Consider the following 461,373-nt stretch of genomic DNA (forward strand, 5'->3'; position numbering starts at 1 on the left):
ATAATTTAAAGGATGCGGTTAAGAAGCAATTACAGGATTTATACAAAACAAGACCCGAAGCTTGGGAAGAAAATAAAAAACGGACTGAGGAGGCGTATATAGAACAGCTTGGACCAAAATTTAGTATACTCAAACAGAAAAACCCCGATTTAATTAATAAATTGGTAGAAGATTCCGTACTCACTCCTCATAGTAATACATCACAGACTAGTCTCAACAACATCTTCGATAAAAAATTACACGTCAAAATCGAAAACAAATCCCACGTCGCCGGACAGGTGTTGGAACTGACCAAGATGACGCTGAAAGATTCCCTTTGGGAACCGCGCCGCCATTCCGACATCCATACGCTGGAAACTTCCGATAATGCCCGCATCCGCCTGAACACGAAAGATGAAAAACTGACTGTCCATAAAGCGTATCAGGGTGGCGCGGATTTCCTGTTCGGCTACGACGTGCGGGAGTCGGACGAACCCGCCCTGACCTTTGAACAAAACGTCAGCGGAAAATCCAATGTGGTTTTGGAACAAAATCCAAAAAATGTGAAAACGCTCGACGGACGCAAACTGATTGCGGCGAAACAAGCCGATAAAGATGCGTTTGGTTTGGATAAAACTTATAAAACCGGGCTGTACGAATTATTGCTCAAGCAATGCGAAGGCGGATTTTGCTTGGGCGTGCAGCGTTTGGCTATCCCCGAGGCGGAAGCGGTTTTATATGCCCAACAGGCTTATGCGGCAAATACTTTGTTTGGGCTGCGTGCCGCCGACAGGGGCGACGACGTGTATGCCGCCGATCCGTCCCGTCAAAAATTGTGGCTGCACTTCATCGGCGGCCGGTCGCATCAAAATATACGGGGTGGCGCGGCTGCGGACGGGCGGCGCAAAGGCGTGCAAATCGGCGGCGAGGTGTTTGTACGGCAAAATGAAGGCAGCCGGCTGGCAATCGGCGTGATGGGCGGCAGGGTCGGCCAGCACGCATCAGTTAACAGCAAAGGCGGTGCGGCAGGCAGTTATTTGCATGGTTATGGCGGGGGTGTTTATGCTGCGTGGCATCAGTTGCGCGATAAACAAACGGGTGCGTATTTGGACGGCTGGTTGCAATACCAACGTTTCAAACACCGCATCAATGATGAAAACCGTGCGGAACGCTACAAAACCAAAGGTTGGACGGCTTCTGTCGAAGGCGGCTACAACACGCTTGTGGCGGAAGGCGTTGTCGGAAAAGGCAATAATATGCGGTTTTACCTGCAACCGCAGGCGCAGTTTACCTACTTGGGCGTAAACGGCGGCTTTACCGACAGCGAGGGGACGGCGGTCGGACTGCTCGGCAGCGGTCAGTGGCAAAGCCGCGCCGGCATTCGGGCAAAAACCCGTTTTGCTTTGCGTAATGGTGTCAATCTTCAGCCTTTTGCCGCTTTTAATGTTTTGCACAGGTCAAAATCTTTCGGCGTGGAAATGGACGGCGAAAAACAGACGCTGGCAGGCAGGACGGCGCTCGAAGGGCGGTTCGGCATTGAAGCCGGTTGGAAAGGCCATATGTCCGCACGCATCGGATACGGCAAAAGGACGGACGGCGACAAAGAAGCCGCATTGTCGCTCAAATGGCTGTTTTGATGCGTCGGGAAATGTTTTGACGCACAGGCGGCACACCGGCACGGCCCCGCGCGCCGCCCCGCAAACCAATCCGAACCCTGCCGCCCCGAAGGGCGGGGCATCATGATGAAACCGGCGGAAAACCGCCGGTTTTTTGCCGCCGTTTGAAACCCGATTCTGGCTTCAGACGGCATTGTCGCGGCATCGGGCGGCAGGGTTTGGAACAGCGGCATAAAAAACTGATACAATCCGCCGATTGATAATGGTTATTTTTTATTTTTGTGGGAAGACATTTATGCCTGCACGAAACAGATGGATGCTGCTGCCTTTATTGGCAAGCGCGGCATATGCCGAAGAAACACCGCGCGAACCGGATTTGAGAAGCCGTCCCGAGTTCAGGCTTCATGAAGCGGAGGTCAAACCAATCGACAGGGAGAAGGTACCGGGGCAGGTGCGGGAAAAAGGAAAAGTTTTGCAGATTGACGGAGAAACCCTGCTGAAAAGTCCCGAATTGTTGTCCCGCGCGATGTATTCCGCAGTGGTCTCAAACAATATTGCCGGTATCCGCGTTATTTTGCCGATTTACCTACAACAGGCGCAGCAGGATAAGATGTTGGCACTTTATGCACAAGGGATTTTGGCGCAGGCAGACGGTAGGGTGAAGGAGGCGATTTCCCATTACCGGGAATTGATTGCCGCCCAACCCGACGCGCCCGCCGTCCGTATGCGTTTGGCGGCAGCATTGTTTGAAGACAGGCAGAACGAGGCGGCGGCAGACCAGTTCGACCGCCTGAAGGCGGAAAACCTGCCGCCGCAGCTGATGGAGCAGGTCGAGCTGTACCGCAAGGCATTGCGCGAACGCGATGCGTGGAAGGTAAACGGCGGCTTCAGCGTTACCCGCGAACACAATATCAACCAAGCCCCGAAACGGCAGCAGTACGGCAAATGGACTTTCCCGAAACAGGTGGACGGCACGGCGGTCAATTACCGGCTCGGCGCGGAGAAAAAATGGTCGCTGAAAAACGGCTGGTACACGACGGCGGGCGGCGACGTGTCCGGCAGGGTTTATCCGGGGAATAAGAAATTCAACGATATGACGGCAGGCGTTTCCGGCGGCATCGGTTTTGCCGATCGGCGCAAAGATGCCGGGCTGGCAGTGTTCCACGAACGCCGCACCTACGGCAACGACGCTTATTCTTACACCAACGGCGCACGCCTTTATTTCAACCGTTGGCAAACCCCGAAATGGCAAACGTTGTCTTCGGCGGAGTGGGGGCGTTTGAAGAATACGCGCCGGGCGCGTTCCGACAATACCCATTTGCAAATTTCCAATTCGCTGGTGTTTTACCGGAATGCGCGCCAATATTGGATGGGCGGTTTGGATTTTTACCGCGAGCGCAACCCCGCCGACCGAGGCGACAATTTTAATCGTTACGGCCTGCGCTTTGCCTGGGGGCAGGAATGGGGCGGCAGCGGCCTGTCTTCGCTGTTGCGCCTCGGCGCGGCGAAACGGCATTATGAAAAACCCGGCTTTTTCAGCGGTTTTAAAGGGGAAAGGCGCAGGGATAAAGAATTGAACACATCCTTGAGCCTTTGGCACCGGGCATTGCATTTCAAAGGCATCACGCCGCGCCTGACGCTGTCGCACCGCGAAACGTGGAGTAACGATGTGTTCAACGAATATGAGAAAAATCGGGCGTTTGTCGAGTTTAATAAAACGTTCTGATTGCTGTTCCTTTTCGGAGGAAACCCTGCCGGCGGCGGTATCACGGCGGGCATCGGCGGCTTTCGGGCGGTGCTTTGCGTGCCGCCGCGTGTGCGGAAACGCATTCCGGTTTTTCCGGCATAACGGCGATGCGAGGTAAAATGCCGTCTGAAACCCGATTCGGGCTTCAGACGGCATTGTTGCGGTTGCGGCGGGCGGGTTCACCAGATTCCGTCAAAGGTTTTCGTGCCGCGCCAAAATTTCCACCTGTCGGCGGGTTTGAAGGTCAGCGTACCGCCGTGTTGTCCGTCCGTGGCGATGTCCAGCCGTTTGATTTTGCCGATGCGGACGGCTTCGTAAAGCGGTGCGAACCAGCGTTCTCCCCACTGCTGCAATATTGCCGCATACCGTTCCCTGTCCCCTGTCAGGGCGGTCAGGCGCAAATCGTCCATAAACAGGATGTGGTACGCGTCGGGCAGGTGTGCCGCCGTTTCTTCATAGGCGCGGAAGTTGTCGGGCAATGCGCGGCGGTCGGGGTGGAAACGGCTCCAAACCGTATCGGCGAAAAGCGTGCCGCCTTGCGCGCCGCCGTTTGTGCCGTCCCAAAACCATAAGCCGTTCAATTCGGGCAGCCCGCGTTTCTTGCGGTTATGGTTGACGGGGTGCGCCGCCAGCCACATTTGGATTTCGGTTTGGACGCGCAGCCATTCCAACGCGTCTTCCCCGTCCGGTTGATCGTCCGCACCCAACAGTCCGCCCAAGTCCAAAACGGGCTTCGCGCCCCAGCGGTACGCGCGGGGAAGGGAAACCAGCCATAATTCGGGCAGGACGGGAACGAAACGCCACGGAATATCGCCGTAAAACGCCGACAGATCGCGGCAGAGCCGTTCCGCTTCATCCGTACCGACGTTCAGATATTCCGCCGTTAGCACATTTGCCTGATGCAGCCCCATTTTTTGCCAGACGGGCGTGGCGAGCGCGACGGTTTCAGACGGCATATTCAGGCTTTGCGCCGCGCGTTCCGCCAGTCTGCCGCACCACAAATAACGCGCGTAAAATGCCGAAGCCGTGCAGCTTTGGCGGTGCAGCGAGCCGTATTGCAGGATTTTGTTGAAGGCGGGCAGGCAGAGAGGTATTCGGGTTTCGTCTTCATCCAAATTGAGCGAGGGAATGGCGAGGGTGAGTTTCATCGTTTGACGTTTCAGAAATGCAGGTCAGGCGCAACATTATAGAGGATTCGGCGCAAACGCCGTCAAAAAGGAACAATATGGCTGTCTTCCCACTTTCGGCAAAACATCGGAAATACGCGCTGCGCGCGCTTGCCGTTTCGATTATTTTGGTGTCGGCGGCATACATTGCTTCGACAGAGAGGACGGAGCGCGTCAGACCGCAGCGCGTGGAACAAAAACTGCCGCCGCTGTCTTGGGGCGGCAGCGGTGTTCAGACGGCATATTGGGTGCAGGAGGCGGTGCAGCCAGGCGACTCGCTGGCGGACGTGCTGGCGCGTTCGGGTATGGCGCGGGACGAAATTGCCCGAATAACGGAAAAATATGGCGGCGAAGCCGATTTGCGGCATTTGCGTGCCGACCAGTCGGTTCATGTTTTGGTCGGCGGCGACGGCGGCGCGCGCGAAGTGCAGTTTTTTACCGACGAAGACGGCGAGCGCAATCTGGTCGCTTTGGAAAAAAAAGGCGGCATATGGCGGCGGTCGGCTTCTGAGGCGGATATGAAGGTTTTGCCGACGCTGCGTTCGGTCGTGGTCAAAACGTCGGCGCGCGGTTCGCTGGCGCGGGCGGAAGTGCCCGTCGAAATTCGCGAATCCTTAAGCGGGATTTTCGCCGGCCGCTTCAGCCTTGATGGTTTGAAGGAAGGCGATGCCGTGCGCCTGATTTACGACAGCCTGTATTTCCACGGGCAGCAGGTGGCGGCGGGCGATATTCTGGCGGCGGAAGTCGTTAAGGGCGGCACAAGGCATCAGGCGTTCTATTACCGTTCGGACAAGGAAGGAGGAGGGGGCGGCAATTATTACGATGAAGACGGCAGGGTGTTGCAGGAAAAAGGCGGCTTCAACATCGAGCCACTGGTCTATACGCGCATTTCTTCGCCGTTCGGCTACCGTATGCACCCCATCCTGCACACTTGGCGGCTGCACACGGGCATCGATTATGCCGCACCGCAGGGAACGCCGGTCAGGGCTTCCGCCGACGGCGTGATTACCTTTAAAGGCCGGAAGGGTGGCTACGGCAACGCGGTGATGATACGCCACGCCAACGGTGTGGAAACGCTGTATGCGCACTTGAGCGCGTTTTCTCAGGCAGAAGGCAATGTGCGCGGCGGCGAGGTCATCGGTTTTGTCGGTTCGACCGGGCGTTCGACGGGGCCGCACCTGCATTACGAGGCGCGCATCAATGGGCAGCCCGTCAATCCTGTTTCGGTCGCATTGCCGACACCCGAATTGACGCAGGCGGACAAGGCGGCGTTTGCCGCGCAGAAACAGAAGGCGGACGCGCTGCTTGCGCGCTTGCGCGGCATACCGGTTACCGTGTCGCAATCGGATTGAGACCTTTGCAATAACATAGGTTACTAAAATTTTATGCTCAATCTCATTTTCAAAATGCAAAACTTTTCTGATTTTTCCTACTTTTTGCTCAATATTAGGAAGGTTTTAGGCAATTGAAAATTTTTTGGCGCATTTTTATGCGTCAAATTTCGTTAACAGACTATTTTTGCAAAGGTCTCGGATTGAAGTTTGAACCGGCGACGAAAACAATGCCGTCTGAAAATCTGTAAACAGGTTTTCAGACGGCATTTGCAGTTGATTAAAATAAAATTAAGCCAAGGAAGCACTGCTGTCATTCCTGTACCGGCGGGAATCCGGACACCACGGCACGGAAACCCATCCGCCGTCATTCCCGCGAAAGCGGGAATCTAGAAATACAACGCGGCAGGAGTTTATCGGAAATGACTGAAACCCAACGCACCGGATTCCCGCTTTCGCGGGAATGACGAAGTGGGCGGGAATCCGGATTTATCCGTTCCGACAGTGTTTGCAAATAAAAGAAAACCCAACCGTCCCGATTTCCGGCAGGGCTGTGTTACGGATTTTGCAGCGAGGGCGCGGGGCGGTCTTGCGCCTGTTTGGTTTGCAGGGTCGTCAGTTTTTTCGTCAGCAGATTCAGAATCACGCCGTAGGCGGGCAGGAAAAACAGACCGCAGACGGTGAGTTTGAACAGGTAATCGACAAAAGCGATGCCCTGCCAGTTTGCCGCCATAAATCCATCGCTGCTTGCGTAGAAGGCAACGGCGAAAAATACCAACGTATCTAAGGCGTTGCCGATGACGGTTGATGCAGTCGGGGCAACCCACCACGCTTTCAGACGGCGTAATTTGTTGAACACAAAAATATCAAGGATTTGTCCGAGCGCGTAGGCGGCAAAACTTGCCAGCGCGATGCGTCCGACAAAGGTGTTGAATTCGGACAGCGCGCCCAAGCCCGTCCAACTGCCGTTGTGGAACAAAACGGAAAAGACGTAGGAAAGCAAAAGGGCGGGGAACATGACCCAAAAGATAATCCGCCGTGCCAAGTGCGAACCGAAAATGCGGACGGTCAGGTCGGTGGCGAGGAAGATGAAGGGAAAGGAAAACGCGCCCCAAGTGGTGTGGATGCCGGAAATTTGGAAGGGGAACTGCACCAGATAGTTGCTGGCGGCGATGATGAGGATATGAAAAAGCACCAGCCAGAAGAGTGCCTTCTGTTGCTGTGCGGCGGTAAATGCGTACATAAAAAAACCTTTCGGAAAGGCGTTCAGACGGCATACCGTATCGAAGGAATGCCGTCTGAAATATGGGAAGGATGGTTTATTGTGCGTCGTGCTCAAACAGGCGTTTACGCGCCAATGCTTCAAACTCGGTGCCTGCTTTGCCGTAATTGGCGAAAGGATGAATGGCGATGCCGCCGCGCGGTGTGAACTCGCCGAATACTTCGATGTATTTCGGATCCATCAGGGCAATGAGGTCTTTCATGATGATGTTGACGCAGTCTTCATGAAAATCGCCGTGGTTGCGGAAGCTGAAGAGGTAGAGTTTCAGGGATTTGCTTTCCACCATTTTGATGTGCGGAATGTAGCGGATGTAGATGGTGGCGAAGTCGGGCTGCCCGGTCATGGGGCAGAGGCTGGTGAACTCTGGGCAGACGAATTTGACGAAATAGTCGTTGTCGGGATGTTTGTTGTCGAATGCTTCGAGAATTTCAGGCGCGTAGCCGGTCGGATATCGGGTTTTCTGATTACCCAAAAGCGAGATGCCTTGCAGCTCTTCGGTATTGCGGGACATAGGGTTTCCTTAGTTTTTTAGTGTGGGAGGTTTTCGAACCACGGGGCGGCGATTGTAATATAAGCGGCGGTATCTGTGTAGTTTTCTTCAGACGGCATGGTTTGGACGGCGGCGTTTTCCGTGTCATATATAGTGGATTAACAAAAACCAGTACGGCGTTGCCTCGCCTTAGCTCAAAGAGAACGATTCTCTAAGGTGCTGAAGCACCAAGTGAATCGGTTCCGTACTATTTGTACTGTCTGCGGCTTCGCCGCCTTGTCCTGATTTTTGTTAATCCATTATATAAACGAAATATATTTTCAGTTTTGCCGCCTGAAGCGTTGTTTTTTGAATATTGCATCTAAAATACTGACTTGATTGCGTTATTGCGCGGATATAGAATCTGCTTCCTATTGAAAGAACATTGTTTATATGAAATCAGGAAATTCGGAACCCAATCTTATGGATACGCACACGGACGAAACAAAACTTCAAAACACGCAAGCCAAACGCAAACGCCGCCTGACGGCATTGACGCTGCTGTTCGCGCTTGCCGCCGCAGCCGCCGGGTCGGCGTTTTTTTTATGGTGGCAGCACGAAGAGGAAACGGAAGACGCTTATGTTGCCGGACGCGTGGTTCAGGTTACGCCGCAAAAGGGCGGTACGGTGCGGAAGGTTTTGCACGACGATACGGATGCCGTGAAAAAAGGCGACGTGCTGGCGGTATTGGACGACGATAATGATGTGCTGGCTTACGAGCGGGCAAAAAACGAGCTGGTTCAGGCGGTGCGGCAAAACCGCCGGCAAAATGCCGCCACTTCGCAGGCGGGGGCGCAGGTTGCCTTGCGCCGGGCGGATTTGGCACGCGCACAGGATGATTTGCGCCGCCGGTCTGCTTTGGCGGAATCGGGCGCGGTGTCCGCCGAAGAGCTGGCACACGCCCGTGCGGCAGTGTCTCAGGCGCAGGCGGCGGTCAAAGCGGCTTTGGCGGAAGAATCTTCGGCACGTGCGGCTTTGGGCGGTCAGGTTTCTTTGCGCGAACAGCCGGCGGTTCAGACGGCAATCGGCAGGTTGAAAGATGCGTGGTTGAACCTTCAGCGGACGCAAATCCGCGCGCCGGCGGACGGTCAGGTGGCGAAGCGTTCGGTGCAGGTCGGGCAGCAGGTGGCGGCAGGCGCGCCGCTGATGGCGGTGGTGCCGCTGTCGGATGTGTGGGTGGATGCTAATTTTAAAGAGACGCAGTTGCGGCATATGAAAATCGGACAGCCTGCCGAGCTGGTGTCCGATTTGTACGGCAAACAAATTGTTTATCGCGGCAGGGTGGCAGGTTTTTCGGCAGGTACGGGCAGCGCGTTTTCGCTGATTCCGGCGCAAAACGCAACGGGCAACTGGATTAAAGTGGTGCAGCGCGTCCCCGTCCGTATCGTGCTGAACCGCGAAGATGTGGACAGGCATCCGTTGCGTATCGGTTTGTCGATGACGGTTAAAGTGGATACTTCCGCCGCAGGCGCGCCTGTTTCAAAAACGCCGGGTGCGGCATTGCCGGAAATGGAAAGTACCGACTGGTCGGAAGTCGATCGGACGGTCGATGAAATCCTCGGGCAATCCGCGCCCTGATGCCGTCTGAAACGGAGGACACAATGGATTATCCACCGCTTAAGGGTGCGGCATTGGCGTGGGTTACGCTGTCTTTGGGGCTTGCCGTATTTATGGAAGTTTTAGATACGACTATCGCCAATGTCGCCGTTCCCGTCATCGCCGGCAACCTCGGTGCGGCAACCACGCAGGGGACGTGGGTCATTACTTCTTTTGCTGTGGCAAACGCCGTTTCCGTGCCGTTAACGGGCTTTTTGGCAAAACGTATCGGCGAGGTCAAATTGTTTACCGCCGCCGCTGTCGGTTTCGTCATCACATCGTGGCTGTGCGGTATTGCCCCCAACCTTCAGTCGCTGGTTGTTTTCCGCATCTTGCAGGGCTTTATCGCCGGGCCGCTGATTCCCTTGTCGCAAAGCCTGTTAATGGCATCCTATCCGCCCGCAAAACGGACGCTGGCACTGGCATTGTGGGCAATGACCGTCGTTGTCGCCCCTGTTCTCGGGCCGATACTCGGCGGCTGGATTTCCGGAAACTGGCATTGGGGTTGGATTTTCTTCATTAATATCCCTATCGGTATCATATCGGCATGGATTACATGGAAACATTTGAAATGTCGGGAAACGGAAACCGTTAAAATGCCGACCGACTATGTCGGGCTTACATTGATGGTAGTCGGTATCGGCGCGTTACAGATGATGTTGGACAGGGGTAAGGAACTCGACTGGTTCGCCTCTGGAGAAATCATTACCTTGGGCGTAGTCGCACTGGTGTGCTTGTCGTATTTTATTGTTTGGGAATTGGGAGAAAAATATCCGATTGTCGATTTATCGCTGTTTAAAGATCGGAATTTTACCGTCGGCATCATTGCCACATCATTGGGTTTTATGGTGTATATGGGGACGCTGACCCTGCTGCCGTTAGTGTTGCAGACCAACCTGGGCTATACCTCCACGTGGGCGGGGCTTGCCGCCGCGCCCGTCGGCATCCTGCCCGTCTTCCTGTCTCCGTTAATCGGCAGGTTCGGCAATAAAATCGATATGCGCCTGCTCGTAACCGCCAGCTTCCTGACCTTTGCCTTCACTTTCTATTGGCGCACCGATTTTTATGCCGACATGGATATCGGCAACGTCATCTGGCCGCAGTTTTGGCAGGGAGTAGGCGTTGCCATGTTCTTCCTGCCGCTGACTACCATCACACTGTCGCACATGAAGGGCGGGCAGATTGCCGCCGCCGGCAGCCTGTCGAATTTCCTGCGCGTGCTGATGGGCGGTGTCGGCGTATCCGTCGTCAGCACCCTGTGGGAACGGCGCGAAGCGTTGCACCACACGCGCTTTGCCGAACACATCACGCCCTATTCCGCAACATTGCACGAAACGGCCGCTCATTTGTCCCAGCACGGCGTTTCCGACATTCAAACCCTAGGCATCATCAACAATACCATTACCCAGCAGGGTTTTATTATCGGCTCGAACGAAATCTTTATGGCGGGCAGCTTGTTATTCATTATCATGATACCCGTCATATGGCTGGCAAAACCGCCGTTCCACAACGGCGGCGGTGGTGGACATTGAGGGATTTGAAAACTTGAAATGCCGTCTGAAAATACTGGAAATATGTTCGGACGGCATTTTGAATGCAGCAGTTCCCGAAATCCGCTATAATCGCGCCCCATCTGTTTCGCACCTGCAAACGTTCCACAGATGCGACAATCGGAAGGATTATCCGCGCAAAACAGCCGTTTTTCTTTAAAACACTTGAACTAACACTGTTTTTCGTGGTATAAATCGCGTTTTACTATTTTAGAAGTTTGGAGACTGATTATGGCACGAGTTTGCAAAGTGACCGGCAAACGCCCGATGTCCGGCAACAACGTATCGCACGCCAACAACAAAACCAAACGCCGTTTTTTGCCCAACTTGCAATCACGTCGTTTTTGGGTAGAAAGTGAAAACCGCTGGGTTCGCCTGCGCGTTTCCAACGCTGCACTGCGTACCATCGACAAAGTAGGCATTGATGTCGTATTGGCTGATTTGCGTGCTCGCGGCGAAGCTTAATTTAAACACTATTTAATTAAGGATTACTGCAATGCGCGATAAAATCAAACTGGAATCCAGTGCAGGTACTGGTCACTTCTACACCACTACCAAAAACAAACGCACTATGCCCGGCAAATTGGAAATCAAAAAATTTGACCCAGTTGCCCGCAAACACGTAGTGTATAAAGAAACTAAACTGAAATAATTTCAGTTTGAAAGCAAAGCCTCCGACTGCTCGGAGGCTTTGTTATTTTTATCGTGTTTCCTTTCCGCTTGAAACATCTGCCGTATGCGAATCTGCTGCAAACCGTCTGCCAAGGATAGAGAACGATTCTCTAAGGTGCTGAAGCACCAAGTGAATCGGTTCCGTACTATTTGTACTGTCTGCAGCTTCGTCGCCTTGTCCTGATTTTTGTTAATCCACTATAATACAAAAATGCCGTCTGAAACGTTTCAGACGGCATTTCGGCAGTTTTCAACCGGTCAGTTGTTTGGTAATCAGTTTTTTCAGCGGCGGGAAGTTGTTGCCGGCACGCAATACCAAACCGCGCAGCAGTTTTGCCGGCGCGGTCTCATTGGTAAACAGTTTCAGCATCATATTGGTTCCGTGATAAAGCGGCTGGGCATGCAGCATATGTTTGCTGCTGTATTTTTCCAACAAGGAAGCCGCGCCGATGTCCTGACCGCGCTGCTCGGCTTCGAGTATCAGTTTTGCCAAAATATCTGCGCTGGACAGACCCAAGTTGAAACCGTGTGCGGTAACGGGGTGCATACCGACAGCCGCATCGCCGATCAGCGCGCTGCGTTTGCCGTAGAAACGTTTGGCAATCATACCGACAAGGGGGTAATGGTGGATGCTGCTGACCAATTCCATATCGCCGAGCCTGCCCTTGAGCTGTTCTTTTACGCTTGCCGCCAATTCTTCGGGCGAAAGGTTTTGAACGCTGTTGATTTTATCGGTATCGACGGTAATGACGGTATTGGTCAGGTGTTCTTCCAGCGGCAGCAGTGCGATGGTGCGCCCGTAATGGAAGCATTCGTAAGCGGTATGTTGGTTGGAAAGAGTATGTTTCATGCGGCAGACGAACATGGTTCGGCTGTAGTCGTGCATATCTGAAGAAATGCCGAGTTGTCGGCGGGTTTGCGAAAAACGGCTGTCTGCCGCCAAAAGCAGGCGGGCGGTCAGGATTTTGCCGTTTTCTAAAATGACTTGTGCTTCGTTGTCAGATGTTTTGACTTCTTTAACGGCCGTATCGGTCAGAATGGTAATGTTGTCGAGTTGGGATACGACTTCGTAGGCAGCGCGGCGGATATTGTGGTTGGAAATCAGATAGCCCAAACAGTCGGCAGGCTCGCCGCGCGCCTCGGTCGGTTGGGGAAAGTGGAGCTGGTAGTCGGAACGTCCGTTCAGCACTTTGGCATCGCGCAAAGGGTAGATTTCGTTTTCGGGAATTTTGTCCCACATACCCAAACGCTGCATGATTTCGCGGGAAAAATGGGTCAGGGCGATTTCGCGTCCGTCATATGGAGGATTTTGCAGAACAGTCAGTGGGCTGCGTTCGATCAGGGTAACTTTCAAACCGCTGCCGGCAAGTTCGGCTGCAAAACTTAAACCCGCCGGGCCTGCGCCGACGACGAGGATGTCGCTGTGTAAACTCATAAAATATCCTTTGCATAGACGGATGCCGATGATTTCAGACGGTATTTGTAAGGGTTTGAATGCCGTTTGAACTATCTGTAACAGATAGGCGATTATATCAAAACCCACTGTTGAAGAAATATGCAGGGGAGGGTGTATGCGGATTTTTACTTTCAGCTTAATGTGTATCAAATCGGGTGTGGGGTATGTATAGTGGATTAAATTTAAACCAGTACGGCGTTGCCTCGCCTTGCCGTACTATTTGTACTGTCTGCGGCTTCGTCGCCTTGTCCTGATTTTTGTTAATCCACTATAAAAAGCCGCATCGTGAAAAGATGCGGCTTCAGGTATCGGTTGGATTATTCTTCAGAACCGGTGTAAGGACGGATGCTGACAGTTTTACGGTTCAGCGCGCCTTTGGTTTTGAATTCGACATAACCGTCAACTTTGGCGAACAAAGTGTGGTCTTTGCCCATACCTACGTTGTCGCCTGCGTGGAATTTGGTACCGCGTTGGCGTACGATGATGGAACCTGCGGGAATCAGCTCGTTGCCGTAGGCTTTAACGCCCAAGCGTTTGGCTTCTGAATCGCGACCGTTGCGGGTGCTGCCGCCTGCTTTTTTACTTGCCATTTGTAATGCTCCTAAGTTTTAAGGTTAGGCGATTGCCACGATTTCGATTTGGGTGAAATTTTGGCGGTGGCCTTGGCGTTTTTGGTAGTGTTTGCGGCGGCGCATTTTGAAGATGCGGACTTTTTCGCCACGACCGTGTGCCACTACTTTAGCCGTTACTTTTGCACCTTCGATAAAGGGTGCGCCAACTTTTACAGATTCGCCGTCAGCAATCATCAAAACTTCGGTCAGTTCGATTTGGCTGTCGAGTTCGGCTGGTATCTGTTCTACTTTCAATTTTTCGCCGACGGAAACTTTATACTGTTTGCCGCCGGTTTTTACGACCGCGTACATACTCAACTCCATAAGGGTTATGGTTAATATCCGCACACCATTGTGCGGAACTCGGCATTGTATTGTTATTTGCCTGTTTTGTCAAAGTTTGCGCGGTTCGGATAACCATATGCCGTCTGAAAAGATGTACCCTGATGGCTTTGCTGATATAATTGCCCGCTATTTGAATCAGCTTTCAAGCGGTATCTGCCGTTTGACGGAAACGTAAACCTGAGAGTCTGCCATGCTCGAGAATCTGCCCTATTTCCAGCGACATCTGCCTGAAGACCTTGCCAAAGTCAATGAAGTCATCAACCGTGCGGTGCAATCCGATGTCGCACTGATTTCGCAAATCGGTACATATATCATCAGCGCGGGCGGCAAACGCCTGCGTCCGATTATGACGATTTTGGCGGGTAAGGCGGTCGGTTATGATGACGAGAAACTGTATTCGCTGGCGGCGATGGTCGAGTTTATCCACACTTCCACCCTCCTGCACGACGATGTCGTCGATGAAAGCGATTTGCGCCGTGGGCGGGCAACGGCAAACAATCTGTTCGGCAATGCGGCGGCTGTGTTGGTTGGCGACTTTTTATACACGCGCGCCTTTCAACTGATGGTTGCCTCGGGCAGTATGCGCGTTTTGGAAGTGATGGCGGATGCAACCAACATTATTGCCGAGGGCGAAGTCATGCAGCTGATGAACATCGGCAATACGGACATTACCGAAGAACAATATATCCAAGTCATCCAATATAAAACGGCAAAATTGTTTGAAGCTGCCGCTCAAGTCGGCGCAATTTTGGGCAAGGCTTCCCCCGAACACGAACGGGCGTTGAAAGACTACGGTATGTATGTCGGTACGGCATTCCAAATTATTGACGATGTGCTGGACTATTCTGGCGAAACCGAAGAAACCGGCAAAAACGTCGGCGACGATTTGGCGGAAGGAAAACCGACTTTGCCTTTGATTTATCTGATGCGTCAGGGTTCCGAACAGGTTGCGAACGATGTGCGTACTGCTTTGGAAAATGCAGATCGCAGCTATTTTGAGAAAATCCACGATTATGTCGTCCGTTCGGATGCGTTGGCATATTCGATAGGCGAGGCGCGCAAAGCAGTCGATTGTGCCGTTACCGCCTTGGATGCCCTGCCCGACAGCGAAGTGAAGGATGCCATGATTCAGCTGGCGAAGGAATCTTTGGTCAGGGTGTCTTGAGGCGATGAATTTCAGTTTTGCTCCCCTGTTTCTGGTTACGCTGATTCTGTTGGGGGTGGTCAGCAACAACAATTCGATTACCATCTCGGCAACCATATTGCTGCTGATGCAGCAGACGGCATTGATACAGTTTGTCCCGTTGGTCGAGAAGCACGGGTTGAATCTCGGTATCATTCTTTTGACCATAGGGGTTTTGAGTCCGTTGGTTTCAGGAAAGGCGCAGGTTCCTCCCGTTGCCGAATTTTTGAATTTTAAAATGATATCCGCCGTTTTTATCGGGATTTTCGTGGCTTGGCTGGCGGGACGCGGCGTGCCTTTGATGGGACAGCAGCCTGTTTTAATTACAGGGCTGTTAATCGGGACGGTTATCGGGGTGGCATTTATGGGCGGTATCCCTGTCGGGCCGCTGATTGCGGCCGGCATCTTGTCTTTTGTCGTCGGAAAGGGTTAAAATCTCCTTTTCATTTCGGCTCGCCATAGTTCAACGGATAGAACGTATGCCTCCTAAGCGTAAAATACAGGTTCGATTCCTGTTGGCGAGGTTTGACGATTTGCATTTGTCTGTTTCCCGTGTTGCGGGAAGTTTCCGATATAAGGCCTTTCAGTGTTGGAGGGCTTTTTTGCCATCTGAAAACTTTTTCTTCCTGCTTGAAAAACCGACCTTTAGGACGGTAGAATCATGAAATGATTTTCAGGCTTCGTAAAAGATGTTCCGGCTTGGAAATCTGTTGTTTTATGATATAGTGGATTAAATTTAAATCAGGACAAGGCGACGAAGCCGCAGACAGTACAGATAGTACGGCAAGGCGAGGCAACGCCGTACTGGTTTAAATTTAATCCACTATAAAAGCTGTACAGGTATAACAATGAATAAATTTGGGGATAAGGTCGTATGAGCGTAGGTTTGCTGAGGATTCTGGTTCAAAACCAGGTGGTTACTGTTGAGCAGGCCGAGCATTACTACAATGAGTCGCAGGCGGGTAAGGAAGTGTTGCCGATGCTGTTTTCAGACGGTGTCATTTCGCCCAAGTCGCTTGCGGCATTGATTGCGAGGGTGTTCAGTTATTCGATTCTTGATTTGCGTCATTATCCGCGCCACAGGGTGCTGATGGGGGTGTTGACGGAGGAGCAGATGGTGGAGTTCCACTGTGTGCCGGTTTTCCGTCGGGGCGACAAAGTATTTTTTGCGGTTTCCGATCCGACACAGATGCCGCAAATTCAGAAAACCGTTTCTGCCGCAGGGATTGAGGTTGAGTTGGTCATTGTCGAGGATGACCAGTTGGCGGGTTTGCTCGATTGGGTGGGTTCGCGTTCGACATCGCTGCTTCAGGAGCTTGGGGAGGGGCAGGAGGAAGAGGAAAGCCACACCCTGTATATCGACAACGAGGAGGCAGAAGACGGCCCTGTTCCGAGGTTTATCCATAAGACTTTGTCGGATGCCTTGCGCAGCGGGGCATCGGACATCCATTTCGAGTTTTACGAACACAATGCCCGTATCCGTTTCCGTGTGGACGGGCAGCTCCGCGAGGTGGTTCAGCCGCCCATTGCGGTAAGGGGGCGGCTTGCTTCCCGGATTAAGGTAATGTCGCGTTTGGACATTTCCGAAAAACGGATACCGCAGGACGGCAGGATGCAGCTGACCTTTCAAAAGGGCGGCAAGCCTGTCGATTTCCGTGTCAGCACATTGCCGACGCTGTTTGGCGAAAAGGTCGTGATGCGGATTTTGAATTCCGATGCCGCGTCTTTGAACATCGACCAGCTCGGTTTTGAGCCGTTTCAGAAAAAATTGTTGTTGGAAGCGATTCACCGTCCCTACGGGATGGTGCTGGTAACCGGTCCGACGGGTTCGGGTAAGACGGTGTCGCTCTATACCTGTTTGAATATTTTGAATACGGAGTCGGTAAATATTGCAACGGCGGAAGACCCTGCCGAGATTAACCTGCCGGGCATCAATCAGGTTAACGTCAATGATAAGCAGGGTCTGACTTTTGCCGCTGCTTTGAAGTCTTTCCTGCGTCAGGACCCGGACATCATTATGGTCGGTGAGATTCGTGATTTGGAAACTGCCGATATTGCGATTAAGGCGGCACAAACAGGGCATATGGTGTTTTCCACCCTGCACACCAATAATGCGCCGGCGACGTTGTCGCGTATGCTGAATATGGGTGTCGCGCCGTTTAATATTGCCAGTTCGGTCAGCCTGATTATGGCGCAGCGTCTTTTACGCAGGCTGTGTTCGAGCTGCAAACAGGAAGTGGAACGCCCGTCTGCCTCTGCTTTGAAGGAAGTCGGCTTCACCGATGAGGACCTTGCAAAAGATTGGAAACTTTACCGCGCCGTCGGTTGCGACCGTTGCCGGGGGCAGGGTTATAAGGGGCGTGCGGGCGTGTATGAGGTTATGCCCATCAGCGAAGAAATGCAGCGTGTGATTATGAACAACGGTACGGAAGTGGATATTTTGGACGTTGCCTATAAGGAGGGTATGGTGGATTTGCGCCGGGCCGGTATTTTGAAAGTTATGCAGGGCATTACTTCATTGGAAGAGGTAACGGCAAATACCAACGATTAGGTTTGAGAATGAAAATGCCGTCTGAAGCGTGTTTGTTTCAGACGGCATTTGACTTTCAGGGTGTTTGCCGGGAAGGCGGGGCGGTCAGCGGTATGCCATGTCGGGTTCGGATATTTCCGGCAAACTTTCCGTTTGGCCGGAAACCGTATATTTCCCGTCTGCCCATCCGCTCAAGTCGATCAGTTTGCAGCGTTGCGAACAGAAGGGGCGGAATGCGTTTTCGGGTTCCCATACTACTGCTGTTTGACAGGTCGGACATTTGACTTGAAGGCGTGTTTGCCGCGATTCAGTCATTGTGTTTTCCTTGTGTTGGTTTTGAGGCGAAAATCCCTGAATAAAACGCGTGCAGGCGCATTGTTTTCTCACGCAGGCTTTTGAGGCTGCCGTCATTGAGCAGCACATCGTCTGCAAGCAGCAGGCGTTCGGATTCGGATGCCTGATGGCTGATGATGTCCGCCACCTCGCCGCGCGTCAGCCCGCTGCGGGCCATCACCCTGCCGATACGTTTTTCCAAAGGTGCGCTTATGGTCAGGACACGCCGTATCAGGCTGATAAATTGACGCTTTTCCGTCAGCAGCGGAATTTCGACAATGCCGTAAGCCGCATCGGTAAAGGTTTCTTGCTGTTTTTTGATTTCTGAGAAAATCAGCGGCAACATCACGGATTCGAGCAAGGCTTTTCGCGATGGGGAGGCAAAGACTTCTTTACGCAATATGTCGCGTCGCAACAAACCCTGTGTGTCGAAAACGGTGTCGCCGAACAGCCGCCTGATTTCCGGCAGGGCGATGCCGTCTGAAGCCGTCAGCGAGTGCGCCGCCGCATCCGCATCGATACGCGGTACGCCCAAATCGGCAAAACATTGCGCGGCTGCCGATTTGCCGCTGCCGATTCCGCCGGTCAGTCCGACCCATACCGTCATCTTACAGCACCGGATGGGTCAGCCACCAGTTGACCGCCCGCCATACGGAATCGTTTGCTGTAAAAATTATCCAGCCCGAAACTGTCAGTGCGGGGCCGAAGGCAAAATGCTGCCCCTTGGCGACGCGCATAACGATTGCCGCGACCAAACCGATCAGCGAGGAAACAAAAATCAGCACGGGCAATGCGGATATGCCGAGCCACGCGCCCAATGCGGCAATCAGTTTGAAATCTCCGTTGCCCATACCGATTTCGCCTTTAATCAGTTTATATACCGCGCATAAAAGCCATATCGAACCATAGCCGGCAACCGCACCTAAAACGGCAGACTGCAAAGGCACGAAGCCGCCGTCCAAATTAAATATCAGCCCCAGCCAAATCAAGGGTAATGTCATCGAGTCGGGCAGGTATTGGGTGTCCGCATCGATAAAGGTCAGGGAAATCAGAAACGCGGTCAGTATCAAACCGCCCAATGTAATCCAAGACCAGCCGTATTGCCAGGCAACCAGCCCGAACAATACGCCGGTCAGCAGTTCGATTAAGGGATAGCGTATGCTGATTTTGGTTTGGCAGGAGGCGCATTTGCCGCGCAGGAGCAGGTAGCTGACAATCGGGATGTTCTGCCACGCGCGTATCGGCACGCGGCATTTGGGACAGCAGGAATCCGGTTTCATCAGGTTGAAGGTACGGCTTTCCTCTTCGGTCAGCGGCAGGTTTAAATATTCTTTGGCAAATACCGTCCAGCCGCGTTCCATCATGACCGGCACGCGGTAAATGACGACATTTAAGAAACTTCCGACCAGCAGCCCGAACACCGCTGTCAAAGGCACGGCAAACGGCGACAATACAGACAAATCAGACATATTTTGTTCTCAATGTATTCAAAACAAAAACAAACCGGCGCAGAGCGAATCCGCGCCGGATCTGTGCGGCAAATCAGGCGACCACGTTGCCCAAATTAAACAGCGGCAGATACATGGCGACCAGAAGCGTGCCGATGACCAAGCCTAAAATCACGATAATGATCGGCTCCATCATAGCGGACAGCCTGCCGACCGCATTGTCCACCTCGTCTTCGTAAAATTCGGCGGCTTTGTTGAGCATATCGTCCAAAGAACCCGATTCCTCGCCGATGGAAGACATCTGCAACATCATATTGGGGAACAGTTCCGTCGCACGCATCCCCGAAGTCATAGACAAACCTTGGATGACGCGCGTACGGATTTCCCGGGTGGCTTCTTCATAGATTAAATTGCCCGCCGCGCCGGCAGTGGAGTCCAATACATCGACCAAAGGCACGCCTGCCGCAATCAGCGTCGCCGTCGTCCTGCCCCAGCGGGCAATCGTCCCTTTGCGGACAATGTCTCCGAAAATCGGCATACGCAGCAGTATGGCATCCATACGCCGTTGGATTTTAATCGAACGCGCCTTCAATTTAAGGAAGCCGTATATGGCAAAGCCCAGTGCGATCAGCACCATCCAGCCGTATGAGACGAAAAAGTCGGACATATCCATCACTGTTTGGGTCAGTGCGGGAAGCTCCGCGCCCATATTGGCGTAAACTTCTTTAAAGGCGGGCAGTACGAAAATCATCATCACGAATACCAAACCGATGGCGACGGCGATGACGGATACCGGATAGGTCAGTGCGGTTTTTACCTTTTTGCGGATGGCCTGGGTTTTTTCTTTGTAAATTGCCAATTTGTCCAGCAGGCTTTCCAATACGCCGCCCGTTTCGCCCGCCGCAACCAGATTGCAGTAGAAGCGGTCGAAATATTTTGGGTGGTTTGAGAATGCGCGGCTCAACGAGCTGCCCTGTTCCACTTCGCCTCGGATTTCCATCAGCATTTCCGTCATAGACGGGTTGCCGTGTCCGCGCGCCACGATTTCAAATGCCTGCATCAGCGGCAGGCCCGCTTTAATCATCGTGGACAGCTGGCGGGTGAAAACGGTGATGTCTTCTTGTGTGATTTTGCGCTTGGAGCTTGTTTTCACACGGGTAATCTGCAACGGGCGGATGCCGCGTTTTGCCAGTTTTTTGCGCACCTCTTCTTCGGTAAACGCGGATACTTCGCCGTTGACCAGTTTGTCGGAGGCGGAATGCCTGCCTTCAAAGATAAAGCGTTTTTCTTTCTTTGCGAACAAAGAAAATCCTCCGTTTTTAGCCATATTCTAGCCCCGTAAAGTAATTGGAATAAAATGTAAGAAACATCGTTAAAAAACAGTACCGGCGTGTTCCCGGTAAGATGAAAACCGCCGACATCCCGCCTGCGGGCGGCAAACGGGACAGAATCGGATGCGATTATACCTTATTTAGGCGGCTGTCCGGCATTTATGCGTACACAATAAATCTTGCAGGATATTGTTGCGGGTCAAATGCCGGCCGGAGGGTATAGTGAATTAACAAAAACCGGTACAGCGTTGGCTCGCCTTAGCTCAAGAGAGAACGATTCTCTAAGGTGCTGAAGCACCAAGTGAATCGGTTCCGTACTATTTGTACTGTTTGCGGCTCGCCGCCTTGTCCTGATTTTTGTTAATTCACTATATTTTCGCCATATGGAAATAAGGTGCTATTGGACGCGGCGGGCGGTGTTCCGGAGATTCGCCAAAGCCGCTGCCGTTTGTTAAACTACATTCTGCTACATTTTAATCCGGTTCTGAAAAATCAAGGAAAACAGATGAATGCTTTTACCCGTGCATGGTATGCGCTCGAACGCCATTATCAGGATACGCGTCATGTCCTTTTGCGCGACCGCTTTGCCTGCGAACCCGACCGTTTTGAGCGTATGCATGAGCGTTTGGACGGGATGTTGTTCGATTACAGCAAAAACCGTTTGGGCGAAGATACGCTGCAACTGCTCTGCCGTCTTGCGGAGACGGCGGATTTGGAAGGGAAAATGCGTGCTTTGCGGACGGGTGCGAAAGTCAACGGCAGCGAGGGGCGTGCCGCGCTGCATACGGCTTTGCGCCTACCCGACGGTGCGGATGCCGTTTATGCGGACGGCAGGGACGTGTTGCCCGAAATCCGCCGCGAGTTAAATCGTGCGTTGGAGTTTGCACACAGTTTGGACGACGGTTCGTATCAGGGGACAACCGGAAAACGGATTACGGATTTTGTCCACATCGGCATAGGCGGATCCGACCTCGGGCCGGCAATGTGCGTGCAGGCACTTGAGCCGTTCAGACGGCATATCACCGTCCATTTTGCCGCCAACGCCGATCCTGCCTGCCTGGATGCGGTTTTATGCCGTCTGAACCCCGAAACGACAGTGTTTTGCGTTGCCAGCAAGTCCTTCAAAACACCGGAAACCCTGCTCAATGCACAGGCAGTCAAGGCGTGGTATCGCGGTGCGGGGTTCTCGGAATCCGAAACGGGATGTCATTTTTGCGCGGTATCTGCCGATACGGAAGCGGCGCAAAGTTTCGGCATTGCGGCGGAACGCGTGTTTGCGATGTACGACTGGGTGGGCGGACGCTATTCCGTCTGGTCGTCCGTCGGTTTGCCCGTGATGGTTGCGGTCGGCGGGGCGCGTTTCCGCGAGTTGTTGGCGGGGGCGCACGCGATGGACAGCCATTTTTTCCACACGCCGCCGCGCCGCAACATTCCCGTTCTGATGGCACTGATTGCCGTGTGGTATAACAATTTCCAGCACGCGGACGGGCAGACCGCCGTTCCGTACAGCCACAACCTGCGCCTGCTGCCGGCGTGGCTGAACCAGCTCGATATGGAGAGTTTGGGCAAAAGCCGCGCTTCAGACGGCAGTCCCGCCGTGTGCAAAACGGGCGGCATCGTGTTCGGCGGTGAAGGGGTCAACTGCCAGCACGCCTATTTCCAACTGCTTCATCAAGGCACGCGCCTGATTCCCTGCGACTTTATCGTCCCGATGACGGCGCAGGGCGTGGAGGAAGGACGCAGCCGTTTTACCGTTGCCAACGCCTTTGCACAGGCTGAAGCCCTGATGAAAGGCAAAACCTTGGACGAAGCACGCGCCGAATTGGCAGATTTGCCCGAAGCGGAACGCGAACGCCTCGCGCCGCACAAAGAGTTCCCCGGCAACCGCCCCAGCAACAGCATCCTGCTCGACCGCCTCACGCCCTACAATCTGGGTATGCTGATGGCGGCTTACGAACACAAAACCTTTGTGCAGGGTGTAATTTGGGACATCAATCCCTTCGATCAGTGGGGGGTTGAGTACGGCAAACAGTTGGCGAAAACCATCATCGGCGAACTGGAAGGCGGCACGTCCGTACACGATGCCTCGACCGAAGGGCTGATGGCGTTTTACCGTGAATGCCGTCTGAAAGGCGTCGGCGCGGCATAAAAGTACCGCCGCCGTTCTGTATTGATTCGGGTGCGGAAAAGGCAATACCTGCCGCCCGCCCGATTCCGAAACGCCAATGTTCGGCAACCGCCCGCGTATTGCTGACGAATATGCGTTTGCGTGGCACAATAGCGCATTCATTTCAAATGAACATACTGCTTGAAAATACCGGCAAGCGTCCCACGAAACATCTCACATAAGGAAACATTATGTCTTTGCAAAACATTATCGAAACCGCCTTTGAAAACCGCGCGGACATCACCCCGTCCACTGTTGCTCCCGAAGTTAAAGAAGCCGTGTTGGAAACCATCCGCCAACTCGATTCCGGCAAACTGCGCGTTGCCGAACGTTTGGGCGTGGGCGAATGGAAAGTCAACGAATGGGCGAAAAAAGCCGTGTTGCTGTCCTTCCGCATCCAAGACAACGAAGTCCTCAACGACGGCGTGAACAAATACTTCGACAAAGTGCCGACCAAGTTTGCCGATTGGTCTGAAGACGAGTTCAAAAACGCAGGCTTCCGCGCCGTTCCGGGTGCGGTTGCCCGACGCGGCAGCTTTGTTGCCAAAAATGTCGTGCTGATGCCGTCTTATGTCAACATCGGCGCATACGTTGACGAAGGCGCGATGGTTGATACTTGGGCGACCGTCGGCTCTTGCGCGCAAATCGGTAAAAACGTCCACTTGAGCGGCGGTGTCGGCATCGGTGGCGTACTCGAACCCCTGCAAGCCAGCCCGACCATTATTGAAGACAACTGCTTCATCGGTGCGCGTTCTGAAATCGTTGAGGGCGTGATTGTCGAAGAAGGCAGCGTGATTTCGATGGGCGTGTTCATCGGTCAATCCACCAAAATCTTCGACCGCACCACCGGCGAAATCTACCAAGGCCGCGTACCGGCAGGTTCGGTCGTCGTGTCCGGCAGTATGCCTTCCAAAGACGGCAGCCACAGCCTTTACTGCGCCGTCATCGTCAAACGCGTGGACGCGCAAACCCGTGCGAAAACCAGCGTGAACGAATTGTTGCGCGGCATCTGATGCCTTAAACCGTATTTGAAACGTCCGATGCCGTCTGAAATCCGCTTCGGACGGCATTGCCGTTTGCATGCTGCAACGTGAAAACACAGAAACAGGGACAATTTGCTATAATCAACGGTTTAGAACGAACCGAACACTATTTGAAGGATACAAAATGGGTTTTCTGCAAGGCAAAAAAATTCTGATTACCGGCATGATTTCCGAGCGTTCCATCGCTTACGGCATCGCCAAAGCCTGCCGCGAACAAGGCGCGGAACTGGCGTTTACCTACGTTGTGGACAAACTGGAAGAGCGCGTCCGCAAAATGGCGGCGGAATTGGATTCCGAACTCGTATTCCGCTGCGATGTTGCCAGCGACGACGAAATCAACCAAGTGTTCGCCGATTTGGGCAAACATTGGGACGGCTTGGACGGTTTGGTGCATTCCATCGGCTTCGCACCGAAAGAAGCCTTGAGCGGCGACTTCCTCGACAGCATCAGCCGCGAAGCGTTCAACACCGCACACGAAATTTCCGCATACAGCCTGCCCGCATTGGCAAAAGCCGCCCGTCCGATGATGCGCGGCAGAAACTCCGCCATCGTTGCCCTGAGCTACTTGGGCGCGGTGCGCGCGATTCCGAATTACAACGTGATGGGTATGGCAAAAGCCAGCCTTGAGGCAGGCATCCGCTTTACCGCCGCCTGTCTGGGCAAAGAAGGCATCCGCTGCAACGGCATTTCCGCCGGTCCGATCAAAACGCTCGCCGCCTCCGGCATTGCCGATTTCGGCAAACTCTTGGGACACGTCGCCGCCCACAATCCGCTGCGCCGCAACGTTACCATCGAAGAAGTCGGCAATACCGCCGCCTTCCTGCTGTCCGACCTGTCGTCCGGCATTACCGGCGAAATCACTTACGTTGACGGCGGTTACAGCATCAATGCCTTGAGCACCGAGGGATAATCCGCCGTTTTCAAATCCGTGCGCCGTCCGTGCCACATATCGGTTTCGGGCGGCGTTTTGCCGTCTGAAGCGTATTTCTAGGGAAATGCCCGACTTACGGCAGGCGGGATGGGAAATGCGGACGCTTGTTTTAACCGATTGCCTTTGTGCCGACTTGCTGCAGGTGCAGCGGAAACGGTTCGGATGCGAAAATGCCGTCTGAAACGCCAAACGGGTTTCAGACGGCATTTTTTATTTAAAGCATCAGCACACTTCAACCAGCCAGCCGTATTTGTCTTCCGCCAAACCATACTGGATGTCGGTAATCGCCTTACGGATGGCATAGCCGCGTTCTTGGCTTTTCACTTCGATTTCTTTGCCGCCGATGACGAAGGAAGTAACGGGCGAGATGACGGCTGCCGTACCGGTCAGAATCGCCTCCGCACCGTTTTCCACAGCAGCTTTCAGTTCGTCAACCGTGAAATTACGTTCGCTGACGGTATAGCCCAAATCTTTGGCAACCGTCAGTACGGAATCGCGGGTTACGCCGTGCAAAAACTCGTCGGTCAGCGGTTTGGTAATGATTTCATCGCCGTTAATCAGGATAAAGTTGGACGCGCCGGTTTCCTGCACGTCGCCGTTCGGGCAGAAGAGGACTTGGTTTGCGCCGTATTCGGCTTTCGCCTTCAGCACCCAGTGCATGGCGGAAGCGTAGTTGCCGCCGCATTTGACGCGGCCCATATGCGGGGCGCAGCGGATGTGTTCGGTTTCCACTAAAATTTTGACGGGCGAGCCGACTTTGAAATAGTCGCCGACGGGGGAAGCCAAAATATACAGCAGGGCGGTTTCGGAAGGAGAACCGGCCTTGCCGATGACGGGATCGGTACCGATTAAGGTCGGGCGCAGGTACAGGGCGGCAGGCGCGTCGGGAATTTCATCGGCGGCACGTTTGACCAGTTCGACCAAAGCATCGAGATAGGCTTGGGTTTCGGGGCGGGGCAGGTGCAAAATGTCCGCACTTTGCCGCATACGCGCGATATTGGCAGTCGGACGGAACAGTACGATTTTACCGTCTGCCTGACGGAAGGCTTTCAGTCCCTCGAAACATTCGCTGCCGTAGTGCAGGGCGTGCGCGCCCGGTGCGAGGGAGAGGTCTTGGGAAGATTGCCATTCGGTCGGCTGCCATTTGCCTTCGCGGTAGGCGAGGACGGGCATTTGACTGTGAAAAACGCTGCCGAATACGGCGGGTACGGGTCTGCTCATGATGTAAAGCCTTTCTTATTCTGATATGTTTCAATGAACGGTTTGAATTTGAAGATTGTAAAGATACGCCTGCAAACAGGGTTTTGACAAGTGCGCGGCGGGTTTTTCTGTCGATGCGGTGTCCAATCCGTTATTTTTCAAATGGAAAGGAACGGTGTATTTGGTAAAATTGTCGGCAATCGCATACTCCGTATGTCGTCCGAACACGCTGCCGCATCCTATCCGAAACCGTGCAAATCGTTTAAACTAGCGCAATCTTGGTTCAGAGTGCGAAGCTGTCCGGGCGGCGTTTTTATTTACGGAGCAAACATGAAACTTATCTATACCGTCATCAAAATCATTATCCTGCTGCTCTTCCTGCTGCTTGCCGTCATTAATACGGATGCCGTTACCTTCTCCTACCTGCCCGGACAGAAAGTCGATTTGCCGCTGATTGTCGTATTGTTCGGCGCATTTGTAGTCGGTATTGTTTTTGGAATGTTTGCCTTGTTCGGACGGTTGTTGTCGTTACGTGGCGAGAACGGCAGGTTGCGTGCCGAAGTAAAGAAAAATGCGCGTTTGACGGGGAAAGAGCTGACCGCACCACCGGCGCAAAATGCGCCCGAATCTGCCAAACAGCCTTGAGAAAGCCGATATGGACAATGAATTGTGGATTATCCTGCTGCCGATTATCCTTTTGCCCGTTTTCTTCGCGATGGGCTGGTTTGCCGCCCGTGTGGATATGAAGACTGTATTAAAGCAGGCAAAAAGCATACCGTCGGGATTTTATAAAAGTCTGGATGCCTTGGTTGACCGCAACAGCGGACGTGCCGCCAGGGAATTGGCAGAGGTCATTGATCAGCAGCCTCAGTCATACGACCTAAACCTCACCCTAGGCAAGCTTTACCGTCAGCGTGGCGAAAACGACAAAGCCATCAACATACACCGGACAATGCTCGATTCTCCCGATACGGTCGGCGAAAAGCGCGCGCGCGTCCTGTTTGAATTGGCGCAAAACTACCAAAGTGCGGGGTTGGTCGATCGTGCCGAACAGATTTTTTTGGGGCTGCAAGACGGTAAAATGGCGCGTGAAGCCAGACAGCACCTGCTCAATATCTACCAACAGGACAGGGATTGGGAAAAAGCGGTTGAAACCGCCCGGCTGCTCAGCCATGACGATCAGACCTATCAGTTTGAAATCGCCCAGTTTTATTGCGAACTTGCCCAAGCCGCGCTGTTCAAGTCCAATTTCGATGTCGCGCGTTTCAATGTCGGCAAGGCACTCGAAGCCAACAAAAAATGCACCCGTGCCAACATGATTTTGGGCGACATCGAACACCGACAAGGCAATTTCCCTGCCGCCGTCGAAGCCTATGCCGCCATCGAGCAGCAAAACCATGCATACTTGAGCATGGTCGGCGAGAAGCTTTACGAAGCCTATGCCGCGCAGGGAAAACCTGAAGAAGGCTTGAACCGTCTGACAGGATATATGCAGACGTTTCCCGAACTTGACCTGATCAATGTCGTGTACGAGAAATCCCTGCTGCTTAAGTGCGAGAAAGAAGCCGCGCAAACCGCCGTCGAGCTTGTCCGCCGCAAGCCCGACCTCAACGGCGTGTACCGCCTGCTTGGTTTGAAACTCAGCGATTTGGATCCGGCTTGGAAAGCCGATGCCGATATGATGCGTTCGGTTATCGGACGGCAGCTACAGCGCAGCGTGATGTACCGGTGCCGAAACTGCCACTTCAAATCACAAGTCTTTTTCTGGCATTGTCCTGCCTGCAACAAATGGCAGACGTTTACGCCAAACAAAATCGAAGTTTAACCACTACCGAGAGGAACACAAAAATGCGCTTACTCCATACTATGCTCCGCGTGGGCAATCTCGAAAAATCCCTCGATTTCTACCAAAACGTTTTGGGTATGAAACTGCTCCGCCGAAAAGATTATCCCGAAGGCAGATTTACCCTTGCCTTCGTCGGTTACGGCGACGAAACCGACAGCACGGTTTTGGAACTGACGCACAACTGGGATACGGAACGATACGACTTGGGCAACGCCTACGGACACATCGCGGTTGAAGTGGACGATGCCTACGAAGCCTGCGAACGTGTGAAGCGGCAGGGCGGAAACGTCGTCCGCGAAGCCGGCCCGATGAAACACGGCACAACCGTGATAGCCTTCGTCGAAGACCCCGACGGATACAAAATCGAGTTCATTCAAAAGAAAAGCGGTGACGATTCGGTTGCCTATCAAACTGCCTGATACCGCCGCCGCCAATGCCGTCTGAAGCCTTTAGGGGTTTCAGACGGCATTTTGTTGCCGTCGGCCTGCTGTTTGAGCCTGTGCCGGTTCAAACTTTATCCGTTACACCGATAAGGCAAAAAAAGATGCCGTCTGAAACGGCATCCTTGATCTGCGAAAGGGCAGTTGGGAATCAAATACCCAATTCCTGCGCCAATGCTTGGGCACGTTTGAGTACGTCGCCTTCCGCTTCTTCCAGCAATTTCTGCACTGTCTCGGCAGCGGCATCGCGGTCGCCGATTTCGAGATACATTTCGGCAAGGTCGTATTTCGCTTCGGAAGGCGCGTCAGAACCTACAGATTCCGAAGGGAAACTGGTATCTGCATTATTTGGGATATTTTCTTCCGAGAGGTAGATGCTCCAATCTACCGTTTCCTCCTCGCCGTCTTTCAGGAAGTCGGGCAAAGCGTCTGCTTCAGAGGTGTTGGAATCAGGCGTTTCCAAAGTGATTTCCGCTGCATTTTCCTCAACGGCCGGTGCTTCAGCAGGTTGCAACAGTGCGGACAAATCATCGGCAACGGTTTCCGCTGCATTTTCCTCAACGGCAGGTACTTCAGAAGGTTGAAGTAATGCGGACAAATCGTCTGCGGTGGCGTTGAAATCAGGTATTTCGGCAACGGTTTTCGTTACATTTTCCTCAACGGACGGTGCTTCGGCAGGTTGAAGCAATGCGGACAAATCGTCTGCGGCGGCGTTGAAATCGGGCGTTTCAGGCGCAGTTTCCGCGACGGCATCGGTTTCGTACACTTTCAGGAAATCGTGCAACTCTTCCGGTGTTTGGACTTCGGCAACTGTTTTTTCCAAGATGGTTTCGGGCGAGGAAGCCTTCAGGAAGCCTGCCAGTCCGGAGGGTGAGGCAGGTTTTGCGGAAGCTGTTTCTTCTGTGCCGATATGGTTGTTTGAGGGCAGGTTGTCGGAGAAATCGGTATCGACGGTTTCCGGTTTGTTTTCGGCAGTTTGGGCGACAGATTCCGGTTCGGGCGTGTCGATGACGATTTCGACAGGGTTGTACGGGTTGAAGGTCTCGGGCTCGTACACGCTGTCTGTGGATTCGATGGCGTTCCAATCGGCATCCGCGCGTTTTTGGGTTTCTTCATCCTGCGTAAGTGCGCCGGATAAAATGCCGTTTTGCGCGGCTGCCAGGCTGTCGAAATCCAAGTCGATGCGGTTGGAAGGCGTATCGGTTTCGACATCGAACGTTTGTTTTGCCGATAACTCTTCTTCAGATTCCCCATCTAAGGCAAGTGTGTCGTTTACATCGTTTTTCGGAGCGGGTTCGGGCGTTGCCGGAGTTTCGACTTCGGCAAAGGTGATTTCTATGCCGTCGTCTGCCGCGTCGTCAAGGTCAGGCTCTTCCTCAGGGACGGATTCTTCGGTACGGCGCGCGCGTTTGGATTGGGCAAGGCGCAAAAGCAGCAGCAGGGCGATCAATGCCGCGCCTCCGCCGGCAAGCAGCAAGGTGTACGAACCGCCGAACAGACCGTCAAACAGTCCGCTTTCGGTTTCTTCTTCGGCAGAAACCTGTTCGACAGGTTCGGAAACGGCGTTACCGGTTTCGTCGGTCGGCGTGTCGATGGCAGAAGCGGCGGCTTCTTGGGGGGCGGATTCGGCAGCGGTTTCCGATGCGGCAGTATTTGCAGCGGGTACAGGTTCGGGTCGAACGGCCGGTTTTTCCGCTTTTGCTTCGGGCGCGGCAACTTTTGCTTCAGGTTTTTCAACCGGTTTCTCTACCGTTGCCTGTTTGGACGGTTCGGACGGCATGGATGCGGTTTCGGCTTTGGGTTTCGCCGTTTGCGGTTTGGGTTGTTCCGCTTTGATCCTGTTCAGATTCGGAATGTGAAGCACGCTGCCCGCACGCAGTCTGCCGTGTGCGGAAACATTTGGGTTTGCCTTCAGCAGCGCATCGGCAACCTGTTCGAGCGTCAGGTGTTTCGGGCGGATGGCGGCGGCAATCTGTTTGACCGTTTCGCCTTTGCGGACGGTATGGGTTTTGCCGTTGTATGCCGGTTTGACGGCTGCGTTCGCGCTGTCTTTTTTATCGGTTTTGCGGAGGGCTTTGGCGTTTTGATTTTCTTGGGACTCTGCTGTCGGAGCGGTTTTGCGGTGTGTCTTGCCGTCTGAAAGTGCAGATTTGGTTTTGGGCGAGTAGCCGACAGGATCGAGGATGGCGGTGTATTCGCGTACCTGTGCGCCTGCGCCGATGCGGAACACCAGGACGGGATCGCGGACTGCCTGTTCGGAAGAAACGGCAATGACGGCTTTGTCGCCCAACTTGTGGACTTTGGCGGTCAGGCCTTTTTCGGAAACGGTAACGCTGCCGCCGCCTAGCAGGGCTTTGGCTTCTTCGCCGGTTACGGTAATGCTGCCGGAAAAGGGTTCGTCAAGGTTGGACTGGATATTCAGTCCGCCCAGTCCAGCATGTGCCTGAAAGGATGCGGCAACTGCGACGGAGGCGGCAATCAGTTTGATTTGTCTGTTGTTTTTCAAGATGTATCCCCTGTGGGTTGGCGGCTGAATACGGTTTGACCGCGTACAGTCTGTAAATTTCGTCATCATCGGGCATCGGCGGGGCAGTCGGCCGGCGGGCATTTAATATGTGAATGTACCGACCGCCGCCACATTTTAAACGGCAATCATTCGCCGTTTTTACAAATTATGACATATCTCCATCTTTTTTCAAAAACATCTGTGCATATTTGCATCAATCAAAACAAAATTTGTTGGTTTTGCAGGTGCAAAAACAGGGTTCTGCCTGTATGATTAGCGTTTATTTGATTTGCTTTCTCATTTGGATATGAAATTCGTCAGCGACCTTTTGTCCGTCATCCTGTTTTTCGCCACCTATACCGTTACCAAAAACATGATTGCCGCAACGGCGGTCGCCTTGGTTGCCGGTGTGGTTCAGGCGGCTTTTCTGTATTGGAAATATAAAAAGCTGGATACGATGCAGTGGGTCGGACTGGTGCTGATTGTGATATTCGGTGGCGCAACCATTGTTTTGGGCGACAGCCGCTTCATTATGTGGAAGCCGAGCGTTTTGTTTTGGCTGGGCGCGCTGTTCCTGTGGGGCAGCCACCTCGCCGGTAAAAACGGCTTGAAGGCGAGTATCGGCAGGGAGATTCAGCTTCCGGATGCCGTATGGGCGAAATTGACGTATATGTGGGTCGGTTTCCTGATTTTTATGGGTATCGCCAACTGGTTTGTGTTTACCCGGTTCGAGTCGCAATGGGTCAACTATAAAATGTTCGGCTCGACTGCACTGATGCTTGTTTTCTTTATTATTCAGGGTATTTATCTGAGTACCTGTCTGAAAAAGGAGGATTGACTGTGGAATATTTTATGTTGCTGGCAACAGACGGGGAGAATGTGTATGAAGCGCGTATGGCGGCACGTCCCGAACACCTCAAACGGCTGGAGACGCTGAAGTCGGAAGGCCGGCTGTTGACGGCAGGCCCGAATCCTTTGCCGGAGGACTCCAACCGCGTTTCGGGCAGTTTGATTGTGGCGCAGTTCGAGTCTTTGGATGCGGCAGAGGCGTGGGCGGAAGACGATCCCTATGTTCATGCAGGCGTGTACAGCGAAGTGCTGATCAAGCCGTTTAAAGCGGTGTTCAAATAATGCCGGCCGTCGATTTGATCCGCGAACGCCTGCAGACGCTCGATCCGCTGGTGTTGGAAATCGGCGATGAGAGCCATCTGCACAAAGGACACGCGGGCAATACCGGCGGCGGACATTATGCCGTTTTGGTCGTCAGCGGCCGTTTTGAAGGCGTAAGCCGCCTGAACCGCCAGAAAACGGTCAAATCGCTGCTCAAAGATTTGTTTTCAGACGGCATCATCCACGCGCTCGGCATCCGGGCGGCTGCCCCTGACGAGTATTTCCATACGGCGGACTGAATGAAGTCTGCCCGAACATTTCAATTTAAAATTTAAAGAGAGAAGATTATGAAAGCAAAAATCCTGACTTCCGTTGCACTGCTTGCCTGTTCCGGCAGCCTGTTTGCCCAAACGCTGGCAACCGTCAACGGTCAGAAAATCGACAGTTCCGTCATCGATGCGCAGGTTGCCGCATTCCGTGCGGAAAACAGCCGTGCCGAAGACACGCCGCAACTGCGCCAATCCCTGCTGGAAAACGAAGTGGTCAACACCGTGGTCGCACAGGAAGTGAAACGTCTGAAACTCGACCGGTCGGCAGAGTTTAAAAATGCGCTTGCCAAATTGCGTGCCGAAGCGAAAAAGTCGGGCGACGACAAGAAACCGTCCTTCAAAACCGTTTGGCAGGCGGTAAAATATGGCTTGAACGGCGAGGCATACGCGCTGCATATCGCCAAAACCCAACCGGTTTCCGAGCAGGAAGTAAAAGCCGCATATGACAATATCAGCGGTTTTTACAAAGGTACGCAGGAAGTCCAGTTGGGCGAAATCCTGACCGACAAGGAAGAAAATGCAAAAAAAGCGGTTGCCGACTTGAAGGCGAAAAAAGGTTTCGATGCCGTCTTGAAACAATATTCCCTCAACGACCGTACCAAACAGACCGGCGCGCCGGTCGGATATGTGCCGCTGAAAGATTTGGAACAGGGTGTTCCGCCGCTTTATCAGGCAATTAAGGACTTGAAAAAAGGCGAATTTACGGCAACGCCGCTGAAAAACGGCGATTTCTACGGCGTTTATTATGTCAACGACAGCCGCGAGGTAAAAGTGCCTTCTTTTGATGAAATGAAAGGACAGATTGCCGGCAACCTTCAGGCGGAACGGATTGACCGTGCCGTCGGTGCACTGTTGGGCAAGGCAAACATCAAACCTGCAAAATAATTCTGAAAACGGGATACGGCGGCAAGACGTTCAGACAGGCGTTTTGCCGCCGCGCAGGACAGGGAATACCATGAAACAGAAAAAAACCGCTGCCGCAGTTATTGCTGCAATGTTGGCAGGTTTTGCGGCAGCCAAAGCACCCGAAATCGACCCGGCTTTGGTGGATACGCTGGTGGCGCAGATCATGCAGCAGGCAGACCGGCATGCGGAGCAGTCCCAAAAACCGGACGGGCAGGCAATCCGAAACGATGCCGTCCGTCGGCTGCAAACTTTGGAAGTTTTGAAAAACAGGGCATTGAAGGAAGGTTTGGATAAGGATAAGGATGTCCAAAACCGCTTTAAAATCGCCGAAGCGTCTTTTTATGCCGAGGAGTACGTCCGTTTTCTGGAACGTTCGGAAACGGTTTCCGAAAGCGCACTGCGTCAGTTTTATGAGCGGCAAATCCGCATGATCAAATTGCAGCAGGTCAGCTTCGCAACCGAAGAGGAGGCGCGTCAGGCGCAGCAGCTCCTGCTCAAAGGGCTGTCTTTTGAAGGGCTGATGAAGCGTTATCCGAACGACGAGCAGGCTTTTGACGGTTTCATTATGGCGCAGCAGCTTCCCGAGCCGCTGGCTTCGCAGTTTGCAGCGATGAATCGGGGCGACGTTACCCGCGATCCGGTCAAATTGGGCGAACGCTATTATCTGTTCAAACTCAGCGAGGTCGGGAAAAACCCCGACGCGCAGCCTTTCGAGTTGGTCAGAAACCAGTTGGAACAAGGTTTGAGACAGGAAAAAGCCCGCTTGAAAATCGATGCCATTTTGGAAGAAAACGGTGTCAAACCGTAATGGCATTTCCGATACCGATGCCGTCTGAAGCCTTTTCAGACGGCATTGCACGTTCAGGTAAGGAGGACGGCTTATGCGTGCGGTCATACAGAAAACGGTAGGTGCAAAGGTGGATGTCGTGTCCGAAAACGGCACGGAAACCTGCGGCAAAATCGACGGCGGATTCGTCGTACTGCTCGGTGTAACGCATAGCGACATAGAAAAAGATGCACGCTATGTCGCCGACAAAATCGCCCATTTGCGCGTGTTTGAAGACGGTGAGGGCAAGTTGAACCTGTCTTTGAAGGATGTCGGGGGATCCGTGCTGCTGGTGTCGCAGTTTACGCTTTATGCCGATGCGGCAAGCGGCCGGCGGCCGTCATTTTCGAAAGCCGCACCTGCAGAACAGGCAAAACGGCTTTATCTGCATACGGCAGAACTGTTGCGCGGGCACGGGATTCATGTCGAAACAGGGCGTTTCCGCACGCATATGCAGGTGTCGCTCTGCAACGACGGGCCGGTAACTATACTGCTGGACTCTTTCATGACGCGGATTTCCCCAAAAATGAAGGTTGTTCCGGATTGAAATTGAATCCGCAATGATGAAATATCGACAATGAACGACAATACACACACCCTTCCCCCGCGCCGCCTTTCCGTCGCCCCGATGCTCGACTGGACGGACAGGCACTACCGTTATATGGCGCGCCAGATTACCCGCAATACTTGGCTGTACAGCGAAATGGTCAACGCCGGCGCGATTGTTTACGGCGACAAAGACCGCTTTTTGATGTTTAACGAAGGCGAGCAGCCCGTCGCCCTGCAACTGGGCGGCAGCGACCCGTCCGATTTGGCGAAAGCCGCCAAAGCCGCCGAAGAATACGGCTACAACGAGGTCAACCTCAACTGCGGCTGCCCCAGTCCGCGCGTCCAGAAAGGCGCGTTCGGCGCGTGTCTGATGAACGAAGTCGGGCTGGTTGCCGACTGCCTCAACGCCATGCAGGACGCGGTCGGTATTCCCGTTACCGTCAAACACCGCATCGGTGTGGACAGGCAGACCGAATACCAAACCGTTGCCGATTTCGTCGGCACGCTGCGCGACAAAACCGCCTGCAAAACCTTCATCGTCCACGCCCGCAACGCTTGGCTGGACGGTCTTTCCCCCAAAGAAAACCGCGACGTTCCCCCGTTGAAATACGATTACGTTTACCGCCTCAAGCAGGAGTTTCCCGGGCTGGAAATCATCATCAACGGCGGCATCACCACCAACGAAGCAATCGCCGGACACCTGCAACACGTTGACGGCGTGATGGTCGGGCGCGAGGCGTACCACAACCCGATGGTGATGCGCGAATGGGACAGATTGTTTTACGGCGACACTGCGAACCCGATCGGATACGCCGATTTGGTGCAACGCCTCTACACATACAGCCAAGCCCAAATCCAAGCCGGACGCGGCACAATCCTGCGCCATATCGTCCGTCACAGCCTCGGGCTGATGCACGGCTTGAAAGGCGCGCGGACTTGGCGGCGTATGCTTTCCGACGCAACGCTCTTGAAAGACAACGACGGCAGCCTGATTCTCGAAGCGTGGAAAGAGGTCGAACGGGCAAATACGCGCGAATAGGGCGGGGCTGTATGTGTGAAATGCCGTCTGAAGGCTTCAGACGGCATTTGTGCGTTTGTCGGGCGGTGTTTAGGGGGTGGTAATGGCGTGTTTCGGCACTTTGTCCATATCCCAGTGTGCCACCGCCCAGTCGAGCAGTTCGGCAGGGCGGTCGGCTTCCGGTGCTTCGGGCAGGTTGAGGTAACGGAACACTTGGCGGAGGAGTTGTTCGCGGCGGTTTAAATCCAATGCGGGTGCGAGCGTCTGTTTCGACCATTTCTGCCCTTGTGCGTTGGTCAGCAGCGGCAGGTGGGCATATTGCGGTGTCGGAACGTCCAAACACTGCTGCAAATAGATTTGGCGCGGCGTAGAAACGAGCAGGTCTTGTCCGCGGACGATGTGGGTAACGCCCTGTTCGGCATCGTCGGCAACGACGGCGAGTTGGTATGCCCAGTAACCGTCTGCACGAAGCAGGACGAAATCGCCGATGTCGCCGGCGAGGTTTTGGGCGTAACCGCCGACGATGCCGTCTGAAAAACCGATAACGCGGTCGGGGACGCGGATGCGCCACGCCGGCTGTTTGCCTTGCGGTGCAGGGCGTTGCTGCGGATTGCGGCAGCGTCCGTTATAGACGAACCCGTCTGCGCCCCGCCTTGCCCCGGTCTGCCAGTCTTTGCGGCTGCAATGGCAGGGATAGACCAGTCCGGCGGTTTGCAGACGGCATAGTGTTTCTTCATACAGGGCGTAACGGCGGCTCTGATAGGCGACTTCTCCGTCCCACTCGAATCCGAATGCCTCAAGCGTGTGCAGGATATGGTTTGCCGCCCCCGGCATTTCGCGCGGCGGATCGAGGTCTTCCATGCGGACCAGCCATTTGCCGCCGTTTGAGCGTGCATCGGCATAGGAAGCGGCGGCGGTCAGCAGCGAGCCGATGTGGAGCAGCCCGGTCGGGCTGGGGGCGAAACGTCCTGTGTACATATCCGGTACGGCCCCTTTATTTAAGACTATTAATCAAAGCCATTATCTCATCTTTATTCAGTTCCATCCCGGGTTCTTCAAGTAAGGTTAAATCATATAGGGCATTATATTGCTCTTCGGTAGCTGAACCATCCATAAGGCCGGACGAGAAAAAATCGAAGGCTCTATCTGCGATTCTCTCATTACTTGCATTTCTACTAACCAGTTTCATCAATTCTGTATATATTGTATGGGGAGGTACCGGATTCTTAAAAATCAGATCTGAATAAATTTCATTGGGTGAAATGATTTCGAGTGCTTTTGCCATGATTCTATTTCCTTTTGTGTTGGTGGGTAATGTCGTGCATTAACTTCTTGCCCATTAATATTTTTAGGGTGAATCCTTGATATGCCGCACTGTGTCCGGTCAAACGGGCGATGCCGTCTGAAAGCCTTTCAGACGGCATCGGGATGAAAAGTTTAAACCAACGGTGCGAGCAGTTTTTCAAAGGCTTCTTCAAATTGTTTCAAACCGTCTTCCTGCAAACGCGCCGCCAAGGTTTCGACATCGATGCCGAGCGCGGCAATTTCGGCAAGCTGCGCTTGCGCTTCGTCCGCGCCTTCGGTCAGCGTGGCTTTGGCTGTGCCGTGGTCGATAAAGGCTTTGAGCGTGGCATCGGGAACGGTGTTGACGGTGTGCGCGCCGATCAGGCTGTCAACGTAGAGCGTGTCGGGATAGGCTGGGTTTTTCACGCCGGTAGATGCCCATAAAAGCTGCACGCGGTTTGCGCCTTGGGCTTCCAGTGCGGCAAATTCGGGGGCGGTGAAATATTGTTCCCAATCTTGATAGGCGGCTTTGGCAAGGGCGATGGCGATTTTGCCTTTGAGCCGGTCGGGCAGTGTTGTGTCCAGCGCACTGTCCACACGCGAGATGAAGAAGCTGGCGACGACGTGGATATGGGCAACGCTTTGTCCGGCTGCCAAGCGTTTGGCAATGCCGCGCGCGTAGGCGGCGTAGGCTTTGAGGGTTTGGGCGCGTGAGAACAGCAGGGTCAGGTTCACGCTGATGCCGTCTGAAACGAGGGTTTCGAGCGCATCGATGCCTGCGTCGGTGGCAGGCACTTTAATCATCGCGTTTTTGCACCCGATGGCGGCGTAGAGGCGGCGCGCTTCTTCAACCGTGCCTTGCGCGTCTTTGGACAATTCGGGCGAAACTTCGAGGCTGACGAAGCCGGTTTTGCCGCCGGTGGATTCGTGTTCGGCAAGACAGACGCCGCAGGCGGCACGCACATCGGCAACCGCCATCGTTTCGTAGCGTTGTTTGGGGGTCAGGTCTTGCTGCTTGAGGGCGGCAACCTCGTCGGCGTAAAGCGCATCGCCGGCGAAGGCTTTTTGAAAGATGGCGGGATTGGAAGTTACGCCGCACACGCCTTGTTTCAGCATTTGCGCCAATTCGCCGCTTTGCACGAGCGAGCGGGAAAGGTTGTCCAGCCAGATTTGTTGTCCTAATGCTTTAACGTCCGATAAAATAGTCATTTCTGATTCCTTTGGATGGATGTGTATGTTTCAAAGGCTTATGCTACCCCGATTCGGAAATTTTGGGTAGTTTTATTACAGCAAAGGCGGATGGCGATGGCAGGAAACGAAAAATATCTTGATTGGGCACGCGAAGTGTTGCACACCGAAGCGGAAGGCTTGCGCGAAATTGCGGCGGATTTGGACGAAAACTTCGCCCTTGCGGCGGACGCGTTGTTGCACTGCAAAGGCAGGGTCGTTATCACGGGCATGGGCAAGTCGGGACATATCGGGCGCAAAATGGCGGCAACCATGGCCTCGACCGGCACGCCCGCGTTTTTCGTCCACCCTGCGGAAGCGGCACACGGCGATTTGGGCATGATTGTGGACAACGACGTGGTCGTCGCGATTTCCAATTCCGGTGAAAGCGACGAAATCGCCGCCATCATCCCCGCGCTCAAACGCAAAGATATCACGCTTGTCTGCATCACCGCCCGCCCCGATTCAACCATGGCGCGCCATGCCGACATCCACATCACGGCGTCGGTTTCCAAAGAAGCCTGCCCGCTGGGGCTTGCCCCGACCACCAGCACCACCGCCGTTATGGCTTTGGGCGATGCGTTGGCGGTTGTCCTGCTGCGCGCCCGCGCGTTCACGCCCGACGACTTCGCCTTGAGCCACCCTGCCGGCAGCCTCGGCAAACGCCTACTTTTGCGCGTTGCCGACATTATGCACAAAGGCGGCGGCCTGCCTGCCGTCCGACTCGGCACGCCCTTGAAAGAAGCCATCGTCAGCATGAGTGAAAAAGGGCTGGGCATGTTGGCGGTAACGGACGGGCAAGGCCGTCTGAAAGGCGTATTCACCGACGGCGATTTGCGCCGCCTGTTTCAAGAATGCGACAATTTTACCGGTCTTTCGATAGACGAAGTCATGCATACGCATCCTAAAACCATCTCCGCCGAACGTCTCGCCACCGAAGCCCTGAAAGTCATGCAGGCAAACCATGTGAACGGGCTTCTGGTTACCGATGCAGATGGCGTGCTGATCGGCGCGCTGAATATGCACGACCTTTTGGCGGCGCGGATTGTATAGTGGATTAACAAAAACCAGTACGGCGTTGCCTCGCCTTAGCTCAAAGAGAACGATTCTCTAAGGTGCTGAAGCACCAAGTGAATCGGTTCCGTACTATCTGTACTGTCTGCGGCTTCGTCGCCTTGTCCTGATTTTTGTTAATCCACTATATAAGGCGTTGCAGCCGTTTCAGACGGCATTTGTGGTAAGATATGCCGTCTGAAAACAAGGAAATCCCATGCAGGCAATTTCTCCCGAATTACAGGCGCGCGCCGCCAAAATCAAACTGTTGATCCTGGATGTGGACGGCGTTTTGACCGACGGGCGCATCTTTATCCGCGATAACGGCGAAGAAATCAAATCGTTTCACACACTGGACGGACACGGTCTGAAAATGCTTCAGGCAAGCGGCGTGCAGACTGCGATTATCACAGGTCGGGACGCGCCCTCCGTCGGCATCCGCGTCAAACAGTTGGGCATAAATTACTACTTCAAAGGCATTTCGGACAAACGCGCCGCGTATGAAGAGCTGCGCGCTCAGGTCGGCGTGGAAGAAGCCGAGTGTGCCTTTGTCGGCGACGACGTGGTCGATTTGCCCGTTATGGTACGCTGCGGATTGCCGGTTGCCGTCCCCGACGCGCATTGGTTTACGCTGCAACACGCCGCCTATATTGCCAAACGCCCCGGCGGTGCGGGCGCGGTGCGCGAAGTGTGCGACCTGATTATGCAGGCGCAAGGGACTTTGGGCGCGGCTTTGAACGAGTACATCAAATGAAAGTAAGATGGCGGTACGGAATTGCGTTCCCATTGATATTGGCGGTTGCCTTGGGCAGCCTGTCGGCATGGTTGGGACGCATCAGCGAAGTCGAGATTGAAGAAGTCAGGCTCAATCCCGACGAACCGCAATACACAATGGACGGATTGGATGGCAGGCGGTTTGACGAACAGGGATACTTGAAAGAACATTTGAGTTCGAAGGGCGCGAAACAGTTTCCCGAAAGCAGCGACATTCATTTCGACTCACCGCATCTCGTGTTCTTCCAAGAAGGCAGGTTGTTGTACGAAGTCGGCAGCGATGAAGCCGTTTACCATACCGAAAACAAACAGGTTCTTTTTAAAAACAACGTTGTGCTGACCAAAACCGCCGACGGCAAACGGCAGGCGGGTAAAGTTGAAGCCGAAAAGCTGCACGTCGATACCGAATCTCAATATGCCCAAACCGATACGCCTGTCAGTTTCCAATATGGTGCATCGCACGGTCAGGCGGGCGGCATGACTTACGACCACAAAACAGGCATGTTGAACTTCTCATCTAAAGTGAAAGCCACGATTTATGATACAAAAGATATGTAAGCTATTTGTTTTAATAGCATTTTTTTCGGCGTCCCCCGCTTTTGCCCTTCAAAGCGACAGCAGGCAGCCTATTCAGATTGAGGCCGACCAAGGTTCGCTCGATCAAGCCAACCAAAGCACCACATTCAGCGGAAACGTCGTCATCAGACAGGGTACGCTCAATATTTCCGCCGCCCGCGTCAATGTTACACGCGGCGGCAAAGGCGGCGAATCCGTGAGGGCGGAAGGTTCGCCAGTCCGCTTCAGCCAGACATTGGACGGCGGCAAAGGCACGGTGCGCGGACAGGCAAACAACGTTGCTTATTCATCTGCAGGCAGCACCGTAGTCTTAACCGGTAATGCCAAAGTACAGCGCGGCGGCGATGTCGCCGAAGGTGCGGTGATTACATACAACACCAAAACCGAAGTCTATACCATCAGCGGCAGCACAAAATCCGGCGCAAAATCCGCTTCCAAATCCGGCAGGGTCAGCGTCGTTATCCAGCCTTCGAGTACGCAAAAATCCGAATAATCCCAAAATGCCGTCTGAAACATAAACCTGGTTCGGACGGCATTTGCCGACCGAAGATATTGAAGAGATATTTATGAGCGCAAACGTCAGCCGCCTTGTTGTTCAAAACCTGCAAAAAAGTTTCAAAAAACGCCAAGTCGTTAAAAGCTTCTCCCTCGAAATCGAAAGCGGAGAAGTCGTCGGCCTGCTCGGGCCCAACGGCGCGGGTAAAACCACCAGCTTCTACATGATAGTCGGACTCATTGCCGCCGATGCGGGCAGCGTGATGCTGGACGGGCAGGAATTGCGCCACCTGCCCATACACGAACGCGCTCGCTTGGGCGTCGGCTACCTGCCGCAGGAAGCCTCGATATTCCGCAAAATGACCGTCGAACAAAACATCCGCGCCATCTTGGAAATCAGAACCAAAGATAAAAATCAAATCGACAGGGAAATCGAAAAACTGCTCGCCGACCTTAATATCGGACACTTGCGCCGCAGCCCCACGCCGTCGCTGTCCGGCGGCGAACGGCGGCGCGTCGAAATCGCCCGCGTACTCGCCATGAAACCGCATTTTATTTTGTTGGACGAACCTTTTGCCGGCGTCGATCCGATTGCCGTCATCGACATCCAGAAAATCATCGGTTTCCTCAAATCGCGCGGCATCGGCGTACTGATTACCGACCACAACGTACGCGAAACCCTCAGCATCTGCGACCGCGCCTACATCATTTCAGACGGTGCGGTGCTGGCATCGGGAAAACCTGATGATTTGGTCGGAAACGAACAGGTTCGTTCTGTTTATCTGGGTAAGAACTTCAAATATTGAAAATATTTTTCAGACGGGCGACCTAATATCGTCGGGCAGGCGGCAAAAATACGGATTTATGTTGTTTTTACATAAATTAATTCAAATTTAAAACATTGACTTAAACCTGTTTTCAAAGAATATTGCCCGATATGCTTGCATGTCGTCCCGTAATTTGGTTTAATACGCATCTCTTAACGAGACAGACAAAGGCCAGATAGCTCAGTTGGTAGAGCAACGGATTGAAAATCCGTGTGTCGGCGGTTCGATTCCGCCTCTGGCCACCAAAAAACCGCCTTGAAGCGGTTATTTTTTTTGCCTGCCGTTTGCGGCAGTAATCCCGCACCGCAATGCCTGCTATGTATGATACGGTCTTTGCGGCTGTCGGGCAGGTATAGTGGATTAAATTTAAACCGGTACAGCGTTGGCTCGCCTTAGCTCAAAGAGAACGATTCTCTAAGGTGCTGAAGCACCAAGTGAATCGATTCCGTGCTATTTGTACTGTCTGCGGCTTCGTCGCCTTGTCCTGATTTTTGTTAATCCACTATAAAAACCAGAAAACATATGCCGTCCGAACCGCAGTTCAGACGGCATTTCCATATCTGAAACAATCAGTCCGTGTCGCTTTCAGGCAACTCTGCCGAACCCATGCGTCTGAGCACGATATTGGTTTTGTTGCGGAGCCGTTTGCTTTTCGGATGGTCGGCGTAGTAGAGCGGGGCGGGGACGCGCGCCGTCAGTTTTGCCGCCTGCTGTTTGGTCAGCTTGGCGGCGGGTATTTGATAAAAATACCGGGACGCGGCTTCCGCGCCGAAAACGCCGTAGTGCCATTCGATTGAGTTTAAATACAGTTCAAAAATCCTGTCTTTGTCGGTAACGGCTTCCATCATCGCGGTAATCGCCGCTTCTTCGCCTTTGCGGATATAGCTGCGGCTTTCGTTTAAAAACAGGTTTTTGGCAAGCTGCTGGCTGATGGTCGAGCCGCCCGCCTTCACTTTGCCGCTGTTCCGGTTGCGCCTGATGGCGTTTTGAATGCCGCCCCAATCGAAGCCGCCGTGCCCGGCGAAACGGGCATCTTCGGAAGCAATCAGGGCTTTTTTCAGGTTGGTGGAAATGCGTTTGTAGGGCATCCAGCGGTAATCCAGTGCGACATCGCGACCTTCCTGTTCAAACTGCTTCATCCGCATCGACATAAAGGCAGTCCGATGGGGCGCGACGGCGCGGTAGGTAATGATGTTGCCGTACACATAGGCATTGAAAAAGATAAAGATGCCGACGGGCAGGGCAATCAGCCATTTGATGATGCGGAACATGTTTATAGGGCTTTCATGTATTCGATAACGGGGCGGATATCGGGCGTAAATCCGCGCCAGAGGGCGTAGGAAGCCGCCGCTTGACCGACTAGCATACCCAGTCCGTCGGCAGTTTTTTTCGCACCCGATTGTCGTGCAAAATCTAAAAACGGTTTTGCCGCGCAGCCGTACACCATATCGTAGGCAAGCGCGCAGTTTTGAAAAATATCGGGCGGAATATCGGGAATCTGACCGTTTAGACCGCCCGACGTGCCGTTGATGATGATATCAAAACCGCCGTTCACATCCGCCATCGGGACGGCTTCAATGCCGAAAAGCTGCGCCAATTCCTCGGCTTTGGCGCGGGTACGGTTGGCAATGACGATACGGGCAGGACGGTGTTCTTTCAAAACAGGAATCACGCCGCGCACCGCGCCGCCCGCGCCCAAAAGCAAGATGGTTTTGCCTTCGATGGCAATGTTTTTGACCTGCGTGATGTCGTTGGCCAAACCGATACCGTCGGTATTGTCGCCGCGCAGTTTTCCGTTTTTCAGAAAAATCAGCGTGTTGACCGCGCCGGCAGCCAATGCGCGTTCAGAATGCTCGTCCGCCAGATGAAACGCTTCCTGCTTGAACGGTACGGTAACGTTTGCCCCGCAACCGCCTGTTTCAAAAAATGTCGAAACCGCCTGCGCGAAACCGCCGATGTCGGCGCAAATGCGTTCGTATTCAATGTCAACGCCTTCCTGAAGGGCAAATTGTTGATGAATTTGCGGCGATTTGCTGTGGGCGACGGGGTTGCCAAAAACGGCGTAGCGGGGGAGGGCGTGCATAGTCATATTCCATCAAGGCGGGGCGGTCATTTTATAACGGCGGCGCGAAGATGGGAACGATGCCGTCTGAACTGTTTTCAGGCGGCATCTGTTTTGTCGGCATTTGGACAAAAGGGCGGGTATTCCGCTTTTGAACAGACAAACCGAAGCATATTGTTGACAATATTGCCGTCTGAAACTATATTTTACAGCTTGGAATTTGACGCAGGGCCAGTTTCAGACGGCATGGACGTGGTAGAATCATGCTGGCTTTGAGCTAATCTGCCGCGTTCCGCATATTTTGCTATTTCCCTTTTCCAGGAGCTGAAAAATGTCTATTAAAAACGCCGTAAAATTGATTGAAGAAAGCGAAGCCCGCTTTGTCGATTTGCGCTTTACCGATACCAAAGGCAAGCAGCACCACTTTACCGTGCCTGCGCGCATCGTGTTGGAAGACCCCGAAGAGTGGTTTGAAAACGGTCAGGCGTTTGACGGTTCGTCTATCGGCGGCTGGAAAGGCATTCAGGCTTCCGATATGCAGTTGCGTCCCGATGCGTCTACGGCCTTCGTCGATCCTTTTTATGATGATGCGACTGTTGTGTTGACTTGCGACGTTATCGATCCCGCCGACGGTCAGGGTTACGACCGCGACCCGCGCTCCATCGCACGCCGCGCCGAGGCCTATTTGAAATCTTCCGGTATCGGCGACACGGCATACTTCGGCCCCGAGCCTGAATTCTTCGTCTTCGACGGCGTAGAATTTGAAACCGACATGCACAAAACCCGTTACGAAATCACGTCCGAAAGCGGCGCATGGGCAAGCGGCCTGCACATGGACGGTCAAAACACCGGCCACCGCCCTGCCGTTAAAGGCGGTTACGCGCCCGTTGCTCCGATTGACGCGGGACAAGACCTGCGCTCCGCGATGGTAAACATTTTGGAAGAACTCGGCATCGAAGTCGAAGTCCACCACAGTGAAGTCGGTACCGGCAGCCAAATGGAAATCGGCACGCGTTTCGCCACCTTGGTCAAACGCGCCGACCAAACCCAAGACATGAAATATGTGATTCAAAACGTTGCCCACAACTTCGGCAAAACCGCCACTTTCATGCCCAAACCCATTATGGGCGACAACGGCAGCGGTATGCACGTTCACCAATCCATCTGGAAAGACGGTCAAAACCTGTTCGCCGGCGACGGCTATGCCGGTTTGAGCGACACCGCCCTTTATTACATCGGCGGCATCATCAAACACGCCAAAGCCCTGAACGCGATTACCAATCCGTCCACCAACTCCTACAAACGCCTCGTGCCGCACTTTGAAGCGCCGACCAAACTCGCCTACTCCGCCAAAAACCGTTCCGCTTCCATCCGCATTCCGTCCGTGAACAGCAGCAAGGCGCGCCGCATCGAAGCGCGTTTCCCCGATCCGACCGCCAACCCATACTTGGCGTTCGCCGCTTTGTTGATGGCCGGTTTGGACGGTATTCAAAACAAAATCCATCCGGGCGATCCTGCCGATAAAAACCTCTACGATCTGCCGCCGGAAGAAGATACATTGGTGCCGACCGTTTGCGCTTCTTTGGAAGAAGCACTCGCCGCCCTCAAGGCCGACCACGAATTCCTCCTGCGCGGCGGCGTGTTCAGCAAAGACTGGATCGACAGCTACATCGCTTTCAAAGAAGAAGACGTACGCCGCATCCGCATGGCACCTCACCCGCTGGAATTTGAAATGTATTACAGCCTGTAAGCACGTCGGGTTTTCAGAAAAGCAATGCCGTCTGAACACAGTTTCAGACGGCATTTTGCATTTGAACGGCAAACCGGCGGCGCGGGGCGGCGTTTTTCAGCAGGCGGGCGATATTTGCTACAATAGGCTTTTGTTTTTTTGGGCTGCACGAACGATGACTGCATCGAAATCAGGTTTTATCGGGCAAATCTTTTCCCGCAATATGCTTGTCTGTATTTTTACGGGGTTTACCTCGGGGCTGCCGCTGTACTTTCTGATTAACCTGATTCCGGCGTGGTTGCGCAGCGAGCAGGTGGATTTGAAGAGCATCGGGCTGATGGCGTTAATCGGTCTGCCGTTTACTTGGAAATTTTTGTGGTCGCCGCTGATGGACGCGGTCAGGCTGCCCGTTTTGGGGCGGCGGCGCGGGTGGATGCTGCTGACGCAGGCAGGTTTGCTGGCAGCTTTGGCGGCATATGCCTTTTTAAACCCCCGTAATCATCTGCCGCTGATTGCCGGCTTGTCGGTGCTTGTCGCTTTTTTTTCCGCCAGTCAGGACATTGTATTGGATGCGTTCAGGCGCGAGATTTTGTCAGACGAAGAATTGGGTTTGGGTAACTCGGTTCATGTGAACGCCTATCGGGTTGCCGCCCTGATTCCCGGTTCATTGAGTTTGGTGTTGGCAGACAGGATGCCGTGGTCAGAAGTATTTGTTATCACTTCATTATTTATGCTGCCCGGCCTTCTGATGACGCTGTTTCTTGCGCGCGAACCCGTGTTGCCTCCTGCCGTTCCTAAAACGTTGAAGCAGACCGTGGTAGAGCCGTTTAAAGAATTTTTTACGCGCAAGGGCATCGCTTCGGCGGTGTGCGTGCTGCTGTTTATCTTCCTTTACAAACTCGGCGACAGTATGGCAACCGCGTTGGCAACGCCGTTTTATCTGGATATGGGTTTCAGCAAGACAGACATCGGTTTGATTGCAAAAAATGCAGGACTGTGGCCGGCAGTGGCGGCAGGTATCTTGGGCGGCGTGTGGATGCTGAAAATCGGCGTAAACAAAGCCTTGTGGCTATTCGGCGCGGTGCAGGCTGTAACCGTTTTGGGGTTTGTATGGCTGGCAGGGTTCGGACATTTCGACACGGTCGGCACAGGCGAGAGGCTGATGCTGGCGGCAGTTATCGGCGCGGAAGCGGTCGGCGTGGGGTTGGGGACGGCGGCGTTCGTATCGTATATGGCGCGCGAGACCAATCCCGCATTTACCGCAACGCAGCTTGCGCTGTTTACCAGCCTGTCCGCTGTTCCCCGTACGGTCATCAATTCCTTTGCCGGTTATCTGATTGAATGGCTCGGTTATGTACCGTTTTTCCAACTGTGTTTCGTACTTGCCCTACCGGGTATGCTGCTGCTGCTGAAAGTTGCGCCTTGGAACGGGGAGAAAACTCAGGATGCAGGCAGATGAACGCGTCAAATTGGAGCCTTTACCTGATATTGTGTGAAAACAGCGCGTTCTATTGCGGCATCAGCCCGAATCCGCAACAGCGGCTTGCCGCCCACACGGCCGGAAAAGGCGCGAAATATACCCGCGTATTCAAACCGGTGGCGATGCGTATCGTTGCAGGCGGGATGGATAAAGGCACGGCACTCAGGCAGGAAATCGCCGTCAAAAAACTGACCGCCGCACAAAAACGGAAATTGTGGGAACAGGCAGAAAAAATGCCGTCTGAAACCTGACGGTTCAGGTTCGGACGGCAGTTGGCAGCAATCAGGGAAAAGCGGGGCAGGCGGTAAGGAAAACCGACGTTTCAACACACAGGACGGCACATAAAGCGTCGCCCTATGAAAGTGAAGGCATATATCAGTATTTTTTATACGCCAACAGAAAAGAATACGATGAACTGTTTGTTGGATTTGTATTGATTAATCAGTATATTTTTTATGCCGGGGTATTTTTCCTTATCGGTATCCCTTCTTTTATGAGGATGCCTGCCGCTCATATAAAGAACGGGAAAATACGATGGGAAAATACGGTACAGCCCTCGACATCGCACAATATGTCAACTTAAAGAGTTAGTATCTACCATGAATATATTCTTTAACTAATTTCTAAGCTTGAAATTATGAGACCATATGCTACTACCATTTATCAACTTTTTATTTTGTCTATTGGGAGTGTTTTTACTATGACCTCATGTGAACCTGTTAATGAACAAACCAGTTTCAACAATCCCGAGCCAATGACAGGATTTGAACATACGGTTACATTTGATTTTCAGGGCACCAAAATGGTTATCCCTTATGGCTATCTTGCACGGTATACGCAAGACAATGCCACAAAATGGCTTTCCGACACGCCCGGGCAGGATGCTTACTCCATTAATTTGATAGAGATTAGCGTCTATTACAAAAAAACCGACCAAGGCTGGGTTCTTGAGCCATACAACCAGCAGAACAAAGCGCACTTTATCCAATTTCTACGCGATGGTTTGGATAGCGTGGACGATATTGTTATCCGAAAAGATGCGTGTAGTTTAAGTACGACTATGGGAGAAAGATTGCTTACTTACGGGGTTAAAAAAATGCCATCTGCCTATCCTGAATATGAAGCTTATGAAGATAAAAGACATATTCCTGAAAATCCATATTTTCATGAATTTTACTATATTAAAAAAGGAGAAAATCCGGCGATTATTACTCATCGGAACTATCATAGGTATGGAGAGAACGATTACAGCACTAGCGTAGGTTCCTGTATTAACGGTTTCACGGTACGGTATTACCCGTTTATTCGGGAAAAGCAGCAGCTCACACAGCAGGAGTTGGTAGGTTATCACCAACAAGTAGAGCAATTGGTACAGAGTTTTGTAAACAATCCAAGTAAAAAATAATTTAAAGGATCTTATTATGAATGAGGGTGAAGTTGTTTTAACACCAGAACAAATCCAAACCTTGCGTGGTTATGCTTCCCGTGGCGATACCTATGGCGGTTGGCGTTATTTGGCTAATTTGGGTGACCGTTATGCGGATGATGCTGCTGCAATTGTCGGTAAGGATGCAAACTTAAATGGTTTGAATTTATGGATGAAAAAAGGTGTGGAAAACCTATGGGATGATACGGTCGGTAAAAAGATCCGTTTAATGTGTATTTCCGTTTTTTGGATTGTGGTTTTCAATTTGTAGCGAATCGGATTCGGCATATACGGCATTGCAAAAAGCGTTTGACTCTCCAATGCCGTCTGAAAACCGGTTTCAGACGGCATTTGCGTTCAGTGAGAAAGGTCGCGCCTGCCGCCCGAACGTCTCGCCGCAGCCTCTGCATAACGGCTCACCTCTTTTTCCAAATCTTCCAAGTTCAAAGGAAAATCAGGCAGTCTGTCCCCCTGTTTCTCTTCGCGGACAATCCGCCCGCCATCTAAATACCACGTCTGTTGCGCATGATAGGTCTGCATATCCGCCGTTACGCCATCCGCTTTCAATGCTACCGTCGAAGATTGTGCAATAAAAAGATTTCCGTTTTTCAAATAATATTCGAAACTCTGGCGTTTTTTCCCATTGTCGAAACTCCAATAGACTTTCTGCGGCAGACCGTCCGCATCATAGCCGACCACAAGACTGTTTGCCTTCATCCCTCGGGGCATCAATTCCCGCATATTCTGATAAAACACAGAATCGCGCGAGTCCGACGCAATCCGGTTACTCTCTTCGCGGAAGTCCCAAACCTTCTGCTCATCATTCGCGACATCCCGATATTTCGCCAAATATACCTGGGCCATCTGATAACACCCGAGGCAATGCTCATAAACATCTTCCCCGATTTTCCCGCGCCCCGACGCATCAAATACCGAACCGTCCGGTTGCCAAACAACCCGATATTCTCCTGTCGTTTCATAATTTTCCCCGTGAACCGTTCCGCCGTACACATTTACAGAAAACGGACGATCGTTCCGATACAGATATTCGGCATTAACAAACGCTTCCGGCGAGCGTTGCGAAAGCGAAACCGCAACCAAACCGCCCTCGCCGATATAGTAATCCAGCCAAACCTCTTCCCCATGTTCCTGCTCCGTTACGTGAAACCATTTCGCCTTTTCTTTCAAACGACTGAGCCGGACAGCGAGTGCAAGATAATCCTTCTCCGACTGCAACGGACCGTCATCCACAGCTCCGGCAAGACTTTCCTCCGTCCTCATCGATTCCTTCACGATGACAACCGCCCTGTCGGCATTTCGGAACAGGCGGGCAAGTTTCGCCACAAAAGCATTCGGATTTTCAGTTGCCGTATCGCTCAAAAACCAACGCGGATTAATCTCATAGGCAATACCCGTTCCCAGCCAAAAGGCAAATACAAGTGCAAAAAATGACAACAGTACCGGTTTGAATTTTTTAAACATATTTATTTTTCGTTTAACAGAATATATCGATTATATCAGACGAGCTTTGATTGTTTGATTTTTAATCTAATCTACGCTTGCTGCCGTACTTTAAAAAAACCTATGCAGGCTGCGGCTTGTTACTCTTGTTTGCTTTGATTCAAATTTTCAACTAATTCAAATGCTTAAGATCGATATTGCCTTTGCCATTTTTCCCAATTTAACGGTCTTCCCGAGCGTTCCCAATCTTCTAAAACCGACATTTTGAACATTTCCATTTCCCACCAATATTCGGCATATGAACGTGATTGATTGGGAATGTCGGCTTCTGCCCGATCGGCAAAATGCAAAAAATGAGAAATATTGCAAACTATATTATTTTCAGGAACTTCTTCGGCAAATAGATGCTTGACTGACTGTAACGCTTCGGTCTGATATTTTTCTGTCCATTTCTCCCATTTTTCAGGCTTTCCCGATATTTCCCAATCTTCCAATGCGGAAGCATTCAAGATTTCCAATTCCCACCAACAGTCGTAATAACGGGAGGATTGGTTAGGAATCTCATTTTCTGCTTCGGAAACAAATTGGGTAAAACTAAAAATATCCTTAACGATTTTTTCAAATCTATTTTCCATAGGTTGCCGCCCCTCCCAATTGCGTGCCAACAATTTCGGCAAAATCAAGCCGGCAAGCCCCGGCATCCTGTGCTAATCGGAGAAAATGCCGTCTGAAAGCCGAATACCGCTTCAGACGGCATTTTGATTGTTGGGTTTTTAATCAGAGCTTTGTTTGATAATTTGTTATTTTGAATAAAATACAGGTTCTGTCGAGCTGATAACTTCTATTACAGAATCGCTAAAAAAGAAAATGTAAGCCTTATAATATTTCTTTTCAAAAAAACCAAAACTTTCTTCTTTCAACCAGTCCATATAACTGTCATCTATTATCTCGAAAAAATAATTTATAGCAGGATTTCTATCCCAATCATTTTTTTCTTTATTTTCAAATAAATATTCTGAAAATTTTACTTTATAAGATTCATCTGTTATTTGAAAATGAATTATATTGTCAATAAATATTTCAATATTTAATTCATAATTTCGGTCGGATGCCAAAATGTTCACATCTTGTTCGGTAACACAAATTTTGTCTACGTAAAATCTGCGACTATTGTTAGAAAATTGTAATGGTTTAATCTTCACTATCGTTTTCCATATCTGATTTTTGTTTTGGCAACACGACGATCAGGGTTTCAGCGACACCGAGGTATTTTACCGTCTAATCGTGGAGATTTTACCGATTTTCTTTCCTATTCCATCCGGTCTTCAAATGGTTGATGACAGTGTTTGCTTTTCAGCCGTCTGCCGTTTTGACTAAAGCACCGACGTATAAGGGACGGAGGCAGGATTTTTGAAGAACTTAGTTCTTAATATCCTGTTTCATTCATCAAAATGCCGTCTGAAAAGCAAATATCGCTTCAGACGGCATTTTGATTGCCGGGTTTGGCTATTTTTTGTTGTAATAATCAAATCGCACGTTGACTATGTCTTTCTCGGTAAAAATATAACGGAGCATCGTTGTGAATCTTTCATAACGTTCATGAATTCCCACACTATCAGGCAACCAAGGGGAAGCTTTAATTTCAAAAAGCTCCCAATTTGGAACCATTAAAAAATCAATAATGGTACCGATTCCAATCACAATATCCCTTGGTATATCCATCGGATAAGGATATTTTTTTCTAACCTCGATTAAATCATTCTCCAATTTCCAATATTCTTCATCATCCCACACCCCGTCATCATACCATTTGCCAATAAATGAATTTTCGTCATACTCTTCAAAACAAGGGATGTTTCTTCTAAAATCCTTGAACTCACACATAATAATTAATCTCCAATACGATTTAGGTTTTTATCAAATGTACCGTTTCTTGTTTCTTTTCTGTAATGTTATTCATCGTAGTAAGGTTCTGTTGAATAATTGTCTTTACCCCCGGCAATGATAGTAACAACTTTCCCTTTTGCTTCCCATGCTTGTACCCCTATTTCATCAAACTCATAGACATATGTCGGATAAGATTCATTTGATAAATAATATTCATCAACACCGTATGATTTAGGGTGATGGAAAAGTTGTTTAAAATCTTCAAAATTTAGACCTATTAAATTAACGCCCATAAAATATAGCTCCTGATAACAAAATATCGAAATAATTTTGTTTTTTTTGACGGCAATGAGTAAATTTGAGTCGGGAGATTCATAATATTCTGTTCTAAACTCATCAGGAGGTTCATACATAAAAGTTTCCAGTATGTTTTTGTATTGTGTTATATCCGCACCAAAACGGAATATTCCTACAGAAGTAAAAGGTACAAATTCGGGAGTTTTAACGACCGCGTCGACCATGCTCTTCTCCTTTTGCTTTTCGATTGGCATTTTTTGTAATATTTCTGATTTTTTGCTTAATCTTTAAGCGTTCATTTTTGGGCATTCCGGGAATAATTTTATTTTCTAATTCAGCAACTTTTGATTCCGCTGATATTTGACTTCGACCGCCATCTCAAGGTCGTCTGAAAATTAAAAGCAGTTTCAGACGACTTTTTGATTTATGCTTGTTACGAAAAATCTTCTAAATGATGGCTAATTGCCTCTTCAATAGTTGGATACCAATCCATAAATGAAGACTGTAATTCCTCTAAAACCAACTCATTGAACAAATCATCTAAATTTCTCCAATCCATTTTTTCATTTGGATAGAGAAAATTTGCCATAACGACAGTATGTTTATTTTTGGAGTAATCTGATAGGGCGCAAATCATCAGATACTGTCCCGAATGCTCCAGATAAAAAATTCTTTTTTCTAAGGGAGATCGATTATTTCGGTGTCCATTTTCCATTTTTTACCCTTTTTGACGTATTGGCTTTCGAGTTCTTAAATTGAGTTACCTGTCTTCCATCAGGAGTTAGAATAACCACTTTTTCTCCTTTTACATAAACATGGTTTCCTGTGTCGGCATCTAAATATTGCTTTCCTTCGCGAACGACACGATTGGAATCTCCCACACTTCGATGAGAATCGTTTTTAGCTTCTTCTTTTCTTTGTTGGGCATGATTAGTTGGTTTTGGTTTGGTCGGACACTCATTATGAACCCAAACCCCTTCCGTTTCCGCCTGATTACCCTTGACGAAATAGGTATGCCAGTCGGCAACGGTCAGGTTGTAGGCTTTGAGCGGCTGCTGTTTGAGGGTAATGTTTTGAACCGTCTGTTTTGCACCGCTTTCGGAAAGCAGGGTGTCGCCTTTTTTCAGACGACCTGCCTGTATCCATTTTCCTTGACTGTAAAACGGGTGGATTTTATTGGAAATCAGGGTTTGGTTGTTGCCGATGCCGTCTGAAATTTCAATGTAAACGGTTTCCCGATACGGATTGCCGTATTGGGCGGTAACAGGTTTGTATCCAGTTTTTCCACTGGTTTCATCTTTGGCGAAGACGCGGTCGCCGGCTTGAATATGGGCAATGGCTTTGTAGCCGTCTGCCGTTTTGACCAAGGTGCTGCCGTGGAAGGAGCAGGTGTAGGATTTTTGAAGAACTCAGTTCTCAATATCCTGCTTCAAATGAAGGAAAGGTCGTCTGTAAATTAAACACAGTTTCAGACGACTTTTTGATTGTTGGGTTTTTAAACCGACCTAATATTTATTAATCTGATGTACTTTCAATTCCAAATTCCTTATTAATAAAAGAGATTTCTTGGGATTCTTTTTCCGTAAGCTGGATATTGAAATCTTCTATATAATCACATAGCGTTTCAAAAGCTAGCAAACGTTCTGAAAAAGTAATGTACTCTAGTGCGGCATCAATTAGATTAGCGTCAATTCTATCTTCAAGAGATTTTCCTAAATTTTTTATTCGTTCGTCTAATGTTTTCATCTTTCAAATACTCATTATTTTACAGGGTTATATTTGGGATTAGAGGTTCTATCGGGGAATGCAGTTACCACTTTTCCTGTTGCAGGTTCATAAACTGTTCTGATACGAATTCCATCTCTCGTTTCATATGATACCCACCTAGCTGGTCTTCCTTTAGCAATATATTTGCCGCCTGTTCCAGTCTGTGCATACCATTGCGTTTTTGGGGATGTAACGATATCACTAATTTCATGAGTTATTTTACTGGCTGACCAATGTTGGGGGAATGTTGTCTTACCAGGTTTGCCAGGAAAAAGATGCCCACCTCCTGCTTCATCTCCATACAGTATATGTTGTATAGAATTTCCAGATAAAACATTAATATGATTAGGATTATCTCTTCCATAATTTTTCTCATGTATATTACTATTTTTCTGGTTCTGTCTGATTCTATTTAACCCCTCTGTTTCTGTAGTAACTTTTCTAGTTGTTCTTGTATTGTATGCAGCAGAAAAATCCCCGCTAACCGCAGCCTTCCCCGGTTTTGCCGCCTTTGTCAGGTTTTTGACTTTGGCAAACGGCAGGACGTTGACCAGGGCTTCGACGGTTTCGGCGGCATTGGGGTTTTCCTGTATCCACCGGTCAACGGCTTCGCGCGTATTTTTTTCAAAGCCCGCCACGCTGCCCAAGCCGCCGATGACGGCGAATTTGCCCTCGGCGGGCAAGGGGGCGATGTTGCGCATTGCGGCTTTGTCTATGGCATAGCGCGTTCCGTACAGTATGTCGCCTATGCCCAAGGCTTCGCCCGCGCTGATAAAGGGGTTGAGCGCGCCGGCGGCGACGCCGTTGATAAACTCCATGCTGTTGCCCCAGCGGTCGAGCTTGGCATTGTGCTCGAACATTTTTCTGTTGGCTTCATCGGCGCGGTCGGAGAAATTGCTGCCGAGGTTGCTGTAATTGTCGGATATGCGTTGCCGGATGCTGCGGGTGTCGGTCGGATTGAGTTTGATGCTGCGTGCTGTGCCGTTGACGTGATAGGTGTATTCGTCGCGTGCACCCGTAGGTTTGGGGTAATTGCCGCCCTTCGGGCCGTCGTAGGCATCGGCGGGATGATGTTCGTGTCCTTCCCAGTTGAGCCGGTATACGGTAAAGCCTTCGTCAACGTTGCCTTTTTCTTCGCTCGCGCTGTCGGCGGCGTGGTTGTCGAAGGGGGCGTGTTCTTCGTATCCGTGTCCGGAAAAGCGGGTGTGGTAGCCGATTGTGCCGTTGATGTTTGCCTGCTGGATGAGCAGGTTGCCCATCCGGTGGGTATAGTCTTGGATGACGTTGATTTGACCGGTGCGGTCGGAGACGCTGCCGCGCGGGTCGCCGAAGAGGTGGTATTTGCCTCCGGGTTCGTAGTGCTGCCGTTGGGCGTTATCGGTAATGAACGGGTCTTGCGCCAAGTCCGCCGCGAGGGCGGGCTGTATGAGTGCGGCCGCCGCTACGGCACAGGCGGCAAGGAGCTTGATGAGTCTTCGCAGCGGTTTCACGGTTTATCCTCCTTTGCGGCGGCGGATGACTTCGTTGCCGACATCGGGTTTTTTACCGTTGTTTTGTTTGAAGTCGGGACGGTTTTGGGCGGTTGTGTCGCCGTAGGGGGTGATGTCGGAGAAATCGACCATCAGGCGGTCTGAGGCTTTGACGGTTTTGCCGACGCTGTAAGGTCCCATCCAGAGGGCGTATTGTTCTTGGTATTGGGATTCGTAGGCGGCGGTTTTAGGGGCAATCAGCAGTTTCCGGCTGTCGCGGTCAACGGCGAAATATTCGAGCTTGGTTTGGGCTTTAAGGGTTTCGGCGTTGTAGAGGTGCAGTTCGGTGCGGCTGCGGACGGTGCCGAATACGTCGACGGTTACGAATACGTCGGTGTCGGCGTATTCGGGCGGTACGACTTCGATGCCGCGCAGGTAGAAGACGGTTTGGATGAGGTTGGTCAGGAAGGAAACGTCGCGGGGGTTGGCGAGCAGGGTTTCGTTGCGGTAGTCGCCCGTGCCGTTGACGGACAGTCCGGCGGAGCGTTCGCCTTTGCGTCCGCTGTTTTTCGTCAGGGCGGCGGCGGGGGCGTTCAAAAGCGATGTGGAAGTGGTTACGCTGGAGAGCGCGTCGGATTTGGTGGTGGCGGTAGTGTCGTAGGCGGGGTAGCTGTATTGGGTGGCACTTTCGGGGTTGTTGTGGTAGCCGCCGCGTATCAGTGCGTCGATAGAGTAGCGTCCGCCGCTTATGTTGCCCGAACCTTGGTCGCCCATAACGGAGACGTAAAGGGCGGCTTTGCGTCCTTTCAGGGCGGACAAGTCCATTTCTTTGACGGCGGCGCGGGACGATGCGGCGACGAGTTCTTGTTCGACGGCAAAGCGTTTGCCGCCGCCGTGGGCGGGTATGCCGGTCAGTGTGCCGCAGGCTGTGAGGACGAGGGGGATGAGGAGGAGCAGGGTTTTCATAGCGGGGTTTGTTTGATGTTGAACGGATTTTGAGTGTAAAGGAATTTTAAGGGTTTGTAAACAAAAGGGGCGAAAATGCCGTCTGAACGGCGGAACGGTCTTTCAGACGGCATTTGTGCTCAATAATAATATCCCGCGCCCAGAATACACGGTTTGGATGCGCCGGTTGCTTTGTGCGGACTACCGGGAATGCGGTTGACCCAACACGCCGCCATCCATGCGAACGCGGCGGCTTCTACCCATTGCGGATCGAGGTTCAGTTCGGCGGTGCTGTGCAGGGAAACGCGTGTGCCGAAACATTCTGCCAAATCCGCCATTAAAACAGGATTGCGGATGCCGCCGCCGCAAATGTACATTTGACGGGCATCTGCCGCTGCGTGTGAGACGGCGTCGAAAACGGTTTGCGCGGTGAATCGGGAAAGCGTCCGCAATACGTCGTATCGGTTTTCGCCGCCGTCAAGGTAGGTTTCGAGCCAATTTAGGGCAAACAGTTCGCGCCCCGTGCTTTTAGGGTGGGGTTGTGCGAAATACGGGTGGGCGAGCAGCCTGTCGAGCAGTTGCGGCAATATGTTGCCTTGTGCCGCCTTTGCACCGTTTTTGTCGTAAGGAAGCTGCCAGTGTGCCTGCATCCACGCGTCCATCAGCATATTGCCCGGTCCTGTGTCGAAGCCGAAGGCGGGTGCGTCGGGGGGGAGTACGCTGATGTTGGCAATCCCGCCGATGTTCAGTACCGCGCGTGTTTCCCTGTCGTCGCGGAACAGGGCTTCGTGAAAGGCGGGGACGAGCGGCGCGCCTTGTCCGCCGGCCGCAAGGTCGCGGCTGCGGAAGTCGCCGACGGTAAAAATCTGAGTCCGTTCCGCCAGCAGCGGCAAATCGGCAAGCTGTACGCTGTAACTGTGTTCCGGCGCGTGTCTGACGGTTTGCCCGTGGCAGCCGAGGGCGGTAATGTCGGACGGCGCGAGGTTTTGACTGCACAGCAGTTCGGCGGCGGTTTGCGCGTACAGGCGGCTGAGTTCTTGCGACAACATCCTGCTGCGGTGCAGTTCGTCCGCGCCTGTGTCCTGCAAATCCAGCAATTTGCGGCGTAACCTGCCGGGGTAGGGGGTAAAGGCGTGCCCTTCCGCGCCCAGCCATTTGCCGCCGTCCATCCGTATCAGTACGGCATCCGCCCCGTCCATGCTGGTTCCCGACATGATGCCGATGTAAAGCTGTGTTTCCATCATCACTCCCAAACTGGTGCAAAACGCCATTTTAACGTGTATTGACGCTCGTATACCGATTTGCCGCCGCAGTGTAAATAAAGTGTAAATAAATGTTTCAAGACGGATGGAAAAATATTATAATGCGCCCGCAACATCCAGTAGTAGAAGTGTCATACAAACCGTTTCCGGCAGCAGTTTTGCATTCGGTCAGGTTTGGGGGTATTTGGATGCGGTTCAGAAGGAAGGATGCGTCTGCCATATCCCGAAACGGCAGTTCGACCGGAGGCAGCAGTACAGTGTCGGCAACACTCATGATTTCCACCACATTAAAGGAAGATTGCCATGGCTCAAATCCAAATGAGCGCAAATGTTAAAACCATCAACGCCGTCTTTGCCGCCATGCTGGTAGGTACAGTCGGCTATTTTATTTATTGGGGCTTGGGTTATACCCATTACAATTACGCCGCCTTATTCATTATTGCCACGATGTTCGGCGTGTTTATGGCGTTCAACATCGGCGGCAACGATGTTGCCAATTCTTTCGGCACCAGCGTCGGTGCGGGTACGCTGACCATCCCGCAGGCTTTGCTGATTGCGGCGGTATTTGAGGTCAGCGGCGCGGTCATCGCGGGCGGTGAGGTAACCAATACCATACGCAAAGGCATCGTCGATTTGAAGGGTGTTGATTTCGAACCCATACAGTTTGTGTTTATTATGATGTCCGCGCTTTTGGCGGCGGCGTTGTGGCTGTTGTTTGCCTCGAAAAAAGGGCTTCCGGTATCTACCACCCATTCCATTATCGGCGGCATTGTCGGCAGCGCGGTATGTATGGCGGTAATGAACGATGCCGCATCGGGCGATTTGATACGTTGGGGCAAGCTGGGCGGTATTGGTGTTTCTTGGGTATTGTCGCCCGTGTTGGGCGGCGCGGTGTCCTATTTCCTGTTTTCGCGCGTCAAGAAAAACGTCTTAGATTACAACGCTTGGGCGGAAGGCACGCTCAAGGGCATCAAGCAGGAAAAAAAGGCCTATAAAGAACGGCACCGCCTGTTTTTCGAGGGTTTGTCCGAAGCCGAAAAAGTCGAGTACGCCACCAAAATGGCGCACGACGCGCAAATTTACGACGAACCCGAATTCGATCCGCAAGAGCTGCAATCGGAGTATTACCGCGGTCTTTATGCGTTCGACAACCGTAAAAACAATGTCGATTCCTACAAAGCGCTGCATTCTTGGATTCCCTTTATCGCTTCGTTCGGCGCGATGATGATTTCCGCTATGCTGATTTTCAAGGGCTTGAAAAACCTGCATTTGGGGATGAGCAACGTCAACAGCTTCCTGACCATCTTTATGATAGGCGCGGCGGTGTGGATGGGGACGTTTGTGTTTGCCAAAAGCCTCAAGCGTAAAGACTTGGGCAAATCAACCTTTCAGATGTTTTCATGGATGCAGGTCTTTACCGCCTGCGGCTTCGCATTCAGCCACGGGGCGAACGATATCGCCAACGCCATCGGTCCGTTTGCCGCGATTATGGATGTTTTGCGTACCAACAGCGTTGCCGCGCAAAATGTCGTCCCCCCGATTGCGATGCTGACTTTCGGTATCGCGCTGATTGTCGGTTTGTGGTTTGTCGGTAAAGAGGTGATTAAAACCGTCGGTACGAGTTTGGCGGAAATGCATCCTGCTTCGGGTTTTACCGCCGAACTGTCCGCCGCATCCGTCGTGATGGGCGCGTCGCTGATGGGGCTGCCCGTGTCCAGTACGCATATCTTGGTCGGCGCGGTACTCGGCATCGGTCTGGTCAACCGCAATGCCAACTGGAAACTGATGAAGCCCATCGGTTTGGCGTGGGTCATTACCCTGCCTGCCGCCGCCGTATTGTCGGTTGTCTGCTACTTGGTTTTACAGGCAGTATTCTGATTGTAAAATACTGATGCCGTCTGAACCCGTGTTCAGACGGCATTTTGTTGATGGAATGTGCGGGCTTGTGCCTTATGCACAATCTGTTCTGTCGGGATATGCCGTTTGGTATAGTGATTAACAAAAATCAGGACAAGGCGACGAAGCCGCAGACAGTACAGATAGTACAGCAAGGCGAGGCAACGCTGTACTGGTTTTTGTTAATCCACTATATCTTGGTTTCGGAACGGTCGGACACAAAGGTGCGGAACGTTATGATATGCCGCCGCCTGTTCTTGAAAACACTTATCCTGCCGGCAGCAAAATGCCGTCTGAAAAAGCCTTTCAGACGGCATTTGTACGTTAGCCACAATCACACCGTTTGCGAATATTTCGCCTTGGTTTCTTTATGGCGCAGGTGGTAATCGAAAACCATGGCGATGTTGCGGATGAGGAAGCGTCCTTTCGGGGTAACGGTCAGTCCGTGGCTGTTCAGGCGCACCAATCCCAAACCGGCGAGTTTTTCCAAATCCGCCAGTTCGTCTTTGAAGTAGCGGTCGAACGGGATGCCGAACATACTTTCGTAAATCCGATAGTCGAGCGCGAAACGGCACATCAAATCCTGAATGATGTTGCGGCGCAGGATGTCGTCCTGATTGAGCTGATAACCGCGCATGATGGGCAGTCTGCCTTCGTCGATGGCGGCATAGTAGGCATCGATGTCGCGTTCGTTTTGGGAATAGGTGCTGCCGATTTTGCCGATGGACGACACGCCGATGGCGACCAAATCGCAATCCGCGTAGGTCGAATAGCCTTGGAAGTTGCGCTGGAGGAAGCCTTCTTTGAGGGCGATGGAGAGTTCGTCGTCAGGTTTGGCGAAATGATCCATGCCGATGAAGACGTAGCCGCGTTCGGTTAGGGTTTGGACGCAGTATTGCAGCATATCGAGCTTCTCTTCGCTGTCGGGGACGGAGGCGGTATCGATGCGGCGTTGCGGTTTGAACACGTGCGGCAGGTGGGCGTAGTGATAAAGGGCGAGGCGGTCGGGATCGAGCGACAAAACGGTATCGATGGTGGTTTTGATGCTTTCCGAAGTCTGGTGCGGCAGGCCGTAAATCAAATCGACGCTGACGGATTTGAACCCCGCTTCGCGCGCCGCATCGATGACTTCTTTGGTTTCTTCGTAACTTTGGATGCGGTTGACCGCCGCCTGCACTTTGGGGTCGAAATCCTGAATGCCGATGCTCATGCGGTTGAAGCCGAGTCTGCCGAGCATGAGGACGGTGTCGCGGCTGACTTTGCGCGGGTCGATTTCGATGGAGTATTCGCCGGTGGGGATTAACTCGAAATGTTTGCGTATCATGCGGAAGACACGTTCGATCTGTTCGTCGCTCAAAAAGGTCGGAGTGCCGCCGCCGAAGTGCAGTTGGGCAAGCTGGTGCCGTCCGTTCAGATGTGGAGCGAGCAGTTCCATTTCTTTTTCAAGATATTCGATGTAGGCATCGGCGCGGCTTTTGTCTTTGGTGATGATTTTGTTGCAGCCGCAGTAGTAGCAGATGGTGTTGCAGAACGGAATGTGAATGTAAAGGGAAAGCGGTTTGTTTAACGCGCCCATACCGCGCAAATGTAAAGCTTTGATATATTCGCCTTCGCGGAAACCGTCATGGAAACGGTCGGCGGTAGGGTAGGAAGTGTAGCGCGGGCCGCTGGCGGGCAGGCTGGCAATCAGCGCGCGGTCAAACTCGGGACGGTCATCGTTTACATTGTGATTGTTCTGTATCTGAATGATTTTCATGGTGTGTGTGGTTTTATGATGTTAGTCAAATTTTGGATAGTTTGGTAGAATGCCACAGTATGATAAACCTGTCTTGATATGTGTCAATAAGCACATATAGTGGATTAAATTTAAATAAGGACAAGGCGAGGCAACGCCGTACTGGTTTAAATTTAATCCACTATAATCATGATGGGGCAAAGCGCACAAAAAGGTACGGTATGGCTTCGCATAATACTACACATCAGATGAAAACGCTGTGTTCTTCCTGTTCTTTGCGGGAACTCTGCCTGCCTGTCGGGCTGCTGCCCAACGAGCTCAGCCAACTCGATGCCGTCATCCGTCAAAGCCGCCGCCTGAAAAAGGGCGAATACCTGTTCTGTGTCGGCGAAGCCTTTACCTCGCTCTTTGCCATCCGTTCGGGCTTCTTCAAAACAACCGTCGCCAGTCAGGACGGCCGCGATCAGGTAACGGGTTTCTTTATGTCGGGCGAACTCATCGGCATGGACGGCATCTGTTCCCATGTGCACAGTTGCGACGCGGTCGCCTTGGAAGACAGCGAAGTGTGCGAACTGCCGTTTACCCACATCGAAGAACTGGGGCAAAACATCCCCAGCCTGCGTACGCACTTCTTCCGCATGATGAGCCGTGAAATCGTGCGCGACCAAGGTGTTATGCTGCTGTTGGGCAATATGCGCGCCGAAGAGCGGATTGCCGCCTTCCTGCTGAACCTTTCCCAACGCCTTTATTCCCGAGGTTTTGCTGCCAACGACTTCATCTTAAGAATGTCCCGCGAAGAAATCGGCAGTTATCTCGGGCTGAAACTTGAAACCGTCAGCCGCACATTATCCAAGTTCCATCAGGAAGGATTGATTTCCGTCGAACACAAACACATCAAGATCCTCAATCTGCAGGTGTTGAAGAAGATGGTATCCGGTTGTTCGCACGCCATTTGATTAACCCGTACGAACATTTCAGACGGCATTCTCAATAAACACAGGGCAGACGAAAACATCTGTCCTGTTTGTTGTATCTGCCGCAAAGTGCCGTCTGAAAACCGGCAGCCGCCTAAATCGAAAAATCCTCGCTGATGGGCGTGTACAGAATCCTATCCACCTTCTCGCGTGTCAGGTGCGGCGCAAACGCTTGGATAAAGTCGTAGGCATATCCGCGCAAATAAGTATCGCTGCGCAAAGCAATCCACGTCGGCGACGGCTCGAACAGGTGTGCCGCATCCACAAGCTGCAAATCGCCGTCCGTATCCAGGTTGTACGCCATTTTCGCCATCAGTCCCACGCCCAAACCCAAGCGCACATAAGTCTTCAATACGTCCGTATCCGCCGCCGCCAATGCGACATCCGGCTGTTCCAAACGGGCTTTGGAAAATGCCCGCGCGATGCTGCTGCCCGTGTTGAATGCAAATTCATAGGTAATTAGTGGAAACCTCGCCAAATCTTCAATACGGAGGGGGTTTCTGCATTCGAGCAAGGGGTGGTCGTTCGGTACGATAACCGCATGAGTCCAGTCATAGCAGGGAAGTTTTCCCAGTTCGGGATGGTCGTCTATCCGTTCCGTAACAATCGCCAAGTCCGCCTCGCCTGAGGTAACCATACGTGCGATGGCGGCAGGGCTCCCCTGTTTGATGGTCAGGTTGACTTTCGGATAGCGTTTCACAAAATCGGCAACAATCAAGGGTAGGGCATAGCGTGCCTGAGTATGCGTCGTGGCAACCGTCAGCGAACCGCTGTCCTGTCCGGTAAACTCGCTGCCGATATTTTTAATGTTCTGTACATCGCGTAAAATACGTTCCGCAATATCCAAAACCACCTTGCCCGGCTGCGAGACCGAAACCACGCGCTTGCCGCTGCGGATAAAAATCTGAATGCCGATTTCTTCTTCCAGCAATTTGATTTGTTTGGAGATGCCGGGTTGCGAAGTAAACAAGGCTTCGGCCGCTTCGGAAACGTTCAGGTTGTGCCGGTAAACTTCTAAGGCGTATTTCAATTGTTGTAATTTCATGGCGGGTCGGTGTGGGTCTGTGTCGGGTGGCTGAACATTGTTTATAATTTATCATATTTTCTTGCCGGTACGGTATGGGGCTTTGCCGTTGTGTTTGTTGTTTTTGTGCAACGGCAATCGTGCGATATGGAAAAAATCCCCCTAAAGTAATGACACGGAATTGATTTTTCGGCATGATAGACTATCAGGAAACAGGCTGTTTTACGGTTGTTTTCAGGCGTTGAGTATTGACAGTCCTCCCCCTGCTTCTTTATAGTGGAGACTGAAATATCCGATTTGCCGCCATGTTTCTACAGCGGCCTGTATGTTGGCAATTCAGCAGTTGCTTCTGTATCTGCTGTACAAATTTAATGAGGGAATAAAATGACCAAACAGCTGAAATTAAGCGCATTATTCGTTGCATTGCTCGCTTCCGGCACTGCTGTTGCGGGCGAGGCGTCCGTTCAGGGTTACACCGTAAGCGGCCAGTCGAACGAAATCGTACGCAACAACTATGGCGAATGCTGGAAAAACGCCTACTTTGATAAAGCAAGCCAAGGTCGCGTAGAATGCGGCGATGCGGTTGCTGCCCCCGAACCCGAGCCAGAACCCGAACCCGCACCCGCGCCTGTCGTCGTTGTGGAGCAGGCTCCGCAATATGTTGATGAAACCATTTCCCTGTCTGCCAAAACCCTGTTCGGTTTCGATAAGGATTCATTGCGCGCCGAAGCTCAAGACAACCTGAAAGTATTGGCGCAACGCCTGGGTCAAACCAATATCCAATCTGTCCGCGTCGAAGGCCATACCGACTTTATGGGTTCTGACAAATACAATCAGGCCCTGTCCGAACGCCGCGCATACGTAGTGGCAAACAACCTGGTCAGCAACGGCGTACCTGTTTCTAGAATTTCTGCTGTCGGCTTGGGCGAATCTCAAGCGCAAATGACTCAAGTTTGTGAAGCCGAAGTTGCCAAACTGGGTGCGAAAGTCTCTAAAGCCAAAAAACGTGAGGCTCTGATTGCATGTATCGAACCTGACCGCCGTGTGGATGTGAAAATCCGCAGCATCGTAACCCGTCAGGTTGTGCCGGCACACAATCATCACCAACACTAAGGCTAGGCAATATCTTGCCGATGCATGAGGTTAGTGGATTTTGTACCAGGTACTGTTGCAATATTCGTGAAACGTCGGTCGGCATCGATGATGTGAAACAAACCCCCGCTTTTGCGGGGTTTGTTTTTTTGGGTGGTTTTCTGAAACGGCTATCGTCAGAATCGGGGTGCAGGTTCAGATTCAGATTCAGGTTTGTGTCCCATTGCCGTGCTTTATAGTGGATTAACAAAAATCAGGACAAGGCGACGGAGCCGCAGACAGTACAAATAGTACGGAACCGATTCACTCGGTGCTTCAGCACCTTAGAGAATCGTTCTCTTTGAGCTAAGGTAAGGCAACGCTGTACTGGTTTAAATTTAATCCACTATATCGGTTGAAACTCTGATTTTAAGGCGGTAGGATGTGGGTTTGCCCATAGAAAGGGAATCCTTTCTGTATCAAGCCCTGAAAGGGATAATTCATACAAATTCACGCCTTTCCCCTTCATTGGGAAATGGATGGAATCGTGCCAGATGTGTGCGGCACTGTATGCCGGATATGGTTTTATCATCAGCCCTTTTCGGTTGAAACCTTGCCAGTTGCAGCGATTGAGCCTAATCGGTGGCGGAAGTTGCCGCTTTGCATTCGGGGTGGCGTGCAGTGCGGTGCTTTGATATGCCGTTTGTGTGTTGAAACAGGGTGGTCGGTGCATACGGGTACGGTATGGCCAAAGCTAAAAGTGAAATACGCTGAAACACTGAATGAGCCGCTTTATTGTTTGTACGGCCTTTGCTGCCTTGCTATGATTTAAATTGGATTCGCCCGCCGGATATTTTGGGATATGAAAGAATTTGACTTCATCAAACGGTATTTGCAAACAGGCACGGATAATGATGTCGTATTGGGCATAGGCGACGATGCGGCGATTGTCCGCCCGCGTGAAGGCTTCGATTTGTGTTTCAGTGCGGATATGCTTTTGAAGGACAGGCATTTTTTTGCAAATGTCAAACCTGAAGACTTGGCTTGGAAGGTTTTGGCCGTCAATGTTTCGGATATGGCGGCGATGGGTGCGATACCGCGTTGGGTGTTGCTGAGCGCGGCGTTGCCCGAATTGGATGAGGTATGGCTGAAACGGTTTTGCGGCAGCTTTTTCGGTTTGGCAAAAAAGTTTGGCGTAACGTTAATCGGCGGCGATACGACCAAGGGCGATATGGCGTTCAATGTAACCATTATCGGCGAATTGCCGAAGGGTAGGGCGTTGCGGCGTGATGCGGCGGTTGCGGGCGACGATATTTGGGTGTCGGGGCGTGTCGGTATGGCGGCGGCGGCTTTGAACTGCCGTCTGAAACGGTGTGTGTTGCCGGATGATGTGTTTGCCGAATGCGAACAAAAGCTGCTCCGCCCCGAGCCAAGGGTTGGGCTGGGGCTTGCGCTGTTGCCGTTTGCCCGGGCGGCGCAGGATGTTTCAGACGGCCTCGCGCAAGATTTGGGGCATATCCTGACCGCTTCCGGCGTGGGGGCGGAAATTTGGGCCGATTCGCTGCCGTCTTTATCCGTATTGAAAGATATTTTGCCCCGAGCGCAATGGCTGTCTTATACTTTGGCGGGCGGCGACGATTACGAGCTGGTGTTTACCGCGCCGGAAAGTTGCCGCAGCCGCGTGCTTGATGCGGCAGAACGGTGCGGCGTGCCGGTAACGCGCATCGGCAAAATCAACGGAGGATGCCGTCTGAAGGTTTTAGATGCCGACGGCAGGGAATTGGAACTACATTCTTTAGGATTCGATCATTTTGGCTGATTTTAAACCTGACTTTGCGTGGCTGTTGAAACGACCGTTGTGTTTTTTGGCTTTTGGTTTCGGCAGCGGGCTGGCTCCGTTCGCGCCGGGTACATTTGGCACTTTGGCGGCACTGCCTTTGGCATTTGTGCTGATTTTGCTCGGCATAGACGGGCTGCTGCTGGCTTTTTTGTGTATCGTGCTGTTTATGTTGGGCATACGCATTTGCGCTTATGCGGAACGTGAAACGGGTGTCAGCGACCATGGTGGGATTGTTTGGGACGAGATTGTCGCCATGCTGTTTGTGCTGGCGTTTGTGCCGTTCAGGTGGACGTGGTGGCTGGCGGCATTTGTCCTATTCCGTCTGTTTGACGCGCTCAAACCGTCTCCCGTCGGTTGGTTTGACAAGAATCTGCACGGCGGTTTGGGCATTATGGCGGACGATATGGCGGCTGCGGTGATGACTTTGATTGTCTTGAGGATTGCAATGCTGTTTTAAACGGTGCTGCCTTGTAAAAATGCCGTCTGAAAGCCTTTCAGACGGCATTGTTTCGGAGGTTAACGCGTTACCGGTTTGTATTTGATGCGTTTCGGTTTCGTGCCTTCTTCGCCGAGTCGGCGTTTCTTGTCGGCTTCGTATTCCTGATAGTTGCCGTCAAAGAACACCCATTTGGAGTCGCCTTCGCAAGCCAAGATATGCGTAGCAATACGGTCGAGGAACCAGCGGTCGTGCGAAATCACCATCACGCTGCCGGCAAATTCCAGCAATGCGTCTTCCAACGCGCGCAGGGTTTCCACGTCGAGGTCGTTGGACGGTTCGTCCAGCAGCAACACATTGCCACCGCCCAACAAGGTTTTTGCCAAGTGCAAACGTCCGCGTTCGCCGCCGGAAAGCTGCCCCGTGATTTTGCTTTGGTCGCTGCCTTTGAAATTGAAGCGTCCCAAATATTGGCGGGCGGGGATTTCAAACTGCCCGACCTGTAAAATATCGCGACCTTCGGCAATGTTGTCGAACACGGTTTTGTCGTTTTGCAAACCTTCGCGGCTTTGGTCAATCAAGCTCATTTTCACGGTTTGCCCGATTTTCACTTCACCGGAATCGGGCTGCTCTTTGCCCGCAATCATTTTAAACAGTGTCGATTTACCCGCGCCGTTCGGACCGATGATGCCGACAATCGCGCCCGCAGGCACTTTGAAGCTCAAATCGTCAATCAGCACTTTGTCGCCGAACGATTTGGAAACATTCACAAATTCAATCACTTCGTTACCCAAACGCTCGGCGACGGGAATGAAGATTTCCTGCGTTTCATTGCGTTTTTGGTATTCGTAGTTGCTCATTTCTTCAAAACGAGCCAAACGCGCTTTGGACTTGGCTTGGCGGCCTTTGGCATTTTGGCGCACCCATTCCAATTCCTGCTTCATCGCCTTCACGCGCGCGGCTTCGGATTTTGCCTCGTTTTCCAAGCGTTTTTCTTTCTGCTCCAGCCAAGACGAGTAATTGCCTTTCCACGGAATACCATGGCCGCGGTCGAGTTCCAAAATCCATTCGGCGGCGTTGTCGAGGAAGTAGCGGTCGTGTGTTACCGCAACGACTGTACCGGGGAAGCGCACGAGAAATTGCTCCAGCCACTCGACAGATTCCGCGTCCAAGTGGTTGGTCGGCTCGTCCAGCAAAAGCATATCGGGTTTGCTCAACAAGAGTTTGCACAAGGCAACGCGGCGTTTTTCACCGCCGGACAAATTATCGATTTTGGCATCCCATTCCGGCAGGCGCAGCGCGTCGGCGGCGATTTCCAATTCGTGTTCCGCACCGCCGCCCGTGGACGAACCTGCCGCAATAATCGCTTCCAAGCGGCCCTGCTCTTCTGCCAACGCGTCAAAATCCGCATCAGGATTGGCGTACTCGGCATACACTTCTTCCAAACGTTTCTGCGCGGCAGCCACTTCGCCCAAACCGCTTTCCACTTCCTCGCGCACGGTTTTTTCAGGATCAAGCTCAGGCTCTTGCGGCAGGTAGCCGATTTTAATGCCGCCCATCGGCACGGCTTCGCCCTCAAATTCCTTATCCACACCCGCCATAATCCGCAGCACGGTGGACTTGCCCGCGCCGTTCAAACCGAGCAGGCCGATTTTCGCGCCGGGGAAGAAAGAAAGGGAAATATCTTTAATGATGGTTTTCTGCGGCGGCACAACCTTGCTCACGCGCAGCATAGAATAGACGTATTGTTGGGACATGGTTTTCTCGTTTTCATCAAACAAATTTCAGACGGCCATTTTAACCGATAATTTGATTTAAGCCAGTTTATCCGCGAACCGGTATTGCCAAAATCGGGCAGGATTCATAAAATCCGCTTATCCCTTTGAAATTATATAGACAAAAAAATAATAATGATAGGGGATCGCCGCCCCGGCAACCATTTCGGATTTTCCAAAGCAAATATAGTGGATTAACAAAAATCAGGACAAGGCGACGAAGCCGCAGACAGTACAGATAGTACGGAACCGATTCACTTGGTGCTTCAGCACCTTAGAGAATCGTTCTCTTTGAGCTAAGGCGAGGCAACGCCGTACTGGTTTTTGTTAATCTACTATACTTTTCAAATCAAAAAAGGATTTACCTTATGTCGGAATATACGCCTCAAACAGCAAAACAAGGTTTGCCCGCGCTGGCAAAAAGCACGATTTGGATGCTCAGTTTCGGCTTTCTCGGCGTTCAGACGGCCTTTACCCTGCAAAGCTCGCAAATGAGCCGCATTTTTCAAACGCTAGGCGCAGACCCGCACAATTTGGGCTGGTTTTTCATCCTGCCGCCGCTGGCGGGGATGCTGGTGCAGCCGATTGTCGGTTATTACTCCGACCGCACTTGGATGCCGCGATTGGGCGGTCGCCGCCTGCCGTATCTGTTTTACGGCACGCTGATTGCGGTCATCGTGATGATTTTGATGCCGAACTCGGGCAGCTTCGGTTTCGGCTACGCTTCTTTGGCGGCTTTGTCGTTCGGCGCGCTGATGATTGCGCTGCTGGACGTGTCTTCCAATATGGCGATGCAGCCGTTTAAGATGATGGTCGGCGATATGGTCAACGAGGAGCAGAAAAGCTACGCCTACGGGATTCAGAGCTTTTTGGCGAATACCGGCGCGGTCGTGGCGGCGATTCTGCCGTTTGTGTTCGCGTATATCGGTTTGGCGAACACCGCCGAGAAAGGCGTTGTGCCACAAACCGTGGTCGTAGCATTCTATGTGGGCGCGGCATTACTGATTATTACCAGTGCGTTCACAATCTTCAAAGTCAAAGAATACGACCCGGAAACCTATGCCCGTTACCACGGCATCGATGTCGCCGCGAATCAGGAAAAAGCCAACTGGTTCGAACTTTTGAAAACCGCGCCCAAAGCGTTTTGGACGGTTACTCTGGTACAGTTTTTCTGCTGGTTCGCCTTTCAATATATGTGGACTTATTCCGCAGGCGCGATTGCGGAAAACGTTTGGCACACCACCGATGCGTCTTCCGTAGGCTATCAGGAGGCGGGCAACTGGTACGGCGTTTTGGCGGCGGTGCAGTCGGTTGCGGCGGTGATTTGTTCGTTTGTATTGGCGAAAGTGCCGAATAAATACCATAAGGCGGGTTATTTCGGCTGTTTGGCTTTGGGCGCGCTCGGCTTTTTCTCCGTTTTCTTCATCGGCAACCAATACGCGCTGGTGTTGTCTTATACCTTAATCGGCATCGCTTGGGCGGGCATTATCACTTATCCGCTGACGATTGTGACCAACGCCTTGTCGGGCAAGCATATGGGCACTTACTTGGGCCTGTTTAACGGCTCTATCTGTATGCCTCAAATCGTCGCTTCGCTGTTGAGTTTCGTGCTTTTCCCTATGCTGGGCGGCTTGCAGGCCACTATGTTCTTGGTAGGGGGCGTCGTCCTGCTGCTGGGCGCGTTTTCTGTGTTCCTGATTAAAGAAACACACGGCGGGGTTTGAGCGATGAGCGATACCCCCGCTACCCGCGATTTTGGCCTGATCGACGGGCGTGCCGTAACCGGCTATGTGCTGTCCAACCGGCGTGGTACGCGTGTCTGCGTGCTGGACTTGGGCGGGATTGTGCAGGAATTTTCCGTTTTGGCAGACGGCGTGCGCGAAAACCTCGTGGTGTCGTTCGACGATGCGGCTTCCTATGCGGACAATCCGTTTCAGATTAACAAGCAGATAGGGCGCGTGGCCGGACGCATCCGCGGTGCGGCGTTCGACATCAACGGCAGGACTTACCGCGTGGAGGCCAACGAAGGCAGGAACGCGCTGCACGGCGGTTCGCACGGGCTGGCCGTTACCCGTTTCAACGCGGTGGCGGCAGACGGCCGTTCGGTGGTGCTGCGCAGCCGCCTGCAACAGTCGGCCGACGGTTATCCCAACGATTTGGATTTGGATATTTCCTACCGCTTGGACGAGGACGACCGGCTTACCGTTAGCTATCGCGCCACCGCGCTCGGCGACACGGTGTTCGACCCGACGCTGCACATTTACTGGCGGCTGGACGCGGGCCTGCACGATGCGGTTCTGCATATTCCGCAGGGCGGACATATTCCGGCCGATGCCGAAAAACTGCCCGTCTCAACGGTTTCAGACGACCTCGAAGTATTTGATTTCAGCCGGCCCAAGCCGCTGGATGCCGCCGTTGCCGCCCTGCGCCGCGAAACGGGTCGGGCCGGTTTTGACGACGCTTACCGCGTGCCGTCCGATATAGGCCGTCCCGCCGCTGTGTTGCAAGCCGGACGCCGCCGTCGTATCAGCATATACAGCGACCGCAATGGCTTGGTCATCTTTACCGCCGCCCCGCAGGATTTCGCGCGGCACGATGCGGGCGTTTACGACGCGCTGGCGACCGAGGCGCAGACGCTGCCCGACAGCCTGAATTGGCCCGAGTTCGGCAATATTCGTCTGAACAAGGGTGATACCAGGGAGGCGACGATTGCTTACGGCATCGAATCCCTTTCTTAGGAGCTTCCTAACACCGGTTGTAGACGGCCTTTTTATAGTGGATTAACAAAAACCGGTACGGCGTTGCCTCGGCTTAGCTCAAAGAGAACGATTCTCTAAGGTGCTGAAGCACCAAGTGAATCGGTTCCGTACTATTTGTACTGTCTGCGGCTTCGTCGCCTTGTCCTGATTTTTGTTAATCCACTATAAGATTTCACCATTCCCTCAAATCAATCCAAACAGGAGCTTCATAAATGTACACAAGAATCATGGAAATCAGCCCTTGGACGCTGCGTTCGGCAAAACTGGAAAAAGAACACAAACGGCTGCAAGAGAGCCTGACCAGCTTGGGCAACGGCTATATGGGTATGCGCGGCAGCTTTGAGGAAACCTATTCCGCCGACAGCCACTTAGGCACCTACATCGCCGGCGTGTGGTTCCCCGACAAAACCCGCGTCGGCTGGTGGAAAAACGGCTATCCCAAATATTTCGGCAAAGCCATCAACGCGTTCAATTTCAGCAAAGTCAAAATCTTTGTCGACGGGCAGGAAGTGGACTTGGCGAAAAACGACGTTGCCGGCTTCTCCGTCGAACTCGATATGCGGCACGGCGTGTTGCGCCGCTCGTTTACCGTATTCGGTGTGCGTTTCAATGTGTGCAAATTCCTGTCCGTCGCGCAAAAAGAGCTGGCGGTCATCCGCTGGGAAGCCGTATCCGTTGACGGTAAAACCCACCAAGTCCGCATCGATTCCATCATCGATGCCGACGTGAAAAACGAAGACTCCAACTACGAAGAAAAATTCTGGCAGGTATTGGACAAAGGCGTTTCAGACAGTCTCTCCTACATTGCCGCCCAAACCGTTGCCAACCCTTTCGGCGTGGAACAATTTATCGTCAACGCCGAGCAAACTTTCGCCGGCAGCTTCAAAGCCCTCGGCGGCAGCCAAACCGACTGGCAAGTCTCCAATTCTTTCGAGGTCGAAGTCGGCGGCACGCCCAAAACCTTTGAAAAACGGGTTATTGTTACCACCAGCCGCGATTATCAGGGCTTGGAAGCAGTGAAAGCCGCAGGCCGCGCCTTGTCGGAAAAAGTCGCAGGCGTTGCGTTTGAAACCTTGCTGGACGCGCACAAAGCAGGCTGGCTGCACCGTTGGGAAATCGCCGACGTGGTCATCGAAGGCAGCGACGAAGCGCAGCAAGGCATCCGTTTCAATCTGTTCCAACTGTTCTCCACCTACTACGGCGAAGATGCGCGCCTGAACATCGGCCCCAAAGGCTTTACCGGCGAAAAATACGGCGGCGCGACCTATTGGGATACCGAAGCCTATGCCGTACCGCTCTACCTCGCACTGGCGGAACCCGAAGTTACCCGCAACCTGCTGCAATACCGCCGCAACCAACTGCCGCAGGCGCAGCACAACGCGCGCGAACAGGGCTTGGCGGGCGCACTCTATCCGATGGTAACGTTTACGGGTATCGAGTGCCACAACGAATGGGAAATCACCTTCGAGGAAATCCACCGCAACGGCGCGATTCCTTACGCCATCTACAACTACACCAACTACACCGGCGACGAGGGCTATCTTGCCAAAGAAGGCTTGGAAGTCTTGGTCGAAGTGTCCCGCTTCTGGGCGGACCGCGTCCACTTCTCCAAACGCAACGGCAAATACATGATTCACGGCGTAACCGGCCCGAACGAATACGAAAACAACATCAACAACAACTGGTACACCAACACCCTCGCCGCCTGGGTATTGGACTACACCCGCGAAGCCCTGGCGAAATACCCGCGCCCGGATTTGAACGTGCGTGCCGCCGAGTTGGAAAAATGGGCGGACATCAGCGCGAATATGTACCGTCCGCATGACGAAGAACTCGGCGTATTCGTCCAACACGACGGCTTCCTCGACAAAGACATCCGTCCCGTGTCCGCGCTTTCGCCCGACGATTTGCCGCTCAACCAGAAATGGTCGTGGGACAAAATCCTGCGTTCGCCCTTCATCAAGCAGGCGGACGTGTTGCAAGGCATCTACTTCTTCGGCGACCGTTTCAATATCGACGAAAAACGCCGCAACTTCGATTTCTACGAACCGATGACCGTGCATGAAAGCTCGCTGTCGCCCTGTATCCACTCTATTCTCGCCGCCGAACTGGGCAAAGAAGAAAAAGCCGTGGAAATGTACCGGCGCACCGCCCGCCTGGACTTGGACAACTACAACAACGACACAGAAGACGGCCTGCATATCACCTCCATGACCGGTTCGTGGCTCGCCATCGTCCAAGGTTTCGCCCAAATGAAAACTTGGGGCGGCAAACTCAGCTTCGCACCGTTCCTGCCGGGCGCGTGGACAGGCTATGCCTTCCACATCAACTACCGAGGCCGTCTGATTAAAGTCGCCGTCGGCAAAGAAAACGTTGTCTTCAGCCTGCTCAAAGGCGGGCCGCTCGATTTGCAGGTGTACGGCAAAGACATCACGCTCAACGGCAGCCACACCGCCGCGTTGGAAAAATAAGGAGGGCGCAAAATGACGTTTACCGCAGTCCTCTTCGATCTCGACGGCGTGATTACCGATACCGCCGAATACCACTACCGCGCGTGGAAAAAGCTCGCCGAAGAACTGGGCATCGGCATCGACCGCAAGTTTAACGAACAGCTCAAAGGCGTGTCGCGCGACGATTCGCTCAAACGCATCCTCGCGCACGGCGGCAAAACCGTCGGCGAAGCCGAGTTCGCCGAACTGACCCGCCGAAAAAACGACAACTACGTCGAGATGATTCAGGCAGTCAAACCCGAAGACGTGTACCCCGGCATTTTGCCGCTGCTGGAGACATTAAAAGCAAACGGCAAAAAAATCGCCCTCGCGTCCGCCAGTAAAAACGGCCCGTTCCTGCTCGAACGCATGGGGCTGACCCACTTTTTCGACACTGTCGCCGACCCTGCCGCCGTCGCGCATTCCAAACCCGCCCCCGACATCTTCCTCGCCGCCGCCGAGGGCGTGGGCGCGGACATCCGTCGCTGCATCGGCATCGAAGACGCCGCAGCAGGAGTAGCCGCCATCAAAGCCGCCGGCGCCTTGCCCATCGGCGTAGGCAAAGCCGAAGACTTGGGCAGCGACATCGCGCTGGTGTCCGACACCGCCGGGCTGACCTACGTCTACCTGCAAAGCGTGTGGGCACAGTCGGGCAGGTAAAACGCGTCAGATAAAGTGTCAAGGAAGTAAAAAGGTCGTCTGAAAAACAGAATTTTGGTTTTCAGACGACCTTTTCATTGGAAAAATATTTTTAGCGTTTCAAAGCCAGCGTCAATACGCCCGCCGTAACCAGCCCCAGCCCTATCCATTCCTGCGTGCTGGGGCGTTCGTCCAGAAAGACCACTGCCATCAGCACCGAAGACGGTCTGCACATTACTCGTGGAAAAAGCAGACGATGAAATAGTGGTGATTGATACTGCTTCTACGGGGCATACCTTGTTGTTAGACTCAACTTAAGTTATCATCAAGAAGTTCAAAGAATACAAGGACAGATACCTGAATCTGTAAAAACTTGTTACTTAGATTAAAGGAAGAGGAAACAGAAGTATTAATCGTTAGCTTGGAGGAGGCTACCCCATTTTATGAAGCATATCGATTAGAAGAAGATCTAACAAGGGCATCAATTCATACAAATTGGTGGATTGTTAATTCATCCTTGTATAAAGCAAATCCTAGTAATCAAGATGTTATCTGCTAAAGCAAATGAAGAATTTAAGTGGATTTAGAAATGAAGAAAATAAATGGAATTGGTTTTTTTGAGAAAAACCTGACTTTTTGGGTATTAATTTGTATGGCAATAGGCATATTTATTGGGAAATATTTTCCTTCTATTCCAGATAGGTTAGGAAAATTTGAGTTCTACAACGTGTCTATACCAACAACAATTTTACTTTGGATAATGATTTATCCAATGATGTTGAAAATTGATTTTAAGAGTATAAAAGACATAGGAAAAAACCCTAAAGGTCTATTTATTACATGGTTTGTAAATTGGATCATTAAGCCACTCACCATGTATTTAATTGCATCCTTATTTTTCTTTGTTATTTATAAAGGATTTATTAATAAGGAATTGGCATCAGAATATTTAGCTGGGGCGGTTTTACTCGGAGCTGCACCATGTACCGCAATGGTATTTGTATGGAGCAAGTTAACAAGAGGTGATAGTGCTTATACCTTAGTACAGGTAGCTAGTAACGACTTAATTATTTTGATTGCATATATACCAATTGTGAGCTTCTTATTAAAGATTGGAAATATAAATATTCCATGGGGAACACTTTTATTATCCATTGTATTATTTATTGTTGTTCCTCTTATTTTAAGCATGGCAACTAGGAGTATAATCATTAAAAACAAAGGGGAGGACTACCTAAATAAAACTTTTATCCCTGCATTTGATAAATACACTATGATGGGATTATTGTTGACGTTGATTATAATATTTTCATTTCAAGGACAGAAGATATTGGATCAGCCACTAAATATTATCCTTATTGCAATTCCTTTGATAATTCAAACTCTGTTTATATTTGCAATAACATTTTTCATGGCATATTTAGCAAAGCTACCATATTCAATTGCAGCTCCATGTGGCATGATTGGTGCATCTAACTTTTTTGAGCTGTCCGTTGCAGTTTCTATATCTCTATTTGGGCTATTATCAGGAGCTACGTTAACAACTGTAGTAGGTGTTCTGGTTGAGGTTCCTGTTATGCTAGCCTTAGTGAGGTTTGCCAATTTTATGGAAAATAAATTTAATCATTGAACATGTACTGAATCCGTGAAGTTAAAAATCTAACTTTCACGAAAATGCCTACAATACCGTGGCTTAACTTCCATGACCGGTTCGTGGCTCGCCATCGTCCAAGGTTTCGCACAAATGAAAACCTGGGGCGGCAAACTCAGCTTCGCTCCGTTCCTGCCGGGCGCGTGGACAGGCTACGCCTTCCACATCAACTACCGAGGCCGTCTGATTAAAGTCGCCGTCGGCAAAGAAAACGTCGTCTTCACCCTGCTCAAAGGCGAACCGCTCGATTTGCAGGTGTACGGCAAAGACATCACGCTCAACGGCAGCCACACTGTCGCGTTGGAAAAATAAGGAGGGCGCAAAATGACGTTTACCGCAGTCCTCTTCGATCTCGACGGCGTCATCACCGACACCGCCGAATACCACTACCGCGCGTGGAAAAAGCTCGCCGAAGAACTGGGCATCGGCATCGACCGCAAGTTTAACGAGCAGCTCAAAGGCGTGTCGCGCGACGATTCGCTCAAACGCATTCTCGCGCACGGCGGCAAAACCGTCAGCGAAGCCGAGTTCGCCGAACTGACCCGCCGTAAAAACGACAACTACGTCGAGATGATTCAGTCAGTCAAACCCGAAGATGTGTACCCCGGCATTTTGCCGCTGCTGGAAGCATTGAGGGCAAACGGCAAAAAAATCGCCCTCGCGTCCGCCAGTAAAAACGGCCCGTTCCTGCTCGAACGCATGGGGCTGACCCACTTCTTCGACGCCGTCGCCGACCCTGCCGCCGTCGCGCATTCCAAACCCGCCCCCGACATCTTCCTCGCCGCCGCCGAGGGCGTGGGCGCGGACATCCGTCGCTGCATCGGCATCGAAGACGCCGCAGCAGGAGTAGCCGCCATCAAAGCCGCCGGCGCCTTGCCCATCGGCGTAGGCAAAGCCGAAGACTTGGGCAGCGACATCGCGCTGGTGTCCGACACCGCCGGGCTGACCTACGCCTACCTGCAAAACGTGTGGGCACAGTCGGGCAGGTAAAACGCGTCAGATAAAGTGTCAAGGAAGCAAAAGACCGTCTGAACAGTGTTTCAGACGGCCTTTTTGCTTTTAGAACAGAATGATAACCCAACTTACGCAACCCTAAAAACTAAATGCCAATCTCTTAACCATGCTATTCAAATTTATTTGAACGATTTTTTTTCTAACCAGCCAACCTTAACAATCACTATTAAAATGCGCGCCGATGTTCTGTCTCCGCCTGTATGCGGCTTGGGCGACGGCGAGGCTGCATTCGAGCAGGTTGCGGTTTTCGTATTCGGACGCGGTGTGCGGTTCGGCTTGGTTTTGCTTCCAAAGCTGCAGTTGGGCGATGGCGCGGCGCAGGCCGGTATCGTTGCGTAGGATGCCTAGATGGCGTTGGTTGAACGTTTGCAGGACGGGGCGGCTGAATGTGTTTTGAAGGTCGTCTGAAAAGATGCCTGCTTCGGCGGAGAGGCTTTCAGACGGCCTTTGGAATGGTTCGGCTTGGAATGCTTGTCCGTCTGCGATGGCTTGGGCGCAGAGCCTTGCGGTCACGACGCATTCGAGCAGGGAGTTGCTGGCAAGGCGGTTGGCTCCGTGCAGCCCAGTGCAGGCGGTTTCGCCCAAGGCGTAGAGCTGCGGCAGGGAGGTTCTGCCGCAGGGGTCGGTTTGGATGCCGCCGCAGGTGTAGTGTTGCACGGGGCGGACGGGGATGGCTTGGCGCGTGATGTCTAGGCCGCATTGGGATAAACAGTGTCGATGGATGGATGGGAAATGCCGGCGGACGAACGCTGCGGGTTGATGGCTGATGTCGAGCGAGACGAAGTCTTGCGTTTGTTTGGCGATTTCGGCTGCGATGGCGCGGGCAACGATGTCGCGCGGTGCGAGTTCGGCGCGGCGGTCGTAATGCGGCATAAATCGTTCGCCCGCTTGGTTGGTCAGGATGCCGCCTTCGCCGCGCACGGCTTCGGAAATCAGGAAGGTGCGGCCGTTTTCAGACGACCTTGCCAAGCCTGTGGGGTGGAATTGGATAAATTCGAGGTTTTCGACTGCGCAGCCTGCACGTATCGCCATGGCGATGGCGTCGCCCGTGCATTCGGGCGGCGTGGTGGTGGCGGCGTAAATCTGCCCGAGGCCACCGCCTGCGAGTACGGTATGGCTGGCACGGATGTTGTAGGTTTCTTGCGTTCGGCGGTCGAGGACGGTCAGTCCGCACGCCGCACCTGATTCGGTTTGGATGTCCAACGCCATCTGCCGCTCGTAAACGCGGATGTTCGGGCGACGGCGTATTTGGACAATCAGGCTCTGCATGACGGCTTCGCCCGTGTAGTCGGCGACGTGGGCGATTCGGCGGCAGGTGTGCCCGCCTTCGCGCGTCAGGTGCAGGCCGTCATGACTCCGGTCGAACGCCACGCCCTGCGCCAGCAGCCATTCGATTGCCGGTTTGCCCTGCGACAGGATGGTGCGGACGGCGGCTTCGTTGCACAAACCTGCGCCCGCTTCCAAAGTATCGGCAACGTGTTTTTCGATGTCGTCCTCTCCCGACCACGCCGCCGCAATCCCGCCTTGCGCATGACGGCTGGCGGTGTCGTCCAGCCGGTTTTTGCACAAAATGACGATGCGGAACGATTCAGGCAGCGACAGGGCGAGCGTCAGTGCCGCCAGCCCGTTTCCGGCAATCAATACGTCGCAATCGGTTTGCATGGTGTTGTCCTTGTTTGAGAGGTCGTCTGAAACGGTATAGTGGATTAATCAATGCCCCGACATATGCGACATGGTATTGAGCAGCACCACGCCCAGCAAAATCAAACCGATGCTGACAATCCCAATGAAATCAGCTTTCTCACCGAAAAACACCACGCTGACTAAAGCCGTTAAAACCAGTCCCACGCCTGCCCAAATGGCGTATGCTGTAGCCAGCGGCATGGTTTTCAGTGTCATAGACAAGGCCCAAAAACACACCGAAAAGCTGACTATCACGCCAATAGAAGGCCACAGTTTGCTAAACCCGCCACTCAGTTTGAGCATGGAAGAACCGCAGACTTCGCTTAAAATTGCTACAGTCAGAAAGAGCCAGTGCATTTGCATGTTTTTACCTGATAAATGAAAGAAAGTATAATTATATCAATGCAATAACATAAAAAACAGTCTTGTTTTTAAAGATTTTTTGTGCGCAAACCCCGTCTTGGGAAAGCAGGCGGGCGGTATTTTCAGGCTGCACCCATTACGAACGGCAAATCAGGCGGGACCCATGCCGTTGAACACATCCCCGCGTTTGAGTCCTGCCGCGAAGTCGAGCATACGCTGCAAAGGCAGTTTGGCGGCTTCGCCCAGCTTCCTGTCCAACAGGATTTCGTTACGTCCGCTTGTCAGGGCGTATTTGATGCCGCCCAGCGAATTCATCGCCATCCACGGGCAGAACGCGCAGCTTTTACAGCTTCCACCGTTGCCCGCCGTCGGCGCGGCGATAAATTGTTTGTCGGGCGCCTGCTTTTGCATTTCGTGCAGGATGCCCAAATCGGTCGCCACGATGAATTTTTTTTCAGGACGCGATACGGCGGCTTTGAGCAGTTTGCTGGTCGAGCCGACCACGTCGCCCAGTTCGATGACGCTTTGCGGCGATTCGGGATGAACCAGCACCACCGCGTCGGGATGTTCCGCTTTCAACGCCGCCAGCTCCTGCCCTTTAAATTCGTTGTGGACGATGCACGAACCCTGCCACAACAGCATATCCGCGCCCGTTTCGCGGCAGATGTAGTCGCCGAGGTGGCGGTCGGGTCCCCAAATCAGCTTCTCGCCGCGTGATTTCAAATACGATACGATTTCTAACGCCACCGAAGACGTTACCACCCAATCGGCACGCGCTTTCACGGCGGCGGAAGTGTTGGCGTACACCACCACCGTGCGGTCGGGGTGTTGGTCGCAAAACGCTGAAAACGCTTCTTCCGGGCAACCCAAATCCAAAGAACATTCCGCCTCCAAATCAGGCATCAGCACCGTTTTTTCAGGGCAGAGGATTTTCGCGCTCTCGCCCATGAAGCGCACACCAGCCACCACCAGCGTACCGGCTTCGTGTTCCGCACCGAAGCGCGCCATTTCCAGCGAATCGCCCACGCATCCGCCCGTCTCCAAAGCCAAATCCTGAATCAGCGGATCAACGTAATAATGCGCCACCAAGACCGCGTTTGTCTCCTTCAGCAAGGCCTTGATTTCGTCTTTCAGACGATCTGCCGTCTCGCGGTCGGGCGTGTCGGCAACCTTCGCCCACGCCTGACGGATTTGGCAGGCGGAAGTCGGCGTTTGGATGAGTGGCATATCGTAATCGAACGAGCGGCGGGCGGCGGTTTGCATGATGTTTCCTTGTAGCTGGTTTTCAGACGGCATGAAGGTTTGCCGTCTGTTTTTCAAACTGTTTTATATTATGCTCAACTTGAGTATAATAAGCAAGGTCGTCTGAAAACAGGTTTGCGATACCGTAAAACCGACCTGCTTCGTTCCGACAAACCGCTTTGGTTTATAGTGGATTAACAAAAATCAGGACAAGGCGACGAAGCCGCAGACAGTACAAATAGTACGGCAAGGCGAGGCAACGCTGTACTGGTTTAAATTTAATCCACTATACAATAAAGCCTTTCCCACCCGCAGAAAGCCGAGCATGGACGCCTACCCCGAAGCCGAAGCTCCGCCGCAAAGCATCGTCGAGCTGGTTCCCGTATTGATTGCCGTTACCGACGGCGGGCTGCGGGTATTGACCGTCGCCCAAGGCACGCTCCTGCCCAACGGCCCGCTCTCCCCCCTGCGCAATTCCTTGCAGGCAGGCGTAAAACTGTGGGTCGCCAAGCAGACTTCGCAGCCTATGGGCTATGTGGAACAGCTTTACACCTTTGTCGATACCCACCGCCGCAACGAACACGGCATGCCCGTCTTGTACGTCAGCTATTTGGGGCTGGTGCGCGAGGCAGCCGACAGCATCCTGCATCCCGATGCGAAATGGCAGGACTGCTACGGCTATTTCCCGTGGGAAGACTTGCGCACCGACGGCGGACAGCGCGACGCCGTCGTCGGCCGCCTGCGCATTTGGGCAAACTCGGCGGACACGGAGGAAGTGCGTCAAATGCGGCTCAAGCGCATTCATTTGTGCTGGGGGGTCGAACCGGAAAACTGGTCGGAAGAATACGTTTTACAACGCTATGAAATGTTGTATGAAAGCGGTCTGATAGTGGAAGCCGCCGAGCCGCAGGCAAACTTCGACTTCGCGCTTACGGGGCAGCCCATGCGCCACGACCACCGCCGCGTACTGGCGACCGCCCTGTCTCGCCTGCGCGCCAAAATCAAATACCGCCCCGTGATTTTTGAACTGATGCCGCCCGAATTCACGCTGCTGCAACTGCAAAACAGCGTCGAAGCCATCAGCGGCAGATTGCTGCACAAGCAAAACTTCCGCCGCCAGATTCAGCAGCAAAACCTCATCGAGCCGTCGGATACCGGCGTATCGGGCAGCAAAGGCCGTCCCGCGCAGCTTTGCCGCTTCCGCGACGACGTCCTGCCCGACAGGCTGATTTCGGACATCGGACTGCCGCTGGGCAGCCGTTAGCCCGTTTTCAGACGACCTATAGTGGATTAACAAAAATCAGGATAAGGCGACGAAGCCGCAGACAGTACAAATAGTACGGAACCGATTCACTTGGTGCTTCAGCACCTTAGAGAATCGTTCTCTTTGAGCTAAGGCGAGGCAACGCCGTACTGGTTTTTGTTAATCCACTATAAAATGAAGTTTTGCCCCATCGGTGCAACACCCATCTTTTTCAACAAAGGAAACCCCATGCCGTCTGAAAACACCCTCTTCCCCCTGCCCGATACCCTGTTGCGTCCCATGGTAGAACAAGCCTTGAGCGAAGACTTGGGCAGGCGCGGCGACATTACGTCCGCCGCCGTCATCGCGCCTGACAAAACCGCCAAACTCTTCCTCGTCAGCCGCGAAGACGGCGTTATTGCCGGTATGGACTTGGCGCGTATCGCCTTTCAGACGATGGATCCGTCCGTCCGCTTCCAAGCCGAAATCCACGACGGACAAGCCGTCCGCGCAGGTCAGACGCTTGCCGCCGTCGAAGGCAACGCCCGTGCGCTGCTCGCCGCCGAACGCACCGCGCTCAACTACCTCACGCACTTAAGCGGCATCGCCACCGCCACCGCGCGTGCCGTTGCCGAAGTCGCCAAATACGGTACAGACATCGTGTGCAGCCGCAAAACCATCCCCCTGCTGCGCGTCCTGCAAAAATACGCCGTCAGGGCAGGCGGCGGTGTGAACCACCGCATGGGCTTGGACGATGCCGTACTCATCAAAGACAACCACCTCGCCTATTGCGGCAGCATCGCCCAAGCAGTTCGGCAGGCAAAACAGGCGGTCGGACCGTTGACTTGCGTGGAAATCGAAGTGGACACGTTGGCACAACTGGACGAAGCCATCGCGGCGGGCGCAAAACGGATTTTGCTGGACAACATGGACGACGAAACCCTGAAAGAAGCGGCAAACCGCTGCCACACGCAAACCTCCCACCCCCACACCGTCTATTGCGAAGCATCGGGCGGCATCGGCTTCGACCGACTGAAGCGCGTGGCGCAAACCGGCGTGGACGGCATCGCTCTCGGCTATCTGACCCACAGCAGCCGTTCGTTGGACATAGGTCTGGATTTCGTGGCGTGAGTTTTAGGGTGCAGGCGGCTGTCTGATATGTCAGGCAAGGAACCGCTTAACCGTAATCCGGTTATTGCCTCAAGGAGGAAATGCCGTCTGAAATATTCTTCAGACGGCATTTCTCGTGAAGGTTGTGATGCTTTAGAAAAAACAGCGTTTCGGGCAGGTATAGTGGATTAACAAAAACCAGTACGGCATTGCCTCGCCTTGGCTCAAAGAGAACGATTCTCTAAGGTGCTGAAGCATCAAGTGAATCGGTTCCGTACTATTTGTACTGTCTGCGGCTTCGTCGTCTTGTCCTGATTTTTGTTAATCCACTATACTGATCCAACTGTTGGACGGCGATTGCAATATTGCCGAGCTGTCCGAATCCCTGTCCATGCCTGCGACAGCGGTTTCCAACCATTTGAGCCGACTGCGCGTGGAAGGTCTGGTGGACTTTACGCGTTACCACCGCATTATCGAATACCGCCTGATTTCCGAAGACGCGGCGGCGATTCTGCGGACAATCCGCGATTTGGAAAACAAACGCGCGGTATAGTGTTAAAATCCTTTCCTTTTGCCGTCTGAACGTTTCAGACGGCATTTTTCGGAAATGTTATGAAAATCACCACTTGGAACGTCAATTCGCTCAATGTGCGGCTGCCGCAGGTGCAAAACCTGCTTGCCGACAATCCGCCCGATATTTTGGTTTTGCAGGAACTCAAACTCGATCAGGACAAATTTCCGGCCGCCGCTTTGCAAATGATGGGCTGGCACTGTGTTTGGAGCGGGCAGAAAACCTACAACGGCGTGGCAATCGTCAGCCGCAACGCGCCGGAAGACGTGCATATCGGGCTGCCCGCGCTGCCGGACGATCCGCAACGGCGTGTGATTGCGGCAACCGTCGGCGGTGTGCGCGTCATCAATGTCTATTGCGTCAACGGCGAAGCCCTCGACAGCCCGAAATTCAAATATAAAGAACAATGGTTTGCCGCGTTAACCGAATTTGTCCGCGACGAAATGGCACGCCACGGCAAACTGGTGCTGCTGGGCGATTTCAATATCGCGCCTGCCGATGCGGACTGTTACGACCCTGAAAAATGGCACGAAAAAATCCACTGTTCGTCCGTCGAACGGCAGTGGTTTCAAAATCTGCTGGATTTGGGACTGGCCGACAGCCTGCGCCAAGTCCATCCCGAAGGCGCGTTTTACACATGGTTCGACTATCGCGGCGCGATGTTCCAACGCAAACTGGGCCTGCGTATCGACCATATTTTGGTGTCGCCTGCGATGGCGGAGGCGTTGAAGGATGTCCGTGTCGATTTGGAGACGCGCGCGCTGGAGCGTCCGAGCGACCACGCGCCGGTGACGGCAGAATTCGATTGGTAAAAGACCGTGTTTTGATATGGCGTTGACAAACATCCATATCTTTAAGTGATTCAATAGGATAGGCTGCTGACTAACCGAAAATAATTGCCTTTTCCCTGACAAACAGCCGGAGTCGGCGGATTGTTCAAGCACAGCCTATTTTTCTGAAAAATTTATGAAATACATAGGGTTAATATCAGATTTTGGAGCAGTAAAATTTATTATGTATATAATCCGGAGCAGAATCAAATATTAAAAACCGGATTTATTTTAGAATGAATAGTCAGGCTGCCTTATGTATAGTAATAAATTAATCTCCTTTTTTTTCTATTGCCTTTATTGTGCTATGCAGTTGAGTTTGATGAAACTCAATATAACGACTGTAAAGATAAATCTATGTTATGTGCTGTCAGAATTGATTCTCCCAAAGGCAATAACTATAGTGGATTAACAAAAATCAGGACAAGGCGACGAAGCCGCAGACAGTACAAATAGTACGGCAAGGCGAGGCAACGACGTACTGGTTTAAATTTAATCCACTATATAAATCTATGTGGTTTGACAATGGCAAGTTAGTATTTATATCCTTTACTAATCAACAAATGGAAAATCAAAGTCGCCCATCTCTAGCGATGTTTATTAGTGATGACAAAATATCCAGTACCAATATTGATGAATTTTTAGCATCTTTCGATCCTGATAAATATCGAATATTTCATGATCCAAGATATAAATTTTTACCTAGTATGTCGAACTCATTGTAATCCTTATTCTCTTTTTGATATTGATAGCAAATATAAACCTGATGAGAAAGATAAAATCTTTTTTTCAATCCCGACAGATAACACAGATTTTTATAAGAGTTTTTATTTAAATAAGGATTATATAGAAGGTATATATCCTAGTAGGCATAATGGCAGCTATTACAAAATATAGTGGATTAAATTTAAACCAGTACAGCGTTGCCTCGCCTTGCCGTACTATTTGTACTGTCTGCGGCTTCGTCGCCTTGTCCTGATTTTTGTTAATCCACTATATCTGCATCAGATTCATGAAACGCAAGTCGGAAGCGTCAAACAACTGATTGCCCATTTTGACCGGCTGATTGACGAATTGGACAAACAAATCGACGACCACACCCACACGCATTTTGACGGCAAAGCCCAAGTGGCGGAGCAAATCAAAGGCATCGGTTCGATAACGACGGCTACGCTGATGGCGATGCTACCTGAATTGGGGCGGCTGTCGCACAAACGGATAGCGAGTTTGGTCGGCATTGCCCCGCACCCGAGGGAGAGCGGGGAAACCAAATTCAAAAGCCGCTGCTTTGGCGGAAGGTCTGCGGTGCTTAAGGCACTGTATATGGCTACCGTGGCAGCGACACGTTTTGAACCGCTTATTCGGGATTTCTACCAACGCCTGCCGTCCGAGGGTAAGCCGTATAAGGTTGCCGTTACGGCATGTATGCGCAAACTGCTGACGATATCGAATGCCCGGATGCGTGATTATTTTGCCGAAAACGATACCGCCGAAAATGGTATCCAAACGGCTTGATTTGAGTTTTGGTATTTTTGCCCGACGGGGTGAAAAATACAGTTGCTACGGCTCGCCGAATCATCAGAAATACCCGAACCGTCATTCCCGCGCAGGTGGGAATCCAGACCGGTCGGCACGGAAACTTATCGGGTAAAACGGTTTCTGGAGATTTTTCGTCTTGGATTCCCACTTTCGTGGGAATGACGGAATGTAGGTTCGTAGGAATGACGTGGTGCAGGTTTCCGTATGGATGGATTCGTCATTCCCGCGCAGGCGGGAATCTAGTCTGTTCGGTTTCAGTTATTTTCGATAAATGCCTGTTGCTTTTCATTTCTAGATTCACACTTTCGCGGGAATGACGAATTTTAGGTTTCTGATTTTGGTTTTCTGTCCTTGTGGGAATGACGGGATGTAGGTTCGTAGGAATGACGTGGTGCAGGTTTCCGTGCGGATAGATTCGTCATTCCCGCGTAGGCGGGAATCTAGTCTGTTCGGTTTCAGTTATTTCCGATAAATTCCTGTTGCTTTTCATTTCTAGATTCCCACTTTCGTGGGAATGACGGTTCAGTTGCTACGGTTACTGTCAGGTTTCGGTTATGTTGGAATTTCGGGAAACTTATGATTCGTCATTCCCGCGCAGGCGGGAATCTGGAATTTCAATGCCTCAAGAATTTATCGGAAAAAACAAAACCCTTCCGCCGTCATTCCCACGAAAGTGGGAATCTAGAAATGAAAAGCAACAGGAATTTATCGGAAATGACCGAAACTGAACGGACTGGATTCCCGCTTTTGCGGGAATGACGGCGACAGGGTTGCTGTTATAGTGGATGAACAAAAACCAGTACGGCGTTGCCTCGCCTTAGCTCAAAGAGAACGATTCTCTAAGGTGCTGAAGCACCAAGTGAATCGGTTCCGTACTATCTGTACTGTCTGCGGCTTCGTCGCCTTGTCCTGATTTTTGTTAATCCATTATAAAAATGCCGTCTGAAAGGTTTTCAGACGGCATTGGTTCACGGGCCGCGCTCGGGGATTTCGGTAAAATCAGTCGGCAACCGCCATCAGGCTGGCGTTGCCGCCGGCGGCTGTGGTGTTGACGCTGCAAGAGATTTCTTCAAACACTTGCAGGATGTCGAGTCCGTTTTCCGAAGGGAGGATGCGGATGAGTGCGCCGTCGTGGGCGGCAAGTTCCTGTTTGCGCGCGCTGTCCAAAGGCGACAGGGCGGCAACGTGGCTGATGTCGGCGGTTTCGGGTTTGCCGTTGACCAGCAGCAGACCTTCCAAGTCGGCGGTGTAGGAAGCCAGCGGGCTGTCGGGTTCGACCACTGCCTGTACGCCGGAGGCGGCAAGTTCGGTTAGGGCGCAGAAGGCTTGCAGGAGGCTGCCGCCGTGTATCCAAACGCGTTTGGGCGCGTGCCATGAGATGCTGTTGCGCTCGCCGGTCGGTCCGGTAAGGACGGTTTCGGCACGGCGCAGGGTGCGGATGCGGGCGTGTCCCAAAGCGGCCGCTGCGGCTTTTTTCTCTTCGGCGTTGAACGGTAGTTTGTGAACCAGTGCTTCGAGGCGTTTGAGTGCGGCTTCGTCCGCCTGTCCGATTTGGCTCAGGGTCGGGGCAACCCATTCGCCGGCGCGGGTCAGTTTTTGCAGGTAGAATGAACCGCCTGCTTTGGGACCTGTGCCGGACAGACCGTGTCCGCCGAAGGGCTGTACGCCGACGACTGCGCCGACGATGTTGCGGTTGACGTAAACGTTGCCGGCTTCGATGCGGCTGCGGATGTGGCGTACCGTGCCTTCGATGCGGCTGTGTACGCCGTGGGTCAGGGCGTAGCCTTTGCTGTTGATTTGGTCGATGACGCTGTCGAGTTCGTCGGCGCGGTAGCGGACGACGTGCAGGACGGGACCGAAGACTTCGCGTTGCAGTTCGTTGAGGTTGTTCAATTCAAACAGGATGGGGCGGACGAACGTGGATTTTTCGGAATCGACATCGGCAGCGGTTTTGACTTCGTGGTAAGACTTGGCAACGCCTTTCATTTTGTTGATGTGGTTCAACAGGTTTTGCTGCGCTTCGGCATCGATGACGGAGCCGACATCGGTGGTGAGTTGAATCGGTTTGCCGACGACGAGTTCGTCCATCGCGCCTTTGATCATGTCGAGCATACGGTCGGCAACGTCTTCTTGGACGCACAAGATACGCAGGGCGGAGCAGCGTTGTCCCGCGCTGTCGAAGGCGGAGTTCAATACGTCGGCGCAGACTTGTTCGGCAAGTGCAGTGGAATCGACAATCATGGCGTTTTGTCCGCCGGTTTCGGCAATTAGGACGGGATTGTCGCCGCGTTTGGCAAGGGCTTTGTTGATCAGGCGCGCCACTTCGGTCGAGCCGGTGAAAATCACGCCGCCGATGCGGGCATCGTTGGTCAATGCCGCACCCACGTCGCCTGCGCCGAGGACGAGTTGCAGGGCGGAAGTCGGGATGCCGGCTTCGTGCATGAGGGAAACGGCATAACCGGCAATCAGGCTGGTTTGTTCGGCGGGTTTGGCGATGACGGTGTTGCCTGCCGCCAATGCGGAAACGACTTCGCCGGTAAAGATGGCGAGCGGGAAGTTCCACGGGCTGATGGCGACAATCGCGCCGACGGCTTTTGCGTCTTGAGGCAGGGTATGTTCGGCTTCGTTTGCGTAGTAGCGGCAGAAATCGACGGCTTCGCGCACTTCGGCAATGGCGTTGTTCAGCGTTTTGCCTGCTTCGCGCACGGCAAGCATCATCAGTGCTGGGGTGTGCTGCTCCAGCAAATCGGCAAAACGGCGCAGGCAGGCGGCGCGTTCGGCGGCAGGTGTCGCACTCCATTCGGGGAACGCGGCAACGGCTGCGCCAACCGCTTCTTGGGCAAGCGCGGCATCGGCAAAGCTGACTGTGCCGACGATGTCGTCGTGGTCGGCAGGATTTTTAATCGGTTGTGCTTCGCCGACATCGCGGGCTTTGCCGTTGACGATGGATGCGGCGTGGAAGTCTTGCGCGGCGGCTTTGTTCATCTGTTCTTGAAGCTGCTGCAATACGTTTTCGTTGCTCAAGTCCACGCCTTGCGAGTTCAGACGGCATTTGCCGTACAAATCGCGCGGCAGTGGCAGGGCGTTGTGCAGGTGGATGCCTTGTTCGGCGATGGTGTCAAACGGGCTGCGGATGAGCGTGTCGATGCTGATGTTTTCATCAACGATTTGGTTGACGAAAGACGAGTTCGCGCCGTTTTCCAACAGGCGGCGCACCAAGTAGGCGAGCAGGGTTTCGTGTGTGCCGACTGGGGCGTACACGCGCACGCGGCGGCCTAAGTTTTGCGGGCCGACGACTTGGTCGTACAGGGTTTCGCCCATACCGTGCAGGCATTGGTGTTCAAAATCTTTGCCTTTACCCATTTGGTAGATTGCGCCCAAAGTGTAGGCGTTGTGGGTGGCAAATTGCGGGAATACCGCGTCTTGCGCGGAAAGCAGTTTGCGCGCGCAGGCGAGGTAGGAGATGTCGGTGTGGACTTTGCGGGTGTAGGTCGGATAGCCGTTCAAGCCGTCCACTTGCGCCCATTTGATTTCGCTGTCCCAATACGCGCCTTTGACGAGGCGGATCATTAGTTTTTGGTTGTTGCGGCGGGCAAGGTCGATCAGGTAGTCGATAACGAACGGACAACGTTTTTGGTAGGCTTGGACAACGAAACCGATACCTTTGTAGCCAGCCAAGTCAGGGTCTGAAACCAAAGCCTCCATCAAATCCAAAGACAGCTCCAGACGGTTGGCTTCTTCGGCATCGATGTTGATACCGATATCGTATTTTTTACCCAAAAGGAACAGCTCTTTCAGGCGCGGCAACAGTTCGCCCATCACACGGCCGTGTTGGGCGCGCGAGTAGCGCGGATGGATGGCGGAAAGTTTGACGGAAATGCCGTTGCCTTCGTAAACGCCTTGTCCTGCCGCATCTTTGCCGATGGCGTGGATGGCTTCGACATAGTCGCGGTAGTAGCGGTCGGCATCGGCTTGGGTGTAGGCGGCTTCGCCCAACATATCGAAGGAGAAGCGGTAGCCCATTTTTTCGCGTTCTTTACCGTTTTGCAGGGCTTCTTCAATGGTCTGTCCGGTCACAAACTGCTTGCCCAACAGGCGCATTGCGTAGTTCACACCTTGACGGATGAGGGGGGCACCGCCTTTGCTGATCAGGCGGCTGAGTGCGGAACTCATTTGTTTGTCGTTTGTGGCGGTCAGTTTGCCGGTAATCAGCAGGCCCCAGGCGGCGGCGTTGACGAAGAGGGAAGGGCTGTTGTTCAAATGGCTTTTCCAGTTGCCGTCTGAAATCTTGTCGGCAATCAGGCGGTCGCGCGTGGCGTTGTCGGGGATACGCAGCAGGGCTTCTGCCAGACACATCAGCGCGATGCCTTCTTCGCTGGAGAGTGAAAACTCGTGCATCAGCGCATCCACGCCGCCGGCTTTGGTGCGGCCGGCGCGGACTTGGGTAACCAAACGGCGGGCAAGCTCGGAGGCGGCGTTGCGCTCTTCGTCGCTCATCTGTGCACGTTGCAACATATCCTGTACGGCTTCGATTTCATTACGGCGGTAGGCATCGGTTATCGCTTGGCGCAGGGCAGTTTGTGCCGGAAATGCAAAATGAAACATTTTTTGGATTCTCCAAAGTTTTTCGGGGGGCAGGCGGCATCGGTGCGGCCTGAATACGGTAATATCGTAATAAATCCGCAGATGAAATACAAGGCTTCAAATGCGGGCAGGGTAGGTGCTTCCGTTTCTTTGAAAATGAAACGGGTAAAACACAAATAAGGCCTGTATGCAGGCAAGGTTTATTTGTGTTTGACCCGGAAACGGGTTCAGACGGCACGAACCGGGATGCCGTGCCGTCTGAAAGGGGTTTATCGGGCGGCGCGGTAATCTGCGTCGGCTTTTTCAAAGCGTTCTTGGATTTCGCGCGAAGGTTCTTTGTTGAACAGGGAAACCAACACGGCAATGATTAAGCAAACAATAAAGCCCGGGACGATTTCGTACATCGTCAACAAGCCGCTTTCGCCTGCTGCTTGAGCCGGTTTTTTTATCCATTCCGCCCATACGACTACGGTTAAGGCACCTGCAACCATACCCGACAACGCGCCGTAGGCAGTGATGCGTTTCCACAATACGGACAGAATCACAATCGGGCCGAACGCCGCACCGAAACCTGCCCACGCATAAGACACCAGTCCCAATACTTTGCTGTTCGGATCGGAAGCAATCAGGATGGAAATCACGGCAATCGCCAAGACCATCAGGCGGCCGACCCATACCAGTTCCGACTGTTGCGCGTTTTTACGCAAAAAGCCTTTGTAGAAGTCTTCGGTAATCGCGCTGGAGCAAACCAAAAGCTGGCAGGACAGGGTGGACATCACCGCCGCCAAAATCGCGCTCAAAATGATGCCGGCGATCCAAGGGTTGAACAGCAGGGTGGAAAGCGCGATGAAGATGCGTTCGTGGTTGCCGCTCATAGAAGAAACTTTGTCGGGATTTGCACCGAAATACGCAATGCCGAAATAACCGACCGCCACCGCGCCCGCAAGGCACAACGCCATCCAAGTCATGCCGATGCGGCGTGCGGATACCAGCGATTTCGCGCTTTCGGCCGCCATAAAGCGCGCCAAAATGTGCGGCTGTCCGAAATAGCCCAAGCCCCATGCGGCGGTGGAAATGATGCCGATGACGGTCGTACCGGCAAACAGGCTGCCGTATGCTTTGCCCGTGCCTGCGGCGACGCTTTGAATCGCGGCAGACATCTGTTCCGCGCCGCCCAAGCCCAGATAGACCATCACCGGCGTTAAAATCAGGGCGAAAATCATTAAAGAAGCCTGCAGCGTATCCGTCCAGCTGACCGCCAAGAAGCCGCCCAAGAAGGTATAGGCGATGGTCGCGCCCGCGCCCAGCCACATTGCCTGATTGTAAGTCATACCTTCAAACAGGCTTTGGAACAGGGTTGCGCCCGCCACAATGCCCGAGGCGCAATAAATCGTGAAGAAGAACAGGATAATCAGTGCGGAAACCACTTTCATCAAGTGTCCGCCCGCGCCGAAGCGGTGGAAGAAATAATCCGGCAGCGTCAGCGCATTGTTGGCGTATTCGGTATGCACGCGCAGGCGGCCCGCCACCAAGAGCCAGTTGAAATACGCGCCGACCAAGAGGCCGATGGCAATCCAAGCCTCATTCAAACCGCTCAGGTAAATCGCGCCCGGCAGACCCATCAGCAGCCAGCCGGACATATCGGACGCGCCTGCCGACATCGCGGTAACAAACGGGCCTAGGCTGCGCCCGCCCAAAATATAATCGTCGAAATTGCGCGTGGAAAAATAAGCGGCAAGCCCGATGAGAAGGACTGCAACCAAATAGATTGCAAAAGTGATGTACATGGGATTCATGTGCTATTCCTCGTCTAAAACTTCAGAATTACAGGCTTTGAAATTGCAAGCAACTTGAGCCTGAAATGTTTTTCTAATAAAAGTACAACGGAAAATCCGGACACCCGAAAGGGGATTCGGATAAATTATCTTCAATCACAATAAGATATGTAATAAAACTATATGAAATTGTAAATAATCCGTTTCAGCATAACCCAATTTCTGTTGTTTGCAAAGCACTTAATGGCTTAAAAAGCCGAGTTTGAAACGATGCGCGTCGGAAAAATCATTTAAAACAGCATATTGTTTTGTAGTGTCTTGTAATCGGGCGTTGCGCGGAATATGAAATCCGTTTTCAGGCGGCAGGTGTTTTGAGGTGTAATTTAGCAACCGCAAAGGAGGCGCGGTATGTTTTGCCGATTATCCGCCGCCCGTTTTCAGACGGCATTTTTCCTTATACAATAGCCGATTGAATTTGATATGTTCAGGAAGGATACAGATTATGTTCGGCAAGCAGCTTTTTGAGGAAGTCGGCTCGAAAATCAGCGAAACCATCGCCAACAGCCCTGCCAAAGATGTGGAAAAAAATATTAAGGCGATGCTGGGCGGCGCGTTCAACCGTATGGATCTGGTTACGCGCGAAGAATTCGACATCCAGCAGCAGGTTTTAATCAAAACCCGTACCAAACTGGCGGCTTTGGAAGCGCGTTTGGCAAAACTCGAAGCCGCGCAAAATCCCGAACGGGCAGCATTGGAAGCGGCTGAAGCCGCTGCCGAAGAAGCCGTCGCCGAAATCAGGCAGCAAACCGAAGCCGGCGAATAAGGCCGTCTGAAATATGTCGCTTGCCTTGGTTTACAGCCGCGCCTTGAGCGGTATGAATGCGCCGTTGGTCGAAGTGGAAGCCCACCTTGCCAACGGCCTGCCGCATTTCAACATCGTCGGGCTGCCCGATACGGAAGTAAAGGAAAGCCGCGACCGCGTCCGTGCCGCCATTATTCAAAGCGGTTTTGAATTCCCCGCCAAAAAAATTACCGTCAACCTCGCCCCCGCCGACCTGCCCAAAGAGTCGGGGCGTTTCGATTTGCCGATTGCAATCGGCATCCTTGCCGCATCGGGGCAGGTTGCGCCCGAAAAACTGGCGGAATACGAGTTTGCGGGGGAATTGGCACTGTCGGGGCTGTTGCGCCCCGTGCGCGGCGCGTTGGCGATGGCGTGGCAGGGTATGCAGGCAAAACGTGCATTTGTTTTGCCTGAAGAAAACGCAGGACAAGCCGCCGTGATGCGCGGCATTACCGTTTACGGCGCGCGCTCTTTGGGCGAAGTCGCCGCCCATTTGAACGGCATCGAACCTTTGGCGCAAACCGAATGCCAAGTTCCTCAGATGCCGTTTGAACATGGCGGACAACCTGATTTGTGCGATGTGAAAGGTCAGCACACCGCGCGCCTTGCTTTGGAAATCGCTGCCGCAGGCGGACACAGCCTCTTGATGATGGGTCCGCCGGGAACGGGCAAGTCTATGCTCTCCCAACGGCTGCCCGGCATCCTGCCGCCGCTGACCGAAGACGAATTGGTAGAAGTTTGGGCATTGCGTTCGCTCCTGCCCAACCACCAGCAACAACTCGACAGCCACCGTCCTTTCCGCAGTCCGCATCACAGCGCCAGTGCGGCGGCTATGGTCGGCGGCGGTTCGGATCCGCGTCCGGGCGAGATTTCATTGGCGCACCACGGCGTATTGTTTTTGGACGAGCTGCCCGAGTTCGACCGCAAAGTTTTAGAAGTTTTGCGCGAACCGTTGGAAAACGGCGAAATCCACATTTCCCGCGCGGCGCGCCAAGCCGTCTATCCGGCGAAATTCCAACTTGTTGCCGCCATGAACCCCTGCCCGTGCGGTTATCTCGGGCATCCCGTCAAACCCTGCCGCTGCACACCCGAAAGCGTCGCGCGTTACCGCAGCAAAATTTCCGGCCCGTTGCTTGACCGCATCGATTTGACCATCGAAGTCCCGAGCCTGTCCGCCGCCGAACTGATGCAGCAGGAAGCAGGGGAAAGCAGCGCGTCCGTTTTGGAACGCGTTATCGCCGCTAGAGACAAACAATACGCACGGCAAGGCAAAGTGAATGCCGCCTTGAGTGTCAGTGAACTCGACACATCCGCCCGCATTCAAAAAGAAGCGCAGGAAGCATTGGGCGGCCTGCTGGAAAAACTCTCCCTTTCCGCCCGCAGCTTCCACCGCATTATGCGCGTGGCGCGTACATTGGCGGATTTGGCGGGCGACGAAGAAGTCGGCAGAAGCCACGTCATGAAAGCCATAGGTTTCCGTCGCGCTTTATAGGAACGGGAATGGAAGCAGGTTTTGCCCAAATATGGCGATATTGTTAGAATATCCGCCCGTAAGCAAACGGCGTTAATGCCGTCTGAAACACATTAAGGTATGTTTATGAACAAATTTTCCCAATCCGGAAAAGGTCTGTCCGGTTTTTTCTTCGGTTTGATACTGGCGACGGTCATTATTGCCGGTATTTTGTTTTATCTGAACCAAAGCGGTCAAAATGCGTTCAAAATCCCGGCTTCGTCGAAGCAGCCTGCAGAAACGGAAATCCTGAAACCGAAAAACCAGCCTAAGGAAGACATCCAACCTGAACCGGCCGATCAAAACGCCTTGTCCGAACCGGATGCTGCGAAAGAGGCAGAGCAGTCGGATGCGGAAAAAGCTGCCGACAAGCAGCCCGTTGCCGACAAAGCCGACGAGGTTGAGGAAAAGGCGGACGAGCCGGAGCGGGAAAAGTCGGACGGACAGGCAGTGCGCAAGAAAGCACTGACGGAAGAGCGTGAACAAACCGTCGGGGAAAAAGCGCAGAAGAAAGATGCCGAAACGGTTAAAAAACAAGCGGTAAAACCGTCTAAAGAAACAGAGAAAAAAGCTTCAAAAGAAGAGAAAAAGGCGGAAAAGGAAAAAGTTGCACCCAAACCGACCCCGGAACAAATCCTCAACAGCGGCAGCATCGAAAAAGCGCGCAGTGCCGCTGCCAAAGAAGTGCAGAAAATGAAAACGCCCGACAAGGCGGAAGCAACGCATTATCTGCAAATGGGCGCGTATGCCGACCGCCGGAGCGCGGAAGGACAGCGTGCCAAACTGGCAATCTTGGGCATATCTTCCAAGGTGGTCGGTTATCAGGCGGGACATAAAACGCTTTACCGGGTGCAAAGCGGCAATATGTCTGCCGATGCGGTGAAAAAAATGCAGGACGAGTTGAAAAAACATGAAGTCGCCAGCCTGATCCGTTCTATCGAAAGCAAATAATTATGAAGCTCAAACATCTGTTGCCGCTGCTGCTGTCGGCAGTGTTGTCCGCGCAGGCATATGCCCTGACGGAAAGGGAAGACTATCTTGTGTTGGATAAACCCATTCCTCAAGAACAGTCGGGCAAAATTGAGGTTTTGGAATTTTTCGGCTATTTCTGCGTACATTGCCATCATTTCGATCCTTTGTTATTGAAATTGGGCAAGGCATTGCCGTCTGATGCCTATTTGAGGACGGAGCACGTGGTCTGGCAGCCTGAAATGCTCGGTCTGGCCAGGATGGCGGCTGCCGTCAATTTGTCGGGTTTGAAATATCAGGCAAACCCTGCTGTGTTTAAAGCAGTTTACGAACAAAAAATCCGCTTGGAAAACAGGTCGGTTGCCGGAAAGTGGGCTTTGTCTCAAAAAGGCTTTGACGGCAAAAAACTGATGCGCGCCTATGATTCTCCCGAAGCTGCCGCCGCCGCATTAAAAATGCAGAAACTGACGGAACAATACGGTATTGACAGCACGCCGACCGTTATTGTCGGCGGAAAATACCGCGTTATCTTCAATAACGGCTTTGACGGCGGCGTTCATACGATTAAAGAATTGGTTGCCAAAGTCAGGGAAGAACGCAAGCGTCAGACCCCTGCTGTACAGAAATAGCCGAACTCCCGTATCCGAAAGAAGCGCAAGCAATGGATTTTCTGATTGTCCTGAAAGCCCTGATGATGGGCTTGGTAGAAGGTTTTACCGAATTTTTACCGATTTCCAGCACCGGGCATTTGATTGTGTTCGGCAATCTGATTGGTTTTCACAGCAATCACAAGGTTTTTGAAATTGCCATCCAGCTCGGTGCGGTTTTGGCGGTAGTGTTTGAATACCGGCAACGTTTCAGCAATGTGTTGCATGGCGTGGGAAAAGACCGGAAAGCCAACCGCTTCGTCCTCAATCTTGCCATTGCTTTTATACCTGCCGCCGTGATGGGGCTGTTGTTCGGCAAACAAATCAAAGAGTATCTGTTTAACCCCTTGAGTGTTGCAGTCATGCTGGTTTTGGGCGGTTTTTTTATTTTGTGGGTGGAGAAACGCCAAAGCCGAGCAGAGCCTAAAATTGCCGATGTTGATGCATTGCGTCCGATTGATGCCTTGATGATCGGCGTTGCCCAAGTGTTTGCACTGATTCCGGGTACGTCCCGTTCGGGCAGTACGATTATGGGCGGGATGCTTTGGGGAATCGAACGGAAAACTGCGACAGAATTCTCGTTTTTCTTGGCTGTGCCGATGATGGTTGCCGCAACGGCTTATGATGTCCTGAAGCATTACCGGTTTTTCACCCTGCATGATGTCGGTTTGATTTTGATTGGCTTTGTTGCTGCCTTTGTTTCAGGCTTGGTAGCGGTAAAAGCGTTGCTGAGGTTTGTTTCCAAGAAAAATTATATTCCTTTTGCCTATTACCGCATTGTTTTTGGTATTGCCATCATTATATTGTGGCTGTCAGGCTGGATAAGTTGGGAATGAAACCATAAACCCGACCTGAAGACATTATTCGGGTCGGGTTTGTCTGGCGGGCTGATATAGTGAATTAACAAAAATCAGGACAAGGCGACGAAGCCGCAGACAGTACAGATAGTACGGCAAGGTGAGCCAACGCTGTACCGGTTTAAATTTAATTCACTATAAAATCAGGACAGGCGGGGCGATAGGTTTAAAGTCGATTGCCTGTTTTGAAGGCAGTGGTTTATTCTTTATTTGCCGGCAATCAGGCAATAAAAAAGCACATACCTTTTTACGGTCTGTGCTTTTTTATCTGGTGGAGGTAAGCGGGATCGAACCGCTGACCTCTTGCATGCCATGCAAGCGCTCTACCAACTGAGCTATACCCCCGAAAATTTGGTGGCGAATCAGGGACTCGAACCCCGGACACAAGGATTATGATTCCTCTGCTCTAACCGACTGAGCTAATTCGCCGTTTCGTGAAGACGCTATTATATGTTTTTCTGTTTTTTTGACAAGCCGTATTTTTTAATTTTGAATTAGTTGACTGTTTTTAAATGTTAAAAAGTTTATGTCGTCTGAAGCGGATTCAGGCGGCATGAGGGTTAGAGTTTGTGGCAGATGTCGCCGAAGCTGAATCCTGCCCAGTCGATGCCGATATTTTTTCCGAATGCGATGACTTTAAACAGTTCGCCCATTTCGTGCTGGTCAATCAGTTTCTGAACGGCAGCAGCTTCACGGATATAGGCTGCCGAATTCGTTTTCCCCGTCTGTGCCAATAGCTCGGTAATGCCCAGGTTCAATAAGAAATGGGATTGGGGAAGGTAACCTATCAAATCTAATCCGGCATCCGTCCCGGCTTGGGCAATGTCGGTAAAGTTGACATGCGCGGTCAGGTCGGCCAATCCGATGAAGTCAAAAGGATTGTGGATAACGTGATGTCGGTAGTGTCCGATTAGAGTACCTTGATTGCGTTGCGGGTGGTAATACTGCGCTGCATCAAAACCGTAGTCGATGAATATCATGCAGCCGTGTTCGAGTCTTGAGGCAAGGGTGCGGATAAAGGCATATTGTTGCGGATGTAGTTCGCTGGTGTAGGGATAATCTGTTTGAGGAAAATAGAGGGAAGCCAAGGCAGATAGCTGTAAGTCGTGCAGCGGTCGTGCCGAATAGGTAAAACGGTCATTATCTAGGCAAACGCCGACATGCTCGAATGAGCCGCCTTCATTTTTACGGACGATTTCGACAGGCATGGCATCGAGTACTTCGTTGCCGATGATGATGCCGTCAAACGCTTCGGGAAGTGCGGTCAAGTGGACAACTTTTTGAGATGCTTCCGGTGCGCGTGCTTGAATCAGGTTTTTCTGACGTGCTGCCAGCTCCGGCGATATTTCAATAATATAGTAACGGCTGATGCCGTCCGAAATGCTGCCCAACAAATCGGCGGCAAGCTGTCCGGTTCCCGCGCCGAATTCATAGATATTGCCCGCCGTTTGGGATAGAAGTTCTTGAAGTTGGCGTGCCAGTGTCTGTGCAAACAGAGAGGTGAGGGTCGGTGCGGTAATAAAATCCCCGGTATTGCCGATTTTATGGCTGCCGCCGGTGTAGTAGCCGTATTGCGGAGCGTATAAAACCAATTCCATAAAACGTGAAAATGGAATCCAGTTGCCGTGTTTGCCGATTTTTTCGGCAATGAGGGTTTGCAGTTTGAGCGAGAATTGCCGTGCTTCGGGAGAGGGGAGGGGGAGGGGCATGATAAGTGTTAGCTTGTGTAAATTTATTGGATTTCCCGACATATTACACGTTGGTACGGGTGCTGTCATGGCTTTATCTTAATACTATATATTGTGTTTATATTATTAAATTAATCATATATAGTTGTTTATTGGTTCGGTCACTCTGTACCGCACCCGCCGTGCCGTTGTCGTCATTTTTTATCTTATTGTTTTTAAAAGGAATAAAAATTTCAGATATGTTAATGAGTTTTCATGCCCTGATTTGACCGAGTGTTTAAAATTTCTTATAGTGTCGATTGGTGGGGAATTGTGGGGCAAAGTGTCTCTTTTACCCTTGTGATTTTGATTTCGGCTTGGGACATGTCATGTTCGGCGGCGCACACGAATTAAGCATCGACAGTAAGGGGCGGTTGGCTGTTCCTGCCAAATTCCGTGACATTCTGTCGCGCCTCTATACGCCTGCCGTAGTGGTAACGCTCGAGTCGAAATACAAGCTGTTGATGTACCCTGTTGCGGAGTGGGAAAAGGTTGCGGCGCAACTTTTAAACTTAAAAGTGGCGGATAACCCTGTTTTGCGGCGGTTTCAAAATCTTTTGCTGCATAACGCGGAAATTTTGGAATGGGACAGCGCCGGCCGGGTGCTGCTTCCTGCCGGACTGAGGAAGAGGGTGGATTTCGACCGTGAAGTCGTTTTGGTCGGTCGTGCCAACCGTTTGGAGCTTTGGGGTCGCGAGCAGTGGGAGGCTGAGATGGTTCAGGCTTTGGATGACGATCCTGACGAACTTGCCTTCCAGTTGAGTCAGACGGATTTGCAATTGTGAGTGGAGCAGAAAGTTACCGGCATATCACGGTCTTGCTGAATGAGGCGGTGGATGCGCTTGCCGTGCGCGAAGACGGTGTCTATGTGGACGGTACGTTCGGCAGGGGAGGGCATTCCCGGCTGATTTTGTCGCGTTTGGGCGATGCGGGGCGGTTGATTGTTTTCGACAAAGACCCGCAGGCGATTGCTGTGGCAGAAGAGCTGGCGCGTTCGGACAAACGGGTCGGTGTCGTGCATGGCGGTTTTGCTTCGTTTCAGACGGCATTGGACGGTTTGGGTATCGGCAAGGTGGACGGTGCGCTGTTTGATTTGGGGATTTCGTCCCCGCAAATCGATGACGGCAGCCGCGGTTTCAGCTTCCGTTTCGATGCCCCTTTGGATATGCGTATGGATACGACGCGCGGTATGTCTGCCGCAGAGTGGATAGCGGTTGCGTCGGAACAGGATTTGCACGAGGTAATCAAGAATTATGGTGAAGAGCGGTTTAGCCGCCAGATTGCGCGCGCCATTGTTGCGCAACGGGCGGAAAGTCCAATCGATACAACCCGCAAGCTGGCGCAGATCGTGGCACAAAACGTCCGTACTCGCGAGCGGGGGCAGGATCCTGCGACGCGCACCTTCCAGGCAATCCGCATCTTTATTAACCGCGAGCTTGAAGAAGTAGGGGCAGTATTGCCGCAGGTCATGTGTCGTCTGAAAGAGGGCGGACGTTTGGCGGTCATTGCTTTCCATTCGTTGGAAGACCGCATTGTGAAGCAGTTTGTCAAAAAATATTCGCAACACGCGCCCCTGCCGCGCTGGGCGGCGGTCAGGGAAGCGGATTTGCCCGAGCCGCCCCTGAAAATCGCGGGCAGGGCATTAAAGCCGGGTGAGGCGGAAATTGCCGCCAATCCGAGGGCGAGAAGTGCGGTTTTGCGTGTGGCGGAGCGGACTGCCGGTCCGATACCGGAACAATCACAGAGAAAAACGTCTGAATGGCAATGAACAAATTGAATTTCCTTCTGCTGCTTGCGGTGTGCGTTTCCGCTTTTTCCGTTGTGATGCAGCAAAACCAGTACAGGCTCAACTTCACAGCTTTGGATAAGGCGAAAAAACAGGAAATCGCCTTGGAGCAGGATTATGCGCAAATGAGGCTGCAACAGGCGCGTTTGGCGAACCACGAAGCGATCAGGGCGGCGGCAGAAAAACAAAACCTCCATCCGCCGGTTTCGGGCAATACCTTTATGGTGGAGCATCAAAGATAGAAGCAGCCTGTGTGCCGGAATCGGATTCCTGCGTCAGGATAATAATAACGAGAAGTAAAAATGTTGATTAAGAGCGAATATAAGCCTCGGATGCTGCCCAAAGAAGAGCAGGTCAAAAAGCCGATGACCAGTAACGGACGGATCAGCTTCGTCCTGATGGCAATAGCGGTCTTGTTTGCCGGTCTGATTGCTCGCGGACTGTATCTGCAGACGGTAACGTATAACTTTTTGAAAGAACAGGGCGACAACCGGATTGTGCGGACTCAAACATTGCCGGCTACACGCGGTACGGTTTCGGACCGGAACGGTGCGGTTTTGGCGTTGAGTGCGCCGACGGAGTCCCTGTTTGCCGTGCCTAAAGAGATGAAGGAAATGCCGTCTGCCGCACAATTGGAACGCCTGTCCGAGCTTGTCGATGTGCCGGTTGATGTTTTGAGGAACAAGCTCGAACAGAAAGGCAAGTCGTTTATCTGGATTAAGCGGCAGCTCGATCCCAAGGTTGCCGAAGAGGTCAAAGCCTTGGGTTTGGAAAACTTTGTATTTGAAAAAGAATTAAAACGCCATTACCCGATGGGCAACCTGTTTGCACACGTCATCGGATTTACCGATATTGACGGCAAAGGTCAGGAAGGTTTGGAACTTTCGCTTGAAGACAGCCTGCATGGCGAAGACGGCGCGGAAGTCGTTTTGCGGGACCGGCAGGGCAATATTGTGGACAGCTTGGACTCCCCGCGCAATAAAGCCCCGAAAAACGGCAAAGACATCATCCTTTCCCTCGATCAGAGGATTCAGACCTTGGCCTATGAAGAGTTGAACAAGGCGGTCGAATACCATCAGGCAAAAGCCGGAACGGTGGTGGTTTTGGATGCCCGCACGGGGGAAATCCTCGCCTTGGCCAATACGCCCGCCTACGATCCCAACAGGCCCGGCCGGGCAGACAGCGAACAGCGGCGCAACCGTGCCGTAACCGATATGATCGAACCCGGTTCGGCAATCAAACCGTTTGTGATTGCGAAGGCATTGGATGCGGGCAAAACCGATTTGAACGAACGGCTGAATACGCAGCCTTATAAAATCGGACCGTCTCCCGTGCGCGATACCCATGTTTACCCCTCTTTGGATGTGCGCGGCATCATGCAGAAATCGTCCAACGTCGGCACAAGCAAACTGTCTGCGCGTTTCGGTGCCGAAGAAATGTATGACTTCTATCATGAGTTGGGCATCGGTGTGCGTATGCACTCGGGCTTTCCGGGCGAAACTGCAGGTTTGTTGAGAAATTGGCGCAGGTGGCGGCCCATTGAACAGGCGACGATGTCTTTCGGTTACGGCCTGCAATTGAGCCTGCTGCAATTGGCGCGCGCCTATACCGCACTGACGCACGACGGCGTTTTGCTGCCGGTCAGCTTTGAAAAACAGGCGGTTGCGCCGCAAGGCAAACGCATATTCAAAGAATCGACCGCGCGCGAGGTACGCAATCTGATGGTTTCCGTAACCGAGCCGGGCGGCACCGGTACGGCGGGTGCGGTGGACGGTTTCGATGTCGGCGCGAAAACCGGCACGGCGCGCAAGTTCGTCAACGGGCGTTATGCCGACGACAAACACATCGCTACCTTTATCGGTTTTGCCCCCGCCAAAAACCCCCGTGTGATTGTGGCGGTAACCATTGACGAACCGACTGCCCACGGTTATTACGGCGGCGTAGTGGCAGGGCCGCCCTTCAAAAAAATTATGGGCGGCAGCCTGAACATCTTGGGCATTTCCCCGACCAAGCCCCTGACCGCCGCAGCCGTCAAAACACCGTCTTAATCCGAGTATCAACGAGATTGTTTTATGTTCAGCAAGTTAACCCCTTTGGCTGAAACCGGCATCCCGACCCTGTCGTGTGCAAACGCGGCAGGGCGTTTGTTGCATTCAGACAGCCGCCAAATCAAACAAGGCGATATTTTCGTTGCCTGTCCGGGCGAATATGCCGACGGACGCAGTTATATCCCCGCCGCCGTTGCCAACGGCGCGGCTTTTGTTTTTTGGGACGACGACGGCAAATTTGCGTGGAATCCCGAATGGAAAGTCCCCAATCAAGGCATCAAAGATTTGAAACACCGTGCCGGCATATTGGCGGCGCAAGTTTACGGCAACGTTTCAGACGGTCTCAAATTCTGGGGCGTAACCGGAACCAACGGCAAAACCTCCATCACGCAATGGCTGGCGCAAGCTGCCGATTTGTTGGGCGAAAAAACCGCCATTGTCGGCACGGTCGGCAACGGCTTTTGGGGTGCATTGGAAGAAACCACGCATACCACACCCGCCCCCGTCGATGTCCAAACCCTGCTCTACCGTTTCCGTCAACAAGGCGCAACAGTCGCCGCGATGGAAGTCTCCAGCCACGGGCTTGACCAGTCGCGCGTCAACGGCGTGTCATTCCGCAGCGCAATCTTTACCAACCTCACCCGCGACCACCTCGACTACCACGGCACGATGGAAGCCTACGGTGCCATCAAGTCGCGCCTGTTTTACTGGCACGGCTTGAAACACGCAGTCATCAACGTGGATGACGAATACGGCGCGGAACTCGTAGGTCGTCTGAAAAAAGACTGTCCCGATTTGGCCGTTTATAGCTACGGCTTCAGCGAACACGCCGACATCCGCATTATCGATTTCACCGCCTCTTCAGACGGCATAGCAGCCGTATTCCAAACCCCGTGGGGCGAAGGGAAATGCCGCACGCGCCTGCTCGGACGGTTCAACGCGCAAAACCTCGCCGCCTGCATCGCCTTGCTGTGCGCCAACGGCTATCCGCTTGATAAAGTATTGGATGTGCTGGCAAAAATCCGTCCCGCTTCAGGGCGCATGGACTGCATCATGAACAGCGGCAAACCTTTGGTCGTTGTCGATTATGCCCATACGCCCGACGCATTGGAAAAAGCACTCGCCACCTTGCAGGAAATCAAACCGCAGGGTGCGGCTTTGTGGTGCGTATTCGGTTGCGGCGGTAACCGCGATCGCGGCAAACGCCCGCTGATGGGCGCGGCAGCCGTACAGGGCGCGGATAAAGTCGTCGTCACCAGCGACAACCCGCGTTTGGAAAATCCGCACGACATCATCAACGACATCCTGCCTGCCGTTCCCGCGCCCGAATGCGTCGAAGCCGACCGTGCCGCCGCCATCCGTTATGCGGTTGAACAAGCCGCCGCAAACGACATCATCCTGATTGCCGGCAAAGGGCATGAAAACTATCAGGATGTACAAGGCGTGAAGCACCGTTTTTCCGATCTTGAAATCGTCGGACAGGCTTTGTTAACTCGTAAATAATGGGATATTCGGACGGCATCGTATGAAACAATCCGCCCGAATAAAAAATATGGATCAGACATTAAAAAATACATTGGGCATTTGCGCGCTTTTAGCCTTTTGTTTTGGCGCGGCCATCGCATCAGGTTATCACTTGGAATATGAATACGGCTACCGTTATTCTGCCGTGGGTGCTTTGGCTTCGGTTGTATTTTTATTATTATTGGCACGCGGTTTCCCGCGCGTTTCTTCAGTTGTTTTACTGATTTACGTCGGCACAACCGCCCTATATTTGCCGGTCGGCTGGCTGTATGGTGCGCCGTCTTATCAGATAGTCGGTTCGATATTGGAAAGCAATCCTGCCGAGGCGCGTGAATTTGTCGGCAATCTTCCCGGGTCGCTTTATTTTGTGCAGGCATTATTTTTCATTTTTGGCTTGACAGTTTGGAGATATTGTGTATCGGGGGGGGGTATTTGCTGACGTAAAAAACTATAAACGCCGCAGCAAAATATGGCTGACTATATTATTGACTTTGATTTTGTCCTGCGCGGTGATGGATAAAATCGCCAGCGATAAAGATTTGCGAGAACCTGATGCCGGCCTGTTGTTGAATATTTTCGACCTGTATTACGATTTGGCTTCCGCGCCGGCACAATATGCCGCCAAGCGCGCCCACATTTTGGAAGCAGCAAAAAAAGCGTCAACATGGCATATCCGTCATGTTGCGCCCAAGTATAAAAATTATGTTGTGGTTATCGGTGAGAGCGCGCGTTCGGATTATATGAATGTTTACGGTTTCCCATTGCCCGATACGCCTTTTTTGAGTCAGACCAAAGGGCTGTTGATAAACGGTTACCAATCGACCGCCCACGCGACGAATCTTTCGCTGCCGCAGACTTTGGGGCTGCCGGGAGAACCGAACAATAACATCGTCAGCTTGGCGAAGCAGGCGGGTTTTCGGACGGCGTGGCTGTCTAATCAAGGAATGTTGGGGCATTTTGCCAACGAAATTTCCACCTATGCCCTACGCAGCGATTATCCGTGGTTTACCCAAAGGGGTGATTATGGCAAAAGCGCGGGGTTGAGCGACCGCCTTTTGTTGCCGGCGTTCAAACGGGTTTTGATAGGAAATGCAGGCACGAAGCCTCGGCTGATTGTGATGCACCTGATGGGTTCGCACAGTGATTTTTGCACACGTTTGGATAAGGATGCGCGGCGGTTTCAGTATCAAACTGAAAAAATATCCTGCTATGTTTCCACCATCGCGCAAACCGATAAATTTTTAGAAGATACAGTTAAGATATTGAATGAAAATAAAGAAAGCTGGTCTTTGGTTTACTTTTCCGACCACGGTTTGATGCATGTCGGTAAAGGCGGCGAGCGAACGTTGACACATGGTGCGTGGAAGCGTCAAAGCTACGGCGTGCCGCTGGTTAAAATTTCGTCCGATGATACGCGGCGCGAAATGATTAAAGTGAGGCGCAGCGCGTTTAATTTTTTACGCGGATTCGGCAGTTGGACGGGTATCGAAACCGACGAGTTGCCCGATGACGGCTATGATTTTTGGGGGAATGTTCCCGATGTGCAGGGCGAAGGCAATAACCTTGCCTTTATCGACGGACTGCCCGACGACCCCGCGCCGTGGTATGCGGGAAAAGGCAAATCGACTAAAAATACGTCTAAAAAATGATACGTACAGAAAAAATGCCGAATGAGAATGGGAAAATAATCTGTGTTTTACCACAGCAAAACAGGCGATAAAAAAATCAGCCGCTACCGATGTGTCCGCCGCCCGAATATTAACGAAAGTAAATATGAAACCACTGGACCTAAATTTCATCTGCCAAGCCCTCAAGCTTCCGATGCCGTCTGAAAGCAAACCCGTGTCGCGCATCGTAACCGACAGCCGCGACATCCGCGCGGGCGATGTGTTTTTCGCATTGGCGGGCGGGCGGTTTAATGCGCATGATTTTGTTGAAGACGTATTGGCTGCGGGTGCGGCGGCGGTTGTGGTTTCGCGCGAAGATTGCGTTGCAATGGATGGCGCGTTGAAAGTCGATGACACGCTTACCGCGTTGCAAATGTTGGCGAAGGCGTGGCGCGAGAATGTGAACCCGTTTGTGTTCGGTATTACCGGCTCGGGCGGCAAGACGACGGTGAAGGAAATGTTGGCTGCGGTATTGCGCCGCCGTTTCGGCGATAATGCCGTTTTGGCGACGGCAGGCAACTTCAACAACCACATCGGATTGCCGTTGACTTTGTTGAAATTAAACGAAAAACACCGCTATGCCGTGATTGAAATGGGTATGAACCATTTTGGCGAACTGGCGGTTTTGACACAAATCGCCAAACCCGATGCCGCATTGGTCAACAACGCCATGCGCGCCCATGTCGGCTGCGGTTTCGACGGAGTGGGCGATATTGCCAAAGCGAAAAGCGAGATTTATCAAGGCTTATGTTCAGACGGCATGGCGCTGATTCCTCAAGAAGATGCCAATATGGCTGTCTTCAAAACGGCAACGCTTAATTTGAATACGCGCACTTTCGGCATCGATAGCGGCGATGTCCACGCGGAAAATATCGTGCTGAAACCGTTGTCGTGCGAATTTGATTTGGTGTGCGGCAACGAGTGCGCAGCCGTGGTTCTGCCCGTTCCCGGCCGCCACAATGTCCACAACGCCGCCGCCGCCGCCGCGCTGTCTTTGGCTGCAGGTTTGAGTTTGAACGATGTGGCGGAAGGTTTGAAAGGCTTCAGCAATATCAAAGGCCGTCTGAACGTCAAATCCGGAATCAAGGGCGCAACCCTGATTGACGATACTTATAATGCGAACCCTGACAGCATGAAAGCTGCGGTTGACGTGTTGGCGCGTATGCCTGCGCCGCGTATTTTCGTGATGGGCGATATGGGCGAACTGGGTGAGGACGAAGCCGCCGCCATGCACGCCGAAGTCGGCGCGTACGCCCGCGACCAAGGCATCGAAGCGGCTTATTTTGTCGGCGACAACAGCGTCGAAGCGGCGGAAAAATTTGGCGCGGACGGTTTGTGGTTCGCCGCCAAAGACCCGTTGATTCAAGTGTTGCGCCACGATTTGCCCGAACGCGCCACCGTGTTGGTGAAAGGTTCGCGCTTTATGCAGATGGAAGAAGTGGTCGAGGCATTGGAGGATAAGTGAAAATGAAAAGTCGACGTTTTTTTAAAGCCTTATTGTTGATTGCCGCGCTGGTCGGCGCGTTTTATGCCGGAATGCAGACGCAGGCGTATCTTTATGAAGATTTATGTTTAGACTTGGGTGGCGGCAAAAATCCGGGGAGTTACCCGATTTGCGTGATTGGGAAAGTCTCTGCACGTTAATCTGCAAAAGTCGTCCGAAACCTTGCCGGGCGGCAAGCCAACCTCAAACGGGCACAAGCCCATGTAACGACAAAAACAAAAAAAGGAAGCCCCATGTTTTTATGGCTCGCACATTTCAGCAACTGGTTAACCGGTCTGAATATTTTTCAATACACCACATTCCGCGCCGTCATGGCGGCGTTGACCGCCTTGGCGTTTTCCCTGATGTTCGGCCCGTGGACGATACGCAGGCTGACCGCGCTCAAATGCGGGCAGGCAGTGCGTACCGACGGTCCGCAAACCCACCTCGTCAAAAACGGCACGCCGACGATGGGCGGTTCGCTGATTCTGACCGCCATTACCGTGTCCACCCTGTTGTGGGGCAACTGGGCAAACCCGTATATCTGGATTCTCTTGGGCGTATTGCTCGCCACGGGCGCACTCGGTTTTTACGACGACTGGCGCAAAGTCGTCTATAAAGACCCCAACGGCGTGTCCGCCAAATTCAAAATGGTGTGGCAGTCAAGCGTTGCCATTATCGCCGGTTTGGCATTGTTTTACCTTGCCGCCAATTCCGCCAACAATATTTTGATTGTCCCGTTCTTCAAACAAATCGCCCTGCCGCTGGGCGTGGTCGGCTTTTTGGTGTTGTCTTACCTGACCATCGTCGGCACATCCAATGCCGCCAACCTCACCGACGGCTTGGACGGCCTTGCGACCTTCCCCGTCGTCCTCGTTGCCGCCGGCCTCGCCATCTTCGCCTATGCCAGCGGCCACTCACAATTTGCCCAATACCTGCAATTACCTTACGTTGCCGGCGCAAACGAAGTGGTGATTTTCTGTACCGCCATGTGCGGCGCGTGCCTCGGTTTCTTGTGGTTTAACGCCTATCCCGCGCAAGTCTTTATGGGCGATGTCGGTGCATTGGCATTGGGTGCCGCGCTCGGTACCGTCGCCGTCATCGTCCGCCAAGAGTTTGTCCTCGTCATTATGGGCGGATTATTTGTCGTAGAAGCCGTATCCGTTATGCTTCAGGTCGGCTGGTATAAGAAAACCAAAAAACGCATCTTCCTGATGGCGCCCATCCATCACCACTACGAACAAAAAGGCTGGAAAGAAACCCAAGTCGTCGTCCGCTTTTGGATTATTACCATCGTCTTGGTGTTGATCGGTTTGAGTACCCTCAAAATCCGCTGAACCTATGCCGTCTGAACACCTTTCAGACGGCATTTGAACGCGCAATAAACCTGCGGCGACAATCCGCCCAGCCCTATCGTTAACGGCGGCTTATACTAAAACAGAAGTAAAACCATGAAACAGACAGTCAAATGGCTTGCCGCCGCCCTGATTGCCTTGGGCTTGAACCAAGCGGTGTGGGCGGATGACGTATCGGATTTTCGGGAAAACTTGCAGGCGGCAGCACAGGGAAATGCAGCAGCCCAAAACAATTTGGGCGTGATGTATGCCGAAAGACGCGGCGTGCGCCAAGACCGCGCCCTTGCACAAGAATGGCTTGGCAAGGCTTGTCAAAACGGATACCAAGACAGCTGCGACAATGACCAACGCCTGAAAGCGGGTTATTGAACAGCTCGCGATGCCGTCTGAAAGCGGCTTGAGCAGGATCAGACATCCCCCTGCTCAATATGATTTGTTTTAGGACAAACCAAAATGACTTTCCAAAACAAAAAAATCCTCGTCGCCGGACTTGGCGGCACGGGTATTTCCATGATTGCCTACCTGCGCAAAAACGGCGCGGAGGTTGCTGCGTATGATGCGGAGCTGAAGCCGGAACGCGTGTCGCAAATCGGTAAGATGTTTGACGGGTTGGTGTTTTACACGGGCCGTCTGAAAGATGCGCTCTCCAACGGTTTCGATATTCTGGCACTCAGCCCCGGCATCAGCGAGCGGCAGCCGGATATCGAGGCCTTTAAGCGAAACGGCGGACGCGTGTTGGGCGACATCGAATTGCTGGCGGACATTGTGAACCGCCGCGGCGACAAGGTGATTGCGATTACCGGCAGCAACGGCAAAACCACGGTAACGAGCCTGGTCGGCTATCTCTGCATCAAGTGTGGGCTGGATACCGTTATCGCGGGCAATATCGGCGCGCCGGTTTTGGAGGCGGAATTGCAGCGCGAAGGCAAAAAGGCGGACGTGTGGGTGTTGGAGCTTTCCAGTTTCCAACTGGAAAACACCGAAAGCCTGCGCCCGACTGCGGCGACAGTGCTGAACATTTCCGAAGACCATCTCGACCGCTACGACGACTTGCTCGACTACGCGCATACCAAAGCCAAGATTTTCCGTGGCGACGGTGTGCAGGTTTTGAATGCGGACGATGCGTTCTGTCGTGCGATGAAGCGCGCCGGGCGCGAGGTGAAATGGTTTTCGTTGGAATACGAAGCCGATTTTTGGTTGGAACGTGAGACAGGTCGCCTGAAACAAGGCAATGAAGATTTGATTGCCACGCAAGATATTCCGCTGCAAGGCTTGCACAACGCCACTAACGTGATGGCTGCCGTTGCCTTGTGCGAAGCCGTCGGTTTGCCGCGCGAAGCATTGCTCGAACACGTCAAAACCTTTCAAGGCCTGCCGCACCGCGTGGAAAAAATCGGCGAGAAAAATGGCGTGGTGTTCATCGACGACAGCAAAGGCACGAACGTCGGTGCGACCGCCGCCGCGATTGCCGGTTTGCAAAATCCGCTCTTCGTGATTTTAGGCGGCATGGGCAAAGGGCAGGACTTCACGCCCCTGCGCGACGCGCTTGCCGGCAAGGCAAAAGGCGTGTTCCTGATCGGTGTCGATGCGCCGCAAATCCGCCGCGATTTGGACGGCTGCGATCTGAATATGACCGACTGCGCCACTTTGGAAGAAGCGGTTCAGAAGGCATATGCCCAAGCCGAAGCGGGCGATATCGTGCTGCTCAGCCCCGCCTGCGCGAGTTTCGATATGTTTAAAGGCTACGCGCACCGTTCGGAAGTGTTTATCGGGGCGTTTAAGGCTTTGTGATACTGTCTGAAACGCAACCGCCGTCATTGTTGGGCGGCAAGTAAAGATTTAGAATACCGATTTGGGATGTATCGTATGTTCGGACGGCATTGTCTGCCGTCTGAAATTTTTGCCCTTTGCGGCAGGTGCAAACAGACTGGCAGGTGGTTTTTTTGAAGATTTCGGAAGTATTGGTAAAAGTGGGCGACGGTGTCCACACTCTGCTGCTCGACAGGCCGATTGTGCGCGACGGCAGGAAATTCGACGCGCCGCTTTTGTGGATGGTGGTGCTGATGACGGCGTTCAGCCTGCTGATGATTTATTCGGCTTCTGTGTATTTGGCATCAAAAGAAGGCGGCGATCAGTTTTTCTATTTGACCAGACAGGCGGGGTTCGTCGTTGCCGGCTTGATAGCGAGCGGTTTGTTATGGTTTCTTTGCAGGATGAGGACATGGCGGCGGCTTGTGCCGTGGATTTTTGCCCTATCCGGCCTGTTGCTGGTAGTCGTATTGATTGCCGGGCGCGAAATCAATGGCGCGACCCGTTGGATACCTTTGGGTCCGTTGAATTTCCAGCCGACCGAGCTGTTCAAGCTGGCGGTCATCCTTTATTTGGCAAGCCTGTTCACGCGCCGTGAAGAAGTGTTGCGCAGCATGGAAAGTTTGGGTTGGCAGTCGATTTGGCGGGGGACGGCCAATCTGATCATGTCCGCCACCAATCCGCAGGCACGTCGTGAAACATTAGAAATGTACGGCCGTTTCCGGGCGATCATCCTGCCGATTATGCTGGTGGCGTTCGGTTTGGTGCTGATAATGGTACAGCCGGATTTCGGTTCGTTTGTCGTCATTACCGTCATTGCCGTTGGAATGCTGTTTTTGGCAGGATTGCCGTGGAAATATTTTTTCGTCCTGGTAGGCAGCGTCTTGGGCGGGATGGTGCTGATGATTACCGCCGCTCCCTACCGTGTGCAGCGGGTAGTGGCATTTTTGGACCCGTGGAAAGACCCGCAGGGTGCCGGCTACCAGCTTACCCACTCTCTGATGGCAATCGGGCGCGGAGAGTGGTTCGGTATGGGTTTGGGTGCGAGTTTGAGCAAACGCGGCTTTCTGCCGGAAGCGCATACCGATTTTATTTTTGCCATCATCGCCGAAGAATTCGGTTTCTTCGGTATGTGCGTGCTGATATTCTGTTACGGCTGGCTGGTGGTGCGGGCGTTTTCCATCGGCAAGCAGTCGCGCGATTTGGGTTTGACTTTCAACGCCTATATCGCTTCGGGTATCGGCATTTGGATCGGTATCCAAAGTTTCTTCAATATCGGTGTGAACATCGGTGCTTTGCCGACCAAAGGTCTGACGCTGCCGTTGATGTCCTATGGCGGTTCGTCAGTCTTTTTCATGCTGATCAGCATGATGCTGCTGTTGCGTATAGATTATGAAAACCGCCGGAAAATGCGCGGTTACCGGGTGGAGTAAATCATGGGCGGTAAAACCTTTATGCTGATGGCGGGCGGAACGGGCGGACATATTTTCCCCGCGCTGGCGGTGGCGGATTCATTGCGCGCGCGCGGCCATCATGTAATTTGGCTGGGCAGCAAGGATTCGATGGAAGAGCGCATCGTGCCGCAATACGACATCCTGCTCGAAACGCTGGCGATTAAAGGCGTGCGCGGCAACGGCATCAAACGCAAGCTGATGCTGCCGTTTACTTTGTATCAAACTGTCCGCGAAGCGCAGCAGATTATCCGCAAACACCGTGTCGAGTGCGTCATCGGCTTCGGCGGCTTCGTTACCTTTCCCGGCGGTTTGGCGGCGAAGTTATTAGGCGTGCCGATTGTGATTCACGAGCAAAACGCCGTGGCAGGTTTGTCCAACCGCCACCTGTCGCGCTGGGCGAAGCGGGTGTTGTACGCTTTTCCGAAAGCGTTCAGCCACGAAGGCGGCTTGGTCGGCAACCCCGTCCGCGCCGATATTAGCAACCTGCCCGTGCCTGCCGAACGCTTCCAAGGGCGTGAAGGCCGTCTGAAAATTTTGGTGGTCGGCGGCAGTTTGGGCGCGGACGTTTTGAACAAAACCGTACCGCAGGCATTGGCTTTGCTGCCCGACAATGCGCGTCCGCAGATGTACCACCAATCGGGACGGGGCAAGCTGGGCAGCTTGCAGGCGGATTACGACGCGCTGGGCGTGCAAGCGGAATGCGTGGAATTTATTACCGATATGGTGTCCGCCTACCGCGATGCCGATTTGGTGATTTGCCGTGCCGGCGCGCTGACGATTGCCGAGTTGACGGCGGCGGGATTGGGTGCGTTGTTAGTGCCGTATCCTCACGCCGTTGATGACCATCAAACCGCCAACGCGCGTTTTATGGTGCAGGCGGAGGCGGGATTGCTGTTGCCGCAAACCCAGTTGACGGCGGAAAAACTCGCCGAGATTCTCGGCGGCTTAAACCGCGAAAAATGCCTCAAATGGGCAGAAAACGCCCGTACGTTGGCACTGCCGCACAGTGCGGACGACGTTGCCGAAGCCGCGATTGCGTGTGCGGCGTAAACTGCCGAACCATGCCGTCTGAAAAGCCGTTCAGACGGCATGGATGTTTTTTATTTCAATCCGCTATATATTTGTCAGAAAACTATGGCGCGCAAACGGTCAGCCCTTTAAAATAACGCCTTTACGCATCGAAAATCCACCGGAACGCAACATTATGATGAAAAATCGAGTGACCAACATCCATTTTGTCGGTATCGGCGGCGTCGGCATGAGCGGTATCGCCGAAGTCTTGCACAATTTGGGTTTTAAAGTTTCCGGTTCGGATCAGGCGCGAAATGCCGCTACCGAGCATTTGGGCAGCCTGGGCATTCAAGTTTATCCCGGCCATACCGCAGAACACGTTAACGGTGCGGATGTCGTCGTTACCTCTACCGCCGTCAAAAAAGAAAATCCCGAAGTTGTCGCTGCGTTGGAGCAGCAAATTCCCGTTATTCCGCGCGCCCTGATGTTGGCGGAGTTGATGCGCTTCCGTGACGGCATCGCCATTGCCGGCACGCACGGCAAAACCACGACCACCAGCCTGACCGCCTCCATCCTCGGCGCGGCAGGACTTGACCCGACTTTCGTTATCGGCGGCAAACTCAACGCCGCAGGCACCAACGCCCGCTTGGGCAAAGGCGAATACATCGTTGCCGAAGCCGACGAGTCGGATGCATCCTTTCTGCACCTGACACCGATTATGTCCGTCGTTACCAATATCGACGAAGACCATATGGATACCTACGGGCACAGTGTTGAGAAGCTGCATCAGGCGTTTATCGATTTCATCCACCGTATGCCCTTCTACGGCAAAGCCTTTTTGTGTATTGACAGCGAACACGTCCGCGCGATTTTGCCCAAAGTGAGCAAACCTTATGCTACTTACGGTTTGGACGATACCGCCGACATCTACGCCACCGACATCGAAAACGTCGGCGCGCAAATGAAATTCACCGTCCATGTTCAAATGAAAGGACATGAGCAGGGGTCGTTTGAAGTCGTGCTGAATATGCCCGGCAGACACAACGTGCTGAACGCATTGGCAGCCATCGGCGTGGCGCTGGAAGTCGGCGCATCGGTTGAAGCGATCCAAAAAGGCTTGCTCGGCTTTGAAGGTGTCGGCCGCCGCTTCCAAAAATACGGCGACATCAAGTTGCCAAACGGTGGAACCGCGCTCTTGGTGGACGACTACGGACACCACCCCGTCGAAATGGCGGCGACCCTTTCCGCCGCACGCGGCGCGTATCCGGAAAAACGTTTGGTACTCGCCTTCCAGCCGCACCGCTATACCCGCACGCGCGATTTGTTTGAAGACTTTACCAAAGTCCTCAATACCGTTGACGCGCTGGTGCTGACCGAAGTTTATGCCGCCGGTGAAGAGCCGATTGCCGCCGCTGATTCCCGCGCTCTTGCCCGCGCCATCCGCGTGTTGGGCAAACTCGAGCCGATTTACTGCGAAAACGTTGCCGATCTGCCCGAAATGCTGTTGAACGTTTTGCAGGACGGCGACATCGTGTTGAATATGGGTGCGGGAAGCATCAACCGCGTCCCCGCCGCGCTGCTGGAATTGTCGAAACAGATTTGAGGCACACCCGCCTGACAGACGGAACATCATATAAAGGTCGTCTGAAACCGCAAATCAGGTTTCAGACGACCTCTGGCAACAAGCATAAAGCAATCAGGAAAGAACAAAAACAATGCAGAATTTTGGCAAAGTGGCCGTATTGATGGGCGGTTTTTCCAGCGAACGAGAAATCTCGCTGGACAGCGGCACCGCCATTTTGAATGCTTTAAAAAGCAAAGGCATAGACGCATACGCCTTCGATCCCAAGGAAACCCCATTGTCTGAATTGAAGGCACAAGGTTTTCAGACGGCATTCAACATCCTTCACGGTACTTACGGCGAAGACGGGGCTGTTCAGGGTGCATTGGAACTGTTGGGCATTCCCTATACCGGCAGCGGTGTCGCCGCATCCGCCATCGGCATGGACAAATACCGCTGCAAACTGATTTGGCAGGCATTGGGATTGCCCGTTCCCGAGTTCGCCGTCCTGCACGACGACACTGATTTCGATGCCGTCGAAGAAAAATTGGGCCTGCCGATGTTTGTGAAACCGGCGGCCGAAGGCAGCAGCGTAGGCGTGGTAAAAGTCAAAGGAAAAGGCCGTCTGAAAAGCGTTTACGAAGAATTGAAACACTTTCAGGGCGAAATCATTGCCGAACGGTTTATCGGCGGCGGCGAATATTCCTGCCCTGTGTTGAACGGCAAAGGCCTGCCCGGCATACACATCATCCCCGCGACCGAGTTTTATGACTACGAAGCCAAGTACAACCGCAACGACACCATTTATCAATGTCCTTCGGAAGATCTGACCGAAGCCGAAGAAAGCCTGATGCGCGAACTGGCGGTTCGCGGCGCGCAGGCAATCGGTGCGGAAGGCTGCGTGCGCGTCGATTTCCTCAAAGATACCGACGGCAAACTCTATCTGTTGGAAATCAACACCCTGCCCGGTATGACCGGCCATAGTTTAGTACCGAAATCCGCTGCCGTTATGGGCGTGGGTTTTGCCGATTTATGTATTGAAATTTTGAAGACCGCACATGTGGGATAATGCCGAAGCGATGGAACGGCTGACGCGCTGGCTGCTTGTCATGATGGCGATGCTGCTTGCTGCGTCCGGGCTGGTTTGGTTTTACAATTCGAATCATCTGCCCGTCAAGCAGGTGTCGCTGAAGGGCAACCTAGTTTATTCCGATAAGAAAGCATTGGGCAGTTTGGCGAAAGAATACATCCATGGGAATATTTTGAGGACGGACATCAATGGCGCACAGGAGGCCTACCGCCGGTATCCGTGGATTGCGTCGGTCATGGTGCGCCGCCGTTTTCCCGACACGGTTGAGGTCGTCCTGACCGAGCGCAAGCCGGTCGCGCGTTGGGGCGACCATGCCTTGGTGGACGGCGAAGGCAATGTTTTTGAAGCCCGTTTGGACAGACCCGGAATGCCGGTATTCAGAGGCGCGGAAGGAACGTCTGCCGAAATGCTCCGCCGTTATGACGAATTTTCGACTGTTTTGGCAAAACAGGGTTTGGGCATCAAAGAGATGACCTATACGGCACGTTCGGCGTGGATTGTCGTTTTGGACAACGGCATCACCGTCAGGCTCGGACGGGAAAACGAGATGAAACGCCTCCGGCTTTTTACCGAAGCGTGGCAACATCTGTTGCGTAAAAATAAAAATCGGTTATCCTATGTGGATATGAGGTATAAGGACGGATTTTCAGTCCGCTATGCTCCCGACGGTTTACCCGAAAAAGAATCCGAAGAATAGTGGGAACAGGTATCGGACAGATTACGGCCGTGCCGTCTGAAACGGTGCGACGCAAATTTCAATCAGTTTTAAGAGCAGACGAACAATGGAACAGCAGCAAAGATACATCAGCGTACTGGATATCGGTACGTCTAAAGTCCTCGCACTGATCGGGGAAGTTCAAGATGACGACAAAATCAACATCGTCGGTTTGGGGCAGGCTCCTTCACGGGGCTTGCGCGCGGGCATGGTAACCAATATCGATGCCACCGTCCAAGCCATCAGGCAGGCGGTCAATGATGCCGAGCTGATGGCGGATACCAAAATTACCCACGTTACCACAGGTATCGCAGGCAACCACATCCGCAGTCTCAATTCGCAAGGTGTGGTTAAAATTAAAGACGGGGAAGTCACGCAGGCAGACATCGACCGCGCCATTGAAACGGCAAAGGCAATCAATATCCCGCCCGATCAAAAAATTCTCGATGCCGTGGTTCAAGACTACATTATTGACACCCAACTTGGCGTGAGGGAGCCCATCGGTATGAGCGGTGTGCGTCTGGATACGCGGGTGCACATCATTACCGGTGCAAGTACGGCAGTGCAGAATGTCCAAAAATGTATCGAGCGGTGCGGTTTGAAAAGCGATCAGATCATGCTTCAGCCGTTGGCAAGCGGGCAGGCGGTGCTGACTGAAGATGAAAAAGACCTCGGCGTATGCGTCATCGACATTGGTGGCGGAACGACCGATATTGCCGTTTATATGAACGGTGCCATCCGCCATACGTCCGTCATTCCGGCCGGTGGTAATCTGATTACCAAAGATTTGTCCAAATCGTTGAGAACACCTCTCGATGCCGCCGAGTACATTAAAATCCATTATGGCGTGGCATCATGCGATACGGAAGGCTTGGGTGAGATGATTGAAGTTCCGGGCGTGGGTGACCGGACATCGCGTCAGGTTTCCAGTAAGGTTTTGGCAGCAATCATCAGCGCACGTATTCAGGAGATTTTTGGCGTAGTGCTGGGCGAGCTGCAAAAATCGGGTTTCCCCAAAGAAGTGCTGAATGCGGGTATCGTTCTGACCGGCGGTGTGTCCATGATGACCGGGATTGTGGAATTTGCCGAAAAAATCTTCGATCTGCCTGTACGCACCGGTGCACCCCAAGAAATGGGCGGTTTGTCCGACCGCGTCCGCACACCGCGCTTTTCTACCGCCATCGGGCTGCTTCATGCAGCATGCAAGCTGGAAGGAAACTTGCCGCAGCTGGAAAACGGTGCAGTGCAAGAGAGGGAAGGGGGCGGCGGTTTGTTGGCAAGATTGAAACGGTGGATTGAAAACAGCTTCTGAACAGGTGGATTGCCGTTTGACAGGTGAGAAGTATTTTGCCAGCAGCAAGATACTTCTTATATAATGAATAATAATTTATTTAAACCGTCCTCTGAATGGGGCGAGCAGGAGTTTTTGAATGGAATTTGTTTACGACGTGGCAGAATCGGCAGTCAGCCCTGCGGTGATTAAAGTAATCGGCTTGGGCGGCGGCGGTTGCAATGCAATCAATAACATGGTTGCCAACAATGTGCGCGGTGTGGAGTTTATCAGTGCCAATACGGATGCGCAGTCTCTGGCAAAAAACCATGCGGCGAAGAGAATCCAGTTGGGTACGAATCTGACACGCGGTTTGGGCGCGGGCGCGAATCCCGATATCGGCCGTGCGGCAGCCCAGGAAGACCGGGAAGCCATTGAAGAAGCCATTCGCGGTGCGAATATGCTGTTTATCACGACCGGTATGGGCGGCGGTACCGGTACCGGTTCCGCGCCGGTTGTTGCTGAGATTGCCAAGTCTTTGGGCATTCTGACCGTTGCCGTGGTTACCCGACCGTTCGCATATGAAGGTAAGCGCGTCCATGTCGCACAGGCAGGGTTGGAACAGTTGAAAGAACACGTCGATTCGCTGATCATCATCCCGAACGACAAACTGATGACTGCATTGGGTGAAGACGTAACGATGCGCGAAGCCTTCCGTGCCGCCGACAATGTATTGCGCGATGCGGTCGCAGGCATTTCCGAAGTGGTAACTTGCCCGAGCGAAATCATCAACCTCGACTTTGCCGACGTGAAAACCGTGATGAGCAACCGCGGTATCGCTATGATGGGTTCGGGTTATGCCCAAGGTATCGACCGTGCGCGTATGGCGACCGACCAGGCCATTTCCAGTCCGCTGCTGGACGATGTAACCTTGGACGGAGCGCGCGGTGTGCTGGTCAATATTACGACTGCTCCGGGTTGCTTGAAAATGTCCGAGTTGTCCGAAGTCATGAAAATCGTCAACCAAAGCGCGCATCCCGATTTGGAATGCAAATTCGGTGCGGCTGAAGACGAGACCATGAGCGAAGATGCCATCCGGATTACCATTATCGCTACCGGTCTGAAAGAAAAAGGCGCGGTCGATTTTGTTCCGGCAAGGGAGGTAGAAGCGGTTGCTCCGTCCAAACAGGAGCAAAGCCACAATGTCGAAGGTATGATCCGCACCAATCGCGGTATCCGCACGATGAACCTTACCGCTGCGGATTTCGACAATCAGTCCGTACTTGACGACTTTGAAATCCCTGCGATTTTGCGTCGTCAACACAATTCAGACAAATAATGTGCTGTTTGCCCGTAAACCTGCTGCCTCCCGAATCGGTTTGTCCGGTTTGGGAGGTATGTTTTTCAAGATGTTGCAATTTCGTACGGTTTGCGGTCGGCGGATTCAGATTTTTCCACTTGATACAGACTTTCAGATATGGACACTTCAAAACAAACACTGTTGGACGGGATTTTTAAGCTGAAGGCAAACGGTACGACGGTGCGTACCGAGTTGATGGCGGGTTTGACAACTTTTTTGACGATGTGCTACATCGTTATCGTCAACCCTCTGATTTTGGGCGAGACCGGCATGGATATGGGGGCGGTATTCGTCGCTACCTGTATCGCGTCTGCCATCGGCTGTTTTGTTATGGGTTTTGTCGGCAACTATCCGATTGCACTCGCACCGGGGATGGGGCTGAATGCCTATTTCACCTTTGCCGTCGTTAAGGGTATGGGCGTGCCTTGGCAGGTTGCGTTGGGTGCGGTGTTCATCTCCGGTCTGATTTTCATCCTGTTCAGCTTTTTTAAAGTCAGGGAAATGCTGGTCAACGCACTGCCTATGGGTTTGAAAATGTCGATTGCTGCCGGTATCGGTTTGTTTTTGGCACTGATTTCCCTGAAAGGCGCAGGCATTATCGTTGCCAATCCGGCAACCTTGGTCGGCTTGGGCGATATTCATCAGCCGTCCGCGTTGTTGGCACTGTTCGGTTTTGCCATGGTGGTCGTATTGGGACATTTCCGCGTTCAAGGCGCAATCATCATCACCATTTTGACGATTACCGTCATTGCCAGCCTGATGGGTTTGAACGAATTTCACGGCATCATCGGCGAAGTGCCGAGCATTGCGCCGACTTTTATGCAGATGGATTTTAAAGGGTTGTTTACCGTCAGCATGGTCAGCGTGATTTTCGTCTTTTTCCTAGTCGATCTGTTCGACAGTACCGGAACACTGGTCGGTGTATCGCATCGTGCCGGACTGCTGGTGGACGGTAAGCTGCCCCGCCTGAAACGCGCACTGCTTGCAGACTCTACCGCTATTGTGGCAGGTGCGGCTTTGGGTACTTCTTCAACCACGCCTTATGTGGAAAGTGCGGCGGGCGTATCGGCAGGCGGGCGGACAGGTCTGACGGCGGTTACCGTCGGCGTATTGATGCTCGCCTGCCTGATGTTTTCACCTTTGGCGAAAAGTGTTCCCGCTTTTGCCACCGCGCCCGCCCTGCTTTATGTCGGCACGCAGATGCTCCGCAGTGCGAGGGACATCGATTGGGACGATATGACGGAAGCCGCACCCGCATTCCTGACCATTGTCTTCATGCCGTTTACCTATTCGATTGCAGACGGCATCGCTTTCGGCTTCATCAGTTATGCCGTGGTTAAACTTTTATGCCGCCGCACCAAAGACGTTCCGCCTATGGTATGGATTGTTGCCGTATTGTGGGCACTGAAATTCTGGTATTTGGGCTGATTGATTCGATATTAAAAATGCCGTCTGAAAGGTTTTCAGACGGCATTTTGTTTGCCGGTATATTTAATTTTTATTAAATTAAATAAAAATCAAATACATAATAAAATACATCGGATTGCTTAAAAATAATACATTGTTTTTATGTATAAAATATTTTATAAGTTTTCAGGATTTTGATTATCAAAAATTTTTCTTGATTTCCTGACAATTTTATTGAAACAAATAATTCAAAATTAATCTAGTTTAATCATGGAATTAAAATAAAATATTAAAATTATGTAATGAGTCTCCTTAAAAATGTTTGACATTTTCAGTCTTGTGTTTTAGATTAGCGAAAAATAAAACTACACAATACTACAAAGGAACATTACTATGAAACCAATTCAGATGTTTTCCCCTTTTCTGAATAATCCCCTTGTTTTCTTCTTGTCTGCGGTTTTGCCGCATAATTCCGAACGGTCTGCTGTTTTTCTTTGATTCGTTTTAAATATCAATAAGATAATTGTTCCCATATATTTTTAATGATTGGATTGGGATGCCCGACGCGTCGGATGGCTGTGTTTTGCCGTCCGAATGTGATGGAAGCCTGTCCATACTGAAAAAAAGTCTATAAAGGAGAAATATGATGAGTCAACACTCTGCCGGAGCACGTTTCCGCCAAGCCGTGAAAGAATCGAATCCGCTTGCCGTCGCCGGTTGCGTCAATGCTTATTTTGCACGATTGGCCACCCAAAGCGGTTTCAAAGCCATCTATCTGTCCGGCGGCGGCGTGGCAGCCTGTTCTTGCGGTATCCCTGATTTGGGCATTACCACAATGGAAGATGTGCTGATCGACGCACGACGCATTACGGACAACGTGGATACGCCTCTGCTGGTGGACATCGATGTGGGTTGGGGCGGTGCATTCAATATTGCCCGTACCATTCGCAACTTTGAACGCGCCGGTGTTGCAGCGGTTCACATCGAAGATCAGGTAGCGCAAAAACGCTGCGGCCACCGTCCGAACAAAGCCATTGTATCTAAAGATGAAATGGTCGACCGTATCAAAGCTGCCGTAGATGCGCGCGTTGATGAGAACTTCGTGATTATGGCGCGTACCGATGCGCTGGCGGTAGAAGGTTTGGATGCCGCTATCGAACGCGCCGAAGCTTGTGTCGAAGCCGGTGCGGACATGATTTTCCCTGAAGCCATGACCGATTTGAACATGTACCGCCAATTTGCAGATGCGGTGAAAGTGCCCGTGTTGGCGAACATTACCGAGTTTGGTTCCACTCCGCTTTATACCCAAAGCGAGCTGGCTGAAAACGGCGTGTCGCTGGTGCTGTATCCGCTGTCATCGTTCCGTGCAGCAAGCAAAGCCGCTCTGAATGTTTACGAAGCGATTATGCGCGATGGCACTCAGGCGGCGGTGGTGGACAGTATGCAAACCCGTGCCGAGCTGTACGAGCATCTGAACTATCATGCCTTCGAGCAAAAACTGGATAAATTGTTTCAAAAATGATTTACCGCTTTCAGACTGCCTTTCAACAAATCCGCATCGGTCGTCTGAAAACCCGAAACCCATAAAAACACAAAGGAGAAATACCATGACTGAAACTACTCAAACCCCGACCCTCAAACCTAAAAAATCCGTTGCGCTTTCTGGCGTTGCGGCCGGTAATACCGCTTTGTGTACCGTTGGCCGTACCGGCAACGATTTGAGCTATCGCGGTTACGACATTCTGGATTTGGCACAAAAATGCGAGTTTGAAGAAGTCGCCCACCTGCTGATTCACGGCCATCTGCCCAACAAATTCGAGCTGGCCGCTTATAAAACCAAGCTCAAATCCATGCGCGGCCTGCCTATCCGTGTGATTAAAGTTTTGGAAAGCCTGCCTGCACATACCCATCCGATGGACGTAATGCGTACCGGCGTATCCATGCTGGGCTGCGTTCATCCTGAACGTGAAAGCCATCCGGAAAGTGAAGCGCGCGACATCGCCGACAAACTGATCGCCAGCCTCGGCAGCATCCTCTTGTACTGGTATCAATATTCGCACAACGGCAAACGCATTGAGGTTGAAAGCGACGAAGAGACCATCGGCGGTCATTTCCTGCAACTGTTGCACGGCAAACGCCCAAGCGAATCACACATCAAAGCCATGCACGTTTCACTGATTCTGTATGCCGAACACGAGTTCAACGCTTCTACCTTTACCGCCCGCGTGATCGCCGGTACAGGCTCTGATATGTACTCCAGCATTACCGGAGCAATCGGCGCGTTGAAAGGTCCGAAACACGGCGGCGCGAACGAAGTGGCTTACGATATTCAAAAACGCTACCGCAATGCCGACGAAGCTGAAGCCGACATCCGCGAACGCATCGGCCGCAAAGAAATCGTGATCGGTTTCGGTCATCCGGTGTACACCATTTCCGACCCTCGCAACGTTGTCATTAAAGAAGTGGCACGCGGTTTGAGCAAAGAAACCGGCGATATGCGCCTCTTTGACATTGCCGAACGTTTGGAAAGCGTGATGTGGGAAGAGAAAAAAATGTTCCCGAATCTGGACTGGTTCTCTGCCGTTTCCTACCAAAAATTGGGCGTACCGACCGCTATGTTCACACCGCTGTTCGTAATTTCCCGTACAACCGGTTGGAGCGCACACGTTCTTGAGCAACGCAAAGACGGCAAAATCATCCGTCCGAGCGCAAACTACACAGGCCCTGAAGATTTGGCGTTTGTGGAGATTGAAGAACGATAATTGAAGAATGCAATAGCAGTTTGTTCTTTAATTTCGGTATGCAAAGCTGAGGATTTCAGACGACCTTGCCTGATTGGAAAGGTTGTCTGAAATAAGTTTAAAAATTTAACCTAATAGAAGAAGATAATCCTGTATTGGTGCAAGTAACAGGATAAGAAACATGGAAGATTTATACATAATACTCGCTTTGGGTTTGGTTGCGATGATTGCCGGATTTATCGATGCGATTGCGGGTGGGGGTGGTTTGATTACGCTGCCTGCACTCTTGTTGGCAGGTATTCCTCCCGTGTCGGCAATTGCCACCAACAAGCTGCAAGCAGCCGCTGCTACGTTTTCGGCTACGGTTTCTTTTGCACGCAAAGGTTTGATTGATTGGAAGAAAGGTCTCCCGATTGCGGCAGCATCGTTTGCAGGCGGCGTGGTCGGTGCATTATCGGTCAGCTTGGTTTCCAAAGATATTCTGCTGGCGGTCGTGCCGGTTTTGTTGATATTTGTCGCGCTGTATTTTGTGTTTTCGCCCAAGCTCGACGGCAGTAAGGAAGGCAAAGCCAGAATGTCTTTTTTTCTGTTCGGTCTGACGGTTGCACCACTTTTGGGTTTTTACGACGGTGTGTTCGGACCGGGTGTCGGCTCGTTTTTTCTGATTGCCTTTATTGTTTTGCTCGGCTGCAAGCTGTTGAACGCGATGTCTTACACCAAATTGGCGAACGTTGCCTGCAATCTTGGTTCGCTATCGGTATTCCTGCTGCACGGTTCGATTATTTTCCCGATTGCGGCAACGATGGCGGTCGGTGCGTTTGTCGGTGCGAATTTAGGTGCGAGATTTGCCGTCCGCTTCGGTTCGAAGCTGATTAAGCCGCTGCTGATTGTCATCAGCATTTCGATGGCTGTGAAATTGTTGATAGACGAGAGAAATCCGCTGTATCAGATGATTGTTTCGATGTTTTAAACCCTTTCAGACGACCCCTTCAAAACGTCGGCTGAAACCTCAAACCACAAGAAAAACAGATCCACAGGAGAACCGACATGGCTGCCAACCAACGTTACCGCAAACCGCTGCCCGGTACGGATTTGGAATACTACGACGCGCGTGCGGCGTGTGAGGGCATCAAACCCGGCTCTTACGACAAGCTGCCTTACACGAGCCGCATTTTGGCGGAGAATTTGGTCAACCGCGCGGACAAAGTCGATTTGCCGACGCTGCAAAGCTGGCTGGGTCAGCTGATTGAGGGAAAACAGGAAATCGACTTTCCTTGGTATCCGGCGCGGGTGGTGTGCCACGATATTCTGGGGCAGACCGCGTTGGTGGATTTGGCAGGTCTGCGCGATGCGATTGCCGAAAAAGGCGGCGATCCTGCCAAAGTGAATCCGGTGGTGCAAACCCAGCTCATCGTCGACCACTCGCTGGCGGTGGAATGCGGCGGCTACGACCCCGATGCGTTCCGCAAAAACCGCGAAATCGAAGACAGACGTAACGAAGACCGTTTCCACTTCATCAACTGGACAAAAACCGCTTTTGAAAATGTGGACGTGATTCCGGCGGGCAACGGCATCATGCACCAAATCAATCTAGAAAAAATGTCGCCCGTCGTCCAAGTCAAAAACGGCGTGGCTTTCCCCGATACCTGCGTCGGCACGGATTCGCACACGCCACACGTCGATGCGCTGGGCGTGATTTCCGTGGGCGTGGGCGGATTGGAAGCGGAAACCGTAATGCTGGGACGCGCGTCCATGATGCGCCTGCCCGATATTGTCGGCGTTGAGCTGAACGGCAAACGGAAGGCGGGCATTACGGCGACGGATATTGTGTTGGCACTGACCGAGTTTCTGCGCAAAGAACGCGTGGTCGGGGCGTTTGTCGAATTCTTCGGCGAGGGCGCGAGAAGCCTGTCTATCGGCGACCGCGCGACCATTTCCAACATGACGCCGGAGTTCGGCGCGACTGCCGCGATGTTCGCTATTGATGAGCAAACCATTGATTATTTGAAACTGACCGGACGCGACGACGCGCAGGTGAAATTGGTGGAAACCTACGCCAAAACCGCAGGCTTGTGGGCAGATGCCTTGAAAACCGCCGTTTATCCGCGCGTTTTGAAATTTGATTTGAGCAGCGTAACGCGCAATATGGCAGGCCCGAGCAACCCGCACGCGCGTTTTGCGACCGCCGATTTGGCCGGCAAAGGCTTGGCTAAACCTTACGAAGAGCCTTCAGACGGCCAAATGCCTGACGGTGCAGTGATTATTGCCGCGATTACTTCCTGTACCAATACTTCCAATCCGCGCAACGTTGTCGCCGCCGCGCTGTTGGCACGCAATGCCAACCGCCTCGGCTTGCAACGCAAACCTTGGGTGAAATCTTCGTTTGCCCCGGGTTCAAAAGTAGCCGAAATCTATTTGAAAGAAGCAGATCTGCTGCCCGAAATGGAAAAACTCGGCTTCGGTATCGTTGCCTTCGCATGTACCACCTGTAACGGCATGAGCGGCGCGCTGGATCCGAAAATCCAGAAAGAAATCATCGACCGCGATTTGTACGCCACCGCCGTATTGTCAGGCAACCGCAACTTTGACGGCCGTATCCATCCGTATGCGAAACAGGCTTTCCTCGCTTCGCCTCCGTTGGTCGTTGCCTACGCGCTGGCAGGCAGCATCCGTTTCGATATTGAAAACGACGTACTCGGCGTTGCAGACGGCAAAGAAATCCGCCTGAAAGACATTTGGCCTACCGATGAAGAAATCGATGCCATCGTTGCCGAATATGTGAAACCGCAGCAATTTCGCGACGTTTATATCCCGATGTTCGACACCGGCACAGCGCAAAAAGCACCAAGCCCGCTGTACGACTGGCGTCCAATGTCTACCTATATCCGCCGCCCACCTTACTGGGAAGGCGCACTGGCAGGGGAACGCACATTAAGCGGTATGCGTCCGCTGGCGATTTTGCCCGACAACATCACCACCGACCATCTCTCGCCATCCAATGCGATTTTGGCAAGCAGTGCCGCAGGCGAATATTTGGCAAAAATGGGTTTGCCTGAAGAAGACTTCAACTCTTACGCAACCCACCGTGGCGACCACTTGACCGCCCAACGCGCAACCTTCGCCAATCCGAAACTGTTTAACGAAATGGTGAGAAACGAAGACGGCAGCGTACGCCAAGGTTCGCTGGCACGCGTTGAACCCGAAGGCCAAACCATGCGCATGTGGGAAGCCATCGAAACCTATATGAACCGCAAACAGCCGCTCATCATCATTGCCGGCGCGGACTACGGTCAAGGCTCAAGCCGCGACTGGGCTGCAAAAGGCGTACGCCTCGCCGGCGTGGAAGCGATTGTTGCCGAAGGCTTCGAGCGTATCCACCGCACCAACTTGATCGGTATGGGCGTGTTGCCGCTGCAGTTCAAACCGGGTACCAACCGCCACACCCTGCAACTGGACGGTACGGAAACCTACGACGTTGTCGGCGAACGCACACCGCGCTGCGACCTGACCCTTGTGATTCACCGTAAAAACGGCGAGACCGTCGAAGTCCCCATTACCTGCCGCCTCGATACCGCAGAAGAAGTGTTGGTATATGAAGCCGGTGGCGTATTGCAACGGTTTGCACAGGATTTTTTGGAAGGGAACGCGGCTTAGAGGTCGTCTGAAAAGCAAGACGTAGCGTGGGTCGGGTTCAACATTTTGCTCATTCACGTAATTCTCGATATGGCAGGCATCTACTGTAAATCGTCATTCCCGCGCAGGCGGGAATCCAGAAAGTGGAATTGAGGAAACCTTATTTATCCGATGAGTTTCTGTGCGGACAAATCTGGATTCCCGCCTGCGCGGGAATGACGGGGTTTAATAATTTGCCGTATCACAACACAGTAGCCGTAGATTGTGGCGCACCCCGACAGTTTGCGGAATCAAACGGCTTTGGTCGGAGTGGCAGCCTAATGTACTTCTGGAAAGTGGGTGTAGCGTGGGCTTTGCCCGCGAAATAAAGGCTGAATTGACATGGTATAGAGGATTAACAAAAATCGGGACAAGGCGGCGAAGCCGCAGACAGTACAGATAGTACGGAACCGATTCACTTGGTGCTTCAGCACCTTAGAGAATCGTTCTCTTTGAGCTAAGGCGAGCCAACGCTGTACTGGTTTTTGTTAATCCACTATAAATTTAATCCACTATACTGTAAATCGTCATTCCCGCGCAGGCGGGAATCCAGAAAGTGGAATTGAGGAAACCTTTTTATCCGATGAGTTTCTGTGCGGATAAATCTGGATTCCCGCCTGCGCGGGAATGACGGGGTTTAATAATCTGCCGTATCACAACACAGTAGCCGTAGATTGGGGCGAACCCCGACAGTTTGCGGAATCAAACGGCTTTGGTCGGAGTGGCAGCCTAATCCACTATAAAAATCGTGGGCAGAGCCCACGCTACATAAGGAGAATCTAGAAATGCCGCAAATTAAAATTCCCGCCGTTTACTACCGTGGCGGTACATCAAAAGGCGTGTTTTTCAAACGTTCCGACCTGCCCGAGGCGGCGCGGGAAGCGGGAAGCGCACGCGACAAAATCCTCTTGCGCGTACTCGGCAGCCCGGATCCCTACGGCAAGCAGATAGACGGTTTGGGCAACGCCAGCTCGTCCACCAGCAAGGCGGTGATTTTGGACAAGTCCGAACGCGCCGATCACGATGTCGATTACCTTTTCGGGCAAGTTTCCATCGACAAACCTTTTGTCGATTGGAGTGGCAACTGCGGCAACCTCACCGCCGCCGTGGGCGCATTTGCCATCGAGCAAGGCTTGGTCGATAAAGGCAAGATTCCTTCAGACGGCATCTGCACAGTCAAAATCTGGCAGAAAAACATCGGCAAAACCATTATTGCCCATGTACCGATGCAAAACGGCGCAGTTTTGGAAACAGGCGATTTTGAGCTCGACGGCGTAACGTTCCCGGCAGCCGAAGTACAAATCGAATTTCTTGATCCAGCCGACGGCGAAGGCAGTATGTTCCCAACCGGCAATTTGGTCGATGAAATTGATGTGCCGAATATAGGCCGTTTGAAAGCCACGCTCATCAACGCGGGCATTCCGACCGTTTTCCTGAATGCCGCCGACTTGGGCTACACGGGCAAAGAGTTGCAAGACGACATCAACAACGATGCCGCAGCTTTGGAAAAATTCGAGAAAATCCGCGCTTACGGTGCGCTGAAAATGGGTCTGATCAGCGACGTATCCGAAGCTGCCGCCCGCGCGCACACGCCGAAAGTCGCCTTCGTCGCGCCCGCCGCCGATTACACCGCCTCCAGTGGCAAAACCGTGAATGCCGCCGACATCGATTTGCTGGTACGCGCCCTGAGCATGGGCAAATTGCACCACGCGATGATGGGTACCGCCTCTGTTGCCATTGCGACCGCCGCCGCCGTGCCCGGTACGCTGGTCAACCTTGCCGCAGGCGGCGGAACGCGTAAAGAAGTGCGCTTCGGGCATCCTTCCGGCACATTGCGCGTCGGTGCAGCCGCCGAATGTCAGGACGGACAATGGACGGCCACCAAAGCGGTTATGAGCCGCAGCGCACGCGTGATGATGGAAGGTTGGGTCAGGGTGCCGGAAGATTGTTTTTAAATTGACGTAGCATGGGTTTGCCCGCGAGCCATAAACAGGTCGTCTGAAAAACAAGTAAACATCAAATCACTGACCATTCCTTTCCCTTGCCCTGTGGCGGAAGGCGGCAAATCACAAGGAAGAACACGGAAACCCCGATAAAAGACAGCTTCCCGTATTACCGTCATTCCCGCGCAGGCGGGAATCTAGACCTGTCAATATGGAGGATTGGTAGGGGAAAACAGGTTTCGTGAGTTCTACATTCTGGATTCCCGCCACAGCCTGTCCTCGCGTAGGCGGGGACGGAATAACGATAGAAAATGCGGCATACGCTTTGCCCAAAGAGGCCGTCTGAAACACACTCCGCCCAACGCCCATCCTTTTTCAGACGACCCCACACCAAAAAACAACCACAAACTACAAGGAGAAACATCATGTCCGACCAACTCATTCTTGTTCTGAACTGCGGCAGTTCATCGCTCAAAGGTGCCGTTATCGACCGCAAAAGCGGCAGCGTCGTCCTAAGCTGCCTCGGCGAACGCCTGACCACGCCCGAAGCCGTCATTACGTTCAGCAAAGACGGCAACAAACGCCAAGTTCCCCTGAGCGGCCGGAACTGCCACGCCGGCGCGGTGGGTATGCTGTTGAACGAACTGGAAAAACACGAACTGCACGACCGCATTCAAGCCGTCGGCCACCGCATCGCCCACGGCGGCGAAAAATACAGCGAGTCTGTTTTGATCGACCAGGCCGTAATGGACGAACTCAATGCCTGCATTCCGCTTGCGCCGCTGCACAACCCCGCCAACATCAGCGGCATCCTCGCCGCACAGGAACATTTCCCCGGTCTGCCCAATGTCGGCGTGATGGATACTTCGTTCCACCAAACCATGCCGGAGCGTGCCTACACTTATGCCGTGCCGCGCGAGTTGCGTAAAAAATACGCTTTCCGCCGCTACGGTTTCCACGGCACCAGTATGCGTTACGTTGCCCCTGAAGCCGCATGCATCTTGGGCAAACCTCTGGAAGACATCCGCATGATTATTGCCCACTTAGGCAACGGCGCATCCATTACCGCCATCAAAAACGGCAAATCCGTCGATACCAGTATGGGTTTCACGCCGATCGAAGGTTTGGTAATGGGTACGCGCTGCGGCGATATCGACCCGGGCGTATACAGCTATCTGACTTCACACGCCGGTTTGGATGTTGCACAAGTTGATGAAATGCTGAATAAAAAATCAGGCTTGCTCGGTATTTCCGAACTCTCCAACGACTGCCGCACCCTCGAAATCGCCGCCGACGAAGGCCACGAAGGCGCGCGCCTCGCCCTCGAAGTTATGACCTACCGCCTCGCCAAATACATCGCTTCGATGGCTGTGGGCTGCGGCGGCGTTGACGCACTCGTGTTCACCGGCGGTATCGGCGAAAACTCGCGTAATATCCGTGCCAAAACCGTTTCCTATCTTGATTTCTTGGGTCTGCACATCGACACCAAAGCCAATATGGAAAAACGCTACGGCAATTCGGGTATTATCAGCCCGACCGATTCTTCTCCGGCTGTTTTGGTTGTCCCGACCAATGAAGAACTGATGATTGCCTGCGACACTGCCGAACTTGTCGGCATCTTGTAGCCAAAAAAGGGACGAGTCCGCACAATGCCGTCTGAAACCCCAAACGCCCGATTAGGCTGATGAGGATTTTAGACGGCATTGTTCATTTTTTTGTTATCTTGCATTTTTGTGCGGACGGTGGAATTTCATCCTGTAAACATAAATATTTGTCGGAAAACAGAAACCCTCCGCCGCCATTTCTACGAAAGCAGGAAACCAGCAACGCAAAGCGACAGGGATTTGTTGGAAATGACCGAAACCGAACGAACCGGATTCCCGCCTGCGCGGGAATGACGGGATTTTCTGTTTTTGTGGAAATGACGGGATTTTGAATTTCGGGCGTACAATACGGAAAACATGACGATAAGGACACAAACTATGGCACAGTTTTTCGCTATTCATCCCGACAACCCCCAAGAACGCCTCATCAAGCAGGCGGTCGAAATCGTCAATAAAGGCGGCGTGGTCGTTTATCCGACCGATTCCTGTTATGCCTTGGGTTGCAAACTCGGCGATAAGGCGGCGATGGAACGCATACTCTCCATCCGCAAAATCGATTTGAAACACCACCTGACCCTGATGTGCGCCGATTTGAGCGAGTTGGGCACGTACGCCAAAATTGACAACGTACAGTTTCGTCAGCTTAAAGCCGCCACACCCGGGCCTTATACTTTTATTTTACAGGCGACGAAGGATGTGCCGGCGCGCACGCTGCACCCGAAACGCAAAACCATCGGGCTGCGTATTCCCGATAATGCCATTGCACAAGCCCTGCTGGGGGAATTGGGCGAACCGCTTTTAAGCTGCACCCTGATGCTGCCCGAAGACGGCGAACCATTGACCGATCCTTATGAAATCCGCGAGTGTTTGGAACACGCCGTCGATTTGGTGATTGACGGCGGCTGGTGCGGAACCGAGCCGACCACCGTCGTCGATATGACCGACGGCACGGAATTGGTGCGCCAAGGTTGCGGCGATACGGCGGTGTTCGGTTTGTAGGGAAACCGATGCCGTCTGAAGCATCGGCTGTTCAGACGGCATTGCGCGCCTTGCCGGCGGCAGTCCGAAATGCCGGCGCGTATCGCGCTCGGTCGGAATATCCGTTTGAAACGGCATTTTGATGCATTACTGCACCGCAATCGGAATTCTCGGTTCGTAGAGCAGGTCGTAGGTCGGCTTGTTGAGCAGGTCTTGGAGCGTGAAACCGTCCAGATACGTGAAAAACGACTTCATCGCGCCGCCGAGTATGCCCGTCAGCCGGCAGGACGGTGTAATCAGGCATTCGTTGTTCTCGCCCATGCACTCGACCAGCTGCATCGGTTCGAGATGGCGGACGACCGCGCCGATATTGATGCGTTCGGGCGGCGAGGCCAGCCTCAGCCCGCCGCCTTTTCCGCGTACGCTGTGGAGGAAGCCGCCTTTGACCAGCGCGGTAACGACTTTCATCAGATGGCTTTTGGAAATGCCGTAGGTTACGGCGATGGTACTGATGTTGACCAGCGCATCGTCGTTGATGGCAGTGTAGATAAGGACGCGCAGCCCGTAGTCCGTATGTTGTGTCAAATACATGATTTTCTCGGTATGGATCGTTATTCTTATCGGTACGGTTTAAGGTTCACGGACAATACCTTAATGGTTGAAACCCTGTCCGTCGGGGCGGTAGAATGCAGCCTGTCTGCGGCGGTATGCCGTCTGAAACATCCGCGCTACCGTTTGATAATTTGTTATTGTAACTCAAAATCATGAAACCGTTGAAACGACATCCCGCCCTTATCGGGCTTTCGCGTGACCACCACCATTCGCTTTCCCTGTGCGTGCGTCTGTTGCGGACGCCGGAAGAACGGCATCGGGACGAACTCGAACCGCATTTTTCCGAATTGGAAACCCATTTTCGCGAAGAAGAAGCCAAGTTTGCCCCAATTTGGCAGAATGTCGCCCCCGAATTGAAACAACGTTTCGAGAAAGACCACGCCCGACTGCGGCAGATGATGGCAAGCCCCGAATACGGTAACGCGGCGTGGAATACCGCTTTTGCCACAACCCTGCGCGATCACGCGCGCTTTGAAGAACGCGAGCTGTTTCCCGCCGTTGAACCGTTTTTGCCGGCATGATTCCGTTTTGCGGCAAATATATTAATGATAAACAAGGAACACACATGAAATTTACCAAGCACCCCGTTTGGGCAATGGCGTTCCGCCCGTTTTATTCACTGGCGGCTCTGTACGGCGCATTGTCCGTATTGCTGTGGGGTTTCGGCTACACGGGAACGCACGAGCTGTCCGGTTTCTATTGGCACGCGCATGAGATGATTTGGGGTTATGCCGGACTGGTCGTCATCGCCTTCCTGCTGACCGCCGTCGCCACTTGGACGGGGCAGCCGCCCACGCGGGGCGGCGTTCTGGTCGGCTTGACTATCTTTTGGCTGGCTGCGCGGATTGCCGCCTTTATCCCGGGTTGGGGTGCGTCGGCAAGCGGCATACTCGGTACGCTGTTTTTCTGGTACGGCGCGGTGTGCATGGCTTTGCCCGTTATCCGTTCGCAGAATCAACGCAATTATGTTGCCGTGTTCGCGCTGTTCGTCTTGGGCGGTACGCACGCGGCGTTCCACGTCCAGCTGCACAACGGCAACCTAGGCGGACTCTTGAGCGGATTGCAGTCGGGCTTGGTGATGGTGTCGGGTTTTATCGGTCTGATTGGTACGCGGATTATTTCGTTTTTTACGTCCAAACGGTTGAATGTGCCGCAGATTCCCAGTCCGAAATGGGTGGCGCAGGCTTCGCTGTGGCTGCCCATGCTGACCGCCATGCTGATGGCGCACGGCGTGATGCCTTGGCTGTCGGCGGCTTTCGCGTTTGCGGCAGGTGTGATTTTTACCGTGCAGGTGTACCGCTGGTGGTATAAGCCTGTGTTGAAAGAGCCGATGCTGTGGATTCTGTTTGCCGGCTATCTGTTTACCGGATTGGGGCTGATTGCGGTCGGCGCGTCTTATTTCAAACCCGCTTTCCTCAATCTGGGTGTGCATCTGATCGGGGTCGGCGGTATCGGCGTGCTGACTTTGGGCATGATGGCGCGTACCGCGCTCGGTCATACGGGCAATCCGATTTATCCGCCGCCCAAAGCCGTTCCCGTTGCGTTTTGGCTGATGATGGCGGCAACCGCCGTCCGTATGGTTGCCGTATTTTCTTCCGGCACTGCCTACACGCACAGCATACGCACCTCTTCGGTTTTGTTTGCACTCGCGCTTTTGGTGTATGCGTGGAAGTATATTCCTTGGCTGATTCGTCCGCGTTCGGACGGCAGGCCCGGTTGAGACAAACCGCCGCAGATTTCGGGTCTGGGCGGTTTGCTTTTCAGACGGCAGGGCGGTCAGTTGCCGTCCAGCCAGCGGTCGCGTGTGGTTTTGGCTTCTTCAAAATAGCGGTACAGGGCTTCGCGGTCGTCGGCGGTCAGGATGTCTGCCAAAACGTCCAACTGTTTGCCCAAGCCTTGAACCAGTTGCAGCAGGCTGTCTTTGTTGGCAAGGCAGATGTCCGCCCACACGGCGGGATGACCGGAGGCGATGCGGGTGAAGTCCCGAAAGCCCGTGGCGGCGAATTTCAGATATTCCTGTCCGTCGGGGTGGTCGAGAATCTGGTGGACATAGGCGAAGGCGGTCAGGTGGGGCATATGGGAGACGGCGGCGAAAACCGCGTCGTGGCGTTGCGCGTCCATCGTATAAATTTCCGCACCGACCGCGTGCCACAGGTTTTCTATCAAGGCAATGCCGTCTGAATGTTCGCCGCCGTGTGGCGTGATGATGAGTTTTCTGTGGCGGAACAGCCCGAACTGCGCGGCTTGCGCACCGCTTCTGTCCGAACCGGCAATCGGGTGGGCGGCGATGCAGCGGTGCAGGCGGTCGGGCAGACAGCGGCGGAAGGCTTCGATGACCGAAGATTTGGTGCTGCCGACATCGGAAATCCAAGTGTGTTCCGGCAAAACGGGGCGCAGCGCGGTCAAAATGGCGGGAACGGTGGCGACGGGCGTGGCAATCAGTACCAAGTCCGCACCGCCGATGCTGTCCGCGTCGATGGCAACGGAAGCCCGGTCAATCACGCCGCGTTCCAATGCACGTTCGAGGTTGTCGCGGTCGGTGTCGATACCGGTAACGGTGCGGACGAGTCCCTGCCTTTTGAGGTCGAGAACGAACGAACCGCCGATCAGCCCTACACCGATGAGGGCAATATGGTTCAAAATGGGCATTTGTGTAAACGGTTTTCGCAAAGTACCGTCATGGTAGCCTATCGGCGGAATATGCCGCAAGGTCGGCAGGAAAAAGGAGAAGAAATGGACAAAATCAGAGTTGCCGCCGTGCAGATGGTGTCGGGCGTGTCGCCGGAAACCAACGTCGCTGCCATGAAACGCCTGGTCGCACGGGCGGCGGAGCAGGGTGTGGATTGGGTGCTGCTGCCCGAATATTGGGTGCTGATGGGCGCAAACGATACCGACAAACTCGCGCTTGCCGAGCCTTTGGGCGGCGGACGCTTTCAGACGGCATTGAGCGAAACGGCGAAAGAATGCGGCGTGGTGCTGTTCGGCGGAACCGTGCCGCTGCAAAGCCCCGAGGCGGGCAAGGTCATGAATACTTTATTGGTGTACGGGCGCGACGGCAAACGGACGGGGCTGTACCACAAAATGCACCTCTTCGGCTTTTCCGGTTTGGGCGAACGCTATGCCGAAGCCGATACCATCCTCGCGGGGCGGGAAGTGCCGCACTTGTTGGCAGAAGGCGTGTCGGTGGCGGCGGGCATTTGTTACGATGTCCGCTTTCCCGAATTTTTCCGCCGCCAGCTGCCGTTTGACGTATTGATGCTGCCCGCTGCGTTTACGCACACGACGGGCAAGGCGCATTGGGAGCTGCTGCTGCGCGCGCGTGCCGTCGAAAACCAATGTTACGTCGTGGCGGCGGCACAGGGCGGTTTGCACGAAAACGGACGGCGCACGTTCGGACACAGCATGATTGTCGATCCGTGGGGCGACGTATTGGACGTATTACCCGAAGGCGAAGGCATCGTTACGGCAGACATCGATGCCAACCGCCTGAACAGCGTCCGCAACCGCCTGCCCGCCTTGAAATACCGGGTTTTGGATGCCGTCTGAAGGTTCAGACGGCATCGGTGCCGGGGAATCAGCGGGCTGTAGGATGGGCTTCAGCCTGCCATTTCCATCAATCCCACATTTCTACCGTTTTCATCGAATCCATCGAATCCGCCCCTTTCGACGACCCAGTCCTACGCAACTGAACCGTCATTCCCACGGAAGTGGGAATCTAGAATCTCGGGGTTTCAGTCATTTCCGATAGATTCCCGCCGCGTCAGGGGTCTGGATTCCCGCCTGCGCGGGAATGACGAATCCATCCATACGGAAACCTGCACCACGTCATTCCCACGAAAGTGGGAATCTAGAACGAGGGGTTTGAGCAACTGTTTTTATCCGATAAGTTTCTGTGCGGACAGGTCTAGATTCCCGCCTGCGCGGGAATGACGGGTTTTAAGATTACGGTGTTGTCGGACGGGTTTTAAGATTACGGTGTTGTCGGAGCGCAACTGAACCGTCATTCCCACGGAAGTGGGAATCTAGAATCTCGGGGTTTCAGTCATTTCCGATAGATTCCCGCCGCGTCGGAGGTCTGGCTTCCCGCCTGCGCGGGAATGACGAATTTCGAGATTGCGGTATTGTCGGGAATGACGAATTTCAAGATTGCGGTGTTGTCGGAACGCAACTGAACCGTCATTCCCACGGAAGTGGGAATCTAGAACGCGGGGTTTCAGTCATTTCCGATAGATTCCCGCCGCGTCGGAGGTCTGGATTCCCGCCTGCGCGGGAATGACGAATTTCGAGATTGCGGTGTTGTCGGGAATGACGGATCCATCCATACGGAAACCTGCATCCCGTCATTCCCACGAAAGTGGGAATCTAGAACGCGGGGTTTGGGCAACTGTTTTTATCCGATAAGTTTCTGTGCGGACAGGTCTGGATTCCCGCCTGTGCGGGAATGACGAATTTCAAGATTGCGGCGTTGTCGGAAATGACGGGTTTCAAGATTACGGTGTTGTCGGAACGAAACTGAATCGTCATTCCCACGGAAGTGGGAATCTAGAATCTCGGGGTTTCAGTCATTTCCGATAGATTCCCGCCGCGTCAGGGGTCTGGATTCCCGCCTGTGCGGGAATGACGGGTTTCAAGATTACGGTGTTGTCGGGAATGACGGTTCGGGTATTTCCACGCCCGCCCCGCGTCTGTAAACGGCAGGTGAATCAAAAATGCCGTCTGAAGGTTCAGACGGCATCGGTGTCGGGGAATCAGAAGCGGTAGCGCACGCCCAATGAGACTTCGTGGGTTTTGAAGCGGGTGTTTTCCAAGCGTCCCCAGTTGTGGTAGCGGTATCCGGTGTCTAAAGTCAGCTTGGGCGTGATGTCGAAACCGACACCGGCGACGACACCAAGACCCAAGCGGCGGATGCTGTGGCTTTCGTGATAGGCGTCTTGCGTACTTCCCTGATTATAAATCGTAGGTGTTCCGCCAGGAATATTGGTGGGGACGGTAAGAACATTTGTTGTTTTTTTGGTCGAATCGATGCTGTGTCTAACATGTCCGTAGGCGACGCGCACGCCTGCATAGGGTTTGAAGCGGGAACCGGTATTGAAATCGTAAACGGCGGACAAGCCGAGCGAGGAGACGGCGTGGAATGTACCGTTTTCCTGATTTTCCGTCTTCAGGTCTTGCCTGTTGCCATTGCTTTTATTCACCTGCACATTTTTTGTGTTGACGGAATATTTATTGTCGTTCCATTTTCTGTAACTGGCATAATCTGCCGCTATCCTCCAGTCGCCGAAATCGTAGCCGACCGACACCCGAGGGTGGATGGAATGCGTACGGATGTTTCTGAAATAATCGCTTACTGTGCTTGTGTTGTTTGCACCGGTTGCTTGCGGATAATCGTGGGTAATGCGTTCGGCGGCGTAGGCTAAATCCGCCTGCACATAATACGGGCTGCGGCTGCCGTCTTCACTTGCCGCCTGCGCTGCGGAAGAGAAGAGAAGAGAAGAGAAGAGAAGAGAAGAGAAGGTTTTTTGGGGGCTGGATTCATTTTCGACTCCGTATTCGGTTTAACTGATTAAAAAGAACGATTTTCACTGATGGTTCAAGGGCGGATTATATCGGGTTTGGGGCGATGTTTCAACACAATGTAGCGGATGAACAAAAAAGAGAACGATTCTCTAAGGTGCTGAAGCACCGAGTGAATCGGTTCCGTACTATTTGTACTGTCTGCGGCTTCGTCGCCTTGTCCTGATTTTTGTTAATCCGCTATAAAGACCGTCGGGCATCTGCAGCCGTCATTCCCGCGCAGGCGGGAATCTGGAATTTCAATGCCTCAAGAATTTATCGGAAAAAACCAAAACCCTTCCGCCGTCATTCCCACGAAAGTGGGAATCTAGAAATGAAAAGCAGCAGGAATTTATCGGAAACGACCGAAACTGAACGGACTGGATTCCCGCCTGCGCGGGAATGACGGGATTTTAGGTTTCTGATTTTGGTTTTCTGTCCTTGTGGGAATGACGAAAAGTGGTGGGAATGACGTTTCAGTTGCTACGGTTATTGTCAGGTTTCGGTTATGTTGGAATTTCGGGAAACTTATGAATCGTCATTCCCGCGCAGGCGGGAATCTAGAATTTCAATGCCTCAAGAATTTATCGGAAAAAACCAAAACCCTTCCGCCGTCATTCCCACGAAAGTGGGAATCTAGAAATGAAAAGCAGCAGGAATTTATCGGAAATGACCGAAACTGAACGGACTGGATTCCCGCTTTTGCGGGAATGACGGCGACAAGGTTGCTGTTATAGCGGATTAACAAAAACCAGTACGGCGTTGCCTCGCCTTAGCTCAAAGAGAACGATTCTCTAAGGTGCTGAAGCACCAAGTGAATCGGTTCCGTACTATCTGTACTGTCTGCGGCTTCGTCGCCTTGTCCTGATTTTTGTTAATCCACTATAAAGACCGTCGGGCATCTGCAGCCGTCATTCCCGCGCAGGCGGGAATCTAGTCTGTTCGGTTTCAGTTATTTCCGATAAATGCCTGTTGCTTTTCATTTCTAGATTCCCACTTTCGTGGGAATGACGGGATTTTAGGTTTCTGATTTTGGTTTTCTGTCCTTGTGGGAATGACGGGATGTAGGTTCGTAGGAATGACGTGGTGCAGGTTTCCGTGCGGATGGATTCGTCATTCCCGCGCAGGCGGGAATCTAGACCTTAGAACAACAGCAATATTCAAAGATTATCTGAAAGTCTGAGATTCTAGATTCCCACTTTCGTGGGAATGACGGTTCAGTTGCTACGGTTACTGTCAGGTTTCGGTTATGTTGGAATTTCGGGAAACTTATGAATCGTCATTCCCGCGCAGGCGGGAATCCAGACCTTAGAACAACAGCAATATTCAAAGATTATCTGAAAGTCTGAGATTCTAGATTCCCGCTTTTGCGGGAATGACGGTTCAGTTGCTACGGTTATTGTCAGGTTTCGGTTATGTTGGAATTTCGGGAAACTTATGAATCGTCATTCCCGCGCAGGCGGGAATTTGGAATTTCAATGCCTCAAGAATTTATCGGAAAAAACCAAAACCCTTCCGCCGTCATTCCCACGAAAGTGGGAATCTAGAAATGAAAAGCAGCAGGCATTTATCGGAAATGACCGAAACTGAACGGACTGGATTCCCGCTTTTGCGGGAATGACGGCGACAGGGTTGCTGTTATAGTGGATGAACAAAAACCAGTACGGCGTTACCTCGCCTTAGCTCAAAGAGAACGATTCTCTAAGGTGCTGAAGCACCAAGTGAATCGGTTCCGTACTATCCGTACTGTCTGCGGCTCGCCGCCTTGTCCTGATTTTTGTTCATCCGCTATACTTTTGTATGACCATCTGACTTTATCACTCACTATGTTTTACCAAATCCTTGCCCTGATTATCTGGAGCAGCTCGTTTATTGCCGCCAAATATGTCTATGGCGGCATCGATCCCGCATTGATGGTCGGCGTGCGCCTGCTGATTGCTGCGCTGCCTGCACTGCCCGCCTGCCGCCGTCATGTCGGCAAGATTCCGCGTGAGGAATGGAAGCCGTTGCTGATTGTGTCGTTCGTCAACTATGTGCTGACCCTGCTGCTTCAGTTTGTCGGGTTGAAATACACTTCCGCCGCCAGCGCATCGGTCATTGTCGGACTCGAGCCACTGCTGATGGTGTTTGTCGGACACTTTTTCTTCAACGACAAAGCGCGTGCCTACCACTGGATATGCGGCGCGGCGGCATTTGCCGGTGTCGCGCTGCTGATGGCGGGCGGTGCGGAAGAGGGCGGCGAAGTCGGCTGGTTCGGCTGCCTGCTGGTGTTGTTGGCGGGCGCGGGCTTTTGTGCCGCTATGCGTCCGACGCAAAGGCTGATTGCACGCATCGGCGCACCGGCATTCACATCTGTTTCCATTGCCGCCGCATCGTTGATGTGCCTGCCGTTTTCGCTTGCTTTGGCGCAAAGTTATACCGTGGACTGGAGCGTCGGAATGGTATTGTCGCTGCTGTATTTGGGCGTGGGGTGCAGCTGGTACGCCTATTGGCTGTGGAACAAGGGGATGAGCCGTGTTCCTGCCAACGTTTCGGGACTGTTGATTTCGCTCGAACCCGTCGTCGGCGTGCTGCTGGCGGTTTTGATTTTGGGCGAACACCTGTCGCCCGTGTCCGTCTTGGGCGTGTTTGTCGTCATCGCCGCCACCTTGGTTGCCGGCCGGCTGTCGCATCAAAAATAAAGTTGGGAAGCGGTATTTGATGATTGCCGAATAGGCTGAAATCTTTCCATCTCCATTCCTGCGAAAGCGGGTATCCGGAACGAAAAGACGGATATTTATCCGAAATAACGACCATCTTTGCATCGTCATTCCCGCGCAGGCGGGCATCCGGTTTTTTGAGTTTCGGTTATTTCCGACAAATTGCTGCAGCGTTGGATGTCCGGATTCCCGCCTGCGCGGGAATGACGGGATTTTATAGTGGATTAACAAAAATCAGGACAAGGCGGCGAGCCGCAGACAGTACAGATAGTACGGAACCGATTCACTTGGTGCTTCAGCACCTTAGAGAATCGTTCTCTTTGAGCTAAGGCAAGGCAACGCCGTACTGGTTTTTGTTAATCCACTATATCGTTCCGGTTCGTCCGGTTTTGCCGGGGCTTTTGTTGCCGCCTGTTTGTGCCGGTGTGTTAAAATTTTCCGTTTCCGCGTATTGTGTTTTCCGCCGCCGGGCGGTTTGTTTGCGAATCGGACGAGAATTTATGCCTTCTGCCCATTATCCTGAAATGAGCGAAAAACTGATGGCGGTTTTGATGGCGATGCTGGTTACGCTGATGCCGTTTTCCATCGATGCCTACCTGCCCGCGATTCCCGAAATGGCGCAGTCGCTGAACGCGGATGTCCACCGCATCGAACAGAGCCTGAGTTTGTTTATGTTCGGCACGGCGTTCGGACAGGTGGTCGGCGGTTCGGTGTCCGACATCAAAGGGCGCAAACCCGTCGCGCTGACCGGACTGGCCGTCTACTGCCTTGCCGTTGCCGCCATCGTATTTGCTTCGAGTGCCGAACAGCTCCTCAACCTGCGCGTCGTGCAGGCATTCGGTGCGGGCATGACTGTGGTCATCGTCGGCGCAATGGTGCGCGATTATTATTCCGGACGCAAAGCCGCCCAGATGTTTGCCCTTATCGGCATCATTTTGATGGTTGTGCCGCTGGTCGCACCCATGGTCGGCGCATTGTTGCAGGGCTTGGGTGGCTGGCAGGCGATTTTTGTTTTTCTGGCGGCGTATTCGCTGGTGCTGCTCGGTTTGGTACAGTATTTCCTGCCCAAGCCCGCCGTCGGCGGCAAAATCGGCAGGGATGTGTTCGGGCTGGTGGCTGGGCGGTTCAAACGCGTATTGAAAACCCGTGCCGCGATGGGTTATCTGTTTTTTCAGGCATTCAGCTTCGGTTCGATGTTCGCCTTTCTGACCGAATCTTCCTTCGTGTACCAGCAGCTCTACCACGTTACGCCGCACCAGTACGCTTGGGCGTTTGCACTCAACATCATCACGATGATGTTTTTCAACCGTATTACCGCGTGGCGGCTCAAAACCGGCGTGCATCCGCAAAGCATCCTGCTGTGGGGGATTGTCGTCCAGTTTGCCGCCAACCTGTCCCAACTCGCCGCCGTGCTGTTTTTCGGGTTGCCCCCGTTTTGGCTGCTGGTCGCGTGCGTGATGTTTTCCGTCGGTACGCAGGGCTTGGTCGGTGCAAACACGCAGGCGTGTTTTATGTCCTATTTCAAAGAAGAGGGCGGCAGCGCAAACGCCGTATTGGGTGTATTCCAATCTTTAATCGGCGCGGGGGTGGGTATGGCGGCGACCTTCTTGCACGACGGTTCGGCAACCGTGATGGCGGCAACCATGACCGCGTCTACCTCTTGCGGCATTGCGCTTTTGTGGCTCTGCTCGCATCGTGCGTGGAAAGAAAACGGGCAAAGCGAATACCTTTAACGGAAAATGCCGTCTGAAACCGTTTCAGACGGCATTTGATGTTAGAATGCACGGCAAACCACCGTTCAGGCGAAATTATGTCCCAAACTATCGACGAACTCCTCCTTCCCCACCGCAACGCCATCGACACCATCGATGCCGAAATCCTGCGCCTGCTCAACGAACGTGCGCAACACGCCCACGCCATCGGCGAGCTGAAAGGCACGGGCGCAGTGTACCGTCCCGAACGCGAAGTCGCCGTGTTGCGCCGCATTCAGGATTTGAACAAAGGCCCGCTGCCCGACGAATCGGTAGCACGCCTGTTTCGGGAAGTGATGAGCGAGTGCCTCGCCGTCGAACGCCCGCTGACCATCGCCTATCTGGGGCCGCAGGGCACGTTTACCCAGCAGGCGGCGATCAAGCATTTCGGACACGCCGCGCACACCATGGCGTGTCCGACCATAGACAACTGCTTCAAGCAGGTTGAAACCCGTCAGGCGGATTATCTGGTCGCGCCCGTGGAAAACTCGACCGAAGGCTCGGTCGGGCGCACGTTGGATTTGCTTGCCGTTACCGCGTTGCAGGCGTGCGGCGAAGTCGTTTTGCGCATCCACCACAACCTTTTGCGTAAAAACAACGGCAGCACCGAAGGCATTGCCAAAGTCTTTTCCCACGCGCAGGCGTTGGCGCAGTGCAACGACTGGTTGGGCAGACACCTGCCCAACGCCGAACGGATTGCCGTGTCCAGCAATGCCGAAGCCGCAAGGCTGGTTGCCGAATCGGACGACGGTACGGTTGCCGCCATCGCCGGACGCACGGCGGCGGAAATCTACGGACTCGATATGGTTGCCGAGTGCATCGAAGACGAACCGAACAACACCACGCGCTTCTTGGTGATGGGACATCACGAAACCGGTGCAAGCGGCAGCGACAAGACTTCGCTGGCCGTTTCCGCGCCCAACCGGGCAGGCGCGGTTGCCTCGCTGCTGCAACCGCTGACTGAGTCGGGTATTTCCATGACCAAGTTTGAGAGCCGTCCGAGTAAATCCGTTTTGTGGGAATACCTGTTCTTCATCGACATCGAAGGACACCGCCGGGACGCGCAGATTCAGACGGCATTGGAACGCTTGGGCGAACGCGCTTCGTTCGTCAAAGTCATCGGTTCGTACCCGACCGCCGTTTTGTAGCGGCGGCAGCGTTCAGACGGCATTTCAGGCATGATGTCCGAACACCGAGTCAACCACGAACCCGTCTTCCTGTTGGCTTCCTCGCCCTGGCGCGAAAGCAGCCTGCGGGTCGAAGCGTTCAGCCGCCGTTACGGGCGTGTGGCACTTTTGGCAAGAAGCGCGCGCAAACGGCAGAGCGAATTGCGCGGCGTGTTGGTGCCGTTTGTGCTGGTGAGTGCGTCTTGGTATGGTTCGCAAGAGTTGAAGACCCTACATCGCGCCGAATGGATAGGCGGGTGGCCGCAGCCGCAGGGTAGGGCTTTGTTCAGCGGATTGTATGTGAACGAGTTGATGCTGAAGTTGACCGTCCGCGAAGATCCGTTGCCCGAGTTATACGACGCGTTGGCGGAAGTGATGGAGGCGGTGTGCTGCAAAGCCGCTTATATCGACGACTTGCGCCGTTTCGAGTGGCGGCTGCTGAACCTGTTGGGCGTTGCCCCCGATTTGAACCGCGACGGGGACGGCGGGACGATTGCGGCAGGCGGCACATACCTTGTCCGCCCGGAAACAGCCGTCTTCCCCGTCGGAAAAGGATTTGCCGTACCGCCGCACGCCGCCGGCGTTGTCGCCCCCGGGCAGAGCCTGATCGATTTGCGCGAAGGCAGTTTCCGCACTGCCGAAAGCCTGCAACAGGCATTGAAAATCACACGGCTTTTTATCCGCCACCTGTTGCCCGAGGGGCTGAAATCGCGGCAGGTGTTGGAACAGATACGGCAGTTTGACCGCAAAGAAACCGCCCGGGAAACCGTCCCGACTTCGGACGGCACGGCTTCAAATGCCGTCTGAAGGCAGAAATAAAAGGAAAGATTATGCTTTTAGGTGTCAACATCGACCACATCGCTACCGTCCGCAATGCGCGCGGCACGACTTATCCCAGCCCCGTGGAGGCGGCACTGGTTGCCGAAACGCACGGTGCCGACCTGATTACCATGCACCTGCGCGAAGACCGCCGCCACATCAAAGACGCGGACGTGTTTGCTGTCAAAAACGCCATCCGCACGCGCCTGAACCTTGAAATGGCGTTGACGGAAGAAATGCTCGAAAACGCGCTTAAAGTGATGCCGGAAGACGTGTGCATCGTGCCGGAAAAACGTCAGGAAATCACGACCGAAGGCGGCTTGGACGTATTGGCGCAACAAGACAAAATTGCCGAATTCACCAAAATCCTGACCGACGCGGGCATACGCGTGTCCTTGTTTATCGATGCCGACGACAGGCAAATCCAAGCCGCCCGTGATGTCGGCGCGCCCGTTGTCGAGCTGCACACAGGCGCGTATGCCGACGCGCGCAGCCACGCCGAACAAATCAGGCAGTTCGAGCGCATCCAAAACGGCGCGCATTTTGCCAGCGATTTGGGCTTGGTCGTCAACGCCGGACACGGACTGACCATACACAACGTTACCCCCATCGCCCAAATCCTCGCCATCCGCGAACTGAACATCGGGCATTCGCTGATTTCGCAGGCACTTTTCCTCGGATTGCCCGAGGCCGTGCGCCAAATGAAGGAGGCGATGTTCAGGGCAAGGCTGCTGCCGTAAGGGCAGGCAAACCGTTTCAGACGGCATTTCACGACAGGAGTATGTTATGAATCAAAAGTATATTTTATCTGCAAACAATAATAGTTTGATAGAAGAAATTCACAATACAGTACAGAGTATTGGGTATTGTATTGTTCGCGGTCTTAATCTAAACCATCTTGATGACAGCCGGAGAAACAAGAAATTATTTGACTTTCTATCTCAATTAGGAATGCTGACAAACCACAAAGACGATGGTTTTAAATCTATATTTTGGGATATTAAATATCGCGGCGATGACTATGTAATAAATAATGATATAACTTTCTCGGAAGATGTTGGAGAATGTCCACTTCATAGTGATTCATCTTTTAGTGAAAACCCGGAAAGTTATTTGGTTATGTATGTAGTAAAATCAGCCAATGATGGAGGTAATTCCCTATTTTTAAGTTCATCAGATATTGTCAATCAGTTATCTAAAACAGAAACCGGTAAAAAACACTTAAAAACATTAACGGGCAATTTATATCCATTTAAAACACCAGCATCATTTGATAAAAAACAAGGTGTGAGATGGGGTAATATCTTATCGGTCAATACTCAAATGATTAGATTTAGAAGTGATTGTATCTATAAAGGTATTGAAGAAAATAGAAATAAAGTATCAAAGGAAATGGTACTTGCACTTGATTATCTTATAAATGTTATAAAAAATGCGAGTGATATTCAAGAATTTTCTGCACAAGATGATGGTTTGATTATTATTGACAATGTCAATGGCTTGCATGCCAGAACTGATTATACGGATAAAAACAGGCATTATATTAGAGCAAGAATTACTGTATAAAGGACGGTTATGCAAGAAATAATGCAATCTATCGTTTTTGTTGCTGCCGCAATACTGCACGGAATTACAGGCATGGGATTTCCGATGCTCGGTACAACCGCATTGGCTTTTATCATGCCATTGTCTAAGGTTGTTGCCTTGGTGGCATTACCAAGCCTGTTAATGAGCTTGTTGGTTCTATGCAGCAATAACAAAAAGGGTTTTTGGCAAGAGATTGTTTATTATTTAAAAACCTATAAATTGCTTGCTATCGGCAGCGTCGTTGGCAGCATTTTGGGGGTGAAGTTGCTTTTGATACTTCCAGTGTCTTGGCTGCTTTTACTGATGGCAATCATTACATTGTATTATTCTGTCAATGGTATTTTAAATGTATGTGCAAAAGCAAAAAATATTCAAGTAGTTGCCAATAATAAGAATATGGTTCTTTTTGGGTTTTTGGCAGGCATCATCGGCGGTTCAACCAATGCCATGTCTCCCATATTGTTAATATTTTTGCTTAGCGAAACAGAGAATAAAAATCGTATCGCAAAATCAAGCAATCTATGCTATCTTTTGGCAAAAATTGTTCAAATATATATGCTAAGAGACCAGTATTGGTTATTAAATAAGAGTGAATACGGTTTAATATTTTTACTGTCCGTATTGTCTGTTATTGGATTGTATGTTGGAATTCGGTTAAGGACTAAGATTAGCCCAAATTTTTTTAAAATGTTAATTTTTATTGTTTTATTGGTATTGGCTCTGAAAATCGGGTATTCAGGTTTAATCAAACTTTAATTCATTATTAAATGCCTTAACTCCTTATTAAATAATTGGCACGATGTTTTAGAATTTCAAATGCAAAAGGTTACAATGAAAATTGTTACCGACAAAACCCCAAAAGTGGATATTCACGCCATTTTAACGCCCCAAGAAATTGACGGCATTCATCATCACATTCATCACTACCCGCAACCAAGGGCGAAGGAGCGCAAATTATGATTTACGGCATAGGCACAGATATTGTTTCCCTCAAGCGCATCGTCCGCCTGAGCAAAAAGTTCGGACAGGCGTTTGCCGAGCGCATCCTCACCCCCGAAGAACTGCTTGAATTCCCTCAGGCGGGCAAACCCGTCAACTACCTTGCCAAACGCTTTGCCGCCAAAGAAGCCTTCGCCAAAGCCGTCGGTACGGGCATACGCGGCGCGGTTTCCTTCCGCAACATCGGCATCGGGCACGACGCATTGGGCAAACCCGAATTTTTCTATGCCCCCGCCCTGTCCAAATGGCTGGAGGAACAAGGCATCAGCCGCGTCAGCCTCAGCATGAGCGACGAAGAAGACACCGTATTGGCGTTTGCCGTTGCCGAAAAATAAAACAGTACCCATTGGCAGGTCGGATGCCCGAATCCGACCTTTCCGGATTTTGAGACGACCTTCTCCAACCCTTCCCATGACCCAAGACACCCGACCCCTTATCCGCGTCGTTGCCGGCATCCTGCTCAACCGGGACGGCGACTACCTGCTCAGTTCCCGCCCCGAAGGTAAACCCTATGCCGGATATTGGGAATTTGCCGGCGGCAAGGTCGAAGCGGGCGAAACCGACTTCCAAGCCTTGCAACGCGAGTTTGAAGAAGAACTCGGCATCCGCATCCTCGCCGCCACGCCTTGGCTGACTAAAATCCATTCCTACGAACACGCCCGCGTCTGCCTGAAATTCCTATGGGTAAACCCCGACCAATGGATGGGCGAACCGCAATCCCGCGAAGGGCAGGAATGGTCTTGGCAGAAGGCGGGTGATTTTACCGTTGCCCCCATGCTGCCTGCCAACGGCGCGCTTTTGCGTTCGCTGTCCGTCCCGCGCCGTTTGTACGGCAGCCTGAAAACGGGTTTGTACGGTGAGAACAGTATGGGCGCGTACCGCGTCCTGCCTTTGGGTTCGGCAGAGGGAAGCGGTGCGAACGTTTTGATGGAGGCGGCGCAATGGCAGGACAGACCCGAACACGCCGACAGCGTGTGGATGATGGTACAGACCCGCGAACAATGGCGGCAGGCGCAGGAAAAGGGCGCGGATGCGGTCGTTTGGCGCGTGTGCGATGATGTTCAGGCACAAGAGGCGGCAGAAGCCCTGCGGCAGGGCGTATCCGTGCCGCTCGTACTTGCAGCAAACGGACAGACGGTTGCACGTTATGGAAAACTATGGCTCGGATTGGGGGCGCACGTGGTGGTAAGGGATGAAACAATAGGGAAGAATCATGAATAAAAACCGTAAATTACTGCTTGCCGCACTGCTGCTGATTGCCTTTGCCGCCGTCAAGCTCGTTTTGTTGCAATGGTGGCAGGCGCAGCAGCCGCAAGCTGTGGCGGCGCAATGCGATTTGACCGAGGGTTGCACGCTGCCGGACGGAAGCCGCGTCCGCGCCGCCGCCGTTTCAACCAAAAAACCGTTTGATATTTATATCGAACACGCGCCCGCCGGCACGGAACAGGTCAGCATCAGCTTCAGTATGAAAAATATGGATATGGGTTTCAACCGCTATATGTTCGAGCGGCAACCGTCGGGGACTTGGCAGGCAGTACGCATCCGCCTGCCCATCTGTGTCGAAGGCAGGCGCGATTTTACGGCGGACATTACAATCGGCAGCCGGACATTTCAGACGGCATTTACCGCCGAATAAACCTTTCAATCCGCCATTGCCGGAACATCCGTCCGGAAAGGACACGTTATGAATACTTTATATACACTTTTCGCCACCTGCCCGCGCGGCTTGGAGACCGTTTTATCTCAAGAACTCGAAAGCCTCGGCTGTACCGATGTACAAGTGTTTGACGGCGGCGTTTCCTGCCGGGGCGGATTGGAACAGGTTTACGCCGCCAACCTGCATTCGCGTACTGCCAGCCGTATCCTGCTGCGCCTGACCAAAGGGACATACCGCAATGAGCGCGACATCTACAAACTCGCCAAAAATATCAACTGGTTTAATTGGTTTACTTTACAGCAGACGTTCAAAGTCAAAGTCGAGGCAAAGCGTGCCAACGTTAAGAGCATCCAATTTGTCGGACTGACCGTCAAAGATGCCGTCTGCGACGCTTTCCGCGACATTTACGACGCACGTCCGAGCGTGGACAAAGCCGCGCCCGATGTTCGCATCCACGCCTTTTTGGACGAACGCAATGTCGAAATCTTCATCGACACTTCGGGCGAAGCCCTGTTCAAACGCGGCTACCGTCTCGATACCGGCGAAGCCCCGCTGCGCGAAAACCTTGCCGCCGGATTGCTGCTCTCGGCAGGCTACGACGGCACGCAGCCGTTTCAAGACCCGTTTTGCGGCAGCGGCACGATTGCTATCGAAGCCGCTTGGATTGCCGCCCGCCGCGCGCCGGGTATGATGCGCCGTTTCGGTTTTGAAAAACTGCAAAATTTCGATAAAACGCTGTGGTCGGATTTGCGCCGCCGTGCCGAAGCGCAGGTTAAACCGGCTTTTGCACCGATTTCGGGCAGCGACAGCGACCGCCGCATCATTCAGACGGCATTGGCCAACGCACGCAGTGCCGGGGTGGACGACATCGTTTCCTTCAGCGTTGCCGACGCGCAATCCGTCCGTCCGAACGGCGTGGGCGGCATTATGGTGTCCAATCCGCCCTACGGTGTGCGCCTTGAGGAAGTCCGTGTCTTGCAGGCGCTTTATCCGCAGTTGGGGACGTGGTTGAAGAAATATTACGCAGGCTGGTTGGCGGCAATGTTTACCGGAGATCGGGAAATGCCCAAATTCATGCGCCTGTCGCCAAAACGCAAAATTCCGCTTTATAACGGCAACCTCGATTGCCGCCTGTTCCTGATTGATATGGTGCAGGGATCGAACCGTTGAGGAAAGTGTACAAAAATGCCGTCTGAAAAATGTTCAGACGGCTTTTTTTAATATCCGGCCGATATTATAGTGGATTAACAAAAATCAGGATTAGGCGACGAAGCCGCAGACAGTACAAATAGTACGGAACCGATTCACTTGGTGCTTGAGCACCTTAGAGAATCGTTCTCTTTGAGCTAAGGCGAGGCAACGCTGTACTGGTTTTTGTTAATTCACTATAACCGAAGGTAAGGGAGGGGCGTGTCCATTTTGCCGCCGCATTTGCCGCGTGCGGAAGATACGGATAACAACCCCTTGGAATTAAAGGGAGAAGTTGCGGAAAATATCCACATCAGGCTGGGGACCGTACTTATTTACGGTATTTTCGTATGCCGAAATAAAATATTTCTTGAATAAACCGTAATCGCCGGTTTCGTAATAGGCTACGACAGCCTCGGCATAGGCGGGATAACTGTCGGGGGAGAATACGCAAGGAAAAAAACCGGAGCGCATCAGCGACAAGGTCATGCAGTTTCTGGCAGTACGTTTATTGCAATCTTTAAAATATTGAAGATACGCCAAATTATTATGGAGATAAACGGCGCGGTCGAAAGGATTTTCTATTTTGGGAGCTTCTTGAAGCAACCATTTTAATTCCGTATCCAAACTTTGCGGGTTAGATAAAGGGGTGTAGTCTGTCCCGCTTATGGTAACGCTGTCGCGGCGGACTACGCCGCCGGAGCCTTTTTCCAGTAAGTTTTCGGAAATCAGGCTGTGGGTGGTTTTTAAGAAATCCAACCAGTCAAACGGCTCGGGGCTGTCCAAACCGGACAGCAGGTGCCGGTAACTTTCCCTCAGGTTGATTAACATTACGGCATCCGAATATAACTTCCCGCCTGCGGTTTGCCCGAGTTTAAGCAATGCCTGCGTATCGTATTGATTATAAGTGTTTCCTTCCAATTTGGCAGAACTGTACACAAAATCGATACCGATTTCTTCAATATTACGCACGGAGTCCGTTAAAACAGATAAAGGAAGCCGATCGGACAATTCGGTCAGGTATTCTTGTTCGCCGGCTGTAAAAATGGAGCGGATATTTAAAAAATCCTGTTGGTATCTCAATTTATCCATACCTTTCATCATAAAAACGCGGTTTGGGGCGGAAGTAGGTTTATGCCTGCCTTCATCCGACAACTATATTGAAACACCGCCTTTTCAATCAACCCCGCTTCAATACGGATGTATTGATGTAGCGTTGGACACCCGAGGCAATGGATTGGGCGCACTGTCGGCGGAAGGATTCGCTGCCCAGCAGCTTCTCTTCGGCAGGGTTGGACAGGAAGGCGGTTTCGACCAGGATAGACGGCATATCGGGTGCGCGCAAAACGGCGAAATTGGCTTCGTCCACCCTGCCTTTGTGCAGATGGTTGAGCCTGCCCAATTCTTCAAGCACCAGTTTGCCGAGTTTGCGGCTGTCGCGCAGTGTGGCGGTTTGGGTCATATCGAGCAGGGCGGTATCGACGTTGCGGTTGCCGCTGGTCGGTACGCCGCCGACCGCGTCGGCATTGTTTTGCGTCTGTTCTAAGAATTTGGCGGCGGAGCTGGTCGCGCCTTTGGTGTTCAACATATAAACCCCTGTGCCGCGCGCGGAGGGGCTGGTGAAAGCGTCGGCGTGGATGGAGACGAATACGTCCGCCCGCCGTGCTCGCCCTTTGGCGACACGCACGCCCAAGGGGATGAACACGTCTTCGTTGCGCGTCATAAAGACGTTGTAACCCAAGGCTTCCAATTGTTTTTTGGTTTCGCGGGCGATGGAGAGGACGACGTGTTTTTCCTGCAAACCGCCCGAGCTGACGGCGCCGGGGTCTTCGCCGCCGTGTCCGGGGTCGATCATAATGACGGGTCTGCGTCCGTTTCTGCCGCGCCCGGGTTGGGGCGTGGTGTTTTGGGCGAGGTCGGCTTCGGGAGAGCCGCGCAGGGTTTTGTTCAGGCTGCCGTTGAGCAGCGCCATCATCGGATCGTCGGCATCCATCCCTTGCGGATAGAGATCGACGACGAGGCGGTTTTTAAAGCCGCCGACGGGGGGGAGGGAAAAAACTTGCGCGTAGGAAGGCTGTTTCAAATCGATGACGAGGCGGACGGTGTCGGGCGTGTTCTGACCGGCGCGTATATTGCGGATAAAGGGGTCGTCCGCCATAACCTTCTGAGACAGTCCGTGCAATACGGTATTGATGTTCGCGTTTTGTATGTCGACGACCAACCTGCCCGGGTTGTCGAGCGTGAAGTGTTGGTATTTGAGCGCGGTTGTGCTTTCCAGCGTCAGGCGGGTGTAGGTGTGCGACGGCCATATCCGTACGGCGGTAAACTGCGGGGCGCGTACCGTTTTGGCAACGGCGGATGCGATGGGGCTTAGGGCGAACAGTGTGCCGGCGGTGCGGCGGATGATTTGTCTTCGTGTCAGTTTGGTCATAGCGGCAGGCTTTCGCGTCCTCGTTCGGTATGGGCGGTCAGCAGGCATTTTCTGCCGCCGCCGTCGTGTGTCAATGTTGCGGTGATGTCGGCGGGCGGGGTAAATTCGCCTCCCTGTTGCGGCCATTCGATCAGGCAGACGCTGTTTGCGGCAAACAGTTCGTCAAGCCCCGCGTCTTCCCATTCTTCGGGGAACGAGAAGCGGTAGAGGTCGAAATGGTGCAAGGTGAAGCGTTCCAGCGGATAAGATTCGACGATGGCGTAGGTCGGGCTTTTGACTGCGCCCTGATGACCCAATCCGCGCAGGATGCCGCGTGTCAGCGTGGTTTTGCCCGCACCCAAATCCCCTTCGAGGTAAATGACCAGCGGTGCGTTTAAACGGGAAGACCACGCCGCACCCAAATCGAGTGTGGCGGCTTCGTCGGCAAGGAATCGGGAGATAGAGGGTAAATCAGACATGGAAACGGTTTGTTGTAAGGTCTAGGGTATTATGGGCAGTTTTGCAGGTTTTGCAAACTTTGCACCCGAGGGGCGGATGCTTCTTGTCCGAGCATTATAACAGCCAAATCCGCGTTCTGCTTTCAGACGGCAACGGCTGTCAAGAAAAAGCGGCGCGTGTACAATACGCGGATTGTATGTTTAGGACAGATTGGAAAAAGGATGGAAAATATCGGCAGGCAGCGACCCATCGGCGTTTTTGACTCGGGAATCGGCGGTTTGACCAATGTACGCGCGCTGATGGAGCGGCTGCCGATGGAGAACATCATTTATTTCGGCGACACGGCGCGCGTGCCTTACGGGACGAAATCTAAGGCGACCATCGAAAATTTCTCGATGCAGATTGTCGATTTTTTATTGGAACACGATGTTAAGGCGATGGTTATCGCGTGCAATACGATTGCGGCGGTGGCGGGGCAGAAAATCCGTCAAAAGACGGGCAATATGCCTGTGTTGGACGTGATTTCCGCCGGCGCGAAAGCCGCGCTAGCAACCACGCGCAACAATAAAATCGGCATTATCGCCACCAATACCACAGTCAACAGCAACGCCTATGCGCGCGCCATCCATAGGAACAACCCCGACACGCTCGTCCGCACGCAGGCCGCGCCGCTGCTCGTCCCTTTGGTGGAAGAGGGCTGGTTGGAACACGAAGTTACCCGCCTGACCGTATGCGAATACCTCAAACCATTGCTTGCAGACGGCATCGATACGCTGGTGTTGGGCTGCACGCACTTTCCCTTGCTCAAACCCTTAATCGGCAGGGAGGCGGGCAATGTCGCGTTGGTTGATTCTGCAATTACAACGGCCGAAGAAACCGCACGCGTCCTTGCTCAGGAAGGATTGCTCAATACCGACAACAACAATCCCGACTACCGTTTTTACGTCAGCGATATTCCTTTGAAATTCAGAACCATCGGCGAGCGTTTTCTGGGCAGGACGATGGAGCAGATTGAAATGGTGTCTTTGGGTTAAAACGATGACGGAAAGCTGCCCGAGATTACAGAAACCTAAAATCCCGTCATTCCCGCGCAGGCGGGAATCTAGACATTCAATGCTAAGGCAATTTATCGGGAATGACTGAAACTCAAAAAACTGGATTCCCACTTTCGTGGGAATGACGCGAACAGAAACCTCAAATCCCGTCATTCCCGCGCAGGCGGGAATCTAGACATTCAATGCTAAGGCAATTTCTCGGAAATGACTGAAACTCAAAAAACTGGATTCCCACTTTCGTGGGAATGACGGAATGTAGGTTCGTGGGAATGACGAAGTGGAAGTTACCCGAAACTTAAAACAAGCGAAACCGAACGAACTGGATTCCCACTTTCGTGGGAATGACGGGATATACGTGGGAATGACGGGATGCAGGTTTCCGTATGGATGGATTCGTCATTCCCGCGCAGGCGGGAATCTAGGTCTGTCGGTGCGGAAACTTATCGGGTAAAACGGTTTCTTGAGATTTTGCGTCTTGGATTCCCACTTTCGTGGGAATGACGGAATGTAGGTTCGTGGGAATGACGGGATGCAGGTTTCCGTATGGATGGATTCGTCATTCCCGCGCAGGCGGGAATCTAGACATTCAATGCTAAGGCAATTTATCGGGAATGACTGAAACTCAAAAAACTGGATTCCCACTTTCGTGGGAATGACGCGAACAGAAACCGCTCCGCCGTCATTCCCGCGCAGGCGGGAATCTAGACATTCAATGCTAAGGCAATTTATCGGGAATGACTGAAACTCAAAAAACTGGATTCCCACTTTCGTGGGAATGACGGGATGTAGGTTTCCGTATGGATGGATTCGTCATTCCCGCGCAGGCGGGAATCTAGACATTCAATGCTAAGGCAATTTATCGGAAATGACTGAAACTCAAAAAACTGGATTCCCACTTTCGTGGGAATGACGAAGTGGAAGTTACCCGAAACTTAAAACAAGCGAAACCCAACGAACTGGATTCCCGCCTGCGCGGGAATGACGAATTTCAGGTTGCTGTTTTTGGTTTTCTGTTTTTGTGAAAATAACAGGATTTTAGCTTGTGGGTATTTACCGGAAAAAACAGAAACCGCTCCGCCGTCATTCCCGCGCAGGCGGGAATCCAGACATTCAATGCTAAGGCAATTTATCGGGAATGACTGAAACTCAAAAAACTGGATTCCCACTTTCGTGGGAATGACGGCAGAGCGGCTTCTGTTGCTCCCGATAAATACCGCAATCTCAAATCCCGTCATTCCCGCGCAGGCGGGAATCTAGACATTCAATGCTAAGGTAATTTCTCGGAAATGACTGAAACTCAAAAAAACTAGATTCCCACTTTTGTGGGAATGACGCGATTAGAGTTTCAAAATTTATTCTAAATAGCTGAAACTCAACGCACTGGATTCCCGCCTGCGCGGGAATGACGAAGTGGAAGTTACCCGAAACTTAAAACAAGCGAAACCGAACGAACCAGATTCCCACTTTCGTGGGAATGACGGGATGCAGGTTCGTGGGAATGACGTAGTGCAGGTTTCCGTATGGATGGATTCGTCATTCCCGCGCAGGCGGGAATCTAGACATTCAATGCTAAGGCAATTTATCGGGAATGACTGAAACTCAAAAAACTGGATTCCCACTTTCGTGGGAATGACGGAATGTAGGTTCGTGGGAATGACGTGGTGCAGGTTTCCGTATGGATGGATTCGTCATTCCCGCGCAGGCGGGAATCTAGACATTCAATGCTAAGGCAATTTATCGGGAATGACTGAAACTCAAAAAACTGGATTCCCACTTTCGTGGGAATGACGGAATGTAGGTTCGTGGGAATGACGTGGTGCAGGTTTCCGTATAGATGGATTCGTCATTCCCGCGCAGGCGGGAATCTAGGTCTGTCGGTGCGGAAACGTATCGGATAAAACGGTTTCTTCAGATTTTACGTTCTGGATTCCCACTTTCGTGGGAATGACGGCAGAGCGGCTTCTGTTGCTCCCGATAAATGCCGCAATCTCAAATCCCGTCATTCCCGCGCAGGCGGGAATCTAGACATTCAATGCTAAGGCAATTTATCGGAAATGACTGAAACTCAAAAAACTGGATTCCCGCCTGCGCGGGAATGACGAAGTGGAAGTTACCCGAAACTTAAAACAAGCGAAACCGAACGAGCCGGATTCCCACTTTCGTGGGAATGACGGGATATACGTGGGAATGACGGGATATAGGTTTCCGTGCGGACGCGTTCGGATTCCCGCCTGCGCGGGAATGACGGGATTTTGGTGTATTCCCTAAAAAAATAAAAAAGTATTTGCAAATTTGTTAAAAATAAATAAAATAATAATCCTTATCATTCTTTAATTGAATTGGGTTTATATGAACAATCCATTGGTGAATCAGGCTGCTATGGTGCTGCCGGTGTTTTTGTTGAGTGCTTGTTTGGGCGGCGGCGGCAGTTTCGATCTTGATTCTGTCGATACCGAAGCCCCGCGTCCCGCGCCAAAGTATCAAGATGTTTCTTCCGAAAAACCGCAAGCCCAAAAAGACCAAGGCGGATACGGTTTTGCGATGAGGTTGAAACGGAGGAATTGGTATCGGCAGGCGAATCCTAAAGAAGATGAGATAAAACTCTCTGAAAATGATTGGGAACAAACGGATAATGGTGATATCAAAAACCCTTCCAAACAAAAAAATATTATTAATGCCTTAACTGGAAATAATGGAGGAGCATCATTGCAAGATTCCAGTCAAGAAAATCAGGGTATATCTAAGGTTACGGGTCATCACAATTTCCAATACGTATGGTCGGGTTTTTTTATAAACAGATTGGAAGTACATTTGAAAGAAAAGATTCATCTATAACCGCAGCCCGAAGTGGGCCTGACGGTTATATTTTTTATAAAGGCAAAGATCCCTCGAGAAAACTTCCTGTTTCAGGGGAGGTTATGTACAAAGGTACTTGGGATTTTTTAACTGATGTGAAAACAAGTCAGAAATTTACAGATTTAGGAAATACTTCTACGGGACCCGGAGACCGATATAGTGCTTTTTCCGGGGAGTTGGATTATATCGTCAATAAAGATAGCGATAAAAAAGACGAGCACGTAGGTTGGGGATTAACAACGGAAATAACGGTTGATTTTGAGAAAAAAACCCTCAGCGGAAAATTAATTAAAAACAACAGGGTAAATAATGATAATGACAAACATACCACCCAATACTACAGCCTTGATGCGACGCTTAGGGGAAACCGTTTCAGCGGAAAAGCGGAAGCAACCGACAAACCCAAAAACGACGGCGAAACCAAGGAACATCCCTTTGTTTCCGACTCGTCTTCTTTGAGCGGCGGCTTTTTCGGTCCGAAGGGTGAGGAATTGGGTTTCCGCTTTTTGAGCGACGATCAAAAAGTTGCCGTTGTCGGCAGCGCGAAAACCCAAGACAAACCGAGAAATGGCGCAGTGGCTTCAGGCGGCGCAGGTGCGGCAGCATCAAACGGTGCGGCAGGCACGTCGTCTGAAAACAGTAAGCTGACCACGGTTTTGGATGCGGTTGAATTGACACTAAACGACAAGAAAATCAAAAATCTCGACAACTTCAGCAATGCCGCCCAACTGGTTGTCGACGGCATTATGATTCCGCTCCTGCCCGAGGCTTCCGAAAGTGGGAAAAATCAAGCCAATCAAGGTACAAATGGCGGAACAGCCTTTACCCGCAAATTTAACCACACGCCGAAAAGCGATGAAAAAGACACCCAAGCAGGTACGGCGGAGAATGGCAATCCAGCCGCTTCAAATACGGCAGGTGATGCCAATGGCAAAACAAAAACCTATGAAGTCGAAGTCTGCTGTTCCAACCTCAATTATCTGAAATACGGAATGTTGACGCGCAAAAACAGCAAGTCCGCGATGCAGGCAGGAGAAAGCAGTAGTCAAGCTGATGCTAAAACGGAACAAGTTGGACAAAGTATGTTCCTCCAAGGCGAGCGCACCGATGAAAAAGAGATTCCAAACGACCAAAACGTCGTTTATCGGGGGTCTTGGTACGGGCATATTGCCAACGGCACAAGCTGGAGCGGCAATGCTTCCGATAAAGAGGGCGGCAACAGGGCGGACTTTACTGTGAATTTCGGTACGAAAAAAATTAACGGCACGTTAACCGCTGACAACAGGCAGGCGGCAACCTTTACCATTGTGGGCGATATTGAGGGCAACGGTTTTTCCGGTACGGCGAAAACTGCTGACTCAGGTTTTGATCTCGATCAAAGCAATAACACCCGCACGCCTAAGGCATATATCACAAACGCCAAGGTGCAGGGCGGTTTTTACGGGCCCAAAGCCGAAGAGTTGGGCGGATGGTTTGCCTATTCGGACGATAAACAAACGAAAAATGCAACAGATGCATCCGGCAATGGAAATTCAGCAAGCAGTGCAACTGTCGTATTCGGTGCGAAACGCCAAAAGCCTGTGCAATAAGCACGGTTGCCGAACAATCAAGAATAAGGCCTCAGACGGCACCGCTCCTTCCGATACCGTCTGAAAGCGAAGAGTAGGGAAACACTATGCAACAGCAACATTTGTTCCGATTAAATATTTTATGCCTGTCTTTAATGACCGCGCTGCCCGTTTATGCAGAAAATGTGCAAGCCGGACAAGCACAGGAAAAACAGTTGGATACCATACAGGTAAAAGCCAAAAAACAGAAAACCCGCCGCGATAACGAAGTAACCGGTTTGGGCAAATTGGTCAAAACCGCCGACACCCTCAGCAAGGAACAGGTACTCGATATCCGCGACCTGACGCGTTACGACCCCGGCATCGCCGTCGTCGAACAGGGGCGCGGCGCAAGCTCGGGCTACTCGATACGCGGTATGGACAAAAACCGCGTTTCCTTGACGGTAGACGGCTTGGCGCAAATACAGTCCTACACCGCGCAGGCGGCATTGGGCGGGACGAGGACGGCGGGCAGCAGCGGCGCAATCAATGAAATCGAGTATGAAAACGTCAAAGCTGTCGAAATCAGCAAAGGCTCAAACTCGGTCGAACAAGGCAGCGGCGCATTGGCGGGCTCGGTCGCATTTCAAACCAAAACCGCCGACGATGTTATCGGGGAAGGCAGGCAGTGGGGGATTCAGAGTAAAACCGCCTATTCCGGCAAAAACCGGGGGCTTACCCAATCCATCGCGCTGGCGGGGCGCATCGGCGGTGCGGAGGCTTTGCTGATCCACACGGGTCGGCACGCGGGGGAAATCCGCACCCACGAAGATGCAGGACGCGGCGTTCAGAGCTTTAACAGGCTGGTGCCGGTTGAGGATACCCATCCGTACGCAAATTTCATCGTTGAAGAAGAATGCGAAAGCGGGAATTACGAAACGTGTAAAAGCAAACCGAAAAAAGATGTTGTCGGCAAAGACGAACGTCAAACGGTTTCCACCCGAGACTACACGGGCCCAAACCGCTTCCTCGCCGATCCGCTTTCATACGAAAGCCGATCGTGGCTGTTCCGCCCGGGTTTTCGTTTTGAAAACAAACGGCACTACATCGGCGGCATACTCGAACACACGCAACAAACTTTCGACACGCGCGATATGACGGTTCCGGCATTCCTGACCAAGGCGGTTTTTGATGAAAATAGAAAATACGGACCGATAAGAGGCAACGGCAAATACGCGGGCGACCACAAATACGGCGGTCTGTTTACCAACGGCGAAAACGGTGCGCTGGTGGGCGCGGAATACGGTACGGGCGTGTTTTACGACGAGACGCACACCAAAAGCCGCTACGGTTTGGAATATGTCTATACCAATGCCGATAAAGACACTTGGGTGGATTATGCCCGCCTCTCTTACGACCGGCAGGGCATCGGTTTGGACAATCATTTTCAGCAGACGCACTGTTCTGCCGACGGTTCGGACAAATATTGCCGCCCGAGTGCCGACAAGCCGTTTTCCTACTACAAATCCGACCGCGTGATTTACGGGGAAAGCCACAGGCTCTTGCAGGCGGCATTCAAAAAATCCTTCGATACCGCCAAAATCCGCCACAACCTGAGCGTGAATCTCGGTTTTGACCGCTTTGACTCTAATCTCCGCCATCAGGATTATTATTATCAACATGCCAACCGCGCCTATTCGTCGAAAACGCCCCCTAAAACCGCCAACCCCAACGGCGGCAAGGACCAACCCTATTGGGTCAGCATAGGCAGGGGAAATGTGGTTACGGGGCAAATCTGCCGCTTGGGCAACAATACTTATACGGACTGCACGCCGCGCAGCATCAACGGCAAAAGCTATTACGCGGCAGTTCGGGACAATGTCCGTTTGGGCAGGTGGGCGGATGTCGGCGCGGGGTTGCGCTACGACTACCGCAGCACGCATTCGGACGACGGCAGCGTTTCCACCGGCACGCACCGCACCCTGTCCTGGAACGCCGGCATCGTCCTCAAACCTACCGACTGGCTGGATTTGACTTACCGCACTTCAACCGGCTTCCGCCTGCCCTCGTTTGCGGAAATGTACGGCTGGCGGGCGGGTGTTCAAAGCAAGGCGGTCAAAATCGATCCGGAAAAATCGTTCAACAAAGAAGCCGGCATCGTGTTTAAAGGCGATTTCGGCAACTTGGAGGCAAGTTGGTTCAATAATGCCTACCGCGATTTGATTGTCCGGGGTTATGAAGCGCAAATTCAAAACGGCAAAGAAACAGCCAAAGGCGACCCGGCTTACCTCAATGCCCAAAGCGCGCGGATTACCGGCATCAATGTTTTGGGCAAAATCGATTGGAACGGCGTATGGGATAAATTGCCCGAAGGTTGGTATTCTACATTTGCCTATAATCGTGTCCATGTCCGCGACATCAAAAAACGCGCAGACCGCACCGATATTCAATCACACCTGTTTGATGCCATCCAACCCTCGCGCTATGTCGTCGGCTTGGGCTATGACCAACCGGAAGGCAAATGGGGTGTGAACGGTATGCTGACTTATTCCAAAGCCAAGGAAATCACAGAGTTGTTGGGCAGCCGGGCTTTGCTCAACGGCAACAGCCGCAATACAAAAGCCACCGCGCGCCGTACCCGCCCTTGGTATATTGTGGACGTGTCCGGTTATTACACGATTAAAAAACACTTCACCCTCCGTGCGGGCGTGTACAACCTCCTCAACTACCGCTATGTTACTTGGGAAAATGTGCGGCAAACTGCCGGCGGCGCAGTCAACCAACACAAAAATGTCGGCGTTTACAACCGATATGCCGCCCCCGGCCGAAACTACACATTTAGCTTGGAAATGAAGTTTTAAACGTCCAAATGCCGCAAATGCCGTCTGAAAGGCTTCAGACGGCATTTTTTACACAATTCCCACCGTTTCCCATCATCCCCGACAATACCGTAATCTTGAAACCCGTCATTCCCACGCAGGCGGGAATCCAGTCCGTTCGGTTTCGGTTTTTTTTGAGGTTTCGGGTAACTCTAAACCGTCATTCCTACGAAAACAGAAAATCAAAAACAGAAACCTCAAATCCCGTCATTCCCGCGAAAGTGGGAATCTAGACCTGTCGGTGCGGAAACTTATCGGATAAAACGGTTTCTTTAGATTTTACGTTCTAGATTCCCGCTTTCGCGGGAATGACGGGATGCAGGTTTCTGTTCGGATGTATTCGGATTCCCTCCTGCGCGGGAATGATGGGGTTTTTAAATGTCCGAATGCCGCAAATGCCGTCTGAAAGGCTTCAGACGGCATTTTTTACACAATTCCCACCGTTTCCCATCCTTCTCGATACACTGTAATCTCAAATCCCGTCATTCCCGCGCAGGCGGGAATCCAGACATTCAATGCTAAGGCAATTTATCGGAAATGACTGAAACTCAAAAAACTGGATTCCCACTTTCGTGGGAATGACGGCAGAGCGGCTTCTGTTGCTCCCGATAAATGCCGCAATCTCAAATCCCGTCATTCCCGCGCAGGCGGGAATCTAGACATTCAATACTAAGGCAATTTATTGAAAATGACTGAAACTCAAAAAACTGGATTCCCACTTTCGTGGGAATGACGTGGTGCAGGTTTCCGTACGGATGGATTCGTCATTCCCGCGCAGGCGGGAATCCAGGCATTCAATGCTAAGGCAATTTATCGGAAATGACTGAAACTCAAAAAACTGGATTCCCACTTTCGTGGGAATGACGCGATTAGAGTTTCAAAATTTATTCTAAATAGCTGAAACTCAACGCACTGGATTCCCGCCTGCGCGGGAATGACGAAGTGGAAGTTACCCGAAACTTAAAACAAGCGAAACCGAACGAACTGGATTCCCACTTTCGTGGGAATGACGGCGGAGCGGTTTCTGCTTTTTCCAATAAATGACCCCAACTTAAAATCCCGTCATTCCCGCGCAGGCGGGAATCTAGACATTCAATGCTAAGGCAATTTATCGGAAATGACTGAAACTCAAAAAACTGGATTCCCACTTTCGTGGGAATGACGGAATGTAGGTTCGTGGGAATGACGCGGTGCAGGTTTCCGTGCGGATGGATTCGTTATTCCCGCGCAGGCGGGAATCTAGACATTCAATGCTAAGGCAATTTATCGGGAATGACTGAAACTCAAAAAACTGGATTCCCGCTTTCGTGGGAATGACGGAATGTAGGTTCGTGGGAATGACGCGGTGCAGGTTTCCGTGCGGATGGATTCGTCATTCCCGCGCAGGCGGGAATCTAGACATTCAATGTTAAGGCAATTTATCGGGAATGACTGAAACTCAAAAAACTGGATTCCCACTTTCGTGGGAATGACGGGATGCAGGTTTCCGTGCGGACGCGTTCGGATTCACGACTGCGTGGGAATGACGGGATTTCAGTTTGCGGATTGATTTGAAGTTGCAAAATCCCAACGGATCGGATTACCGCTTTCGCGTTTCAAAGTTACGGCGTTATCGGAAAAACAGAAAATCAAAGCTGTAAGAATTTATTTAAAACAACCGAATTTCAACGGATCGGATTCTCGCCTGTAGGGAATGACGGCGGAAGGTTTTTTGTCTTTTCTGACAGATGTCCGCAATCTGAAATCCTGACCGTGGGAACGACGGTATAGTGGATTAACAAAAACCAGTACGGCGTTGCCTCGCTTTAGCTCAAAGAGAACGATTCTCTAAGGTGCTGAAGCACCAAGTGAATCGGTTCCGTACTATTTGTACTGTCTGCGGCTTCGTCGCCTTGTCCTGATTTTTGTTAATCCACTATATAAATATTTCTATTTCAATCCAATATAAAATGCCGTCCGAACATCGTTCGGACGGCATTTTTAATGCTTCAAATCAGTTGGTGCCGACTTTGATTTTCTGCCACAGGCTGACCGACAGTTTTTTTGCATCCGCGCTCATTTGCGGCATCACGAAACCGTCTTTCATATCCTGCTCGTTCGGGAAGATGGAACGGGTGTTTACCAGTTCGGCAGGCATTTTTTCGCGCGCCGGTTTGCTGGCGGGGGCGAAGGTTACGGCGATGCCGTTTTTCGCCGCGATTTCGGGGTCGAGCGTGTAGTTGATGTATTTGTGGGCATTGGCGACGTTTTTCGCATCGGCGGGAATCAGCCAAGACTCAATCCAGAAGCCCATGCCTTTCGGATTCAGCACTTCGATGCCGACGTTGTTTTTCACTTCTTCGGAACGTGCTTTCGCCAAGTTCAAATCGCCGCCGTTGCCTGCCGCCAGGCAGATGTCGCCGCGCGCCAGCTCGTCAATGATGGACGGGCTGAAACGTTTGACATCAGGACGGATAGACTTCAACACTTCCGCCGCCGCCTTCAAATCTTCAGGATTCGAGCCTTTGGGGTCTTTGCCCAAGTAGTTCAGCAAAATCGGGAACATTTCGCTCGGGGTGTCCCACAGGGCGATGCCGCAGGATTTCAGCTTGTGGGTGTATTCGGGTTTGAACAGCAAATCCCAGCCGTTTTCGGGCAGCTTGCCGCCCAAAAGCTCTTTGCCTTTCGCCGTAATCGCAATCGTGTTCACGCCGGAGAAATAGGGGACGGCATACTGGTTGCCCGGGTCGGCGGTTTCCAGCATTTTCAAGAGTTCGGGATCGATGTTTTTATAGTTGGGAATCAGGTCTTTGTTGACTTTTTGATACGCGCCCGCCTCGATTTGGCGCGGCAGGAAGGCGATGCCCGGCACAACCAAATCGTAACCGGATTTGCCGGTCAGCATTTTGGCTTCCAGCGTTTCATTGTTTTCGTACAAGTCGTAAGTGAGCTTCAGATTGTTGGCTTTTTTAAAGTCTTCGACCGTACTCTCATCAACATAGTTCGACCAGTTGTAGATGTTCAGAGTATCGGTGGCAGCGGCTTCGGCATTGGCAGCAGACGCAGCGTCTGCTTGAGGTTGCACGGCGTTTTTTTCGCTGCCGCCGCAGGCTGCCAGAGACAGCGCGGCCAAAACGGCTAATACGGATTTTTTCATACGGGCAGATTCCTGATGAAAGAGGTTGGAAAAAAAGAAAACCCCGCGCCCCATAAACACCCCGGCGCAAGGTTTGGGCATTGTAAAGTAAATTTGTGCAAACTCAAAGCGATATTGGACTGATTTTCCTAAAAAATTATCCTGTTTTTAAAAGGGGAGGAAAACGGTTGCCCGATTTTGCCGTTTTTTTGCGCTGTCAGGGTGTCCGACGGGCGGATAGAGAGAAAAGGCTTGCATATAATGTAAACCCCCTTTAAAATTGCGCGTTTACAGAATTTATTTTTCTTCCAGGAGATTCCAATATGGCAAACAGCGCACAAGCACGCAAACGTGCCCGCCAGTCCGTCAAACAACGCGCCCACAACGCTAGCCTGCGTACCGCATTCCGCACTGCAGTGAAAAAAGTATTGAAAGCAGTCGAAGCAGGCGATAAAGCTGCCGCACAAGCGGTTTACCAAGAGTCTGTCAAAGTCATCGACCGCATCGCCGACAAGGGCGTGTTCCACAAAAACAAAGCGGCACGCCACAAAAGCCGTCTGTCTGCAAAAGTAAAAGCACTGGCTTGATTTTTGCAAAACCGCCAAGGCGGTTGATACGCGATAAGCGGAAAACCCTGAAGCCTGACGGTTTCGGGGTTTTCTGTATTGCGGGGGCAAAATCCCGAAATGGCGGAAAGGGTGCGGTTTTTATCCGAATCCGCTATAAAATGCCGTTTGAAAACCAATATGCCGACAATGGGGGCGGAGATGAATACACGGAATATGCGCTATATTCTTTTGACAGGACTGTTGCCGATGGCATCCGCTTTTGGAGAGACCGCGCTGCAATGCGCCGCTTTGACGGACAATGTTACGCGTTTGGCGTGTTACGACAGGATTTTTGCGGCACAGCTTCCGTCTTCGGCAGGGTAGGAAGGGCAGGAGTCGAAAGCCGTACTCAATCTGACGGAAACCGTCCGCAGCAGCCTGGATAAGGGCGAGGCGGTCATTGTTGTTGAAAAAGGCGGGGATGCGCTTCCTGCCGACAGTGCGGGCGAAACCGCTGACATCTATACGCCTTTGAGCCTGATGTACGACTTGGACAAAAACGATTTGCGCGGGCTGTTGGGCGTACGCGAACACAATCCGATGTACCTTATGCCGCTCTGGTACAACAATTCGCCCAACTATGCCCCGGGTTCGCCGACGCGCGGTACGACTGTACAGGAAAAATTCGGACAGCAGAAACGTGCGGAAACCAAATTGCAGGTTTCGTTCAAAAGCAAAATTGCCGAAGATTTGTTTAAAACCCGCGCGGATCTGTGGTTCGGCTACACCCAAAGATCCGATTGGCAGATTTACAACCAAGGCAGGAAATCCGCGCCGTTCCGCAATACGGATTACAAACCTGAAATTTTCCTGACCCAGCCTGTGAAGGCGGATTTGCCGTTCGGCGGCAGGCTGCGTATGCTCGGTGCGGGTTTTGTCCACCAGTCCAACGGACAGAGCCGTCCCGAATCGCGTTCGTGGAACAGGATTTACGCCATGGCAGGCATGGAATGGGGCAAATTGACGGTGATTCCGCGCGTGTGGGTGCGTGCGTTCGATCAGAGCGGCGATAAAAACGACAATCCCGATATTGCCGACTATATGGGGTATGGCGACGTGAAGCTGCAGTACCGCCTGAACGACAGGCAGAATGTGTATTCCGTATTGCGCTACAATCCCAAAACGGGCTACGGCGCGATTGAAGCCGCCTACACGTTTCCGATTAAGGGCAAACTCAAAGGCGTGGTACGCGGATTCCACGGTTACGGCGAGAGCCTGATCGACTACAACCACAAGCAGAACGGTATCGGTATCGGGTTGATGTTCAACGACTTGGACGGCATCTGAACCGCGTGTTCAGACGGTATATCAAGTTGCCGTTCCGTCTGAAGCCGCCGGCGGTTTGGCGGGGCGGGATAAAAATTTCGTTTGAATCCGGGCAAACGCGTATAATGTGCGGTTTGTACGGACTTTGTCGGAATCAAGCAAGATGACGGAACCTGCGGCCGAAGGCGGCAAAGCTGCCAAGGCGTTAAAAAAATATCTGATTACGGGCATTTTGGTCTGGCTGCCGATTGCGGTAACGGTTTGGGTGGTTTCCTATATCGTTTCCGCGTCCGATCAGCTCGTCAACCTGCTGCCGAAGCAATGGCGGCCGCAATATGTTTTGGGGTTTAATATCCCGGGGCTGGGCGTTATCGTTGCCATTGCCGTATTGTTTGTAACCGGATTATTTGCCGCAAACGTATTGGGCCGGCAGATTCTTGCCGCGTGGGACAGCTTGTTGGGGCGGATTCCGGTTGTGAAGTCCATCTATTCGAGTGTGAAAAAAGTATCCGAATCGTTGCTGTCCGACAGCAGCCGTTCGTTTAAAACACCAGTACTCGTGCCGTTTCCCCAATCGGGTATTTGGACAATCGCATTCGTGTCCGGTCAGGTGTCGAATGCGGTTAAGGCCGCATTGCCGAAGGACGGCGATTATCTTTCCGTGTATGTTCCGACCACGCCGAATCCGACCGGCGGTTACTATATTATGGTAAAGAAAAGCGATGTGCGCGAACTCGATATGAGCGTGGACGAAGCGTTGAAATATGTGATTTCGCTGGGTATGGTCATCCCTGACGACCTGCCCGTCAAAACATTGGCAGGACCTATGCCGTCTGAAAAGGCGGATTTGCCCGAACAACAATAAAGCCGCCGTTCAGACGGCATTTTCTGTTTTCAGTTTAAATCAATAAAAGGTGATTTTATGCGTACCAACTATTGCGGTCTGATTAGCGAGCAATACTTAGACCAAACCGTTACCGTCAAAGGCTGGGTACACCGTCGACGCGACCATGGCGGTGTGATTTTTATCGACCTGCGCGACCGCGAAGGCATCGTCCAAGTCGTGATCGATCCCGACACGCCCGAAGCGTTTGCCGCTGCCGATTCCGCCCGTAACGAATACGTTTTGAGCATTACCGGCCGCGTACGCAACCGTCCCGAAGGTACGACCAACGACAAAATGATTTCCGGCAAAATCGAAATCCTTGCCAAAGAAATCGAAGTCTTGAACGCTGCCGCTACGCCGCCGTTCCAAATCGACGACGAAAACATCAGCGAAAACGTGCGCCTGACCAACCGCGTTATCGACCTGCGCCGCCCTGTGATGCAGCGCAACCTGCGCCTGCGTTACCAAGTCGCTATGGGCGTTCGCCGTTATCTGGACGCACAAGGCTTCATCGACATTGAAACGCCGATGCTGACCCGCTCCACGCCTGAAGGCGCACGCGACTACCTCGTGCCGAGCCGCGTTCATCCAGGCGAGTTTTTCGCGCTGCCGCAATCGCCGCAATTATTCAAACAACTGTTGATGGTGGCGGGTTTCGACCGTTACTACCAAATCACCAAGTGCTTCCGCGACGAAGACCTGCGTGCCGACCGTCAACCTGAATTCACTCAAATCGACTTGGAAACCTCGTTCTTGAACGAGGATGAAATCATGGACATTACCGAAGGTATGGCAAAACAAGTCTTCAAAGACGCGCTGGGCGTGGACTTGGGCGACTTCCCACGCATGCCTTACTCTGAAGCCATGTTCTACTACGGCTCTGACAAACCGGACATGCGTATCAACTTGAAATTCACCGAGTTGACCGACCTGATGAAAACGGAAGAATTCAAAGTCTTCCGTGGCGCAGCCGACATGAAAGGCGGCCGCGTGGTTGCCCTGCGTGTGCCGAACGGTGCGAAATTCAGCCGCAAAGAAATCGACGAATACACCAAATTTGTCGGCATCTACGGTGCGAAAGGTCTGGCATACATCAAAGTAAATGATGTGGGCAACCTCTCCAACGGCGAAGACAGCGGCCTGCAATCTCCAATCGTAAAATTCCTGTCTGAGAATGCCCTGAAGGAAATCATCGCGCGTACCGGCGCACAAAACGGCGATATTATCTTCTTCGGTGCAGACAAAACCAAAGTTGTGAACGAAGCCATCGGCGCATTGCGTATCAAAGTCGGCTTGGAACACGGCAAAGATAACGGCTACTTCACAGACGAATGGAAACCTTTGTGGGTTGTCGACTTCCCAATGTTCGAATACGACGAAGAAGCCGACCGCTACGTTGCCGTACACCATCCGTTTACCGCGCCAAAAGAAGGTCATGAAGACCTGATGGTTTCCGACCCTGCAAACTGCCTGGCTCGTGCCTACGATATGGTATTGAACGGCTGGGAAATCGGCGGCGGCTCTATCCGTATCCACCGCGCAGACGTACAAGAGAAAGTGTTTGCCGCGCTGAAAATCAGCCCTGAAGAGCAACAAGAGAAATTCGGCTTCCTCTTGGACAACCTGAAATTCGGTGCACCTCCGCACGGCGGCCTTGCATTCGGCCTCGACCGTTTGGTTACCCTGATGACCGGCGCCGAATCTATCCGCGACGTGATTGCCTTCCCGAAAACACAACGTGCTCAATGCCTGCTGACCAACGCGCCCAACAGCGTGGACGACAAGCAGTTGCGCGAATTGAGCTTGCGCCTGCGTCAAAAGGCGGCTGAAACCAAAGAAGCATAAGGAAAACAGAGCCGTTTGACGGCTCTGTTTTTTTCAGACGGCATTTACGCTTCTTAACTTCCCTCTAATTCAAACCTAATTTTGCTGTGTTTTAATGGCGGTATTGAAAAACACATCTTGTTCAATCAACCGATAAAAAAAGGACTGAAAATGAAAAAACTGTTATTGGTCGCCGTTGTTTCCTTGAGTGCCGCAACCGCATTTGCCGGCGACTCTGCCGAGCGTCAGATTTACGGCGATCCCTATTTTGAACAAAACCGCACAAAAGCCGTGAAAATGTTGGAACAGCGCGGTTATCAGGTTCACGATGTCGATGCCGACGACCATTGGGGCAAACCTGTTTTGGAAGTGGAAGCCTATAAAGACGGCCGCGAATACGACATTGTGTTGTCTTACCCCGACCTGAAAATCATCAAAGAGCAGCTCGATCGCTGACTCCTTTGATGGAAAGATGAACCAAAATGCCGTCTGAAGCGTTCAGACGGCATTTTGCCTGTTCCTCATCAGGTATGAGGCAGGCTTTTCTTATTAAAAAAATGACATTTCACGCTGATTTGTTATAATCATTCCTTTTCAACACGACAGACGGAGCAGGTTTATTATGCCTATCCTTACCATCCGTGAAGTGTGCAACATTAATCATTGGGGCATAGGTTATTATGATGTTGACGATTCCGGCGAAATCATCGTCCGCCCCAATCCCTCGCAACACAATCAAATTGTTTCACTGCAAAAACTGACTGAAGCCGTGCAACAAAAACATCAGGCGCGCCTGCCTGTTTTGTTTTGTTTTCCGCAAATCCTCGAACACCGCCTCCGCGACATTAACCGCGCCTTTCAGACGGCACGGGAAGAGTGCGGCTATAAGGGCGGTTATTGTTTGGTTTACCCTATCAAGGTCAACCAACACCGCCGCGTCATCGAATCGCTTATGTCAAGCGGACAACCGCATGGTTTGGAAGCCGGTTCTAAAGCCGAACTGATGGCGGTTTTGGCACACGCCGGCACCCGGCAAACATTAATCGTCTGCAACGGCTATAAAGACCGTGAATATATCCGTTTCGCCTTGATGGGCGAAAAACTGGGGCATCAGGTTTATTTGGTGATTGAGAAGCTGTCCGAAATACAAATGGTATTGGAAGAGGCGGAAAAACTCGGCATCAAGCCCCGTTTGGGTGTGCGCGCCAGACTGGCTTCCCAAGGTTCGGGAAAATGGCAGTCTTCGGGTGGGGAAAAATCAAAATTCGGCTTGTCGGCTTCCCAAGTTTTGCAACTGGTCGATATTTTGAAACAAAAAAACAGGCTGGATTGCCTGCAGCTTTTGCATTTCCATTTGGGCTCGCAGCTTGGGAACATCCGTGATGTTGCCACAGGTGTACACGAATCGGCTCGGTTTTATGTTGAGTTGCACAAACTGGGGGTAAATATCCGCTGTTTTGATGTAGGCGGCGGGCTTGGCGTGGATTACGAAGGAAACCGCACACAATCGGATTGTTCCGTTAATTACAGCCTCAACGAATATGCCGCCACAGTCGTATGGGGCATCAGTCAGGCTTGTCTCGAACACGGGCTGCCGCATCCGACAATCATCACCGAGAGCGGGCGCGGCATTACCGCACATCACGCCGTTTTGGTTGCCAATGTTATAGGCGTTGAACGTTACAAACCGCGCCGGCTGGATGCGCCATCGCCCGAAGCGCCGCGTGTGTTGCACAGTATGTGGGAAACTTGGACGGATATTTCCGCCTCGCGGGAAAAACGTTCCTTACGCAGCTGGATACACGAAGGGCAGTTTGATCTTGCCGATGTGCATAATCAGTATAATGTCGGGCTGTTGAGTTTGGCGCAACGTGCGTGGGCGGAGCAACTGTATTTAAATATCTGTCATGAAGTCGGCGAATTGTTTAATGAAAAACACCGGTCTCACCGAACCATTATTGACGAATTGCAAGAACGTTTTGCCGATAAGCTGTATGTCAATTTCTCACTCTTCCAATCTTTGCCCGATGCTTGGGGCATAGATCAACTTTTCCCTGTTTGTCCCATTACCGGTTTGAATGAACCGATTGCGCGCCGCGCCGTGTTGTTGGACATTACCTGCGATTCAGACGGTACGATTGACCACTACATCGACGGAGACGGCATCGCCGGTACGATGCCTATGCCTGATTATCCCGAAGAAGAGCCGCCGCTTTTAGGCTTTTTTATGGTGGGAGCATATCAGGAAATACTCGGCAATATGCACAATCTTTTCGGCGACACTGCCACTGCCGATGTTGTTGTAGGGGAAGACGGACAATTTACCGTCATCGATTACGATGAAGGAAACACCGTTGCCGATATGCTCGAATACGTTTATCAAGATCCGAAAGAGCTGATGAAACGCTATCGCGAACAAATCGAACATTCAGACCTTCCTGCCTCGCAGGCTATGTCTTTCTTAAAAGAACTCGAAGCGGGGCTTAATGGTTATACCTATTTGGAAGACGAATAGACGCATCAAGGCATCGGATATGTCGTCTGAAGCCCGATTTTCTTACTCAAACACCAATCATCACGACCGATTGAAACCAATTACAAGGAATCATTACGATGCAATACAGCACACTGGCAGGACAAACCGACAACTCCCTCGTTTCCAATAATTTCGGGTTTTTGCGCCTGCCGCTTAATTTTATGCCGTATGAAAGTCATGCCGATTGGGTTATTACCGGTGTGCCTTATGATATGGCGGTTTCAGGGCGTTCCGGCGCGCGTTTCGGTCCTGAAGCCATCCGGCGCGCCTCCGTCAACCTCGCTTGGGAGCACCGCAGGTTTCCATGGACATTTGATGTGCGCGAACGCCTGAACATTATTGATTGCGGCGACTTGGTTTTTTCTTTTGGCGACAGCAGGGATTTTGTCGAAAAAATGGAAGCGCACGCCGGCAAATTACTTTCTTCCGGCAAACGCTGTTTGAGTTTGGGCGGCGACCATTTCATTACCCTCCCGTTGTTGCGCGCCCACGCCCGCTATTTCGGCAAACTCGCACTGATTCATTTTGACGCGCACACCGACACCTACGACAACGGCAGCGAATACGACCACGGTACGATGTTCTATACCGCCCCCAAGGAAGGCCTCATCGACCCGTCCCGTTCCGTACAAATCGGCATACGCACCGAACACAGTAAAAAATTGCCTTTTACTGTGTTGTCCGCCCCTAAAGTCAATGAAGACAGTGTTGAAGAGACCGTCCGTAAAATCAAAGAAACCGTCGGCAATATGCCCGTTTACCTGACTTTCGACATAGACTGCCTCGACCCGTCGTTCGCACCCGGGACCGGTACGCCCGTATGCGGCGGCTTGAGCAGCGACAGGGCATTAAAAATCCTACGTGGGCTGACGGATCTCGACATCGTCGGTATGGATGTTGTAGAAGTTGCCCCCTCTTACGACCAATCCGACATTACCGCTTTGGCCGGCGCCACAATTGCCTTGGAAATGCTTTACCTTCAAGGTGCGAAAAAGGACTGAACGTCCGGCATCCCCCGGGTTTTCGCCGTGCCGTTCAAACGGCGTATTCAGTCTAATGAAAATTCAAATACTGAAACAAAAGTTGCCCGGAGCCGCATATCGGAAAGACGGTGAAATATCTGAATATATCTTATAAAACAATTAGTTAAATATTATTTTTCCGATTTTTCGGGACGGTCTTTTTTACGGAGGTCAATATGATGAAATTGGGTTTCAAACCGATACCCCTCGCCATTGCCGCAGTATTGTGCGCCTTGGTTTTGGCACTGCCCGTACCCGACGGGGTCAAGCCTCAGGCTTGGACGCTGCTGGCCATGTTTATCGGTGTGATTGCCGCCATTATCGGCAAGGCCATGCCGTTGGGTGCGCTGTCGATTATTGCCGTCGGGTTGGTCGCAGTAACCGGCGTAACCGCCGACAAACCGGGTGCGGCGATGAGCGATGCGTTGAGTGCGTTCGCCAATCCGTTGATTTGGCTGATTGCCATCGCAGTTATGATTTCGCGCGGTTTGCTCAAAACAGGGCTGGGGATGCGTATCGGATATTTGTTTATCGCCGTTTTTGGAAGAAAAACGCTGGGCATCGGTTACAGTCTCGCTCTTTCCGAACTGCTGCTGGCTCCCGTTACCCCTTCCAATACCGCGCGCGGCGGCGGCATTATACATCCGATTATGCAGTCGATTGCCGGCAGTTACGGCTCCAATCCCGCAAAAGGCACAGAAGGCAAGATGGGTAAATATTTGGCTTTGGTCAACTATCATTCCAATCCCATTTCGTCGGCTATGTTTATTACTGCAACTGCCCCCAACCCTTTAATCGTCAACTTGATTGCCGAAAATTTAGGCAGTAGTTTCCGTCTTTCTTGGGGGGCGTGGGCGTGGGCAATGGCTGTTCCCGGCGTTATCGCCTTTTTCGTTATGCCTTTGATTTTATATTTTTTGTATCCGCCTGAAATTAAAGAAACGCCCAATGCCGTTCAATTTGCCAAAGACCGTCTGAGGGAGATGGGTAAAATGTCGGCAGACGAAATCATTATGGCGGTCATTTTCGGTATCTTGTTGCTGTTGTGGGCAGATGTTCCCGCCCTTATTACCGGCAATCACGCTTTTAGTATCAACGCCACCGCCACCGCATTTATCGGATTAAGCCTGCTTTTGCTTTCCGGTGTATTGACTTGGGACGATGTTTTGAAAGAAAAAAGCGCGTGGGATACGATTATTTGGTTTGGCGCATTGATTATGATGGCCGCATTTTTAAATAAACTCGGACTGATTAAATAGTTCTCCGGAGTGTTGGCGGAAAGTGTCGGCGGTTTGGGCGTTAGCGGCACGGCTGCGGGCGTAATCCTCGTGCTTGCTTATATGTATGCGCATTATATGTTTGCCAGTACTACTGCACATATTACCGCTATGTTCGGCGCATTTTTCGCTGCTGCCGTTTCACTGAATGCCCCGGCGATGCCGACCGCGCTGATGATGGCGGCCGCATCTAACATTATGATGACCCTCACTCATTATGCGACCGGTACTTCGCCTGTGATTTTCGGTTCGGGCTACACCACAATGGGAGAATGGTGGAAGGCGGGTTTTATCATGAGCGTAGTCAATTTTCTGATTTTTTTCGTTATCGGCAGCATTTGGTGGAAAGTTCTGGGGTATTGGTAAGGGAAAAATAAAATAAATTTCCAATCTGTGTTTATTTGATTGGGCGACTATTATCGTGAAATATGCCGTCTAAAGCCTTCAGATGGCATATTTGTGCGCTTGAATGTTGCAGAAAGCGGCAGGCGGCGGTGTAGGAAAAGCCAAACAAAAACCAAACCGCCTATCAACTTCTGATAAACATAAGCATTAAATAATCAGAAGGTTATTCAATTACCTAAACGCAAATTTCCCTGCCGTATCACATCTATTGAAAATAATACATCAACCGGCTCGGAAGCAGCCTGATCAGGTGTTTCTACTTGCGGCGATGAATCGGCAGCCGGTTCGGTATAGGCAGTCGGCGTGCCGTCGGATTGGGTATTTAAATGCGGTTGTGCCTCGGGCGTGTGTACATCAGGCACTTCGGGCGTGCGTGTCTCGGATATTTCGGCAGAGTTGGTTTCCTCAGTTTGTTCAATGACTTCAGCTTGGCTGTATGAGGAAGAACCCTGTATCCACGCCAGCGATTTGAGCGGCATCTTCATCTTGCCGTTTTTGCCGCAGGTCAGGCAGACGGCCGATCCGGTGCGGTCTTTGAGTACAGCATCGACTTTCTCGGGCGCGATGGTTTTACCCTGTGTTTTTGCCCATTGCGCAATACTTTTTTTCAGAGAGGCGATGTCAAGGTTGTTCTTACCGTAAGGGTCGCGGAAGGCGGCAAGCCACAGGTTGCGATCCGCATCTTCATTGAGCCCCGCCATTTGATAGATGACGGAGGCGGGCGAGCCGCTGGCGATGGTTTTGGCAAACTCGAGCGCGTCGGGCGATTTCATGCGGACGCAGCCGTGACTCCGAACCCCGGGGACGCTGGCCGGCGCATTGGTCCCGTGTATGCCCAAACCGAGTTTGGGGTCGCCTAAGCGGACAAAAACCGGCCCCAAAGGGTTGTCCGGGCCGGCGGCTATGGTTTTTACGCCGTCGCCGCGTTCTTTCTGTATGGATTTGGGGATGTACCAAACAGGGTTATAGGCTTTCGCACCGATTTTATGTTCGCCTAGATTGGTTTGCGTCATCGCCCGACCTACTGCAACGGGATAAACCTTGGTCAGTTTGCCGTCGGTGTAGAGGAACAGGCGTTGCTGAGGGATGTTAATGAAGACATGTTGACCTTGTGCGACGGGGGAGACATCGGGAATGACGGTGTTTGCGTATGAAAAACCGCTTATCAATAGTGCAGCAGTGCGGCAGATTGTTTTATTCATATCAAAATATGGTGTGTGTCCGATAGGTTTTCGGCAAATCATACCTGAAACCGTACCAATTTGTGCGAAAATATGCGCTTCGGTACAGTGCGGACGGATTGGGTAATGGCAACGGAAACAAATGTCGCGGAAATTTCCGCCTTGGATTATGAAGGCAGGGGTGTGGCAAAGGTCGGCGGCAAAACGGTTTTTATTAAAAGGGCATTACTTGATTGTTTGATGCTGGGTTGGTTCAGGCTTTAACTCAGGAATATTTACATCATAATGAAGGTTTTTAAACAACAGCTTGAACAACTCGGCGCGCAAAACCAATATCGTTCGATTCCGGATTTGATTCATCAAGGGCGGTATATTACGCGGGAAAACTGCAAAATGCTGAATATGTCGTCTAATGATTATTTGGGTTTGGCATCAGATGAAAACTTGCGCCGGTCTTTTTTGCAGCAATACGGCGGTAATTTTCCCTCTTTTACCAGTTCTTCATCGCGTTTATTAACGGGCAACTTTCCTATTTATACCGATTTGGAAGAGCTTGTCGCACAACGTTTCCAACGGGAAAGCGCGTTATTGTTCAACAGCGGCTATCACGCCAATCTCGGTATTTTGCCTGCTTTGACGACGACGAAAAGTTTGATTTTGGCAGATAAATTTGTTCACGCCAGTATGATTGACGGCATCCGTTTGAGCCGGTGTGCGTTTTTCCGTTATCGTCATAATGATTATGAACATTTGAAAAATCTGCTTGAAAAAAACGTCGGAAAATTTGACCGCACTTTTATCGTTACCGAATCTGTTTTCAGTATGGACGGCGATGTGGCGGATTTGAAACAGCTTGTCCAATTAAAAAAACAGTTTCCCAATACTTATCTTTATGTGGATGAAGCCCACGCAATCGGTGTTTATGGGCAAAACGGATTGGGGATTGCCGAACGGGATAATTTGATTGCCGAGATTGATTTATTGGTCGGCACTTTCGGTAAAGCCTTAGCCTCGGTGGGGGCGTATGCCGTCTGCAACCAAGTATTGAAAGAATGTTTGATTAATCAAATGCGCCCATTGATTTTTTCAACCGCATTGCCGCCGTTTAATGTGGCTTGGACTTATTTTATTTTTGAACGATTGCCGCAATTCTCAAAAGAAAGAAGCCATCTTGAGCAGTTAAGCGCATTTTTACGGCGGGAAGTGGCGCATCGGACGCAAATAATGCCGAGCCAAACCTGTATCGTCCCCTATATTTTAGGCGGGAATGAAGCCACCCTTGCCAAAGCGGAATACCTGCAAAGGCAGGGTTATTATTGCCTGCCCATCAGACCACCGACAGTACCAAAAGGTACATCCAGAATACGATTGTCTTTGACGGCAGATATGACAATGGATGAAGTGCGGCAGTTTGCGGCGTGCCTGTAAGGATATGATATGAAAACAAAATTTTACAATCATCAAGGCGAACATTTAATCCTGTATTTTGCAGGTTGGGGAACGCCGCCCGATGCTGTAAATCATTTGATTTTGCCGGAAAATCACGATTTATTGATTTGCTATGATTATCAAGATTTAAATTTGGATTTTGATTTTTCCGCCTATCGGCACATCCGTTTGGTGGCGTGGTCAATGGGCGTTTGGGCGGCAGAGAGGGCATTGCAAGGAATAAGATTAAAATCCGCAACGGCAGTGAATGGCACAGGTTTGCCTTGCGATGATAATTTCGGTATCCCTTGCGCCGTTTTTAAAGGCACATTGGAGAACCTCACGGAAAACACCCGTTTAAAATTTGAACGCAGAATGTGTGGCGATAAAGCATCTTTTGAAGATTACCAACAATTTCCCGCCCGTCCGTTTGACGAAATTCATCAAGAACTTATCGCACTTTTTGCGATGATCGGGCAAGATAGGCGCGCAGATTTGATTCGCTGGACAAATGCCTTGGTCGGATCAGGCGATAAAATTTTTATGCCTGCCAATCAGCACCGATATTGGACACCGCGTTGCACCGTTCGGGAAATTGACGGCGGACATTACCTGTTTTCAAGATTCACCCATTGGTCGGCACTATGGAATCACTGACTGCCATAAATAAATCGCGCATTCGGCAGGCTTTCCAAAAAGCATTAAACGATTATGACCGGCACGCCTTAATCCAACAAAAAATGACGATTAATTTAATGGCGCATTTGCAAGATTATTTGCCGGATATGCCATTGGAAAACGTGTTGGAATTGGGCTGCGGCTCAGGAATGTTGAGTGCCTTGCTGCAAAAACAGATTTCAGCGAATTATTGGTTATTTAATGATTTGTGCGATGTGCAGCCCCAACTGGCTGAAAAACTGCCGCAATCCTTTGATTTTTATTGCGGCGATGCGGAAAACTTTCCTTTTCAACGACAATTTGACTTAATCGCAAGCGCATCTGCCGTGCAATGGTTTCATCAACCCGACGCTTTTATCGCCCATTGCAAAACAGGCTTGAAAGCAAACGGATTATTGGCGGTTGCAACCTTTGGCAAAGACAATTTAAAAGAAGTCCGCCAAATTACAAATATAGGCTTAAATTACCCGACTTTATCCCAATGGCAGACTTGGTTAGCCAAAGATTTTGAGCTTTTATGGTGTGAGGATTTTAAGGTAATACTAGACTTTGATACGCCGTTAGATGTACTCAAACACCTTAAATATACAGGCGTAACAGCCACGAACCAAAAAAATTGGACAAGAAAAAATCTCAATGGATTTATTGGCGATTATTTGTCGGCGTTCAGTATGCCGTCGGGCAAAGTGCACCTGACTTATCATCCGTTATTTTTTATCGCGCGCTACTCTGCGGCGGGCAGGCAATAAGGCAGCTTATGGGCAAAGTTATTTTTATATCGGGTATTGATACTGATGTGGGTAAAAGGTAATATGGCGAGGCTTGTGCAGAAGGCATATTGTTAAACGTTAAATTATGGTATGATTTAAAACTTACAAGTCTATTTCAGTAAATCGTTAATAATAAAAGCGGACAATGGCCGTTGCAGGCGGTCAGCTATCCGCTCGTTACGGTATCGGGAGTATCCTTTGGAAAACTCATTAATTATCGGTTTGGCACTGGCGGTATTGCTGATGCTTTTGGTTATGCGTGCGAAGCAGGGTAAGAAAACACCGAAGCGCAAATCCCAAGGTGTCGGCAATACGCAGGGGCAGACACCCGGAAGCAATGATTCGGACTGGGTCGATCAGATTGGACAATCGGTTTCAGACGGCACGCAACCCGACTGGTCTTGGAACGAAAGTGCCGAGACCGCATCCGCCGCCGTATCCGCGCAAGAAGTCGATCCGCTTACGGAGTATCAGGTTTATAAGCAATTCGGTTATCAGGGCAAGGCTGCCGAATCTTTGGCTGCCTATCTGGACGGCATTCCGGATGGTGAAGCGAAACCTGAAAACCTTATCCGCGAGCTGCTCGATATCAATCTCGAAGTGGGGGATGTCGATGTTTTGGCAGACAATCTGCAAAAATACGGCAAACTGATTCCTTCCGAACTTTTGGCAAAATATATCGAACAGGCATTACAGCGCGATTCAAACCATTTGCGTATCCGCGTCTTGGCAGAAGAAGGTTTGGGATGGGGTACTCAGGAGATTGAAAAACGTGCGGAAGGCGGTTCTGCGACGGCAGCTTCCGCATCGCCCCCGCCGGATGCCGGCGGTAAGGCTTATGAAGCCGAAGAAATCAAGCGCATCCCGATTGTGCGGGGCAAAAAAGACGTGTCCGGAATCAGTCAAGAGGAAATCGGTGCGATTGCCGGTTTGGTTCGCGCCGATCAAGGTGCGAAAATCCTTAAAGACAAAGTCAGCTATGAAACGGCATCGAAACAATACGACCGTGCCATCCAAACTTCCGAAAAACCTGCAAACCTGATTATCGATGCGTTGAAACTCGATTACCAACACGCGGACATAGACCGTTTTGCCGGACATTTGTGGAAACTTTACCAAACGTTGGGCAACTACGGCAGGCAGGTTAAAGAGCGGATGCTGGGGTGGGGGTACAGCCTGGGTTACCATGAAGTTTTCGATGATTTGGAAAAAGGGCCGAACGACCGGCAAATCAAAGACATCGGTATGGGGCACGGGTATCTGCCGAAAAATATACAGAAATTCAAATCGCAACATCGGGATTTGGTGCTTCAAGATTCTTCGTTGATCAACACCGGTTCGTCTCCGGCAGACGATGCGGTTAAGGAAGTAGAGTCGTTGCTGATGTATGGTCAGATTGAAGCGGCAATGGATGTGTTGGAGCAGGCGGTATTGAAATATCCCGACGAGTCCCAGCTTTATATTACGTTGATCGATATTTATGAACGTACTGAAGATTGGGATAGGTTGGGGCAGTTTTTAAGGGTATTGAGGGAACGTGCGGACAGGCTTCCTGAAGAGGTCGTTATGCTGATGAGCCGGCTGCTGCAGCGTATGAATCAAAATATTAAAAAAATAAAACGGTACGGAAAATAAAAATGGAAGTTCAACTGCCGAAAATTAAAACAGTACGCGTAATGTTGGCGGGGATGACGGCGCAGCAGGAATCCGTTTTCAAAATGGCATTCAAAATGCACAATACCACCCGTTATGAAACAGTATCCCCTTCAGACGGCAGTGCCGTGCCCGATTTGGTTTTGGCGGATACCGATGCCGAGGGCGGTTTTGAACTTTGGAAAGAGCTTGCCGAGCGTTATAAGGATATACCCGTCGCCGTCTGTTCGGAGAAAGTTCCCGATTCTGAAGTTCCCTACCTGCCCAAACCGATTCGGTTTGAAACATTGTTTCCTATGCTCCGCAAATTGTTGCAGGGCGAGAATGTTTATGGGAAATCGTTTATTGCACCCGCAGACCGGTCGGCGAAAAATAACGGGAATGTGCAGCGTACGGTTACGATACGCCAGTTTAACCCGAATAAAGGATTATTGGGGGCGTTGCGGTTTGCGGAAAAGAACAGGCAGGACATCGCTATCTTGCATGGAAATAAGCCGGTCCTTATTGTTTTCCCCTCGATACAACGGGTTTTGCTGACAGAAAGTGTGCAAAAACTCGAAGAATTGTGCAAAGACGAAAATTTGCAGGTCAGCTGCAAGACTGTTCCCGATAACCCGCAATGGCGCGAAAAGGCTAAAGTAGGCATTATGTCCTGTATGTGGCAGTTTTCCATTTGGACGGCGCAGGGCAGGTTGATTTATCCGATTTCTCCCGATACTCCGTTTACGTTGAAATCTTGGCCAAACCTAACCCGGTTGGCAAATGTGCCGGGGTCGATACGCTTGTCGGCATTTCTGACCAAGGCATCCGTCAACCTTAACGTGTTGTATAAAGTGATGCCTTTAAACCTCAATGATATTCTGAATTATCTTGCGGCAACCTATACAACCGGGTTTTTGTCGGTAGATTTAAAAACGGTTTCACAACAGGCATACTCCGATATGGCGGATAAAATAAATATCGGAGCCGATTCTGCCTCTGATAGTGAAATGATGAAAAAAGCGGAAAAAATCACAACACCATCCCAATCCCAGTCGCGCGGCCTTCTGCAAAGGCTGATGAAAAAACTGTTGGGCAGCTAAGAGGCGGAGAGATGAGAGAAAATAAAATTATTTTCACAGGACCTGTCGGCGTAGGGAAAACCACTGCCATTGCGGCTATTTCGGACGAAGCACTCGTTCAGACCGATGCTTCCGCATCCGATATGACTTTGGATAGGAAAAGGAATACGACAGTGGCGATGGACTACGGGGCCATCAGCTTGGATGAGGATACCAAAGTCCATTTATATGGTACGCCCGGTCAGGAACGGTTCAACTTTATGTGGGAAATCTTAAGCCAAGGCAGTATGGGTTTGGTCTTGCTTTTAGATAATGCCCGAACCAATCCGTTGAAAGATTTGGAATTCTTTTTACATTCGTTTCGAGGGCTGCTGGAGAAGGCACCCGTCGTTGTCGGTATTACCAAGATGGATATACGCTCTCAGCCCGGTATCGACGTGTATCACAAATATCTTGCAAAACATAATCTTAATGTTCCGGTTTTTGAAATTGATGCCCGTAAGGAAGATGACGTAAAACAATTGGTTAGCGCAATGTTATTTTCTATTGATCCGGGACTGGAGGTTTAATATGGAATCAACACTTTCACTACAAGCAAATTTATATCCCCGCCTGACTCCTGCCGGTGCATTTTATGCCGTATCCAGCGATGCCCCCAGTGCCGGTAAAACTTTGTTGCACAGCCTGTTGAAAGCGGATGCGGACGAAATGGTCAGCAGTGAGAAGCTGCTTACCTGGGCGGACACCGCCGACATCGATACCGCTTTGAACCTGTTGTACCGTTTGCAAAAACTCGAATTCCTCTATGGCGATGAAAACGGTCATTCAGACGGCATCAATTTGTCGGACGAGCAATTGCCGTTGCTGATGGAACAATTGTCCGGCAGCGGTAAGGCGTTATTGGTCGATCGGAACGGTCTGTATCTTGCCAACGCCAATTTCCATCATGAGGCGGCGGAAGAGTTGGGGTTGTTGGCGGCAGAAGTCGCACAGATGGAAAAGAAATACCGGCTGCTGATTAAGAACAACCTGTATATCAACAATAACGCTTGGGGCGTTTGCGATCCTTCCGGTCAGAGCGAATTGACATTTTTCCCATTGTATATCGGTTCAACCAAATTTATTTTGGTTATCGGCGGCATTCCCGATTTGGGCAAAGAGGCATTTGTTACTTTGGTAAGGATTTTATACCGCCGTTACAGCAACCGCGTGTAAAACTTGGGAGAGAGGAGGGGTTATGCAGCAATTATTGATTTCAATCCTTGAAGATTTAAACAATACATCTACGGATATTATCGCGTCTGCCGTTATCTCAACCGACGGATTGCCGATGGCGACAATGCTTCCTTCACATTTGAATTCGGACAGGGTAGGGGCGATTTCTGCCACTTTGCTTGCTTTGGGGAGTCGCTCGGTGCAGGAACTCGCCTGCGGGGAATTGGAACAAGTGATGATTAAAGGAAAATCAGGCTATATCCTTTTAAGTCAGGCGGGTAAAGATGCCGTGTTGGTGCTGGTGGCAAAAGAAACCGGCAGACTTGGTTTAATCCTATTGGATGCCAAACGTGCGGCAAGGCATATTGCGGAAGCCATATAACATATAAAGATTGCGGGCTTGCAGATAAAGTGCAATCGATTGTCAATTTATATTGACACGTTCGGTATTTCTGTTTTATTATTCGCGTTTATTCCCCGATAGCTCAGTCGGTAGAGCGACGGACTGTTAATCCGCAGGTCCCTGGTTCGAGCCCAGGTCGGGGAGCCAAATTTCAAAACCCTCTAAGTATTTTCTTAGAGGGTTTTGTTTTACCGGCGGTCAGAAACGCATTTTTGAGATGATTGTTTTGAGATGGAATAAAATCTTTGCAAAATTCCTTTCGTGATGGTTATGAAAAAATAGGGGCTGTCCTGGACAACTAGGATAAACTCGATTTTATAGTGGATTAACAAAAACCAGTACGGCATTGGCTCGCTTTAGCTCAAAGAGAACGATTCTCTAAGGTGCTGAAGCACCAAGTGAATCGGTTCCGTACTATTTGTACTGTCTGCGGCTTCGTCGCCTTGTCCTGATTTTTGTTAATCCACTATAAAAAATATTTCCCTCAAGCGATGCGGCGACACCAACACCTGATTAAAACACAACCGGAGACCTTTGCAAAATTCCTTTCCCTCCCGACAGCCGAAACCCAAACACAGGTTTTCGGCTGTTTTCGCTCCATAACACCTCCTAATTTTACCCAAATACCCCCTTAATCCTCCCCGGATACCCGATAATCAGGCATCCGGGTTACCTTTTAGGCGGCAACAGGCGCACTTAGCCTGAGACCTTTGCAAATTTGTCGGTTTCGGGGTCGTATTGGTAGCCTCGTGCCTGTATGTCTTCTTTGAAAGTTTCGTATACGTCGTGGGCTAAAAGGGCTGTTCCGACATAGGGAACCGCCCTTGTGCTGAATTTCGCGCCTAAGCGGGCAAGTTTGCCGACCCCCGCCAATACGCCGGCGCGGGATACGCTGGCGGTTATTTTGGCGTTGATTCGGGCTTTTGCGCCCGTAGGGATGTGTGTTAAATCTACCGTTTTTATTAAATCAGATGAATAAGTTTTACTATTTTTAGGTACAAACTTATGAATTTTCGCACCTTGTCCGGTATCAACTGAAACAGTTTCAGATATTTTTACTGCATTTGCATTCGCTTCAAACGAATACATCATCAAAATTGCAATTATCGACAATTTCGCAAAATTCAAATTTGTATATTTTATGACCATCTTTCAGAGATTCTTTAATTACCATTTCTGAATTATCAGAAAATGAGATTAGCCAAATATCATGTTTAATTCTTCTATTCCAGAAAAAAGAGAAACAATCAATAACATTTTCAGACTTATTAATCTTCGCAAATTCAACAAATTCAGATTGCGCTATAACCGCCATCGATTGCCCAAAATACTTGCTGGACGGCTGATATTTATAAAGTGCCAACTGCGCCTGAGTGATAAACGGCTTGTTCATGGTTCTGCCTTTCAATGATTGTTTTGAAAGCCTGATTTTGACACCATAACTTCATGCGCTCAATCCTTAAACAGAACCGCCCCGATTAATACGGGTACGGAAACGCCGAGATAAAAATAAAAATCCATCATTTCAAAACCTTTTTCAGCAGGGAAACAAAGTAAACGGACGCGAGGATGCCGAATACTATCCAGCCTGTTTCAAGACCGCTTTGCAGGTTGTCTTTCGGACTGCATTCCGCCAATAAAAGCCTTAGCGGCTGACCGTCCGACATCTTCCACAGGCTGCCGTTATATTCCGGCCTGACAATCTGTCCGTTTTCTTTGATTCTTGGTACTACCAAGCTGAAATAAAGGTTTTCAGCCTGGTGCTTCTCAAGACATTTATTTCCGACTTGGTAGTACATGCCGTCTTACTTCATCACTCTCTTAACGATGGAAAAGACAAAAAGCGCGGCGAAAACGCCCACTACAATCCAACCGGCTTCCATACCGTCCGCTTTTGCGGCTTCCAAAGCGTTTTTTGCTGTATCGGGCAACGTTGCATTTGCATGTGCGGCCAAAGCCAGGGGAGCAGCTGTTACAACAGCCAGTTTTGCGCCGTATTTACGGCAGGTGTTAATAAATTTCATGATATTTTCCTTCAAAAAGTGTTTGGCGGTAATGGATGGAGCGTTTTTCAGACGACCGCCGAACATCCGAAAATCAGTCTTTCAAAAATCCGAATACGACAAATTCGTATTGGTTGCCGATTTCTTCCAAACCTGCGTTAATCGCTTCTTCGAAGTCGTAGAAATAATCGGCATTGGTGATTAATTTGGTATGTCCGATGTCGCCCGTTTCAGGAGAGAGATACAGAAAGTCCCCTGTTGATACGGACTGGACAACATAGACTTTCTGCATTCAATCAGCCTTTCTTAACGGGTTGAAAACCGATGACTTTCAGTTTTTGGGTTTTGCCCGTAGTGACGATTTCTACGTTCAGGTTTGCTTCGATGGGAAATTGGGCGTTTCGGAACTGCTCGAAATTGGCAGAGCCGCCGAAATCGTATTCAGTAGTAGAGCTGCCCAATGCGTTGCCTTGGGAGCTGTCTAAGGGTGTGGCGACAATCAGGCGGCAATAGTCGAAGCTCCTGCCTTCGATTTGTCCGTTGAATTTTTTAACGCCGACGATGTGGCCTTGAAGTTGGATGTTCATTTTTTGGTTTCCTTGTGTGATTAAACGTCTTTCGGGCAGACACTTTAAGCCCATGAAATCGGTAGTCTTGCGAATTTGTCGTAAATGAAGTTGTTATAGCTTTCTTCATTGTTGACGTGTTTTTGCTGTTCAAGCTGTTTTTCAAGATTCTCGTAATATTCGTACATATAGTAAGGGTCTTTGTACGGTTTGAATGCGGGCTGTTCATGAATGGCTTGAGCTTTCAAAAAGGCGCAGTCGTAGGCTTCGGGAGCCAAAGACTTGGGCAGCTTGTGATGACTCGGCTCAATCAGTTCAAACAGTTTGGCTTTGTCCAATTCGGGAAAAATGAATTTCAGACCGTTTGCCGCACGTCCAAACTGTTTTTTTACCCATTCAAGGTAGCGGTCGGCTGAAATGACCTTATCTTCCTTAACCGCGTGTATGCGCGTTGCCTTTTGGACGAATCGTTCGCAAATCGGATATGCGCCGCCGAAATATTCGCCCGGATTCTGCAAAACTTCGAAAGGGATAACGATATCTTTTGCTTTGAATTCAATTTCAAATCGCGTCCATGTGCTTGTTTTATCGCCCAACTGCTTGCCTTTTTCATAGACGCGGACATATTTGGACGATTCACGGGAGCCGATACCATAGGTCTTGCCTTTGGTCATTTTGGCTTCATCGTCTTCTTCCCAATCTGACCCCAAACATTCGCCTTTTGGTTTGACGTGATGACAGGTAAACATACCTTTATTTCGGTCTTCACGGGCTTGGTTCGGGCTGTATTCGCCGTTGAAAAAGTCTTTTGCGATATCAACGCGTGTTATTTTTGGGCGGATTGCATTAGTCAGGAATGCGAAAAGTCGTGATTCCCAGCCTTCTTTTGCGACGCCGCAACCGGTGCCGGTCAGTTCGAAAAGAATGGTATTGTTTTGTCCGCCAAAATGGACGCGACCGTATAGGACGTCTTCCGAACCCATCAACCAACAGCGCTCATAAAAACGCCCGCCCGAACCTTTGGACTCTTTGTAGATACCGAAACCGAAAACTTCTTCGGCGAGCATGGACGCGGCGCGAATAAAATCTTCGTCTTCCAAAAGACTTACACGAACGCCGTATTTATCGAAAAAGGTTTTTTCATGAAATGAAAAGCTAATTTGATCAATGAAAGCCGAATCTGATACACCGCGCCGAAGAGGAACGCCTAACAGGTTTCCTTTGCCGTCCGTTATGTACGTTTCGTAACATTCGAAGACTTCCTGAACCCTGCCTGCCGTTTCGGTTTCTGTCCCCCCCTGTTAGATAAGGGGGGAAGATTTGAAGCGGTTGCCGGCTTCCTGCCGTCCGCCGGTGCGTCCGTCATCACGCCGACAACCGCCTTTGTCATCCCTTGCTTATCTTCCATGGTGCGAATCCTCAAAAACGGGCAAAAAAAAGCCCTGTTACTTGTAGAAAGTAAAGGACGTTAATTTTTGTTAATCGTCCCTTCTTAGGGACGCAATATATAAGGTTTTAAAACGCTAAGAACAAAATCCGATAACGGCTCTGAAGAAGTAAGTCTTTCTTTATTGCACAAGATAGCAAACTTCCACGGCATTCTCGCCCCACCCGTGCCGTCCAAGCCTTTTTCAAAGACATAGATGGTTTTCTTGGCAATCACTTCGTCAGTTTGGCGGTCGATAATCCGTATGGTCGCACCTGCCACCCAGTGCCTGCGCAGCTTGGAGTCGACATTGTTTTCGAACGTTACCGCATAACGGGCGGGGTGTATATGATTAAGTGTTTGATTTATCGGAAAATCTTTACCTGAATACCGAATAATATCGGAATGGTTGGGTTGCAGGACATCCACATAGCGGTATTCCCCATCGCTAAAAAATCCTAGGAAACGAGCAATAAAATTTACGCCTTCTCTGGTCTGTAAAGCCGCATTGTCCCACATCGGGTCTCTGGTTTTTGCATCTGCCGAAACGGTACGCTCAGGTACTACTTTCAACAGCATAATCCCTTCCACATTGTCCGCCGTCTGGTAAATCTTTCCCCCGCCGTTTTGCATTGTTCGTTAAACACGGCTTCGGCTTCTTTGTATTTTCTGTCCCACTCTTCTTGTGCCTGTATTTCTTCTTTGCTCGGGCAGAATTGTTTGGGAATAATCCAAACAAACAGCATCAGGATAGCGGCGGCGGTCAGGCTGCCTGAAAGGATTTTGCCGGGGTTTTTTGTAGGCAAAGCGGACGAGAAACCAAAGCAACAGCAGCATGGTGTCCCAATAGCCGATTGAGAATAGGATGGCCAAACCTTCTAGGAAATGGCGTAAATCGTTTGTGGTAAACATGGGTAGTTCCTGTGGTTAAATGTGCAGGCTGCTTTTTGCCGAACCTTGCCGCATCTCAAAAGCAGCCTGCGCTTCAGCGTTGCGTTACGCAGTAAAATAATGAATATTTGTAACGACTTGGGTATTTTTTGTCAATATTCCCGCCTTTCCCTTAACAGCTGCCGCGCTTTCCGTTAAAATTCCTTTACATATTTATATTGTTTCCTGTTTCTATATTGCCAAGGTTATACCCGTTATGTTTTTCTCCGCCCTGAAATCCTTTCTTTCCCGCTACATTACCGTATGGCGCAATGTTTGGGCGGTGCGCGACCAGTTGGAACCGCCCAAACGCACGGCGGAAGAACAGGCGTTTTTGCCCGCGCATTTGGAACTGACCGATACGCCGGTCTCTGCCGCTCCGAAATGGGCGGCGCGTTTTATTATGGCGTTTGCGCTTTTGGCTTTGTTGTGGTCCTGGTTCGGCAAAATCGATATTGTGGCGGCGGCTTCGGGCAAAACGGTGTCGGGCGGGCGCAGCAAAACCATCCAGCCGCTGGAAACGGTGGTGGTTAAGGCGGTACATGTGCGCGACGGGCAGCATGTGAAACAGGGAGAAACGCTGGCGGAACTGGAGGCTGTGGGAACAGACAGCGATGTGGTGCAGTCGGAGCAGGCTTTGCAGGCTGCCCAATTGTCCAAACTGCGTTATGAAGCGGTATTGGCGGCATTGGAAAGCCGTACCGTGCCGCATATCGATATGGCGCAAGCACGGTCTTTAGGTCTCTCCGATGCCGATGTGCAATCGGCGCAGGTGTTGGCGCAGCACCAGTATCAGGCATGGGCGGCGCAGGATGCGCAATTGCAGTCGGCTTTGCGCGGCCATCAGGCGGAATTGCAGTCGGCCAAGGCGCAGGAGCAGAAGCTGGTTTCGGTGGGGGCGATCGAGCAGCAGAAAACAGCAGACTACCGCCGTTTGCGGGCCGACAATTTTATTTCGGAACATGCGTTTTTGGAGCAGCAGAGCAAATCGGTCAGCAATTGGAACGATTTGGAAAGTACGCGCGGTCAGATGAGGCAGATTCAGGCGGCCATTGCACAGGCGGAGCAGAATCGGGTGCTGAATACGCAGAACCTGAAACGCGATACGCTGGATGCGCTGCGCCAGGCAAACGAACAGATTGACCAATACCGCGGCCAAACGGATAAGGCAAAGCAGCGGCAGCAGCTGATGACAATACAGTCGCCTGCGGACGGCACGGTGCAGGAATTGGCCACCTATACGGTGGGCGGTGTGGTGCAGGCTGCCCAAAAAATGATGGTGGTTGCGCCCGATGACGACAAAATGGACGTGGAAGTTTTGGTATTGAACAAAGACATCGGTTTTGTGGAACAGGGACAGGATGCGGTGGTGAAGATTGAGAGTTTTCCCTATACGCGCTACGGTTATCTGACGGGCAAGGTGAAAAGTGTCAGCCATGATGCGGTAAGCCACGAACAGTTGGGCTTGGTTTATACGGCGGTGGTGTCGCTGGACAAACATACCTTGAATATTGACGGCAAAGCAGTGAATCTGACGGCGGGCATGAATGTCACGGCGGAGATTAAAACGGGTAAACGGCGGGTGCTGGATTATCTGTTAAGCCCGCTGCAAACCAAATTGGACGAAAGCTTTAGGGAGCGATAGGCGGATCCATACTGGGCATTTGTTATCCGCCGGTTCGGACATGCAGACTGCCTGAAACCATTGCCCGGATGACATTGCTCAATCTAATGATAATGCAAGATTACGGTATTTCCGTTTGCCTGACACTGACGCCCTATTTGCAACATGAACTATTTTCGGCTATGAAATCCTATTTTTCCAAATATATCCTACCCGTTTCACTTTTTACCTTGCCACTATCCCTTTCCCCATCCGTTTCGGCTTTTACGCTGCCTGAAGCATGGCGGGCGGCGCAGCAACATTCGGCTGATTTTCAAGCGTCCCATTACCAGCGTGATGCAGTGCGCGCACGGCAACAACAAGCCAAGGCCGCATTCCTTCCCCATGTATCCGCCAATGCCAGCTACCAGCGCCAGCCGCCATCGATTTCTTCCACCCGCGAAACACAGGGATGGAGCGTGCAGGTGGGACAAACCTTATTTGACGCTGCCAAATTTGCACAATACCGCCAAAGCAGGTTCGATACGCAGGCTGCAGAACAGCGTTTCGATGCGGCACGCGAAGAATTGCTGTTGAAAGTTGCCGAAAGTTATTTCAACGTTTTACTCAGCCGAGACACCGTTGCCGCCCATGCGGCGGAAAAAGAGGCTTATGCCCAGCAGGTAAGGCAGGCGCAGGCTTTATTCAATAAAGGTGCTGCCACCGCGCTGGATATTCACGAAGCCAAAGCCGGTTACGACAATGCCCTGGCCCAAGAAATCGCCGTATTGGCTGAGAAACAAACCTATGAAAACCAGTTGAACGACTACACCGGCCTGGACAGCAAACAAATCGAGGCCATAGATACCGCCAACCTGTTGGCACGCTATCTGCCCAAGCTGGAACGTTACAGTCTGGATGAATGGCAGCGCATTGCCTTATCCAACAATCATGAATACCGGATGCAGCAGCTTGCCCTGCAAAGCAGCGGACAGGCGCTTCGGGCAGCACAGAACAGCCGCTATCCCACCGTTTCTGCCCATGTCGGCTATCAGAATAACCTCTACACTTCATCTGCGCAGAATAATGACTACCACTATCGGGGCAAAGGGATGAGCGTCGGCGTACAGTTGAATTTGCCGCTTTATACCGGCGGAGAATTGTCGGGCAAAATCCATGAAGCCGAAGCGCAATACGGGGCTGCCGAAGCACAGCTGACCGCAACCGAGCGGCACATCAAACTCGCCGTACGCCAGGCTTATACCGAAAGCGGTGCGGCGCGTTACCAAATCATGGCGCAAGAACGGGTTTTGGAAAGCAGCCGTTTGAAACTGAAATCGACCGAAACCGGCCAACAATACGGCATCCGCAACCGGCTGGAAGTAATACGGGCGCGGCAGGAAGTCGCCCAAGCAGAACAGAAACTGGCTCAAGCACGGTATAAATTCATGCTGGCTTATTTGCGCTTGGTGAAAGAGAGCGGGTTAGGGTTGGAAACGGTATTTGCGGAATAAAGCAGGCTGAAACGGTTATGAAATTCCCAAAGCAGCCTGCACCCCGTTTCGAAAGTGCAGGCTGCTTTGGGATTGATCCGATACTTTCACATTCTCATTGCCTTTAAATAAAGCACAGTTAAAAACACATTTAAATTAAGTGCGAATTAATTCAAATGTATATTCAATTAAAATCAAAATAGGACAGTAGTGCATCGTCAAATCGGGCGTAATCAGACAAAACGGTTCGCAGATACCGCTTAATATTCGCCCACACTTTCTCAATCGGGTTGAGCTCAGGTGAATAAGGTGCAAGAGGCAATACCTTATGTCCCAATTTTTCCGCCATTTCCCGTAAGACACCCATACGGTGAAATCGCGCATTATCTAAAATAATCACCGATTTTTGAGTCAATGCGGGCAGTAGGCATTGCTGAAACCACGCTTCAAAAAAGACTCCGGTCATCGTATTTTGATAAACCATCGGAGCAATCAGCCGGTTGCCGACTTGTGCGGACACCAAAGATAAGCGTTGGTATCTTTTTCCACTTATCTGCGCTTTCACTATTTGCCCTTTCAGGCTGCGGGCATAGGGACGGAACAGGTAGCGGTCAAATCCTGTTTCATCCAAATAAACACGTTGGTAGTCGGAAAATTCGGCCGGCTGTGTCAAATAATGCGTTACTTTGGCCGGGTCTTGTTCTTTGTAAGTGGTGGTCTTTTTTTGCGCGTTATCCCCATCTGTTTGAGTGCATAGCAAATGGTGGCTGCCGTACAATCAAAATGTTTGGCGATTTCATGCAGATAGGCATCCTGGTGTTGCCCAATATATTGAGCCGGTTTTTGCCTATCCGATTTGACGGCATTTAGACCGGTAACTTGATGTTTTAGGCTGCCTGTTTGTTTTTTAAGGCGAATCCACAGGTAAAGCGTGTTTCTTGACAAGTTAAACGTTGCTGCGGTTTGGCTGATGTTTTTGCATTGTTCGTAATATCGTGGATTAAATTTAAACCAGTACGGTGTTGCCTCGCCTTGCCGTACTATTTGTACTGTCTGCGGCTTCGTCGCCTTGTCCTGATTTTTGTTAATCCACTATAGTTTAAAGCTTTGTTTCTTAAGTCCGCAGAGTATGCCATGGTTAGACCTTCAAAGTTGAGTATTGTACTATTTTGTTTTTAATTGACTATGCAACAAAAAATAGCAAACCCCGGCAATCAAAATGCCGTCTGAAGCGTTATTCGGCTTTCAGACGGCATTTTTGTATTTAAAGCCGGGTAACGCTCAATACGCCTTTGACGTCGCCGAGGCTGGCGAGGACGCGTGGGAGGTCGGTAACTTGTTTGACTTCGAGCGTGAACCTCATGCTGGCTTCCAAGTCGCGGGACTGGGTTTGCACGGCGGTAACGTTGAGTTTGTGGCGGGCGAGTGCGTCGGATACGTCGCGCAAAAGCCCGGAGCGGTCTTGGGCGCGGATTTCGATATCGACGGCGAACACTTGTCCTTCCTGCAACGCCGCCCAGCTTGCGTCCAGCACTTTTTCAGGTGCTTGTTCGGCGAGGTGTCGGAAAGAGGGGCAGGTTTTGCGGTGTACCGAAATGCCGCGATCGCGGGTAACGAAGCCGACAATGTCGTCGGGCGGCGCGGGTTTGCAGCATTTGGCAAGCGTGGTCATCAGACCGTCTTCGCCGTCGATGAGCACGCCGTTTTTGCCGCCTTTTTTGATTTTGGACTGTTTGACGATGGTGGTTTCGCTGACGGGTACGGGCGGCGGTTCGTTCAGCGTGCCGCAGGCTTTTTGGATGGCGCGGTTGGAAATTTCGCCTTGTCCGACGGCGGTGTAGAGGTCTTCTGGCTTTTTGTAGCCGAGATTTTCGGCAAGCTCTTGCAGGTTGGGTTTGGGCGTGAGTTTGGCAAGCTGTTTGTCGAGTTGGACGCGGCCTTCTTCGCGCACGGTGTCGGCGTTTTGCTGGCGGATGTAGGCGCGGATTTTGCCGATTGCCTTGTTGGATTTGACCCAGCCTTCGTAGAGCCAGTTGACGGAAGGATGCCCTTCTTTGGCGGTAATGATTTCGACGCGCTGTCCGTTTTCGAGCGGGGTGGACAGCGGCACAATCTGCCCTTCGACTTTCGCACCGCGGCAACGGTCGCCGATGCTGCTGTGCAGGGCGTAGGCGAAGTCGATGGGGGTCGCGCCCGTGGGCAGGGAGAGGACTTTGCCGTGCGGGGTCAGGACATAAATCGTGTCGTTGAAAAGCTCGGTTTTGAAGGCGGCGGCGAGGTCTTCCTTGCCACTTTCCGCCATGTTTTCGCGCCAGTCCAAGAGTTGGCGCAACCAGGCGATTTTCTGTTCGTAGGCTGAATCGCCTTTGCCGCCCTCTTTGTAACGCCAGTGGGCGGCGACACCGAATTCGTTGAATTGGTGCATATCGAAGGTGCGGATTTGCACTTCCACGCCTTTGTCTTCCGGGCCGACGATGACGGTGTGCAAACTTTTATAGCCGTTGCCTTTGGGGTTGGCGATGTAGTCGTCGAACTCGCCGGGAATGGGCTGCCAGAGGCTGTGGACGATGCCCAGCGTGGTGTAACACTCGGGGACGGTATCAATCAGAATCCGCACGGCGCGGATGTCAAAGAGGCCGTCGAAGCTGAGTTTTTTCTTCACCATTTTTTTGTAAATGGAGTAGATGTGTTTCGGACGGCCGGCGACTTCGAAATGGACATTGTATTTCTTGAGTTCACCGCGCAGGATGTTGAGGAAGTTTTCGATGTATTCGAGGCGTTCGGTGCGTTTTTCGTCCAAAAGCAGCGCGATTTCGCGGTATTTTTCGGGCTCTTGATGGCGGAAGCCCAAATCTTCGAGCTGCCATTTGAGCTGCCACACGCCCAAACGGTTGGCGAGCGGGGCGAAGATGTCGAGGGTTTCTTTGGCGACGGCGCGTTTTTCGGGGCTGTCGGGGGCGTTGCTTAAAAATTGCAGGGTGCGCGTACGCATCGCCAGTTTGATTAACACGACGCGGATGTCGGTAACCATCGCCAGCAGCATTTTCCGCATAGTTTCTGCCTGCTGGGCGCGTTCTTCTGGCGTGGCGAGGCTGTCCACCCGGGCGAAGTGGGTGAGTTTCTGCACTTCGTCCACACCTTTGACCAGCTCGGCGACGGTACTGTTGCAGCGTTCGGAAACCAATAGGTTCCAATCGGGGACGTAGCGTCCGATGTCGGCAAGCAGGGTGGCGGCGACGGCATCGGGCAGCAGGTCGAGTTCATGAACCATTTGCGCCGCGCCGAGGAAGTGGTCGGGCAGCGGCTCGCCATACGGCGTGGCGGCATCGGCGGGGTAATGTGCTTCCGCCAGCGAACGGGCGGCTAAGACAAGTTTTTTATCGTTGTTCGGCAGCGCGGCGCAGTAGCTGTCGAACCATTCGCGCAATTCTTGCAGAGTCGCGCTTTGCGTGTCTTGAATCGGGCTGATGGCGGTCATGATGGGGTCTTCCGTTCCGATAAAAACGAGTTTATTGTAACAGCTTATTTATTTACGGTGCATAGGCGGGAAGATATAGTGGATTAAATTTAAACCAGTACGGCGTTGCCTCGCCTTGCCGTACTATCTGTACTGTCTGCGGCTTCGTCGCCTTGTCCTGATTTAAATTTAATCCACTATAAACTTGTTTCGGGCGGCGCCGGGTGTTAAGGTAGCCGGTACCGACAGGTTGACGAGGAATATTTTGATGAAACTGTATATTTACGACCATTGCCCGTTTTGCGTGCGTGCGCGGATGGCTGCCGGGCTGTTTGGCGCGGACGTTGAAGAAGCCGTGTTGGCAAACGACGACGAGGCAACGCCGATCGGTATGATCGGTGCGAAACAAGTGCCCGTCCTGCAAAAAGAAGACGGTTCGTTTATGGGCGAGAGTTTGGACATTGTGCGGCATTTCGACCGCGAAGACCGTCTGAAAGACGAAGTCCGCCCCGAGATACGGGCGTGGCTGGACAAGGTGGGCGGATACAACGACAAACTGGTGCAGCCGCGCGTGATCAAAATCGGGCTGCCTGAATTTGCAACGCCGGAAGCGGTGAAATATTTTACAGACAAAAAAGAGAAAAGCATCGGCAGCTTTTCCGCCAATTTGAATAAAACCGCCCAATACCTCGAACGGATAAACGCAGATTTGCAAGAGTTGGAAAATTTGATGGACGGTGCTTCAGACGGCATCAACGGCGGAATCGGTATGGAGGATATTTTGGTTTTCCCCGTTTTGAGGAATCTGACCGTGGTGCGCGGCATCGAATGGCCCCAAAAGGTGATGGGTTATTTGATGACGATGAGTGAAAAATCGGGCGTGCCGCTTTATTTTGACAGGGCATTGTAAAAGTGGCTGTTATTAACTGACAGATGAAGGAGGTTCTACCCTATTTGAGGTAAACTCTATTTATCATTGGCCGAAATACCAGTGCTTATCTCCAAGACGACCTTCCCAATCCCTTTTGCCTCTTAAAAAGAAGTGACTAGTGTGTAAAGTTATAGTTCCTTTTATAGCTTTCCAATAAAATTAAAGTATTTAAAAGCTTGTTTAGTTCTAATTTGTTAATTTCTGTATCTAAATAATGTTCAGAATAGTATTATTTTTTAAATAAACCATGAATAGTACTTCACATTGTTTGTCGTATTATTTAGCTTTTAAATTTCTAATGTGAAAGATAGTTTAATGGACGCCTTTGATTTTTTTATGCAAGGCAATTTTAAAAAAATTGCAACTGAACAAGGTTTAGACCGTAAATATTTTATATTCCAATATATCGTATGTAATTTATCTGCCATTTCTTCTTTTTGTTTAATGAAGGTTATCCATAGTTATACTATCCTTTGTTTATTAATAATGATAATTGGCATTGCATTTGGATTTATCTTGAGAAATAGGGTTCTATCTATAGTAAAAAATAAACAAAAGTTTTTATCTGATATGTTTCCCTTGGAAATGCCTTTCTTTTCTAGAGTATACAAAATACCTATCTTGGCCAGATTCTTGAATAGGGGAATGAAATGGCTTTATCTCCAAAATTTTTTCTGTTTAGTTATGATTTGTTTCTCGATATCTCTTATCCTTAATGAAGAAAGGGGGTGGATGCCTTATTTTATCTGCTATTGGTTTGGACTTTGTTATCCAGTAAGCACTTATTACGTTTTTTTATCCAGAGATTATAAACATATCTAAACTATTATGCGTGGCGGTACTTCCAAAGGTAAATTTTAACCTAATCAATTTACTCAAACCATCCAAAAATTACCAAGCAGCAATATAAACACAGATTTATTTGAGCCAACCTGATCAAAACAAGGAACTAAATAGATGAAAAAGACCATTTTTAACATTACCAAAATGGACTGCCCGTCCGAAGAACAGCTCATTCGCATGCGTTTAAAAGATGTGTCTGATATTTATGAATTACAGTTTGATATTGCTGGGCGGTGCTTAACCGTCTATCACGATAATCAAGATACAACGATTTTACAAGTACTTGAACCGCTTAATTTTGATAGTCATATCATTTCCACCGAAGTGATTGTTGATAAGATAGTGTTTAACAAGCCTGATGAGCACTTAGAAAAAAGATTATTATATCAAGTGCTCATGATTAACTTTGTGTTTTTTATCATAGAGTGTTCGGTTGGTATTTTTGCTAATTCTATGGGGCTGATTGCTGATAGTCTAGATATGCTGGCGGACAGCTTTGTCTATATATTGGCGCTATCAGCCATTGGTATGACGCTGGCGTATAAAAAACGTGTGGCATTTTTGGCGGGGATAACGCAGATAATATTGGCGTTATTTGGGGTGATAGAAGTGATTAGGCGTTTTATCGGTGCTGAGCAGCTGCCCAATTATCAACTGATGATTGGCACGGCATTTTTGGCATTGATTGCAAACTGGCTGTGCTTATATCTACTGAGCAAAAATCAAAATAAAGAAATCCATATCAAAGCCAGCATGATTTTTACATCCAATGACATTATCATCAATATCGGTGTGATAGCGGCGGGAGCATTGACGTTATTGACTCATTCTAGCTATCCTGATTTAATCATTGGCATGATTGTCTTTGTCATTGTACTATTTGGTGCCAGAAATATTTTAAAATTGGCAAAATAATTCCTTTCACCAGCAAAGGAGTTTTTATGCAAATATCGGTCAAAGCTACCTACATACGTGGCAGTACTTCCAAAAACTTGATTTTTTAAAATGTGGTTAATGCGAGTTTGTTTATCTGGTATTTGATTGGTCAAGCCTTCATCCAAGCGTTTGACGATTTCACGCAAAAATACCCCTGATTTACACACAGGGTCTAAGAATGTCGCCTTTGGATTTGACCAAATCTCAGACGGCAATAAATCCAGCATTTGATTGGCAAGTTTTGGCGATGTGAAAACCTCATCATTAGACAGACTGGAGTTTCTTAATCAGTGTTTCAGTTAATGAAAGGTATTATCATGCAACCTGGTTCTAATAATGATGAAAAAAATAAGATTACACTACAGGAAAACGCGGCAGGGCAATATGTCCTGCCGCGTTTTTTGGAGCGTTTATGCCGTCTGAAAGCCAGTCAGACGAACATCTGCACAAACGCAATCACCAGCCGCACAATCGGTGCAATAAACGCACCCAAAACCCCGGTCAGCATAAGCAGCAGGATAATCCACGTCCCATAAGGTTCGATTTTGCGGAACGCTTGCGAATATTTCGCCGACAGGAAGGTGTCGATGAAAATGCCGCCGTCCCAAGGCAGGATGGGGATGATGTTGAGCGCGAACAGAATCGCATTGATCAGAATACCGTAGTTTGCCATTTGAGCCAACGGCATCTGATACGCCCCACCGACATACGGAGTCAGCACCAAAACCACGCCCCACAGAACAGCCATCGCCAGATTCGACAGCGGGCCGGACGCGGCAACGCAACGCCAGGCAAGGCGCGGGTTGCGGAAGTTGCGCGAATCGATAGGAATCGGACGCGCCCAGCCGAACAGGAAGGGCGTGAACATCAAAGTAAGCAGCGGTACGATGATTGTGCCGACCAAATCGATATGGGGCAGGGGGTTCAGTGTCAGCCTGCCGTATTGTTCGGCAGTGTTGTCTCCCCAGTAGCGCGCCGTATAGCCGCGCGCCACCTCCCTGACGGTAATGGCGAGCAGCACGGGCAGGACGGCAAGCAGAAACACGCCCAAATCAAAATTTTGAAACATGGTTTTCCTTTGAACAGATGTGGTGTGCAGCCCGAAACGGCTGACAGACAGAAGCGGCAATATATCATCTAACCTGATTTTATTGGAATAAGAAATCAGACAGAATCATTTTTTCTGCCGGCCCGTTATCTGATGATTTGCTGTAATACAGCGTTTAAACACGGTTTGCCTGTGAACGGAACAGACATTCATATGACCAAAAATTGTAAAAATAGGTTGCAAATAGGAATTGTTGCTATTATTATGCCCGAATTATGGATAAAGAACGAATTTTAACCCCCGCAGTCGTGTTTTCCGTCGCACTGCTGCATTTGGCAATGGTGGCATTGCTCTGGCAGGCGCACAAGCTGCCCGTGATAGAGTCAGGAAATGTTATCGAATTTGTCGATTTGGGTGATTTTGGCGGAGGGGACGGTGCACCCGAAGGCGCAGGTGCGCCTGCTGCGCCTGAGCCGCAACCTGAGCCTGAGCCGCCCAAACCTGTCGAGCCGCCCAAGCCGGTTTTGAAGCCGGTGGTTACGAAAAAGGCGGATGCGGATATTCAGCAGCCTAAGGAAGAGCCGAAACCTGAAGAAAAGCCGAAACCCGAAGAAAAACCGAAACCAGAGCCTAAGCCGGAAGCGAAGCCTGTCCCGAAACCGGCGGAAAAACCGGTCGAGAAGCCGTCTGAAAAACCTGCCGAACATCCCAGCAATGCTTCTGCCAAAGCAGACAGCGAGCAGGGTAATGGGGAAGATAAGGGAACCGGTACCAAAGGAGACGGAACGGGGCGCGGAGAAGGCAGCGGTAAAGGTAGCGGCGGTGTCAAAGGCGAACACGGGGAAGGAGCCGGCAGCAGCAAAGGCAATCCTTTACGCGCCAACGGCAGCATTCCGCGCCCGGCTTATCCCACGCTTTCTATGGAGAATGACGAGCAGGGTACGGTTGTTTTGAGCGTTTTGGTTTCTCCGGGCGGTCATGTCGAGTCCGTTAAAATCGTGAAAAGCAGTGGTTTTTCTCGGTTGGACAATGCGGCACGCAAGGCGGCGCAAAACGGGCATTTTCAAGCCAATGCCTGGACGGAGTTTAAAGTCCCCGTCAAGTTTGAATTGAATTAGGCGGTTGCCGCAGCGGTTTGCGGCAGCTTGGATGTTTGATTGGTTTTTTCAGTGTTGGAATCATTATGAATTTGAAATTAGTGTTTGAATCGGGCGATCCCGTCCTGATCGGTGTGTTTGTGTTGATGCTGTTGATGAGTATCGTAACGTGGTGTTTGGTTGTCTTGCGCTGCATCAAGCTGTATCGGGCGCGCAAAGGGAATGCCGCCGTCAAACGGCATATGCGCGATACTTTGTCGCTGAACGACGCGGTCGAAAAAGTGCGCGCCGTCGATGCGCCTTTGTCCAAACTGGCGCAAGAGGCATTGCAGTCTTACCGCAACTACCGCCGAAACGAAGCGTCCGAACTGGCGCAGGCTTTGCCGTTGAACGAGTATTTGGTCATTCAAATCCGCAACAGTATGGCGCAGATTATGCGCCGGTTTGATTACGGGATGACCGCGCTTGCCTCCATCGGCGCGACCGCGCCGTTTATCGGGTTGTTCGGCACGGTTTGGGGGATTTACCACGCCCTGATCAATATCGGGCAAAGCGGGCAGATGAGTATTGCGGCGGTTGCCGGCCCGATTGGCGAGGCACTGGTGGCGACGGCGGCGGGTTTGTTCGTGGCGATTCCGGCGGTGTTGGCATACAACTTCCTCAATCGCGGCACAAAAATACTGACCCAGGATTTGGATGCGATGGCGCACGATTTGCACGTCCGCCTGCTTAATCAAAAGGATAGCTGATTATGGCATTTGGTTCGATGAATTCCGGCGACGATTCTCCGATGTCCGACATCAACGTTACGCCGTTGGTGGACGTGATGCTGGTGTTGCTGATTGTGTTTATGATTACTATGCCGGTGCTGACGCATTCCATCCCTTTGGAACTGCCGACCGCGTCCGAGCAGACAAACAAGCAGGACAAACAGCCTAAAGACCCCCTGCGCCTGACGATTGATGCGAACGGCGGCTATTATGTCGGCGGGGATTCTGCAAGCAAAGTGGAAATCGGGGAAGTGGAAAGCCGTCTGAAAGCCGCCAAGGAGCAGAATGAAAACGTGATTGTGGCGATTGCGGCAGACAAGGCGGTGGAATACGATTATGTAAACAAAGCTTTAGAAGCCGCCCGTCAGGCAGGAATCACCAAAATCGGTTTTGTAACCGAAACCAAGGCGCAATAAAGTTCGACGCTTGAACGAATGCCGTCTGAAAGTCTTTCAGACGGCATTTCTTATGTTTAATCAGCTATATATAGTTGATTAAAACAAAAATGAGACGACAGAGCGCCGTCTCCATTTCTGCGCAGGCGGGAATACAAACATCTGATTTTTCTTTTATTTTCAAACATTACTGAAATGGGTAAGTCTGGAGTCCTGCCTGCGCGAGAATAATGAAAATGTGCATTTCTAATTTTTATAGTGGATTAACAAAAATCAGGACAAGGCAACGAAGCCGTAGACAGTACAAATAGTACGGAACCGATTCACTTGGTGCTTCAGCACCTTAGAGAATCGTTCTCTTTGAGTTAAGGCGAGGCAACGCCGTACTGGTTTTTGTTAATCCGCTATACCCACTGAGACCTTTGCAATAACATAGGTTACTAAAATTTTATGCTCAATCTCATTTTCAAAATGCAAAACTTTTCTGATTTTTCCTACTTTTTGCTCAATATTAGGAAGGTTTTAGGCAATTGAAAATTTTTTGGCGCATTTTTATGCGTCAAATTTCGTTAACAGACTATTTTTGCAAAGGTCTCCCACTGTAAAAACGGAGAAGGACAGAGGACGGCAGTAAGGTTTGCCGTCCTCTTTTTCAAGTTGCGGTGGAATGCCGCTTGAAGGTGTGGTTTAAACGTTTCGGCTTGTAATCAGACGCGGGCGTTGTCCAGCCGCTCTCTGAAGTTTTCCAAATTTACGCCTGCCGCTTGGGCGCGGCGGATGATTTCGTCAACCGGCATACCTTCTGCCGCCCGGCGGAAGCCCCACAGGAGGGAGCAGCGCGTACCGGTCCGGCAATAGGCAAGGACGGGAGATTCGGCTTGTCCGATGAGTTGGCGGAAGGTTTCGACATCGTGTTTTTGGATGTCGCGTGCGGTAACGGGTTGGTGATGGAATCCAGTAACGCCTGCTTGTTCCAGCCACTGTTTGATTTGGGCGAAGTCGGGTTGCGATTCTTCTTCGCGGTCGGGGCGGTTGCAGATGACGGTTTTGATGCCCAGTTGCGCGATTTGTTCCGCATCGGCTTTGGTCAGTTGCGGAGAAATATAGAGGTGTTCGTCAAGTTTCAGAATGGCCATTTTGTTTCCTTTACTTTGCGGTTGTTTTTCAGACGGCATTTTGTGTGCAATGCCGTCTGAAAGTTTAACCGAACAACCAGTTGTCCAACAGGTTTCGGTCTGTGATATGTAGGATGGCAGTATCCGCTGCCGCTGCCTGAACCGTCAAGACGGTTTGACGCAATATGCCGGCACGGAAGAAGTGGATATTGATTTTTGCATTGACGTGGTATCGGGCCCATTGTGCGGTAAAGTCGGTGCAGGCATAACCGTCTAAAGCAATGATTTTGTCTTGCGGGCACAGTGCCGCAGATTCCGCGCTGCCGCCGTTGAAGACATGGGTCAGGACGATGTGGTCGGTGTTTTGTTTGAAACGTGCGCCAAAATCGCCTGCCGACGGGACGGGGCAGATGTGTTCTGCGTATCCGCCGCCGTGTTGTCGGGGAAGCGGCAGGAAGGTCAGTCCCACGCCTGCGGTTGCCAGGCATTCGGCAAGCGGCAAATCTTCGGTACTGTATAACGTTTTTTGGAAAAAATCTTCCAAATCCAAGCCGGTAATTTCCTGACAGCGGATTTGCCAGTGTTTTTCCGGAATACCCGAGTGTGTGTCCCTCCACTCCCGATAGAGTTTGTCCATTACCGTATCGAGAGAATGTCTGCCGTTGCTTCGGTTGCGTATTATCAGATCAAGGCACAATGCGGCAAGCGCGCCTTTCTGGTAGTAGCTGACGATGGCGTTGGGGCTGTTTTCATCAGGTTTGTAAAATTTGTTCCACGCGGTAAAACTCGATTCCGCCAAGGTCTGCCTCAAACGGCCGCGGGTTTGTTGTACGCGCGTAATGCCTTGTGCCAGCAGGTTTAAATAAGATTCGGGCGAGATGGTGCGGCTGCGTGCCAAAAACAAATCGTCGTAATAGGATGTAATGCCTTCGAATGCCCATAGTTGTTCGGTATAGTTTTCTTTGTCGAGGTCATAAGGGACGAACGCGGCAGGTTTGATGGATTTGACGTTCCACGCGTGAAAATATTCGTGGGAGAAAAGTCCGAGCAATGTGGTGTAGGTATCGTCGGCATCGGTCATACCGTACGGCGGAAGGCTGTGGCGGTCGGCGAGCAGGGCGGTGCTGTCGGTGTGTTCCAAACCGCCGTAAATATGGTCGCCGACGTGGAGCAGGAACAAATATTTTTGAAACGGGGCAGGGGAGGAAAACACCGTCAGTTCTGTTTCGCAGATTTTTTTGATATCCGAAACCAGCCTGTTGCGGTCGAAATCAGGATATATGCCGCTTAAGGCAATTGTGTGCGGAATGCCTGCCGCCTCAAAATCTAAAAATTCAATCAAGCCCATCTCGACAGGTCGGTCAATCAATTCGGCATAAGATGCCGCCTGAAAGACAAACCTCCCTGTTTCCGGCAGCGTTGTGGCAATACGCCTTTCGGACGGAATACCCGTCAATTCCAAGCGGTGCAGCAGCGTTTCCGTTCCTTCGACTTTCAAAAACAGGCACGATCCGTCAAAAAACCGCGTTCTGTCGTCAGGAAAGAACCTCGAACCGACAAATCGAATGCATATACGGTGTAGCGGATTTGCCACTCGCCGCGTACGGCGGCAGCGTGCCAGCGGTTTTTTGCAATTTGTTCGAGCGGCATGGACGTGCCGTTACAGGATGCATGGATAGAAGTGATGTGGCGGGAAAAATCCCGAATCAGATAGCTGCCCGGAACCCAGTTTGGCAGGCTTATTTCTATAGGAAGATCATCATCTTGTGTGAATGTCAGCAGGATGTGCCACTCGTGGTCGAGAGGGGACGGGGTTATTTTATAATGAATCATAACTATCAAATATATCGTTAAACGGGATGGATTAAATACCTTTAAAATGCAGCTTAACCTACATCAATAAAGTGCCACAAAAAGGGAAAATTGGAAACAAAAGCAATGGCGGTCGGGTTGTAATTTATTATAACAATATGATTTATATGTAATAAAAAACAGATTAAGCAAAGGGCTCGCCGGCGGCGCGAATGTAATTCCGCTTGGCGTAATAAGGCAGATATGTTAAATTTAGAAAAAATTACGCTTGCCCGGATTGCACCTTAAACAGGCTGCGGAAGCGGCAGGATAAAAATCTTTATTCCCATAAATTCATGGAGACTCTCATGGACACACAAACTTACAACTACAAAGTGGTGCGCCAGTTCGCCATCATGACTGTAGTTTGGGGGATTGTGGGTATGTTGGTCGGCGTTATCGTCGCCGCCCAGCTTTTTGCTCCTGCCCTCGACTTGTCTAATATCGGACCTTGGTTCCACTTCGGCCGCCTGCGTCCGCTGCACACCAATGCGGTTATTTTCGCATTTGGCGGTTGCGGCCTGATCGGCACATCATACTACGTTGTCCAACGTACTTGTAATACCCGTCTTTTCGGCGGTTGGCTGCCGGCATTTACCTTTTGGGGCTGGCAGGCGGTAATCGTTGCCGCCGTCGTCAGCTTCCCTATGGGTTGGACCCAAGGTAAGGAATATGCCGAACTGGAATGGCCGATCGATATTCTGATTACTTTGGTTTGGGTGGCTTACGCCATCGTATTCTTCGGTACGATTGCCAAACGTAAGATTAAACATATTTACGTTGCCAACTGGTTCTACGGCGGCTTTATTTTGGCGGTCGCACTTTTACACATCGTCAACAATATCAGCATCCCGGCCGGTTTGATGAAGTCATACCCCGTCTATTCCGGTGCGATTGATGCTATGGTTCAATGGTGGTACGGGCATAACGCCGTGGGCTTCTTCCTGACTGCCGGCTTCTTGGGTATGATGTACTATTTCGTACCCAAACAAGCAGCCCGCCCCGTTTACTCCTACCGCCTGTCCGTCGTTCACTTCTGGGCGTTGATTTTCACCTATATGTGGGCGGGTCCGCACCATCTTCACTACACTGCGCTGCCTGACTGGACGCAATCTTTGGGTATGGTTCTGTCTTTGATTCTGTTCGCACCCTCTTGGGGCGGTATGATTAACGGCATCATGACCTTGTCCGGCGCGTGGGACAAACTGCGTACAGACCCGATTCTTAAATTCCTGATTGTATCCTTGTCCTTCTACGGTATGTCTACCTTTGAAGGCCCGATGATGTCGATTAAAACGGTCAATGCATTGAGCCACTATACGGACTGGACCGTCGCGCACGTTCATGCGGGTGCGTTGGGCTGGGTAGGCTTTGTAACCATCGGTTCCGTCTATTACATGATTCCCCGTCTGTTCGGCAAAGAACAGATGCACAGCACCAAGCTGGTAGAAGCACATTTTTGGATTGCGACCATCGGCGTGGTTCTGTATATCGCTGCCATGTGGATTGCCGGTGTGATGCAGGGTTTGATGTGGAGTTCTTTGAACGATGACGGTACGCTGACCTACTCGTTTGTCGAATCCGTAAAACGCACCATGCCTTACTACGTGATCCGTTTTGCAGGTGGTTTATTGTATCTGAGTGGTATGTGCATTATGGCGTACAACGTGTACCGCACAGCCATCGGTGGTAAAGCAGTCGATGCCGAAATCCCTGCGGTTTCCCAAACACAGCACCACTAAAATACTAAGAAAGATAGGCTACCAAAATGAAATTACAACAATTGGCTGAAGAAAAAATCGGCGTTCTGATTGTGTTCACGCTGCTTGTAGTCAGTGTCGGTCTGTTGATTGAAGTTGTGCCCTTGGCCTTTACCAAGGCGGCAACACAGCCGGCGCCGGGCGTGAAGCCTTACAATGCCCTGCAGGTTGCCGGACGCGATATTTACATCCGTGAGGGCTGTTACAACTGCCACTCGCAAATGATTCGTCCGTTCCGTGCGGAAACCGAGCGTTACGGTCATTACTCTGTTGCCGGAGAGTCGGTTTACGACCATCCGTTCCAATGGGGTTCCAAACGTACCGGTCCTGATTTGGCACGTGTGGGCGGTCGCTATTCCGACGAATGGCACCGTATCCACCTGCTGAATCCCCGTGATGTCGTGCCTGAGTCCAATATGCCGGCATTCCCGTGGCTTGCACGCAATAAAGTCGATGTCGATGCAACCGTTGCCAACATGAAGGCTTTGCGTAAAGTAGGTACTCCTTACAGTGATGAGGAAATTGCGAAAGCGCCTGAGGCTTTGGCAAACAAATCCGAGCTGGATGCTGTAGTCGCCTATCTGCAAGGATTGGGTCTGGCTTTGAAAAACGTAAGGTAACATCATGGATATTAACGGTATTCGTGCTCTCTTCACGGTATGGATCTTTATCTGTTTCCTGTTGGTACTCTATATCGTCTTCAACAGGCGGAATAAGAAAAACTACGATAATGCCGCAAACAGCATTTTTGATGAAAACCAAGATGCGCAAGATAAGAAAAGCGAAAACCGTTAATATTGTGATAACGGAGCAAAACAATGAACACAACATCCCAATTTACCAGTAATTTCTGGAATATATATATTGCAGTTATTGTCTTACTGAGCTTTATCGCTTTGGCTTGGCTGCTGCTGTCTCAAAATGTTGTCAAACGTCCGAAGAAGGGCGAAGAAGTACAAACTACGGGTCATGAGTGGGACGGCATTGCCGAATACGACAATCCGCTGCCCCGCTGGTGGTTTTGGCTGTGTGTTTTGACGTGGCTGTTCGGTATCGGTTATCTGGTTATGTATCCGGGTGTCGGCGACTACAAAGGTCTGCTGAAATGGACCAGCCATAACCAATATGAAAAAGAGGTCAAAAAAGCCGATGAGCAATACGGCAAACTGTATGCCAAGTTTGCGGATATGCCGATTGAAAAAGTGGCAAAAGACCCTCAAGCCAAGCAAATCGCCCAAAACCTGTTTAACACTTATTGTATCCAGTGCCACGGCTCTGATGCTAAAGGCTCTAAAGGTTTTCCGAATCTGACCGATAGCGATTGGTTGTGGGGCGGTGATCCCGATAAAATCCACGAGACCATCGAAAAAGGCCGTGTTGCGACTATGCCTGCCTGGGGTCCTGCTTTGGGCGAAGAAGGCGTGAAAGACGTTGCCCATTATGTGATGTCCCTTTCAAAACCCGAAGGTCAGTATGATGAGGAACGTGCCGCGCGCGGACAAGCCTTGTTCAGCGGTCCGCCTGCCAACTGTTTCACTTGCCACGGCGATAAGGGACAAGGTATCCAAGGTTTGGGTCCGAACCTGACTGATGACGTGTGGTTGTGGGGCGGTACGCAAAAATCCATTATCGAAACCATTACCAACGGTCGCAGCAGCCAAATGCCCGCTTGGGGACATTTCTTGGATAAAGACAAACTGCATATTATGACTGCTTATGTATGGGGTCTTTCCGATAAAGACGGTAAAGCTCCGGTGAAAAAAGCCGAGCCTGCACCGACTCCCGCACCGGCGGCAGAACCCGCAGCCTCTGCTCCTGCAGAAGCAGTACAAGCCGCGTCCGAAGCCAAACCTGCCGCAGCAGAACCTAAAGCCGAGGAAAAAGCCGCACCTGCTGCCAAAGCGGACGGCAAATAGGTTTATGAAACCGTTTGTGCCGCCTGCCATGGCAATGCAATTCCGGGTATTCCCCATGTAGGCATCAAAGCCGATTGGGCCGACCGCATCAAAAAAGGCAAGGACACGTTGCACAAACACGCGATCGAAGGTTTCAATACGATGCCCGCAAAAGGCGGTCGCGGCGATTTGAGCGATGATGAGGTTAAAGCTGCGGTTGACTATATGGTCAACCAGTCAGGCGGCAAATTCTAACTTGACTGAGTTTCCGATATTATCGGTTATGAAAATCCAGATTCAGTATTGAATCTGGATTTTTTGTTTTAACGGGCATCCGGTTTTAAACGCAGACTGCCTATTTGTTGTAATGAATTTTGACTTTAGTCATAAAGAATTAGTCTTTATTGTTTATAATCGCGCATCATCACGATAGCCCTATTTTCAAAAGGACGATTAATGGATACACAAATCAAAACTGAAGCCGGTCAGCAGAATAACCGGCGTTATCTGACCGTTTGGCGGTGGCATTTTTATGCCGGTCTGCTGGTTATGCCTTTTCTTACCCTGCTTGCCGTTACGGGTTTGGGTATGCTGCTGTTTGCCAATATTACCGGTAAGGAGGGCGAGCGGATTCATGTTGTGCCGCAGGCAACGGTACAACCTCTGTCTGTTCAGGCGGAAGCGGCACGCAGTGCCGTTAATCCGGAAACTTCGTCCGTCGTTCAGTATATTGCGCCGCGTGCCGATGATATGGTTGCCGTGTTCCGTGTCAACAATGAGGGTAAGGCAACGATGGTCGCGGTCGATCCTTATACGGCAAAAGTGGTCAGTACCATGCCGCGCAATCAGGGTTGGTATTACGCGATGGATGAAATCCACAGCGATATGATGCTCGGTTCGACAGGTGATTATCTTTTGGAAACGGCTGCATCGCTGACGATTATCATGATAATCAGCGGTTTGTACCTTTGGTGGGTGAAACGGCGCGGCATCAAGGCGATGCTGCTGCCGCCAAAAGGCAGGGCGCGTTCTTGGTGGCGGAATCTGCACGGCGCGTTTGGAACTTGGGTGTCGTTGATTTTACTGTTGTTCTGCCTGTCGGGTATTGCTTGGGCAGGTATTTGGGGCGGCAAGTTCGTGCAGGCTTGGAGTCAGTTCCCGGCAGGCAAATGGGGTGTCGAACCGAACCCTGTTTCAGTCGTGCCGACCCACGGCGAGGTATTGAATGACGGCAAGGTTAAGGAAGTGCCGTGGGTTTTGGAGCTTACGCCTATGCCTGTTTCAGGGACGACTGTGGGCAAAGACGGTATTAACCCTGACGAGCCGATGACATTGGAAACCGTCGACCGTTTTGCGCGGGAAATCGGTTTCAAAGGGCGTTATCAGCTGAATTTGCCCAAAGGCGAGGACGGCGTATGGACTTTGTCGCAGGATTCTATGAGTTACGACATGATCAGCCCGTTTGCTGACCGCACGGTGCATATCGACCAGTACAGCGGCAAGATTCTTGCCGACATCCGTTTTGACGATTACAACCCGTTCGGCAAATTTATGGCGGCAAGCATTGCGCTGCATATGGGGACTTTGGGCTGGTGGAGCGTGTTGGCGAACGTTTTGTTCTGCCTTGCCGTGATTTTTATCGGCATCAGCGGCTGCGTGATGTGGTGGAAACGCCGTCCGTCCGGCGCGGTGGGCATGGTTCCGCCGGCGCAAAAAATCAAGCTGCCCGTCTGGTGGGCAATGGCGGTGCCGCTGCTGCTGATTGCATTGCTTTTCCCGACCGCGTTGCTTGCCATTGCCGTGATTTGGCTGTTGGATACGCTGCTGTTGTCGCGGATTCCTGTTTTGAGGAGATGGTTTAAATGACCAAATGCCGTCTGAAAGGTTCAGACGGCATTTTGTTTGAAGGCGGACGGGGGAAAGGCTATATAATCCCGAATACTTGACCACAGCTTCTGTTTGAAATCATGTTTTATCTGTATCAATCCAACCGTCTTGAAACGCTGGCGGCATTGTTTGCCCGCATTCAAAAAGTCAAACCGCTGAAATCGGCTTTACAGCCCGAACAGATTATTGTGCAGAGTCAGGGGATGCGCCGCTATCTCAATACCTGCCTCGCCCGCGATTTGGGCGTGGCGGCGAATTTGTCGTTCAGCCTGCCCGCCGGCCTGACGTGGAAGCTGATGAAAAAACTGATTCCCGGTATTCCGGAACTCAGCCCGTTTGCACCCGAAGTCATGCGCTGGCGGCTGCTGGATTTGTTCCGCAGTGAAGCATTCCGGAATACGGCAGAATTTGAAGATGTGAGGAATGTGCTGCAAGACTATCTGGGCAGCGGCGAATCGGCAGATTACCAGCTTGCGGGACAGCTTGCGGACATATTCGACCAATACCTCGTGTACCGTCCTCAGTGGATAGACGCTTGGCAGCAGGGCAGGCGGCTCGGTTTGGGCGACGACGAAATCTGGCAGTCCAAACTGTGGCGTTACCTCGACGATGGCAGGCAGAGCGCGCCGCACCGTGTCGCGTTGTGGGAAAAGCTGCTTGCCGCGTTGGACAAGGATAAGCTGCCCGAGCGTTATTTCGTGTTCGGCATTTCCACGATGGCGCCGATGTATCTTCAGCTTTTGCACAAGCTGTCCGAACATTGCGATGTGTTCGTGTTCGCACTCAATCCGAGCGGGATGTATTGGGGCAACGTCATCGAAGCGGCGCAAATCCTCAAAGGCGGCGGCGATCCCGATTTAACTCAGGCAGGGCATCCGCTGCTCGCCTCATTGGGCAAGCAGGGGCGCGACTTTTTCGACTTTTTGAACGAAATGGAAATAGAAGGCGAAACGCCGGTATTTGAAGAAGGCGGACGCGATACGCTTTTGCACGCCCTGCAAACCGATATTCAAAACCTGAAAATGCCGTCTGAAAATGTGGGAAGCGTCAACACGGGCGACGGCTCGATACGCATCGTCTCCGCACACAGCCCCTTGCGCGAATTGCAGATACTCAAAGACAAGCTGTTGAAAATTCTGCATGAACATCCCGATTGGCAGCCGCATGATATCGCCGTATTAACCCCGAACATCGAATCCTATACGCCTTTTATCGAAGCCGTGTTCGGACAGGCGCAGCCCGGCGCGCAGGCATTGCCGTATTCCGTTTCGGACGTGAAAATCAGCCGCCGACAACCGCTGTTTCATGCTTTGTCATGCCTGTTCGACTTGCTGGAAAGCCGATTTGAAGTCGACAAAGTGCTCGCGCTTTTGGAAATCGCGCCCGTGTTGCGCCGTTTCGGACTGACTGAGGACGATTTGCCGCTTTTGCACGACATGGTTGCCGATTTGAACGTCCGCTGGGGTTTGGACGGAGAAATGCGCGGCGGCACGGATCAGCTGTTCACCTGGAAGCAGGCGGTAGAACGCATGATATTGGGCTGGATGCTGCCCGAAGGCGGCAACCCGATGTGGCAGGATGTCAGCGCGTGGTATGCCGACGTGAACCAAACCGCCCTGTTCGGACGTTTTGCCGCCCTCCTCGAAACCCTGTCGGATATTGTACGGATATGGCGGCAGCCCGCAACGATCGGCGAATGGGTGGCGCGTTGCCGGGATTTGCTTGAAACATTGTTCCAAGCTGAAGCCGATGACCAAAAGTCAGTCCAAAACCTTGAAAACGAATGGGTCAAATGGCAGGCGGAAACAGAATTGGCGCAATTTTCCGGACAGTTGCCGCAACAAACCGTCATCCGCCATATCCGACGTTTCCTCGACAGCGAAAGCGAGGCAGGCTTTTTACGCGGCGGCATCACCTTTTGCAGTATGGTGCCGATGCGGAGCCTGCCGTTCAAAGTCATCTGCCTGTTGGGTTTGAACGACGGAGATTTTCCCCGCAATACCAAAGCCGCCGTATTCGACCTGATTGCCAAACATCCCGCCAAAGGCGACCGCGCCCGCCGCGATGACGACCGCTACCTCTTCCTCGAAGCCCTCATCAGCGCGCGCGAAATCCTGTACCTGTCCTACATCGGGCGCGACATCCGCAAAGACGAAGAGCTTGCTCCGTCTTCGCTGTTGGGTGAACTCATCGATACCGTTGCCGCTATGGCGGGCATCGGTAGCCGCCAACTTGCACAAAACCTGATAGAACAGCATCCGCTGCAAGCCTTCTCGCGCCGATATTTCCAAGAAGGCGGACGTTCAGACGGCATATTCGGCACGCGTACCGACTACGCCACTGCGCTCGGACAAACGCCCGAACCGCCGCAACCCTTTTTCGACCAACCCGTAGAAAACGCCGAACCTGTTGCCGAAATCGGACAGGACGAATTTATCCGTTTCTGGCGCAACCCCGTCAAAGTATGGCTTCAGCAGCAGCTTGCGTGGAGCGAACCCCATATCGGCGAAGCCTGGGAGCCTGCCGAACCCTTCGAGCCGCAACACGCCGATCAAATCGCCGAAACCTACATCGAAGCACGGCGCGAAGGACGGGATTTTGCCCAAACCGCCGCCCGCATCGGGGCGGAAAGCCTCCTGCCGTCGGGAGAGTTGGGCAGACTTTGGCAGCAGAACTTCCAAACTGCTGCCAAACAAATCGACACGGCGGTTTTAAACAGCCCCAAACTGCCACCGCTTTCATATGCCATACCGTCGGACGGGCAAATCCTGAAAGGCAGCTTGGGCAATCTGTACCGCTGCGGACAAGTGTTTTACGCCTACGGCAAACCCAACGCGCCGCAACGTATCGCTTTTCTGCTGGAACACCTGATATTTTGCGCCGTTATGCCGTCTGAAGCCGAAACGCGGCAAACCTTTATCGTCCAATCCGGAGAAACCGAAATATTGGCGGAAATCGCGCAAGACAGGGCATTGCAGCTATTGTCGGAATGGATGGCGTTTTTCAATATCGGGCAAAACCGCCCGCTGCCGTTTTTTGCCAAGACCTCGCTTGCCGCTGCCGAAGCGTTTGCCCAAAAACAAGATTGGGAAGCCGCCCTGAAAAAAGCCCAAACCGCCTATTACGGCAACAAAGTCAGCAAAGGGCAGAAAGACTATACCGAAGTCGCCCTCGTGTTCGGCAACGCAAGCCAAAACCCACTCGAACAACCCCTGTTTGAAAACCTCGCCCGCCTGCTTGCCGACACGCTTGCCGCAGCGGAAAAAAGGGAAGGGGCCGGAGCAGCCTGACGGGATGGAAAGGCAAATGCCGTCTGAAAACAGCAAAAAGGTTTTCAGACGGCATTTTGTTTATCGTGTTTAAGGTGCGGGATACAAAGTGGGTGCGCCGGGACCGACGGGCAGGCCCAAAACAAATACCCAAATGCAGAATAAGGCAATCCATGCAATTAAGAAGAAAGCGGAATACGGCAACATCATAGAAATCAGCGTACCCACGCCCGCATCTTTTTTGTATTTGATCACCGTCGCCATAATCAGCCCGAAATAACTCATCATCGGCGTAATAATATTGGTAACGGAATCACCGATGCGGTAAGCGGCTTGAATGACTTCGGGCGCGTAGCCGGCCAACATCAGCATAGGGACGAAAATCGGCGCAGTTACCGCCCATTGCGCGGAGGCGGAGCCTATCATCAGATTGATAAAAGCACAAATTAAAATAAAACCGATAAACAACACGCTGCCGCCCAAGCCGACTTCTTTTAAGAACGTCGCCCCTTTAACGGCAATATATTGCCCAATATTCGTCCAATTAAAAAATGCGACAAATTGTGCGGCAAAAAAGATGATGACCAAATAAAGCCCCAGAGTACTCATCGATTCGGCCATCGCATTAACGACTTCCTGTTCGCCGCGCAAACTTCGGGTTACCCGGCCATAAACAATGCCCGGCAGCGCAAACAACAAGAAAATAAAAACAACAATCGATTTTAAAAACGGCGAACCGGAAACCAATCCTGTTTCAGGATGACGCAAAATACCGTCGGCAGGGACGATGCTCCAAGCCAATAGGGCGGATAAGGCAACAAACACCACGCCAGCCCAAATTAATCCTTTATATTCCAAAGGCGTGATTTCATTGGAATGCCGAATGTCTTTTTCTTCTTGTGACAAATCTGATTGATAAGGGCCCAATTGCGGTTCGACGATTTTTTCAGTAACAAAATAACCAATCAAAGCAATCACAAACGTACTGGCTACCATAAAAAACCAGTTGGCTTCAGGGCCTACGACGTAGTCGGGATGGATGATTTGCGCCGCCTGTTGGGTGATGCCTGCCAAGAGCGAATCGATTGTGCCTAAGAACAGATTGGCCGAATAACCGCCCGAAACGCCGGCGAAAGCCGCAGCCAGACCGGCAAGCGGATGGCGGCCGAGGGAATGAAAGATGATGGCGGACAAAGGGATTAGGACGACATAGCCCAATTCAGAAGCGGTATTAGATAAAATCCCTGTAAAAACAACCATAAAAGTAGTGAGTTTGCGTGGAGATTTTGTGAGCAATAAGCGCATTAATGCGGAAATCAAGCCCGATTTTTCCGCAATCCCCACGCCCAATAAAGAAACCAACACCGTTCCCAACGGCGCGAAACCGGTGAAATTTTTAACGGTATGCGTCAGGATTTTGATCAAACCGTCAGCATCGAGCAGGCTGACAACGTGAATCAAACCGTCATCGGCACGTCCTTTCGCACCAACAGGGCGCGGATCGGGGACGGATAGTCCGAAATACGCACCGGCGGCAGAGGCAATCAGCAATAACACAATGAAAATAATAAAAAGCGTAACCGGGTGCGGCAACATATTGCCCAGCCATTCGACTGTGCGTAAAAATCGTCCGTCCCGTTGCGTATCGGTTTGACTCATCTGCTTCTCCTTAAAAAAAATATATTGAGTGCATTAAATTTTTGAATGTAACATGAAGTGTTTTGTAAGCAAACTAAAATAATCGTATATGTATATAACCGTAATAGATTAAAACAGAAAATGCCCACATCGTTATTCTCATAAAGGCGGTAATCCGAAAACTTGACGTTAAAGCCTTATCAGGAATGACTGGAACTCAACAAAGCGGTTTCCCGCTTTCGCGGAAATGGCGGGATTTTCGGTTTTTGTTTGCAAAAATGCCGGAGAAAAATGCAGTTTACATTTTGAATGGTATTGTTATTAATTGTAAATAAATATTGGAAGGTAAATGATATGAAAAATGAAATTCAAAAAATTATGGACAAATATGATCCATGGCATGAAGATGATTTTGAGTCGTATGAAGACATTGCCAAAGATGTATCGTTGATGACAGATAAAACGTTCATTGAACATTATTTGTTAGAAGTTTATTCAGAAGAAAACGGACATTTTGACCAAGAGAATGTCCATGCAATGATAGAAGAAATTAAAAATGCAATTTAGTGAATATGAGACCTTTGCAAAAATAGTCTGTTAACGAAATTTGACGCATAAAAATGCGCCAAAAAATTTTCAATTGCCTAAAACCTTCCTAATATTGAGCAAAAAGTAGGAAAAATCAGAAAAGTTTTGCATTTTGAAAATGAGATTGAGCATAAAATTTTAGTAACCTATGTTATTGCAAAGGTCTCAATATGTATTTTTAGAAGAAGGCTTTGTGTCATTTTGATGCCGTCTGAAAGGGTTTGTTCGTTTCAGACGGCATTGTTACCAAGGCTTGATTATTTCCGGCGCAGGTCGGGATGGTTTTCCAAGTTGTCCATCATTATCCCGATGATGCGCGGGGCGGTTTTGCCCAAATCGAAACGTTCGCAGGAAGAGAACCACCGCCAAATCAGCCCGTCCAAGGTTGATTTGATGAAGATGACCGCTGTTTCCTTGTCCAAATCGTCAGCCAAATCCTGATTTTCCACCGCTTCGGTCAAAACGGCGGTAATTTTCTCGCGCCAGATTGCCTGATGCTTGCGGGCAATGGCGATAACGGCGGCGTTTTGCTCCGTGTGTTCGCATTTTAAAAACAGGATGTTGTGGAATTTGTAGTAGATGTCGTTGCTTTGCAGCCGCTCGAAAAAGTGCAGCAGCGTGTGGCGGAATACCGCCCAAGACCCTCCTTCGGCATCTTCGGCATCTTGCGCGATGCAGTTTTCGATGTCGTCGCAGATACGTTGGAACAGCGCGTCGAACAAGTCTTCCTTATTTTTGAAATGCCAATAGAGCGCGCCGCGCGTTACGCCGGCGGCTTGGGCGATTTCGTTGAGCGAGGTGCGCGCAATCCCTTTGCGGTAAAAGGTTTCCAAGGCGGCAAGCATCAGGTGTTCTTTGGTTTTCAAGGCTTCGGTTTTGGTTTTTCTCATAATGGCGTTTTCGTTTCGGGTCGGTTTGATGAGGGCGGATTATAAAAAAGACTTTGTAACCATGCAATCGTGTATGTATAATGAAACCCATGAAATTGAGACTACATCTCAACTTTGAAAACAGGCATAACCTGCTTTGCAACCCGTTCGAACATTCGGGTATCAAAGCAGGCGGTTTTTATATCCTGAAATATAGTGGATTAACAAAAATCAGGACAAGGCGACGAAGCCGCAGACAGTACAAATAGTACGGAACCGATTCACTTGGTGCTTCAGCACCTTAGAGAATCGTTCTCTTTGAGCTAAGGCGAGGCAACGCTGTACTGGTTTTTGTTAATCCACTATAAGAATGCCTGTTGATTGGCAAAACCCTTTACATCAAACCAGACAGATAGGATAAATAATGGCTTTTTATGCTTTTAAGGCGATGCGTGCGGCCGCGTTGGCTGCCGCCGTTGCATTGGTACTGTCGTCTTGCGGTAAAGGCGGAGACGCGGCGCAGGGCGGGCAGCCTGCTGGTCGGGAAGCACCGGCGCCCGTCGTCGGTGTTGTAACCGTCCATCCGCAAACCGTCGCGTTGACCGTCGAGTTGCCGGGGCGTTTGGAATCGCTGCGTACCGCCGATGTCCGCGCCCAAGTCGGCGGCATCATCCAAAAACGCCTGTTCCAAGAAGGCAGTTATGTCCGTGCCGAACAGCCGCTGTATCAGATCGACAGTTCCACTTATGAAGCAGGTCTGGAAAGCGCGCGCGCGCAACTGGCAACGGCTCAGGCAACGCTTGCCAAAGCGGATGCGGATTTGGCGCGATACAAGCCTTTGGTTGCCGCCGAAGCCGTCAGCCGGCAGGAATACGATGCTGCGGTAACGGCGAAACGTTCTGCCGAGGCAGGTGTCAAAGCAGCACAGGCGGCGATCAAATCTGCCGGCATCAATCTGAACCGTTCGCGCATTACCGCGCCGATTTCCGGCTTTATCGGTCAGTCCAAAGTTTCCGAAGGTACGCTGTTGAATGCGGGCGATACGACCGTGCTGGCAACCATCCGCCAAACCAATCCGATGTATGTGAACGTTACCCAGTCTGCATCCGAAGTGATGAAATTGCGCCGTCAGATAGCCGAAGGCAAACTGCTGGCGGCGGATGGTGTGATTGCGGTCGGCATCAAATTTGACGACGGCACAGTTTACCCTGAAAAAGGCCGTCTGCTGTTTGCCGATCCGACCGTCAACGAATCGACCGGTCAGATTACCCTGCGCGCCGCCGTACCGAACGATCAGAATATCCTGATGCCCGGCCTGTATGTGCGCGTGCTGATGGACCAAGTGGCGGTGGATAACGCATTCATCGTGCCGCAGCAGGCGGTAACGCGCGGTGCGAAAGATACCGTGATGATTGTGAATGCCCAAGGCGGTATGGAACCCCGCGAGGTAACGGTCGCGCAACAGCAGGGTACGAATTGGATTGTTACGTCGGGTCTGAAGGACGGGGACAAGGTGGTTGTGGAAGGCATCAGTATCGCCGGTATAACGGGTGCGAAAAAGGTAACGCCCAAAGAATGGGCGCCGTCTGAAAACCAAGCCGCCGCGCCTCAAGCTGACGTTCAGACGGCATCTGAAGCCAAAACTGCTTCTGAAGCGGAATAAGGAAGGCATCGATGGCTAAATTTTTTATCGACCGCCCTATTTTTGCGTGGGTTATTTCGATTTTCATTATTGCGGCGGGTATTTTCGGCATCAAAAGCCTGCCTGTTTCGCAATATCCGTCCGTCGCCGCCCCGACCATTACTTTGCACGCCACTTATCCGGGTGCGTCCGCGCAGGTAATGGAAGACAGCGTGCTTTCCGTGATCGAGCGGAATATGAACGGCGTGGAAGGTTTGGATTATATGTCCACTTCCGCCGATTCGAGCGGCAGCGGCAGCGTGAGCCTGACCTTTACGCCCGATACCGACGAGAATCTGGCGCAGGTGGAAGTGCAGAACAAGCTTTCCGAAGTATTGAGCACGCTGCCGGCAACCGTCCAGCAATACGGCGTAACCGTATCCAAGGCGCGTTCCAATTTCCTGATGATTGTGATGCTTTCGTCGGATGTGCAGTCAACCGAAGAGATGAACGACTACGCGCAGCGTAATATCGTTCCCGAGTTGCAGCGTATCGAAGGCGTGGGGCAGGTACGCCTGTTCGGCGCGCAACGCGCGATGCGGATTTGGGTTGATCCTAAGAAACTGCAAAACTACAATTTGTCGTTTGCCGATGTTGGCAGCGCGCTGTCCGCCCAGAACGTCCAGATTTCAGCGGGTTCTATCGGTTCGCTTCCCGCCGTTCGCGGACAGACGGTTACGGCTACCGTAACGGCGCAAGGGCAGTTGGGTACGGCCGAAGAATTCGGCAACGTCATTCTCCGCGCCAATACCGACGGTTCTAATGTTTACCTGAAGGATGTGGCAAGGGTCGGACTGGGTATGGAAGACTATTCTTCCTCAACCCGTCTGAACGGTGTAAATACCACCGGTATGGCGGTGATGCTGTCCAACAGCGGCAATGCGATGGCGACGGCAAAGGCGGTTAAAGAACGCATGGCGACGTTGGAAAAATACTTTCCTCAGGGTATGAGCTGGAAAACCCCTTACGATACTTCCAAATTCGTCGAAATTTCGATTGAAAAAGTGATTCACACTTTAATCGAAGCGATGGTGTTGGTGTTTGTCGTAATGTATCTCTTCCTGCAAAACATCCGTTATACGCTGATTCCGACCATCGTCGTACCGATTTCGCTGTTGGGCGGTTTCGCCTTCATCTCTTATATGGGCATGTCGATTAACGTACTGACCATGTTTGCGATGGTTTTGGTCATCGGCATCGTGGTCGATGACGCGATTGTGGTGGTTGAAAACGTCGAGCGCATTATGGCGGATGAAGGCTTGCCGCCCAAAGAAGCGACCAAAAAAGCGATGGGTCAGATTTCGGGTGCGGTCATCGGTATTACCGCCGTTCTGATTTCCGTGTTCGTACCGTTGGCGATGTTCAGCGGGGCGACGGGCAATATTTACAAACAGTTTGCCCTGACGATGGCGTCATCAATCGCATTCTCCGCCTTCCTTGCGCTGACCCTTACCCCTGCTTTGTGTGCCACAATGTTGAAGACAATCCCGAAAGGGCATCACGAAGAGAAAAAAGGTTTCTTCGGCTGGTTTAACAAGAAATTCAATAGTTGGACGCACGGTTACGAAGGCCGGGTTGCCAAAGTGCTGCGTAAGACTTTCCGCATGATGGTTGTCTATATCGGCTTGGCGGTTGTGGGCGTGTTCCTGTTTATGCGCCTGCCGACTTCATTCCTGCCGACCGAAGACCAAGGCTTCGTCATGGTCAGCGTGCAACTGCCTGCAGGAGCGACCCAAGAGCGCACCAATGCGACTTTGGCGCAAGTTACCCAACTGGCGAAAAGCATTCCTGAAATAGAAAACATCATTACCGTTTCCGGCTTCAGCTTTTCGGGCAGCGGTCAGAATATGGCGATGGGTTTTGCCATATTGAAAGATTGGAACGAGCGTACCGCGCCCGGCAGCGATGCCGTTGCGATTGCCGGCAAGCTGACGGGTATGATGATGGGGACGCTTAAAGACGGTTTTGGCATCGCCGTCGTCCCGCCTCCGATTCTGGAGTTGGGCAATGGTTCGGGCCTGAGCATCAACCTGCAAGACCGCAATAATACCGGCCATACCGCATTGCTGGCGAAGCGCAACGAGTTGATTCAGAAAATGCGTGCCAGCGGTTTGTTTGACCCCAGCACCGTCCGTGCTGGCGGTTTGGAAGACTCGCCGCAGTTGAAAATCGACATCAACCGTGCCGCCGCGGCGGCGCAAGGCATTTCGTTTGCCGACATCCGCACCGCATTGGCAAGCGCGCTGAGTTCGTCTTATGTCAGCGACTTCCCGAACCAAGGCCGTCTGCAACGCGTGATGGTGCAGGCCGACGAGGATGCCCGTATGCAGCCTGCCGATATTTTGAACCTGACCGTGCCGAACAAATCCGGCGTCGCCGTACCGCTTTCCACCATTGCTACTGTTTCTTGGGAAAACGGTACGGAACAGAGCGTACGCTTCAACGGTTATCCTTCGATGAAGCTGTCCGCTTCGCCTGCAACCGGCGTTTCCACCGGGCAGGCTATGGCGGCGGTTCAAAAAATGGTTGACGAATTGGGCGGCGGTTACAGCCTGGAGTGGGGCGGACAGTCGCGCGAAGAGGCAAAAGGCGGCTCGCAAACCCTGATTTTGTACGGTTTGGCGGTTGCAGCCGTATTTTTGGTACTTGCCGCGCTTTATGAAAGCTGGTCGATTCCGCTGGCGGTCATCCTTGTGATTCCGTTGGGTTTGATCGGTGCGGCTGCGGGCGTAACCGGGCGCAACCTGTTTGAAGGACTGTTGGGCAGCGTTCCCTCGTTCGCCAACGACATCTACTTTCAAGTCGGTTTCGTTACCGTGATGGGTTTGAGTGCGAAAAACGCGATTTTGATTATCGAGTTTGCCAAAGACCTTCAAGCGCAAGGGAAAAGCGCGGTTGAAGCCGCTTTGGAAGCAGCCCGCCTGCGTTTCCGTCCGATTATCATGACCTCGTTCGCCTTTATTTTGGGCGTGGTTCCCCTGTATATTGCCGGCGGTGCAAGTTCTGCCAGCCAGCGCGCCATTGGTACAACCGTATTCTGGGGGGTGCTCATCGGCACGCTCTTGTCCGTGTTCCTTGTTCCGCTTTTCTATGTGGTGGTGCGCAAATTCTTCAAAGAAACCGCGCACGAACACGAAATGGCAGTAAAACACGCCGCCGAAGCGGGCATTACCGGTTCGGACGACAGCCAACATTAAGCAACCATGCCGTCTGAACGCCCACGGGTTTTCAGACGGCATCAGGACTTTTTTATGGATACTACATTGAAAACCACCTTGACTTCTGTTGCAGCAGCCTTCGCATTATCCGCCTGCACCATGATTCCCCAATACGAGCAGCCCAAAGTCGAAGTTGCCGAAACGTTCAAAAACGATACCGCCGACAGCGGCATCCGTGCGGTCGATTTGGGTTGGCATGACTATTTTGCCGACCCGCGCCTGCAAAAGCTGATCGACATCGCACTCGAGCGCAATACCAGTTTGCGTACCGCCGTATTGAACAGCGAAATCTACCGCAAACAATACATGATTGAGCGCAACAACCTCCTGCCCACGCTTGCCGCCAATGCGAACGACTCGCGCCAAGGCAGCTTGAGCGGCGGCAATGTAAGCAGCAGCTACAAAGTCGGACTGGGTGCGGCATCTTACGAACTCGATCTGTTCGGGCGTGTACGCAGCAGCAGCGAGGCGGCACTGCAAGGCTATTTCGCCAGCACCGCCAACCGCGATGCGGCACATTTGAGCCTGATTGCCACCGTTGCCAAAGCCTATTTCAACGAACGTTATGCCGAAGAAGCGATGTCTTTGGCGCAACGTGTTTTGAAAACGCGCGAGGAAACCTACAAGCTGTCCGAATTACGTTACAAGGCAGGCGTGATTTCCGCCGTCGCCCTACGTCAGCAGGAAGCCCTAATCGAATCTGCCAAAGCCGATTATGCCCATGCCGCGCGCAGCCGCGAACAGGCGCGCAATGCCTTGGCAACCCTGATTAACCAACCGATACCCGACGACCTGCCCGCCGGTTTGCCGTTGGACAAGCAGTTTTTTGTTGAGAAGCTGCCGGCCGGTTTGAGTTCCGAAGTATTGCTCGACCGTCCCGATATCCGTGCTGCCGAACACGCGCTCAAACAGGCAAACGCCAATATCGGTGCGGCACGCGCCGCCTTTTTCCCATCCATCCGCCTGACCGGAAGCGTCGATACGCATTCTGCCGAATTGGGCGGGCTGTTCAAAAGCGGCACCGGCGTTTGGTTGTTCGCACCTTCCATTACCCTGCCGATTTTTACCTGGGGTACGAACAAGGCGAACCTCGATGTAGCCAAGCTGCGCCAACAGGCACAAATCGTTGCCTATGAAGCCGCCGTCCAATCCGCATTTCAAGACGTGGCAAACGCATTGACCGCGCGCGAGCAGTTGGATAAAGCCTATGACGCTTTAAGCAAACAAAGCCGCGCCTCTAAAGAAGCGTTGCGTTTGGTCGGTCTGCGTTACAAACACGGCGTATCCGGCGCGCTCGACTTGCTCGATGCGGAACGCAGCAGCTATTCGGCGGAAGGTGCGGCTTTGTCGGCACAACTGACCCGCGCCGAAAACCTTGCCGATTTGTACAAGGCACTCGGCGGCGGATTGAAACGGGATACCCAAACCGACAAATAACCGGTCGGGCAATAAAATGCCGTCTGAAACGATAAGGTTTCAGACGGCATTTCTTTCTTTATAGTGGATTAACAAAAACCAGTACGGCGTTGCCTCGCCTTAGCTCAAAGAGAACGATTCTCTAAGGTGCTGAAGCACCAAGTGAATCGGTTCTGTACTATTTGTACTGTCTGCGGCTTCGTCGCCTTGTCCTGATTTTTGTTAATCCACTATATGTTTGACGGTTGCGGTCAGGCTGCGCGGCGTGCCGTAAACGTGAATGTCGGGCATGGTGCGGTAGCGTTTGTTGAACACGTTTTCAAAGTCCAAACCGATGCGTGTGGATTTTCCGATTTTGTAATGCGCGGTCAAATCCAGCGTGGCGTAGGGGCGTTGGGTCAGTGCGGCTGCGGCGGCAGGGAAGAAACCGCCATACTCGCCGGCATCCCGAAGCCGAATACGGCAACGGCAAGCGCAATCAGCAGCGTATAAAGCCCCGCCTGATAGCCTTTCAGCTTCAGGACGGTCAGCGCGGCAAAGAAAAAGACGATGGGTAAGAGTGCGGCGGCGGCAGTCAGATACAGGCTGCCGCCGATTGCCGTGTAGTTTTGAACCCAAGTTTCCATAATTGAACATCTCCGAAAATATTTTTCTAATCGTCGGCAATAGTGGTCAAACCAATTAAAGCAACGTTGCATTACTTTACGAAACTTTAATATTTAGGTCAATATATTTTTGGGCGGTTCGGCAGATTTGAATCGGAGCTTTCGTTTAAATCCTGTCAAAACAAATATTTGCATGAACAAAAATTGTAGTTTGGTGTAGTTTTTTCTTGTGTTTCGGGGGCGGTGCGAGGTAAATGCCGTTGACGGCGGGAACGGCGTGTCATTAGAATCCGCCCTGATTGGTCAGTCCAATTTGATGTTTGATGTATAGTGGATGAACAAAAACCAGTACGGCGTTGCCTCGCCTTAGCTCAAAGAGAACGATTCTCTAAGGTGCTGAAGCACCAAGTGAATCGGTTCCGTACTATTTGTACTGTCTGCGGCTTCGCCGCCTTGTCCTGATTTTTGTTAATCCACTATATTTCGGAAGGGTTCGGCAGGGAATCTTTATAAAGGAGGAGTGATGAAACTGGTAAGGCCTCAGAAAATCAGCGATCAGGTATTGTCGGTATTGGAAGGCCGCATCGTGGAAGGGGTTTACGCGGAAGGGGGCAAGATTCCGCCCGAACGCGTTTTGGCGGAAGAGTTCGGCGTGTCCCGCCCGTCGGTCAGGTCGGCATTGAATGTTTTGGTCGCCCGTCAGGTTTTGGAAGCGAGGCAGGGAGACGGTTATTATGTTTCGGTCAAGCCGCAGCAGGATTTTTTTGCAAAGTTGGCAGGAGCTTTTGGGCAAGCATTCCAATTGGGAACAGGATGTTTTTGATTTCAGCTGCCACATCGAGGGCTGTATGGCGGCATTGGCGGCAGAACGCCGGACGGATGCCGATTTGAAGCGGATTGGGTTTTGGCTTGAAAAGTTTGAGGAGGCGTGCGAAAGCGGCAATCTGGAACATCAGAGCGAAGCCGATGTCAGCTTCCATCAGACGATTGCGGATGCGGCGCACAATTTGTTGTTCAGCCATTTGTCGGGCGGTTTGTTGAAAATGCTGTACCGGCAGACGCGCAGCAGCCTTATTTATCTGAATCAGGAAGAAGATCCGCGTCCGAAACTGATGGCGCAGCACCGCGTGCTGTATGAGGCGATATCGAACCGTCGGCCGGGCGAGGCTTCGGAGGCGGCAAAGGCACATTTGAATTATGTGGCAAGCAGCATCATGAAAGACAGGGAATATCAGAGCCGTAACCGCCACGCGGATACTTTGGCGCAAAACGATTTGAAGCGCGTGCAGGATTGGGAGGTATGAATACCGTTTAGACGGTCTGGCATATTCGGATGTATCGGTATAGTGAACTAAATTTAAACCAGTACGTCGTTGCCTCGCCTTAGCTCAAAGAGAACGATTCTCTAAGGTGCTGAAGCACCAAGTGAATCGGTTCCGTACTATTTGTACTGTCTGCGGCTCGCCGCCTTGTCCTGATTTTTGTTAATTCACTATAAGTATCACCCGATTCGAACGGGCGGATAATGAAATGCCGTCTGAACAGCATTTGCGGTTCGGACGGCATTTTGTTTGCGGAGCGGCGGTGTTTGCTTAGAAGCCTTGCGCCAGCATCGCATCGGCAACTTTGACGAAACCGGCAATGTTCGCACCATTGACGTAGTTTACTGTGTCGCCGACTTTGCCGTATTTCAGACAGGATTCGTGGATGCTTTGCATGATGCCGAACAGGCGTTGGTCGACTTCTTCACGAGTCCAAGACAGGCGGATGGCGTCTTGGCTCATTTCCAAACCTGAAGTTGCTACGCCGCCGGCGTTGGAGGCTTTGCCCGGGGCGTAGAGGATGCCGGCTTTGATAAATTGCTCGACCGCGCCCAAAGTCGACGGCATATTCGCACCTTCGGCAACGACGTAGCAGCCGTTTGCCAACAGGGTTTTGGCGGCTTCTTCGTCCAATTCGTTCTGGGTCGCGCAGGGCAGGGCGATTTCGGCGGCGACGCCCCACGGTTTTTGGTTTTCAAAGTATTGCAGACCTTGCTCTTTGGCGTAGGTGGCAACCCGTTCGCGGCGGACTTCTTTCAATTCGATCAAGGCGGCGAGTTGCGCTTCGCTCATACCGCTGTCGGGGAAGAGGACGAAGCCGTTGGAGTCGGAAACGGTCAGCACTTTCGCGCCCAGTTGGATGGCTTTTTCGGCGGCGTATTGCGCCACGTTGCCGGAACCGGAAATCAGGACGCGTTTGCCTTCAAAACTATCGTTGCGGGTTTGCAGCATCGCTTGGGCGAAATAGACGCAGCCGTAGCCGGTCGCTTCGGGACGGATGAGGCTGCCGCCCCATTCCAAACCTTTGCCGGTCAGGACGGAAGAAAACTCGTTGCGGATTTTTTTGTATTGTCCGAACAGGTAGCCGATTTCGCGCCCGCCTACGCCGATGTCGCCGGCCGGAACATCGGTGTCCGCGCCGATGTGGCGGTAGAGTTCGGTCATAAAGGCTTGGCAGAAGCGCATTACTTCGGCATCGGATTTGCCTTTGGGGTCGAAGTCGGAACCGCCTTTGCCGCCGCCCATAGGCAGGGTGGTCAAGGCGTTTTTGAACACTTGTTCAAAAGCGAGGAATTTCAATACGCCCAAATCGACGGTCGGATGGAAGCGCAGGCCGCCTTTGTAAGGACCGATGGCGGAACTCATTTGCACGCGGTAGCCCCGGTTGACTTGGACTTGCCCTTTATCGTCCTGCCAGGTTACGCGGAACATCACGACGCGTTCGGGTTCGACGATGCGTTCCAGCAGGCTTTGCTGGGTGTATTTCGGATTTTTTGCCAAAAACGGATCGAGACTCATGAAGACTTCTTCAACCGCCTGATGGAACGGCTCCTGATTGGGATTGCGTTGTTTGAGGTTGGCAAACAGGGTGTTCAGGTCAGTCATTCGGATACTCCTTTTGGTTGATAGTGTACTAATGGGAAAACAAATTTGTAGGTGGGAATATAAACCTATTTTTTTCTGATGCCAAGCCCGATTTGGCAAAAATTGTTGACATTATTTTTTCCATGTTTTCGATGTTTGATGTTTGTTGCCGATAATTAATCAATAATCATAAATTAATTTCGTAAATAAAAATATTATTGAAATTTTATTCTAAGTAATTAAACTAGATTTTTTGATTCCAATCAAGGTAATTTTGTTTTCCCACCGGGTTTTACTGTGGAAAAGGACTGAAATTGCCAACAATCCTGCCTGCCCGTATCTGCGTTTTTATCGTCCGGCGGGGCGGCGTGTGCGTTTGTCCGGACTCGGGCGTTGGCCGGAAATGTTACAATATGCGCCGTTTAATTTGATGAAAGACTGCTATGAAAGCCTATTTGGACTTGATGCGCCACGTCCTCGACAACGGTACGGACAAATCAGACCGCACCGGTACGGGCACGCGCTCCGTATTCGGTTATCAGATGCGTTTTGACTTGGGCAAAGGTTTTCCGCTGCTGACGACCAAAAAGCTGCATTTGCGCTCGATTATCCACGAGCTGCTTTGGTTTCTCAAAGGCGATACCAATATCAAATACCTAAAGGACAACAATGTTTCCATTTGGGACGAGTGGGCGGACGAAAACGGCGACTTAGGCCCGGTTTACGGCTACCAGTGGCGTAACTGGCCCGCGCCCGACGGCAGGCATATCGACCAAATCGCCAATGTGCTGGAACAAATTAAGAAAAACCCCGATTCGCGCCGCCTGATTGTATCGGCGTGGAATCCGGCTTTGGTCGATGAAATGGCCTTGCCGCCCTGCCACGCGCTGTTTCAGTTTTACGTTGCCGACGGCAAACTGTCCTGCCAGCTTTACCAGCGCAGCGCGGATATTTTCCTCGGTGTGCCGTTTAATATTGCCAGCTACGCATTGTTGACCATGATGATGGCGCAAGTGTGCGGATTGGAGGCGGGCGAGTTTGTCCATACGTTTGGCGACGCGCACCTGTACCGCAACCATTTCGAGCAGGCCGCATTGCAGTTGGAACGCGAACCGCGCGCCTTGCCTGTGATGAAAATCAATCCTGAAGTCAAAGATTTGTTTGCCTTCAAATTTGAAGATTTTGAGTTGGAAGGCTACGATCCGCATCCGCACATCAAGGCGGCAGTGTCGGTTTAGGAGGCGGTATGGGCAGGCATTTCGGGCGCAGGCGTTTTTTGACAGTTGCCGCCGTTGCGGCGGCGGGCGCGGCGGTTTCTTTCCTGCCGAATCCTTTTGCCGCCGATGATGAAAAACGCAATAAAGATGAAAAACGCAATGAAAATGTGTTTTTCTGGAAAGGTGTCGCACTGGGTTCCGGTGCGGAGCTCCGTCTGTTCGGTGTGGACGACAGGCGTGCGGCGGATTTGGTCAACAAGGTTTTGGCGGAAGTGGCGCGTTTGGAAAAAATGTTCAGCCTTTACCGTGAAGACAGCCTGATCAGCCGTCTGAACCGTGACGGTTATTTGACTTCGCCGCCGGCGGATTTTTTGGAACTGTTGAGCCTGTGCCGTGATATTCACGCGCTGACGGAAGGCGCGTTCGATCCGACAGTGCAGGCGTTGTGGAAACTGTATGCCGATTATTTTGCCGCTCATCCCGATGCGGAAACGCCGCCGCCTCAAAACAGCGTGGATGAAGCCCTGAAACGGGTCGGCTTCGGCAAAGTCTCGTTTGACGACCGTGAAATCCGTTTTGCCGAAAAGGGTATGGGTTTGTCCTTGAACGGCATCGCGCAAGGCTATAGTGGATTAACAAAAACCAGTACGGCGTTGCCTCGCCTTAGCTCAAAGAGAACGATTCTCTAAGGTGCTCAAGCACCAAGTGAATCGGTTCCGTACTATTTGTACTGTCTGCGGCTTCGTCGCCTTGTCCTGATTTTTGTTAATCCACTATACTTTGAACGAAATAGGCTGAACCTGAAGCAAAAATGCCGTCTGAAAGGTTTTCAGACGGCATTTTTGCTGTTTGGATGGCTTTTAAAGGATGTCCAAAGAATTGATGAAAACAATAATAATGGCAATCGGGGCAAGGTAGCGCAAGGTATTCAGCCACAGCAGCAGCACTGCCCGTGGTACGGTGCTGCCCGCGCCGGCATCTTTTAACACAGACTGCTTGTCCTGAATCCAGGCGGTAAATACGGCAACGCTCAATGCGCCGACAGGCATAATGACGGCGGAAATAACATAGTCCCACAAATCAAAAATGGTTTTGCCGAAAACCTTAAACTCACCCCATACGCCGAAAGACAGCGCGGATGGGATGCCGACAATGAAAATGGCCGTGCCGATAAGCCAAGTGTGTTTTTTGCGTTTGCGCTCGTCTTGGCGGATGGTTGCGGCGATGACCGTTTCCAACATCGAAAATGCCGAAGTCAGCGTGGCGAAAACGACCAGCAGCATAAATACCGCAAACAAAACCGTACCGAACGGCATTTTCATAAACACCGCCGGCAATACGATAAAAATCAATCCCGGCCCCTGGCTCGGTTCAAAACCGAAGGCGAACACCGCCGGAAAAATCACCAAACCTGCCAACAGCGAAACCAAGAGGTTCATCCACATAATCGTATGCCCCGAGCGGAACATATCCTGATCTTTTCCCAAATACGAAGCATAGGTAATCATAGCGGAAACGCCGATGCTCAAGGCAAAAAACGCCTGGCCTAAAGCCGTAATCATCGTATCGGCTTTAAAGTACGACCAATTCGGTTTGAGCAGGAAAGACACGCCCTCCATTGCACCCGGCAGCGTCAGCGAACGGATTGCCAGCGCAATAAAGAGGATAAACAGCCCCGGCATCAGATAACGGTTTGCCTTTTCAATGCCGTCTGAAATCCCACCTTTGACCACCCAAACCGTAATCAGCATAAACAGAGCCTGATAGGACAGCGAACCTGCCGGATTGGAAATCGTCGCGCCGAACAAGGCTTCAAAGTCCGCGCCGGTATGAACCGCCCCCGTAAAACTGTGGACGACATAATTCAATACCCATCCGCCGACCACGCTGTAAAACGACAGCAAAATAAAGCAGGCGGCAACGCCCATACGCCCGACCCAAAGCCATTGCGTGCCCGGACGCAGAACCCTGAAGGAATCGACGGCATTTTTACCGCCCGTGCGCCCGATATAAAACTCGGCAAGCTGGACGGGCAGGGCGACCAAGATAGTAAATATCAAAAACAGCAGGAAAAACACCGCGCCGCCGTTGGTGCCTGCCGTATAAGGGAATTTCCAAATCGCGCCCAAACCGATGGCCGAACCTGCCGCAGCAAGGACGAAACCGATTTTGGACGACCAAGAAGTATGGTTACTCATAAAATTTATTAAGAAATGTGAAAGTAGTATAGTGGATTAACAAAAATCAGGACAAGGCGACGAAGCCGCAGACAGTACAGATAGTACGGAACCGATTCACTTGGTGCTTGAGCACCTTAGAGAATCGTTCTCTTTGAGCTAAGGCGAGGCAACGCTGTACTGGTTTTTGTTAGTCTACTATACATTGTAACAAAGCACTTGATGCGGCAGCACAAGCCGGGGAAGACGCTGCAAAACTTTGCCAATAGGCTGCGTAATATCGGGGGATATTGGGATTTTCTTATTTTTAAGGATGGATTCGGGGTGTTTCTTTCCAATGAACGAATATAATTTGGCGGTTTGTTGCATCAAAGGCTTTCAGACGGCATATGCCGTCTGAAAGCAGTTTATATTGCATCCAATAATTTGTCGGCGGTATGGTTGATGGTAAAACGGTTGGCGACGCATTGATGTCCTGCCGTTGCCAGTGCGTTTTTCGTTTCAGGGTTTAAGACGAGGCGTTCGATTTCGTCCGCCAAAGATTCAGGTGTCAGCCTATCCAGCAGAATCCCCGATTGATGATGTTCGATAATTTCCTTTTGCGCGCCCAAAGTATTGGAAATCACCGCCGTTCGGCAGTACATCGCCTCGCATAATGACAAACCGAATGCCTCCGGGACGAGGCTGGGCAAAACCACGACATCGCTTTGGCGGTAAAACGAAGCAAGTTTTTCGGTAAACCCTTCAAAAGAAACAAATGGTTCTGCTCCCGAAGCAGATACGTCCCGCTTCAGGCGACACATATAATCCGGATGTCCGTCCCCTGCCAATTTGAGCCTGATTTGAGGATATTTCCGATGCAGTATCACACAGGCTTCAATCAGGTTTTCCAATCCTTTTTCCGGACTGATCCTGCCGGCGTAGGCGACGGTAAAAAAACGGCTGTCGGGTTTTTCTTGAGAGGGAGGGAAACGGCCGGTATCGATACCGTTATGAACAATCCGGTATTTTTCTTTAAAGGGATTGTCGGCGGTTTGCACATCGTAAACCAGACGGGAAACGCAAATAAAGCGGTCGGTGTTTTTCTGTATCAGGCGGTGATAAAAATCAGTTTTGTTGGCGACAACATTATGTTTGACAAATATCAGGCGCACCCCGGTCAGTTTTTTCAAAAGTATGGATAAGGCGGCAATTTTGCCGGTGTGTATCATCAGGTGGGAAATGCGGTTTTTCCGGATAAAGCGGGTAAGTGCGTAGAGCGAAAACAGCCCGTTGAGCGTGTGAAGGCGTGTCGTGAAAACGGAAGAAACTTCGGAAAATCGCCTGTGCATCAATTCATTATTTTTATTGACGGCGGTAAACATTGTGCAGTCCCGAAGCCCCAATGCTTTTGAAACATCATAGACATATTGTTCGCCTCCACCCCAAATCTTGGCCGATACGATATTTAATATCCTGAATTCTTTTTCCATTTAAAATTTTCCGCCGGATTTGTACAGATAATATAGTTTGACATATTTAATCATCGTGTAATAGCTGTGGTTGACGGACATAATCCAACCCATTTTTCCATCAAGAAACCCTTTGTTCAGGATATAAATTTTGAAAAACCCCCAAATCGGGCGGAGGATAATGTCCCTAACGAAACGCACGGGCTTTCCCTGCTCTCGGTATTTTTCGGCTGAAATGGAAGTATATTTGTTGAACTTGTTGAAATATTGTTCCCAGTTGTCGTACGTGTAATGGTACATAAAATGCTTCAGACGGCGTTTGGGGTAGGGGGTTTGTACGGTTTCGTGTACTTTGCCTTGCACCGAACTGTCTTTTTTCGGCATCAGACGGCATACGCTGTCGGGACGCATCGCGCCGTGTGTGGCGGGATGGTTGGGGAAAAGGTTGCGGCGTTCGACAAAATAGGCGGCATAATCGCCGGTTTGGACAATTTTTGAGATTTCATCAGATAGTTCCGGCGTGCAGCGTTCGTCTGCATCAATCAGGAAAACCCATTCTCCGCCTGCCTGTTCGATGGCAAATGTTTTTTGCGCTCCGAAATCCCCGTTCAAATGCCGTCTGAAGACTTTTGCACCCAAACTCTCGGCAATTTCGGCAGTATTGTCGGTGCTGTGGTCGTCAATAACGATAACTTCTTTATCGAAACGGCAACTTTCAATACATTCCCGAATGTGGTTTGCTTCATTTCTAGCAACAATCAATACGCTGACTTTTTTCATTATCAAGGTTTCTCAAAGCATTTTGGTTTCACAGGGCGGCAAAAAAGCCCAAACATACGTCCGGGCTTGGGAATTGGTGGGTCCGGTGGGGCTCGAACCCACGACCAAGGGATTATGAGTCCCCTGCTCTAACCCCTGAGCTACAGACCCATCAAGAGTAGGCGCGTATTGTATAGCATAGCGGTGGGATTGACAAACTTATTTCATCCGATGAGTAAAACGCAGTTGCTTCCTCCGAAGGCAAACGACGAGCTGGCGGCAATGCGTTTTTCGGTTTCCCAGCGGCTGCCGCTGCCGGTCAGGTTGATGGCGGGAAGGTCGGGATCGTTCTGCCCGTCCCAAAGCTGGGGCGGAAGTTTCCCTTCGGGATTGCTTTTCCGGTCAGCAATGCCCCACGCGAACGCGGCTTCGATTGCGCCCGCCGCGCCCAGCGTGTGTCCGGTTTGCGGCTTGGTGGACGTGCAGGGCGTATTGTTGCCGAAAACCGCTGCAACGGCGCGGCTTTCCATACTGTCGTTGTGGTGCGTCCCGGTGCCGTGCAGATTAATCCAGCCGATGTCTTCGGGCGCAAGGTCTGCGTGTTGCAATGCCGTCTGAAAGGCAAGGATTGCGCCTTGCGCGTCGGGGCGGGGCGTGGAAATATGGTAGGCATCGCTGTTGGCTCCGTAGCCGACGAGTTCGGCGTAAATTATCGCACCGCGCCGTTTGGCGTGTTCCAATTCTTCCAGCACGAAAATCCCCGCGCCTTCGCCGATGACCAGCCCGTCGCGGTTCGCGTCGTATGGGCGCGGGGTTTTTTCCGGTTCGCCGTTGCGGCGGCTGGCGGCATAAAGCGAGTCGAAAACATACACTTCGGACGGGAAAAATTCTTCGCCTCCGCCCGCCAGCATCATATCGGTCAGACCGTATTTGATGGCTTCGTAGGCATAACCTATGCCTTGGCTGCCGGACGAACACGCGCTCGATGTCGGGATGATGCGTCCTTTCAGTCCGAAAAAGATGCCGATATTGGCGGCGGCGGTGTGCGGCATCATACGCACATAGGTGTTGGCACTGAAGTTGCGCGACATGCCGGTCAGCAACAATTCGCCCACATCGCCGATGTCTTTGGTGCTGCCGCTGGAAGAGCCGCAGGCAACGCCCATCCGTCCGTCGGTAATACTTTCGTCTCCGAGCAAACCGGCATCCGTCAAAGCCTGCTCCGCCGCATCGACGCACAAATACGACACGCGCCCCATACTTCTGAGCTGCTTGCGCGTCCAATGTTTCGGTGGCGCGTAATTTTCAATCGGCGCACCCAGTTGCGCTTCCAATTCGGGGAAACGCTCGTGCCAATCCATATATTTGACGGCGTTTTTTTCGGCTTTGAATGCTGCCTGTATATAGTGGATTAACAAAAATCAGGACAAGGCGACGAAGCCGCAGACAGTACAAATAGTACGGAACCGATTCACTTGGTGCTTGAGCACCTTAGAGAATCGTTCTCTTTGAACTAAGGCGAGCCAACGCCGTACTGGTTTTTGTTAGAGGCTGTACTAGATTAGCCCTAAATTCCACACCAATCCCGCAGGATTTTAAGCTGTTGAGACGGTGTGCCGAAGTTAAATCGAAATTCGCATTCTTTCAAGAACAGCGGGAAAAATTTACGATCGATTCCGTTGTATTTTCGCAAGACGCGTTTTGCCTGATTCCAAAAATTCTCAATGCCGTTAATGTGGTTCTGACGGTCTGCAAACTCCTTGGAATGGTTGATGCGGTAATGGATAAAACCGCTCACGTCCAACTTGTCGCAGCTGCTCAGACTATCGGTATAAACAATGCTGTCCGGCATGATTTTCTTCTTGATGACAGGGAGTAACGTTTCAGACTTGGCATTATCCACCACAACGGTATAGACCCGTCCGTTGCGTTTCAGAATGCCGAAGACAACCACTTTTCCTGCCGCACCGCGACCACGTCTGCCTTTACGCCGTCCGCCGAAATCGCTTTCGTCCGGCTCGACAGAGCCCTCAAAAACCTCATCGGCAGCCAAGGCCAAATGATGGTTGATAACCGTGCGGATTTTACGGTAGAACAGTGCTGCCGAATTGGGATGGATACCCAAAATATCGGCGGCAGAACGGGCGGTAACTTCCAGCACAAAAAACGGAGCAGTTCTTTCTGTACTTTTTTCTTTAATTTGCAGTGTGTTATCTTCATATTTCGAGGGTAACATATCTGCTAATCTAGTACAGCCCCTAAAATTTAATCCACTATAGTTTATGCCTCGCACGACGGGGAAATGGCGCGCAGTTTCGATTTGTGGTTGGAACTGTTGAAATCGCAAATCGTGTCGCCGACTTCGTTCGGTTTGTCGGTGCACAATGCAACGGCGGGGTAATGGTCGATATTGAGGCGGGATATGAGCGAGCAGACGGCATTGGCCGTGTGTGCCGACGGTGTGGAAACGGCATTGGCGGAAGCGGCATCACTGTTGGAAGAGGGATGCGGGTCGGTTTTGGTTTTGGCGGCGGACGATCCGCTGCCGGAAGGATATGTCGTATCGGCAACGCGCGCGCCGTTTGCTTATGCTTTGGCGATGGTTCTGACCAAAGGGACGCGTTACAGCCTGACTTTATCTGCTTCGGACGATATGCCGTCTGAAGCCGGTATGCTGCCCGAGGCCTATTGGAGCGGTTTGGAATGGGTGCGCTTTCTGCTGAACGGCAGTCGGGAATGCCGCCGGGTATATCGCAATCGTGAATGGTTGTGGCAGCCCGCAAGCTGCAGGCTGAAGATTTCCGCAATGTCCGCACCGTCAACGACGTGGTACAGGCGGTATTGAAGATTCAGGCGGGCTAATCGGGTATTTCTAATTATTTTTCAGACGGCATGTTTTTATCGGATGCCGTCTGAAAACATTTGTGCGGATTCAAAATGAAACCCGGTTTTTTCGGACATATTTTTCTGACCGTATTAAGCATTGCCTATCCCGCTTTGTGGTATAGTGGATTAACAAAAATCAGGACAAGGCGACGAAGCCGCAGATAGTACGGCAAGGCGAGGCAACGCTGTACTGGTTTTTGTTAATCCACTATATTACGGCAGGGAGGCGGGCTGGTTTGTCTGGCTGGCGGCGGCGATGTGCGGGTTGTGGCTGCTGCGCGCCCTGACTGCCAAACTGCCCCAACAGCGTTATGCGGCTTTGTTTATTACACTGTTTTTTGCCGCAGTATTGGTGTTCGGGCGGCATGATTCGATGTATTGGTATCCCGTCCTCGTCAATCTGATGATGTTGGCGGTGTTCGGCGGCAGCCTGTTTGCCGGGCAGACGGTCATAGAAAGGCTCGCGCGGCTGCAACAGCCCGACCTGCCTGAAAAAGCTGTGCGCTATACCCGCCGGGTAACGCAGGTTTGGTGCGTATTCTTTATTGCCAACGGGACGCTTGCCGCTTTGTTGGCACGGTTGGGGCGATATGATTGGTGGGCGGTTTATACCGGCGTGATTGCCTATGTATTGATGGGGATGCCGTTTGCCGGCGAATGGCTTTACCGCAAACTCGTTTTGAAAGTCTGAAACCTTATGTACACTTGCACTTCCTGCGGCGAAAAACATGAAGATATGCCCGCAATCGGCTTTACCGCCCCCTATCCCTATAATCAACTCAGTGAAGAAGAACGCATTGCTTACCAAGCAGAATGCGATTCTGATTTCTGCATCATCCGCTATCCCGACCAAACCGACCGCTTTATCCGCGCGGTGCTGCCGATTCCGATTATCGGGCATGAGGAAACGCTGGAATATGGCGTGTGGGTATCCGTCAGCGAAAAGAGTTTTAACGACTATCAAAGCCGCTTTTACGACAACCCTGAAAACGCCGTTTATTTCGGCATGATCTGCAACCGGCTGCCCCCTTACGAATCCGACACCTTCGGTCTGCACTGCAATGTCGTTACCCAACCCGATGGTCAACGTCCTTTGTTGCAACTCCATCAAGGCGGCGAACATCCGCTGGTACGCGACTTTTATCACGGCATAGAATATGCCGAAGCGCAGGCAAGGATAGGGGCGGTATCCAAATCGGATTGTTCAGGATAAAAGGACAAAAAGGATCAACATGAAATATAAAGACCTGCGCGACTTCATCGCCATGCTCGAGCAGCAGGGCAAACTCAAGCGCGTCGCACACCCCGTTTCCCCGCATTTGGAAATGACCGAAATCGCCGACCGCGTGCTGCGTGCCGAAGGGCTGGCGTTGCTGTTTGAAAACCCGATTAAGCCCGACGGTACGCGCTATGATTATCCCGTGTTGGCAAACCTGTTCGGCACGCCCGAACGTGTGGCGATGGGCATGGGCGCGGACAGCGTGTCCAAGCTGCGCGAAATCGGGCAGACGCTGGCGTATTTGAAAGAACCCGAACCGCCCAAAGGCATCAAAGACGCGTTTTCCAAACTGCCGCTCTTGAAAGACATTTGGAGCATGGCGCCGAACGTGGTGAAAAACGCGCCGTGTCAGGAAATCGTGTGGGAAGGCGAAGACGTTGATTTGTATCAACTTCCGATTCAGCATTGCTGGCCGGAAGACGTTGCGCCGCTGGTAACGTGGGGCTTGACCGTCACGCGCGGGCCGCACAAAAAACGCCAAAATCTCGGCATTTACCGCCAACAACTCATCGGCAAAAACAAGCTGATTATGCGTTGGCTGTCGCATCGCGGCGGCGCGTTGGATTATCAGGAGTTTCGCAAACTCAATCCCGATACGCCGTATCCCGTCGCCGTCGTACTCGGCTGCGACCCCGCCACCATTTTGGGCGCGGTAACGCCTGTTCCCGATACCTTGAGCGAATACCAGTTTGCCGGACTGCTGCGCGGTTCGCGGACGGAGCTGGTGAAATGTATCGGCAACGATTTGCAAGTGCCTGCCCGCGCAGAAATCGTGTTGGAAGGCGTCATCCATCCGAACGAAACCGCGTTGGAAGGCCCGTACGGCGACCACACCGGCTATTACAACGAGCAGGATTATTTCCCTGTGTTTACGGTCGAACGCATCACCATGCGCGAAAACCCGATTTACCATTCCACCTACACGGGCAAGCCGCCCGATGAGCCTGCCGTTTTGGGTGTGGCATTGAACGAAGTGTTCGTACCGCTTTTGCAAAAGCAGTTCCCCGAAATCACCGATTTCTACCTGCCGCCCGAAGGCTGTTCCTACCGCATGGCGGTGATCGGCATGAAAAAACAGTACGCCGGACACGCCAAGCGCGTGATGATGGGCTGCTGGTCGTTCCTGCGCCAGTTTATGTACACCAAATTCATCATCGTGGTGGATGACGATGTGGACGTGCGCGACTGGAAAGAAGTCATCTGGGCAGTAACCACGCGCATGGACCCTGTGCGCGACACTGTTTTGGTAGAAAACACGCCCATCGACTATCTCGACTTCGCCAGCCCCGTCAGCGGACTCGGCGGCAAAATGGGTTTGGACGCGACCAACAAATGGCTGGGCGAAACCGACCGCGAATGGGGGAGCGTCATCAAAAAAGACCCTGCGGTTACGGCTAAGATTGATGGGATTTGGGAGGAATTGGGGTTGTAGGTTTTACGGTCTGCCGTCTGAAGCGTGGGGGCGTTTCAGACGGCATTTGTGTACGCAGGATGTTTACGGTTCTTTAGGTTTGAGCCACTGCCATTGTTCCAGCAGGGTGTCTTCGAGGATTTTCTGTTTCTCTTTGCGCGAATTGATGCCGCCGGTCAGCCTGCCGTAATCGACGGTAATGGACGGTTTGTCCACCGTACCGGTGATTTTCAGGGGAATCGGTTTGTTTTTCGGATGGACGGCGTTGCGGATAAGGACATCTTCAGACAATTCCTGCGTATCCAGATTGGTATAGCCGTTGCTGGTAACATAGAGGCTGTCGGAGAAGAGTTCGGTATCGATGTGGCGGCTGATGCCGTCTGAAATTTCGCTGTTGAGCGTGAATCGGTGGAAGGGTGTGCTGGGTGCGGCATTGTCGGCAGTTTTGCCCGAAATGCCGTTTTTCAGGATATTGTCCATGTCGATACCGTGCCACGCACCGTTGGAAATATTTAGCGACAGGCTGCCTTGAAGCGAGCGGATAAGCTCTTTTCGGGTTTCGCCGCCCGCGGTCAGATCGATGACCGCGTCGCCGTTGCCGCTGAAGCTGTGGAAGCCGAACAGGTCTTGCAGCAGCGGTTGGATTTGGATGTTGCTTGCATTCTGTTGCAGGCGGTAAGTGGCGGGACGGGTGTTGGCGATGCTGATGCCGCCTTCGGTATGGCCGCCGTAAAGCCCTGACTTGAAACGGCTGAGCGCGATATGGTCTTTGTCGGCGTGGAGGTAGGTTTCCATATCGTCCAGTTGCAGGCCGGGAAGTTGGACTTTTCCGATTTTCAGGTGCGCCTCGATGTCGCCGGACAGCTTGGCGAGGGTGTCGGGAAATATTTTGCCGTTTTGTTGCCGCACGTCGTCAAGATAGGGGGTCAGGTTCAATTTTTGCAGTGCGACGGCGGCTTCCAGATGCGGTGCGTCTTCATGTGTGTATCTGAATTTCGCGGCAACGGTTTGGCGGTCGAATGTGCCGTTTAATTCGGCATTCCAATTTTGCAGATTCGGTACGGACAGCGAACCGTCGAGCCGGCTGATGAAACGGGGTTGCGGCAGGCGGTTGACGGTATCCTGAAGGGTCGATACATACAGGCGCGGCGCGTCCAGCCCTTTGTTTTCCGTCCATACGAGCGGCGAATTGAGGGAGAAGTTGGTCTGGTGGCGCGGTGTTTTGAAGCTGCCGGAGATTTCGGCGTTGCCGATGTTGGCGATGCCGGAGTGCAGGTTGGCTTTGTCGAGTTTGAACGAACCGTCCCATTGGGCATATTCGCCGCCGGCGGTAAATGCGCCGTTGACGGTTTCAATTTTAATGCTGTTGTTCCTGAGTGCCAGCGTAGGGATTTGGGCGGTCAGGTGGAGGTTGCGGAAGGAAGTGTCTGCACGCAGGCCGAGGCCGGCGGCATCCGCTCCGCCGGCGTTGAAGCGGACAGAAGGGCTGCCGGTGGTGGAAATGGTAATGCCGTGTCCGTCCAGCGAAGTGGAAGCTTCAAAATGGAACGGTGAGATTTCGGGCGTGCCGATGCCGTTTGAAAGGAACAGCCCCCTGCTTTTCCACGGGACGGACAGCTTTCCCCAAACCAGTATGCCCGAACTTTCAAACGGCTGCCCCGACGAATCGGGGGATTGCAGGTTGAGGTTGATTTCCTTCAGGATAAGCTGTTCCTGCAGGAAATTGAGGCGGACGGTGCTGTTTTCGACGATAATGCGGTTGACTGAGGCTTGGCGTTTTTGGCTGTCGATCAGGTCTTGAATGTTCCAAACACCTTTCCCGTCGCGCGTCAGGGCAAGTTCCGCACTCGAAACCACCCATTTTTCAATCTGTATCTGATCCGACCACAGGTTTTTCCAGCTCAATCCGATTTTGGTTTCTTGGACGGAAACGGCAGTCCGGTCGCCGCCGGGTTCGGTAATGGTCAGGTTTTTCAGGATGACGGTCGGCCGGGGCAGGAGCCTGCGCTGAATGTCCGCATCAAACGAGATTTTCCGGTGTGTGTGTGCAATGCTTTGTTGGAGGCGGCTGCGGATGTTTTCAGGCGTGAAGGTGCGATATACGGAAGCGTGCAGCCCGACTGCCGCCAAAAGCAGTATCGTCAGCACGGCCACCGCATATTTCAGACGGTATTTGTGGAAAACCGATAATAAATCCATAGCCCGAACAATCTGTAAAACACGCCACAGTATAACACGGCTTGCAAAAATCCTATTTTGGGCAGGCCGTTTCTTGTGTCAGGAGGAAATATGATTATTGTCATGAGCAGGCGTGCCGCCGAAGCGGACATTGCCGGCGTTGTCGCCTTTATCCGCAGCAGAGGTCTGCGAGAACACATTTCTCACGGCGACGAGCGTACCGTCATCGGCGCAATCGGCGACGATAGGGTTTTGAGCGTCAGGGAGGTGCAGACGCTGCCGGAGGTCGAGAAAGCCGTCCGCATTTTGGATACATGGAAAACCGTCAGTCGGGAAAATCGGGCGGAAGACAGCCGCGTTGCCGCCAAAGGCGTGGCTTTCGGCGGCGGGGAAACCGTCTGTATCGCCGCAGAACCGTCAGTATGGCGCAATGCGGATGCAGTGTTTCTAGATCCGTTTTTCACTTCGGCAAACTTATACGACACTTCAAGTGCGGATGAAGGGCGGGGACGGTGCAGACGGTTGGCGGAACAGACCGCATCGGCGCATGGCGCAGGGAAACCCGTATTGGTGCGCGTCCGCAACGTCCGCCATGTCGAAGCGGCTTTGAATGCGGGGGCGGACATCCTGTATTTGGGCGGCGGGCTGATGTCCGATCTTGCCGTATTGAATGAAGCCGGAAGCCTGAACATTCCCTTGGTGCTGTGTAAAGACAAGCACCATTCTGCCGAAGATTGGTTGAATGCCGCAGAATATGTTGTCTCGCGCGGCAACCGCCACCTGATTCTGGGCGAGTCGGGCGTGTTGAGCCATACCAAAGACCATCCCTACCGTTTGGATGTCGAATCCATCGTGAAAGTCCGCCAAATCAGCCATCTGCCCGTGATTGCGAATATTACGGGATTATGGAACCGCGATATGCCGCAGGAAATCCTGTACGGCTTGGCAAAGGCGGCAGGCGCGTGCGGAATCGTCGGAACCTGTTTTGAAAAGTCGGGCGGATAGCAGGCATACCGGCAGATTCAAAGGCGGAGCAGACATTCGGACAACATGCCGTCTGCCGCCCGAATAGCGGTGTCGTCTGAAGCGCACAAGACGGTTTCAGACGGCATATAATCTGTTTTTTATTTTGGGAGGAGTTCAGATGGCACGACACGTTTGGCAGGCAGGACGGTTTGAAATCGGTTTGGACAAACCGAAAATCATGGGTATCGTGAATCTCACGCCCGATTCTTTTTCCGACGGCGGCGCGTATTCGCAAAACGCCCAAACCGCTTTGGCGCATGCCGAACGGCTTTTGAAAGAGGGTGCGGACATTCTCGACATCGGCGGCGAATCGACGCGGCCGGGTGCGGATTATGTTTCGTCCGAAGAAGAATGGGCGCGGGTTGAGCCTGTATTGGTAGAAGTCGCGGGATGGGGCGTTCCCGTCAGTTTGGACACGCGCCGCACGGTGGTTATGGAAAAAGCGTTGGCACTCGGCGGCATCGATATTATTAACGATGTGGCGGCGTTGACCGACGAAGGCGCGCTCGAATTGCTGGCGTGTCAGGCGGATACGGGCATTTGCCTGATGCACATGCGGGGCTTGCCTGAGAATATGCAGATTAATCCGAAATATCAGGATGTTGTCGGTGAAGTGGCGCGGTATTTGAAAGCGCGGGCGGCGGAATGCATCGCGGCAGGCATCGCCCCGCAACGCATTACACTCGACCCCGGTTTCGGCTTCGGCAAAACCTTGCAACACAATATCGCACTGATGAGGCATTTGCCCGAATTGATGGCGGAAACAGGCTTTCCGCTGCTGATCGGCGTATCGCGCAAACGCATGGTAGGCGAACTGACGGGCGAAACCGACGCGGCGGCGCGCGTACACGGCAGCGTGGCGGCGGCGCTGGCTTCCGTGGCGCGCGGCGCACAAATCGTGCGGGTGCATGATGTGAAGGCGACGGCGGATGCTTTGAAGGTGTGGGAAGCGTTGGGCATCAATCTGTAAACAGCGGTTCGCATACTTCATGCCGTCTGAAAAGGGCGGGGTGGTTTCAGACGGCATCAACGGTGCAGACAGCAAGGCACAAACTGACTGTATAATCTCGGACAACGGTCCACATTCTCGGAGCAACACATGGCAAAAAAATATTTCGGCACGGACGGCGTGCGCGGCGAAGTGGGGCAATTTCCGATTACGCCCGATTTCGTATTGAAACTCGGCTATGCGGCGGGGCAGGTTTTGGTGCAGCACGACACCGACCAGAAACCGACCGTCCTCATCGGCAAAGACACGCGCATTTCCGGCTATATGCTGGAAGCCGCTTTGGTGGCCGGTTTTACGGCGGCGGGTGTGAATGTGGTACAGACCGGACCGCTGCCCACGCCCGGCGTGGCTTATCTGACCCGCGCGTTGCGCCTGTCCGCCGGCGTGATGATTTCCGCGTCGCACAACGCCTATTCCGACAACGGCATCAAATTCTTTGCCGAGGGCGGCGTGAAACTGAGCGATGAAATCGAGTTGGAAATCGAAGCCAAAATCGACGAAGAAATGAAAACCCAGCCTTCTGCACGCCTCGGTCGCGCACGCCGCATCAGTGGTGCGGACGACCGCTATATCGAATTTTGCAAATCTACCTTTCCCAGCCATTCCGACCTTCGGGGTTTGAAGTTGGTTATCGATACTGCCAACGGCGCGGGGTACGGTGTCGCACCCAAGGTGTTTCACGAACTGGGCGCACAAGTCGTCAGCATCGGCGACGAACCCAACGGCTACAATATCAATGAAAAATGCGGTGCGACTTATACCAAGACACTCCAGGCAGCCGTTTTACAGCATGAAGCCGACTACGGTATCGCCTTAGACGGCGACGGAGACCGCCTGATGATGGTCGATAAAAACGGTAAGGTTTACGACGGCGACAGCCTGATTTACGTCATTGCTAAAGCCCGCGCCCGAGAAGGTATCAACATCGGCGGCGTGGTCGGCACGGTCATGACCAATATGGCGATGGAAATCGCCCTGAAAGAGCAGGGCGTGGATTTCTGCCGCGCCAAAGTCGGCGACCGCTATGTGTTGGAACAGCTGAACCAACGCAGCTGGCTCATCGGCGGCGAAGCCAGCGGCCATATTTTGTGCATGGACAAACACAACACCGGCGACGGCATTATTTCCGCGCTGCAAGTTTTGGCGGCACTGCAAACGCTGAACCAAGACCTCGCCACCGTTTGCGCCGATTGGCAGCCGTATCCGCAAACTATGATTAACGTGCGCATCCAAAAAGGTCAGAAATGGCAGGAAGCCTCAAAAGACGTGTTGGCGGAAGTGGAAAAAGAACTCGAAGGCAAAGGGCGTGTCGTGTTGCGCGCTTCGGGAACCGAACCCGTCGTGCGAGTGATGGTTGAGGCGCGGCAGGCGGATTGGGCGCGCGACGGTGCGGAACGTATTGCTTCCGCCATCGGCAGCCTTTAGGCAAAATCAGGCAAAACCGTTTCAACAGCGGCGGTTTTCCTGTTTAAATGCCGTCTGAACGTCCGGCAGAGGGCGCGAATCTGCCCCTTGCCGCTTTCAGACGGCATAATCTTTGATAGAATGCCGTTTCGCGCAGAAAATGTTTCGGCTTGTTCTGACTTTTTATCCCCCGACGATGGAATATCCGCTATGTTTGCCCTTTTGGAAGCCTTTTTTGTCGAATACGGCTATGCGGCCGTGTTTTTCGTTTTGGTCATCTGCGGTTTCGGCGTGCCGATTCCCGAGGATTTGACCTTGGTAACAGGCGGCGTGATTTCGGGTATGGGTTATACCAATCCGCATATTATGTTTGCAGTCGGTATGCTCGGCGTATTGGTCGGGGACGGCATCATGTTCGCCGCCGGACGCATCTGGGGGCAGAAAATCCTCAAGTTCAAACCGATTGCGCGCATCATGACGCCGAAACGTTACGCACAGGTTCAGGAAAAATTCGACAAATACGGCAACTGGGTTCTGTTTGTCGCCCGCTTCCTGCCGGGTTTGCGGACTGCCGTTTTCGTTACCGCCGGCATCAGCCGCAAAGTATCGTATCTGCGCTTTCTGATTATGGACGGGCTTGCCGCGCTGATTTCCGTGCCCGTTTGGATTTACTTGGGCGAGTACGGCGCGCACAACATCGATTGGCTGATGGCGAAAATGCACAGCCTGCAATCCGGCATCTTCATCGCATTGGGCGTGCTGGCGGCGGCGCTGGCTTGGTTCTGGTGGCGCAAACGCCGACATTATCAGCTTTACCGCGCACAATTGAGCGAAAAACGCGCCAAACGCAAGGCGGAAAAGGCAGCGAAAAAAGCGGCACAGAAGCAGCAGTAAATCAGATTTTCGACCGTCCGGACGCATTTCGCGTTTCAGGCGGTCTTTGCATTTTCAGGATGAGCCATGAAACAGAAAATTTTTGTCCTTTATACCGGCGGCACCATCGGCATGACGCAAAGCAGCGAAGGCCTGCGCCCCGATACCGCGCTGGTCGGGCAGGCACTCGCGCCGTTTTCAAACGGCATGGATTTCGATTGGCACGTTTGTGGGACGCTGATTGATTCTTCCGCCGTCCAACTGCAAAACTGGTGCGCTTGGCTGGACATCATTGCCGCCGCGCTGCCGCAGTACGACGGCGTTTTGGTGCTGCACGGCACGGACACGCTCGCCTATACCGCCAATCTGTTCGCCCTCGCGCTGCAGGGTTTGGACAAGCCGATCGTCCTGACCGGTTCCCAATGGCCGTACAACGCCGTGGGCAGCGACGCGCCGCGCAATCTGGCGACTGCCGTTGCCGCATTCCCACTCGGATTGAAGCAGACGCTTATTGCCTTTGACGGCAAACTTTATCCCGCCGTCGGCAGCAGCAAAGTCAGCACCGAAACCGCCGCAGGCTTCGACAATCCGCATTTCGGCGCACTGGCGGAGTGGGATGAAACCCGGGGCTGGCACAATGTCCGCATCCCGAATCAGGACGCGGCAGATGTTTCAGACGGCCTCAAAATCCGCTATCCCGATCCTCAGGCAAAAATCGCTGTCCGCACGCTTATCCCCGGCTTTGCCGTCCAAGAACTTGCGGACGGACTCGGACAGCTTCCCGCCCACGCCCTTATCCTGCAAAGTTACGGACACGGCAACACCCCGGCAGACGAAGGCTTTATCCGCGCCGTGCAAGACTTCACGCAGCAAGGCAGGCTGCTGCTCAACATCAGCCAAGTCCGACAAGGCAAAACCGCCGCCGTTTACGCGCAAGGCAATGCGTTCCGCAACTCGGGCATCATCAACGGCGGCAAATGCAACCTCGAAACCGCCACCGCACTCATGACCCTCGCCGTATCGCAAGGCTGGGGTAAGGAAGAGGTGGAAAAAGAGTTGGCAAGACTGAAGTTATAGCGGATTGAAATGGCAATGACGGGGCGTTGACCGCGCCTTATGCGCCGCCCGTACACGGCATCCCTTGCTGCTCTGCCTTATTTTTATGTGAACCTGCCGCATTGCGGAATCGAAATGAACTTCACCGACACCCACTGCCACCTTGCCGATGCCGCCCTGCGCGAAAACCTGCCGCACATCCTGACCGCCGCGCGGAAAGTTGGGGTGAAGCGGTTTATCGTTCCCGCAACCCGACCACAGGATTGGCAGGATGTGGCGGATTTGGCTCAAAGGTCGTCTGAAAATCCGCTTTGGGGCAACATCCATATCGCACTCGGCATCCATCCTTGGTTTTCAGACGACGTTTCCGAACCGGATTTCCGGCATTTGGAACAAGCATTGAAAGCGCGTCCGACGGCATGGGTCGGCGAAATCGGCTTGGATTTTTACGACAAAACCCAAACGCCGCCGCAGCGCGAACGGCAAATCCAAGTTTTCGTCCGCCAGCTTGCCATCGCGCAAACCCTGCGCCGCCGCGTGATTATCCATAATCTCAAAGCCACCGCCGACATCGCCGCCGCCGTCAAACAGACAGGCTTTGCCCAAGGCGGCATCGTTCACGCCTTCTCAGGCAGCGCGGAAGAAGCGCGCGTGTTGGCGAAACTGGGTTTCAAAATCGGCATCGGTTCGTTGTTGCTCAACCCGAACGCCCGCAAAATACGCGAAACCCTCAAAACCCTGAATGACACCGATTTCGTATTGGAAACCGACAGCCCGTTTATGCTGAAAAAAGAGATTAATACGCCTGCCAATATTCCGGGTATTGCAAAGATTGCTGCGGAAATCCGCGGAACCTGTGTAGAAGAGATTGCCAAGGTAACGGAGCGCAATGCCGATGCCCTGTTGGGACGGTAGGTTATCCATCTAAGATTATCTTTTTGAATATTCAGAAAATATATTATAATGACCGCGTTTTGATGCCGTCTGAAATTCAGGCGGCGTTTGTTATGGAAGAATTATGAAGCCGTCTATCTTAGAAAAACTGCAACAACTCGGCGACCGGTTGGAAGAAGTTACCCACCTTTTAGGGCAACCCGAAGCCACGTCTGACATGGACAATTACCGCAAACTTACCCGCGAACACGCTGAATTGACGCCCGTGGTCGAAGTGTTCCAAAACTATCAACTGGCGCAAAGCGACTTGGCAGATGCCGAAGAAATGTTGTCCGACCCCGAAATGAAAGACTTTGCCGCCGAAGAAATCGAAGCGGCCAAAGCCAAAATCGGCGAACTCGATACCGAACTGCAAAAACTGCTGCTGCCCAAAGATGCCGACGACGACAAAAACATCTTTATCGAAGTACGCGCCGGTACCGGTGGCGACGAAGCCGCGTTGTTTGCAGGCGATTTGCTGCGTATGTACAGCCGCTACGCCGAGCGTAACCGCTGGCAGGTCGAAATCGTTTCCGCCAACGAAAGCGAGTTGGGCGGCTATAAAGAAGTTATCGCCCGTATTATCGGCTTAGGCGCGTACAGCCGTTTGAAATTTGAATCGGGCGGACACCGCGTGCAGCGCGTCCCCGCCACCGAAAGCCAAGGCCGCATCCACACCTCCGCCTGCACCGTCGCCGTCATGCCCGAAGCGGACGAACTGGAAGACATCGAACTGAACCCCGCCGACCTGCGCATCGACACCTTCCGCGCATCCGGCGCGGGCGGTCAGCACATCAACAAAACCGACTCCGCCGTCCGCATCACCCACCTGCCCACCGGCATGGTGGTCGAATGCCAAGACGGCCGCAGCCAACATGCCAACAAAGCGCAGGCAATGAAAGTCCTCGCCGCCCGCCTGAACGACGCGCAAAAACGCGAAGCCCAAGCCAAAGAAGCCGCCGAGCGCAAATCCCTCATCGGCAGCGGCGACCGCAGCGAACGCATCCGCACCTACAACTATCCCCAAGGCAGGGTAACAGACCACCGCATCAACCTCACCCTGCACAAGCTGGATTTTGTGATGGACGGCGATTTGGCAGAAATCACCGATGCCCTGATTGCCGAACATCAGGCGGAGCTTTTGGCGGCAATGGGCGATTGAGTTTTGTGTTTTGAAATGGAAATGCCGTGCATGCAATCAATTTTAATCCACCATATTCTACTGATTTGTTTGAATTCAGTGTATTATGCCGTTTCTCAACCATAGACGACAACTGGACATATTGATGAAGATTGCGATTTACGGTACGAAAAGCTATGACCGCGAACATTTTACCCGCGCCAACCGGCATTTCGGCTTCGAGCTGGAGTTTTTTGATTTTATGCTGGATGCGAAAACGGCGAAAATGGCGGAAGGTGCGGAGGCGGTCTGTATTTTTGTGAACGACGACGGCAGCCGGCCCGTGTTGGAAAAATTGGCGCAAATTGGCGTGAAAACTGTGGCGTTGCGTTGTGCCGGCTTCAATAATGTGGATTTAAAGGCGGCTGAAGAGTTGGGCTTGAAAGTCGTGCGCGTGCCTGCCTATTCGCCCGAATCGGTTGCGGAACATACGGTCGGTCTGATGCTGACGTTGAACCGCCGTATCCACAAAGCCTATCAGCGTACCCGCGATGCGAATTTTTCGCTGGAAGGTCTGACCGGTTTCAATATGTACGGCAAAACGGCGGGCGTTATCGGCACGGGGAAAATCGGTATTGCAACCATGCGGATTTTAAAGGGTTTCGGTATGAACCTGCTGGCTCACGATCCGTTTTGCAACCCCGAAGCGGAAAAAATCGGCGGCAGGTATGTGGATTTGGACGAGCTGTATGCCCAGTCGGACATCATCACGCTGCATTGCCCCTCCACGCCGGAAAACCACTATATGCTGAACGAAGCGGCGTTCGACAAAATGAAAGACGGAGTGATGATTATCAACACCAGCCGGGGCGGGCTGATTGACAGTGCCGCCGCGATTGAGGCGTTGAAACGCCGGAAAATCGGCGCATTGGGTATGGACGTGTACGAGAACGAACGCGAATTGTTTTTTGAAGACAAATCCAACGATGTGATTACCGACGACGTGTTCCGCCGCCTGTCGTCTTGTCATAATGTGCTGTTTACCGGCCATCAGGCATTTTTGACGGAAGAGGCGTTGGGTAATATTTCGGAAGTTACGCTGTCCAATATCCGCGAGGTCGGACAGACCGGCGATTGCGGCAATGCGGTTCGTGCCGACGGTTGACGTGTTTTAAGAGTTTAAAGGAAATGCCGTCTGAAACAGGTTTCAGACGGCATTTATGTTCAGGGTTAAGGCTTATTTCACTTCCAACTTGGCAACGCCACCCATATAAGGCTGCAAAGCGGCTGGGATATTGATACTGCCGTCGGCGTTTTGATGGTTTTCCAATACGGCGACCAGCGTTCTGCCGACTGCCAAGCCGGAGCCGTTCAAAGTATGTACCAAGCGGTTTTTGCCGTTTTCGTCTTTGAAACGCGCCTTCATGCGGCGGGCTTGGAAATCTTCGCAGTTGGAACAGCTTGAGATTTCGCGGTAGGTATTTTGCGCCGGTACCCAAACTTCCAAATCATACGTTTTGGTTGCGCCGAAGCCCATGTCGCCGGTACACAGGGTAATCACGCGGTAGGGCAGTTCCAAAGCCTTCAGGATGTTTTCGGCATGGCCGACCATTTCTTCCAGCGTTTCGTATGATTTTTCGGGATGAACGATTTGAACCATTTCCACTTTGTCGAACTGGTGCTGGCGAATCAGACCGCGCGTGTCTTTGCCGTACGAACCCGCCTCGCTGCGGAAACAGGGCGAATGCGCGGTCAGCTTCAGCGGCAGTTGTTCGGACGGGATAATGCTGCCGGCAACGGTATTGGTCAGGGTAACTTCAGCTGTCGGAATCAGATATTGCGTGGTTTTGCTCTCGTCGCCGCCACGGGTAACGTGGAACAAATCTTCTGCAAACTTCGGCAGCTGACCCGTGCCTTGCAAGGTGGTGTCGTCCACGATATAGGGTGTGTAATGCTCGGTGTAGCCGTGTTTCAGCGTGTGCGTATCGAGCATGAATTGCGCCAGCGCGCGGTGCAGGCGGGCGATTTGTCCGCGCATCACGGTAAATCGTGCGCCGGAAAGTTTCGCGCCACCTTCGAAATCCAAACCCAAAGGTTCGCCCAAATCGACATGGTCTTTGATTTCAAAGTCAAATTCGCGTGGCGTGCCGACTTTGCGGACTTCGACGTTTTCGGTTTCATCCTTACCGAAAGGCACGTCCTCATGCGGCAGGTTCGGAATGCTCAACAACCATGCGTCCAATTCTTTTTGAACGGCATCCAAATCGGCGGCAGCCTGTTCCAAATCGGTTTTGATTTGGGCGACTTGATCCATGGCCACCTGCGCCTCTTCATGTTTGCCCTGACCTTTCAGAGCGCCGATTTGTTTGGAAATGCTGTTGCGCGAGGCTTGTAGTTCTTCGGTTTTCACCTGAACGGACTTGCGTCGTTCTTCCAGTGCGTCAAAACGTGCGGTATCAAAGTCATAACCGCGCCGTGCAAGCCGTTCGGCAACGGCGGCGGTGTTGCTGCGGAGCAATTGGATATCTAACATGGTCTGATTCCCGAATAATTTGAAACGTATTATTGTAAACTAAATTTAAGATATTTTCCCGAGTCCGTCTGTGTTTCGACATGCTTGAACCATACCGTCCGATTTGTCAAAACCGTTCGATTTGTGGGAAAATCCCAAGATTGAATTTAACGGAGGGCGACACCGTGTTGGACAGAGAAGGCTATCGCCCCAATGTCGGTATTATCCTAATTAACGAACGTAACGAAGTCTTTTGGGGCAAGCGCGTGCGCGAACATTCTTGGCAGTTTCCGCAAGGCGGCATCAAGCCGGGCGAAAGCCCCGAAACCGCCATGTACCGCGAGTTGTACGAAGAAGTCGGGCTTTTGCCGCAACACGTCAAAATTATCGGCCGCACGCGCGACTGGCTGCGTTATGACGTGCCGAACAACTGGGTACGCCGCGAATGGCGCGGATCCTATCGCGGGCAGAAGCAGATTTGGTATCTCCTGCGCCTGACCGGCCGAGATTGCGATGTCAACCTGCGCGCCACCCGCCACCCCGAATTTGACGGCTGGCGTTGGCATCAATATTGGGCGCCCGTTGACGAAGTGATTGATTTCAAACGCGACGTTTATTTGGGGGCGTTGAAAGAACTCTCTTCCCGCTTCCTGCGCGGTATGGAAAGTTATGAAGACTTTGCCGCCCGCCAATCTTCCGACAACCGCTAAAACAACGGAACGCAACGCTTTCAGGCCGTCTGAAAGCGTTGTTTTTCTTACTTTCAGATTATTCCTATGGCTAAAAACAACCAATACAGCGAATCCAGCATCACCGTCCTCAAAGGCTTGGAGCCGGTCAAAGAACGTCCCGGCATGTACACCCGCACCGACAGCCCGACCCACATCTGTCAGGAAGTGATTGATAATGCGGCGGACGAGGCGTTGGGTGGTTTCGCGACTGCAATCGACGTGCAAATTCATGAAGACGGTTCGCTTTCCGTCCGTGATAACGGCCGCGGTATTCCCGTCGGCCTGCACCCTGAAGAAGGCGTACCCGTAGTCGAACTCGTGTTCACCCGTCTGCACGCGGGCGGCAAGTTCAACAAAAAAGACGGCGGCAGCGCGTATGCCTTTTCAGGCGGACTGCACGGCGTGGGCGTATCCGTCACCAACGCCCTCTCCACCCGCCTTGAGGTAACGGTCAAACGTGAAGGCAAAATCCACCGTATCGTGTTTGCCGGCGGCGACGTGGTCGAACCGTTGGCACAAGTGGGCAAATGCGCCGTCAAAGACAGCGGCACCGAAGTGCGCGTCTGGCCGGACGGCAAATATTTTGAAAGCCCGAATTACAGCATTCCCGAACTCGAACGCCTGCTGCGTGCCAAAGCCGTGCTGCTGCCGGGTGTGCGCGTTTCCCTGACCCGTCCGGTCAAAGGCGAAGACGAAGCGCACACCCAAACCTGGCATTACCCCGACGGCCTGAAAAGCTATCTGACCGACCTGATTGCCGACGCGCAGGAAGCCGTACCGCTGTTCTCTTGCGAAAACTACATTTCAGACGAACACAACGGCGATTTCAGCATCGGCGAAGGCGCCGCCTTTGCCCTGACTTGGCTGGAAGAAGGCTCGTGTGCCAACGAAAGCTATGTCAACCTCATCCCCACCCCGCTGGGCGGCACGCACGAAGCGGGCTTGAAACAAGCCGTGTTCAACGCCGTCAGCAACTTCATCAACCTGCACAACCTCTTACCGCGCGGCGTGAAAGTGCAAAGCGACGACGTGTTCGGCAAAACTGCCTTTGTCCTCTCTGCCCGTGTCCTCGACCCGCAGTTCCAAGGTCAGACCAAAGACAAACTGACCAACCGCGACGCGCTGAAACTCGTTGCTACCGTATCGGGCGACCCTTTGGAACTGTGGCTGAACCAAAACGTGGACTTCGGCAAAAAAATCGCCGAACTCGCCATCCGTCAGGCACAGGCGCGGATGCGTTCGGTTAAAAAGATTGAAAAGAAAAAAGGCAGCGGCGTCGCCGTCCTGCCCGGTAAGCTGACCGACTGCGAAAGCGAAGACATCCGCGAAAACGAACTCTTCCTTGTCGAAGGCGATTCCGCCGGCGGCTCCGCCAAACTCGCTCGCGACAAAGCCACCCAGGCCATCCTGCCCCTGCGCGGCAAAGTGCTCAACAGCTTTGAAGTCCACCCCGACCAGCTCTTCGGCAACGCCGAAATCCACGACATTTCAGTTGCCATCGGCGTCGATCCGCACGGCATCAACGACCATCCCGATTTAAGCGGCCTGCGTTACGGCAAAATCGCCATCCTGTCCGATGCCGACGTGGACGGCTCGCATATTCAAGTTTTGCTGCTGACCCTGTTCTACCGCCACTTCCCGAAACTGGTCGCTGACGGACACATCTACGTCGCCCAGCCGCCGCTGTTCCGCGTAGATGTCAACGCACAAGGTAAAAGCAAACCCGCCCGCAAATTCTACGCCCTCGACCAAAACGAACTTGACGGCATTTTAGAGCGGCTGCAAAAAGAAGGCGTTAAAGAAACTGCTTATTCCATCAGCCGTTTCAAAGGTTTGGGTGAGATGAACCCAGACCAGCTCAAAGATACTACCATGCACCCCGACACCCGCCGCCTGTTGCAGGTACAAATCCCCGAAGGCGCGGATGACGAGACGCGCGACATCTTCTTCAAACTGATGGGCAAAGGCGAAGCCGCCGCCCGCCGCGCTTGGATGGAACGCGAAGGCGATACGGCGGAATTGGATATTTGAACCGTGATTGCCGCATACGAAAAAATGCCGTCTGAAACCAAATCGGCTTTCAGACGGCATTTCGTTTGGGGATTTATTCTGTTGTGGAAGATTCGGCTGCTTCGGCTTCAACAGACGGCGTTTCGGCGACAGCTTGGGCGGACTGCTGTTGCAAAGCCTGCTGCACGAAAGGATGGTTTTGCGCGATTGCCTGTTCTTCGGGGGTAACTTCGCCTTTGAAACGGTTGTTCAAATCGAAACGTTTGCCACCGCGCGCCAAGGCTTTCAGATAGCGCGGACGGCGGCAGTGGTTGGCGAGGACGCGTGCAATCAGTGCGGCATCGTATTGGGGCAAAGCGGCAATCAAATCCTGATCGATACCGAGTGCCAACGGTTTAAATCGTTTGAATACATCATATTTGCCGTAGATGTGGTCGGCAATCATTTCTGTCTGTTTCTTTTTGCTCATAGTTTGGACGGCGGATTTCAGTGCTGCGCCCAAAGCGGTTTCTTGTGTCATTTCGGTTGTATTCCTCTAAACAAACCCGTGCGTCAAAGCGGCACGGCAATGCTCGGTATTCTATTATAAAGTCTGTGTTTTGGCTAAATTTTTATTTGTTTGAAAGGGTAATGTCGGGCGTATTAACCTGAACATCCGCATTTTGCGCGCGATGGCGCAGGGCGTGGTCGATTAAAACCAATGCCAGCATAGCTTCTGCAATCGGCGCGGCGCGCAAGCCGACGCAGGGGTCGTGCCTGCCGTGCGTGGCGAGTTCGATGGGGTTGCCGTTGATGTCGATACTGCGGCGCGGGGTGGCGATGGAGCTGGTGGGTTTGATGGCGATATTGACGTGGATGTCTTGTCCGGTGCTGATGCCGCCGAGGATGCCGCCTGAGTGGTTGGACAGGAAGCCTTGCGGGGTGAGTTCGTCGCCGTGTTCGCTGCCGCGTTGCGTTACGCTGTCAAAACCTGCGCCGATTTCCACGCCTTTGACGGCGTTGATGCCCATCATGGCGTAGGCGATTTCGGCATCGAGGCGGTCGAATACGGGTTCGCCCAAGCCGACGGGGACGTTGGCGGCTTCAATATGCAGCTTCGCGCCGACGGAATCCAAGGATTTGCGCACGCTGTCCATATAGTTTTCCAGCTCGGCAATTTGGCTATGGTTGGCGGCAAAAAAAGGATTTTGGGAAATGTGTTCGCAGCCTTCAAACCGGATTTCTTTTTCGCCGACTTGGGTAACGTAGGCGGTGATTTCCGTGCCGAATTTTTCTTTCAACCATTTTTTGGCAACGGCTCCGGCGGCAACGCGGGCGGCGGTTTCGCGGGCGGAACTCCTGCCGCCGCCCCGGTAGTCGCGCGTGCCGTATTTGTGCCAATAGGTATAGTCGGCGTGGCCGGGGCGGAAGCTGGTGGCGATGTTGCCGTAGTCTTTGCTGCGCTGGTCGGTATTGCGGATTAAGAGGGCGATGGGCGTGCCGGTGGTTTTGCCTTCGAATACGCCGGAGAGGATTTCGACTTGGTCGGCTTCGCGGCGTTGGGTAACGTGGCGGCTGGTGCCGGGTTTGCGTCGGTCGAGGTCAAATTGGATATCCGCTTCGCTTAATTCCAAGCCGGGCGGGCAGCCGTCGATGATACAGCCCAAACCCGCGCCGTGGCTTTCGCCGAAGGTGGTAACGGTGAAGAGTTGTCCGAAAGTGTTGCCTGCCATGATTTTTCCCTTTATCGGTATAGTGTGGAAAGATGGCGGATTTTAGCACAAAAGCCCGTCCGTCATTGAAGGGGCGGCAGTCAAAGAGTTTGCGTGCGGCGAGGCAAATCGGCTTATAATCCGGTCTGATTTTTCAGGATAGCGATATGAGCGACTACACGCAGCAGCTTCAAGATAAAAAAGACCACCTTAAAACCCTTTTTGCAGGTTTGGATGTTCCTGAGTGGGAAGTGTACGAATCTCCGGACAAACATTACCGTATGCGTGCCGAGTTCCGTATTTGGCACGAAGGCGGTGAAATGTTTTATGCCATGTTTGAAAAAGGACAAAAGGCTGGCGGGGCAAGCCTGATCCGTTGCGACCGTTTTGAAGCGGCTTCCGAAGCCGTCAACCGCCTGATGCCAGAATTGATTGCCGTTGCCGCCCAATCTGCCGAACTGAGAAACCGTTGGTATGCCGTCGAATTTTTGTCTACGCTCAGCGGGGAAATGCTGGTTACCATGATTTACCACAAAAGGCTTGATAATGAGTGGATGCAGGCGGCGCAAGCGTTACAGCAACAGTTGGATATTTCCGTCATCGGGCGGAGCAGGGGACAGAAAATAGTCTTAAAACAGGACTATGTAACGGAAACTTTGAAGGTCGGCAACCGGGATTTCCGTTATCGGCAAATTGAAGGCAGTTTTACCCAACCGAATGCCGCCGTGTGTCAGAAAATGCTTGAATGGGCCTGCGGTGCAGCAGAAGGATTGGATGGGGATTTGCTCGAACTGTATTGCGGAAACGGCAACTTTACGCTTCCTTTATCTGAAAAGTTTGAACGTGTTTTGGCAACCGAAATCTCCAAAACCTCCATCAGCGCGGCGCAATGGAATATCGAAGCCAACCGCATCGGCAACATCAAAATCGCCCGTCTGTCTGCTGAAGAATTTACCGAAGCCTATACCGGAAAACGTGAGTTTAAACGCCTTAAGGATGGCGGTATTGCTTTGACGGATTACGCATTTTCCACTATTTTCGTCGATCCGCCGCGTGCCGGTATCGATGAGGAAACTTTGAAGCTGGTGTCGCAGTTTGACAACATCATCTACATTTCCTGCAATCCCGAAACGCTGCGTGCCAATTTGGACACCTTGGTGGAAACCCATGCGGTCGAACGCGCCGCCCTGTTCGACCAATTCCCGTTTACGCACCATATCGAAAGTGGTGTATTGTTGAAAAAGAAAATCCTTTGAAAAAGTAAAAGGTAAGGACTATGTACCGACACATCGAATACTATCCGGGCGACCCGATTTTGAGTTTGGTCGAAACCTTCAAAAACGACCCGCGCCCTGAAAAAGTCAATTTGAGCATAGGCATTTATTTCGACGACGAAGGCAAAATGCCCGTGTTGGAATCCGTGCGCCGTGCCGAAACCGCCCGCGCCGCCACGCCTGCGCCGTCGCCCTACCTGCCGATGGAAGGCTTGGACACTTACCGCAGCGCGGTGCAGCATTTATTGTTCGGCACAGACAACCCTGCGCTCGCGCAAGGGCGCATCGTTACCGTACAAACCTTGGGCGGCTCGGGCGCACTCAAAGTCGGGGCGGACTTCCTGCACCGCTGGTTTCCCGAAGCGCGCGCCTACGTCAGCGACCCGACTTGGGACAACCATCGCGGCATTTTTGAAGGCGCAGGTTTCGAGGTCGGCACTTACCCATATTACGACCCTGCCACTGTTGGCGTGAAATTCGACGAAATGACCGCGTTTTTCAACACCCTGCCCGAAAACAGCGTCCTGATCCTCCATCCCTGCTGCCACAACCCGACCGGCGTGGATATGTCGGAACAGCAATGGGACGAAGTGTTGCACATCATCAAAACGCGCAAACTGATTCCGTTTATGGACATTGCCTACCAAGGCTTCGGCGGCGATTTGGACAGCGATGCCTACGCCGTCCGCAAAGCGGTGGAAATGGAATTGCCCTTGTTCGTCAGCAATTCCTTCTCAAAAAACCTGTCGCTCTACGGCGAGCGCGTCGGCGGCCTGAGCGTGGTTTGCCCGAATAAGGAAGAAGCGGATTTGGTGTTCGGACAGCTCAAATTCACTGTCCGCCGCATCTACTCCAGCCCGCCCGCGCACGGCGCGTATATCGCCGCCGACGTGATGAACAGCCCCGAACTTTACGCCTTGTGGCAAAACGAGGTTTATATGATGCGCGACCGCATCCGTGCGATGCGGCAGAAACTTTATGATGTCTTAACTGCGCAAATCCCCGATCGCGATTTCACTTATTTCATCAAACAGCGCGGCATGTTCGGCTACACAGGATTGAGCGTGGAACAAGTCCGCAGGCTGCGCGACGAATTTGCCGTTTACCTGCTGGATTCCGGCAGGATGTGCGTCGCCGGACTGAATACGTCGAATACCGACTATGTTGCCCGCGCATTTGCGGAAGTCTTGAAATAAGAGTTTGAAGTAAGTCAAAAGACCGTCTGAAAAATATTTATCTTTCAGACGGTCTCTTTATAATTGGCGCACCCAACAGGGATCGAACCTGTGACCTCCAGCTTCGGAAACTGACACTCTTCCAACTGAGCTATGGGTGCGTAAAACGTAAGGTTAACGTAAATTCTGCAAATTGGCAAAGGTTATCTTGCGCCGGCAGGCGGCGTATGGCGGCATAAGGAGAGTTTTCTTGAGGATAAACCATTATTTTCAAAGGATTATTTGTTTTATACAGATACCGTTGGCAAATTTTTTCATATTTTCAATGATAGCGATTGGAAAGACCCTGTGAATTCAGTATAATCCAGCAAAATATTGTTAACTGCGTTTAACACACCAAACTATAATTTACAGCACAACCTAACCTGACGGCGAGGCCTACCAAATGAAACAACTCCGCGACAACAAAGCCCAAGGCTCTGCACTGTTTACCCTTGTGAGCGGTATCGTTATTGTTATTGCAGTCCTTTATTTCCTGATTAAGCTGGCGGGCAGCGGCTCGTTCGGCGATGTCGATGCCACTACGGAAGCGGCAACGCAGACCCGTATCCAGCCCGTCGGACAATTGACGATGGGCGACGGCATCCCCGTCGGCGAACGCCAAGGCGAACAGATTTTCGGCAAAATCTGTATCCAATGCCACGCGGCGGACAGCAATGTGCCGAACGCTCCGAAACTGGAACACAACGGCGATTGGGCACCGCGTATCGCGCAAGGCTTCGATACCTTGTTCCAACACGCGCTGAACGGCTTTAACGCCATGCCTGCCAAAGGCGGTGCGGCAGACCTGACCGATCAGGAACTCAAACGGGCGATTACTTACATGGCGAACAAAAGCGGCGGTTCTTTCCCGAATCCTGATGAGGCTGCGCCTGCCGACAATGCCGCTTCAGGAACAGCTTCTGCTCCTGCCGATAGTGCAGCTTCGGCAGAAGCGAAGGCAGAAGACAAGGGTGCGGCAGCCCCTGCGGTCGGCGTTGACGGTAAAAAAGTCTTCGAAGCAACCTGTCAGGTGTGCCACGGCGGTTCGATTCCCGGTATTCCCGGCATAGGCAAAAAAGACGATTGGGCACCGCGTATCAAAAAAGGCAAAGAAACCTTGCACAAACACGCCCTTGAAGGCTTTAACGCGATGCCGGCCAAAGGCGGCAATGCAGGTTTGAGCGATGACGAAGTCAAAGCGGCTGTTGACTATATGGCAAACCAATCCGGTGCAAAATTCTAAATTTAGATTAAAATTTCGGATTAAATAAAAACGGGGCAGGTATCTGCTCCGTTTTTTTATGGGAATTTATAGTGGATTAACAAAAATCAGGACAAGGCGACGAAGCCGCAGACAGTACAGATAGTACGGAACCGATTCACTTGGTGCTTGAGCACCTTAGAGAATCGTTCTCTTTGAGCTAAGGAGAGGCAACGCTGTACTGGTTTTTGTTAATCCACTATATTTGTTTGTCCGTGTGGAAATGACATCAAAGGGTGTGAATAGGCTTTTCATCTTTGAAATCTGTTTGCACGATCGGATGAATAAAAAGTAGGATGATAAAAAAGCTGATGTATGGATACTGGTTTAACTCATTTGTTTTAAAGTTATAGTCGAGATACGTGTATTGGTGCAACCAGTCTGCCGTTGACGAAAATGCCGTCTGAAAATGTTTCAGACGGCATTTGTCTTCGGGGTTTCAACGGTCAGTCTTCATAATTTTCCATCGGTGGGCAGCTGCACACGAGATTGCGGTCGCCGTACACGTCGTCCACACGGTTGACGCTCGGCCAGAATTTGTGTTCGCGGACGAATGGCAACGGAAAGACGGCTTCTTCACGGGAGTACGGATGCGCCCATTCGCCGGTTACATCGGATGCGGTATGCGGAGCGTTGACCAGCGGATTGTCCTCTTTCGGCCATTCGCCGCGCCCGACTTTCAGCACTTCCTGTTTGATTTGTTTCAGGGCGGCGATGAAGCGGTCGAGTTCGGCTTTGCTTTCGCTCTCGGTCGGCTCGATCATCAGCGTACCGGCAACGGGGAAGGAAACCGTCGGGGCGTGGAAGCCGTAGTCCATCAGGCGTTTGGCGATGTCGGTTTCAGTGATGCCGCTTTCGGCTTTGAGCGGACGCAAATCGACGATACATTCATGCGCGACGCGGCCGTTTTTGCCTGTATACAGAATCGGATAGTCTTCGCTCAGGCGTTTGGCAACGTAGTTGGCGTTGAGCAATGCCCAGCGTGTCGCCTGTTCCATGCCTTGTTTGCCCATCATGGTCAGGTACATCCAAGTAATCGGCAGTATGGACGCAGAACCGAAGGCCGCAGCAGCAACGGCGGTTTGGTCGGCACTGGCGCTGTGGGTGTCGGTCAAAGCGTGTCCCGGTGCGAACGGAGCCAGATGGGCTTTCAAGCCAATCGGACCCATGCCCGGACCGCCGCCGCCGTGAGGGATACAGAAGGTTTTGTGCAGGTTCATGTGCAACACGTCCGCGCCGACTTCGGCAGGCTGCATGATGCCGATTTGGGCGTTGAGGTTGGCGCCGTCCATGTAAACCTGTCCGCCGTTTTCATGGACGATGCGGCAGATGTCGCGGATGCCTTCTTCGTACACGCCGTGGGTGGACGGATAGGTAATCATGATGGCGGACAAAGCGTCGCGGTGTTGCTCGGCTTTGGCTTTCAAATCGTCGATGTTGACGTTGCCGTGTTCGTCGGTATCGACGACGACGACTTTCAAACCGAGCATGGCGGCGGTGGCGGGGTTGGTGCCGTGGGCGGATTTGGGAATCAGACAGATGTTGCGCTGCGCTTCGCCTTGCGCTTCCTGATAGCGGCGGATGGCAAGCATACCGCTGTATTCGCCCTGCGCGCCGGAGTTGGGCTGGAAGGAAATTGCATCAAAACCGGTGATGGATTTCAGGCTGTTTTCCATATCGGCGAGCAATTCGCGGTAGCCGGCGGTTTGCGCTTCAGGAGCGTAAGGATGGATGTCGGAGAACTCCGCCCAAGTAATCGGCAACATTTCCGCAGTCGCGTTGAGTTTCATGGTGCAGCTGCCCAATGAAATCATGCTGCGGTTCATCGCCAAGTCGCGGTCTTCGAGTTTTTTCAGGTAGCGCAGCATTTCGTGTTCGGTGTGGTAACGGTTGAACACGGGATGTTGCAGAATGTCGTCTTGACGCAGCAGTTCGGCGTTCAGACGGCCTTTGACATCATCGGCAAATGCGAACGTATCCTTGCCGGTAAACGCGCGGTACAAATCAACCAAATCTTCGCATGCCGATGTTTCGTGGAATGCAGCCGCAACTTGAGTATCGTTAACGCGGCGCAGGTTATAGCCCGATTCCAAAGCAGCGGCAAACACTTGGTCTGCTTTCTCTTTGTTGCCGAAATCGACGGTAACGGTATCGAAGAAGACTTTGTGAACCACATTAATGCCGTCTGAAACCAGCGCATCGGCAAAAGCAGAAGCCAGCGCGTGAATGCGGTTGGCGATGCGTTTCACGCCTTCAGGGCCGTGGTAAACGGCATACATACCCGCCAAATTCGCCAGCAATGCTTGTGCGGTACAAATATTGGACGTGGCTTTTTCGCGGCGGATGTGTTGCTCGCGGGTGGACAACGCCATGCGCAAGGCAGGTTTGCCTGATGCGTCTTTGGATACGCCGATGATGCGGCCAGGGGCGGAACGTTTGAACGCGTCTTTAAACGCGAAATAAGCGGCGTGCGGCCCGCCGAAGCCCATAGGCACGCCGAAACGTTGGGTGTTGCCCAAAGCAATATCCGCGCCCAATTCGGCAGGTGATTTCAGTAAAACCAAGCTCATGATGTCGGCGGCAACAGCAACGATCGTGCCTTTTGCTTTCAGACGACCGATAACATCCTGCAAGTCTTGCACATCGCCGTCTTTGCCGACGTATTGGAACAGCGCGCCGAAGTATTCGCCGTCATCCGCTTTGGCAAAATCGCTGACCACCAGCTCGAAGCCGAAATATTTGGCGCGGGTTTTCATCACGTCCAAAGTTTGCGGATACACGCGCTCGTCCACGAAGAAACGCTCGGATTTTACCTTGCCCACGCGGTGCGCCATCGCCATCGCTTCGGCGGCGGCAGTTGCCTCGTCCAGCAAAGACGCGCCCGCCACGGGAAAACCGGTCAAATCGATGCACACTTGTTGGAAGTTCAACAAAGCTTCCAAACGACCCTGGGCAATTTCCGCCTGATACGGCGTGTAGGCGGTGTACCAACCCGGATTTTCCAATACGTTACGCAAAATCACGTTCGGCACGCGGGTCGGGTAATAGCCTAAACCGATATAGGATTTGTTGATCATGTTTTTCGACGCAATGCCTTTCAATTTTGCCAACGCGTCCGCTTCGGTCAAGGCCTCGGGCAAATCGAGTTCGGACGGCATACGGATGCTTTGCGGCACGGTGTTGCCGACAAAATCGTCCATACTTTTCTCGCCGACAGCGGCAAGCAACGCCGCTTCGTCGCCGAAACTCAAATGCCGCGCGGCAAATTCGTTGGGGTTGAACAGTTCGGACAGTTTCATTTCTACTCCTTCGGGTTTGTAGGGCTGCCATCAGGCAGAATTTTTAGACATCGGATGATTCGGGCAAGGGTAGCACAAAAGACGGGATAATGGCGGACAATGCGCCAGAATGCAGCAGGTCAGGACAAGCAGCGCCACAAGCGGCAGCGATAAGGGAAAGCCGCCGCCCAAAACCATGAAACCTGCAGGCACCAGCCAAGCCAATGGATACGCCGGAAGCGGAAAAACAATATTGAGCAGAACCAAAATCACGACAAACAGCGGCAGACCCGCCATCAGGTTGGCACGCCTGTATGTTGCGTACGGGTCGGATGCTTCTTCAGGTTCGCAATATTCCATGATTTCAGCCTGTCCGGGCTTTATCCACAGCAGGCTCGGACGGTCGGTCATGCCGTCTGAACCGGCAGGCCGTCTTTTTCAAAAAACGCCATACCGCTGCAACTTCATGCGGCTGTATGGCGTAGGCTTTGCACTTCAGACGGCATATGCGTCCCGAAGCAGTTTGGTGTCCCAGTCGGTTCATGATTATATAAACAACTTGGGTGCGGATAAACCTTTGTTTATCTAAACCCCTGTTTTCTCAAAAATTGATTCAAATCTTCGGCAAATTTCCGATAGCCTTTGCCGTTGGCGTGGATTTGGTCGGATTTCAGATTATTATCGCCCAAAATTTCCGCCCACGCGCCGCCGAACAGCGGAATGCCGTATTCCTCGGACAAATCCTCATACAGCGGATGGTCGCTCAAATGTCCGAACAACGCGCCCAGTGTGATGTGCGGCACGCCGACGAGGACGGCGGGGATGTTTTCCTTCTGCACGGTTTCGATGATTTTCGCGATATTGGCGCGGGTCTGCTCCTCGGGAACTTTGCGCAGAAAGTCGTTGCCGCCTATGCCGACAATCACAAGCTTGGGTTTGCGTGCCAACAGCGCGGGCAGGCGCGACAGGGCTTGGGCGGATGTATCGCCCGATACGCCGCCGTTGACAATATTCCAACCCGTCAGTTTTTGCAGTTGCGCGGGGTAGGATTCGCCAGGGTTTGCGCCGTAGCCGAAGGCAAGCGAATCGCCCAAGGCAAGTACGGTGCTTCCTTCGGGAATTTTGGCGTGGGTTCGGGCGGATTTTCTGCCGCAGGCGGTAAGCAGCAACGCGCCTGCGCCGAGGAGGAAGATTCTTCTGTTCATTGGTTTTTCAGATGGCATCGAGCCATTTCGGGTGGTATTTCAGGGTTTCACGGTAAACCGGACAGCTTTCGGCGTGCGCGCCTTTGAGGTAGCCGGTACTCATCAGAAATTCGCCGACGATTTCGCCGCCGACGAATTTGAAATGTTTTTTAAAGAGTTTAACCCATTCGTCTTTGCTTCGCGGATGGTGCGCGTCAAGCCAGTTCTTGAACGAGCCGTATTCTTGTTGCAACGCTTGGATTTGCCGTGCATTGAAAATGGCGGCATCGATTTTCAGGCGGTTGCGGACGATGCCCGCGTCGGCAAGCAGGCGTTCGCGGTCGGTGTCGTCGAAGGCGGCAACGGTATTGATGTCGAACCCTTCAAATGCTGTCTGAAACGCCTGCTGCTTCTTCAGCATCAGCGTCCAGTTTAATCCTGCCTGATTGATTTCCAACACCAGCCGCTCAAACAATTCATTGTCGTCCTCAATCGGAAAACCGTATTGCGTGTCGTGGTAATGTTTGTTCGGGTTATCGGTGTTTTCGGGAAGTGAGGCGGCAAATTCGCAATAGTTCACGGTTTACTCGACCATCTGTTGCGCCGCCTGTTTCAGTCCCTGTTCGAGTGCGGCGGTCATCGCGGCGTAGCCGTCACCCTGCTGTTCGGTTTCGATATGGAAGGGTCTGTTCGTACCGTCGGGTAGGACGGCGTAGCCGCTGATGAGGGTTTTGCCCGTGTAGCTGCCTTGGAATGCGTCGATATAGACCGTCCATTTTTCGGTACTGCCGCTGCGTGAGGCAGGAACAAAGATGCGTGTGCTGTCCAAACGGTTGAATGCATTGCTCAACGCCGCTTCGAGCATATCGTCCAAGGTGTCTGCCCAGACGTGGTTTTGTGCGGTGTTGAGGCGGTAGGGGTCGGTTTGATAGACCAGTCCGCCGCGTTTGAGCGGTTCGGCAAGACGGACTTCGACGGCAGTTTCGCCGCCTTGCGTTGCAGGACGGATGTAGCGGCTGTCGGGCAACACGAAATATTGTGTGCTTTGCACAGTACCGCAGGCGGCAAGCGTCAGGGCGGCGGCAATCGGGAAGAGGCGCATTATCGGCTTCCTTTCGGGATAGGGTCTTTGCTGCTGCTGTTGAAAATCAGCGCGTTGGGTTTTTCTTTCAAAGTGTTAATGACGGGTTGAACGTCTTTTAAGGTTTTGTCCAAACTTTGCAGCGTATTTTGTACGTCGCCGTAGATAGGCGATTGAGGCGATACGCCTTGCAGGGTTGTGCGCAACTCTTTCAGGGTTTGGTTCAGTTCGTTCGGAATGTTTTGTGTCTGCGGTTTGCCGACCAGTTTGTCGATGGAGCTTAGGGCGGCATTGGCAGATTTGAGTGTGGATTTGAGCTCGGCAAGCGAACCGTTCAATTCGGCAACCGTCTTATCTAAAGGCAGTTTGTCGAACTTGTCCAGCAAATCCGCCAATTTGACCTGCAAATCGTCCAAACCGCCGCCCTGGGTCGCGATAACGGTATCGCCTGCATAAACGGTATGCGGTCGCAGCTTGGGCGAGGCGGAAGGCTGATCGTTCAACTCAATCATTTTGCTGCCGGTCAGCAGGTTGTTGCTGGAGATGGTGGCGGTCAGGCCTTTGTTTAAGGCCGTCTGAAATTGTTGTTTCCAATGTTCTTTGCTTTGTTCGTCGGCATTGATTTCCAAACGGGAAGACTCAATACGGATGCGTACGGGAATCCAGCCGTTTTCAAACAGGTGCAGGCTGTCGTTGCGGTCGAAATAAGGAACATCGGAAACCACGCCGACATTCAGCCCTTTGTACTCGACAGGCGAACCGACGGTCAGTCCGCGCACGGATTGTTTGAAAAACGCGGTGTAGTACAGCGAACGGTCATCAGGCAGGTTGGCGACTTCGCTGCGGCTGTCGTAAAGCGTGAAGCTGTCTTCGCTTTTGACGTTTTTACTGTTTTTGGTTTTCGGCGAATCAAATGAAATCGCGCCCGACAGCAGGGCAGGCAGAGGGGCGGAATTGAGTTTGATGCCGCTGCCTGTGGTTTCGATATTGATGCCGCTTTCCAGCCAGAAACGGCTGGCGGAATGAATCAGTTTGTCGTTGGGGCTTTGGATGAAGATGGTGTAATGCACGCTTTGGTCGGACGGGTCGAAATGCGCGCTTTCGACTTGCCCGACCATAAAGTTTTCATACAAAACAGGGCTGTTGACGTTGAGGATGCGGTCGTTTTTACCAATCAAATTCAAGCGCAGCCCGCTTTGCCCGATGGCGGTAACGGGCGGAATGTCCTGCACTTGGAACACGTCTTTTGCCTCGTCGCTTTTGCCGGGTGTAAAGGCGATGTACGAACCCGAAAGCAGCGTACCCAAACCGGTTACGCCGCTTTGGTCGATACGCGGCTTGACCACCCAAAACTGGGTATCGCTGCGGATGAGGCCGGATACGTCCGCATTGAGTTGGGCGGTTACTTCCACGCCTTTTTGGTCGTCGCGCAGTTTGATTCGGGTAACGCGTCCGACATCGATGCTCAATACTTTGATGACCGTATTGTTGACCTCAATGCCTTCCGCGCTGTCCATCAAGAGCGTAACCACAGGCCCCCTGTTGCGGATTTCCTTAACCCAAAGCCAGCCGCCGGCAATCAGCGCGATCAGCGGAACCAGCCAGACGGCAGAGAGGAAGGTGTTGTTTTTGCGGACGCGTGCTTGGGCGTGTCCGTTTGGAGGAGGGCTGTTGTCAGTCATGTTTTTCCGTTTCATTGAAAGCAATGCCGTCTGAAGCGCGTTTGTCCCAAAGCAGGCGCGGGTCGAAATAATAGGCGGACAGCATCGTCAGAATCACGACCAGGCAGAAATAGACTGCCGCACTGCCCGGAATGACGCGCGCGGCATAAGTGTGGAACGAACACATCAAAATAATAATCACAAAAATATCAATCATCGACCAGCGGCCGACCGCTTCGGTGATGCGGTAGAGGTGCGACAATTTCTTTGCACCCGTTGGCAAAGCGAAGCGGGCGGACGCAATCAAAACCGACATTGCCGCAATCTTCAGTACCGGCACCAAAATACTCGCGCTGAAAATAACCGCCGCAATCAGCCTGTCGCCCTCGTCCCACATATAAGCGATGCCGTTAAGGATGGTATTGACCTCCGTGGCGGCAGGATTGGACGAAATCATAATCGGCAGGATATTGGCAGGGAAATACAAAATAACCGCCGCCGTCAGAAACGCCGACGAAATACTCAGACTTTTCGGCCGTCGGCGGTACAGTTCCGCACCGCACACGCCGCAGGGGGATTCGGCACTGTCGCGGAAATACAGGCAGCGGCTGCAACAGGTTTTACCTTCCGATGCCGTCTGAACCGCATTATCCCCCGTCAGCCGCCCGATTTGAAAATACACCCAATGCTGGGGAACCGATACCGAAGTCCGAATCAGCATAACCGACAGCGCGAACATCAGATAAAACGCCGATCCGAAGCGAACCTCTGCCACAGACGAGAGCTTGATATACGCCACCAAAGTGGAAACAAAAAACACATCCACCATCATCGCCTGTCTCAAGCGCACCATCACACGCGTTGCCAAACGCAGCGCAGGATACGCCTGTTTCCGTATCAGCGCGGCATAGACATACAGGCACAGCAGCAGAAACAGAACCGGCGCGCCGAAGGTCAGCACAAACATCACTTCGGCCAAAAAACCATAATCCTGAAACACCATCAGGCGCATCATCTCGGGCAGCGAAAGGACGGATGCCGCACCCGGTATCCCGACCTCGATATACGTCATACCGTAAGCAAACGCCATCAAAATCAGCGAAGCCGCCGCATAAGCGGGCGGGGCGGAAAAAGGATGCCTGCCCACCCTGAAGAGCTTATAGCCGCAGCGCGGGCAGAACGCCGCCTCCCCCCCTGTCCAATTGCGGCACATCCGCGCGGCAGCCGCATTCCGGGCAATCTACCGTATGCGGCGGCAGGGCTTCGTCGCGGCAGTTGCCGCGAAGGCTGTGGGGGATATTTTCGGCAAACGGCTTCATCGGGAAAGTGGCAAATATAAGTGGCGGCATTATAAAGGAAAAAAGGCGATACACCCAATCAGGATGCAAAACCGGCAGGTTCGGCAGTATGAACAAGCCCTTGGTGTCCGGCAAAAATATTTTTCGAGCGGCTGTCCGCCGACTGCCGAACCCATTTGATAAAATCCCGATTCTGTAAAGAATAGTAAAATACCTGCTTAAAAACATCACGCAAATGATATTTTTTCCAAAAATATGTGATAATAAATTTCGTTTATGATTCTTTATTATTTTTATAGTGGATTAACAAAAATCAGGACAAGGCGGCGAAGCCGCAGACAGTACAAATAGTACGGAACCGATTCACTTGGTGCTTCAGCACCTTAGAGAATCGTTCTCTTTGAGCTAAGGCGAGGCAACGCCGTACTGGTTTTTGTTAATCCACTATATATGCGGGCAAGTGCGGATTTTGCCCGCCCCGCATCCTTATCCCTTACCGACAAAGGAAAACTTATGAGTGAAACCGAAAATCAAGCCCTGACGTTTGCCAAACGTCTGAAGGCGGATACCACGGCGGTTCACGACAGCGTGGATAATCTCGTTATGTCTGTCCAACCGTTTGTCAGCAAAGAAAACTACATCAAATTTTTGAAACTCCAATCCGTTTTCCACAAGGCGGTCGATCATATTTATAAAGATGCCGAATTAAACAAAGCCATTCCCGAGCTGGAATACATGGCGCGATACGATGCCGTAACGCAAGACTTGAAAGACTTGGGCGAAGAGCCTTACAAATTCGACAAAGAATTGCCATACGAAGCCGGCAACAAAGCAATCGGCTGGCTTTATTGCGCCGAAGGATCCAATTTGGGCGCGGCGTTTTTGTTCAAACACGCGCAAAAACTCGATTACAACGGCGAACACGGCGCGCGCCACCTCGCTCCGCATCCCGACGGGCGCGGCAAACACTGGCGCGCCTTCGTCGAGCATCTGAACGCTTTGAACCTGACTCCCGAAGCCGAAGCGGAAGCCATCCAAGGCGCGCGCGAAGCCTTTGCATTCTACAAAGTCGTGTTGCGCGAAACCTTCGGTTTGGCAGCCGATGCCGAAGCACCGGAAGGAATGATGCCGCACAGGCACTAAAAAATAATCGAACCAAATAAACAAGGTCTCGGCATAGCTGTTTGCAGGGACCTTTAATTACACGGCGCGGCTTTGTTTACATGGATTACTGTCTTATTAAATATTAATGATTATCATAAAATCTATTATTCGCTAACCGATGGATGAACAATCCATACATCTTGAGTTGATAATATGAAACCATTACAAATGCTCCCTATCGCCGCGCTGGTCGGCAGTATTTTCGGCAATCCGGTCTTGGCAGCAGATGAAGCTGCAACTGAAACCACACCCGTTAAGGCAGAGATAAAAGCAGTGCGCGTTAAAGGTCAGCGCAATGCGCCTGCGGCTGTGGAACGCGTCAACCTTAACCGTATCAAACAAGAAATGATACGCGACAATAAAGACTTGGTGCGCTATTCCACCGATGTCGGCTTGAGCGACAGCGGCCGCCATCAAAAAGGCTTTGCTGTTCGCGGCGTGGAAGGCAACCGTGTCGGCGTGAGCATAGACGGTGTAAACCTGCCTGATTCCGAAGAAAACTCGCTGTACGCCCGTTATGGCAACTTCAACAGCTCGCGTTTGTCTATCGACCCCGAACTCGTACGCAATATTGAAATCGTGAAGGGCGCAGACTCTTTCAATACCGGCAGTGGTGCATTGGGCGGCGGTGTGAATTACCAAACGCTGCAAGGCCGTGATTTGCTGTTGGACGACAGGCAATTCGGCGTGATGATGAAAAACGGTTACAGCACGCGTAACCGTGAATGGACAAATACCCTCGGTTTCGGTGTGAGTAACGACCGCGTGGATGCTGCTTTGCTGTATTCGCAACGGCGCGGCCATGAAACCGAAAGCGCGGGCAACCGCGGCTATCCGGTAGAAGGTGCGGGTAAAGAAACGAATATCCGCGGTTCCGCCCGCGGCATCCCCGATCCGTCCAAACACAAATACCACAACTTCTTGGGTAAGATTGCTTATCAAATCAACGACAACCACCGCATCGGCGCATCGCTCAACGGTCAGCAGGGGCATAATTACACGGTTGAAGAGTCTTATAACCTGACCGCTTCTTCCTGGCGCGAAGCCGATGACGTAAACAGACGGCGCAATGCCAACCTCTTTTACGAATGGATGCCTGATTCAAATTGGTTGTCGTCTTTGAAGGCGGACTTCGATTATCAGAAAACCAAAGTGGCGGCGATTAACTACAAAGGCCTGTTCCCGACGAATTACACCACATGGGAAACTGAGTACCATAAAAAGGAAGTTGGCGAAATATACAACCGCAGCATGGACACCCGATTCAAACGTTTTACTTTGCGTTTGGACAGCCATCCGTTGCAACTCGGGGGGGGGGGCGACACCGCCTGTCGTTTAAAACTTTCGCCAGCCGCCGTGATTTTGAAAACCTAAACCGCGACGATTATTACTTCAGCGGCCGTGTTGTTCGAACCACCAGCAGTATCCAGCATCCGGTGAAAACCACCAACTACGGTTTCTCACTGTCTGACCAAATTCAATGGAACGACGTGTTCAGTAGCCGCGCAGGTATCCGTTACGACCACACCAAAATGACGCCTCAGGAATTGAATGCCGAGTGTCATGCTTGTGACAAAACACCACCTGCAGCCAACACTTATAAAGGCTGGAGCGGTTTTGTCGGCTTGGCGGCGCAACTGAATCAGGCTTGGCGTGTCGGTTACGACATTACTTCCGGCTACCGTGTCCCCAATGCGTCCGAAGTGTATTTCACTTACAACCACGGTTCGGGTAATTGGCTGCCCAATCCCAACCTGAAAGCCGAGCGCAGCACCACCCACACCCTGTCTCTGCAAGGCCGCAGCGAAAAAGGCATGCTGGATGCCAACCTGTATCAAAGCAATTACCGCAATTTCCTGTCTGAAGAGCAGAAGCTGACCACCAGCGGCACTCCCGGCTGTACTGAGGAAAATGCTTACTACAGTATATGCAGCGACCCCTACAAAGAAAAACTGGATTGGCAGATGAAAAATATCGACAAGGCCAGAATCCGCGGTATCGAGCTGACAGGCCGTCTGAATGTGGACAAAGTAGCGTCTTTTGTTCCTGAGGGCTGGAAACTGTTCGGCTCGCTGGGTTATGCGAAAAGCAAACTGTCGGGCGACAACAGCCTGCTGTCCACACAGCCGCTGAAAGTGATTGCCGGTATCGACTATGAAAGTCCGAGCGAAAAATGGGGCGTATTCTCCCGCCTGACCTATCTAGGCGCGAAAAAGGTCAAAGACGCGCAATACACCGTTTATGAAAACAAGGGCTGGGGTACGCCTTTGCAGAAAAAGGTAAAAGATTACCCGTGGCTGAACAAGTCGGCTTATGTGTTCGATATGTACGGCTTCTACAAACCGGTGAAAAACCTGACCCTGCGTGCGGGCGTGTACAACCTGTTCAACCGCAAATACACCACTTGGGATTCCCTGCGCGGTTTATATAGCTACAGCACCACCAATGCGGTCGACCGCGATGGCAAAGGCTTAGACCGCTACCGCGCCCCAGGCCGCAATTACGCCGTATCGCTGGAATGGAAGTTTTAATCTGGTATTATTGAATTAATCGCCTTGTTGAAAATTAAAGCCGTCCGAATTGTGTTCAAGAATTCATTCGGACGGCTTTTTACCGTAAATCTGTGTGATGGGGTTTTATATTGATACAGTATCCGAACTCAGGCAGGGAGTAATGTTGCAGGATTAAAAATGCCGTCTGAAAAATGTTTCAGACGGCATTTTTTGATTGCCGATATGTTAACGGACGACATTGGCGCGCATGACCACGCGGACGTGGAACGAGCCTGCCTGACAGTCGTATTGCCCGCCTTGCAGCGGTTGCTTGTCAAAGTAGCTGTGGAAGCCGGTAACGCCGCGTCCGCCGAGTTTGCCTGCGGTCTGTTGGAATTTGCGGGCGGCATTGATTAGGGCGCGTTCGTAGGCTTCTGAGTCGAATTTGCCTATGCCGTTTGCCGCCTGACGGGTAACTAGATTCCTGCCGTTTGCAACCGGTACGCCCCCGCCGCCGAAGCTGACGGGAATCCCTGATTCCAATACGCCGTCTGCAATGGCTGCATTTATTGCCGCCTGACCGTTGCAGCAACGGTAAATGATGTTTTTGCCGCTTCCTGCGGTGTCGCCCCGGATGACTTTGCATGATTCTCCGGCCGGTGTGCCGGGGGATGCCGTGTGCGCGTTTTTAGGTGCGCTGCCGGATTGGCAGACTGCCAGCATCAGGGCGGCGGCGGAGAGTATGAGGATTTTTTTTCATGTCGGATATCCTTGCTTGCGGTGGGAAATCATTGCCATTGTACCGTAAGATTCAACAAAATGCCGTCTGAAAACGGGGTTCAGACGGCATTGTGGCTCAGGGGTTCAACACGCGTGCGATGAGGGCTTTTTCTTTGCCCTGCATATCGGGGATTTTGACCTGAATGCCGTTGCCGGGTGCGACATCGACAGGCTGGCCTTTTCGGGCCATTTGTTCCAATTTGATGGTTTGGTTGCCGTTCGGGTGGATGATTTCGAGTGAATCGCCGACGGCGAAGCGGTTTTTAACTTCGATGGTCGCCCAGCCGTTTTTGTCGATTTCGGTAACGTGTCCGACGTATTGGCTTTGTTTGGCGGTGGAATGGCCGCTGAGGTAGTTTTGATAGTCTTGGGTTTGGTGGCGTTCGAGGAAGCCGCTGGTGTAGCCGCGGTTGGCAAGGCCTTCGAGTTCGCTCAACAGGCTGTAATCAAACGGACGGCCTGCGACGGCATCGTCAATCGCTTTGCGGTAGGATTGGGCGACGCGTGCGACATAATAGAGCGACTTGGTGCGGCCTTCGACTTTGAGGCTGTCCACGCCGATTTTGGCGAGTTTCTCAACCACTTCAATGCCGCGCAGGTCTTTGGAGTTCATGATGTAAGTGCCGTGTTCGTCTTCCATAATCGGCATCATCTCGCCCGGGCGGTTGGACTCTTCAATCAGGAAAACTTTGTCGGCGTAGGGATGGCGTTTTTGACCGTTGATGCCTTCAAAGTTTTGGTTGGCTTCTTCTTGGGCTTTTTCAAAGTTAAAACCTTGCAGAAGCTGGGCATCGCCCGCATCGTTTTCCGTAGCGTTGTGGACTTTGTAGTCCCAACGGCAGGAGTTGGTGCAGGTGCCTTGGTTGGGGTCGCGGTGGTTGAAGTAGCCGGAGAGTAGGCAACGGCCGGAGTAGGCGATGCACAATGCGCCGTGAATGAAGACTTCGAGTTCGATGTCGGGGCATTGTTGGCGGATTTCGGCGATTTCTTCCATACTCAATTCGCGCGACAGGATGATGCGTTCGACGCCGATATTCTGCCAGAATTTCACGCCCCAGTAGTTGGTGGTGTTGGCCTGTACGGACAAGTGGATCGGCATTTCCGGCCATTTTTCGCGCACGGTCATAATCAAACCCGGATCCGCCATAATCAGCGCGTCGGGTTTCATGGCAATCAGCGGCTCCATATCGGAAACGAAGGTTTTGAGTTTGGAGTTGTGCGGCAGGGTGTTGACGGTCAAAAAGAATTTTTTGTTGCGCTCGTGCGCTTCTTTAATGCCTTGCTCGAGAACGTCGAGTTTGGCAAATTCGTTGTTGCGGGCGCGCAGTGAGTAACGCGGGCTGCCGGCATAAACGGCATCTGCGCCGTAGTCGTAGGCGGTGCGCATTCTTTCCAATCCGCCGGCGGGCAATAAGAGTTCGGGTGCTTTCATCGTGTTTCCTTTTCGGTTGAAACCCCGCCCTTTAGGGCGGTAGAATCAGACTTTATTTGGGAGGGGTGTAACCCTTTCCGAATCAGGGCAACATATAGGGCGACGCTTTATGTGTCGTCCTGTGTGTTGAAACATGATTTGTGTGCTTTGTAAAAATGTTTCAGACGGCATTGCTGCAAATGCCGTCTGAAAAGGGTTTGAGGATGGGCGGATTATCCGCCTTTTCGTGTTCGCGGTCAATTTTGCCGGGAAATTTATAAGGATTTATCAAGTATTTGCCTGCTTGGGATACAATGCGGCAATTTGAATGCGAGAGAGAATGTGATGAATCCCAAAATCGTGTTTTTCGATATTGACGATACGCTGTACCGCAAATATACGGATACCTTGCGCCCTTCCGTGAAAACGGCGGTGGCGGCTTTGCGCGGCAAAGGTATATTGACGGCGTTGGCAACGGGGCGGTCTTTGGCGACGATTCCCGAAAAGGTCAGGGACATGATGGCGGAAACGGGAATGGATGCCGTGGTAACGATAAACGGACAGTTTGCGCTGCTACACGGAAAAACTGTGTGCGAAGTACCGATGGATGCCGGTTTGATGGGCAGGGTTTGCGCGCATTTGGATAGCTTGGGTATGGATTATGCGTTTGTCGGCGGAGAGGGGATTGCGGTGTCCGCACTGTCGGAATGCGTGTGCCGCGCCTTGAAGCATATCGCCAGCGATTTTTTTGCCGATAAGGATTATTTTTCAAGCAAACCGGTGTATCAGATGCTGGTGTTTGCGGAGGAAAACGAAATGCCGCTCTGGTCGGATATTGTGGAACGGGAAGGCTTGAAAACGGTGCGCTGGCACGAGGAAGCGGTCGATCTGCTGCCTGCGGGGGCGTCGAAAACAGACGGCATCAGAAGCGTGGTTGAAGCATTGGGTTTGGAAATGGCGGACGTGATGGCGTTCGGCGACGGTTTGAACGATGTGGAAATGCTGTCAGAAGTCGGGTTCGGTGTGGCAATGTGCAACGGGGAACAGGCGGCGAAAGAAGTGGCGAAATATGTTTGCCCCAGCGTTGATGAAGACGGCGTGTTGAGGGGTTTGCAAGATTTGGGCGTGATTTGAATGCATAATAACAACCCTGCCGGTTTCAGACGGCAGGGTCGGTTTTCAGCCCTTCATACAGCCTTCGTTTTGAAGCAGGGTAAATAAGGGCGCGCCGCTTGCACGGATATTCTTGCCGCCTTGAAGGTCGGTAAATTCCAAAATGGCGGCGGCTTCGACAATTTCTCCGCCGAGTTTGCGGATCAGTTCCAGCCCGGCAAGCATTGTGCCGCCCGTGGCAACCAAATCATCGACCAGCAGCACGCGCGAACCGGGTTTGACGGCATCGGTGTGGATTTCCACCGCAGCTTCCCCGTATTCGAGCGCGTAGCTTTGCGATACGGTTTCAAAAGGCAGCTTGCCTTTTTTGCGGATGGGGACAAAACCGACGTTGAGATGGTAGGCGAGTGCCGCGCCGATAATGAAGCCGCGCGCGTCCAAACCGGCAACGATGTCGATTTTCTGATCCATATAGCGGTAAACCAATAAATCAACCAAAAGTCGGAAGTATTCCGCGCTTTGCAGGACGGGCGTGATGTCGTGGAATAAGATGCCTTTTTGCGGCCAGTTTTCGATTTTGCGGATTTTGTCGGCAAGCGCGCCGACACTCATAGCTTCGGGATGAACCAGCATTGCGTGTTCCAAGTTTGATGTTTTTAACGCCATATTGTAGCCGTCAGCCTGCCGCTTGCCAAATCAATCAAAACAATAGCGGCAAAATATGGGCATCGGCAAATAGGAAACTGGGTGTCCATTGTGATACAATCGGCTGGAAAATATACAGGTAAAAAATATGTCCGCTTATCGAAAAGGCAACATCTTTATCATTTCGGCCGCTTCTGGCACGGGCAAAACCACGCTGGTTTCTCGGCTGTTGGCAAACCATAACGGTTTGCGCGTTTCTGTGTCGCACACGACGCGCCCGCCGCGTGAAGGCGAAGCAAACGGCGTGCATTATCACTTTGTTTCCAAAGAAGAGTTTGAGTCGCTTATCGCGCAGGAGGCTTTTTTGGAATACGCAGACGTATTCGGCAACTATTACGGCACAAGCGCGGAGGGCGTGAATGCGTTGGCGGCGGCAGGCTATGACGTAATTTTGGAAATCGACGTTCAGGGCGCGGCGCAGGTTCGCAACGCGCTGCCTGAAGCCGTCGGCATCTTTATCCTGCCGCCTTCTTTCGACGTGCTTGCTGCACGTCTCAACGGACGTGGGACGGACAGTCGGGAAGTTATCCAAAGGAGGCTGTCGAAGGCAAGGCATGAAATCGAGCAGTCCGTATTGTTCGACTTTGTCGTGGTCAATGACGACTTGGCGCGAGCGGAGGAGGATTTGCGCCATATTGTGAATGCCTGCCGTCTGAAAAGGTCGCGGCAACTGGGGTTTATTGCAGATTTGTTGGAAAATTCCTAGAAAACGGCGAAAATACCCGGTTTCCCAATTTAAATATTTTTGAAAGAAAGCAAATAATATGGCACGTATTACCACCGAAGACTGTACCGGAAAAATTTCCAACCATTTTGACCTGACATTGGTAGCGGCTCGCCGCGCCCGCCAGCTTGAGAACGGCAACACGCCGCTTGTGGACGATGTCCGCAATAACAAACCGACCGTTACCGCCTTAAGGGAAATCGCCGCCGGACATATCGGTACAGAACTGTTGACGCGCAATAAATAAATTCTGCCGGAAACGCACGCCGGAACACTTTGCCGCCGTGCAGTCCGACGGTTTGAAATGAAAAACACATACATACCGAAAGCCGTCTGAAATGCCCGCCCCCCAACCTTCCGCCCCTTACGACCCCCTGACCGCCGAAGCGCGTGCCCTGCTTTTCCATACCGCCTCCTACCTCAAGCCCGAGGAACAGGCGGAGCTTGAAAAAGCTGTCGCCTATGCGTTTCGCGCCCACGACGGGCAAACCCGCAAAAGCGGGGAGCCCTACATCACGCATCCGATTGCCGTTGCGACGCAGCTCGCCCTTTGGCATATGGACATACAGGGTCTTTGTGCAGGCGTGATGCACGACGTATTGGAAGATACGGGCGTGACAAAAGGGGAAATGGCGGCGGTGTTCGGCAATACGGTTGCCGAGATGGTGGACGGGCTGTCCAAACTCGAAAAACTCAAATTTGAAGATCATGCAGAGCATCAGGCGGAGAGTTTCCGCAAACTGATTTTGGCAATGACCAAAGATGTACGCGTCATCGTCGTCAAACTTGCCGACCGTCTGCATAATATGCGGACACTCGGTTCGATGCGCCCGGACAAACGCCGCCGGATTGCAAGGGAAACCCTTGAAATCTATGCACAGATTGCCAACCGCATAGGTTTGAATAACGCATATCAAGAGCTTCAGGATTTATCGTTCCAAAACCTGCATCCCAACCGCTACGAGACTTTAAAAAAAGCGATGGACAAGAGCCGGAAGAACCGGCAGGACGTTGTCGGCAAAGTCTTGCGCGCATTCGGCCAGCGGCTGGTAGGCGCGAATATAGAGGCCAAAATCAAAGGCAGGGAAAAAAACCTGTACGGCATCCATCAGAAAATGATGGCGAAAAAGCTGCGCTTTGCCGAGGTTATGGATATTTACGGTTTCCGCGTCATTGTCAACAGCATTCCAGCCTGTTATGCCGCACTCGGCGCATTGCACACCCTCTATCAGCCTAAGCCCGGGCGGTTCAAAGACTATATCGCCATTCCGAAAAGCAACGGGTATCAAAGTCTGCATACGACTTTGGTCGGTCCTTACGGCTTGCCGATTGAAGTTCAGATACGTACCAAGGAAATGGATGCTGTTGCCGAAGGTGGAATCGCCGGACATTGGAGCTATAAATCATATTCTAAGACGGTCGATCAGGCGGTGCTTCACACAAACCGGTGGCTGAAAAATATCTTAGATTTGCAGGCAAGCAGTGCCAATGCCATTGAGTTTCTCGAACACGTCAAAGTCGATTTGTTTCCGAACGAAATCTACATCCTTACGCCAAAAGGAAAAATCCTAACTTTGCCCAAAGGGGCAACGCCTGTCGATTTTGCTTATGCGGTGCATACCGATATCGGGCACAAAACCGTTGCCGCACGTATCAACAATATCATGATGCCGTTGCGTACGAAGCTCAAAACCGGTGATTCTGTTGAAATTATCACATCCGAATACGCCAAACCCAATCCCGCGTGGTTGAATTTCGCCGTGTCCGGCAGGGCGCGCAGTGCCATACGCCAATATATTAAAAACCTTAACCGGCACGATGCGGTCGTTTTGGGAGAGAGCCTCTTACAAAAAGCCCTGTCCAGTTTGCTGCCCAAAGATGTCCTGCTTTCAGACGGCATCAAAGAAAAATACCTTGCCGATCTCAACGACAAACAGACTTCATTTGAGGAAGTGCTGTACAACGTCGGTATGGGGCATACCCTGCCTGTTTATGTCGCCATGCACATTGCCGAGTTGGCAGGGGAGCATTTCGGTAGCGAGGTCAGGCTCAGTTCCATTAAAGTCGATGGTCAGGAAAGCGGGCATATTCATTTTGCAGAGTGCTGCCACCCTGTTCCCGGTGATTCCATCCGTTTGCTGTTGGTTAAGGGAAAAGGCATGATTATCCATAGGGATACCTGCCCGACGTTGTTGAAGTCCGATCCCGAACAGCAGCTGGATGCAGACTGGGAAAATATGAACGGGCAGAACTACCGTGTCGGGCTTCAAGTCCAATCGGAAGACAGCCACGGCTTGCTGGCATTAATGGCGCAAGCGATTTCCGATTCCGGTGCGGACATTGAGTCGGTCGAAACACCGTCTAAATCCCAGTCGGGAACGGAAGGTTTTGTCGAATTCAAATTCTTATTGAAAGTCAAGAATCTGAATCAATTGAATCAGATTATTCAAAATCTGCATAGTATTCCATATATCCGCAAAGTCATCAGAAGTTGAAGCAGGTAAAACGGGTTGCCTTTTGATTAACAGGCAACCCGCTTTATGGTTTATCCGTTCAATTGCTTATTTGTTCAAATATCCGGCAAGCCTTTCAACAATCTGCATCGCCGCTTCATCTTTACTTGTTTCGGGAAAAGACAGTTCCCCGTCGTCCCCGATAATGGTAATCCGGTTGGTCGGTTTGCCCATCGCGATTGAAACATCATTGGCAACTATTACCGGTATTTTTTTCTTAATACGTTTTTCTCGTGCATATGCCATTACATTCTCCGTTTCAGCGGCAAAACCGATGCAGAACGGCGGGTTCGGCAATGAGGCAATAGAAGCCAAAATATCGGGGTTCTCATCCAATTCGATGGATAACGGTTTGGCATTTTTATCTTTTTTGAATTTTTGCGTACTCCTGTTTTTAACCTTATAGTCTGAGACGGCGGCAACAGAAATAAAAGCATCTTGTTTTTCAATCAAACGATGCACTGCGCGATGCATATCTTCAGCGCTGACGGCTTGAACCGTATCGGATATGCCGAAAGGCAGTTCGGTTTGAAGCTGTCCGTGAATCAGGCTGACTTCCGCACCGGCGGCACGGCACGCCCGCGCCAAAGCTACCCCCATTTTTCCGCTGGAGGTATTTGTGATGCCCCTGACAGGGTCAATGGCTTCAAATGTCGCACCTGCGGTAATCAAGATTTTCTTGCCCCTTAAAATTTTCGGTGTCCACAAGTCCGGAAGCAAATCCAGCAATTCGGCAGGTTCCGGCATCCTTCCCATGCCATTTTCTCCGCAAGCCTGTTCGCCCAAGCCCGGCATATAGACAGTAATGCCGTCTGAAACCAGTTGTGCGATATTCCGTTGGTTGGCAGGGTTGAGCCACATTTCCACATTCATCGCGGGAGCGATGGCAAGAGGACATTTCCGTGCGGCTGCCAGATTGGTCAGTAGATTATCTGCCACGCCGTTACAGATTTTTGCCACGGTATTCATACTTGCCGGCGTAATCAGAAAAACATCCGCATTCCGGGTCAGGTTGATATGTTCCATGCCGTTTGAACCGTTGCTGCCGTGCGTGTCGGTCAGAACGGGATTGCCGCTCAAAGCCTGAAAAGTCAGCGGAGAAACAAATTCAGTTGCCGAGCGGCTCATAACCACCGTAACCGAATGCCCCTGTTTTTTCAGCAGTCGCACCAACTCGCAAGACTTATACGCCGCAATACTGCCCGTTACACCTAAAAGAATATGTTTACCCATTTTGACAATTTCTAATTACGAAGAAAAAACAGCAGCCATTCTATAACAAAGTGCGGATACATTAGTTACCGTTTGGATACAAAATGCCGTCTGAGTCCCCGAGTTTCAGACAGCATATTCACAAAGGCGCACCAGTCAGAGGAGGGAGAGGAAGGGATTGTTGGAGGCGGCGCAGCATTTAGCAGAAATAAAAAACCTTATCCGACAGCGACATGACGAATTTCCCCAAAAAAATCCCACTGAAAGCATTGACCGTTTTTCCCTGTGGGCGTATAGTTCGGTTCTTCGCTGCTGCAGAAGTGGCGGACGAACTGAAAAGTATAGCACAGAATGTTGGGGATATCGAGAGATATCTTGACAAGCGGAAGAAATACTTTATAATTCAAACGCTCTTTAACAAAACAGATTACCGATAAGTGTGAGTGCCTTGAGCCTCACACTGTTTGAAAGACAGACAAGATAATGTTTTGAACATTGTCCTGTCGGTTTCTTTGAAGCAGACCAGAAGTTAAAAAGTTAGAGATTGAACATAAGAGTTTGATCCTGGCTCAGATTGAACGCTGGCGGCATGCTTTACACATGCAAGTCGGACGGCAGCACAGAGAAGCTTGCTTCTCGGGTGGCGAGTGGCGAACGGGTGAGTAACATATCGGAACGTACCGAGTAGTGGGGGATAACTGATCGAAAGATCAGCTAATACCGCATACGTCTTGAGAGAGAAAGCAGGGGACCTTCGGGCCTTGCGCTATTCGAGCGGCCGATATCTGATTAGCTAGTTGGTGGGGTAAAGGCCTACCAAGGCGACGATCAGTAGCGGGTCTGAGAGGATGATCCGCCACACTGGGACTGAGACACGGCCCAGACTCCTACGGGAGGCAGCAGTGGGGAATTTTGGACAATGGGCGCAAGCCTGATCCAGCCATGCCGCGTGTCTGAAGAAGGCCTTCGGGTTGTAAAGGACTTTTGTCAGGGAAGAAAAGGCTGTTGCTAATATCAGCGGCTGATGACGGTACCTGAAGAATAAGCACCGGCTAACTACGTGCCAGCAGCCGCGGTAATACGTAGGGTGCGAGCGTTAATCGGAATTACTGGGCGTAAAGCGGGCGCAGACGGTTACTTAAGCAGGATGTGAAATCCCCGGGCTCAACCCGGGAACTGCGTTCTGAACTGGGTGACTCGAGTGTGTCAGAGGGAGGTAGAATTCCACGTGTAGCAGTGAAATGCGTAGAGATGTGGAGGAATACCGATGGCGAAGGCAGCCTCCTGGGACAACACTGACGTTCATGCCCGAAAGCGTGGGTAGCAAACAGGATTAGATACCCTGGTAGTCCACGCCCTAAACGATGTCAATTAGCTGTTGGGCAACCTGATTGCTTGGTAGCGTAGCTAACGCGTGAAATTGACCGCCTGGGGAGTACGGTCGCAAGATTAAAACTCAAAGGAATTGACGGGGACCCGCACAAGCGGTGGATGATGTGGATTAATTCGATGCAACGCGAAGAACCTTACCTGGTCTTGACATGTACGGAATCCTCCGGAGACGGAGGAGTGCCTTCGGGAGCCGTAACACAGGTGCTGCATGGCTGTCGTCAGCTCGTGTCGTGAGATGTTGGGTTAAGTCCCGCAACGAGCGCAACCCTTGTCATTAGTTGCCATCATTCAGTTGGGCACTCTAATGAGACTGCCGGTGACAAGCCGGAGGAAGGTGGGGATGACGTCAAGTCCTCATGGCCCTTATGACCAGGGCTTCACACGTCATACAATGGTCGGTACAGAGGGTAGCCAAGCCGCGAGGCGGAGCCAATCTCACAAAACCGATCGTAGTCCGGATTGCACTCTGCAACTCGAGTGCATGAAGTCGGAATCGCTAGTAATCGCAGGTCAGCATACTGCGGTGAATACGTTCCCGGGTCTTGTACACACCGCCCGTCACACCATGGGAGTGGGGGATACCAGAAGTAGGTAGGGTAACCGCAAGGAGCCCGCTTACCACGGTATGCTTCATGACTGGGGTGAAGTCGTAACAAGGTAGCCGTAGGGGAACCTGCGGCTGGATCACCTCCTTTCTAGAGAAAGAAGAGGCTTTAGGCATTCACACTTATCGGTAAACTGAAAAAGATGCGGAAGAAGCTTGAGTGAAGGCAAGATTCGCTTAAGAAGAGAATCCGGGTTTGTAGCTCAGCTGGTTAGAGCACACGCTTGATAAGCGTGGGGTCGGAGGTTCAAGTCCTCCCAGACCCACCAAGAACGGGGGGCATAGCTCAGTTGGTAGAGCACCTGCTTTGCAAGCAGGGGGTCATCGGTTCGATCCCGTTTGCCTCCACCAATACTGTACAAATCAAAACGGAAGAATGGAACAGAATCCATTCAGGGCGACGTCACACTTGACCAAGAACAAAATGCTGATATAATAATCAGCTCGTTTTGATTTGCACAGTAGATAGCAATATCGAACGCATTGATCTTTAACAAATTGGAAAGCCGAAATCAACAAACAAAGACAAAGCGTTTGTTTTGATTTTTTATTCTTTGCAAAGGATAAAAAATCGCTCACAAGAGAAAAGAAAACAAACACAGTATTTGGGTGATGATTGTATCGACTTAATCCTGAAACACAAAAGGCAGGATTAAGACACAACAAAGCAGTAAGCTTTATCAAAGTAGGAAATTCAAGTCTGATGTTCTAGTCAACGGAATGTTAGGCAAAGTCAAAGAAGTTCTTGAAATGATAGAGTCAAGTGAATAAGTGCATCAGGTGGATGCCTTGGCGATGATAGGCGACGAAGGACGTGTAAGCCTGCGAAAAGCGCGGGGGAGCTGGCAATAAAGCAATGATCCCGCGATGTCCGAATGGGGAAACCCACTGCATTCTGTGCAGTATCCTAAGTTGAATACATAGACTTAGAGAAGCGAACCCGGAGAACTGAACCATCTAAGTACCCGGAGGAAAAGAAATCAACCGAGATTCCGCAAGTAGTGGCGAGCGAACGCGGAGGAGCCTGTACGTAATAACTGTCGAGATAGAAGAACAAGCTGGGAAGCTTGACCATAGTGGGTGACAGTCCCGTATTCGAAATCTCAACAGCGGTACTAAACGTACGAAAAGTAGGGCGGGACACGTGAAATCCTGTCTGAATATGGGGGGACCATCCTCCAAGGCTAAATACTCATCATCGACCGATAGTGAACCAGTACCGTGAGGGAAAGGCGAAAAGAACCCCGGGAGGGGAGTGAAACAGAACCTGAAACCTGATGCATACAAACAGTGGGAGCGCCCTAGAGGTGTGACTGCGTACCTTTTGTATAATGGGTCAACGACTTACATTCAGTAGCGAGCTTAACCGAATAGGGGAGGCGTAGGGAAACCGAGTCTTAATAGGGCGATGAGTTGCTGGGTGTAGACCCGAAACCGAGTGATCTATCCATGGCCAGGTTGAAGGTGCCGTAACAGGTACTGGAGGACCGAACCCACGCATGTTGCAAAATGCGGGGATGAGCTGTGGATAGGGGTGAAAGGCTAAACAAACTCGGAGATAGCTGGTTCTCCCCGAAAACTATTTAGGTAGTGCCTCGAGCAAGACACTGATGGGGGTAAAGCACTGTTATGGCTAGGGGGTTATTGCAACTTACCAACCCATGGCAAACTAAGAATACCATCAAGTGGTTCCTCGGGAGACAGACAGCGGGTGCTAACGTCCGTTGTCAAGAGGGAAACAACCCAGACCGCCAGCTAAGGTCCCAAATGATAGATTAAGTGGTAAACGAAGTGGGAAGGCCCAGACAGCCAGGATGTTGGCTTAGAAGCAGCCATCATTTAAAGAAAGCGTAATAGCTCACTGGTCGAGTCGTCCTGCGCGGAAGATGTAACGGGGCTCAAATCTATAACCGAAGCTGCGGATGCCAGTTTACTGGCATGGTAGGGGAGCGTTCTGTAGGCCGATGAAGGTGCATTGTAAAGTGTGCTGGAGGTATCAGAAGTGCGAATGTTGACATGAGTAGCGATAAAGCGGGTGAAAAGCCCGCTCGCCGAAAGCCCAAGGTTTCCTACGCAACGTTCATCGGCGTAGGGTGAGTCGGCCCCTAAGGCGAGGCAGAAATGCGTAGTCGATGGGAAACAGGTTAATATTCCTGTACTTGATTCAAATGCGATGTGGGGACGGAGAAGGTTAGGTTGGCAAGCTGTTGGAATAGCTTGTTTAAGCCGGTAGGTGGAAGACTTAGGCAAATCCGGGTCTTCTTAACACCGAGAAGTGATGACGAGTGTCTACGGACATGAAGTAACCGATACCACGCTTCCAGGAAAAGCCACTAAGCTTCAGTTTGAATCGAACCGTACCGCAAACCGACACAGGTGGGCAGGATGAGAATTCTAAGGCGCTTGAGAGAACTCAGGAGAAGGAACTCGGCAAATTGATACCGTAACTTCGGGAGAAGGTATGCCCTCTAAGGTTAAGGACTTGCTCCGTAAGCCCTGGAGGGTCGCAGAGAATAGGTGGCTGCGACTGTTTATTAAAAACACAGCACTCTGCTAACACGAAAGTGGACGTATAGGGTGTGACGCCTGCCCGGTGCTGGAAGGTTAATTGAAGATGTGCAAGCATCGGATCGAAGCCCCAGTAAACGGCGGCCGTAACTATAACGGTCCTAAGGTAGCGAAATTCCTTGTCGGGTAAGTTCCGACCCGCACGAATGGCGTAACGATGGCCACACTGTCTCCTCCTGAGACTCAGCGAAGTTGAAGTGGTTGTGAAGATGCAATCTACCCGCTGCTAGACGGAAAGACCCCGTGAACCTTTACTGTAGCTTTGCATTGGACTTTGAAGTCACTTGTGTAGGATAGGTGGGAGGCTTTGAAGCAGAGACGCCAGTCTCTGCGGAGCCGTCCTTGAAATACCACCCTGGTGTCTTTGAGGTTCTAACCCAGACCCGTCATCCGGGTCGGGGACCGTGCATGGTAGGCAGTTTGACTGGGGCGGTCTCCTCCCAAAGCGTAACGGAGGAGTTCGAAGGTTACCTAGGTCCGGTCGGAAATCGGACTGATAGTGCAATGGCAAAAGGTAGCTTAACTGCGAGACCGACAAGTCGAGCAGGTGCGAAAGCAGGACATAGTGATCCGGTGGTTCTGTATGGAAGGGCCATCGCTCAACGGATAAAAGGTACTCCGGGGATAACAGGCTGATTCCGCCCAAGAGTTCATATCGACGGCGGAGTTTGGCACCTCGATGTCGGCTCATCACATCCTGGGGCTGTAGTCGGTCCCAAGGGTATGGCTGTTCGCCATTTAAAGTGGTACGTGAGCTGGGTTTAAAACGTCGTGAGACAGTTTGGTCCCTATCTGCAGTGGGCGTTGGAAGTTTGACGGGGGCTGCTCCTAGTACGAGAGGACCGGAGTGGACGAACCTCTGGTGTACCGGTTGTAACGCCAGTTGCATAGCCGGGTAGCTAAGTTCGGAAGAGATAAGCGCTGAAAGCATCTAAGCGCGAAACTCGCCTGAAGATGAGACTTCCCTTGCGGTTTAACCGCACTAAAGAGTCGTTCGAGACCAGGACGTTGATAGGTGGGGTGTGGAAGCGCGGTAACGCGTGAAGCTAACCCATACTAATTGCTCGTGAGGCTTGACTCTATCATTTGAAGAACTTCAAGAGATAAAAGCTTACTGACTGATTCAGTTATTACCGAATATATTGATTAAGGCTTTACCGATTTGTAACAGTTTAAGTTTGGCGGCCATAGCGAGTTGGTCCCACGCCTTCCCATCCCGAACAGGACCGTGAAACGACTCAGCGCCGATGATAGTGTGGTTCTTCCATGCGAAAGTAGGTCACTGCCAAACACCCTTTCAGAAAACCCCCGATTATTCGGGGGTTTTTGCTTTGCCCGGAAAAAATGTCGGGGATGGCGGGACAGTATCCGTACGGCGTCCGGTCGGGTTTGCGGAGGAACGGCTTGAAACTTTGGGATATTCATTTTAGAATGACCCGTTTTATCGTCGCAAGATGCGGTTTATTGTTTGCAACCCTTAAAGGAAAAACCATGAAGAAAATGTTCGTGCTGTTCTGTATGCTGTTCTCCTGCGCCTTCTCCCTTGCGGCGGTAAACATCAATGCGGCTTCGCAGCAGGAGCTGGAGGCGCTGCCGGGCATAGGCCCTGCGAAGGCGAAGGCCATTGCGGAATACCGTGCGCAAAACGGTGCGTTCAAGTCTGTAGACGATTTGACCAAGGTAAAGGGCATCGGCCCTGCGGTGCTGGCGAAGCTGAAGGATCAGGCTTCTGTCGGTGCGCCCGCACCAAAAGGCCCGGCAAAACCGGCTCTGCCCGCAGCTAAAAAATAGGGGAACCTGTAAAGGAAGGGGCATCGGCCGCCGTCGGTGCTTTTTTGTTTGGAAGGGAAATGGCTAAAATATGTAGCATTATGTTCTGTATCGTTGTTTACCGCTTCCGCACCTTTGTCCGCCTTAAAGCAGGTAGACACCGCATCGGGATTGGCAGGGCGGTCGATAAGGCTGATTTCTGTCAGCTTCAAGCCCGTGATTTGCGACTTGTTCAAATCATCGCGGGCGGTAACGCTGCCGCCGATGGAAAAGCCTTTGTAAACGCCTGTTTTGACTTTCGACACGACAACGGGGTCGATGATATGAGCACCGAAAAAGGTTATGCCGTCGTCTTCAACGTTGATTTCAATTGCCGTTCCCGCAGCGTTTGAGCCGTGCATCTCGCGCCCCGCGCCAAACTTCATATAATCGGGAATCGCCGCCTTCATAGCTGCCGCCGCGATGACTTCGCCGTCCGAATCGATTTCCTCGCTTGAAGCGTAACCCCAAACCTTGACCGTGCCGTCGTCCTGCGTCTCCATCTTGGCGATTTCTGCGTATAACTTTGTCATGGGTTTACTCCTGCCTGTATAAATGGCATGCTGAATTTAAAGCCCTTTTGTAAGGCTGGAAGCGTACTTGCCTTAACGCTATCCGCTCCAGAACGACACTGCAAAAGGGCTTTACTCATCCTTCAAGATGAAATGGTCGTAATGTTTATGTCCGTCTGGAAATTCCCTTACAATCACACCGATATTTAAAGACTCATTCCCAACCTTGGCAACGGCACGATACTTATGTGCTGCAATAATATCAGGATGACCTTTCCTATCCGAATAAGAACCCTCATATTTTGCGTAGCGCAATAAGTCATCAAGTTTTGTCATGATGGATAATTCCGCCTGATTTGCCTTTGACGTAGCGTGTTTCACACCTTGCCAAGTTACCTTCAGTTCATGCCCGCTGTTTTCATTGACATAGCTTTTGCCGATAAAGTTATCCCGCGCATACTGCATAGCCGCTTTACGAAGCTCCTTTTTTTCGGCAAATTCCCCCAATTCGCCACCCGATACGGAAACAACCTCGCATCGGCAGTTCGGATGACCGGGTATCGTCAATGTGCCGTGTGAGAAAGGCTCGTAAAGCCCGATTACGCCCATCTCGCCGTTGGCATTGCAGACATCGGACACCTTGTCGTCTTTTGCGGTTATCCACTGCTTACCGGCAACAAGCCCCGTTTTTTCCCAGCCAATCAGATTGCCCATACCGTCGGCCATTGTCGTTTCCGTTCGGGCGATGGTTTTCGCGCGGGCATTTATGTAGTTGTATGGGTAGATTGGGTGGTTATTTGGCGATATGAAAAGGTTTGCTTGTTGTTTCTGTTATAATTAAAAGTATCTATACGCAGAATGGTTCATATTATGTTTAATCAGGCAGCACAAGAATTGACGACTATCCGCGATATTTTACGTTTTGCAGTCAGCCGTTTTAATGAGGCAGGGCTCTTTTTTGGTCATGGAACAGATAATGCGCATGATGAAGCGGCTTATTTGATTCTGCATACTTTGAATTTGCCTTTGGATATGCTTGCCCCATATCTTGATGCAAAACTCTTGGAAGCTGAAAAAGAGGAAGTGCTGGCGGTTATTGAGCGTCGTGCTGTCGAACACATTCCAGCCGCTTATTTGACACACCAGGCATGGCAGGGAGAGTTTGATTTCTATGTGGATGAGCGCGTAATCATACCTCGTTCTTTTATTTATGAATTGTTGGGTGACGGACTTCGCCCTTGGATAGAATACGATGAGTTGGTGCATAATGCGTTGGATCTTTGCACCGGAAGCGGTTGCCTTGCCATTCAGATGGCGCATCATTATCCTGATGCCCAAATTGATGCGGTTGATGTGAGCTTGGATGCTTTGGAAGTGGCAGGGATTAATGTCGAAGATTATGGTTTGGAAGAACGCATCCGGCTTATTCATACGGATTTGTTTGAAGGATTGGAAGGCACTTATGATTTGATTGTTTCCAATCCGCCTTATGTGGATGCGGAATCGGTTGAGTTATTGCCTGAAGAGTATTTGCACGAACCGGAATTGGCATTGGGCAGCGGGGCGGACGGGTTGGATGCCACCAGGCAGATTCTTCTGAATGCGGCAAAGTTTCTGAATCCCAAAGGTGTATTGCTGGTGGAAATCGGGCATAACAGGGATGTATTGGAAGCAGCGTATCCGGAGTTGCCTTTTACTTGGTTGGAAACCAGCGGGGGCGACGGTTTTGTTTTCCTCTTGACGCGCGAGCAGTTATTGGGTGAAGAGTGAGTTGAAAGGGAAATGCCGTCTGAAGACGATTTGTTTTCAGACGGCATTTTTACGATACGTTGTCTCGGGTTTGATGCTTGGCAGAGAAATCCTTACCATATTGTTTATAAGTTAATTGTTTTTGGCAGTGTTTTAATATAGTGTTGATAGGCGTACTTGGCTTCAATCTATTCAATAGAATAGGTTTATTCCTAACCGGAAAATAATTGTCTTTTCCCTTGCAAATAATTGAAATCAACAGATTACTAAAACACAGCCTTGTTTTTATATCGCTATTGCAATGAAAAAATTATCTCGGATTGTATTTTCAACTGTCCTGTTGGGTTTTTCGGCCGCTTTGCCGGCGCAGACCTATTCTGTTTATTTTAATCAGAACGGGAAACTGACGGCGACGATGTCTTCTGCCGCTTATATCAGGCAATATAGTGTGGCGGAGGGTATTGCGCACGCGCAGGATTTTTATTATCCGTCGATGAAGAAATATTCCGAACCTTATATCGTTGCTTCAACGCAAATCAAATCTTTTGTGCCTACCCTGCAAAACGGTATGTTGATTTTGTGGCATTTTAATGGTCAGAAAAAAATGGCGGGGGGCTTCAGCAAGGGTAAGCCGGACGGGGAGTGGGTCAACTGGTATCCGAACGGTAAAAAATCTGCCGTTATGCCTTATAAAAATGGTTTGAGTGAAGGTACGGGGTACCGCTATTACCGTAACGGCGGCAAGGAAAGCGAAATCCAGTTTAAACAGAATAAGGCAAACGGCGTATGGAAGCAATGGTATGCCGACGGCAATATCAAAACGGAAATGGTTATGGTCAATGATGAGCCTGCCAAAATTCTGACATGGGATGAAAGCGGTCGATTACTCTCGGAACTGTCTATCCATCATCATAAACGTAATGGAGTAGTCTTAGAGTGGTATGAAGATGGTTCTAAAAAGAGTGAAGCTGTTTATCAGGATGATAAGTTGGTCAGGAAAACCCAGTGGGATAAGGATGGTTATTTAATCGAACCCTGAATCTTGATGCTGTCTGAAATAGTTTCAGACGGCATTTTGTATGTATATATTGTTGACAATATTTCTTCAAAATCCAACGGTGGTATAATTTCGGACTTTAACGGATATCTGCAAGGAGTAAGCCTGTGAACAATTCAGTCATCACCGTCATCGGTAAAGACCGCGTCGGCATCGTGTACGATGTTTCCAAAATTTTGGCGGAAAACCGAATCAACATCCTCAATATCAGCCAACAGCTGATGGATGATTTTTTTACCATGATTATCTTGGTGGACACTTCAAAATGCAGCAAATCGCGGCAGGAGGTTTTGGATTTGTTTGCGGAAGAGAGCAAAAAACTCGCGCTCGACATCCGTATGCAAAACGAAGAAATCTTCCAAGCGATGCACCGCATTTGAGCCGGAGGAATGTGATGAGTATCCAATCCGGCGAAATTTTAGAAACCGTCAAAATGGTTGCCGACCAGAATTTCGATGTCCGCACCATTACCATCGGCATTGATTTGCACGACTGCATCAGCACCGACATCGACGTGTTGAACCAAAATATTTACAACAAAATTACCACGGTCGGCAAAGACTTGGTGGCGACAGCAAAATATCTGTCTGCCAAATACGGCGTGCCGATTGTGAATCAGCGCATTTCTGTCACGCCGATTGCCCAAATCGCGGCGGCCACCCATGCTGATTCTTACGTCAGCGTGGCGCAAACTTTGGATAAGGCTGCCAAAGCCATCGGCGTGTCTTTTATTGGCGGCTTTTCCGCGCTGGTGCAAAAAGGTATGTCGCCTTCTGACGAGGTGTTAATCCGTTCCATTCCCGAAGCGATGAAGACTACTGATATCGTGTGCAGCTCCATCAATATCGGCAGTACGCGCGCCGGTATCAATATGGACGCGGTCAGACTGGCGGGCGAAACCATCAAACGCACGGCTGAAATCACACTAGAAGGTTTCGGCTGCGCCAAAATCGTCGTGTTCTGCAACGCGGTGGAAGACAACCCGTTTATGGCGGGCGCGTTTCACGGCTCAGGCGAAGCGGATGCTGTGATTAATGTCGGCGTATCCGGCCCGGGTGTCGTAAAAGCCGCGTTGGAAAATTCGGATGCAACGACATTGACCGAAGTTGCCGAAGTTGTGAAGAAAACCGCCTTCAAAATTACCCGCGTGGGCGAACTCATCGGCCGCGAAGCCTCAAAAATGCTGAATATCCCGTTTGGTATTCTCGACTTGTCGCTGGCACCGACCCCTGCCGTCGGCGACTCGGTGGCGCGCATTCTTGAAGAAATGGGTTTGAGCGTCTGCGGTACGCACGGCACAACAGCAGCTTTGGCATTGCTGAACGATGCCGTGAAAAAGGGCGGCATGATGGCTTCGAGCGCGGTTGGCGGTTTGAGTGGCGCGTTTATCCCCGTTTCCGAAGACGAAGGTATGATTGCCGCCGCCGAAGCAGGCGTGCTGACGTTGGATAAACTCGAAGCGATGACCGCCGTTTGTTCGGTCGGCTTGGATATGATTGCCGTTCCCGGCGACACACCCGCGCACACCATTTCCGGCATCATTGCCGACGAAGCCGCCATCGGCATGATCAACAGCAAAACCACTGCCGTGCGCATTATTCCGGTAACCGGTAAAACCGTCGGCGACAGCGTCGAGTTCGGCGGCCTGTTGGGCTACGCGCCTGTAATGCCGGTAAAAGAAGGCTCATGCGAAGTGTTCGTCAACCGGGGCGGCAGGATTCCCGCACCGGTTCAATCGATGAAAAACTGATTGCGGTTTTGATGGGGAAATGCCGTCTGAAAGGCTTCAGACGGCATTTTTGTTTATAGGCATCGGGTAAAATGTCTTTAGAAAAGAATATGGGGCTGTCCTAGATAACTAGGGAAATTCAAATTAAGTTAGAATTATCCCTATGAGAAAAAGTCGTCTAAGCCAGTATAAACAAAATAAACTCATTGAGCTATTTGTCGCAGGTGTAACTGCAAGAACGGCAGCAGAGTTAGTAGGCGTTAATAAAAATACCGCAGCCTATTATTTTCATCGTTTACGATTACTTATTTATCAAAACAGTCCGCATTTGGAAATGTTTGATGGCGAAGTAGAAGCAGATGAAAGTTATTTTGGCGGACAACGCAAAGGCAAACGCGGTCGCGGTGCTGCCGGTAAAGTCGCCGTATTCGGTCTTTTGAAGCGAAATGGTAAGGTTTATACGGTTACAGTACCGAATACTCAAACCGCTACTTTATTTCCTATTATCCGTGAACAAGTGAAACCTGACAGCATTGTTTATACGGATTGTTATCGTAGCTATGATGTATTAGATGTGAGCGAATTTAGCCATTTTAGCTTCGCTGAAACTTCGTTTTCGTATCAATCACAGCACACATTTTGCCGAACGACAAAACCATATTAATGGAATTGAGAACTTTTGGAACCAGGCAAAACGTCATTTACGCAAGTTTAACGGCATTCCCAAAGCGCATTTTGAGCTGTATTTAAAGGAGTGCGAATGGCGTTTTAACAACAGTGAGATAAAAGTTCTTGTTCCATCTTAAAACAATTAGTAAAATCAAGTTTATCCTAGTTATCCAGGACAGCCCCTAAATTTAAACCAGTACAGCGTTGCCGTACTATCTGTACTGTCTGCGGCTTCGTCGCCTTGTCCTGATTTTTGTTAATCCACTATAAAAAATCCCTGTGTCCTTATTTCTGCTTTCTTACGTCATTCTTTTAAAGGTGGGAATCTGGAAACCAAAAAACAACAGGAATTTATCCGAAACAACAAAACCTATCCGCCGGCATCCCCGCGAAAGCGGGAATCTAGTTTGTTGTTCAAATAAATTCTGAAACTTTAATTTTGTCATTCCCGCGCAGGCGGGAATCTAGAAATGAAAAACGACGAGAATTTATCAGAAATGACGGAAACTCAAAAAACCGGATTCCCGCCTGCGCGGGAATGACGAAATTTTAGGTTTCTGATTTTGATTTTCCGTTTTTGCGGGAAGGATGGGGTTTCAGATTGTGGGCATTATCAGTATTTTCTATTTGGCAATGTCTTTTATAATGGATTAAATTTAAACCAGTACGGCGTTGCCTCGCCTTGCCGTACGATTTGTACTGTCTGCGGCTTCGTCGCCTTGTCCTGATTTTTGTTAATCCACTATACTGATTTTGTCAAAACGCATTTATGCCGTCTGAAAGGCTTCAGACGGCATTTTTGTTTGGACTTGATTACTCGATATAAGTGAATTTTGCACGTTTGATATTGCACATCAATTCGTAAGGGATGGTTCCGGCCGCTTCGGCAACGGTATTGATATTAACCGTATCGCCCCACAGTTCGACCTCGTGTCCCAAACCTTCTTGCGAAGCGTCCAGCTCGATGGTCATCATATCCATAGAGACCCTGCCGATGACCCGGGTCAATTTACCGTCGACGGCGACGGGGGAATTGCTTGGGGCGCGGCGCGGATAACCGTCCGCATAACCGCAGGCAATCAGGCCGACGCGCGTAGATTTACTGGTATAAAATGTTGCGCCATAACCGATAGGGGAGTGCGGCTGTAAAACGCGTTCGCCGAAAATACGGGTGGAAAGCCTCATCACGGGTTTCAGCCTGTCATCGCTGCCTCCGAACGGGGAAATGCCGTACAACGCCAAGCCGGCTCGCCCCCAGTCCCTGCGTGCTTCGGGAACATTCAAAATAGCGGCGGAGTTGGCAAGGCTTTCTTCGCCTTCCAGCCCTTCCGTACCCAAATCGAATGCTTCCATCTGTATTTCCGTCATACCGCTTTCGGGTTCGTCCGCACAGGAGAAATGCGAGAATTTGACAATACTGTCCACATATTCCGACTGCTTCAATGCCGCATATACCGAAGCGTAATCATGAGGGAAAAATCCGGTACGGTGCATTCCCGAATCCATTTTCAACCAGACCTTGACAGGTTTTTTCCAATGGCGGGAAAGCAAAGCCTCAAGTTGCCATTGGTTTCCGACTGCCGGCCAGAGTGAGTATTGTTCGACCGCTTCGTACTCTGATGCTTCAAATACGCCTTCCAAAAGGACAATCGGATGGGTAATGCCACTCTCCCGTAGCCTGATTCCCTCGTCGATTGTCGCCACGGCAAAGCCGTCTGCCAAGTCTGCCAGCGCGAAAGCACATCTGACCGCACCGTGTCCGTATGCGTCGGCCTTCACTACCGCCAACAGTTTGCCTCCGTGCATTTCCTTCAAAATCCGATAATTGTGCCTAAGGTTGCCCAACCTGATCTGCACGTTCAAAGGGCGCATAAATTCATTCCTTACCAAACAAGTGTTTATTAGCAAAATTAAGAAATCAATTAGGGAATTATAATCCAACGGCAAGGCTTTTAAAATATTAAAGACCCTTGTATCTTCAAGCCGAAGCAGCAGTTTTTAGGTAGGAAGGCGGTTTGCTTTTCCTGATATAATCGCTTTCCCAAATATATAGTGGATTAACAAAAATCAGGACAAGGCGACGAAGCCGCAGACAGTACAAATAGTACGGCAAGGCGAGGCAACGCCGTACTGGTTTTTGTTAATCCACTATATACTCTATTTGTTAAAATCAATAATAAATACAAGGCAATCCAAATGAAAGAACTAGATAAAATCGATTTCCGCATTCTTAAGATCCTCCAACAGAATGCCCGCATCCCGATGATGGAGCTTGCCGAGAAGGTAGGCTTGTCCACCACGCCCGTTACAGAGAGGGTGCGCCGTTTGGAGCGGGAACATTATATTTCCGGCTATCACGCCCATCTCAATCCCCATCTGTTGGGCAAACCACTATTGGTTTTTGTCGAGCTGAAGCTGCAATCCAAATCGGGCAATATTTTCGAAGATTTCAAAAAAGAAGTGCTGAAAATTCCGCAAATTATGGAATGCCACTTGGTGTCGGGCGAATACGACTATCTGATTAAAGTACGTTTGCCCGATATGTCTGCCTATCGGGATATGCTAGGCAATATCCTATTGCAACTGCCTGCCGCTTCGGAGAGTAGGAGTTATGTTGTGATGGAGGAGGTCAAAGAAAATCCAGTTTTGGATTTGGATTGAATATTTCAGGCTGGCTATGCGGTTTGACACCTAAATGAAACATAACAACATCACGCACAGAGGCTTGTTGCTTCAGATAAAAAAATGCACACATCCGGTTGAATGTGTGCCAAGTCTACAAAGGAGAAATAGAGGAGAAACTATTAACTGACTACTCGAACCAGCTAACGGAATGAATTATGCAGCTTTTCCGGTCAAAAAGCAAGCGTTTTTCTTGTTAAATTTCTTAAAGAATGGAATTTCAAACAATAAAAGTAATTAAATTTCAAAAAAAGCGGAGATAAAAAAATGCACACATCCAGTTGAATGTGTGCCAAGTCTACAAAGGAGAAATAGAGGAGAAAAATCAAGCTGCATCAAGCAACTCGACGGCGGGAATTATCCGCCGTTTCTTATCCGCTGTCAATTATTTTTTGAAAATTTACCCGACCGATTCAAATTTTGCAAAAAACTTGCCCGATGGCTATCCGGTAACAAATTCCTTCAAAAACCCATCAATCCGCTTATTCAAAAAAATCATATGATTTCATTGAAATAAACTTTTGATTCGCTAAATTTGCTGAAATTCAAATCCTCCGGATGTATTTTTTTGTGGGCATTGTGCGGGCAAATCGCCGTTTTGTCCCTTGCCATCTCGGGATATATCCAGCAAAATCGGCATATCGGTATTTTGATTGGTGTGTTGAGAAAATGACCCCGTTATTTAGAAAAGCCGTTTGGCTGCTGTTTGCCGTTTCGGTCTGTGCATTTGCCGGCTCTTTGGCGGCACAGTATGTTTTGGGTATGGAGCCTTGCGTTTTGTGTATCAGCCAGCGGTTGTGCGTCTTGGCAACCGCATTGTGTGCGGCAATTGTCCTGATGTGCAGACCAAGAAGAAAGGCAGGCGGTTTGTTCGGTGCTGTCTTTATCAGCATTCCCGCCGTTACGGGTATTTCTGTTGCGGCATATCAGTTGTGGCTGCAGTCGCTGCCGCCGGGTACGGCTCCTTCGTGCGGTGCGCCGTGGACGTTTCGATTGAAGGGCTGGCCTTTGTTTGATTGGTTCGAGCCTGTCGTGCGCGGGTTCGGAAATTGTGCCGAACCGGATTATCTGCTGGGGGTTGCTTTGCCTGTTTGGAGTGTGGCGTATTTTCTGGCGGTTGCCCTGACGGTTTGGTGGGCGTGGGCAAGGGCTAAATAAATCAATGCCGTCTGAAAGGTTCAGACGGCATTTTATTGTATGTCTGCTGTGCTGCGTATCAGTCCAGATTCAATACGGCGGAAGTGTAAACGTCTTGCACGTCGTCCAAGTCTTCCAGCGCGTCAATCAGTTTTTGCATTTTGACGGCATCGTCGCCGGAGAGTTCGGTTTCGTTTTGGGCGCGCATCGTAACGTCGCCGTCAACGGATTTGTAACCTGCCGCCTCCAAAGCGGATTTTACGCCCGCCCAATCGTTTGGCGCGGTAATGACTTCGATGGAACCGTCGTCGTTGGTAACCACGTCTTCCGCACCGGCTTCCAAAGCCGCTTCCATCAGCGCGTCTTCGTCAACGCCGGGTTCGAATACCAAATAGCCCTGATGCACGAAGTTGAACGCCACGCAGCCGTCGGTACCCAAGTTGCCGCCGTTTTTGGTAAACGCGTGGCGTACGTCCGCAACGGTGCGGGTTTTGTTGTCGGTCAGGCAGTCCACCATCAAAGCCGCGCCGCCGATGCCGTAGCCTTCGTAGCGCAACTCGATGTATTCCACGCCTTCCAAGTTGCCCGTGCCTTTGTCGATGGCGCGTTGCACATTGTCTTTGGGCATATTGTTTTCGGCTGCTTTTTCCAAAGCCAGGCGCAGGCGCGGATTTGCGCCGGGATCGCCGCCGCCCATACGCGCCGCAACGGTGATTTCTTTGATTAAACGGGTGAAGATTTTGCCGCGTTTGGCATCCTGACGGGCTTTTTTATGCTGGATATTCGCCCACTTGCTATGGCCTGCCATAAATTTCCTTTCTTATTTCAAATAATTAATCTGTTTTTGTCAGATTTTTTACGGTCGGCATTTTAACATAAGTTGCAAGTACCCAAAATATCCTGTTTTATGCCGTGCCGTTGTCGATGCCGTCTGAAAGCGATTTCCTCCGCTTTCCGCTTAAAAATAAAGAAATGTTTTAATTAACGATATTTTACGGTATGATGGCGCAGCTTCTCCCCGATTGTTGACAATTTAAGGCATCTGTTGCGGCAAATACGGTCTGCTCGCCGTGTTTCCTTATTGGAATGTCTTTTGGAAGGCAGTCATTTTAATTGTAAGATAAGGTTTATTTTATGGAAAATATATTGTCTGTTCTGGTGGGTACAGTCAATCGGTTCCTTTGGGACTACCTGCTGATTTACGCGCTTTTGGGTATCGGCCTGTTTTTTACGCTGTATCTCGGTGCGCCGCAGATTACCAAGCTAGGCGCGGGATTCAAATCCGTATTCGGCGGCTTGTTTGCCAAAGGCGATAAAGACGATAAGTCTTTATCGCAGTTTCAGGCGTTGGCGGTTGCCATATCCGCGCAAATCGGTACGGGCAACGTCGCCGGCGTGGCGACCGCCATCACCGCAGGCGGGCCGGGCGCGATTTTTTGGATGTGGGTTTCTGCCGTTTTGGGGATGTCCACGATTTTTGCGGAGGCACTGCTGGCGCAGAAATACCGCGTCGTCAGCCACGGCAAATACATCGGTGGGCCGGCGTTTTATATTACGCACGGTCTGACTCCGAAAATCGGCAGGGGCGCGGCGCGTTTCCTGTCGGGCTTTTTCTCCATCGCGCTGATTATCGCATTGGGCTTTATCGGTAATGCGACACAGGCAAACTCCATTGCTTCTGCCGTTACCATTGCATTTGATGTGCCTTCTTTGGCAGTCGGTATTGTGCTTGCCGTCCTTGCGGGCATGGTTGTGATTGGCGGCGTGAACCGTATTGCCAATATTGCCCAGTTTGTCGTGCCGTTTATGGCGGTTGTTTATATTTTGTGCGCCGTCGTTATCCTGTTTGAATTTTCCGACTATATTGTGCCGATGTTCAACCACATCTTTACCGCCGCCTTCAATCCTGAAGCCGTTTTGGGCGGTGCTGCGGGTATCGGTATGCGTGAAGCGATACGTTTCGGCGTGGCGCGCGGTCTGTTTTCCAACGAAGCAGGTATGGGTTCTACCCCGCATGCACATGCAACCGCTGATGTGAAACATCCTGTGCAGCAAGGTATGGCGGCATTTGTCGGTGTATTTATCGATACGATTTTGGTATGTACGGCTACGGCATTGATTATCCTGCTGACCGATGCCAACCTTTCGGGCGAACAGGGCGCGGCGGTTACTCAATTTGCCTTTAACAAGGCATTTCCGGGCTTCGGTTCGCAATTGCTTGCCGTGTGTCTGACCTTTTTCGCCTTGACGACCATTATCGGCTGGTATTATTTCGGCGAGTCCAACATCCGTTTTCTTTTCAGGGGAAGACACTTGGGCATCTATCGCGCATTGGTTCTGCTTGCCATCGTTTTAGGTACGCTCGGCAAAGTCGATTTGGTTTGGAGCCTGTCCGATATGTTCAACGGCTTTATGGTTATCCCGAACTTGATAGCCCTGTTTTTGTTGCGTAAGGAAATCCGTGCCATTTATGATGATTATTTGGCACAGAAAAAAGCGGGTCGGGATTTGTCCTATCAGTATGAATTCCACGAGTTCCACGACAAGGGCTGATGTCCGGCAAACAGAAAACCTCCCAATCTTCAGGATCGGGAGGTTTTGCTTTTCAGACGGCATTCAGATTACGTAACCGTACACGCTGACAAATTGGGTGATGCTGCCGCCCAATACGAACAGATGCCAGATTCCGTGCCCGTGTCGGATTTTTTCATCGTTTACAAACCAGTAAATGCCGACGCTGTACAGCATACCGCCTGCCGCCAGCCAAGCCAGTCCTGCCGGCGGGAGTGAGGCTGTCAGGGATTTCATTACCGCCAAGACCATCCAGCCCATTACGATATAAATCGCAATAGACAGCAGTCGTTTTTCGCTTTTCCGTCCAATGGTGAGTTCTTGTGCGATTCCTGCAGCCGCCAGCAGCCAGGACAGTGAAAATACCGTCCAGCCCGGCCCGTTTCTCAAAGAAACCAGTGCAAACGGTGTGTAGCTTCCGGCAATCAGCACATAAATCATGCAGTGGTCGGTTTTTTTCAAAATGCTTTTCAGTTTTCCGGCTGCAATTCCGTGGTACAGCGAGGAACTCAAATAGAGCAGAAGAAGGCTGATGCCGTAAACCGATACGCTGAAGATACGGTAGCCGTCCCCGTGTCCTATGGTTTTCAGCAGCATCAGCGCCAAACCTGCCGCCGCCAGAATCAAACCGCTCAAATGGCTGTAAGTATTGAAGCGTTCGCCTGTATACATCGCACAATCTTTCGGGAAAGTAGAGGCAGTCAGTTTACGCCGATACTTTTGCCTCTGTGTGGGATTTACTCTTTGCCTACACTGTGAATATTCTTGAAAATGCGTGTGTTAAAATCTGTTTTTTATTTTCAGACGGCATTTTATGTTGAATCCATCCCGAAAACTGGTTGAGCTGGTCCGTATTTTGGAAGAAGGCGGCTTTATTTTCAGCGGCGATCCCGTGCAGGCGACGGAGGCTTTGCGCCGCGTGGACGGCAGTACGGAGGAAAAAATCATCCGTCGGGCGAAGATGATCGACAGGAACCGTATGCTGCGGGAGACGTTGGAACGTGTGCGTGCGGGGTCGTTCTGGTTGTGGGTGGCGGCGGCGACGTTTGCGTTTTTTACCGGTTTTTCAGTTACTTATCTTCTAATGGACAATCAGGGTCTGAATTTCTTTTTGGTTTTGGCGGGCGTGTTGGGCATGAATACGCTGATGCTGGCAGTATGGTTGGCAATGTTGTTCCTGCGCGTGAAAGTGGGGCGTTTTTTCAGCAGTCCGGCGACGTGGTTTCGGGGCAAAGACCCTGTCAATCAGGCGGTGTTGCGGCTGTATGCGGACGAGTGGCGGCAACCTTCGGTACGTTGGAAAATAGGCGCAACGTCGCACAGCCTGTGGCTCTGCACGCTGCTCGGAATGCTGGTGTCGGTATTGTTGCTGCTTTTGGTGCGGCAATATACGTTCAACTGGGAAAGCACGCTGTTGGGCGATTCGTCTTCGGTACGGCTGGTGGAAATGTTGGCATGGCTGCCTGCGAAACTGGGTTTTCCCGTGCCTGATGCGCGGGCGGTCATCGAAGGTCGTCTGAACGGCAATATTGCCGATGCGCGGGCTTGGTCGGGGCTGCTGGTCGGCAGTATCGCCTGCTACGGCATCCTGCCGCGCCTCTTGGCTTGGGCGGTATGCAAAATCCTTTTGAAAACAAGCGAAAACGGCTTGGATTTGGAAAAGCCCTATTATCAGGCGGTCATCCGCCGCTGGCAGAACAAAATCACCGATGCGGATACGCGTCGGGAAACCGTGTCCGCCGTTTCGCCGAAAATCGTCTTGAACGATGCGCCGAAATGGGCGGTCATGCTGGAGACCGAATGGCAGGACGGCGAATGGTTCGAGGGCAGGCTGGCGCAGGAATGGCTGGATAAGGGCGTTGCCGCCAATCGGGAACAGGTTGCCGCGCTGGAGACAGAGCTGAAGCAGAAACCGGCGCAACTGCTTATCGGCGTGCGCGCCCAAACTGTGCCCGACCGCGGCGTGTTGCGGCAGATCGTCCGACTTTCGGAAGCGGCGCAGGGCGGCGCGGTGGTGCAGCTTTTGGCGGAACAGGGGCTTTCAGACGACCTTTCGGAAAAGCTGGAACATTGGCGTAACGCGCTGACCGAATGCGGCGCGGCGTGGCTGGAACCCGACAGAGCGGCGCAGGAAGGCCGTCTGAAAACCAACGACCGCACTTGAAACGCCCCATAAAGCCGCCATCCTTAAAAGGTCGTCTGAAAATCCATTCTTCAAAAACATCATGAACAAACAACCCCTTTCCCTCGCCGTCGTCGGGCATACCAATACCGGCAAAACCTCGCTCCTGCGCACCCTATTGCGCGACAGCGGCTTCGGCGAAGTCAAAAATGCCCCGTCCACTACGCGCCATGTCGAAGAAGCCGCCATCAGCGACGGCGCAGACACGCTGGTTTTCCTGTATGACACGCCCGGACTCGAAGACGCGGGCGGTGTTTTGGAATGGCTGGAAACCCATACGGATACGCGTTCAGACGGCATCGAACGGCTGCAACAGTTTCTCGGCAGCCACGGCGCGCACCATGATTTCAATCAGGAAGCCAAAGTCTTACGGCAAGTCTTGCAAAGCGATATGGCAATGTACGTCATCGACGCGCGCGAACCCGTCCTCGACAAATACAGGGACGAGTTGACCATCCTTTCATGGTGTGCCAAACCGGTTATGCCCGTGTTCAACTTTACCGGCGGACAGCCTCCCGAATCGTGGACAACCATGCTGGCGAGGAGAAACCTGCACGTTTTCGCAGGGTTCGACACCGTCGCCTTTGATTTTGAAGGCGAACTACGCCTGTGGGAAAACCTCGCCACCATGTTGCCCGAACGCAGCACACTTGACCGCCTGACAGCCATGCGCCGGCGCGAATGGCAGCGGCTGGACGGCGAAGCGCGCCGCGAAATCGCCGACTTTTTAATTGATGCCGCCGCCTTCAGGCAGGAAGTGGACGAAAACGAGGATACCGCCACCGTGCTGCAAACCATGCAGGCGGAAATACGCCAACTCGAACGGCAGATGCAGCAGCGGCTGTTTGCCCTTTACCGTTTCTACCACAGCGAAATCGACGGCGGCGACTGGATGCCGCAAGCCTTCCGCCAAGACCCGTTCGACAGCGAATTGCTCAAACAATACGGCATCCGCACCGGCACGGGCGCGGCAACCGGCGCGCTCATCGGCTTGGGGCTGGACATCGCCACACTCGGCGGCTCGCTCGGATTGGGTACGGCAATCGGCGGCTTTTTGGGCGGCATCCTGCCCAATACCCGCACCATTTCTGACAAACTCGCCGGCCGTCAAACCCTGCACACCGACCCCGAAACCCTGACCCTGCTCGCCGCCCGCGCCCTCGATTTGCTCCACGTCCTGCAAACGCGCGGACACGCGGCACAGTCGGATATCGAGCTGCACAGCCGCAAAGCCCCGTGGGACGCCGCCAGACTCCCGCCCGAACTCAACAAAGCCCGCAGTCATTGGAAATGGTCGTCGCTCAATACGCACCGCCCCGAAACCAGCCGCGCCGAACGCGCCGGATATGTGGAGAAACTTCAAATCCGCCTGTCGGGAAAATATAGTGAATTAAATTTAAATCAGGACAAGGCGGCGAGCCGCAGACAGTACAAATAGTACGGCAAGGCGAGCCAACGCTGTACCGGTTTAAATTTAATTCACTATAATGCCGTCTGAAGCCTGTTTGTATGGCAAGTCAGATTCAAATCGGGATAAGGCAAGAGGGCTGTCTGAGGCCGATTTGCGACAAAAAACGGGTTCTGTATGATACAGAACCCGTTTCGTATGCCGTCTGAACGCTTCAGACGGCATTTTTCCGCATCAAAATCACAGGGTGCGTGCCACTTCGACGATGTCGAAACATTCGAGTTGGTCGCCTTCCATAATTTCGTTGTAGCCTTTAATCATCAGGCCGCACTCAAAGCCCATACGGACTTCTTTGACGTCGTCTTTATAGCGTTTCAACGAAGCCAGTTCGCCCGTGTGGATGACCACGTTGTTGCGGATGAGGCGGACATGGGAATCGCGTTTGACCACGCCGTCGGTAACCATACAGCCTGCAATATTGCCGACTTTTGAAACGGAGATAACCTGACGGATTTCGACCGTACCGGTTACTTGCTCTTTCTCTTCGGGAGAAAGCATACCGCTCATCGCCGCTTTCACGTCGTCGATGGCATCATAGATGATGTTGTAGTAGCGGATTTCCACGTTTTCATTTTCGGCAAGTTTGCGCGAAGAGGCATCTGCACGCACGTTAAAGCCGATAATGAACGCGCCCGAAGCGATGGCAAGGTTGACATCCGATTCGGTAATGCCGCCTACGCCGCTGTGCAACACGTTCACTTTCACCTCGTCGGTGGACAGTTTTTTCAGGCTGCCCGCCAAAGCCTCGTAAGAGCCCTGAACGTCTGCCTTGATGATGACCGACAAAGATTGGGCCTGGGTTTCGCCCATATTGTTGAACATATTTTCCAGCTTCGCCGCCTGCTGTTTGGCAAGGCGCACGTCGCGGTATTTGCCTTGGCGGAAGAGGGCGATTTCGCGCGCTTTTTTCTCGTCCGCCAATACCATCGCGTCTTCACCCGCATTCGGTACGTCGGACAAGCCGAGGATTTCGACGGGGATGGACGGGCCGGCTTCGGTAATGGATTTGCCGTTTTCATCGACCATCGCGCGGATTTTGCCGAATGCCGTACCGGCCAGCAGCATGTCGCCTTTTTTCAGCGTACCGCTTTGAACCAGCAATGTGGCAACCGCGCCGCGGCCTTTGTCCAAGCGCGCCTCGACGATGATGCCTTTGGCGGGCGCATCGACAGGTGCGGTCAGTTCCAATACTTCGGCTTCGAGCAAGACTGCTTCGAGCAGCGCGTCGATGTTTGTTCCTTTTTTCGCGGAAACGTCGATAAACTGTACATCGCCGCCCCATTCGTCAGGCACGACTTCGTGTGCGGTCAGCTCTTGGCGGATACGCTCTGGGTTGGCGGCTTCTTTATCGATTTTGTTGACGGCAACCACCATCGGTACGCCTGCCGCTTTGGCGTGGGCAATCGCTTCGATGGTTTGCGGCATCACGCCGTCGTCGGCGGCGACCATAAGAATCACGATGTCGGTTGCTTTCGCACCGCGTGCGCGCATAGCGGTAAAGGCTTCGTGACCCGGGGTGTCCAAGAAGGTAATCACGCCGCGCGGCGTTTTGACGTGGTACGCGCCGATGTGCTGCGTAATGCCGCCCGCTTCGCCCTGTACCACTTTGGCGCGGCGGATGTAGTCCAGCAGCGAGGTTTTGCCGTGGTCGACGTGTCCCATGACGGTAACAACGGGCGGACGCGGCAATGCTTCGGCTTCCACTGCTTCTGCGCCCTCGTCCAAGAAGGCTTCGGGATCGTCCGCTGCGGCGGGTTTGCCGATGTGTCCGAGTTCTTCGACGACAATCAGGGCGGTGTCTTGGTCGATGGATTGGTTGATGGTAACCATCATGCCCATCTTCATCAGGGCTTTGACCACTTCCACGCCTTTGACTGCCATTTTGTGTGCCAAGTCGGCAACGGTAATGGTTTCAGGCACCAAAACTTCGTGTACGACAGGTTCGGTCGGTGCTTGGAAGGCGTGTTGGTTCGGCTCGAGTTTGAGTTTTTTGCCTTTTTTGCCGCCGCGTACGCGCTCGTCGTCGCCATTGCGTGCATTGTTGCGGTCGCGTCCGCCTTTTCCGCCTTTGCCTTTGGCGTTGCGGCCTTGACCTTCGTCATCGCGGTTGCGGCGGTCTTCTTTTTTCGCTTTTGCCGGATTGACAGGTTTGTTTTCGACGGCCGGCGCGGCTGCCTGCGGTTTCTCGGCAGGTTTGGCGGGACGCTGTCTGCCGTTTTTGGCTTCCTGTGCGGCTTTTGCCTGTTGTTCTGCCTGTTGTTTCATGGCTTCGCGGCGTGCCTGGCGTTCCTGTTTCTCTTTCAACAGGGCTTCCTGGTGGGCGCGAAGTGCGGCGGCACGGCGTGCTTCTTCATCGCGTTGCGCCTGTTCTTCCGCGCTGACCACGGGTTGCGGCACGGCAGGTGCGGCAGGTTTCGCCGGTTTTTTGGCATCTTTGCCTTTGCCGTTTCGCTCGTGTTTCGGCTTGGCGGCTTTTTCTTTGGGCTCGGCGGGTTTTTTAGACGGCATTTTGTCGGCTTGGGCTTTTTCCGCTTTGCTTTCTTCGGCGGGTTTGGTTTCCGCCGCAACGGGTGCGGTTTCGGCTTTTGCTTCGGTGGGTTTCTGCGCGGCAGGTTTGGCTTTGTTGCCTGCTTTTGCCGCTTTCAGTTTTGCCGCTTCCGCTTCTGCCTTGGCACGTGCTTCTGCACGTGTGGCAGCTTCGGCTCGGGCTTTTGCCGCGTCTTCTGCCGTCTGCTCCGGCCGGACAGGTGCGGCTTGGGTTTGGGCGGCTTTTACCTGTGCTGCCAACTCTTCGGCAGAAGGAATGTTGACAGTGCGTCCGCGTTTGCGTGTTTCGACTTTTACGCCGTCAACGGTGCTGACTTCGGTTTTGGTGCGGCGGATGCTGATGGTGCCGCCGTTGCTGCCGTTTTTCTTGGTCAGGTAGGCGTTCAGAAGCTGTTTGTCGTCCAGCGTCAGGGAATCGCTGCCGCTGTTTTTGCTGACGCCGGCTTCTTTCAACTGTTTCAACAGGTCTTCGACGGGGCGTTTCAGCTCGGCGGCAAATTGTTCTACGGTTGTGTTACTCATCTGTACCCCCTTTATTTGTCTTCGGTAAACCAGTGTTCGCGTGCGGTCAGGATGACGGCTTTTGCGGTTTCTTCGTTTACACCGGTGATTTCAATCAGTTCGTCCACAGCAAGCTCTGCCAAGTCGTCGCGGGTGGTAATGCCTGCTTCGGCAAGGCTGCGGAGCATATCGGCATCTATGCCTTCGAGGTTGCGCATATCGTCGGACACTTCGCCCAGTTTTTCTTCGGCGGCAATCGCCATGGTCAGGATGGCATCGCGGGCGCGGTTGCGGAGCATATCGACGATTTCTTCGTCAAATCCTTCAATGGCAAGCAGTTCGGCGGCAGGAACATAGGCGACTTCTTCCAAGGTTGCAAAACCTTCCTGAACCAGTACGTCGGCGGTTTCTTCGTCCACGTTCAAGTGATCCATAAACAGGCGGCGGATGGCGGCATCTTCTGCCGCATTGCGTTCGTCTGCCTCGGCGGAAGTCATGATGTTGAGCTGCCAGCCGGTCAGGTCGGAAGCAAGGCGCACGTTTTGACCGCCGCGTCCGATGGCGAGCGCGAGCTGGTCTTCGGCAACGATGACATCGACGGCGTGTTTGTCTTCGTCGATGACGATGCGGCTGACTTCGGCGGGTGAGAGCGCGCTCATGACGAATTGGGCAGGCTCGGGCGACCAAAGGACAACGTCGATGCGCTCGCCGGACAATTCGTTGCTGACGGCATTGACACGCGAACCGCGAACGCCGATACAGGTGCCTTGCGGATCGATGCGCTGGTCGTTGGCTTTGACGGCGACTTTGGCACGCTGGCCCGGGTCGCGGGCGACAGCGCGGATTTCAAGCATGCCGTCTGCAATTTCAGGTACTTCATTGGCGTACAGTTTGACGAGGAAATCGCCGGAAGTACGGCTCAGGATGACTTGTTTGCGGCCGGTGTTGCCGATTTCTTCGACGCGCAGGAAGAGGGCGCGGATGCGGTCGCCGCTGCGGAAGTTTTCGCGCGGAATCATTTGGTCGCGCGGAATCAGCGCGTCCAGTTTGCCGGCAACGACTTCGACGATGATGCCGTGGCGTTCGACGCGTTTGACCGTGCCGGACACGATGTCTTCTTTGACGGCGAGAAACTCGTTCAGATTCTGCTCGCGCTCGGCATCGCGGATGCGTTGCAGGATGATTTGTTTGGCGGTTTGCGCGGCTTGGCGGCCGAAGCCTTCGTTGGGCAGCTGCTCTTCGTAGTATTCGCCGATTTGGATGGTAGTGCCGGGAATTTCCTCTTGGATTTCCTCGATGGTTTTTTCGACATCGGGATAGGTATAGTCTTCATCGGCGACAATCAGCCAGCGGCGGAAGGTTTGGTATTCGCCGGTGTCGCGGTTGATTTGGACGCGCACGTCCATGTGTTCGCGGTCTGCCTTTTTCTTGGCGGCGGTAGACAGGGCGAATTCCAGTGCTTGGAAGACGACTTCCGCATCAACGTTTTTTTCGCTTGCCAGTGCTTCTGCCAGCTGTAACATTTCACGACTCATTTTGAACATCTCCAATATTGTTGTGTTTTAGAATTTGAATTCGGGGCGCAGACGGGCTTTGTCGATGTTGCCCAATTCGATTTGTACGGTTTTGCCGTCGAAGGATACGGTAACGGTATCGTTTTCGCAGCCTTCGATTTTACCGATAAAGTTTTTCTGACCGTCTATCGGCAGGCGGGTTTTGATTTTGGCATTCTGACCGGCAAAGCGCACGAAGTCGGCGGCTTTTTTCAAGGGGCGGTCGAGTCCGGGGCTGGAAATTTCCAGGTTTTTGTAGTCGATGTCTTCAACCATGAAGACGCGGCTCAAGTGGTTGCTGACGGTTGCGCAGTCTTCGACGGTAATGCCGCTTTCTTTGTCGATGAACACGCGCAATGTTCCTTGCGCGGTCAGTTCGAAATCGACCAGTTCGTAGCCCAGGCCGGGCAGGGTTTTTTCGAGGATGGTTTGGATATCCATGCTGCTCCCTATGTACATAATAAAAAAATGGCCCCGTGGCCATTTTTCGTCAAAGTTGAAAAATCGGCGTGATTATAACCGCTTTTGCGGAGAAATGAAAGTGTTGATTTATTTTGTGTTTTTGGGACGGAAAAAAGCGGGTGTAAGGGAGGTTTGTAATGGGAAATCGTGAATATTGTTGACAAAACAAATGTATCTATTTGTCGCGTGCATGATTTTTATGTTTGTAAATCAATATATTGATATTATTTTCCGTGTTCGGGCGGCATGGAATCGGGCGGAGGACAGGTATTTTCCATCCTTGCACAAAGCCTGCTGCAAGCCTAAAATCGGGCGGGTTATTGTTCAGAATCAAGGCTGCATCATGTCTCTTTATCCGATTTACAATTTTTCCGCCGGCCCTGCCGTATTGCCCGAAGCCGTGTTGGAAACGGCGCGGCAGGAAATGTTGGACTACAACGGTACGGGTTTTCCTGTGATGGCAATGAGCCACCGTTCGGAAATGTTTTTGAGCATCCTGCATCATGCGGAACAGGATTTGAGGCAGCTTTTGAAAGTGCCTGACAACTATAAGATATTGTTTCTGCAGGGCGGAGCAACAACCCAATTTAATATGGCAGCCATGAATCTGGCACACGGTTTCCGCACTGCCGACGCGGTGGTAACGGGCAACTGGAGCCGTATCGCTTATGAACAGATGAGCCGTTTGACCGATACGGAAATCCGTTTGGCGGCGCATGGCGGCGAGCAGTTCGACTATCTCGACCTGCCGCCTGTGGAAACGTGGGATGTTGCACCCGATTCGGCGTTTGTCCATTTTGCCGTCAATGAAACGGTCAACGGGCTGCAATACCGTGAAGTGCCGTGCCTTTCAGAAGGCATGCCGCCGCTGGTGTGCGATATGTCCAGCGAGATTTTGTCGCGCGAGTTTGATGTTGCCGACTACGGACTGATTTACGCAGGCGCACAGAAAAACATCGGGCCGGCAGGAGTTACGGTGGTGATTGTGCGTGAGGATTTGCTCGAGCGTTGTCCGAACGATATTCCCGATGTGTTCAACTACCGTTCGCATTTGAACCGCGACGGTATGTACAACACGCCGTCAACTTACGCGATTTATATGTCGGGGCTGGTGTTCCGCTGGCTACAGGCGCAGGGCGGTGTGAAAAAAATTGAAGCGGTCAATCGGCTGAAGGCGCAAACCTTGTATGAGACGATAGACGGCAGCGATGGTTTTTATATCAACCGTATCCGTCCGAATGCGCGTTCTAAAATGAATGTCGTGTTCCAAACGGGGGATGAGGAGCTTGACCGCCGTTTTGTGCTGGAAGCCGAATTGCAGGGCTTGTGCCTGCTTAAGGGCTATAAAACCGTCGGCGGTATGCGTGCCAGCATTTATAATGCGATGCCGCTTGAAGGCGTGCGGGCTTTGGCAGATTTTATGCGCGATTTCCAACGGCGTTACGGTTGATGTCCCGATGTTGTCTGAAGCGGCTTCAGACGGCATCGGCTGTTTCGGCGTTCTCCGGCGGCGTTTTGGAGGTGGTAAGATTGTGCTGCCGGCGGCTATCCGTCCTTTTCAATCCGAGCGTGATGCTGTTTGTGCCGGACTGTCCCGTCGGCGGCGCGGCCGGGTTTTTCCAATATGAAATGCTTTGCCCGTTTTTCTGGCAGGGGCGGTTGCAGACCGGTTCGAATCTTGCTTACGATGTTTTTATGTCTGCCGGACGTTTGAATGGCGGGCGGAACCCCCCGCACAGCCGCCGTTTTCTTGCCCTGCTTTGCTCCGTTGCCTTATAATTAAGAATCTTTTTCAATAATCCGGATTCCAAATGCCGGATGCCTTTTCCAACCCTTATCCGACACATTCCAAATGATAAAACCGAACCTGAGGCCGAAGCTCGGCTCTTCCGCGCTGATTGCCTTCCTTTCCCTGTATTCCTCGCTGGTATTGAATTACGCCTTTTTTGCCAAAGTTGTCGAGCTTCATCCTTTTAACGGCACCGGGGCGGATATCTTCCTCTATACGATGCCGGTGGTGCTGTTTTTTTTAAGTAATTTCGTTTTTCACGTCATTGCCCTGCCTTTCGTGCATAAGGTATTGATTCCGTTGATATTGGTTATCAGTGCGGCGGTGTCTTACCAAGAAATATTTTTCAATATCTATTTCAACAAGTCGATGTTGAATAATGTCTTGCAAACTACGGCTGCCGAAAGCGCGCGCCTGATTACGCCGGGCTATGTGCTGTGGATTGTATGTTTGGGCGTATTGCCCGCGCTGGCGTATATCGCCGTCAAGGTTAAATACCGCGTTTGGTATAAGGAGTTTTTGACGCGCCTTGTGCTTGCCGCCGTTTCCTTTTTGTGCGCGTTGGGCATCGCAATGTTGCAATATCAGGATTACGCCTCGTTTTTCCGCAACAATAAATCAGTAACCCATCTGATTGTGCCGTCTAATTTCATCGGCGCGGGCGTGTCGAAATACAAAGATTGGAAGCGTTCCAATATTCCTTATACGCAATTGGATATGGCGGTCGTGCAAAACCGGCCGGCCGGCAGCCTGCGCCGTTTCGTGGTGCTGGTCGTGGGCGAGACCACGCGTGCCGCCAACTGGGGTTTGAACGGTTACAGCCGCCAAACTACGCCGCTGCTTGCCGCGCGCGGCGATGAAATTGTCAATTTCCCGCAGGTCAGAAGCTGCGGCACATCGACCGCGCACTCCCTGCCGTGTATGTTCTCAACCTTCGACCGCACGGATTATGACGAAATCAAAGCCGAACACCAAGACAACCTGCTGGACATCGTGCAGCGCGCCGGCGTGGAAGTTACCTGGTTGGAAAACGATTCCGGCTGCAAGGGCGTGTGCGGCAAAGTGCCGAATACCGACGTTACCTCGCTCAACCTGCCCGAATACTGCCGCAACGGCGAGTGTCTCGACAATATCCTGCTGACTAAGTTCGACGAAGTCCTCAACAAAAACGATAAAGACGCGGTTTTAATCCTGCATACCATCGGCAGCCACGGGCCGACGTATTACGAACGCTATACCGAAGCCGAACGCAAATTCACGCCGACCTGCGACACCAACGAAATCAACAAATGCACCCGCGCCACGCTGGTCAACACTTACGACAATACGGTTTTGTATGTGGACCAGTTTATCGACAAGGTTATCCGCAAACTTGAAAACCGCGACGATTTGGAAAGCGCGGTGCATTATGTTTCCGACCACGGCGAAAGTTTGGGCGAAAACGGGATGTACCTGCACGCCGCGCCTTACGCCATCGCGCCTTCCGGGCAGACGCATATCCCGATGGTTATGTGGTTTTCCAAAGCCTTCCGCCAACACGGGGGCATAGATTTCCAATGCCTCAAACAAAAAGCGGCGGAAAACGAATATTCGCACGACCACTATTTCAGCACGGTATTGGGGCTGATGGACATTTCCAATAGCCAAACCTATCGGAAGGAAATGGATATATTGGCAGCCTGCCGCCGTCCGCGCTGATGCCGGATATGCCGTCTGAAGCCTTCGGACGGCATATGTGTCCGAACACCCGACCGATGACCGGAGTATAACGATATGGATGCTTTAAAATTATTGACGAACCGCCGATCTTCCAAAAAGCTGAAGCACCCCGCCCCCGATGCGGCGGAGTTGGAACAAATATTTCAGGCGGCAACCCAAGTTCCCGATCACGGCAATATGCGCCCCTTCCGTTTTACCGTGATTCAAGGCGAGGTAGGATTGCAACGTTTTCGCGATGTGTTAAAGCAAACGGTTGCCGAATTGAATTTCGGCGACGATGCGATGAAAAAGGCGGAAAAAGTGGGCAATATGGCGCCGATGGTTATCGGGGTAACGTTTGCGCCGAACCGCGATGTGCCTAAGCCGAAACCGGAATGGGAGCAGATGCTGACGGCGGGTTGTGCGGCGTATGCGCTGCAACTGGCGGCAACGGCGCAAGGTTTCGACAATGTCTGGATAACGGGGATGTGGGTCAACAGCCCTCTGTTGCGTGAGGCTTTCGGATGTGCGGATAAGGATAAAATCATCGGGCTGATGATGGTCGGCACGCCGACAGAGGAAGTGCATAAGCCCAAGAATACCGATTTGGAAGCGTTTGTCAGCCATTGGTAAACGGAATCTCAAGCGAAATGCCGTCTGAAAGGCTTTCAGACGGCATTTTTCCATGCGTTTTAAACCGGATTCATGAAACGCCCGATGCGTTCGGCGGAAATGTCGGGTGTCGCGCCATGTTCGGAGGCGACCAGCGTACCAAGTACGCAGGCAAAGGTCTCATGCCGTCTGAAGGTTCAGACGGCATCGGTGTCGGGGAATCAGAAGTGGTAGCGCATGCCCAATGAGACTTCGTGGGTTTTGAAGCGGGTGTTTTCCAAGCGTCCCCAGTTGTGGTAACGGTATCCGGTGTCCAAGGTCAGCTTGGGCGTGATGTCGAAACCGACACCGGCGATGACACCAAGACCCAAGCTGCTGGTGCTGTGGCTTTCGTGATAGGCAGGTTTGGTAACCAAACTTGGGATCTTGCCTGGCTCTGTAGCACCTTTCGATGGTTTAAGGAAAGCAGTCGTGGTTTCTTTTCTCACTGAATGAACCTGATGTTTAACGTGTCCGTAGGCGACGCGCACACCGATATAGGGTTTGAATTTATCGAATTTATCGTTGAGTTTGAAATCGTAAATGGCGGATAAGCCGAGAGAAGAAGAGGCGTGGAATGTACCGTTTTCCTGATTTTCCGTCTTCAGTTCTTTCCAGTTGCCACTGGTATTGTTTCTTTCCACCTCTTTTGTGTTGACGGAATATTTATTGTTGTTCCATTTTCTGTAACTGGCATAATCTGCCGCTATCCTCCAGCCGCCGAAATCATAGCCGACCGACACCCGGGGGTGGATGGAATGCGCACGGATGTTTCTGAAATAATCGCTTACTGTGCTTGTGTTGTTTGCACCGGTTGCTTGCGGATAATCGTGGGTAATGCGTTCGGCGGCATAAGCTAAATCCGCCTGCACATAATACGGGCTGCGCCCGCTGTCTTCACTTGCCGCCTGCGCTGCGGAAGAGAAGAGAAGAGAAGAGAAGAGAAGAGAAGAGAAGAGAAGAGAAGAGAAGAGAAGAGAAGAGAAGGTTTTTTGGGGCTGGATTCATTTTCGGCTCCGTATTCGGTTTAACTGATTAAAAAAGAAAGATTTTCAATGATGTTGCAGGAGCGGACTATATCAGGTTTGTGGCGATGTTTCAACACAATATAGCGGATGAACAAAAAAGAGAACGATTCTCTAAGGTGCTGAAGCACCGAGTGAATCGGTTCCGTACTATCCGTACTGTCTGCGGCTCGCCGCCTTGTCCTGATTTTTGTTAATCCACTATAAAGACCGTCGGGCATCTGCAGCCGTCATTCCCGCGCAGGCGGGAATCTAGAATTTCAATGCCTCAAGAATTTATCGGAAAAAACCAAAACCCTTCCGCCGTCATTCCCACGAAAGTGGGAATCTAGAAATGAAAAGCAGCAGGAATTTATCGGAAATGACCGAAACCGAACGGACTGGATTCCCACTTCCGTAGGAATGACGGTTCAGTTGCTACGGTTACTGTCAGGTTTCGGTTATGTTGGAATTTCGGGAAACTTATGAATCGTCATTCCCGCGCAGGCGGGAATCTAGAATTTCAATGCCTCAAGAATTTATCGGAAAAAACCAAAACCCTTCCGCCGTCATTCCCACGAAAGTGGGAATCTAGAAATGAAAAGCAGCAGGAATTTATCGGAAATGACCGAAACTGAACGGACTGGATTCCCGCTTTTGCGGGAATGACGGGATGTGGGTTCGTGGGAATGACGTGGTGCAGGTTTCCGTGCGGATGGATTCGTCATTCCCGCGCAGGCGGGAATCCAGACCTTAGAACAACAGCAATATTCAAAGATTATCTGAAAGTCTGAGATTCTAGATTCCCACTTTCGTGGGAATGACGTTTCAGTTGCTACGGTTACTGTCAGGTTTCGGTTATGTTGGAATTTCGGGAAACTTATGAATCGTCATTCCCGCGCAGGCGGGAATCCAGACCTTAGAACAACAGCAATATTCAAAGATTATCTGAAAGTCTGAGATTCTAGATTCCCGCTTTTGCGGGAATGACGGTTCAGTTGCTACGGTTATTGTCAGGTTTCGGTTATGTTGGAATTTCGGGAAACTTATGAATCGTCATTCCCGCGCAGGCGGGAATCCGATCCGTTCGGTACGGAAACTTATCGGGAAAAAAGGTTTCTTGAGATTTTACGTCCTGGATTCCCACTTTCGTGGAAATGACGGGATTTTAGGTTTCTGATTTTGGTTTTCTGTTTTTGTGGGAATGACGGGATGTAGGTTCGTAGGAATGACGTGGTGCAGGTTTCCGTGCGGATGGATTCGTCATTCCCGCGCAGGCGGGAATCTAGTCTGTTCGGTTTCAGTTATTTCCGATAAATGCCTGTTGCTTTTCATTTCTAGATTCCCACTTTCGTGGGAATGACGGGATTTTAGGTTTCTGATTTTGGTTTTCTGTCCTTGTGGGAATGACGGGATGTAGGTTCGTGGGAATGACGTGGTGCAGGTTTCCGTGCGGATGGATTCGTCATTCCCGCGCAGGCGGGAATCTAGACTTTAGAACAACAGCAATATTCAAAGATTATCTGAAAGTTTGAGATTCTAGATTCCCACTTTCGTGGGAATGACGAAAAGTTGCGGGAATGACGAAAAGTTGCGGGAATGACGGAAAGTGGCGGGAATGACGGTTCGGGCATTCCTTAAATCACCCGTGTATCGCTGTAAATCTTAGAGATGGCGGAATATAGCGGATTAACAAAAACCAGTACGGCAAGGCGAGGCAACGCCGTACTGGTTTTTGTTAATCCACTATAATTGAAGGGGTTATCGGCTTGTGCAACGGAAGCCCAAGTTGTGCAAGACGTATTTGGATTGCAGGCTGGTGCGGATGCCGTAGCGGAGGAAGGCGGCATAGTTGGACGAGTCGCTCGACCCGACAGATGCGCCGCTGCAAAACATTTGGGCGTTGGCATTGCCGGAAGAAAGCAGGCTGCTGTTGAAATCTTCCGTCCATTCCCAAATCAGACCGTGCATATCATAAACGCCCCAGTAGTTCGGGCGACCTTTGCCGACATCGTGCAGGTCTTTCCGTCCGCCGTCGGCATACCAATCGAGAATAGTGCGGTTGTAGCCGGGTTCGTTTGAGCCGTTTTTCTGCGTGGCGGAAGCAAGTCCAGCAAATTCCCATTCGTCAATAGTCGGTAGGCGTTTGCCTTGTGCGGCGCAATAGGCGTTGGCAGCAAACCAGGAAACATTGGTTACCGGTTGTTTTAATTCGCCCGCCTTCGGCGCATAGCTGCGGCTGCCGTTTTTCATCCAATGCTTCAGGTAAGCGGGTTCTGCCTGTTTGGAACCGATCCTGCCTTTTTGCCATTGGGGGTGGCTGTTGACAAATTCGGCAAACTCGGCATTGGTAACGGGATATTTATCCAGTTTGAACGGTTTGACTTTAATCAGACCGGTATCTTTTTTCAGATAAAGCGGGCGGTAGCTGCCGCCTTCGATTTGAACCATTTCGGCAGCTGCCGCTTGAGTGCCGGCGAGTGCCGCACAGAGAAAGAGTAACCGGGTAAACTTCATATCATGCCTCCTGACAGGCAGTTAAAATTGATTTTTCAGACGGCATTTTAAACAAAAAGCCGCGAATGCCGTCTGAAGAATCAATCTTCCGAAAGGAAAGATTGGTTGTTAAAAAACCACTGCCGTGCGTAATTAAGTACGGCGGCAGTGGTTCGTTTGCCTAAAAATGGGTGTTCAATTTAGTAATCGCTTTTTGCAGGAGCAGAGGCTGCAGGAGCAGAAGCTGCGGGAGCGGAAGCAGCAGGAGCTGCACCGTTACCGGCGTAAGCGGTATCACTCAATTTTTGAGTCATGATTTCAGGGTTTTCTGCACCTTCTACTTTCAATTGACCCAGTGCGCCTTTGTTGAATGCGCGGAAGATAGAGTGGTCAACCAAAGTGTAGCTGCCTGGGATGTCGACTTTGAATTCGACAATGGCAGAGCCGCCGGCAGGAACGATGGTACTTTGTACGTTTTCGTTAATCAGTTTGCCGCCTTCAACATAAACTTTGTCGAAGATTTCACCGATTACGTGGAAGGAAGACACCAAGTTCGGACCGCCGTTACCAACGTACATACGTACAGTTTCGCCTGCTTTGGCTTTCAGGGCGTTGTCGCCGGCGATAGCACCTACGTGACCGTTGAATACGACGTATTCAGGCTGTTCGGCAACGGCTTTGTCCATATCGAACGGTTGCAGACCTTGCGCGCCTTTTTTGCCTTTGGTGTAGAAGTCGCCTTGGACGATGTAGAACTCTTTATCCACTTTCGGCAGGCCTTCTTTAGGCTCGACCAAAATCAGGCCGTACATACCGTTGGCGATGTGCATACCGACCGGCGCGACGGCGCAGTGGTAGATGTACAGACCCGGTTGCAGGGCTTTGAAGCTGAATGTGGAAGTGCGGCCCGGGGCGGTAAAGGTCGCGGCTGCACCGCCGCCCTGACCGGTTGCGGCGTGGAAGTCGACGTTGTGCGGAACGGTAGAAGAAGGATTGTTGGAAAATTCCACTTCAACCGTATCGCCTTCGCGTACGCGGATCATGCGACCCGGAACGTCGCCGTCAAATGTCCAGTAGCGGTATTCCACACCGTCGTCCATTTTCATGGTTTTTTCGACGGTTTCCATTTTCACGCGTACTTTGGCAGGGTAGTCGCGGTCGATTGCGGGAGGTACTTCAGGAGCGTGGGTGGTAACCGCATCGATAACGGGCAGTTCGCCTGCCGGAGTTTCGGCGGCAGCTTGCGTAGCGGAGCTTGCAGCTTCAGCGGAAGCGGCAGGGGTTTCGGCAGGGGCTTGAGCAGCTTGTTCGCCACCGCAGGCGGCTAAAGCAAACATAGAAGCGATAATTGCAGCTAAGGCTTGGCGTTTCATGATGTTTTCCTTTTGTAAGAAAAGTAAATTGTCCTGAAAGGATTGGTTAAGAACTGGTGTGATTATGCGGTTGCTTACCTATGTATATTTTGATTTAGGTCAAGTAATTCAATAAATATGAACTTAAAATGACACTTCTAATACTTTATAACTACTAAAAATTACAATGAATAGGCTGATTTGCTAGGGGCTTCGGCAGAGCAGGCAAAGGCAGGGCAATTTCCGAGTAAAGAATAATGATAGTTATTATCATATATGTATTTGTTTTATATGTGAGTTTGTTTGAACAAATGTTTATTTGCGCGGTAAACCGTGCTACAATCTTTAACATTCATATTCTGTGAATTTTAAACAACTGCTTTATTAAAAGGAGCTCTCAAAATGGGACAGTACAAGAAGCTGTGGTACTTGCTGTTTGCCGTTCTGGCGGTATGCTTTACCATTCTTGGCTATATGGGCAGCGAGGTTTATAAGAAAGCCCCGCCTTACCCCGAACAGGTCGTTTCCGCATCAGGCAAAGTGCTGATGACGAAAGACGATATTTTGGCAGGTCAGTCTGCGTGGCAGAGTACCGGCGGTATGGAAGTCGGTTCGATTCTGGGTCACGGCGCATATCAGGCTCCGGACTGGACGGCCGACTGGCTACATCGTGAGTTGTCCGCTTGGTTGGATTTGACCGCGCAACAGACTTACGGCAAAAAATTCGATGAAGTTTCCCCTGAAGAACAAGCCGTTCTGAAAACCCGACTGGCTGACGAATACCGCAACCAAAGCCGTGTGAAGGAAGACGGTTCCGTAGTCATCAGTGATACGCGCGCGAAAGCCATCGAAAGCATCCTGCCTTATTACCACGGTGTTTACGGCGACGATCCCGCGCTGCAAACCACCCGCGAACACTTTGCAATGAAAAACAACACATTGCCAAGTCAGGAAGCGCGTGAAAAACTGTTCGACTTCTTCTTCTGGACTTCTTGGTCTGCTTCGACCAACCGTCCCGGCGAGGTCTTTACCTACACCAACAACTGGCCGCACGAGCCTTTGATTAACAATGTACCGACTACTGAAAACTACATGTGGTCGTTTACCAGTGTCGTACTGCTCTTGATGGGCATCGGTTTGTTGATGTGGGGTTATTCCTTCCTGACCAAACACGAGGAAGTGGAAGTGCCGTCTGAAGACCCGATTTCCAAAATCCAACTGACCCCTTCGCAAAAAGCATTGGGCAAATACGTCTTCCTGACGGTCGCTCTGTTTGTGGTACAAGTATTGCTGGGCGGCCTGACCGCGCACTACACCGTCGAAGGTCAGGGTTTCTACGGCATCGATGAGGCGTTGGGCTTTGAAATGTCCGACTGGTTCCCCTATGCCCTGACCCGTACTTGGCACATCCAATCCGCCATCTTCTGGATTGCAACCGGCTTTTTGACGGCGGGTTTGTTCCTCGCGCCGATTGTCAACGGCGGCAAAGATCCCAAGTTCCAACGTGCAGGCGTGAACTTCCTCTATATCGCCCTCTTCATCGTGGTCGGCGGTTCTTACGCGGGCAACTTCTTCGCGTTGACGCACATCCTTCCCCCCGAATTGAATTTCTGGTTCGGACACCAAGGTTACGAATACCTCGATTTGGGCCGTTTCTGGCAACTCCTGCTGATGGTCGGCCTGTTGTTGTGGCTGTTCCTGATGTTGCGCTGCACGGTTTCCGCCTTCAAAGAAAAAGGCGTGGACAAAAACCTGCTGGCAATCTTTGTCGCTTCTATGGTCGGTGTGGGCGTATTCTACGCACCGGGTCTGTTCTATGGCGAAAAATCCCCGATTGCCGTAATGGAATACTGGCGTTGGTGGGTGGTTCACCTGTGGGTGGAAGGCTTCTTTGAAGTATTTGCCACTGCCGCCTTTGCCTTTGTCTTCTACAATATGGGCTTTGTCCGCCGCAGTACCGCCACTGCCTCTACTCTGGCCGCTGCCGCCATCTTTATGTTGGGCGGCGTTCCGGGTACGCTGCACCACCTGTACTTCTCCGGCTCTACCTCCGCCTCTATGGCAATCGGCGCCTGCTTCTCCGCTTTGGAAGTCGTGCCGCTGGTGTTGCTGGGCCGTGAAGCATACGAGCATTGGTCTTACCAACACCTGTCCGACTGGGCGAAACGCCTGCGTTGGCCGCTGATGTGCTTCGTGGCAGTCGCCTTTTGGAATATGATCGGTGCCGGTGTATTCGGTTTCCTGATTAACCCGCCGATTTCCCTGTTCTATATCCAAGGTTTGAATACTTCTGCTGTTCATGCGCACGCCGCCTTGTTCGGTGTGTACGGTTTCTTGGCATTGGGCTTCGTATTGCTGGTTGCCCGTTATTTGAAACCGAACGCGCAGTTTGACGACAAACTGATGACTTGGGGCTTCTGGCTGCTCAACGGCGGCTTGGTCGGTATGATTGCCATCAGCCTGTTGCCGGTTGGCGTGATTCAGGCATACGCCTCCATCACGCACGGTCTGTGGTATGCCCGCAGCGAAGAGTTCCTGCAAATGGAAATCCTCGATACCTTGCGTTGGGTACGTACGGCAGCTGACTTGGTCTTTATCGGCGGTGCAATCTGCGTTGCCATCCAAGCTACTAAAATCGTATTCGGCCGCGACAAATAAGTTTTGCGGTATGAAATGAGCAACTTATGGGGTAGGTATTATTTTGACACCTTTAGAAAGAAAGCAAAAGAAGGCGAAAATTTTAAAGGAAACAAAAATTTGAACGGAAATTTAGGAAAAAGCGGCTTTGACACCTTTAGGTGCAAAGTAGGTAGAAAGTGATATAACTTTGATACCTTTTTTGCACGGTTTTGATGAGGTTTTGGGTTGATTTTGGTTTTATTTGAATTGAACGGCGTTTGGAATATCCAAACGCCGTTTTTTTAGTTGACGGTACGGCCATACCATTCTACGCGTCCGATGATGGCTACATTTTGGTTGTCGTCGGTTAAATCTATTTCGAAAGGCTCATAAACCGGATTGGCTGATTTGACGAGCAGCTTGCCGGGTAGTTTTTGGATTTGTTTGACAAACAGGTGATTATCGATGCGGATAACGTACAGGCCGTCGCGCGGGGTGGTTTCGGCGTGATTCACTAGGATGTTGTCGCCGTGGTTGAGTACGCCCTCCATCGAATCGCCCTTTACGGCGATGACGGACAGTTTGTCAAGCTGGCGGGTAACGTAGTTTTCTATCCAATAACGCCTGAATGCCATGCAGAATAAGGGCTTGTCGTCTTCTGCGGGATAGCCGTGCCCTGCGGCGGCGTAGACGTCGTAACGCGGGATAAAGACGAACTCGTCTAAGTTGATGGGGTTGCCGAGGGTATCGGTAGCCGTACCGTCGGTATGGGTACGGACTTCGACCGCTTGGCCTTTATTCATGTATGGCGAGCCTTGGCCGGTAAGAAGCCAGTTTAAATCGCAACCGGTTACTTCTTGAATTTTAATCAGATAGTCTGCTGTTGGAATGGCACCGTCTTTCCAGACACGGCTAAAACCGGAGGCAGACATATCAATCTTATTGTAGAAGTCGGCGGGTTTGGCATTGTCCGGCCACAAAGATTTCAAACGCTCTAAAAAGTCCATGATTGTCCTTTTGCTTAGAATTTCGCATTTAAGCAAAAAATACACTTCTTTTGCTTAAAATTAATTCGTCAAATAATCAAATAGATGGCTAATATTTTGCTTTTTTGCGTTATATTTCTAAGCAAAAGAGTTGCAATAACCTTTTTTGCTTAGTATTATTCACTCACTTAATCAATTAACGAAGTAAATCACATTACTGAATGGAATAAGTCAATTATGCAAAAAAACGCAACGCCGAAAAACTGGCACCGCGCGGATATTGTTGCTGCTTTGAAAAAGAAAGGCTGGTCGCTTCGAGCACTTTCAATAGAAGCGGGGTTGTCGCCGAATACGCTTAGAAGCGCACTGGCCGCCCCTTATCTTAAGGGAGAAAGGATTATTGCCGCTGCAATCGGAGTGGAACCGGAAGAGATTTGGCCCGAACGGTATGCAGATCGGAATTTAAAACCTGTTTTCCCCAAAAGAGTAGTTAATGGATAAGTGGTTTTCGATTTAGTTCCTTAAATGCTAAAGGTTATACGCATTTAAGTAAAACACAAAAAGAAAGAAATAGCAAAATGTTGATTTCAGCGGTTGAGTTGGCGGGCTTGCAACTTCCAAAGCTGCCGAACAGTAGACAAGGCATCGAGTACCACGCCAAAAAGAATAATTGGCCGTTTGAAGAGGTTGTAGGACAGGCTCGAGGCGGCAAGCTTAAGAAATATTTGGTTTCCGCCCTCCCTTCGGAGATTCAGGCGGCCATACAGGAAAAACAGGCGGCAACATTGTTGGCCAAGGTGCCGATGTTGCCGGCAGAAGTAAAAAAACCGCTTCGGCAAAATAAAAAGATGCGGCAGTTGGGTTTGATACCGTGCGAGGAAGGTTTGGCGCGGTTGGACGACAGGCAGACGGAAACGGCCCACGCGCGTTGTGCGATTGTCGCCTATGTATTGCCGCTGCATGAATTGGCGGGTATGCCGATTAAGAAGGCGGTGGCGTTTGTGGCAGCTGAAGCGGCAGCAGGCAGGTTGCCGGAGGATGTGGCCAAGCTGATTCCGTTGGCGAATGCGCGGAACAACGGCGAACGCAGTTTAAGCGAACCGACTTTATACCGATGGGTGCGGGCTTACCGTGCGGCATCGGACAGTATGAGCCGCCTCTTGGCACTTGCGCCGGTGAAAACACGGGAAAAGACGCCGCTGCTGGCGATTGACTGGCTGCCTTACTTCTTGATGTTTTATCAGCGGCCGAACAAGCCGACGATGATGGCGGCGGCGAAGAAACTGGCGCAATGGTATCTGGAACAGGGAAAAATCGAGCAGATGCCGAGCTATGACCAGATTCAAACAGTGATGAAACGGTTGCCGGAACATATGAAGGAGCGCGGCAGGCGCACGGGGTCGGCTTATAAGGCTTTGCTGCCTTACATTGATAGAGATTGGACGGCGTTGAAACCGAACGATGTCTGGGTGGGCGACGGCCACAGCTTTAAAGCAAAAATCCGGCATCCGATGGGCTATCTGTTTACGCCGGAAGTGACAATGATTGTGGACGGTTGCAGCGGTGCGGTCGTGGGTTGGAGTGTGGCGCTGTCGGAAACGGCGGTAGCGGTGGCGGATGCTTTGCGCCACGGGATGACGCATTTCCCGCCACCTTTGGGTTATTACTCGGATAACGGCTCGGGTGAAACGGGCGATATGCTGGATAAGGAAACGACGGGTATTTTGCCGCGTATCGGTATCGAGCATTTTACGGGCATTCCGGGCAATCCGCAGGGGCGCGGCAAGATTGAACGGCTGTGGCAGACCATTACGATTCCTTTGGCCAAGCAGTATGCGACTTATCAGGGCAAGGATGCGGATGCCGAAACATTGAGAAAGGTATCGAATGCGCTGGCGAGTGCGCAGAAGGTGCAGAAAAAGGGCAAGGAACTGAGCAAGGCGCAGGAAGCGGCGCTGTCGGCGGCACCGACTTGGGCGCAGTTTATAGCGGATTTGGAAGAAGCGGTACGCCGATACAACTTTGAACACGAGCACCGCAGCCTGCCGAAAAATCCGGAAGCGGGACGGCATTTTACGCCGATGAAATATTACGAATACCGGATGGAAACGGACGGCATGAGGGTGAAAACGGATGTATTAAGCCCGCTGGAGTTGGATTTTATGTACCGTCCGGAGGAAGAACGCATCCCCGACCGCGGAGCGGTGTCTCTGCACAATAATACTTACTTCCACCAAGAATTGCTGGATTACAGCGGTCAGAAGGTACGGGTGGCTTACGACATCCACGATGCCGACCATGTGATTGTGAAGGATATGCAGGGCAAGGTGATTTGCAAAGCGGTATTCAACGGCAACAAACGGGCGGCATTTGCGGAAACGCGGATGGAACAACTGGCCGAACGCCGCCGCAAAGGCCAGGCCAAACGTCTGCAAGACAAGATGGATTTAATCGAGGCACAACGCCAATCGGCCGCGCCGATTATCGAGCAGCAGCCTGATTTCGGCGAATTTTTGAAGCTGGAAACGGAAAGCGGCGGGTTGGTAGAGGTGGAAAACAGGCCGTCTGAAAGCGGCAGGGGCAAGAAGAAGTTACGCGATTTTTTATGGGAAGACGCCGGTTAGTAAAACGGCACATCTTTGACACTTTTTAAGGAAAACGAAAAATGATTGAGAAATTAAGACAATTTCTGGAAACCAGCGGCATGAGCCAAAACAAGGCGGCCGACCGCATGGGCGTATCGAGAAGTGCATTGTCGGGCTATTTGAACGGCAAATACGACGGCGATATTGCGGGGATGGATAAGAAAGCCGCGCTGTTTCTTGAACAGGAAGGCGACCGGGCGGAATTGAAAAAGCTGGATATTCCCTATGTTGAAACGGGCACGGCCAAGAAGATGAAAGGTTGGCTGGGTTTGGCGGCATGGCTGGGGCAGCTCGGTATTGTGTATGGCGGTGCGGGCTTGGGTAAAACCACGGTATTGAAACAATATGCGGCCACTAACCCGCTGGCTTTGTTGATTGAGCCGGATACAGGCTATACGGCAAAGGTGTTGTTGCAGGAAATCTGCCATGCACTGGATTTAAGCGAGAGAGGCAATATCCATGAGCTGACGGAGCGGATTATCAACTGCCTGAAGCGTGATAAGAAGAGCCGCAGCCCGCGTGATGCACACCGTATTTTGCTGATTGACGAGGCGGAACAGTTACCGACACGCGCACTGGAGAGCCTGCGGCGGATACATGATAAATCGGGCGTGGCGGTGGCGTTGGTGGGTATGCCAAAGCTGCTGCTGAATCTGAAGGGGCCGAACAGTGAATTCAAGCAGTTGTTTTCAAGGGTATCGGTCAAGATGGAATTGGGCGAGATGCTGCCGGAAACGGATTTAAAACAGATTGCGGCGGCAGTGTTGAAGACGAACGATGAGGCGGTATTGCAGAAGGTGGTGAAAACGGCCAAAGGCAATGCGCGGAAACTGTCGAAGCTGCTGCTGATTGTGGACTATTTGTTGCAGGTTAACCCTGATGTTGATTTGGATGATGATGTAATCGAACACGCGGAAACCTATTTAATCCACTAAACCTTTGACAGATAAGGCAATAATTTTTTTACCTTGTTATTTTGTTAAGTTATTGAAATTAAAGGAAAACTAAAAATGGAAAATTTGAAAATGCGGCATCTGCTCGCCATACCGGCGATTGTGATTGCGGTAACGGCGTGTGCGAACCGCTGCACCGAGCCGGTGCCGGCGTGGAGCCTGTATCAGAACGAGACCAGTCAGCAGCGGCTGATGCGGGAAAAACAGAATGCGGCTGACTTTGCGGTATTGCAGGCAGAAAAAGCCTATGAACGGATGAGCGATAAAGAGCGGATGAAAGGGGTGGTTTATGAAAACTGAGACGAAAATCTGCAAAAAATGCGGAGAAGAGAGGCCGTTGTTCCGTTTCAAAAAAGACGATGCGTATGCGGGCGGGTATAGGCCTGTATGTTACGAGTGTTTAAACGCCAGAGCAAAGGAACTGAAGGCAGTCCGAGACAGTATGGCGGAAAGAAAGATTATCTCTAAAGGCATCAGCATAAATGGAGGGAAAACGCATATGGAATTTCCTGAAGAACCTGAATTTATGAAAAACAAATACTGGACCGTTACAAAAACGGATTATAGAAGACCATTAAAAGGACTTTAACCATGAGTAAACGGTTGGCACGACGGAAGATGCCGAAACACGAATTGAAACGGGTTAAAGCGTTCGCCCTGAAACAGGCGGTCGAGAAGATTCGGGCACGGTGGGGCGAGAAAGCGATACGGCTTGCCTCAACAGACAACAAACAGACTGATTAAACAAGGAATAAGAAAATGATGAATGAAATGAATGCGGTAGCGGCTTTGTTGGTTATTGCCATATTGCTGGCGGCGGTAATGACTGTGTTGGTCGAGATATTGGTCGAGCAACGGGTTAAGGAACGGCTGGGGAAACTGCTGGATAAGGCGTGCCGACCGGATGACGGGTGGCAGGAATGATAAGGAAGGAAATGTGATGAATATGGTACTGACAATTTATTTTTGGTTGGTGGGGCTGGTCTGTTTTGCCCGTTCCGCCAAAGAGACTTATTACGCGGAATCTTTATACGGTCTGCTGACTGGGCTGTTGGGGGTGATGTGTTCGGCTTTTGTGGTGTCAGTGTCGGTGGCAAGGGTGATGGGGTGGTTGAAATGAATCAATTGAAAATGACGATCGCCAAACCTGAGACGGAAGATTTTGAAGATGCCTGGGCATTTATCAGAATGCTTAATTTGGTGACTTATGATTTGAACCCTCTGAAAACTGATACCGACGGCGAATACGAATATTTGGCGGATGAAGACAAATCTGATGTATTAGATGCCGTTGTCGAAAAATTTAACGAATGTAGTCTTGAGTGGATGTTGTCGGCGCTGCAAGCACTGATGTCGCCGGAGATGGGGATTATCAACCAAGATTCGGATACGTTGGAGTTGCATCCCAAACTGAAAGGCGGTACGGAATGAAAGTGCGCTGCCCTACCTGCGGTGCGGTGATGAGCTTAGATGTATTAATCGCCCATGATGATGCAGCGAAGCTCTGATTGCCCTGACAGGCATTTCAGACGACCTTTTTAAGGCGGTATTGCGGTATCTGACGCTGTTTCGCCCCGCCGAAAAGGATTTAAGTTTTAACCGAGTTTCAAAGCTCGTCGGCGAGATTGCGCCGATGATACGGGACGGAAAGATTGTCCGCAACCGCAAAACTTATCCGGCCCCGCGCGAGGCTTGGATTTGGGCGGCAACGCGATGCCTTGAGGCACGGGACGCGGGAAAACTGACACCGCCACTGACCAGCCACGGTTATTTGTTGGAAAACATTACGTTTTGGTCGCCTGAAAAGACGGCGGGAACGGCGGTTTTGCCCTCTCCCCAACCATCTCACACGAGAGAGGTGGCAAGCACCAAATTGAGGAGCGGGTTGGGCGGCTTGATGGAGTGGTCAAATGGAGGAAAACAATAGCTGGCTGAAAAAAGCAATCGCGCAGGGTTTCATGATGCTCGCCGCCCTAAACCTCAAAGGCCGCCCTGCCTCGGCGGATTTGACGGCAGTCGCCGAACTTTGGTTGGTCATACTAAGCGGCCGGTCGTGGCAGCCGGAGCATGACGGGATCAGGATACAGGCAGCCTTTAGGGCTATCGCGGCGTCCTCGTCAGAGTGGCCAAACCCTGCCGACCTTATCAAGCACCTGCCACCGGGCGAAGTCAGGATGGTGCCGAGGCTGGAAAAGAAGCACTGCCCGACGGAATACGGCAAAGAGCAGGCCGCCGAACTGAAAAAGATTGTCGGCAGATTGAAAAACGCACCCTGCATGAATAGAGATTGGATACACGGGCAACGCCACCGGTCGGTGGACGAATGTAAAAGGATTTATGCCGAAAGGCAGAAGGGAAATAAATAGCCAAATGAGTACGTTTTTTGACAATCAGGAATCCGACTTAATAAACGAATTTCTGACGGAATACTGGGAAGAGTTTGAAAAATTCTCCGCCAACAACGGATTTGATGACGATTTATTGAAGCAAATATCAATGGAATTGGAAGGACATAGGAACCATTATGAGTAACTTAGACATGAAACAATACAAACAGGATGCCAAAGGCAATCTCGTGCCGCTGGCCAATATTAAAGAAATCGACCTGCTGCGCGACGAGCTGGTGCAGGAAATTGCCGCCAAAGCCCGCGCGGTACAGGATAACTTGATGGCGTTCAAACGCGAGGCGATGGACGATATCGCAGCGTTTGTACAGTTGAGTGCCGACCGCTATGACGTATCTGTCGGCGGTAAGAAAGGCAATATCAGCCTGCACAGCTTTGATGGAGCGTACCGCGTCAACCTTGCCATACAGGACACGTTGGTATTTGACGAAGGTTTGATTGCCGCCAAAGCCCTGATTGACGAGTGTATCAACGAATGGACGGAAGGCAGTCGCACGGAATTGAAAACACTGATTAACGCGGCCTTCCAAGTGGACAAAGAAGGCAATATCAGCACTGCCCGCGTCCTCGGTCTGCGCCGCCTGCAAATCACGGATGAAAAATGGCAACGGGCGATGGATGCGCTCTCCGACAGTTTGCAGGTGCATATCAGCAAACCGTTTGTGCGGGTATATCAGCGCGGCGAGGATGGGGAGTATCAGTTAATGAATTTGGATGTGGCGAAGGTGTAGGAAAAATGAACGCAAATATAATGATTTATTTGATTGAAGTTAATGATGGGCCGGTTGCAAAAGCACTGCGAAGTTTTCAGCAGGACAAGGCCGCAATGCGGCAGGCGTGGCTTGATTGGGCGCGAGAACACTTGCCGTCAGACGCGCTAATGCGGGAATGGAGCGATGGGCAAGTGGCAGGGTTTGCGTTCCCTTCAGGCATACCCGATGGATGGAAAAAGCCCAATAAGAACGGAATTTGTTGGCCACGGCAAAACAACCCAATCCTCAAAACCATGCCACTTAACAAAAGATTTAAACGCCCCGAAGAGTATTTGGAAGAAGTTGGCATCACCGCACCAACAATGATTTTTGAAAAGAATAGCGACGGAGAGACTTGGGCATCTTGGGGTATCGGTAATTTCTTTAATCCTGTTCAGTTCGTTTGGGCGGGATTGGAGGAGGACGCGCCAAAGGGCGTGGTAACTCCTGATTATGCCTACGAGCTTAGAGAAGGGGCTAAGAGAATCAGAAACGGCTGTACGATGCAGCCGCCCGAAGATTTTGATTGGCAGAATCTGTTACCGGGCTGCCGTGTCATTCCTCGGTATGAGTGGGATTACTTGGTTGGGAAATGGCAGGAAACACGGAATGATGCCGAAGAACAGGAGGCTTAAATGGCAAAAATCATTATTGAAATCGAAGACCTGCCCGAGGGCACCGACATTAATTTTAAGGGCGACCTTCCGGCGGCGGATGCAAAAGACAAAACAGGTGCGCAGCAAACGGCTGTGTTAATCAGCAAGATGATTCAGGCGGCGCAGATGATGGCATCCCCATCCGTAAACATTAGGCCGTCTGAGACTGCAAATCCATAACCCGCGCGGCACGGTCTGCCGCATTTAAATCTAAATAGGAGTCAAAAAGTGAATAAATCCGAATTAATCCAAGCCATCGCCGACGAGGCGGAATTGAGCAAACGCGCTGCGGCGGAGTTTGTCAATGCGTTTGTCAGCGTGGTAACGCAAGAACTGAAAGACGGAAACGACGTTACGCTGGTCGGCTTCGGCACGTTCCACGCCGCCCAATCCGCCGAGCGTCAGGGACGCAATCCGAAAACGGGCGAACCGCTGACCATCGCGGCGCGCAAAACACCCAAGTTCCGCTCGGGCAAGGCGTTAAAAGATGCGGTAAACGGTTAAACGTCTGAAACCCCAAATCCAAGCGGATTTTTGAAAAGTCCGCTTCAGTTTGAAGTTTTAGCGACGAGGAAAACCATGATGAACACAAACGAACAGTACAAACGCAAGGGGCTGATTGCGAAAATCAAAATCGCGCAAAGCCAGCTTGGGATGGAAGACGATGTTTACCGTGCGATGCTGGCGCGTGTGTGCGGCAAAACATCCTGCACGCAGATGAATCTAGCCGAATTGCAGGCGGTGGCGGCGGAAATGAAGCGGATGGGCTTTAAGCAGACCGCACCGAAGGGCAAAGGTATCCGCCCGCATTTGACACAGGACCGTGCCGCGCTGTTGAACAAGCTGGAAGCGCTGTTGACGGTGGGCGATAAAAGCTGGCAGTACGCCGACGGGATGGCCAAAAGGATGTTCGGCAAGGATTTGGTACGATTTTTGACACCCGAGCAGCTATACAAACTGGTGCAGGCGCTGCAAATCCATATCAACAAAGCGAAAAAGGCGGCAGAGCAATGATCAGGGTGGATGAAGAAGATTTTGAGGCGGTGCGCCACCTGCTGCCCGAAAGTGTGCTGGCACTGATTACGATCATCGGGCTGACAGAAACGGTGGAGCTGGTGAAAAACTTAGGCGGCACGACCTACCCGTTGCGGCAGGGATGCACCAAAGGCAGCGAATCGCGGCTGGCTTATTTGGAGGAAATCGTCGGCGGTGCGGCGATGGAAAAAATGGTGGAAGCACTGGCCCCCTGCGATTTGTTTATTCCGAAATGCGAGCAGGCTTTGCTGGAATTGCGTGACCGCCATATCCGCCGCCGCTTCGATGCGCAGACGGGTAAAGGCGTACCGGCTTATGAGGCGGTGAACGATTTGGCTTTGGCGCACGCGCTGACCGACCGCCATATCTGGCGGATTCTGAAGAAGCCGGATAATGAGTGTGAGCAAGGCGGGTTGTTTTAAATTATAATGCCGTGGGGATAACACGGCATTTTTTATGGGAAATCAAGATGAAGACGTTTTATGTTCTGATGTTGGCCGCAATGCTTGCGGCTTGCGGCGGACAAGAAAACAAGCCTGCTGCCGGCGAAAGTCAAACCGATAATCGGGCGCAGCAATATCAGAATCAGCAAAAACAGATTGCCGCACGTTTGGCTGATGAAGAATATTTCATCGGTGAAAACAATTTGGAACAAATCCGTCTGCACGCCAATTTGAAAGAGCGCGCTCAAAAGCTGTTGTCTTTATTGGCGCAGGCCGACAAGGAAAGCCGTGTGTGGGTTTTGCCCGGCGATGCAGCCAAAATCAAAGAATTCAATGCGGCTTTCGCGGCGGTGGCAAAATCTGCCGAGGAATCTTTCGGCGGCCCTTTTCTTGCGGATAAGGCGGGGCTTTATCAATGTACCGCTGCGGCCAATGCGGCTTACGATTATTTTTTCGCCCGGCAGAGAAAGGATGCGCTGACCGAAAATTACCGTCAACAATACACGGACAACATAGCTGCCTGCCAAGGGCAAATCCGCACCCCGCCAGCCGCCCAAGCGACAGTGTATGCGCGTAAAGGTATCAGGCTGCCGTTGAATAATTGTTTGCCGGTATTGGCCGGAGATGAAGAATTTGATACCTACACCTGCCCGATGGAAGTAAAATAGGCCGTCTGAAACCCAGCCCGAGAGCAAAAGCCCTCGGGCTTTTTGCTGCCTGTCTGACATGGGGCAGGCGCGGTGCCAAATAAGCGGACAGGATAATCAAGGCTCGATAACAGACTAAGCAGGACGAATCTATGAGCAAGATTATTGTGCTGACCGCAGGCCACAGCAACACCGACCCGGGTGCGGTCAACGGAAGCGACCGTGAGGCGGACTTGGCGCAGGATATGCGCAATATCGTGGCTGCTATTTTGCGCGATGACTACGGTTTGACTGTTAAAACCGACGGCACGGGCAAAGGCAATATGCCGCTGCGCGAAGCGGTCAAGCTGATTCGCGGCTCGGATGTGGCGATTGAGTTTCACACCAACGCTGCCGTCAGCAAAGCGGCGACAGGCATCGAAGCCTTGAGTACCGTTAAAAACAAACGCTGGTGTCAGGTGTTGAGCAAAGCCGTTGCCAAGAAAACCGGCTGGAAACTGCGCGGCGAAGACGGCTTTAAACCCGACAATGCGGGCCAGCATTCGCGCCTGGCTTATGCACAAGCCGGCGGCATTGTGTTTGAGCCTTTTTTCATCAGCAACGACACTGATTTGGCCTTGTTTAAGACGACTAAATGGGGCATCTGCCGCGCGATTGCGGACGCGATTGCGATGGAATTGGGGGCGGCAAGAGTATGAATATTATTGGTAAATTGAAAGAAGCTGCTTCCTATTTTCTTACAAAATTGATTGGAGAAAATCCTAGTAATGAGCAGGTAAACCGCGCACTTATACAGATGCCAAATGTTCGTCCGATACACACCTATCCACGCCCAAATTTAAGAAACTCAGGCGTGGCAGCCGCGAAACGCGCGGCGCGCAAACGCAAGAATCGTCGTTAATCATGGGACAGGTTGCGTTTTACGAAAAGATGATTGGGCTGTGGTCGGCCAAAAGCCGTGAGGCAAGCGAACAGGCAGACTTGGCGGCGTTTGAATTTGCGGAGGGCGAACTGGCCAATTATCAGGAAATGCTGAAACGGCACCTGCAAACCAAAAGTGTGGAATAGCAATGCGTATTTTGGATATTTTTAAAAACCCAGCGACAGGCAATGTGTCGCACTCGAAACTGTGGGCAAACGTTGCCTGCGCGGCGGGGACGGTTAAGTTTGTGATGCTGCCCGACCCGTCGGCGGAGATTTGGGCGGTGTATTTGGGCATTGTCGGCGGCTATGCGGTGGCGCGTTCGTTGGTCAGCGTCAAACGTCAGGAGGTCGAGAATGAATCTCGTGAAACTGCTGGCGAATAACTGGCAACCGATTGCCATCATCGCGCTTGTCGGCACGGGTTTGGCGGTGTCGCACCATCAAGGCTACAAGTCGGCTTTTGCGAAGCAGCAGGCGGTCATTGAGAAAATGAAGCGCGACAAGGCGCAAGCCCTGCTGTTGTCGGCTCAAAACTACGCCCGCGAACTGGAACAGGCGCGTGCGGAAGCTAAAAAATATGAAGTCAAGGCGCACGCCGTCGGCATGGCTTTGGCGAAAAAACAGGCGGAAGTCAGCCGTCTGAAAACGGAAAATAAAAAGGAAATCGAAAATGTCCTTACTCAAGACCGTAAAAATGCAGGCGGCGGTTGTATTGACGGCTTTGGCCATCACGGCTTGCAGCTCTACAAGCGCGCCCTCGGCTACGGAAATTAAGGTTGTCGAAAAGGCGGTCATGCCGACACCGCCTGCCGCATTGATGGTCGCGCCGGTACGCCCAAATCCGCCGAAAGACGGCAAGACAGTAACGCTGTTGGAACACGCCGCCGAGTTTGGCGGCTATGTTGCCGAACTTGAAAACCAAAATCAGGCTTGGCGCGACTGGGCGGGCAATCACTCCCGCAAAGTCGGAAACTGACAAAAAAGCCCGCGTAGGGCGCGGGCTGAGGGTGAAAGCGGATTTTATACCTCTTTTACAGGGGTAGCGGCGGTAGTGCTTTTCAGCAAATCGACTGCGTGCTGGCAGTTTTGCTTGCTGGTGTAGCCTTCGCCCTGAGCGATGATTTCATGGTTGGCTGCTTTCAAACGCCAACGGTATTCGCCTTTTGCGTCTTTATAGATTTCAAAATACATAAGGTTTCTCCTATGAATGAGTACACGTTTTCTTACCGCTTTAACGGCAAGTCCTGGTCATTGAGCATTTGGGCGGACAACCCTGAAGAAGCCAGGGCGAAATTTCGGGCTGCACGAGAAAATGCGCACTATGACGGCGAAGTTGTAGCAAAGGTTTATACATTTGTAAATATTTCGTGGGTTAAGAAATTGTACAAGCGGACAAAATATTTAATGGGTATCAAAGAATGACCTACCGTGAATTAGTTGAACGTCAGTTGGCTGTGCGCCAAGCGGGTTTGCAAATCGGGCTGCAAAAGGCCAACGAGCAAGAGCCGTTCATCGCGGCGGTGGCCGAAACTTTAAGCCGCACGATGTGGGGCTATGTGATGCGGATGGATGCGCGGTTTGAAGTAACGTTTATCGTAGATTTGGGCCATGTGGCCTTCGAGCATCAATTCACTGCGGTCAAACAGGCGCTGAAGGAAAAATTCGAGGTTGAAGCCGATGGGGATGCGCTGACTGTGGAATCCGACCGCCTGCCCTATGGTATTGCGGCCTGCCGGGTGGTGTTCGGAGATGTGTTATGAGCGGAGATACACCGATTACCGTGGAATATGTGTTCGGCACGTTGGTGTCGTTTCTGATTGCTTTATTGTGGTATTGGGTAAAAAGCATTTCAGACGGCCTGAAAGAAGCCCGTAAAGATCGTGATGAACTGCTCGGCAGGTTGCACAGCGTAGAAACATCTTATCAGACGAAAGCGGAAGCAAAAGACAACAGGAACGAAATCTTAAACTTGTTGCGTGAAATCAAGGCTGATTTGAAAGAAGTCGGCCAGAAAATCGAACGGAAGGCAGACAAATAATGCAAAACCAAGACCCTATTTTAAGAGCGTTGGCAGAAATCAACGGCAAGCAGGACAAATTGTTACAAAATCAGGAACGCATGGATGCGGAAATCAAGAAAATCCATGCCGATTGCCGCCGCACGTCGGCAACCACCGGCGCGGCCGCGGGCGCGATTTCGGGCGGTATTGTGGCTACGGGCATCGCATTTGCCCGCGCCAAGTTGGGGCTGTAACGATGGCGCATCCGAAGGCGACCCGCGACAAGCTGCGGGCACTCTACTGCAACGGCGAGCAGAGCCTTGAGACGGCGGCGGCTTTATGCGGCGTATCGCTCGGCACCGCCCGCCGCTGGCGCGATGAGGCCAAGGCGCAGGGCGACGACTGGAACAAGCTGCGCGCGGCCCATACGCTGGCCGGCGGCAGCATAGACGAAATCGCGCGGGCGATGATGACGTCGTTTCTGGTGCAGTATCAGGCGACGATGACGATGTTGCAGGATGCGGAAGTGGAAGATTTGCCGCCGAGCAAACGGGTGCAGCTGCTGGCGAGTTTGGCCGATGCGTTTACCAAAACGGTGGCGGCGAACAAGCGGGTGTTGCCGGAAACCTCGCAACTGGCGACGGCTTTGGAGTTGTTGCAGTTTTTGATGGTATTCGTGCAAGAAAAACACCCCAAACATTTGGCTGCCTTTGTGGAAGTGCTGGAGCCGTTCGGGGCGGAGGTGGAGAGGAAGTTTGGTTAGTTTAATCGTGAAGTAAACGTGTCATCAGAATGTTTACCGGCAACACCAATTGCAACCAATAGATCTAGATGATCGGCTAATTTTTTCAGTGAAATTTTAAAGCCTTGCTCCTCCAATAAATCTTGTATTTCAGACGGCGTGTATTTGCCCGCATCTAACAGTTTGGATATTTCTAAATCAATCGATTTCATTTTTTGCCCTTATGAAAAATAAAGATTTCCTCAAATCCCTGTCCGCCCTCGCCGCCAATCTGCGCCAAGTCATCGAGGCCGAAGTAGACGGTTTCGATGCTTCGCCGACGGCGGTGGCCGAGCGGCGGGCGAAGGTATTTGACCCGGTAGGCGGTTACGAGTATTTCGTCAACACCTACTTCCCGCATTATATCCGTTCGCCTGAAAAATCCGACCTGCACCGCTTCTTATTCAGGCGTTTACCGGAAATCGTCGAATCCCCGGAAGGCGAGAACGAAGCGGTTGGCGCGCCGCGCGGCGAGGGTAAGTCGACGCAGGTGACGCAGTTGTTTACTTTGTGGTGCATTGTAACGGGACGCAAGCATTACTGCGTGATTGTGATGGACAGCATAGACCAGGCATACCCGATGCTTGAGGCCATCAAAGCGGAATTGGAGTTTAATCCCCGCCTGAAAACCGATTTTGCGGATGTCTGCGGCCAAGGCCGCGTGTGGCAGGCAGGTACCATCGTAACGGCCAACGACATCAAGGTGCAGGTAGCGGGCAGCGGCAAAAAGCTGCGCGGATTGCGCCACGGCCCTTACCGCCCCGACCTGACGATTTTGGACGATATTGAAAACGACGAACAAGTCCGAAATCCCGAACAGCGCGACAAGCTCAATGCGTGGCTGACGAAAACCGTGCTGCCGCTCGGTGGTGTGGGGCAAAAATACGATGTGATTTATATCGGCACGATTTTGCATTACGACAGTGTGTTGAACCGAACGCTCAATAATCCGTTTTGGAAAGGCATCAAGTTTAAAGCCATGTTGAAATGGCCCGACCGCATGGATTTGTGGGACAGATGGGAAGAGTTGTACCGCAATGAAGGTGAGTTGGTGGCCGATGCGTTCTATCAAACGAACAAAGCGGAAATGGAACGCGGGGCGGAAACTTCTTGGGCAGCGCGCGGCGTGCTGGCTTTGATGAAAATCCGCGCCCGCGACGGACACGCGGCTTTCGATTCGGAATATCAGAATGATCCGGTGAGCGGTGAAGATGCACCGTTTGCCCAAGCCATGCAGTTTTGGGCGGAACTGCCCGCCGATTTGGTGTATTTCGGCGCGCTCGACCCTTCGCTCGGCAAAGCGGGGGCCAGCCGCGACCCGAGTGCGATTATCGTGGGCGGGTATCAAAGAAGCAGCGGCAAGCTGTTTATCGTGGAAGCGCAAATTAAGAAGCGTTTGCCCGATTTGATTATTGAAGACGTTATCCGCTTGCATGCGCAATATAAGTGCAAGCTGTGGTTTGTGGAAACGGTGCAGTTTCAGGAGTTCCTGAAAGACGAGCTGGTAAAACGAAGTGCGGCAAAAGGCATTCCCGTGCCGGCGCGGGCGGTCAAACCGATTGCCGACAAGCTGCTGCGGATTGAGACTTTGCAGCCGCACATGGCCAACGGGTTGATTTTACTTCATGCCAATCAGCAAACCTTAATCCAACAGTTTCGCCATTTTCCCAAGGCAGACCATGACGACGGCCCCGATGCGGTGCATATGTTGTGGTCGGGGGCAACGGCCAACAGTGCGCCGGTGGAATATATGGCGGTGACGAAACATGGGACGGACGGCGGTTTCGGCAGCGGCGCATGGTGAAACTGACACCGGGCAGGGCTTACGATTAATGCAGGCAGCAGAGAATTGGGGCAAGTTTAACTTGCCCTTTTTTTATTTATGAAAAACATTTTCAGCAGTGCATTGAGCAAAATTCTGCCGGGCCGCTATACACCGAAATCTACCCCGCAAACGGCGGAAATTACCCAAAACACCCAGACTCACGAACACCCGAGCAAAGGTTTGACACCGCAGAAGCTGCACGGCATTTTGGAAGCTGCCGAGCGCGGCGATATGAAGGCGCAGTCGGAACTCTTTGCCGACATCGAGGAGAAAGACGGCCATATCTTTTCCGAGATGAGCAAGCGCAAGCGGGCGGTCATCGGGCTGGATTGGCGCGTGATGCCGCCGCCGAACAGCACCGACGCCGAACGGCGGCTGGCCGAAGAAGTCAAGGGATGGATTGAGCGTCTGCCCGATTTCGAAGACATGATGTTCGACCTTTTAGATGCGGTCGGGCACGGCTTTGCCTGTGTGGAAATCGAATGGCAGCAAATAGGCGGCCTGTGGCTGCCGAAAAACTTTATCCACCGTCCGCAAGGCTGGTTTAAGGTGGACGGTGCCGATAATGTGCGGTTGGCCAAACAGGATAATCCGGATGGGGAAGAGCTGTGGGCGTTCGGCTGGCTGGTACACAAACACCGCAGCCGTTCGGGTTTGCTGGTACGCGGCGGGCTGATGCGCACGCTGGTTTGGCCGTATCTGTTTAAGAATTATTCGGTGCGCGATTTGGCCGAGTTTCTGGAAATCTACGGCCTGCCGACGCGTTTGGGCAAATATGCGGTGGGGGCGGACGAAACCGATAAAACCACGCTGCTGCGGGCGGTAAAGGAAATCGGACACAACGCCGCGGGCATTATCCCCGAAACCATGAATATCGAATTGCTTAATGCCGCCAACGGCAGCAGCGAGCCGTTTATGGCGATGATCGACTGGGCGGATAAAACATCGTCGAAAGCGATTCTGGGCGGTACGCTTACCAGCATGGCCGACGGTAAAACCAGTACCAACGCGCTGGGTCAGGTGCATAACGAGGTGCGCCATGATTTGTTGGTGTCGGATGCCAAGCAGCTTGCCGGTACGATAACGCAGCAACTGATTCTGCCCCTGCTGCGGCTGAATAAAGGCAACGTGGATGAAACCTGCCTGCCGCGTTTCCAGTTTGATACGCAGCTACCCGAAGATATGGCGGTTTACGCCGAATCTTTGCCTAGGCTGGTAGAGATGGGCATGAAGATTCCGCTGGCGTGGGCGCAGGAAAAACTGGCGATTCCGCTGGCTTCGGACGACGAGCCGGTATTGGCTTTGCAGACGGCTGAAAGCGAAGGTGTCAAAGTTGCGCCGTTAAGTTACCGCCGCGTGGCCTTGAGCAGGCAGGGCGAAATCTTGGATATGGGGCAGGCGGCCATCGATAACGCAGGTTTGGGCAAAATCGCCCTGCCCGAGCATATTGAGCCGTTTTTGCGCGGGTTGGGTCAGGCTTTGGCCGAGGGCGACAGCTATGAAGAGGTGCAGGAGCGGCTGTTGCGTGCTTATCCGCATTTAGACAGCGCCGAATTTCAGACGGCCTTGGCGCGGGTGATTTTCATCTCCGACCTGTGGGGGCGGCTCAATGGCTGATTTGGGTTTTGCCTTCGGTTTGGAGCCGGAAGCGGCGGTCAAATATTTTGAAGGTTTGGGCTACCATATCCCGCCCGACTGGGATGTGAAATGGAATGAGGCGCAGACCAAGGCGCGGACGATTGCAGGCATACACAGGCAGGATATTGTCGGCGAGTTTCACGCGGCAATGTATGAGGCGGCGAAATCGGGCAAATCGTTTGAGGCTTGGCGCGATGAAGTGCAAGGCCGTCTGAAAGCGCATGACTGGCATCTGCTCAAAGACGGCGATATTGTGGACGGAGACACCGGCGAAGTCCTCGGACGCGGTATTACCAAACACCGCATGGAAACGATTTTCCGCACTCAGATGCAATCGGCTTACATGGCCGGTCATTGGCAGGCGTTTGAAGAAGGTCGGGATGATGCGCCGTGGCTGCAATATTCGGCCATTTTGGACAGCCGCACCCGCCAAAGCCATGCGGCGGCGCATGGTGCGGTGTATCACATCGACGACCCGTTTTGGGATTACTTCTACCCGCCCAACGGCTTCAATTGCCGCTGTACCGTGCGGGCGCTTTCAGACAGTGATTTGAAACGGCGCAATCTGCTGCCGCAAAAAGCGCAGCTTGAAGATACGGAAGTGGTGGTCAACCGCAAGGGCGATACCCGCCCCGCCAAAGCGGTAAAGCTGCCGGACGGCCGCCGCTTTTATACCGATGCGGGCTTTCAGCACAATGTCGGTAAAAGCCATTTGGCCAACTTGGGGCAGTTGCAGATGCAGCGTGCAGTGGAACTGCCGCCGAAACTGGCGAGCGTATCGATTCAGACGGCCTTAAAACAGCCTGATTTGATGCGGGCGGTATCGCAACAGGCGGCGCAAATGGTACGGCGGGTGGATGCGGAAAAAGTAGCGCGCGGGAAAACGCTGTATGTGGGCGCATTGGCCCTGCCCGTGTTGGACGCATTGGCGGCAAGGAAAATTTACCCGCAATCCGCCGTGATTGCCATAAGCGACGAGCGGGTATTGCACGCTTTGCGCGACAAGAAGGTCAAGCCGCTGCCGGTATCGTTTTGGGAGAAGATACCCGAACTACTGCAAGAGCCGGAGCAGATTTTATTGGGCAAGGCGGGACGAAATGACGATGCCAAACAGTTTTTGGCATTTGTGTATCCGCTGTCGGCAGGCAAGGGGAAGCTGGTGGTAACGCTGGACTATGATGTGAAAACCCGACATCCGTTGACAGGTAAGAAAGAACATCTGACCTTGAATATGGTCAACACCGGCATGATTGCAGAAACGGATAAACAGGTGGATAGCTTACTGTACGGGTATGAAACAATATGGAAAAAGCCATAAAACTCTTTGCCTGATTCGAACAGGATAATACGCGACACGGTAACGTGGCCGTAACCTTTCCAGTAGGAAACCCGAGTTTTATGGCTGTTGGAACCAATATACCATGATTGAGATAAAAATCAACACAGACACCCTGCAAAACAGCTTAAACGCTGCGGCGCGGCATACCTCCCACACCAAGCCTTTGATGACGCGGCTTGCCCGCATCATGCGCAACGCCGTACTGGAGAATTTCGCCGCCGGAGGCCGTCCCGCTTGGGCGCCGCGCAAATATCCGACTGCGCGTGAAGGTTCGGGGCTGTTGCAAGCCAGCGGCCGCCTGCGCAATTCGATTACGCCGAGCAGTACCAACGATACGGCGGTGGTCGGCACCAATGTGGAATATGCGGCTATCCATAACTTCGGTGGGAAAACCTCGCCACACTTGATTAGACCGAAAAAAGGCAAAGCGTTGAAATTCGGCGGCCGCTTTGCCAAGCAGGTTAACCACCCCGGCAGCAATATTCCCGCACGCCCGTTTATGACCCTGCAACCGGAGGACGAAAAGGCCCTATCCGATGCGGTGGCGGAATATCTGGCACAGGCCATTCAGGGGCGGTAATCATGCCTGCCTGAAAAATGCCGAAAAACAGCCCGAAAACGCCCTAACCCATACTTACCCCTACCCATCGCCTGAAAATCAATCCTGCGCGCGTTTGAACACCTTTTGAACACTATCCCACGCGTATCTCTGCAAGTACATTTCCCTTCCCTAGAAATTCATCTGTCTGACATAGGCCAAGCTTTGACGAGGGCGCGGCTGCCGCACAATGCGGGCTATGGACACCAAAACCCTTCTTGCCGCCTTATCCGCCGCCCATGTCGGCGGTTCGGACGGCTTAATCAAAATCGTACCCAAAGGCCAATTCGCACCGGTTGACGGCCGCACCGATACGGGTGTGCCGCACTGGACGATGTCTGCCGATTTGGCACAGCAAATCATTGCCGCCTTTGACGCCGCGCAAACCGACCTTGTGGTCGACTACGAACACGCCACGCTGAAAGCCGCCGAAACGGGGCAGCAAAACCCTGCCGCCGGCTGGATCAGCAAATATGTATGGGATGACGAGCGCGGCCTGATGGGCGAAGTGAAATGGACGCAACGCGCCAAAGACATGATAGACAGCGGCGAATACCGCTATCTGTCGCCGGTACTCGAATACGACACGCTGGGCAATGTACGCGGGCTGCACAGTGTGGCGTTGACCAATTCGCCCGCACTGGACGGCATGGCTCTGGCTGCATTGAGCCGCCAAAACTCTATCAACCCCAAACAGGAAACAAGTATGAACAAGGAAGCTTTAATCAAGCTCTTGGGCTTGGCGGCGGATGCCGACGACAAAGCCATCGAAGCGGCTTTGGCCGAAGCACAGGAAAAGCTGGGCGGTAAAACGCTTGCCGAAGCACTGGCCGCACCCAAAGAAGAACCGCAAGGTAGCGAAGGCGATAAAGGCGATGCCGGCAAACCCGAAGACAAGCCGCAAGGCGGCAATGCCGACGACGGCGAGGTAGCCGAACTCAAAGCGCAAGTGGCCGCGTTGAGCAAAAAAGTGATTGCAATGGAAGTGGGCGGTACTTCAGACGGCCTGATCCGTGCCGCGCTTTCAGACGGCCGCCTGTTGCCGCATCAAGAAGCATCGGCGCGCCAACTGGCCGCCAAAGACCCTGAAGCGTTTAAAGCCCTGATTGACGGCAGCTTGGCACTGGCCGCTTTGAGCAAAACGCAGACCGGCGGCAAAGGCGGCGCAGACGGTACGTCCGCGCTGACCGCCGAAGAAGCAGCCGTCGCCGCGCAATTGGGCATCTCTGCCGAAGATTATGCGAAGGCCAAGTAATCCGATAAAGGAAAAGACAACATGATTATCACACCAGACACCTTAAAAGCCCTGTTCACCGGCTTTAAAAAGAATTTCCAAGACGGCCTGAAAATGGCGGAAAGCCAATACAAGGAAATCGCCACCGTCATTCCGTCTTCCACTGCGTCCAATACTTACGGCTGGCTCGGCCAATGGCCCGCTTTCCGCGAATGGGTGGGCGACCGCGTATTCCAAGATATGAAGGCGCACGGCTATGCCATCACCAACAAGCATTTTGAAAGCTCGGTCAAGGTCAACCGCAACGACATCGAAGACGACAACGTCGGCATTTACGCGCCGATGATGACCGAGATGGGCCGTGCTTCGGCGGTGCATCCCGACGAATTGGTGTTTGCCTTGCTGAAAAACGCACACGCCACGTTGTGTTACGACGGTCAGAACTTCTTTGATACCGACCATCCCGTGTATGAAAAAGTGGACGGCACCGGTCAAGCCAGTACCGTATCCAATATTTTCGCCGGCAGCGAAGCGGCCTGGTATCTGCTGGACACTACCCGTGCCCTGAAACCGTTGATTTACCAAGAGCGTAAAGCGAAGCAGTTTACCGCCATGACCGCCGATACCGACGAAGGCGTATTCATGCGCAACGAATACCGCTACGGCGTGGACGGCCGTTGCAACGTGGGCTTGGGCTTCTGGCAGATGGCGGCGAAATCGCAAGAGAAACTGGACGCTGCCGGTTTCGAGAAAGCCTACAACGCGATGGTGAGCCTGAAAGGCGACGGCGGCAGACCGCTGGCCATCCGCCCGAATGTGCTGCTGGTACCGCCTGCTTTGGAAAATGCGGCCAAAGAGCTGGTGGAAGGCGACCGCCTGGCCAACGGCGCGTACAACCCGAACAAAGGCAAGGCGAAAGTCATCGTATCGCCTTGGTTGCTGTAACGAACAGGCGGACACCGCCCGCCGGAAGGGATAGAAAATGGCAAAAGAAAAAAACGGACAGGAAGTTGGCGCGACCGTCGATGTCCAACCGGAAGAGGTAACCGTAACCGCTGCCTTACAGGCCGAGATTGAAGCCTTGAGAGCCGAATTAGACAAAGCCAATGCCGAAATTCAGGTAGCGCAGGCAGAGTTGGCCGCCGCGCAAGAGCGCAATGCCAAATTGGAAAGACTGCTTGAAGCCGGCCTTGCACCCGGCGGCATTTCAGACGGCGAAACTTTGACACCTGAAGCGGAAGCCGCCTTTTACACCGGCAGCGGAGCACCCGCCGCAGATGCCGAAGTGGTGGCGATTAAGAGCAAACACGGCCATGCGTTTTTCCGCGCCGGCTACCATGTACAGCCGAACTGGACGTTTGTGCGCCGTGCCGACTTCGAACCCGCCGACTTTGAGCGCCTGATTGGCGACCGTATGGTTGAAGCGCGCGAAGCCCTGCCGACGGACGCATCATGAGCTACGCCGCCGTTGCCGATTTGGTGGCGCGTTTCGGCGAAGCCACCATCACCGGCCTGACCGACTTGTCCCGCAAGGGCGCGGTGGACGAAACCGTCGCACAGCAGGCTTTGGATGATGCCGCCGCCGAAATCGACGGCTATCTGATGAACCGCTATACCCTGCCTCTGCCCAAGCCGCTGCGCATCTTAACCGTGTATTGCTGCGATATTGCGGTGTACCGCCTGTGTACCGGCAAACGGCAGCTTACCGAAGACATTGTGCACCGCTATGAAGCGGCAGTGAAATTCCTGCAACTGGTGGCGGCGGGGAAAGTCGGCTTGGGCGTTACCGAACCCGCAGGCGAAAAGCCCGCCGTACAAGGCAACGGCGTGATGTTTACCACACAGGAAAAGGTGTTCGGTCGTGATAGCGTCTATTGAACAAGCCATCAGGCAGCGGCTTTCAGACGGCCTCGGCCAAATGGTAACGGGTGTCTTTACTTACGGCGGCGAGTTCGACGGCGAAGGTTTGGCGCAGGTGGTCAACCAGTTCCCCGCCGTGTGGGTCATGTTTGCCGGCATCAAAGACACCATCCGCCACGATACGCGCGGCAGCCGTTTTAAAGCGATTGGCCAATTCACGGTATTGGTGGGAGACCGTGCCAGCGGCAGCGAAGCAGACAGCCGTTTCGGCGGCCTGCACCGCCATGATGTCGGCACCTACCGCCTGATGCAGACCTGCCGCCACCTGCTGACCAATCAATCGCTGGGCTTACAGATAGACCGTCTGCAACCGGGGGCGGCCAAAAGCCTGTTCAGCCGCCAAATGGAGCAAGACGCCGTTAGTGTGTTTGCGCTGGAATTTGAAACGTATTGGTTTGAAGACGCGCTGCAAGACGGCGATTGGCCGCGGCCTGCGGTTTCAGACGGCCAACAGGCGAAAGTATATGCCGACGTATCCGAATACCAAGGCCGCACCGAACCCGAACATCCCGACTTTAAAGGCGTGAACCTTGAATTGCGTATCCCGCCGAAAACCCCCGACCAACCCGCCGATATGGCGGCCACCGTTGAAACCAAGGTGAAACCATGAACGAAACCATTAAAGTACGCGCCGCCGACGGCCTGCAAGTGCCGCTGGCCGGTAAACCACATGAATACATTACCGACCAAGAAACCGTTACCGTACCCGATGCCGCCTATTACCGCCGCTGTATCGAATACGGCGACCTTGTGGTCGTAACCGAAGACACCCAACCCGCGAAAGGCAGCAAATAATGGCATCCGCAAACATCAATTTCGAAAAAATCCCCGCCAGCACCCGCAAGCCGGGCGTGTACGCCGAGTGGAACACCAAGCTGGCCGTGCGCAACCTGCCCACCAACAAACAGCGCGTGTTGATTGTGGCGCAGCACAACAATCCCGCTTTGGGTGAGCTTACCGAGCTGGAAAACGTGTTTTCCGCCGCCGATGCGGCCGCCAAATACGGCGCAGGCAGCATGGCGCACCTAATGGTTACCGCCGCGATTAAAGCCTATGCCTATGCCGATTTAAGCCTGATTACCGTAGCCGACAACAAGGCCGGAGTGGCCGCCGGCGGTAAAATCACCTTAAGCGGTACTGCCAATACCCAAGGCGTGTTGCGTGTGAGCATTGCCAATGCTGACACTTTAACCATCGGCATCGGCGCCGAAGACACCGCAGCCACCGTTGCCGCCGCCGTCAAAGCCGCCATCGATGCCGTGCCCGATTTGCCGGTTACCGCCACCGTTGCCGAAGCAGTGGTGACGCTTACCGCCAAAAACAAAGGTACGGCCGGCAACGCCATCCGCATCAAAACCAGCAATACCGCCGAAGGCATTACCGCCGCCGTTACCGCCATGACGGGCGGCGATGCCAACCCCGATATTGCCGCCGCGCTCAATGCCGTAGTCGCCGAAGGCCACCACATCATCGCCTGCGGTATCAACGACGAAACCAACCTGCTGAAACTGCGTGCCCATTTGGATACCGTAGCCAGCCCGATGGAAAAACGCTGGGCAATATGCGTATACGGCCAAACCGGTACGCTGGCGCAAGCCACCACCTTGGCAGGCCGTCTGAACCACGGCCATATCGTCAGCGCGTGGTATCGCGGCACCCCCAGCCTGCCTTGCGAGCTGGCCGCCGCCTTTGCCGCTGTGATGGCGAGCGAAGAAGACCCCGCCCGCCCGTTGAACACGCTGGCATTAAACAGCATCGGCGTGTGCGAAAGCAAAGACAAAACCATGCGCACCGAGCAGGAAAACGCCCTTTATAACGGTGTTACCCCGATTGAAACCAGTCCGGCCGGTACGCAGGCGCAAATCGTGCGCGCCATCACCACCTACACCAAAACCGCCAACGGCACGGCAGACGAAAGCCTGCTGGACGTAACCACCGTGCGCACCCTGATTTATGTAAGCCGCGCCTGCGTCGACCGCATCGCCCTAAGATTCCCGCGCGACAAATTGAGCGACCGCACCCCGCCGCGCGTGCGCAGCGAACTGATTGACGTATTGATGTGCTGCGAAGAGCTGGAAATTTTGGAGCGCGTGGAAGAAAACCTGCCGAAACTGATTGTGGAACGCGACCTGCAAAACACCGGCATGTTGAACTGCCGCATTCCCAGCGATGTCGTCAACGGCCTGCATGTAGTAGGTATGGTTGTAGATTTATATTTGTAAGAAAGGCTGAAACATGAGTACCGAATACGTTGGCAGCGTCATCCTCTATCTGGGCGCGAACGAAGTCCAAGTAACCAAAATCGACGTGAAAGACAACACCGGCAAAAAGCCCGTAAAAACCATGAACCGCACCCGCCGCGTCAAAGGCTTTACCCGCGGCGTCGGCCAATACGACATTACCTTTACCGCCGTGGTGCCGACCGACGGCACGGCGGTGGACTGGGCAAAGATCGACGACGCCAAAATCAGCCTAGTTCCCGACGTGGAAGGCGCGCGCCCGACATCGTACCTCGGCTTCTGCGCCACCGAAGCGGGTGACAGCTATACCGTAGATAATGAGCTGGTGGTGGATGTGACCGGTTTTGCGATTCGGAAGGTGTTGGAGTAAAGATTTTCTTGTTAACAGAAGCCGCTGAAGCGGCTTCTGTTGTTTTTATTACACTGTTTTTAATAAAATTCAATTTTTCAAGTAAAATACTTGAATTTTAAAAAAGCCTTTGATATTATTTAGCCACGTTGAATGTGGCAGTAATGCTGCAAACACATGAAAAGGAGCTTGAACAATGGGACTGACTAAATTCGGCGCAGCCGTTCGTGAGGCTCGTCGTCAAACTAAACAAACTCTGCAAACGATGGCTGCTACATTAGGTACTTCTCCTGCTTTTTTGAGTGCTATTGAAACTGGTCGTAGTAAAGTGCCAATGGATTTTGTTAAAAAGGTTGAAGATTTTTTTGAAAACTTAGGCCAACCAATAGACGGTTTAAAGCAAAAAGCGATGGTTTCTAATGAGAATGTATCGTTAAGCGGCTTAAGCCTGCAACAACAAATGCTGGTGGCTGGTTTTGCCAGTTCAGACTTCAGCAAAGAGCAATTGGACAAATTTGCTGAATTATTAAGAACCATTCATCATAAAGATTCACAGAAAGAAGGGGATGATGCAGCAAACTAATTATTCAATGCGTGGTGTGCGTGTGGGAATGTTAAGCGAAGAAACGATTCAGTTTTTTGCAAACGAAGCTGCCAAATTTTTGGTAGTAGATAAGCGTACTCGTAAAAAAATGGATGCATTTATGGAAATGCTGGAAGAGTATGGCATTGTAATTGATGTTGTTGCTGATTCTGAATGGCTAGTCATTACCAACGCAATGTGCCATAACGGAACGATTCTGATGCCTAATAGCCTCTATACTCGCATTTGCAATGGCGAGGACGAGGCTATCTTTATTTTCTTTCATGAATTGGGGCATTTGCTTTTAGGGCATAAAGCCATGTTGCATTATAGTGAAGTTCTTCCCACGAAACAGGAAGATTCAGAATGGCAAGCTGATGAGTTTGCAAAATGTATTTTAAGAAACATGGGAATTAAATATGTACCAGAACAGTTAAGCTTACGATTTTAAAAAGAGAAATGACTTGGAATGTTGGCGCATCCCAAGCCATTATTGTGGTGTACTAGCATACTTCCAATATGCTGTACAAGTGTAGTTCTCCATCCGCTAACTGCAAACAGATTTCAAAGAGAAATACTTGAAAGGGACTTGAGTATATATTTTTCAGATTTGTTTGTCCACGAAAAGCGAAGTGATGGCCACCATTTTTACAATTGGAGGTGCCATTATGGCTATGACTAAGGCTCCCGTTACCCCCGACTTGGTGGACGATACAGGTGCATACATTTTTAGAAAGTCTTTTACCACCAAAAGTGGTAAGAAAATTGTTTCTAAAAATGGGAAGCCATTTAAAATTCCTGTGAAAGTTTAGGAATATATAAGCCCCGCTAAGCGGGGTTTTTTCATTACTGACGCGTGTTTAGTCGCCCATCTCATCTCCTTAAGTGACAATTAAGCCTTGATTTATACAAGGTTTAACCAACGTTTAAGGGCTTTTTTATGTCTGAATTTTCCCCCGAACTCACCCGCGCTATCGAAGATTACGAATTACGCGTTTCTCCCGACCTGAAAACCGTTGCCGGCCGTCTGAAATACGGCATCGGTGTGATTGATGGCGAAATGCACCATGATTTTTCCATGCACCTTTTAACCGTGCGCGAGGACATGGCGATTGATCCGCAACTTGAAGGCCAGCCGCGGCTGGTTGCCGCCTATGCCGCGTCACTGGATAAATTGGGTGGTTTAACAGCCGAATCTTTGACACCTGATTTGCTGCTTGATGAGATGGCTGCTGCTGACTTTGACGCGCTGTACTGGGCGCAAGAGCTGCTGCAAAAAAAGCGGCTTTGCCCGCACCCCGCGCCGACCGTTACCGATACGCCGTCTTAAAACTCGGCCGATACGGCATCACGCCCGCCCAAATCGACGGCATGACCCAACCCGAACTGGAAGGCTGGTTAAAACAGGCCGACTTAATCGAGCGCGGCCGTGCCGCGCCGGTAGTGATGCCGTGGTTTATTCCTGCGAACGTCAAACCATCTGCCGCCACGGGCGGTCAGACCCAAACCTTTATCAGCAAGCGTAAGAAAAAATGAGCCAGCATAGTGTAGAACTGGTTGCTAAGTTTAAGGACAACGCCACGCCCGGCCTCCGCCGTTTGGCGGCGGAAGCGGAAAAAACAGGCAGCCGGCAGTTGCAGAAAGCCGCAGCAGTCAAGCTGAAACATCAAGAGATGTACAGCGCTACCGCCCGTTTGGGCATCCGTACTGAACACCAAATCCGCCGTGAAATCCAACAAACGCAGGCGGCTTACAACCGTTTGGCCAAAAGCGGCATGGCTTCGCAACGCGAACTGGCGAGGGCTGCACAGATAACGCGCAGCCGTGTACGCGAGCTGACTGCCGAAATCAACGGCGGTGCAAGCCGTTTGCAACGTATCGGTTCGGGAGTCCGGACAATCGGGCGCGGTGTGGCCGGCGTGGCGGCGGGTGCGGCGGCAGGAGCTTATGTATTGGCGCAGCCGGTCAACCGGACGATGGACTTTGACACATCATTGCGTCATGCCGCCAATACCATGTATGCAGGCAAGAGCATGGCCGAGAAGCGCGCAGGTATGGAGGAAATCAAGAAATCGGTCATGGATGCCGCCTATGTCGGCGGAACGACGCGTGATGCCGCTTTGGAAGCCATGAATACAATGGTGGCCAGCGGAGCGATGAGCGACGAAGCCGTGAAAAAACTGCTGCCGACCGTTATGAAAACCGCCACCGCCGCCAATACGGAAGGAAACGATATTGCCAACATCGTAACCAAGGCGTTGCAGGCGGGGTTTAAAGAGGCGGATATTCCGTCGCTGCTTGACCGTGCGTTGCAATCGGGCGCGGACGGCGGTTTTGAATTGAAAGACATGTCGCGCTGGCTGCCGCAGCAGTTGGCTGCAATGAAAAACGCCGGTATGGGCGCGACGCTGGATAATTTTTCCAGCCTGCTCAATGCCAACCAATTGTCGTTTATGACGGCGGGCAGTACCGACGAAGCCGGCAACAACTTAGTCAACCTGCTGGCAAAAATCAACAGTCAGGATATTGTGACCAAAGCCAAAAAAATTACCATCAACGGCAAAGAAGGTTTCGATTTCACCGCTAGCATGAACAAACGGCAGGCAGCAGGCATGAACTCGCTTGATGCGCTGGTGGACATTGTCGGAGAAATCACGGCCAAGGATAAGAAGTCCGCCGCTCTGATGAAACAGATTAATGCCGCGCAAGGCGATGAAGCCAAGCTGGCTTTGCTGGAAAACCAAAAGGCCTTGGTAGACGGCACTGCCATCGGGAAGCTGGTTTCCGACCGTCAGGCATTGATGGCATTGCTGGCATTGGTCAACAACAAACAGGAACTCACCCGCCTGCAAGCAGGCCAGACAAATGCGGCGGGTGCGGTGGACGGTGCATACGGATTCGTCGCCGAAGGTTCGGGGTTTAAAAAATCCCAATTCTCCCTCGCCAAATCAGAAGCCGAATACGGCGCATTTGAAAAATTCAGCGACCGCATCGGCGGCGGCCGGTACAAGCTCTATGTTTGGGGGCGGCGGCCTGCTTTCCAAACTGTTCGGCGGAAGCAGCAGAACCTTACAGGCGGGCCGTCTGATGCCCTCGGCCTCCTCGCTAGGCCCCGTCGCGCTCGGTGCGACACCGTTGGCCGTAATGGGCGGGGCAACCCATTTGGCGGGGCAGCGCGACAAATATGCGGAATGGTCAAAACCGTTTGCTAAATTATCGTCTTGGCTGGAAAGTATCCTGCCTGATTTTTCAGCGGGGGCGAAAGCCGAATATCTGCGCAAACGTGAAGAACTGGGCGGCAATAATGCCCCGCTCGATAGTCCTGTTTTAAAAGAGAGTATGGCGCAGCTTAACCAATCGGCACAAACCAACCAGCAGGCAAGCCAGCAGTATGTGCAGGCGGCGGCGGAGAATCAGGCGGCAACGGCGCAGATTACCGGCGCGGCGGCACAGATGACGGCTGCTGCCGCACAAATGCAGGCGGCGGCAGGCAAGCCGATTCCGATTACCGTTACTGTGCAAAACGGCAACATTATGGCCTATGTGAATCAGGCAGTAGAACGCAACAGTAGGAAAAATTAATGGCTTGGAAAGACACTTTACTGGATGCGGGCTTCAAGGGCGTTACCTTTGACGTCATCGACGACACGCTGCGCGGCACCCACGCGCTGGCGGAACACGAATACCCGTTCGTACAGGGCGCGGACATCGAAGATACGGGTGTATCTGCGATGGATATGGCCTTGACCGCCGTATTGTGGGGTGAAGATTACGAAGGCCGCCTGCAAAACCTGCTGAACGTATTGTGCGAAACGGGCGCGGGCGAATTGATCCACCCGATTTACGGCAGCGTGCCAGATTGCGTAGTGGCGGATTTCGAGGTCGCGCACAACGAAGAAAACCCCGACTACTGCACCGTGCGGATGACCTTTAAGCAAAGTGTCAAAGCCGCGCCGTTTTTCGACCGCGACTTGCCGATAGCCTTGGCCGACGAAGTGGATTTCCTTGCCGACTTGGCCGCATGGCAGGGCTTCGAGGTGTTTCAGACGGCCTTAAACAAAATTCAGAAAGCGCAAAGCCGCTGGAATGCTTTTCATGCCACGGTATTAATGGTGGTGGGCGTATTGTATGGGCAGGTAAACGGCATCTTCACCGGCGGCCTGAACCTGCTGAACAGCCCGCGCGTATTGGTGGCGGAGCTGAAATCTGTGTTTGGTGCGCTGGCCAATATGCACAATGTCGGTAAAAGCGGGCTGGACGGCTGGCGCGACATGGTGGGCGGCGTATCTAAAGCGGCCGCTACGCCGTGGCAGGTCAGCCGCGGAACCGAAGGCAGTGTGGCGGCGGTAGATTTAATCCAACGCGCCAAGCCCGAAGATGTGGCTGCCTTTACCGCGCTTACCGCCACCGTTGGCGCGTGTGCGCTGGCCGAACAAGCCGCCGATATTTTGGCTGTACAACTGAACGAGCCGACTTTGACGCCTGTGGAAATCTCGCGTCTGCTGGCCGATACCCGTGCCGCCTTGCAGCGTGCTTTGGCCGCCCAGCGCATCTTGGCCATGATGCTGGCGGATGAAACCAAAGCCGACAAGCTGGCCTATTGCCTGCTGCGGCTGTATCAAACACCGGTAGACAGTGCCGATGATGTGTACCAACGCATCGAAGTGGCCGGGCTGCTGCCGCAAGCCCCTTATCTGGAAACTGCCGCCGCGCTTACCGAAAGTCTGCGCAATACGGCGCATAAACTGCAAAAACAGGCGTTTACAGTCATCAATATGAAGCCGCCGCTGGTACAGAAAACCGTCACCTGCGATATCGGCCTGCACCTGCTGGCCTTTGAGTGGTACGGCGACTACAGCCGCTTTGGCGAACTCTTGCGCCTGAATCCGCAAATCCGCCACCCGAATTTTATTGAGAAAGGCACGGTACTGAATGCCTACGCCAGATAACACCGTTACGCTGCTGATTAACGGTAAAACACACGGCCAATGGACGAATTACGACATTGTTTCCGACCTGCTCACCCCCGCCGATGACTTTTCAGTCATGCTCGGCCGCCCCGTCGATGCCAAACCCGATGCGGTGCGGGCGGGCGACAAGGTGGAAGTGCGTGTGGGCGGCGATACGGTATTGAGCGGCCGCATAGACCGCGTGCAGACCGTTACCGAAAAAGGCGGCAAAACCTTAACCATACAAGGCCGCGACGATGCGGGCGTGCTATTGGACTGCTCCGCCCCGCTGTTTAACGCGCAAGATATGGATTTAAACCAAATCATCGAAAAAATCGTCAAGCCTTTGGGTTTGGCCAAAATCCGCATTGATGCCGCCAAAACCGACAAAACCCACAAAGTGCAGATCGAGCCGGGCAGCCGCGCGTGGGACGCCCTGCTGGAATATGCCGAGGCAAACGGTTTGTGGCCGTGGCTGGAGCCGGACGGCACGCTGGTAGTCGGCGGTCCCGATTACACCGCCGCACCGGTGGCCGAACTGGTTTTACGGACCAACGGCCAAAACAACAACATCAAGCGTCTGGAAGTAAACCGCGATATGGCGGCACGGTACAGCGAAGTTACCGTATTGGCGCAAAGCCACAGCGGCAAAAACAACATCAAAGCCACCGCCAAAGACGAATCCGTCAAACTGCACCGCCCCCTAATCGTCACCGAGCCGGACATCGACAGTCAGGCTCAAGCGCAGCGCAAGGCGAAAAAGCGGCTGGCCGACAGCAGGCTGGAAGGCTTAACAATTACCGCCACCGTACAAGGCCACCGCACTGACGACGGTACCTTGTGGCAGCCCGGTCAGCGCATCAACGTATTGAGCGAACCGGACGGCATCGACGCGGTGTATTTCCTGATGGCGAGAACCTTCATCGGCGGTCGCGGCCAACCCACCGAAACCGTGCTGACACTGAAAGAGGACGGCGCATGGGTATTGGATGCCGACCCGCCGAAGAAATCGGGCAAAACCAAAAGGCCGTCTGAAAGCCGCAAAGCCAACGGCCACGCAGCCGCCAAACCGAAAAAACGCCGCCAAGCCAAGCAGGCCGGACAGGAATTGCAGGTGATTTAAATGGATGCAAAAACCATAGACAACCGTATCCGACGGGCATTTAACGGCATCCGCCAAGCCTTCCGCGGCAAAATCGCCCGCGTCAAAGCAGCCGGCGGCGTGCAGCAAATCCAAGTGGAAGGTTTGGAAGGCGAAACCGTGCAGGACTTGGAACACGCCGAAAACTTCGGTTTTACGTCGAACCCGCCCGCAGGCAGCGATTGCGTCGTCGTACCGTTGGGCGGCAAAACCAGCCACGGCATCATCGTCACCACCACCAACGGCGCATACCGCATTACCGGCCTTGCCGAAGGCGAAACGGCGGTTTACAACGCCGACGGTGCCAAGATGGTGTTAAAGAAAGGCCGGATTATCGAAATTGACTGCGAAACGCTGAATATCAAAGCACCGGGCGGCGTGAATATTGACGCGCCCAATGTAGGCTGCACCGCGCAGATTACCGCCGAGGGTCAAATCAACGGCAACGGCGGCATGGCAGTGAAAGGCGGCAGCGGCACATCATTTACCGGCAATGTGCAGATGGTCGGCGATTTGGACACTACCGGCAAACTGACCAACAACGGCAAAAATGTCGGCTCCGACCACAAACACAACGGCGACAGCGGCGGCACGACATCCGACCCGCTGTAATTCAGACGGCCTGACATCCATCAAACCAAACTCCAAGCGTCCTTACCTGAAAATAAAGGTATGGACGCTTTACTTAATCCCCAAACGGGCGGCTATGTGGTCAACCAATCCGCCCAATCCATCGAAAACGAGTTGTATATCCGCTTGGTCACGCCCTTGGGCAGTTACTGGGCAGACCGCACGCTCGGCAGCCGCCTGCACGAATTGCGCCGCCAAAAGCATTTAAAGCGCATCGAAGTACTGGCCAAACAGTACGCCGAGCAAGCCTTGCAGCCCGTGATTCAGTCCAAACGCGCCCAATCCATCCAAGTAACCGCATCCGCCCCGCAGCACGGCTGGCTGAAGCTGCATATTGAAGCCGTCGATGCCGCGGGCGATACAGTAACCCTGAACCACAAGGTAGCCGTGATATGACGCAGGCACTGAATTTAGAACAAATCCGCGCCAACTATCTGCGCGACCTGCAAAACCAAAACCCTGCCGCCCATGTACACGCGGGCAGCGACAACCATGTACGCGCCACCGCCATTGCCGCAGTGGGCGAAGGCCAATACCAGCATCAGGAGTGGATTTTGCGCCAAGCCTTTGCCGATACCGCAGACAGCGCCTACCTAGAAAAACATGCCGCTAAATACGGCATCTACCGAAAAACCGCCACCTTCGCGGGCGGCAAGGTGCGTGTTCGCGGCGCGGTCGGCGCAACGGTGCCGGTTGGCCAACAGATCAATGTGGGCGATAAGGTGTATTTAACCGCCGAATCCGCCGTTATCAGTGCGCTTGGAAGTGCCGAAATAGCCGTTATCGCCACTGTTGCGGGTAGTGCTCAAAATCAAACCGCCGAAACCGCGGCTACGCTGCAAAGCGTACCTGCGGGGATTGACAGTTCCGCCGTCTAACGATGGTCGGCGGTACAGATGCCGAAAGCGATGAGAGCCTGTTGGCACGATATGAAGAACGTCTGCGCCGACCCGCTGCGGGCGGTAATCAATACGACTTCCGCAATTGGTGCTTGGAAGTACCGGGTGTGGTTGATGCCTTTATCTACCCTTTGCGTCGCGGCAACGGCTTTGTCGATGCCGTCATTTTGGGTGAAAACGGTATCCCCAGCGCAGAAACACTGGCCGCCGTACAAGCTCATGTCGATGCGGTGCGACCTGTTACCCGTAAAAACGGCTTTCTAGCCCTTGCGCCCAGTATCCAGACCGTGAATGTGGCCGTCACCATTACCTTAAGCAGCGGCACGGATACCGATACGGCCACCGCTGCCATCAAATCAGCTGTAAACGCCTATTTTGATGCCTTAAAGCCCGGAGACCCCCTAATTAAAAGCCAGTTGGAAACCTTAATCAGCGAAGTGTACGGCGTGCGTGACCGTGTCTTAACCACCCCTGTGGGCAATATCAAGCCTCAGGAGAGTGCCGAAGACATTTACTGGCTGCGCCCGGGCAGTATTAACGTGGAGTACACCACGTGATCCATCAAACCTTACTCGCCGCCATGCGTCCGCCCGTCAGCTACGACACCGTAGGAGAAACGGCAGAAATCAAAGCCGAAGCGGGTGTGTTTGATATTGTGGCCGACCATGCGGAAGGAGTGAAAAATGCGCCGTTCCCTGATGCGGAAAACGATTACCTGTACCGCTGGGAAGAGCTGCTCGCCATCACCCCGCCCGCAGGAGCCAATACCCAACAACGTACTGATGCCGTGCTGGCCAAACTCAATGCCTTGGGCGGTTTGAGTATTGCCTACTTTACCGCCATCGCCGAATCGGCAGGCTACACCGTCACCATTTACGAAGAAGACCAATTCCGCGCAGGTGAAAGCTGTGCGGGTGATTGTTTGAATACCGAAGACGCCATCTGGCGTTGGTGCGTCGACATCGCCGACGGCAAAGCCACCGCCTATATTTTCCGAGCCGGTCAAAGCCGTGCGGGCGACCGCATCAGTGTGTACACCGACCCGATTATCGAAACGATGTTTGAAGAATTAAAACCGGCATGGACGTATTGCCGCTTTGAATATGAAGAAGAGGTATAAAAATGGACTTAATCCAAACCCCGAATAAGCAATTTGTCGACGGCGACCGCCGCACGCCCGGTACTCCCGTACCCGCATGGTGGCTGAACCAGTTACAAGGCGAGTTGTACAGCATTTTAAACGCGGTTGGCATTGAGCCTAACAAAGCCGACCATGCCCAAGTCTTATCGGCCATTAAAACGTTGGCCGCCGATGCTTCGCAGGTTGCCAGTATCGATGCTCTGCGTAAATACAGCGGCACAGGCTATGTGAACGTCAACGCCTATCACGCCAATACAACAGTGGGCGGCGGCGTGTTTGTGGCGGATAAAGCCGATAAATCTACCGCTGATAACGGCTGTACCGTTATTGTTTCTACCGACGGCACGCGCTGGAAGCGTGTGTTTTCAGGGATGCTTAACCTGCATGATTTTGGATATGTGGCCAGCAAAAACAATGCACTATCCACTTTGAATGCCGCTGAATCTGCCGCGCTTGACGTAGTTGTTGATTGCTTGGGTTTGTCAATTGATACGGGTAATACCTACCCGCAAAAAAACAAATACACAAACGGCAAGTTTGTGATTAACGGCAAAACTGTCGATGTTCAATACCAGCCTATCAGAAGCGGTATCGGTCGATTCATCTCCGGAACTGGTGCAGCAGCCAACCTCAAATCGAATGAATGGACTGGCGCGGGTTTAATCGTTATTGGCGAAGGCGCAATGGAGCAGATGGAGAAATGTGTTTCCTCAATCGCTATTGGCGACCGTGCGCAGGGCTTTTCTAAAGTAAGCAGGGACAACATCGCCATTGGGGCCGACAGCCTGATTAATGTGCAGGCCGCTACTGAATGGTACGACCAGTCACGCATGGAAGGCACGCGCAACATCGGTATTGGTGGTAATGCAGGACGCGGCATCACCAGCGGTTACTCTAATGTGTCAATCGGGCGCAATGCCGGACAGGGATTGGGTGAAGGCTCGTCAAATATTGCACTTGGCGCAGGCGCGATGGCTGGTACTGCTCCAGTCGGTTTTAGTGGCGACATTGAAGTTTTTTGGCCGTCTTCGACCTCAAGAACAATCGCAATCGGCGAGGCTGTCTTGCAAACATATCAGGGCCGCGCCGCTCAAACCGCAATTGGTGCCAATGCGGCGCGAAATACAAAAAAGGCCGAAAAAGTTACCGCAATCGGTTCTGCCGCGATGGAGAATCTTGAGCGAAACCGCGCCCCAAATGGCGGAGATGTTGTCTGGACGGGAACGGAAGCAGGTACCTACGCCCAATCTGGAAAAAACATCACGCTTACATTTCCCAACATTCGCGGTGCGCAAGCGACTTATTGGGTGGGCATCCGCCTTACATCAGGCACGGCGCAAACCTTACAAAACGACGTCGTACCGGCTCAGGTCGTATCAGTGAATGGCAATACATTAATCATCCAAAGCTCAAAAGAGCTGACCGCCACCGGCGCGGCCGAACTGAAATACGTTTATTCTGTAAATTCAACCGCTACTAAAAACGAAGAGTTGACCATCATCGGCGCGAACGCCATGAATAAGGCATTGACCGCAGGATACTCAACTATCATCGGCGTAGATGCCGCGTTGTTGGGAGACAATTATCAAAAAACAACCGCAATCGGCGCATCATCTTTACGAACAGGTAGTCATATTTCCACAACTGCTATTGGGTATTGGGTAATCCCTTTGGCAAGTAGTGAGAAATGTGTTGCCATTGGAGATAGTGCGGGCTATCGGAACGTTCAAGGCGACTTTTTGACTGGGAAAATAACAAACTCCATCGCCATCGGATATGGCGCAAGAATAAACGGCGATAACGAAATCCAAATCGGTACGACAGGGCAAACTTTATATGCTCCAACCGCGGTGAACATCCGTTCTGACGGCCGCGACAAAGCAGATGTTAAGCCGTTGACGAACGGTTTAGATTTTGTAATGAAGCTCAAGCCGATGACTGGCTACTACGACCGCCGGGATTCCTACGTTGACGAATTATTCAAAGACTTGCCGGCAGATGAACGAGCGGACAAAGTCCGCGAATGGTGGGCGAATCCAATCAAGGACGGCAGTCATAAAGAAGATCGGTTGCGGCATTGGTTTATTGCCCAGGACATTGCTGCGCTGGAAGATGAATATGGTCGATTGCCGATGGTAAATAAAACAAACGATACCTACACCGTCGAATACGAAACGTTCATCCCCGTTTTGACTAAAGCCATTCAGGAAATGGCCGCAAGAATTGAAACATTAGAAACCGAAATGAAGGAATCGAAAAAATGACAAGATGTGTGATTGATCAAGACGGCTTGTTCGTAGAGGAACAGTATTTTGATGACGGCCGCCAAAGCATCGAAGCTGAAATGCCTGATCTCGCACAATATCAGGCCGCCCAGTGGGATGGACAAGGTTGGAAGATAATTCCCGACTATCGCGGATGCGTAGTTTTTGCCGGTGGGCAAGAGCAGGTGTGGGATAAGTTAGGTGATTTGCCCGATGGCGTCAGCCTGACCCCGCCTGAATCGGTAAATATTGACGGCTTAAAATCCGTAAAACTCGTCGCATTAAATGCTGCCGCTCAGGCTTTTATTAACAAGCACGCCGGTATCGACAGCGTACCTGAATTTGAGTTTGCAAGCTGGGCAATTCAAGCCGCTGAAGCGAAGGCTTGGCAGGAAGATAAAGCCGCGCCAACGCCAGTGCTTGACGGCATTGCCACCGCCCGCGGTATGTCAGCAGACACGCTTAAAGCAGCGGCTTTGCGTAAAACGCTGGCTTACGAACAACTCGCCGCACATGTGGCAGGTCAACGACAAGCGCTGCAAAGCAAAATCGAAGCAGCGAAAACGCAGGCCGCGCTTGATAAGATTGCAGTCGTATTCACACTGCCGGAGGCCGTCTGAATGGTTCAAGTCTATTTGGCACTCTATAAAGGCAAAGCCGCAATCAACACCCCGCGCGATGTGGTTAAACGCATTGCCGACAGCGTTGTACGATTGGCAACATGCAGCCCGTACAGCCATTGTGAAATCGCTGTTAAGCACCCACGCGACGGCCTGTTTGATTGTTATTCGTCTAGCGCGAGAGACGGCGGGGTGCGCATTAAAACCATGCCGCTGCCTGCTGATAAATGGGACTTAATCCCGCTGCCGCAATCTGTTGCCATATCGGCCAGCCGCTTGTTCCACCGTACACACGGTGCAGGTTACGACTGGCTAGGTGCGATTGGCGTGGTACTCAAATCACCACACAGCAAAAGCCGCTGGTTTTGCAGCGAATGGTGCGCATATGTAATAGGCTACACTAACCCGTGCCGATACAGCCCGCAAACCCTGTATGCCGCGGTATCAACTAAAGATAGGCCGTCTGAGAAAATGGAGGAAACAAAGTAATTTAGAAAGTTTTAAATAAAGAGGAGCGGCGACGTGTCTGTGTTGCGAGCACCGGCACGCCAGCCAAGCAGATGTACCCTGCATTGACTTCAAGGCCGCTTTGCCTAGCTAGGCGGCGGTAATTCTAACCTAAACGGAGTTAATGCGACATGGTTTATTATCGTGAATTACGTTGTGTCTACTGCAAAAAAACTATTGGCCAAAGGCAGCGGTAACGTACAAATCAAGTGTAACCGTTGTAAAACGGTTAATACTTTCAGCTAGACAACCATTACTAAGAATGCCGTCGAGCATCATTTTAAAACTGATTTCAGAACACCAGCGAGAGTGTCGGAGAGTAAGTAAAAATGATGCAAAAATACCACTCAACGGCCCCGCTGCCATTCGTCGGACAGAAGCGATATTTCATTAAACACTTCACTAAAGTATTGTCGCAAATTCCCGCTGACGGCAAACATTGGACAATTGTAGACGTATTCGGCGGCAGCGGCCTGTTGGCGCACGTTGCAAAACGTATCAAACCGCAGGCGCGGGTAATTTACAACGACTATGACAACTACTCAGACCGCCTGCGGCACATCCCAGATTACAACCGTTTGCGTGAACAAATCGCGCAGATAGTTGGCGGCATCCCCAAAGGCTCAAGGCTAGACCCTGAACGTACCCGATCAGTGCAACAAACAATCACTAATTTCCAAGGCCACATTGATGTGCGCGTACTTTCATCATGGCTTTTATTTAGTGCCAAACAGGCAAATTCGCTTGAACAATTGCTGGGGTTTGAGTTCTACAATAAGGTACGCCAATCCCCATACTCCATCGCTGCCGACTATTTAGACGGCCTCGAAATCACCCAGCAAGACTATAATCTTTTGATGGCTGAGCATCAGCATAACCCCAATACTCTGCTGGTATTAGACCCGCCTTATGTGTCCACTGCTCAGGGTGCGTATGCCGCTGATAAATACTTTAATATGGTTAGCTTCCTGCGTATGATTCAGTATATGCGCCCACCGTTTATCCTATTTAGCTCCACCCGTAGCGAGGCGCTGGACTACTTCCAATTTTTGCAAGAGTGCGAACCGGACAAATACCGGCGCTTCAGCGGCTACAATATCGTTTCACTAGATGCCAAGATGGGCAAAGGAATCGAGTATCAGGACAATATGATTTATAAAATAGATTAACCCGCCTAAACGGCGGGCGGTATCAAAGTTCCACCTTATAGCGCGGCCTAACTAGGTGTCAAAGATTTTCCGAAAAGGTGCTAAAGTTCGCGCCGCCTTATAAACTGCACCCGTTTTCGGGTGCAGTTTTTTATTGCGGATTGGGACGGGAATGGAAAAGGATGTGGATTTTTTATTTTAATCGGCTATACAATTGCTGCTTTCATGCCGTCTGAAGCACGTTTCAGATGGCATCGGTTTACATCAGATAAGGATAAAAATGGGTATTTACGATTTTCAAATGAAAGATGCAGAAGGCAATGCGGTTGATTTGTCAGGCTATCGCGGCAAGGTTCTGCTGATTGTCAACACGGCAACGCGTTGCGGTCTGACCCCGCAATACGAGGCTTTGCAGAAGCTGTATGCACAATATACCGCAGAAGGCTTGGAGATTTTGGATTTTCCGTGCAACCAGTTCCGCGAACAGGCTCCCGAAAGCAGCGGAGAAATTGCCCAAGTGTGTATGATGAAGTTTGGCACGAAGTTTAAGATTTTCGACAAAATCGAAGTCAATGGAGCAAATACCGCGCCCTTGTATGCCTACCTGAAATCCGTCAAACCGCAAGATAAAGGCAATCATCTGTTTAAAGATTTCGTGTTGAAGCTCGCAGCTTTGGGAGAGAAGCGCGACGAAGGCGACATCAAATGGAACTTTACCAAATTCCTCGTCAACCGCGACGGCGAAGTGGTCGAGCGTTTTGCGCCTAGTGTTACGCCCGAAGAAATCGAAGCCGATATTCGGGCATTGCTGTAATCTGCCGCCGTCTTGGGAAATGCCGTCTGAAGGCTTCAGACGGCATTTGTCCGTTTGCGGGTTTATTCCGAAATATCGGCAACACCGCTTTCGGGGAAGATGGGCAAATCCGGCGGTGGGAGCAGGGTATCCAAAGTCAGGGCGGACGCATCGAGTGTGGGGTAGCCTTCAAACGCGACCGAATAACCGCTGTTTCCGTTCATACGGATTCGGGCGTGCGCGCCCAGAGGGAAAGTGATTTTGTCGGCAATGTGCCCGAAGGGAAAGCCCGTCAGCACGGGGATTTTCGCCGTGCGCGAAACATGGTTGGCAACGGCGGAAAAATCATAAGACGGATCATAGACATCTCGAATTTTTTCCATACGGAAATTGCCGAACACGATGGCGCGCTGTTTCTTCAAAATACCCGAAAGATACAGCGTATTGAGCATACGTTCGATGCGGTAGGGCTGTTCGCCGACATCTTCGAGGAACAAAATGCCGCCGTCGATGTCGGGCATATAAGGCGTGCCGGCGAGCGAGGCGAGGACGCTTAAGTTGCCGCCCCACAATATGCCTTCGGTTTCGACATCGGCGCGTTGGATATAAGGAACATCAACGGTCAGGCGGTTTTGGGTTGCACCCTTGATAAAGGCATCCATCGTAAACGCACCGGGGGCGGGTTTGCCAAAATCGCTATAAGCCATCGGGCCGGCAAAACTCATCATATTGCCTTTTGCCAACAATGCCAGCTGGACGGCGCATACGTCGCTGAATCCGAAAAACAGCGTGCCGTGTTCGCGCATCCTTGCGCCGAGCGAAGCAAAATCGATATGCGGCAGAATGCGTGCCGCACCATAACCGCCGCGCAAGCCCATCAGCACTTTAGGTGTGGCAACGCGACCGGAAGCGACATCTTGGAAATCGGCGGCACGTTGTGAGTCCGTGCCGGCAAACCGTTGGAAACGGCGGCTGCCCGCCTGTTGGTTGGTTACGGTAAAACCGGCATTGTAAAGGCGGGTTAAGGCTGTGTTGACGCGGTTGGTGTCTTCGGCAAAGCCTGACGAAGCGACAACGCGCAGAAGGTTGCCGTCCGAACTTTGACGGCGTGGCGTTTGGAGAGGCACGGTTCGGGCTTTCACAACGGAATGGAAAGAGGGAAGGGGCGAAACGGATGTGGCGGATGTGCCGCAAGCCTGAAGCAGTCCCGCGCCGATGGCGGCGGTGCAGGTTTTCAGGAAACGGCGGCGGGAGGTCGGTTCGGTCATAATTTCCCTTTCATACGGTTTCAGACGGCATCGGCGGGCTTAAAGCAGCTTTTTAAGCTGTTCCGTCCAATCTTGCGGCAGGGTCATACCGTGTTTCCGGACGGGGTTTGCCCAAATCGGTGCAGGGAAAGACGCATCGTTTTCAAAGCGGGCGATAATATGCCAATGCAGGTGCGGCACGACATTGCCCAAGCTGGCGAGGTTAATCTTGGCAGGTTGAAACACTTGGTGCATAGCGGCTTCGACTTTGTACACCATTTCCATCAATTCGCCGCGTTCCGCTGCCGAAAGGTCGGTCATTTCGGCAATATGCTTACGCCAAATGACGCGGCAGAATGCAGGCGAACCGCTATCATTATGGACGGCGATGACGCGCAGCTTGGGGGTTTGCAGCAAAACGTCTTCATTTTGCGCCGTGCAGATGGGGCAGGGTTGGGCGGTCATTTTTCCTTATTCCTGAAAGTGTTTAAAAAACGGTAGGGTAATTTCTGATATAGCGGATTAACAAAAATCAGGACAAGGCAACGAAGCCGCAGACAGTACAAATAGTACAGAACCGATTCACTTGGTGCTTCAGCACCTTAGAGAATCGTTCTCTTTGAGCTAAGGCGAGGCAACGCCGTACTGGTTTAAATTTAATCCACTATAGTTTAATTTGTCTGTCCGCATTGCCGCTAATTGTACCACTTCATCGTATTTCCTTTTCGGTTGAAACCCCGCCCTTTAGGGCGGCAGGATCAGACTTTATTTGGGAGGGGGTGTAACCCCTTCCAAATCAGGACGACACATAGGGAGGTGCTTTATGTGTCGTCCTGTGTGTTGAAACATATCGGACGCGTTTGAACAGTTGTGCGGCAAACTGTTTTAGCGGCAGGCAAGAGATGCCGTCTGAAGCCCATTGTCCGTCATTCCCACACAGGCAGTTGCTACGGTTGCTGAAGCCCCTTAGCCGTCGCGCAGGCGGTTGCTACGGTTACTAAAATCCCGTCATTCCCGCGCAGGCGGGAATCCAGTCCGTTCGGTTTCAGTTGTTTCTGATAAATCTTGCAGCGTTGGGTTTTTAGATTCCCGCTTTCGCGGGAATGACGGGGCGGTCGGATGCCGCCTGAAACTCCGTCATTCTTGCAACTTTTCGTCATTCCCGTGAAAACGGGAATCTAGAACTTCAAACTTTCAGATAATCTTTGAATATTGCCGTTGCCCGACGGTTTGGATTCCCGCTTGCGCGGGAATGACGGTAGAGCGGTTTCAGTTGCTCCCGATAAATGCCGCAATCTCAAATCCCGTCATTCCCTCAAAAACAGAAAAACAAAATCAGAAACCTAAAATCCCGTCATTCCCGCAGCTCTTCGTCATTCCCGTGAAAGCGGGAATCTAGACCTTTTAAATTTTCACACGGCTTTTGAATATTGCCGTTACCCGAAGGTCTGGATTCCCGCCTGCACGGGAATGACGGCAGAGCGGTTTCAGTTGTTTCTAAATAAATTTTTGCAGCGTTGGATTTTTAGATTCCCGCTTTCGCGGGAATGACGGGGCGGTCGGATGCCGCCTGAAACTCCGTCATTCTTGCAACTTTTCGTCATTCCCGTGAAAACGGGAATCTAGAACTTCAAACTTTCAGATAATCTTTGAATATTGCCGTTGCCCGACGTTCTGGATTCCCGCCTGCGCGGGAATGACGGTGGAGGACGATGCCGTCTGAAGCCCATTAGCGGTTTCAGACGGTATTTTTGTCGGTGCGGCAGTCAGGAAAACTGCGCCGCGCCACGGTTTGCCAAATCGTCGGCGCGTTCGTTTTCCGCGTGTCCCGCGTGTCCTTTCACCCAAGTCCAGCTGACTTGGTGCCGTCCGACCAGCGCGTCGAGTTCTTTCCACAAGTCGTCGTTTTTGACGGGCTGTTTGGCGGCGGTTTTCCAGCCGTTGCGCTTCCAACCGTGTATCCAGTTTTCCATGCCGTTTTTGACGTATTGCGAGTCGGTGCAGATGATGACGGTGCAGCGGCGTTTGAGCGATTTCAGTCCTTCGATGACGGCGGTCAGTTCCATACGGTTGTTGGTGGTTTGCGCTTCGCCGCCGAAAAGTTCTTTTTCGTGGCTGCCGTAGCGCATTAATACGCCCCAGCCGCCCGCGCCGGGATTGCCTTTGCACGCGCCGTCGGTGTAAAGGTAAACGGTTTGGTCCATTATTGTGCCTTTGTGTGGTGTCCGGCGTGATTATAAGCGGTTTGTGCGCCGTGCCGTCTGAAAGATTGCGGCGGATTAAAATAGGCATATAATGTGCAACTTTATTTTTGAATATGAAGGAGTGGATAGTGGGTCAAAGCGGCGAGTTGTTTTGTTTCGGACAGATGCCCGTATGGAAGGCGGAAAACCTGCCGGAAGTTTTGTTGTCGGGCTATTCGTCTGAGGAAGGGGAGTGGGTCTGCCTGAATGTGTTGCAGGGCGATGTCGAAGTCCGCACGCAGGACGGGGCGGCGGAGGTTTGGTCGGCAGAAAGCGGCGATTGCGTGTTTGCGCCGCAGCAGGTGTTTTCGGTCAAACCGAAAACGGACGATGCCGAAATCCGTTTGTCGCTGTATTGCGCGGCGGCAGACTATTTTCACAAAAAATACGGGATGAGTGCCACGCATTCTGCGGTCGCGGCGGCACAGGATACCGTACCGGCGGGCAGGGCGTTGGATATGGGCTGCGGACAGGGGCGCAACGCGCTGTTTCTCGGTTTGAAGGGGTTTGAAGTTACTGCAGTCGATCACAATCCCGCCGCCTTGGCAAACGTGGCGGAGCTGGCAGAGGCGGAGAGTTTGAACGTCCGCACGCTGGAATATGATTTGAACGCCGCCGCCTTGCAGGGCGAGTTTGATTATATTGTGGCAACAGTGGTGCTGATGTTCCTGATGCCGCAGCGCGTGCCTGAAGTGATTGCCGATATGCAGGCGCATACGGCGGTGGGCGGGTACAACTTAATCGTATCGGCAATGGATACGGCGGATTTCCCCTGCCCGATGCCGTTCCCCTTCAAATTTAAAGAGGGCGAGCTGAAGGATTATTATCGGGATTGGGAGCTGGTCGAATATAAAGAAGAATTGGGCGCGATGCACGCCAAAGACGAAAACGGCAATCCGATACGGTTTAAATTTGTAACCATGCTGGCGAAAAAGCCTGAATAATCCTCAAAAATGCCGTCTGAACATTTTGTTTCAGACGGCATTTTTACGGTTAGTCCCGATAGGCCCAATGATTGACCGGGCCGTGTCCCGCGCCGATTTCCAAAGGGCTTGAGATTGCCGCCGTGATGTAGGCCTTGGCAGTCTGTACGGCTTCGCAAACGTCTAAGCCTTTTGCCAACTCGGCGGTAATGCAGGCGGAAAACGTGCAGCCCGTGCCGTGCGTGTGGGCGGTCGGAAAGCGCGGGCTGTCCAATTCCAGCGTTTCGTTTTGCGTAAACAGCCAATCCGTGCAGCGTCCGCTGCTGCTGCCATTCAAATGTCCGCCTTTGATGACGACATTTTTGACACCGTAATCAAGCAGGATTTTTGCCGCACGTTCCGCATCTTTACGGTTTTCGATATGCACGCCGGTCAGGGCTTCCGCCTCGGGCAGGTTGGGGGTCAATACATCCGTATCGGGAAGCAGCAGGCGCGTCAGTGCCGCAACGGCGGAATCCTGCAACAGCGGCGCACCGCCTTTGGCAATCATCACAGGGTCGAGTACGCGCCTGCCGAAGTCGCAGTGTTTCAGCTTGTCGGCAACGCATTCGATGATTTCCGCCGTGCCGAGCATTCCTATTTTGTAGGCGCGGATGTCAAAGTCTTCCCTGATTGCTTGGATTTGTGCGGTGATGGTTTCGGTCGGGACGAGATGAACCGCCGACACGCCCAAGGTATTTTGTGCGGTAACGGCGGTGATGACGCACGTTCCGAACACGCCGCGCATCTGAAACGTTTTCAAATCCGCCTGAATGCCCGCACCGCCGCCCGAATCCGAACCGGCGATGGTAAGCGTTTGCACAAAAGAGCTTTTCATTTGTTCCTCCTTAATATTGTGTCCGATAAAAAGGGCTAATGCCTGTAAAAAAGCACGGCGATGCCGTCTGAAAACCGCAGCGCGGGGGTTTGTGGTGCATTATATGCCGTATTGCAGGACAAGGCACAGGGCAGGGCGGCGGGGTGCATCGTAGCAACTGTATTTTTGCCCGACGGGGTGAAAAATACAGTTGCTACACCCACTGATAATGAAAAAAGAGAGCAATGCCGTCTGAACCGCGTGTTGCGGCGAGCATAAACCGGCACGCTTTATTCGTCATTTCCACAAAAACAGAAACCTAAAATTCCGTCATTCCTACGAAAGCGGGAATCCAGTGTGTTCGGTTTCAGTTGTTTTTGGGTTTCGGGTGATTTCCAAATCATCATTCCCGCGCAGGCGGGAATCTAGCCCTTGGGGCAGCGGCAATATTTATAAAGCCGTCTGAAAATTCAGAAGTTCTAGATTCCCGTTTTCACGGGAATGACGAAGGGTTGTGGGAATGACGAAGTTTCAGACGGCATCGCCCCGCCCCGTCATTCCCGCATAAGCGGGAATCCAAACCATTGGGCAGAGCAGCCTTAAAGGTTATAAAAGACTCGTCATTCCCACGAAAGTGGGAATCCAGACCTGTCGGCACGGAAACTTATCGGATAAAACGGTTTCTTCAACCCTACGCTCTAGATTCCCGCTTTTGCGGGAATGACGAAGTTTCAGACGGCATCAAATGCTTTGTCAGGCTTCAGACAGCATCGTCCACCCTCTGCCGTCCTTCCCGCGCAGGCGGGAATCCAATGTGTTCGGTTTCGGTTGTTTTTGGGTTTCGGGTAATTTCCAAATCGTCATTCCCACGAAAGTGGGAATCCAGACCATTGGGCGGCGGAAATATTCAAAAGTCGTCTGAAAATTCAGAGGTTCTAGATTCCCGTTTTCACGGGAATGACGAAGGGTTGTGGGAATGACGAAGTTTTAGACGGCATTGAATACTTTGATGCTTTGGTGGGCTGAAGCCCACCCTACAATATAGAGAAAATGCCGCCAAACGGTATGGAAGCGGAAACAATGGTGGGGCTGGCTTCAGAAACAATGGTAGGGTGGGCTTCAGCCCACCGCTTTAGACGGCATCCGCGCACCGTCATTCCCGCGCAGGCGGGAATCCAGCCTTGTCGGCACGGAAACTTATCGGATAAAACGGTTTCTTCAACCCTACGCTCTAGATTCCCGTTTTCACGGGAATGACGAAGAGTGTGAGAATGACGGTTCATAAATAAAAAAACCTGCTTAAAACAAGCAGGTTTTTGAATTGGCACGCCCACGGGGATTCGAACCCCGGTTGCCGCCGTGAAAGGGCAGTGTCCTAGGCCTCTAGACGATGGGCGCGTGGGAATGGGCATTATACATACTTCTAGAAATTTAGCAATACGATGCCGTCTGAAACTTCGTCATTCCCGCGAAAGCGGGAATCTAGAATCTCCAAGTTTTCAGACAACCTTGGATTCGGATTTCAAGTGCAACACTAGTGTATTAGTGGTTGGAACAGATTCAAGAATAAAACACTTGGCGTTTCGTAGCCAAGTGTTTTTCTTGGTCGGTGGTTCAACTCATCTTGAACCCTGCGTATCTCCCGATCACTGATGTTACGGAAATCGGTTTGTTTGGGGAAGTATTGCCGGATGAGTCCGTTGGTGTTCTCATTCAGCCCTTTCTCCCAAGAATGGTAAGGGCGACAAAAATAAGTCTCCGCTTTCAATGCTTTGGTTATTTTGGTGTGTTGGTAGAACTCTTTGCCGTTATCCATGGTGATGGTGTGCACCCTGTCTTTATGTGCCTTTAATGTCCTAACAGCTGCCCGGGCAGTGTCTTCGGCTTTGAGGCTATCCAATTTGCAGATGATGGTGTAGCGGGTAACGCGTTCGACCAAGGTCAATAATGCGCTTTTCTGTCCTTTGCCGACAATGGTGTCGGCTTCCCAATCGCCGATACGGGATTTTTGGTCGACGATAGCGGGTCGGTTTTCTATGCCGACACGGTTGGGTACTTTGCCTCTGGTCCATGTGCTGCCGTAGCGTTTGCGGTAGGGTTTGCTGCATATTCTGAGATGTTGCCACAACGTGCTGCCGTTGCTTTTGTCTTGGCGAAGGTAGCGGTAAATGGTGCTGTGGTGGAGCGTGATCTGGTGGTGTTTGCGCAGGTAGGCGCATACTTGTTCGGGACTGAGTTTGCGGCGGATAAGGGTGTCGATGTGCTGAATCAGCTGCGAATCGAGCTTATAGGGTTGTCGCTTACGCTGTTTGATAGTCCGGCTTTGCCGCTGGGCTTTTTCGGCGCTGTATTGCTGCCCTTGGGTGCGGTGCCGTCTGATTTCGCGGCTGATGGTGCTTTTGTGGCGGTTAAGCTGTTTGGCGATTTCGGTGACGGTGCAGTGGCGGAACAGGTATTGGATGTGGTATCGTTCGCCTTGGGTCAGTTGCGTGTAGCTCATGGCAATCTTTCTTGCAGGAAAGGCCGTATGCTACCGCATACTGGCCTTTTTCTGTTAGGGAAAGTTGCACTTCAAATGCGAATCCGCCGACCTTTGAATATTGCCGCTGTCCAATGGTTTGGATTCCCGCCTGTGCGGGAATGACGATTTGGAAATTACCCGAAACCCAAAAACAACTGAAACCGAACAGACCGGATTCCCGCCTGCGCGGGAATAACGGTGGGGGACGATGCCGTCTGAAGCCCACCTACCATTATTCCGCTTCCATACCGCTTGGCGGCAATGTGTCCGGAATGGGGCGGTTTATCCGAAAAAGCCCATTTTGACTTGGATGAGTTTTTCCAGTTCGTTCAGGATGCGCCGGCGCGAGACGAAAAAGATGATGTGGTCGCCGTCTTGGATGACGGTTTCGGTATGGTGTCCCATAATGGTTTCGCCGGTTCCGGCGCGGACGACGGCGGCAATGTGGCAGCCTTCGGGCCATTTGATGCCGCTGATGCGCCTGCCGATGATGGCGGAAGTTTTTTTGTCGCCGTGTGCGACGACTTCGATGGCTTCCGCCGTGCCGCGCCGGATGGGGTGGACGGCAACGATGTCGCCGCGCCGGATGTGGGCGAGTATCGAGCCGATGGTGATGAGGTGGGGGGAGACGACGATGTCGATTTTGTTGCCTTCGAGCAAATCGACGTAGCTTGAGCGGTTGACGATGCCGATGACGCGCTTCGCGCCGAGGTTTTTCGCCAAAAGGGCGGACATAATGTTGCTTTCGTCGTCGTTGGTCAGGGCGCAGAATACGTCGATTTCGTCGATGTATTCGTTGTCGAGCAGGGTTTCGTCGGTTGCCGAACCTTGCAGGACGAGGGTGTTGTCGAGGTTTTCGGCTATCCATTCGGCACGGCGCGGCCGGCATTCGATGATTTTGACGTTGTATGCGTGTTCGAGCTGCTTGGCGAGACGGTAGCCGATGTTGCCGCCGCCGGCAATCATGATGCGGCGGGTGCTGGTTTCTTTGGGGCGCAATTCGGGTATGACCGCGCCGATGTTTTCGGCGGCGGCGGCAAACAGGATTTCGTCGCCTTCGATGATGACGGTTTGCGGCGCGGGGACGATGAGGCGGTTGTTGCGGTAAACGGCGCAGATTTGGCAGTCGGCCCCGTCGGGCAAATCTTGGGCGATGTCGGCAATGCTGCGTCCGACAAGCAGTCCGCCGCGCCGCGCCTGTATGATGACCATCCGCACGCGGTCGTCTGCAAAACGTAAAACCTGCAATGCGCCCGGGCAGTCTATCAGGCCGGCAAGCTGTTCGGTAACGAGCTGTTCGGGGCTGATGGTTTCGGTTATGCCGAATATGGAAAGGCTGCCGTTTTCGTTGTTTTCGAGCTTGGGGCTGAGGTATTCGAGGTATTCGCTGGAACGGACGCGCGCGATGCGGCCGGGGATGTTGAACAGGTCGGCGGCAACTTTGCAGGCGACGATGTTGGTTTCGTCGCTGCGGGAGAGCGCGAGCAGCAAGTCGGCATCTTCCGCGCCGGCGCGTTCTAATGTGAAGGGGGATGCGCCGTTGCCGAAAACGGTTTGGACATCGAGGCGGCTGCCTGTTTCCTGCAATGCTTTTTCGTCGATGTCGATAACGGTTACGTCGTTGTTGGGTATGGCGGCAAGGTTTTGTGCGACGGTAGAACCTACCTGTCCGTTGCCTAAAATGAGGATTTTCACGGTGTGGGTCGCCGAGTGATGAAATGGTGGATTGTACCGCAACCGGGGGCGGAAATGCCGTCTGAAGGCAGATTTTGTGTTCAGACGGCATGGCGCCTCAAGATTCGACAGGGATGATGCCGATTTTCGCCTGCCATTTGGGCGGGGCGGTGGCGTGGATGGATTCGCCTTTGCTGTCTACGGCGACGGTTACGGGCATGTCTTTGACTTCAAATTCGTAAATGGCTTCCATGCCCAATTCGGGGAACGCCAAGACTTTGGAAGATTTGATGGCTTTTGCCACGAGATACGCCGCGCCGCCGACTGCCATGAGGTACACGGCTTTGTTGTCGGCGATGGCTTCGCAGGTGGCCGCGCCGCGCTCGGATTTGCCGATCATGCCCAAGAGGTCGGTTTGTTCGAGCATTTGGCGGGTGAATTTGTCCATGCGGGTGGCGGTGGTCGGACCTGCTGGGCCGACGATTTCGTCGCCGACCGGATCGACGGGGCCGACGTAGTAAATCAGGCGGTTGGTGAAATCGACGGGCAATTCTTCGCCTTTGTCGAGCATATCGACGAGGCGTTTGTGTGCGGCATCGCGGCCGGTGAGGATTTTGCCGTTCAACAGCAATACGTCGCCGGTTTTCCAGCTTGCCACTTCTTCTTTGGTCAGCTTGTCGACATCGACGCGTTTGCCGTTGTCGGGGCTGTAAGTCAAATCGGGCCAGTCTTCGACGCGCGGCGGCGTGAGTTCGACAGGGCCTGAGCCGTCCAATTCAAATTCGACGTGGCGGGTGGCGGCGCAGTTCGGAATCATGGCAATCGGTTTGGAGGCGGCGTGGGTCGGGTAATCGAGGATTTTCACGTCCAACACGGTGGTCAGACCGCCCAAGCCTTGCGCGCCGATGCCTAGCGCGTTGACTTTTTCAAAGAGTTCGAGGCGCAGGGCTTCGGTGGTGGACAATTCCGCGCCGGACGCGGCTTTTTCCTGCAATTCTTGGATGTCGATGTGGCTCATCAGGGATTCTTTCGCCATCAACACGGCTTTTTCGGGCGTACCGCCGATGCCGATGCCCAAGATGCCGGGAGGACACCAGCCCGCGCCCATGGTCGGAATGGTTTTCAATACCCAATCGACGATGTTGTCGGAAGGGTTGAGCATGGCGAGTTTGGATTTGTTTTCAGAACCGCCGCCTTTTGCCGCGCAGGTTACTTCGACTTTGTCGCCCGGCACGATGCTCATATGGATGACGGCGGGCGTGTTGTCTTTGGTATTTTGGCGTTTGCCGGCGGGGTCGGCGAGAACGGAAGCGCGCAGCGTATTGCCTTCCCAAGTGTAGGCGCGGCGCACGCCTTCGTTAACCATCTCTTCGACGCTCATGTCTGCATCCCATTGCACATCCATACCGACTTTCAAAAACACGGTCGCGATACCGGTATCTTGGCAGATGGGGCGGTTGTTTTCGGCACACATGCGGCTGTTGACCAAAATCTGCGTCATCGCGTCTTTGGCGGCGGGGTTTTCTTCCTTCTGCCACGCCTTATAAAGCGCGTCGATGTAGTCTTTGGGATGGTAGTAGCTGATGAATTGGAAGGCATCGCAAATGCTTTGGATAAAGTCTTCCTGTTTGATGACGGTCATGATTGTGTTCCTTTTCAAGGTTGTGGCGGTAAGTGTCTGCTGCTGTTTTAAACAACCTTTTTGAAGGCTGTTTTTTATCAGGTTGAAATAGTGCCAGCGTTTGTACGGTAAAGACAATACATAATTCTAATCTCTTGATTATCAATTTGTTTTAATAAAATACTGTTTTACTCGGATTTTGATATTTGTAATCTTTGCCTGTTGCTTTGCGGTAGGGAGAAATCAGCAGGCAGTTCATTGTAGGCCGATTGATGAACAATGCCGTCTGAAAGGGCTTCAGACGGCATTGTGTTCGGATGGGCGGGCTTATTTTGCGGCCTGTCCGTCTTCTTTTGCAAAATATTTGGCGTAGATTTTGTCGTATTCGCCGCTTTCGCGTACTTTTTTCAACGCATCGTTCAGCATTTTGACGGTTGCTTCGTCGCCTTTGCGTACCGCGATGCCGTAGTGTTCGGTGGTGAAGTCGGGCAGGGTAACGAAGTCCATCCCTTTGGTCGGATTGTTTTTCACATAATTGGCGATGACTGCGCTGTCGCTGACCACGGAATCCAAGCCGCCGTTTTCCAGTTCTTTGATAATCAGGGGAACGTTTTCAAAGCGCGCGATTTTCGGGTTGTCGTTGCCCAAGAGTTTGGATACGGAGAAATCGCCCGTGTAGCCGGTTACCACGCCGACTTTGTTCATGTTTTTCAAATCTTCGGAAGAAGATATTTTTTTGCCTTTCGGAACGAGGACGACTTGGGTGATTTCAAAATACGGGTCGCTGAAGTCCATAGACTGTTTGCGGTCGTCGGTAATGGTTACGCCCGACATCACAACGTCCGCATCGCCGTTGTTCAAGGCGGGGAAAAGGCTGTCCCACGGCTGGTGTTTGAATTCGATTTTAAAATTGCCCGCCTTCGCCATCGCGTTCATCAAATCCACATCGAAACCTTCGACATTGCCTTTCGAGTCTAAAGATTCAAAGGGGGCAAACTCGGCGTTGGAAGCCACGCGGTACACTTTGTCGGGATTTGCGGCGGGCGCGGCGGCATCTTTACCCTGACCGCCGCAGGCAGACAGCGCGAGCGCGGAACAGGCAAGGGCGGCGGCAATCCATTTTTTCATATTCATCAAAATTCCTTTCGGTAATCAAAAAGCCTAAAAAATCAGTTTAACATAAAATTAACGTTCTTTTTCACGGAAAAACGCATAAGTAACGTCGTGGAACAAATCCGTATGCGGGCTGTCCTCATAGCTCAATTCTGCCAAGGCGTCTTCAAATGCAAGCTGGATGGACTCGACCGCGACTTCGGCGGTGTCGGCGGGAAGGGCGCGGATCAGGGCTTTGAAGGCGGTGGACAGGACGTGGTTCTGCATACGCAGCACGTCGTTCGCCTCTTCCAGATATTCCAAACGCTGTTCGATGCTGCTCATGATGTATCCTCGCGAATCTGTTAAAATGCGCCATTATATCAAACCGCGCTTTGGGCGCGGGTTTGTCTGCCTGCAAAGATTAAGAACCGGAAGCCGAAAATGGATGCGAATAAAGAGCCGAATTGGGAAAAACGTTTGGAAAACCTGCGTCAGACGCGCCGTATGAAGGCAGTGCCGACTTACGCGCCGCTGTCCCGCCCCTCTGAAACCGGAACGGACGCGCCTGTGCCGAAACTGGACGATGAGAGCCGAGCCCGTGTGTTGAAGGCGTATCTGAAAAAATGGCAGGAGGAACACAATGCCGCCGTTGCCGATTGCGGCGAGGAAGTCGAAACCGACCCGATGATCGTCCTTCAGGAAAACTGGCTCAACGCGCAGGCTTCCCTGCAAATGTCGGTTTCGGAAAAACACATCGAATCGCGGCGGAGAATCCGGTTTGATGCCAAAAAAGACAGTGCCGAATTTGAAACCGGACAGATTGAAGGCGGGGAAAACGCCGATGCGGCAGAATCGGGTACGGCGGCAGACGGGGTTGCGGAAAACGGCGAAGGCGGTGCGGAAGAAGCGTTGATGCCCGTCCAAATCAATATTCTGAACCCGAAAGCCGTCAACCGGCGCGAAGTGTTCTGCCTGTCCGAACAGGAGCTGACCGAACGGCTGATCAAACGCCTGCGCCCGCATCTGACCGATACCGTCAACGGTATCATCCGTACGGCGGTGCAAAAGCAGATGGCGGTTTTTACCTATCAGCTCCAGCAGATGCTGCACGAGCAGGCGGGTGCGGTAGTCGAAGACGTGTTGGAACACGATGTCCGCAAAATCCTCAACGACATCAAGTACGAGTTAAAATACAAACGCTGATTGCCATGCCGTCTGAAAGCCGTTTCAGACGGCATTTGCATTCTCACCCGACTTGAAAGCATCATAGAACAGGCGCAAAATATTAATATAGTGGATTAACAAAAATCAGGACAAGGCGACGAAGCCGAAGACAGTACAAATAGTACGGAACCGATTCACTTGGTGCTTCAGCACCTTAGAGAATCGTTCTCTTTGAGCTAAGGCGAGGCAACGCTGTACTGGTTTTTGTTAATCCACTATAAATTAAACAACGGGCGCACGCTCCGTTGCCGAACGGATAAAACCGAGGAATCACCGATGAGCAAAAAACTCCATCCGCAAACGCTCGCCATACGCGGCGGCAAAGAACAAACCGAATACCGCGAACACAATCAGGCATTGTTCCTGACCAGCAGCTTCATGTGGGACAACGCCCAACACGCTGCCGATTTGTTTTCAAAAAAAATCAAAGGCTTCACTTATACCCGTACCGCCAACCCGACCACAGCCGCCTTTGAAAAACGCATCGCCGCTTTGGAAGGTGCGGAACGCGCGGTCGCCACCTCGACCGGCATGTCCGCGATTCAGGCGGCGTTTTTCACCTTTTTGCAGGCGGGCGACCATGTGATTTCCAGCCGCAGCCTGTTCGGCACGACCGTCGGCTTTATCAATAACATCGTTACCAAATTCGGCATCGAAGTGAGTCACGTGTCGCCGACTGATATAAACGAATGGAAAGCCGCCGTCAAAGCCAACACCAAACTGCTGTTTTTGGAAACGCCGTCCAATCCCTTGGGAGAAGTGGCCGACTTGGAAGCCTTGGCGGAATTGGCGCACGGCATCGGCGCGCTCTTGGTGGTGGACAACAGCCTGCTGTCGCCTGTCGGCTCTCAGCCTTTGAAACACGGCGCGGATATTTCCGTTTCCTCCGCGACCAAAGCCATAGACGGACACGGGCGCGTGATGGGCGGCGTGTTGGCGGGTTCGGAAGAACTGATGGCGCAGGTCGCCGTTTACTGCAACTCTTGCGGGCTGGCAATGTCGCCGTTTAACGCATGGCAGTTGTTGAGCGGCGTGGAAACCCTGTCTCTGCGTATGGAAAAACAGTTCGACAACGCCTTGAAAATCGCGCAATGGCTGCAAGCGCAGCCGCAGGTTCAAGCCGTGTATTACACCGGATTACCCGACCATCCTCAGGCGGAGCTTATCCGCAAACAGCAAAACGGCGGCGGCATCGTCATCGGCTTTGAAGTCGCCGACCAAGCAGCCGCGTGGAAAGTCGTGGACGGCGTCGAACTTTTCTCCCGTACCGCCAACCTCGGCGACGTGCGCTCGACCATTACCCATCCGTGGACAACCACGCACGGCAGGATGCAGCCCGAAGAAAAACTCGCCGCCAACATCCGCCCCGGATTGGTGCGCCTGTCGGTCGGTTTGGAATATGTTGGCGATTTGATTGACGATTTGAAACAGGCACTCGCGCGCTGATTGCGTGTTCAGACGGCATCGGCGGAAAAACACCGCAAATGCCGTCTGAAACCCTTATCTTATATGACATACACGTCAACAATAGGAAAAAAATATGGATGAAGCGGTTTTTGCCGATTGGGCGTTGAAAATCTGCCTGACCGGCTTGATTATTTTTTTGGGTTTTATCGTTTGGAATTTGGGCAAGGAGTCCAAAGCGGGCAAATTCGGCATCGCCATTTTGTTTTTGGTTTTGGGCTTGGGCGTGTTCGGTTTTGTGTTCAAAGAGTTATTGATTAAGTTTTTGGTATTGCCGAAATAGGTTTGCGGCCTGTCAAAATGCCGTCTGAAATCATAAAAAGTAATCTGCACCCTAAAAGTTTGATTTAACCGCCAACTGATTAAGGTGCGGATTTTTATGACAAAATATAGTGGATTAACAAAAACCAGTACGGCGTTGCCTCGCCTTGCCGTACTATTTGTACTGTCTGCGGCTTCGTCGCCTTGTCTTGATTTAAATTTAATCCATTATAAAAATCATCTTTCCGCAGTCATTCCCACGGATGTGAAAGCCTGTCTTTTTGAATCCCGGATAATTTTACATCGTCATTCCCGCGCAGGCGGGAATCCAAATCATTGGGTAGCGGCAATGTTCAAAAGTCGTCTGAAAAATCAGAAGTTCTAGATTCCCGTTTTCACGGGAATGACGGAATTTCAGACGGCATCCTCCCGCCCCGTCATTCCCGCGCAGGCGGGAATCTAGTCCGTTCGGTTTCGGTCATTTACGATAAATTCCTATTGCTTTTCATTTCCTGATTCCCACTTCCGTGGGAATGACGGCGGAGCGGATAAATTCTCGCAATCTAAAACCTCGTCATTTCCATAAAAAACAGCAACCCGAAACAGCAACCTGAAACCTCGTCATTCCCGCGCAGGCGGGAATCCAGATCATTGGGTAGCGGCAATGTTCAAAAGTCGTCTGAAAAATCAGAAGTTCTAGATTCCCGTTTTTACGGGAATGACGGAATTTCAGACGGCATCCGCCCGCCCCGTCATTCCCGCGCAGGCGGGAATCTAGTCCGTTCGGTTTCGGTCATTTACGATAAATTCCTGTTGCCTTTCATTTCTAGATTCCCACTTCCGTGGGAATGACGGTTTGGAAGTTGCCTGAAACTCGAAAACAGCTATAGTGGTTTAAATTTAAACCACTATAAAACTGAATGAATCGGATTCCCACTTCCGTGGGAATGACAAACTTTAAGGTGTGATGATTTATCCAAAACAGTCGAAACGCAAAAACCGGTTTCTCGTTTGCATAAGAACGGCAAATTTTTCGGTGTCTTGTTTTATGGGCGTTATCCCTTGTCCGTCCCGTAGGGCAGGTAAACGTCGAAGCGGGTGCTTTTGCCGGTGTATTGGTAGGCAGGGGCTTGTCCGGCAAGGTGTTCGCCGAGGCGGGGGCGTTTGACGACGACGCGTTTTTTTGCTGTTTGGCGTGCGGTATGCAGGAGTGCCGCTTCATCTTGCGCTTCGCCGACGAGCCGATGGAAGTAGGTCATTTCTTTTTTAACGGCGGCACTTTTGCGGCGTTCGGGATACATGGGGTCGAGATAGACGATGTCGGGTTTGCCTTGTGTTTGGACAAGTGCGGGCATTTGTTCGGCGGCGTTGCCGAAATGGAGGTTGATGTGCGCGGCGGTGTCTTGCGTTTCGGGATTGAGGAGGGCGCGGCGGATGCCGTCTGAAAGCAGGCAGGCGACGGCGGGATGTTGCTCGAAGGCGGTAACGGCCAGCCCGAGCGAGGCGAGGACGAAGCTGTCGCGCCCCAATCCTGCGGTTGCGTCCCAAACGGTGGGGTGCGCGGTGTGGTTGACGGCTTTGGCGATGAGTTCGCCCCCGCCTTTTGTGCGCCGGTATTGTGCCGCGCCGGAGGCAAAATCGACGATGACGCTGCTTTTTTCCCCGACAAGCCTGAGGCTGACGGTATCGTGTTCGGCAAGGAGGTAACTGCCTTGTTCGGGCGGTTGGGAAACGGGCACAAGGGGGAATGCCCGTATCAGGGTGCGGACGGTTTCGGTGGCGGTGTTGTCAATAAGGATGTCGGTCATGGTGTTTTGTGTCCGTTCGGGCGTGGGGCGAACCCGCTTTCCCGTGCCGTTTCAGACGGCATTTTTTCGGGTGGGCGGAGATGGTGCGGATGCCGTTTTGTCGTCAGCCGATGTTGAGGCGTTCCATACGGTAGCGCATGGAACGGAAGCTGATGCCCAAGCGTTTGGCGGCCTGCGTGCGGTTGCCTTCGGTTTGTTTGAGGGTTTGTTCGATGATGTCGCGTTCGATTTGGTCGAGATAGTCCTGTATCTGCATGGTATCGGGGTCGAACGCGCCGCAACGCAACGCTTCCTGTGCCTGATCGGCGTTGCCGAAGGCGGTGATGACGGCAACCGGCGTATCGAGCAGGCGGCTGTTGATGTGTTGGACGACTTCCAGCCCCGAGCCGTCCGGCATACGCATATCGGTCAGGACGAGCGAATAGCGTTGGCTGTCGAGCTTGTTTTTGGCTTCGGCAACGCCTGACGCGGTATGGACGCGCAAGCCCATTTTCATCAGGGTCATTTCCATCAGGTCGAGAATGTCGGTTTCGTCATCGACGACGAGGACGGGGTGTTGCAGTTCAGTCATTGGTTTTTTCCGGTAATGTGAGTTCGAAACATTTGGCTTCCGGTAGGTAGGTCAAATCGCCGAAATTGGCGTGCGCCAGTTCGCGGGCGACATACAGCCCGAGGCCGGTGCCGTTTTCCGCCGTGGTGTAAAAGGGTTCGAACAGGTGTTCCTGCACTTCGGGCGGTCGGCAAAGAGGATGCAGACGGTGTTTTTTTGCGCGGGGCGGATGGTGACGGAAATCGAGCCGGGCTGTTTGCGGCTGTGCCGCCACGCGTTGTTGGCGAGATTCCACATAATCTGCCGCAGGTGGGCGGGATCGAAATAGGCGGTCGGGTGATTGCCCTGCATATCCAAGCGGATGCAGCCGGCGGCATCGGGATGGCCGAGCAGGAACTCTTGTTTGAATTCTTCCCAAAACGGTATCAGGCCGATGGTTTCGCGTTCGGTTTTGTTGCGCTTGTTGAGTGAGGAAATGTCTTCGAGCATTTTGTCGATGCGGCAGACGTTGCCGTCGATGATTTTGCACAATTTGGCGTTGAACGGATCTGCCGCCCCCGCTTCCATATTTTCGCGCAGCAGGTCGTTGGCGTGGCGGATGGCGGACATCGGGTTGCGGATTTCGTGGGCAAGGTTGGCGGTCAGTTGTCCGAGCGCGGCAAGTTTGACGGACAGGGCTTCTGCCTGAATTTCGCTTTGCGGGCGGATGTAGAGGATAAGCAGCTTGTCCGGCTCTTTGTTCATCGGCACGGCGCGGATGCGGGCGGTCAGGCCGAGTGTGCCGAGGACGTATTCGAAAGTGTGCGGAGAGGCTTGGTCCCACAGTTCGGCGGCAGAATCGGACAGGTCGGCGCGCCGTCCGATTTCGAGTGCGGGGAAAAGGTCTTTCGCCTTCCGGTTGAACAGCACCGCCAGCCCTTCGGTATTGATGACGACGACGGCTTCTTGAACGCGTTCGAGTACGGTTTGGCTCAAGCCTTTGATGCGCCGGTAGGCGAGGTGGTTGTCGCGGGCCAGTTGGCCGGCGCTGTCGATGTATCTGACCGACAGTGAGGTGAAGATGGCGGAAAGATAGGAGGCGGCGACGAGGATGAAGGTTGCCGAGGCGGTTCGGGCATCCGATATGTGCGGATATTTGCCGATATCGCCGTCGGCAATGGCGTTGAATATCAGCAGGATGGCGGCGTAGCTGGCATAGAGCAGGGGGTAACGCCCGTAGCTGAGCAGGCAGGAGCAGACGACGAAGGGCAGAATCAGGATGCCGAAGCCGGAATCGATGCCGCCGAACAGGTAGGTCAGCACGCCGATCATCGTGATGTCCGCCACCGCGCTGAAACGCGGCATTTTCAGCGACTGCCATTGCCAATGCGGATGGATGATGGAAAAGAAAATCAGCCAGCAGGAAATGGCGAGCCAAACATAAAATGCCCACGCCGTCCACGAAGCGTGCAGGTTTTCATGTCCGCTGACCTCCAACCCGAAGATATGCATAATCAGCAGGGGGAAGACGATGGCGATGCGGGCGATGTTGATCAGATTGGGAATCCGGTCTTTGAGTTTCTCAAGTTCGCGGGTATTGGAAATTACCATAGTATGTGCAGAGTCGGGTTTATTTCGGGGAAGAAAGCTGTTTCAGGCTGCCCGATATGGGTAATAGTTTGCCTTTTTTGCCGCGTTTTGCCTCAAGCAGGGAGATGGGGATGCGGTCTTTGTGCGCTGCGCCGCGCCTGCCTTCGCTTTCAATCAGGATTTCCGGCTCGGAAGAAACGGCGGTATGCGTCATCGATTCGCCGGCGTTTAATCCGATGATTTGCAGCCCTTTGCCTTTCGCCATAATTTTCAATTCGCCGATGGGGAAGGCGAGGGCGCGGTTTTGATTGGTGGCGGCAATGATTTTGCAGTCGGGGTTGATGAACGAGGAGGCATAGACGGCAACCGGCGGCAAAACGGTTTCGCCGCTGTCTGCGGTCATCACCACTTTGCCCGCTTTCACGCGCCCGACCATATCGCCCAGTTTGGCGATGAAGCCGTAGCCGCCGCTGCTTGATAATAAATAATGTTGTTCCGGCAATCCTGTCAACATCGCAACGGGTTTCGCGCCGTTTTGCAGCTCGATCAAGGATGAAACCGGCACGCCGTCGCCGCGCCCGCCGGGGATTTCGGCGGCATCAAGGGTGTAGGTTCTGCCCGATGAATCGAGAATGACGACGGGTAAAATCGTTCTGCCTTCGAGGGTTTGTTTGAGGCGGTCGCCTTCTTTGAACGCGGTTTGGCTCAAATCGAGATTGTGTCCGGCGCGGCTGCGTATCCAGCCTTTTTCCGACAGAATCAGTGTGATGGGTTCGTCGGCGGTGGTTTGTGTCAGCACGGCGCGTCCGGCTTCTTCCACCAGCGTGCGGCGCGCGTCGCCGAACTGTTTCATGTCCGCCTGCATCTCTTTGACAATCAGCTTGCGTTTTTCGTTTTCGTCGCCCAAAAGGATGTTCAGACGGCCTTGTTCTTCGCGCAATTCGTTCAATTCTTTTTCGAGTTTGAAACCTTCCAAACGCGCCAACTGACGCAGGCGGATTTCCAAAATGTCTTCGGCTTGGATTTCGGTCAGCCCGAACGCCGCCATCAAATCGGTTTTCGGGTCATCTGATTCGCGGATGACTTTAATCACTTCGTCGATGTGCAGAAAGACTTTCAGACGGCCTTCGAGGATGTGCAGCCGTTTTTCCACTTGGTTCAAACGGAATTTCAGACGGCGTGTTACGGTTACGGTGCGGAAATCCAGCCATTCCTGCAAAATCGTTTTCAGGTTTTTCTGCGCGGGGCGGTTGTCCAGCCCCATCATCACCAAGTTCATGGACACATTGCCTTCCAGCGAAGTTTGCGCCATCAGCGTGTTGATGAAGGTATCGGTATCGATGCGGCTGGATTTCGGTTCGAACACCAGTCGCACGGGATGTTCGCCGTCGGACTCGTCGCGCACGCGGTCGATTAAATCCAGCATCAGCTTTTTGGTGTTGAGCTGGTCTTGGTTGAGCTGTTTCTTACCCGCTTTCGGTTTCGGGTTGGTTTGTTCTTCGATTTCGGCAAGGATTTTGGCGGAATTGGCGTTCGGCGGCAGCTCGGTTACGATGACGCGCCACTGTCCGCGCGCCAGCTTCTCGATTTCATAACGCGCACGCACGCGCACGCTGCCTTTGCCGGTTTCGTAAATCCGGCGCAATTCGTCCGCCGGCGTGATGATTTGACCGCCGCCGGCAAAATCGGGCGCAGGAATATATTGCATCAGGTCGGCGGTTTCCAGCGTCGGCTTCTTCAACAGCGCAATCGCTGCCTGCGTCACTTCGTTCAAATTGTGCGACGGAATCTCGGTCGCCATGCCCACCGCGATGCCTGACGCGCCGTTGAGCAACACCATAGGCAGGCGGGCGGGCAGGTGCAGCGGCTCGTCAAACGCGCCGTCGTAGTTCGGCACGAAATCCACCGTTCCCTGATTGATTTCGGACAACAGCAATTCCGCAATCGGCGTCAGCCGAGCTTCGGTGTAACGCATCGCCGCCGCACCGTCGCCGTCGCGCGAACCGAAGTTGCCGATGCCGTCGATTAAGGGATAGCGCAAGGTAAAATCCTGCGCCATCCGCACCATCGCCTCATAGGCGGAACTGTCGCCGTGCGGGTGGTATTTACCCAAAATCTCGCCGACCACGCGCGCCGATTTCACCGGCTTCGCCCCCGCCGTCAAACCCATATCGCGCATGGCAAACAAAATGCGCCGCTGAACGGGCTTTTGGCCGTCTGAAACTTCAGGCAGCGCGCGGCCTTTGACCACGCTCATGGCGTATTCGAGATAGGCGCGTTCGGCGTATCGGCCGAGCATCAGCGTATTGGAATCGGTATGTGGAGCGTGCGGTTGCATATTTATCGTATTTCCTTTTCGGTTGAACCCCCGCCACTTGGACATCTGTCCTTCGGGGCGGTAGAATCAGACTTTATTTGGGAGGGGGCAACCCCTTCCAAATCAGGGCAACACATAGGGCGGTGCTTTATGTGTCGTCCTGTGTGTTGAAACATTGTGTATGCGGAATGTAAAGCAAAGGGCATTATTGTAAATCAAAACGGCAAACCATAGTGGGCGCGTGTCTGAATCTGAATCAAATACGGGAATGTGAAAATATGTTATAAATAAGGCTTTCCCACTTTCACACATTGGAGACGATATGGAATTGGTATTTATCCGCCACGGACAAAGCGAATGGAACGCGAAAAACCTGTTTACAGGCTGGCGCGACGTGAAGCTGAGCGAGCAGGGGCTTGCCGAGGCTGCTGCCGCCGGTAAAAAACTGAAAGAAAACGGCTATGAGTTCGACATCGCCTTCACATCCGTCCTGACCCGCGCGATTAAGACCTGCAACATCGTTTTGGAAGAATCCGACCAACTGTTCGTACCGCAAATCAAAACATGGCGGCTGAACGAACGCCACTACGGCCGACTGCAAGGCCTGGACAAAAAACAAACCGCCGAACAATACGGCGACGAGCAAGTCCGCATCTGGCGGCGCAGCTACGACACCCTGCCGCCGCTTTTGGACAAAGACGATGAGTTTTCCGCACACAAAGACCGCCGCTATGCCCATCTGCCTGCCGATGTTATCCCCGACGGCGAAAACCTGCAAGTAACGCTGGAGCGCGTATTGCCGTTTTGGGAAGACCAAATCGCCCCCGCGATTTTGAGCGGCAAACGCGTCTTGGTGGCGGCGCACGGCAACTCCCTGCGCGCGCTGGCAAAACACATCGAGGGCATTTCCGACGAAGACATCATGGGCTTGGAAATCCCGACCGGTCAGCCGTTGGTGTACAAATTGGACGACAATTTGAAAGTCATCGAAAAATTCTACCTGTAAGGGTGTGAAATAAAAAATGCCGTCTGAAGGCTTGAGCGTTCAGACGGCATTTTTGACGGTAAACGTAGCAACTGCTTTCGCGAGAACGACGGGATTTTAGGTTTTTGTTTTTCTGTTTTCGTGGGAAGGATGGGTTTTAGGTTGCGGTCATTTATCGGAAAAGCAGAAACCGCTCCGCCGTCATTCCCGCGCAGGCGGGAATCTAGAACCTCTGAATTTTCAGACAACCTTTGAATATTGCCGCCGTCCCGCGTTCTGGATTCCCGCCTGCGCGGGAATGACGATTTATAAGTTCCCGAAACGCCCGAAAAAACCGAAATCCGACAGGCAGGATTTTCGCTTTCGTGGGGATGACGGGATTTTTGTAACCGTAGCAACTGCTTTTGCGGTAATGACGGGATTTTAAGTTACGGTAAGTTATCGGAAAGACAGAAACTTCTCCGCCGTCATTCCCGCGAAGGCGGGAATCTGAACACGTCCGTAGGGAAACCTATATCCCGTCATTCCCATGAAAGTGGGAATCCAGGATGCAGGGGAAATCGTTTTATCCGATAAGTTTCCGCCCCGAAAGGTCTGGATTCCCGCCTGCGCGGGAATGACGGGATTTTTGTAACCGCAGGGTGGGCTTCAGCCTGCCAATCAACAACCGAAAATGAAGAAAAACGGTGGGCTGAAGCCCACCCTACGCAATTGCTTTTGCGGAGATGACGGGGTTTTAGGGTGAAGATGGTGGGAGTTGGTGGGAGTTGGTGGGCTGAAGCCCACCCTACGCAACTATCCTACGCAACTACTACGCAACTACTACGCAATTGCCGCCGCCTTGCGGTACAGCTCGAACAGGAAGGCGACGCGTTCTGCCTCGTCGTCGGTATTTTTGCCTGTTTTGTAGCCGTAGGCTTTATCGACTGCCTTGTCGAGGGTGGCGTGGGCTTTGTCGAGGGCGGTATAGCCTGCGTCGGGCGCATAGAGTTCGGCGAGGGTCGGCTCGGGCAAACCGGCTTCCTGCGCTTCTCGGCGGTATTGTCCGCGCGCGTCGAGGACGGTTTGGGCGGCGGCTTCGACGGCGGCGCGGAGCGGGTCGGGGCGGTCGTTTTCAGACGGCAACCGGCAGCTTTCGGGGAAGGGGAAGTTGTTGTACACGACGGTATTAGAGTAGCGATAATCGCTTTTCAGACGACCTGCAACGGTACGCATAAAGGCGTTGTGCATGGTGGAGCTGAGGATGCCGAAGTGGTAGAGGGTGGCGTTTGGAAGGATAAATGCCAGATTGCTGACAACTGTTTCAAACGACAGATAACCGATGGGGATGAAACGGCGGCTTTCAGACGACACGCTCGGAATAATCAGATAATTGCCGTCTGAAGGCTGGCGGATTTTTTGAAAAAGCCACGGGGTTGCTGCATCTTTTTGAGTTTGTTTGTCGCTGCTGGCTTCGCGCATGGTTTTGACCGCCTGAATACGGGCTTGAACTTGGGGCATTTGTTTCAGGTCGTGGTTGCGTTTGACATCGGATACGCCGTGAAACCACAGGCACCAACGGGTTTTGCCGTTGAGAAACTCATCCGCGCCGATAAAGGGGCGGATGTATTGCTCCGCCAAGGGTTCGGCGGCAATCAGGGCATCTTTTTCGGCGGTTGAAAGGATAAGGTTGCCGCCTTCGGTCGGTTTGCTTCCGTTGACCATATCAGGTTCGCAATGTATGGGACGGCTGCGCTTGGCGATAATCAAATCGGGCGCATCGATCAGATAAGGATTGATGTTGGCTACGGCGTGTTTTTCGGGTTCGCCTTTGATGTCGGGATAGTCGTAGAGGGTTTTTTCAGACGGCATTGGCGGCTTTTGGCGGAAGCCGACGATGATGCAGTGGACGGCGGCTTTGCCTGCGGCTTGGCTCGTCCATTGGAAGGTGCGGTGGGCAAAGTGGATTTCGATGCCTTGGTTTAAAAGGCTGCCCCAGAGGATTTCGACCTGCTGGCCTTGGCAGATGGAATTGGTGGAAACAAATGCCGTCTGAACTTGGGGATGCTGCGCCATGATGCCTGCGGCTTTGACGTACCAGTTGCAGACGTAATCCAACAGGCCGTAGCCTTTGATATGGCCGCAGATGCTTTCGAGGTCGTTTTTCTGCTCTTTGGTTTGGTAGGTCGAGCCGATAAAGGGGGGATTGCCGAAGATGTAGTCCGCCGCCTGCCAAGGTGTGCGGAGGCTGTTGGCGTGGATGATTTCGGCGGCGTCTTCGAGCGGCAGCGTATGGCAGGCGACTTCGCCGTCGAAGCGGATTTGTGTGCGGATGTTGCATTGGTGGTTTTTGAGCCACATGGCGGTGCGGGCGATGAGGACGGCAAATTCGTCTATTTCGATGCCGTGAAACTGTTTCAGACGGCATTGGACGGACGGGCTGTCGAACAGGCCGTCTGCTTTGTCTTTGAGGGCTTCGGCGATGATGTCGTCTTCAAGGGCGCGGATGCGGTCGTAGGCGACGATAAGGAAGTTGCCGCAGCCGCAGGCAGGGTCGAGGAATTGCAGGTTTTGGATTTTTTGGTAGAAGGCGGCGAGTTTTTTGGCTTTGTCGCGTTTGAGGGCTTTGACGGCTTCAAATTCGGCACGCAGGTTTTCTAAAAAAAGGCCGTTGATGACTTTGTCGATATTGGCGGCTTCGGTGTAGTGCGCGCCCGCTTCGCGCCGCTCTTGCGCGTCCATGACGGATTGGAAGAGCGTGCCGAAGATTTCTGGACTGATGTTGCGCCAGTCGAAATTGCCGCAGTCGATTAAGGCGCGGTGCTGCTTGGCAGTGAAGTCGAAAGTGCGCAGGCGTTCTTTGAAAAGACCGCCGTTGACGTATTCGAAACCTTTAAATTTTTCGCTTTGGGTCTTGCTGCGCTTTTGGTCGGGTGTGTTGAGAAATTCAAAGAGTTGATTGAGCTTGTCGCCGAGCGTGTCGGCTTCTTTGCAGTTTTCTAAAAAGTCTTGGAAAAGGTAGTTGCGCCGGAAAACGGCGCTGTCGTCGGCAAAAAAGAGGAAAAGCAGGCGCGTGATGAAGAGGCGCAGCTCGTGTTCTTCGTAAATGCCTTCTTCTTTGAGCGCGTCGTGCAGCCTGCCGATGGTCGCCGCCGCTTGAATGTTGGCTTCTTCTTGAATTTGGCGGACTTTGGCTTCGATGCCGAACATGAAGTCGAAAACGCCGCGCGTGATGTATTCAGGCAATTCTTCCAAAGGGAACTGCCATTGGTTTTCTGCGCCTTCTTCAGGTACGCGGCGGTAAAGGTGGAAATGGGCAAAATCGCTGACGGCGTAATATTCGGGCAGCGCGGAGGGCTTGGTGCGCCCGATTTCCTGTAAATAACGTTCCGCCTGCTCTTTGGCCTTGGTCAGGTTTTTGTTGGCGGATTTGTGTTCGGCAAGGAAGATGCCTTCCCAAAATATATCGACGAATTGGGTGTTGTCGGCAGGGTCTTTGACGGGGTATTCGAAGTGGGCGACGTTTTTGCGGTCGATGCCGAAAATGGCGAAAAATTCGTTCTAGAAGGTGTCTTTCTCGCGGCGTTCGTCGGTTTGGTCTTTGTAGTAGGCGGCGAAGTTTTGTGCGGCGGTTTGGAGTTGGAGCAGGGTTTTCATCGGCTTGGGTTTCTATAACGGGGACGGGCGAATTGTATAGTAAATTCAAAGAAAAAAACCCATATCCTTATCTTTGCCCTATTTGCGCTGTTATTTGTGCGAAAGTGGGAATCTGGAAATTTAATGTTGCGGCACTGTCCCTAAAAAACCGAAACCGAACAAACCGGATTCCCACCTGCGAGGTAATGACGGGATTTTAGTAACCGTAGGGTGGGCTTTAGCCCACCAATCAACAATCAAAAATGAAAAAACGGTGGGCTGAAGCCCACCCTACGTAACTAAAAATTACCAACTATGCTTTTTCTTTTATTCCTTCCAAACATGACCATCTATGAGGCGAACTTTGTTGCAATAGATATTTGCTAGAGATTGAGCAGCGGATAGTACTTCTATCTCAAGACAATTCCATTCATATCCTTTTTCTAATGGTAAAACTACTAAAATAGTATCATGTTCTTCACTAAGAGATAATTTATCTTCATTATATGGATTACCGAGTTTTAAAAAATTTGCTGCTTTTTCTATAGCAACTTGCCAAGTTTTATATTTATCGTAATTTTTATCAAAATGTACTCCTCCTTGTTTATTGGATAAAAAAGTAATTATCTGATTCATATTAAAAATATTTCCATTATGGAAAACTCGTTTTAAAGTTAAAAATTTTTCAGCAGGACATAAAATTATATTTGGTTCAGCATAGATTATTGGTTCACCAGAAAATTCTTGTGATGAATGATATATAGAGCTAATAAATTCTCCGCCTAAATAAACTCCACCAGCCATATAAAAATTAACTTTATTCTCTAAGGTTGACAATTTTTCAAATACCAAACTTGTATCAAGGATGGGCAATTCTATAGTTAAACCTATTTCTTTTGCGAGAATATTTAATTGTTTGTCAATTAACCATCGACGGACAATAGGAGTTGCAATGCTACGTACATATCTTGGAGGAAGAGCATCTGCACAAATTAGTGTTTCTGTTAAAGTTGATATATCCTCTTCTAAAAGTTTTTGTAACTCTGTTTTAGTATTCATTCTAACAATCCAAAATATAAGCCATTTGAACAAGACTCAAATGGCTTATTAAGATTTAAATTTAACTTAATTTCTGACAAAGCCAGCTTTCCACGCTTACCAGCATTTCGGGCAATTTGCCGGCATCCGTGCCGCCGGCCTGCGCCAAGTCGGGACGGCCGCCTCCTTTGCCGCCGACTTGTTCGGCTGCAAATTTAACCAGATCGCCTGCTTTCACTTTGCCGGTCAACGGTTTGGATACGCCGGCGCACAGGGAGACTTTGCCGTCGTTTACTGCCGCTAAAAGAATCACGGCGTTGTCGGATTTTCCGGTCAGGTCGGTTACGATTTCGCGCAGGGCGGCTGCGTCGGCTTCGATTTGGGCGGCAACGAGTTTGGCTGCGCCCAAGTCTTTTGCGTCGTCCAAGAGTTTTGCGCCTGCGTGGACGGCGAGTTCGGCTTTGGCGCGTGCCAATTCTTTTTCCAATGCTTTGGCGTGTGCCGCGCCTGCTTGGATTTTCGCCAGTACGTCTTTTTCGGTTTGGGCTTTGGTTTCGGCAATAATGTCTTTCACCAAACGCTCTTGCTCTTGCGCCCATTTGAGTGCGTTCAGGCCGGTGATGGCTTCGATACGGCGCACGCCTGCGGCAATACCGCCTTCGCTGATGATTTTGAAGAGGCCGATGTCGCCGGTGCGTGAAACGTGTGTGCCGCCGCACAATTCGGTAGAGAAACCGCCCATTTGCAGTACGCGCACTTCTTCGCCGTATTTTTCGCCGAAGAGCATCATCGCGCCGGTTTTTTGCGCGTCTTCCATGCTCATAATGGCTGCATTGACGGCAACGTTCGCCAAAACGGCTTCGTTGACGCGGCGTTCGACTTCGGCGATTTCTTCGGCAGTGACCGCTTGGGGATGGGAAATGTCGAAACGGGTGGATTCGGCGGTAACTAAAGAGCCTTTTTGTTCGACGTGTCCGCCCAATACGTCGCGCAGGGCTTTGTGCATCAAGTGGGTTGCGCTGTGGTTGCGCATATTGGCATTGCGGATTTCGTCGTCCACTTTGGCGGTAACGCTGTCGCCGACTTTCAGACGGCCTGAAGTTTGTACGCCGAATTGTCCGAACACGGCCGCTTTGATTTTTTGGGTATCGCGTACTTCAAAGCGGTTTTCGCTTGAGAAGATATAGCCGACATCGCCGACTTGGCCGCCGGATTCTGCATAGAACGGGGTAAAGTCGATGACGACTGCGCCGCTGTCGCCTTCGTTCAATTCGTTGACTTGCTCGCCGTCTTTGTAGAGGGCGAGGACTTTGGATTCGGTTTGGCGTTCGCTATAACCTTTAAACTCGGTGTCTTGACCGTCATAAGGCAGTTGGGCGTTGGCTTTGAAGCTTTGGGCGGCGCGTGCGCGTGCGCGTTGGGCTTCCATTTCGCGCTCGAAGCCTGCTTCGTCCAGTTCGATATTGCGTTCGCGGCAGATGTCGGCAGTCAAGTCGTATGGGAAGCCGTAGGTGTCGTAGAGTTTGAAGATGATTTCGCCGTCGAGTGTTTTGCCGCCTTTGGCCAGCGCGTTTTCCAACAAAGCCATACCGGTTTCCAGCGTTTGGGCAAAACGGCTTTCTTCGTTTTTCAATGCTTCTTCAATTTGTGCTTGTTTTTCTTTCAATTCAGGGTAGGCACCGCCCATCTCTTTGACCAAATCGGCCACCAGTTTGTGGAAGAACGGTTTGCTTTGACCCAGTTTGTAACCGTGGCGCACGGCGCGGCGGATAATGCGGCGCAATACGTAGCCGCGGCCTTCGTTGGACGGCAATACGCCGTCTGCAATCAGGAAGGAGCAGGAGCGGATGTGGTCGGCGATGACTTTCAGGCTGGGTTCATCCATGCTGAAAGCTGCGCCGGTTTCGCGGGCAACGGCTTTGAGCAGGTCTTGGAACAAGTCGATTTCGTAGTTGCTGTGAACATGCTGCATGACGGCGGCCATACGTTCCAAGCCCATACCGGTATCGACGGACGGCTTGGGCAGCGGATTCATATTGCCTTGTTCGTCGCGGTTGAACTGCATAAATACGCAGTTCCAAATTTCGATCCAGCGGTCGCCGTCTTCTTCGGGGCTGCCGGGAATGCCGCCCCAGATTTCTTCGCCGTGGTCGTAGAAAATTTCGGAGCAGGGGCCGCAAGGGCCGGTGTCGCCCATTTGCCAGAAGTTGTCGGACACGTATTTCGCGCCTTTGTTGTCGCCGATGCGGACGATGCGCTCGGACGGCATACCGATTTCGTTCAACCAGATGTTGTAGGCTTCGTCGTCTTCCGCGTAAACGGTCGCCAACAGTTTGTCTTTAGGGATGTTGAGCCATTCGGGGGAAGTCAGAAATTCCCAAGCGAAGTGGATGGCGTCGCGTTTGAAGTAGTCGCCGAAGGAGAAGTTGCCCATCATTTCAAAGAAGGTGTGGTGGCGGGCGGTGTAGCCGACGTTTTCCAAGTCGTTGTGCTTGCCGCCTGCGCGTACGCATTTTTGCGCGGTGGTGGCGCGGCTGTACGGGCGTTTGTCGAAACCTAAGAATACGTCTTTAAACTGGTTCATGCCCGCGTTGGTAAACAGCAGGGTCGGGTCGTCGTGCGGCACGAGGCTGGAAGAGCGGACGACGGTGTGGCCTTTGGTTTCAAAAAATTTTAGGAATTTTTGGCGCAGTTCGGAGGTTTTCATAATTTTTTCAATGTCTCTCAAATGTCTTGTCATGGTAAAAGCAGGGAAAACGAACGGCGGTATCTTACCGCAAATCCCTGTTTCTAGCTATGGAAGCGGCGGTTTTCGGAAGAGTGTGGCGGGATTTTGAATGCCGTCTGAAGCCCTGTTGCCAATATCGGCTATAATGGCCGCTTTCTCCAACCCGATATGCAAGGAATGATAATGACCAAACATCTGCCCCTGGCCGTCCTGACTGCTTTGCTGCTTGCAGCGTGCGGCGGTTCGGACAAACCGCCTGCCGAAAAACCGGCGCCGGCGGAAAACCGAAACGTATTGAAAATTTACAACTGGTCGGAATACGTCGATCCGGAAACCGTTGCCGATTTTGAAAAGAAAAACGGCATCAAGGTTACTTATGATGTGTACGACAGCGATGAAACGCTGGAAAGCAAGGTGCTGACCGGAAAATCTGGTTACGACATTGTCGCGCCGTCCAATGCGTTTGTGGGCAGGCAGATTAAGGCAGGTGCGTATCAGAAAATCGATAAGTCGCTGATTCCCAATTATAAACACCTCAACCCCGAAATGATGAGGCTGATGGACGGGGTCGATCCCGGCCACGAATACGCCGTGCCGTTTTATTGGGGGACAAATACCTTCGCCATCAATACCGAACGCGTGAAAAAGGCTTTGGGTACGGACAAGCTGCCGGACAACCAGTGGGATTTGGTGTTCGACCCCGAATACACGTCCAAACTCAAGCAATGCGGCATCAGCTATTTGGACAGCGCGGCGGAAATCTATCCTATGGTGTTGAACTATTTGGGTAAAAACCCGAACAGCAGCAATACGGAAGACATCAGGGAGGCAACCGCCCTACTCAAGAAAAACCGCCCCAATATCAAACGCTTTACTTCGTCCGGCTTTATCGATGATTTGGCGCGCGGCGATACCTGCGTAACAATCGGTTTCGGCGGCGATTTGAACATCGCCAAACGCCGTGCCGAAGAAGCGGGCGGCAAGGAAAAAATCCGCGTGATGATGCCCAAAGAGGGCGTGGGGATTTGGGTGGATTCTTTCGTGATTCCGAAAGATGCGAAAAACGTCGCCAACGCGCACAAATACATCAACGACTTCCTCGACCCGGAAGTGTCGGCGAAAAACGGCAATTTCGTTACTTACGCGCCTTCGAGCAAGCCTGCGCGTGAGCTGATGGAAGACGAATTTAAAAACGACAATACGATTTTCCCAACCGAGGAGGATTTGAAAAACAGCTTTATCATGGTGCCTATCCAGCCGGCGGCATTGAAGTTTATGGTGCGCCAGTGGCAGGATGTGAAGGCGGGGAAATAAAGCCCGATATGCCGTCTGAAGGATGTTCGGACGGCATTTTTTATCTTTGGCGGAACAGGGATTGCAGCCGCTGTTTGAAGGCAGTGGGGCGGATGCTGCTCAAAATACCGCTGAGGATGATGATGCACATACCGAGTATTTCCTGCCAGAAAAGCTCTTCGGCCAGAAAAAATGCGGCAGACAGAGCGGAAAAAACGACGGTCATATAGGAAAGCGAGGCAACCGTGAATTTGTCGCCGACTTTGTAGGCGCGCGTCATCGACAGTTGGGCAATCAGCGCGGACACGCCGATGCACGACAGATAAACTGCCGATGGAAAGGACAGGGTGTGCCAGCCGGTCAGCGTCGCCCAAACCGATGACATCGCCACACCTGTCACGGAAAGGTAAAACACGACGCGCCAGCCGGGTTCGCCCGCCAAAGACAGTTCGCGCACTTTCAAATACGCCCAGCCGGACATCGCGCCGCCCGCCAGCCCGGCGAGTGCCGCCGTTTCCTGACCGCTGCGGAACGAGGGATTAAGCAGCAATACCACGCCGGCAAAACCAAGGAGCAGCACCGCCTGCGTGTAAACGGAAATCCGTTCTTTCAAAATCAGGAAGGAAAATACCGCCAAAAAAATCGACGAGGTGTAACTCAGGGTAACGCCGGTGGCCAAAGGCAGATGCGTTACCGCGTAAAACAGCAGCAGCATCGCCCCCGTCCCGACCATACTGCGGTTTAAGTGGTTTTTCCAATGGGGCGTGCGGAAGGTGTCCCGACGCAATACGGCGGCAGCCCCGAGCGCAACGGTTGAAAACAGCATGCGCCAAAAGACCAATTCGCCGCTGCCGAGGGCAAATTTTGCCGATGCCTCTTTAATCAATACGTTCATAATGGTAAAGCAGGCCGCCGCCACCAGCATCCAGCCCGATCCTAAAATGTCTTTTTTTGCGGTATCCATAAACGGTCGTTGCGATAAGGACGGTCGGATTGTAAACCTTGCGGCAAGGCTTGTGGAATGTGTTTTTGCCTGCTTCTGATGCCGAAATTTTATTTTTCTTGCCGAACAATTTGTTTTCTCAAGGCAAACTTGATTATAATGGGGGCATGAAAAAATACCTTATCCCTCTTTCCATTGTGGCAGTTCTTTCCGGCTGCCAGTCTATTTATGTGCCCACATTGACGGAAATCCCCGTGAATCCTATCAATACCGTCAAAACGGAAGCACCTGCAAAAGGTTTCCGCCTTGCCTCTTCGCATTGGACGGATGTTGCCAAAATCAGCGATGAAGCGACGCGCTTGGGCTATCAGGTGGGTATCGGTAAAATGACCAAGGTTCAGGCGGCGCAATATCTGAACAACTTCAGAAAACGCCTGGTCGGACGCAATGCCGTCGATGACAGTATGTATGAAATCTACCTGCGTTCGGCGATAGACAGCCAGCGGGGCGCAATCAATACGGAACAGTCCAAGCTGTATATCCAGAATGCCTTGCGCGGCTGGCAGCAGCGTTGGAAAAATATGGATGTCAAACCCAACAACCCCGCATTTACCAACTTTTTGATGGAAGTGATGAAGATGCAGCCCTTGAAATGACGCGGTACGCAAATGCCGTCTGAAAGCCTTTTCAGACGGCATTTGCGTTTGAAGCCCCGATTTATTTTTGCCCGCCTTCTTTCCGGTATTGACCCGGCGAAACGTGATATTGCCGTTTGAACGCCTTGCCGAAGTGCGTTTCCGACTGAAAGCCTACCGACAGTGCGACCGACAAAACCGAATCCGGGTTTTTTTTCAGCAGCAACGCGCCTTTTTGCAGGCGGATATGGTTCACAAAGGCGTGCGGGCTGAGTCCGACCCGGCTTTTGAAACGGCGCATCAGTTGCGCGCGCGACATATTGGCAGCCGCCACCATTTTGTCGACATTCCATTCGTCTTCCGGTTTGTCTATCACCTTTTGGATTAAATGTCCCAAACGTTTGTCCTGCCAACCTTTCAATACGCCCGAGAGTTCGACATCCTTATCCTGTTCGAGATAGGCGCGCAGGATAAGCACCAGCAGGACGGACGACAATGCGTTGACCATGGAAACCGTCCCCGTCAAAGGTTTTTTGCTTTCCAGTTGCAGCATTGAAACCACATACTGTAAACTCGGATGGGCAATGTTCAGAAAAACGGTTTCAGGCAGCCCGTTCATCAAATCGGCGTGGGTGTCGTAGCGGAAACGGGCGCAAAACAGGCTCATATCCTGTCCGTTGCCGCACTGCTTGACCGTAAACGCACCGTGCTGCCGCATATCCGGTTGTAAACTTTCTCCGCATTTTCCGTCGTGGCTCAACACATGACCCAAGCCGCGCGGGAAAAATACAATATCCCCTGTACTGACCGGACGCGGGGAAGTTTCGCCGTCGATGCAGAGATAGCCGCTGCCCGATGTAACAATGTGTACCAATCCTTCGCGTTGCAAGGTTTCATGCCGTACCGACCATTGTCCGCCCAAAAGGCACTGCACATCCACACTGCCCGTCAATTGGGCGAAATCGACCAGTTTGTCCAGAATGTCCATAAATCTTTTTGAACCATAAAATGAGATGATTAAACGAGAAACACAACTGAATAATTGCAATAATACGCACATCGAAAACAGATACGCAAGCGCGTATCAGGGTTAAACGCAAGAGAAAGGAAAAGAAAATGTTTAAAGATTGGAAAGAACATACCGCATTGGTTAAAAAATCGTTCGGCGAGCTGGGTAAGGCGCATCCTAAAATGCTGCAGGCCTACGGCGCATTGGAACAGGCCGCCGCCGCCGAAGCACTTGATGCCAAAACGCGCGAACTGATTGCCATCGCCGTTGCCATTACCACTCGTTGCGAGAGCTGCATCAGCGTTCACGCCGCCGCTGCCGCCAAAGCCGGTGCGACCGACAGCGAAATCGCAGGCGCATTGGCAACCGCCATCGCCCTGAATGCCGGTGCCGCTTACACTTACGCCCTGCGTGCATTGGAAGCGGTTGAAACGCAAAAATAATCCGTTTCGGATAAGAAATGCCGTCTGAAAATATTTCAGACGGCATTTTGTCTGTTATGCTTCCCAATACTGTAAACAATATATTAAGCCGCTTATTTCAGACGGCATTTGAGAAACAAGGGGTAAGCGTGAAATATAGTGGATTAAATTTAAATCAGGACAAGGCGACGAAGCCGCAGACAGTACAAATAGTACGGCAAGGCGAGGCAACGCTGTACTGGTTTAAATTTAATCCACTATATTATCGCTGGGTATGGTTTGCCGCCATAAGCTGTCTGCTGTTGTCCGCCGTTTTTATTGCACCTTACCTGACGGCATTTCACGAACAAGAAAAAACATTCGAATATGCGGAATTGACCGTTACCGCCCCCAACCGCAGCGGACGGGCAATCAAACTGGATGCAGACGGGCAGCATTACCGGCTTTCCTGCTATGGGTTCGACAGTTTGTGCACAGGCGGCAATATCGGCAGAACCATCAGGGCGGAGCAGGTTAGAGCCGTTTTAAGCGAAACCGTCGGCAAAGGTTTTTTAAACGGCGTTCTGTTGGAATACCGCAACAGTGGCAGTGTCTATAAGCAATAAAGATTTTGCCCGCACGGAAGACCGCCTTGTCGAAGTGTTGGCACAACCTGCCGTTTTCTGCCTGAAACTGGGTATTTTGCTTTTATTGCCCGCCATTTTCCTGCGTTTGAAAAGAATGTGAAAACAGATTGGCGGGGCGGGGGAATGCCCATGCAGCAATTTTACGTTTTGGGTTATGAGGATAACCGTTATAATCACAACTTTACAGTCTGCACAGAGAAAACCGATGCCTTGGAATCTCCCTATCTTCCTCACATGGTTGAGGGTCTTGCTCATTCCTGTCATGACAGCCCTTTTTTACCTGCCTTTTCCGTGGTTCGCGGAGGAAACGATTAATCTCACCGCCGCCGTCATTTTTGCCGTTGCCGCCTTAACCGACTGGTTTGACGGATTTTTGGCAAGACTGTGGAAACAGACTTCCGATTTCGGCGCCTTCCTCGATCCCGTCGCCGACAAGCTGATGGTTGCCGTATCGCTACTTTTACTGGTCAAACTCGACCGGACCTATGTTTTGTTTGCCATGATCATTATCGGCAGGGAAATTACCATTTCCGCATTGCGCGAATGGATGGCGCAAATGGGCAAAAGGAACAGCGTTGCCGTCGCCACCGTCGGTAAGTTCAAAACCGCCGCGCAAATGCTGGCAATTTTCCTGCTGCTGCTGAATATTCCCGATTTTTACGGATTTAATCTTGTTGTTATCGGCAATGTATTGATGTTTATCGCATCTTTGCTGACAGTCTGGTCGATGCTGTATTATCTGAAAATGGCGTGGAAAGAAATCGCCTGAAAAAAACATAAAAATAGCTTGACGGCAAAAACAGAATCCATAATAATTGCGTCTCTTCGATGTTGGAGAATGAAATCGGGCGGGAATAGCTCAGTTGGTAGAGCGCAACCTTGCCAAGGTTGAGGTCGCGAGTTCGAGACTCGTTTCCCGCTCCAAAAATTTCATTTTCCCACAATCATTGCGGGAATAGCTCAGTTGGTAGAGCGCAACCTTGCCAAGGTTGAGGTCGCGAGTTCGAGACTCGTTTCCCGCTCCAAGTTTTATTTCAAACATATCAACGCGGGAATAGCTCAGTTGGTAGAGCGCAACCTTGCCAAGGTTGAGGTCGCGAGTTCGAGACTCGTTTTCCGCTCCAAAAACCGATATGTTTGAACGCGCGGGAATAGCTCAGTTGGTAGAGCGCAACCTTGCCAAGGTTGAGGTCGCGAGTTCGAGACTCGTTTCCCGCTCCAAGTTTTTTAGATAAGCCAGTTTTAGGGCGAGATAGCAAAGTGGTTATGCAGCGGATTGCAAATCCGTCTACGCCGGTTCGATTCCGACTCTCGCCTCCATTATCGTACTACGGCGGGGTGGCAGAGTGTTTATGCTATGAGGAGTGCAATCTTCATATAGGCCGGTTAAAATCCGCGCCCCCGCCTCCACCTTTCACAAATGCCCGGGTGGTGAAATAGGTAGACACAACGGACTTAAAATCCGTCGGGACTAAACATCCCGTGCCGGTTCGATTCCGGCTCCGGGCACCAAGCTGAAAATGACAATGCCGCTCCAAGCGGTTATTTTTTTATCTGTCGGACGGTGATGGACAATATTGACATGTTCATGCCTGAACAAGAGGAAATCCAATCAATGTGGAAAGAAATTTTACTGAATTACGGTATTTTCCTGCTCGAACTGCTTACCGTGTTCGGCGCAATTGCGCTGATTGTGTTGGCTATCGTACAGAGTAAGAAACAGTCGGAAAGCGGCAGTGTCGTACTGACGGATTTTTCGGAAAATTATAAAAAACAGCGGCAATCGTTTGAAGCATTCTTTTTAAGCGGGGAAGAGGCAAAACATCAGGAAAAAGAGGAAAAGAAAAAGGAAAAGGCGGAAGCCAAAGCAGAGAAAAAGCGTTTGAAGGAGGGTGGGGAGAAATCTTCCGAAACGCAAAAATCCCGCCTTTTTGTGTTGGATTTTGACGGCGATTTGTATGCACACGCCGTAGAATCCTTGCGTCATGAGATTACGGCGGTGCTTTTGATTGCCAAGCCTGAAGATGAGGTTCTGCTTAGATTGGAAAGTCCGGGCGGCGTGGTTCACGGTTACGGTTTGGCGGCTTCGCAGCTTAGGCGTTTGCGCGAACGCAATATTCCGCTGACCGTCGCCGTCGATAAGGTGGCGGCGAGCGGTGGTTATATGATGGCGTGTGTGGCGGATAAAATTGTTTCCGCTCCGTTTGCGATTGTCGGTTCGGTGGGTGTTGTAGCGGAAGTACCGAATATCCACCGCCTGTTGAAAAAAACATGATATTGATGTGGATGTGATGACGGCGGGCGAATTTAAGCGCACGGTTACTTTTATGGGTGAAAATACGGAAAAGGGCAAACAGAAATTCCGACAGGAACTGGAGGAAACGCATCAGTTGTTCAAGCAGTTTGTCAGCGAGAACCGCCCTCAATTGGATATTGAGGAAGTGGCAACGGGCGAGCATTGGTTCGGTCGGCAGGCGTTGGCGTTGAACTTGATTGACGAGATTTCGACCAGTGATGATTTGTTGTTGAAAGCGTTTGAAAACAAACAGGTTATCGAAGTGAAATATCAGGAGAAGCAAAGCCTGATCCAGCGCATTGGTTTGCAGGCGGAAGCTTCTGTTGAAAAGTTGTTTGCCAAACTTGTCAACCGGCGGGCGGATGTGATGTAGTTTGCCGAACGGATGGAAATGCCGTCTGAAGCGTGTTCAGACGGCATTTTTCAAGTTCCGGCTTTGATGTTCCGTTTCGACCACTCTATCCGTTGTCCGATGTCTTTCAAATTGGAATATTGTTCGACCAATCGCGGCACGTCGTCCAAACTCATGGCAAACATCCACAGATAAGTGCCGACCGAATAGACATGCCCCGCGCTGCTGTAGCCTTTGAGCGTCATCATCACAAAAGCAAAGCCGAACAAAATACCCATCGCCGTGCCGACGCAGAGATAGCCGAAGGCTTCGCGGTTGGAAATCAGCACACGCAGGCGCGCAAGCAGTCCGTAATGGCGGTCCAGCTGCCGCTCGTCGCCTTTTCGGATAAAGTGGTTGTCGCGTTCCAAGCTGTTCTTCAGGCGGAAATACAGGTTTTCGCTGATGGCGGCAAAACGTGGCAAAAGCCATAAAAACAACGCAAGTATGCCCACCGCCGACACGCCGACCCAAAATTCCAGCACCAGCAGCATGATGCACGCGCCGAATATGGATACGACGGATGTCGCGGCAATCGGCAGGTGTTCTTCAAAAAAGCTGACAAACTCACGCGACAGGGCAACCCGCGCAGTTACCGCCGAATGCGGGACTTGCCGCTGCCGCTGTTCCAACACAACCGGCACGGCGATTTCGGTATAAATCCGCGTAAACGTGCGCGTATCGGCAATCCGCCGCGCCGCACCGACCAGCCACATCAAAAGCACAACCAAAGCGTACAGCAACGCCTGCCACGCCTGCCCCGCAATCACGGCATTAATCGCCCAGCCGCCAAACACCGGATACACCAGCATCAAAAGGTTTTCCAGTCCGACCAGAAAAAATGTGCCAATCAATCGCTTGCGGTGGTTTTGGCTATGTGTTTCAACATTTTCCACATATTTGCCCCCCTATTTTTTATTTTCCGAGATTGTTTTTTCCATCACTTCAGCCAGTGCATCCAAATCGGCAAACAGCCGGGTTGTGCGCTTGTCGCCGAATGTGGCAAATACTTTGTGAGACCTTTGCAAAATTCCTTTCCCTCCCGACAGCTGACACCCAAACACAGGTTTTCGGCTGTTTTCGTTTCAAATATCCACTAATTTTACCCCAATACCCCCCTAATCCTCCTCGGATACCCGATAATCAGGCATCCGGGCTGCCTTTTAGGCGGCAGCGGGCGCACTTAGCCTGTTGGCGGCTTTCAACAGGTTCAAACACATCGCCTTCAGATGGCTTTGCGCACTCACTTTAATCAGTCCGAAATAGGCTGCCCGCGCATAGCGGAATTTACGGTGCAGCGTACCGAAGCTTTGTTCAACCACATAACGGGTCTTCGACAAATACCGGTTGCGTTTGGTTTGCGCCTCCGACAGCGGACGGTTGCGGCAGGTTTTGCGCATAATGCCGTCCAACAACTGACGCTCTTCCAGATGTTGCCGGTTTTCCGCACTGTCGTAGCCTTTGTCGGCATAGACGGTCGTACCTTCGGGTAACCCTTCCAACAACGGCGACAGGTGTTTGCACTCATGGGCATTGGCGGGAGTAATGTGCAGTTTCTCGATATAGCCTTCTGCATCGGTACGGGTATGTTGTTTGTAACCGAGTTTGTAGAGGCCGTTTTTCTTGATCCAACGGGCATCGCTGTCCTTACTCGGTGTGGTTTGGCCGCTGACTTGTCCTTCTTCATCGACTTCTATGGTCTGACGCTGTTTGCTGCCGGCGGTCTGAATAATGGTGGCGTCAACGACAGCGGCGGATGCTTTCTCTATTTTTAGGCCTTTTTCGGTCAGTTGGCGGTTAATCAGTTCCAGCAATTCGGACAGGGTGTCGTCTTGCGCCAGCCAGTTGCGGTAACGGCATAAGGTGCTGTAATCGGGGATGCTTAGTTCGTCAAAACGGCAAAACAGGTTGAAATCGATGCGGGTAATGAGGCTGTGTTCGAGTTCGGGATCGGAGAGGCTGTGCCATTGTCCGGGCAGGATGGCTTTGAACATGGACAGCAGGGGATAGGCAGGACGGCCGCGGTGGTCTCGAAGGTAACGGGTTTTTTGACGATTCAGGTATTGTTCGATCGGCTGCCAATCAATCACTTGATCCAACTTCAATAGAGGGAAACGGTCGATGTGTTTAGCAATCATGGCTTGCGCGGTTTGTTGAAAGAAGGTGCTCATGGAAAATCTCCTAAATGTCTTGGTGGGAATTTAGGGGATTTTGGGGAATTTTGCAAAGGTCTCTTTGTCGCTGAATTCCTGCGCGCTTTCTGTTAAAGGTGCGGCATGGGCTTTGCCTTTTTCGGTCAGCGACAGCAACCGTTCGCGCCGGTCCTGTTCGCTTTCCTGCCATTCAATCAACCCTTGTCCGGCAAGGGTTTTGCATACGCCTGAAACGGTCTGTTTGGGCAGGCTCCACTTTTCGCCGATATGCTTTTGCGTGCGGCTGCCTTCGGTTGCCAGGGTATAAAGTACGGCAAAGAGGTTGTAATTCAGATCCTGCTGCCCGATCCATTTGTCGAAGACATTGCAAATCAGGTTGATACGGGTGCCAAGTTGGTCGAGTTGGTTCATAATTGGTCTTGATATTGACTAAATTTGTGCGGATTATAGTGGATTAACAAAAACCAGTACGGCGTTGCCTCGCCTTAGCTCAAAGAGAACGATTCTCTAAGGTGCTGAAGCACCAAGTGAATCGGTTCCGTACTATTTGTACTGTCTGCGGCTTCGTCGCCTTGTCCTGATTTTTGTTAATCCACTATATAGTCATAATCGGGACTGATTTTAAGCGTGGGGTGATAAAAATGCCGTCTGAAATATGTTCAGACGGCATTGTGTTTGGAAAAGGCAATCAGTGTTCTGCCAATTTCAGGTAAACGCCGGAAACGTCCTGTTCGCCGTAGCCGGCTTCGACTGCTTTGCGGTAGCTGGCAGCAACGGTTTCGACGGCGGGCAGGGTGTTGCCTGCCTGTTCAAGCTCTTTGACGGCGAGGTTGAGGTCTTTGGAGGCGTGTTTGAGGGCGAAGGCGGGTGGGAATTCGCGGTTTGCCCACAGGGATTTTTTGGTTTGGAACATGGGCGAGTCCATTGCCGAGCCGCCGATGGCTTCGACGATGGTGTCGGTATCGATGCCGAACTGCCGCGCCATCAGCATCGCTTCGCTGTACGCTTCGCCGAAAATGCCCAAGAGCGAGTTCAAGACGAGTTTCGCGCCCGAACCTTTGCCGACATCGCCGAAATGGAAGGTTTTTTTGCCGACGAGGGAAAATATTTTTTGCAGCGGGTTTAAAACGGCTTCGCTGCCGCCGAACAGAATCAGCAGCGTGCCGTTGGTGGCGGGCCCGACCGATCCGGAAACGGGTGCTTCGGCAAACTGTCCGCCTGCGGCTTCGACAAGTGCTTTGACGGCGAGGTTTTCGGTCGGGGAGATGGTGCTCATGTTGACGATGATTTTGCCGGCCAATCCGTCGCGGACTCCGTTCAGGATGTCGCACACGGCGGCATAGTCGGAAACCATCAGGAAAATGACGGGATAGTCGCGGACGAGTTCGGCGGTGTTGCCGTAAACTTTTGCGCCTTTGGCGGAGATGGGGGCAGTTTTGTCGGGCGAGCGGTTGTATACGCCGACTTCGATGCCGCCGTCCAAGAGCCGCGTTACCATAGGCAGACCCATTTGCCCTAAGCCTATCCAGCCGATTTGTGTGTATTCGTTTGCGGACATGATGTTTACTCCTTTTCTGTTTGTAGTGTAGTGTAATCTTATCTGTTCCGATACCGTCTGAAAAGCCTGCGGGTGTTTCAGACGGTATGGTTTTTTATGCGGTCAGCGTGCCTTTGGTCGAGGGGGTCTGTCCTGCCATGCGCGGGTCGTGTTCGACTGCCATACGCAGGGCGCGCCCGAAGGCTTTGAATACGGTTTCCGCCTGATGGTGGGCGTTTTTGCCGCTGAGGTTGTCGATGTGCAGGGTCATCATACTGTGGTTGACGATGCCGTGGAAAAATTCTTCAAACAAATCGACATCGAAACGTCCGATTAGTGCGCGGGTAAATTCGATGTTGTACACGAGTCCGGGGCGGCCGGAAAGGTCGATGACGACGCGGCTGAGGGCTTCGTCGAGCGGGACGTAGGAATGTCCGTAACGGCGGATGCCTTTTTTGTCGCCGAGTGCCTGCCGGATTGCTTGTCCGAGTGTGATGCCGATGTCTTCGGCGGTGTGGTGGTCGTCGATGTGCAGGTCGCCTTTGCAGCTGATGTCGATGTCAATCATGCCGTGGCGGGCGATTTGATCGATCATGTGTTCGAGGAAGGGTACGCCGGTATCCAGCCTGCTTTTGCCGCTGCCGTCGAGGTTGATGGAGACGGTGATTTGGGTTTCGCAGGTATTGCGGTTGACGGTAACGCTGCGGCAGCCGGCAGCAGATGCGGTTTCGGCAATTTGGGTTTCGGCAGTTCCGGTGCTTTCTGCGGCGGTTTCGGGGACAGTGCGTTCGCGGTGTTTTCTGTCGAGCCAGCCTTTGGGTTTGCCGGTGTGTTTTTCGAGTTTTGCCATCAGGCTGGGACGGATGCCGCGTGCATCTGGGTCTTCTGCCTGCTTTTCAAGGCGTTGTTTGAGTTTGTAGAGTGCGACGGGGGTACGGTAGCTGCAGAGTTTGGCGAGCTTGGACAGCGAACCTGCTTCTTGGGCGAGGGTCAGAAAGTTGTGCAGTTGGCGTTGTGTTTTAGTCAAATTCATAGGAAATCCGTTGGTTGGCAGTAAAGTTGGCGAATGATGTTGAGAACGGCATCGTTTTGTGCGGGGCTGCCTACGGTAATGCGCAGGCAGTGTTCCAAAAGCGGGTGCGCGCCATGCAGTTTTTTAACCAAGATGCGGTTTTGTTTGAGCGTGTCAAACAACAAATCGGCATCGGGTACGCGTATGGTAATGAAGTTTGCCTGACTTGGAAAGGTGTTCAGACGGCATATTTTGCCCAATTCGGCGAACATCCGTTCGCGTTCGTTTTTCAGGCTGTCGATGTTGGCAGAGATGATGCCGTAGTGTTGCAGGGCGAGTTTGGCGGTGGTCAGGCTCAGTTGGTTCATATTGTAGGGCGGCAGGATTTTTTGCAGTTCGCCGATGACTTCGGGACAGCCTGCCGCATAGCCGATACGCAGTCCGGCAAAACCGATTTTGCTGACGGTACGCATGACGATGAGGTTGGGAATGCTGCCCGCCTGCGGCAGGAAGCTGTCGCCGTTGAATGCGCCGTAGGCTTCGTCGACGACGACGATGCCGTCTGAAGCTTCGATGACGGCTTCGATTTCGGCACGCGTGAAACATACGCCGGTGGGGTTGTTGGGGTAGGCGATAAAGGTCAGGGCAGGGCGGTGCTTCCTGACGGCTTCGAGGACGGCGGGCAGGTTGAGGGTGAAATCTCCGTTCAGTGGAACGCCGACATAATCCATGCCGTACAGCGCGGCGTTGTGGCGGTACATGACGAAACTGGGTTCGGCTGCCAACATTGCCGCGCCCGGTTTGGCGGTCAGCATCGTGATGAACTGTATCAGCTCGTCCGAGCCGTTGCCCAGCGCGATGTCGGCGCAGTCGGGAATGTCGAACGCCGAACGTAATGCTTCCTGTAAACCGCTGCCGGAGGGATTGGGGTAAAGATGGATGGGCGCGGCGGCAAGCCGTGCCTGCCATTCCTGCAACAGCGTTTCATGTCCGGCAAAAGGGTGGACGGGACTTTCCATCGAATCGAGTTTGGCAAAGCCGGGCGGAACGTCGGCAATCTGATATGCCGACATAGCTTGTATGTCGTCGCGGATGAAGGAGCGGACGGATTTCATCGTGTTTCCTTAATGGTTGGAATATGCCTGTACGCCGTTTCGGCATTATTTCATACGGAACTCTGCCGCGCGGGCGTGGGCGGTCAGGCTTTCGCCGTGTGCCAGCACGCTGGCGGTTTCGCCTAATTTTTGCGCGCCCTGTTCCGAAACCTGAATCAGGCTGGAGCGTTTTTGGAAATCATATGTCCCCAAAGGCGAGGAAAAGCGGGCGGTTCGGCTGGTGGGCAATACATGGTTTGGACCGGCGCAGTAGTCGCCGAGGCTTTCGCCGGTGTAGCGTCCCATGAAAATCGCACCGGCGTGGCGGATTTTTTTCGCCCATTCCTGCGGATTTTCGACTGACAGTTCCAAGTGTTCGGGGGAAATGTAGTTGGCGATTTCGCAGGCTTCGTCCAAGTCTTTGGCGAGTATCATCGCGCCCCTGTTGCCGAGCGAGGCTTCGATGATGTCGCGGCGCGGCATAGTTTCGATCAGGCGGTCCATAGCGGCTTCTACTTCGTCGAGATACGCTTGCGACGTGCCGATGAGGATGGCTTGGGCAATTTCGTCGTGTTCGGCCTGGCTGAACAAATCCATCGCCACCCAATCGGCAGGTGTCGTGCCGTCGGCGATGACCAGGATTTCAGACGGCCCCGCCACCATGTCGATGCCGACCACGCCGAACACGCGGCGTTTGGCGGCGGCGACGAAGGCGTTGCCTGGACCGGTGATTTTATCGACTTGGGGGATGGTTTCCGTGCCGTAGGCGAGGGCGGCAACCGCCTGCGCGCCGCCGACGGTGAAGACTTTGGTTACGCTGGCGACGTATGCGGCGGCAAGTACGATGTCGTTGCGTTCGCCTTTTGGTGTCGGCACGACCATGATGATTTCTTTCACACCTGCGACGTGGGCGGGCATGGCGTTCATGATGACGGAACTCGGATACGCCGCCTTGCCGCCGGGGACGTAAATGCCGACGCGGTCAAGCGGTGTGATTTGTTGTCCCAACAGCGTGCCGTCTTCATCGGTGTAGCTCCACGATTCCATTTTTTGGCGTTGGTGGTAGCTTTCGACACGGCGGGCGGCGGTCTGCAATGCCGTCTGAACGTCGTTCGGAATGCGCTCGAACGCCGCTTTCAAATCGGCTTGCGTGAGTATTAAATCATCGATGCTTTTAGCGTTTGTCTGATCGAATTTGTTGGTGTATTCAATCAAAGCCGCATCGCCGCGCTTTTGCACGTCGGCGCAAATGTCGGCGACGATGCGTTCGGTTTCGGGGTTTTGCGCGGTTTCAAAAGCCAGCAGGGCTTTGAGTCCGGCTTGGAAATCGGGCGATTGGGTGTTGAGTTTTTTCATGATTTGGTTTTTTCCTTTTTTATTTTTGGATTGGGGGTCGTCTGAATATTCTCTTGTTCAGTTTCTGTCTCTGTTTTGGGTCTGATATACGCTTTTTCTCCCCCGCTACCAAACTTCAATTCGGGCAGGCATTTTTGTTGCAGACCGAGTTTGGCTAATACCTCTTCGCTACGAGAGGTAGTGCGGAAACGGTAACGGGATTGTTTTCTACCGTTTTTGGTTTCCTCAACCATTGTTTCAAAACCGTCCACTTCGTATGCACTGACAACAGCGTTTTGCAGACCGGTGTGAACGCCGATAACGTATTTCACTTTTGAAGCAACATCTTTACCGATAACCCAGTTGCCCAACGTACGCGATTTGAGGTTGGCATCGTCTTGGTTGTCGAAAAGGTAGTCTAATTCTTCGTCAGTATCTAAATCGAAAGCATTGTGGATTTTGATGGCGAGAATCAGCCCGTCGGGGTTAATCTCGTTAAGTGGGAGAGAAGAGAATCCAAAGCGGCGATCTAGTTCTTCTACGCTAATACCACCCGGACCATGCCCGGCAATTTTATTTTTGAGTTTTTTACCCAAGACAGATTTAACAAAATGAATTAAGGCAGATTCGGCGGCGAGTGCTTCGACTTCAGTCAGATGATAGCTGATGATATAGCGACCGAGTTTCTTGCATTTGGAGATGGCTTTGAGTTTCCGATCGATAATCTCGCCGGAGACTGGATCTTGTGAACGACTAGCAACCCATTCATGCTCGAAGATACGATTACCGCAGCCTTTGCCGATGTAGAGGATTTTGTCTTTTTTCAGGTCGGTCAGACAATAGACATAAAACCGACGCTCGCCGTTATTCAAAACGGAAAGGGTTGAATCTGAGAATTTTTTTATTTTTGCAACCATTTTAACTTCTCCTATACAGTTTACTGCCGGTGATATTTTCAGACGACCTGTCGGCGGGAACGGATAGGGTCGTCTGAAAACGCATCTTTATTCAAATGAATGCTTACTTCGCCTTCACTGCGCCGCCGAACGCCTGAATAATCGGCTCCAGCAGCGCGTATTTCGTTTTCAAAGCAGCCTTGTTGACCACCAGGCGGCTGGAAATGTCGACGATGTGTTCGACTGCTTCCAAGCCGTTTGCCTTCAAGGTGTTGCCCGTCGAAACCAAGTCCACAATCGCATCGCTCAAGCCGACCAGCGGCGCAAGTTCCATCGAGCCGTACAGTTTGATAATGTCCACATGGACACCCTTGCCGGCAAAATGAGATGCCGCGATTTCAGGATACTTTGTGGCAATCTTCAGACGGCATCCGGGTTGCGAAGCTGCTTCGTAATCAAACCCTTTACGCACAGCAACCATCATGCGGCACTTGGCAATCTCCAAATCCAAAGGCCGGTAAAGCCCCGTGCCGCCGTGTTCGATCAGCACGTCTTTGCCCGCAATGCCGAAGTCCGCCGCGCCGTAGCGGACATAAGTCGGCACATCGGTTGCGCGGACAATGACAAGGCGGATGTTTTCATGGTTCGTCCCGATAATCAGCTTGCGCGATTTTTCAGGCTCTTCAGTCGGAACAATGCCGGCAGCGGCAAGCAGCGGCAGCGTCTCCTCAAAAATGCGCCCCTTGGATAAGGCGATGGTCAAAGCATTATCCTGCATGGTGTGGATGTCCTTTGTCGGTTGAAACAATAATGCCGTCTGAACAGGCGCCGACGGTGCAGATGGCATACGGTTTTATCAGAGCAGGGTCCTTACATCGGCAGCAATCGTTTCCGGCTCGCTTCCGTAAGGCGAGAAAATGGCAACCTCACCGTTTTTGTCGATGAGATACGCACCGGAAGAGTGGTCGACCAAATAGTTTTCGCTGTCGTCTTTTTGATTGACTTTGGCAGAAACCACGCGGTATTGCTGCTTGATGACCGGCAGGTTTTGGTCGCCCGTTGCCGTCAGACCGATAAAGTCCGGATTGAACTGTTTGGCATACTTGCCGATGATTTCAGGCGTGTCGCGTTCCGGATCGATGCTGACGAACACCACTTTCACGTCCTTAGCCTGCCCGCCCAACTGCTTCAACGTGTCGCTGTACGTCAAAAGCTCTGTCGGGCAGACATCGGGACAGTGCGTAAAGCCGAAAGACAGAATCACGACCTTGCCTTTCAAATCGCTCAGGTTGAAAGGCTTGCCTTCGCCGTCGGTCAGCGTGAAATCGCCGCCGATGTCTTCCTTACGCATATCCGTACCGCGCGTTTGCGGCTTTGCCGCATTTTCCGCAGCCGACGCGGATGCACTTGAAGAAGCGACTTGCGCCGCACTGTTGTCTTGAGGTTTGCAGGCGGCAAGCGCGGCAAGTACGAAAACGCCCGGCAAAAAGGAACGCGGTACGGAAAACATGACAATCTCCCAAGAATAAATAGCAAAACCTGATTCGTACGGAATTTGAATATTTCCATCTTAACGCGTTTGGCAGATTTAATGTAGTATTTTTTTACGTTGTCTGCACGGCAGGAATTGCCGAATCATACAGAATCTTTGGAGCGGAAAGAACAGTAAGATTAAAATAATAAAAATTCTATTTAAAATCAAAAATAAAATAAAAACAGATAAAATAATTTCAAAAAAAAGGTTTACAGAATTTCAAAAGCCATTATAATGACGACTTCTTCACCAGCCCAGGTGGCGAAATTGGTAGACGCAGGGGACTCAAAATCCCCCGCCGCAAGGTGTGTCGGTTCGAGTCCGACCCTGGGCACCACAACCGCTTTTAGAGCGGTTATTTTTTTGTCTATTGCTGTTTAATGAAATAGATAAGACTAAATATAGTGGATTAAATTTAAACCAGTACGGCGTTGCCTCGCCTTAGCTCAAAGAGAACGATTCTCTAAGGTGCTGAAGCACCAAGTGAATCGGTTCCGTACTATTTGTACTGTCTGCGGCTTCGTCGCCTTGTCCTGATTTTTGTTAATCCACTATACAATCAATATATTAAGTCGTTGTTAGCCCTCTTGGTTCTGTTAATGCCGTCCAATACAGTCCGGTGCAATGAGCCATTTTCAGGAAGTATGGTTGGGAATATTTTTGATATATCAAAAATAAAATCAAGTTCAATCAATATCCCGAGTCTTTATTGGGATGAAACCCTGTAAATTTTACAATTCTTGATATCGAAGAAGGGTTTTTCACATCTGCCCCTCCTACACAAACTGTCAACAATTTCCATCTTTCAAAAAAGGTACTCCTGATTTTATTCTTTTAAAATCAATCAATAATTTCTCTGCTTTCAAAAAATAATTAAAAGATGAAAGATTTTTCTTGATTGAACTGTCGGTTTGCGTTATCGTTTCTACTCTTTTTCACAAACTCTGTGTTCCTTTCCAATTGATTGGATAATCCGTCTGTTGCCGTGTTCCCCCAATGCGCGTACCCTAAATCGCTGCTTGGTGGAATTGCATTACAGGTGCTGTGGCAAAGCGGTTTGTCCCTATTGGTTTGAAACCGTATAAAAGAGGTCGTTATGCAGCTATCAGGCGCGCAAATCATAGTGCAGAGTCTCAAAGCTGAAGGTGTCGAGTACGTTTTCGGTTATCCCGGCGGTGCGGTTATCGAAATCTACGATGCCCTTTTCCAACTCAATAAATTCAAGCACATTCTGACCCGTCACGAGCAGGCGGCAGTACACGCGGCAGATGCGTATGCGCGCGTCAGCGGTAAGGTGGGCGTGGCATTGGTTACATCCGGCCCGGGCGTTACCAATGCACTGACCGGTATTGCTACTGCCTATACGGATTCGATTCCGATGGTGGTCATCAGCGGGCAGGTAGGCAATTCCCTGATTGGTACGGATGCGTTCCAAGAAGTTGATACGGTGGGTATTACCCGTCCGTGCGTCAAACACAATTTCCTGGTTACGGACATCAATGAGTTGGCGGAAACCATTAAAAAGGCGTTCCAAATTGCCGCAAGCGGCCGACCGGGGCCCGTGGTGGTTGATGTCCCGAAAGATGTTACGCAGGCGATGGCGAAATTCAGCTATCCTCAGGAAGACATTTTTATCCGTTCGTATCAACCGGTTGTTCAAGGGCATATCGGTCAGATTAAAAAGGCCGTGCAGATGTTGGCATCTGCCAAACGTCCGGTCGTCTATTTTGGCGGCGGCGTGGTGTTGGGTAATGCTTCTGAAGAGCTGACCCGATTTGTCCGAATGACGGGTGCTCCGTGCACGGGTACGCTGATGGGCTTGGGCGCTTATCCTTCCGGCGACCGCCAATTCCTCGGTATGCTCGGTATGCACGGTACTTACGAGGCAAACCTTGCCATGCAGAATGCGGATGTCGTTCTTGCCGTAGGTGCGCGTTTTGACGACCGTGTGGTTTCCGTACCGTCCAAATTTTTCGAGAAGGCGAAGAAGGTTATCCATATCGATGTCGATCCTTCCAGCATCGCCAAACGCGTGAAGGCGGACATTCCGATTGTCGGCGACGTGAAAAACGTTTTGTCCGAGATGGTTGCGCTGTGGCAAAAACAAGAGTCCGTGCCGTCTGAAGATGCTTTGGGCAAATGGTGGAAAACCATAGAGGAATGGCGTTCCCGCGATTGCTTGTGGTTTGACAACGGCAGCGAAATTATCAAGCCACAATATGTGATTCAGAAGCTTGCCGAGATTACCGGCAATTCGGCAATCATCACATCGGATGTAGGGCAGCATCAAATGTTTGCGGCTCAATATTATCCCTTCGAACGTCCGCGCCAATGGCTCAACTCCGGCGGTTTGGGTACGATGGGCGTTGGTCTGCCTTATGCGATTGGTGCAAAACTTGCCGCCCCGGATCAAGACGTATTCTGTATTACCGGCGACGGCTCGATCCAGATGAACATCCAAGAGCTGTCCACCTGTTTCCAATATCGGATTCCGGTTAACGTCATTACGCTGAACAACGGTTATCTCGGTATGGTACGCCAGTGGCAGGAAATATATTACGGCGGACGAGAGTCGGAAACCTATTTCGATTCTTTGCCCGATTTCGTCAAACTTGCCGAGGCATACGGCCATATCGGTATCCGCGTGGACAAGAAGTCTGATGTGGAAGGTGCGTTGTTGGAAGCATTGAACCAAAAAGACAGGCTGGTGTTTATCGACTTCCTGACCGACCAGAAACAGAATGTGATGCCCATGGTCGGCAACGGCAAAGGTTTGGACGAAATGGTACTTCCGCCGCATATGCGTGCGGACGGAAAGGCGTAAGGAGAGGCAAATGCGACATATCTTATCTGTTCTGATCGAAAACGAATCAGGTGCGATGAGCCGCGTGGTCGGTTTGTTCTCTGCACGCGATTACAATATCGATTCTTTGGCGGTTGCGCCGACCGAAGACAAAACCCTGTCCCGTATGACCATCGTTACACACGGCGACGAGCAGGTTATCGAACAAATCACCAAGCAACTCAATAAATTGATTGAAGTGATTAAAGTGGTCGATTTGAACGAAAGCCGTTTTGTCGAACGCGAACTGATGTTGGTAAAAGTCCGTGCCGCCGGCAAAGACCGCGACGAATTTTTACGCTTGACCGAAATCTACCGGGGCAGCATCATCGACGTAACCGACCGCAGCTATACGATTGAAATTACCGGCTCGACAGACAAGCTGGATTCCTTTTTGGAAACGGTCGGACGCGCCCAAATTTTGGAAACCGTACGTACAGGCGCGGCCGGCATCGGTCGCGGTGAGCGTATTTTGAAAATTTAACGCCGTAACCTTTCAGACGGCACGGTATTTGAATGCCGTCTGAAAAACGAACGGCAGGAGAGATTTATGTCGAACATTAAAATTGTCGCACTGGTTACCGTTAAACCGGAATACACAGAAACACTGGCAGCACAGTTTAAAGAACTGGTCAAAGCCAGCCGTGCGGAAGAGGGCAACATCAGCTATGATCTCCATCAGGAAATCGGCAAACCGAACCGTTTTGTTTTCGTGGAAAATTGGAAATCCCAAGCAGCTATTGACGAACACAATGCCAGCGCGCATTTCCAAGCCTTCGTCCAGTCCGTCGACGGCAAAACCGAAGCGTTGGAAATCGTATTGATGAATGAAGTTGCCGCTTAAGCGGCACACTCTGTTTAACCCGTCCGAAGCCGCTCAACATTTTAAGGCTTCGACAACCATTTACCTTAAAGGAAATCAAATGCAAGTCTATTACGATAAAGATGCCGATCTGTCCCTGATCAAAGGCAAAACCGTTGCCATCATCGGTTACGGTTCGCAAGGCCATGCCCATGCTGCCAACCTGAAAGATTCGGGTGTAAACGTGGTGATTGGTCTGCGCCAAGGTTCTTCTTGGAAAAAAGCCGAAGCAGCCGGCCATGTCGTCAAAACTGTTGCTGAAGCGACCAAAGAAGCCGATGTCGTTATGCTGCTGCTGCCTGACGAAACCATGCCTGCCGTCTATCACGCCGAAGTTGCAGCCAATCTGAAAGAAGGCGCAACGCTGGCATTTGCACACGGCTTCAACGTTCACTACAACCAAATCGTTCCGCGTGCCGACTTGGACGTGATTATGGTTGCCCCCAAAGGCCCGGGTCATACCGTACGCAGTGAATACAAACGCGGCGGCGGCGTGCCTTCTCTGATTGCCGTTTACCAAGACAATTCCGGCAAGGCCAAAGACATCGCCCTGTCTTATGCGGCTGCCAACGGCGGCACCAAAGGCGGTGTGATTGAAACCACTTTCCGCGAAGAAACCGAAACCGATCTGTTCGGCGAACAAGCTGTATTGTGCGGTGGCGTGGTCGAGTTGATCAAAGCAGGTTTTGAAACCCTGACCGAAGCCGGTTACGCGCCTGAAATGGCTTACTTCGAATGTCTGCACGAAATGAAACTGATTGTTGACCTGATTTTCGAAGGCGGTATTGCCAATATGAACTACTCCATTTCCAACAATGCGGAGTACGGCGAATACGTTACCGGCCCTGAAGTGGTCAATGCTTCCAGCAAAGAAGCCATGCGCAATGCTCTGAAACGCATCCAAACCGGCGAATACGCAAAAATGTTTATCCAAGAGGGTAACGTCAACTACGCGTCTATGACTGCCCGCCGCCGTTTGAATGCCGACCACCAAGTTGAAAAAGTCGGCGCACAACTGCGTGCCATGATGCCTTGGATTACTGCCAACAAATTGGTTGACCAAGACAAAAACTGATTGTTTTCAAACGGGACTGCCTACACATCGTGTAGGCAGTTTTTTTATAGTGGATTAACAAAAATCAGGACAAGGCGACGAAGCTGCAGACAGTACAAATAGTACGGCAAGGCGAGGCAACGCCGTACTGGTTTAAATTTAATCCACTATATATGGATACCGTCTGAACATCGTGTTCAGACGGTATCTGTGTTGCGGATGAATTTAAACAGGCACAGTTCTGTCAGTCGCCCAGAGCCGCGACCATTACCGCTTTAATCGTGTGCATACGGTTTTCCGCCTGATCGAACACGATGCTGGCGGGGCTTTCGAATACTTCTTCTGTAACTTCCACACCGTTCAGCCCGAAGGTTTCGTAAATCCATTCGCCGACTTTGGTTTCGCGGTTGTGGAAGGCGGGCAGGCAGTGCATGAATTTGACTTGCGGATTGCCCGATGCCGCCATCAGTTCGGGCGTAACGCGGTAATCTTTCAGCAAATCGATGCGTTCCTGCCAGACTTCTTTCGGCTCGCCCATGCTGACCCACACATCGGTATGAATAAAATCAACATTCTTCACGGCTTCATGCGCGTTTTCGGTCAGGGTAATTTTTGCGCCGGTTTCTTTGGCGGCGGCGTGTGCGGCGGCAATAATGCCTTCAGACGGCCACAGGCTTTGCGGTGCGCCGATACGCACGTCCATCCCCAATTTTGCCCCTAAAATCAGCAGGGAATTGCCCATGTTGTAACGCGCGTCGCCGACGTAGGCAAACGCGGTTTGGTTCAAAGGTTTGCCGCTGTGTTCGCGCATAGTCAGTGCGTCGGCAAGCATTTGTGTGGGATGGAACTCGTTGGTCAGCCCGTTGAACACGGGTACGCCCGCGTATTTCGCCAATTCTTCGACAGTTTCCTGACCGAAACCGCGATATTCGATGGCATCGTACATCCTGCCCAACACGCGGGCGGTGTCTTTGATGCTTTCCTTATGCCCGATTTGGCTGGCGGACGGCTCTAAATAAGTCACTCCCGCGCCTTGATCGCGCGCGGCGACTTCAAACGCGCAGCGCGTCCGAGTAGAGGTTTTTTCAAAAATCAGGGCGATGTTTTTCCCTTTCATCCGCTGAATCTCGCGCCCTGCTTTTTTGGCGGCTTTCAATTCGGCGGCAAGGTCGAGGTAGGCGGTGATTTCTTCCGGCGTGAAGTCTAAAAGTTTCAGAAAATGGCGGTTTTTCAGGTTCACTGTCGTTTCCTTTATGTGGGGGCGTGAACGCCGTATTTGCAGCGTTTGCGGAAAGAAGGGTTAGCGGAATGTTGCAATGCCGTCTGAAGGTTGTTCAGACGGCATTGCGGTCAATCCCTTACTTCATACGGATGACGGGGATTAAACGTTCACGGTCTCGGCTACTTCGTTGTAGCTGTCGATTTCGTTGAAGTTCATATAGCGGTAGATTTTATCGCCCTGTTCGTTGATGATGCCGATATTGGCTTGATATTCTTCAACGGTCGGGATTTTACCCAGTTTGGAGCAAATCGCTGCCAATTCCGCCGAACCGAGGTAAACAAAGGTGTTTTTACCCAAACGGTTCGGGAAGTTGCGGGTGGAGGTGGACATAACGGTCGCACCTTCGCGTACTTGCGCCTGATTACCCATACATAAGGAGCAACCCGGCATTTCCATACGCGCGCCGGCACGTCCGAGTACGCCGTAGTGTCCTTCGTCGGACAATTGTTTCGCGTCCATTTTGGTCGGCGGCGCAATCCACAGGCGGACGGGGGTGTCTGCCTTGCCTTCCAAAAGTTTGGAGGCGGCGCGGAAGTGGCCGATGTTGGTCATACACGAACCGATGAATACTTCGTCGATTTTGGTGCCGGAGCGTTCGGACATGAAGCACACGTCGTCCGGGTCGTTCGGGCAGGCGATAATCGGCTCTTTGATGTCGTCCATGTTGATTTCAATCACGGCGGCGTATTCGGCATCTTTATCCGCTTCGAGCAACTCGGGATTTGCCAGCCATTTTTCCATAGCTTTGATGCGGCGTTCCAAAGTGCGCGGGTCTTGATAGCCGTTGGCAATCATGTTTTTCATCAACACGACGTTGGATTTCATGTACTCGATAATCGGCTCTTTGTTGAGCTTCACGGTACAGCCGGCGGCGGAGCGTTCGGCGGATGCGTCGGTCAATTCAAAGGCTTGTTCCACTTTCAAATCAGGCAGGCCTTCGATTTCGAGGATGCGGCCGGAGAAGATGTTTTTCTTACCGGCTTTGGCAACGGTCAGCAAACCTTGTTTGATTGCGTACAGCGGGATGGCGTTCACCAAATCGCGCAGGGTTACGCCCGGTTGCAGCTTGCCGCTGAAGCGTACCAATACAGACTCGGGCATATCGAGCGGCATTACGCCCGTTGCGGCGGCAAAGGCAACCAAGCCGGAGCCGGCGGGGAAGGAAATACCGATGGGGAAACGGGTATGGCTGTCGCCGCCGGTGCCGACGGTATCGGGCAGCAGCAGGCGGTTGAGCCACGAGTGGATGACGCCGTCGCCCGGACGCAGTGACACGCCGCCACGGGTGGAAATAAAGGCGGGCAGTTCTTTATGGGTTTTTACATCGACAGGTTTCGGATAGGCGGCGGTGTGGCAGAAAGACTGCATCACCATATCGGCGGAGAAGCCCAAACAAGCCAAGTCTTTCAACTCGTCGCGGGTCATCGGGCCGGTCGTGTCTTGCGAGCCGACCGTCGTCATACGCGGTTCGCAGTAAGTACCCGGGCGCACGCCTTGTCCTTCGGGCAGACCGCAGGCGCGGCCGACCATTTTTTGCGCCAAGGTGAAACCGGCTTTGCTTTCGGCAGGCGCTTGCGGCAGGCGGAATGCAGTAGAGGCAGGCAGTTTCAGGGCTTCGCGCGCTTTGGCGGTCAGACCTCGGCCGATAATCAGGTTGATACGGCCGCCGGCTTGCACTTCGTCCAGCAATACTTGTGATTTCAATTCAAACTCGGCAACAGTCTCGCCGTTTTTCACGATTTTGCCTTCATAAGGCAGGATATCGACGACATCGCCCATTTTTAGAGCAGATACATCGACTTCAATCGGCAGCGCGCCGGAATCTTCTTGGGTATTGAAGAAAATCGGCGCGATTTTGCCGCCCAAACATACGCCGCCGAAGCGTTTGTTCGGCACGAACGGAATGTCTTCGCCGGTATGCCAAATGACGGAGTTGGTCGCGGATTTGCGTGAAGAACCAGTACCGACCACGTCGCCGACGTAAGCAACCGGATGGCCTTTGGCTTTGAGTTCTTCCAACAATTTAATCGGACCGACTTCGCCCGGTTTGTCGGGCGTGATGCCGTCGCGCGGGTTTTTCAGCATGGCCAGCGCGTGCAGCGGAATATCGGGACGACTCCACGCGTCGGGCGCGGGGGAGAGGTCGTCTGTATTGGTTTCGCCGTCAACTTTGAAAACGGTAACGGTGATTTTTTCGGGAACTTTGGCGCGTGAGGCGAACCATTCGGCATCTGCCCAAGATTGCAAAACTTCTTGCGCGTATTTGTTGCCTTTTTCGGCTTTTTCCTGAACGTCGTGGAAGGAATCGAACATCAGAAGCGTATGTTTCAAGCCTTTGGCGGCAATGGGCGCGAGTTTGTCGTCGTCCAAGAGTTCGATTAAGGCGTGGATATTGTAACCGCCGAGCATCGTACCTAAGAGTTCGGTCGCATATTCGGGGGAGATCAGCGGGCTGGACGCGCTGCCTTCGGCAACGGCAGCCAGGAATGAGGCTTTGACTTTGGCGGCATCGTCCACACCGGGCGGAACACGGTGGGCAAGCAGTTCGACCAAGAACTCGCCTTCGCCTGCGGGCGGGCTTTTCAGCAGCTCAACCAAATCGGCGGTTTGCTGCGCGTTCAAAGGGAGGGCGGGAATGCCGAGGGCGGCGCGCTCGGCGGCGGCTTTACGATAGGCTTCTAACATCTCTTTGTTCCTTTTTCTGTTTTTCTTTTGTCGGGTTGCAAATGATTTGCGTTAAATATTGTAAACAATATTTGTACCGCTATCATAGACTAGTTTTAACAAAAATGGAACTGTTATGACAGGTAATGTATAGTGGATTAACAAAAATCAGGACAAGGCGACGAAGCCGCAGACAGTACAATAGTACGGCAAGGCGAGGCAACGCCGTACTGGTTTTTGTTAATCCACTATAATAGGGAACGGCTATCTGTCTACAGGAATATGATAATAAAAACCAATGCCGTCCGAAGGGGGTCAGACGGCATTGGTTTAGCGTTTTTCCTGTTTGCGTATCAGCCAAACGGCGAGCAAGGCGAAGGCTATGGTAGGTAGTGCGCCGGCGAGGAAGGGCGGGATGCCGTAGAGTTGGCTGGTAAACCCGAAGAGCCGTCCGGCAAGGTGGAACAGCAATCCGAGACAGATGCCGCCGAAGAGTTTTAAGCCCATATTGCCGTGGCGGGTGGTTTGCGGGGTAAAGGCAAAGGCGACGAGCGCCATCACCCAGGCTGCGGCGGGGTAAACCAATTTGCGCCACCATGCGATGGCGTAGATTCGGGTGTTTTGGCTGTTGTTTTGGAGGTGGCGGATGTAGGTGGTCAGTTCGCCGACGGACATTTGGTCGGGTTTGACGAGCAATACGTCCATCAGGTTGCGTTTGACGGAAATCGGCCAGTTTTCTTCAGCCGCAATAGAGACCTCGACTTTGTCTTCGCCAAGCGTGCTGCGGCGGATGTTTTTCAACTGCCAACTGCCGTCGCTGTTCAAAACGGCGGAATCGGCTTCCACTGCCTCTGCCAGTTCGTTTTTATCGTTGCGGGCCCAGATTTTAATGCCCAGCAGGGTATGGTCGGGCAACATTTCGCGCACATTGATAATGCTGTTTTTTTCTTTCAGCCAAAGGCCGGTATTGCCGGTACTGATTTTGCCGTTGATGGCCGCGGCTTTGATGTTTTCGGCTTTTTGGCTCAGTGTGGGCGCAACCCATTCGCCGAGCGCGACGGTGGCAATAGCAAAAATAAAACCGAACTGCGACAGAATCAACAGCAGCTTTTTGGTGCTCATGCCGCTGGCTTTGATGACGGTCAGTTCGCTGCCGGCGGCAAGCTGGCTGAGAGAGACCAGTCCGCCGATAAGGACGGCGAGGGGCATCAGTTCGTAGGCGCGGGCGGGCATTTTGAGGGCGGTGTAGCCCAGCATTTCCCATATGCCGTAACTGCCTTTGCCGAGGTTGCCGGTTTCGTACAGGATTTCAAAAAAGCTGTACAAAGCGAGGAAGGCAAGGAGCGCGTAAACCGCCATAACCGCCATTTGACGGATGATGTAACGTGAAATCAGGTTCATTTTCCGCCTTTCAATGTCAGACTTTTGCCAACCGCCTGCCAGAAGGGCTGGCTGGGCATGCTGCGGACGCGCAGAAGTACGATTGCGATGACGAACATGATGATGTGCATAGGCAGCAGTCCGAGCCAAAAATGGATTTTGCCGTCTTCCACGGCTTCAAAAAGCAGGGTCAGCCCGTTTTGGTAAATTAAAAACAAACCGATGGCAATCAAGATATTGTAGGTATGTCCGCTGCGCGGGTTGAAATAGGAAAGCGGCACGGCAAGCAGGCAGAGTAGGAGGACGCTGACGGTCAGCGAGATGCGCCACATCAATTCCGCCTGATGTTGCGGGTTGCTGCTGCCAATCAGTTGGGCGGTCGGAATGGTACGGCGGTGGGAAACGGGGTCGATGAGTTTGGGCGTGGTGCTGATAATCAGGTTGAGTTTTTGGAAGGAAACCTGATTGTAGTCGGCGCGTCCGGGCGTGCCGCTGTAACGGTAGCCGTGGCGCAATTCGAGCGTGCGTTTGTTGTCGTTCAGCGAGAAGTTACCTTCTTTGGCGAAGATGATGTTGTCGCCGCCGTTTTTGTCCTGTTCGCGCAGGAACAGGTTTTTCATGATGCCGGATTCGGTATCGAAGGTTTCGACAAAATAAACCCTGCCGTTGCGCTTGCCCAAACTGTTGAACCCGCCTGCCTCCACCAAAGACAATTCCTGCTTCTGCTTCAGAATTTCAGCGTATTCGCGGCTGCGTAGCTCTGCCCACGGTATCACCCAAAGCTGCATGACGGCAACCAAAACGGCAAACGGCACGGCAAACTGCATCACCGGGCGTATCCATTGTTTCAATGCCAATCCGCAGGATAGCCAGACCGACATTTCGCTGTCGCGCCAGTAGCGGGTCAACACGGTCAACGTACTGATAAATGCGGTCAACACCAGCAAAAGCGGCGTCATACCGATGACCCAGAAGCCGACCAATGCCAACACGGCATCGATGGCGACACGCCCGTCGGCGGCACGGCCGAGCAGGTTGATTGCCTGCGTGGAGACCAATACCGCCAAGAGGACGACGAAAATGCCGACGGCGGTAAAAGAGAGTTCTTTGATGAGGTTTCTTTGATAAATCATAGAATCGCGGTCAGGGGGCGGTAAGCGGTTCGGCGCAGGCGGATTGTCCGCGCAAGGTTTCAGACGGTGCTTCAAATGGGGTACAATCGTGCCAGCCGTCTTCAGACGGTCTTTTGAGCGAAAGGCCGTCCGAAAACTACCGACAACCGTCTCAATCAGGAGAATAAACGTGGAATTTAGCACAAAAACCGAAATCTTGCAGGAACAGCAGGCAGGCGCACAGTTATTTGTCTGCACCGAAGAGGCGCAATTAAACCATCCGACCGCCCTTGCCCTTTTGTCTTCGCTTGAAGAAGGTCAAAATTTTGCCGACACAAAAATCCCGACAGGCAACGGTTTGCAGGCTGTTGCCGTATGCTGTCTGAAAAGCACCGGCCGCGCCGCATTGAACAAGGCCGCTGCCGAAGCCGCCAAATGGGCGCAAAATCAGGAAACGGTCAATGTGGACGTTCATGCCTTTGAAGAAGCGCAAGCCGCAGCCGTTGCCGAAGCGTTTGCGATTGCTTTCGGCAATGCCGCCTACCGTTTCGACCGCTATAAAAAAGAAGCCAAGCCCGCCAAATTTGCAGAAGCCGTGTTCCACAGCGCACACGAAGCCGCCGTCAAAGAAGCCCTGCGCGTTGCCGAAGCGCAGGTTTACGGACAAAGCCTCTGCCGCGACTTGGGCAACGCCGCGCCCAACGAATGCACGCCCGAATTTTTAGCGCGCACCGCCAAAGCCGAAGCCGAAAAATTGGGCGCACACGCCAAAATCATTGAAAAAGACTACATCAAAGAAAACATGGGTTCGTTTTGGTCGGTCGCCAAAGGCAGTGTCGAAGATCCCTATTTGGTCGAACTGAGCTATTTCGGTGCGGCGGACAAAGAAGCCGCGCCTGTGGTATTGGTCGGCAAAGGCATTACCTTCGACACCGGCGGCATTTCCCTCAAACCCGGCCTGAACATGGACGAAATGAAGTTTGATATGTGCGGCGCGGCAACCGTCATCAGCACCTTCTGCGCCGCCGTCAAACTGCAACTGCCGATTAACCTGATTGCCGTCGTCGCCACTTGTGAAAATATGCCTTCCGGCGCGGCAAACAAACCGGGCGATGTCGTGAAAAGTATGAAAGGTCTGACCATCGAAGTGTTGAACACCGATGCCGAAGGCCGTCTGATTTTGTGCGACGCGCTCACTTACGCCGAACAGTTCAAACCCAAAGCCGTCATCGACGTCGCCACCCTGACCGGCGCGTGTATTGTCGCCTTGGGGCACGATGTCAGCGGCGTGATGGGCAACAATCAAGATTTGGTCGACAGCCTGCTTGCCGCTTCCTACAACGTGGACGACAAAGCGTGGCAACTGCCGCTCTTTGAAACCTACAAAGACCAGCTCAAATCCAACTTTGCCGACATCCCCAATATCGGCACGCCCGGCGCGGGCACGATTACCGCCGCAACATTCCTGTCTTACTTCACCGAAGGCTACCCGTGGGCGCACCTTGACATCGCGGGTACGGCGTGGAAATCCGGAGCGGAAAAAGGTGCGACTGGCCGTCCCGTTCCCTTGCTGCTGAACTATCTGCGGAATCTTTAATTTTGCCACAATGCCGTCTGAAGCCTTTCAGACGGCATCGTCCTGCCAAATGCTCAAACAATATGCCGAAAGCCACCTTTTACACGCACGTTGCCCAAGTTCCGATTTTCACCTGCCGCCTGATTGCCCGTGCGATTCGGGACGGCGGCAGGATACTGGTGTGGTCCGATTCGTTCGGGCAGCTTCAGGAATTGGACAAAATGCTTTGGCAATACGAGGCCGAGAGTTTTATTCCGCACGAAATTTGGGAAACGGAAGAAGCCATGCCGTCTGAACCATCCGTCCTGCTTGCCTGCGGCGGCAATCTGCCCCGAATTCCCGAAGGCATGGCCGTTTTGAACCTGTCCGACGGTTTTTGGAACACCGCTCCGGTCTTGCCCGCGCGCGTTTTAGAAATCGTCGGCAACAGCCTGGAAGAGCTCGCCGACGCGCGCGAACGCTTTACCGCCTACCGCCGAAGCGGTTTTGCCATCGAACATCACGGCATGGAGGGCAAGGCATAAAATGCCGTCTGAAATGCCGCATTTACAAAATTTAAACAGGCTTGATTCTATTTGATTAAAATTTCCTTATCGGTTGAACCCCGCCACTTGGACATCTGTCCCTCGGGGCGGTAGAATCAAAACTTATTTTGGAAGGTTCAATCTTTTCCAAAACAGGGCAACACACGATTGACGCTTTATGTGTCATCCTGTGTGTTGAAACATTCAAACTCGGCTATAATCCCGTTTTTCCGACCTTATCGACAGCGAAGATCCATCATGAACACCATTTTCAAAATCAGCGCACTGACCCTTTCCGCCGCTTTGGCACTTTCCGCCTGCGGCAAAAAAGAAGCCGCCCCCGCATCTGCATCCGAACCTGCCGCCGCTTCTTCCGCGCAGGGCGACACCTCTTCGATCGGCAGCACGATGCAGCAGGCAAGCTATGCGATGGGCGTGGACATCGGACGCTCCCTGAAGCAAATGAAGGAACAGGGCGCGGAAATCGATTTGAAAGTCTTTACCGAAGCCATGCAGGCAGTGTATGACGGCAAAGAAATCAAAATGACCGAAGAGCAGGCTCAGGAAGTCATGATGAAATTCCTTCAGGAACAACAGGCTAAAGCCGTAGAAAAACACAAGGCGGACGCGAAGGCCAATAAAGAAAAAGGCGAAGCCTTTCTGAAAGAAAATGCCGCCAAAGACGGCGTGAAGACCACTGCTTCCGGCCTGCAATACAAAATCACCAAACAGGGCGAAGGCAAACAGCCGACCAAAGACGACATCGTTACCGTGGAATACGAAGGCCGCCTGATTGACGGTACGGTATTCGACAGCAGCAAAGCCAACGGCGGCCCGGTCACCTTCCCTTTGAGCCAAGTGATTCTGGGTTGGACCGAAGGCGTACAGCTTCTGAAAGAAGGCGGCGAAGCCACGTTCTACATCCCGTCCAACCTTGCCTACCGCGAACAGGGTGCGGGCGACAAAATCGGCCCGAACGCCACTTTGGTATTTGATGTGAAACTGGTCAAAATCGGCGCACCCGAAAACGCGCCCGCCAAGCAGCCGGCTCAAGTCGACATCAAAAAAGTAAATTAAGTCCGAATCCATGCCCGAAACAGGTTTTCGGGCATTTTTACGGCAAATGCCGTCTGAAACCACCAAACAGCGGTTCAGATGGCATCCCTTTCAAAAGCGCACCATTATGAAAAACATCGTCATCCTGATTTCCGGACGCGGCAGCAATATGCAGGCAATCGTCAATGCCGCCATTCCCAACGTCCGTATTGCCGCCGTGTTGAGCAACAGCGAAACGGCTGCCGGTTTGCAATGGGCGGCCGGTCAGGGTATTCCGACCGACAGCCTGAATCATAAAAACTTTGAATCACGACTTGCCTTCGATACCGCCATGATGGAAAAAATCGACGCATATCAACCCGACTTGGTGGTTTTGGCAGGTTTTATGCGGATTCTGACCCCTGAGTTCTGTGCCCATTACGAAGGCAGGCTGATGAACATTCACCCGTCCGTCCTGCCCTCGTTTACCGGACTTCATACGCACGAACGCGCTTTGGAGGCGGGCTGCCGCGTTGCCGGCTGCACCATCCATTTCGTTACTGCCGAACTGGATTGCGGCCCGATTGTATCGCAAGGGATTGTGCCGATACTCGACGGCGATACGGCAGACGATGTTGCCGCCCGGGTTTTGGCTGTTGAGCATAAACTTTATCCGAAAGCCGTTGCCGATTTTGCCGCCGGCCGCCTGATTATCGAGGGAAACCGCGTCAGAAATTCGGAAAACGCCGATGCCGCCCGTTTCCTGACGGCGTAAACCGGGCGGGAGCAAATGATGAAGACTTTTAAAAATATATTTTCCGCCGCCATTTTGTCCGCCGCCCTGCCGTGCGCGTATGCGGCAGGGCTGCCCCAATCCGCCGTGCTGCACTATTCCGGCAGCTACGGCATTCCCGCCACGATGACATTTGAACGCAGCGGCAATGCTTACAAAATCGTTTCGACGATTAAAGTGCCGCTATACAATATCCGTTTCGAGTCCGGCGGTACGGTTGTCGGCAATACCCTGCACCCTACCTACTATAGAGACATACGCAGGGGCAAACTGTATGCGGAAGCCAAATTCGCCGACGGCAGCGTAACCTACGGCAAAGCGGGCGAGAGCAAAACCGAGCAAAGCCCCAAGGCTATGGATTTGTTCACGCTTGCCTGGCAGTTGGCGGCAAATGACGCGAAACTCCCCCCGGGGCTGAAAATCACCAACGGCAAAAAACTTTATTCCGTCGGCGGTTTGAATAAGGCGGGTACAGGAAAATACAGCATAGGCGGCGTGGAAACCGAAGTCGTCAAATATCGGGTGCGGCGCGGCGACGATGCGGTAATGTATTTCTTCGCACCGTCCCTGAACAATATTCCGGCACAAATCGGCTATACCGACGACGGCAAAACCTATACGCTGAAACTCAAATCGGTGCAGATCAACGGCCAGGCAGCCAAACCGTAAATCGATTTTCAGGCGTTTTTTTGCCGTTTTGTCCATATTTCTGCATAAGCCGCTTGAAATTGTTTACAATAACGCCATATGCAAAGCGGTTTTAACGCTATTTTCAGGAATGACACCATGCAGGTTACATCAAAATGGATAGACGGAATGTGCTTTGTCGGAACAACGGAAGGCGGGCACAGCGTCGTTATGGAGGGGTCGGCGGCAGAAGGTGCGGCCAAGCGCGGGCCCAGCCCTTTGGAAATGCTGCTGTTGGGCGTGGCGGGCTGTTCGAGCATCGATGTGGTGATGATTGCCGAAAAACAGCGTCAGAAAGTGACTGACTGCCGTGCGACGGTTACGGCGAAACGGGCGGACGATGCGCCGCGCGTGTTTACCGAAATCCACATCCATTTCAAAGTATTCGGGCATGATTTGAAAGAATCGGCCATTGAGCGCGCCGTTCAGATGTCTGCCGAAAAATACTGTTCGGCTTCGATTATGTTGGGCAAAGCGGCAAAGATTACCCACAGTTTTGAAATTGCCGGGGCAGATAAATAGGCATCGGGCGGCATTATGGGGAAACGGCTGATGCCGTCTGAAGGGAAAGGTGCGGCAGGCAATCCGGAGGCGCATAAAAAAGCAGATATATTCGGACTGCACCTCCCGAATATATCTGCCTGCTGTTTCCTCTTTATTCAGCCTTTATAATACTTGGACTTGTCGGGGTATTGTGCAGACTTGATTCCGGATTGTCAACAATTTTCGGTCAAATTTTAAATGCCGCGTTTTAAAATGATACCCGCCTGCTTCTGCGGGCGGGCGGGAGGCGAGAATCCCGTTATTTTAAGCCATATATTAATTTATTGAATTATAGTGGATTAACAAAAACCAGTACGGCGTTGCCTCGCCTTGGCTCAAAGAGAACGATTCTCTAAGGTGCTGAAGCACCAAGTGAATCGGTTCCGTACTATTTGTACTGTCTGCGGCTTCGTCGCCTTGTCCTGATTTTTGTTAATCCACTATAAAATAAATTTGTGCAATGCTTTAATTTCCCCGACACGATTTGAAACACAGCCGCCTTAAAACATCTTAAGAAATTTGAAAGCGTAAAAATACGGAAAACATCATGAACTTTGAAAACGACGACATTATCCATGCGCCGACCACGTCTTCCCTGATTCTCGAAGAGCGGCACGATTCGGAGCTGTTCCGTGTTTACGCCCTGATTTTGGACGGCATTACCGATCAGGTGCTGCTGCCTGGCAAAAAGCTGACCGAATCCGAACTTTGCCGCCAGATGGTGTGTTCGCGCAACACCGTCCGCGGCGCGCTGTCGCTTTTGGCGCACGACAAGATTGTCGATTTGCAACCCAACAGGGGCGCGTTCGTCCACGTTCCCGATTTGAAAGAAATGCAGGATGTGTTCAATGCGCGCATCGAAATGGAGACGATGATTTTGAATATCCTCGCAGATTTGCCGGATTTGGAAACGCGCCTCAAGCCGCTTTATGCGATGATACGGCGCGAAGAAGAGGCCTCCGGCAGGGGAGACCGCGTTGGCTGGAACCGCCTGTCCAATGCCTTTCACGTCGAACTGGCGCGCCTGGTGGGCAACGATGTGCTGTTCGACATTATGAACACGCTGTGCGCGCGGTCTTCCCTGATTGTCGCCGTGGCGGGCGTGCATCGCGAGGAAAAACACGCCATCAATACGCATACGCATTCCGAACACCGCGAAATCCTCGACCTGCTGCTGGCGGGCAGGCGCAACCGCGTGGTCAAAATCCTGCGCCGCCATTTGGGCAACTGTATGGAGCGTTTGGAAAAGACTTTGGAAGATTGAATGCCGGAGCGGATAAGCCGCCTGAACCTTCAGGCGGTTTTTTAATGGCGAACCTGATGCCGTCTGAAATATGGATGCGGGTATCTGCAATTTTCAGACGGCAATTTTTAAACCGCATATATCATGCGGCAATAAAGGAGGTCAGGAGATGGACAGCCTGATGACGTTGCTTTCGGTATTGATACCGATGTTTGCCGGATTTTTTATCCGTGTGCCCAAGCCTTACCTGCCCGCTTTGGATAAGGTGCTATCGGTCTTGGTGTATGCTGTGCTGCTGCTGATCGGCGTCTCGTTGTCGCGCGTGGAGGATTTGGGTTCGCGGTTGGACGATATGGCGTTGACGGTTCTGTGGCTGTTTGTTTGTACGGTCGGGGCGAACCTGCTTGCTTTGGCAGTGTTGGGAAAGTTATTCCCGTGGCGGATAAAGGGGAAAGGGAAGGGCGTTTCGGTCGGTGTGTCGGGCAGTGTGGGGCAGCTCGGATGCGTGCTGCTCGGATTTGCATCCGGCAAACTGATGCGCGATATTTGGATGCCGTCTGAAAACGCGGGTATGTATTGTCTGATGCTGCTGGTGCTCCTCATCGGCGTACAGCTCAAAAGCAGCGGCGTATCGTTGCGGCAGGTTTTGGTCAACCGCAGGGGTATTCGGTTGTCGGTCTGGTTTATGCTTTCATCTCTTTCAGGCGGGCTGCTGTTTGCCGCATCGGCAGACGGTGTGTCGTGGGTGAAAGGTTTGGCGATGGCTTCCGGCTTCGGTTGGTATTCCCTCTCGGGTTTGGTGATGACCGAGGCTTACGGCGCGGTATGGGGCAGTATCGCGCTTTTGAACGATTTGGCACGAGAGCTGTTCGCGCTGGCATTTATTCCGCTGCTGATGAAGCGTTTTCCCGATGCGGCAGTGGGGGTCGGCGGCGCGACCAGTATGGATTTCACATTGCCCGTGATTCGGGGTGCGGGCGGCTTGGAAGCCGTACCGGTAGCGGTCAGCTTCGGCGTGGTGGTCAATATCGCCGCTCCGTTTCTGATGGTGGTGTTTTCCGCTTTGGGCTGAACGCGGTAAAATCGGCATCCCGATGCAAGGAGGCAGAAAACGATGAAACCGAAAATCCAAAGGCACGGAGAGATTTTAAGCCTTGTCCGCCGGCATCAGTTTATGTCGGTGGACGAGCTTGCCGCCGCATTGGACGTTACCCCGCAGACGATACGCCGCGACATCCGCGAATTGGAGGATGCTGGCAGCCTGAAACGCCACCACGGCGGCGCATCCTCGGGCGGAAACTTGCCGGAGGGGCTGCCTGCCAGCCGCCAAATTCAATGTCAAAACGAAAAAAAACGCCATTGCCCGGCTGATTGCGGAACATATTCCCGACGAGTCATCGCTGTTTGTCAGTATCGGCACGACGATGGAAGCCGTGGCATCGGAGCTGGTGAGACGGCGCGGCAGCCTGCGGATTATTACCAACAATATCCACGTCGCCTCCATCGTTTCGGCGCGGACGGATTACACGGTCATCATCACTTCCGGAGTCGTCCGCCCTTTGGACGGCGGCATTACCGGCGTGGCAACCGTCGATTTTATCAACCAGTTCAAAGTCGATTATGCCGTGATGAGTACGCACGGCGTGGAAAGCGACGGTTCGCTTTTGGACGACGACTACAAAGAAGTCAGCGTGATGCAGGCGATGATTGCCAACGCGCGCGTCCGCTTCCTCGGCGTGGACCACAGTAAATTCCGCAGCAACGCGCTGGTCAGGCTCGGCGACATTACGGCGTTTGACAAAGTATTTACCGACCGGCTGCCCGATACCGCGATGCAGAAGATGCTGAAAGAGGCGGGGGTGGAATGCCTGATTGCCGATGCCGTCTGAACGCTATGTCAAAGCGCGCAAGTCGGGTACAATAAACACATCATCAAACCGCTTCAGACGGCATAAGGAACCGCCCCAATGCCGTCTGAAGCCATCTGTTCAAAGAAAACTATGCTCAATAAAGACCAATTTGCGGACAACCATTTTATCCGCACCATCATCGAAGACGACCTCAAAAGCGGCAAACACGAAGCCGTCCAAACCCGTTTTCCGCCGGAGCCCAACGGTTACCTGCACATCGGACACGCCAAATCCATCTGCCTGAACTTCGGTTTGGCGTATATTTACGACGGCTTGTGCAACCTGCGTTTTGACGATACCAACCCCGAAAAAGAAAACGACGAATACGTCAACGCCATCAAAGAAGATGTCGAGTGGCTCGGTTTCCATTGGGCGGGCGAGCCGCGTTTCGCTTCCAACTATTTCGACCAGCTTTATGACTACGCCGTCGGTTTGATTAAAGACGGCAAAGCGTATGTCGATGATTTGACGCCCGAAGAAATGCGCGAATACCGCGGTACGCTGACCGAAGCGGGTAAAAACAGCCCTTACCGCGACCGCAGCGTCGAAGAAAACCTCGACCTGTTCACACGCATGAAAAACGGCGAGTTCCCCGACGGCAGCAAAACCCTGCGCCTGAAAATCGACATGGCATCGGGCAACATCAATATGCGCGACCCCGTCATCTACCGCATCCGCCGCGCCCATCACCACAACACCGGCGACAAATGGTGTATCTACCCGATGTACGACTACACGCATTGCATCTCCGATGCCATCGAAGGCATCACGCATTCCTTGTGTACGCTCGAATTTGAAGCACACCGTCCGCTGTACGACTGGGTGTTGGATAACATCCACGCGCCGCATGCCACCCGTCCGCGCCAATACGAGTTTTCCCGTTTGGAGCTTTTGTACACCATTACCTCCAAACGGAAATTGAATCAGTTGGTTGTGGAAAAACACGTTTCCGGCTGGGACGATCCGCGTATGCCGACTATTTCCGGTATGCGCCGACGCGGCTACACGCCCGAAGGCCTGCGTCTGTTTGCCAAACGCGCCGGTATTTCCAAATCTGAAAACATCGTCGATATGAGCGTGTTGGAAGGCGCGATTCGCGAAGAGTTGGAAAATTCCGCCCCACGCCTGATGGCGGTGTTGAACCCGCTCAAAGTGACCCTGACCAACTTTGAAGCCGGCAGAACCCAAAGCCGCCGTGCCGCGTTCCATCCGAACCACGAGGAAATGGGCGAGCGCGAAGTACCTATTTCACAAACCATCTATATTGAAGCCGACGACTTTGCCGAAAATCCGCCCAAAGGCTTCAAACGCCTGATTCCCGGCGGCGAAGTACGCTTGCGCCACGGCTATGTCATCAAGTGCGATGAAGTCGTCAAAGACGAAGCAGGCAATGTGGTTGAACTCAAATGCAGCATCGACCACGACACCTTGGGCAAAAATCCAGAAGGCCGTAAAGTTAAAGGCGTGATTCATTGGGTTTCCGCCGAACACGCCGCCGAAATCAAAGTCCGTCTGTACGACCGCCTCTTTACCATCGAGCGTCCCGATGCCGTGCGCGGCGAAGACGGCGAATACCTGCCGTTCACCGATTTCCTCAATCCGGAATCCGTCAAGGAAATCACCGCCTACGCCGAACCTGCCGCCAAAGATTTGCCGGCAGAAAGCCGTTGGCAGTTCGAGCGTATCGGCTACTTCGTAACCGACCGTAAAGACCACGGCAAAGACACGCCGGTGTTTAACCGCACGGTCACGCTGAAAGATTCTTGGCAGCCTAAGTAAAACCCCATCCTTGCCGTCTGAATATTGTTCGGACGGCATTTCCCCTTTGCCCGCGAAATGCGGCACATTCGGCACACCGGAAAGGAAATATGATGAAAGTCCTCTTTATCGCCGACCCGATGGCAAGTTTCAAAACCTACAAAGACACCACCTACGCCATGATGCGCGAGATGGCAAAACGCGGTTGGCGGCTGTTTCATACCTTGAGCGGGGAATTGTCGGTTAAAAACGGTCTGGTGGTTGCTGATGCGTCTGCTTTTGAGTTTCTCGGCGCACAAGACGACCACGACAAAAACTGGTTTGCCGCCGCCGACAAAGTTCAGACGGCATTGAAAGCATTTGATGCCGTGATTATGCGTACCGATCCGCCGTTCGATATGCAATACCTCTACGCCACCCAATTACTGACGCTGGCGGAACAGCAGGGCGCGAAAGTCTTTAACAGCGGACAGTCGATGCGTGACTTCAATGAAAAACTGGCGATTTTGAACTTCAGCCGCTTTACCGCGCCCACGCTGGTAACGACCCGTTCCGCCGATGTCCGCGCATTTTTGAAAGAACACGGCGACATTATCATCAAACCGCTGGACGGTATGGGCGGTATGGGTATTTTCCGCCTGACCGAAAAAGACCCCAACATCGGCAGCATCCTCGAAACCCTGATGCGGCTTGATTCCCGCACCATTATGGCGCAACGCTACATTCCCGAAATCGTACACGGTGACAAACGCATCCTGATTATCGGCGGCGAAGTCGTCCCCTATGCTTTGGCGCGTATCCCGCAAAACGGCGAAACACGCGGCAACCTTGCGGCAGGCGGACGCGGCGTGGCGCAGGAATTGGACGGACGCGACCGCGAAATTGCCGAAACGCTCGCCCCCGAACTCAAACGGCGCGGCATCCTGCTGGCCGGTTTGGACGTTATCGGCAGCAACCTGACCGAAGTCAACGTAACCAGCCCGACCGGATTCCAAGAAATTATGAAACAAAAAGGTTTCGACGTGGCGGCAATGTTTGCCGATGCCGTTGCCGCGTGGTCGGTACGTTAAACCGATGCCGTTTGAAAGGCTTTTGCTTCACAACCGTTTGGTTTGTTCGGGCAGGCAGGGTTTTCCCTCAGCCGGCAGGGATGCGGTTAATGCCGTACGGACACCCCGCCGCCCCGTTTTCAGACGGTATATATAGTGGATTAACAAAAATCAGGACAAGGCGACGAAGCCGCAGACAGTACAAATAGTACGGAACCGATTCACTCGGTGCTTCAGCACCTTAGAGAATCGTTCTCTTTGAGCTAAGGCGAGGCAACGCCGTACTGGTTTTTGTTAATCCACTATATTGAGAACATTTTGAAAGGATACCGATGGAACCTTCTTCTTACGCGGCAGAAAAAAAAGGCAAAGGCGGCATCAGGCGCGTCATTAACGCATTCGGCTATTCGATAGACGGCATCGCCGCCGCCTACCGTTACGAAGCGGCATTCCGTCAGGTTTTGTGGCTGAACGTACTGCTGGTGTGCGCGGCATTTTTTTGGGTTTCCGAAACCGCCGTCCGCCTGCCGTTGATTATCGCGTCTTTTGTGTCGGTCATTGTCGAACTGTTCAACACCGCCGTCGAAGCTGCCGTCGATCATACTTCGACCGAAAAACACGAGCTGGCCAAACTCGCCAAAGACGCAGGTTCTGCCGCACAATTGTTCGCGATGCTGATGTTGGCGGCGGTTTGGCTGTCTGCCCTGTTCGGGTAAAACGCTTGCAGCAGGATTTGTAATCCTTTAGGATTAGTATGTGGTATTTATTATTCACTTAATCCGCTATAAGATTAAGCACATTCCCCGTCTGATATTATAAGGAGCAGAAAGATGAAAAAATTATTGGCGGCCGTGATGATGGCAGGTTTGGCAGGCGCGGTTTCCGCCGCCGGAGTCCACGTTGAGGACGGCTGGGCGCGCACCACCGTCGAAGGTATGAAAATAGGCGGCGCGTTCATGAAAATCCACAACGACGAAGCCAAACAAGACTTTTTGCTCGGCGGAAGCAGCCCCGTTGCCGACCGCGTCGAAGTGCATACCCACATCAACGACAACGGCGTGATGCGGATGCGCGAAGTCAAAGGCGGCGTGCCTTTGGAGGCGAAATCCGTTACCGAACTCAAGCCCGGCAGCTATCACGTGATGTTTATGGGTTTGAAAAAACAATTAAAAGAGGGCGACAAGATTCCCGTTACCCTGAAATTTAAAAACGCCAAAGCGCAAACCGTCCAACTGGAAGTCAAAATCGCGCCGATGTCGGCAATGGACCACGGTCATCACCACGGCGAAGCGCATCAGCACTAATCTGCTGAAAATATTTGAAATGCCGTCTGAAAAAGCCCGGGCTTTCAGACGGCATTTTTATGACCGCCTTTAAAATGTGTTAAAATCTGCCTTTAAAAACCGCCGTTTCCAACCATATTCTACGCATGAATACGACAGCAAACCCTTCCAATATCATCGTCGGGCTCTCCGGCGGTGTCGATTCTTCCGTAACCGCCGCCCTGCTCAAGCAGCAGGGTTATCAAGTGCGCGGTGTGTTCATGCAGAACTGGGAAGACGACGACAACGACGAATATTGCAGCATCAAACAGGATTCGTTTGATGCCATCGCCGTTGCCGATATTGTCGGCATCGATATCGACATCGTTAATTTCGCCGCGCAATATAAAGACAAAGTCTTTGCTTATTTTCTTCAGGAATACAGTGCGGGGCGCACGCCGAATCCCGATGTGTTGTGCAACGCCGAAATCAAATTCAAATGCTTTTTGGATTACGCCGTAGGGCAGGGCGCGGATACCATCGCCACCGGACACTATGCGCGCAAAGAAGTCCGCAACGGCGTGCATTACCTGCTCAAAGGTTTGGATCGAAACAAAGACCAAAGCTATTTCCTCTACCGCCTCAAGCCTTTCCAACTCGAGCGCGCGATTTTTCCGTTGGGCGGTTTGGAAAAACCCGAAGTCCGCCGCCTTGCCGCCGAGTTCAAACTGCCGACTGCCGCCAAAAAAGACAGCACGGGCATCTGCTTCATCGGCGAACGCCCGTTTCGCGAGTTTCTGCAAAAATACCTGCCGACCGACAACGGTAAAATGGTTACGCCCGAAGGGAAAACCGTCGGGGAACACGTCGGACTGATGTTCTACACGCTGGGGCAGCGCAAAGGTTTGGGCATCGGCGGCGCGGGCGAACCGTGGTTTGTTGCGGCTAAAGATTTGACGAAAAACGAACTGATTGTCGTGCAAGGACACGACCATCCGCTGCTCTATACCCGCAGCCTTGTGATGAACGATTTGAGTTTCACGCTGCCCGAACGCCCGAAGGCAGGACGCTATACCTGCAAAACGCGTTACCGTATGGCGGACGCGCCTTGTGAGTTGCGCTATTTGGATGATGAAACCGCCGAGCTGGTGTTTGACGAACCGCAATGGGCGGTTACGCCGGGCCAGTCTGCCGTGCTGTACGACGGCGACATCTGTTTGGGCGGCGGTATCATCCAAACGACCGACAAACCCGTCATCATCACACGATAAAGGTAATGCCGTCTGAAACGGTTTTCAGACGGCATTGTTCCGCTCAATTCCACTTTAAAGACCGATACCTATGGAAAAAATCTGGTTAGACAGCTACGAGAAGGGCGTCAGTGCCGAAATCGACATCACGCAATACAATTCCGTCAGCGACGTATTCCGCCAAAGCGTGGAAAAATTTGCCGACCAACCTGCTTTTCAAAACATGGGTAAGACGCTGACTTATGCCGAAACCGGCAAACTGGCAACAGATTTTGCTTCTTATCTGCAAAACGTCCTTAAATTGCCTCGAGGAGAGCGCGTGGCAATAATGTTGCCCAATGTACTGCAATATCCGGTTGCCCTTTTCGGCATTTTGCAGGCAGGTTTGGTAGCGGTGAACACCAATCCGCTCTATACCCCGCGCGAGCTGGAGCATCAGTTGAAAGACAGCGGCGCGACCGCCATCATCGTTTTGGAAAATTTCGCCAACACGCTGGAGCTGGTGCTGCCGCGCACGCAGATCAAACACGTCATCGTCGCCTCTGTCGGCGAAATGTTCGGGCTGCTTAAAGGTTCGCTGATCAATTTCGTCATCCGGAAAATCAAGAAAATGGTGCCCGAATACCGTATTCGGGAAACCGTTTCCTTTCAGACGGCATTGAAAGAAGGGGCGAAGCACGTTTTCCAACCTGTCGCATTAAACCGCGAAGATACCGCGCTGTTGCAATACACGGGCGGCACGACAGGTGTTGCCAAAGGGGCGGTGCTGAGTCACGGCAACATCTGCGCCAATATGCTTCAGGCAAAAGAATGGATTAAAAACCAGTTGCGCGAGGGCAAAGAAACCGTTATCGCCGCCCTGCCGCTGTATCATATTTTTGCCTTAACCGTGAATCTGATGATTTTTGCCAATGCCGGCTCGAAAATCATCCTGATTACCAACCCGCGCGATATGAAAGGCTTTATCGGAGAACTGAAAAAACAGCGGGTTAATGTATTTATCGGCGTGAACACGCTGTTTAACGCGATGGTTAACCGTCCTGATTTTGCCGAAGTCGATTTTTCAGAATTGCGGCTGACTTTGGGCGGCGGTATGGCGACCCAAAAAGCCGTTGCCGAAAAATGGAAAAAAATCACCGGCACGCCCATCGTCGAAGCCTACGGTCTGACCGAAGCCAGCCCCGGCGTGTGCTGCAACCCCTTAAACATCGAATCATACAGCGGCAGCATCGGTTTGCCCGTCTCGTCCACCGAAGTCGAACTGCGCGACGCAAACGGCAAAGAAGTCCCCGTCGGACAGCCGGGCGAACTTTGGGTGCGCGGCCCGCAAGTCATGAAAGGCTATTGGAACCGTCCCGAAGAAACCGCTAAAGCCATAGACGCGCGCGGTTTCTTGGAAACCGGCGATATTGCCGTCATGGACGAAAAAGGCTGGTTGAAGCTGGTCGATCGTAAGAAAGACCTCGTCGTCGTTTCCGGATTCAATGTTTATCCGAACGAAATCGAGGAAGTCATCGCGCATCACGGCAAAGTGATGGAAGTCGCCTGTATCGGCGTTCCCGACGAAAAAACCGGAGAAGCCCTAAAAGTATTTGTCGTCAAAAAAGACCCGTCATTGACCAAAGAAGAACTTATCGCCTTTTGCCGCACCGAATTAACCGCATATAAAGTACCGAAAAATATCGAATTCCGCGACGAGTTGCCCAAGTCCAACGTCGGCAAAATCCTGCGCCGCGAGTTGCGGCAAAGTACCGGGAAATAAAGAAAAGATGCCGTCTGAAAACAGCCGTCCACCGTTCAGACGGCATCCGTCCGTTTGCCAGAACCGCGCGCTTCACGTTAAAATCACGCATTCCAACATGGGTATTCCATCATGACCAAATTCATTTTCGTAACCGGCGGCGTTGTCTCCTCACTGGGTAAAGGTATCGCCGCCGCTTCTATTGCCGCCATCCTCGAATCGCGCGGCTTGAACGTTACCATGCTCAAGCTCGATCCTTATATCAACGTCGATCCCGGCACGATGAGCCCGTTCCAACACGGCGAAGTGTTCGTAACCGACGACGGCGCGGAAACCGACCTCGACTTGGGACACTACGAACGCTTTATCGATTCCACGATGACCCGCCGCAACAGCTTCAGCACGGGACAGGTGTACGAAAACGTTATCGCCAAAGAACGACGGGGCGACTATTTGGGCGGCACGGTTCAAGTCATTCCGCACATTACCGACGAAATCAAACGACGCATCCATGAAGGCGCGGCAGGTTACGATGTGGCGATTGTCGAAATCGGCGGCACGGTCGGCGACATTGAATCGCTGCCGTTTTTGGAAGCCATCCGCCAGATGCGCAGCCAGTTGGGACGCAACAACACCCTGTTCGCCCACTTGAGCTACGTTCCCTACATCGCCGCTGCAGGCGAAATCAAAACCAAGCCGACCCAGCACACCGTTAAAGAAATGTTGAGCATCGGTTTGCAACCCGACATCCTGATTTGCCGTATGGACAGGACAATGCCTGCGGACGAACGCCGCAAAATCGCCTTGTTCTGCAACGTGGAAGAACGCGCGATTGTCGGCAGCTACGATGTGGACAGCATCTACGAATGCCCCGAAATGCTGCACGACCAAGGCATCGACAACATCATTACCGAGCAGTTGCAGCTTAATGTGCAACAGGCGGATTTGACCGCGTGGAAAAAAATCGTCCACGCCATCCAAAACCCGAAACACACCGTCAAAATCGCCATGGTCGGCAAATACGTTGATTTGACCGAATCCTACAAATCACTGATTGAAGCCTTGAAACACGCAGGTGTTCACACCGAAACCGACGTACAAATTACCTTTGTTGACAGCGAAAGCATCGAGAAAAACAACGGCGACGTTTCTATGCTCAAAGATATGGACGCCATCCTCGTTCCCGGCGGTTTTGGTTCGCGCGGCGTGGAAGGCAAAATCGCCGCTGTGCGCTATGCCCGCGAAAACAACGTGCCATACTTGGGTATCTGCCTCGGTATGCAGATTGCGCTGATTGAATACGCCCGCGACGTGGCAGGTTTGAAAGGTGCGAATTCCACTGAGTTCGACCTCAAATGCGCCGCCCCCGTCGTTGCCCTGATTGACGAATGGCAAACTGCCGACGGCAGCGTCGAAACCCGCGACGAATCCGCCGATTTGGGCGGCACCATGCGTTTGGGTGCGCAAGAAGTCGAATTGAAAGCAGGCAGCCTCGCCGCCAAAATCTACGGCAGCGAACACATCCGCGAGCGCCACCGCCACCGCTACGAAGTCAACAACAACTACGTTCCTACGCTGGAACAAGCAGGTTTGGTCATCGGCGGTGTATCTGCCGGACGCGAACGCTTGGTCGAAACCATCGAACTGCCGAACCATCCTTGGTTCTTCGCCTGCCAGTTTCATCCCGAATTCACTTCCAACCCGCGCAAAGGGCATCCTTTGTTCACCGCGTTTGTCAAAGCTGCGTTGAACAATAAAAAAGCCTGATAAAGCGTTACTTGATGATCAAAATGCCGTCTGAAAGCCTGACAAAGTCTTTCAGACGGCATTTTCGCAAATCGGGGATTATAAAAGCCATCAATTTAATTTTTATGGTTTTATCTAATATTTACCAACTGAATATTGTTAAGCGGGGCGTGAAACTCAAGTTGAGACCTTTGCAAAATTCCCAAAATCCCCTAAATTCCCACCAAGACATTTAGGGGATTTCTCATGAGCACCTTCTTCCAACAAACCGCCCAAGCCATGATTGCCAAACACATCGACCGTTTCCCGCTATTGAAGTTGGACCAGGTGATTGATTGGCAGCCGATCGAACAATACCTGAATCGTCAAAAAACCCGTTACCTCCGAGACCACCGCGGCCGTCCTGCCTATCCCCTGTTGTCCATGTTCAAAGCCGTCCTGCTCGGACAATGGCACAGCCTCTCCGATCCCGAACTCGAACACAGCCTCATCACCCGCATCGATTTCAACCTGTTTTGCCGTTTCGACGAACTGAGCATCCCTGATTACAGTATAGTGGATTAACAAAAACCAGTACGGCGTTGCCTCGCCTTAGCTCAAAGAGAACGATTCTCTAAGGTGCTGAAGCACCAAGTGAATCGGTTCCGTACTATTTGTACTGTCTGCGGCTTTGCCGCCTTGTCCTGATTTTTGTTAATCCACTATATGAATCGTCATTCCCGCGCAGGCGGGAATCCAGACATTCAATGCTAAGGCAATTTATCGGGAATGACTGAAACTCAAAAAGCTGGATTCCCACTTTCGTGGGAATGACGGGATTAGAGTTTCAAAATTTATTCTAAATAGCTGAAACTCAACGCACTGGATTCCCGCCTGCGCGGGAATGACGAAGTGGAAGTTACCCGAAACTTAAAACAAGCGAAACCGAACGAACCAGATTCCCGCCTGCGCGGGAATGACGAATTTCAGGTTGCTGTTTTTGGTTTTCTATTTTTGTGAAAATAACGGGATTTCAGCTTGTGGGTATTTACCAGAAAAAACAGAAACCGCTCCGCCGTCATTCCCGCGCAGGCGGGAATCTAGACATTCAATGCTAAGGCAATTTATCGGAAATGACTGAAACTCAAAAAACTGGATTCCCACTTTCGTGGGAATGACACGATTAGAGTTTCAAAATTTATTCTAAATAGCTGAAACTCAAAAAACTGGATTCCCGCCTGCGCGGGAATGACGAAGTGGAAGTTACCCGAAATTTAAAACAAGCGAAACCGAACGAGCCGGATTCCCGCTTGCGTGGGAATGACGAATTTCAGGTTGCTGTTTTTGGTTTTCTGTTTTTGTGAAAATAACGGGATTTTAGCTTGTGGGTATTTACCGGAAAAAACAGAAACCGCTCCGCCGTCATTCCCGCGCAGGCGGGAATCTAGACATTCAATGCTAAGGCAATTTATCGGAAATGACTGAAACTCAAAAAGCTGGATTCCCACTTTCGTGGGAATGACGAAGTGGAAGTTACCCGAAACTTAAAACAAGCGAAACCGAACGAACTAGATTCCCACTTTCGTGGGAATGACGGCAGAGCGGCTTCTGTTGCTCCCGATAAATGCCGCAATCTCAAATCCCGTCATTCCCGCGCAGGCGGGAATCTAGGTCTGTCAGTGCGGAAACTTATCAGGTAAAACGGTTTCTTGAGATTTTGCGTCCTGGATTCCCACTTTCGTGGGAATGACGGAATGTAGGTTCGTGGGAATGACGAAGTGGAAGTTACCCGAAACTTAAAACAAGCGAAACCGAACGAACTAGATTCCCACTTTCGTGGGAATGACGGAATGTAGGTTCGTGGGAATGACGAAGTGGAAGTTACCCGAAACTTAAAACAAGCGAAACCGAACGAACTGGATTCCCACTTTCGTGGGAATGACGGCGGAGCGGTTTCTGCTTTTCCCAATAAATGCCCCCAACCTAAAATCCGTCATTCCCGCGCAGGCGGGAATCTAGACATTCAATGCTGAGGCAATTTATCGGAAATGACTGAAACTCAAAAAACTGGATTCCCACTTTCGTGGGAATGACGAAGTGGAAGTTACCCGAAACTTAAAACAAGCGAAACCGAACGAACTAGATTCCCACTTTCGTGGGAATGACGGCAGAGCGGCTTCTGTTGCTCCCGATAAATGCCGCAATCTCAAATCCCGTCATTCCCGCGCAGGCGGGAATCTAGACATTCAATGCTAAGGCAATTTATTGAAAATGACTGAAACTCAAAAAACTGGATTCCCACTTTCGTGGGAATGACGAATTTCAGGTTGCTGTTTTTGGTTTTCTGTTTTTGTGAAAATAATGGGATTTTAGCTTGTGGGTATTTACTGGAAAAAACAGAAACCGCTCCGCCGTCATTCCCGCGCAGGCGGGAATCTAGACATTCAATACTAAGGCAATTTATCGGAAATGACTGAAACTCAAAAAACTGGATTCCCGCCTGCGCGGGAATGACGAAGTGGAAGTTACCCGAAACTTAAAACAAGCGAAACCGAACGAACTGGATTCCCACTTTCGTGGGAATGACGGCGGAGCGGTTTCTGCTTTTCCCAATAAATGCCCCCAACCTAAAATCCGTCATTCCCGCGCAGGCGGGAATCTAGACATTCAATACTAAGGCAATTTATCGGAAATGACTGAAACTCAAAAAACTGGATTCCCACTTTCGTGGGAATGACGGAATGTAGGTTCGTGGGAATGACGGGATGCAGGTGCGTGGGAATGACGAATTTCAGGTTTCTGTTTTTGGTTTTCTGTTTTTGTGAAAATAACGGGATTTTAGCTTGTGGGTATTTACTGGAAAAAACAGAAACCGCTCCGCCGTCATTCCCGCGCAGGCGGGAATCTAGACATTCAATGCTAAGGCAATTTATCGGGAATGACTGAAACTCAAAAAACTGGATTCCCACTTTCGTGGGAATGACGGCAGAGCGGCTTCTGTTGCTCCCGATAAATGCCGCAATCTCAAATCCCGTCATTCCCGCGCAGGCGGGAATCTAGGTCTGTCAGTGCGGAAACTTATCAGGTAAAACGGTTTCTTGAGATTTTGCGTCCTGGATTCCCACTTTCGTGGGAATGACGGAATGTAGGTTCGTGGGAATGACGTGGTGCAGGTGCGTGGGAATGACGGGATGCAGGTGCGTGGGAATGACGGGATGTAGGTTCGTGGGAATGACGGAATGTATCTGTACTGTCTGCGGCTCGTCGCCTTGTCCTGATTTTTGTTAATTCACTATAAAAACGGGTTGATATTATCTGTACATATTAATATAATGATAATTATTATTAATCAAATAGGAGGAAAAGTAGGGATGTGTAAACCGAATTATGGCGGCATTGTCTTGTTGCCCTTACTTTTGGCATCTTGTATCGGCGGCAATTTCGGCGTGCAGCCTGTTGTCGAATCAACGCCGACCGCGTACCCCGTCACTTTCAAGTCTAAGGACGTTCCCACTTCGCCCCCTGCCGGGCCTTCGGTAGAAACCACGCCGGTCAACCGGCCCGCCGTCGGTGCGGCAATGCGGCTGTTGAGGCGGAATATTGCTTTTCATCGTGAAGATGGCACGGCAATTCCCGATAGCAAACAAGCAGAAGAAAAGCTGTCGTTTAAAGAAGGTGATGTTCTGTTTTTATACGGTTCCAAAAAAGATAAACTTCAGCAGCTTAAGGATAAAATTCATCAACGCAATCCTAATGTAGAAATTAGGACATCAGAAAATGAAAATAAAAAATATGGTTATGAATTTGTAGATGCAGGTTATGTATATACTACAAAGGGAAAAGATGAAATTGAGTGGACTTCAAATCACAAGCAGTTTACCTACCGGTTTGGTTATGACGGTTTTGTATATTATTCCGGAGAACATCCTTCGCAATCTTTACCGAGCGCGGGAACGGTGAAATATTCCGGCAACTGGCAATATATGACCGATGCCATACGTCATCGAACAGGAAAAGCAGGAGATCCTAGCGAAGATTTGGGTTATATCGTTTATTACGGTCAAAATGTCGGAGCAACTTCTTATGCTGCGACTGCCGACGACCGAGAGGGAAAACATCCTGCCGAATATACGGTAGATTTCGGTAAGAAAACTTTGACGGGTAAATTAATTAAAAATCAGTATGTGCAAAAGAAAACCGATGAAAAGAAACCGCTGACCATTTACGACATTACTGCAACATTGGACGGCAACCGCTTTACCGGCAGTGCCAAAGTTAACACCGAGGTGAAGACGAAACACGCTGATAAAGAGCATTTGTTTTTCCATACCGATGCCGATCAGCGGCTTGAGGGCGGTTTTTTCGGCGATAACGGAGAAGAGCTTGCCGGACGGTTTATCAGCAACGACAACAGCGTATTCGGCGTATTCGCAGGCAAACAAAAAACAGACGCATCAAACGCATCAGATACAAATCCTGCTATGCCGTCTGAAAAACACACCAAAATCTTGGATTCTCTGAAAATTTCCGTTGACGAGGCGACTGATAGCAATGCCCGTAAGTTTGCCATTTCCCCTATGCCCGATTTTGGTCATCCCGACAAACTTCTTGTCGAAGGGCGTGAAATCTCCTTGCTCAAAGATACTCAAACCATCGATCTTGCCGACGGCAGGAAAATGACCGTCAGTGCTTGTTGCGACTTTTTGACCTATGTGAAACTCGGACGGATAAAAACCGACCGCCCGGCAAGTAAACCAAAGGCGGAAGATGAAAATTCCGAAGATGAAATTGGTGAAAGCGAGGAAAATGAAGAGGATTTGGTCGCTGAAGAAGAAAACACGGAAGACGAAGTCGTAGAAGATGAAGACAGAGAAGAAGACGAAGTTTCCGAAGATGGTAACAGTGAAGACGAAGAAGAAATCGCCGAAGAAGATGATGATGAAGCCGAAGAGGAGGAAGTTGAAGAAACCGAAGAAGAATCGCCGGTGGAAGAAAGCGGTGGCGATTCAGGCAGCATCCTGCCCACTCCGGAAGCCCCTAAAGGCAGGCACATCGACCTTTTCCTGAAAGGTATCCGCACGGCGGAAGCCGACATTCCAAAAACCGGAACGGCGCATTATACCGGCACTTGGGAAGCGCGTATCGGCGTGCCGGCAGATGGCACTACGTTCATTCAAAAGGATAACTATGCGAATCAAGGGGCAAAAGCAGAATTTGACGTTGATTTCGGCGCGAAGTCGCTTTCAGGTAAGTTGACAGAAAAAAATGATACAACCCCCGCTTTTTATATTGAAAAAGGTGTGATTGATGGCAACGGTTTCCACGCTTTGGCGCATACTCGGGAGAACGGTATTGACCTTTCCGGGCAGGGTTCGACTAACCCGAAGAACTTCAAAGCCGACAATCTTCTTGTAACGGGCGGCTTTTATGGCCCGCAGGCGGCGGAATTGGGCGGTAATATTATCGACAGCGACCGGAAATTCGGCGCGGTATTCGGTGCGAAGAAAGATAATAAAGAGGTGGAAAAATGAATAAGAAACACGGTTTTCAGCTTACTCTGACTGCCTTGGCTGTTGCAGCCGCTTTCCCATCATATGCGGCAAACCCCGAAACGGCGACACCTGATGCGGCGCAGACCCAATCCCTGAAAGAGGTTACCGTCCGTGCCGCCAAAGTGGGACGGCGATCGAAAGAGGCGACCGGTTTGGGCAAAATCGTCAAAACGTCGGAAACGTTGAACAAAGAACAGGTACTCGGTATCCGCGACCTGACGCGCTACGATCCGGGCGTGGCGGTTGTCGAACAGGGTAACGGCGCGAGCGGCGGTTATTCGATACGCGGCGTGGATAAAAACCGTGTGGCGGTTTCGGTTGACGGCGTTGCCCAAATACAGGCGTTTACCGTGCAGGGATCGTTGAGCGGATACGGCGGACGCGGCGGCAGCGGCGCAATCAACGAAATCGAATATGAAAACATCAGCACGGTGGAAATCGACAAAGGTGCCGGTTCGTCCGATCACGGCAGCGGCGCACTCGGCGGCGCGGTCGCCTTCCGCACCAAAGAGGCGGCAGACCTGATTTCAGACGGCAAAAGTTGGGGGATACAGGCAAAAACTGCCTACGGCAGTAAAAACCGCCAATTTATGAAGTCGCTCGGCGCGGGTTTCAGCAAAGATGGTTGGGAAGGGCTGCTAATCCGAACCGAACGCCAAGGGCGGGAAACGCGCCCGCACGGCGATATTGCGGATGGGGTGGCATACGGCATAAACCGTTTGGACGCGTTCCGCCAGACACACGATATTCAAAGCCAAGATAAAACAGGGCAATTTTTCTTAGTAGAGGGCGAGAATACACTCAAGCCCGTGGCAAAATTGGCGGGCTACGGGATATATTTGAACCGCCAGCTTAACCGCTGGGTAAAAGAACGTATTGAAAAAAATCAGCCTTTAAGTGCTGAAGAAGAAGCGATGGTGCGGGAGGCGCAGGCGCGCCACGAAAACCTGTCCGCCCAAGCTTACACGGGCGGCGGCAGGATATTGCCCGATCCGATGGATTACCGCAGCGGCTCTTGGCTTGCCAAGCTGGGCTACCGCTTCGGCGGCAGGCATTATGTCGGCGGCGTGTTTGAGGATACCAAACAGCGTTACGATATCCGCGATATGACGGAAAAACAGTATTACGGTACGGACGAGGCGGACAAGTTTAGAGACAAGAGCGGGGTGTACGACGGCGACGATTTCCGCGACGGCTTGTATTTTGTGCCGAATATAGAAGAGTGGAAGGGCGATAAAAAGTTGGTCAGGGGCATAGGTTTGAAATATTCCCGCACCAAATTTATTGATGAACATCACCGCCGCCGCCGTATGGGTTTGCTGTACCGTTATGAAAACGAAGCGTATTCTGACAACTGGGCGGATAAGGCGGTGTTGTCGTTTGACAAACAGGGCGTGGCAACCGACAACAACACGCTGAAGCTGAATTGCGCCGTGTATCCTGCTGTGGACAAATCCTGCCGCGCGTCGGCGGACAAACCGTATTCCTACGACAGCAGCGACCGTTTCCACTACCGCGAACAGCACAATGTTTTGAATGCCTCGTTTGAGAAATCGCTGAAAAACAAATGGACGAAACACCATCTGACTTTGGGCTTCGGTTACGATGCTTCCAACGCGATTTCCCGCCCTGAACAGCTTTCCCACAATGCGGCAAGGATTTCGGAACACACGGGGGAGTACACCGCCGACGACAAAGACAAGTACCGTTTGGGTAAGCCCGAAGTCGTCGAAGGGTCGGTCTGCGGCTACATCGAAACCCTGCGTTCCCGCAAATGCGTGCCAAGAAAAATCAATGGCAGCAATATCCATATTTCTTTGAACGACCGTTTTTCAATCGGCAAATATTTTGATTTCAGCTTGGGCGGCAGGTATGACCGGAAAAACTTCACCACGTCGGAAGAACTCGTCCGCAGCGGGCGGTATGTTGACCGTTCGTGGAACAGCGGCATCGTGTTCAAACCGAACCGGCATTTTTCTTTGTCTTACCGCGCCTCCAGCGGCTTCAGAACGCCCTCATTCCAAGAACTTTTCGGGATAGACATTTATCACGATTATCCGAAAGGCTGGCAGCGTCCCGCCCTGAAATCGGAAAAGGCAGCCAACCGCGAAATCGGTTTGCAGTGGAAGGGCGATTTCGGCTTTTTGGAAATCAGCAGCTTCCGCAACCGTTATACCGATATGATTGCCGTTGCCGATCACAAAACCAAATTGCCGAATCAGGCAGGACAATTGACAGAGATTGATATACGCGATTATTACAATGCCCAAAATATGTCGCTCCAAGGCGTTAATATATTGGGAAAAATCGACTGGAACGGTGTGTACGGCAAACTGCCCGAAGGTTTGTACACCACATTGGCATACAACCGCATCAAACCGAAATCGGTATCCAACCGGCCGGACTTGTCCCTCCGCAGCTATGCTTTGGATGCGGTACAGCCGTCGCGTTATGTTTTGGGGTTCGGATACGACCAGCCAGAGGGGAAATGGGGCGCAAACATTATGCTGACCTATTCCAAAGGGAAAAACCCTGACGAGCTTGCTTATCTGGCAGGCGATCAAAAACGATATTCGACAAAAAGAGCGTCGTCTTCTTGGTCGACGGCAGACGTTTCCGCCTATCTGAATCTGAAAAAACGGCTGACCTTGAGGGCGGCTATCTACAATATCGGCAACTACCGCTACGTTACTTGGGAATCCTTGCGCCAGACTGCGGAAAGCACGGCAAACCGGCACGGCGGCGACAGCAACTATGGAAGGTATGCCGCACCGGGCAGGAACTTCAGCCTCGCGCTTGAAATGAAGTTTTAAAGGAAATACCGTCTGAAAGCTTGATCTGCACCCCAAAAGTCGGACTAAACCGCCAACTGATTAAGGTGCAGGTTTTTTTGATTCAATATAAACAAGATTTCCGCCGTCATTCCCGCGCAGGCGGGAATCCAGACATTCAATGCTAAGGCAATTTATCGGGAATGACTGAAACTCAAAAAACTGGATTCCCACTTTCGTGGGAATGACGGCAGAGCGGCTTCTGTTGCTCCTGATAAATGCCGCAATCTCAAATCCCGTCATTCCCGCGCAGGCGGGAATCTAGACATTCAATGCTAAGGCAATTTATCGGAAATGACTGAAACTCAAAAAGCTGGATTCCCACTTTCGTGGGAATGACGGCAGAGCGGTTTCTGCTTTTTCCAATAAATGACCCCAACCTAAAATCCGTCATTCCCGCGCAGGCGGGAATCTAGACATTCAATGCTAAGGCAATTTATCGGGAATGACTGAAACTCAAAAAACTGGATTCCCACTTTCGTGGGAATGACGGCAGAGCGGCTTCTGTTGCTCCTGATAAATGCCGCAATCTCAAATCCCGTCATTCCCGCGCAGGCGGGAATCTAGACATTCAATGCTAAGGCAATTTATCGGAAATGACTGAAACTCAAAAAGCTGGATTCCCACTTTCGTGGGAATGACGGCAGAGCGGCTTCTGTTGCTCCCGATAAATGCCGCAATTTCAAATCCCGTCATTCCCGCGCAGGCGGGAATCTAGACATTCAATGCTAAGGCAATTTATCGGAAATGACTGAAACTCAAAAAGCTGGATTCCCACTTTCGTGGGAATGACGGGATACAGGTTCGTGGGAATGACGGGATGCAGGTTTCCGTATGGATGGATTCGTCATTCCCGCGCAGGCGAGAATCTAGACATTCAATGCTAAGGCAATTTATCGGGAATGACTGAAACTCAAAAAACTGGATTCCCACTTTCGTGGGAATGACGCGATTAGAGTTTCAAAATTTATTCTAAATAGCTGAAACTCAACGCACTGGATTCCCACTTGCGCGGGAATGACGAAGTGGAAGTTACCCGAAACTTAAAACAAGCGAAACCGAACGAACCAGATTCCCGCCTGCGCGGGAATGACGAATTTCAGGTTGCTGTTTTTGGTTTTCTGTTTTTGTGAAAATAACAGGATTTTAGCTTGTGGGTATTTACCGGAAAAAACAGAAACCGCTCCGCCGTCATTCCCGCGCAGGCGGGAATCTAGACATTCAATGCTAAGGCAATTTATCGGAAATGACTGAAACTCAAGAAACTGGATTCCCACTTTCGTGGGAATGACGCGATTAGAGTTTCAAAATTTATTCTAAATAGCTGAAACTCAACACACTGGATTCCCGCCTGCGCGGGAATGACGAATTTCAGGTTGCTGTTTTTGGTTTTCTGTTTTTGTGAAAATAACGGGATTTTAGCTTGTGGGTATTTACCGGAAAAAACAGAAACCGCTCCGCCGTCATTCCCGCGCAGGCGGGAATCTAGACATTCAATGCTAAGGCAATTTATCGGGAATGACTGAAACTCAAGAAACTGGATTCCAACTTTCGTGGGAATGACGCGATTAGAGTTTCAAAATTTATTCTAAATAGCTGAAACTCAACGCACTGGATTCCCGCCTGCGCGGGAATGACGAATTTCAGGTTGCTGTTTTTGGTTTTCTGTTTTTGTGAAAATAACAGGATGAGACCTTTGCAAAATTCCCTTCCCTCCCGACAGCCGAAACCCAAACACAGGTTTTCGGCTGTTTTCGCCCCAAATACCTCCTAATTCTACCCAAATACCCCCTTAATCCTCCCCGGATACCCGATAATCAGGCATCCGGGCTGCCTTTTAGGCGGCAGCGGGCGCACTTAGCCTGTTGGCCGCTTTCAACAGGTTCAAACACATCGCCTTCAGGTGGCTTTGCGCACTCACTTTAATCAGTCCGAAATAGGCTGCCCGCGCATAATGCCGTCTAACAACTGATGTTCTTCCAGATGTTCGGTTTTCCGCACTGTCGTAGCCTTTGTCGGCATAGACGGTCGTACCTTCGGGTAACCCTTCCAACAACGGCGACAGGTGTTTGCACTCATGGGCATTGGCGGGAGTAATGTGCAGTTTCTCGATATAGCCTTCTGCATCGGTACGGGTATGTTGTTTGTAACCGAGTCTGTAGAGGCCGTTTTTCTTTGTCCAACGGGCATCGCTGTCTTTACTCGGTGTGGTTTGGCCGCTGATTTGTCCTTCTTCGTCAACTTCTATGGCCTGACGCTGTTTGCTGCCAGCGGTCTGAATAATGGTGGCGTCAATGACGGCGGCGGATGCTTTCTCTACTTTTAAGCCTTTTTCGGTCAGTTGGCAGTTAATCAGTTCCAACAGTTCGGACAGGGTGTCGTCTTGCGCCAGCCAGTTGCGGTAGCGGCATAAGGTGCTGTAATCGGGGATGCTCAGTTCGTCAAAACGGCAAAACAGGTTGAAGTCGATGCGGGTGATGAGGCTGTGTTCGAGTTCGGGATCGGAGAGGCTGTGCCATTGTCCGAGCAAGACGGATTTGAACATGGACAACAGGGAATAGGTGGGACGGCCGCGGTGGTCTCGGACGTAACGGATTCTTTGACGGTTCAGGTATTGTTCGATCGGTTGCCAATCAATCACTTGATCTAGCTTCAATAGTGGGAAGCGGTCGATGTGTTTGGCAATCATGGCTTGGGCGGTTTGTTGGAAGAAGGTGCTCCTAAATGTCTTGGTGGGAATTTAGGGGATTTTGGGGGATTTTGCAAAGGTCTCGGGATAGGAGTGTGGGATATGTGGAAGCGTTGTTTATTGTGTAAGAAAAAACCGCAGGTATTTGAAACCTGCGGTTTTTTGGTTTACAGCTTGCTGTCTTCGCTGTCCAAGAAACTTCTCAAACGGTCGCTTCTTGTCGGATGCCGCAGCTTGCGGAGTGCTTTTGCCTCGATTTGTCGGATGCGTTCGCGCGTTACGTCAAACTGTCTGCCGACTTCTTCCAGCGTGTGGTCGGTGTTCATATCGATGCCGAAACGCATACGCAGGACTTTTGCCTCACGCGGTGTCAGGCTTTCGAGGATTTCTTTGGTTACTTCGTGCAGGCTGGTGTACATTGCCGCATCGGCCGGCGCAACATTGTTGGCATCTTCGATGAAGTCGCCCAAGTGCGAATCGTCGTCGTCGCCGATGGGGGTTTCCATCGAAATCGGCTCTTTGGCGATTTTCATGATTTTGCGGATTTTGTCTTCGGGCATCTGCATCAGTTCGGCAAGTTTGGCGGAATCGGGTTCTTCGCCGGTTTCTTGAAGGTGTTGGCGCGAGATGCGGTTCATCTTGTTGATGGTTTCAATCATATGTACCGGAATGCGGATGGTACGCGCCTGATCGGCAATCGAGCGGGTGATTGCCTGACGGATCCACCAGGTTGCGTAGGTGGAGAACTTATAGCCTCGGCGGTATTCGAACTTGTCGACCGCTTTCATCAGGCCGATGTTGCCTTCCTGAATCAAATCAAGGAACTGCAAGCCACGGTTGGTATATTTTTTGGCGATGGAAATCACGAGGCGCAAGTTTGCCTGAATCATTTCCTGTTTGGCGGCTGCGGTTTCTTTTTCGCTCGACACCATATTTTTGTTGATTTCTTTCAACTCTTCGATGGAAATGCGGGTTTCTTTTTCCATATCCGCCAACTCGGTTTGTTTTTCGAGGATGGCGTGGCGGAAGCGGTCGAGCGCGTCGCTCCAAACCCTGCCTTTGGCGATTTCTTCTTCAATCCATTCTAGATTGGTGATTTCGGGCAGGAAGTTTTGGATGAAGTAGTCGCGTTCCATATGGACGCGGTCGAGGCAGATGTCGCGGATTTCGCGTTCGAGTTTGCGGATGTTTTCTACTTTCCCGCGCAGGCTGCTGCTGAGGCTGTCGATTTGCCGGGTGGCGAAACGGACTTCCAGCAGTTTGTTGGCAATCGCGTCGCGGTAGGCGAGATAGTCTTTGTGCCGGCTGTGGTGTTTTTCCAAACGGCCGATCATTTTTTTGTAGTCTTTTTCGATTTGGGCAAAGTGGCCGATGACTTTTTGTTTCAATTCGGCGAGATTGGCTGCCGAGATTTCATCCGCATCTTCTTCCGATTCTTCGTCGTCTTCGTTTTCGTCCGAATTGTCGTTGGAAGGTTTCTCGGGTGCTGTGGTTTCCAAGTGCCCCAAGCCCAATTCGTTGAGCAATACTTCATTCGGGTCGATAATGGCTTCTACGACTTCGTCGACGCGGATTTCGTCTTTGCGGATTTTTTCGATGAGTTCTAAGATTTCCGCAATGGATCCCGGGCAGGCGGAGATGGCCTGAACCATATTTTTCAGGGCGTTTTCGATTTTTTTGGCGATGATGATTTCGTCTTCGCGGGTCAGCAGGTCGACCTGTCCCATTTCGCGCATATACATACGGACGGGGTCGGTCGTCCTGCCGAACTCGGAGTCGGCGCTGGAAAGGGCGGCCTCGGCTTCTTCGACGGCATCATCGTCGGTAACGGCGGCATTGTCGCTTAACAATATGTCTTCCGCATCGGGGGCGTGTTCGGTAACTTGGATGCCCAAACCGGAAATCATACTGACGATGTTGTCGATTTGATCGGCATCGGACATATCGTCGGGCAGTGCGTCATTGATTTCGGAGTAGGTGATGTAGCCGCGTTCTTTGCCCATAATGATGAGTTGGCGCAGGCGCGCGCGTTGTTCCTCAATCGTCAGGGGGCGGGCATCGTCTTGGTATTCTTCGTGATTTTGGTTTTTGGACATTGTCTGCTTTCTGTTGGCAAGATGCCGACGGTTTGCGTTTGGACGCACCTGAAGGCGTGACAGAGTAGGGTACTCTGATGCCGTCTGAAGGCTTTTGGGGATGGGTGTTCTGCAGGTGTCGTTGTTGCAGCCGGGGTGAATGCTTTTCAGACGGCATAACGGTTTACGGATGGCGGAATCCGCCGGTCAATTTTGTTTTGCGGTCAGCAGCGACAGCAAAAGTTTTTTCTCGCTTTCATTTAAGCCGGATTGCAGGCTTTTTTGTTTCAATGCTTCGATTTGGCTGTATTTTAACTCATTGAGCAGTTTTTTGATGCCGATTTGGAAGTTTTCGCAATCTTCTTCGCCGCCGCCTTCCATTTCTTCCGATTGAAGGGCCGACCGGAAGATGCGGTTGATTGTTTCTTCGTAGGGCGAACCGCGCATATGTTCCAAAACCTGTGCGGTTGCCGGCACGGAAGGATGGTTTTTAATGGTTTCGGCGAGGTTGGCAAGGCAGGCGAAATCGCCGTCCAACGCCAGATAATCGGGCAGGTCTATATATGCAGCCCAATCCGGATTTATCAAGAGGCTGCGGATTTGCCGTTGCACCAATGTCGGCATAACGGGCTGTTTGACGGAAATCGGGGGCAGTTTGTAGTTTTTTTGTTTGACGTGCCGCTTCGGCGCTTCCTGTCCCAGCAGTTGCGCGAGGTTGTCGGGGTCGATGCCGACCAGCTCGCTAAGCCGTTGTTTTAACAAATAAGCCAATGCCGGCGCGGTAATCTGCGCCAAAAGCGGCGAACTGGTTTTTACCAATTCCGCCTTGCCTTCCTGCGTATTGAGATGAATGCCGTCTGAAAGGTGTTCCCAGAAATATTCCGACAAGGGCTTGCTTTGATTCAACAGCGCGTCTTCAAATTGCGCTTTGCCGTAGGCGCGGATGTAGCTGTCGGGGTCGTGTTCTTCCGGCAGGAACAAAAAATGCAGCGATTTGTCGTCCTTCAACTGCGGCAGCGCGTTTTCCAGCGCGCGCCAAGCCGCTTTTCGCCCCGCGCTGTCGCCGTCGAAACAGAAATAAATACTGTCTGCCTGACGCATCAGGATTTTGACGTGTTCCGCCGTCGTCGCCGTACCCAAAGCCGCCACGCCGTAGCCCACGCCGAACTGTGCCAGCGCGACCACGTCCATATAGCCTTCGACCACCAAAATCCGCCCCGCTTCCTTGACAGCGGCACGCCCTTCATACAGTCCGTAAAGGTTTTTCCCCTTATCGAACAAAGGCGTATCGGGAGAATTTAAATATTTCGGCTTCGAGTCGTCCAGCACCCTGCCGCCGAAACCGATAACCTGCCCGCGCGGATTGCGGATGGGGAACATAATCCGATGGCGGAAGCGGTCGTAATGCCGTCCCTCATTGTCAATCACCATCCCCGTATCCACTAACGCGGTATTAGGATACGGTTGGAACACTTGCGTCAAAGGCTGCCAGCCGTCGGGCGCATAGCCCAAACCATAATGCGCGATAACTTCTGCACTCAAGCCGCGCTTGTCCAAATAAGCTTTTGCCGCTGGATTGAATTTTAGCTGTTGCGCGTAAAAATCAGCTGCCGCAGCCGTCGTTTCCTCCAGTGTCTGCTGTTTTTTCTTACGTTCGGCACGGACTTCGGGATTATCGTTTTGCCCGTGCACTTTCGGCACGACCATACCCACGCGGTCGGCAAGGAACTGAACCGCCTCCGGAAACGACAGTCCCTGATGTTCCATCACAAAACCAATCGCTGAGCCGTGTGCCCCGCAACTGAAACAATGGTAAAACTGCTTGGTTGGACTGACCGAAAACGACGGCGTTTTTTCCTTGTGGAACGGGCAACACGCCATATAGTTCGCCCCGCCTTTTTTCAGCGGAACCTGCTCGTCGATAATATCGACAATATCGGTTTTGGCTAAAAGCTCGTCAATGAAGTCGGATGGAATCATGATGTGGGGCGGACGGGATGTCTGTTTTTGGTACGGACGGTACGAAATCGGGATTTTTCGGAATGGCAGTCGGATGTGGCGGTTCAGGCAAAATGCCGTCTGAAACGGGAGCGGGATGTTCAGACGGCATTTGCGTTCAAACGCTTAAGCCAGTTTGCCGTGGCATTGTTTGTATTTCAAACCGCTGCCGCAGGGGCAGGGGTCGTTGCGGTGGACGATTTGCCCCCGCGCTTCCAAGGCTTCGGGGCTGAAATCTGTCCCATCGGGATTAAAGGCTTCGGTAACCAGATCGGTTTGCGACTGACCCAAAAGTTCTTCCATATCGGGCGATTCGGAATGGATGGACTGGATGTTGCCGATGGGTTGCTCTTCAACCACCGCGACAGGGTTTTGTTCGATTTGAACCGAGGTAAGCAGGGAGGCAATATGGAATTTGATGCCGTTCCACAGGTCTTGGAACATGGTAAAGGCTTCACGTTTATATTCCTGCTTCGGATTTTTTTGGGCATAGCTGCGCAGGTGTATGCCTTGTCGCAGGTAGTCCATAGCGGCGAGGTGTTCGCGCCATTGGTTGTCGATGACCTGCAACATCACGTTGCGCTCGAAATCGGCCATTGCCTGCTTGCCGACCAGTTCGGTTTTGGCGGCATATTCGTTTTCGATGCGTTCGATCAGGCGTTCTTTGATGTCTTGACCGTCAATCGCATTGTCCGCCTTCAGCCAGGATTGGATGTCTTCGTGCAGTCTGAATTCGGCAGCCAGACGGTTCTCCAAAGTCGGGATGTCCCATTGTTCTTCCATGCTGTCGGGCGGCATATAGGTATCCACGAGGTCGCTGACGACATCAGAACGGATTTCCTTCATCAGGTCGCTGATGTCTTTGCTGGTTAAAATTTCGTTGCGTTGGCTGTAAATGACTTTACGTTGCTCGTTGGCGACGTCGTCGTATTCTAGAACCTGTTTGCGCATATCGAAGTTTCTGCCTTCGACTTTGCGTTGCGCCCCTTCGATTTGGCGCGTCAGCAGGTTGTGCTCGATGGCAACGCCGCGTTCGGGGGCGAGGCGGTTGAGGATGGCGGCGGCGCGGTCGAGTGCGAATAGGCGCAGCAGCGGGTCTTCAAACGAGAGGTAGAAACGGCTGGATCCGGGGTCGCCCTGACGGCCGGAACGTCCGCGCAATTGGTTGTCGATACGGCGGCTTTCGTGGCGTTCCGTACCGATGATGTGCAAACCGCCTGCTTCCATCACTTTGTCGTGTTCTGCCTGCCAGCCGTCTTCGAGTGCGGAGATTTGTGCCTGTTTCTCTTCGTCGCTCAAGGCTTCGTCGGCACGGATGGCATCGGTTTGGTGCTTCAGGTTGCCGCCTAAAACGATGTCCGTACCGCGCCCCGCCATATTGGTGGCAACGGTAATCGCGCCGACTTTGCCAGCTTGGGCGACAATCAGGGCTTCGCGTTCGTGTTCTTTGGCGTTGAGGACGTTGTGCGGTAGACCGGCTTTTTGCAAAAGATGGGAGACCAGTTCGGAGTTTTCGATGCTGGTTGTGCCGACTAAAACAGGTTGTCCGCGTTTGTGGCATTCCTCGATGTCTTTGACGACGGCTTCGAATTTTTCTTCGGCAGAACGGAAAATCTGGTCGTTGAAGTCTTTGCGCTGTACGGGGCGGTTGGTCGGGATAATGACGGTTTCGAGGTTATAAATGCTTTGGAACTCGAAAGCCTCGGTATCTGCCGTACCGGTCATACCGGAGAGCTTGGTGTACAGGCGGAAATAGTTTTGGAAGGTGATGGAGGCGAGGGTTTGGTTTTCGCGTTTGATTTCCACGCCTTCTTTGGCTTCCACGGCTTGATGCAGGCCTTCGGACCAGCGGCGGCCGGACATCAGACGGCCTGTAAATTCGTCCACGATGACGATTTCGCCGTCTTGGATAACGTAATGTTGGTCTTTGTGGAATAACGTATGCGCGCGCAATGCCGCCATAAGGTGGTGCATCAGGGCGATGTTGGCGGCAGAATAGAGCGAGTCGTTTTCTGCCAGCAATCCCATTTGGGTCAGAATCTGCTCGGCGTGTTCGTGGCCGGCTTCGCTCAGGATGACCTGGTGCGCCTTTTCATCTACCCAGTAGTCGCCTTCGCCTTCTTCTGTCTCTTGGCGGACGAGGTGGGGCGGGACGGTGTTCATGATTTGGTACAACTGGATGTTGTCGTCTGCCTGGCCGGAGATAATCAGCGGAGTGCGCGCTTCGTCAATCAAGATGGAATCCACTTCATCGACAACGGCAAAATTCAATTCGCGCTGCACTTTGTCGTATTGGTCGGTAACCATATTGTCGCGCAGGTAGTCGAAGCCGAATTCATTATTGGTGCCGTAGGTGATATCGGCGGCATAGGCGTTTTGACGGTCGAACGGCTGCATATCTGAAATAATCACGCCCACGGTAAGGCCGAGGAAATTGTAGAGCGGCTCCATAATGCCCGCATCGCGTGAGGCGAGGTAGTCGTTGACGGTAACGACGTGTACGCCTTTGCCGGCCAGCGCGTTGAGATAGACGGCGAGGGTGGCGACCAGGGTTTTGCCTTCGCCGGTACGCATTTCGGCGATTTTGCCGTCGTGCAGCACCATACCGCCGATAAGCTGCACGTCGAAGTGGCGCATACCGAGGGTGCGGCGGGACGCTTCGCGGCAGACGGCGAAGGCTTCGGGCAAAATGCCGTCCAAAGTCTGACCGTCGGCGAGGCGTTGTTTGAATTCGGCAGTTTTGGCTTGCAGATCAGCATCGCTTAGGGCTTGCATCTGTTCTTCGAGCGCGTTGATTCTGGCAACGGATTTACGGTATTGTTTCAGCAAGCGGTCGTTGCGGCTGCCGAAGATTTTCTTGGCAATGTTTGTCAGCATGAATAATTCCTGCGCCTGATATAATAGTGGGCGAAAACGCGATTTTAACACAAGCGTTTGTGCAAAGTGCTAATGCCGTCTGAAATAAAGGCGCGTTTGCGGTATTTCAATCTTTTTGGGTGTATGTTTTATGAATTTGGAACAGTTGGGCAGGCGGGACGCGCTGCTTTCCGGACTTTTGAAACAGGCGGGACAGTGGCGGCGGTTGGATGCCGCCGTGAAAAAACTGCTGCCTGCCAACCTGCACCCGCATTTTCAGACGGCATGTATCGAAGACGGCAGGCTTGTCCTTTTGGCGGCAAACAATATGGCGGCATCGCGCTTGAAAATGATTGCACCGTCGGTATTGCCGCAGTTGGCAGGGCTTGACGCTTCGATACGCTCTGTTTCGGTCAGGCTGGTCCCGAAACCGGAAAAACCGCCGAAAACCAATACCCTGCATTTGAGTAAGGCTGCGCTGGAGAGTTTCGGTTCGGCGGCGGTAAAGTTGGAAAAACGGCATCCCGAATTGGCGGAGGCATTGGCAAACTTGGTTAGAAGGCATGGCGCATAAAATGTATACGGGAATTTGTGTAAACATCCGTTAATATTAAGAAGTAAAGGATAATGGGTCTAATACTAAAGAAATAGGTTCGGGGTAAAATTGCCCCTTTTAAAGTAAACGATTGTAAACTTGCAGACAGGCTTTGATTTCAAATGAAATTTGTAGCAAAATGCCGCTCCGAAACATCTGTTTGTGCAACGCGGCGGAATCTTTTTCAAGGTTTTGTTAATGGCGGTTGCACTTTGATTTCTGTAAAACCGAATATTATTTTATCGATTGGAGATTTGTTATGAAAGCGTATCTGGCTCTGATTTCTGCCGCCGTTATCGGTTTGGCTGCCTGCTCTCAAGAACCTGCCGCGCCTGCTGCCGAGGCAACTCCTGCTGCTGAAGCACCCGCTTCCGAAGCGCCTGCCGCCGAAGCTGCTCCTGCAGATGCTGCCGAAGCCCCTGCTGCCGGCAACTGTGCGGCAACTGTCGAATCCAACGACAATATGCAGTTCAACACTAAAGACATCCAAGTAAGCAAAGCTTGTAAGGAATTCACCATCACCCTGAAACACACCGGTACCCAACCTAAAACCAGCATGGGTCACAACATTGTCATCGGTAAAACTGAAGACATGGACGGTATTTTCAAAGATGGCGTTGGCGCAGCTGACACTGACTACGTTAAACCTGACGATGCGCGCGTTGTTGCCCACACCAAACTGATCGGTGGCGGCGAAGAATCTTCTTTGACTCTGGATCCTGCCAAACTGGCTGACGGCGAATACAAATTCGCTTGCACCTTCCCGGGTCACGGTGCTTTGATGAACGGCAAAGTGACTTTGGTCGATTAATCCGCTTAAAGTCTCAAAAGACGGACAGCCTGCTTTGTGCAGGCTGTTTTATTATAAAATGACTGCTTGAAAAGTGCCCGTTGAGAACGAAAACATGAATCCGTTTGAAACCCAAAGCGTTACCTTTGCCGAACCGATTGAAATGCTGTATGCCTGCCACGGCAAAGTACGCCGTTTTTGCGGCCAAGTCGCGATGCTGTCGGACTACATCGCCGAAAACGGCTGCAATCAGCTTGTTTTGCAAACCATCCGCCAAATCACCCGGTATTTCAACGTTGCCGCGCCGCTGCACCATGAGGACGAAGAAGAAAACTTTTTCCCGCTCCTGCTGCAATATGCGCCGCAAGCCCAAGAAAGCGTGGACGAGCTTTTACGCCAACATGTAAGCCTGCATGGCAACTGGGATGCCGTGGCTGCCGAATTTGCCAAACTCGAAGCAGACAATGCCTATATTCCCGATGCGGAAGCGTTCAAACGCTTTGTGGCGGGATATGATGTGCATTTGGCGATTGAAGAACCCTTGTTCGACATGGGCAAGATGTTCATCCCCAAAGAGAAACTGACCGAAATCGGCGAAATCATGGCGGCGCGCCGGCGCAGATAATGCCGTCTGAAACAATCGTCTCAAGGATATATTATGCTGACCCCGAAAAGTTGCGATTTGTTCAATATCCCGTTTTTCCAATTTTCCCAGCTTAAAAAATACCAGCCCGAAAGCATTCCGCAAATCAAGGCTGACTATAAAGAAAACTGGCAGATATGGCAGCAGCTGATTCAGCAGGTCGCCGCCGAATTGGGTGCGCCGTTTGCGCCGCCGCACATCGAACGCTGGTGTAACGGCTGGCAGGTGCGCGCCCACTTCTTTGCCTACTTCAAATACGAACAATATAAAAATTCCGCCGCGATTTTGTCGATACTGCTCAACCGCCGCCGACTGAGCGTCAGCTTGGATTGGCACTGCTACAAAGCCGACGTGTCGCCCATCGCGCTGCCTGATTACAACCGCTGGTTGGATAATTTTGATACCGAAAAATACGCTTCTTTCGATATGTGGCACGGTGCGGAAAGCGAATACGACGACTACCGCACCGTCGCGCAACAAAACGAGTCCGACCGAAAGTTGCAAAACGACGAAGACTTTTTCTGCATCGGCAAACACATCGAACGCGACGATTTGGGCAGGCAGGATGTCGCGAAATGGATAGCGGAAACGGTGGAAGATTTGCTGCCTCTTTACGAAGCGTGTCACGGCAAATGATTCAGAAGACTGACGGGTAAAAATACCCACCCCGTATGCCAACCTAACCTAAATGCCGTCTGAAAATCACATTCAGAACGTTTCAGATGGTCTAATTTCAAAAGTGAACAAATATGACCGAAACCCAATCCCTAGAACTAGCCAAAGCGTTGATTTCCCGCCCATCCGTTACCCCCGACGACCGAGATTGCCAAAAACTGCTTGTCGAACGCCTGTACAAAATCGGTTTTGCGGCTGAAGAACTCCATTTCGGCGACACCAAAAACATCTGGTTGCGACGCGGCACGAAAGTTCCCGTCGTCTGTTTTGCAGGGCATACCGACGTTGTACCGACAGGCCCTGTTGAAAAATGGGATTCGCCCCCGTTCGAGCCGACCGAACGCGACGGAAGATTATACGGGCGCGGCGCGGCGGACATGAAAACCAGCATCGCCTGCTTCGTTACCGCCTGTGAACGCTTCGTTGCCGAACATCCCGACCACCAAGGCAGCATTGCGCTTCTGATTACTTCCGACGAAGAGGGCGACGCGTTGGACGGCACGACCAAAGTCGTCGATGTATTGAAAGCGCGCGGCGAGTTGATTGACTACTGCATCGTCGGCGAACCGACAGCCGTGGACAAATTGGGCGATATGATTAAAAACGGCCGGCGCGGCTCGCTGTCGGGCAACCTGACCGTCAAAGGCAAGCAAGGCCATATTGCCTATCCGCATTTGGCAATCAATCCCGTGCATACTTTTGCCCCGGCCTTGTTAGAGCTGACGCAGGAAGTCTGGGACGAAGGCAACAAATACTTCCCGCCGACCAGCTTTCAAATTTCCAATATCAACGGCGGTACAGGCGCGACCAACGTCATTCCGGGCGAGCTGAATGTCAAATTCAATTTCCGCTTCTCCACCGAGTCCACCGAAGCAGGGCTGAAACAACGCGTTCACGCCATTTTGGACAAACACGGCGTGCAATACGATTTACAGTGGTCGTGTTCGGGGCAGCCCTTTCTGACCCAAGCGGGCAAACTGACCGACGTGGCACGCGCAGCCATTGCCGAAACCTGCGGCATTGAGGCCGAATTGTCCACCACCGGCGGCACTTCGGACGGACGCTTCATCAAAGCCATTGCAAAAGAACTCATCGAATTAGGCCCGTCCAATGCCACCATCCACCAAATCAACGAAAACGTGCGGCTGGACGATATTCCGAAGCTGTCTGCGGTGTATGAGGGGATATTGGCGCGGTTGTTGGCTGGAAATGCCGTCTGAAAGCAGCTTGCTTGCCGGATACGGATGTCCGACCATTTGCTTAGACCTAACGTGGGTTTGAGATATAGTGGATTAAATTTAAACCAGTACGGCGTTGCCTCGCCTTGCCGTACTATTTGTACTGTCTGCGGCTTCGTCGCCTTGTCCTGATTTAAATTTAATCCACTATAATACATTGATTTTTATGTAGATTTTTTTATTTAAACAGCAATCCATTCCCTCTCCCGTGGGAGAGGGTGAGGGAGAGGGCATCGGGGCGGCAACGGAAATATTGCCTGTATCTGCCCCGTTTTACCCTCTCCCCGACCCTCCCCCACAGGGGAGGGAGTCAAGTTGCAGGCACACCGACGGAATATGGTTGAAACCCGGCCATTCGGGGCAGTGGGATTTTGGTTTATTTTTGGGAAGTAACCCCTTCCAAATCAGGGTAAACAGGGCTGCGCCTTATGTGCGGCCCTGCGTGTTGGAGATAATAGTGCCGTCAAATTACTTTCATACGCGCGAACGATTGGGTGCTTTGGGCGGCATCGTGCAACATCATACCGCCTTGTACCGCAGCGTGGCGGTATATGAACCAGCTGTGCTTATCGTGCGGCGCGGAAGCAAGAAGCTGCGGTGGGCGAGGCGAGAATTGCGGGTGAGGCGGTTGCGTTGGCAGGCGGACAGACGTTTGACGTTATTAATATTCCCGATTCAGACGGCCTCTATCAGGCGCAATGGATTGCTTTTGAACAGGAAACCGTAGAAAGGTTCGCCGCACAATACGGGACGGCGCAGGCAGTGTGCGATGCGGTGAAGCTGCCGCACCCCAGGCGGATGGGCGCGGCGTTTGATTATGCGGCGGCGGTGCTGACGGATGAAGAAGTGCCGCACAATGCGGCGGAGGCCGCGCTTTGCGGCGTGTTGGCGTGGTTGCAGCATGACGGCATCGGTTTTGCCGTGTACGAAGGCGTCAACCTGATGCGGCAAATCTGCAAACTGATTACTGCCGATATGGCTGCGGACTGGTCGTCGGCGATGCTGGCGCAGCGGCTTAATTGCAGCGAGGTCGCATTGCGGCGGCGGACATCGGCGGGAATGTCGGCGACCACCCAGTGCATCCAGCCCAGTCCGGTCGGCGCGTCTTTATCGTAAACGGTCAGGACGAAACTTTTTGTCCCGGCGGGCGGATTTTTCCACGACAGCGCGGGCGAAGCATTGCCGCCCGAACAGCCAAAGCCGTAAGGCGCGCTCAAAATCTGGTTTTGCGTGAAGCCGCCGTCTTCGGACGGGTTGTCGAATTGCAGCGTGAATGCGCCCCCGGCAAAGGCAGCGGTTGAAAAAGCCAGCAGTACGGCGGAGAGGATGCGGGTTTGCATAGATGATTCCTTTGCTTGATGAATAAGTGGATTCATTATAGGCTGTCAACGGCGGCAGGAATGTGCCGAAACGGTTGGATGATGTGCCGGAATGCGCAAATGCAAAAATCGTGGTTTCAGACGACCCTTTGCAGGTCGTCTGAAGTCTTTAATTCCTTTCCCTGATGCTTTGGAAATATCGCATATTTAGGCATTGCCGCAACCCGACCCTCAAGGTTTCCGCCGCAGCCTGTTCCTGCACCGGCGTGCGGGAATGGCGAAAATTGGGGATTTTGCCGTCAAATCCATGATAGAGATACGGAGCAAACGAATGATTACCCTGCCTTCCTTAAACAATCTGCCGTCAAAATGGGATGAAATCCGCTATTGGCTCGAAACCCGGGTTTGTGAGTGCGGCGTTATGTCGCATCCCAATTTGACGGAATGCGAAGCCGGGCAGTTCGATCGGGATTTTTGGGACAATATCGGCTGCGCGCCTGAAGAATATGTCCGTATCCGCCGAGCCATCCGTCTGTTGGAAGCGCGTTATCCCGACAGTTTGAATGAGCTGGTGTGTGCCGCCATTGCCACGCCTTTGGGCGAGATGCTGGCGGTGTTCGGAAATAAGGGATTGTGTCTGCTGGAGTTTGTCGGACAGAAGCATTTGGAACAGGAAATTGCCGCCGTCCAAAAAGCCTTGCGCGGACGGTTTGTGTTTCGGGAGGATGAGCGGACGCAACTTTTGCGGCAGGAATTGGACTTATACTTCAAGGGTCGTCTGAAAACCTTTGCCACGCCTTTGGAGCAGATTGGCACCGAGTTTCAAAAGCAGGCATGGGACGCGCTCTTGGCGATTCCTTACGGCGAAACGCGCAGCTACAAAGAGCAGGCGCAGCGTTTGGGCAACCCCAACGCCGTCCGCGCCGTTGCCGCCGCCAACGGGCAGAACAAGGTGTCTATCTTGATTCCCTGCCACCGCGTCATCGGCAGCGACGGCAAACTGACCGGCTACGCGGGCGGGTTGAACCGCAAACAGTTTTTACTGGCTTTGGAACGCGGCGAAGTTCAGACGGCATTGTTTTAAGCGGGGGAGGGCAGAACGGCTCATCGGGCTTAAATATGGTGTGATGACGGCTGTGGAAATTCATACAACGGCAATCCTTTTAAGGCATCGGTCTTAATGTCTTTCTGATTCATATGCTTGTCGTTTTGTCGCCCATTTTTCCAAAATTAAGGATTGACACATTTTTTCCGGACGCTATAATACGCCCCATTCCCCGATAGCTCAGTCGGTAGAGCGACGGACTGTTAATCCGCAGGTCCCTGGTTCGAGCCCAGGTCGGGGAGCCAGAATTTTGAAGCCCGAACTTGAATGTTCGGGCTTTTTCATATTTGCACGTACGGCGTTCGGAATGAGACAAGATAGGTTTTCCAACGGTTTCGCGGTAAAATTCCGCCTGTCTGATTTCGGTTTCTTGTTATGTCCATCAAAATCCTGATTATTTCCCCCAGTTGGATAGGCGACTGCGTGATGACCCAGCCCTTGTTCCGCCGTTTGAAGGAACTTCACCCCGGTTGCACGATTGATGTGTTCGCACCGAAGTGGTCGATGGCGGTGTTTGAGCGTATGCCGGAAGTGAATGAGATTCTTGAAAATCCGTTCGGACACGGTGCGTTGGAGTTGAAACGCCGTTGGCGGGTCGGTAGGGATTTGGGGCGGCGCGGATACGATCAGGTTATCGTGTTGCCCGGTTCTTTGAAATCGGCAATCATCGCGCTGGCGACAGGTATCGGTAAAAGGACGGGTTATGTCGGTGAAAGCCGTTATTTTCTGTTGAACGATATACGCAGGCTGGATAAGGAACGTCTGCCTTTGATGGTGGACAGATATACGGCTCTCGCGCATCCGAGCCAGGAGGATTTTGACGGGCATTCGGGATTCCCCGAGTTTTCCATTGATGAACGGCGGCGGGAAATTTCTGTCGAAACCTTTGGCTTGGATATTGGAAAGCCTGTTCTGGCTTTTTGTCCGGGTGCGGAATTCGGGCCGGCAAAGCGTTGGCCGACAAGGTATTTTGCCGAGTTGGGCAAACATTATTCGGCGGCGGGTTGGCAGGTTTGGCTGTTCGGTTCGCAAAAAGATGATGAAATTGCCGAGGAAATCAACTGCCTTTCAGACGGTATGTGTGTCAATTTGTGCGGCAAAACCGATTTGTCGCAGGCAATGGATTTGCTGTCGTTGGCGGACACGGTCGTGTGCAACGACAGCGGGCTGATGCACTTGGCGGCGGCATTGGGCAGGAAGGTGGTGGCGGTTTACGGTTCTTCCAGCCCGACGCATACGCCGCCTTTGAGCGACAGGGCGAAAATCGTCAGCCTGCACTTGGAATGTTCGCCCTGTTTTAAGCGGGAATGTCCGCTGGGGCATACCGACTGCCTCAACAGGCTGTATCCCGAGAAGATTGTGCAGGCGGTTGAAGAGGCGGTATGATGGGTTCTGTTTTCGGGTTTATGCCGTCTGACGGCGGATATTGATAGGATGTTTATGGCTATTGCGAACAATAAAAAAGCATTTCACGATTTTTTCATTGAAGACCGGATTGAAGCCGGTTTGGTCTTGGAAGGCTGGGAAGTCAAAGCAATCCGCGCCGCGCGCGTACAGCTTAAAGAGAGTTATATCTATTGGAAAAAAGACGCGTTTTATCTGGTCGGCTGCCATATTACGGCTTTGCCCACAGCCTCGACACACATTAAACCAGATGCCGTACGTCCGCGCAAGCTCTTGTTGAACCAGTCGGAAATCAACAAATTAATCGGCAAAACCGAACGTGCCGGCTACACCATCGTGCCGCTGGATTTGCATTTTTCGCGCGGAAAAATCAAGATGGAAATCGGTTTGGCAAAAGGTAAGAAACAGCACGACAAACGTCAGAGTATGAAAGAGGCGGATTGGAAACGCGAGAAACAGCGGTTGATTAAGCATACGCGCTGATTGTGGAAACAGTGCTTCAGACGGTATGGGCAAGGCTGCCGCCTGATGTGTAAACGTTCTACACCTAAACCAGCATCCGCTTTAATCAGTACGGCATGATGCCCCAAACCTTCGTCAAAGGTTTGAGCAATTTGATGATAAATTGGCATTAGCCAAGGGTAAAGTGCGGTCATTTTTCCTGAAATTTTTGTAAATAACGAGGGCAATTATACACATTTTCAAACTGGCTTGACAAAATAGCAAAAAGCAAACGTTTACTTTTAATAAATAAGAAATAAATAGAGAAAAATGTGAGCTAAATGACATTTTTTGTTCAATTCTATGCTAAAATCCACGCCCCATTTATCTTTACTTGACAAAGGAAAATTTATTATGAAACTCGAAGCAAGCAAGCAAGCAGAAGTTTAAAAAATCATTTATTATAAGTCTATTTTTTTCTATTCTTTATACCTCTCCTCTTTTGGCTGTTGATTATGTTTACGACAAAACCAAGCTCACTGATGATGAAATTACCCGCTTAAAAAAACTCCGCGATAGAAATAGTGAATATTGGAAAGAAGAAACTTATCACATAAAAAGTAACAACCGAGTTTATCCAAACATTCCCGCATTATTCCCTAAACATCCTTTCGATCCATTCGAAAACATCAATAATTCAAAAAGGATTTCTTTTTATGACAAAGAATACACTGAAGATTACCTTGTTGGTTTTGCTCAAGGTTTAGGCGTTGCAAAAAGAAATGGGGAAACAGAAAAACCAATACGGCAATATTTTAAGGAATGTTTAAACACTGGGAAATATAGTGATGATACTTGCAAATCTCAACAATCTATTCCTACAGTAAGAAGTGATATTTTCGCCCTAAATACGAAAATAAAAAATAGCCATATCAACAGCGAAATTTTATCTGTAGGTAATTATATCGAATGGCTTCGCCCAACACTTAATCAGCTTTCTAGTTCGCAAGAGCATCTCTATTCTGATGTAGATCCATTCCACTATATTGAGGTTACAGACAACTCGCACGTTATCGGGCAAACGATTAGTTTGGATGAATTCCGCTTAGAAAATTCTCTCTGGGAGCCCCGTTGGGATTCTGATGTTGGGGAATTAAAAACAACGAATGCAGACATCCGTTTTAATACTAAAAGTGAAAGTTTACTCGTAAAAGAAGATTATGCTGGCGGAGCTCGTTTTCGTTTTGCTTACGGTCTAAAAGATAAAGTCCCTGAAACACCAGTTTTAACTTTTGAAAAAAATATAACTGGCACTTCCGACATCATCTTCGAAAATCCAATAGACGATTTAAAAAGTCTCGACGGGCATCAAATTATCAAAGTAAATGGCACAGCAGATAAACACGCATTCCGTCTTTCTGGCAAACACCAAAAGGGAATTTATACGCTTTCTTTACAACAACGCCCAGAAGGCTTTTTTACCAAAGTGCAAGAACGCGATGATATTTCGATTTATGCACAACAGGCTCAAGCTGCCAATACCTTATTCGCCTTGCGTTTGAACGACAAAAACAGCGATATTTTCGACCGCACTTTACCACGCAAAGGCTTGTGGTTGCGTGTGATTGACGGACATTCCAACCAATGGGTGCAAGGCAAAACAGCACCTGTAGAAAGCAATCGTAAAGGTGTGCAACTCGGCGGCGAAGTATTCACATGGCAAAACGAAAGTAATCAACTTTCCGTTGGCTTAATGAGCGGACAAGCAGAACAACGCAGCACTTTCCGCAATCCAGATACAGACAATCTTACAACGGGAAATGTGAAAGGCTTTGGGGCGGGCATTTATGCCACTTGGCATCAGCTTCAGGACAAACAGACAGGTGCGTATGCGGATAGCTGGGTACAATATCAACGCTTCCGCCACCGCATTAACACTGAAGATGCTACAGAACGTTTTACTTCAAAAGGTATTACCGCCTCAATTGAAGCGGGTTACAATGCTTTATTGGCGGAACACTTCACTAAAAAGGGCAACCGTGTTCGTTTTTACCTGCAACCACAGGCGCAATTGACTTATTTGGGGGTAAACGGAAAATTCAGCGATAGCGAAAATGCCCACGTGAATTTACTTGGCTCCCGCCAATTACAAAGCCGAGTGGGCGTTCAAGCTAAAGCGCAATTTTCACTCTATAAAAATATCGCTATTGAACCTTTCGCCGCTGTGAACGCGCTTTACCACAACAAACCTTTCGGTGTGGAAATGGACGGAGAGCGTCGAATGATAAACAATAAGACGGCAATTGAAAGCCAATTAGGTGTAGCAGTGAAAATCAAATCTCACTTAACCTTACAAGCCACATTCAACCGCCAAACAGGCAAACATCATCAAGCTAAACAAGGTGCGTTGAATTTGCAGTGGACGTTTTAAGTTAAGTTGTAACAAAATAAAATCGGCAGGGAAATTTACTGCCGATTTTTTTATTTTAAAAATGCGGTCATTTTTCGTGTCATTTCCACCAATTTTTTACCGCACTCACGAGCTCGCGCTAAACCGACAATCGGATCTATTGTCCCTTTCTTTGTTGTGTATGCAAATCAGAAATGCCGGTTACGGAAGCAGTTTGCCCGGATTCATAATGTTATATGGATCAAGGTGTTGTTTGATGCTTTTCATCAGGGCGATTTCGGCAGGCGTGCGTACTTTGTCCAGCCACTGTTTTTTGATGATACCTATGCCGTGTTCGGCGGCAATCGTGCCGTTGCAGGCAAGAACGTTGCGATAAACTGCGTCGTTGATGTCGTTTTCGTAACGATAGACTTCATTGCTGAGGATTTCGGGCAGGAAAGTATTGTAGTGCAGGCTGCCGTCGCCAAGATGTCCGAAGCAGACGATTTGTATGCCTTTAAAATTCTGTTCCAAATCTTTGGCGCACCGGCGGACAAAGTCGGCAACGCGTCCGATAGGAATGGCAATATCGTGTTTGATGCTGGTGCCCAGTTTGCGTTGCGATGCGGAGATGTTTTCGCGCAATGCCCACATATGGATACGTTCTTGTTCGCTTTGTGCCAATACGCTGTCGGTAAATCCTTTTTTATAAAGAAATTCGACAAGCCGATCATCAAGATTGCTGTCGGGTAATGAGTCGGTCAACTCAAGTAAAATATGCCATTCTGAATGTGTCGGCAGGGGGAATTTGCTGAATTCGGAAGACAACTCGGCGGCAAAACGGCCGATCAGCTCAAAACTGCATAGGCGTTCGGCAAAGTGAGCTTGGGTTTCGGTCAGCAGGCGGACGGCGGATTCGATGTCGGGTATGCCGACCCATGCCGTTGCCTTGTCCGAGGGACGGGCAAAAAGCTTGAGCGTGGCGGCAGTGATGATGCCCAGTGTGCCTTCGCTGCCGATAAACAGATGGCGCAGGTCGTAGCCGGTGGTGTTTTTATGCAGGGGATGGAGATGGGAAACCAGCTCGCCGTTGGGGAGGACGACTTCCAAACCGATAACCAGGTCGCGCATCGTGCCGTAACGCAATACGTTCAAACCTCCGGCATTGCAGGCGATGTTGCCGCCGATTTGGCACGAGCCTTCGCTGGCGAGACTGAGTGGAAACAGCCTGTTTGAGGCTTCGGCTGCCTGTTGGACGGTTTGGAGTACGGAACCTGCTTCGACGGTTATGCAGTTGTCTGACAAATTGATGCTGCGGATGCGGTTGAGTTTGGAAAGGTTCAGCAATACGCCGTTTTCCGATACTGCCGCGCCGCACAAACCGGTATTGCCGCCTTGCGGCGTAACCGGAATGCGGTGTTCGTAACAAAAACGCATAATGGTTTGCACGCTTTCAACGCTGCGCGGCTGCAAAATGATGTCTGGTGCAGACGTAAAGCGGTTGCGCTGGTCTTTTAAAAGTGTCGGAGAAAGTTCGGCAATTTCATCTGCCGGCAGGAGTCGGGAAAATTCGGTATGAAGGTCAGGCATGTTTGTCGGAAGGGTAGGGAGAAGATTGAGGAAGGGAATCTGATGCCGTCTGAAAAATCAAAAAAGCAGGATACTGAACGTATCCTGCTTTTTTGCAAGCGGAAAATGCTTATTTTGCAGCTTCGGCAGCAGGAGCTTCAGCGGCAGGTGCTTCGGTAGCGGCAGCTTCAGCGGCAGGTGCTTCGGTAGCGGCAGCTTCAGCAGCGGGAGCTTCGGCGGCAGGTGCTTCAGTAGCAGGAGCTTCGGCGGCAGGTGCTTCAGCAGCGGGAGCTTCGGCGGCAGGTGCTTCAGTAGCGGGAGCTTCGGCGGCAGGTGCTTCAGCAGCGGGAGCTTCAGCGGCTTTTTCACCGCCGCAGGCTGCCAAAACCAAAGACAACAAAGCAGCGGCAAACAGGGATTTTTTCATTTTAGTAACCTTTAGAACCAATTTAAATTATTGAAACAAATAGGTCTTTATCGACCATACTACAAACCGGGTTGGAAATTCATCGCTGAATTTGCGTAATTATGCACTATGGAATAAGGGATTGCAATGTCGTACAGATGGGAAAAAGGTTTGAATGAAAAGTTTTCTGGCGGGCGGATTGATAAATCCTGTAAAACGGTTTTGCTGTTAAAAATTCGATAGGGATAAATATTATAGAGATTAATATAATTTCAGTATCTTGTATGATTTATTAAGGCGGATTGGGAAAGTCGGCAGACAGGTCGGAATGGTTTTAAGAATGTTGTAAAAAAGTTACACCGCAATAAAATAACAAAGATTTACATTGAAATATGTGCTGTACAGTTTATGAACAGGTTAACGGTAATCGGCCGGCGCGGCGGTTGTGTTAGAATGCGCCTGTAATTAATCTGCTGTTCCTGAAAGGACAAATATGGCTATCGTGAAGAATTCCGTGGTTTCGCTGCATTATGAGATGTATGATGCCAACAATCAGCTTTTGGACAAAACCGAAGAACCGATTGCGTATCTGCACGGCGGTTACGACGGCATTTTCCCTTTGGTGGAAGAGGCGTTGCACGGTAAGGATGCCGGCGATACGGTCGATGTGGCGCTTTCGCCCGACGATGCGTTCGGCGAGCAGGATCCGGAGTTGGTCCGTATTGAAGATGCGGGCGTGTTCCCTGTTGAAGTCGAAGTCGGCATGATGTTTGAAGCCGACGATCCTGAAACCGGCGATGTTGTCGTCTATCGTGTAACCGATGTTGCCGACGGTAAGGCGGTGGTGGACGGCAACCATCCTTTGGCAGGCATGAAAATCCGCTTTAAGGCTACGGTTGAAAGTGTGCGCGATGCATCCGATGAGGAAATCGCACACGGTCATGTCCACGGTCCGCACGGTCATCACCACCACTGATTGCCGGCAGCTTGGAGGTATCTGATGCCGTCTGAAAAGGGTTTGTTCC

The 461,373-nt window shown here is 52.0% G+C and carries 404 protein-coding genes, 18 tRNA genes, 3 rRNA genes, 37 pseudogenes and 1 riboswitch (1 of these 463 cut by a window edge); of the genes and pseudogenes, 307 read left to right on the forward strand and 155 right to left on the reverse strand.

The window, feature by feature from the left end; translation table 11 throughout:
- Positions 1-1,616 carry the 3' portion of an autotransporter outer membrane beta-barrel domain-containing protein gene (locus IUJ45_RS07870; RefSeq protein WP_197901986.1) on the forward strand. Its footprint begins 484 nt before the window's first position, so the window shows 1,616 of its 2,100 coding nt (coding positions 485-2,100); its start codon lies beyond the left edge, outside the window; it ends in the stop codon at positions 1,614-1,616.
- Between the two features lie 241 nt (positions 1,617-1,857).
- A complete protein-coding gene (locus IUJ45_RS07875) occupies positions 1,858-3,321 on the forward strand; it encodes a surface lipoprotein assembly modifier (protein WP_061386279.1) in 1,464 nt (487 codons plus the stop codon).
- Between the two features lie 200 nt (positions 3,322-3,521).
- On the opposite strand, the gene IUJ45_RS07880 is transcribed toward IUJ45_RS07875, so the two are convergent.
- A complete protein-coding gene (locus tag IUJ45_RS07880; RefSeq protein WP_002249245.1) occupies positions 3,522-4,490 on the reverse strand; it encodes a hypothetical protein in 969 nt (322 codons plus the stop codon).
- A 77-nt stretch (positions 4,491-4,567) separates the two neighbouring features.
- On the opposite strand from IUJ45_RS07880, the gene IUJ45_RS07885 reads away from it, so the two are divergent.
- Complete coding sequence (locus IUJ45_RS07885) at positions 4,568-5,860, forward strand: DD-carboxypeptidase/endopeptidase Mpg (protein WP_002242291.1); 1,293 nt, start codon at positions 4,568-4,570, stop codon at positions 5,858-5,860.
- 535 nt (positions 5,861-6,395) lie between these two features.
- On the opposite strand, the gene IUJ45_RS07890 is transcribed toward IUJ45_RS07885, so the two are convergent.
- Positions 6,396-7,082, reverse strand: coding sequence for a 7-cyano-7-deazaguanine/7-aminomethyl-7-deazaguanine transporter (locus tag IUJ45_RS07890; protein ID WP_002245853.1), 687 nt, complete (start codon positions 7,080-7,082; stop codon positions 6,396-6,398).
- 76 nt (positions 7,083-7,158) lie between these two features.
- Positions 7,159-7,632, reverse strand: coding sequence for a preQ(1) synthase (queF, locus tag IUJ45_RS07895; RefSeq protein ID WP_002228968.1), 474 nt, complete (start codon positions 7,630-7,632; stop codon positions 7,159-7,161).
- Between the two features lie 3 nt (positions 7,633-7,635).
- A riboswitch (PreQ1 riboswitch) is annotated at positions 7,636-7,680 on the reverse strand.
- A gap of 393 nt (positions 7,681-8,073) precedes the next feature.
- Between queF and farA the strand changes: the two genes are divergently transcribed.
- The 4 genes from farA to rpmG all read left to right on the forward strand — a co-directional run bounded on the left by farA (position 8,074) and on the right by rpmG (position 11,448).
- Positions 8,074-9,228, forward strand: coding sequence for a fatty acid resistance MFS efflux transporter adaptor subunit FarA (gene farA, locus IUJ45_RS07900; RefSeq protein WP_002224866.1), 1,155 nt, complete (start codon positions 8,074-8,076; stop codon positions 9,226-9,228).
- 23 nt (positions 9,229-9,251) lie between these two features.
- The gene (gene farB, locus IUJ45_RS07905; protein ID WP_002236670.1) at positions 9,252-10,778 is read left to right on the forward strand and encodes a fatty acid resistance MFS efflux transporter permease subunit FarB; all 1,527 of its coding nucleotides are present in this window, start codon (positions 9,252-9,254) and stop codon (positions 10,776-10,778) included.
- Positions 10,779-11,027: 249 nt separating this feature from the next.
- Positions 11,028-11,261 carry a 50S ribosomal protein L28 gene (gene rpmB, locus IUJ45_RS07910; RefSeq protein ID WP_002216391.1) on the forward strand — a complete coding sequence of 78 codons (234 nt, stop codon included), beginning with the start codon at positions 11,028-11,030 and terminating at the stop codon, positions 11,259-11,261.
- A 31-nt stretch (positions 11,262-11,292) separates the two neighbouring features.
- A complete protein-coding gene (gene rpmG, locus IUJ45_RS07915) occupies positions 11,293-11,448 on the forward strand; it encodes a 50S ribosomal protein L33 (protein ID WP_002212306.1) in 156 nt (51 codons plus the stop codon).
- Positions 11,449-11,718: 270 nt separating this feature from the next.
- On the opposite strand, the gene ubiM is transcribed toward rpmG, so the two are convergent.
- The 4 genes and pseudogenes from ubiM to rplU all read right to left on the reverse strand — a co-directional run bounded on the left by ubiM (position 11,719) and on the right by rplU (position 13,847).
- A complete protein-coding gene (gene ubiM, locus IUJ45_RS07920; RefSeq protein ID WP_002239495.1) occupies positions 11,719-12,903 on the reverse strand; it encodes a 5-demethoxyubiquinol-8 5-hydroxylase UbiM in 1,185 nt (394 codons plus the stop codon).
- A 163-nt stretch (positions 12,904-13,066) separates the two neighbouring features.
- Positions 13,067-13,189 (reverse strand): annotated as a pseudogene (locus IUJ45_RS11240) (IS5/IS1182 family transposase); the annotation flags it as partial.
- A gap of 52 nt (positions 13,190-13,241) precedes the next feature.
- Positions 13,242-13,514: a 50S ribosomal protein L27 gene (gene rpmA, locus IUJ45_RS07925; protein ID WP_002212328.1), complete on the reverse strand. Its 273-nt coding sequence runs from the start codon at positions 13,512-13,514 to the stop codon at positions 13,242-13,244.
- Between the two features lie 24 nt (positions 13,515-13,538).
- The gene (rplU, locus tag IUJ45_RS07930; protein WP_002216394.1) at positions 13,539-13,847 is read right to left on the reverse strand and encodes a 50S ribosomal protein L21; all 309 of its coding nucleotides are present in this window, start codon (positions 13,845-13,847) and stop codon (positions 13,539-13,541) included.
- A 223-nt stretch (positions 13,848-14,070) separates the two neighbouring features.
- On the opposite strand from rplU, the gene ispB reads away from it, so the two are divergent.
- The 4 genes from ispB to pilB all read left to right on the forward strand — a co-directional run bounded on the left by ispB (position 14,071) and on the right by pilB (position 17,614).
- Positions 14,071-15,045 carry an octaprenyl diphosphate synthase gene (gene ispB / locus IUJ45_RS07935; RefSeq protein ID WP_002216396.1) on the forward strand — a complete coding sequence of 325 codons (975 nt, stop codon included), beginning with the start codon at positions 14,071-14,073 and terminating at the stop codon, positions 15,043-15,045.
- A gap of 4 nt (positions 15,046-15,049) precedes the next feature.
- Positions 15,050-15,496 carry a DUF441 domain-containing protein gene (locus IUJ45_RS07940; RefSeq protein WP_002233503.1) on the forward strand — a complete coding sequence of 149 codons (447 nt, stop codon included), beginning with the start codon at positions 15,050-15,052 and terminating at the stop codon, positions 15,494-15,496.
- 19 nt (positions 15,497-15,515) lie between these two features.
- A tRNA-Arg gene (locus IUJ45_RS07945) sits at positions 15,516-15,587 on the forward strand.
- Positions 15,588-15,937: 350 nt separating this feature from the next.
- The gene (gene pilB, locus IUJ45_RS07950) at positions 15,938-17,614 is read left to right on the forward strand and encodes a type IV-A pilus assembly ATPase PilB (RefSeq protein ID WP_082308679.1); all 1,677 of its coding nucleotides are present in this window, start codon (positions 15,938-15,940) and stop codon (positions 17,612-17,614) included.
- An 84-nt stretch (positions 17,615-17,698) separates the two neighbouring features.
- Here the strand turns inward: pilB and IUJ45_RS07955 are convergent, their stop codons facing one another.
- The 4 genes from IUJ45_RS07955 to pilG form a co-directional block, all read right to left on the reverse strand.
- Complete coding sequence (locus IUJ45_RS07955; RefSeq protein WP_002249247.1) at positions 17,699-17,908, reverse strand: DNA gyrase inhibitor YacG; 210 nt, start codon at positions 17,906-17,908, stop codon at positions 17,699-17,701.
- Positions 17,901-18,533, reverse strand: a complete 633-nt coding sequence (coaE, locus tag IUJ45_RS07960) for a dephospho-CoA kinase (RefSeq protein WP_002226983.1) — start codon at positions 18,531-18,533, stop codon at positions 17,901-17,903. The genes IUJ45_RS07955 and coaE overlap by 8 nt, the downstream gene beginning before the upstream one ends.
- 1 nt (position 18,534) lies before the next feature.
- The gene (locus tag IUJ45_RS07965) at positions 18,535-19,395 is read right to left on the reverse strand and encodes a prepilin peptidase (protein WP_002226036.1); all 861 of its coding nucleotides are present in this window, start codon (positions 19,393-19,395) and stop codon (positions 18,535-18,537) included.
- Between the two features lie 73 nt (positions 19,396-19,468).
- Positions 19,469-20,701, reverse strand: a complete 1,233-nt coding sequence (gene pilG, locus IUJ45_RS07970) for a type 4 pilus assembly protein PilG (RefSeq protein ID WP_002248468.1) — start codon at positions 20,699-20,701, stop codon at positions 19,469-19,471.
- Between the two features lie 509 nt (positions 20,702-21,210).
- Between pilG and pgi the strand changes: the two genes are divergently transcribed.
- The 4 genes from pgi to fabI all read left to right on the forward strand — a co-directional run bounded on the left by pgi (position 21,211) and on the right by fabI (position 24,825).
- A complete protein-coding gene (gene pgi, locus IUJ45_RS07975; RefSeq protein WP_002249249.1) occupies positions 21,211-22,854 on the forward strand; it encodes a glucose-6-phosphate isomerase in 1,644 nt (547 codons plus the stop codon).
- Positions 22,824-23,054 carry a hypothetical protein gene (locus IUJ45_RS07980; RefSeq protein WP_002212338.1) on the forward strand — a complete coding sequence of 77 codons (231 nt, stop codon included), beginning with the start codon at positions 22,824-22,826 and terminating at the stop codon, positions 23,052-23,054. The genes pgi and IUJ45_RS07980 overlap by 31 nt, the downstream gene beginning before the upstream one ends.
- Before the next feature lie 9 nt (positions 23,055-23,063).
- Complete coding sequence (dapD, locus tag IUJ45_RS07985) at positions 23,064-23,885, forward strand: 2,3,4,5-tetrahydropyridine-2,6-dicarboxylate N-succinyltransferase (RefSeq protein ID WP_002226039.1); 822 nt, start codon at positions 23,064-23,066, stop codon at positions 23,883-23,885.
- A 154-nt stretch (positions 23,886-24,039) separates the two neighbouring features.
- Entirely contained in the window at positions 24,040-24,825 is a 786-nt protein-coding gene (gene fabI, locus IUJ45_RS07990; RefSeq protein ID WP_002223367.1) for an enoyl-ACP reductase FabI, read from the forward strand.
- 243 nt (positions 24,826-25,068) lie between these two features.
- Here the strand turns inward: fabI and ilvE are convergent, their stop codons facing one another.
- On the reverse strand, positions 25,069-26,067 hold the full coding sequence (ilvE, locus tag IUJ45_RS07995; RefSeq protein ID WP_002224877.1) for a branched-chain-amino-acid transaminase: 999 nt from the start codon (positions 26,065-26,067) through the stop codon (positions 25,069-25,071).
- A 309-nt stretch (positions 26,068-26,376) separates the two neighbouring features.
- Between ilvE and IUJ45_RS08000 the strand changes: the two genes are divergently transcribed.
- The 3 genes from IUJ45_RS08000 to gloA are packed head-to-tail and all read left to right on the forward strand — an operon-like array spanning position 26,377 to position 28,311.
- Positions 26,377-26,691 carry a LapA family protein gene (locus IUJ45_RS08000; protein WP_002216413.1) on the forward strand — a complete coding sequence of 105 codons (315 nt, stop codon included), beginning with the start codon at positions 26,377-26,379 and terminating at the stop codon, positions 26,689-26,691.
- 10 nt (positions 26,692-26,701) lie between these two features.
- On the forward strand, positions 26,702-27,871 hold the full coding sequence (gene lapB, locus IUJ45_RS08005; protein WP_002216415.1) for a lipopolysaccharide assembly protein LapB: 1,170 nt from the start codon (positions 26,702-26,704) through the stop codon (positions 27,869-27,871).
- 23 nt (positions 27,872-27,894) lie between these two features.
- Entirely contained in the window at positions 27,895-28,311 is a 417-nt protein-coding gene (gene gloA / locus IUJ45_RS08010; protein WP_002216418.1) for a lactoylglutathione lyase, read from the forward strand.
- Positions 28,312-28,483: 172 nt separating this feature from the next.
- Here gloA and tspA read toward each other — a convergent pair whose 3' ends face one another.
- A complete protein-coding gene (gene tspA / locus IUJ45_RS08015; protein ID WP_192941096.1) occupies positions 28,484-30,838 on the reverse strand; it encodes a FimV/HubP family polar landmark-like protein TspA in 2,355 nt (784 codons plus the stop codon).
- Positions 30,839-31,145: 307 nt separating this feature from the next.
- On the opposite strand from tspA, the gene IUJ45_RS08020 reads away from it, so the two are divergent.
- The 7 genes from IUJ45_RS08020 to dusA all read left to right on the forward strand — a co-directional run bounded on the left by IUJ45_RS08020 (position 31,146) and on the right by dusA (position 35,597).
- On the forward strand, positions 31,146-31,676 hold the full coding sequence (locus tag IUJ45_RS08020; protein ID WP_002216422.1) for a septation protein A: 531 nt from the start codon (positions 31,146-31,148) through the stop codon (positions 31,674-31,676).
- A gap of 2 nt (positions 31,677-31,678) precedes the next feature.
- The gene (locus IUJ45_RS08025; RefSeq protein WP_002216423.1) at positions 31,679-31,969 is read left to right on the forward strand and encodes a YciI family protein; all 291 of its coding nucleotides are present in this window, start codon (positions 31,679-31,681) and stop codon (positions 31,967-31,969) included.
- Complete coding sequence (locus IUJ45_RS08030) at positions 31,969-32,247, forward strand: BolA family protein (protein WP_002212349.1); 279 nt, start codon at positions 31,969-31,971, stop codon at positions 32,245-32,247. The genes IUJ45_RS08025 and IUJ45_RS08030 overlap by 1 nt, the downstream gene beginning before the upstream one ends.
- Before the next feature lie 48 nt (positions 32,248-32,295).
- Positions 32,296-33,162: a peptidyl-prolyl cis-trans isomerase gene (locus IUJ45_RS08035; protein ID WP_002212350.1), complete on the forward strand. Its 867-nt coding sequence runs from the start codon at positions 32,296-32,298 to the stop codon at positions 33,160-33,162.
- A gap of 70 nt (positions 33,163-33,232) precedes the next feature.
- Complete coding sequence (locus IUJ45_RS08040; protein ID WP_002216425.1) at positions 33,233-33,991, forward strand: peptidyl-prolyl cis-trans isomerase; 759 nt, start codon at positions 33,233-33,235, stop codon at positions 33,989-33,991.
- A 73-nt stretch (positions 33,992-34,064) separates the two neighbouring features.
- On the forward strand, positions 34,065-34,556 hold the full coding sequence (gene dtd, locus IUJ45_RS08045; RefSeq protein ID WP_002218717.1) for a D-aminoacyl-tRNA deacylase: 492 nt from the start codon (positions 34,065-34,067) through the stop codon (positions 34,554-34,556).
- 30 nt (positions 34,557-34,586) lie between these two features.
- Positions 34,587-35,597 (forward strand): tRNA dihydrouridine(20/20a) synthase DusA, encoded by a 1,011-nt coding sequence (gene dusA, locus IUJ45_RS08050; RefSeq protein WP_002245860.1) that lies wholly within the window; start codon positions 34,587-34,589, stop codon positions 35,595-35,597.
- A 69-nt stretch (positions 35,598-35,666) separates the two neighbouring features.
- On the opposite strand, the gene gluQRS is transcribed toward dusA, so the two are convergent.
- From gluQRS to tal, 4 genes are read right to left on the reverse strand one after another with little or no spacing between them, the layout of a single operon-like run.
- Positions 35,667-36,554 carry a tRNA glutamyl-Q(34) synthetase GluQRS gene (gene gluQRS / locus IUJ45_RS08055; protein WP_002230231.1) on the reverse strand — a complete coding sequence of 296 codons (888 nt, stop codon included), beginning with the start codon at positions 36,552-36,554 and terminating at the stop codon, positions 35,667-35,669.
- Positions 36,555-36,570: 16 nt separating this feature from the next.
- The gene (locus IUJ45_RS08060; RefSeq protein WP_002246803.1) at positions 36,571-36,861 is read right to left on the reverse strand and encodes a hypothetical protein; all 291 of its coding nucleotides are present in this window, start codon (positions 36,859-36,861) and stop codon (positions 36,571-36,573) included.
- Between the two features lie 4 nt (positions 36,862-36,865).
- Entirely contained in the window at positions 36,866-37,000 is a 135-nt protein-coding gene (locus IUJ45_RS11000; protein WP_002252676.1) for a hypothetical protein, read from the reverse strand.
- 13 nt (positions 37,001-37,013) lie between these two features.
- Positions 37,014-38,069 (reverse strand): transaldolase, encoded by a 1,056-nt coding sequence (gene tal, locus IUJ45_RS08065; protein ID WP_002230233.1) that lies wholly within the window; start codon positions 38,067-38,069, stop codon positions 37,014-37,016.
- A gap of 96 nt (positions 38,070-38,165) precedes the next feature.
- Between tal and IUJ45_RS08070 the strand changes: the two genes are divergently transcribed.
- The 6 genes from IUJ45_RS08070 to IUJ45_RS08095 all read left to right on the forward strand — a co-directional run bounded on the left by IUJ45_RS08070 (position 38,166) and on the right by IUJ45_RS08095 (position 42,057).
- Positions 38,166-39,140 (forward strand): KpsF/GutQ family sugar-phosphate isomerase, encoded by a 975-nt coding sequence (locus IUJ45_RS08070; RefSeq protein ID WP_002245862.1) that lies wholly within the window; start codon positions 38,166-38,168, stop codon positions 39,138-39,140.
- A 217-nt stretch (positions 39,141-39,357) separates the two neighbouring features.
- Positions 39,358-39,894: a KdsC family phosphatase gene (locus IUJ45_RS08075; RefSeq protein WP_001148016.1), complete on the forward strand. Its 537-nt coding sequence runs from the start codon at positions 39,358-39,360 to the stop codon at positions 39,892-39,894.
- Positions 39,891-40,472 (forward strand): LPS export ABC transporter periplasmic protein LptC, encoded by a 582-nt coding sequence (lptC, locus tag IUJ45_RS08080; RefSeq protein WP_002233513.1) that lies wholly within the window; start codon positions 39,891-39,893, stop codon positions 40,470-40,472. The genes IUJ45_RS08075 and lptC overlap by 4 nt, the downstream gene beginning before the upstream one ends.
- The gene (gene lptA / locus IUJ45_RS08085; protein WP_002216438.1) at positions 40,453-40,983 is read left to right on the forward strand and encodes a lipopolysaccharide transport periplasmic protein LptA; all 531 of its coding nucleotides are present in this window, start codon (positions 40,453-40,455) and stop codon (positions 40,981-40,983) included. Before lptC ends, lptA begins: the two co-directional genes overlap by 20 nt.
- A gap of 73 nt (positions 40,984-41,056) precedes the next feature.
- Positions 41,057-41,791 carry an LPS export ABC transporter ATP-binding protein gene (gene lptB / locus IUJ45_RS08090; RefSeq protein WP_002246776.1) on the forward strand — a complete coding sequence of 245 codons (735 nt, stop codon included), beginning with the start codon at positions 41,057-41,059 and terminating at the stop codon, positions 41,789-41,791.
- Positions 41,792-41,981: 190 nt separating this feature from the next.
- Positions 41,982-42,057, forward strand: a tRNA-Phe gene (locus IUJ45_RS08095).
- 324 nt (positions 42,058-42,381) lie between these two features.
- Here IUJ45_RS08095 and mtgA read toward each other — a convergent pair.
- Both mtgA and aroE read right to left on the reverse strand, forming a co-directional pair.
- Positions 42,382-43,083, reverse strand: a complete 702-nt coding sequence (mtgA, locus tag IUJ45_RS08100) for a monofunctional biosynthetic peptidoglycan transglycosylase (protein ID WP_002246789.1) — start codon at positions 43,081-43,083, stop codon at positions 42,382-42,384.
- 2 nt (positions 43,084-43,085) lie between these two features.
- A complete protein-coding gene (gene aroE, locus IUJ45_RS08105) occupies positions 43,086-43,895 on the reverse strand; it encodes a shikimate dehydrogenase (RefSeq protein ID WP_002246810.1) in 810 nt (269 codons plus the stop codon).
- Between the two features lie 310 nt (positions 43,896-44,205).
- Between aroE and glnA the strand changes: the two genes are divergently transcribed.
- From glnA to IUJ45_RS08130, 5 genes are all read left to right on the forward strand, one after another.
- A complete protein-coding gene (gene glnA, locus IUJ45_RS08110) occupies positions 44,206-45,624 on the forward strand; it encodes a type I glutamate--ammonia ligase (protein WP_002245865.1) in 1,419 nt (472 codons plus the stop codon).
- Between the two features lie 154 nt (positions 45,625-45,778).
- A complete protein-coding gene (locus IUJ45_RS08115; RefSeq protein WP_002245866.1) occupies positions 45,779-47,062 on the forward strand; it encodes an MFS transporter in 1,284 nt (427 codons plus the stop codon).
- Entirely contained in the window at positions 47,059-47,334 is a 276-nt protein-coding gene (locus IUJ45_RS08120) for a GIY-YIG nuclease family protein (protein ID WP_002245867.1), read from the forward strand. The genes IUJ45_RS08115 and IUJ45_RS08120 overlap by 4 nt, the downstream gene beginning before the upstream one ends.
- Before the next feature lie 386 nt (positions 47,335-47,720).
- Positions 47,721-48,488 carry an RTX iron-regulated FrpC family protein gene (locus tag IUJ45_RS08125; protein WP_010981284.1) on the forward strand — a complete coding sequence of 256 codons (768 nt, stop codon included), beginning with the start codon at positions 47,721-47,723 and terminating at the stop codon, positions 48,486-48,488.
- A gap of 16 nt (positions 48,489-48,504) precedes the next feature.
- Complete coding sequence (locus IUJ45_RS08130; RefSeq protein WP_002246811.1) at positions 48,505-48,780, forward strand: hypothetical protein; 276 nt, start codon at positions 48,505-48,507, stop codon at positions 48,778-48,780.
- A gap of 86 nt (positions 48,781-48,866) precedes the next feature.
- Here the strand turns inward: IUJ45_RS08130 and IUJ45_RS08135 are convergent, their stop codons facing one another.
- The 12 genes and pseudogenes from IUJ45_RS08135 to IUJ45_RS08190 all read right to left on the reverse strand — a co-directional run bounded on the left by IUJ45_RS08135 (position 48,867) and on the right by IUJ45_RS08190 (position 57,576).
- Entirely contained in the window at positions 48,867-49,991 is a 1,125-nt protein-coding gene (locus IUJ45_RS08135; RefSeq protein WP_002246782.1) for a hypothetical protein, read from the reverse strand.
- Positions 49,992-50,155: 164 nt separating this feature from the next.
- Positions 50,156-50,605: a hypothetical protein gene (locus IUJ45_RS08140; protein ID WP_002234680.1), complete on the reverse strand. Its 450-nt coding sequence runs from the start codon at positions 50,603-50,605 to the stop codon at positions 50,156-50,158.
- Positions 50,606-50,770: 165 nt separating this feature from the next.
- The gene (locus tag IUJ45_RS08145) at positions 50,771-51,172 is read right to left on the reverse strand and encodes a hypothetical protein (RefSeq protein ID WP_000695010.1); all 402 of its coding nucleotides are present in this window, start codon (positions 51,170-51,172) and stop codon (positions 50,771-50,773) included.
- A gap of 304 nt (positions 51,173-51,476) precedes the next feature.
- A complete protein-coding gene (locus IUJ45_RS08150) occupies positions 51,477-51,854 on the reverse strand; it encodes an immunity 41 family protein (protein WP_002245869.1) in 378 nt (125 codons plus the stop codon).
- A gap of 68 nt (positions 51,855-51,922) precedes the next feature.
- Complete coding sequence (locus IUJ45_RS08155) at positions 51,923-52,378, reverse strand: hypothetical protein (RefSeq protein WP_002245660.1); 456 nt, start codon at positions 52,376-52,378, stop codon at positions 51,923-51,925.
- Positions 52,359-52,532: pseudogene (locus IUJ45_RS08160) on the reverse strand (HINT domain-containing protein); the annotation flags it as partial. The gene IUJ45_RS08155 and the pseudogene IUJ45_RS08160, both read right to left, overlap by 20 nt.
- Before the next feature lie 55 nt (positions 52,533-52,587).
- On the reverse strand, positions 52,588-52,869 hold the full coding sequence (locus tag IUJ45_RS08165; protein ID WP_002233526.1) for a hypothetical protein: 282 nt from the start codon (positions 52,867-52,869) through the stop codon (positions 52,588-52,590).
- Positions 52,847-53,521 carry an HINT domain-containing protein gene (locus tag IUJ45_RS08170; protein WP_002246773.1) on the reverse strand — a complete coding sequence of 225 codons (675 nt, stop codon included), beginning with the start codon at positions 53,519-53,521 and terminating at the stop codon, positions 52,847-52,849. Before IUJ45_RS08170 ends, IUJ45_RS08165 begins: the two co-directional genes overlap by 23 nt.
- 148 nt (positions 53,522-53,669) lie before the next feature.
- Complete coding sequence (locus tag IUJ45_RS08175) at positions 53,670-53,900, reverse strand: MafI family immunity protein (protein WP_002220318.1); 231 nt, start codon at positions 53,898-53,900, stop codon at positions 53,670-53,672.
- 14 nt (positions 53,901-53,914) lie between these two features.
- Positions 53,915-55,411, reverse strand: coding sequence for a polymorphic toxin MafB class 1 (gene mafB, locus IUJ45_RS08180; protein ID WP_002245877.1), 1,497 nt, complete (start codon positions 55,409-55,411; stop codon positions 53,915-53,917).
- 3 nt (positions 55,412-55,414) lie between these two features.
- Complete coding sequence (gene mafA / locus IUJ45_RS08185) at positions 55,415-56,356, reverse strand: adhesin MafA (protein ID WP_002245878.1); 942 nt, start codon at positions 56,354-56,356, stop codon at positions 55,415-55,417.
- 119 nt (positions 56,357-56,475) lie between these two features.
- Positions 56,476-57,576, reverse strand: a complete 1,101-nt coding sequence (locus IUJ45_RS08190) for an anhydro-N-acetylmuramic acid kinase (RefSeq protein ID WP_002246794.1) — start codon at positions 57,574-57,576, stop codon at positions 56,476-56,478.
- Positions 57,577-57,682: 106 nt separating this feature from the next.
- On the opposite strand from IUJ45_RS08190, the gene IUJ45_RS08195 reads away from it, so the two are divergent.
- Together IUJ45_RS08195 and IUJ45_RS08200 are read left to right on the forward strand one after the other, a co-directional pair.
- Complete coding sequence (locus tag IUJ45_RS08195; RefSeq protein ID WP_153308390.1) at positions 57,683-57,919, forward strand: hypothetical protein; 237 nt, start codon at positions 57,683-57,685, stop codon at positions 57,917-57,919.
- Positions 57,901-59,475, forward strand: coding sequence for an inorganic phosphate transporter (locus IUJ45_RS08200; protein WP_002212449.1), 1,575 nt, complete (start codon positions 57,901-57,903; stop codon positions 59,473-59,475). Before IUJ45_RS08195 ends, IUJ45_RS08200 begins: the two co-directional genes overlap by 19 nt.
- Before the next feature lie 352 nt (positions 59,476-59,827).
- Here the strand turns inward: IUJ45_RS08200 and hemN are convergent, their stop codons facing one another.
- The gene (gene hemN / locus IUJ45_RS08205) at positions 59,828-61,249 is read right to left on the reverse strand and encodes an oxygen-independent coproporphyrinogen III oxidase (RefSeq protein WP_002220324.1); all 1,422 of its coding nucleotides are present in this window, start codon (positions 61,247-61,249) and stop codon (positions 59,828-59,830) included.
- Between the two features lie 200 nt (positions 61,250-61,449).
- On the opposite strand from hemN, the gene fnr reads away from it, so the two are divergent.
- Positions 61,450-62,184, forward strand: a complete 735-nt coding sequence (gene fnr, locus IUJ45_RS08210; RefSeq protein ID WP_002212452.1) for a fumarate/nitrate reduction transcriptional regulator Fnr — start codon at positions 61,450-61,452, stop codon at positions 62,182-62,184.
- A gap of 112 nt (positions 62,185-62,296) precedes the next feature.
- Here fnr and IUJ45_RS08215 read toward each other — a convergent pair whose 3' ends face one another.
- A complete protein-coding gene (locus IUJ45_RS08215) occupies positions 62,297-63,247 on the reverse strand; it encodes a CysB family HTH-type transcriptional regulator (protein WP_002245881.1) in 951 nt (316 codons plus the stop codon).
- Between the two features lie 363 nt (positions 63,248-63,610).
- Between IUJ45_RS08215 and rmpM the strand changes: the two genes are divergently transcribed.
- The 3 genes from rmpM to IUJ45_RS08230 all read left to right on the forward strand — a co-directional run bounded on the left by rmpM (position 63,611) and on the right by IUJ45_RS08230 (position 66,594).
- Positions 63,611-64,339, forward strand: a complete 729-nt coding sequence (gene rmpM / locus IUJ45_RS08220) for a peptidoglycan-binding outer membrane protein RmpM (protein ID WP_002226062.1) — start codon at positions 63,611-63,613, stop codon at positions 64,337-64,339.
- Positions 64,340-65,159: 820 nt separating this feature from the next.
- Positions 65,160-66,116: a thiamine-phosphate kinase gene (thiL, locus tag IUJ45_RS08225; RefSeq protein ID WP_002222003.1), complete on the forward strand. Its 957-nt coding sequence runs from the start codon at positions 65,160-65,162 to the stop codon at positions 66,114-66,116.
- Complete coding sequence (locus IUJ45_RS08230; protein ID WP_002236692.1) at positions 66,109-66,594, forward strand: phosphatidylglycerophosphatase A family protein; 486 nt, start codon at positions 66,109-66,111, stop codon at positions 66,592-66,594. The genes thiL and IUJ45_RS08230 overlap by 8 nt, the downstream gene beginning before the upstream one ends.
- A gap of 59 nt (positions 66,595-66,653) precedes the next feature.
- On the opposite strand, the gene ettA is transcribed toward IUJ45_RS08230, so the two are convergent.
- Positions 66,654-68,330, reverse strand: coding sequence for an energy-dependent translational throttle protein EttA (gene ettA / locus IUJ45_RS08235; protein WP_002236693.1), 1,677 nt, complete (start codon positions 68,328-68,330; stop codon positions 66,654-66,656).
- A 386-nt stretch (positions 68,331-68,716) separates the two neighbouring features.
- Here ettA and IUJ45_RS08240 point away from each other — a divergent pair, with 386 nt between their 5' ends.
- The 4 genes from IUJ45_RS08240 (at position 68,717) to pgmB (IUJ45_RS08255) (ending at position 74,256) form a co-directional block, all read left to right on the forward strand.
- Positions 68,717-70,072: an SLC45 family MFS transporter gene (locus IUJ45_RS08240; protein ID WP_002245883.1), complete on the forward strand. Its 1,356-nt coding sequence runs from the start codon at positions 68,717-68,719 to the stop codon at positions 70,070-70,072.
- Between the two features lie 3 nt (positions 70,073-70,075).
- Positions 70,076-71,086 (forward strand): aldose epimerase family protein, encoded by a 1,011-nt coding sequence (locus IUJ45_RS08245; RefSeq protein ID WP_002222006.1) that lies wholly within the window; start codon positions 70,076-70,078, stop codon positions 71,084-71,086.
- Positions 71,087-71,319: 233 nt separating this feature from the next.
- On the forward strand, positions 71,320-73,578 hold the full coding sequence (locus tag IUJ45_RS08250) for a glycoside hydrolase family 65 protein (RefSeq protein WP_002236694.1): 2,259 nt from the start codon (positions 71,320-71,322) through the stop codon (positions 73,576-73,578).
- Between the two features lie 12 nt (positions 73,579-73,590).
- Positions 73,591-74,256 (forward strand): beta-phosphoglucomutase, encoded by a 666-nt coding sequence (pgmB, locus tag IUJ45_RS08255; protein ID WP_082308681.1) that lies wholly within the window; start codon positions 73,591-73,593, stop codon positions 74,254-74,256.
- 91 nt (positions 74,257-74,347) lie between these two features.
- Here pgmB (IUJ45_RS08255) and IUJ45_RS08260 read toward each other — a convergent pair whose 3' ends face one another.
- Positions 74,348-74,470 carry a hypothetical protein gene (locus IUJ45_RS08260; protein ID WP_002246785.1) on the reverse strand — a complete coding sequence of 41 codons (123 nt, stop codon included), beginning with the start codon at positions 74,468-74,470 and terminating at the stop codon, positions 74,348-74,350.
- A gap of 342 nt (positions 74,471-74,812) precedes the next feature.
- Here IUJ45_RS08260 and arsB point away from each other — a divergent pair, with 342 nt between their 5' ends.
- The 3 genes and pseudogenes from arsB to pgmB (IUJ45_RS08280) all read left to right on the forward strand — a co-directional run bounded on the left by arsB (position 74,813) and on the right by pgmB (IUJ45_RS08280) (position 76,876).
- Positions 74,813-75,865, forward strand: a complete 1,053-nt coding sequence (gene arsB / locus IUJ45_RS08270) for an ACR3 family arsenite efflux transporter (RefSeq protein ID WP_010981281.1) — start codon at positions 74,813-74,815, stop codon at positions 75,863-75,865.
- 63 nt (positions 75,866-75,928) lie between these two features.
- A pseudogene (locus tag IUJ45_RS08275) lies at positions 75,929-76,198 on the forward strand (glycosyl hydrolase family 65 domain-containing protein); the annotation flags it as partial.
- Positions 76,199-76,210: 12 nt separating this feature from the next.
- Positions 76,211-76,876, forward strand: a complete 666-nt coding sequence (gene pgmB, locus IUJ45_RS08280) for a beta-phosphoglucomutase (RefSeq protein ID WP_002246800.1) — start codon at positions 76,211-76,213, stop codon at positions 76,874-76,876.
- 177 nt (positions 76,877-77,053) lie between these two features.
- Here the strand turns inward: pgmB (IUJ45_RS08280) and nadB are convergent, their stop codons facing one another.
- From nadB to nadA, 3 genes are all read right to left on the reverse strand, one after another.
- The gene (gene nadB, locus IUJ45_RS08285) at positions 77,054-78,562 is read right to left on the reverse strand and encodes an L-aspartate oxidase (protein WP_002246774.1); all 1,509 of its coding nucleotides are present in this window, start codon (positions 78,560-78,562) and stop codon (positions 77,054-77,056) included.
- Between the two features lie 48 nt (positions 78,563-78,610).
- Positions 78,611-78,940 (reverse strand): DMT family transporter, encoded by a 330-nt coding sequence (locus tag IUJ45_RS08290; protein WP_065424033.1) that lies wholly within the window; start codon positions 78,938-78,940, stop codon positions 78,611-78,613.
- Between the two features lie 156 nt (positions 78,941-79,096).
- Complete coding sequence (gene nadA, locus IUJ45_RS08295; RefSeq protein ID WP_002249261.1) at positions 79,097-80,209, reverse strand: quinolinate synthase NadA; 1,113 nt, start codon at positions 80,207-80,209, stop codon at positions 79,097-79,099.
- 304 nt (positions 80,210-80,513) lie between these two features.
- Between nadA and IUJ45_RS08300 the strand changes: the two genes are divergently transcribed.
- The 5 genes and pseudogenes from IUJ45_RS08300 to IUJ45_RS08325 all read left to right on the forward strand — a co-directional run.
- On the forward strand, positions 80,514-81,452 hold the full coding sequence (locus tag IUJ45_RS08300) for an NUDIX hydrolase (protein ID WP_002218765.1): 939 nt from the start codon (positions 80,514-80,516) through the stop codon (positions 81,450-81,452).
- A gap of 228 nt (positions 81,453-81,680) precedes the next feature.
- Positions 81,681-82,562, forward strand: coding sequence for a carboxylating nicotinate-nucleotide diphosphorylase (nadC, locus tag IUJ45_RS08305; RefSeq protein ID WP_002246801.1), 882 nt, complete (start codon positions 81,681-81,683; stop codon positions 82,560-82,562).
- A 310-nt stretch (positions 82,563-82,872) separates the two neighbouring features.
- Entirely contained in the window at positions 82,873-83,094 is a 222-nt protein-coding gene (locus tag IUJ45_RS08310) for an ArsR/SmtB family transcription factor (RefSeq protein ID WP_042507220.1), read from the forward strand.
- A gap of 59 nt (positions 83,095-83,153) precedes the next feature.
- The gene (xth, locus tag IUJ45_RS08315; protein WP_002246787.1) at positions 83,154-83,924 is read left to right on the forward strand and encodes an exodeoxyribonuclease III; all 771 of its coding nucleotides are present in this window, start codon (positions 83,154-83,156) and stop codon (positions 83,922-83,924) included.
- 1,017 nt (positions 83,925-84,941) lie between these two features.
- Positions 84,942-85,457, forward strand: a pseudogene (locus IUJ45_RS08325) (transposase); the annotation flags it as partial.
- A gap of 1,023 nt (positions 85,458-86,480) precedes the next feature.
- Here IUJ45_RS08325 and putA read toward each other — a convergent pair.
- Positions 86,481-90,086 carry a bifunctional proline dehydrogenase/L-glutamate gamma-semialdehyde dehydrogenase PutA gene (putA, locus tag IUJ45_RS08330; protein WP_002245889.1) on the reverse strand — a complete coding sequence of 1,202 codons (3,606 nt, stop codon included), beginning with the start codon at positions 90,084-90,086 and terminating at the stop codon, positions 86,481-86,483.
- Between putA and IUJ45_RS08335 the strand changes: the two genes are divergently transcribed.
- On the forward strand, positions 90,078-90,245 hold the full coding sequence (locus IUJ45_RS08335; protein ID WP_009346312.1) for a hypothetical protein: 168 nt from the start codon (positions 90,078-90,080) through the stop codon (positions 90,243-90,245). The genes putA and IUJ45_RS08335 overlap by 9 nt on opposite strands.
- An 89-nt stretch (positions 90,246-90,334) precedes the next feature.
- On the opposite strand, the gene putP is transcribed toward IUJ45_RS08335, so the two are convergent.
- Entirely contained in the window at positions 90,335-91,861 is a 1,527-nt protein-coding gene (gene putP, locus IUJ45_RS08340) for a sodium/proline symporter PutP (protein ID WP_002236704.1), read from the reverse strand.
- 481 nt (positions 91,862-92,342) lie between these two features.
- Here putP and IUJ45_RS08345 point away from each other — a divergent pair, with 481 nt between their 5' ends.
- The 5 genes from IUJ45_RS08345 to IUJ45_RS08365 all read left to right on the forward strand — a co-directional run bounded on the left by IUJ45_RS08345 (position 92,343) and on the right by IUJ45_RS08365 (position 96,643).
- Complete coding sequence (locus IUJ45_RS08345) at positions 92,343-92,663, forward strand: accessory factor UbiK family protein (protein ID WP_002216505.1); 321 nt, start codon at positions 92,343-92,345, stop codon at positions 92,661-92,663.
- Between the two features lie 13 nt (positions 92,664-92,676).
- Positions 92,677-94,173 (forward strand): YifB family Mg chelatase-like AAA ATPase, encoded by a 1,497-nt coding sequence (locus tag IUJ45_RS08350; RefSeq protein ID WP_002245890.1) that lies wholly within the window; start codon positions 92,677-92,679, stop codon positions 94,171-94,173.
- Positions 94,174-94,278: 105 nt separating this feature from the next.
- Positions 94,279-95,142: a cell division protein FtsN gene (ftsN, locus tag IUJ45_RS08355; RefSeq protein ID WP_002234558.1), complete on the forward strand. Its 864-nt coding sequence runs from the start codon at positions 94,279-94,281 to the stop codon at positions 95,140-95,142.
- 2 nt (positions 95,143-95,144) lie between these two features.
- Positions 95,145-95,789: a thiol:disulfide interchange protein DsbA/DsbL gene (locus tag IUJ45_RS08360; protein WP_002212479.1), complete on the forward strand. Its 645-nt coding sequence runs from the start codon at positions 95,145-95,147 to the stop codon at positions 95,787-95,789.
- Positions 95,790-95,821: 32 nt separating this feature from the next.
- Positions 95,822-96,643, forward strand: coding sequence for an undecaprenyl-diphosphate phosphatase (locus tag IUJ45_RS08365; protein ID WP_002239524.1), 822 nt, complete (start codon positions 95,822-95,824; stop codon positions 96,641-96,643).
- Positions 96,644-96,933: 290 nt separating this feature from the next.
- Here IUJ45_RS08365 and IUJ45_RS08370 read toward each other — a convergent pair.
- The 3 genes from IUJ45_RS08370 to IUJ45_RS08380 all read right to left on the reverse strand — a co-directional run bounded on the left by IUJ45_RS08370 (position 96,934) and on the right by IUJ45_RS08380 (position 98,442).
- A tRNA-Ala gene (locus tag IUJ45_RS08370) sits at positions 96,934-97,009 on the reverse strand.
- A 7-nt stretch (positions 97,010-97,016) separates the two neighbouring features.
- A tRNA-Met gene (locus IUJ45_RS08375) sits at positions 97,017-97,093 on the reverse strand.
- A gap of 131 nt (positions 97,094-97,224) precedes the next feature.
- The gene (locus tag IUJ45_RS08380) at positions 97,225-98,442 is read right to left on the reverse strand and encodes a class I SAM-dependent methyltransferase (RefSeq protein ID WP_079887162.1); all 1,218 of its coding nucleotides are present in this window, start codon (positions 98,440-98,442) and stop codon (positions 97,225-97,227) included.
- Positions 98,443-98,720: 278 nt separating this feature from the next.
- Here IUJ45_RS08380 and mraZ point away from each other — a divergent pair, with 278 nt between their 5' ends.
- The 27 genes from mraZ to IUJ45_RS08515 all read left to right on the forward strand — a co-directional run bounded on the left by mraZ (position 98,721) and on the right by IUJ45_RS08515 (position 130,890).
- A complete protein-coding gene (gene mraZ / locus IUJ45_RS08385; protein WP_002249263.1) occupies positions 98,721-99,176 on the forward strand; it encodes a division/cell wall cluster transcriptional repressor MraZ in 456 nt (151 codons plus the stop codon).
- On the forward strand, positions 99,173-100,159 hold the full coding sequence (gene rsmH, locus IUJ45_RS08390) for a 16S rRNA (cytosine(1402)-N(4))-methyltransferase RsmH (RefSeq protein WP_002218781.1): 987 nt from the start codon (positions 99,173-99,175) through the stop codon (positions 100,157-100,159). Before mraZ ends, rsmH begins: the two co-directional genes overlap by 4 nt.
- Complete coding sequence (gene ftsL, locus IUJ45_RS08395) at positions 100,156-100,419, forward strand: cell division protein FtsL (protein ID WP_002220363.1); 264 nt, start codon at positions 100,156-100,158, stop codon at positions 100,417-100,419. Before rsmH ends, ftsL begins: the two co-directional genes overlap by 4 nt.
- A 60-nt stretch (positions 100,420-100,479) precedes the next feature.
- Positions 100,480-102,225, forward strand: coding sequence for a peptidoglycan D,D-transpeptidase PBP2 (gene penA, locus IUJ45_RS08400; protein ID WP_002246791.1), 1,746 nt, complete (start codon positions 100,480-100,482; stop codon positions 102,223-102,225).
- 24 nt (positions 102,226-102,249) lie between these two features.
- A complete protein-coding gene (locus IUJ45_RS08405) occupies positions 102,250-103,728 on the forward strand; it encodes a UDP-N-acetylmuramoyl-L-alanyl-D-glutamate--2,6-diaminopimelate ligase (protein ID WP_002236708.1) in 1,479 nt (492 codons plus the stop codon).
- Positions 103,729-103,750: 22 nt separating this feature from the next.
- Positions 103,751-104,188, forward strand: a complete 438-nt coding sequence (locus IUJ45_RS08410) for a hypothetical protein (protein WP_002238770.1) — start codon at positions 103,751-103,753, stop codon at positions 104,186-104,188.
- Positions 104,189-104,261: 73 nt separating this feature from the next.
- Positions 104,262-105,398 (forward strand): phosphoethanolamine transferase, encoded by a 1,137-nt coding sequence (locus IUJ45_RS08415; RefSeq protein ID WP_002232822.1) that lies wholly within the window; start codon positions 104,262-104,264, stop codon positions 105,396-105,398.
- 124 nt (positions 105,399-105,522) lie between these two features.
- A complete protein-coding gene (locus IUJ45_RS08420) occupies positions 105,523-106,881 on the forward strand; it encodes a UDP-N-acetylmuramoyl-tripeptide--D-alanyl-D-alanine ligase (protein WP_082308683.1) in 1,359 nt (452 codons plus the stop codon).
- A gap of 2 nt (positions 106,882-106,883) precedes the next feature.
- The gene (locus tag IUJ45_RS08425) at positions 106,884-107,060 is read left to right on the forward strand and encodes a hypothetical protein (RefSeq protein ID WP_002216522.1); all 177 of its coding nucleotides are present in this window, start codon (positions 106,884-106,886) and stop codon (positions 107,058-107,060) included.
- A gap of 93 nt (positions 107,061-107,153) precedes the next feature.
- On the forward strand, positions 107,154-108,236 hold the full coding sequence (mraY, locus tag IUJ45_RS08430; protein WP_082308684.1) for a phospho-N-acetylmuramoyl-pentapeptide-transferase: 1,083 nt from the start codon (positions 107,154-107,156) through the stop codon (positions 108,234-108,236).
- Positions 108,237-108,350: 114 nt separating this feature from the next.
- Entirely contained in the window at positions 108,351-108,623 is a 273-nt protein-coding gene (locus tag IUJ45_RS08435; protein ID WP_002236711.1) for an SEL1-like repeat protein, read from the forward strand.
- An 84-nt stretch (positions 108,624-108,707) separates the two neighbouring features.
- Positions 108,708-110,045, forward strand: coding sequence for a UDP-N-acetylmuramoyl-L-alanine--D-glutamate ligase (murD, locus tag IUJ45_RS08440; protein ID WP_002246804.1), 1,338 nt, complete (start codon positions 108,708-108,710; stop codon positions 110,043-110,045).
- 125 nt (positions 110,046-110,170) lie between these two features.
- On the forward strand, positions 110,171-111,496 hold the full coding sequence (locus tag IUJ45_RS08445) for an FtsW/RodA/SpoVE family cell cycle protein (RefSeq protein WP_002233563.1): 1,326 nt from the start codon (positions 110,171-110,173) through the stop codon (positions 111,494-111,496).
- Between the two features lie 3 nt (positions 111,497-111,499).
- The gene (gene murG / locus IUJ45_RS08450) at positions 111,500-112,567 is read left to right on the forward strand and encodes an undecaprenyldiphospho-muramoylpentapeptide beta-N-acetylglucosaminyltransferase (RefSeq protein ID WP_002245894.1); all 1,068 of its coding nucleotides are present in this window, start codon (positions 111,500-111,502) and stop codon (positions 112,565-112,567) included.
- 154 nt (positions 112,568-112,721) lie between these two features.
- Positions 112,722-114,131, forward strand: coding sequence for a UDP-N-acetylmuramate--L-alanine ligase (murC, locus tag IUJ45_RS08455; protein WP_002218797.1), 1,410 nt, complete (start codon positions 112,722-112,724; stop codon positions 114,129-114,131).
- Between the two features lie 112 nt (positions 114,132-114,243).
- Entirely contained in the window at positions 114,244-115,158 is a 915-nt protein-coding gene (locus IUJ45_RS08460; protein ID WP_002236713.1) for a D-alanine--D-alanine ligase, read from the forward strand.
- Positions 115,148-115,876: a cell division protein FtsQ/DivIB gene (locus IUJ45_RS08465; RefSeq protein WP_002245895.1), complete on the forward strand. Its 729-nt coding sequence runs from the start codon at positions 115,148-115,150 to the stop codon at positions 115,874-115,876. Before IUJ45_RS08460 ends, IUJ45_RS08465 begins: the two co-directional genes overlap by 11 nt.
- A gap of 85 nt (positions 115,877-115,961) precedes the next feature.
- A complete protein-coding gene (gene ftsA / locus IUJ45_RS08470; RefSeq protein WP_002242316.1) occupies positions 115,962-117,206 on the forward strand; it encodes a cell division protein FtsA in 1,245 nt (414 codons plus the stop codon).
- A 118-nt stretch (positions 117,207-117,324) separates the two neighbouring features.
- The gene (ftsZ, locus tag IUJ45_RS08475; protein WP_002212501.1) at positions 117,325-118,503 is read left to right on the forward strand and encodes a cell division protein FtsZ; all 1,179 of its coding nucleotides are present in this window, start codon (positions 117,325-117,327) and stop codon (positions 118,501-118,503) included.
- A 138-nt stretch (positions 118,504-118,641) separates the two neighbouring features.
- Entirely contained in the window at positions 118,642-119,952 is a 1,311-nt protein-coding gene (locus IUJ45_RS08480; RefSeq protein ID WP_002246777.1) for an NCS2 family permease, read from the forward strand.
- Positions 119,953-120,577: 625 nt separating this feature from the next.
- Positions 120,578-121,453 (forward strand): methylisocitrate lyase, encoded by an 876-nt coding sequence (prpB, locus tag IUJ45_RS08485; RefSeq protein ID WP_002246808.1) that lies wholly within the window; start codon positions 120,578-120,580, stop codon positions 121,451-121,453.
- Between the two features lie 85 nt (positions 121,454-121,538).
- Positions 121,539-122,693, forward strand: a complete 1,155-nt coding sequence (gene prpC / locus IUJ45_RS08490) for a bifunctional 2-methylcitrate synthase/citrate synthase (RefSeq protein WP_002216540.1) — start codon at positions 121,539-121,541, stop codon at positions 122,691-122,693.
- A 160-nt stretch (positions 122,694-122,853) separates the two neighbouring features.
- A complete protein-coding gene (locus IUJ45_RS08495) occupies positions 122,854-123,642 on the forward strand; it encodes a TSUP family transporter (protein ID WP_002232836.1) in 789 nt (262 codons plus the stop codon).
- Positions 123,643-123,719: 77 nt separating this feature from the next.
- Positions 123,720-126,326 carry a Fe/S-dependent 2-methylisocitrate dehydratase AcnD gene (acnD, locus tag IUJ45_RS08500; protein WP_002246805.1) on the forward strand — a complete coding sequence of 869 codons (2,607 nt, stop codon included), beginning with the start codon at positions 123,720-123,722 and terminating at the stop codon, positions 126,324-126,326.
- Between the two features lie 803 nt (positions 126,327-127,129).
- Positions 127,130-128,299: a 2-methylaconitate cis-trans isomerase PrpF gene (gene prpF / locus IUJ45_RS08505; protein WP_002212510.1), complete on the forward strand. Its 1,170-nt coding sequence runs from the start codon at positions 127,130-127,132 to the stop codon at positions 128,297-128,299.
- A 413-nt stretch (positions 128,300-128,712) separates the two neighbouring features.
- Positions 128,713-129,912 (forward strand): acetate kinase, encoded by a 1,200-nt coding sequence (locus tag IUJ45_RS08510; RefSeq protein WP_002245900.1) that lies wholly within the window; start codon positions 128,713-128,715, stop codon positions 129,910-129,912.
- A gap of 357 nt (positions 129,913-130,269) precedes the next feature.
- A complete protein-coding gene (locus IUJ45_RS08515; protein WP_002245901.1) occupies positions 130,270-130,890 on the forward strand; it encodes an L-threonylcarbamoyladenylate synthase in 621 nt (206 codons plus the stop codon).
- A gap of 126 nt (positions 130,891-131,016) precedes the next feature.
- Here the strand turns inward: IUJ45_RS08515 and IUJ45_RS08520 are convergent, their stop codons facing one another.
- On the reverse strand, positions 131,017-131,460 hold the full coding sequence (locus tag IUJ45_RS08520; protein ID WP_002245902.1) for an Rrf2 family transcriptional regulator: 444 nt from the start codon (positions 131,458-131,460) through the stop codon (positions 131,017-131,019).
- 173 nt (positions 131,461-131,633) lie between these two features.
- Between IUJ45_RS08520 and IUJ45_RS08525 the strand changes: the two genes are divergently transcribed.
- Complete coding sequence (locus IUJ45_RS08525) at positions 131,634-132,002, forward strand: hemerythrin domain-containing protein (protein ID WP_002245903.1); 369 nt, start codon at positions 131,634-131,636, stop codon at positions 132,000-132,002.
- Between the two features lie 44 nt (positions 132,003-132,046).
- Positions 132,047-133,201, forward strand: a complete 1,155-nt coding sequence (locus IUJ45_RS08530) for an NnrS family protein (RefSeq protein ID WP_002216549.1) — start codon at positions 132,047-132,049, stop codon at positions 133,199-133,201.
- A gap of 56 nt (positions 133,202-133,257) precedes the next feature.
- On the opposite strand, the gene IUJ45_RS08535 is transcribed toward IUJ45_RS08530, so the two are convergent.
- Complete coding sequence (locus tag IUJ45_RS08535; RefSeq protein WP_002245904.1) at positions 133,258-134,130, reverse strand: prephenate dehydrogenase; 873 nt, start codon at positions 134,128-134,130, stop codon at positions 133,258-133,260.
- An 84-nt stretch (positions 134,131-134,214) separates the two neighbouring features.
- On the opposite strand from IUJ45_RS08535, the gene IUJ45_RS08540 reads away from it, so the two are divergent.
- On the forward strand, positions 134,215-135,027 hold the full coding sequence (locus IUJ45_RS08540; protein ID WP_002245905.1) for a carbon-nitrogen hydrolase family protein: 813 nt from the start codon (positions 134,215-134,217) through the stop codon (positions 135,025-135,027).
- Between the two features lie 1,202 nt (positions 135,028-136,229).
- On the opposite strand, the pseudogene IUJ45_RS08545 reads toward IUJ45_RS08540, so the two are convergent.
- Positions 136,230-136,994 (reverse strand): annotated as a pseudogene (locus IUJ45_RS08545) (opacity family porin); the annotation flags it as partial.
- A gap of 1,866 nt (positions 136,995-138,860) precedes the next feature.
- Here IUJ45_RS08545 and IUJ45_RS08550 point away from each other — a divergent pair.
- From IUJ45_RS08550 to IUJ45_RS08600, 11 genes are all read left to right on the forward strand, one after another.
- On the forward strand, positions 138,861-139,715 hold the full coding sequence (locus IUJ45_RS08550) for a DMT family transporter (protein WP_002236718.1): 855 nt from the start codon (positions 138,861-138,863) through the stop codon (positions 139,713-139,715).
- Between the two features lie 518 nt (positions 139,716-140,233).
- Positions 140,234-141,466, forward strand: a complete 1,233-nt coding sequence (locus IUJ45_RS08555) for a multidrug effflux MFS transporter (protein WP_002245907.1) — start codon at positions 140,234-140,236, stop codon at positions 141,464-141,466.
- 38 nt (positions 141,467-141,504) lie between these two features.
- Complete coding sequence (gene pheA, locus IUJ45_RS08560; protein ID WP_010981272.1) at positions 141,505-142,632, forward strand: prephenate dehydratase; 1,128 nt, start codon at positions 141,505-141,507, stop codon at positions 142,630-142,632.
- Between the two features lie 33 nt (positions 142,633-142,665).
- Positions 142,666-143,457: a DNA repair protein RecO gene (recO, locus tag IUJ45_RS08565; protein WP_002245908.1), complete on the forward strand. Its 792-nt coding sequence runs from the start codon at positions 142,666-142,668 to the stop codon at positions 143,455-143,457.
- 23 nt (positions 143,458-143,480) lie between these two features.
- Complete coding sequence (pdxJ, locus tag IUJ45_RS08570; RefSeq protein WP_002229055.1) at positions 143,481-144,209, forward strand: pyridoxine 5'-phosphate synthase; 729 nt, start codon at positions 143,481-143,483, stop codon at positions 144,207-144,209.
- Positions 144,210-144,255: 46 nt separating this feature from the next.
- The gene (locus tag IUJ45_RS08575; protein WP_002212539.1) at positions 144,256-145,035 is read left to right on the forward strand and encodes a TauD/TfdA family dioxygenase; all 780 of its coding nucleotides are present in this window, start codon (positions 144,256-144,258) and stop codon (positions 145,033-145,035) included.
- 9 nt (positions 145,036-145,044) lie between these two features.
- Positions 145,045-145,812 (forward strand): sulfite exporter TauE/SafE family protein, encoded by a 768-nt coding sequence (locus IUJ45_RS08580; protein WP_002245909.1) that lies wholly within the window; start codon positions 145,045-145,047, stop codon positions 145,810-145,812.
- 200 nt (positions 145,813-146,012) lie between these two features.
- The gene (gene acpS / locus IUJ45_RS08585; RefSeq protein ID WP_002245911.1) at positions 146,013-146,390 is read left to right on the forward strand and encodes a holo-ACP synthase; all 378 of its coding nucleotides are present in this window, start codon (positions 146,013-146,015) and stop codon (positions 146,388-146,390) included.
- A 76-nt stretch (positions 146,391-146,466) separates the two neighbouring features.
- The gene (locus IUJ45_RS08590) at positions 146,467-147,276 is read left to right on the forward strand and encodes an NUDIX domain-containing protein (protein ID WP_002245912.1); all 810 of its coding nucleotides are present in this window, start codon (positions 146,467-146,469) and stop codon (positions 147,274-147,276) included.
- A complete protein-coding gene (locus IUJ45_RS08595) occupies positions 147,269-147,691 on the forward strand; it encodes a hypothetical protein (RefSeq protein ID WP_002216567.1) in 423 nt (140 codons plus the stop codon). The genes IUJ45_RS08590 and IUJ45_RS08595 overlap by 8 nt, the downstream gene beginning before the upstream one ends.
- A gap of 48 nt (positions 147,692-147,739) precedes the next feature.
- The gene (locus tag IUJ45_RS08600; RefSeq protein ID WP_002247086.1) at positions 147,740-148,882 is read left to right on the forward strand and encodes a THUMP domain-containing class I SAM-dependent RNA methyltransferase; all 1,143 of its coding nucleotides are present in this window, start codon (positions 147,740-147,742) and stop codon (positions 148,880-148,882) included.
- 300 nt (positions 148,883-149,182) lie between these two features.
- Here IUJ45_RS08600 and IUJ45_RS08605 read toward each other — a convergent pair whose 3' ends face one another.
- The 3 genes from IUJ45_RS08605 to tsaE all read right to left on the reverse strand — a co-directional run bounded on the left by IUJ45_RS08605 (position 149,183) and on the right by tsaE (position 151,789).
- Complete coding sequence (locus tag IUJ45_RS08605) at positions 149,183-150,001, reverse strand: Fic family protein (protein WP_082308723.1); 819 nt, start codon at positions 149,999-150,001, stop codon at positions 149,183-149,185.
- Positions 150,002-150,080: 79 nt separating this feature from the next.
- Entirely contained in the window at positions 150,081-151,331 is a 1,251-nt protein-coding gene (locus tag IUJ45_RS08610; RefSeq protein WP_002247147.1) for an N-acetylmuramoyl-L-alanine amidase, read from the reverse strand.
- The gene (tsaE, locus tag IUJ45_RS08615; protein ID WP_002245914.1) at positions 151,328-151,789 is read right to left on the reverse strand and encodes a tRNA (adenosine(37)-N6)-threonylcarbamoyltransferase complex ATPase subunit type 1 TsaE; all 462 of its coding nucleotides are present in this window, start codon (positions 151,787-151,789) and stop codon (positions 151,328-151,330) included. Before tsaE ends, IUJ45_RS08610 begins: the two co-directional genes overlap by 4 nt.
- Before the next feature lie 201 nt (positions 151,790-151,990).
- Here tsaE and murI point away from each other — a divergent pair, with 201 nt between their 5' ends.
- Positions 151,991-152,803 (forward strand): glutamate racemase, encoded by an 813-nt coding sequence (gene murI / locus IUJ45_RS08620; protein ID WP_002223465.1) that lies wholly within the window; start codon positions 151,991-151,993, stop codon positions 152,801-152,803.
- Between the two features lie 953 nt (positions 152,804-153,756).
- Here the strand turns inward: murI and IUJ45_RS08625 are convergent.
- Positions 153,757-154,059, reverse strand: coding sequence for a hypothetical protein (locus IUJ45_RS08625; protein WP_033911896.1), 303 nt, complete (start codon positions 154,057-154,059; stop codon positions 153,757-153,759).
- A gap of 1,114 nt (positions 154,060-155,173) precedes the next feature.
- Here IUJ45_RS08625 and IUJ45_RS08630 point away from each other — a divergent pair.
- Positions 155,174-157,269: pseudogene (locus tag IUJ45_RS08630) on the forward strand (transferrin-binding protein-like solute binding protein).
- Positions 157,270-157,355: 86 nt separating this feature from the next.
- Positions 157,356-160,088, forward strand: a complete 2,733-nt coding sequence (tbpA, locus tag IUJ45_RS08635) for a transferrin-binding protein TbpA (RefSeq protein ID WP_082308685.1) — start codon at positions 157,356-157,358, stop codon at positions 160,086-160,088.
- A gap of 2,011 nt (positions 160,089-162,099) precedes the next feature.
- On the opposite strand, the gene IUJ45_RS08640 is transcribed toward tbpA, so the two are convergent.
- Positions 162,100-163,242, reverse strand: coding sequence for an extracellular solute-binding protein (locus IUJ45_RS08640; RefSeq protein WP_002246912.1), 1,143 nt, complete (start codon positions 163,240-163,242; stop codon positions 162,100-162,102).
- 302 nt (positions 163,243-163,544) lie between these two features.
- Between IUJ45_RS08640 and rpsT the strand changes: the two genes are divergently transcribed.
- The 8 genes and pseudogenes from rpsT (at position 163,545) to IUJ45_RS08680 (ending at position 173,006) form a co-directional block, all read left to right on the forward strand.
- On the forward strand, positions 163,545-163,808 hold the full coding sequence (gene rpsT / locus IUJ45_RS08645; RefSeq protein ID WP_002212556.1) for a 30S ribosomal protein S20: 264 nt from the start codon (positions 163,545-163,547) through the stop codon (positions 163,806-163,808).
- Positions 163,809-163,988: 180 nt separating this feature from the next.
- Positions 163,989-165,116: pseudogene (locus tag IUJ45_RS08650) on the forward strand (phospholipase A).
- Positions 165,117-165,258: 142 nt separating this feature from the next.
- Positions 165,259-165,960 (forward strand): DUF502 domain-containing protein, encoded by a 702-nt coding sequence (locus IUJ45_RS08655; protein WP_002212560.1) that lies wholly within the window; start codon positions 165,259-165,261, stop codon positions 165,958-165,960.
- Positions 165,961-166,017: 57 nt separating this feature from the next.
- Positions 166,018-167,826 carry an aspartate--tRNA ligase gene (gene aspS / locus IUJ45_RS08660; RefSeq protein WP_002245918.1) on the forward strand — a complete coding sequence of 603 codons (1,809 nt, stop codon included), beginning with the start codon at positions 166,018-166,020 and terminating at the stop codon, positions 167,824-167,826.
- A 150-nt stretch (positions 167,827-167,976) separates the two neighbouring features.
- Positions 167,977-168,261: a PepSY domain-containing protein gene (locus IUJ45_RS08665; RefSeq protein WP_002245919.1), complete on the forward strand. Its 285-nt coding sequence runs from the start codon at positions 167,977-167,979 to the stop codon at positions 168,259-168,261.
- A 166-nt stretch (positions 168,262-168,427) separates the two neighbouring features.
- Positions 168,428-170,320, forward strand: a complete 1,893-nt coding sequence (gene speA / locus IUJ45_RS08670) for a biosynthetic arginine decarboxylase (protein WP_002245920.1) — start codon at positions 168,428-168,430, stop codon at positions 170,318-170,320.
- 98 nt (positions 170,321-170,418) lie between these two features.
- Positions 170,419-171,342 carry an agmatinase gene (speB, locus tag IUJ45_RS08675; protein WP_002222073.1) on the forward strand — a complete coding sequence of 308 codons (924 nt, stop codon included), beginning with the start codon at positions 170,419-170,421 and terminating at the stop codon, positions 171,340-171,342.
- A gap of 197 nt (positions 171,343-171,539) precedes the next feature.
- Positions 171,540-173,006, forward strand: a pseudogene (locus tag IUJ45_RS08680) (DASS family sodium-coupled anion symporter).
- A gap of 206 nt (positions 173,007-173,212) precedes the next feature.
- Here IUJ45_RS08680 and IUJ45_RS08685 read toward each other — a convergent pair.
- Positions 173,213-174,289, reverse strand: a complete 1,077-nt coding sequence (locus IUJ45_RS08685) for a L,D-transpeptidase (protein WP_002218845.1) — start codon at positions 174,287-174,289, stop codon at positions 173,213-173,215.
- A 63-nt stretch (positions 174,290-174,352) separates the two neighbouring features.
- Here IUJ45_RS08685 and IUJ45_RS08690 point away from each other — a divergent pair, with 63 nt between their 5' ends.
- The 10 genes from IUJ45_RS08690 (at position 174,353) to IUJ45_RS08735 (ending at position 181,581) form a co-directional block, all read left to right on the forward strand.
- Positions 174,353-174,490: a hypothetical protein gene (locus IUJ45_RS08690; protein WP_009346942.1), complete on the forward strand. Its 138-nt coding sequence runs from the start codon at positions 174,353-174,355 to the stop codon at positions 174,488-174,490.
- A gap of 21 nt (positions 174,491-174,511) precedes the next feature.
- On the forward strand, positions 174,512-175,654 hold the full coding sequence (gene bioF / locus IUJ45_RS08695) for an 8-amino-7-oxononanoate synthase (protein WP_002245921.1): 1,143 nt from the start codon (positions 174,512-174,514) through the stop codon (positions 175,652-175,654).
- Between the two features lie 9 nt (positions 175,655-175,663).
- Positions 175,664-176,311: a pimeloyl-ACP methyl esterase BioG family protein gene (locus IUJ45_RS08700; protein ID WP_002230289.1), complete on the forward strand. Its 648-nt coding sequence runs from the start codon at positions 175,664-175,666 to the stop codon at positions 176,309-176,311.
- Positions 176,299-177,081, forward strand: coding sequence for a malonyl-ACP O-methyltransferase BioC (bioC, locus tag IUJ45_RS08705; protein WP_002218848.1), 783 nt, complete (start codon positions 176,299-176,301; stop codon positions 177,079-177,081). The genes IUJ45_RS08700 and bioC overlap by 13 nt, the downstream gene beginning before the upstream one ends.
- 219 nt (positions 177,082-177,300) lie before the next feature.
- Positions 177,301-178,737 carry a tetratricopeptide repeat protein gene (locus IUJ45_RS08710; RefSeq protein ID WP_002218849.1) on the forward strand — a complete coding sequence of 479 codons (1,437 nt, stop codon included), beginning with the start codon at positions 177,301-177,303 and terminating at the stop codon, positions 178,735-178,737.
- A gap of 2 nt (positions 178,738-178,739) precedes the next feature.
- A complete protein-coding gene (locus IUJ45_RS08715; RefSeq protein ID WP_002212572.1) occupies positions 178,740-179,837 on the forward strand; it encodes a DNA-binding transcriptional response regulator in 1,098 nt (365 codons plus the stop codon).
- Positions 179,838-179,848: 11 nt separating this feature from the next.
- Positions 179,849-180,385, forward strand: a complete 537-nt coding sequence (locus IUJ45_RS08720; protein ID WP_002212573.1) for a GTP-binding protein — start codon at positions 179,849-179,851, stop codon at positions 180,383-180,385.
- A gap of 1 nt (position 180,386) precedes the next feature.
- A complete protein-coding gene (locus tag IUJ45_RS08725; RefSeq protein WP_002212574.1) occupies positions 180,387-181,031 on the forward strand; it encodes a hypothetical protein in 645 nt (214 codons plus the stop codon).
- A gap of 22 nt (positions 181,032-181,053) precedes the next feature.
- Positions 181,054-181,413, forward strand: coding sequence for a roadblock/LC7 domain-containing protein (locus IUJ45_RS08730; RefSeq protein ID WP_002212575.1), 360 nt, complete (start codon positions 181,054-181,056; stop codon positions 181,411-181,413).
- Between the two features lie 92 nt (positions 181,414-181,505).
- Positions 181,506-181,581, forward strand: a tRNA-Asn gene (locus IUJ45_RS08735).
- Positions 181,582-182,130: 549 nt separating this feature from the next.
- Here the strand turns inward: IUJ45_RS08735 and IUJ45_RS08740 are convergent.
- The 9 genes and pseudogenes from IUJ45_RS08740 to IUJ45_RS08780 all read right to left on the reverse strand — a co-directional run bounded on the left by IUJ45_RS08740 (position 182,131) and on the right by IUJ45_RS08780 (position 186,341).
- Entirely contained in the window at positions 182,131-182,526 is a 396-nt protein-coding gene (locus IUJ45_RS08740; RefSeq protein ID WP_002225310.1) for an IgG-binding virulence factor TspB family protein, read from the reverse strand.
- Positions 182,510-182,827, reverse strand: a complete 318-nt coding sequence (locus IUJ45_RS08745) for a DUF1132 family protein (protein ID WP_002216597.1) — start codon at positions 182,825-182,827, stop codon at positions 182,510-182,512. Before IUJ45_RS08745 ends, IUJ45_RS08740 begins: the two co-directional genes overlap by 17 nt.
- A gap of 127 nt (positions 182,828-182,954) precedes the next feature.
- A complete protein-coding gene (locus IUJ45_RS08750) occupies positions 182,955-183,233 on the reverse strand; it encodes a hypothetical protein (protein WP_002215768.1) in 279 nt (92 codons plus the stop codon).
- Positions 183,234-183,239: 6 nt separating this feature from the next.
- Positions 183,240-183,458 (reverse strand): major capsid protein, encoded by a 219-nt coding sequence (locus IUJ45_RS08755; protein ID WP_002233767.1) that lies wholly within the window; start codon positions 183,456-183,458, stop codon positions 183,240-183,242.
- A 73-nt stretch (positions 183,459-183,531) separates the two neighbouring features.
- Positions 183,532-183,729, reverse strand: a complete 198-nt coding sequence (locus tag IUJ45_RS08760; protein WP_002215770.1) for a hypothetical protein — start codon at positions 183,727-183,729, stop codon at positions 183,532-183,534.
- Positions 183,730-183,733: 4 nt separating this feature from the next.
- Positions 183,734-184,024, reverse strand: coding sequence for a hypothetical protein (locus IUJ45_RS08765; protein WP_002233765.1), 291 nt, complete (start codon positions 184,022-184,024; stop codon positions 183,734-183,736).
- A 44-nt stretch (positions 184,025-184,068) separates the two neighbouring features.
- A pseudogene (locus tag IUJ45_RS08770) lies at positions 184,069-185,411 on the reverse strand (replication initiation factor domain-containing protein).
- Between the two features lie 84 nt (positions 185,412-185,495).
- On the reverse strand, positions 185,496-186,062 hold the full coding sequence (locus IUJ45_RS08775) for a hypothetical protein (RefSeq protein ID WP_002249268.1): 567 nt from the start codon (positions 186,060-186,062) through the stop codon (positions 185,496-185,498).
- A 6-nt stretch (positions 186,063-186,068) separates the two neighbouring features.
- Entirely contained in the window at positions 186,069-186,341 is a 273-nt protein-coding gene (locus IUJ45_RS08780) for a hypothetical protein (protein ID WP_002218332.1), read from the reverse strand.
- A gap of 235 nt (positions 186,342-186,576) precedes the next feature.
- Between IUJ45_RS08780 and IUJ45_RS08785 the strand changes: the two genes are divergently transcribed.
- Together IUJ45_RS08785 and IUJ45_RS08790 are read left to right on the forward strand one after the other, a co-directional pair.
- On the forward strand, positions 186,577-188,004 hold the full coding sequence (locus IUJ45_RS08785) for an HlyD family type I secretion periplasmic adaptor subunit (RefSeq protein ID WP_002222947.1): 1,428 nt from the start codon (positions 186,577-186,579) through the stop codon (positions 188,002-188,004).
- Between the two features lie 68 nt (positions 188,005-188,072).
- Positions 188,073-189,476 carry a TolC family protein gene (locus IUJ45_RS08790; RefSeq protein WP_002227074.1) on the forward strand — a complete coding sequence of 468 codons (1,404 nt, stop codon included), beginning with the start codon at positions 188,073-188,075 and terminating at the stop codon, positions 189,474-189,476.
- A gap of 163 nt (positions 189,477-189,639) precedes the next feature.
- Here IUJ45_RS08790 and IUJ45_RS08795 read toward each other — a convergent pair.
- The 3 genes and pseudogenes from IUJ45_RS08795 to IUJ45_RS08805 all read right to left on the reverse strand — a co-directional run.
- Positions 189,640-190,427, reverse strand: a protein-coding gene (locus tag IUJ45_RS08795; protein WP_096001767.1) for an IS630 family transposase whose coding sequence is annotated in 2 segments (ribosomal slippage) — positions 189,640-190,172 and positions 190,172-190,427 — 789 coding nt in all. Because the reading frame shifts where the segments join, the coding sequence is not laid out codon by codon here.
- A gap of 292 nt (positions 190,428-190,719) precedes the next feature.
- A complete protein-coding gene (locus IUJ45_RS08800; RefSeq protein ID WP_002249269.1) occupies positions 190,720-192,933 on the reverse strand; it encodes a RelA/SpoT family protein in 2,214 nt (737 codons plus the stop codon).
- 70 nt (positions 192,934-193,003) lie between these two features.
- Positions 193,004-193,123 (reverse strand): annotated as a pseudogene (locus IUJ45_RS08805) (IS5/IS1182 family transposase); the annotation flags it as partial.
- Positions 193,124-193,180: 57 nt separating this feature from the next.
- Between IUJ45_RS08805 and IUJ45_RS08810 the strand changes: the two are divergent.
- The 3 genes from IUJ45_RS08810 (at position 193,181) to IUJ45_RS08820 (ending at position 195,601) form a co-directional block, all read left to right on the forward strand.
- Complete coding sequence (locus IUJ45_RS08810; RefSeq protein ID WP_002216608.1) at positions 193,181-193,822, forward strand: GrxB family glutaredoxin; 642 nt, start codon at positions 193,181-193,183, stop codon at positions 193,820-193,822.
- 336 nt (positions 193,823-194,158) lie between these two features.
- A complete protein-coding gene (locus tag IUJ45_RS08815; RefSeq protein ID WP_082308686.1) occupies positions 194,159-194,665 on the forward strand; it encodes a hypothetical protein in 507 nt (168 codons plus the stop codon).
- Positions 194,666-194,800: 135 nt separating this feature from the next.
- Positions 194,801-195,601, forward strand: a complete 801-nt coding sequence (locus IUJ45_RS08820) for a cation efflux transmembrane domain-containing protein (RefSeq protein WP_002212588.1) — start codon at positions 194,801-194,803, stop codon at positions 195,599-195,601.
- A gap of 451 nt (positions 195,602-196,052) precedes the next feature.
- Here IUJ45_RS08820 and IUJ45_RS08825 read toward each other — a convergent pair whose 3' ends face one another.
- Positions 196,053-196,691: a site-2 protease family protein gene (locus IUJ45_RS08825; protein ID WP_002216609.1), complete on the reverse strand. Its 639-nt coding sequence runs from the start codon at positions 196,689-196,691 to the stop codon at positions 196,053-196,055.
- 254 nt (positions 196,692-196,945) lie between these two features.
- Between IUJ45_RS08825 and IUJ45_RS08830 the strand changes: the two genes are divergently transcribed.
- From IUJ45_RS08830 to IUJ45_RS08840, 3 genes are all read left to right on the forward strand, one after another.
- Complete coding sequence (locus tag IUJ45_RS08830; protein ID WP_002230816.1) at positions 196,946-197,788, forward strand: energy transducer TonB; 843 nt, start codon at positions 196,946-196,948, stop codon at positions 197,786-197,788.
- Between the two features lie 65 nt (positions 197,789-197,853).
- The gene (exbB, locus tag IUJ45_RS08835) at positions 197,854-198,516 is read left to right on the forward strand and encodes a TonB-system energizer ExbB (protein ID WP_002216612.1); all 663 of its coding nucleotides are present in this window, start codon (positions 197,854-197,856) and stop codon (positions 198,514-198,516) included.
- Positions 198,517-198,518: 2 nt separating this feature from the next.
- Complete coding sequence (locus IUJ45_RS08840) at positions 198,519-198,953, forward strand: ExbD/TolR family protein (RefSeq protein WP_002212592.1); 435 nt, start codon at positions 198,519-198,521, stop codon at positions 198,951-198,953.
- A 686-nt stretch (positions 198,954-199,639) separates the two neighbouring features.
- Here the strand turns inward: IUJ45_RS08840 and IUJ45_RS08845 are convergent.
- The 3 genes and pseudogenes from IUJ45_RS08845 to IUJ45_RS11245 all read right to left on the reverse strand — a co-directional run.
- On the reverse strand, positions 199,640-200,068 hold the full coding sequence (locus IUJ45_RS08845; protein ID WP_002216615.1) for a TIGR01244 family sulfur transferase: 429 nt from the start codon (positions 200,066-200,068) through the stop codon (positions 199,640-199,642).
- A 64-nt stretch (positions 200,069-200,132) separates the two neighbouring features.
- A complete protein-coding gene (locus IUJ45_RS08850; RefSeq protein ID WP_415752981.1) occupies positions 200,133-201,395 on the reverse strand; it encodes a M61 family metallopeptidase in 1,263 nt (420 codons plus the stop codon).
- Positions 201,396-201,449: 54 nt separating this feature from the next.
- Positions 201,450-201,880 (reverse strand): annotated as a pseudogene (locus tag IUJ45_RS11245) (M61 family metallopeptidase); the annotation flags it as partial.
- Positions 201,881-202,206: 326 nt separating this feature from the next.
- On the opposite strand from IUJ45_RS11245, the gene ccoN reads away from it, so the two are divergent.
- The 6 genes and pseudogenes from ccoN to recC all read left to right on the forward strand — a co-directional run bounded on the left by ccoN (position 202,207) and on the right by recC (position 210,730).
- Positions 202,207-203,640, forward strand: coding sequence for a cytochrome-c oxidase, cbb3-type subunit I (gene ccoN, locus IUJ45_RS08855; protein WP_002216619.1), 1,434 nt, complete (start codon positions 202,207-202,209; stop codon positions 203,638-203,640).
- Positions 203,641-203,666: 26 nt separating this feature from the next.
- The gene (gene ccoO, locus IUJ45_RS08860; RefSeq protein WP_002212596.1) at positions 203,667-204,278 is read left to right on the forward strand and encodes a cytochrome-c oxidase, cbb3-type subunit II; all 612 of its coding nucleotides are present in this window, start codon (positions 203,667-203,669) and stop codon (positions 204,276-204,278) included.
- Between the two features lie 4 nt (positions 204,279-204,282).
- Positions 204,283-204,453: a CcoQ/FixQ family Cbb3-type cytochrome c oxidase assembly chaperone gene (locus tag IUJ45_RS08865; protein WP_002212597.1), complete on the forward strand. Its 171-nt coding sequence runs from the start codon at positions 204,283-204,285 to the stop codon at positions 204,451-204,453.
- 23 nt (positions 204,454-204,476) lie between these two features.
- Positions 204,477-205,808 (forward strand): annotated as a pseudogene (gene ccoP, locus IUJ45_RS11250) (cytochrome-c oxidase, cbb3-type subunit III).
- Positions 205,809-206,009: 201 nt separating this feature from the next.
- Positions 206,010-207,419, forward strand: coding sequence for a PepSY-associated TM helix domain-containing protein (locus IUJ45_RS08880; protein ID WP_002247044.1), 1,410 nt, complete (start codon positions 206,010-206,012; stop codon positions 207,417-207,419).
- Between the two features lie 101 nt (positions 207,420-207,520).
- Complete coding sequence (recC, locus tag IUJ45_RS08885) at positions 207,521-210,730, forward strand: exodeoxyribonuclease V subunit gamma (RefSeq protein WP_002249441.1); 3,210 nt, start codon at positions 207,521-207,523, stop codon at positions 210,728-210,730.
- Between the two features lie 69 nt (positions 210,731-210,799).
- Here recC and mtrF read toward each other — a convergent pair whose 3' ends face one another.
- Entirely contained in the window at positions 210,800-212,368 is a 1,569-nt protein-coding gene (gene mtrF, locus IUJ45_RS08890; RefSeq protein ID WP_082308688.1) for an AbgT family antimetabolite efflux transporter MtrF, read from the reverse strand.
- Between the two features lie 333 nt (positions 212,369-212,701).
- On the opposite strand from mtrF, the gene IUJ45_RS08895 reads away from it, so the two are divergent.
- A complete protein-coding gene (locus IUJ45_RS08895) occupies positions 212,702-212,914 on the forward strand; it encodes a hypothetical protein (RefSeq protein WP_002236739.1) in 213 nt (70 codons plus the stop codon).
- 278 nt (positions 212,915-213,192) lie between these two features.
- On the opposite strand, the gene mtrR is transcribed toward IUJ45_RS08895, so the two are convergent.
- On the reverse strand, positions 213,193-213,825 hold the full coding sequence (gene mtrR, locus IUJ45_RS08900; RefSeq protein ID WP_002216625.1) for a multidrug efflux system transcriptional repressor MtrR: 633 nt from the start codon (positions 213,823-213,825) through the stop codon (positions 213,193-213,195).
- Between the two features lie 89 nt (positions 213,826-213,914).
- Here mtrR and IUJ45_RS08905 point away from each other — a divergent pair, with 89 nt between their 5' ends.
- The 4 genes from IUJ45_RS08905 (at position 213,915) to mtrE (ending at position 220,140) form a co-directional block, all read left to right on the forward strand.
- Complete coding sequence (locus IUJ45_RS08905) at positions 213,915-214,073, forward strand: hypothetical protein (protein ID WP_162051245.1); 159 nt, start codon at positions 213,915-213,917, stop codon at positions 214,071-214,073.
- A 155-nt stretch (positions 214,074-214,228) separates the two neighbouring features.
- Positions 214,229-215,467, forward strand: a complete 1,239-nt coding sequence (mtrC, locus tag IUJ45_RS08910; protein ID WP_002237304.1) for a multidrug efflux RND transporter periplasmic adaptor subunit MtrC — start codon at positions 214,229-214,231, stop codon at positions 215,465-215,467.
- Positions 215,468-215,478: 11 nt separating this feature from the next.
- Positions 215,479-218,682 (forward strand): multidrug efflux RND transporter permease subunit MtrD, encoded by a 3,204-nt coding sequence (mtrD, locus tag IUJ45_RS08915; RefSeq protein WP_082308689.1) that lies wholly within the window; start codon positions 215,479-215,481, stop codon positions 218,680-218,682.
- A 54-nt stretch (positions 218,683-218,736) separates the two neighbouring features.
- Positions 218,737-220,140, forward strand: coding sequence for a multidrug efflux transporter outer membrane subunit MtrE (mtrE, locus tag IUJ45_RS08920; protein WP_002237303.1), 1,404 nt, complete (start codon positions 218,737-218,739; stop codon positions 220,138-220,140).
- A gap of 201 nt (positions 220,141-220,341) precedes the next feature.
- Here the strand turns inward: mtrE and IUJ45_RS08925 are convergent.
- Positions 220,342-220,539 (reverse strand): annotated as a pseudogene (locus IUJ45_RS08925) (hypothetical protein); the annotation flags it as partial.
- Positions 220,539-220,745 (reverse strand): annotated as a pseudogene (locus IUJ45_RS08930) (L-lactate permease); the annotation flags it as partial. The pseudogenes IUJ45_RS08925 and IUJ45_RS08930, both read right to left, overlap by 1 nt.
- A 502-nt stretch (positions 220,746-221,247) precedes the next feature.
- On the opposite strand from IUJ45_RS08930, the pseudogene IUJ45_RS08935 reads away from it, so the two are divergent.
- Positions 221,248-222,028: pseudogene (locus tag IUJ45_RS08935) on the forward strand (FadR/GntR family transcriptional regulator).
- A gap of 79 nt (positions 222,029-222,107) precedes the next feature.
- Here the strand turns inward: IUJ45_RS08935 and IUJ45_RS08940 are convergent.
- Both IUJ45_RS08940 and gdhA read right to left on the reverse strand, forming a co-directional pair.
- A complete protein-coding gene (locus IUJ45_RS08940) occupies positions 222,108-222,290 on the reverse strand; it encodes a hypothetical protein (protein WP_143726587.1) in 183 nt (60 codons plus the stop codon).
- Positions 222,291-222,316: 26 nt separating this feature from the next.
- Positions 222,317-223,651 carry an NADP-specific glutamate dehydrogenase gene (gene gdhA / locus IUJ45_RS08945; protein ID WP_105182968.1) on the reverse strand — a complete coding sequence of 445 codons (1,335 nt, stop codon included), beginning with the start codon at positions 223,649-223,651 and terminating at the stop codon, positions 222,317-222,319.
- 422 nt (positions 223,652-224,073) lie between these two features.
- Here gdhA and IUJ45_RS08950 point away from each other — a divergent pair, with 422 nt between their 5' ends.
- Together IUJ45_RS08950 and IUJ45_RS08955 are read left to right on the forward strand one after the other, a co-directional pair.
- Positions 224,074-224,868 carry a thymidylate synthase gene (locus IUJ45_RS08950; protein WP_002246380.1) on the forward strand — a complete coding sequence of 265 codons (795 nt, stop codon included), beginning with the start codon at positions 224,074-224,076 and terminating at the stop codon, positions 224,866-224,868.
- An 8-nt stretch (positions 224,869-224,876) separates the two neighbouring features.
- Positions 224,877-225,473 (forward strand): annotated as a pseudogene (locus IUJ45_RS08955) (FAD:protein FMN transferase); the annotation flags it as partial.
- 234 nt (positions 225,474-225,707) lie between these two features.
- Here IUJ45_RS08955 and IUJ45_RS08960 read toward each other — a convergent pair.
- From IUJ45_RS08960 to IUJ45_RS08985, 6 genes and pseudogenes are all read right to left on the reverse strand, one after another.
- Positions 225,708-227,045, reverse strand: coding sequence for a sodium-dependent transporter (locus tag IUJ45_RS08960; protein WP_002246378.1), 1,338 nt, complete (start codon positions 227,043-227,045; stop codon positions 225,708-225,710).
- Between the two features lie 386 nt (positions 227,046-227,431).
- Positions 227,432-228,496: a glycosyltransferase family 4 protein gene (locus tag IUJ45_RS08965; RefSeq protein ID WP_002246377.1), complete on the reverse strand. Its 1,065-nt coding sequence runs from the start codon at positions 228,494-228,496 to the stop codon at positions 227,432-227,434.
- Positions 228,497-229,255: a glycosyltransferase family 2 protein gene (locus IUJ45_RS08970; protein WP_002246376.1), complete on the reverse strand. Its 759-nt coding sequence runs from the start codon at positions 229,253-229,255 to the stop codon at positions 228,497-228,499.
- Between the two features lie 74 nt (positions 229,256-229,329).
- A tRNA-Ile gene (locus tag IUJ45_RS08975) sits at positions 229,330-229,405 on the reverse strand.
- A gap of 53 nt (positions 229,406-229,458) precedes the next feature.
- A complete protein-coding gene (locus tag IUJ45_RS08980; RefSeq protein ID WP_002246375.1) occupies positions 229,459-230,595 on the reverse strand; it encodes a beta-ketoacyl-ACP synthase in 1,137 nt (378 codons plus the stop codon).
- Positions 230,596-230,801: 206 nt separating this feature from the next.
- A pseudogene (locus IUJ45_RS08985) lies at positions 230,802-231,454 on the reverse strand (IS1595 family transposase).
- Between the two features lie 49 nt (positions 231,455-231,503).
- On the opposite strand from IUJ45_RS08985, the pseudogene IUJ45_RS08990 reads away from it, so the two are divergent.
- The 5 genes and pseudogenes from IUJ45_RS08990 to ubiD all read left to right on the forward strand — a co-directional run.
- Positions 231,504-232,010, forward strand: a pseudogene (locus IUJ45_RS08990) (beta-ketoacyl synthase chain length factor); the annotation flags it as partial.
- 2 nt (positions 232,011-232,012) lie between these two features.
- Positions 232,013-232,096: pseudogene (locus IUJ45_RS08995) on the forward strand (acyl carrier protein); the annotation flags it as partial.
- 280 nt (positions 232,097-232,376) lie between these two features.
- Positions 232,377-232,811, forward strand: coding sequence for a COG4648 family protein (locus tag IUJ45_RS09000; protein ID WP_002216644.1), 435 nt, complete (start codon positions 232,377-232,379; stop codon positions 232,809-232,811).
- A 6-nt stretch (positions 232,812-232,817) separates the two neighbouring features.
- On the forward strand, positions 232,818-233,333 hold the full coding sequence (locus IUJ45_RS09005; protein ID WP_002246373.1) for a DUF2199 domain-containing protein: 516 nt from the start codon (positions 232,818-232,820) through the stop codon (positions 233,331-233,333).
- A gap of 19 nt (positions 233,334-233,352) precedes the next feature.
- Positions 233,353-234,831: a 4-hydroxy-3-polyprenylbenzoate decarboxylase gene (ubiD, locus tag IUJ45_RS09010; RefSeq protein ID WP_197901987.1), complete on the forward strand. Its 1,479-nt coding sequence runs from the start codon at positions 233,353-233,355 to the stop codon at positions 234,829-234,831.
- Between the two features lie 63 nt (positions 234,832-234,894).
- Here ubiD and IUJ45_RS09015 read toward each other — a convergent pair whose 3' ends face one another.
- Positions 234,895-237,009, reverse strand: a complete 2,115-nt coding sequence (locus tag IUJ45_RS09015) for an AsmA family protein (RefSeq protein WP_002247047.1) — start codon at positions 237,007-237,009, stop codon at positions 234,895-234,897.
- 90 nt (positions 237,010-237,099) lie between these two features.
- Between IUJ45_RS09015 and IUJ45_RS09020 the strand changes: the two genes are divergently transcribed.
- From IUJ45_RS09020 to IUJ45_RS09055, 8 genes are all read left to right on the forward strand, one after another.
- On the forward strand, positions 237,100-237,993 hold the full coding sequence (locus IUJ45_RS09020) for a chorismate mutase (protein ID WP_002212629.1): 894 nt from the start codon (positions 237,100-237,102) through the stop codon (positions 237,991-237,993).
- A 139-nt stretch (positions 237,994-238,132) separates the two neighbouring features.
- A complete protein-coding gene (gene folP, locus IUJ45_RS09025; protein WP_002247042.1) occupies positions 238,133-238,984 on the forward strand; it encodes a dihydropteroate synthase in 852 nt (283 codons plus the stop codon).
- Positions 238,985-239,113: 129 nt separating this feature from the next.
- Positions 239,114-240,448 carry a phosphoglucosamine mutase gene (gene glmM, locus IUJ45_RS09030; RefSeq protein WP_002247038.1) on the forward strand — a complete coding sequence of 445 codons (1,335 nt, stop codon included), beginning with the start codon at positions 239,114-239,116 and terminating at the stop codon, positions 240,446-240,448.
- 189 nt (positions 240,449-240,637) lie between these two features.
- Positions 240,638-241,321 (forward strand): DedA family protein, encoded by a 684-nt coding sequence (locus IUJ45_RS09035; protein WP_002220448.1) that lies wholly within the window; start codon positions 240,638-240,640, stop codon positions 241,319-241,321.
- 66 nt (positions 241,322-241,387) lie between these two features.
- Positions 241,388-242,377, forward strand: a complete 990-nt coding sequence (locus tag IUJ45_RS09040; RefSeq protein ID WP_002232934.1) for an asparaginase — start codon at positions 241,388-241,390, stop codon at positions 242,375-242,377.
- A 114-nt stretch (positions 242,378-242,491) separates the two neighbouring features.
- On the forward strand, positions 242,492-243,271 hold the full coding sequence (locus IUJ45_RS09045; protein WP_002246368.1) for a TatD family hydrolase: 780 nt from the start codon (positions 242,492-242,494) through the stop codon (positions 243,269-243,271).
- 103 nt (positions 243,272-243,374) lie between these two features.
- On the forward strand, positions 243,375-244,451 hold the full coding sequence (gene prfA, locus IUJ45_RS09050; RefSeq protein ID WP_002246367.1) for a peptide chain release factor 1: 1,077 nt from the start codon (positions 243,375-243,377) through the stop codon (positions 244,449-244,451).
- A 124-nt stretch (positions 244,452-244,575) separates the two neighbouring features.
- Positions 244,576-245,574 carry a 2-hydroxyacid dehydrogenase gene (locus IUJ45_RS09055; protein WP_002246366.1) on the forward strand — a complete coding sequence of 333 codons (999 nt, stop codon included), beginning with the start codon at positions 244,576-244,578 and terminating at the stop codon, positions 245,572-245,574.
- Positions 245,575-245,646: 72 nt separating this feature from the next.
- Here the strand turns inward: IUJ45_RS09055 and serS are convergent, their stop codons facing one another.
- Entirely contained in the window at positions 245,647-246,942 is a 1,296-nt protein-coding gene (gene serS, locus IUJ45_RS09060) for a serine--tRNA ligase (protein WP_002246365.1), read from the reverse strand.
- Between the two features lie 164 nt (positions 246,943-247,106).
- On the opposite strand from serS, the gene IUJ45_RS09065 reads away from it, so the two are divergent.
- Complete coding sequence (locus IUJ45_RS09065) at positions 247,107-247,631, forward strand: RNA pyrophosphohydrolase (protein WP_002246364.1); 525 nt, start codon at positions 247,107-247,109, stop codon at positions 247,629-247,631.
- A 66-nt stretch (positions 247,632-247,697) separates the two neighbouring features.
- The gene (gene parE / locus IUJ45_RS09070; RefSeq protein WP_002246363.1) at positions 247,698-249,683 is read left to right on the forward strand and encodes a DNA topoisomerase IV subunit B; all 1,986 of its coding nucleotides are present in this window, start codon (positions 247,698-247,700) and stop codon (positions 249,681-249,683) included.
- A 73-nt stretch (positions 249,684-249,756) separates the two neighbouring features.
- Here parE and IUJ45_RS09075 read toward each other — a convergent pair whose 3' ends face one another.
- Both IUJ45_RS09075 and aroC read right to left on the reverse strand, forming a co-directional pair.
- On the reverse strand, positions 249,757-250,182 hold the full coding sequence (locus IUJ45_RS09075) for a ProQ/FINO family protein (protein ID WP_002246362.1): 426 nt from the start codon (positions 250,180-250,182) through the stop codon (positions 249,757-249,759).
- A gap of 91 nt (positions 250,183-250,273) precedes the next feature.
- Positions 250,274-251,374: a chorismate synthase gene (aroC, locus tag IUJ45_RS09080; protein ID WP_002212642.1), complete on the reverse strand. Its 1,101-nt coding sequence runs from the start codon at positions 251,372-251,374 to the stop codon at positions 250,274-250,276.
- Positions 251,375-251,520: 146 nt separating this feature from the next.
- Here aroC and trmA point away from each other — a divergent pair, with 146 nt between their 5' ends.
- Both trmA and IUJ45_RS09090 read left to right on the forward strand, forming a co-directional pair.
- On the forward strand, positions 251,521-252,609 hold the full coding sequence (gene trmA, locus IUJ45_RS09085; protein WP_002216670.1) for a tRNA (uridine(54)-C5)-methyltransferase TrmA: 1,089 nt from the start codon (positions 251,521-251,523) through the stop codon (positions 252,607-252,609).
- Between the two features lie 20 nt (positions 252,610-252,629).
- Positions 252,630-253,823: an amino acid aminotransferase gene (locus tag IUJ45_RS09090; RefSeq protein WP_002243760.1), complete on the forward strand. Its 1,194-nt coding sequence runs from the start codon at positions 252,630-252,632 to the stop codon at positions 253,821-253,823.
- A gap of 64 nt (positions 253,824-253,887) precedes the next feature.
- Here IUJ45_RS09090 and IUJ45_RS09095 read toward each other — a convergent pair.
- Positions 253,888-253,963, reverse strand: a tRNA-Arg gene (locus tag IUJ45_RS09095).
- Positions 253,964-254,247: 284 nt separating this feature from the next.
- Here IUJ45_RS09095 and IUJ45_RS09100 point away from each other — a divergent pair.
- Positions 254,248-255,087 (forward strand): c-type cytochrome, encoded by an 840-nt coding sequence (locus tag IUJ45_RS09100; RefSeq protein WP_082308690.1) that lies wholly within the window; start codon positions 254,248-254,250, stop codon positions 255,085-255,087.
- A gap of 464 nt (positions 255,088-255,551) precedes the next feature.
- Here IUJ45_RS09100 and gcvP read toward each other — a convergent pair whose 3' ends face one another.
- The gene (gene gcvP / locus IUJ45_RS09105; protein ID WP_002249434.1) at positions 255,552-258,404 is read right to left on the reverse strand and encodes an aminomethyl-transferring glycine dehydrogenase; all 2,853 of its coding nucleotides are present in this window, start codon (positions 258,402-258,404) and stop codon (positions 255,552-255,554) included.
- A gap of 30 nt (positions 258,405-258,434) precedes the next feature.
- Positions 258,435-258,794, reverse strand: coding sequence for a hypothetical protein (locus tag IUJ45_RS09110; RefSeq protein WP_002222137.1), 360 nt, complete (start codon positions 258,792-258,794; stop codon positions 258,435-258,437).
- On the opposite strand from IUJ45_RS09110, the gene IUJ45_RS09115 reads away from it, so the two are divergent.
- Positions 258,793-258,972, forward strand: coding sequence for a hypothetical protein (locus IUJ45_RS09115; protein WP_025461591.1), 180 nt, complete (start codon positions 258,793-258,795; stop codon positions 258,970-258,972). The two genes, IUJ45_RS09110 and IUJ45_RS09115, sit on opposite strands and share 2 nt — an antisense overlap.
- Here the strand turns inward: IUJ45_RS09115 and IUJ45_RS09120 are convergent.
- The 5 genes and pseudogenes from IUJ45_RS09120 to IUJ45_RS09140 all read right to left on the reverse strand — a co-directional run bounded on the left by IUJ45_RS09120 (position 258,965) and on the right by IUJ45_RS09140 (position 263,628).
- Positions 258,965-259,606, reverse strand: coding sequence for an arylesterase (locus IUJ45_RS09120; RefSeq protein WP_080611166.1), 642 nt, complete (start codon positions 259,604-259,606; stop codon positions 258,965-258,967). The genes IUJ45_RS09115 and IUJ45_RS09120 overlap by 8 nt on opposite strands.
- The gene (locus IUJ45_RS09125; protein WP_002216677.1) at positions 259,596-260,147 is read right to left on the reverse strand and encodes a DNA-3-methyladenine glycosylase I; all 552 of its coding nucleotides are present in this window, start codon (positions 260,145-260,147) and stop codon (positions 259,596-259,598) included. Before IUJ45_RS09125 ends, IUJ45_RS09120 begins: the two co-directional genes overlap by 11 nt.
- Before the next feature lie 3 nt (positions 260,148-260,150).
- On the reverse strand, positions 260,151-260,669 hold the full coding sequence (locus IUJ45_RS09130) for a PqiC family protein (protein ID WP_002229795.1): 519 nt from the start codon (positions 260,667-260,669) through the stop codon (positions 260,151-260,153).
- The gene (gene pqiB, locus IUJ45_RS09135) at positions 260,669-262,330 is read right to left on the reverse strand and encodes an intermembrane transport protein PqiB (protein WP_082308724.1); all 1,662 of its coding nucleotides are present in this window, start codon (positions 262,328-262,330) and stop codon (positions 260,669-260,671) included. The genes IUJ45_RS09130 and pqiB overlap by 1 nt, the downstream gene beginning before the upstream one ends.
- Positions 262,323-263,628 (reverse strand): annotated as a pseudogene (locus IUJ45_RS09140) (paraquat-inducible protein A). The gene pqiB and the pseudogene IUJ45_RS09140 overlap by 8 nt, the downstream one beginning before the upstream one ends.
- Before the next feature lie 492 nt (positions 263,629-264,120).
- Between IUJ45_RS09140 and IUJ45_RS09145 the strand changes: the two are divergent.
- Both IUJ45_RS09145 and hmbR read left to right on the forward strand, forming a co-directional pair.
- On the forward strand, positions 264,121-264,750 hold the full coding sequence (locus tag IUJ45_RS09145; RefSeq protein ID WP_002246358.1) for a biliverdin-producing heme oxygenase: 630 nt from the start codon (positions 264,121-264,123) through the stop codon (positions 264,748-264,750).
- A 174-nt stretch (positions 264,751-264,924) separates the two neighbouring features.
- Positions 264,925-267,302 (forward strand): annotated as a pseudogene (gene hmbR, locus IUJ45_RS09150) (TonB-dependent hemoglobin receptor HmbR).
- A 207-nt stretch (positions 267,303-267,509) separates the two neighbouring features.
- Here the strand turns inward: hmbR and IUJ45_RS09155 are convergent.
- Positions 267,510-267,986: a hypothetical protein gene (locus IUJ45_RS09155; RefSeq protein WP_002246355.1), complete on the reverse strand. Its 477-nt coding sequence runs from the start codon at positions 267,984-267,986 to the stop codon at positions 267,510-267,512.
- 133 nt (positions 267,987-268,119) lie between these two features.
- The gene (gene trhP, locus IUJ45_RS09160; protein ID WP_002237271.1) at positions 268,120-269,475 is read right to left on the reverse strand and encodes a prephenate-dependent tRNA uridine(34) hydroxylase TrhP; all 1,356 of its coding nucleotides are present in this window, start codon (positions 269,473-269,475) and stop codon (positions 268,120-268,122) included.
- Between the two features lie 324 nt (positions 269,476-269,799).
- On the opposite strand from trhP, the gene IUJ45_RS09165 reads away from it, so the two are divergent.
- Positions 269,800-270,588, forward strand: a complete 789-nt coding sequence (locus IUJ45_RS09165) for a Cof-type HAD-IIB family hydrolase (RefSeq protein WP_002246353.1) — start codon at positions 269,800-269,802, stop codon at positions 270,586-270,588.
- A gap of 45 nt (positions 270,589-270,633) precedes the next feature.
- On the opposite strand, the gene IUJ45_RS09170 is transcribed toward IUJ45_RS09165, so the two are convergent.
- A complete protein-coding gene (locus IUJ45_RS09170) occupies positions 270,634-271,233 on the reverse strand; it encodes an adenine phosphoribosyltransferase (RefSeq protein WP_002218925.1) in 600 nt (199 codons plus the stop codon).
- A 127-nt stretch (positions 271,234-271,360) separates the two neighbouring features.
- On the opposite strand from IUJ45_RS09170, the gene gmk reads away from it, so the two are divergent.
- From gmk to IUJ45_RS09185, 3 genes are all read left to right on the forward strand, one after another.
- Complete coding sequence (gmk, locus tag IUJ45_RS09175; protein ID WP_002246352.1) at positions 271,361-271,978, forward strand: guanylate kinase; 618 nt, start codon at positions 271,361-271,363, stop codon at positions 271,976-271,978.
- Between the two features lie 58 nt (positions 271,979-272,036).
- Positions 272,037-272,243: a DNA-directed RNA polymerase subunit omega gene (rpoZ, locus tag IUJ45_RS09180; protein WP_002212665.1), complete on the forward strand. Its 207-nt coding sequence runs from the start codon at positions 272,037-272,039 to the stop codon at positions 272,241-272,243.
- Between the two features lie 91 nt (positions 272,244-272,334).
- Positions 272,335-274,491, forward strand: coding sequence for a RelA/SpoT family protein (locus IUJ45_RS09185; protein ID WP_002246351.1), 2,157 nt, complete (start codon positions 272,335-272,337; stop codon positions 274,489-274,491).
- A gap of 66 nt (positions 274,492-274,557) precedes the next feature.
- Here IUJ45_RS09185 and coaBC read toward each other — a convergent pair whose 3' ends face one another.
- Complete coding sequence (gene coaBC, locus IUJ45_RS09190) at positions 274,558-275,742, reverse strand: bifunctional phosphopantothenoylcysteine decarboxylase/phosphopantothenate--cysteine ligase CoaBC (protein WP_002249429.1); 1,185 nt, start codon at positions 275,740-275,742, stop codon at positions 274,558-274,560.
- A 525-nt stretch (positions 275,743-276,267) separates the two neighbouring features.
- On the opposite strand from coaBC, the gene IUJ45_RS09195 reads away from it, so the two are divergent.
- The 6 genes from IUJ45_RS09195 (at position 276,268) to IUJ45_RS09220 (ending at position 282,076) form a co-directional block, all read left to right on the forward strand.
- A 16S ribosomal RNA gene (locus IUJ45_RS09195) occupies positions 276,268-277,808 on the forward strand.
- 101 nt (positions 277,809-277,909) lie between these two features.
- Positions 277,910-277,986 (forward strand) — tRNA-Ile (locus tag IUJ45_RS09200).
- Positions 277,987-277,992: 6 nt separating this feature from the next.
- Positions 277,993-278,068: transfer RNA gene (locus tag IUJ45_RS09205), tRNA-Ala, on the forward strand.
- Positions 278,069-278,474: 406 nt separating this feature from the next.
- A 23S ribosomal RNA gene (locus IUJ45_RS09210) occupies positions 278,475-281,366 on the forward strand.
- A gap of 96 nt (positions 281,367-281,462) precedes the next feature.
- Positions 281,463-281,576, forward strand: a 5S ribosomal RNA gene (rrf, locus tag IUJ45_RS09215).
- The 16S, 23S and 5S rRNA genes sit together here with 2 tRNA genes alongside, the layout of an rRNA operon.
- Positions 281,577-281,611: 35 nt before the next feature.
- Positions 281,612-282,076: a helix-hairpin-helix domain-containing protein gene (locus IUJ45_RS09220; RefSeq protein WP_010981251.1), complete on the forward strand. Its 465-nt coding sequence runs from the start codon at positions 281,612-281,614 to the stop codon at positions 282,074-282,076.
- A 113-nt stretch (positions 282,077-282,189) separates the two neighbouring features.
- On the opposite strand, the pseudogene IUJ45_RS09225 reads toward IUJ45_RS09220, so the two are convergent.
- Positions 282,190-282,627, reverse strand: a pseudogene (locus tag IUJ45_RS09225) (HK97 family phage prohead protease); the annotation flags it as partial.
- Positions 282,628-282,738: 111 nt separating this feature from the next.
- Complete coding sequence (locus IUJ45_RS09230) at positions 282,739-283,332, reverse strand: LPD3 domain-containing protein (protein WP_002246348.1); 594 nt, start codon at positions 283,330-283,332, stop codon at positions 282,739-282,741.
- Between the two features lie 144 nt (positions 283,333-283,476).
- Here IUJ45_RS09230 and prmB point away from each other — a divergent pair, with 144 nt between their 5' ends.
- The 6 genes and pseudogenes from prmB to IUJ45_RS09255 all read left to right on the forward strand — a co-directional run bounded on the left by prmB (position 283,477) and on the right by IUJ45_RS09255 (position 287,976).
- The gene (prmB, locus tag IUJ45_RS09235) at positions 283,477-284,376 is read left to right on the forward strand and encodes a 50S ribosomal protein L3 N(5)-glutamine methyltransferase (protein WP_002232685.1); all 900 of its coding nucleotides are present in this window, start codon (positions 283,477-283,479) and stop codon (positions 284,374-284,376) included.
- 12 nt (positions 284,377-284,388) lie between these two features.
- Positions 284,389-284,517 (forward strand): hypothetical protein, encoded by a 129-nt coding sequence (locus IUJ45_RS11005; RefSeq protein WP_002212671.1) that lies wholly within the window; start codon positions 284,389-284,391, stop codon positions 284,515-284,517.
- Positions 284,518-284,656: 139 nt separating this feature from the next.
- On the forward strand, positions 284,657-285,394 hold the full coding sequence (locus tag IUJ45_RS09240) for a toxin-antitoxin system YwqK family antitoxin (RefSeq protein WP_002216708.1): 738 nt from the start codon (positions 284,657-284,659) through the stop codon (positions 285,392-285,394).
- A 125-nt stretch (positions 285,395-285,519) separates the two neighbouring features.
- Entirely contained in the window at positions 285,520-285,792 is a 273-nt protein-coding gene (locus IUJ45_RS09245; protein ID WP_002234162.1) for an ACT domain-containing protein, read from the forward strand.
- A 14-nt stretch (positions 285,793-285,806) separates the two neighbouring features.
- The gene (locus tag IUJ45_RS09250; RefSeq protein ID WP_002239219.1) at positions 285,807-287,162 is read left to right on the forward strand and encodes a PFL family protein; all 1,356 of its coding nucleotides are present in this window, start codon (positions 285,807-285,809) and stop codon (positions 287,160-287,162) included.
- Positions 287,163-287,304: 142 nt separating this feature from the next.
- Positions 287,305-287,976: pseudogene (locus IUJ45_RS09255) on the forward strand (IS1595 family transposase).
- A 647-nt stretch (positions 287,977-288,623) separates the two neighbouring features.
- Here the strand turns inward: IUJ45_RS09255 and alr are convergent.
- On the reverse strand, positions 288,624-289,682 hold the full coding sequence (gene alr / locus IUJ45_RS09260; protein WP_002237263.1) for an alanine racemase: 1,059 nt from the start codon (positions 289,680-289,682) through the stop codon (positions 288,624-288,626).
- Between the two features lie 324 nt (positions 289,683-290,006).
- Here alr and IUJ45_RS09265 point away from each other — a divergent pair, with 324 nt between their 5' ends.
- Together IUJ45_RS09265 and IUJ45_RS09270 are read left to right on the forward strand one after the other, a co-directional pair.
- Positions 290,007-290,471 carry an Lrp/AsnC ligand binding domain-containing protein gene (locus tag IUJ45_RS09265; protein WP_002244651.1) on the forward strand — a complete coding sequence of 155 codons (465 nt, stop codon included), beginning with the start codon at positions 290,007-290,009 and terminating at the stop codon, positions 290,469-290,471.
- A gap of 690 nt (positions 290,472-291,161) precedes the next feature.
- Positions 291,162-291,650: a disulfide bond formation protein B gene (locus IUJ45_RS09270; protein WP_002237262.1), complete on the forward strand. Its 489-nt coding sequence runs from the start codon at positions 291,162-291,164 to the stop codon at positions 291,648-291,650.
- Positions 291,651-291,708: 58 nt separating this feature from the next.
- Here the strand turns inward: IUJ45_RS09270 and IUJ45_RS09275 are convergent, their stop codons facing one another.
- Positions 291,709-292,437, reverse strand: a complete 729-nt coding sequence (locus IUJ45_RS09275; RefSeq protein WP_002212681.1) for a YebC/PmpR family DNA-binding transcriptional regulator — start codon at positions 292,435-292,437, stop codon at positions 291,709-291,711.
- A gap of 326 nt (positions 292,438-292,763) precedes the next feature.
- Between IUJ45_RS09275 and IUJ45_RS09280 the strand changes: the two genes are divergently transcribed.
- The gene (locus IUJ45_RS09280; RefSeq protein ID WP_002220484.1) at positions 292,764-294,182 is read left to right on the forward strand and encodes an alanine/glycine:cation symporter family protein; all 1,419 of its coding nucleotides are present in this window, start codon (positions 292,764-292,766) and stop codon (positions 294,180-294,182) included.
- Positions 294,183-294,245: 63 nt separating this feature from the next.
- Here IUJ45_RS09280 and trhA read toward each other — a convergent pair whose 3' ends face one another.
- Entirely contained in the window at positions 294,246-294,872 is a 627-nt protein-coding gene (gene trhA, locus IUJ45_RS09285; RefSeq protein WP_002218933.1) for a PAQR family membrane homeostasis protein TrhA, read from the reverse strand.
- A gap of 142 nt (positions 294,873-295,014) precedes the next feature.
- Here trhA and IUJ45_RS09290 point away from each other — a divergent pair, with 142 nt between their 5' ends.
- Together IUJ45_RS09290 and IUJ45_RS09295 are read left to right on the forward strand one after the other, a co-directional pair.
- The gene (locus IUJ45_RS09290; RefSeq protein WP_002247031.1) at positions 295,015-296,364 is read left to right on the forward strand and encodes a DUF2868 domain-containing protein; all 1,350 of its coding nucleotides are present in this window, start codon (positions 295,015-295,017) and stop codon (positions 296,362-296,364) included.
- A gap of 61 nt (positions 296,365-296,425) precedes the next feature.
- The gene (locus IUJ45_RS09295) at positions 296,426-297,820 is read left to right on the forward strand and encodes a GTPase/DUF3482 domain-containing protein (protein WP_002246346.1); all 1,395 of its coding nucleotides are present in this window, start codon (positions 296,426-296,428) and stop codon (positions 297,818-297,820) included.
- Positions 297,821-298,030: 210 nt separating this feature from the next.
- On the opposite strand, the gene infB is transcribed toward IUJ45_RS09295, so the two are convergent.
- Genes infB through rimP form a run of 3 tightly spaced genes read right to left on the reverse strand, consistent with a single transcriptional unit; the run spans position 298,031 to position 302,892 of the window.
- Positions 298,031-300,919, reverse strand: coding sequence for a translation initiation factor IF-2 (gene infB / locus IUJ45_RS09300; RefSeq protein WP_002247025.1), 2,889 nt, complete (start codon positions 300,917-300,919; stop codon positions 298,031-298,033).
- Positions 300,920-300,930: 11 nt separating this feature from the next.
- Entirely contained in the window at positions 300,931-302,433 is a 1,503-nt protein-coding gene (gene nusA, locus IUJ45_RS09305; protein WP_002225001.1) for a transcription termination factor NusA, read from the reverse strand.
- A 27-nt stretch (positions 302,434-302,460) separates the two neighbouring features.
- Entirely contained in the window at positions 302,461-302,892 is a 432-nt protein-coding gene (rimP, locus tag IUJ45_RS09310) for a ribosome maturation factor RimP (RefSeq protein ID WP_002218939.1), read from the reverse strand.
- A gap of 364 nt (positions 302,893-303,256) precedes the next feature.
- On the opposite strand from rimP, the gene serC reads away from it, so the two are divergent.
- The 5 genes and pseudogenes from serC (at position 303,257) to IUJ45_RS09335 (ending at position 307,260) form a co-directional block, all read left to right on the forward strand.
- Positions 303,257-304,363, forward strand: coding sequence for a phosphoserine transaminase (serC, locus tag IUJ45_RS09315; RefSeq protein WP_002247032.1), 1,107 nt, complete (start codon positions 303,257-303,259; stop codon positions 304,361-304,363).
- Positions 304,363-304,696 (forward strand): annotated as a pseudogene (locus IUJ45_RS09320) (hypothetical protein). Before serC ends, IUJ45_RS09320 begins: the two are co-directional and overlap by 1 nt.
- Positions 304,697-304,765: 69 nt before the next feature.
- Complete coding sequence (locus tag IUJ45_RS09325; protein ID WP_014573874.1) at positions 304,766-306,400, forward strand: phosphoethanolamine transferase; 1,635 nt, start codon at positions 304,766-304,768, stop codon at positions 306,398-306,400.
- A 75-nt stretch (positions 306,401-306,475) separates the two neighbouring features.
- Complete coding sequence (locus tag IUJ45_RS09330) at positions 306,476-307,033, forward strand: nitroreductase family protein (RefSeq protein WP_002212693.1); 558 nt, start codon at positions 306,476-306,478, stop codon at positions 307,031-307,033.
- A gap of 17 nt (positions 307,034-307,050) precedes the next feature.
- Positions 307,051-307,260, forward strand: a complete 210-nt coding sequence (locus tag IUJ45_RS09335; protein ID WP_002237258.1) for a hypothetical protein — start codon at positions 307,051-307,053, stop codon at positions 307,258-307,260.
- Here IUJ45_RS09335 and IUJ45_RS09340 read toward each other — a convergent pair.
- The 3 genes from IUJ45_RS09340 to nirK form a co-directional block, all read right to left on the reverse strand.
- The gene (locus IUJ45_RS09340) at positions 307,234-308,055 is read right to left on the reverse strand and encodes an opacity family porin (RefSeq protein WP_082308692.1); all 822 of its coding nucleotides are present in this window, start codon (positions 308,053-308,055) and stop codon (positions 307,234-307,236) included. The two genes, IUJ45_RS09335 and IUJ45_RS09340, sit on opposite strands and share 27 nt — an antisense overlap.
- Positions 308,056-309,816: 1,761 nt before the next feature.
- Complete coding sequence (locus tag IUJ45_RS09345; protein ID WP_002246340.1) at positions 309,817-310,572, reverse strand: formylglycine-generating enzyme family protein; 756 nt, start codon at positions 310,570-310,572, stop codon at positions 309,817-309,819.
- Between the two features lie 179 nt (positions 310,573-310,751).
- Positions 310,752-311,924, reverse strand: coding sequence for a copper-containing nitrite reductase (nirK, locus tag IUJ45_RS09350; RefSeq protein ID WP_002246339.1), 1,173 nt, complete (start codon positions 311,922-311,924; stop codon positions 310,752-310,754).
- A gap of 381 nt (positions 311,925-312,305) precedes the next feature.
- Between nirK and IUJ45_RS09355 the strand changes: the two genes are divergently transcribed.
- On the forward strand, positions 312,306-314,561 hold the full coding sequence (locus IUJ45_RS09355; protein ID WP_002246338.1) for a nitric-oxide reductase large subunit: 2,256 nt from the start codon (positions 312,306-312,308) through the stop codon (positions 314,559-314,561).
- A 263-nt stretch (positions 314,562-314,824) separates the two neighbouring features.
- Here IUJ45_RS09355 and IUJ45_RS09360 read toward each other — a convergent pair whose 3' ends face one another.
- Positions 314,825-315,529 (reverse strand): LexA family transcriptional regulator, encoded by a 705-nt coding sequence (locus tag IUJ45_RS09360; protein WP_002212701.1) that lies wholly within the window; start codon positions 315,527-315,529, stop codon positions 314,825-314,827.
- A gap of 216 nt (positions 315,530-315,745) precedes the next feature.
- Between IUJ45_RS09360 and IUJ45_RS09365 the strand changes: the two genes are divergently transcribed.
- The 25 genes from IUJ45_RS09365 (at position 315,746) to IUJ45_RS11075 (ending at position 326,944) form a co-directional block, all read left to right on the forward strand.
- Entirely contained in the window at positions 315,746-316,009 is a 264-nt protein-coding gene (locus tag IUJ45_RS09365; RefSeq protein WP_002212702.1) for a helix-turn-helix domain-containing protein, read from the forward strand.
- Positions 316,010-316,086: 77 nt separating this feature from the next.
- Positions 316,087-318,132, forward strand: a complete 2,046-nt coding sequence (locus IUJ45_RS09370; RefSeq protein ID WP_002237254.1) for a Mu transposase C-terminal domain-containing protein — start codon at positions 316,087-316,089, stop codon at positions 318,130-318,132.
- Between the two features lie 41 nt (positions 318,133-318,173).
- Positions 318,174-319,088 (forward strand): AAA family ATPase, encoded by a 915-nt coding sequence (locus IUJ45_RS09375; protein ID WP_002212704.1) that lies wholly within the window; start codon positions 318,174-318,176, stop codon positions 319,086-319,088.
- Between the two features lie 75 nt (positions 319,089-319,163).
- Entirely contained in the window at positions 319,164-319,406 is a 243-nt protein-coding gene (locus IUJ45_RS09380; protein WP_002212705.1) for a hypothetical protein, read from the forward strand.
- Positions 319,396-319,695 carry a hypothetical protein gene (locus IUJ45_RS09385; RefSeq protein WP_002212706.1) on the forward strand — a complete coding sequence of 100 codons (300 nt, stop codon included), beginning with the start codon at positions 319,396-319,398 and terminating at the stop codon, positions 319,693-319,695. The genes IUJ45_RS09380 and IUJ45_RS09385 overlap by 11 nt, the downstream gene beginning before the upstream one ends.
- A 2-nt stretch (positions 319,696-319,697) precedes the next feature.
- Complete coding sequence (locus tag IUJ45_RS09390; RefSeq protein ID WP_002212707.1) at positions 319,698-319,850, forward strand: hypothetical protein; 153 nt, start codon at positions 319,698-319,700, stop codon at positions 319,848-319,850.
- Positions 319,851-319,865: 15 nt separating this feature from the next.
- Entirely contained in the window at positions 319,866-320,030 is a 165-nt protein-coding gene (locus tag IUJ45_RS09395) for a hypothetical protein (RefSeq protein WP_002212708.1), read from the forward strand.
- Between the two features lie 16 nt (positions 320,031-320,046).
- On the forward strand, positions 320,047-320,226 hold the full coding sequence (locus IUJ45_RS09400) for a hypothetical protein (RefSeq protein ID WP_002237253.1): 180 nt from the start codon (positions 320,047-320,049) through the stop codon (positions 320,224-320,226).
- The gene (locus tag IUJ45_RS09405; RefSeq protein WP_002237252.1) at positions 320,223-320,537 is read left to right on the forward strand and encodes a hypothetical protein; all 315 of its coding nucleotides are present in this window, start codon (positions 320,223-320,225) and stop codon (positions 320,535-320,537) included. The genes IUJ45_RS09400 and IUJ45_RS09405 overlap by 4 nt, the downstream gene beginning before the upstream one ends.
- 118 nt (positions 320,538-320,655) lie before the next feature.
- The gene (locus IUJ45_RS09410) at positions 320,656-321,033 is read left to right on the forward strand and encodes a hypothetical protein (RefSeq protein WP_010981245.1); all 378 of its coding nucleotides are present in this window, start codon (positions 320,656-320,658) and stop codon (positions 321,031-321,033) included.
- A complete protein-coding gene (locus IUJ45_RS09415; RefSeq protein ID WP_002212711.1) occupies positions 321,017-321,472 on the forward strand; it encodes a hypothetical protein in 456 nt (151 codons plus the stop codon). The genes IUJ45_RS09410 and IUJ45_RS09415 overlap by 17 nt, the downstream gene beginning before the upstream one ends.
- Positions 321,473-321,476: 4 nt before the next feature.
- Entirely contained in the window at positions 321,477-321,638 is a 162-nt protein-coding gene (locus IUJ45_RS09420) for a hypothetical protein (RefSeq protein WP_002212712.1), read from the forward strand.
- Positions 321,631-322,242, forward strand: a complete 612-nt coding sequence (locus tag IUJ45_RS09425; protein WP_002212713.1) for a DUF3164 family protein — start codon at positions 321,631-321,633, stop codon at positions 322,240-322,242. The genes IUJ45_RS09420 and IUJ45_RS09425 overlap by 8 nt, the downstream gene beginning before the upstream one ends.
- 5 nt (positions 322,243-322,247) lie before the next feature.
- Complete coding sequence (locus IUJ45_RS09430; RefSeq protein ID WP_002212714.1) at positions 322,248-322,898, forward strand: hypothetical protein; 651 nt, start codon at positions 322,248-322,250, stop codon at positions 322,896-322,898.
- Positions 322,899-323,099, forward strand: coding sequence for a hypothetical protein (locus IUJ45_RS09435; protein WP_002212715.1), 201 nt, complete (start codon positions 322,899-322,901; stop codon positions 323,097-323,099). It begins immediately after the preceding gene.
- Positions 323,100-323,147: 48 nt separating this feature from the next.
- On the forward strand, positions 323,148-323,423 hold the full coding sequence (locus IUJ45_RS09440; RefSeq protein WP_002212716.1) for an HU family DNA-binding protein: 276 nt from the start codon (positions 323,148-323,150) through the stop codon (positions 323,421-323,423).
- 75 nt (positions 323,424-323,498) lie between these two features.
- Positions 323,499-323,933, forward strand: coding sequence for a gp16 family protein (locus IUJ45_RS09445; protein WP_002212717.1), 435 nt, complete (start codon positions 323,499-323,501; stop codon positions 323,931-323,933).
- Positions 323,930-324,376: a Mor transcription activator family protein gene (locus IUJ45_RS09450; RefSeq protein WP_082308693.1), complete on the forward strand. Its 447-nt coding sequence runs from the start codon at positions 323,930-323,932 to the stop codon at positions 324,374-324,376. Before IUJ45_RS09445 ends, IUJ45_RS09450 begins: the two co-directional genes overlap by 4 nt.
- Before the next feature lie 47 nt (positions 324,377-324,423).
- On the forward strand, positions 324,424-325,065 hold the full coding sequence (locus IUJ45_RS09455; protein ID WP_002212719.1) for a hypothetical protein: 642 nt from the start codon (positions 324,424-324,426) through the stop codon (positions 325,063-325,065).
- 131 nt (positions 325,066-325,196) lie between these two features.
- Entirely contained in the window at positions 325,197-325,742 is a 546-nt protein-coding gene (locus IUJ45_RS09460; protein WP_002246335.1) for an N-acetylmuramoyl-L-alanine amidase, read from the forward strand.
- Positions 325,739-325,945 carry a hypothetical protein gene (locus IUJ45_RS09465; RefSeq protein ID WP_002219372.1) on the forward strand — a complete coding sequence of 69 codons (207 nt, stop codon included), beginning with the start codon at positions 325,739-325,741 and terminating at the stop codon, positions 325,943-325,945. Before IUJ45_RS09460 ends, IUJ45_RS09465 begins: the two co-directional genes overlap by 4 nt.
- Positions 325,946-325,947: 2 nt before the next feature.
- The gene (locus IUJ45_RS09470) at positions 325,948-326,112 is read left to right on the forward strand and encodes a hypothetical protein (RefSeq protein ID WP_002215782.1); all 165 of its coding nucleotides are present in this window, start codon (positions 325,948-325,950) and stop codon (positions 326,110-326,112) included.
- Between the two features lie 2 nt (positions 326,113-326,114).
- Positions 326,115-326,351 carry a hypothetical protein gene (locus IUJ45_RS09475; RefSeq protein WP_002215783.1) on the forward strand — a complete coding sequence of 79 codons (237 nt, stop codon included), beginning with the start codon at positions 326,115-326,117 and terminating at the stop codon, positions 326,349-326,351.
- Complete coding sequence (locus tag IUJ45_RS09480; RefSeq protein WP_002246334.1) at positions 326,323-326,742, forward strand: hypothetical protein; 420 nt, start codon at positions 326,323-326,325, stop codon at positions 326,740-326,742. The genes IUJ45_RS09475 and IUJ45_RS09480 overlap by 29 nt, the downstream gene beginning before the upstream one ends.
- Entirely contained in the window at positions 326,639-326,944 is a 306-nt protein-coding gene (locus IUJ45_RS11075; RefSeq protein WP_002247134.1) for a hypothetical protein, read from the forward strand. The genes IUJ45_RS09480 and IUJ45_RS11075 overlap by 104 nt, the downstream gene beginning before the upstream one ends.
- Before the next feature lie 44 nt (positions 326,945-326,988).
- Here the strand turns inward: IUJ45_RS11075 and IUJ45_RS09490 are convergent, their stop codons facing one another.
- Positions 326,989-327,159 (reverse strand): YegP family protein, encoded by a 171-nt coding sequence (locus IUJ45_RS09490; RefSeq protein ID WP_002215844.1) that lies wholly within the window; start codon positions 327,157-327,159, stop codon positions 326,989-326,991.
- A 12-nt stretch (positions 327,160-327,171) separates the two neighbouring features.
- Here IUJ45_RS09490 and IUJ45_RS09495 point away from each other — a divergent pair, with 12 nt between their 5' ends.
- Genes IUJ45_RS09495 through IUJ45_RS09515 form a run of 5 tightly spaced genes read left to right on the forward strand, consistent with a single transcriptional unit; the run spans position 327,172 to position 328,730 of the window.
- Positions 327,172-327,390 carry a hypothetical protein gene (locus IUJ45_RS09495; RefSeq protein ID WP_002215845.1) on the forward strand — a complete coding sequence of 73 codons (219 nt, stop codon included), beginning with the start codon at positions 327,172-327,174 and terminating at the stop codon, positions 327,388-327,390.
- On the forward strand, positions 327,387-327,728 hold the full coding sequence (locus IUJ45_RS09500) for a hypothetical protein (protein ID WP_002237247.1): 342 nt from the start codon (positions 327,387-327,389) through the stop codon (positions 327,726-327,728). The genes IUJ45_RS09495 and IUJ45_RS09500 overlap by 4 nt, the downstream gene beginning before the upstream one ends.
- On the forward strand, positions 327,725-328,006 hold the full coding sequence (locus IUJ45_RS09505) for a hypothetical protein (RefSeq protein ID WP_002212721.1): 282 nt from the start codon (positions 327,725-327,727) through the stop codon (positions 328,004-328,006). The genes IUJ45_RS09500 and IUJ45_RS09505 overlap by 4 nt, the downstream gene beginning before the upstream one ends.
- Positions 328,006-328,221: a hypothetical protein gene (locus IUJ45_RS09510; RefSeq protein WP_002212722.1), complete on the forward strand. Its 216-nt coding sequence runs from the start codon at positions 328,006-328,008 to the stop codon at positions 328,219-328,221. The genes IUJ45_RS09505 and IUJ45_RS09510 overlap by 1 nt, the downstream gene beginning before the upstream one ends.
- A gap of 2 nt (positions 328,222-328,223) precedes the next feature.
- A complete protein-coding gene (locus IUJ45_RS09515) occupies positions 328,224-328,730 on the forward strand; it encodes a DUF1804 family protein (RefSeq protein ID WP_002237246.1) in 507 nt (168 codons plus the stop codon).
- Here the strand turns inward: IUJ45_RS09515 and IUJ45_RS09520 are convergent.
- A complete protein-coding gene (locus IUJ45_RS09520; protein ID WP_002212724.1) occupies positions 328,727-328,921 on the reverse strand; it encodes a hypothetical protein in 195 nt (64 codons plus the stop codon). The two genes, IUJ45_RS09515 and IUJ45_RS09520, sit on opposite strands and share 4 nt — an antisense overlap.
- Positions 328,922-328,932: 11 nt before the next feature.
- On the opposite strand from IUJ45_RS09520, the gene terL reads away from it, so the two are divergent.
- The 31 genes from terL to IUJ45_RS09670 all read left to right on the forward strand — a co-directional run bounded on the left by terL (position 328,933) and on the right by IUJ45_RS09670 (position 354,587).
- Positions 328,933-330,552 carry a phage terminase large subunit gene (gene terL, locus IUJ45_RS09525; protein ID WP_002237245.1) on the forward strand — a complete coding sequence of 540 codons (1,620 nt, stop codon included), beginning with the start codon at positions 328,933-328,935 and terminating at the stop codon, positions 330,550-330,552.
- Positions 330,553-330,630: 78 nt separating this feature from the next.
- Positions 330,631-332,190, forward strand: a complete 1,560-nt coding sequence (locus IUJ45_RS09530; RefSeq protein ID WP_002212726.1) for a DUF935 domain-containing protein — start codon at positions 330,631-330,633, stop codon at positions 332,188-332,190.
- The gene (locus tag IUJ45_RS09535; protein ID WP_002237243.1) at positions 332,183-333,529 is read left to right on the forward strand and encodes a phage head morphogenesis protein; all 1,347 of its coding nucleotides are present in this window, start codon (positions 332,183-332,185) and stop codon (positions 333,527-333,529) included. The genes IUJ45_RS09530 and IUJ45_RS09535 overlap by 8 nt, the downstream gene beginning before the upstream one ends.
- 103 nt (positions 333,530-333,632) lie before the next feature.
- Positions 333,633-334,130 carry a phage virion morphogenesis protein gene (locus IUJ45_RS09540; RefSeq protein ID WP_002212728.1) on the forward strand — a complete coding sequence of 166 codons (498 nt, stop codon included), beginning with the start codon at positions 333,633-333,635 and terminating at the stop codon, positions 334,128-334,130.
- Between the two features lie 208 nt (positions 334,131-334,338).
- Positions 334,339-335,403, forward strand: coding sequence for a phage protease (locus tag IUJ45_RS09545; RefSeq protein WP_010981241.1), 1,065 nt, complete (start codon positions 334,339-334,341; stop codon positions 335,401-335,403).
- Positions 335,404-335,424: 21 nt separating this feature from the next.
- Positions 335,425-336,327, forward strand: a complete 903-nt coding sequence (locus IUJ45_RS09550) for a Mu-like prophage major head subunit gpT family protein (protein WP_002212731.1) — start codon at positions 335,425-335,427, stop codon at positions 336,325-336,327.
- A gap of 37 nt (positions 336,328-336,364) precedes the next feature.
- Positions 336,365-336,838, forward strand: coding sequence for a hypothetical protein (locus tag IUJ45_RS09555; protein ID WP_002212732.1), 474 nt, complete (start codon positions 336,365-336,367; stop codon positions 336,836-336,838).
- Entirely contained in the window at positions 336,835-337,260 is a 426-nt protein-coding gene (locus tag IUJ45_RS09560) for a gp436 family protein (protein ID WP_002212733.1), read from the forward strand. Before IUJ45_RS09555 ends, IUJ45_RS09560 begins: the two co-directional genes overlap by 4 nt.
- The gene (locus tag IUJ45_RS09565) at positions 337,244-337,912 is read left to right on the forward strand and encodes a DUF1834 family protein (protein ID WP_002212734.1); all 669 of its coding nucleotides are present in this window, start codon (positions 337,244-337,246) and stop codon (positions 337,910-337,912) included. Before IUJ45_RS09560 ends, IUJ45_RS09565 begins: the two co-directional genes overlap by 17 nt.
- Positions 337,909-338,097, forward strand: a complete 189-nt coding sequence (locus IUJ45_RS09570) for a DUF2635 domain-containing protein (protein ID WP_002212735.1) — start codon at positions 337,909-337,911, stop codon at positions 338,095-338,097. Before IUJ45_RS09565 ends, IUJ45_RS09570 begins: the two co-directional genes overlap by 4 nt.
- Positions 338,097-339,524, forward strand: coding sequence for a phage tail sheath C-terminal domain-containing protein (locus tag IUJ45_RS09575; RefSeq protein WP_002212736.1), 1,428 nt, complete (start codon positions 338,097-338,099; stop codon positions 339,522-339,524). The genes IUJ45_RS09570 and IUJ45_RS09575 overlap by 1 nt, the downstream gene beginning before the upstream one ends.
- Positions 339,525-339,537: 13 nt before the next feature.
- Entirely contained in the window at positions 339,538-339,912 is a 375-nt protein-coding gene (locus IUJ45_RS09580) for a hypothetical protein (RefSeq protein WP_002246332.1), read from the forward strand.
- Positions 339,913-340,087: 175 nt separating this feature from the next.
- Positions 340,088-340,474, forward strand: coding sequence for a helix-turn-helix domain-containing protein (locus IUJ45_RS09585; protein ID WP_002212738.1), 387 nt, complete (start codon positions 340,088-340,090; stop codon positions 340,472-340,474).
- The gene (locus IUJ45_RS09590) at positions 340,458-340,925 is read left to right on the forward strand and encodes an ImmA/IrrE family metallo-endopeptidase (RefSeq protein ID WP_002212739.1); all 468 of its coding nucleotides are present in this window, start codon (positions 340,458-340,460) and stop codon (positions 340,923-340,925) included. Before IUJ45_RS09585 ends, IUJ45_RS09590 begins: the two co-directional genes overlap by 17 nt.
- A gap of 181 nt (positions 340,926-341,106) precedes the next feature.
- Positions 341,107-341,286 carry a hypothetical protein gene (locus IUJ45_RS09595; protein ID WP_125939526.1) on the forward strand — a complete coding sequence of 60 codons (180 nt, stop codon included), beginning with the start codon at positions 341,107-341,109 and terminating at the stop codon, positions 341,284-341,286.
- A 128-nt stretch (positions 341,287-341,414) separates the two neighbouring features.
- Positions 341,415-341,804, forward strand: a complete 390-nt coding sequence (locus tag IUJ45_RS09600; protein WP_002212742.1) for a hypothetical protein — start codon at positions 341,415-341,417, stop codon at positions 341,802-341,804.
- Positions 341,762-342,010: a hypothetical protein gene (locus IUJ45_RS09605; protein ID WP_002212743.1), complete on the forward strand. Its 249-nt coding sequence runs from the start codon at positions 341,762-341,764 to the stop codon at positions 342,008-342,010. Before IUJ45_RS09600 ends, IUJ45_RS09605 begins: the two co-directional genes overlap by 43 nt.
- Positions 342,007-343,686: a phage tail tape measure protein gene (locus tag IUJ45_RS09610; protein WP_002237238.1), complete on the forward strand. Its 1,680-nt coding sequence runs from the start codon at positions 342,007-342,009 to the stop codon at positions 343,684-343,686. Before IUJ45_RS09605 ends, IUJ45_RS09610 begins: the two co-directional genes overlap by 4 nt.
- Positions 343,619-344,056, forward strand: a complete 438-nt coding sequence (locus IUJ45_RS09615) for a hypothetical protein (protein ID WP_025461138.1) — start codon at positions 343,619-343,621, stop codon at positions 344,054-344,056. The genes IUJ45_RS09610 and IUJ45_RS09615 overlap by 68 nt, the downstream gene beginning before the upstream one ends.
- Positions 344,056-345,423: a DNA circularization protein gene (locus IUJ45_RS09620; RefSeq protein ID WP_002237236.1), complete on the forward strand. Its 1,368-nt coding sequence runs from the start codon at positions 344,056-344,058 to the stop codon at positions 345,421-345,423. The genes IUJ45_RS09615 and IUJ45_RS09620 overlap by 1 nt, the downstream gene beginning before the upstream one ends.
- Entirely contained in the window at positions 345,407-346,546 is a 1,140-nt protein-coding gene (locus tag IUJ45_RS09625) for a phage baseplate assembly protein (RefSeq protein WP_002237235.1), read from the forward strand. The genes IUJ45_RS09620 and IUJ45_RS09625 overlap by 17 nt, the downstream gene beginning before the upstream one ends.
- Positions 346,547-347,176, forward strand: a complete 630-nt coding sequence (locus tag IUJ45_RS09630; RefSeq protein ID WP_002237234.1) for a phage baseplate assembly protein V — start codon at positions 346,547-346,549, stop codon at positions 347,174-347,176.
- A 60-nt stretch (positions 347,177-347,236) separates the two neighbouring features.
- Positions 347,237-347,590 carry a phage GP46 family protein gene (locus IUJ45_RS09635; RefSeq protein WP_002212752.1) on the forward strand — a complete coding sequence of 118 codons (354 nt, stop codon included), beginning with the start codon at positions 347,237-347,239 and terminating at the stop codon, positions 347,588-347,590.
- The gene (locus IUJ45_RS11010; RefSeq protein WP_002212754.1) at positions 347,587-348,072 is read left to right on the forward strand and encodes a baseplate J/gp47 family protein; all 486 of its coding nucleotides are present in this window, start codon (positions 347,587-347,589) and stop codon (positions 348,070-348,072) included. The genes IUJ45_RS09635 and IUJ45_RS11010 overlap by 4 nt, the downstream gene beginning before the upstream one ends.
- 2 nt (positions 348,073-348,074) lie before the next feature.
- Positions 348,075-348,650 carry a baseplate J/gp47 family protein gene (locus IUJ45_RS11015; RefSeq protein WP_002212755.1) on the forward strand — a complete coding sequence of 192 codons (576 nt, stop codon included), beginning with the start codon at positions 348,075-348,077 and terminating at the stop codon, positions 348,648-348,650.
- On the forward strand, positions 348,647-349,213 hold the full coding sequence (locus tag IUJ45_RS09645; protein WP_002212756.1) for a YmfQ family protein: 567 nt from the start codon (positions 348,647-348,649) through the stop codon (positions 349,211-349,213). Before IUJ45_RS11015 ends, IUJ45_RS09645 begins: the two co-directional genes overlap by 4 nt.
- Positions 349,214-349,215: 2 nt before the next feature.
- Positions 349,216-351,498, forward strand: a complete 2,283-nt coding sequence (locus tag IUJ45_RS09650; RefSeq protein ID WP_002246330.1) for a tail fiber domain-containing protein — start codon at positions 349,216-349,218, stop codon at positions 351,496-351,498.
- Complete coding sequence (locus IUJ45_RS09655; protein WP_002212758.1) at positions 351,495-352,118, forward strand: hypothetical protein; 624 nt, start codon at positions 351,495-351,497, stop codon at positions 352,116-352,118. Before IUJ45_RS09650 ends, IUJ45_RS09655 begins: the two co-directional genes overlap by 4 nt.
- Positions 352,119-352,607 carry a hypothetical protein gene (locus IUJ45_RS09660; RefSeq protein ID WP_002212759.1) on the forward strand — a complete coding sequence of 163 codons (489 nt, stop codon included), beginning with the start codon at positions 352,119-352,121 and terminating at the stop codon, positions 352,605-352,607. It abuts the gene before it with no gap.
- Between the two features lie 347 nt (positions 352,608-352,954).
- On the forward strand, positions 352,955-353,794 hold the full coding sequence (locus IUJ45_RS09665; RefSeq protein ID WP_002212760.1) for a DNA adenine methylase: 840 nt from the start codon (positions 352,955-352,957) through the stop codon (positions 353,792-353,794).
- Between the two features lie 259 nt (positions 353,795-354,053).
- Positions 354,054-354,587, forward strand: a complete 534-nt coding sequence (locus IUJ45_RS09670) for a glutathione peroxidase (RefSeq protein WP_002218952.1) — start codon at positions 354,054-354,056, stop codon at positions 354,585-354,587.
- Positions 354,588-354,649: 62 nt separating this feature from the next.
- Here IUJ45_RS09670 and IUJ45_RS09675 read toward each other — a convergent pair whose 3' ends face one another.
- The 3 genes from IUJ45_RS09675 to rnhA form a co-directional block, all read right to left on the reverse strand.
- The gene (locus tag IUJ45_RS09675; RefSeq protein ID WP_002247021.1) at positions 354,650-355,834 is read right to left on the reverse strand and encodes an LD-carboxypeptidase; all 1,185 of its coding nucleotides are present in this window, start codon (positions 355,832-355,834) and stop codon (positions 354,650-354,652) included.
- 39 nt (positions 355,835-355,873) lie between these two features.
- Positions 355,874-356,278 (reverse strand): HIT family protein, encoded by a 405-nt coding sequence (locus IUJ45_RS09680; protein ID WP_082308694.1) that lies wholly within the window; start codon positions 356,276-356,278, stop codon positions 355,874-355,876.
- Positions 356,279-357,579: 1,301 nt separating this feature from the next.
- Positions 357,580-358,017 (reverse strand): ribonuclease HI, encoded by a 438-nt coding sequence (rnhA, locus tag IUJ45_RS09685; RefSeq protein WP_002247022.1) that lies wholly within the window; start codon positions 358,015-358,017, stop codon positions 357,580-357,582.
- Positions 358,018-358,130: 113 nt separating this feature from the next.
- Here rnhA and tehB point away from each other — a divergent pair, with 113 nt between their 5' ends.
- A complete protein-coding gene (tehB, locus tag IUJ45_RS09690; RefSeq protein WP_033912525.1) occupies positions 358,131-359,000 on the forward strand; it encodes an SAM-dependent methyltransferase TehB in 870 nt (289 codons plus the stop codon).
- A 49-nt stretch (positions 359,001-359,049) separates the two neighbouring features.
- Here the strand turns inward: tehB and thiD are convergent, their stop codons facing one another.
- A complete protein-coding gene (thiD, locus tag IUJ45_RS09695) occupies positions 359,050-359,856 on the reverse strand; it encodes a bifunctional hydroxymethylpyrimidine kinase/phosphomethylpyrimidine kinase (protein WP_002234142.1) in 807 nt (268 codons plus the stop codon).
- A gap of 60 nt (positions 359,857-359,916) precedes the next feature.
- On the opposite strand from thiD, the gene IUJ45_RS09700 reads away from it, so the two are divergent.
- Positions 359,917-360,114, forward strand: coding sequence for a hypothetical protein (locus tag IUJ45_RS09700; RefSeq protein WP_009348827.1), 198 nt, complete (start codon positions 359,917-359,919; stop codon positions 360,112-360,114).
- A gap of 1,043 nt (positions 360,115-361,157) precedes the next feature.
- Here the strand turns inward: IUJ45_RS09700 and IUJ45_RS09705 are convergent.
- The 6 genes from IUJ45_RS09705 to IUJ45_RS09730 all read right to left on the reverse strand — a co-directional run bounded on the left by IUJ45_RS09705 (position 361,158) and on the right by IUJ45_RS09730 (position 367,088).
- Positions 361,158-361,233 (reverse strand) — tRNA-Glu (locus tag IUJ45_RS09705).
- A 136-nt stretch (positions 361,234-361,369) separates the two neighbouring features.
- A complete protein-coding gene (locus tag IUJ45_RS09710) occupies positions 361,370-362,335 on the reverse strand; it encodes an IS30-like element IS1655 family transposase (protein WP_002250705.1) in 966 nt (321 codons plus the stop codon).
- 303 nt (positions 362,336-362,638) lie between these two features.
- Positions 362,639-364,051 (reverse strand): Trk system potassium transporter TrkA, encoded by a 1,413-nt coding sequence (gene trkA, locus IUJ45_RS09715; protein WP_002212772.1) that lies wholly within the window; start codon positions 364,049-364,051, stop codon positions 362,639-362,641.
- A 97-nt stretch (positions 364,052-364,148) separates the two neighbouring features.
- Positions 364,149-365,672 (reverse strand): fumarate hydratase, encoded by a 1,524-nt coding sequence (locus IUJ45_RS09720; RefSeq protein ID WP_002246324.1) that lies wholly within the window; start codon positions 365,670-365,672, stop codon positions 364,149-364,151.
- A gap of 306 nt (positions 365,673-365,978) precedes the next feature.
- Positions 365,979-366,785: a basic amino acid ABC transporter substrate-binding protein gene (locus tag IUJ45_RS09725; RefSeq protein ID WP_002229746.1), complete on the reverse strand. Its 807-nt coding sequence runs from the start codon at positions 366,783-366,785 to the stop codon at positions 365,979-365,981.
- A gap of 51 nt (positions 366,786-366,836) precedes the next feature.
- The gene (locus tag IUJ45_RS09730) at positions 366,837-367,088 is read right to left on the reverse strand and encodes an NGO1151 family protein (RefSeq protein WP_002234140.1); all 252 of its coding nucleotides are present in this window, start codon (positions 367,086-367,088) and stop codon (positions 366,837-366,839) included.
- A 99-nt stretch (positions 367,089-367,187) separates the two neighbouring features.
- On the opposite strand from IUJ45_RS09730, the gene IUJ45_RS09735 reads away from it, so the two are divergent.
- The 3 genes from IUJ45_RS09735 to IUJ45_RS09745 all read left to right on the forward strand — a co-directional run bounded on the left by IUJ45_RS09735 (position 367,188) and on the right by IUJ45_RS09745 (position 369,717).
- Entirely contained in the window at positions 367,188-367,949 is a 762-nt protein-coding gene (locus tag IUJ45_RS09735) for a hypothetical protein (protein ID WP_002234139.1), read from the forward strand.
- A gap of 297 nt (positions 367,950-368,246) precedes the next feature.
- Positions 368,247-369,416 (forward strand): O-succinylhomoserine sulfhydrylase, encoded by a 1,170-nt coding sequence (gene metZ, locus IUJ45_RS09740; protein WP_002235079.1) that lies wholly within the window; start codon positions 368,247-368,249, stop codon positions 369,414-369,416.
- A 94-nt stretch (positions 369,417-369,510) separates the two neighbouring features.
- Positions 369,511-369,717: a DUF2788 domain-containing protein gene (locus tag IUJ45_RS09745; protein ID WP_002212781.1), complete on the forward strand. Its 207-nt coding sequence runs from the start codon at positions 369,511-369,513 to the stop codon at positions 369,715-369,717.
- A 98-nt stretch (positions 369,718-369,815) separates the two neighbouring features.
- On the opposite strand, the pseudogene IUJ45_RS11255 reads toward IUJ45_RS09745, so the two are convergent.
- From IUJ45_RS11255 to parC, 5 genes and pseudogenes are all read right to left on the reverse strand, one after another.
- A pseudogene (locus IUJ45_RS11255) lies at positions 369,816-369,928 on the reverse strand (IS5/IS1182 family transposase); the annotation flags it as partial.
- 822 nt (positions 369,929-370,750) lie between these two features.
- A complete protein-coding gene (locus tag IUJ45_RS09750; RefSeq protein WP_002246323.1) occupies positions 370,751-371,503 on the reverse strand; it encodes a class I SAM-dependent methyltransferase in 753 nt (250 codons plus the stop codon).
- 103 nt (positions 371,504-371,606) lie between these two features.
- On the reverse strand, positions 371,607-372,074 hold the full coding sequence (locus IUJ45_RS09755; RefSeq protein ID WP_002212784.1) for a response regulator: 468 nt from the start codon (positions 372,072-372,074) through the stop codon (positions 371,607-371,609).
- Positions 372,067-373,643: pseudogene (locus IUJ45_RS09760) on the reverse strand (ATP-binding protein). Before IUJ45_RS09760 ends, IUJ45_RS09755 begins: the two are co-directional and overlap by 8 nt.
- A gap of 19 nt (positions 373,644-373,662) precedes the next feature.
- Complete coding sequence (parC, locus tag IUJ45_RS09765) at positions 373,663-375,966, reverse strand: DNA topoisomerase IV subunit A (RefSeq protein ID WP_033909512.1); 2,304 nt, start codon at positions 375,964-375,966, stop codon at positions 373,663-373,665.
- A 295-nt stretch (positions 375,967-376,261) separates the two neighbouring features.
- On the opposite strand from parC, the gene IUJ45_RS09770 reads away from it, so the two are divergent.
- A complete protein-coding gene (locus IUJ45_RS09770; RefSeq protein WP_002229738.1) occupies positions 376,262-376,945 on the forward strand; it encodes a 2,3-diphosphoglycerate-dependent phosphoglycerate mutase in 684 nt (227 codons plus the stop codon).
- A gap of 801 nt (positions 376,946-377,746) precedes the next feature.
- Here IUJ45_RS09770 and IUJ45_RS09775 read toward each other — a convergent pair.
- From IUJ45_RS09775 to alaS, 3 genes and pseudogenes are all read right to left on the reverse strand, one after another.
- Positions 377,747-380,560 (reverse strand): annotated as a pseudogene (locus IUJ45_RS09775) (class I SAM-dependent DNA methyltransferase).
- Positions 380,561-380,866: 306 nt separating this feature from the next.
- On the reverse strand, positions 380,867-381,598 hold the full coding sequence (locus tag IUJ45_RS09780) for a hypothetical protein (RefSeq protein ID WP_002212793.1): 732 nt from the start codon (positions 381,596-381,598) through the stop codon (positions 380,867-380,869).
- A 61-nt stretch (positions 381,599-381,659) separates the two neighbouring features.
- Positions 381,660-384,284, reverse strand: coding sequence for an alanine--tRNA ligase (alaS, locus tag IUJ45_RS09785; RefSeq protein ID WP_002246319.1), 2,625 nt, complete (start codon positions 384,282-384,284; stop codon positions 381,660-381,662).
- 204 nt (positions 384,285-384,488) lie between these two features.
- Here alaS and IUJ45_RS09790 point away from each other — a divergent pair, with 204 nt between their 5' ends.
- Positions 384,489-385,619, forward strand: coding sequence for a polyamine ABC transporter substrate-binding protein (locus IUJ45_RS09790; protein ID WP_002229733.1), 1,131 nt, complete (start codon positions 384,489-384,491; stop codon positions 385,617-385,619).
- A gap of 40 nt (positions 385,620-385,659) precedes the next feature.
- On the opposite strand, the gene IUJ45_RS09795 is transcribed toward IUJ45_RS09790, so the two are convergent.
- The gene (locus IUJ45_RS09795) at positions 385,660-386,562 is read right to left on the reverse strand and encodes a DMT family transporter (RefSeq protein ID WP_002229732.1); all 903 of its coding nucleotides are present in this window, start codon (positions 386,560-386,562) and stop codon (positions 385,660-385,662) included.
- A 146-nt stretch (positions 386,563-386,708) separates the two neighbouring features.
- Here IUJ45_RS09795 and IUJ45_RS09800 point away from each other — a divergent pair, with 146 nt between their 5' ends.
- Complete coding sequence (locus tag IUJ45_RS09800) at positions 386,709-387,197, forward strand: lipoprotein (RefSeq protein WP_002235070.1); 489 nt, start codon at positions 386,709-386,711, stop codon at positions 387,195-387,197.
- A 61-nt stretch (positions 387,198-387,258) separates the two neighbouring features.
- Here the strand turns inward: IUJ45_RS09800 and mtrA are convergent, their stop codons facing one another.
- The gene (gene mtrA / locus IUJ45_RS09805; RefSeq protein WP_002212798.1) at positions 387,259-388,164 is read right to left on the reverse strand and encodes an efflux transporter MtrCDE transcriptional activator MtrA; all 906 of its coding nucleotides are present in this window, start codon (positions 388,162-388,164) and stop codon (positions 387,259-387,261) included.
- Positions 388,165-388,292: 128 nt separating this feature from the next.
- Here mtrA and IUJ45_RS09810 point away from each other — a divergent pair, with 128 nt between their 5' ends.
- From IUJ45_RS09810 to sohB, 11 genes and pseudogenes are all read left to right on the forward strand, one after another.
- Positions 388,293-388,628 carry a carboxymuconolactone decarboxylase family protein gene (locus IUJ45_RS09810; RefSeq protein WP_002212800.1) on the forward strand — a complete coding sequence of 112 codons (336 nt, stop codon included), beginning with the start codon at positions 388,293-388,295 and terminating at the stop codon, positions 388,626-388,628.
- Between the two features lie 131 nt (positions 388,629-388,759).
- Positions 388,760-388,870, forward strand: a pseudogene (locus tag IUJ45_RS09815) (IS5/IS1182 family transposase); the annotation flags it as partial.
- A gap of 39 nt (positions 388,871-388,909) precedes the next feature.
- Positions 388,910-389,333: pseudogene (locus tag IUJ45_RS11080) on the forward strand (hypothetical protein).
- A gap of 105 nt (positions 389,334-389,438) precedes the next feature.
- Positions 389,439-390,002: a CDP-diacylglycerol--glycerol-3-phosphate 3-phosphatidyltransferase gene (gene pgsA, locus IUJ45_RS09825; RefSeq protein WP_002218982.1), complete on the forward strand. Its 564-nt coding sequence runs from the start codon at positions 389,439-389,441 to the stop codon at positions 390,000-390,002.
- 79 nt (positions 390,003-390,081) lie between these two features.
- Positions 390,082-390,157 (forward strand) — tRNA-Gly (locus IUJ45_RS09830).
- A gap of 25 nt (positions 390,158-390,182) precedes the next feature.
- Positions 390,183-390,258: transfer RNA gene (locus tag IUJ45_RS09835), tRNA-Gly, on the forward strand.
- Between the two features lie 23 nt (positions 390,259-390,281).
- Positions 390,282-390,357 (forward strand) — tRNA-Gly (locus IUJ45_RS09840).
- Positions 390,358-390,378: 21 nt separating this feature from the next.
- Positions 390,379-390,454: transfer RNA gene (locus tag IUJ45_RS09845), tRNA-Gly, on the forward strand.
- Positions 390,455-390,479: 25 nt separating this feature from the next.
- Positions 390,480-390,553: transfer RNA gene (locus IUJ45_RS09850), tRNA-Cys, on the forward strand.
- Positions 390,554-390,655: 102 nt separating this feature from the next.
- A tRNA-Leu gene (locus IUJ45_RS09855) sits at positions 390,656-390,745 on the forward strand.
- A gap of 103 nt (positions 390,746-390,848) precedes the next feature.
- A pseudogene (gene sohB, locus IUJ45_RS09860) lies at positions 390,849-391,902 on the forward strand (protease SohB).
- A gap of 50 nt (positions 391,903-391,952) precedes the next feature.
- Here sohB and IUJ45_RS09865 read toward each other — a convergent pair.
- From IUJ45_RS09865 to IUJ45_RS09915, 11 genes and pseudogenes are all read right to left on the reverse strand, one after another.
- Positions 391,953-392,818 (reverse strand): annotated as a pseudogene (locus IUJ45_RS09865) (ABC transporter six-transmembrane domain-containing protein).
- Between the two features lie 10 nt (positions 392,819-392,828).
- Positions 392,829-392,939: pseudogene (locus IUJ45_RS09870) on the reverse strand (MarR family transcriptional regulator); the annotation flags it as partial.
- A gap of 144 nt (positions 392,940-393,083) precedes the next feature.
- Positions 393,084-394,091: an IS5 family transposase gene (locus IUJ45_RS09875; protein ID WP_082308695.1), complete on the reverse strand. Its 1,008-nt coding sequence runs from the start codon at positions 394,089-394,091 to the stop codon at positions 393,084-393,086.
- A 45-nt stretch (positions 394,092-394,136) separates the two neighbouring features.
- Positions 394,137-394,484: pseudogene (locus tag IUJ45_RS09880) on the reverse strand (MarR family transcriptional regulator); the annotation flags it as partial.
- Between the two features lie 277 nt (positions 394,485-394,761).
- The gene (locus IUJ45_RS09885) at positions 394,762-395,631 is read right to left on the reverse strand and encodes an NAD(P)-dependent oxidoreductase (RefSeq protein WP_002218986.1); all 870 of its coding nucleotides are present in this window, start codon (positions 395,629-395,631) and stop codon (positions 394,762-394,764) included.
- A 94-nt stretch (positions 395,632-395,725) separates the two neighbouring features.
- Positions 395,726-396,643: an imidazoleglycerol-phosphate dehydratase HisB gene (gene hisB, locus IUJ45_RS09890; protein WP_192941097.1), complete on the reverse strand. Its 918-nt coding sequence runs from the start codon at positions 396,641-396,643 to the stop codon at positions 395,726-395,728.
- Positions 396,640-397,737: a histidinol-phosphate transaminase gene (gene hisC, locus IUJ45_RS09895; RefSeq protein ID WP_002212810.1), complete on the reverse strand. Its 1,098-nt coding sequence runs from the start codon at positions 397,735-397,737 to the stop codon at positions 396,640-396,642. The genes hisB and hisC overlap by 4 nt, the downstream gene beginning before the upstream one ends.
- Positions 397,738-397,782: 45 nt before the next feature.
- Positions 397,783-399,072 carry a histidinol dehydrogenase gene (gene hisD / locus IUJ45_RS09900; protein WP_082308696.1) on the reverse strand — a complete coding sequence of 430 codons (1,290 nt, stop codon included), beginning with the start codon at positions 399,070-399,072 and terminating at the stop codon, positions 397,783-397,785.
- A complete protein-coding gene (locus IUJ45_RS09905; RefSeq protein ID WP_002216786.1) occupies positions 399,069-399,968 on the reverse strand; it encodes an LEM-3-like GIY-YIG domain-containing protein in 900 nt (299 codons plus the stop codon). Before IUJ45_RS09905 ends, hisD begins: the two co-directional genes overlap by 4 nt.
- Before the next feature lie 103 nt (positions 399,969-400,071).
- Positions 400,072-400,725, reverse strand: a complete 654-nt coding sequence (hisG, locus tag IUJ45_RS09910) for an ATP phosphoribosyltransferase (protein WP_002261539.1) — start codon at positions 400,723-400,725, stop codon at positions 400,072-400,074.
- A 78-nt stretch (positions 400,726-400,803) separates the two neighbouring features.
- Entirely contained in the window at positions 400,804-401,457 is a 654-nt protein-coding gene (locus IUJ45_RS09915; RefSeq protein ID WP_002237213.1) for an SCO family protein, read from the reverse strand.
- A 276-nt stretch (positions 401,458-401,733) separates the two neighbouring features.
- On the opposite strand from IUJ45_RS09915, the gene IUJ45_RS09920 reads away from it, so the two are divergent.
- The 5 genes from IUJ45_RS09920 to ilvC all read left to right on the forward strand — a co-directional run bounded on the left by IUJ45_RS09920 (position 401,734) and on the right by ilvC (position 406,260).
- Positions 401,734-401,818 (forward strand) — tRNA-Leu (locus tag IUJ45_RS09920).
- Positions 401,819-402,577: 759 nt separating this feature from the next.
- Positions 402,578-404,305, forward strand: coding sequence for a biosynthetic-type acetolactate synthase large subunit (gene ilvB / locus IUJ45_RS09925; RefSeq protein ID WP_002237212.1), 1,728 nt, complete (start codon positions 402,578-402,580; stop codon positions 404,303-404,305).
- A 10-nt stretch (positions 404,306-404,315) separates the two neighbouring features.
- Positions 404,316-404,807: an acetolactate synthase small subunit gene (ilvN, locus tag IUJ45_RS09930; RefSeq protein ID WP_002212817.1), complete on the forward strand. Its 492-nt coding sequence runs from the start codon at positions 404,316-404,318 to the stop codon at positions 404,805-404,807.
- A gap of 66 nt (positions 404,808-404,873) precedes the next feature.
- Entirely contained in the window at positions 404,874-405,167 is a 294-nt protein-coding gene (locus IUJ45_RS09935) for a putative quinol monooxygenase (RefSeq protein WP_002230746.1), read from the forward strand.
- Positions 405,168-405,246: 79 nt separating this feature from the next.
- The gene (gene ilvC, locus IUJ45_RS09940) at positions 405,247-406,260 is read left to right on the forward strand and encodes a ketol-acid reductoisomerase (protein WP_002226185.1); all 1,014 of its coding nucleotides are present in this window, start codon (positions 405,247-405,249) and stop codon (positions 406,258-406,260) included.
- Positions 406,261-406,483: 223 nt separating this feature from the next.
- Here ilvC and IUJ45_RS09945 read toward each other — a convergent pair whose 3' ends face one another.
- The 4 genes from IUJ45_RS09945 to lptF all read right to left on the reverse strand — a co-directional run bounded on the left by IUJ45_RS09945 (position 406,484) and on the right by lptF (position 412,698).
- Positions 406,484-407,479: an ornithine carbamoyltransferase gene (locus IUJ45_RS09945; RefSeq protein WP_002237211.1), complete on the reverse strand. Its 996-nt coding sequence runs from the start codon at positions 407,477-407,479 to the stop codon at positions 406,484-406,486.
- 141 nt (positions 407,480-407,620) lie between these two features.
- On the reverse strand, positions 407,621-410,206 hold the full coding sequence (gene acnB / locus IUJ45_RS09950) for a bifunctional aconitate hydratase 2/2-methylisocitrate dehydratase (RefSeq protein WP_002229716.1): 2,586 nt from the start codon (positions 410,204-410,206) through the stop codon (positions 407,621-407,623).
- Between the two features lie 309 nt (positions 410,207-410,515).
- Positions 410,516-411,586, reverse strand: coding sequence for an LPS export ABC transporter permease LptG (gene lptG, locus IUJ45_RS09955; protein ID WP_002216797.1), 1,071 nt, complete (start codon positions 411,584-411,586; stop codon positions 410,516-410,518).
- Positions 411,583-412,698 carry an LPS export ABC transporter permease LptF gene (gene lptF / locus IUJ45_RS09960; protein ID WP_002216799.1) on the reverse strand — a complete coding sequence of 372 codons (1,116 nt, stop codon included), beginning with the start codon at positions 412,696-412,698 and terminating at the stop codon, positions 411,583-411,585. The genes lptG and lptF overlap by 4 nt, the downstream gene beginning before the upstream one ends.
- Before the next feature lie 169 nt (positions 412,699-412,867).
- Here lptF and IUJ45_RS09965 point away from each other — a divergent pair, with 169 nt between their 5' ends.
- From IUJ45_RS09965 to lbpA, 19 genes and pseudogenes are all read left to right on the forward strand, one after another.
- Positions 412,868-414,274: a leucyl aminopeptidase gene (locus IUJ45_RS09965; RefSeq protein ID WP_002237207.1), complete on the forward strand. Its 1,407-nt coding sequence runs from the start codon at positions 412,868-412,870 to the stop codon at positions 414,272-414,274.
- 62 nt (positions 414,275-414,336) lie between these two features.
- Positions 414,337-414,777, forward strand: a complete 441-nt coding sequence (locus IUJ45_RS09970; RefSeq protein WP_002237206.1) for a DNA polymerase III subunit chi — start codon at positions 414,337-414,339, stop codon at positions 414,775-414,777.
- Positions 414,778-415,035: 258 nt separating this feature from the next.
- On the forward strand, positions 415,036-415,854 hold the full coding sequence (locus IUJ45_RS09975) for an FKBP-type peptidyl-prolyl cis-trans isomerase (RefSeq protein WP_002247019.1): 819 nt from the start codon (positions 415,036-415,038) through the stop codon (positions 415,852-415,854).
- A gap of 106 nt (positions 415,855-415,960) precedes the next feature.
- Positions 415,961-416,587 (forward strand): phosphoribosylglycinamide formyltransferase, encoded by a 627-nt coding sequence (gene purN, locus IUJ45_RS09980; protein ID WP_002218993.1) that lies wholly within the window; start codon positions 415,961-415,963, stop codon positions 416,585-416,587.
- 15 nt (positions 416,588-416,602) lie between these two features.
- A complete protein-coding gene (locus IUJ45_RS09985; protein ID WP_002222212.1) occupies positions 416,603-417,274 on the forward strand; it encodes a DUF3108 domain-containing protein in 672 nt (223 codons plus the stop codon).
- A 117-nt stretch (positions 417,275-417,391) separates the two neighbouring features.
- Complete coding sequence (locus IUJ45_RS09990; RefSeq protein WP_002222213.1) at positions 417,392-417,814, forward strand: OsmC family protein; 423 nt, start codon at positions 417,392-417,394, stop codon at positions 417,812-417,814.
- Between the two features lie 568 nt (positions 417,815-418,382).
- A complete protein-coding gene (locus tag IUJ45_RS09995; protein WP_002212831.1) occupies positions 418,383-419,099 on the forward strand; it encodes a GntR family transcriptional regulator in 717 nt (238 codons plus the stop codon).
- A gap of 148 nt (positions 419,100-419,247) precedes the next feature.
- Positions 419,248-420,150, forward strand: coding sequence for a LysO family transporter (locus IUJ45_RS10000; protein WP_002222215.1), 903 nt, complete (start codon positions 419,248-419,250; stop codon positions 420,148-420,150).
- A 42-nt stretch (positions 420,151-420,192) separates the two neighbouring features.
- Positions 420,193-420,967, forward strand: a pseudogene (locus IUJ45_RS10005) (DeoR/GlpR family DNA-binding transcription regulator).
- Positions 420,968-421,078: 111 nt separating this feature from the next.
- Positions 421,079-422,767, forward strand: coding sequence for a glutamine--tRNA ligase/YqeY domain fusion protein (locus IUJ45_RS10010; RefSeq protein WP_002245352.1), 1,689 nt, complete (start codon positions 421,079-421,081; stop codon positions 422,765-422,767).
- Between the two features lie 92 nt (positions 422,768-422,859).
- Positions 422,860-423,816 carry a glutathione synthase gene (gene gshB, locus IUJ45_RS10015; protein WP_002216808.1) on the forward strand — a complete coding sequence of 319 codons (957 nt, stop codon included), beginning with the start codon at positions 422,860-422,862 and terminating at the stop codon, positions 423,814-423,816.
- A 311-nt stretch (positions 423,817-424,127) separates the two neighbouring features.
- A complete protein-coding gene (locus IUJ45_RS10020) occupies positions 424,128-424,511 on the forward strand; it encodes a diacylglycerol kinase (RefSeq protein WP_002216810.1) in 384 nt (127 codons plus the stop codon).
- A gap of 114 nt (positions 424,512-424,625) precedes the next feature.
- Positions 424,626-425,099, forward strand: coding sequence for a copper chaperone PCu(A)C (locus IUJ45_RS10025; protein WP_002212839.1), 474 nt, complete (start codon positions 424,626-424,628; stop codon positions 425,097-425,099).
- A gap of 125 nt (positions 425,100-425,224) precedes the next feature.
- Positions 425,225-426,328: a tRNA 2-thiouridine(34) synthase MnmA gene (gene mnmA, locus IUJ45_RS10030; RefSeq protein ID WP_002225040.1), complete on the forward strand. Its 1,104-nt coding sequence runs from the start codon at positions 425,225-425,227 to the stop codon at positions 426,326-426,328.
- A gap of 70 nt (positions 426,329-426,398) precedes the next feature.
- A complete protein-coding gene (locus IUJ45_RS10035) occupies positions 426,399-428,069 on the forward strand; it encodes an AMP-binding protein (protein WP_002247020.1) in 1,671 nt (556 codons plus the stop codon).
- Between the two features lie 111 nt (positions 428,070-428,180).
- Complete coding sequence (locus tag IUJ45_RS10040; protein ID WP_002239883.1) at positions 428,181-429,815, forward strand: CTP synthase; 1,635 nt, start codon at positions 428,181-428,183, stop codon at positions 429,813-429,815.
- A 225-nt stretch (positions 429,816-430,040) separates the two neighbouring features.
- Positions 430,041-430,346, forward strand: a pseudogene (locus tag IUJ45_RS10045) (transposase); the annotation flags it as partial.
- Positions 430,347-433,144: 2,798 nt separating this feature from the next.
- Complete coding sequence (locus tag IUJ45_RS10050) at positions 433,145-435,304, forward strand: transferrin-binding protein-like solute binding protein (protein ID WP_082308697.1); 2,160 nt, start codon at positions 433,145-433,147, stop codon at positions 435,302-435,304.
- Positions 435,301-438,138 carry a lactoferrin/transferrin-binding protein LbpA gene (lbpA, locus tag IUJ45_RS10055; protein ID WP_082308698.1) on the forward strand — a complete coding sequence of 946 codons (2,838 nt, stop codon included), beginning with the start codon at positions 435,301-435,303 and terminating at the stop codon, positions 438,136-438,138. Before IUJ45_RS10050 ends, lbpA begins: the two co-directional genes overlap by 4 nt.
- A 1,855-nt stretch (positions 438,139-439,993) precedes the next feature.
- Here lbpA and IUJ45_RS10060 read toward each other — a convergent pair.
- The 5 genes and pseudogenes from IUJ45_RS10060 to secA all read right to left on the reverse strand — a co-directional run bounded on the left by IUJ45_RS10060 (position 439,994) and on the right by secA (position 447,795).
- A pseudogene (locus IUJ45_RS10060) lies at positions 439,994-440,845 on the reverse strand (IS5 family transposase).
- Between the two features lie 167 nt (positions 440,846-441,012).
- A complete protein-coding gene (gene rpoD / locus IUJ45_RS10065) occupies positions 441,013-442,941 on the reverse strand; it encodes an RNA polymerase sigma factor RpoD (RefSeq protein WP_002212852.1) in 1,929 nt (642 codons plus the stop codon).
- A 186-nt stretch (positions 442,942-443,127) separates the two neighbouring features.
- Complete coding sequence (gene dnaG, locus IUJ45_RS10070) at positions 443,128-444,900, reverse strand: DNA primase (RefSeq protein ID WP_002247003.1); 1,773 nt, start codon at positions 444,898-444,900, stop codon at positions 443,128-443,130.
- Entirely contained in the window at positions 444,878-445,030 is a 153-nt protein-coding gene (locus tag IUJ45_RS10075) for a hypothetical protein (protein WP_009344735.1), read from the reverse strand. The genes dnaG and IUJ45_RS10075 overlap by 23 nt, the downstream gene beginning before the upstream one ends.
- 14 nt (positions 445,031-445,044) lie before the next feature.
- Positions 445,045-447,795, reverse strand: a complete 2,751-nt coding sequence (gene secA / locus IUJ45_RS10080; RefSeq protein ID WP_002247008.1) for a preprotein translocase subunit SecA — start codon at positions 447,793-447,795, stop codon at positions 445,045-445,047.
- Between the two features lie 130 nt (positions 447,796-447,925).
- On the opposite strand from secA, the gene IUJ45_RS10085 reads away from it, so the two are divergent.
- The 5 genes from IUJ45_RS10085 to dapE all read left to right on the forward strand — a co-directional run bounded on the left by IUJ45_RS10085 (position 447,926) and on the right by dapE (position 451,697).
- Positions 447,926-448,348: a DciA family protein gene (locus IUJ45_RS10085; protein WP_002227143.1), complete on the forward strand. Its 423-nt coding sequence runs from the start codon at positions 447,926-447,928 to the stop codon at positions 448,346-448,348.
- Between the two features lie 280 nt (positions 448,349-448,628).
- Entirely contained in the window at positions 448,629-449,180 is a 552-nt protein-coding gene (azu, locus tag IUJ45_RS10090) for an azurin (protein WP_002216827.1), read from the forward strand.
- Between the two features lie 94 nt (positions 449,181-449,274).
- Positions 449,275-449,784, forward strand: coding sequence for a hemerythrin domain-containing protein (locus IUJ45_RS10095; RefSeq protein WP_002216828.1), 510 nt, complete (start codon positions 449,275-449,277; stop codon positions 449,782-449,784).
- 33 nt (positions 449,785-449,817) lie between these two features.
- Positions 449,818-450,438: an HI_0552 family protein gene (locus IUJ45_RS10100; protein WP_002225057.1), complete on the forward strand. Its 621-nt coding sequence runs from the start codon at positions 449,818-449,820 to the stop codon at positions 450,436-450,438.
- A 113-nt stretch (positions 450,439-450,551) separates the two neighbouring features.
- Positions 450,552-451,697 (forward strand): succinyl-diaminopimelate desuccinylase, encoded by a 1,146-nt coding sequence (dapE, locus tag IUJ45_RS10105; protein ID WP_002247015.1) that lies wholly within the window; start codon positions 450,552-450,554, stop codon positions 451,695-451,697.
- Between the two features lie 59 nt (positions 451,698-451,756).
- On the opposite strand, the pseudogene IUJ45_RS11260 reads toward dapE, so the two are convergent.
- The 3 genes and pseudogenes from IUJ45_RS11260 to IUJ45_RS10115 all read right to left on the reverse strand — a co-directional run.
- Positions 451,757-451,867: pseudogene (locus IUJ45_RS11260) on the reverse strand (IS5/IS1182 family transposase); the annotation flags it as partial.
- 523 nt (positions 451,868-452,390) lie between these two features.
- Positions 452,391-452,570, reverse strand: coding sequence for a hypothetical protein (locus IUJ45_RS10110; protein WP_164728535.1), 180 nt, complete (start codon positions 452,568-452,570; stop codon positions 452,391-452,393).
- Positions 452,531-453,055: a YbhB/YbcL family Raf kinase inhibitor-like protein gene (locus IUJ45_RS10115; RefSeq protein WP_002246299.1), complete on the reverse strand. Its 525-nt coding sequence runs from the start codon at positions 453,053-453,055 to the stop codon at positions 452,531-452,533. The genes IUJ45_RS10110 and IUJ45_RS10115 overlap by 40 nt, the downstream gene beginning before the upstream one ends.
- Positions 453,056-453,365: 310 nt before the next feature.
- On the opposite strand from IUJ45_RS10115, the gene IUJ45_RS10120 reads away from it, so the two are divergent.
- The 5 genes from IUJ45_RS10120 (at position 453,366) to IUJ45_RS10140 (ending at position 458,415) form a co-directional block, all read left to right on the forward strand.
- Positions 453,366-454,118, forward strand: a complete 753-nt coding sequence (locus IUJ45_RS10120; protein ID WP_002246298.1) for a methylated-DNA--[protein]-cysteine S-methyltransferase — start codon at positions 453,366-453,368, stop codon at positions 454,116-454,118.
- 190 nt (positions 454,119-454,308) lie between these two features.
- A tRNA-Asn gene (locus IUJ45_RS10125) sits at positions 454,309-454,384 on the forward strand.
- 130 nt (positions 454,385-454,514) lie between these two features.
- The gene (gene waaF / locus IUJ45_RS10130; RefSeq protein ID WP_002220574.1) at positions 454,515-455,525 is read left to right on the forward strand and encodes a lipopolysaccharide heptosyltransferase II; all 1,011 of its coding nucleotides are present in this window, start codon (positions 454,515-454,517) and stop codon (positions 455,523-455,525) included.
- Between the two features lie 54 nt (positions 455,526-455,579).
- Positions 455,580-456,026 (forward strand): SsrA-binding protein SmpB, encoded by a 447-nt coding sequence (gene smpB, locus IUJ45_RS10135; RefSeq protein ID WP_002229688.1) that lies wholly within the window; start codon positions 455,580-455,582, stop codon positions 456,024-456,026.
- Between the two features lie 418 nt (positions 456,027-456,444).
- The gene (locus tag IUJ45_RS10140) at positions 456,445-458,415 is read left to right on the forward strand and encodes an autotransporter outer membrane beta-barrel domain-containing protein (RefSeq protein WP_186003283.1); all 1,971 of its coding nucleotides are present in this window, start codon (positions 456,445-456,447) and stop codon (positions 458,413-458,415) included.
- Between the two features lie 180 nt (positions 458,416-458,595).
- On the opposite strand, the gene IUJ45_RS10145 is transcribed toward IUJ45_RS10140, so the two are convergent.
- The gene (locus IUJ45_RS10145) at positions 458,596-459,963 is read right to left on the reverse strand and encodes an FAD-binding oxidoreductase (protein ID WP_002219018.1); all 1,368 of its coding nucleotides are present in this window, start codon (positions 459,961-459,963) and stop codon (positions 458,596-458,598) included.
- Between the two features lie 109 nt (positions 459,964-460,072).
- Positions 460,073-460,369 carry a hypothetical protein gene (locus IUJ45_RS10150; protein ID WP_002247012.1) on the reverse strand — a complete coding sequence of 99 codons (297 nt, stop codon included), beginning with the start codon at positions 460,367-460,369 and terminating at the stop codon, positions 460,073-460,075.
- A gap of 472 nt (positions 460,370-460,841) precedes the next feature.
- Here IUJ45_RS10150 and IUJ45_RS10155 point away from each other — a divergent pair, with 472 nt between their 5' ends.
- Positions 460,842-461,324, forward strand: a complete 483-nt coding sequence (locus IUJ45_RS10155) for an FKBP-type peptidyl-prolyl cis-trans isomerase (protein WP_002212871.1) — start codon at positions 460,842-460,844, stop codon at positions 461,322-461,324.
- Positions 461,325-461,373 lie beyond the last annotated feature (49 nt).

This window comes from Neisseria meningitidis (assembly GCF_022869645.1).
Lineage (GTDB): Bacteria > Pseudomonadota > Gammaproteobacteria > Burkholderiales > Neisseriaceae > Neisseria > Neisseria meningitidis.

Bases quoted from the DNA above. Each gene is read 5' to 3' on its own strand.
- IUJ45_RS07875 (WP_061386279.1), top strand. From the start codon at position 1,858: ATGGTTATTTTTTATTTTTGTGGGAAGACATTTATGCCTGCACGAAAC.
- IUJ45_RS07880 (WP_002249245.1), bottom strand. From the start codon at position 4,490: ATGAAACTCACCCTCGCCATTCCCTCGCTCAATTTGGATGAAGACGAA.
- IUJ45_RS07885 (WP_002242291.1), top strand. From the start codon at position 4,568: ATGGCTGTCTTCCCACTTTCGGCAAAACATCGGAAATACGCGCTGCGC.
- IUJ45_RS07890 (WP_002245853.1), bottom strand. From the start codon at position 7,082: ATGTACGCATTTACCGCCGCACAGCAACAGAAGGCACTCTTCTGGCTG.
- queF (WP_002228968.1), bottom strand. From the start codon at position 7,632: ATGTCCCGCAATACCGAAGAGCTGCAAGGCATCTCGCTTTTGGGTAAT.
- farA (WP_002224866.1), top strand. From the start codon at position 8,074: ATGGATACGCACACGGACGAAACAAAACTTCAAAACACGCAAGCCAAA.
- farB (WP_002236670.1), top strand. From the start codon at position 9,252: ATGGATTATCCACCGCTTAAGGGTGCGGCATTGGCGTGGGTTACGCTG.
- rpmB (WP_002216391.1), top strand. From the start codon at position 11,028: ATGGCACGAGTTTGCAAAGTGACCGGCAAACGCCCGATGTCCGGCAAC.
- rpmG (WP_002212306.1), top strand. From the start codon at position 11,293: ATGCGCGATAAAATCAAACTGGAATCCAGTGCAGGTACTGGTCACTTC.
- ubiM (WP_002239495.1), bottom strand. From the start codon at position 12,903: ATGAGTTTACACAGCGACATCCTCGTCGTCGGCGCAGGCCCGGCGGGT.
- rpmA (WP_002212328.1), bottom strand. From the start codon at position 13,514: ATGGCAAGTAAAAAAGCAGGCGGCAGCACCCGCAACGGTCGCGATTCA.
- rplU (WP_002216394.1), bottom strand. From the start codon at position 13,847: ATGTACGCGGTCGTAAAAACCGGCGGCAAACAGTATAAAGTTTCCGTC.
- ispB (WP_002216396.1), top strand. From the start codon at position 14,071: ATGCTCGAGAATCTGCCCTATTTCCAGCGACATCTGCCTGAAGACCTT.
- IUJ45_RS07940 (WP_002233503.1), top strand. From the start codon at position 15,050: ATGAATTTCAGTTTTGCTCCCCTGTTTCTGGTTACGCTGATTCTGTTG.
- pilB (WP_082308679.1), top strand. From the start codon at position 15,938: ATGAGCGTAGGTTTGCTGAGGATTCTGGTTCAAAACCAGGTGGTTACT.
- IUJ45_RS07955 (WP_002249247.1), bottom strand. From the start codon at position 17,908: ATGACTGAATCGCGGCAAACACGCCTTCAAGTCAAATGTCCGACCTGT.
- coaE (WP_002226983.1), bottom strand. From the start codon at position 18,533: ATGACGGTATGGGTCGGACTGACCGGCGGAATCGGCAGCGGCAAATCG.
- IUJ45_RS07965 (WP_002226036.1), bottom strand. From the start codon at position 19,395: ATGTCTGATTTGTCTGTATTGTCGCCGTTTGCCGTGCCTTTGACAGCG.
- pilG (WP_002248468.1), bottom strand. From the start codon at position 20,701: ATGGCTAAAAACGGAGGATTTTCTTTGTTCGCAAAGAAAGAAAAACGC.
- pgi (WP_002249249.1), top strand. From the start codon at position 21,211: ATGAATGCTTTTACCCGTGCATGGTATGCGCTCGAACGCCATTATCAG.
- IUJ45_RS07980 (WP_002212338.1), top strand. From the start codon at position 22,824: ATGCCGTCTGAAAGGCGTCGGCGCGGCATAAAAGTACCGCCGCCGTTC.
- dapD (WP_002226039.1), top strand. From the start codon at position 23,064: ATGTCTTTGCAAAACATTATCGAAACCGCCTTTGAAAACCGCGCGGAC.
- fabI (WP_002223367.1), top strand. From the start codon at position 24,040: ATGGGTTTTCTGCAAGGCAAAAAAATTCTGATTACCGGCATGATTTCC.
- ilvE (WP_002224877.1), bottom strand. From the start codon at position 26,067: ATGAGCAGACCCGTACCCGCCGTATTCGGCAGCGTTTTTCACAGTCAA.
- IUJ45_RS08000 (WP_002216413.1), top strand. From the start codon at position 26,377: ATGAAACTTATCTATACCGTCATCAAAATCATTATCCTGCTGCTCTTC.
- lapB (WP_002216415.1), top strand. From the start codon at position 26,702: ATGGACAATGAATTGTGGATTATCCTGCTGCCGATTATCCTTTTGCCC.
- gloA (WP_002216418.1), top strand. From the start codon at position 27,895: ATGCGCTTACTCCATACTATGCTCCGCGTGGGCAATCTCGAAAAATCC.
- IUJ45_RS08020 (WP_002216422.1), top strand. From the start codon at position 31,146: ATGAAATTCGTCAGCGACCTTTTGTCCGTCATCCTGTTTTTCGCCACC.
- IUJ45_RS08030 (WP_002212349.1), top strand. From the start codon at position 31,969: ATGCCGGCCGTCGATTTGATCCGCGAACGCCTGCAGACGCTCGATCCG.
- IUJ45_RS08035 (WP_002212350.1), top strand. From the start codon at position 32,296: ATGAAAGCAAAAATCCTGACTTCCGTTGCACTGCTTGCCTGTTCCGGC.
- IUJ45_RS08040 (WP_002216425.1), top strand. From the start codon at position 33,233: ATGAAACAGAAAAAAACCGCTGCCGCAGTTATTGCTGCAATGTTGGCA.
- dtd (WP_002218717.1), top strand. From the start codon at position 34,065: ATGCGTGCGGTCATACAGAAAACGGTAGGTGCAAAGGTGGATGTCGTG.
- dusA (WP_002245860.1), top strand. From the start codon at position 34,587: ATGAACGACAATACACACACCCTTCCCCCGCGCCGCCTTTCCGTCGCC.
- gluQRS (WP_002230231.1), bottom strand. From the start codon at position 36,554: ATGTACACAGGACGTTTCGCCCCCAGCCCGACCGGGCTGCTCCACATC.
- IUJ45_RS08060 (WP_002246803.1), bottom strand. From the start codon at position 36,861: ATGGCAAAAGCACTCGAAATCATTTCACCCAATGAAATTTATTCAGAT.
- IUJ45_RS11000 (WP_002252676.1), bottom strand. From the start codon at position 37,000: ATGCCGTCTGAAAGGCTTTCAGACGGCATCGCCCGTTTGACCGGACAC.
- tal (WP_002230233.1), bottom strand. From the start codon at position 38,069: ATGACTATTTTATCGGACGTTAAAGCATTAGGACAACAAATCTGGCTG.
- IUJ45_RS08070 (WP_002245862.1), top strand. From the start codon at position 38,166: ATGGCAGGAAACGAAAAATATCTTGATTGGGCACGCGAAGTGTTGCAC.
- IUJ45_RS08075 (WP_001148016.1), top strand. From the start codon at position 39,358: ATGCAGGCAATTTCTCCCGAATTACAGGCGCGCGCCGCCAAAATCAAA.
- lptC (WP_002233513.1), top strand. From the start codon at position 39,891: ATGAAAGTAAGATGGCGGTACGGAATTGCGTTCCCATTGATATTGGCG.
- lptA (WP_002216438.1), top strand. From the start codon at position 40,453: ATGATACAAAAGATATGTAAGCTATTTGTTTTAATAGCATTTTTTTCG.
- lptB (WP_002246776.1), top strand. From the start codon at position 41,057: ATGAGCGCAAACGTCAGCCGCCTTGTTGTTCAAAACCTGCAAAAAAGT.
- mtgA (WP_002246789.1), bottom strand. From the start codon at position 43,083: ATGTTCCGCATCATCAAATGGCTGATTGCCCTGCCCGTCGGCATCTTT.
- aroE (WP_002246810.1), bottom strand. From the start codon at position 43,895: ATGCACGCCCTCCCCCGCTACGCCGTTTTTGGCAACCCCGTCGCCCAC.
- glnA (WP_002245865.1), top strand. From the start codon at position 44,206: ATGTCTATTAAAAACGCCGTAAAATTGATTGAAGAAAGCGAAGCCCGC.
- IUJ45_RS08115 (WP_002245866.1), top strand. From the start codon at position 45,779: ATGACTGCATCGAAATCAGGTTTTATCGGGCAAATCTTTTCCCGCAAT.
- IUJ45_RS08120 (WP_002245867.1), top strand. From the start codon at position 47,059: ATGAACGCGTCAAATTGGAGCCTTTACCTGATATTGTGTGAAAACAGC.
- IUJ45_RS08125 (WP_010981284.1), top strand. From the start codon at position 47,721: ATGAGACCATATGCTACTACCATTTATCAACTTTTTATTTTGTCTATT.
- IUJ45_RS08130 (WP_002246811.1), top strand. From the start codon at position 48,505: ATGAATGAGGGTGAAGTTGTTTTAACACCAGAACAAATCCAAACCTTG.
- IUJ45_RS08135 (WP_002246782.1), bottom strand. From the start codon at position 49,991: ATGTTTAAAAAATTCAAACCGGTACTGTTGTCATTTTTTGCACTTGTA.
- IUJ45_RS08140 (WP_002234680.1), bottom strand. From the start codon at position 50,605: ATGGAAAATAGATTTGAAAAAATCGTTAAGGATATTTTTAGTTTTACC.
- IUJ45_RS08150 (WP_002245869.1), bottom strand. From the start codon at position 51,854: ATGTGTGAGTTCAAGGATTTTAGAAGAAACATCCCTTGTTTTGAAGAG.
- IUJ45_RS08155 (WP_002245660.1), bottom strand. From the start codon at position 52,378: ATGGTCGACGCGGTCGTTAAAACTCCCGAATTTGTACCTTTTACTTCT.
- IUJ45_RS08165 (WP_002233526.1), bottom strand. From the start codon at position 52,869: ATGGAAAATGGACACCGAAATAATCGATCTCCCTTAGAAAAAAGAATT.
- IUJ45_RS08175 (WP_002220318.1), bottom strand. From the start codon at position 53,900: ATGAAAACATTAGACGAACGAATAAAAAATTTAGGAAAATCTCTTGAA.
- mafA (WP_002245878.1), bottom strand. From the start codon at position 56,356: ATGAAAACCCTGCTCCTCCTCATCCCCCTCGTCCTCACAGCCTGCGGC.
- IUJ45_RS08190 (WP_002246794.1), bottom strand. From the start codon at position 57,576: ATGGAAACACAGCTTTACATCGGCATCATGTCGGGAACCAGCATGGAC.
- IUJ45_RS08195 (WP_153308390.1), top strand. From the start codon at position 57,683: ATGGAAAAATATTATAATGCGCCCGCAACATCCAGTAGTAGAAGTGTC.
- IUJ45_RS08200 (WP_002212449.1), top strand. From the start codon at position 57,901: ATGGCTCAAATCCAAATGAGCGCAAATGTTAAAACCATCAACGCCGTC.
- hemN (WP_002220324.1), bottom strand. From the start codon at position 61,249: ATGAAAATCATTCAGATACAGAACAATCACAATGTAAACGATGACCGT.
- fnr (WP_002212452.1), top strand. From the start codon at position 61,450: ATGGCTTCGCATAATACTACACATCAGATGAAAACGCTGTGTTCTTCC.
- IUJ45_RS08215 (WP_002245881.1), bottom strand. From the start codon at position 63,247: ATGAAATTACAACAATTGAAATACGCCTTAGAAGTTTACCGGCACAAC.
- rmpM (WP_002226062.1), top strand. From the start codon at position 63,611: ATGACCAAACAGCTGAAATTAAGCGCATTATTCGTTGCATTGCTCGCT.
- thiL (WP_002222003.1), top strand. From the start codon at position 65,160: ATGAAAGAATTTGACTTCATCAAACGGTATTTGCAAACAGGCACGGAT.
- ettA (WP_002236693.1), bottom strand. From the start codon at position 68,330: ATGTCCCAACAATACGTCTATTCTATGCTGCGCGTGAGCAAGGTTGTG.
- IUJ45_RS08240 (WP_002245883.1), top strand. From the start codon at position 68,717: ATGTCGGAATATACGCCTCAAACAGCAAAACAAGGTTTGCCCGCGCTG.
- IUJ45_RS08245 (WP_002222006.1), top strand. From the start codon at position 70,076: ATGAGCGATACCCCCGCTACCCGCGATTTTGGCCTGATCGACGGGCGT.
- IUJ45_RS08250 (WP_002236694.1), top strand. From the start codon at position 71,320: ATGTACACAAGAATCATGGAAATCAGCCCTTGGACGCTGCGTTCGGCA.
- pgmB (WP_082308681.1), top strand. From the start codon at position 73,591: ATGACGTTTACCGCAGTCCTCTTCGATCTCGACGGCGTGATTACCGAT.
- IUJ45_RS08260 (WP_002246785.1), bottom strand. From the start codon at position 74,470: ATGTGCAGACCGTCTTCGGTGCTGATGGCAGTGGTCTTTCTGGACGAA.
- pgmB (WP_002246800.1), top strand. From the start codon at position 76,211: ATGACGTTTACCGCAGTCCTCTTCGATCTCGACGGCGTCATCACCGAC.
- nadB (WP_002246774.1), bottom strand. From the start codon at position 78,562: ATGCAAACCGATTGCGACGTATTGATTGCCGGAAACGGGCTGGCGGCA.
- IUJ45_RS08290 (WP_065424033.1), bottom strand. From the start codon at position 78,940: ATGCACTGGCTCTTTCTGACTGTAGCAATTTTAAGCGAAGTCTGCGGT.
- nadA (WP_002249261.1), bottom strand. From the start codon at position 80,209: ATGCAAACCGCCGCCCGCCGCTCGTTCGATTACGATATGCCACTCATC.
- IUJ45_RS08300 (WP_002218765.1), top strand. From the start codon at position 80,514: ATGGACGCCTACCCCGAAGCCGAAGCTCCGCCGCAAAGCATCGTCGAG.
- nadC (WP_002246801.1), top strand. From the start codon at position 81,681: ATGCCGTCTGAAAACACCCTCTTCCCCCTGCCCGATACCCTGTTGCGT.
- xth (WP_002246787.1), top strand. From the start codon at position 83,154: ATGAAAATCACCACTTGGAACGTCAATTCGCTCAATGTGCGGCTGCCG.
- IUJ45_RS08335 (WP_009346312.1), top strand. From the start codon at position 90,078: ATGAAACATTTTTTGGATTCTCCAAAGTTTTTCGGGGGGCAGGCGGCA.
- putA (WP_002245889.1), bottom strand. From the start codon at position 90,086: ATGTTTCATTTTGCATTTCCGGCACAAACTGCCCTGCGCCAAGCGATA.
- putP (WP_002236704.1), bottom strand. From the start codon at position 91,861: ATGAATCCCATGTACATCACTTTTGCAATCTATTTGGTTGCAGTCCTT.
- IUJ45_RS08345 (WP_002216505.1), top strand. From the start codon at position 92,343: ATGTTCGGCAAGCAGCTTTTTGAGGAAGTCGGCTCGAAAATCAGCGAA.
- IUJ45_RS08350 (WP_002245890.1), top strand. From the start codon at position 92,677: ATGTCGCTTGCCTTGGTTTACAGCCGCGCCTTGAGCGGTATGAATGCG.
- ftsN (WP_002234558.1), top strand. From the start codon at position 94,279: ATGAACAAATTTTCCCAATCCGGAAAAGGTCTGTCCGGTTTTTTCTTC.
- IUJ45_RS08360 (WP_002212479.1), top strand. From the start codon at position 95,145: ATGAAGCTCAAACATCTGTTGCCGCTGCTGCTGTCGGCAGTGTTGTCC.
- IUJ45_RS08365 (WP_002239524.1), top strand. From the start codon at position 95,822: ATGGATTTTCTGATTGTCCTGAAAGCCCTGATGATGGGCTTGGTAGAA.
- IUJ45_RS08380 (WP_079887162.1), bottom strand. From the start codon at position 98,442: ATGACAGCACCCGTACCAACGTGTAATATGTCGGGAAATCCAATAAAT.
- mraZ (WP_002249263.1), top strand. From the start codon at position 98,721: ATGTTCGGCGGCGCACACGAATTAAGCATCGACAGTAAGGGGCGGTTG.
- ftsL (WP_002220363.1), top strand. From the start codon at position 100,156: ATGAACAAATTGAATTTCCTTCTGCTGCTTGCGGTGTGCGTTTCCGCT.
- penA (WP_002246791.1), top strand. From the start codon at position 100,480: ATGTTGATTAAGAGCGAATATAAGCCTCGGATGCTGCCCAAAGAAGAG.
- IUJ45_RS08405 (WP_002236708.1), top strand. From the start codon at position 102,250: ATGTTCAGCAAGTTAACCCCTTTGGCTGAAACCGGCATCCCGACCCTG.
- IUJ45_RS08410 (WP_002238770.1), top strand. From the start codon at position 103,751: ATGAAACAATCCGCCCGAATAAAAAATATGGATCAGACATTAAAAAAT.
- IUJ45_RS08415 (WP_002232822.1), top strand. From the start codon at position 104,262: ATGGATAAAATCGCCAGCGATAAAGATTTGCGAGAACCTGATGCCGGC.
- IUJ45_RS08420 (WP_082308683.1), top strand. From the start codon at position 105,523: ATGAAACCACTGGACCTAAATTTCATCTGCCAAGCCCTCAAGCTTCCG.
- IUJ45_RS08425 (WP_002216522.1), top strand. From the start codon at position 106,884: ATGAAAAGTCGACGTTTTTTTAAAGCCTTATTGTTGATTGCCGCGCTG.
- mraY (WP_082308684.1), top strand. From the start codon at position 107,154: ATGTTTTTATGGCTCGCACATTTCAGCAACTGGTTAACCGGTCTGAAT.
- IUJ45_RS08435 (WP_002236711.1), top strand. From the start codon at position 108,351: ATGAAACAGACAGTCAAATGGCTTGCCGCCGCCCTGATTGCCTTGGGC.
- murD (WP_002246804.1), top strand. From the start codon at position 108,708: ATGACTTTCCAAAACAAAAAAATCCTCGTCGCCGGACTTGGCGGCACG.
- murG (WP_002245894.1), top strand. From the start codon at position 111,500: ATGGGCGGTAAAACCTTTATGCTGATGGCGGGCGGAACGGGCGGACAT.
- murC (WP_002218797.1), top strand. From the start codon at position 112,722: ATGATGAAAAATCGAGTGACCAACATCCATTTTGTCGGTATCGGCGGC.
- IUJ45_RS08460 (WP_002236713.1), top strand. From the start codon at position 114,244: ATGCAGAATTTTGGCAAAGTGGCCGTATTGATGGGCGGTTTTTCCAGC.
- IUJ45_RS08465 (WP_002245895.1), top strand. From the start codon at position 115,148: ATGTGGGATAATGCCGAAGCGATGGAACGGCTGACGCGCTGGCTGCTT.
- ftsA (WP_002242316.1), top strand. From the start codon at position 115,962: ATGGAACAGCAGCAAAGATACATCAGCGTACTGGATATCGGTACGTCT.
- ftsZ (WP_002212501.1), top strand. From the start codon at position 117,325: ATGGAATTTGTTTACGACGTGGCAGAATCGGCAGTCAGCCCTGCGGTG.
- IUJ45_RS08480 (WP_002246777.1), top strand. From the start codon at position 118,642: ATGGACACTTCAAAACAAACACTGTTGGACGGGATTTTTAAGCTGAAG.
- prpB (WP_002246808.1), top strand. From the start codon at position 120,578: ATGAGTCAACACTCTGCCGGAGCACGTTTCCGCCAAGCCGTGAAAGAA.
- prpC (WP_002216540.1), top strand. From the start codon at position 121,539: ATGACTGAAACTACTCAAACCCCGACCCTCAAACCTAAAAAATCCGTT.
- IUJ45_RS08495 (WP_002232836.1), top strand. From the start codon at position 122,854: ATGGAAGATTTATACATAATACTCGCTTTGGGTTTGGTTGCGATGATT.
- acnD (WP_002246805.1), top strand. From the start codon at position 123,720: ATGGCTGCCAACCAACGTTACCGCAAACCGCTGCCCGGTACGGATTTG.
- prpF (WP_002212510.1), top strand. From the start codon at position 127,130: ATGCCGCAAATTAAAATTCCCGCCGTTTACTACCGTGGCGGTACATCA.
- IUJ45_RS08510 (WP_002245900.1), top strand. From the start codon at position 128,713: ATGTCCGACCAACTCATTCTTGTTCTGAACTGCGGCAGTTCATCGCTC.
- IUJ45_RS08515 (WP_002245901.1), top strand. From the start codon at position 130,270: ATGGCACAGTTTTTCGCTATTCATCCCGACAACCCCCAAGAACGCCTC.
- IUJ45_RS08520 (WP_002245902.1), bottom strand. From the start codon at position 131,460: ATGTATTTGACACAACATACGGACTACGGGCTGCGCGTCCTTATCTAC.
- IUJ45_RS08525 (WP_002245903.1), top strand. From the start codon at position 131,634: ATGAAACCGTTGAAACGACATCCCGCCCTTATCGGGCTTTCGCGTGAC.
- IUJ45_RS08530 (WP_002216549.1), top strand. From the start codon at position 132,047: ATGAAATTTACCAAGCACCCCGTTTGGGCAATGGCGTTCCGCCCGTTT.
- IUJ45_RS08535 (WP_002245904.1), bottom strand. From the start codon at position 134,130: ATGCCCATTTTGAACCATATTGCCCTCATCGGTGTAGGGCTGATCGGC.
- IUJ45_RS08540 (WP_002245905.1), top strand. From the start codon at position 134,215: ATGGACAAAATCAGAGTTGCCGCCGTGCAGATGGTGTCGGGCGTGTCG.
- IUJ45_RS08550 (WP_002236718.1), top strand. From the start codon at position 138,861: ATGTTTTACCAAATCCTTGCCCTGATTATCTGGAGCAGCTCGTTTATT.
- IUJ45_RS08555 (WP_002245907.1), top strand. From the start codon at position 140,234: ATGCCTTCTGCCCATTATCCTGAAATGAGCGAAAAACTGATGGCGGTT.
- pheA (WP_010981272.1), top strand. From the start codon at position 141,505: ATGTTAGAATGCACGGCAAACCACCGTTCAGGCGAAATTATGTCCCAA.
- recO (WP_002245908.1), top strand. From the start codon at position 142,666: ATGTCCGAACACCGAGTCAACCACGAACCCGTCTTCCTGTTGGCTTCC.
- pdxJ (WP_002229055.1), top strand. From the start codon at position 143,481: ATGCTTTTAGGTGTCAACATCGACCACATCGCTACCGTCCGCAATGCG.
- IUJ45_RS08575 (WP_002212539.1), top strand. From the start codon at position 144,256: ATGAATCAAAAGTATATTTTATCTGCAAACAATAATAGTTTGATAGAA.
- IUJ45_RS08580 (WP_002245909.1), top strand. From the start codon at position 145,045: ATGCAAGAAATAATGCAATCTATCGTTTTTGTTGCTGCCGCAATACTG.
- acpS (WP_002245911.1), top strand. From the start codon at position 146,013: ATGATTTACGGCATAGGCACAGATATTGTTTCCCTCAAGCGCATCGTC.
- IUJ45_RS08590 (WP_002245912.1), top strand. From the start codon at position 146,467: ATGACCCAAGACACCCGACCCCTTATCCGCGTCGTTGCCGGCATCCTG.
- IUJ45_RS08595 (WP_002216567.1), top strand. From the start codon at position 147,269: ATGAATAAAAACCGTAAATTACTGCTTGCCGCACTGCTGCTGATTGCC.
- IUJ45_RS08600 (WP_002247086.1), top strand. From the start codon at position 147,740: ATGAATACTTTATATACACTTTTCGCCACCTGCCCGCGCGGCTTGGAG.
- IUJ45_RS08605 (WP_082308723.1), bottom strand. From the start codon at position 150,001: ATGAAAGGTATGGATAAATTGAGATACCAACAGGATTTTTTAAATATC.
- IUJ45_RS08610 (WP_002247147.1), bottom strand. From the start codon at position 151,331: ATGACCAAACTGACACGAAGACAAATCATCCGCCGCACCGCCGGCACA.
- tsaE (WP_002245914.1), bottom strand. From the start codon at position 151,789: ATGTCTGATTTACCCTCTATCTCCCGATTCCTTGCCGACGAAGCCGCC.
- murI (WP_002223465.1), top strand. From the start codon at position 151,991: ATGGAAAATATCGGCAGGCAGCGACCCATCGGCGTTTTTGACTCGGGA.
- IUJ45_RS08625 (WP_033911896.1), bottom strand. From the start codon at position 154,059: ATGACGGGATTTGAGATTGCGGTATTTATCGGGAGCAACAGAAGCCGC.
- tbpA (WP_082308685.1), top strand. From the start codon at position 157,356: ATGCAACAGCAACATTTGTTCCGATTAAATATTTTATGCCTGTCTTTA.
- IUJ45_RS08640 (WP_002246912.1), bottom strand. From the start codon at position 163,242: ATGAAAAAATCCGTATTAGCCGTTTTGGCCGCGCTGTCTCTGGCAGCC.
- rpsT (WP_002212556.1), top strand. From the start codon at position 163,545: ATGGCAAACAGCGCACAAGCACGCAAACGTGCCCGCCAGTCCGTCAAA.
- IUJ45_RS08655 (WP_002212560.1), top strand. From the start codon at position 165,259: ATGACGGAACCTGCGGCCGAAGGCGGCAAAGCTGCCAAGGCGTTAAAA.
- aspS (WP_002245918.1), top strand. From the start codon at position 166,018: ATGCGTACCAACTATTGCGGTCTGATTAGCGAGCAATACTTAGACCAA.
- IUJ45_RS08665 (WP_002245919.1), top strand. From the start codon at position 167,977: ATGAAAAAACTGTTATTGGTCGCCGTTGTTTCCTTGAGTGCCGCAACC.
- speA (WP_002245920.1), top strand. From the start codon at position 168,428: ATGCCTATCCTTACCATCCGTGAAGTGTGCAACATTAATCATTGGGGC.
- speB (WP_002222073.1), top strand. From the start codon at position 170,419: ATGCAATACAGCACACTGGCAGGACAAACCGACAACTCCCTCGTTTCC.
- IUJ45_RS08685 (WP_002218845.1), bottom strand. From the start codon at position 174,289: ATGATTTGCCGAAAACCTATCGGACACACACCATATTTTGATATGAAT.
- IUJ45_RS08690 (WP_009346942.1), top strand. From the start codon at position 174,353: ATGGCAACGGAAACAAATGTCGCGGAAATTTCCGCCTTGGATTATGAA.
- bioF (WP_002245921.1), top strand. From the start codon at position 174,512: ATGAAGGTTTTTAAACAACAGCTTGAACAACTCGGCGCGCAAAACCAA.
- IUJ45_RS08700 (WP_002230289.1), top strand. From the start codon at position 175,664: ATGAAAACAAAATTTTACAATCATCAAGGCGAACATTTAATCCTGTAT.
- bioC (WP_002218848.1), top strand. From the start codon at position 176,299: ATGGAATCACTGACTGCCATAAATAAATCGCGCATTCGGCAGGCTTTC.
- IUJ45_RS08715 (WP_002212572.1), top strand. From the start codon at position 178,740: ATGGAAGTTCAACTGCCGAAAATTAAAACAGTACGCGTAATGTTGGCG.
- IUJ45_RS08720 (WP_002212573.1), top strand. From the start codon at position 179,849: ATGAGAGAAAATAAAATTATTTTCACAGGACCTGTCGGCGTAGGGAAA.
- IUJ45_RS08725 (WP_002212574.1), top strand. From the start codon at position 180,387: ATGGAATCAACACTTTCACTACAAGCAAATTTATATCCCCGCCTGACT.
- IUJ45_RS08730 (WP_002212575.1), top strand. From the start codon at position 181,054: ATGCAGCAATTATTGATTTCAATCCTTGAAGATTTAAACAATACATCT.
- IUJ45_RS08740 (WP_002225310.1), bottom strand. From the start codon at position 182,526: ATGATGTATTCGTTTGAAGCGAATGCAAATGCAGTAAAAATATCTGAA.
- IUJ45_RS08745 (WP_002216597.1), bottom strand. From the start codon at position 182,827: ATGAACAAGCCGTTTATCACTCAGGCGCAGTTGGCACTTTATAAATAT.
- IUJ45_RS08750 (WP_002215768.1), bottom strand. From the start codon at position 183,233: ATGTACTACCAAGTCGGAAATAAATGTCTTGAGAAGCACCAGGCTGAA.
- IUJ45_RS08755 (WP_002233767.1), bottom strand. From the start codon at position 183,458: ATGAAATTTATTAACACCTGCCGTAAATACGGCGCAAAACTGGCTGTT.
- IUJ45_RS08760 (WP_002215770.1), bottom strand. From the start codon at position 183,729: ATGCAGAAAGTCTATGTTGTCCAGTCCGTATCAACAGGGGACTTTCTG.
- IUJ45_RS08765 (WP_002233765.1), bottom strand. From the start codon at position 184,024: ATGAACATCCAACTTCAAGGCCACATCGTCGGCGTTAAAAAATTCAAC.
- IUJ45_RS08775 (WP_002249268.1), bottom strand. From the start codon at position 186,062: ATGCAAAACGGCGGGGGAAAGATTTACCAGACGGCGGACAATGTGGAA.
- IUJ45_RS08780 (WP_002218332.1), bottom strand. From the start codon at position 186,341: ATGTTTACCACAAACGATTTACGCCATTTCCTAGAAGGTTTGGCCATC.
- IUJ45_RS08785 (WP_002222947.1), top strand. From the start codon at position 186,577: ATGTTTTTCTCCGCCCTGAAATCCTTTCTTTCCCGCTACATTACCGTA.
- IUJ45_RS08790 (WP_002227074.1), top strand. From the start codon at position 188,073: ATGACATTGCTCAATCTAATGATAATGCAAGATTACGGTATTTCCGTT.
- IUJ45_RS08800 (WP_002249269.1), bottom strand. From the start codon at position 192,933: ATGACCGCCATCAGCCCGATTCAAGACACGCAAAGCGCGACTCTGCAA.
- IUJ45_RS08810 (WP_002216608.1), top strand. From the start codon at position 193,181: ATGAAACTGTATATTTACGACCATTGCCCGTTTTGCGTGCGTGCGCGG.
- IUJ45_RS08815 (WP_082308686.1), top strand. From the start codon at position 194,159: ATGGACGCCTTTGATTTTTTTATGCAAGGCAATTTTAAAAAAATTGCA.
- IUJ45_RS08820 (WP_002212588.1), top strand. From the start codon at position 194,801: ATGAAAAAGACCATTTTTAACATTACCAAAATGGACTGCCCGTCCGAA.
- IUJ45_RS08825 (WP_002216609.1), bottom strand. From the start codon at position 196,691: ATGTTTCAAAATTTTGATTTGGGCGTGTTTCTGCTTGCCGTCCTGCCC.
- IUJ45_RS08830 (WP_002230816.1), top strand. From the start codon at position 196,946: ATGGATAAAGAACGAATTTTAACCCCCGCAGTCGTGTTTTCCGTCGCA.
- exbB (WP_002216612.1), top strand. From the start codon at position 197,854: ATGAATTTGAAATTAGTGTTTGAATCGGGCGATCCCGTCCTGATCGGT.
- IUJ45_RS08840 (WP_002212592.1), top strand. From the start codon at position 198,519: ATGGCATTTGGTTCGATGAATTCCGGCGACGATTCTCCGATGTCCGAC.
- IUJ45_RS08845 (WP_002216615.1), bottom strand. From the start codon at position 200,068: ATGGCCATTCTGAAACTTGACGAACACCTCTATATTTCTCCGCAACTG.
- IUJ45_RS08850 (WP_415752981.1), bottom strand. From the start codon at position 201,395: ATGGGCTTGATTGAATTTTTAGATTTTGAGGCGGCAGGCATTCCGCAC.
- ccoN (WP_002216619.1), top strand. From the start codon at position 202,207: ATGGACACACAAACTTACAACTACAAAGTGGTGCGCCAGTTCGCCATC.
- ccoO (WP_002212596.1), top strand. From the start codon at position 203,667: ATGAAATTACAACAATTGGCTGAAGAAAAAATCGGCGTTCTGATTGTG.
- IUJ45_RS08865 (WP_002212597.1), top strand. From the start codon at position 204,283: ATGGATATTAACGGTATTCGTGCTCTCTTCACGGTATGGATCTTTATC.
- IUJ45_RS08880 (WP_002247044.1), top strand. From the start codon at position 206,010: ATGGATACACAAATCAAAACTGAAGCCGGTCAGCAGAATAACCGGCGT.
- recC (WP_002249441.1), top strand. From the start codon at position 207,521: ATGTTTTATCTGTATCAATCCAACCGTCTTGAAACGCTGGCGGCATTG.
- mtrF (WP_082308688.1), bottom strand. From the start codon at position 212,368: ATGAGTCAAACCGATACGCAACGGGACGGACGATTTTTACGCACAGTC.
- IUJ45_RS08895 (WP_002236739.1), top strand. From the start codon at position 212,702: ATGAAAAATGAAATTCAAAAAATTATGGACAAATATGATCCATGGCAT.
- mtrR (WP_002216625.1), bottom strand. From the start codon at position 213,825: ATGAGAAAAACCAAAACCGAAGCCTTGAAAACCAAAGAACACCTGATG.
- IUJ45_RS08905 (WP_162051245.1), top strand. From the start codon at position 213,915: ATGAAATTGAGACTACATCTCAACTTTGAAAACAGGCATAACCTGCTT.
- mtrC (WP_002237304.1), top strand. From the start codon at position 214,229: ATGGCTTTTTATGCTTTTAAGGCGATGCGTGCGGCCGCGTTGGCTGCC.
- mtrD (WP_082308689.1), top strand. From the start codon at position 215,479: ATGGCTAAATTTTTTATCGACCGCCCTATTTTTGCGTGGGTTATTTCG.
- mtrE (WP_002237303.1), top strand. From the start codon at position 218,737: ATGGATACTACATTGAAAACCACCTTGACTTCTGTTGCAGCAGCCTTC.
- IUJ45_RS08940 (WP_143726587.1), bottom strand. From the start codon at position 222,290: ATGCCGTCCGAACCGCAAATGCTGTTCAGACGGCATTTCATTATCCGC.
- gdhA (WP_105182968.1), bottom strand. From the start codon at position 223,651: ATGACTGACCTGAACACCCTGTTTGCCAACCTCAAACAACGCAATCCC.
- IUJ45_RS08950 (WP_002246380.1), top strand. From the start codon at position 224,074: ATGAAAGCCTATTTGGACTTGATGCGCCACGTCCTCGACAACGGTACG.
- IUJ45_RS08960 (WP_002246378.1), bottom strand. From the start codon at position 227,045: ATGAGTAACCATACTTCTTGGTCGTCCAAAATCGGTTTCGTCCTTGCT.
- IUJ45_RS08965 (WP_002246377.1), bottom strand. From the start codon at position 228,496: ATGGAAAAAGAATTCAGGATATTAAATATCGTATCGGCCAAGATTTGG.
- IUJ45_RS08970 (WP_002246376.1), bottom strand. From the start codon at position 229,255: ATGAAAAAAGTCAGCGTATTGATTGTTGCTAGAAATGAAGCAAACCAC.
- IUJ45_RS08980 (WP_002246375.1), bottom strand. From the start codon at position 230,595: ATGGATTGGCACGAGCGTTTCCCCGAATTGGAAGCGCAACTGGGTGCG.
- IUJ45_RS09000 (WP_002216644.1), top strand. From the start codon at position 232,377: ATGTGCGGGTTGTGGCTGCTGCGCGCCCTGACTGCCAAACTGCCCCAA.
- IUJ45_RS09005 (WP_002246373.1), top strand. From the start codon at position 232,818: ATGTACACTTGCACTTCCTGCGGCGAAAAACATGAAGATATGCCCGCA.
- ubiD (WP_197901987.1), top strand. From the start codon at position 233,353: ATGAAATATAAAGACCTGCGCGACTTCATCGCCATGCTCGAGCAGCAG.
- IUJ45_RS09015 (WP_002247047.1), bottom strand. From the start codon at position 237,009: ATGGATTTATTATCGGTTTTCCACAAATACCGTCTGAAATATGCGGTG.
- IUJ45_RS09020 (WP_002212629.1), top strand. From the start codon at position 237,100: ATGATTATTGTCATGAGCAGGCGTGCCGCCGAAGCGGACATTGCCGGC.
- folP (WP_002247042.1), top strand. From the start codon at position 238,133: ATGGCACGACACGTTTGGCAGGCAGGACGGTTTGAAATCGGTTTGGAC.
- glmM (WP_002247038.1), top strand. From the start codon at position 239,114: ATGGCAAAAAAATATTTCGGCACGGACGGCGTGCGCGGCGAAGTGGGG.
- IUJ45_RS09035 (WP_002220448.1), top strand. From the start codon at position 240,638: ATGTTTGCCCTTTTGGAAGCCTTTTTTGTCGAATACGGCTATGCGGCC.
- IUJ45_RS09040 (WP_002232934.1), top strand. From the start codon at position 241,388: ATGAAACAGAAAATTTTTGTCCTTTATACCGGCGGCACCATCGGCATG.
- IUJ45_RS09045 (WP_002246368.1), top strand. From the start codon at position 242,492: ATGAACTTCACCGACACCCACTGCCACCTTGCCGATGCCGCCCTGCGC.
- prfA (WP_002246367.1), top strand. From the start codon at position 243,375: ATGAAGCCGTCTATCTTAGAAAAACTGCAACAACTCGGCGACCGGTTG.
- IUJ45_RS09055 (WP_002246366.1), top strand. From the start codon at position 244,576: ATGAAGATTGCGATTTACGGTACGAAAAGCTATGACCGCGAACATTTT.
- serS (WP_002246365.1), bottom strand. From the start codon at position 246,942: ATGTTAGATATCCAATTGCTCCGCAGCAACACCGCCGCCGTTGCCGAA.
- parE (WP_002246363.1), top strand. From the start codon at position 247,698: ATGGCTAAAAACAACCAATACAGCGAATCCAGCATCACCGTCCTCAAA.
- IUJ45_RS09075 (WP_002246362.1), bottom strand. From the start codon at position 250,182: ATGACACAAGAAACCGCTTTGGGCGCAGCACTGAAATCCGCCGTCCAA.
- aroC (WP_002212642.1), bottom strand. From the start codon at position 251,374: ATGGCAGGCAACACTTTCGGACAACTCTTCACCGTTACCACCTTCGGC.
- trmA (WP_002216670.1), top strand. From the start codon at position 251,521: ATGAGCGACTACACGCAGCAGCTTCAAGATAAAAAAGACCACCTTAAA.
- IUJ45_RS09090 (WP_002243760.1), top strand. From the start codon at position 252,630: ATGTACCGACACATCGAATACTATCCGGGCGACCCGATTTTGAGTTTG.
- IUJ45_RS09100 (WP_082308690.1), top strand. From the start codon at position 254,248: ATGAAACAACTCCGCGACAACAAAGCCCAAGGCTCTGCACTGTTTACC.
- gcvP (WP_002249434.1), bottom strand. From the start codon at position 258,404: ATGAAACTGTCCGAACTGTTCAACCCCAACGAATTTGCCGCGCGGCAT.
- IUJ45_RS09115 (WP_025461591.1), top strand. From the start codon at position 258,793: ATGCCGTCTGAACCGGCAGGCCGTCTTTTTCAAAAAACGCCATACCGC.
- IUJ45_RS09110 (WP_002222137.1), bottom strand. From the start codon at position 258,794: ATGACCGACCGTCCGAGCCTGCTGTGGATAAAGCCCGGACAGGCTGAA.
- IUJ45_RS09120 (WP_080611166.1), bottom strand. From the start codon at position 259,606: ATGCCATCTGAAAAACCAATGAACAGAAGAATCTTCCTCCTCGGCGCA.
- IUJ45_RS09130 (WP_002229795.1), bottom strand. From the start codon at position 260,669: ATGCGCCTCTTCCCGATTGCCGCCGCCCTGACGCTTGCCGCCTGCGGT.
- pqiB (WP_082308724.1), bottom strand. From the start codon at position 262,330: ATGACTGACAACAGCCCTCCTCCAAACGGACACGCCCAAGCACGCGTC.
- IUJ45_RS09145 (WP_002246358.1), top strand. From the start codon at position 264,121: ATGAGTGAAACCGAAAATCAAGCCCTGACGTTTGCCAAACGTCTGAAG.
- IUJ45_RS09155 (WP_002246355.1), bottom strand. From the start codon at position 267,986: ATGCTGGCAGTCTGCCAATCCGGCAGCGCACCTAAAAACGCGCACACG.
- trhP (WP_002237271.1), bottom strand. From the start codon at position 269,475: ATGAAAGCACCCGAACTCTTATTGCCCGCCGGCGGATTGGAAAGAATG.
- IUJ45_RS09165 (WP_002246353.1), top strand. From the start codon at position 269,800: ATGAATCCCAAAATCGTGTTTTTCGATATTGACGATACGCTGTACCGC.
- IUJ45_RS09170 (WP_002218925.1), bottom strand. From the start codon at position 271,233: ATGGCGTTAAAAACATCAAACTTGGAACACGCAATGCTGGTTCATCCC.
- gmk (WP_002246352.1), top strand. From the start codon at position 271,361: ATGTCCGCTTATCGAAAAGGCAACATCTTTATCATTTCGGCCGCTTCT.
- rpoZ (WP_002212665.1), top strand. From the start codon at position 272,037: ATGGCACGTATTACCACCGAAGACTGTACCGGAAAAATTTCCAACCAT.
- IUJ45_RS09185 (WP_002246351.1), top strand. From the start codon at position 272,335: ATGCCCGCCCCCCAACCTTCCGCCCCTTACGACCCCCTGACCGCCGAA.
- coaBC (WP_002249429.1), bottom strand. From the start codon at position 275,742: ATGGGTAAACATATTCTTTTAGGTGTAACGGGCAGTATTGCGGCGTAT.
- IUJ45_RS09230 (WP_002246348.1), bottom strand. From the start codon at position 283,332: ATGGCCGACGGTATGGGCAATCTGATTGGCTGGGAAAAAACGGGGCTT.
- prmB (WP_002232685.1), top strand. From the start codon at position 283,477: ATGTTTAATCAGGCAGCACAAGAATTGACGACTATCCGCGATATTTTA.
- IUJ45_RS11005 (WP_002212671.1), top strand. From the start codon at position 284,389: ATGCCGTCTGAAGACGATTTGTTTTCAGACGGCATTTTTACGATACGT.
- IUJ45_RS09240 (WP_002216708.1), top strand. From the start codon at position 284,657: ATGAAAAAATTATCTCGGATTGTATTTTCAACTGTCCTGTTGGGTTTT.
- IUJ45_RS09250 (WP_002239219.1), top strand. From the start codon at position 285,807: ATGAGTATCCAATCCGGCGAAATTTTAGAAACCGTCAAAATGGTTGCC.
- alr (WP_002237263.1), bottom strand. From the start codon at position 289,682: ATGCGCCCTTTGAACGTGCAGATCAGGTTGGGCAACCTTAGGCACAAT.
- IUJ45_RS09265 (WP_002244651.1), top strand. From the start codon at position 290,007: ATGAAAGAACTAGATAAAATCGATTTCCGCATTCTTAAGATCCTCCAA.
- IUJ45_RS09270 (WP_002237262.1), top strand. From the start codon at position 291,162: ATGACCCCGTTATTTAGAAAAGCCGTTTGGCTGCTGTTTGCCGTTTCG.
- IUJ45_RS09275 (WP_002212681.1), bottom strand. From the start codon at position 292,437: ATGGCAGGCCATAGCAAGTGGGCGAATATCCAGCATAAAAAAGCCCGT.
- IUJ45_RS09280 (WP_002220484.1), top strand. From the start codon at position 292,764: ATGGAAAATATATTGTCTGTTCTGGTGGGTACAGTCAATCGGTTCCTT.
- trhA (WP_002218933.1), bottom strand. From the start codon at position 294,872: ATGTATACAGGCGAACGCTTCAATACTTACAGCCATTTGAGCGGTTTG.
- IUJ45_RS09290 (WP_002247031.1), top strand. From the start codon at position 295,015: ATGTTGAATCCATCCCGAAAACTGGTTGAGCTGGTCCGTATTTTGGAA.
- IUJ45_RS09295 (WP_002246346.1), top strand. From the start codon at position 296,426: ATGAACAAACAACCCCTTTCCCTCGCCGTCGTCGGGCATACCAATACC.
- infB (WP_002247025.1), bottom strand. From the start codon at position 300,919: ATGAGTAACACAACCGTAGAACAATTTGCCGCCGAGCTGAAACGCCCC.
- nusA (WP_002225001.1), bottom strand. From the start codon at position 302,433: ATGAGTCGTGAAATGTTACAGCTGGCAGAAGCACTGGCAAGCGAAAAA.
- rimP (WP_002218939.1), bottom strand. From the start codon at position 302,892: ATGGATATCCAAACCATCCTCGAAAAAACCCTGCCCGGCCTGGGCTAC.
- serC (WP_002247032.1), top strand. From the start codon at position 303,257: ATGTCTCTTTATCCGATTTACAATTTTTCCGCCGGCCCTGCCGTATTG.
- IUJ45_RS09325 (WP_014573874.1), top strand. From the start codon at position 304,766: ATGATAAAACCGAACCTGAGGCCGAAGCTCGGCTCTTCCGCGCTGATT.
- IUJ45_RS09330 (WP_002212693.1), top strand. From the start codon at position 306,476: ATGGATGCTTTAAAATTATTGACGAACCGCCGATCTTCCAAAAAGCTG.
- IUJ45_RS09335 (WP_002237258.1), top strand. From the start codon at position 307,051: ATGCCGTCTGAAAGGCTTTCAGACGGCATTTTTCCATGCGTTTTAAAC.
- IUJ45_RS09345 (WP_002246340.1), bottom strand. From the start codon at position 310,572: ATGAAGTTTACCCGGTTACTCTTTCTCTGTGCGGCACTCGCCGGCACT.
- nirK (WP_002246339.1), bottom strand. From the start codon at position 311,924: ATGAAACGCCAAGCCTTAGCTGCAATTATCGCTTCTATGTTTGCTTTA.
- IUJ45_RS09355 (WP_002246338.1), top strand. From the start codon at position 312,306: ATGGGACAGTACAAGAAGCTGTGGTACTTGCTGTTTGCCGTTCTGGCG.
- IUJ45_RS09360 (WP_002212701.1), bottom strand. From the start codon at position 315,529: ATGGACTTTTTAGAGCGTTTGAAATCTTTGTGGCCGGACAATGCCAAA.
- IUJ45_RS09365 (WP_002212702.1), top strand. From the start codon at position 315,746: ATGCAAAAAAACGCAACGCCGAAAAACTGGCACCGCGCGGATATTGTT.
- IUJ45_RS09370 (WP_002237254.1), top strand. From the start codon at position 316,087: ATGTTGATTTCAGCGGTTGAGTTGGCGGGCTTGCAACTTCCAAAGCTG.
- IUJ45_RS09375 (WP_002212704.1), top strand. From the start codon at position 318,174: ATGATTGAGAAATTAAGACAATTTCTGGAAACCAGCGGCATGAGCCAA.
- IUJ45_RS09380 (WP_002212705.1), top strand. From the start codon at position 319,164: ATGGAAAATTTGAAAATGCGGCATCTGCTCGCCATACCGGCGATTGTG.
- IUJ45_RS09385 (WP_002212706.1), top strand. From the start codon at position 319,396: ATGAAAACTGAGACGAAAATCTGCAAAAAATGCGGAGAAGAGAGGCCG.
- IUJ45_RS09390 (WP_002212707.1), top strand. From the start codon at position 319,698: ATGAGTAAACGGTTGGCACGACGGAAGATGCCGAAACACGAATTGAAA.
- IUJ45_RS09395 (WP_002212708.1), top strand. From the start codon at position 319,866: ATGATGAATGAAATGAATGCGGTAGCGGCTTTGTTGGTTATTGCCATA.
- IUJ45_RS09400 (WP_002237253.1), top strand. From the start codon at position 320,047: ATGAATATGGTACTGACAATTTATTTTTGGTTGGTGGGGCTGGTCTGT.
- IUJ45_RS09405 (WP_002237252.1), top strand. From the start codon at position 320,223: ATGAATCAATTGAAAATGACGATCGCCAAACCTGAGACGGAAGATTTT.
- IUJ45_RS09415 (WP_002212711.1), top strand. From the start codon at position 321,017: ATGGAGGAAAACAATAGCTGGCTGAAAAAAGCAATCGCGCAGGGTTTC.
- IUJ45_RS09420 (WP_002212712.1), top strand. From the start codon at position 321,477: ATGAGTACGTTTTTTGACAATCAGGAATCCGACTTAATAAACGAATTT.
- IUJ45_RS09425 (WP_002212713.1), top strand. From the start codon at position 321,631: ATGAGTAACTTAGACATGAAACAATACAAACAGGATGCCAAAGGCAAT.
- IUJ45_RS09430 (WP_002212714.1), top strand. From the start codon at position 322,248: ATGAACGCAAATATAATGATTTATTTGATTGAAGTTAATGATGGGCCG.
- IUJ45_RS09435 (WP_002212715.1), top strand. From the start codon at position 322,899: ATGGCAAAAATCATTATTGAAATCGAAGACCTGCCCGAGGGCACCGAC.
- IUJ45_RS09445 (WP_002212717.1), top strand. From the start codon at position 323,499: ATGATGAACACAAACGAACAGTACAAACGCAAGGGGCTGATTGCGAAA.
- IUJ45_RS09450 (WP_082308693.1), top strand. From the start codon at position 323,930: ATGATCAGGGTGGATGAAGAAGATTTTGAGGCGGTGCGCCACCTGCTG.
- IUJ45_RS09455 (WP_002212719.1), top strand. From the start codon at position 324,424: ATGAAGACGTTTTATGTTCTGATGTTGGCCGCAATGCTTGCGGCTTGC.
- IUJ45_RS09460 (WP_002246335.1), top strand. From the start codon at position 325,197: ATGAGCAAGATTATTGTGCTGACCGCAGGCCACAGCAACACCGACCCG.
- IUJ45_RS09465 (WP_002219372.1), top strand. From the start codon at position 325,739: ATGAATATTATTGGTAAATTGAAAGAAGCTGCTTCCTATTTTCTTACA.
- IUJ45_RS09470 (WP_002215782.1), top strand. From the start codon at position 325,948: ATGGGACAGGTTGCGTTTTACGAAAAGATGATTGGGCTGTGGTCGGCC.
- IUJ45_RS09475 (WP_002215783.1), top strand. From the start codon at position 326,115: ATGCGTATTTTGGATATTTTTAAAAACCCAGCGACAGGCAATGTGTCG.
- IUJ45_RS09480 (WP_002246334.1), top strand. From the start codon at position 326,323: ATGAATCTCGTGAAACTGCTGGCGAATAACTGGCAACCGATTGCCATC.
- IUJ45_RS11075 (WP_002247134.1), top strand. From the start codon at position 326,639: ATGTCCTTACTCAAGACCGTAAAAATGCAGGCGGCGGTTGTATTGACG.
- IUJ45_RS09490 (WP_002215844.1), bottom strand. From the start codon at position 327,159: ATGTATTTTGAAATCTATAAAGACGCAAAAGGCGAATACCGTTGGCGT.
- IUJ45_RS09495 (WP_002215845.1), top strand. From the start codon at position 327,172: ATGAATGAGTACACGTTTTCTTACCGCTTTAACGGCAAGTCCTGGTCA.
- IUJ45_RS09500 (WP_002237247.1), top strand. From the start codon at position 327,387: ATGACCTACCGTGAATTAGTTGAACGTCAGTTGGCTGTGCGCCAAGCG.
- IUJ45_RS09505 (WP_002212721.1), top strand. From the start codon at position 327,725: ATGAGCGGAGATACACCGATTACCGTGGAATATGTGTTCGGCACGTTG.
- IUJ45_RS09510 (WP_002212722.1), top strand. From the start codon at position 328,006: ATGCAAAACCAAGACCCTATTTTAAGAGCGTTGGCAGAAATCAACGGC.
- IUJ45_RS09515 (WP_002237246.1), top strand. From the start codon at position 328,224: ATGGCGCATCCGAAGGCGACCCGCGACAAGCTGCGGGCACTCTACTGC.
- IUJ45_RS09520 (WP_002212724.1), bottom strand. From the start codon at position 328,921: ATGAAATCGATTGATTTAGAAATATCCAAACTGTTAGATGCGGGCAAA.
- terL (WP_002237245.1), top strand. From the start codon at position 328,933: ATGAAAAATAAAGATTTCCTCAAATCCCTGTCCGCCCTCGCCGCCAAT.
- IUJ45_RS09530 (WP_002212726.1), top strand. From the start codon at position 330,631: ATGAAAAACATTTTCAGCAGTGCATTGAGCAAAATTCTGCCGGGCCGC.
- IUJ45_RS09535 (WP_002237243.1), top strand. From the start codon at position 332,183: ATGGCTGATTTGGGTTTTGCCTTCGGTTTGGAGCCGGAAGCGGCGGTC.
- IUJ45_RS09540 (WP_002212728.1), top strand. From the start codon at position 333,633: ATGATTGAGATAAAAATCAACACAGACACCCTGCAAAACAGCTTAAAC.
- IUJ45_RS09545 (WP_010981241.1), top strand. From the start codon at position 334,339: ATGCGGGCTATGGACACCAAAACCCTTCTTGCCGCCTTATCCGCCGCC.
- IUJ45_RS09550 (WP_002212731.1), top strand. From the start codon at position 335,425: ATGATTATCACACCAGACACCTTAAAAGCCCTGTTCACCGGCTTTAAA.
- IUJ45_RS09555 (WP_002212732.1), top strand. From the start codon at position 336,365: ATGGCAAAAGAAAAAAACGGACAGGAAGTTGGCGCGACCGTCGATGTC.
- IUJ45_RS09560 (WP_002212733.1), top strand. From the start codon at position 336,835: ATGAGCTACGCCGCCGTTGCCGATTTGGTGGCGCGTTTCGGCGAAGCC.
- IUJ45_RS09570 (WP_002212735.1), top strand. From the start codon at position 337,909: ATGAACGAAACCATTAAAGTACGCGCCGCCGACGGCCTGCAAGTGCCG.
- IUJ45_RS09575 (WP_002212736.1), top strand. From the start codon at position 338,097: ATGGCATCCGCAAACATCAATTTCGAAAAAATCCCCGCCAGCACCCGC.
- IUJ45_RS09580 (WP_002246332.1), top strand. From the start codon at position 339,538: ATGAGTACCGAATACGTTGGCAGCGTCATCCTCTATCTGGGCGCGAAC.
- IUJ45_RS09585 (WP_002212738.1), top strand. From the start codon at position 340,088: ATGGGACTGACTAAATTCGGCGCAGCCGTTCGTGAGGCTCGTCGTCAA.
- IUJ45_RS09590 (WP_002212739.1), top strand. From the start codon at position 340,458: ATGATGCAGCAAACTAATTATTCAATGCGTGGTGTGCGTGTGGGAATG.
- IUJ45_RS09600 (WP_002212742.1), top strand. From the start codon at position 341,415: ATGTCTGAATTTTCCCCCGAACTCACCCGCGCTATCGAAGATTACGAA.
- IUJ45_RS09610 (WP_002237238.1), top strand. From the start codon at position 342,007: ATGAGCCAGCATAGTGTAGAACTGGTTGCTAAGTTTAAGGACAACGCC.
- IUJ45_RS09615 (WP_025461138.1), top strand. From the start codon at position 343,619: ATGGGCGGGGCAACCCATTTGGCGGGGCAGCGCGACAAATATGCGGAA.
- IUJ45_RS09620 (WP_002237236.1), top strand. From the start codon at position 344,056: ATGGCTTGGAAAGACACTTTACTGGATGCGGGCTTCAAGGGCGTTACC.
- IUJ45_RS09625 (WP_002237235.1), top strand. From the start codon at position 345,407: ATGCCTACGCCAGATAACACCGTTACGCTGCTGATTAACGGTAAAACA.
- IUJ45_RS09630 (WP_002237234.1), top strand. From the start codon at position 346,547: ATGGATGCAAAAACCATAGACAACCGTATCCGACGGGCATTTAACGGC.
- IUJ45_RS09635 (WP_002212752.1), top strand. From the start codon at position 347,237: ATGGACGCTTTACTTAATCCCCAAACGGGCGGCTATGTGGTCAACCAA.
- IUJ45_RS11010 (WP_002212754.1), top strand. From the start codon at position 347,587: ATGACGCAGGCACTGAATTTAGAACAAATCCGCGCCAACTATCTGCGC.
- IUJ45_RS11015 (WP_002212755.1), top strand. From the start codon at position 348,075: ATGGTCGGCGGTACAGATGCCGAAAGCGATGAGAGCCTGTTGGCACGA.
- IUJ45_RS09650 (WP_002246330.1), top strand. From the start codon at position 349,216: ATGGACTTAATCCAAACCCCGAATAAGCAATTTGTCGACGGCGACCGC.
- IUJ45_RS09655 (WP_002212758.1), top strand. From the start codon at position 351,495: ATGACAAGATGTGTGATTGATCAAGACGGCTTGTTCGTAGAGGAACAG.
- IUJ45_RS09660 (WP_002212759.1), top strand. From the start codon at position 352,119: ATGGTTCAAGTCTATTTGGCACTCTATAAAGGCAAAGCCGCAATCAAC.
- IUJ45_RS09665 (WP_002212760.1), top strand. From the start codon at position 352,955: ATGATGCAAAAATACCACTCAACGGCCCCGCTGCCATTCGTCGGACAG.
- IUJ45_RS09670 (WP_002218952.1), top strand. From the start codon at position 354,054: ATGGGTATTTACGATTTTCAAATGAAAGATGCAGAAGGCAATGCGGTT.
- IUJ45_RS09675 (WP_002247021.1), bottom strand. From the start codon at position 355,834: ATGACCGAACCGACCTCCCGCCGCCGTTTCCTGAAAACCTGCACCGCC.
- IUJ45_RS09680 (WP_082308694.1), bottom strand. From the start codon at position 356,278: ATGACCGCCCAACCCTGCCCCATCTGCACGGCGCAAAATGAAGACGTT.
- rnhA (WP_002247022.1), bottom strand. From the start codon at position 358,017: ATGGACCAAACCGTTTACCTTTACACCGACGGCGCGTGCAAAGGCAAT.
- tehB (WP_033912525.1), top strand. From the start codon at position 358,131: ATGAAGGAGTGGATAGTGGGTCAAAGCGGCGAGTTGTTTTGTTTCGGA.
- thiD (WP_002234142.1), bottom strand. From the start codon at position 359,856: ATGAAAAGCTCTTTTGTGCAAACGCTTACCATCGCCGGTTCGGATTCG.
- IUJ45_RS09700 (WP_009348827.1), top strand. From the start codon at position 359,917: ATGCCGTCTGAAAACCGCAGCGCGGGGGTTTGTGGTGCATTATATGCC.
- IUJ45_RS09710 (WP_002250705.1), bottom strand. From the start codon at position 362,335: ATGAGCTACACGCAACTGACCCAAGGCGAACGATACCACATCCAATAC.
- IUJ45_RS09720 (WP_002246324.1), bottom strand. From the start codon at position 365,672: ATGACCGTCATCAAACAGGAAGACTTTATCCAAAGCATTTGCGATGCC.
- IUJ45_RS09725 (WP_002229746.1), bottom strand. From the start codon at position 366,785: ATGAATATGAAAAAATGGATTGCCGCCGCCCTTGCCTGTTCCGCGCTC.
- IUJ45_RS09730 (WP_002234140.1), bottom strand. From the start codon at position 367,088: ATGAGCAGCATCGAACAGCGTTTGGAATATCTGGAAGAGGCGAACGAC.
- IUJ45_RS09735 (WP_002234139.1), top strand. From the start codon at position 367,188: ATGGATGCGAATAAAGAGCCGAATTGGGAAAAACGTTTGGAAAACCTG.
- metZ (WP_002235079.1), top strand. From the start codon at position 368,247: ATGAGCAAAAAACTCCATCCGCAAACGCTCGCCATACGCGGCGGCAAA.
- IUJ45_RS09745 (WP_002212781.1), top strand. From the start codon at position 369,511: ATGGATGAAGCGGTTTTTGCCGATTGGGCGTTGAAAATCTGCCTGACC.
- IUJ45_RS09750 (WP_002246323.1), bottom strand. From the start codon at position 371,503: ATGACCGACATCCTTATTGACAACACCGCCACCGAAACCGTCCGCACC.
- IUJ45_RS09755 (WP_002212784.1), bottom strand. From the start codon at position 372,074: ATGACTGAACTGCAACACCCCGTCCTCGTCGTCGATGACGAAACCGAC.
- IUJ45_RS09770 (WP_002229738.1), top strand. From the start codon at position 376,262: ATGGAATTGGTATTTATCCGCCACGGACAAAGCGAATGGAACGCGAAA.
- IUJ45_RS09780 (WP_002212793.1), bottom strand. From the start codon at position 381,598: ATGAATACTAAAACAGAGTTACAAAAACTTTTAGAAGAGGATATATCA.
- alaS (WP_002246319.1), bottom strand. From the start codon at position 384,284: ATGAAAACCTCCGAACTGCGCCAAAAATTCCTAAAATTTTTTGAAACC.
- IUJ45_RS09790 (WP_002229733.1), top strand. From the start codon at position 384,489: ATGACCAAACATCTGCCCCTGGCCGTCCTGACTGCTTTGCTGCTTGCA.
- IUJ45_RS09795 (WP_002229732.1), bottom strand. From the start codon at position 386,562: ATGGATACCGCAAAAAAAGACATTTTAGGATCGGGCTGGATGCTGGTG.
- IUJ45_RS09800 (WP_002235070.1), top strand. From the start codon at position 386,709: ATGAAAAAATACCTTATCCCTCTTTCCATTGTGGCAGTTCTTTCCGGC.
- mtrA (WP_002212798.1), bottom strand. From the start codon at position 388,164: ATGGACATTCTGGACAAACTGGTCGATTTCGCCCAATTGACGGGCAGT.
- IUJ45_RS09810 (WP_002212800.1), top strand. From the start codon at position 388,293: ATGTTTAAAGATTGGAAAGAACATACCGCATTGGTTAAAAAATCGTTC.
- pgsA (WP_002218982.1), top strand. From the start codon at position 389,439: ATGCCTTGGAATCTCCCTATCTTCCTCACATGGTTGAGGGTCTTGCTC.
- IUJ45_RS09875 (WP_082308695.1), bottom strand. From the start codon at position 394,091: ATGAGCACCTTCTTTCAACAAACCGCGCAAGCCATGATTGCTAAACAC.
- IUJ45_RS09885 (WP_002218986.1), bottom strand. From the start codon at position 395,631: ATGTCCGCAAACGAATACACACAAATCGGCTGGATAGGCTTAGGGCAA.
- hisB (WP_192941097.1), bottom strand. From the start codon at position 396,643: ATGAATTTGACTAAAACACAACGCCAACTGCACAACTTTCTGACCCTC.
- hisC (WP_002212810.1), bottom strand. From the start codon at position 397,737: ATGAAATCCGTCCGCTCCTTCATCCGCGACGACATACAAGCTATGTCG.
- hisD (WP_082308696.1), bottom strand. From the start codon at position 399,072: ATGAAAAAACTCAACACCCAATCGCCCGATTTCCAAGCCGGACTCAAA.
- IUJ45_RS09905 (WP_002216786.1), bottom strand. From the start codon at position 399,968: ATGGTTGCAAAAATAAAAAAATTCTCAGATTCAACCCTTTCCGTTTTG.
- hisG (WP_002261539.1), bottom strand. From the start codon at position 400,725: ATGCAGGATAATGCTTTGACCATCGCCTTATCCAAGGGGCGCATTTTT.
- IUJ45_RS09915 (WP_002237213.1), bottom strand. From the start codon at position 401,457: ATGTTTTCCGTACCGCGTTCCTTTTTGCCGGGCGTTTTCGTACTTGCC.
- ilvB (WP_002237212.1), top strand. From the start codon at position 402,578: ATGCAGCTATCAGGCGCGCAAATCATAGTGCAGAGTCTCAAAGCTGAA.
- ilvN (WP_002212817.1), top strand. From the start codon at position 404,316: ATGCGACATATCTTATCTGTTCTGATCGAAAACGAATCAGGTGCGATG.
- IUJ45_RS09935 (WP_002230746.1), top strand. From the start codon at position 404,874: ATGTCGAACATTAAAATTGTCGCACTGGTTACCGTTAAACCGGAATAC.
- ilvC (WP_002226185.1), top strand. From the start codon at position 405,247: ATGCAAGTCTATTACGATAAAGATGCCGATCTGTCCCTGATCAAAGGC.
- acnB (WP_002229716.1), bottom strand. From the start codon at position 410,206: ATGTTAGAAGCCTATCGTAAAGCCGCCGCCGAGCGCGCCGCCCTCGGC.
- lptG (WP_002216797.1), bottom strand. From the start codon at position 411,586: ATGAACCTGATTTCACGTTACATCATCCGTCAAATGGCGGTTATGGCG.
- lptF (WP_002216799.1), bottom strand. From the start codon at position 412,698: ATGATTTATCAAAGAAACCTCATCAAAGAACTCTCTTTTACCGCCGTC.
- IUJ45_RS09970 (WP_002237206.1), top strand. From the start codon at position 414,337: ATGCCGAAAGCCACCTTTTACACGCACGTTGCCCAAGTTCCGATTTTC.
- IUJ45_RS09975 (WP_002247019.1), top strand. From the start codon at position 415,036: ATGAACACCATTTTCAAAATCAGCGCACTGACCCTTTCCGCCGCTTTG.
- purN (WP_002218993.1), top strand. From the start codon at position 415,961: ATGAAAAACATCGTCATCCTGATTTCCGGACGCGGCAGCAATATGCAG.
- IUJ45_RS09985 (WP_002222212.1), top strand. From the start codon at position 416,603: ATGATGAAGACTTTTAAAAATATATTTTCCGCCGCCATTTTGTCCGCC.
- IUJ45_RS09990 (WP_002222213.1), top strand. From the start codon at position 417,392: ATGCAGGTTACATCAAAATGGATAGACGGAATGTGCTTTGTCGGAACA.
- IUJ45_RS09995 (WP_002212831.1), top strand. From the start codon at position 418,383: ATGAACTTTGAAAACGACGACATTATCCATGCGCCGACCACGTCTTCC.
- IUJ45_RS10000 (WP_002222215.1), top strand. From the start codon at position 419,248: ATGGACAGCCTGATGACGTTGCTTTCGGTATTGATACCGATGTTTGCC.
- IUJ45_RS10010 (WP_002245352.1), top strand. From the start codon at position 421,079: ATGCTCAATAAAGACCAATTTGCGGACAACCATTTTATCCGCACCATC.
- gshB (WP_002216808.1), top strand. From the start codon at position 422,860: ATGAAAGTCCTCTTTATCGCCGACCCGATGGCAAGTTTCAAAACCTAC.
- IUJ45_RS10020 (WP_002216810.1), top strand. From the start codon at position 424,128: ATGGAACCTTCTTCTTACGCGGCAGAAAAAAAAGGCAAAGGCGGCATC.
- IUJ45_RS10025 (WP_002212839.1), top strand. From the start codon at position 424,626: ATGAAAAAATTATTGGCGGCCGTGATGATGGCAGGTTTGGCAGGCGCG.
- mnmA (WP_002225040.1), top strand. From the start codon at position 425,225: ATGAATACGACAGCAAACCCTTCCAATATCATCGTCGGGCTCTCCGGC.
- IUJ45_RS10035 (WP_002247020.1), top strand. From the start codon at position 426,399: ATGGAAAAAATCTGGTTAGACAGCTACGAGAAGGGCGTCAGTGCCGAA.
- IUJ45_RS10040 (WP_002239883.1), top strand. From the start codon at position 428,181: ATGACCAAATTCATTTTCGTAACCGGCGGCGTTGTCTCCTCACTGGGT.
- IUJ45_RS10050 (WP_082308697.1), top strand. From the start codon at position 433,145: ATGTGTAAACCGAATTATGGCGGCATTGTCTTGTTGCCCTTACTTTTG.
- lbpA (WP_082308698.1), top strand. From the start codon at position 435,301: ATGAATAAGAAACACGGTTTTCAGCTTACTCTGACTGCCTTGGCTGTT.
- rpoD (WP_002212852.1), bottom strand. From the start codon at position 442,941: ATGTCCAAAAACCAAAATCACGAAGAATACCAAGACGATGCCCGCCCC.
- dnaG (WP_002247003.1), bottom strand. From the start codon at position 444,900: ATGATTCCATCCGACTTCATTGACGAGCTTTTAGCCAAAACCGATATT.
- IUJ45_RS10075 (WP_009344735.1), bottom strand. From the start codon at position 445,030: ATGCCGTCTGAACATCCCGCTCCCGTTTCAGACGGCATTTTGCCTGAA.
- secA (WP_002247008.1), bottom strand. From the start codon at position 447,795: ATGCTGACAAACATTGCCAAGAAAATCTTCGGCAGCCGCAACGACCGC.
- IUJ45_RS10085 (WP_002227143.1), top strand. From the start codon at position 447,926: ATGAATTTGGAACAGTTGGGCAGGCGGGACGCGCTGCTTTCCGGACTT.
- azu (WP_002216827.1), top strand. From the start codon at position 448,629: ATGAAAGCGTATCTGGCTCTGATTTCTGCCGCCGTTATCGGTTTGGCT.
- IUJ45_RS10095 (WP_002216828.1), top strand. From the start codon at position 449,275: ATGAATCCGTTTGAAACCCAAAGCGTTACCTTTGCCGAACCGATTGAA.
- IUJ45_RS10100 (WP_002225057.1), top strand. From the start codon at position 449,818: ATGCTGACCCCGAAAAGTTGCGATTTGTTCAATATCCCGTTTTTCCAA.
- dapE (WP_002247015.1), top strand. From the start codon at position 450,552: ATGACCGAAACCCAATCCCTAGAACTAGCCAAAGCGTTGATTTCCCGC.
- IUJ45_RS10115 (WP_002246299.1), bottom strand. From the start codon at position 453,055: ATGCAAACCCGCATCCTCTCCGCCGTACTGCTGGCTTTTTCAACCGCT.
- IUJ45_RS10120 (WP_002246298.1), top strand. From the start codon at position 453,366: ATGATTACCCTGCCTTCCTTAAACAATCTGCCGTCAAAATGGGATGAA.
- waaF (WP_002220574.1), top strand. From the start codon at position 454,515: ATGTCCATCAAAATCCTGATTATTTCCCCCAGTTGGATAGGCGACTGC.
- smpB (WP_002229688.1), top strand. From the start codon at position 455,580: ATGGCTATTGCGAACAATAAAAAAGCATTTCACGATTTTTTCATTGAA.
- IUJ45_RS10145 (WP_002219018.1), bottom strand. From the start codon at position 459,963: ATGCCTGACCTTCATACCGAATTTTCCCGACTCCTGCCGGCAGATGAA.
- IUJ45_RS10150 (WP_002247012.1), bottom strand. From the start codon at position 460,369: ATGAAAAAATCCCTGTTTGCCGCTGCTTTGTTGTCTTTGGTTTTGGCA.
- IUJ45_RS10155 (WP_002212871.1), top strand. From the start codon at position 460,842: ATGGCTATCGTGAAGAATTCCGTGGTTTCGCTGCATTATGAGATGTAT.